This window comes from Gordonia polyisoprenivorans, from assembly GCF_017654315.1.
Classification (GTDB): domain Bacteria; phylum Actinomycetota; class Actinomycetes; order Mycobacteriales; family Mycobacteriaceae; genus Gordonia; species Gordonia polyisoprenivorans_A.
Genome location: NZ_CP072203.1, coordinates 4949225 through 5410597, shown reverse-complemented (window position 1 = coordinate 5410597; position 461373 = coordinate 4949225). Strand labels below are relative to the sequence as shown.

Below are 461373 nucleotides of genomic sequence, written 5' to 3'. Positions count from 1 at the left end.
GTTCCGTGCTGTCGCAGCATGTAGGCGACGATGAAGTGGGTGTTGATCACCCCGGACACACTCATCCAGCCGCGTGCGAGTTCCTCGACGCACAGCGCATAGGTCAGCAACGATTCGCCCAGCCCGCCGTACTCCTCCGGGATCATCAGCCCGAACAGTCCCATCTCCCGCATGCCGGCGACGATCTCCTCGGGGTAGGCGTCGGCATGCTCGAGTTCTTGCGCGTTGGGAATGATCTGGGTGTCGACGAAGCGCCGCACGTTGGCGACGATGTCGGTCTGGATGTCGGTGAGACCGAGGGTCTGGGCAAGGCGGGCCATGGTCTTCAGCATGCCCGTGACGGGCCCGCCCGGTAACGGGGTCTTCGGCTAAGGCTCCGATAGGAGGAGACAATGCCACGTCTGGAGGCCGTCGCTGTGGGCCGCTGACCAGCACGTATAGGCGACACCCTGGGCACTCATCGCAGAACCGGGCAGTGTCGGAGATTCCGGCAGAGGGGTCTGCTGGGCGCGATCCCGCCATCGAATCGTCGGTGACGCCCCCACCGCTTGCGGCGACGCCGTGTGCCGAGCGCGACATAGGTCGCGGCTATGACCCCATGAGCGTGAATCACCTTGTGATCGAGTGCCCGTCATGGTCGATTCGTTCATAGGGGTCGATTCGTAGGTAGGGGTCGATTCGTTGGTAGTGGTTTCGAGAAAGGAACTCTGATGAGCGATGCGGTGATCGTCGATGCGGTCCGTACTCCGATCGGACGCCGGGGCGGGGCGTTGTCGGGTATCCATCCGGCCGACTTGTCCGCCCACGTCCTCGAGGCACTCGTGGAGCGCACCGGTGTCGATCCCGCCGACGTTGACGACGTCATGTGGGGGTGCGTCAGTCAGCACGCCGAACAGGCGGGCAACATCGCGCGCACCGCGATCCTGGCCGCCGGCTGGCCGGAAAGCGTTCCGGGGACCACGATCACGCGGGCCTGCGGATCGAGTCAGCAGTCGCTGGCGATGGCCGCCGCCGCGGTCATCAGCGGTCAGCTCGACATCGTGGTCGCCGGTGGGGTCGAGTCGATGAGCCGCGTGCCGATGGGCAGCGCGGCCCCGAACGGTGAGCATCAGCCCTCGACCGTGCTCGATCGCTACGGCGTCGACCGGTTCAGTCAGGGCATCGGAGCCGAGATGGTGGCCCGGCGTTGGGATCTGAGTCGCACCCGACTCGACGAGTACTCGCTGCGATCCCACGAGCTCGCGGCGGCGGCCAGCGATGCCGGAGCGTTCGACGGTCAGCTCGCCCCGGTGCCCGGCGTCCTCGAGGGAGACGAGGGCATCCGGCGCGGCGGGTCGCTGGAGTCCCTGGCCAAGCTCACGACCGTGTTCGACGAGAACGGGGTCATCCACGCCGGCAACGCCTCTCAGATCTCCGACGGTGCGGGCGCGCTGCTGGTGTGCTCGTCGGAGACCGCCGCAGCACACGGCTGGACCCCGCTGGTCCGTATCCACACCACCGTGGTGGCCGGCGACGATCCCGTCGTGATGCTCACCGGACCCATCCCGGCCACCGCCAAAGCCCTTGCCCGGTCCGGGCTCTCGATCGACGAGATCGGGGCGTTCGAGGTGAACGAGGCGTTCGCGCCGGTACCGCTGGCGTGGCAGATCGAGACGGGTGCGGCGGAGAAGGCGCTCAATCCGCTCGGCGGCGCCATCGCGGTCGGGCACCCACTCGGCGGCTCCGGCGCCATCCTCGCCACCCGGCTGGCGCATCACATGCGCGACAACACCATCCGTTACGGACTACAGACGATGTGCGAGGCGGGTGGCATGGCCAACGCCACCATCTTCGAACTCATCGGCTGACCACCTCAGGAGCAGATGTATGGAACTCAAGGACCTCTCCACCGCCATCACCGGCGGAGCCTCCGGCCTCGGCCTGGCCACCGCCCGGCGCATCGTCGATGCCGGCGGGCAGGTGACCCTCATCGACCTGCCGACCTCCGACGGTGCCGAGGTGGCCGAACAGCTCGGTGCCGCAGCGCGATTCGCGCCCGCCGATATCACCGACCGGGAGCAGTTCGCCGCCGCGCTCGACGTGGCCGACGACCGCGACGGTCTGCGCGCACTCGTGCACTGCGCCGGTGCGGGGCGCCGGATGCGCATCCTCGACGCGCAGGGACGCGCCGGATCGGCCGACGACTTCGAATTCGTCATCCGGCTCAACCTCATCGGCTCCTTCCACGCCCTCTCGCTGGGGGCCGAGCGGATGGCCCGGCTGCCCGAGATCGACGGCGAGCGGGGCGTGATCGTGATGACCGCATCGGTCGCCGCGTTCGAGGGACAGATCGGCCAGATCAACTACAGCGCCTCCAAGGCAGGCATCGTCGGGATGACACTGGTGGCCGCACGAGATCTGGCGAGCAAGCACATCCGCGTCAACACCATCGCCCCCGGCACCATGGACACCCCGTTGCTGGCGCGGTTGCGTGATGATGTCCGCGAGTCACTGGCCGCGAGCATCCCGAACCCCTCGCGGCTCGGCAAGCCCGACGAATTCGGCCGGTTGGCCGTCTCGATCGTGGAGAATCCGTACCTCAACGGGGAGATCATCCGCCTCGACGGCGCGATCCGGATGGCCCCGCGATGACCGAATTGCACTATTCGGCAATTACTCTCGCTGCGTTGCCGGCCGGCATGGCCCGGCTGTATGCGAACCGCGCGGCCGTCATCGACGGCGAGCGGATGCTCACCTTCGACGATCTCGACGTGCGCACCGCCGCGGTGGCCGCCGGGCTCGCCGCGATCGGGGTGGTGCAGCGCGACGTGGTCGCGCTGCACCTGACCAACAGCGCCGACTTCGTGCTGGCCTACTACGGGGCGTTGCGCGCCGGCGCGACCGTGACATTGATCAACCCGGCGCAGCCGGTCGCCGGGCTGCGGGCCCAACTCGTCGAGACCGGCGCCGTCGCGGTCGTCACCGAGGAGCCGCAGGCGCAGACACTGGCGTCGGCGATCGAGGGACTCGATCTGCGGGCGGCGATCCTCGTCGGTGACGACACCGGGTCCGAGACCGCCATGGCCCCTGCGGGTCTGATCACCCTGGCCGAGCTGACCGCCGATGCCGGCCCCACACCACGGGTCGCGATCACCGGTGCCGATGTGGCCCACCTGGCCTTCACCGGTGGCACCACCGGTGTCTCCAAGGGCGTGCAGGTGTTGCACCGCAACGTCATCGCCAACGTCACCCAGATGATCGCCTGGCGCGCCGGACATGCGGTGACCGAGAACGACGACGGGTCGTTTCGCCTCACCCCGCGCGACGGCGCAGGACGCGGCGTCGTACCCGGGCAGGCCGCCACCATCGTGGTGTCCCCGCTCTATCACGCGCACGCCCTGATCAACATGTCCTTCCTGCTGATGTGCGGTGCCACCCACGTGCTGGCCGGCCGATTCGATCCGGCCCGGATGCTCGATCTCATCGAACGACACCGCGCCACCTACATCACGGGCAGTCCGACGATGTGGCATGCGCTGGCCGCACATCCCGATGTGGCCACACGCGATCTCTCCTCGGTGCGGGTGGTGTCGTCGGGGGCCGCACCGATCGATCACGTCACCCTCGAGCGGCTCGCCGCGGCCTTCCCGTCGGGTGCTGTCGTGGAGGGCTACGGGCTGACCGAGGCGACCTGCCTGGTCTCGTCGGCGCCGCTGGCCGCCACCGGCAATGGCACCGGTGAATACCGTTTCGGCAGTGTCGGATTGCCGACCTTCGACACCGAGGTGTCGATCCGTTCGCTCGACGATCGCACCACCGAACTCGCCGCGGGCGAACGCGGTGGGCTGTGGGTCCGCGGACCTCAGGTGACCGCCGGGTACCTGCACCACCCCGAGATCACCGCCGAACAGTACGTCGACGGATGGCTCGACACCGGCGACATCGCCTACGTCGACGACGACGGCTACCTCTACATCTGCGACCGTGCCAAGGACATGCTGATCTACAAGGGCTACAACGTGTATCCGCGCGAACTCGAGGAGATTCTGGTGACCCACCCCGACATCGCCGGTGCCGCGGTGGTGGCCCGGGAGGCCGGGCCGGTCGGGCAGGAGCCGGTGGCCTTCGTCGTCGCCCGGCCCGGGCACCGGGTCGACGCCGACGCGGTGCAGGGCTTCGTCGCCGAACAGGTGTTGCCCTACAAGAAGATCCGCGACGTGATCGTCGTCGACGAGTTGCCCACCTCCGCCGCGGGCAAGATCCAGAAAGTGGCGTTGCGAGCCCAACTCGCCGCCGAGCACACCGGAAAGGACCGACTCCATGCGTGATGTTGTCATCTGCGAGCCCGTGCGCACCCCGATCGGGCGCTACGGGGGCATGTTCCGATCGCTGACCGCCGTCGACCTCGGGGTGGCCGCCCTGCGCGGACTCCTCGAGCGGACCGGCATCCCCGACGACGCCGTCGACGACGTGATCCTCGGTCACTGCAACGGCAACAGTGAGGCACCGGCGATCGGCCGTGTCGTCGCACTCGACGCCGGACTACCGACCACGGTGCCCGGCATGCACGTCGACCGACGCTGCGGATCGGGGTTGCAGGCGGTCATCCAGGCCGCCTACCAGGTGGGGTGCGGCGACAACGATCTCGTCGTCGCGGGCGGCACGGAGTCGATGAGCAACGCGTCGTTCTATTCGGTGGACATGCGTTGGGGCGGTGCGCGCACCGGAATCGCCATGCACGACAGCCTGGTTCGGGCCCGCTCCACCGCCGGTGGCAAGAACTGGCCGGTACCCGGTGGCATGATCGAAACCGCCGAGAACCTCCGCAAGGAGTACGGGATCTCCCGCGAGGAGCAGGACGATCTCGCCGTCGAATCGCACATGCGCGCGGTTCGTGCACAGAAGGACGGCATCCTCGGTGAGGAGATCATCCCGGTCACCGTGCGAGATCGTAAGTCCGAGAAGCTGATCGATACCGACGAGCATCCACGTCCCGATATCTCGCGCGAATCGCTCGCCGGACTGCGGCCCATCATGGGTGCCACCGACCCCGACGCCACGGTGACCGCGGGCAACGCCAGCGGACAGAACGACGCGGCCTCGATGTGCCTGGTGACCACCGCCGAGGTCGCCGCACGGCACGGCCTGACGCCGCTGGTGCGCCTGGTGTCGTGGGGCCTGGCCGGCGTGCCACCGGCGACCATGGGCATCGGCCCGGTGCCGGCCACCGCCAAGGCGCTGGACAAGGCGGGATTGACGCTCGTCGACATCGACGTCATCGAACTCAACGAGGCCTTCGCCGCGCAGGCGCTTGCCGTCACCCGGGAGTGGGGATTCGGCCGATTCGCCACCGACAGTCCCGATTTCGCGCGCACGAATGTTCACGGATCGGGTATCTCGCTGGGACATCCGGTCGGCGCGACCGGCGGACGGATGCTGGCATCGCTGGCGCGGGAACTGCACCGGCGCGAGGCGCGCTACGGCCTGGAGACCATGTGCATCGGCGGCGGGCAGGGGTTGGCCGCAGTATTCGAACGGGTCAGCGGATAGCCGATCTTCGTGACAAGCCGCCTTGACATCGGATGTCAAGGCGGCTTTACTCTTGGCATGCCCGACCCAGACGTCCTATCGCCGATCCGGGCCGCGCGGACCCGAGCGGCCCTACGGCAGTCCGATCTGGCGAAGGCGGTCGGGGTGAGCAGGCAGACGATCGTGTCGCTCGAACGCGGCGACTACGCACCGTCGGTCTACCTGGCCATCCGGGTCGCGCGGGCGCTCGGCGCCGGCGTCGAAGAACTGTTCCCGTTGCCCGAGGAGACCCTAGGAGAGCTGAGATGAGTTCCGGACGAACCACATTCCCCGATCTGTTGCTCGGCCCCGACGATGCGTCGTGGGGCGATGAACGTGAGCGCGCGGTACTGCTGGAGGGCTACGCCTACATCTACACCCTCTCGACGCTGCTGCTGTGGGCGCTCGGCGCCGTCGCGGCGTGGTTCGTACCCGCCTGGGTGACCGTCCTGTGGTGGGTCGCGTTGATCGCGCCCGCGATGGAATGGCAACGATTCTGCAAGGCTCGCCGCGTGGATCCCCAGACGCTGGTCTACGCCCGCGGATCCCGCCGCCGCATCATCGTCACCAGCCTGTACACCGGTGCCTGCTCACTGTCGATGGCACTCGCGGTGATCCTCTGGCTCGGACCCGACGGTGAGGCCACGACGATCGTGGGGGCCGTCGTCGGCGGTATCGTCGGCGGCGCCGCGGCGTTCCTACTGGCCCGTCGACATGCGATCAAGTCCGAGAAAGAGCAAGCCGCAGGCGATCTCGACGACTGAGCAGTGCGCACCCCGCGCACCTCACTCCTCGACCGCTCGCTGCGCTGCCATCGACCGCGCGACGTCGGCGAAGGCCTGACCGGCGACCGAGAGGCCGCCCGGATCGAAGATCATCGCGAAAGTCCGTGCGAACCGCGGTGACACCGGCCGCACCACCGCGCGATCGGCCACCGATTCGGCGATGCGACGTTCGAGCAGGGTGGCCCCGATCCCGGCGAGCACCATGGGCAGTCGCTGCTCCCGATGGTCGGAGAGCACCGCGATCGGCAGTCGCACACCGGATTCGCGGATCGCGCTCTCGATCTCCTCGGCGACCGACCCGCCCCGCGGAACGAAGACCATGGGAATGCGGGGGAGATCGGCGATGGGGATCGGCCCGTCGGGAACCTCGGTCCCGGGTGGGCACACCAGCCAGAATTCCTGTTCACCGAGCACGATCATGTCGAGATCGTCACCGACCGTGGGCAAGTGGGTGATGACGAACTCGCAGCGCCCCTCCTCGATCATCGGCGACGCCTGTGTCTCGACCCGCAGGTCGCCGAGGCGCACGGTGACCCCCGGATGGCGGGCCCGGAAGCCGGCGACCAGGTCGATCACCGCGCCGCCGTCGATGAAGGGGGAGGCGAGCACGTCGACGCGGCCGGTCGGTTCGTCACCGGCCGCGGAGAGGGCGTCGTCGACGGCAGCCACATCACGCATGATCTGTCGGGTCGATCCGACGAGCGCTCGTCCCGCAGAACTCGGCACCATGCCGCGTCCGATCCGGTGGAACAACTGCACCCCGACTTCTCGTTCCAATGCCCGAAGTGCCTGGGACACAGTCGGTTGGGTGACGCCCAACGACGCCGAGGCTCCGCCGATCCCGCCGTGCTCGACGACGGCGAGGAAGTACTCGAGCTGGCGCAGTTCCATCGAACTCACCACGCTCCGTCGTGGGAAATGGTGGCCTCGTCGGGCACGAGGTCGGCCGGTGGCGCGGGTGTCCCGCTGATGCGGCGCGCCACCGCGACGAAGGCGATCGCCGCCGGCGAGGGTTGCCCCGACCGCATCACCAGTCCGTAGTCGCGCAGCAATGGGGGCGCCACGCCGAAGACCTCGGCGCCGCTGAACTGTTCGGCGGCGACCGGACGCGGGACCACCGTCCCGCCGACGCCGCGGTCGACGAGATCCCAGATGGCCGAGGAATGGGCGCAGTCGACCACCACGTTGCGGGCGTCGTCGGCGATGACGTCGGCGAGCAGTGCCGCGGTCGCCTGATCGGACAGGTTGACCAGCAGCGGCAGATCGCGCACGGCCGCGCGGGGCACCGTGCCCGACTCGGTGACCACATCGTCACCGACGAGTCCCGGTGGCGCGGCGAGGACGAGTTCCTGCGCGCCGAGCGGGATCGACACGAGCGAGGCGTGGTCGGCGTCGGAATCGATCACCCCGATCTCGGCGTCACCGCGCCGCAACGCGGCGAGTACCCCGGACGGGCCGTCGGCGGCGTGGACGCGGACGACCACGGCGTCGTGTCGCTCCCGGAAGGCCCGCACCATCGTGACCAGCGGGTCGATCGCGAAGGCGGCGTCGGTGACGATGTCGACGCGTCCGGAGCGCAGTTCACGGACGGCGGCCACCTTCAGTTTCGCGCGCTCGACGTCGGCGAGGATACGGCGCGCGGCGACCTCGACGCGCCGGCCTGCGTCGGTGAGTTCGAGTCGTCGACCACTGCGGTCGAACAGGGTGACACCGAGACGGCGTTCGAGCGTGCGGATGGCCTGGGAGAGTGAGGGCTGGGAGATGTAGAGGGCATGCGCCGCCTTGGTGATGCCGCCGTGGTCGATCACCGCGACGAAGTAGGTGGCGAGATGCAGGTCCACCGCCACAGCCTAGTCACCGCGCTCAGAGCTGTGCCCGCGGCCCGTCGACGCGGGAGGGCATGATCCACGATTGGGGGATGCGGGCGAAGGAGCCGACCGCCGGTGCCATCACCGGCCGGTAGTTCGCCGCCGGCCCCGCACCCGCCGTCAGCTCACGGTAGGCGTCCACCCCGCTCGTCGGATGACGCGTGAGGCCCGGATCGCGCAGCACGTCGACCCGGTACAGACCGAATCGTGGTGTGTAGCTGCCCCATTCGTAGTTGTCGGTGATCGACCAGTGGTTGTAGCCGACGATCGGTAGTCCGTCGCCGCGCGCACGTTGAAGCCAGAAGAGACTGTCGCGCAGGAAGTTCGCCCGGGTGTAGCCGTCGGCGCGGGGTGCTCCGTCGGACAGCGGCATGCCGTTCTCGACGATGTAGAGCGGTTTTCCGGGGAAGGCCTGTGCGTAGTGATGGCACGCCTGGTAGATGTCGTCGGGTTGCGGGCGGACCGCCGCGAAATCGCCGCCCGCCGCGGCGATCGTGGTGAGATTGTTCAGCGCCGCGCCATAGTAGTAATCGATGCCGATGAAGTCGAGGGTGTCGACGACCCGATTCATGAACAACGCATCGGTGACCGGGGTGACCGCGGGCAGGAAGGCCTCGTTGACCGCAACGCGCGCTTGCGGATTCGCGTCATGGGCGGCGGTGTGGGCGATCCGGTGGGCGTGTGCGATGCGGTCGAGGAACCGCGGCATGTCGGCGTCGGTGAGTGCGCCGATCTCCTTCTCGTGACCGTAGAAGACCAGGGGCTCGTTGATGCTGATCCACATCGAACACTGCTCGGCGTAGCGCGCGGTGATCATGCGCGCATACCGTTCGAAGTCGCCGAGTGTGCGGGCGCCGAGGAAGCCGCCCTGATCGGCCACCCACCCCGGATACACGTAATGCACCAGCGTGATCATCGGGCTCATGCCCAACGACCGGATGTCGGCGACGAGGTCGTCGTAGTAGGCCAACGCCGCCGCACTGAACCGGCCGCGCTGCGGCTCGACCCGCGCCCACTCGATACCGAAACGAAAGGTGTTGAGTCCCATGCCCGCGGCGAGGTGCAGATCGGACCGGTAGCGGTGCCGGAAGTCGACGGAGTTGCGTACCGGGTCGACCCGTCCGGTCCGCGCCGCACGGTCGGTGTAGCGCCGCCAGTTGGAGTCCGGGTTGAAGCCCTCGGCCTGGAAACCCGAGGTGGCCGCCCCGAAATGGAAGCCGTCGGTCCAGCCGGGCACGCGTGGGGCGTGCACGAAGGGTGCGGTGCCCGGCGCGGCGGAGGCCGGCGCAGCACGTGCCCCCGACGCGCCCAGCCCGACTCCCGCTGCGACCGCGGTGGTGGCGCCGAGCAGACCGCGCCGGGAGATCCCCGACGGCTGCGCGGCGTGGGCCCCGGAGCGGTGAGATCGGCTCATCCCGAGGGTCAGCGGCCGGTCCAGAGGGGCGCCCGCTTCTCGGCGAACGCGCGAGCACCTTCTTGGGCGTCGTCGGAGGCGAAGATCGGGTCGAGCACCTCGCGCTGGGCGGTGATGAGATCGGGGTCGGTGTAGCGGATCGCCATGCCCACAACCTGTTTGGTGGCACGGACCGCGAGCGGCCCGTTCGCGGCGATCCGGGCACCGAATTCGCGGGCGCCCTCGAGCGCGCCGCCGCTCGGGGTGAGGACGTTGACGAGACCGAACTCGTGGGCACGCTTCGCGGTGATGGGGTCGCCGGTCAGGGCGATCTCCATCGCGAGCTGATAAGGGAGGATCTTGGGCAGGCGCAGCAGACCGCCGGCTGCTGCGGCGAGACCCCGCTTCACCTCGGGCAGACCGAATTTCGCGTCCTCGGCGGCGACGATCAGATCTGCCGACAGGGCCAGTTCGCAGCCGCCGGCCAGCGCCCAGCCCTCGACCGCGGCGATCAACGGCTTGCTCGGCGGATTCTCGGTGATCCCGCCGAATCCGCGACCCGGCACACTCGGCACCTCGCCGCGGGTGAGCGCCTTGAGATCCATTCCCGCGCAAAATGTTCCGCCGGCACCGGTGAGGATTCCGACGGTGATGTCGTCACGGGCCTCGAACTCGTCGATCGCCGCGGCGATGAGGGTTGCGACCTGGGCGTTGACCGCGTTACGGGCCTCCGGGCGATCGATGGTGATGACGGCGACGCCGTCGGCGAATTCGGTGGTGACCGGGCTCATCGGCCGGTGTCCTCTCGATCGGTGGGGGTGGTGACATACCAGTGCACGGGTTCGGTGCCCGACCGGGCGATGATCGCGCGTTCTTCCAAAACCAGAAGGTGGGCGTTGGTCTCGCGCAGGGCCATTCGGCTCAGCGGCAGGGACAGCTGCTCGAACGGCCGGGACCAGGTGACCGATCGGGTGATCTCCCACGCGGTCGACCCGGGCACCTCGGCGATGGCCTCGGTGATCTCGGCGAGTCGTTCCTCGTGGTGGGAGAGCAGGTGGGTGACCCGGCCGGCCAGTCCGCGGAACCGGTACTCGTGCGACGGCAGCGCCTCGAGGTCGCCGAGGTGCTCGGTATTGGCAAGCGAGGTCAGGTAATCGGCGAGCGGGCTGGGGTTCTGGAACGAATTGGTGGACACGTTCGGGCTGATCCGGGGCAACAGGTGATCACCGGTGAAGATGATCCCGGCGTCGTCGTCGGCGAAGCACAGGTGCCCCGCCGTATGTCCCGGCGTCCAGATCGCGCGCAGATTCCATCCCGGGATGTCCAGGGGTGCGTCGCCGACGAGTTCGACATCCATCGTGCGGCCCCGGGGTAGCCGCACGATCTCACGGATTCCGGCGTCGATCACGTCGGTGGGGGCACCGAGTTCGCGCAGATCGAGCTGGGCGACGGCGAGTTCGCGGCCGAGCTGCGCCTCGTCGCGATGATGCAGGAACCGGGCGTCGTTGCGGTGCATGCCCAGTCGCGGGTCGGCGTGCTCGAGCAGCCGGGGGACGAGACCGAAATGGTCGGGGTGCAGGTGGGTGATGAACACGTCAGTGATGTCGGACAGGTCATGACCGGTGGCATGAATGCCCGCGACCAGCGTGTCCCACGATTCGTCGGTGTTCCAGCCGGTGTCGATCAGGGCGAGACCACCGGCCGAGGTGACCAGCGCGTACGCCAGGATGTAGCGCAACGGATTGTCGGGCATCGGTACCGGGATCGAGAACACGCCGGGCCGCACCTCTTCGACCGGCGGCAACACCTTCTCGGCCCACGCCTGCCGTTGCCGGTGTCCGGTGACCACCACCCCGGTGCTCGTGACGACTTCGTCGGTGCTCGTGACGACTTCGTCGGTGGTGCTCGCACCCGGGGCGGCCGCATCCGTGGTCGGTGGGCCCGCCGATCGAGTGCTCATCAGTCCATACGATCACGCGGGACACGGCCGGGCAAACACCTCTGGGCTCACGCATCGTGAGGTAAACCCTATGTGTCCCAGATTCGCTCGCGGCATTGACACGGTGACCACGTCGGGCAAGGGTGGCCGACGTGGCCTTTGCGCAGACCCCCGACGACTCCGCCGACCCCGAGCCCGATACCCCGGACGACCCGCTTCCCCTGGCCGGTCTGACCGTGGTGGCGCTCGAGCAGGCCGTCGCCGCGCCGCTGGCCACGCGGCATCTCGCCGACCTCGGGGCACGGGTGATCAAGATCGAGCGGGTCGGCGAGGGCGACTTCGCCCGACACTACGACGCCGAGGTCGAGGGACTCGCCTCGCATTTCGTGTGGCTCAACCGGGGTAAGGAGTCCTTCGCGGTCGACCTCAAGCAGGAGCGGGGCGCAGCGCAGGTGCGCGCGCTCATCGACCGCGCCGATGTGTTCCTGCAGAACCTCGCCCCCGGTGCGGCCGCCCGGCTGGGATTCGAGGCGCAGCGCCTGCGTGCCGAGCACCGTGCACTGATCGTGGTGAACATGAGCGGGTACGGCACCGCCGGTCCGATGCGTGACCGCAAGGCCTACGACATGCTCGTGCAGGCCGAGGCCGGGCTGATCTCGGTCACCGGCACCGCCGAGCACCCCGCCAAGACCGGTGTCCCCACCTCCGACATCGCCGCGGGCATGTACGCACTCACCTCGATCCTGTCGGCGCTGGTGCGGCGCGGTATCAGCGGTGCCGGTGCCACGATCGAGGTGTCGATGTTCGACGCGACCGTCGAATGGATGGGCCATCCGATGTACATCGGGATGCACGCCGGGCGCCAGATCCCACGATGCGGCGTCGGGCACGCGGCCATCGTCCCCTACGACGCCTATCCGACGCGTGACGGCGAGATCCTCATCGGCGTCCAGAACGACCGCGGGTGGCGCGCACTCGCGCAGGTGCTCGGCCGACCGGAACTCGGCGACGACCCGCGCTACGCCACCAACATCGAAAGGGTCGCTCGCCGTGCCGAAGTCGACGACCTCGTCGCCGCGCGGACCGCGACGTTCGACACCGCAGAACTCGACGAACGTCTTGCGGCCGCCGGGATTCCGGCCGCGCAGATCCGCGACGTCGCGGGCCTGCTGGAGCATCCACAACTCTCGGCACGTGAGCGGTGGCGCATGGTCGACACCGAGATAGGCCCGATCCGGGCGCTGTTGCCGCCCTTCACCTTCGACGACGTCGAGATGCGGATGGGCCCGGTACCCGCGCTCGGCGAGCACACCGAGGCGATCCTCGCGGAGTTGGGCGAGTCGACCACCGGATGAGCCGGCGGATCAGGGTTCGATGAGTGGTCCGGCCGGCATCGTCGGGGTGCGTTCGGCGTCGTCCCACACCGAGAGCAACTCGGCGAGGATCTGCCTCGACATCCCCAGTGCGCTGAGGTGACTCTCGCCGGGCAGCTCGAAGAGCTTGGCGTCGGGAAGCAGCGAGACCATGTGTATGCCATGGGAATACGGGATGATGTGGTCGTGGTCGCCATGCCACCAGCGCACCGGCGTGGTCACGTCACCGACGCGGAATCCCCAATCCTGGGCGAAGGCCACGACGTCGGTGAACGGCGCTTCCATGCGGCGGCTGCCGCCGTGCAGCAGGTCGTCGAGGAACATCGCCCGGAATTCGGGGCGCGCGAGCAACTCTCGGTCGGCACGCGGCGAGAACCGGCCGTAGAGGCGGATCGCCGGATTCGCGATGGGCGCGGCCACCCCGAGCACCGAACTGAGGACCTTGCCCAGGGGTGCACCGGCGACCCGGACGGCCGGGGCCAGCAGCGAACCGAGGGCCATCGCCCCGCCGCCGATGGCGTCGGGGCCCACGGTGGGCGCGACTCCGCCGACGATCCCGGCGACCATGACGCGCTCCGGTAGCGCGTGTGCGGTCGCCAATGCGTACGGTCCGCCGCCGGACATGCCGATCACCGCGAACCGGTCGATGCCGAGAGCCTCCAGAACCGGCTCGAGATCGCCGGGGAACTCCGCCACACACCGGTACCGATGGGCGGTGGAACTGCCGACGCCGGGTCGATCGAGCCCGATGAGCCGGATGTCGTGCTCGGCGGCGTAGGCGCGGGCCTCGGTCGGGATCTGGCGGCGTGCGCCGGGCGTGCCGTGCAACCAGATGACGGCGCGGCCGTTCGCCGACCCGAACTCGGCGAACCCGATCCGGCGTCGTCCCCCCTCCACCGCCACCGAGCCCTCGATCTTCGGTCGGTCGATCCCCATCATGTGACCAGGATCGCACTTGCGCATAGGCGCGGCGGGCGCCGGGTCGGGGTTGGCCGGGCAGGGATCGGCGAGCCACCGCGCCGGTGTGCTCGCGTGCGGCATTGTGGACTCATCGGCGGTGCACAACGCCGTGTTCAGGGAGTGGAGGTACACGATGGCCTCAGGAATGGCGCCGTTGCGGAATCGGGTGTTCCGCAACCTGTTCATCGCCCAGATGGTGTCCAACATCGGCCTGTGGATGCAGACCGTCGGCGCCCAGTGGTTCCTCGTCGACCAGCACGCGGGGCCGACGGTGATCTCCCTCGTCCAGACCGCGAGCCTCCTGCCGACACTGCTGTTGTCACTGCTCGCCGGGGTGCTCGCCGACATGCTGAACCGCAAGTGGCTGCTGGTGGTGATGAGTGCGTACGCGACCGTCGTCGCCGGGGTCATGGCCGTCCTGGCGGTATTCGACCTCCTCGACCCGGGCATGCTGCTGGTCCTGACGTTCTTGCTGGGTGCGGGTTCGGCGTTGTCGGCGCCGGCGTTCCAGGCGGTCAATCCGGAGATCGTGCCGCGTGAGCAGATCGCCGACGCCGCGTCCCTGGGCAGCATGTCGATCAATGTCGCGCGGGCAGTCGGACCGGCTCTGGCCGGTGTGCTGTTCACCGTCGGCGGCGCCGGCGTGGTCTTCGCGATCAACGCGGTCTCCTACCTGGCCGTCGTCGTCGCGCTGCTGAGATGGCGGCGGCCGGCCGATACCTCGACCATGGAGCCCGAGCATCTCGGTACGTCGATGGCCGTCGGGCTGCGTTACGTCGCCGCGGCACCCATCGTTCGCCGGATCCTGGTGCGCTCGGCGTTGTTCGCGTTGCCCGCCTCGGCGCTGTGGGCATTGCTCCCGCTGGTCGTCAGCGACTCCTTCCATCTCGGCTCCACCGGCTACGGTGTGGTCCTCGGTGTCCTCGGCTGTGGTGCGATCCTCGGCGTCCTGGGACTGCCCTGGATGCGTGATCACCTGTCGCCCAACGTGATCCTTGCTTCGTCGGCAGTCGTCTTCGCGGCCGGTACCGCTGCGGCCGCGCTCGGGTCCACGGTGGTGGCGTTGATCGTGTTCGTCCCGACCGGGGTTGCGTGGATCGCCACGCTGTCGACGCTGAACGCCGAGATCCAGTTGACCCTGCCCGCGTGGGTGCGTGCCCGGGGGATGGCCGCCTATCTCCTGGTGTTCATGGGGTCGCAGGGAGTCGGATCGCTGCTGTGGGGTGCGTTGGGTGGACTGCTGACGGTGCGGTGGGCGCTGCTCATCGCAGCGATCGCGCTGATCCTGGCGGCGCTGGCCGTGGCGGTGCTGCCGATTCACGCCGAGACGGGCACCCTCGATCGGACCTTGTCGACCGCCTGGCCGGAGCCCATGCTGGTTTTCGAGCCGGCCCCCGACGACGGCCCGGTGCGGGTGGTCGCCACCTACCGGGTCGACGCCGAGCACCACGACGAGTTCGTCGACGCGAGGGCGGGTGTGGCGCTGTCGCGGCGCCGCACGGGTGCACGGAACTGGCATCTGTATCGCAACGGCGAGGACTCCGACGACTACGTCGAGCAGTTCGTCGTCGGCTCGTGGTCGGAGTATCAGCGCCAGCGCACCGAGCGCTGGACCGAATACGACCACCAGCGGGTGTCCGACGCGCTGGCGTTGACCGTCGACGGACGTTCGCACCAGGAGCACCTGTTCGCCCTGCGGTGAGCGTGCGGTGAGTGCGCCCGCGCAGCCGCCGACGCACAGCCGAATCGGAGGAATCTCGCGTAACGTCGTACCGGTGAGTGCTGCAGTTCTGGATCGGATCTCCCGAGGTCTGTCGCTGCCCGGCCCGTCGTATCTGCCGGTGCGTGACCTGCCGAGCGGAACCATGGTGGAATTGCCCGGGCGCGGTAGCACTTTCGTCACCGACTCCGGCCCGGCCGACGCGCCGGCGATCATCCTGCAGCATTCGGTGATGACCACCGGACTGCTGTGCTGGTATCCCGTGATCCCCGAACTCAATCAGCGCTACCGGGTGATCACCCTCGATCACCGCTGGCACGGCCGCGGCATACGCTCGGGCACCTTCGACCTGCTCGACTGCGCCGACGACGTCGCAGCGCTCGCCGACGTTCTCGGGATCGGTCGGTTCGTGGCCGCGGGCTTCTCGATGGGCGGTGGCATCTCGCAACTCGTGTGGCGTCGCCATCACGACCGGGTCGCGGGGTTGGTCCTGTGCTCGACCGGGCCGTACTTCAGCACCCGAGATCCGCACCTGCGGGAGCAGGCCAACAAGACCGGCCGACTACTCAAACCCGTCTATCGCATCATCCCCCGACCGTCGGATGCGACGTTGGACAAACCCACCTCGCACACCGCCCTATGGGGTATGCGCCAGTTCCTCTCGACGCCGTTGTCGCACACCGGTGACTTCGGGGAAGGGCTGGGGCGCTTCGACTCTCGTGAGTGGCTCGCCGAAATCGACACGCCGACGTCGGTGGTGGTCTCGGTCCGTGACAAGGTCGTCGAACCCGAACGTCAGCAGTTGCTCGTCGACGGTATCCCCGGCGCCCGACGCTTCGACGTCGACGGCGGCCACGCGTGTTGTGTGCTCGGGGCGGACAAGTTCGTGCCGGTGTTCCTCGACGCCGTCGATGCGGTGGTTCGTGCGGCGGACCCGGACTCCCCGCGCATCGTCGCACCCTGACCCCGCGCCTTCGCGCACGCAGAGGTCCGTCGTTTACGGCCCGTCGTTGCACAGTTGTGCCCGGTGGTTCGCCTGGGTAGTGGTGTGAACTGTCGCACGCCTCAATCGGATACGTGATCTCGACGTCGTCGGTCTTCCGTTCTTCCACGATTTGAGAGAACATGTGTACACCGAAAGCCGTCGAGCTATGCAGACGGTCCGTCACGAACTCCTGTGGAGGCCGATCATGATCGCACTTGTCGTCGTCCTGCTCGCGCTGGTTGCCCTCGGCATGCTGTGCAACCGGCCCGGCCTGAATTTTTATGCCCGAGAACTGGGTTCGTCGGGGCGCTACCGCGAGCGCTGACACTCGTCGCGCGCGCGTGGCGAGACCACGCGGCCCCGCACATACGTATCCGCCAGTACGACAACGGGACCGATACCGCACACGGGGTTTGCGGTATCGGTCCCGGTCTGCGCTGACCCGTCGATCGATCGGGTCAGCGCGGTCCCTGTGAGAAGGGGGTTCAGGCGCCCTGGCCGGCCTCGATCTCCAGGGTGATGGTGACCTTGTCGCCGATGACGACTCCGCCGCCCTCGAGCGGCATCTCGAGGTCGATGCCGAAGTCCTTGCGGTTCAACACGGTGGTGGCCTCGAAACCGGCGACCGGGCCGTGGCCCATACCCGGGTTGACGCCGTTGAACTCGAGCTTGAGATCGACCGACTTGGTCACGCCGTGCAGGGTGAAGTCGCCGGTGAGTACGTAGTCGTCACCGTCGGGGCGCACCGCGGTCGAGGTGAAGGTGGCCTTCGGGTAGGTCTCGGCGTCGAAGAAGTCGGCCGACTTGATGTGGCCGTCACGCTGCTCGTTGCCGGTGGTGATCGAGGTGACGTCGATCTCGGCCTGCACCGACGGCGTTCCGTCCTCGGCGACGGTGATGGTGCCGCTGAAGGTGTCGAACTTGCCGCGGACCTTGCTCACCATGAGGTGCTTGACGGAGAAACCGACGGTCGAGTGGACGGGATCGATGGTCCAGGTGCCTGCGGCGATCGGCGCGGTGACGGTGGGGGTGCTCATGGGATGCTCCTAGTTCCGGTGGTGTCCGGGGGGTCGATGACTGTCGTATCGATGACCGGTGAGGTCGCTGGGTCGTTCCGGCCCATCACCGAGCATAACCGGACCGCGGTCCGATTTCATTCCCTATCGTCGAATTTTTTTCGCGGGCCTATGACCAGGCGAAAACCGGCTGCTCGTACTCGTCGACGCGGGTGTCGCGGCCACGCAACGCAACCTCGGCGAACTGATGGAGTACGGCGGCGGTCGGTGCATGCACGAGCGCGGTCTGTCCGCTGGGTGAGTGGTCGTCGGGATCGCGACGCAGCCCCGGGATCGGCATCTGGATCACCGGTCGCGTCGACTCCGGGATGGTGATGAACCGAGGTGTGACGAGGAGGTCGTCGAGCGGGATGAAGAACCAGACCGAGACCTCGTCGGGGTTGGGTGACGGTTTGGGGGCGTGCGGCGCCCAGCACACGACGGGTGTGATCACGTACCCGGATCTGGTCGGATAGTCGTCGAGCATGCCGATGACGTCGTCGGGGGACAGGGCCACGCCCATCTCCTCGTGCAACTCACGTAGCGCCGCGGTGGTCTGATCCTCGCCGGGATCGAGCCGTCCGCCGGGCAGTGCGAACTGGGCGGCGTGGCGTCGCATACTCATCGGCCGGCGCAGGAGCCAGATGCCCTGCTCGCGCTCGTTGGTGTCGGCGTCGTCGGTGTTGCTGCCGTCGCGGTCGACGACGACGATCGCCACGGCTGCGGCTTTGCCCGGCGTGGTGGCGGCTCGCCGGTCGAAGGCCGACAGCCGATTACTCAGGACCTCGCGCTCGACCCACGTCATCCTCCCAGTTGACCACGCGTGGGGGTCGGTGACGACCAGCGGCGTCGTGACGAGAGGTCAATACAGCGTGGGGATGCGCCGAAGCGGCAGGTCGGGTCCCTCGTAACCGGTCGCCTTCCGCTTGGGCAGTTCCACGTCGGGGCGGTCGAGCGGGGTGTAGGGAACCTGGTCGAGGATGTGGCGGATGACGTTGAGACGACCGCGTTTCTTGTCGTCGGTGTTCGCGACGTACCACGGCGCCCAGCCGGTGTCGGTGAAGCGGAACATGTCGTCGCGCGCACGGGTGTAGTCGTCCCAGCGCGTGTACGACTTGAGGTCCATCGGCGACAGCTTCCAGTACTTGCGTGGATCGTCGATGCGGCTCTGGAGTCGCATGGTCTGCTGGTCCTCGCTGACCTCGAGCCAATACTTGAGCAGGATGACCCCGGAGGCGACGATCGACCGCTCGTACTCGGGCGCCTCGGTGAGGAACTGCTTGGTCTGCTCTTCGGTGCAGAAACCCATGACCCGCTCGACGCCGGCGCGGTTGTACCAGCTGCGATCGAAGATGACGACCTCGCCCGCGGCAGGTAGATGCGGCACGTAGCGCTGGATGTACATCTGCGATTTCTCGCGTTCGGTGGGTGCGGGCAGTGCGACGACCCGGAAGACCCGGGGGCTGACCCGCTCGGTGATCGACTTGATCACGCCGCCCTTGCCTGCGGTGTCGCGGCCCTCGAAGACGATGCACACCTTGGCCCCGGTGGTGCGCACCCATTCCTGCATGGCCACGAGTTCGGCGTGCAGGGGTTTGACGAGCTTGCGGAATTCCTTGTTCTTCATGAGCTCGGTCTTCATGGGCTCGGTCGTCATGAGCCCGGTCTTCACGGGCTCGTCGTGACCGTCGTGGTTCGAGGAGTGCTTCTTCTTGCCCACGCTCGGCCTCCTCGACGGTGCTCGCCCGGAGGGCACTGATCTGCCCAGACTAGGTGACTGCGGTGTCCGTTTGGCCTTTACGAGTCGATTAACGATTCGTCGCGGGTGCATACTCGCGGGTTGTGGCCGATACCCTCGCTCCCTTGACGCTGCACACGGTGGTGTCGTCGTGGCGAGTCGATGTGCCCACATCTGTTGTGGTGGTGTTGATCGCGGTGGCCTATGTGGTGGCCGTGCGCAGGTCGACGGTGCCGTGGAGCCGGGCGGTTCCGTTTCTTCTCGGCGTGGCTGTGTGGCTGATCAGCGCGTGCGGGTTTGTCGGCGTGTACTCCGACACCCTGTTCTGGGTGCGAGCGCTGCAGATTGTGCTGGTGCTGATGGTGGTGCCGTTCTGTCTTGCGCTCGGGATGCCGGTGACGGTTGTGCGCGAGGCGTGGCCGGCAGCGCGCCGGGTGATCGATCGTTGCCTCCGAACGCGGGCGGCGCGGGTGATCGCGTCTCCGGCGGTGACCTCGGCCGGCGTCATCGTGACGCCGTGGCTGATCTATCTCACCGGCTGGTATCCGGCGCTGCTGCGATCCGATGCCGTCGACACCGTGACCCGACTGTTGCTCGTGCTCTGCGGCTTCGGGTACTTCTACGCGCGGCTGCAGATCGACCCGGTGCCACGGCGCTATCCGCAATCCCTGTCGTTGCTCGTCACCCTGGGCGAGACACTCGGCGACGGCATCCTGGGCGTCGTGATGTGGCAGGGCGGACTCCTCGCCGCCTCGTATTACGAAGCGCTGCACCGCACGTGGGGGCCGTCGCTGCGGACCGATCAAACCATCGGCGCCGGTGTGTTCTGGGTGCTCGGCGACGTCATCGGTCTGCCGTTCCTCCTCGTGCTGTTCGACCGATTCCGTACCGACGAGGGTCGGCGCGCAGAGATCGCCGACGCCGAACTCGATGCGGCCGAACGCGACTCGACCCGATCGACGGCAGCGGAAACCGAGTCCGAACAGCCGGCGGGGTTGTGGTGGGAGAACAACCCGGAGTTACGCGAGCGCTTCCGCTGAGCCGGTGGGCGCCAATTTCCGGTGGTCGAGCAGACCGGCGGATCTTTCGTCCCGGTGGTCGAGGTGTCGAGGAGCGCCAGCGACAAGCCGTTCTCTCGGTGGTCGAGGTGCCGAGGAGCGTTAGCGACGAGCCTCGAGACCTGTTGCACCGCTGCTGGTTTCCGACCACGGACCGAGCACGTGACGGTCTAGAACCCGCAGTCGCCGAGGAGTTGGGCGAGTCGAGTTTCGACCGGCGAGTCTGACGTGGGGTCAGGGTGGAGGATTTCGACGAGGTCGTAATATCCGTGTCCGATCGGGACCTGGCTGCGCCGGATTCGGTTGGTGGGCAGCATCGAGTCCCGGTCGTCGCTTGCGGCGAGATCGGTATCGGCACCACTTGGTGGTGGGTCGGGTGGGTGCAACTCCGCCCGGACGCGAACCAACGCCGCGGCGTAGGTGGCCCCGACATCGGGTAGCGCGGTGGTGCGTTTCGGGTTCGGTTCGGCTGCGCCGATGGGGGTGTTTGTGCGCCACCAGCATCGTCCGGCCCACGGCCCGGCGCGATAGATGCCGGTCGTGAATTGTCCGGGTTTGTCGCCGACCATCCGGTTGTGTTTGCCGCAGGCGGGGGCGAGGTCACCGATGTTGGTGAGTCCGCCTTTCGCATGGTCTTTGGTGGCGTGATGAATTTCGACGTGCGCGGCGGGTTGGGTACATCCGGGGAACGAGCAGTACTCACCGCCGTCTTTGGCGAACAGGGCGATCCGCTGCCCCTGGCTCGCTAACCTCGCCCGACCCAAATACAGCGGCAGACTGGTGTGGTCGTCGAACACCGCCAACCACGGCTGACTGTGGGCAGCCAAAGCGATGACATCCCGGATTGGGAGGAGGGTGCCGGTCGCCGTGACGCCCATCCCGGTTTGCGCAATCAAGTCAGCCAGAGACGTTTTGATGATCAGATGCGGTGGTAGGCCGCGATGCGATTGCGGGCCGAGTCCGACATCGAGTCCGGCGCGTAGGACTGCTTCCAACGCATCATGGTTGCGTTGGACCTGATCCCGGTGATCGCGGGCTGCGGCAGCCGCCACCTGGTCGGGGTCGGCGTCTTCGCGACTGCCGGTCGGGGACTCCGGGTCGGCGGGGTTGTTCATTCCGGGCGCCGCCCACGCGGCGAGTACTGCTTCGAGGTGTGCGGTCAGAGTGGGGGTCATTTGTCCCGATAGCCCACTCATTTTTTGGGCGTTCTGCCGGCCGATGCGGATCTGGCGGTGGCGTTGCCGATCGGTGTCGTCGGTCAGTTGGCCGTCGGGGTCGAGGTGCGCCAACACCCGTGCCCCCAGGATCCGCAGATCAGACGGGGTGTGGGTGCGGGCGAACCCGGCCATCGTGGCGTCGGCCGACATTTTTTCGTCGAACGGGACTGTCGTAGGTATGCGGTCCAACACGTCGATGACGACTGCGGCGTGGGAGGGGCCGGCCGCCCCGGAGGCCATCGCTTCGGCCAGCGCCGGATATTTCGGCGCAGCAACCTCGCCGGTGACGGTGTGGAAGGTGGCGGTCGCTTTGAGTTGTTTCCACCGCCGCCACGGTTCCGACACACGCAACAAGCCGATCATGGCGTCGGTGGTCGACCCGTATCCGTATTCGCGGGCGAGATGGCGGTCGGAGAATTCGACGATCTGCCGATCGCCTTGGACGGTGACGCGGGTGATCAACTGTTCGGTGGATTGAGCGACCGCGACCAGGTCATCGTTGGACAGGCCGGTCAGATCATCGGTGGCCAGCGCATCGACCAAGCGGTGGGCGAGGGCGAGTTTCTGGGTGGTCGACAACCCAGAAACGTCGGGCAGTGCGGTGTCGACCATCATTTCTCACCCCCCGGCGATAAGCGCACATGTGTTTGTGTGCTGTTGTGTTCGAGTGTATGCCGGGTTTGTCGGGTTGGCAAGGGGTTGTCGAAAGTTTTTTCGGACTGTTTTCAGCACGGCGCGGATCGGTGTGGCGCGGTCACCGGAATCGTCAGATTCCATTTCTGGAGTGCGGGCTCGACGTAGGCGATCGTGTTGTCGCGGTCAGCGGGGCCGTCGTGCAGGATGCCCACCGCGCACACGCTCTGGTCGGGGTTCACGACGAACACCGCTGATCCCGAGTCGCCGACGACGGCATATCCACCCCAGTGGAGGCTGCGCGTGTTGGCGTCGAGGAGCGGACCGCACGTCAGGCCCGCGCGACCGCCAGCCATGCAGATTGGTGTTCCCCGAGGCAGTGTGGCCGCTTCCCGGGGTGTCATGACACCGGCGATCGGGTGACCGTCGATGGTGGTGACCCATTGTGCTGCAGTCGCAGTCGGCGGTAGGAATGCGGCCGCGGCGTCGAGCATGGTGCCGTCGGCCAGGGTGTCGTCCTCGTGTAGTTCGTAGGGGCTGAGGGGCAGGCGGCCCGTTTCGGACGAATCGGTGTACAGCCACGTGGGTTGACCCAGGCCGCTTACGCAGTGCCCGGCCGTCAGGTCGCCGCGGCTGCCCGTCGACGAGGTGACCGGCCAGCCGAGTGTGCATTGTGACGCCGGACCGGATGCCGTCGCGTCGACGATCGTGACGCCCGGCCGATACGTGTGGTCGGTCGTCGGGGTGAAGGGGACGGGATGTCCGCCTCCGCTGTCGGGCAACGTGACGAATCGGGTGGTGACCGGCGGGGGGTCGGATGTGGGTGCCGCCCCACCGCATGCGGCGACGAACAAGAACGGCAGCAGCGCCGCCGGAATAGCCCACCGCAGCCGGGTCACACGCGGCAGAGTAGTGATCCTGCCTGTGGGTTTCCTGCCGACCAAGGTCTGGTTTCACCGGCAGTCACGACGAAATTGATTGTCGGCAAGTCCTCAGCGCGAGGGTTCTGCTTACGGAATTCATGAGTCATCGGTCGGTCTGCCCGACGGGATCAGCGAGACGTTCGGGCGTCAGGCCCGTCTCTGATTCACAGGTTTCCGTACTGCCGCTCGACAGTGAATCGGAAGAGTACGGCCTCCTCGGCAGCGAGTACTTCCTCGAGCTCGCTGCCGCTCAGTCCGAGGTGGTGGCTGCGGTCGCTGTGGTAGTCGAGTGGGCCGGTCGGTCGCTCATCGCGAACGCGGAAAAAGCGCACGAGCGCGCGAGCCGCCGCCTCACCGTCGATGATCGTGACGCCGACGTCGAGCGAGAGCCAAGCGTGCTGCTCGTCGGCGAAGTACAGACTGCAACGGGGGTCACGCCGGAGTCGTCGGGTGCGCAGTTTGTCGGCATGACTCGCGCTCTCCAGCACGCCGTCGACCATCGCTGCCTCGATCTTCACCGCTCGTGGTCGCCCATCACCGCCGACGGTGATCATCGCGGCGTGCGGGTGGGCGGCGATGAAGGAAATAGCCGCGTCGTTGGGTTGCGTCGTCATGGCTACCAGACTTGCGGTTGAAGCCGACTTGAATGCAAGTCCGGGTGGCGCCAGCATGAGACCGTGACCTCCACGCGCAATGACCTGGTCCCGATCGACGTCGTCGCCCGGCGGCTGAAGATCAATGCTTCCGCAATTCGGTATTACGAGGTGCGCGGACTTGTCGCTCCGACGACCCGACGCGGCGGACGCCGCTGGTATGACTCTGCTGCGGTGCGCCGCATCGCGATCATTCGGTTCTGGCAAGTCAATGGACTGATGAGCCTCGACGAGATCGGACGACTACTTGACCGTTCGGCATCATCAAGCGGCTGGCCGCAACTCCTTGCCTGTCACTCGGACAGGATCAGCGCTCAGATTGCCCGACTCGCCGAGGCCAAAGAGTTCCTGGACCACATCGCCACCCACCATCCCGACGCACCGCCGGATGGCTGTGCGCACTACGAGAGTCTGCTCGAATCGAGTGATGCCTGTCCGCGACCTGCGGATCCTCACGGGGAGGTTACACGTGACAGCCGGTGACTTTACTTGCAGCAGCACTGCGGCATTCGCTCGTGCCGGACGACCGCGGATGAGTTGTTGCCCGGATCGCATGAGGGCTGGAGAAGGTAGGTGGGGTATTGGGGGCGACCCCATATGCATCCCAAAACAAGAAAACCACCTTGGAAAAGCTGGCTTCTTCGTGGCCAGGGCCGGGATCGAACCGGCGACCTTCCGCTTTTCAGGCGGACGCTCGTACCAACTGAGCTACCTGGCCGGAAGGTTCGGTACGAACACCGAGACCTTTGGCGACCCTGACGGGACTCGAACCCGCGACCTCCGCCGTGACAGGGCGGCGCGCTAACCAACTGCGCCACAGGGCCTTGTTCAGTTATCTGTTCACCGAGGCGAACAGCGTACCCCCTACGGGATTCGAACCCGCGCTACCGCCTTGAAAGGGCGGCGTCCTAGGCCGCTAGACGAAGGGGGCCGGTTTCCGTTCGGGAGGGCTCCGTTGGGAGCCGACTCAGATTAGGACACCGCGCGCGGAAAACACAAATCGCCACGTCAGGGGCATTTTCTGGACGTCGACACGCGAAGCGGACACCAGCTGTCCGCGACCCGTTCGGCGCGAGGTAAACTCGCTTCCGCCCTCGGCGCCGAGGGTAACGCCCCTATAGCTCAGTTGGTAGAGCTACGGACTTTTAATCCGCAGGTCGTAGGTTCGAGCCCTACTGGGGGCACCGCAAACCGCCTGGTCACGGGCGGTTTTGTTGTTTGTGGGTGGCTCCGGGGTAGCTCCGGTCAACGTCGTTCACTTCGCCATCGACATTGCGAATGTCGTGGTCGACGGAAACACCAAGGTCACCGCATGACTTGCGCTTGAAGTCAATCGGACGTCGCATCGGCGACCCTCGGGTGGGAAGGGTGCGCACTTCCCCTGATGCGGTCGTATGCGCGCGCTATCGTCGTCTACGATCATCGGTTCACCACGGCAGTCGGCGAGAGGAGCTATGTGCGATGACACTTGCCAACGACGAGCGATTCACTGCAGGCATCCTCACGATGGCCGATTCGGCACGCTACCTGGGTCTGAGCGGGCAGACATTTCACCGGTGGGCAAAGGGGTATGAGCGAGGGGAGCCGCTGCTCCACGTGGTGGATGCGCCAAAGCGGAAAGCCAACGTCACCTTCATTGCTCTTACGGAGGCATACGTTCTCGACGCGCTTCGCCAAGCCGGTGTTCATGTCCGGAAGATCCGCCCGGCACTGGAGCAGCTACAACGCGACTTTGGTCGTGAATATGTGCTTACGGCGCCGAATCTGGCGACAGACGGTATCGACGTCCTGTGGAATTTCGCGAAATCGGCTGCGGGAGCGGGCCTCATCGAGGCTCGATCGGGGCAGAACGTGATTCGCGAAATCGTCTCGGACTACCTGACTTATGTCGCATGGGAGGGGGAACACCCGACGAAGCTTCGACTTCGAGCGTGTGAGCCCGAGAAGGTGTTCGTCGACCCATACGTTGCATTCGGTCAGCCTCGATTCGGAGAAGGCGGACCACGCCTCGCCGACATCGCGGCGATGCTGAAAGCCGGCGAGGACGGGGAGGCCGTTGCCGAAGAGTTCGATGTCTCGCGAGCCCAAGTGGCAACCGCCGCACGCGTCCTCCTGGGCCGCGCCTCCTGAGTTCTACCTGGACGAAAATCTCGCTGGCCGTGCGCTTCGTCGGCGGATCGAGGGTTACGGCTACGTGGTTCACACGCCTCCGAGCCTTTACGGCGAACGAAAGGCCGCCGAAGGTACGCCCGATGAAGTGTGGTTACGGGACGTCGGTCGTCGAGGGTGGGCGGCAATCGGAAGAGACACGACGATACTCGTCACTCCGTCGGAGCTTGCTGCTTACCGTCGGGCGAAAATTCATCTGTTTCTGTTCCATGGCGAAGCAACGCGAGCACAGCTACTCGAGGCGCTGGATGCCAATCTCCGAGAGATGTGCACTCACTGCATGAGCGGAACGCCGACGGTGTGGCGTGTGCACGGACCTCCGCGGCCCCGACTCGAGGCGCTCTAGCTGTTCGTGGCAATCAATCGCAGACCGCGGCGTGACGAACTCAGGTGGGAGCTCGCTGAGGACCGAAATCCGTCCGTTGAGACGAATGTGAATGTGCGTCTCATCACGTTCCGCACTTGCGAGCATGGGCAAAGCCGACAACAAATCGCCCTGAACTGGCTATTTGCTGCGAATTGACAAGCCGGCGCGGATTGCGCCTCAGATTACTCTCAGGTAAGTTCGCGCCACCGCTTTGGCGGCGGGTCACACCCGCGGCGATGCGGGGGATTCGGTGAGCGAGAAGGGGTGGGCCCGCATGCGGTCACGTGCCGGGGTGTCGAGAAGTGCCAGTAGGGCAAGAGCAGGCGGAATCGTCGGTCTCGTGGTCCTCGTGCTCGTGGTGTGGTTCCAGATCCCGGGTGTTGCCGCGGCCGACGAGCCGCCGACCTACTCGGGTGCGGTGCCGCTGACCCCGCCGGGACTCGGGACGATCTTCGGCGGCTATGTGCTCGGCACCTTCCGCGACGGACGCCTCGCGACCGGGCAAGAAGACTTCGAAGGTCTGGCCGCCGACGATCCCTTCTATGTCGAGCCGTCGATCTCGCAGGACGTCAAGCCCGGAACCCTGTTGAAGGCCAAGCGTTTCGACGTGTTGTTCGCCGGGGTCAAGCCTGCGCACGTGGCCGCCTACAAGATCATGTATGTCACCGAGAACGTTCGGGGACGCAAGGTGATCTCGACCGGCGTCGTCATGATCCCCGAGGACGGCAAGCCCAACGGTTCGCGTTCGGTGGTCGCCTACCAGGAGGCCAACGATTCGGTCGGTGCGAAATGCCATCCGTCGACCCAGTGGAGCGGTGGCGCGCTCGGCGAAGCGTCGGCGTGGTCGGCGCTCGGGCCGCTGGCACTGATGTTTCAGCGCGGACTCGCCGTAGTGATCTCCGACATCGGCAACGACGCCGATCCGTCACCGCACGGCGTCTTCGCCGGAAAGTTCGCAGGCCACGCGCTGCTCGACGGTGTCCGTGCGGCGTACCGGGTCGGTCCCGCCGCGCTGAATCCGCACAATCCGGTGGGGATCTTCGGCGTCGCCGGGGGCGGGGTCGGCGCCGGATTCGCCGCCGAGAACGTCGCCCGCTACGCACCCGAGATCAACCTCAAGGCAACGATGCTCGAAGGTATGGCGGTCGACCAGAAGAACTTCATCAGATTCGCCGACGGTCGGCTCGGCACCGGATTCGTCTTCGCCACGCTGCTCGGACTGGAGGCGCAGTACCCCGAGATGGCGTTGGACGCAAAACTGAACCCGGCCGGCCGCGGACTCGCCGATGTCTACCGGAAGTCTTGTCAGATGGCATATTTCGGTATGCCGCCGCTGGTTCCGCTGAAGACCCTGTTCACCAGCGGACAAGCTCCCGCCGACATCCCCGAGTTCGCGCATGTCTACCGCGACAACACCCTCGGCCACGGGGATCGCCCGCGCGGCAAGGTGCTGGTCTCGGCCTGCAACGCCGACAACTCATTCATGTCCCTGATCCCCGCCGCCGACTCCAAGAACCTGGTGACCCGCTACGTGCGGCAGGGCGCCGACGCCCAGTACTACGGAATGAACTGCGGCATGGACATTCTCGTCGCCAACATCTACAAGTGGGGTACCGAGTTGTTCGGCATGCACACCGTCGACTGGCTGGCCACGGAATTGAACTCATGAACGCCGAACCCACGAACGCTGAGCCCACGGAGATCGACTGCATGCAAAGGGTCGAGCACCCGAAGAGGGCGGGATTCCCGTTGCGCCGACTGATCCTGCTCCTCGTGCTGGCCTGCACAGTGGTCGGGTCCGCGGTGGTGGCCGGACCTGCCCGCACCGCTGTCCTCGACCCGTATCTCGATCTGCCACTGACCAATCGGTACGCCGACCACTACGGCGGAGGCGTCAACCGCGCGCTGCCCACCGATCTCGGCAGGCTCTCCGGACTGGTCACCGAGGCCCGTGCCTCCGGTCTCGATCCCCACCGCTATGCGGCACTGCTGTTCCAGTATCGCTTGGTGCAGGCGACCACCGATGCCGGAATCGATTTGGCCGGATGGGATCCCGCCAAGGGATTCGCGACCACCCGCGCCGACATGATCAAGTCCTATCGCTACTACGAGAACTTCCAGATCGCCCACCGAAACCTGCAATGGGCCGGCATGGCCGGACTGGTCGGTGCCGACTTCGGCGGCGGTATCGCCGATGTCGTGCTCGCCGGCGACATCTACTCGATCCGCGGACTGCAACCGCTCGCCGCGCGGATCATCGAGGCGGCGACCTCGGTCGCCGGCCCGGGGCTGATCGGTGTGTTCCCCAAAGGGTTACAGACCTTGGCCTATCACGCCGACAAGATCACCCCGGCCGACCTGACCTGGTTCGCCGAGCGGGTGCTGGTGATGCAGAAGGCCATCTTCACCGACCTCATGCCCCAGCACGTCGCGTTCGTCCGCGACGGACTGCGTGGCATCGACGAGTTCCGCCGAGCCGGGATCATCGACGACGCCGTCGCCACCGCGTGGCAGGGCATCGCCTCCGGGAATCCCGACCGGGTGGCCGCTGGCAATGCGACCCTGCTGCATCGTGAGCAGTTCGACGTCGTCGGTTGGCAATTCGACGACGTACGCAACTACCGCAAGGCCGACGGGGTCGGCGCAACACTGACCTACGCGATGACCCTGGTCGGGTCTCCGTCGGTGGCCGGCGTGCCCGCGCTGCGCGACTTCATTCCGTTCGTCCACACCACCCGCCTCGCCAACGGGACGACGCTGACCATCACGACACCGATCGCGAACTGGGACTGGTCGGTTTTCGATCAGCGCTGGCGCTACGTGACCTCCGAACTGCTGCCGCGCTATCGCGACCTGGTGGACCACCGTTTCGCCGACCTCGTCGCGATGATGCGTGTTCCGTACGACACCCAATTTGAAAGTCACCGGCCCATCTTCAACATCCACAAGATACTTTCCGATGCGGCGGCGCACACAGTGGTGACCGTTCGCTGAGACGCGCGCAAGCCCGGCCGATGACGCCGACCACGCGGATGTGATCCACGCCATTGGGTAATCTCTGAGGTGACATCAACTGCAGGGAAGGCCCATGACCTCATCACCGAGTTCCGGGGTGGGAGCGTCATCGGCGCACGGCCGGCACCCACGCCGAAGCACCGCGACCCGATGGAGCCGGGCGCGGCGGCGTTACGCCCTCCTCGTGTGGGGCGCGGTCGGTGAGCCGGGGGCGACCGAATGGGCACAACTCGGTACCGCCGGGCGTCGCCGGTTGGCGACACGCGCCCTCGCCATTTCCTCGACCGCCATCGTCGGCAGCAACGCGCTCATCGGTTTCGAGACCTTCCTCCTGGTGCAACTGTCGTACAACGGGGGACTGCTGACGGTCGACGAGACCCTGCGCGCGCCCAACTTTCCCGGCATCGTCACCGCCATCGTGGTGTGCATCGTCGTCAATCTGGTCCTCGGGGTTCTCACGCTGCGCCCGCAATTCCGCTGGTTCATCTCCGGCGACCCCGCTGATCACGCGCGTCGTGTTGCGGTGCAACGAATTCCGGCATTCCAGGTGCTCAGCACGTCGATCGCGTGGGCGGCGTCGGTGCTCAGCTACATCGCCATGTCCGCCGAAACCCTCACCGTCGAAACGGTGTTCGGCGTGGCGGTGGCGTTCGCGCTGGCCGGCATGTCGAGCGCGTGTCTGACGTATCTGTTCGCCGAACGCGCCTCGCGGCCACTGATGATGGTGGCGCTCGCCTCCGACCCGACCTCGCGCGTCGTGCACGGAGTGCGGGGCCGGATGTTCGCGGTGTGGGCGGTCAGTTCGGCTGTGCCGATGGTCGGTCTGATCATCCTCAACGTCGGGCGCAGACTGCACATGCTTCCGCCGGTGGCCGCCGACATCGACTGGGCGAGTGTGGTTCTCGCGCTCGTCGGACTCGCTGCCGGTGCCCGTATCATCGTCCTCGTCGGCCAGTCCCTGATCGATCCGCTCACCGAACTGCGCGACGCGGTGGAGAAGGTGCATGCCGGCGACCTCGACGCCCACGTCGACGTGTACGACTCCTCCGAACTCGGGGTGCTGCAGCAGGGATTCAACGAGATGGTCACCGGCCTCGACGAGCGCGAACGCATGCGGGAGCTGTTCGCCCGCCACGTCGGTGACACCGTCGCCGAACTCGCAATCGAGCGGGGGATGGGTCTGCACGGCACCAATGCCGAGGTCGGGGTGCTGCTCGTCGACATCGTCGGCTCCACCACCATCGCGCAGGAACGCCGCCCGCAGGACACCGCGGCGCTGCTCAACGAATTCTTCGAGATCGTGGCGCAGGTCGTCGACGACCACCGGGGATTCGTGAACAAATTCGAGGGCGATGCCGCGCTCGCGGTGTTCGGGGCGCCGGTGGCGATCGACGATCCCGCCGGTGCGGCCTTGGCCGCGGCCCGGGACCTCGCGCGCGGCCTGAGCGAGGCTCTCGACGTCCACTGGGGGATCGGGGTCTCGTTCGGCACCGCCTTCGCCGGGAACATCGGCGCCGAACGACGATACGAATACACGGTGATCGGCGACCCGGTCAACGAATGTGCACGCCTGTCGGAGATGGCCAAGACCGCTCGGGTGCCGGTGCTCGGGAGCGGGGCGGCCATCGCCGGCGCCGCCGACGACGAGTCGGAGCACTGGACGATGCTGGGCAAGCGGGTCGTGCGCGGTCGCACCGAGGCCACCGAGATCTACGGCCCGACCGATCTCGTTCCCGACAGCACCCCCACGGTGGGTGACGTGATCTCCGGACTGCTGCGCCCGGTGAAATGGCTGGGGTCGGCCGGACTGATGCGCCTGCGGTAGCGGCAAACGCGCGCGGTGACACACCGCTCGTCTCCGCCTCTCGGTCCGCTCGTCTCCGCCTCGGGGCGATGTCGTGGCAGGGTGAGAGGGAGCACACCGCAGCGACAAAGGGGCATTCCATGAGTGGTTGGTCGACGCACGACATCCCGGATCAAACGGGCCGGACCTTCATCGTGACCGGGGCCAACTCCGGACTCGGTGCCGAGACCACCGAGGCGCTGGTCGGTGCCGGCGCGGAGGTCATCATGGCCTGCCGCAACACCGCCAAGGCCGACGACGTAGCCCGAGGCCTCGGCGACCGGGCGCGGGTGGCCGCACTCGACCTCGCCGACCTCGCATCGGTCCGGGCGTTCGCCAACGGGATCACCAGCGTCGACGTCCTCATCAACAACGCCGGCGTGATGGCGCTGCCGCTGCGGCGCACCGCCGACGGCTTCGAGATGCAGATGGGCACCAACCATTTGGGCCACTTCGCACTCACCGGACTGCTGCTGCCCAAGATCGGTGACCGCGTGGTGACGTTGTCGTCGGGGTTGCACCAACTCGGCCGTATCGATCTCGCCGACCTCGGGTGGCACAACCGCCGCTACCGCCGGTGGCGGGCCTACGGCGACTCCAAGATGGCCAACCTGATGTTCGGGATGGATCTCGCCGACCGTTTCGACGCCGCGGACGGCGACGGCCGGCTCTCGCTGATCGCCCACCCCGGCTACGCGGCCACCGAACTGCAGGGCCACACCGAGTCGCTCATGGACACGGCGATGAAGATCGGCAACCTGTTCGCGCAGTCGGCCGCCGTCGGCGCGCTGCCCACGCTGTACGCCGCGACCGCGTCGGACGTCGTCAACGGCACGTTCTACGGGCCGAGCCACTTCTTCGGCATGCGTGGGGCGCCCGGGGTGTCGGCCTTCAGTGGCCGCGCCAACGACCGAGCGATCCGTGACGGACTGTGGGCGGAGTCGGAGAAGCTCACCGGCGTCGCCTACCCGATCTAGGGCCGGCGAGCCTCACCACACGCCCGGCGGACGGAATTGCACGCTGATGCGGGCGCCGACGCCGGGACATTTCGGCACGGCGTGCTCCCAGGTGCGCTGACAACTGCCACCCATCACGAGCAGATCGCCCGAGCCCAGGACGAATCGCAGCGACGGTCCACCACCCCTGGGGCGCAACGCCAGTGGCCGCGGCGCCCCGAGTGACAGGATCGCCACCATGGTGTCGTGGGTGGCGCCGCGACCGAACCGGTCGCCGTGCCAGGCCACGGAATCGGAACCGTCGCGATACAGGCACAGGCCCGCCGTCGCGAAACCCTCGGGCAATTCCTCGCGATAGTGCGCGCTCAACTCCGAACGTGCCTGCGCCAGAAGGGGATCGGGCAGGCGATGACGTGCCTGGTAGGTGGCGACCAGGCGCGGGACGTCGACGACGCGGTCATACATGCGCCGTCGTTCGGCGCGCCAGGCCGCGCCATCGTGCAGGGCGTCGAAGAGGGTGGGGGAATCGGTGATCCAACCCGGACGCAGGTCGACCCAGGCGCCGTCGGACAGTTCGCGGCGGGTCACCGAGGTTCCCAGCGCGCCGAGGCTCGGCGCGGTTCCGGCGGTCCCCGTGAGGTCGAAGAGCGAACCCTGCATGCCGACGTTCATGAGCCCACCCTAGCGCGTATCGAACGCATGTTCTGGTGTCCTGGAACACGCCATAAGCTGGTGGCGCGTCGCGAAAAAGCGGAGTACACAGTATCAAGTGTTAGTCACTCACACTTTTGGGTGACGCGCCGCTGTATCGACGACCCGTCCGCATCGACGTCCAGGGGATTGCCATGGCCTCACTGCTCTTCCGGCTCGGCCGGTTCTCGTTCCGGCACAAATGGTGGGTGATCGCGACCTGGCTGCTCGCCCTCGTCGTCGTGGCCGGCCTGGTCGGCGCGCTCAAACCCAAGTTCGCGCAGGATTTCGATCTGCCCGGCACCGACTCGGGTACCGCGACCAGCCAGTTGCAGCAGTACTTCCCGAAGGTCATGGAGCAGCAGTCCCGGGGTTCGGCGACGGTGGTGGTGTACGCCGACAACGGACTCGAGGCGCACGCCGACCAGCTCAACGCGCTGGCCGCCGACCTGCAGAAGCTGCCCGACGTCGCCGACGCCAAGACCGTCGTCAGCCCGCTCGTCGCCGCCAAGGCGCAACCGGCGGTGGCCGCGAAGGTCCTCGGCGACAACGGCCACGTCGGTCTGATCAGCGTCGGGGTCACCACGAACGTCCAGGACCTGTCCGTCGATCAGAAACAGCAACTCCTCGACGTTCTCGCCAAACATCGCGGCGACGGACTGCAGGTCGAGGCCACGGGGTCGCTCGTCCAGGTCATGGAACAGGGCGGCAAGGCCGAGTTGATCGGTTTCGCAGTGGCGTTCGTGGTGATGATCGTCGCGTTCGGTGCGTTGATCGCGGCCTTCATCCCGCTGGTCACCGGCATCGTCGGCGTCGCGCTGACGATGATGCTGGTGACGCTGAGCGCCAAGTTCATGACGGTGAACCAGACCGCGACGGGCATCGTCACGATGCTCGGTATCGCGGTGTCGATCGACTACGCACTGTTCATCGTGTCGCGCTATCGCAGCGAGGTGAAACGCGGCGGTAGTCGCGCCGACGCCGCCGGTCGCGCGGTCGGCACCGCCGGAACCGCGGTGGTCTTCGCGGGCCTGACGGTGGTCATCGCGGTGGTGGCGCTGACCGTCGTGGGCATCCCGCTCATCACCCAGATGGGCGCGGGCGCAGCAGTGGCCGTGGTCATCGCGGTGATCGCGGCGCTCACCCTGATCCCGGCATTGCTCGGGGCGGTCGGCCGGTTCGTCTTCACCCCGCGTATCCCCGGCATCCGCCACGCCGAGGAGTCCGAGACCGCCGACTCCAACGGCGTTCGCTTCGGTCGGACGGTGGTCAAACGGCCGCTGCCGTTCATCATCGTCGGCCTGGCGATCCTCGTCCTGGCCGCGATCCCGGTCGGCAAGTTGCAACTCGGCATGGACCTGTCGAACTCCGACGAGGCACGCGCATCGGCGTTGCTGCAGAAGGGATTCGGCGAGGGCGTCAACGGCCAGTTGTTGGTGATCGTGCACGACGCCGACGGCAACGTCGCACCGGCCGCCGAGCAGGCCGTCGCACACATCAAGACCTTGTCCGACGTCGCCAACCCGGCGACGCTGATCTGGACCGGCAACGGCACCGGAGCGAACCCGAATGCCGGCGCCTCGACCGCACTGATCATGGTGACCCCGGAGAGCGCGCCGTCGGCACAGGCCACCCACGACCTGATGGAGAAGATCCGCGACTGGGGTCCGACCATCACCAAGGGCGGCGTCGAGATGCACGTCGGCGGTCAGACTGCGATCATGTCGGACCTGTCGGCGAAGCTCGACAAGGCACTCATCCCGTATCTGGTGGTCGTGGTCGGACTCGCCTTCCTCATCATGATCGGCGTCTTCCGTTCCATCTGGGTGCCGCTGGTCGGGACGATCGGCTTCATCTTCTCGGTGCTCGCGACCTTCGGTGTGACCGTGGCGATCTTCCAGGAGGGCTACCTCGGCATCATCACCGACACCCGGCCCACCCTGTCGTTCCTGCCGATCTTCCTGATCGGCGTGGTCTTCGGCCTCGCGATGGATTATCAAGTGTTCCTGGTGACCCGAATGCGCGAGGAATACATCCACGGCATGAATGCCAAGGACGCCATCATCGCCGGCTACCGGCACGGAGCGCGTGTGGTGAGTTCGGCCGCGGTCATCATGATCAGCGTCTTCGCCTCGTTCATGCTCGCGCCCGACACCACGTCCAAGATGCTCGGATTCGCCCTGGCCATCGCGGTCTTCTTCGACGCCTTCATCATTCGCATGACGGTGGTGCCCGCGGTGATCGCGATGCTGGGTGATCGGGCGTGGGGGCTGCCGCGCTGGCTCGACAAGCTCGTCTTCGATTTCGACATCGAGGGCGGCGCGGTCCGCGACCGCGGACTGTCGGGCGAGAAGGAAGCCGTCGTCGCGTCGGCGCCGAGCTGACGGTGCATCCGACAATGAAGAAAGCTCGATGACGGGTGTGTCGCATCGTCCGGCCGGGCTGCGCGAACAGAACAAGGTGCGCACCCGGTCGGCCATCCGGGAGGCCGCGATGCGGCGCTTCGCCCGACATGGCTACGCGCAGACCACCGTCGAGCAGATCGCACGCGAGGCGGAGGTCTCCCACACCACCTTCTTCCGGTACTTCGCGTCCAAGGAGCAGGTGGTCATCGGCGACGATCTCGAGGATGCGCGTGCCGCGGCGATGAACGAGATCCCACCCGGTCTCGGGCATTTCGATCTGTTGCGCACGATGGTCCGCGCGCAGTACCGCATCGCGACCGCCGATCCGTGGGCCTCGAGTGTGGAGCGGATGCGCCTGATCCAGTCCGAGCCGGCCCTGCGGATGGCCTATCAGATCGAGTCCGACGCCGCGATCATCCGTGCCCGCGAGTACTTCGCCGACTATCTCGGTGTGCCGCAGGACGACACGCATCTGCACGTCTTCATCGCGGCGACCGCCGGGGTGATGTTCCACATCGCCGAGCAGGTCGACGATCCGCGCGACGATCGCGTGCTCGCCTCACTACTCGAGGCCATCGATCTGATGGAGCAAGGGCTGCCGATGTGACGGCCCGGGAGAAGGAGAGAACGAGATGACACGACTCGAGGGCAAGGTCGCCTTCATCACCGGTGTGGCGCGTGGACAGGGCCGCGCCCATGCCGTGCGCTTGGCACGTGAGGGCGCCCAGATCATCGGCGTGGACCTCGCGGGACCGCTGCCCGGCGTGCCCTACGATTGCGCAACCCCGACGACCTCGCCGAGACCGCGCGGCTCGTCGGGGAACAGGGCGGCACAGCCGTTCTCACCCAATGCGATGTGCGTGACGCCGACGGGCTGACCGCGGCGGTCGCGGCCGGCGTCGAGAGGTTCGGCGGCCTCGACATCGTGGTGCCAATGCCGGGATCTGTATACCCCAGACCTACGACGAGATCACCGCCGAGAGCTTCCGCGACACCATCGACATCAACGTGATCGGGGTCTGGAACACGGTCCGGGCCACCGCGGATGCGCTGACGCGCGTGGCGGTGAATCGGTGATCATCACCAGCCCGTAAGCGGAGAAGAAGGTGCAGCCCTTCATGATCCACTACACCACCAGCAAGCATGCCCTGGTCGGGATGACCCGTGGTCTCGCCGCCGAGCTCGGCGCCCACAACATCCGCGTGAACTCCGTGCACCCCGGTGCGGTGAACACCCCGATGGGGTCGGGCAGCATGCGCGAACGCATCGAACAGGCCAACGAGGCCAACCCACGGCTCGCCGGGATGGGCATGGTGTTTCTCAACCAGTATGTTGCCGAGGCCGACGAGATCGCCAACGTGGTCGCCTTCCTCGCCTCCGACGAGTCGGCGTTCATCACCGCCGAGCACATCTCGATCGACGGTGGTGCGCAGCACTACTGAGCTGTGCGCTCGCTGCGTGCCTGCGCTCGCAGGGCCTCGGCGGCGGCGTCGAGGGTCGCCCGCGCGGCGTCGGGGTCGATCCGGCTCAACGACAATGCGGCGATGTCGGCGGCGACGGTGAGCCGGGTCAGCCGCCGGCGCGCCCTCGCGTCGGCCCGGGGGAGCAGGGCGTCGACCCCGTGGCCGATCGCGTCGGTGAGCTCGCGGTGATAACCGGCGATCACCTCGTGCACCGCGGTATCCGAGCCGATCGGAGCCGCGGCGCTGACCAGCAGTAGACAGCCTTGCGGTGCATCGGGATTCGACGCCAGTGTGCCGATCGCGGCGCTCAGTCCGGTGAGGAAGTCCAGGATCGCCTCGGGTGCCACCGGGTCGGTGGTGAGCGGCCGCAGGCGCGGACGGACCACGGTGTCGAGGTAGTCCTCGACGGCGGCATCGAAGAGGCCCCGCATGTTGCCGTGGGCGTGGTAGATGCTCGATCGGCCCACACCGGTGGCCTGCTCGACATCGGCGACCGAGACGGCGTCGAAGCCACGCTGCCAGAACAGATCGCGTGCCTGGCTGATCAGGTGCTGGGGGTCGTATCCGGCGGCGCGTCCCATGTGAACTCCGGGGTCGAGGGTTGACAAATTGTGCAACGATCATTCTAGTATAGTTTTGGAACGAGCAGTGCACAATTCTGGAGGAGTATCCGATGGCCGTCGCCATGATCGTCGTCGCAGCCCTGGCGGCGGCGTTGCACGTCTACATCTTCGTGCTCGAATCCCTTCTCTGGACCCGCCCGCGCACCCGCGCGACTTTCGGCACCAGCGAGCAGGAGGCGCAGGCCACCCGCGAGATGGCGTTCAACCAGGGGTTCTACAACCTCTTCCTGGCGATCATCGTCGTCATCGGCGTGGCCTGCTGGTTCGCCGACCATGCTGTCGGCGCTGCACTGATCGGCGCCGGTGCCGGCTCGATGCTGGCCGCGGGACTGGTGCTGCTCGTCTCCTCGCCCGACAAGGCCCGCGCCGCCCTCACCCAGCTCGCGTTTCCCCTGATCGCCCTCGTGCTGCTCGGCGTGACACTCGCGCTGTGAGCCTCGTTCGGACTCCACGCCCCCCAACATCCACACCCCGACATCCACACCCTCAAGGAGATTCGATGACCACCTCGACCAGCACCCAGATCCAACTCGTGAACCGGCCGGTGGGCTGGCCCACCCCCGAAGACTTCCGCACGGTCGCCGTGGACCTTGCCGACCTTGCTCCGGGGGAGGTCCGCGTCGCCAACGAGTTCGTCTCCGTCGACCCGTACATGCGCGGGCGGATGATCGACACCCGCAGCTACGTCCCGCCATTCGCCCTGGGGGAGACCATGACCGGCGGAGCGGTCGGCAGGGTCGTCGCATCGGCATCCGACGATCTCCCCGTCGGCACCCTCGTGCTGCATCAACTCGGCTGGCGTGACGTCGCCCAGGCGTCGGCCGCCGAGTTCACCGCGGTGCCCGAACCGCCCGCCGGCACAGCGACATCGGTGTACCTCGGCGTTCTCGGCCTCACCGGGATGACAGCCTATGTGGGACTCACCGCGGTCGCGGGGCTGAAAGACGGTGACATCGTCTTCATCTCGGGAGCCGCCGGCGCGGTCGGCAGTGTGGCCGGACAGATCGCACATCTACTCGGTGCCGCCTCGGTCATCGGCTCGGCGGGCGGGCCGGCCAAGGTGGACCTGCTCACCTCCCGCTACGGCTTCGATGCCGCCCTCGACTACAAGGCGGCACCGGTGCGAAAGCAGTTGCGGGAGCTGGCATCAGACGGGATCGACGTGTACTTCGACAACGTCGGCGGCGATCATCTCGAGGCCGCACTCGATGTCTTCAACAACGGTGGACGCGCAGCTTTGTGCGGTGCCATCTCCTCCTACAACGAGACGCAGGCGCAGCCCGGACCGCGCAACATGAGCAACATCATCACCCGGGGACTGACCCTGCGCGGCTTCACTCTGCCCTCCTACATGGGCCTCGCACGCGAGTTCAACGAGAAGATGGCGGCGTGGCTGGCCGACGGGAAGATCGTCCATGACGAGACCGTCGTGGACGGCATCGACCACGCGGTGGATGCCTTCCTCGGCATGATGCGCGGGGAGAACGTCGGAAAGATGTTGGTGCGTATCTGATCACAGCCGCCGGAGACGCTGCGCCGCCTCGGCGATCACCTCATCGCGCTTGGAGAAGGCGAAGCGCACCATGTGTCGCCACGGGTCCTTGTCGTCGGCGAAGACGCTGACCGGTACCGCCGCCACCCCGATCCGCTCCGGCAGGGTCCGGCAGAACGCCTCGCCGTCGGCGACCCCGAGCGGGCGCGGGTCGGCGCACACGAAATAGGTTGCCTCGCTGCGGTGCACCCCGAAGCCGGCGTCGGACAGCGCCGCCGACAACAGGTCTCGCTTGGCCTGCAGGGACTGCGCGCTGCCGGCCACCCAGTCCATCTCCGATTCCAGCGCGTGGGCGACGGCGGGCTGGAACGGGCCCGACCCGACGTAGGTCATGAACTGTTTGGCCGCGCGGGCCGCGGCGACGAGTTCGGCCGGACCGGACAGCCACCCGACCTTCCATCCGGTGCAGTTGAATGTCTTGGCGGCACTGGAGATCCGCAGGGTCCGCTCGCGCATGCCGGGCAACGTCGCCAGCGGGGTGTGCGTGCGGCCGTCGAACACCAGATGCTCGTACACCTCGTCGGTGACCGCGACGACGTCGTGCTCGAGACACAGCCGCGCGATCTCGGCGAGGTCGTCGTCGTGCAGGACGGTGCCGGTCGGATTGTGCGGGGAGTTGACCAGGACCAGCGCGGTGCGCGGGGTGAACGCCGCGGCGAGCGCATCGCGATCGAGGCGAAAACCGTCGCCGTCGGGCCGCAACGGCACGGTCCGCCGTACCCCGCCGGCCATCGCGACGGTCGCGGCGTAGGAGTCGTAGTAGGGCTCCACCATGATGGCCTCGGCACCCGGCTCGGTGAGCCCGACGATCGCCCCAGCGATCGCCTCCGTCGCACCGACGGTGATCAGCACCTCCGTGTCGGGGTCGTAGTCGAGACCGTAGTGGGCCCGCTGGTGTTCGGCGACGGCACGGCGCAGCCGCGGTATGCCGATCCCCGGCGGGTACTGATTGTCACCGCCGTTGATCGCCGCACAGGCGGCAGCCAGCATCGAGGCCGGACCGTCGGTGTCGGGGAAACCCTGCCCGAGATTCACCGCGTCGTGGGTGACGGCCAGAGCCGACATCTCGGCGAAGATCGTGGCGGTGAACGGGCGCAGACGGGTGACGGTGGGCATGGTCTCAGGCTGTCACATCGGCTCGGGTGACCGCTCCGGACCGACTTGTTCGGTGATCGTCGCGTTCCATGCCGACGCCAAGGAGGGTGCAAGCGGGTCGGTCGATGCTTGCGGCACCAACAGCCGACCTCCGAGAGGACATCCCCCATGAACACCGCATCCGATCACCAACCGGTCATCGAACCGCTCGCCCGGCCCGGCCGGCGTCTGGCCTGGCGTGCCGCCGTCGTCGCCGGCTGTCTCGGCTTCGCGCTGGTCGCCGCGTGCGACGTCAGCCTCGGCTCCGACGCGATCGACGATCCCGACGACGTCGGCGTCGGCGAATGTCTGGCGCTCGGCCCCGACGACGATCCCGGCAAGGTCGCCGCGTCGGCGGCATCATGTGAGGACTCCGACGGTCTCACCTTCTACGTGGCCCGTCAGGTCGTGGCCGGCGCCGAGTGCGACGCCGCCAACACCTCGACCCTGACCTTCGGTGCCGACCGCGAGAGTCTCTGCCTGACACCGAACTTTGCCACCGGCAAGTGCTACCGGATCCCGATCGGCGGTGACCTCGCCGACTACCGCGAGGTCGACTGCGGTGAACCGGCGCAGGACCGGACCGTCGTCGCGCGGGCCGTGCAGCGCGGGGACGAGACGATCACCTGCGCCGACGAGGACACGACCTGGTCGTTCAGCGCTCCGAAGTCCATCGGGTACTGCCTGCGCGAGGTGTGAGTCCGCGGTGGATCCGGCATCGATCGGACGACCACCGAACACCCGACACGGACGTCGTCGGCGTGCCGCAACCGGTAAGGTGACCAGGGCTGACCGCCCGGCGTGAACCGCGTGGAGGGCGCGTATCCGCTTCCGTCGTGCCGAGGAGGGCTGTCGAGGGTGGTCTACCAACCGGGTGACTCGTTCGCCGGCTACACGATCACGAGACTGATCGGTCGTGGCGGGATGGGCGAGGTCTACCTGGCCCGGCACCCCAGCCTGCCGCGCAACGAGGCGGTCAAGATCCTGCCGTCCGATCTCAGCCGTGACCCGATGTTCCGGCAGCGATTCATGCGCGAGGCCGAACTCGCGTCGAGCATCGTGCATCCGAACATCGTGACCATCTACAACTCCGGCGAGTACGAGGGGCATCTGTGGCTCGCCATGGAGTACATCGACGGCGTCGACGGCGGGGAGTTGTTGCGGCGCAGCCCCCGCGGGCTCAACCCGATGCTCGTGTCGGCGATCGCCACCGCCGTGGCGGCCGCTCTCGACGCCGCACATGCGCGCGGGCTGCTGCACCGGGACGTCAAACCCGCCAACATCCTCATTGCCGAGAACGATTCCGCCGGTGCCGGTGACACCGCCACGACACCGCCGCGTGTGCTGCTCGCCGATTTCGGGATCGCCAAGTCGACCGGCGACGTCAGCAACCTGACCTCGGCCAACATGTTCCTCGGCACGGTGGCCTATGTGGCACCCGAACAGTTGCTGGGTGCCGAGGTCGACGGACAGGCCGATCAGTATTCGCTGGCGGCCACCCTGTTCCAATTCCTGTGCGGCAGGCCGCCGTTCGAGGGAACGAGTCAGGCCAACGTGATCGCCGCGCACCTGAGCAGCGCCCCACCCGCGGTGTCGTCGTTACGACCGGGCACCTCCGCGGCACTCGACGAGGTCATGCACCGAGCGCTGGCCAAGACGCCGGGGGATCGGTTCGGCTCGTGCGGTGAACTCGCCGAACAACTCGGTCGTGCGTTGCGTGCCTCGCCCACCCGGGTCGGGACCCCGGTACCCGGGCCGACGGAGGTCATCCGGACCGCCCGTCCGACGGTGTCGACACCACCTGTGGCACCGTCGACACCACCGGTCTACCCGCCGCCGGTGCCCCAACCGCCGGTGTCCCAACAGCCGGTGTCCCAACAGCCGGTGTCCCCGTATGTGCCGCCGCCGCAGTACTTTCCGCAGTCCGCACCCTCGGGTGCATTCCCGGGCCAGCCGAGTCAGCCCGGCCAGCCGAGTCACCCGGGTTTCACCGGTGGCTATCCGATGCCGCCCGCGCGACGTTCGCGCGGAACGGTGACGATCGTCCTGGTCTCGCTCGTGGCCCTGGTGGCGGTGGTCATCGCCGGGGTGGTGGTGGCCAACCTGATCTCCGGTTCGTCCTCCGACACGACTGCGAGATCGTCGGGCAGCGCGTCGACGACCGGTGCCGCGCCCGGGGCGACGACGCCCTACACCCGGCCGCCGGTGACCGAGGCGCCCACCACGGTCACCAGCGCGAGTCAGATCACCGTGGGCAACTGCGTGCAGATCGGCCGGGATCGTGACGCACAGGGCAATGTGGCGACGTCGAAGGTCGACTGCGCCACTCCGGCGATGACGTTCTACGCGGCCGGTTTCATCGCCGATTCCGCCGACTGTCCCAACGACCACAACGCCAGTCTGACCTTCGGCGATTCCGGCGACAAGCTCTGTCTCACACCGAATTTCGTGCCGCAGGAGTGCTATCAGATCCCGAGTTCGGGCGGCTCGCTGTCGGACTATCACGAGCTGGCGTGCGGGTCGGCCGCCGCCGCGGGCACCGTCGCCTTCCGCGTCACCAACCGCGCCACGAGCGCGCTGACCTGCGCGAGCGGCGAGGTGCGGTGGACCTTCGAGCAACCCCAGTCGCTGGGCTACTGCCTGGCGCAGGTGTAGCGGCGTCAGCCCGCAGATTCCTCACCGATGGTGGGGCCGAGGAGGTCGTCGGCGTCGGTGATCCGGTAGGCGTAGCCCTGTTCGGCGAGGAAGCGCTGGCGGTGGGCGGCGTAGTCGGCGTCGAGGGTGTCGCGGGAGACCACCGAATAGAAATGTGCTTGTCCACCACCGGATTTCGGTCGCAATAGGCGCCCGAGGCGCTGCGCCTCTTCCTGCCGGGAACCGAAGGTGCCCGACACCTGCACGGCCACCGACGCCTCGGGTAGATCGATCGAGAAGTTGGCGACCTTGGACACCACGAGGGTCTGCAATTCGCCGGACCGGAAGCGGTCGAACAGGGACTCGCGCTCCTTGTTCTTGGTCGACCCCTGGATCACCGGGGCATCGAGTTCGCGGCCGAGCTCCTCGAGTTGGTCGATGTAGGCGCCGATGACCAGCGTCTGAGAGTCGCTGTGGCGCGCCAGGATCGACCGCACGACGTTGACCTTGGTGTGCGCGGTCGAGCAGAGCTTGTACTTCGCCTCGTTCTCGGCGACGGCGTACTGCAGTCGCTCCTCGTCGGTGAGGGTCACCCGCACCTCGATGCACTCGGCGGGCGCGATCCAGCCCTGGGCCTCGATGTCCTTCCACGGCGCGTCGTAGCGCTTGGGGCCGATGAGGGAGAACACGTCGCCCTCGCGGCCGTCCTCGCGGACCAGGGTGGCGGTGAGGCCGAGTCGTCGGCGGGACTGCAGGTCGGCGGTCATCCGGAAGACCGGCGCCGGGAGCAGATGCACCTCGTCGTAGATGATCAGACCCCAGTCGCGGGAGTCGAAGAGATCGAGATTCTTGTACTCGCCCTTGGACTTTCGCGTCATGACCTGATAGGTGGCGATGGTCACCGGGCGGATCTCCTTGCGCTCACCCGAATACTCGCCGATCTCGTCCTCGGTCAGGGTGGTGCGGGCGACCAGCTCCCGCTTCCACTGACGTCCCGCGACGGTGTTGGTGACCAGGATGAGGGTGGTGGCACCGGCCTTGGCCATCGCGGCCGCGCCGACCATCGTCTTGCCCGCACCGCACGGCAGCACCACGACGCCCGAGCCGCCCGCCCAGAACGAGTCGGCGGCCATCTCCTGGTAGTCGCGCAGATGCCAGTCGCCCTGGTCGAGGCCGATCGGATGTGCCTCCCCGTCGACGTAACCCGCGAGGTCCTCGGCCGGCCAGCCGACCTTGAGCAGGATCTGCTTGAGTCGTCCGCGCTCGGACGGGTGCACGACGACGGTGTCGTCGTCGAGGCGGGCGCCGAGCATCGGGGCGACCTTCTTGTTGCGCAGGATCTCCTCGAGCACCGCACGATCGAGGCTCACCAGCGTCAGTCCGTGGACGGGACTCTTGACCAGCTGCAGGCGGCCGAAGCGGCCCATGGTGTCGACGATGTCCATCAGCAGCGGTTGTGGCACCGCGTAGCGCGAGTAGGTGACCAGCGCGTCGACCACCTGCTCGGCGTCGTGGCCGGCCGCGCGCGCGTTCCACAGAGCCAGCGGCGTCACCCGGTAGGTGTGCACGTGTTCGGGTGCGCGCTCGAGCTCGGCAAACGGGGCGATCGCTGCGCGGGCGGACGCCGAGTCGGGGTGATCTACCTCGAGCAGCAGCGTCTTGTCGGATTGCACGATCAGGGGTCCATCGGTCACCCGATCCATTGTCCAGGTGACTGCACGTCGCGTCGAATCCCGACAGCGCTCTCCAGCACGCCGACGGCGCCCTGCACCACGCCGACGGCGCCTCGTCGAGCGCTGTCGGGACTGAGTGGAGCGCTGTGGGCGCTGTGACGAGCGCTGTCGGGACTGAGTCGAGCGCTGTGGGCGAAATAGTGGGCGCTGTGGGCGCTGTGGCGAGCGCTGTCGGCGTGCACCGAGAGGTCCGGACGCGGCGTTTGTGTGGATGCGGCCGTGGAGACATGGCCGATATGACCGAATCGGACGAGCCTCGAAACATCCCGAGGCAAAGGGAGTTTCGCTGTCGTGCCGGACGGCGTACGCTATCCGGAGTACGGTCCTCCGGATATTGGTCCGTGGATCACCACACCAGGTCGGTGCATCGCACCGACGCGTCCACCGCACGTCGACAAGAGCGAGTCCCTCGAATGTCCTCACCTGTCTCCCCTTCCACCGAACTCGATCCCCGGCGGTGGAAGGCCCTCGTCTTCATCTGTCTGGCCCAGCTGATGGTGGTCCTCGACGGCACCGTCGTCCAGATCGCCCTACCCGACGCCAAGGTCGACCTCGGTATCAGCGACGCCAACCAGCAGTGGGTCATCACCGCCTACGCGCTGGCCTTCGGTGGTCTGCTCCTGTTCGGCGGACGCATCGCCGACCTATGGGGTCGTCGACGTGCGCTGATGGTCGGTCTCGTCGGTTTCGCCTTCGCCTCCGCATTGGGCGGGGCGGCGGTCAACCAGGGGATGCTGTTCGGCGCGCGGGCGCTGCAGGGTGCGTTCGGCGCGCTTCTCGCCCCGGCCGCATTGTCGCTGCTGACCGTGATGTTCACCGCGCCCAGGGAACGCGCCCGCGCCTTCGGTGTCTTCGGTGCGATCGCCGGTGGCGGCGCCGCGGTCGGCCTGCTGCTCGGTGGTCTGCTCACCCAGACCCTCGACTGGCGCTGGACGATGTACATCAACGTGGTCTTCGCCGCCGTCGCCCTGTTCGGTGCGATCGTCGAGATCAAGGAGCCGCCCCGGGCCCACGACAACGCCACCCACCTCGACGTCCTCGGCGTCGTCCTGGGCGGCGGGGGACTGGCCCTGGTGGTCTACGGTTTCAGTCGCGCGGCCGAGGAAGGCTGGAGTGACACCGGAACCGTCATCTGCCTGATCGCCGCGGTGGTACTGCTCGCCGCATTCGTCGGATGGCAGGCGCGCTACCGACATCCGTTGCTGCCCTTGCGGGTTGTCGCCGACCGCGCCCGCGGCGGAGCGTATCTGAGTGTCGCCATGTCGGTGATCGCGATGTTCGGCTCCTTCCTGTTCCTTACGCTCTACATGCAAGTGGTGCACCACTATTCGCCGCTGAGCGCCGGAGTTGCCTTCTTGCCCATGGTCGGTGGCATGCTGATCGGCTCCACCCAGATCGCGGCGCGCCTCATCACCCGGGTGCCGCCACGGTTCCTGCTGGTGCCGGGTGCGCTCATCGCGGCCTGCGGAATGCTTCTGCTGAGCCAGATCTCGGCCGACTCCACCCGATATTGGAGCGTGATCTTCCCGGCTCTGTTCCTGCTCGGCTGCGGGATGGGCACGGTGTTCATGACCTCGATGAATCTCGCCACCTACGGCGTCGAGCCACGCGATGCCGGTGTGGCGTCTGCGATGGTCAACACCTCACAGCAGGTCGGCGGAGCCATCGGTACGGCCCTGCTGAACACGATCGCCGCCACCGCGACGGCCTCGTACATCACCGGCCACATGGCCTCGGTGCACGGACCGGCCGACGCGAAGGTGTTGCAGGCGCAGGCCATGGTCCACGGTCAGAGCATCGGATTCTATGTTGCCGCAGCCATTCTCGCGGGCGTGGCGCTGGTGGCCGGGGTCCTGATCAACGTCCGGCGGCCGATCGGCGACGCACATGAGGCCGAGCCGGTCGCGGTGGCCGCGGGCTGACCCGGGCGCTGATCGTTCGGCGCAGGTCAGCCGTCGAGCAGCTCGACGCTGGTGATGCGATGCAGCGAGAACCGCTGCTCGTCGTCGGTGCCGTCCTCGATCCCGATGAGCTGACCGGCGCCGAGGGTCTGCGGGGACACCACATGCCTCGACGCGCTGCCATGGGCGTCGACGTAGCCGACGCGTAGTTTCCGGTTGGCGCGCAACGCCAATTGGATCAGCGCGGTCGTCGGCTCGCCACCCCCGGTGGCCCGCACCGACGCCGAGGCAGGCCCGGCTGCGGGGGTGGCGACCGCGGCACGATCACCCGAGCGCACCCGGCCGACGACGGCGGCGATCTGATCGGGGCCGAGCGCCGCGCGACGTGGTGCCGCGGCCGGATGCCGCCGTGCGCGATTGGTGGCGACCCGGCTTCCACGGTCACGCATGTCGACGAGCTCACCCGCCGAATCCTCACCGGCCGGGGCGAATCCGGCGGCGCGCAGAACGTCGAGCACATCACGGATCTCGCTGGGCGACACTGCGACCGTGGGTGCCAGCGCCCGGAGTGCCAGACGTTCGGTGGCATCACTGCGCAACACCGCCGCGAGGGTCGCCGCGTCCTCGCACCGGATGAACGACGAGGCGATCCCGACCCGGAGCGCCCCGTGCCGGCGCGCCACGTCCTCGATCAGATAGGTCAGCGACTGCGGCACCGGAGTGCGTGAATGCGTCGTGAACATGGTGATCAGTTCGATGCTGGATCGGCCGGCATCGAGCGCGCGGCGCACACTGTCCTCGCTGATCCTGTACACCGATGCGGCGCCGCCGGATTCGAGGTCGGCAACCATCTCCACCTGTTCGGCGAGTTCGGCGGTCATCGGTCCGGGCACGGTGATCGTCAGATCGGCCTGGGTGAGGAAGTGATCGACCGGGGCCGGCAAGGCCTTGCGCATGGCGGCGAGTACCGCCGAATCGTCGTCGGCGGGATCGGCGTCGAGTACCGCCCGCCCGACCGTGGTCAACGCGTGATGCCCGACGACGCCGACCGCGCGCGCCTCGTCGAGCGTCGCGCCGACCACCCGCGAGGTGAGACGACGCATCTGGTGCGGGTGATCCCAGCCGAGGGTGGCCACGAGCCCGGCGACCGACACCGGTGTCGCCGGCGCCGTCTGCCGCAGCGCGGTGAGGACGGTGCGACGCACGGTGGGTGCGTGGGAGTCGTAGATCTCGGCCGACAGCGCGGGGATCGTGGTGCCGTCGCGGTCCGGCTCGCCGACCTGCCAGGCGTTGCGCGGCATCGTCAGCCAGGCCTCGAGAAGGGTGTGCCACTGGCGTTCCGGCGGCTGGTGCAGCCAGGTGTCCGACGTCGTGGTCGGGGCGAAGGCGTGTTCGCCGGTGTCGCCGGCCGGTGGCGGGTCGGGAAAACCGGAGTCGATCAATCGTGCGTGACCGAGGAGCTCGACGATCAGTGCGAGCCGGGGCTGATCGAGACCGGTGGTCTTGCTCAGACGGCGCAACTCGCGCACGCCGAGGGCCCCCGACCGCAGGATGGCCGCCGGTGCCGACCCCAGCGCGCGGAGCACCGTGGTGGCGTGCCGGATCAGTTCCAGCGCCTCGCCACCACCTGCGGCGTCGATGTCGCGGGCCGAGAACCGGCGCGGCGCCGACGAATCGTCGGGTAGCGGTCGCGCGAGGGTGTCGGTGCGCAGGGCCGGTTCACTCCGCAGCAACTGCCCGGATTGTGCGGGGAGCTCGACGGTCTGGTGATCGATCCGCGCGAGCAGACCGTCGGCGATCAGGCGTGCGACCGGCGACTGCGGGTCAGCGTCGGGTGCGGCATCGCGACTGCGGCCCAGCGCCGGCCCCCGGGAGAGCGCCGCCAGCAATTCGCGTTGCCGCTCGTCGAGGGTGTCGAGACGCGACCGCAGGTCCTCGGGTGTCATGTGTGCGAGGGGGCCTGTCAGGTGCAGCCCGCGCCACGGCAGCGCCGAGGTGGCATTGGCGGCGACGTGCAGGGCGTCGTCGGGGCCCCAGATCAGGGCCAGTCGTCGCAGGTGGTCGATGCGCTCGAGGATGTCGTCGTGCTCGGCGCGATCGGACAGCGCGTCGAGCACCGACGCCGCCGACACCGTTGCCGAATCCGGTGGGCCCGAGGAGATGATCACCTCGAGCACGGCGACGTCGAGCAGGTCGAGGCGCTCGCCCGCGAGTGCGACCGACGCCGCGGAGAGCGCGCGTTGCGCGAGGACCCGGCTGCCCTGCGGGGGCGGCGAGGCGAGATCGGGACGCAGCGTGAACAGATCCGCCAATTGATCGTCGGTGCGCGAGATCAGGTCGCCGGCAAGCCCGTCGGCCCGATCATCGGAACTCATTCGGCCGATTCTACCGAGCGCGCCGGGCGACCCCTTGTCACGCGGGCAGGTTCAGCAGTGCCGGGGTCGACACTTCCTTGTCGTCGCCGCTGTCGCCGTTGCCGACCTGGCCCGCGGAGTTGCGGCCCCAGCAGTAGATCGAGGTCTCGTTGACGACCGCGCAGGTCGTGCCCAGCACGGTCTCGACGGCGGAGACGGTTCCCGACAGGGCGGTGATCTGGGTCGGCGAGGTGGTCGCCGATCCGGAGCCGATGCCGAGTTGCTGTCCCTCGTTGTCTCCCCAGCAGAACAACTTGCCCTGCGACACCGCGCAGGTCGAACCCCAACCGGTGTTGATCTGGGTGACCCCGGTCAGTCCGACGACCGGCGTCGGGGTGTGCTGGGCGTTCTTGGTGCCGTCGCCGATCTGGCCGTACCGGTTGTCGCCCCAGCAGTAGGCCTTGCCCGACGCCGACGCGCACACGGTGATGTATTGGTTCGGGTCATCGGTCACGCCGTAGGTGCCGACCGAGATGGAGTCGGCGCCGGTGACGGCGACCTTCTGCGGGGTGTTGGCCCGCGTGGTGGCCCCGGTGCCGAGCTGGCCGCTGTCGTTGTTGCCCCAGCAGTAGACCGCATCGGCGGTGGCGCAGGTGGTGCCCTGCGCGGTCGCGACGCCGGTGACGGTGCCGTTCAGCCCGGTCACCTCGGTGGGGGTGGAGGTCTTGTCGGTGACCGATTCCACGCCGACCTGGCCGTCGTCGTTGTCGCCCCAGCAGTACAACTTGCCCCCGGCGACCGCGCAGGTGCTGCCGTAACCGGTGGCGATCGCCGTCACCGTGCCGGACAGTCCGGTCACCGGCGTCGGGGTCTGGGCGTCGGAGGTGGTGCCGGTGCCGAGCTGGCCGAAGTTGTTGTCGCCCCAGCAGAAGGCCTGGCCGCCCGAGATCGCGCAGGCGGAGGTCTTGAAATCCTTGTCGGTGTCGGTGTAGCCGCCCAACGAGACCGCGGTCACGTCGGGGAGATTGATCTTGACCGGGGTGGGTGACGCGGTGGTACCGCCGTTGGCGAGCTGATTGTCGTAATTGGCTCCCCAGCAATACAACTGCTTGGCCGAGATGCCGCAGCTGGAGTTGCCGAAGACGGCGAGCACCGTGGGATGTCCACCGGCCGTTGGTTGATCATCGTCGCCGCGGAAAGCGCCTGCGGCGAAGGCGATGCCGAGTCCGACGACGAGCAGCACCACGACGGCGGCCGCCGCCAGTGAGACGATCAGGCCGGTGCGCTTCTTCTTGGGGGCCGGTGGTCCGGAGAGCGGATAGCCGGCGCCGATGAGATGCGGTGGCGTTCCCGGCGGGAACGTCGGGGGCATGCCGCCGGTCGGTGCGGGCGCGCCGAACGGTGCCGATTGATACGGCGAATTCGGTTGCGACGGTGGATTGTTGGCGACAGTCGGACCGCCCGGCGCGTAGCCGCCGGGCATCGGGGACGGAGTCTGGCCGGGGTAGGACGGGTTCTGATTTGCCGCCGGGTTCGGATGCGAGGGGCTCGGATGCGACGGCGGCGGTGTCGAATAGGACGGCGGCGGTGTCGGCTGCGACGGTGGCACGGTGGGCTGGGAGTACGGCCGGTTTGCCCCGACGAAAGGTCCTGCCGCCGGGTTCGACTGGTGCGGTGCCGGTGTGGGGTTACCCCGACCCTCGAATGCTTGACCCCGCCCGTCGAATGCTTGACGCAGCGCAGTCGAGAACGACCGGCAGTCGGGGTAGCGCTCGGCGGGATTCTTCGACAATGCCTTCGCGATCACCGGATCGAGGGCGCCGAGGTCGGGGCGTAGCGAGCTGATCGGCGGGATCTGTTTGGTCAGATGCGCCATGACCAGCGCCGAGGGCGTGGTGGTGGTGAACGGGGCCTGCCCGGTCAGGAGCTGGAAGACGGTGCACGCCAACGAATACTGGTCGGAGGAGGCCGATGCGTCGTGGCCTTCGATCACCTCGGGCGCACAGTAGGCCAGCGTGCCGATGAAGGCGCTCGTCGCGGTCAGCGACGTCGAGTTGACGAGTTTGGCGATGCCGAAGTCCAGGACGGTGACCCGGGCGATCTGACCGTGTTCGTCGCGGCTGACGAAGATGTTGGCCGGTTTGACGTCGCGGTGGATGATGTTGCGCCGGTGGGCGTAATCGAGGGCGTCGGCGACACGGGTGGTCACCTCGATCACGTCCGACGGGGAGATCGCACCATGGGTGAGGTCGGCGCCCTCGAGGTAGTTCATGGTGAACCACGGGGTGCCGTCGGTGTTGATGCCGTACTGGTGGATCGAGATGATGCTGGGGTGATCGAGCGCCGCGGTGGTGCGCGCCTCGTTGGTGAAGCGCCGCTGGAAGTCGGGGTCGTGCGCACCGGCCAGCGAGATGACCTTCAGGGCTTCCCGTCGCAGCAACTGCGGGTTCTCGACGAGGTACACCTCACCCATCCCGCCCGAACCCAGCAGGGACACCACCTTGTATCCGGCGACCTGCGAACCTGGACTCAGAGGCACGATTCTTCCTTTGATCGGGGGTGGACCGCTGGCCTGTGACCTTACCCAACGTGCTCTGAGATCGGCCTTCTTATCATTCGAACGATGGGCCCACGACGTGGCGTCGGGGCTGATGACGACGCGGGTGTCGGGGGTGATGACGTGGACGTCGGTGACCAAACGGTGAGCGTGCCGCGTGCCGCGGAGGTCGCCGTGGCACAATATGCGCGTGGCTGAGAGCAATTCGAAGAAGCACTACGTGGACAACGGCTGGCCGAAGGCCTCCGACGGCGACGGTCCCGAGCACGCGGTCTCGGAGTTCGCGGCCGCTCTGCCCGGCGCGTTGTCCCCGTTCGGCGAGGTGGAGTTCCCACTTCCGGCCGACGAGGTCAACTACATCAACCCCAAGACGGTCATCAACCGCTGAGCGCGGTGACCGAGTGCTTGCGGTGACCGATCCGCAGTCCGCTGCCCGGTTGTCCCACGTCGACGACTCGGGTACGGCCCGCATGGTCGATGTGGGGGACAAGTCGGTCACCCACCGCCGCGCCGTTGCCGGCGGCACCTTTCGTACCAGCACCACCGTCATCGACCTGCTGACCTCGTCGTCGCTGCCGAAGGGTGACGTTCTCGCCACCGCGCGGATCGCCGGGATCATGGCGGCCAAACGCACCGATTCACTCATCCCGCTCTGTCATCAGCTGGCGCTGTCGTCGGTCGACGTCGACTTCACGATCGGCGCCGACCACATCGACGTGACGGCCTCGGTCACCACCGCGGGCCGGACCGGCGTGGAGATGGAGGCGCTGACCGCGGTGGCGGTGGCCGGACTCACGCTGCACGACATGGTCAAGGCCGTCGACCGCCACGCCCGCATGGACGGAATCCGGCTGCTCGAGAAGTCCGGCGGACGGTCCGGGGACTGGCACCGAGAAGACGACGGCGGGACTCACACCGACCCCGGGACGCAACCATGAGCACGCAGCGCGTCGCGCGGATCGTCGTCGCCTCCACCCGGGCCTCCCGTGGTGCCTATCCCGATCGCACGGGCCCGATCATCGCCGAGTGGCTCGCCGACCACGGGTTTTCTGTCGACGAGCTCGACGTCGTCGCCGACGGCCCGCCGGTGGGTGACGCGATCCGGGCCGCGATCTACGCCGACGTCGACCTCGTCCTCACCACCGGTGGAACCGGGCTCGCCCCGACCGACCGGACTCCCGAACAAACCCGGCCGCTGCTCGACATCGAGATCCCCGGTCTCGCCGACGCCATCCGCACCGCCGGGCTGCCGCAGGTACCGACCGCGGTGCTCTCCCGCGGCACCGCCGGGGTCGCCGGCACCACGCTGGTGGTCAATCTGCCCGGCTCGACCGGCGGTGTGCGCGACGGCCTTTCGGTCCTCGCCACCGTCGTCGACCACGCTCTCGACCAGATTCGCGGCGGCGACCACTGATGCTGGGCTGTCGCTGATGCCGGGCTGTCGCGGATGAGCGCTGCCACTCCGGTGGAGGTGTACACGACGGTGAGCGTCGATCCGATCGCACTCGCCGACCACGAGGCCCGCGTCGTCGTGGCTGCCGACGGACACGCCGGCGCGGTCGTGGGGTTCGTCGGCGCGGTCCGCGACCACGACGGCGGCCGCACGGTGACGAGCCTGTCGTATTCGGCGCATCCGGACGCCCCGCGCGTGCTCACCGAGGTCGTTTCCGAGATCTGTGCGGCCACCGACGGCGTCCGGGCGGTCGCGGTCTCCCATCGGGTGGGTGATCTGTCGGTCGGCGACGTCGCCTTCGTCGTCGCCGTGGCCGCCGATCACCGCGCCGAGGCGTTCGCGTTGTGCGCGCGACTCGTCGATGAGGTCAAGGCGCGCATACCGGTGTGGAAACACCAGTTCTTCGGCGACGGAACCGACGAGTGGGTCGGGTCGGCCTGATCACGGTCACCATCTGATACCGGCCACCACCGACACAGCCCCCGACAATTGGAAAAGGGCCCCGCACGGCGTCGAGCAACGTGCGGGGCCCTTCGTCAGGGCTGAACCGATCGGGTTCAGGGGAGCGGGACGAGTCCCTTGTTCTCGTTGAACAGGCGCAGCTGATCCGGGGTGAGCTGGTAGCCGCTGTCCTTGGCGGCCTTGAGCAGGTTCTGCACCTCCGGGCTGACGCCGGCCTGGCTGACCTGATCGATCGCCTGGTCGGTGCTGGTGGCGTTCGGGGTGTTCGCGAGACCCTTGGCGGGCGCCTGGGGCGCATCCAGACGCGGGGTGTCGGCGGGGGCGGTGCGCGGGGTGGCGCCCGACAACCCGGTGCCGCAGACCGGCCATGCGCCCTTGCCCTGGGTGGCCAGGACTCGCTCGGCGACGGTGATCTGCTGCTCCTTGGAGGCCTGGTCGGCGCTCGGTGCGAACTGGGTGCCACCGTTGGCCGCCCACGTGCTCGGGCTGAACTGGAGTCCACCCTGGTAGCCGTTGCCGGTGTTGATGGCCCAGTTGCCACCGGACTCGCACTGGGCGACCTGATCCCACTCGGAATCGGAGGCGGCATGTGCCGAGCCGGTGCCCAGCAGGGCCGCGCCGCCGCCGAGAACGGCTCCGGTCAGCGCGATCTTCGCGAAGGTCTTGGTTGCGGTGGTGGTCGACGGCTTGCGGTGACGTCCGGACATAAGTCGAATTACCTCTCTCCACGCGCCTGCGAGGTCAGCTGTCGGGTTCGAGCGAGAGGTGCTCGGTCACGATCGCCGTGCGGCGACCGGACTTAACCCCAAGGGCGTCTGTCGACGTCCGTTCTTCCTTGCGGAAGAGGGTGGGTCCCCCGTCCTCGTTCCAAGATGTGTGCTCGTCATTCCACCGGAGGAACGAGGCTCGGCGCGACCGGTGGAAATCTTGGTGTGTTGTTTGCTGTGCTGTGACCTTCTGTGAAGGACGCTTCGTACAGTACGACGTCTGAGAGCGGGAATCACCCCGTCCTGACAACCCATTTTCCGCGTGCCGGTGGGCCTTTGGGCCCTGTTTCGGTGTCCGTGCAGTTCACGGGCATGACGCCCGGTTTGTGTCCATCTCGTTATTGACTCGTTATGTGATCAACGTCACAAGCGAGCCGGGTGTGTCAACCCCCGGCAAACGGGGGGAGAACGTCGATCGTGTGCGTCGGACCGAGGCGACGCGTGCGGTCGCACAGCGCGATCTCGTCGCGCAGATACGAGCACCGCTCCAACACCCGCGCCAACTCCGGATTGTCGGCTGCCAGAATGTGTTCGAGCTCACCGAGGGTGATGTTCTCTGCAATGTCCAGCACGTCGGATTCGGTCTTCGCGGCGGCGGACGCGGCAGCGAAATAACGGACCGTCACACGCATCCGCTCAGCCCCCGATCGCCGACATCGGACGGTCCGGCTGGCGGAATCCGGCGGTGTTGACCGCGTGCCCGGCCCGTTTGGCCCAGGCGTTCTCCCGCCACATTTGCGCGATCCGGCGATCGACGTCGAGCTCGTCGTCACCACCGCCCCGCAGCACGGGCATCAGCGAGGTCTCGGTATCGGCGAACAAGCAGTTGCGCAGCGCCCCGTCCGCGGTCAGCCGGGTCCGGTCGCAGTCACCGCAGAACGGACGCGTCACCGACGCGATGACGCCGATGCGCGCAGGTGCTCCGCGGGCGTCGGTGTGGCCATCGACGAGGAAGGTCTCCGCAGGCGCACCGCCACGCGGCACGATGTCGGGGCGCAATCGGAGATGGGCCGACATCACGTCGAGGATCTCCGTCGCGGTGACCATCCGCGACCGATCCCACCGATGTCCGGCATCGAGCGGCATCTGCTCGATGATCCGCAGCTGATATCCGGCGTCGAGGCAGAACCGGGCGAGGTCGACCAGTCCGGCCAGGTCCCGACGATCCGGGACGACCGCGTTGACCTTGATCGGATACAACCCCGCGCGACGGGCGGCGTCGAGGCCGGCGAGGACGTCGGGCAGCCGGTTACGTCGGGTGATCTCGGCGAACCGGGCGGGATCGACGGTGTCCAGCGAGACATTGATGCGCGTCAACCCGGCCTCGACGAGACCGGCGGCACGGCGCGTCAACCCGAGGCCGTTGGTCGTCATCGCGATCTCCGGGCGCTGCGGCAGCGAGGTGACGGCAGCGATGATGTCCTCGAGATCACGGCGCAGCAGCGGCTCGCCGCCGGTGAACCGGACGGTGCGGATGCCGAGGTCGGCCACCGCGATCCGCAGCACCCGGATGAACTCGGCGGTGGTCATCACCGACTCGGTCGGCAACCAGTCGAGGCCCTCGGCGGGCATGCAGTAGTCGCAGCGCAGATTGCAGCGGTCGGTCACCGACACCCGCAGGTCGGTGGCCACCCGTCCGAACGTGTCACGCAGCGGCCCGGACGTGGGTGCGGTCGACGCCCCGGACCGCGACTCGTCGGCGGAGCGTGTCAGCACCGACGGGAGCGGCAGGCCCAGGTCGACGACGGTCATCGCCGCGTGGGGTCGTCGTCGGGTATCCGTGCCTGCAGAGCACGAAAAGTGCTGGCGTGGAACACGAGTGGCTCGACCTCCGGGTCGGCGTCGAGGCGCCGGATGCGCAGCAGCACCAGCAGGTGATCGCCGGCGGGGATCTCACTTTCGATCGTGCACGACAGGTGAGCGGCCGCGCCCGGGATGAACAGGGCTCCGTCGTCGGAGCCGAGCGGCTCGATACCGTCGAACCGTCGCGGTGCCGGACCGGCGAGCTGGCGGCACAACTGCGCCTGGTCGTGGGCGAACACGCTGACACCGACGGTCCCGGCATCACGCAGCCGCGGCCACGTCGTCGAGGTGTTCTGCACGCACACGCTCACCAGCGGCGGATCCAGCGACACCGACGTGAACGCGCTCGCGGCCATCCCGACCAGTTCCGGGCCGGCCGAGTCCGTGGGCTCGGAGGACTCGTGGGACTCCGAGGACTCGGGCGCGCCACGATGGCAGCAGACCGCGACCACCCCGGACGGAAAACAGCTGTACGCCCGTTTCAGCGCACCCTCGTCCGATGCCGGCGCGAGAGCGGCGTGGGTGGCGATCACCGAGGGTCGATCGACGGAAGCCGACACACGATCACCGGGCCCCGCGGCCCGACCGCAACGCGTAGACCACGCCCAGCAAGAAACCCAGCGGGGCGCACATCGTCAACAGATACACCGCGGTCGGGGCGGTCTCGCCGTGATCGGCCACCGGGGTGACGAACAGCGCGATGATCGCGAGCACCCCGATCACAAAGACCACACCCGCCACCTGCAGTAGCCGCGAAGGCGACGACCCGCCTACTCCCGGCGTCAGCGAGCGACGGGCACCGTGTGTACCCGGCCCGCGCGCTTCGCTCCCGGCGCCACGAATACCCGGCACGCTCGCTTCGCTCCCGGCGCCAGCGCCGTGCTTCCTCTCCATGGTTTCCACGGTAGTGCACCCCGGGCGACCTCGACGGTGTCGTGCCCGGTCAGCGCGGCCGTCGCGCTGCCTCGAGAAACCGTTTTGCCCATTGGTTAGACTGGCATCACCAGGCGCCTTGCTCATTGTCGTGGGTCAGGGCGCCCTTTCATGTGGTGGATCGACCACATGCAACAACGACGTTCGAGTGAAGGTGAGCACAGTGCCGAGCGGCAAGGTGAAGTGGTACGACGCCGAGAAGGGCTTCGGTTTTCTCGCACAAGAGGGCGGCGAGGACGTGTACGTGCGTTCGTCGGCGCTGCCCGACGGCGTCGAGGCGCTCAAGCCCGGCCAGCGGGTGGAATTCGGCATGGCCGCCGGCCGTCGGGGCCCGCAGGCGTTGACTGTCACCGTGCTCGAACCCGCGCCCAGCGTCACCAAGAACACCCGCGAAGCCGCGCGCAAAGAGGTCAAGCGGCACAGCCCCGACGAACTGCACGGTATGGTCGCCGACCTCATCACCCTTCTCGAGGGCAAGGTGCAGCCGGATCTGCGCAAGGGCCGCTACCCGGATCGCAAGACCGCACAACGCATTTCCGAGGTCGTGCGCGCCGTCGCCCGCGAGCTCGACAGCTAGGGCATGTCTCCCCGGCTCACCCTCACCTGGGCGGAGCCGTGTCGGCGGCGATGATCCCGCGCGCGATGTCGGTCGACCCGTCCGGGTTGGTCGCCACCGCCGATGCCGCGGTGATCGTCACGCCGAGCAGCACCCGGTCCGGGCGCGACCGCAGGGCAACCGTGTAGGTGGTGTTCGACGCCTGCGGTGATTCCTCCTCCACCAGGCCCTGCGGGGTCCAGTAGAGGGTCGTGAGATTCCACGGCGCCTTGGCGACCGTCTCCGACACCGACAGCAGCGCCGTCGAGTTCAGGGGGATCGGTACCCGCGGGGTCGTGCGTTGCTGCTGATCCCGCGGCGGGGTGCACTCGCGCACGAACACATCACACCAACGGGCCGGTTGCACCGTGTGGAGGTCGCCGCCGACGGCGAGCTGGATGTATGCGTCGTCCTTGTCCTCGCCGGTGTTGCCGGCCACCAGGATGCCGACACCTGCCGCGACGACGACCACGAACGCGACGGCCACTGTGACGATGATCGCGATCGCCTTCTTCTCACCGGGGTTGACCACGCTCTAGTGATATCCCATCCGCTTGGTGGGCTGAGCACCCGGTCCGGAAGCGTCGCGGGACGACGGACCCCGCGCCGGGCCCGCCGGCCGGTGCGGGCGGGCCGGCGCCGACCCCGGATCGGCCGGTCGGCCTCCCGGATGACCGTCCGGGCGATCCGGACGGACCGCCGCATGTCGCTGCGTCGGATGGCTGTAGGCCGGTGTACCGAGATCGGCGAACGACATGGTCGGCTCGGCATGCTCGGGACGCTCACCGCCGAGGCCGGGGACCAGGGAGCGCCCGCGGTCGGTCATCACCGTCTGCGCGAGTCCCAGCCCGAGGAGCACCGAGACGACGGTGAACCCCACCCACAGCGTCGTCGGCAACAGCACACCCAGAGCGGCGCCGAGGACCCAGCACAGCTGCAGCACCGTCTCCGACCGGCCGAACGCCGACGCCCGCGACTGCTCGGGCAGATCGTCCTGGATCGACGAATCGAGGCACACCTTGCCGATCGCGCTGGTGCCGGAGGCGACCAGCGCGGTCGCCGTCGCCAGCACGATGTTGCCGAACACCGCCGCGAGTACGGCCATCACAAAGCATGCGGCCGTCGAATACAGCACGATCTTCGACGGGTCGCGCAACTGCAGACGCGTGCCGACCCCGTTGCCGATGGCGTTGCCCACCCCCGCCGCCGCACCGACCGCGCCGATCGTCGCGAGCTGTTTCCAATCGGAGTGCACGCCCTGCTGGGACTTGGCGTAGAAGGCGATGTAGAGCGTCAGGAAGCCGGTGAGGATGCGGATGGTGCCGTTACCCCACAGCGCGGCAACCACCTTGCGTCCGAGGGGCTGGCGCATCTTCGCGGCCAACGCCTTGGCCCCGCCGCGCACGCCCGCCCGTCCCGGCGCCGCGGTTGCGTCGTGCGGGGCGTGATAGGTCAACGTCGCCGGGATCTCACCCTCGGTGACCTCGACCCACGACGGGATACGCATGCACAGGTACGCGCCGAATGCGGCGATGACCGCCAGCCAGAGCATGGCGCCGGGCAGGTGCCACGGCAGCGCCTTGGCCAACAACACCTCGAACAGTGCGGCCACCGCGCCGCCGACGATGGTGCCGCCGACCAGCCCGAACATCGTCAGCCGGGAGTTCACCCGTGGCAGGTCGATCGTCGGGGGCACCACCCGTGGGGTGACCGCCGACTTGAGCACCCCGAACGATTTGGACAGCACGAGCAGACCCAGCGCGCAGGGATAGAGGACCCACGGGTCGTAATTGAGCTGATCGGCAACCGGGTCCCAGCTGACATTGGTCATGATCAGCAGGGCCAGCACCACCCGGGCACCGAAGGTGGTGGCCATCGCGATCCGACGCCCCTGCTGCAGTCGGTCGAGCAACGGCCCGATCAACGGCGCGATCAGCGCGAACGGTGCGATGGTGAGCGCCAGATACAGCGCCACCGACACCTTGGACTGTCCGGTGGCCGCCGAGAAGAACAGGGTGTTGGCCAACGCGACCGCCATCGCCGCGTCGACGGCGAAGTTCACGATCACCGGCAGGGTCAGCGCGGTCAGCCCGGACTGATCGGCGCCGTCGGCGGTGGCCGCCTGATGGATCTTGCCGAGCCCCTTCGCGGTCAGCTGCCTGCTGCGCATCGCGGCCACCCGCGCGACCGTGATCTTCTTCGGGGTCTCCGGCGTCGGATCGGTCGGCAGGGCCTGCGTCCGATGACCGCCCGCACCCGACGCGTGGTGGGGATCGGTCGGCGCGTCGTCGAGGGGCGGCAGGTGCGGATTATGGGTCCGCGGCGGCAGATACGCCTCGCCGCGATTGCCGCCCGGCGGATTGCCGTGCGACGGGATTCGCGTCGGGGTGGCTCGGCGGCGGGCGCCGTCGGCCGGATAATTCGCGGCCCCGGGGTGGTCGACAGGGTCGCGTCGGGTACGCGCGGCGGCCGCAGGGCCCGTGGTGCCCTCGGGCGCTGCGGCGCTGTCCTTCGACTTCCGTCCGATCACGTGTCAATTGTTCCTCATCGGCGGACCGGCCCGCCGTATGTGTCGTTCGGAAGTGTCGCGCGCAGCCGCTGTGACCCGCGGTCCCCGGGTGAGGCACACTGGAGGGCGTGACTGGAGTAATGGACGGCCCGCGGTTGCTCGACGCCGTCGAGGTCGCCCGTGCCGCGCTCGTCGAGGACGGGCATGAGCCGGGTGCCCACCGTCAGGCGATCGCCGAAGGTGAGTGGGCTGCAGCGCACTACTTCGACGCCGATCTCACCGGATATCGCGGCTGGCAGTGGTGCGTGGTGGTTGCCGGGGCGCCCGGAACCGACGCGGTCACCGTCAGCGAGGTGGTCCTCCTGCCGGGCGAAGGTGCGCTGCTCGCGCCCGAATGGGTGCCGTGGAGCGAACGCGTCGCGCCCGGCGATCTGACGGCAGGCGACATGTTCGCCGCCGACGCCGACGATCCGCGGCTCGTGCCCAACCATGTCGACACCACGAGTGCCCTGCTCTCCGCGACCGCTGTGCCGGAGGTGGCCGACGACTATCCGGCCGACGACGTCGAGGCATCGGCCCCGGACCCCGAGGACCTGGCCGAGGTGGCCGGCGTACTCGGACTCGGACGTAAGCGGCTGCTCAGCCGGGAGGGCCGCGACGTGGCCGCCCAGCGCTGGTACGACGGCGAGCACGGCCCCGGCGCAGAGATGGCGGTGGCGTCCCCTTTTCCGTGTTGCACCTGCGGTTTCTACATCCCGCTGTCGGGTGCGTTGCGGGTGGCTTTCGGCGCGTGCGCCAACGAGTATTCCGCCGACGGCCAGGTGGTCTCGGCCGAATACGGATGCGGGGCGCACTCCGACGTCGTCGCCCCGAGCGGTGAGGGATCACCGGCGTACGACGCCTTCGATGACGGCGTGCTCGAGATCGTTGCGGTCGGCGCCGGTACTGCCGGTGCCGACGGTGAGCCGGACGCGCGGGCCTGACGCCGGAGTTGCCAGGCCCCGACCCGTTGAACACCGATACCTTCGGTACCGCTGACCTCGCTGCGGCGACGCTGTCGGCGTGGCGGGACTCACCGACCCGTCTGGCCGAAGATGTTGCCGCCGAAGATGATCTGGCCAGTGTCGGTTACCGCGACCGCCTGTTCGTTGAACTCGTCACCAACGCTGCCGATGCGGCCCGGCTCGGAGGAGTGGACGGCGAGGTCGCGATCTGGTCGGATGCCGACGGTTTGCACGTTGCCAATACCGGTGCGCCGCTGACCGAAGCGGGGGTGCGGTCGCTGCTGGCGCTACGTGTCTCGGCCAAACGGCCCGACGACACCGGAGGCGTCATCGGCCGGTTCGGGGTGGGATTCAGCGCCACCGCCGCCGTCGCGCACACCGTCGAGATCCGCTCGACGAGCGGGACGATCCGCTTCGATCGGGCACGCACCGCTGTGGCAGTTGCGGACGCGGGAATCGTTGACGCACAGCGGGTTCCGCTCCTGCGGCTGGCTTGGCCGGACGAAGGCGTGCCCCGTGCCGGATTCACGACCGAGATCGTACTCGGCCTGGTCGAGGGACTCGACCCGCAAGCGATCCTCGACGCAGCCGCCGCGCAGGCCCCCGATCTGCTTCTGGCGCTGACCGCGCTGCGGTTGATCACCGTGGAGGACAACGCTTTCGAGATCGGCCGGACCGAACTCGCCGACGACGAACTGTCCTCCGGTTCCCGAGTTCGTCGGCTCACGGTGACCGTGACGGGCCGGGACGATCGGCGGAGTCGGGACTTCGCCGAGATCGAGCACGGGCCGTCACGATGGTTGCGCGCCGACGATGGTCGGCCGGTCAGTGCCGGGGCGGACGCGTCGGCGGCCGATGTGCTCTGGGCGCCGACACCGACGGACATCGAACTGTCGTTGCCGTGTCGGCTCATCGCCCGTCTCCCGCTCACCCAGGATCGTCGCCACGTGCACCCCGATGCCGACATCGCCGCGGCCGCAGCGGGTTACGTGGATATGCTGCGTCTTGCCGAGCCCGGCGACGGTGTGGCACTCGTTCCCCGCGCGCATCGCGCGCGTAACGGTGACGATGCCCGGTTGATCGACGCGGTGCTCGACGAACTGCGCCGTACTGCATGGCTTCCCGGTATCGCGGGGACGCCGCTGGTGCCGGATCGCGCGGCGGTGCTGATCGGGGTCGGTCCCGATCTCGCGGAGGTTCTCGGTGAGTTGCTCGCCGATCTCGTCCATCCGGATCTGTCTCTCGCACATCAACTGCCGGTGCTCGAATCGCTCGGGGTCACCCGGATCGGGTTGGCGTCGTTGGCGGAGCGGCTGACCGGTGTGGAACGTGACGCGGCGTGGTGGGGGCGGTTGTACGCGGCGCTCGCACCGCTGGTGTCGACGGCCCTCGATGCCGAAGAACTTGCCGCGCTGCCCATCCCGCGTTCGGATGGTCGGATGAACATCGGTGCGCGCGGATTGTTCACCGCGCACGCCGTGCAGACGCCCCTGCGCTGGATTCGTACCGTCGCGGCCGAAGCCGACCATCCACTCCTGGAACGACTCGGTGTGCACCGGCTTTCGATCACCGATGCGCTCGCCGATCCGGCGCTACGCATGCTCGTCGAGGAGGCTGCCGACCTCGTCGAGGACGGTGCGGGTGAGGAGGTCGACGCCACCGGTTTGGCCGAGGAGGTGCTCGCGCTGCTCGGCGCAGACACGGAAGCCGATGTGCCCGAATGGCTGTCGCGGCTTCCGCTACTCGCCGACGATGGTGAGTTACGCAGTGCCGACGAGTTGCTGCTCGCCGATTCGCCGTTGGCCGCGGTGCTCGTCGAGGACCATCCCTTCGGTCTGCTCGACGGCGCCGTCGCCGAGCGACACGGGGTCGCGGCGCTTCGCCGGCTCGGGGTGGGATGGTCGTTCGCAGTGATCGGCGACGACCTGCCGACGGGGCCCGATCATGATCTCCCCGACGAGGAGCAGTGGTGGGAGACCTTGCCGGATGCCCCGGAACGTCTGTGCGCCATCCGCGATCTCGACCTCGTCGATCCCGACCGGTGGGCGCAGGCCCTGACGTTGATCGTCGAGGACGAGCAGACGGCACGAGCGCTCGACGATCGCGAGGGGTACACCGCCTGGTGGTTGCGCCACTTCGCCGAGGTCGACGGTTTACTGGTCGGCGAATACCGCGCGCCGTCGGATCACTCACTCGTCGGTGTGCTCGATCCGTTGGTGCATCCGTACGCGGACGAACTGGCTCCTGCGCTCGCAGCGCTACCGCCCGAATCCGCCACGGAGGCATCGTTGTTGCTGGCCAGACTGGGCGATCGGGTGAGAACGATCTCGCCCGGTGTCGCTCGCGGGATCTACTCCTCGGTGGTCGAGGTCTGCCGGTCGGGGAGGCTTGTCTGGTCGGAGATCGATGCACCCGACGCCGTGCGGGTCGCCTCGGGTGCCGCGGTATCCACCGATGAGGAGCGCGGGCCCGTCGTCCTCGACGACCCGTGGTGGGCGCAGGCCGTCGATCCCGGATTACTCGTGATCGGTCCCGGCAGTCCCGAGGGCGCAACGCTTCTGGCCGACATCCTGGATCTCCCGCAGGTCTCGGAGGAGTTCACCGCCGCACCGATCGGTGCGGGGGAGTACACGACGGCCGACGCCACCGCCGCGGTGTTGTTCACTTCCGAGACCGGCCGGCCGGTACCCGGCGAGGTGCGTGTGCATGACAACCTGCGGATGGTGTTGTCGCGCAAGGGTGGTGGCGCTGCGAGCGAGGTTCGGGTGCGGTGGTGGGTCGACGATCGGGGCGTCACGCATCTGTCCCGCCGGCGTTGATGGCCGCCTCGACGCCGACCGTCAGCGTCGTTGGGCGTCGATGCCGGTGGTGAGGATCGCGGCGAGCTGTCGATAGGCGGCGGCGTCGTCGAGGCCCGTGGTCGCCGAGACCTCCCGTCGCTGGATGCGGCTCATCATCGTCGCGGCGACGTCGGCGGCGAACGCGGCGTTGACATCTCGGAACTCGCCGTCGCGAACTCCGGCGTCGATCAGCTCCCGCACCCGGCGTGCGGCTGCGGCAGTGTTCTGTTCGTAGAGGTCGCGGGTCGGGCCGAACGCATGGAGGTCGGTCATGAACACCTCGGAGGCCGGGGAGAGTTCCTCGCCGACGGCGATGAGGTAATCGATGACCGCCTCGCGTGCCGACGTCGCCGCCGCGACCCGCGCCTCGACGTGCTCGGTGGCGACCCGGAAGAAATGCGTCACGGTCTTGGTGACCAGTTGCTCCTTGCTGTCGGCGAGGGTGTAGATCGTCGTTTTGGAGCAGCGCAATCTGCCTGCGAGGTCGGCGACTGAAAGATGTGCGAAACCTTCGTCGAGGAGCAGAGCAAGGAGGTCGTCGAACAGCGCTGCGCGCCTCCGGGTGCCGAAGTCGGAGACGCCCGCACTCGCATTCACCCCGCGGGTCATGATCGCTCCTCACTGCTGGGCTGCCGGACCGCTATGGCCTTCCGACGTCGAGAATAGTACTGTGAAGCGTACCTGAGTACTGTCTCTAGCCCGGAAAGGCTCGCCACATGGCTGTTGATCGTCTGCTCCCCAATGATGAGGCGCGCGACCTGATCGCCCTGACCCGCGATATCGCCGACAAGCGTCTGGCGCCGATCGCCGACGCGCACGAGAAGGCCGAGACGTATCCCGACGGGCTCTTCGCCGAGCTCGGTGAGGCGGGACTCCTCGGGCTGCCGTATCCGGTGGAGTGGGACGGCGGAGGCCAACCGTACGAGGTGTACCTCCAGGTTCTCGAGGAACTCGCGGCACGGTGGGCGGCAGTCGCCGTGGCGACCAGCGTGCACGGGCTGGCGTGTCACCCGCTCTTCAATTTCGGCACCGAAGAGCAGAAGCAGCGTTGGCTCCCGGATTTGTTGAACGGCAAACTCATCGGCGCCTACAGTTTGTCCGAGCCGCAGGCCGGCTCGGATGCGGCGGCGCTGAACTGCCGCGCCAAGGCCGACGACGACGGCTTTCACGTGACCGGTACGAAAGCATGGATCACTCACGGCGGCATTGCCGACGTCTACAACCTGTTCGCCCGCACCGGTGAGGGGTCGAAGGGGATTTCCTGCTTCCTGGTTGCGCGCGACACCGACGGCCTCACCTTCGGTAAGCCCGAGGAGAAGATGGGGCTGCACGCCGTCCCGACCACTGCCGCCACCTATGACGACGCTGTCGTCGACGCGGACCGGCTGATCGGCGCCGAGGGCCAGGGACTGCCGATTGCCTTCTCCGCGCTGGATTCCGGACGATTGGGAATCGCCGCCTGTGCCACCGGATTGGCGCAGTCGGCGCTCGACGCTGCGGTCGAGTACGCACAGGAGCGAACCACCTTCGGCCGCAAGATCATCGACCACCAGGGCTTGGGTTTCTTCCTCGCCGACATGGCCGCCGCCGTCGACTCGGCACGCGCAACTTACCTCGACGCCGCTCGCCGACGGGACGCCGGACAGCCCTATTCACGTGCGGCCGCCACGGCCAAGCTCATCGCGACCGACGCCGCGATGAAGGTCACCACGGACGCGGTACAGGTCCTCGGCGGCAACGGTTACACCCGTGACTTCCGGGTGGAGCGCTACATGCGCGAAGCCAAGATCACCCAGATCTTCGAGGGCACCAACCAGATTCAGCGGCTCGTGATCAGCCGCGCACTCGCTGCAGGCTGACACCCCGTTCCTTCTCGGAGAGGTTTTCCGGGCCGCGGTGATTCGAATCCAGCTCTGGTGCAGGTGGTCTCGAGGCTCGCCGCACGCGGCTCGCACCTCGACCATCGGGGGAGGACGATGCTCTCGAAGGATGCTCCGCCCTTCCCACCCGGCGACCCTTCCCACCCGGCGACCCTTCCCACCCGATGGCCGTCCCATCCGACGGTCCATCCCATCCCGGTGGTCGAGGTGCCGAGGAGCGTTAGCGACGAGCCTCGAGACCCCTTGTGCCGAAGGGGTTTCCCGGCCACGGCAGCTCTAACGCCTCGACCATCGGGAGGGGTTTTCTCTATGGAGTTCTCAAAGATCAGATGCGGTCCCGGCTAGGCCGGGTGCGGGGATTCAGGTAGTGGGGCAGGGTAGGTCAGGCTGCGGCGTCGTCGAGTCGCATGGTGCGCCGGTGATACGACGGCACTGGTTGTCGTTTCGGGTCGATGCTGGCGGGTGGGATCAGCCAGGGGTGTCGGTCGAATCTGATGATGATGTCCCAGCCGTGGTGGTGGACGTCGTCGTGGCAGCTGGTGCACAGTAGGCAGCCGTTGTCGAGGTCGGTGGGCCCGTCATCGGCCCAGTGGTGCACGTGGTGTGCTTGGCAGCGGCCGGCGTGGGCGCCGCATTTGATGCATCCACGATCACGCACGAGTAAGGCTTTCCGTTGTCCGGGGGTGAACAACCGTTCTTTGAGTCCGACGTCGAGGGGTACGCCGTCGGTGTTGAGGATGATTTTGGTGATCGTGGTGTCACACGACAGCATTCGGGCGGTGGCTTCGGTGATCGGACCCATGTTCTGCAAGTCCCCGCCGAGTGCCGGGTTGTCGGCTGACCAGGTCCACAACAGGCCGTTGGTGGGTGTGGCCGAGAAGGTGGTGTCGGCCAATCCTTGTGCCGCGAGTTCGACGATCGTTTCGAACGCGGCGGCACAGATCTGCTCGAGCGTCCGCGGATCGGGTGACCCATCGGGCTGCGGTTTCGGTGCAGACAAGGTTTCCATCAGGGTGCGGGTTTTCTCCCCGGCCACGATGTCGAGGTTCGCCGTGATTTCCAGCCGGCCGTCGTCGGTGATGCGGTCGGTGTAGGAGTTGATTTTCTTGTCCTCCGCAGCAGGCAACCCACCAGGCGTCTCCGCGGCGAGTTCGTTACCCAACTGCCGAGCGTAGAGGTTGATCTCGGCGGGGGTGAAGCCGGCGAAGTAGTGCGACAGCAGTTTCCGGAGGTATTCGCAGCGTTGGACGGTGTCCATAGGTTCGGGGGACCGGGTGTCGATGTGCGCCAACCCGCGCGCGATGGCGTCGGCGTGTTCGGACGAGATGGACCCGTCGGCAGCATGCGCCAACAACAGGTCGATGTCGATGGTGGCCGAGATGCGCACGTACCGACCTGCGACCGAGGGCGCGAAGCCCATGCTGATCAACAGTTCTCGGAGTCGGGTGGTTTTGTGGTCGGCGACCCCGAGTCGGTCCAGTTCGCCGGTGAGGGTGGTGGCGTGGTGATCGACCAGATTGCGAAGCAGTAGGACTTGTTTCATCGCGCCGAAGGCTTGGGGTCCGGTCATCTCCGGGTTCCATTGCAGGTCGCTGAGTTGGGTGACGATGGTGGCGAAGACTGTTTCGGCATCAACATCTTTGACGTCAAGAATTGTGGGGGTGTCGATCATGGGCCCCTCCCCGGTGGCTGATCGGTGTGATGGGTCCAGTGTACATCGCCAGGGTGTTCGATGCAAGGGGTGCTTTGATGAATTCTGCTTGTGGACAACGTGTTTCGGCGCTGATTTTCTGTCGGTGGGGTGTGGTAGGGGAGTGTGGGTTTCGTTTGTCTTGCTTTCGATGTGGTTGGGAGGCTTGTTGTCTCGCCGGGTCTCGAGGCTCGCCGCACGCGGCTCGCACCTCGACCATCGAGGGGGAACAGTTCTCGACCATCCAGGGACTGGCGCTCGACCATCGAGGGAGGGCGCCTGGACTGTCAGGCGTGGTGAGTTCGCGGCTCCACTGTGCGGGCGCGGCTGGTGCAGCGGGGGCGTCTACAAGTTCGGCTCGCGTTGGGTCATGTGACGGTGGATGTGGTTGGGAGTCTTGTTGTCTCGCCAGGTCTCGAGGCCCGGCGCACGCGGCTCGCACCTCGACCATCGAGGGGAGGGTTCGCGATCATCCGGAGGAACCGTGACAGCCGATCAGTAAGGTGGCGTCATGACGGCCACGCTTGCCTTCGAACGGCTTCGGATCGACGACGATGTCACCAACTGGATGGTCGAGGGCAGGTCGCAGCCGTGGATCGGGGTGGCGCATGTCGTCACCTTCTTCGGAAACTCGCTGACGATGACGGTCATCTGCACGGTGGTGGTCGTCTGGCTGATGATTCGGCGCCACGTGGACGAGGCGGTGCTGCTGACCGTCGGGTCATTGGTCGGCGCGGCGGTGATGGTGACGTTCAAACACGTTGTCGCGCGGAGTCGTCCGCCGATCACCGACCGGCTGTTGCACATCGAGAGTTACTCGTTTCCGAGTGGGCACGCGATGATGTCGATGGTCGTCTACTGTCTGCTCGCCGTCGTCGCCTACCGCCTCAGTCCGTGGGTCCGGCGCCACCGGTGGGTGTTGCTCGCCGCGCCCGCGTTGTCGTTCGCGATCGGCGTGACCCGGGTGTACCTCGGCGTGCACTGGACCACCGATGTGCTCGCCGGCTGGGCGTGCGGCGCCTTGTGGGTACTGCTGTGCGTATGGGCCTCGACACGGGTCACGGTGCGCAGAAATGGTCCGATCGGATGACAGTCGACGCTGCAACGTCGAGGTCCAACTCGGCTTAACTGAAACGATGTCCGACTCGGATGAACTCGCCGGCGACAACGCCTCGGACGCGACGGAGTTCATCGCGCGTCCCGCGCCGCCCACGACGCTGGGCCCTCAGTCTCCGGTACCGCCACCGCCTCCACCGGTCACCGGGCCGCAGGCGGCGTATCAGCCGACCATGGCGCGACCGATGCCGCCGGCGGGCGCCGGATATTTCGGCCCGCCGTCGGGCCCGTATTCCGGACCACCTCCCGGGATGCCATCGGGGATGCCGCCCGGATATCCGAGCGGCGGATTCCCGGCCCGGCCTCCCGGCATGACGCCACCCCGTCGGCGCCGTGCGCTGCCGTGGATTCTGACCGCTGTCGCCCTCGTCTGCGTCGCCGGATTGGTTGCCGGTGGACTCGTCTGGTGGACCAGCCGCCACGACGACTCGAGCCACGCCGCCCCCCTCGACGGGCAACTCACCGGCACGTTCCCGACCGCGCCGACGGCGAAGTGGCAGGTCGGCGCCTCGCAACTGGGTGGCGAGCAGTTCGTCTCGCCCGACCCGAGCAGGGCCCAGTACCTTTCGCTCGGTGCGGTCCACGACGAGCACACGCTGGTGACCTTCGTCAGCGGCCCGTCCTCGTCGGGCCGCACGCTGGCCGGCGTCGACACCGAGACCGGCAAGCACTGGACATCGTCGCGAACCGTGCAGGGCTGCTCGGACACGATCGTCAACGGCCGGATCGCTTGCTATGACCAGTCGACCATCACCTTCTTCGACACCTCGACCGGCTCCGTCGTTGCCACCGCCGACAACCCGTCGCCCGGGGCCTACGAGATCGCACTCAACACCGACGGCGCCTACCTGCGATCGTTCACCGATGGTGGGTTGTCCATCATGAAGGTGGACAACAGCGCGCACGCGGTGTGGACCAAGTCCTACCCGCTCGGCGACAGCACCCCCGGCGGGGATGCGTCCAGCTTCACTGCCACGTCGTCGCTGGTGGCCAGCGGTCAGACCTCGGTGCTCGTCGTGTCGGCCGCCGACGGCCGAGAACTTCTCAACCGTGCCGGATACGCCGTCACCGAGCCGTTGGCCGATGGTTCCATCGCGGTCATCTCGGCCTCGGGTTCGGGAGAGCTGGCCACCAACGCGGGCCCCGTGGTCGTCGTACGACCCGACGGCACCACCGTCGAGATCCCCGGCTCGTCGGTGTCGGTGCCCACGGTGGCCTCGCCGAATCAGCGAGGCCACCTTCTCGTCGACGGTAAGTGGACCTCGGTGGCCGACAAGTCCAGTACCTGGACGACCGCGGTCGGCGGACCCGACTCGCCTTACGGCGCCACCACCGCTGTCCTCGCCGACGATCGCGAGGTGGTCATCGCGCAAGGTGAGAACCTGACCGTGGCCGATACCGCGACGGGGCAGACCCGCTGGACACAGAAGGTAGCCAGTTCTTACACAACGGGTTTCCCGGTCACCGACGGACAGCGGTTGATCGCTGCCGACCCCACGGGTGGGATCACGGCGCTGTCATTGGCCGACGGCAGCAACGCCTGGTCGCTGCCCGTGTCCACCGTGGGCGGCGCCTCATCGGACTCGTCGCCGGCCGCGCAGACCTTCGCCGTCGGATCGACTCTGGTGACCTTGACGGGCACGACGATCACCGGCTTCGCACCCACCGGCGGCCCGGCGGGCCCGCCGGGCATCGCGCCGGCCCAGACGCGGACAGCCGCGGAGGGCACGGTCACCCACTGTGCGACCGCACCGACGTTCACGCCGCAGCAGTTCCGCACGACCCCGGCCGTCCTGGTCGCGACGATGAAGGTCGTCGCCACATGTGCCGACGGAGATGTCATGTCGGGCACCGGAACCCGCATCTCGATCGCGGATTCGGGATCGCTCGTCGCCTCCGGGCGATTCGACTTCTCCCGGGCGCCGGCCGCCATCCCGCCGAGCGACGTCGGCGAGGGCATCACCATGGAATTGACCTACCCGCCCGGCTCCTTCTATCGGACGCCCGACACCCTCGGGCAGGCCAACGGCACGGCCGCGGGAACGTTCACCGTGGACTGCGACCCCGGGCCCCAAACCACGACATCGCTACCGAAGCCGGAAGGCGGTTCGGCCGCGCCACCCCAGGTCTCCACGGGTCCGGAGCTGCCGCCGGGCGTCGACCTCGGTTCGACCACCGGTGATGCGCTTCGTAGACAGGCGAATTCGGATCGTACCTTCATCCTCTCCACTCTCAACAACCGGTGGGTGGCGCAACTGAGCTCCAAACGGCCCGGCCTGTTCGCCGACGGCAAGACCTGGGACAACCAGGCCATCCTCGACGAATTCCTGGCACTGAGATTGCGGTTCAACGATGTTCGGCTGCTGTACTCCGACGAATGGAGCGTCTTCAGTCAGTCCGGCTGGTGGGTGACGGTGGCCGCGGCGACCTTCCCCGGGCCGGACCAGGCCAACGCATGGTGTGCGGCACAGGGATTCGACGGTGAACACTGCTTCGCCAAGCTCGTGTCGACCACGGCGCCGCCGGACGGGTCCACGCGCTACCGTTGAGCGATGCGGGTCATCGTGGTGGGTGCGGGCATCGGCGGTCTCGCGATCGCGGTGGGACTCCGGCAGGCCGGCGTCGACGTTCAACTCCTGGAGCGTGCCGACCGAGTGCGTGCGCACGGTTCCGGATTGTCGTTGTTCGGCAACGGGTTCCGTGCGCTCGACGCGATCGGGATCGGAGACCAGGTGCGCGCTGCCGCCGGTCCGGCGGGTGTGGTCGATCGATCCGGAACACGCAGGCCTGACGGCTCCTGGTTGACGCGGATGGCGTCGACCCATGATGTGCGGGTGATCGACCGCGCCGACCTGTATCGCATTCTGCTGGCCGCGGTCCCGGCCGGATCGATACGCGCGGGCGCGCGGGTCGTCGAGGTCGGCGACACCTCCGTGGTCCTCGACACCGGCGAGCGCCGCAGTGCCGATGTGATCGTCGGCGCCGATGGCCTGCGGAGCGCGGTGCGCTCCAGTGCTTTCGACGACCCTGGAGTACGCGACAGCGGATACGGTGCGTGGCGCGCGATCACCACCCGACCGGTGGCGACCGACGCCGCGGGTGAATCCGTCGGCAGAGGTGAGCGGTTCGGGATCGCCCCGCTGGCCGACGGCCGGATCTACTGGTTCGCCTGTGTATCCGCATCGCTCGGCCGATGTGCGGGCGGACTCGATGAGGTCGCCCGCCGCTTCGGTCACTGGCACCCGCCGATCGAGGAGATCCTCGACGCCACCGACCCGGCATCGGTCTCCTCGCTGCCGATCGAGGAGTTGGCCGCGCCCCTGGCCTCGTTCGTGTCGGGCCGGCGGGTGTTGATCGGGGATGCCGCGCACGCGATGACCCCCAACCTGGGCCAGGGCGCGAACCTGGCGATAGAGGACGCGGCCACTCTCGCCACCCTGCTCGTCGCCGCGAAGCACGGCGACGAGGTACCGGCCGTCCTCGCCCGCTATGACACCCTGCGCCGAGGACGCACACAACGCATCGCGCGCCAGGCCCGGGCGCTCGGGGCGGTGATGCAGGCGAGCCATCCGGTCACCTCGACACTGCGCGACCTGGCCATGCGGTCGGTTCCGGCCCGCGTGGTGGACTCCCGGGTCCGCGCGGTCACGCGCTGGTCCCCGCCGACACCGTGACGCTCTTGACGTAACGCACGTCACTTGTCTAGATTCATATTTCATATTTGATGTTGCGTGCGAGCCGTTCGGGGGGGCGGTGTGAGTGGTCTCGTGGTGGCGGGAATCGCGGTCGGGGCGGTTCTCGCCATCACTCTTCTCGGTGTGATCGCGCTCGTCATCGCCTACGGCCTCGCCACCCGACCCGATCGCTTCGCGGTGCGAGAGGTGGCGCTTGGCGACGTCGATCGCTACATCACGAAGCGGGCGGCCTTCGCCATCAGCCTCGAATACACGACGCCGCTGTCGCGGCGTGAGGTGTGGGAGCGGCTCGCCCAGGCCCACTATCTGAGCTCGCTCCCGTTTCTGCGGGGGCCGATCTGGACCCACGCCGGTGCGTCGGAGGGGAACGCACCGGCGGGTCCGGTGGTCGGCGATGGGCGGACGATGTCGGGAACCTTCCTCTCCGTGGCCCAACGCGCCACGGAGGTGATCGACGGCGAGCGGATCACCCTGACCGGCACGGGCGTCTCGGTTCCGTTGGCCATCAAGGACTTCGCGGAGCGGTTCACCATCTCCGACGGCCCACGACCGCGCACGCTGACGGTGCGTTGGGAGATCGCCGGATCGCCGCGATGGGTGGCCTTCTTGCCGTGGCGGTGGGGCGTTCCGCTGGTGAGGCCGGTTCTTGCATTCGTGCTGCGGCACATACTGCGGCTCAAGCCGTTTCGGCGTCCGCGCGACACGGGGGACCCCGACGAGCGCCACACCAACGGCGCCTCGGTCCCGAGCTGATCGAACCGCCCCATCCGAGGGGGTGTGATGGTTACCCTCGACCGAGACGGGAACGACGAGGAGGCCGGACAAGTGGGACTGCAGGTGGCGGGTGCGCGTGAGGTGCGTGCCGAGGACAGCTTCGATGTCGGCAAGGTCGCCGAATGGCTGCGGGAGCACGCGCAGGACACGACCGGGCTCGACGCCGAGCCGCAGGTCCGTCAGTTCTCCGGCGGTGCCAGCAATCTCACCTACCTGCTGTCGTATCCGGGCCGGGACCTCATCCTGCGTCGCGCGCCGTCGGGCACCAAGGCCAAGGGTGCCCACGACATGGGCCGCGAGTACCGCATCCAGTCGCGGCTCGCGCCGGTCTTGCCCTATATCGCCCCGATGGTGGCCCACTGCGACGACGCCGACCTGATCGGCGCCGAGTTTTATGTGATGGGTCGCCTGGAGGGGATCATCGCCGGCCGGGACTGGCCGTCGGACGTGCCGTTGTCGCCGGAGTCGGCACGACGGTTGTGTCACAACTTCATCGACGTGCTGGCCGAGCTGCATTCGGTCGATCCGGGCGCCGCCGGACTCACCGATCTCGGCAAGGGATTCGGGTATGTGCAGCGTCAGGTCGACGGGTGGTCGGCACGATTCCGCAACGCCCGCACGCCCGACGTTCCCGACTACGAGTCGACGATGGCATGGCTCGCGGAGAATCAGCCCGACGACGTCGCGAACTGCGTGATCCACAACGACTTCAAACTCGACAACGTCGTGCTGTCGGCCGACGACCCGACCCGGGTGATCGGCATCCTGGACTGGGAGATGGCCACCCTGGGGGACCCGCTGATGGATGTCGCGGGGTCGATGGCCTACTGGGTGCAGGCCGACGACGACGAGCAGGTCAAGGCGATGCGTCGGGTGCCGACGACGATGCCGGGAATGATCACACGCGCCGAGTTCGTCGAACGCTACTGCGCGGCAATGGGGTTCGATATGTCGCCGGAACGCTGGCGGTGGTATGAGGTGTTCGGGTTGTTCCGGTTCGCGGCGATCGCCCAGCAGATCTACTACCGCTACTACCACGGCCAGACCACCAACGAGGTGTTCGCCCTGATCGGCCAGTCCGTGGGAATGGTCGAGAAACGACTCGATGCCCTGATCGGCGGCTGACGCCCGAGATCGCAGGCCGCCGAGCTCACAGTGCGGACAGGTACCGCTCGAGTCGGTCGTGGGTCACCAACGCACGCAACGTGATCCGCAACTGGGTGGTGACGTATCCGTCGAGGTCGAAGGCGGGCGCGAAATGCCAGTGTTTGAGCGCCCACCCGTGCGCGAGCATCATCAGGTCGAACACCGCCAGATCGGCGTCGACGTCGTCATGCACCAACCCGGCGGCGATCGCGGCGGTGATGGCCTCGCGCATCGGTGCGGAGGTCTGCACCTCGAGCTGTTTGATCCGCTCGCGTCCGTCGGCGTCGAGGGTGCGGCTCTCGCGGTAGGTCAGGACCACCGCGTCACGGTTGGCGTCGACGATCGCGACGTACTCCCGGAACCCGGCCATCAGCTGCTCGACCGGGTCGTCACCGGCGAGTTCCATTGCGGGGGCGAGCTGATCGCGGAACTTCTCGAGGATGTCGACGATGGCCGCAAGGAGGATCTCCTCCTTGCCGCCGAAATACTTGTAGAACAGGCCGACGCTGACACCGGCCTCCTCGGCGAGCGCCTGCATCGACATCTGGTGGAATCCGGTGCGCTCCATCACCGCCACCGCGGCATCGAGCAGCTGCCGGCGACGCGAGGACACCCGCACAGCGCGGACCGCCTCCTCCACCGCGGTGTCGGTCGCCGACCGTGCCGCCGCTGTCTTGGCCACCGCAACCCTCCTCGTTCACAGGTGGTGAACTGGAGTTCACCACCACGCCGTCACCGTAGGGTAGTCGATCAGATGCCGAGGTCCTTGGCGATGATCGTCTTCATGATCTCGGTGGTGCCGCCGTAGATCGACTGGATGCGCGCGTCGAGGAAGGCCTGCGAGACCGAGTATTCGCGCATGTAGCCGTACCCGCCGTGCAGTTGCAGGCACCGGTTGGCCGTGCGGAACTGCAACTCGGTGGCCCACCACTTGAGCTTGGCGGCGCGGGCCGCCGTCAGCTCACCGGCGACGTGTTCGGCAAGGCAGTCGTCGAGATAGGTGCGTGCGATGTCGAGTTCCGTGGCGATCTCGGCGAGCACGAATTGCGTGTTCTGGAAGGAGCTGATCGGCGAGCCGAACGCGGTGCGGTCGGTGACGTAGTCCATCGTCCGCGCGAAGGTTCCCTCCGCTGCGGCGACTGCGCCGATGGCGAGCGAGAGCCGCTCCTGCGGCAGGTTGTGCACCAGCTGGTAGAAGCCTGCGCCGTCGGCACCCAGGCGGTTACGCACCGGAACCCGCATGTCGACGAACGAGAGTTCGCTGGTGTCCTGCGCATGCAGGCCGATCTTGTCGAGCTTGCGGCCCCGCTGGAAACCTTCGGTGTCGGCCTCGACAACCAGTAGGGTGAGTCCCTTGTGCTTCTCGGGCCCGGTGCGCACCGCGACGACGAACAGATCACCGTTGCGCCCGTTGGAGATGAAGGTCTTGGACCCGTTGACGACGTAGTGGTCGCCGTCGCGAACCGCGGTGGTGCGGATGCCGGTGAGATCGCTGCCCGCACCGGGTTCGGTCATCGCGATGCCCAGCACGGTCTCCCCGGAGACGACGCCGGGCAACCAGCGCGCCTTCTGCTCGTCGTCGGCCATCTCGGTCAGATACGGCAGCACGACGTCGTTCTGCAGGGAGAAGGCGATGGCCTCGGCCGCCGCGCCGGTCCGGGCGGTCTCCTCGATGACGATGGCGTGATACCGGAAGTCGTCGACGCCGGGCCCGCCGAAGTCGTCGGGCACGCTGAAGCCGAGTAGTCCGTTCTTGCCCGCCTCGGTGAACAGGCTGCGATCCCAGAGCCCCGCGCGCTCCCAGTCGTCGTGGTGTGGCGTGATCTGTTCGGCGACGAACTTGGTGACGGTCTCGCGGAATTGCCGGTGTTCGAGGTCGTGGGTCAGTGCGCTCATGTCGATTCCTCTCAGCGGAAGGCGTTTTGGCCAGTGAAGGCCTGACCGAGGACCAGCTGATGCATCTCGGGGGTGCCCTCGTAGGTCAGCACCGACTCCAGGTTCACCATGTGTCGGATGATCGGGTACTCCAGCGAGATCCCGTTGCCGCCCAAGATGGTTCGCGCGGTGCGACAGATCGCGATGGCCTCGCGGGTGTTGTTGAGCTTGCCGAAGCTGACCTGGTCGGGACGCAGGCCCACCGAGTCCTTCAGCCGGCCCAGGTGCTGGGCGAGCAGCTGGCCCTTCTGCAGTTCCAGTGCCATGTCGGCGATCTTGGCCTGCGTCAGTTGGAAACCGGCGATGGGTTTGCCGAATTGCGTTCGTTGCGTGGCATAGTCGACGGCCGTCTGCCATGCGGTCCGGGCCGCGCCGATCGAACCCCAGATGATGCCGTACCGCGCTTCGGTGAGGCTCGACAACGGGGCCTTGATGCCCTGGCCCTTGTGCAGATCGTCGTTGCCGGGCATCAACGCGTCGGCGGGCAGGCGCACGTTGTCCAGGACGATCTCGCCGGTCGTCGACGCCCGCAGTGACAGTTTGTGTTTGATCTCCGGGGTGGACACCCCGGGGGTGTCGGTGGGCACGATGAAGCCGCGAACGCACGGCCAGTTCGTCGTCGGAGTAACCGAGGTCGAGATTCAGCGGGTCGATCGCGGAGAACTTCGGGGTGGAGGTGGTGGCGCTCACGGAGTCGCTCCTTGTTCTTGAGCCTGGGGTTCTTGGATGTGGGGTGTGGGTTCGGGGGTGGCGAATTCTCCTGCGGCCATCTCCGATGCCGCCGACGTGGTGGCCTTGTAGTGCAACTTCTTCCCGGTCGCCGAGACCGGGAGTGCGTCGATGATCCGGTAGGCGCGGGGCCGTTTGAACTGCGAGAGCATCGGGTGGGTACGGCAGTAGGCGTCGAGTTCGTCGGCGGTCGGGTGGGCGCCCTCGGCGGGCACGACGTAGGCGACGACGAGTTGGCCCCAACGATCGTCGGGGACTCCGACGACGAGCGAATCGGCAACGGCCGGATGCCCGTTGAGCGCCTCCTCGACCTGCACCGGGTGCACGTTCTCGCCGCCGGAGATCAGCATGTCGTCCTTACGGCCGACGATCGTGACGAACTCGTCGGCATCCCAGGTCGCCAGATCGCCGATGTGTAGCCAGCTGCCGTTGTACTTGGCCTGCTCCTGCTGTGGGGAATCGAAGTAGGCGGCAGCGCATTTGGGCGAGCGGATGATCACCTCACCGACCTCGGCGCCGTCGCGGGCGACCACCTCGTCGGGGCTCGCGAGCCGGCCGTGGTCGTGGACCCGGACCACGCGCACGTCGTCGTCGATGCAGGCGCGCCCGGCCGTACCGGCGTGGGCGGGTAGATCGGTGGGACGCAGGAAGGTGTTCCAGAATCCCTCGGTGCTGCCGTATCCGTTGAACACGCGAGGCGTCAGGATCTCCTGATACCGCAGGGCTGCTTCGCGTTCCAGCGGTGCTCCCATGGTGACGATGCCGCGCAGGCTCGACAGGTCACGCGGGCGGGCGTGCTGCGCGGTGGCCAGCATCGCGAGGTTCGTCGGTGCGCCGATCAGGAAGGTCAGGCGGTACCGTTCCACCCAGTCCAGGGTCGTCTCGGCATCGAAGGCGCGCATCGGGACCAGCGACGATCCCAGATAGAACGTCGGATTGGGGCCCGCGCAATAGAGTCCGCCGCGGTGGAACCACGGTGACATGTTGAGCGTGCGGTCCTCCGGCGTCAGCGGGAAGTGCATGATCACGTCGTGAGCGGAGAAGATCTCGATCGCGCTGTTCATCGGCACCGCCTTGGGCATGCCGGTGGTTCCCGAGGTGTAGAGGCGGGTGGTCTCGTCGAAGACGGTGCGAGTGACCCGTGGTGGCGCCGACTCGCTCGGGAGGTCGTCGAAGCGCAACGACGTCGGGCCGTCGACGAGTGCGCCGGTACCCACGCCGATCAGGATTTCCGGCGTGTGGTCTGCCAGGGCGATCGCCTCGGTGACCACCGGCGTCAGGTCGGTGTCGTAGACATACACCTTCGGGGTGCTGACGTCGAGGATGACCGCGGTCTCGCCGGCGGCGAGCCGGAAGTTGACCGGCGAACCGACGGCGCCCGCGGCTTGAGTGGCGAGGTAGAGCTGGGTGAACTCGGGGCCGTTGAACAGTTGGTAGGCAACCACGTCCCCGTCGGCGACGCCGCGGTGGGCCAGTCCGGCGGCCAGTGCGTCGACGGCCGCCCCGAGTTGTGCGTAGGTCCACTGTGTGTCGGTGACGGGGTCGATCATCGCGACCGCGCCGGCATATCGGGAGACGTTGCGGCGGAAGCCGTTCAGATAGGTGAATTCGTTCTCGAAGAACGAACGGTACTGATGTGCGTCGTAGACGCGGGGCGGGGTGCTGGTGCTCATGTCAGATCTTTCGGTGCTCGGTGAATTCCTCAGCCGGCCATGGTCAATCCGCCGCTGACGCTGATCACCTGGCCGGTGATGAACGACGCTGCGGGGGAGGCGAAGAACAGCACGGGTGCGGCGACCTCTTCGGGGCGCGCGAGCCGGCGGAACGGAATCGCCTTGATCAGTGCGGCTTTGAGTTTCTCGTCCTGTGCCTGGAACAGTGGGGTGTCGGTGGGTCCGGGGCAGACCGCGTTGACGGTGATCCGATGTCGGGCCATCTCGCGGGCCAGTGACTTGCTGAGCGCGATGACCCCACCCTTGGCGCCGGCGTAGATGGATTCTCCGGAACTGCCGACTCGCCCGGCGTCGGACGCCAGGTTGATCACACGCCCGCCGGCCCAGTCGTCCGACGCCGACGCCTCGACCATGCCGGGCAGGAAGGCGCTGGCCATGTGCACCGGTCCGAGATAGTTGATGGCCACCACCTTCTCGGCGAATTCCGGTGTGGCATTGAGGAATTGATCGGTGCGGTCCCAGCCCGCGGCATTGACGAGGATGTCCGGGACGCCGACCTCGGCGTTGACCGCCTCGCGGAGTGCGTCGACCTGCGCGCGATCGGAGACGTCGACGCTCATCGGCACGATGGCGGGGTTCTGCGCGGCCGTCTGCTTGGCGGCGTCGAGATTGAGGTCGGCGGCGATGACGGTCGTGCCCTGTTCGGCAAAGGCCAGGGCGATGGCCTTGCCGATACCCGAGGCGGCGCCGGTGACGACCGCGATGTTGGTGCTGCTCATGAGGTGTGCGTCCTTCGTGGGGAGTCGAGTGCGGGGAGTCGAGGCGGAGTCGGCTGCGGGCTCAGATGGCGGCGAATTTGTTGAATTCGGGCATGCGCTTCTCGGCGAAAGCCGCGGCGCCCTCGGCACCTTCCTCGGTGTGGTGGGTGAACAGATCGAGAGCGCTCATCGCCATGTTCGACAGTCCCGCCTGGTGATCGGTGTCGGCGTTGAAGCTCTGCTTGAGGACCCGGATCGCGGTGGGTGACTTCTCGGCGATCTCGCCGGCGATCTTCTTGGCCTCGTCGAGGAGGTCGGCAGCCGGGACGACCCAGTTGACCAGTCCCCAGCGCTCGGCGGTCTGTGCGTCGTACTGGCGGCACAGGTACCAGATCTCGCGGGCCCGCTTCTCCCCGACGACGCGGGCGAGGAAGGCCGATCCGAAGCCGGCGTCGAAGGACCCGACCTTGGGGCCGGACTGGCCGAAGCGCGCGGTGTCGGCGGCGATGGTGAGGTCGCACAGGACGTGCAGCACGTGGCCGCCGCCGATGGCGAGGCCGTTGACGGCGGCGATGACCGGCTTGGGGATGTCACGAATCGTCTTGTGCAGGTTGCCGATCTCGAACATCCCGCTCTCCGACGGGCCGTAGTCGCCGGTCTCGGCGCGCTGCTTGACGTCGCCGCCGGTGCAGAACGCCTTGTCGCCGGCACCGGTGAGGATGACGGCCTGCACGGAGGAATCCGCCCAGGCGCGGCGGAAGGCGTTGATCATCTCTTCCACGGTCTTGGCGCGAAAGGCGTTGTAGCGCTTGGGTCGGTTCATCGTGATGATCGCGGCCGGCCCCTCGACGGTGTACTCGATGTCCTCGTAGCTCATGGCGGATGCTCCTCGTCGAATCGTCGGTTGTGATCGGGTGATCAACTCTTCATGATGAATGAACGTACATTCATTAATCGGAGCGTGTCAAGGGTCACATCGACAAGAGGTCGGTCACGGGGAATCGATCACGCTGAATCAATCACGGGATGACGGTCAATTCCCGGTGAGGAAGGCGCTGATCTCGTGACCCACGACGACCGGGGCGTCGAGGGTCAGCAGGACCGCGGCATCGGCGATCTCGGCGTAGCGCGCACCGGGAATCAGTTCGGCGAGGCGGCGCCCGTGTGCCGGCGGCATGACGCGGTTGTCGGGGGACCAGAGCACCAGTGCGTGGCCGGTGAATCGCGCGAGCGCCTCGGTGTCGGCGATGAGTTCTCGCCGGTCGAAATGTGTTGCGGCATAAGAAGCCAGGTCGGCTGCGATGCCGGGGGTCGTGAGCACCGGCTCGGTCCAACGCCGCGCCAGCTCGTCGGCGATCGGCCGGTGCGTCATCTGGCCGAACACCATCGGGAGCCTGCGCAGGCGGCTGTTGCGCAGCTGGCGGGCGGCGAGGGTGAGGCCGCCGGGGAGTCGGGCCGCGATCGTCGCCATCTTGCCGGGCAGTCCCGGTGGGAAGTTCTCGAACGCCTCGCAGGGAAGGATGACCATCGCGCCGACGCGCTCGTCGCGCCCGGCGGCGGTGAGGAACAGTCCTCCGCCCCAGTCGGTGTGGACGAGGGTGACCTCGCGCAGGTCGAGGGCGTCGAGGAAGTCGGCGAGCAGGGCGACCATGCCCGGCATCGTCAGGTCGGCGTCGCGGTTCATCGCGACGCGGTGGGCGCCGAGCGGCAAGCCGGCCGGATATAGCGAAAGCCGTTGGGCAGGTGTGCCATCACCGGGTCCCACAGTGCCTCATCCATGAACAGTCCGTGCAGCAGGACGACGGGTGCACCCGCTCCTTCGTCGAGGTATTCGATGGTTCCGGCGGGGATCTCCACCCGACGCACGGACGGGGCGGTGGTGTTCACGGCATCTCCTCGACGATCGGGGTTGGAGCGAGTGCTCCAGAGCATTTACTCTAGAGCAATTGTTCTACGATGTGAAGATGCGAAATGACGAGCGGATCACCGTGGCGATGGGGGAGTCGCTTCGGCGCAACGGCTACGCGGGTTCGGCGATCAAGAAGGTCCTCGAATCGTCGGGAGCCCCGAACGGCTCGCTTTATCATCACTTTCCCGGCGGCAAACGTGAGGTCGCGGCGTCGGCGCTGCGCCAGATGGGTGCTGCCTGCCTGCAATTGGTCGGCGGATTGCTGGCGGTCGAGGGCGCTCTGCCCGACGTCATCACGTCCGCCTTCGACGAGGCCGCCGACGATATCGAGCGGTCCGGGTGGATCAACATGTGCCCGGTCGGCACCGTGGCCGGTGAGGTCGCCGACGCCGAGCCGGCCCTCCGCGAGGTCGCGGCCGAGGTGTTCACATCGTGGATTGAGGCCGGCACCGCGCTGTTCGCGACCCGCGGAATGTCCGACGCCGATGCCCGCACCTTGGCGTTGGCGGTCATCGGCGCGCTGGAAGGTGCCTTTGTTCTCGCCCGGACGTTGCGATCGGGGGACCCGATTCGCGCGGCGGGACGATCGGTGGCAGCGTTGGCCTCGGGGTTGATCCGGGTGCCCGACTGACCGAGTTCGCGAGTCCGTCGAGCCGGCCGGTCAGTCGAGTCCCCGCTGCGCGGTCTTCTCGCCGCGTCGCGATGCCCTGCGCTGGATCAGGAAGACCAGCGTCCCCAGCACCCCCACGCCGAGGCCGGTGAGGCAGACCGCGAGCGTTCGCCCCCCACCCCATCCGGACACGCCGACGACGATCGTGGCGATCAGCCACGCCAGCATCCCGACGATGATCACCGGCTCGGGCGCGCGCAGGGCACGGGGCAGTTCGGGCACGGTTGCTGCGTCGGACATGGGCTTCAGGGTAGCTTTCCGGTGTGTCCACCGATTCCTCGAGTCAGCCCCCGAAACCGACTCCCGCCCAGTCGACGGAATCCAGCGCCCGGTCGACGCAGAAGAGCGCCCGGTCGACGGGCGCGCTCGACCGTTTCTTCAAGATCTCCGAGCGCGGGTCGACGTTGGGTCGGGAGTTCCGCGGCGGCCTGGTCACCTTCTTCACGATGGCCTACATCGTGGTGCTCAACCCGATTATCATCGGCGGCATCCCCGGCGAGCCGCACAACGCCGACGCGCTCGGGCACGTGTTGCCGATCGCCCAGGTCGCCGCCGTGACCGCGCTCGTCGCCGGCGTCATGTCGATCATCTTCGGTCTCGTCGCCAACTATCCGTTCGCGATCGCCACCGGCCTCGGGATCAACAGCCTGCTCGCGGTGACCATCGCGCCGCAGATGACGTGGCCCGAGGCGATGGGTCTGGTCGTGATCGACGGCATCATCATCGTGTTGCTCGCGGTCACCGGGTTCCGTACCGCGGTGTTCAATGCCGTTCCGGCCGAACTGAAAGCGGCCATCGCCGCGGGTATCGGCGCCTTCATCGCGTTCGTCGGATTCGTCGACGCCGGCTTCGTCCGGCGCATCCCCGACGCCGCCGGGACGACGGTGCCGGTGCAACTGGGCAGTGGCAACTCGATCACCACCATCCCCACGCTGGTGTTCGTGCTCGGCGTGCTGCTGATGGGCGTGCTGGTGGTCCGACGGGTCCCCGGCGGACTGCTCATCGGTATCGCGGTGACCGCGGTCGCCTCGCTCATCCTGGAGTCGGTCCTGCACCTCGGATCGGGTGCCACCAAGCCCGGCGGCTGGGGATTGTCGGTGCCCGAGATCCCGCACTCACTCGGTGGACTACCGAATCTGAGCCTCGTCGGTGACGTCGACCTGTTCGGCGCCTTCACCCGCGTCGGTGTGCTCGCCGCTTGCGTGCTCGTGTTCGCGCTGGTGCTGTCGAACTTCTTCGACGCGATGGGCACGATGACCGGCCTCGGCAAGGAGGCCGGGCTGGCCGACGCCAAGGGCAATCTGCCCGGCATCGGACGGGCACTGGTGGTGGAGGGCACCGGTGCGATTGCCGGTGGTGTCGCGTCGTCGTCGTCGAACACCGTCTTCGTCGAATCGGCGTCGGGTATCGCCGAGGGCGCGCGGACCGGTCTGGCCAACATCGTCACCGGCGTGCTGTTCCTCGCGGCGATGTTCTTCACCCCGGTCTACGAGGTCATCCCGAGTGAGGCCGTCGCGCCGGCACTGGTGATCGTCGGCGGACTGATGATCGCGCAGGTGCGCAGCATCGACTTCACGAACTTCGCGATCGCGCTGCCGACCTTCCTGACGATCGTCACCATGCCGTTCACCTACTCGATCGCCAACGGCATCGGCGTCGGCTTCATCAGCTGGGTGGTGATGGCGACCGCGGCGGGCAAGGCGCGCACCGTGCATCCGCTGATGTGGCTGGTGGCCATCGTCTTCGTCGCCTACTTCGCGCGGCAGCCGATCTCCGATCTCCTCGGCTGAGGACCGCACTCATGCGCGCACTGCCTCGTCTCCGATCGGCTCGTACGACCCACGAAGAGTAGGGGAAGAGTGTTCTTCCCCTACTCTTTCGTTCTTCCCCGCGAAATTTCTTGCGGAGGAAGGGATTGCTTGGGGAAGAATCGCGGGAGCGCCACGTGGCCTTCGCGACGGGACTCGCGCACATGTGAGGACCTCTGTGGTCCATAGGAGCGACATTCTCGCCACGGTGCTGCGGAATTCCTGAGAAGAACATAATATTTGCGTCGTGGAGCTTGTTGTTGAGGGTGACGAACGGCTGGCCGGGTCGCTGTCGCTCGCGATCGTACGTATGGCCCGGCGGCTGCGACTGCGTCGCGACAACGAACTCGTGTCGTTGACGCAGCTCTCGGCGCTGAACACCCTCTATCACGAGGGGTCGATGTCGCCGGGTGCGCTCGCCGCGGCCGAACGCGTCAAACCGCCGTCGATGACGCGGGTCATCGCCTCCCTCGCCGATTTGGGCATGATCAAGCGTGAGGCGCACCCCACCGACGGTCGGCAGGCCATTGTCACCTTGGCCCCGGCGGGGGAGCGGGTCATCGCCAACGAGGTGGCCGCCCGCAAGGCCTGGCTCAACGATCGGCTCGCCGAGCTCTCCGACGAGGAACGTGCGACATTGGGCGCCGCCGTGCCGATCCTCGAACGGATCATCTCCGGCGACAGCTGATCCCGCTCGGTCGCGGGTCTGGGGCCGGGGTCAGAAGAAGGTGCCGGCGAATGGTGCTCGGGTCGTCGCGAACGCCCGGTCCAGTGCGTCGAGCGTGGCCGGCGAATCGGTCCACAGGCGGCCCGCCGCGGCGAACTCGTGCGCGGAGATCCCGCCGAGGTAGAGGCTGGAGAGCACCGAGGTGTCCAGTCGCACAGTCGGTTGCGCCTCGGTGCGCACCACGACCGCGGCACCGCCACGCACGGTGAGGGCAAAGGTTCCGCCGCGCCCGGCGAAGCGATCGGCCACCTCGAGCACCACGTCGAGATCGGCGCCGAATCTGCGTGCGCCGAGCGCTGCGGGCACGTCGAGGATGCGCAACCACATCTTGTCGACGAGACCGGTCACCTCGACCGAACGCAGGTTCAGTAGCTTGCGCGGAAGGGGATCGTCGACGGGGATGGACGCGTGCAGGGTCGGTATGAGGTCGAGGGAGATCAACACCCGCCACAGATCGGTGTGGGCGTCTTCAGTGACCGCCACGACCTCCTCGACCTCGGCGTGCACCTCGCCGTCGGCGACGCCCTTGAACACCCGGTAGCTCGCGTACCCGTCGTCGTGCAGCAGGTAGTGCAACCCGCTCGCGGCCGGCGGGCGTTCGGAGTCGCGGTCGGCCAGGATCGGCGCCCACCACTGCTCGGTGCGTGCGAGGGCGCCCGGTCGGGTCGCGGTCCACCGGTGATGGATGTCGGCGACGGCGGCCGCCACCTCGTCGGGGTCGGCGAAGCGCACCGTGGCGTGGGCCGGCTGCTCGGCCCGCATCCGCGCCGATGACCCGATGCGGATCGAGTGCGCGAAGCACGCAGGCCCGAAGCCGAAGCGCTCGTAGATGGTGCCCTCCGATGCGGTGAGGATGGCGAAGGTCTGGCCTTCGTCGATCCACTGGCCGGTCAAGTCGGTGAGCATCCGCCGCAAAATGCCGCGACGACGATGGGTCGCGGCCACCGACACCCACGACAGTCCGGCCGCATCGGCGACGGTCCCGCCGGGCAGCGTCATCGACATCCGGTAGAACATCGACACCCCGACCAACGGCACCGACGGCACCTCGGTATCCCGGACGACGATGACGTCGGAATCGGAGACCTTGGCGCGCAGGTCATTTCGCTCGTCGTCGGGAATGGGGTTGCGCATCGCGAACGCCCGGGCGTCGGCGGCGATGATGTCGTCCCAGTCGTCGTCGGTGGCGCGGTTCAGGCTCAGATGGTCGATCGTGGCATCGGCACTGTTCACGACTCCACGTTGTCATACCGGACTCGTCACCGGGCCCGTCGGGTTCGAATCGGCGAGTGCCCCCGGCTGCGGCTTTGGCAGACTGACTGGTTGTGTCCGACGCGCCTTCCCCTTCCGTGCCCCCCAACCCTGTCCCCTCGAGCCCCGCGCCGACCGACCGCCTGCCGGTGCGGGTGATCGACATCGACGATCCCGCCGACGAGCGGGTCGACGACTTCCGCGACCTCAACTCGGTCGACCGGCGCCCGGATCTGCCCGCTCTGCCCGGCGGCCGGCGAGGCCGGGGTCTGGTCATCGCCGAGGGCGTCCTCGTTGCCCAACGGATGATCGCCTCCCGCTTCACCCCGCACGCCTTCCTCGGGGTTTCGCGGCGACTCGACGAACTCGCCGACGATGTGCGGGTGGTCGGGCCGGATGACACTGGGGCAGGGAACACCGACCCCGCCGTCCCGTTCTACCGGGCGACTGCCGAGGTGATGGCCGAGGTCGTCGGTTTCCACCTCAATCGCGGTGTCCTGAGTGTGGCCCGACGGCCGCCGGTGCTGCAGGTCGATGAGGTGCTCGCCGGCGCGCGGACAGTGGCGATCCTCGAAGGCGTCAACGACCACGAGAACATCGGGTCGATCTTCCGCAATGCCGCGGGGCTCGGTGTCGATGCCGTCCTGTTCGGGTCGGGTTGTGCCGATCCGCTCTATCGGCGCAGCGTGCGGGTGTCGATGGGGCACGCCCTGCTGGTGCCGTCCGCGCAGTTCGACCAGTGGCCCGCGGGGCTCGACGACGTGCACCGGCACGGTTTCACCACGGTGTCGCTGACCCCGGACCCGCAGGCCGCGGTGCTGGCCGAGGTGGTGGACGCCGAGCGCGTCGCGTTCCTCGTCGGCGCCGAGGGCCCGGGACTGGCCAGGGCCACCATGCGCGCCACCCATGTGCAGGCCCGGATCCCGATGAGTCGGGGCACCGACTCACTCAATGTCGCCACCGCGGCGGCGATTGCCTTCTACGAGCGCGTCCGGTCGGGCACGATGGGGCAATGAGCGATTCGGGTGAGCGCACCACCGACCGCACCCCCGCGTGGACGATGTACATCCCGGAGGCGCAGCGGGTGATCGCTGGGTCGGCCGACGGCGCCGACCTCGAGCCGTGGCGCCGCCACGAGCCGACGCCGTGGACACTCGGGCTGCTCGTCAGCGCGGTGGCCGTGGCCTTCTGCTCCCTGGTGACCGTCGGGGTCTACAGTCTGGCCGAGTCGCTCGCGCACGGCGTCGGTCTCGTCGCCATCTTCGTACTGGCGCCGGCGAGTGCGTGGACGTTGTGGGACTTCAGGTTTCGCCCGGTGTGGCGGTGGATCGTGTGGGGTGCGCTCACCGGGCTGCTCGCCGGGGTCGGTTCGGGAATCGCCCTGTTCGCCATGTCGTAGCGACTCGCCATGTCGTGGCGACAGCGAAAGCCGTTGCGGTGACCGAGGTGTCAGGATCCGCCGAAACCGAAGTATCGAGCCAGACGGCCACGGCCGCGCTTCGGTTCATCAGCGGCCTGCTCGTCGGGCGTCGGGGATGGTGTCACCCGCGCACGTGACGCGGCGTGGTAGCGCTCGATGTCCTCGCTCGTCGGTTGGTAGTCCGCCGGATGAATGGCGAACGCGGTCACCGGGATTCGGGCCGGATCGGAGTCGGTCGGCGCGAGGGGATGGGTGAAGCGGAAGCCGAGCCAGGCCCGGTTGGATTCCTCGGCGAGTTGCTGCGGGTGAAACGGCAGGGCCAGCGGATCGGGGGCCACCCCGTCGGCGTAGCGCAGCGGATGTTCGCCGCCCCAGAACGGTCCCTCGAATCCGAAGGGGACGCCCTCGTCCTCGAAGTAGTCCACCGGGGTCGCCGAGAACGAGCGGCGCAGTTCGCCGTTCTCCCATCGGGCGAAGGCGCCGGTTCCGGTGGCCGGATCGGTGTAGAGCACCGTGGCCGCGGCACTGCGCTGGATCGACGCAATCGTCCGCGTGAGTGTGCTGGGCCGCTCGGTGGCGAACAACGAGCACGACAACACGGTCAGCGGTCCGTAATAACCGGCGTAGACGTGCGAGTCCGTCGCACCCACCGCCGACGCCAGGTCGGTGTCGACCATCGGCAGCAGGACGCTGTCGCCGTAGATCGCCGACGCCAGGCGTCCGGCAGCGGTCACGTCGTTGGTGACTCCGTCACGAATCACTCGCGCAGGATCATCGGTATCGATGAACCAGAGTGTGACTGCGCGCGCCGACATCGTCCCCCTCAGCTGTTCGGATTGCTACGGACACCCAGCAGGACGTCCTCCCAGGCAGGTACCGGTGGTTTGCGTGACTTGCGCCGACGCTGCGCATTGACCGGGGTCGGTGCGGGCGGTGCGTCCTCGGTGTCGTGCGCCGAGTCGTCGGTGCTGTCGGCGTCGTCGGCGTGGCTGTCGGCGTCCTCGGCCGCCGCGACGTCGCCGGGGGTCGCCGAGGGTTCGGTGAGGTCGTCGACGTCGTCGCGGTGACGCCCGTGCTGGTCTGTGCCGTTCGGGTCTGCGGAGTCGAAGTCCAGTGCGTAGGTGCCGTGCTCGTCGAAGGGGGCATGCGCGGGATCGTGGCGGCTGCGCTGGGCGCCGATGATCGAGTCGGCGTCGAGGGTGACCTGCTCGCGGCCCGCATCGTCGACGTCGACGACGGGCGCGGGAACCGGCGTGATGACCGGGGTCGCCACGGGTGTCAGGCGCCGGCGCGGCTCGATCAGTTCCGGGTGGGTCAGTTCCTCGGCGAGGTCGTCGAGCGGGTCGGCGGTTCCGCCGTGCGCACCGGGGTGATACCGCCAGTGCGCACGATGCTCGGTGTGGCCGACCTGCCAGGCGATCTGCACCGCCCAATAGCCGTCCTCGCCCTTCCAGGCGTCCCACGTCGCCTCCGACGGATTCTGTCCGAATGCGACGAGCCCCTCGGTGGTGACGTCGCCGAGGGTGAGTTCCGAGGGTCCGTCGTGACGCAGGGGATGTGCCAGCGCGGCGAGTTCGGCGGCCCGGCTGCGTTCGAGCAGTACCGGGTGGGCGAATCGTTCGATCTTGTCGGTGCTGACCCCGGCGATGGCGGCGACCTCGGCGACGGTGGCGCCGGCCCGGATGCGGGACTGGATCTCGCGTGGCCGCAGCGAGCTGGTCATCTCGATCTCGATCTGTCCGAGGCGGGACAGGTCGCCGCGGGCGGCGGCGCGGAGGCGTTCATCGGCGGCGATGGAGAACTTCTCACCCGACTCGACGTCTTGGCAGATGACTCGGGAGCCGCCGGCGTCCACACCGACCACTCGAAGTTCACGCATCTGCTCCTCCTCCGGTTGACCACGAGTGCGGGCATTGTGGCCAGGTTAGACCACCGAACGTCGCGGATCGGGCCGGACACGCGGGCCGGAGTCGCTCGGCGGTACGGCGGAAACGCGCAGTTCAGCCCGACAGTGGCGGACGTGACCCATGCGTCGGATGGGACGTATGTGCTCCAGCGTAGCGTGTGGGCCCGCTCGGTCAGGCTGCCGCGGGCACTCGGCACACGAGCGCCACGGTGCTGTTGCGCACGCGTACCCCGTCGGGACCGAGGAACTCGGTGAGGCGGGAACGCAACCGCGCCGCGGTGTCCGCATCGAGGGTGAGCTGGCGCGAATAGGTGAACGCCAGGTTCACGTAATCCTCGGTGCTCACGTGGGTCTCCACGGCGAATCGATCGATCGTCGGCGTGAGTCCGGCGCTCGTCAGCAACTCGTGCGCGCGGTCCTCGGCGCGCGATGCCTCCCGGGTGGTCGGCACCGCGTCCGCGCCGCACACCTCCCGGTAGATCTCGCGGATCCGTGCCTCCGAGGGCTCGACGGCCGCCGCGCGGTTCCACAGCAGGGCCAGGCGGCCGTCGGGGTTGAGCAGCGAGGGGATGCGGGCGAGTGCGACCTGCGGATCGACCCAGTGGAACGAGCGGGCGAAGACCACGAGATCGAAGGTGCGTCCGCGCGCGTCCCATTCCTCGAAGGTTGCCTCTTCGACGACGATGCCCTTCGCGCGGGCCTTCTCGGCCATCAGTGGGTCGGGTTCGACGGCGAGCACGTTCGCGCCGGCCGCGGCCATCGGCGCCGAGACCATGCCGGTGCCCGCGCCGACGTCGAGCACCGTCATGCCCGGGACGGGCAGGAGTCGCTCGATGACCTCAGGCGGGAACGGCGGCCGGTAGCGGTCGTAGGCGTCGGCGACCGGACCGAAGGATTCGGCTCGCCGGCGATCGAGATGACTGGGCTGGCTGGTGGTCACCTCATCGAGTATGCGCTTGTCGGTTACAGGCGCTCGACGATGTAGTCGATGCTCGCGGTGAGCTTGCTGACGTCGTCGGGGTCGATTGCCGGAAACATCCCGATTCGCAACTGGTTTCGGCCCAACTTGCGGTACGGCTCGGTGTCGACGACGCCGTTGGCGCGCAGGGTCTTGGCGACGGCGGCCGCATCGATCTCGTCGTCGAAGTCGATGGTGCCGACGACCTGGCTGCGCAGGGTCGGGTCGGTGACGAACGGCGTTGCGAATTCCGACTTCTCGGCCCAGGAGTACAGGCGCGAACTCGAATCGGCGGTGCGCGAGACGCACCAGTCCAAGCCGCCGTTGCCGAGCATCCACTGGATCTGGTTGTCCAGCAACAGCAATGTCGACAGCGCCGGGGTGTTGTAGGTCTGGTTCTTGCGACTGTTGTCGACCGCGGTCGGCAGCGACAGGAATTCCGGGCACCAGCGGTCGGTGCCGGCGATCTGCTCAATGCGCGAGAGGGCTGCCGGGCTCATCGCCGCGAGCCAGATGCCGCCGTCGGCGGCGAAGCACTTCTGCGGGGCGAAGTAGTAGATATCGGTTGCGGCGATGTCGACGGGCAGTCCGCCGGCGCCGGAGGTCGCGTCGATGGCGATCAGCGCGTCGTCGGCGCCGTCGGGGCGGGTGACCGGCACCGCGACACCCGTCGAGGTCTCGTTGTGGGCCCAGCCGATCAGGTCGACGCCACCGAAGTCGTCGGCGGTCAGCGCGGCCGGGTCGGGTGCGGTACCGGGATCGGTCGAGATCACCGCGGGGGAATCGAGGAACGGTGCCTTCTTGGCGACGGTGGCGAACTTCGACGAGAACTCACCGTAGGTCAGGTGCAGGGAGCGGCGCTTGATCAGGCCGAACGACGCGGCATCCCAGAAGGCGGTGGTGCCGCCGTTGGACAGCACGATCTCGTAGCCGTCGGGGAGGGCGAACAGCTGCGACAGTCCTTCGCGCACCGAGCCCACCACGTTCTTCACCGGGGCCTGACGGTGGCTGGTGCCGATCACCGAGGCGCCGATGTCGACGAGGGACTGCAACTGCTCCGGTCGCACCTTGGACGGTCCACAACCGAAACGTCCGTCGGCGGGCAGCAGGTCGGCGGGAAGGGTGATCGGGGTGGCGGCGTCGCTCATGGGCGCAATTCTAGGGCTGTGGCCCTCGCCACTACGGTCTGCCCCGTCCGTGACTCCTCATCGAAGACGCCCTGTGGTTCGCACTCGCGTCATCGGCGTGCGACGTCCAGGCCCGAACCCCAGCCCGGTGCGCGGCAATGTGCGGGGAGGCCGGGGACGTCGGTGTCGTCGGCCGCAAGGATGCCTGCCGTGACCAACAGCCAGGCCGCAACCGAGTTGGAATTCCACATCTCGGCAGTCCCCGGAGGCCGTCGCCCCCACGTGAGTGCCGGCACGTCGGCTACTGCCGCCACGATGAGCGCCGCGACGTCGTCGGCCACGGCGACAACATGGTCGGCGAGTGCAGAACCGAGATCGTCGATGACCCCGGAGCGCCAACACCGCACCTCGTAACGGAAGAGCGCCGAGCGCCCGAGTGATCGGAGTCCCACGGGACCGTTCACGACCACTCCGCGGTCCCCCGGGCCGTTGCCCCAGGCAGGTGCCTGTTCGACCACCCACCGCTCACCGTCATGATCGACGGTGAGCGCCGCGTGAACGAGTTGTCGGCGTGGACACCGATGCCGACGCGCGTACAGGAGCTCATAGAGCCTGCCAGACCGGGCGACGACCCGCCCGCCTGCACCCAGCGGGATCCAATGCACGGTGACGGCCACGGAGTCAGTGAACCGCATCTCGGCGGTGATCGCCCCGGTCCCCTGAGTCCTTGACGCGGTGCTGAACGCACGTTTAGTGTGCTGAACAAGCGTTTAGCGCCGGGTGGTGTTGACGGGGATGTGGACGATCGCACCACCCGCGCCCGTCTACGCGACACCGCGATCGAGGTATTCGCGCGGTCCGGCTTCGGGGCCCCGGTGCGTGCGATCGCCGAGGCCGCGGGAGTCAGTCCGGGTCTGGTGATCCACCATTTCGGGAGCAAGGACGCGTTGCGTCGCGAATGTGACGCCCACGTGCTGCGCCAGACCCGTGAGGCGAATCGGGAGAGCCTCGAGAGATCGCCGGGTGCACCGGCTTTCGCGTCGATCCTGGCCCAGATGGACACGCTCGAGGAGCAGGGGCCGCGCATGGTCTACCTCATCCGGAGCCTGCAGGCCGGGGGAGGGATGGCGCGCGAGCTGCTCGAACAGCTCGCCGCCGATGCCGAGGTCACCCTTCGGGCCGGCGTCGCCGATGGGACGATCAGACCCTCCCGCGACGAGGCGGCCCGAGCACGCTATCTCCTCGCCCAGTCCCTCGGCGCGCTGCTGGTCGACCTCGTGATGAATCCGCCGGAGGACTGGTCGGATGCCGGGGCGATCCTGCGTTCGCACACCGACCGGGTGGTGATCCCGGCGACCGAACTCGCGGTCCACGGTGTCATGGCCGACGACTCACTACTCGACGTCGTGCTGCGTCATCAGGACGACAAACCAGGAGGACGACGATGACCGATGCACCTGAGGGCCGAGTCGGCTCGCCCGACCCGGTGATCGATGTTGCCGGGCTGACAAAGCATTTCGGCTCCTTCCGGGTTCTCGACGGACTGGACCTGACGGTGCGCCCCGGTGAGGTTGCGGGTTTCCTCGGACCCAACGGCGCCGGGAAGTCGACAACCATCCGGGTGCTGCTCGGGCTTTACCGATACGAGGGCGGCACGGTGCGCGTCTTCGGCGCCGACCCGCACGCCGACGCCGTCGCGATCCATTCGCGTCTGGCCTACGTACCCGGGGATGTTAACCTCTGGCCGCAGCTGACCGGCGGCCAATGTATCGATCTGCTGTTGTCGCTGCGGGGTATCCGAGCCGAATCGGCATCTCGCCGAGCCGAACTCATCGATCGCTTCGACCTCGATCCGACGAAGAAGGCGTCCACCTACTCCAAGGGCAATCGACAGAAGGTGGCCCTGATCGCCGCGCTGGCCGCCGACACGGAGTTGCTCATCCTCGACGAGCCCACGTCGGGACTCGATCCGCTGATGACCCATCAGTTCACCGAATGCGTACGGGATTGTGCTGCACAGGGATCGGCGGTGCTGATGTCGAGTCACATTCTCGCCGAGGTCGAACAGCTCTGCGACACAGTGACGATCATCCGGGATGGCCGCACTGTCCAGTCCGGGGCGCTGCGCGAGTTGCGGCACCTGCGGCGCTCCCGGGTGACCGCGACCGTCGCCGGCGACTCCGCCGACCTGGCCGCGGTGGCCGGTGTCCACGACTTCGAGCAGCGCGCCGACGGCGAGGTCACCTTCACCGTCGATGACACCGGATTGGTGGCGGTGACAAGGGAACTGGCCGATCGTGACGTGCGTACGCTGGCGGTGACCCCGCCGAGCCTGGAGGAATTGTTCCTGCATGCCTACGGTGAACGTCTGGAAGCCCGGTGATCACCGGCTACCGGCTGCTGTTCGGGCTGGCGCTGCGGCGCGAATGGATACTGGCGCCGGTCACGGTGGTCATCTTCGTGTTGGTCAACCTGGCGACGGCGGCCTCGATCGCCTCGGCCTACGGAACGCCGGAGAAACGACGCATGCTGGCGGCCGGTCCGGGGGCCAACGCCGCCTTCCGTTTGCTGCTCGGCGACACCGTGCATATCCAGTCCGTCGCCTCGGCAACCGTCTGGCGCGCAGGACTTTTCATGATCGCCGCGCTCGGCGTGTGCACGGTGTTGATGGTGGTGCGCCAGACCCGCCGGGAGGAAGAGCTCGGTCGTGCCGAACTGATCCGGTCCGGGGTGGTCGGGCCGCTCGCGCCGACCGCGGCGGCGGCCAGTGTGGCGTCGCTGTTCGGGATCGTGGTGGCGGCGCCGATGTCGTTGATGCTCTTCGGTTTCGGCGCGGACGCCGCGTCGGTCGGCATCGTCTTCGCCCAGTACGCCGGCACCGCGCTCGCCGCGGTCGGCGTGGGACTGCTGACCGCGCAGGTGGCCGCGACCGGGCACATCGGCAATCTCGTCGGCGCCTCGGTCGTCCTCATCGGCTATCTGCTGCGCGGAATCCCGGACGCCACCGGCGACCTGCGGTGGCTGCGCTGGATCAGCCCGGTCGGCTGGGCGCAGGTGATGGACCCGTTCGGCGCCAACAATGTGTGGCCGCTGCTGGCGGACCTCGCGGTGCTGGCCTGCTGTGGTGCCGCTGCGGGCTGGGTGGCCGGCCATCGCGATTTCGGCGGCGGCCTCATCGCCCCGCGACCCGGCCCCGCGGGCACCGACCGGCTGCTGAACGTGGAGGCAATGGTCGCGCAGACCTCGACGCCGCTGCTTCGGTCATGGCTCGGTGGACTCGGTGTGTACGCGCTCGTCGTCGGTTTCTTGGGACCGTCGGTCAATCAACTGGCACAAGGGAATCAACTGGTCACCGACGTACTGTCGGCACGTCTGGGCGGCATCGCTCTGAGCACCGTGTTCGCGGTGACGATGACCTCGATCCTCGCCGTCGCGGCCGGCGCGTGGGCGGTCACCCTCGCCGAACGGATGCGCACCGAGGAGGCCTCGGGCCGCGCCGAAGCCGTGCTCGCGACCCCGACGGCGCGTGGTCGGTACTTCGTGGCCTACGCGCTCGTCGCCGGTGGCGGGCTGGTGGCGGCGATGGTCGTCACCGCGGTGTGCATCGTCGTCGGCAACGGCATCGCCGGCGGTGGTTGGGCCACGCCCGCCGCGCAGCAGGCGCAGATCGCCGCGGTCCAGCTTCCGGCGATGTTCGTCATCGGCGCACTGGTGGTGGCGCTCTATGCGGTGGCGCCCGTGCTGGTGCACCTGGGGTGGCCGGTGGTGGTCGTCGCCCTGCTCCTCGGTCCGCTGTCGGGGATGTTCAACCTGCCGCAGTGGGTCGACGACCTCTCGCCGTTCACCCACGTCCCGCTGGTTCCGGTGGAGCCGATGCGATGGCTGCCGGTGGTGGTGATGCTGTGCGTCGCCGGTGTGCTCGTGCTGGTCGGATGGTTCTCGTTCCGGCGTCGCGACATCGGCTGAGCAGCGTCAGCTTGGCGAAGTCAGCCCGCGAGGCCCTTGGCGGTGCCGACGGCGATGTCCTTGGCCTCGATCGCCTTGTCCTTGACCTCGATGCCCAGGCGCGCCACGACGGCGGCCTTGGCCGCGGGATCGAGCTCGTCGATCGTCTCCTCGATCTTCGCGGTGGCCGCGTCCACGAGGGTTTTCTCCCGCCTCAGGAACACCAGTAGCGCCACGATCAGCCCGAGGCCGACGATGATGAGAGCGATCTTCGCGTTCTTCGACATGTCGATGGGTCCTTTCCGTTCGAGTGGTCACGACGATCGCGGCCACGCGACCCAGTCTGCCCGTCAGAGGCCGGGTTTGACCACGTCACCCCAGCCTTCGACGTCCTCGGGCCGCCGCGGTGCGGCGCCGGTGTAGAGCGCGGCCGGGCGGACGAGTTTGCCGAGCTGCTTCTGCTCGAGGATGTGTGCGCACCAGCCCGCGGTCCGGCCGCAGGTGAACATGGCGGGCATCATGTGCGTGGGTACCTCGGCGTAGTCGAGGATGACCGCCGCCCAGAACTCGACGTTGGTCTCGATCGCGCGGTCCGGGCGGCGTTCGCGCAGTTCGGTGAGTGCGGCCTGCTCCAGTGCCGCGGCCACCTCGTAGCGGGGCACCCCGAGTTGTTGGGCGGTGCGGCGCAGGACGCGGGCTCGCGGGTCCTCGGCGCGATAGACCCGGTGACCGAACCCCATCAGCTTCTCCTTGCGGTCGAGGATGCCCTTGACCAGCGCCCGTGCGTCGCCGGTGCGCTCGACCTCCTCGATCATCGGCAGCACCCGTGCCGGTGCGCCACCGTGCAGCGGTCCCGACATCGCGCCGATCGCCCCGGACAGCGCCGCTGCCACATCGGCTCCGGTACTGGCGATCACCCGGGCGGTGAACGTCGATGCGTTGAGTCCGTGTTCGGCCGCTCCGACCCAGTAGGCGTCGATCGCGGCGATGTGCTTCGGGTCCGGATCACCCTTCCACCGGGTCATGAATCGTGCTGTGACGGTGTCACATTCGTCGATGATGCGCTGGGGCACGGCCGGTTGGTGAATGCCGCGCGCCGACTGCGCGACGTAGGACAGCGCCATCACCGACGCGCGCGCCAGGTTCGCGCGGGCGGTGGCGTCGTCGATGTCGAGCAGCGGCCGGTAGCCCCAGATCGGGGCGAGCATCGCCAGCGCCGCCTGCACGTCGACGCGGACGTCACCGGTGTGGATGGGCAGCGGGAAGGGTTCCGCGGGTGGCAGACCGTCGCCGAACCGACCGTCGACGAGCAGCGCCCACACGTCGGCGAAGGTGACCTTGTTCTCGACGAGATCCTCGATGTCGACTCCGCGGTAGCGCAGGTTGCCGCCGTTCTTGTCCGGCTCGGCGATCTCGGTGGTGAAGGCGACGACGCCCTCGAGGCCGGGGACGAAGTCGTCGGGGATCTTGTTCGTCATGTCTGCGACCACCTTCTGTTCCGCACGGCGCTGTGCCAGGGATGCCGGGCTGGGGCATCCTCTGTGTGCACTGTAGGACAGACCGCAGGCGCCGTCATACCGGGGAGTAACCGGCCCGCCACGCTGGTCACGGTGCCCGCCCGGAGTAGCGTCAGGACGGTGAGCGAATCCATCGACGGTGCGCCCCGGCGACCCGGAATCGACCTGCCCAACATGCGTGTCGGGTACGGCGGCGGCATCCCGCCCAACGTCGGCGACGGAGATCGCGCGGCCGGGGCCGACGGGGTGCGCGACAACCTCGATCCGAGCTGGCTGCGCGAAGATCCGCCGTGGCTCGACCTGTTCGAGGTGTGGTTGCACGAGGCCCTCGACGCGCGGATACCCGAGCCGAATGCGATGGTCCTCGGCACCGTCGACGCCCATGGGTTGCCGGCCACGCGGACCGTGCTGTGCAAGGGCGCCGACGCCGCGGGAATCGTGTTCTTCACCGGCTACGATTCCGACAAGGGCCGTGACCTGGCCGCCAATCCCGTTGCGTCGGTGACCTTCCCGTGGATCGCACTGGAGCGCCAGGTGCACTTCCGGGGCGCGGTGGTCCGAGTGAGTCCCGAAGAGACGCAAGACTATTGGTCCAAGCGGCCGCGGGGTTCGCAGCTCTCCGCGCTCGCCTCCGAGCAGTCCCGTCCCATCGGCAGCCGGGCCGAGCTGGAGGCGAAGGCGGCCGACGTCGCGGCGCGATGTGGCGGCGTCGATGGCGACACCCCGGTCCCGGTGCCCCCGCAGTGGGGCGGCTATCGCCTGGAGCCCGCGTGCGTCGAATTCTGGCAGGGCCGCGCGAACCGGCTGCACAACCGGATACGTCTGACGATGGCCGACGGGGTCTGGGAAGTCTTGCGGCTGCAGCCGTGAGCCTGCGACACGCACTGCTGGCCCTGCTCAGCGCCGGGCCCGCGACCGGATATGACGCCGCGAAGCGGTTCAGCGGTTCGGTCGGCCACGTGTGGTCGGCGCCGGACTCGCAGATCTATCCCGAACTCAAGCGGATGCAAGGTGACGGACTCGTGGAGAGCAGCGCCGTCCGCTGGGGTCCGCGCAGTACCAAGACTCAATACACGATCACCGAAGTCGGACTCGAGGAGTTGATCGACTGGGCCGGCAGGGCGCTGCCGTACACGCCGCCGCGCGACACCCATCACCTGCAGGCCGCCTACCTCGAATGGACCGATACCGCTGGCGCGCGGCGATTCTTCGAGGACCACATCGACCATCACGCCGAGCAGCGGCAACTGCTGCTCGCGGTCCACGCGGGAATCGTCGCGCGCACCGATCCGATGATCATGCGCAGGCTCTCGCGATTTCCCGACTCCGACCATGAGCGGATCGTGGCCTTCAAGGCGCATACCTATGCCGGGATGGTCGCCCGGAGCGAGGCGGAGATCGCCTGGGCACGCGAGGGTCTGGCGATGCTCGACACCCTGGCCGCCGAGGGCGGAGTCGTCGGGGGAGCGGCCGGGGGACATTCTTCTATCCCCTAAGCTGTTTCGGTGCGTCGTCTCCTGGCCGACACCCGGCCGCTGTCCAATCGCTACTTCCGGAGACTGTGGTGGGCCAACATCGTCACGGTCATCGGCGCGCAGCTCACCGTGGTGGCGGTGCCTGCGCAGATCTACGAGATCACCGGCAGCTCAGCCTATGTCGGACTCACCGGAGTTTTCGGTTTGGTTCCTTTGGTCGTATTCGGCCTCTGGGGCGGGGCGCTTGCCGACGTCATGGATCGCCGGCTCATCCTGGTTGTCACCACTGTCGGACTCATCGGCACCAGTGCGCTGTTCTGGGTGCAGTCGGCGATGGGCTGGAACAACGTCTGGATCATCCTGTCGCTCTTCACCGTTCAGCAGGCCTTTTTTGCGGTCAACCAGCCGACGCGAACCGCGGTGCTTCCGCGGCTGTTGCCCGCGTCCGAACTGCCGGCGGCGTTGTCGCTGAACATGACGGTGATGCAGGCGGGCGCGATCGCCGGGCCGCTCGTCGGTGGCGCGTTGATCCCGGTGCTGGGGTATTCGGTGCTGTACCTGATCGACACGATCTTCCTGTTCGCCACACTGTGGGCGGTGATCCTGCTGCCTGCGCTGCGTCCGGAGAGCGAGCATGCGCCGAAGGTCGCGGGATTGCGGTCGGTGATCGACGGGTTGACCTACCTCGCCCGCCACAAGGTGCTGATGGCATCCTTCCTCGTCGATCTGATCGCGATGATCTTCGGTATGCCGCGGGCGCTGTTCCCGCAGATGGCGCACGAGAATTTCGGTGGGCCGTCCGGCGGTGGCCTCGCCTTTGCGCTGTTGTTCGTCGCGATCTCGGCGGGCGCCGTCGTCGGCGGGGTGTTCTCCGGGTGGGTCAGTCGTGTTCAGCGTCAAGGACTCGCGGTGATCATGTGCATCCTCATCTGGGGTGTGGCGATCGCGCTGTCGGGTGTGGCGGTGGGGTTCGCCGGCGGGTCGGCGCTGCCGTGGCTGCCGGTCGTCCTGGTGCTGTTGATGATCGGTGGCGCCGCAGACATGGCGTCGGCGGCCTTCCGCCAGTCGATCCTGCTGGCCGCGGCCAACGACGAGGTGCGTGGGCGACTGCAGGGGGTGTTCATCGTGGTGGTTGCCGGTGGTCCGCGTATCGCCGACGTTGCGCACGGTTCGGCGGCTGCGGTCGTCGGCGTCGCGGCGACCACGGCGTTCGGCGGAGCGGCCGTGGTGGTGCTGACCATCGTTGCCGCACTGTTCATTCCGGCTTTCGTCCGCTACCGCGTCGGGCAACACGCCTGACCGCGGCCCTCGCGCTGATCAGCGGATCTTCTCGATCGGTGTCACCATGGTGGCCATGACTGCGACCGTCGACGAGTCAGTGGACTCCTTCCGCGTTCCGATCATCGACATCTCTGCCTACGTCGACGGAGGTAGCGCCGCCGACCGCGCGGTGGTCGCGGCACAGATCGACGACGCGGCGAGTTCGGTCGGATTCATGCAAATCGTCGGCCACCAGATCCCGTCCGCGGTGATCGAGGAGTTCACCGCCGTCATGGACGATTTCTTCGCGTTGCCGCTCGACGAGAAGAAGGCCTACCGGACGCCGCCGGAGATCAACCGTGGATATGCGCCTCCGAAATCCGAGTCGCTCTCGCTGAGTCTCGGCGTGGAGTCGGCGGGGCGGATGAATGATTTCTTCGAGGCATTCAACGTGGGCGTCGAGGCGAAGCAGTATCCCGGACTCGAGCTGCCCGCTGATCACTACGCCGACAACACCTGGCCCGCGGTCAGTCATTTCCAGGCTGCGGTGTCGACCTATTTCGTCGAGGCGCGCCGCGTCGCACACGTGCTGACGCGCATCTTCGCCGATGCCCTCGACCTCCCGCCGGACTTCTTCGACGGCTACACCGACCATTCCCTCGACGTGCTGCGGATGAACAACTATGCGCTGCCGCCCGGCGAGATCGAACTCGACGGTGAATTGACCGGCATGGGCGAGCACACCGACTACGGCATCGTGACCGTGCTTTGGGCAGATCAGGTGCGCGGGTTACAGGTGCTCGACCACCATGGGGTGTGGCACGACGTCGCCCCGACCGACGGTGCGCTCCTCATCAACCTCGGTGACCTGATGGCGCGCTGGACCAACGAACGCTGGATGTCGACACTGCATCGCGTCAAGCCGCCCATCGTCGACGGCACCATCGAGCGCCGCAGATCTGCCGCCTATTTCCACGACGGCAACATCGACGCCACCATCTCCACACTGCCCTCCTGCGTGGGTGCCGGCAGCCGCTACTCGCCGATCACCGTCGGCGAGCACATCGGTGCCAAACTCGCGGGTTCGCGTGCCGGACAAGCCAATCCGTACGCAAAGCGTGAGGCCGCCCGCGTCCAGCGCGCAATGCAGCGAGGCCTCGGCCAGCAGTAGCGTCCCGGGTAGACTCCTCTGCTCGATGGCCGTAGGCTTCCTTCCCTCCGCTGGTCCCCGCCCGGTGGTCGAGGTGCGAGCCGCGTGCGGCGAGCCTCGAGACTGCTTGTGCCGGTGCTGTTTCCGGCTTGGCGGGTGGTGCGGATACCTGTCGGTGGGCGTGGTCTCGAGGCCTCGTCCACCGGATGGAAACGTACGGAGTAGAACGACGGCGCATTCCCTGACCGACGGTCGACCCTTCCCCCGGTGGTCGAGCGCTTCCACCTTCCGACGCTCGTTCTGTCCCCCCGATGGTCGAGGTGCGAGCCGCGTGCGGCGAGCCTCGAGACCGCTTGCGCCGGTGCTGGTTCGGTTCGGCGGGTGGTGCGGATACTGATCGGCGGAAGGGGTCTCGAGGCCTCGTCGCTGGCGCTCCTCGGCACCTCGACCATCGGAACGGATCTCCCGATGCTCGACCGTTCCTTCCCCCGGTGGTCGAGGTGCGAGCCGCGTGCGGCGAGCCTCGAGACCCTGGTGAGATGACAAGTATCGCAACCACATCGGCGCCCACTCGACGAGTGGAAAGATGGTTGTCCACAGATTTCCCCGGTCTAGTGGCGCGAGTTTGAAGTTGTTGGACGGTTGGCTTTTTCCAGGATCTGTTCGGCAGTTTTGGTCCAGACGAATGGGTGAGCTCTGGGGTTCCACCCGTCGATGAACGCGCGGATTTTGGTGTTGAGGTCTTTGACGGAGGTGAACACTCCACGGCGAATCGCTTGGCGTTCAATGATGCCGAACCAGACCTCGACGAGGTTCATCCAGGAGGCGTGTGTTGGGGTGAAATGCACGATGACCCGAGGATGTTCGGCAAGCCATTTCTTCACGTTGGCATGTTTGTGAGCTGCATAGTTGTCCATCACCAGGTGTAAGTCGACCGGAGTACCGGTGTCATCGACGGTGTCGCGGTAGGCCCGTTCGACCTGCTTGAGGAAAGCCAGGAACTCTTGGTGGCGATGCTTGGGCTTGAGTGCGGCGGTGACTTTCCCGGTCGCGATATCCAGGGCGGCGAACAAGGTGGTGGTGCCGTGCCGGTAGTAGTCATAGGAGCGGCGTTCGACCTTGCCCGGTTGCATCGGCAGGACCGGCACCGTCCGATCCAACGCTTGAATCTGGGACTTCTCGTCAACGCAGAGCACGATCGCGTTCTCCGGCGGATTCAAGTACAAGCCGCAAATGTCGGTGACCTTGCCCACCAACTCCGGGTCGGTGGAGAACCGAAACGACTCGGCCTTGAACGGTTTGATCCCATACGCTCGCCACGCTCGGGCGACCGAGGCGTCGGAGATTTTCAGCTTCTTCGCCAGCAGCCGAGTCGACCAGTGCGTCACCCCAAGGCTTTTCGGCGGTGGCGTGAGCGTGGCGACGATGATCGCATCCCTATCGAGCCGCCGCGGCCGCCCAGAGCGAGCACGATCAGTCAGACCGGCCAGACCGCGCTCAAGGTAGCGTTCGCGCCACGCAATCACCGTCGTCGGCGACGCGTCTACCAACTCCGCGATCCGCCGATTCGCCACACCATCAGCAGCAAGCAGCATCATCCGCGCCCGCTTCGCCGCCGACGCCTGCACCGAGCCCGACCGAGTCCACGACTCCAGCACCTCACGATCACCATCACCCAACATCAACGCCGCAGCCGGACGATTCGCCATACCCCATTATCGCAGCAAACCAACCGTTCAAGCAGTTACGACGCGCGACACTAGCAATGTCGGGCCGGTTTTGTCGGTACCCCTTCGTACACTTGTGCCCATAGGTTGGATCACCGATCGCGGGAGGGGAGGTTTCGGGTGTCGACGACGTTGACGTTCACCGATCCGGATGCCGATGCTGCCGCGATCACAGCCATGCCGCGGGATGAGCTCACCGAGACCGGCCCTGACCTGCTCCGCCAGTCCCGCAAGTACGAGGCCCGGACGGTGCTGGCTGCTGCCGCGTTGGCGGAGCGGGTGTTTCGTGAGCATCTCGCCGGTCGACCCGAGACCGGTGTGTGGGGTTCGGTGGTCGAGCACGCCGAGAGACTCGGCCGGGCTGAGGTGTCGCTGCAATTCAAGGTCTCCCGTAGCAAAGCCGGGAGCTGGATAGCGTTGGCGGATCTGTTGGACAAGTTCCCCCTGATCCGTGCCGCCTACCTGAACGGGGAACTGTCCACGAATCGGGCTTCGATCATGGCGCGCGCCGCCCAACGCGGCGGAGACATCGACACCGACACCGACAGCGACAGCGACAGCACCGACGGTGACGAGTCCGGTGACAACGAGGAGATGACGTTCGAGGAGATCGTCCTGGACTTCGGGTCTCGGGCGACGACCGATCCGGTGCTGTCGCAACAACTCGACGCTGCGTTGATTTCGATGAACCCCGACAGTGTCATCGAGGACCGCGACACCCTCACCGACCTGGTCGGCAACGTCACCATCACCCCCGATGTCGCGGGACACTCCGCCCTCGACGCGGTCGTCCCTGCCCATTACGGGGTGTTCCTCACCACCCAGATCAACGCCCTCCTCGATGAACGCACCTGCCGCAAAGACCCGCGTCGCGTGGGGTCGCTGCGGGTGATCGCCCTCGGGGAGATCACCGGCGTGCCCGGCGCCCGGCTCGACTGCGAATGTGGACAAGATGATTGCCCGAAACGAGGTGGCGGCACCGACAGCAACGGGTCGGCGGAGACACCCGCTGACGCCGACGACGCGGCAGCGTGGGACGACCTGCTACCCGAACCTGCCGACGCGGACGCTCCCGAAGTCGAGTTGGTGGAGCCGGTCGCCGAACCCGACGTCCCCGACCCGATGAACCCACCGACGCCGGATGAGGTTCCGGTGGCGTTCGGACGTGCCCTGGTCGCACCTGTGTTGACGGTGTTGACGGTGGTCACTGACCCCGACGGTGTGCTGGTGCCCCGGTTGCAGGGTTACGGGCCCATCGACCCCGACTACGCCACCACCCTCGCCGACGTAGCGAAAACCATCCACTACCCCGAATCCGTGCGTACTGCTGGGCCGTTGATCCCGCAGATCGCCGACCGCGCACAGGCCCCACCGGCGGATCCGACCGGGCACGGTGGTCACACCGTGCCACCCCCTGGGGCATTGACGTATGCACCCAGCGCAAAGTTGCGTTCTGAGGTGTTGGCGAACGATGTGTGGTGCCGGTTTCCGTTCTGCGGGATGCCGTCACACCTGTGCGACCTCGACCACTGGCAACCCTTCAACCACACCGACCCCGAGGCCGGAGGCTGGACGGTGCTCGGTGACCTCATCCCGCTGTGCCGGGCCGATCACCAACGCAAGCATCTCGCCGAGTGGGTGCCGACGCTCTTTCTGGATCGGCGGGTGCAGTGGCGGAGCCGACGGACGGGGCAGGTGATTGTTACCTATCCGCGGTGACGGGGTTTTGCTGTGGGGTGGAACCAGCTGTGGTGCAAGAGGTCTCGAGGCTCGGCGCACGCGCCTCGCACCTCGACCATCGGGGGGAAAGTCCTCGACCATCGGGGGGGTGAACCTCGACCATCGGGAGAAGGGCGTCGGTCAGAGTGATGCGTGGACGTGCGTTGGATAGTCGGCGGTGCGGGCGGCATGCACGGGGCAGTAGTGGATCGGGTTGTCGCGCTCGGCTTCTGGCGGCAGGTTGCGGGCGGGCGTCTCCACCAGGGGTGCGGAGTGCGGTACGCGTCCGCGGACGCGGTCCCATGCGTCACGCGGGCGGGGATGCCGGAGATAGCGTTTCGGCGTGATCCGGTGCATGACGAGGTTGATCACCTTGCCCAGCAACCGGAATCGGCGTTCGTCGGTCTCGCTCCACGGCAGATTCATCATCTCTCGGATGGGCTCGTCGTAGAAGCCGGTGGTCAGCCACACGAAGAAGCGCGCGTTCCGCGGTGCGATGTGACGACGCCACAAGCCCTCCGGGATGAACGACAGAATCGGCGGGGGTGGCAGCGAGCCGATGTCGAGGACGGTGCGTACCGACTCGTGATCGCGGAGTACATTGCGGCACATGTGGTCCCAGTACTCGAGGAAGTCCTCGTAGGTCTCGGGAACCGGTCGCATCGACACGCCGTACTGCGCGTACCAGACCTTGGACTCCTCGAACAACTGGCGTTTCTGGGCTTCGGTGAGCCAGGGTCCGAGTCGCTCGCAGAGCCGAACGTTGCCGTACCAGAAGGTGGCGTGCGCCCAGTAGAAAACGTCGGGATCGAGTGCGTGATAACGCGATCCGTCCGGCATCGTGCCCTTGATGGTGCGGTGATAGTCGCGCACCTCATGGCCGGTCGCCGCCGCACCATCGGTGGCCACCGGATCGAAGACGACGCCGCTGATCGGATACAACGACCGCAGCAGACGCTGCCATCGCTCTCCGAAGAAGTCCGAGTGATCCCAGACGGCCTGCCCCAACTTGGGATGCATGTTCTGCATCGATCCCGCCCACAGGCCCTGGAACATGCCGGTCCACGTCCCCCAGATCTGCCAGGTCAACGAGTCCGGGCCAAGCACTGCGGTGTCGGGTGGGGACGCAACCTGGGTCATGAGACGAAAGACTAGAAGCGTCTCACGCCGGAGTCAAGGCTCCCCCGATCGGGGGAGGCATGGTTCCTCCGGTGAATCCGCTGGTCAGGTGAAGAGGCGAACCGCTCGTCGACGGCAGAGTCATGGGTGTCAGAAACACCACGGACCGCCGGCCACACACCCGGCGGGCCACGGACGCAAGGGAGACCCCCATGAACACGATCACCACAGCCCGCCGCTTCCGTAACCGCGCACTCATCGGCCTCGCCGGCCTCGGGGTCGGCACCGGACTGGTGCTCGGCGGAGCGGGTCTGGCCACCGCCGGCACCGTGCCGATCACCCATCCCGGTGAGCCGACCGTGGCCATGACGATCACCAACCACACCAACCGCACCGAGTTCCTGCAGGGTGCCACTCCCGGAGCGGGGCAGTGGGTGCAGTCCCCGCGGGCGCAGCAGGCTCCCGCCGCCACCGAGATCATCGTCTCCAACGCACCGCACAGCTCATCGGAGAACGTCATGGTCGCCTACCGGATCGGCGCATTCGGCCCCAAGGCGGTCTACAGCATCGAGAACGCCAGGGGTGCAGTCAATCTGAATGCCACCGGAACCACCAGCGGCAACTACTGGATCAACGCACACATCGACACCGGCTACCCGACCGTCAACGTCGGCTACGACCTGTGGTGACCGATGCGGGCTGGTCGCCGGCAGCTCACCGAGAGCGGAAACGCACCCGGTTGCCGGCGACCAGCTGAGCCGCTCGCGCGAGCGCCCCAGCGGTGAGTACCGCCACCACCGGATAGCCGCCGGTCACCGGATGATCGGCGAGAAACAGCACCGGCTGCCCATTGGGTGGGACCTGAACCGCCCCGTGGGCAACGCCTTCCGACGCGAGTTCGCCGACATCGGCACGATGGTGCAACAACGGATGATCCGACCCGTCAGGCCGTCCCAACCGCACCCCGACCCGGTCGGCGTCGGCGCTCACCACCCACTCGCCGACCATCAGATCCCCGACCCGGTGCAGGTGCCCGGAACGCGGACCTGCGCTCACATCGAGTTCGGCGACCGGCGGTGGTGTTGCCTCGACCGGCGCATGCGTCACCGCAGGCCATGGCCCGCTCTCGACGCCGACCTCGAGTAGATCACCTGCCGACAACGGCGGCGGCCCAAGCCCCGACAACGTGTCGGTGGATCGCGAACCGAGGACCGCGCCGACGTCGATTCCACCCCGCACCGCAACGTAGTTGCGACAACCCGATGTTGGCGCCGACACGGCCAGTTCCGAGCCCGCGGTCACGGTGGCGGTCACACCGAGGCCGACCGGCACATCGTCGACGAGTACCTGCGCACCCGCCCCGGTCACCGCGATCAGCAGCCCGCGCAGCGCCCGAATCCGTATCCCGCCCAACGTCGCTTCGATGACGGCCGCTGATTCCCGGTTTCCGACAAGACGATTGGCGAGTGTCATCGACACCAGGTCGGCGGCACCCGACCGAGGCACACCGAGATGGGCCAGCCCGGGCCGACCCAGATCCTGGATCGTCGCAAACGGGCCGGGGTGGATCACCTCGATCGCGCTCACCGTGACTCTCCGGCGTCACTGCGGGCGGCGTCGACGAATCGCACCAGCGTGCCCGGAGCCAGCAACGACGGCGGATTCGCTGTTTCGTCCCACAGCTGGATACCGGTGCGGCCCAAGAGATGCCATCCACCGGGGCTCGTCCGCGGATAGATCGCACTGTATCCGGCAGCGACGGCCACCGCGCCGGCGGGCACCCGGGTGCGCGGCTGCGCGCGCCGGCCGATCCGGAGAAGCGGGTTGTCGGCATCCTCGGGGACGAGGTAGCCGAATCCCGGTGCGAAACCCATGAACTGGACGCGCCACCTCGTCGCGGTGTGCGCGGCGACCACATCGCCAACCCCGCACCCCAGGGTGGTGGCGACCGCGTCGAGATCGGCGCCGTCGTAATGCACTTCGATCGTCACCTCGTCGTCGGTGTCCGGCGTCGTGTCGTCGTCGGTGACCGCACCGCGCAACACCCGGTGGATGCCCAAGGAGTCCGCGCCGACGCCGAGCTCGAACTGGACGAGGACAGTCGATGCGCTGGGCACGATCTCGGTGACGCCGAGCAGGTCGCCCGCCTCGCTCGCCGCGCGCAGTGCCCGCTGCGCCCGGCGCACCGCGACCGGGTCGTCACCGAAGTCGAGGAGCACCGCATCGCGTCCCGCGGGCAACTCGTTCATATCCGTCGAATCTACCCGCCCACTGATGTTTTGGTCTCGTCGTCGTTTCGCCCATAGCCGACATCGACGCCACCGGCGATGGCAGACTGATGCCGTGAAGACGGGATGGACGTGCACAGTCGTCGGGATCGGTCGATGAGGGAGATCGTCGTGTGCGGCGAGGCGCTGGTGGACGTGGTGGCCACAGCTCCACCAACTGTCGGTGGAGGGCAACTGCCGCCGCTGCAGCCGGCCCTGGGCGGGGGACCGTTCAACGTCGCGATCACCTTGGGGCGGCTGGGAAGTGCGGTCTCGTTCTGTTCGGCGGTGTCGACCGACGACTACGGCGAGGCCATCATGTCGGCGTTGCGGCACAGCGGCGTCGGCACCACCCTGGTCCAACGACGTTCCGAGCCCACCTCGCTGGCACTGGCGACCATCGGCGCCGACGGCGCCGCCCACTACTCGTTCTACGTCGAGGGCACCGCCGACCGCCTCGTCACCGACCCCGGGCCGTTCGCGCCGACCGTCGCGGCGGTTGGCTTCGGCACGCTGTCACTGGTTCTCGAGCCCGGTGCGAGCGTGTACGAATCGACGATGCGTCGCTGCCACGAGGAGGGGCGGCTCGTGGTCTGCGACCCCAACATCCGTGCGGCCGTCATCGCCGACGCCGACGCCTACCGCGCCCGGTTCGCGTCGTGGATGAACGCCGTCGACGTGGTCAAGCTCTCCGACGAGGACGCCGAGTGGCTGGGGCGCGGACCGAACGGTTCGCGCCCCGCCGACTGGCTCGAGGCCGGGGTCTGCGCGGTGCTGGTGACCGCGGGCGCCGACGGTATCGACGTCGTCACCGCGTCGAACACGAGCCGTATCCCGGCGCCGCGGGTGGCCGTTGCCGACACCATCGGCGCTGGTGACAGCATCATGGGCGCGATCCTCCATCAACTCGACCGCGCCGGTGCATTGTCGTCGGCCGCGGTGCGTGACCTCGACGACGAGCAGTGGCGCGAGGTGGCACGGTTCGCCGTGAAGGTGGCCGGGATCACCGTCTCGCGTCCGGGGGCGGACCCTCCGTGGGCGAGCGAGCTCGGGGGAGACTAGGTTAGGTTCTCAAGAGCCCGTAATGGGCGAAGAGGAAAATCTCGCACCTGAGTAAAGGGGTCCACGAGTGTCCGCTGAAACAGTCCCGGCCGACGGCACAACCGATGCGGCTTCGGCAACATTCACTTATCCCGGTGGGCAACTCGAGCTCCCGATCCTGAAGGCCACCGAGGGCAGCGATTCGGTCGAACTGGGCAAGTTCCTGTCCGAGACCGGATTGACCACGTTCGATGGTGGATTCGTCAACACCGCATCCACCAAGTCGTCGATCACCTACATCGACGGCGACGCGGGCATCCTGCGCTACCGCGGTATCCCGATCGACCAGCTGGCCGAGAAGTCGACCTTCATCGAGGTCAGCTACCTGCTGATCTACGGCGAACTGCCGACCCCGACCGAGCTCGAGGAGTTCACCAACAAGATCCAGCGGCACACCCTGCTGCACGAGGATCTCAAGCGGTTCTTCGACGGATTCCCGCGCAACGCCCACCCGATGCCGGTGCTCTCCAGCGCCGTCAACGCGTTGTCGGCGTACTACCAGGATTCGTTGGACCCCAAGGATCCCGAGCAGGTCGAGCTGTCGACGATCCGGTTGCTGGCCAAGCTGCCGACGATCGCGGCCTACGCCTACAAGAAGTCGGCGGGTCAGCCGTTCCTCTACCCGGACAACTCGCTGAGTCTGGTGGAGAACTTCCTGCGGATGACCTTTGGCTTCCCGGCCGAGCCCTACGAGGTCGATCCCGAGGTCGCCAAGGCCCTCGACATGCTGTTCATCCTGCACGCCGACCACGAGCAGAACTGCTCGACGTCGACGGTCCGGCTGGTCGGCTCCTCGCAGGCCAACCTGTTCACCTCGATCTCCGGCGGCATCAACGCCCTGTGGGGCCCGCTGCACGGTGGCGCCAACCAGGCCGTGCTCGAGATGCTCGAGGACATCAAGAACTCCGGCGGCGACACCCAGGCGTTCATGACCAAGGTCAAGAACAAGGAAGCCGGCGTGAAGCTGATGGGCTTCGGACACCGCGTGTACAAGAACTACGACCCGCGCGCGGCGATCGTGAAGAAGACCGCCGATCAGATCCTCACCTCCCTCGGCGTGCAGGACGACCTGCTCGACATCGCCAAGGGCCTCGAAGAGGTCGCCCTCAACGACGACTACTTCATCGAGCGCAAGCTCTACCCGAACGTCGACTTCTACACCGGCGTCATCTACCGTGCCATGGGCTTCCCGACCCGGATGTTCACCGTGCTGTTCGCACTCGGCCGGCTGCCCGGCTGGATCGCACACTGGCGGGAGATGAACACCGATCCGACCGGCAAGATCGGGCGCCCGCGCCAGCTCTACACCGGTTACACCGAGCGCGACTACATCGCACGCGGGGATCGCTGAGGCGCTCGCCCACCCGACGGGCCCTCTCGTCCACGAGGGACCCGAGCCACCAGAGAACCGACGACTCAAAGGAGAGTCCCGATGACCAGTGCCGAAAAGCCAGAAGTCGAATTCCCGGAGGGCCCGGCCCCCGCCGAACTCGAGGTCGTCGATCTCGTCGAGGGTGACGGAGCGCAGGCCCAGCGCGGTGACGTCGTCGATGTCCACTACGTGGGAGTCGATTTCGAGTCGGGCGAGGAGTTCGACTCGTCGTGGGATCGCGGTCAGTCCGCGCACTTCCCGCTCGAGCGGCTGATCCCGGGCTGGCAAGAGGGAATCCCGGGAATGAAGGTCGGCGGACGCCGGCGTCTGACCGTGCCGCCGAACCTGGCCTACGGTCCGCCCGGTGCAGGACACCGACTTTCGGGCCGCACCCTGGTGTTTGTCATCGATCTGCTGGGCGTGGGATAGATCTCCGCCGCCAAGCGCACCCGAGGCGGGTCGGCCGCGTCGACGTCGGAGACGCCGACCGGTACGGCTCTGCTGTGGTTGCGCCGTGATCTGCGTCTGGGTGATCTGCCGGCGCTCGCCGACGCGCTCGACGCCGCCGATCGCGTCCTGATCTGCTTCGTCCTCGACCCCCGGCTCGAGAAGTCCGCCGGCGACCGGCGTCTGGCGTTCCTCTTCGATTCGCTCCGCGAGCTCGATGGGCGCCTCGACGGTCGACTCCTTGTCGTGCGGGGTCGTCCCGACGAGGAGATCCCCCGGCTGGTCGAGGCCGTCGGCGCGTCGTCGGTGCATGTCTCCGAGGACTTCTCGCCGTTCGGGCGTCGTCGCGACGAGGCCGTGATCGCGGCGCTCGACGATGCCGGTGACGTGTCGTGGGAGCCGGTCGGATCGCCGTACCTGGTGTCGCCCGGTCGCGTCACCAAGGCCGACGGCAGCCCCTACAAGGTCTTCACGCCGTTCCACCGGCAGTGGCGTGATCACGGGTGGCGCAAGCCCGCGTCGACGTCGGTGTCCGCGGGTGATCTCCTCGACCCGTCCGATCTCACCCGATCCGGTCGCATCCGAATTCCCAAGGCGCCCACGACGACCGACATTCCCGCTGGGGAGAACGCCGCCCTGGCACGGTGGGGCGACTTCGTCGCGGAGGATCTCGCCGGTTACGACGACGACCGCAACCGGCCCGATCTCGATGTGACGAGCCGGATGTCGGCGTACCTGAAGTTCGGCAACATCCACCCGCGCACCTTGGCCGCGGACCTGACCGGCACCGGCAAGGGCGCGCAGGCGTACCTGCGCGAGTTGGCATTTCGCGACTTCTACGCCGACGTCCTCCATCACTGGCCGGAGTCGGCGTGGCACAACTGGAATCGCCAGTTCGACGGCATCGACCTCGACACCGACGCCGCCGCCGACCGGCGATTCAACGCGTGGAAGCAGGGGCGTACCGGTTTTCCGCTGGTTGATGCCGGCATGCGCCAGCTCGCACAGACCGGATTCATGCACAACCGGGTGCGGATGGTCACCGCGTCCTTCCTCGTCAAGGATCTGCACCTGCCGTGGTGGTGGGGTGCGCGGTGGTTCCTCGATCAGCTCCTCGACGGCGACATGGCGTCCAACCAGCACGGCTGGCAGTGGGCGGCCGGCACGGGAACCGATGCGGCGCCGTACTTTCGGGTGTTCAACCCGGAGGCGCAGGCCAAGAAGTTCGACCCCGACGGCGCCTACGTCGCTCAGTGGGTGCCCGAGTACGGTACCGACGACTATCCGGAGCCGATCGTCGATCACAAGGCCGAACGGGAAGAGGCCCTGCGCCGGTTCGGCGAGATCTGAGGCGGCGCGAGTTTGTCGCCGTGCACGAGCGCGCCCGCATGTTTGACCCGGCGCAGCAGCGGGACGAGTTCGTAACCGGTAATCCCGTCCAGCCGTGCAAGGTCTTCGGTGACAAAGGAATAGAGGTCGTCGCGGCCTGCGCCGATCACATTCGCGGTCAGATTGGCCCGGCCGGTGACCGCGGCGGCGAACGGGATACGGGTATCGGTACCCAACGCCTGCCCCACCGAGGCCAGCGATCGGGGCGTAACCGTGAGCCATAACGCGGTGCTGCGCAACCCGATTGCCGCGGTGGCCAGATCCACATGGAAGTAGGCCAGCCCGGAACCGATGAGACGCTCCACACGACGCGTCACCTTTCCGGGCGTACTGCCCGCAGTGCGCGCCAGCGTCGAATACGAGACCCGCCCGTCCCGGCCGAGTTCGTCGATCAGGAGACGATCGGTGTCGTCGAGTTCCGCCCGAACACCTTTCGACGACACCACCGGTGGCGTAGTCGCCCGCAACGCCGCGGTCTGCGCGGACGTGAGCACATCGCTCCACGTGTCCTGATGCTCGCCCGCCCCGCCGATGTAGGTGTGCAGGATCTCTGCGGGTGCGACGTCGAGCACCGGCGCGGACCTCGGCAACATCTCGTGCAGCAACTCGTGCGTCTCGACGTCGGCGGGCGCTCGGAGATTGAAATCGACCTCCCAGCCGGCCCCGTAGATCGACACCCATGACACGTCGTCGCGTGCCGCGATCGCCCGGGCGATCGCGTCGGCGCCCTCCGGTCGGCACCGCACGCGCACGAGCCAGTTGGCGCCGCCGGTGCCGTGCAGATCGGCGGTCATCGTGACCCGCAGGTATCCGTCGCGGCGCATCCGCCGGTAGCGTCGGGCCACCGTCTGCTCGGCCACATCGAGGATCTCGGCGAGTTCGGCGAAGGCCACCCGCGGCGAGATCTGTAGCGCCCGGGTGATCTGCGCATCCAAGGTGTCGAGGGTGGAGGATTCCAACGCTATCCGAGCACTCATGGGTGGAATCCTACGTCTGCTCGGACCGAGGGCGACGATCGTCGTTCGGGTCGCCAGACTTGGATCATGGCAAAGAAATGGTGGACGCTGGTCGTCGTCTGCGCGGCGACATTCATGTTGTTGCTCGACGTCACGATCGTCGTCGTCGCGCTCCCCGACATCGAACGCGCGCTCGGCGCGAGTTTCTCCCAGCTCCAATGGGTGACCGACGCCTACGCGCTGGCGCTGGCCTCGTTGCTGCTGACCTCCGGATCGATCTCCGACAAATTCGGCCGGCGCCGCATCTTCTCGATCGGCCTGGTCATCTTCACCCTCGGTTCGCTGTTGTGCGGGGTGGCGCAGGACCCGACGATGCTCATCGTGTCCCGGGCACTGCAGGGCATCGGCGGGGCAATGCTCTTCGCGACGTCGCTGGCGTTGCTGGCCGCGACCTTCCACGGCCGCGAACGTGGAGTGGCCTTCGGCGCATGGGGTGCGGTCACCGGTATCGCGACGGCTCTCGGACCGATCCTCGGTGGTGTCCTGACCACCGGGATCACCTGGCGGGCGATCTTCCTGGTGAACCTGCCCATCGGCATCGTCGCCCTGTACCTGACGCTGCGGATGGTCGACGAGTCGCGCTCGCCGCACGCGCGTCGCATCGACTGGCCGGGAGTGCTCACCTTCACCGCGGGGCTGCTCGTCGGCGTCTACGGCCTCACCGAGGCGGGGCAGCGGTCGTGGACCGACGGCCTGGTGCTGGGGTGTTTCGCGGCGGCCGCGGTGCTCCTGGTGGCCTTCGTGATCGTCGAACTGCGCGTCGCCCAGCCGATGTTCGATCTGGGGTTGCTGCGCATCCCGACCTTCGGTGGTGGTCTGATCGCGGCCTTCGCCATGAACGGATCGCTGTTCGCGATGCTGCTCTATCTTGTTCTCTACCTGCAGAATTCGCTGGGATTCTCGGCCCTACAGACCGGTCTGCGGCTGCTGGTGATGTCGGGTTGCACGATGATCTTCGCGACGATCGCCGGCCGTCTGTCCGAGCACATGCCGGTGCGATGGCTGATCGGCCCCGGGCTGGTGCTGGTGGGTGGCGGCCTGTTTGCGATGGCCGGTCTCGATGCCGGCTCGTCGTGGACCCATCTGATCCCCGGGCTCGTGGTCGCCGGCATCGGCAGCGGCCTGGTCAATCCGCCGCTGGCCGCCACCGCGGTCGGTGTGGTGCCGGTGCACCGGTCCGGGATGGCCTCGGGCATCAACACCACCTTCCGTCAGATCGGCATCGCGGTGGGCATCGCCGTGTACGGATCGCTGTTCAGCTCGCGGATGACCAGTTCGATGCACGACCACCCGGCCGGTGGCGTCCACGCCGCCTACGCCGACGGGCTGAACCTGCTGTTCTGGGTCAGCGGTGTGGTTGCCGTGCTCGGTGGGGTGTGCGCACTGGTGATGATCCGGTCCAAGGACTTCGTGCCGCACGGACCCGCGCCGGTCGCCGGCGACGAACCGGAGCAGGTCCCCGCGAGGTGAGTCACCGGGTCGTGGGGTGTCACCGGGTCATCGACAGCGCCTCGGACCACTTCACCCGGCTGCCGGTCCGCAGGATCGACCGCTGGTAGATCCGCGCCGCGATCCAGGTGGCCACCGCGCAGGCCGCGATCATCAGGACCAGGGTGATGACGATCTGCATGGGATCGGTGTCACCGGTCGCGATCCGGATGGGCACCAGCACCGCGGAGAACGGCGGAATCCAGGTCAGCACTTGGATGAAGGTGGAGTCGAGGGCCTGGATTCCGAAGATCCCCGCGTACATCACCGCCATCGACAGCACGGTCAGCGGCATGATGGTCGACCCGAGTTCCTCCTGACGGGACACCAGCGCACCGGCGGCGGCGTAGAGCGTCGCGAAGAAGACGAATCCGAGGAGAAACCAGATGAGGGTGGCCGCGAACATCCCCACCGCGGTACCGGCGATGGTGAGCATTCCGGTTGCCGCCCCGGCGATCAGGGCTGTCGCGCCGAGCACCACCACCTGACCGAGCGCGACGACGCCGATGCCGAGGATCTTGCCCCACATCAGGTGCAGCGGTTTCACGGTGGCCAGCAGCAACTCGACGATGCGTGAGGTCTTCTCCTCGACGACGCCGACGGCGATCATGTTGCCGCCGAGCATGATTGCCATGATCAGCAGCATCGCCCCGACGATGGCGATGATGATCCGCTGGCCGTTGTCGGGCTTGGCCGGCTGGGTCTGATCCTCGGCGATCGTGGCGCGCGGTAGGTCGGCCGCGTCGACACCGCGTTCGGCGAGTCCGGTGGCGAGGGTGGTCTGGGAGATCGATGTACGCAGCACGCCCGAGAGCGTGTCGGAGAGTCCGTCCTTGCTGATCAACGTGAACGAGCCGGACGGTCCGACGACGATGGCGCCGTCGAGATCACCGCTGTCGACCTGGGAACGGGCCTGGGCCGCGGAGTCGACGGTCCGCACGGAGACGGGGGTGCCGGCGGCCTTGCCGACCTCGGTGACCGTCGTCGAGAGCGACGTGTCGGCGCCGACGATGCCGACCTTGTCGGTGTCGGTGCCACCGCCGCTGAACGCCTTCCAGACGATCAGCCCGATCACGATGACGAGCATCAGCGCGATCGTGCTCCACAGGAACGACTTGGTGCGGGCGCGGGTGGAGATCTCGCGCTCGGCGATGAGCCACACCGACGTCATCGCGCCGGCACCGCCATCGGGTGCGGGGGTCGGGGGCAGGGTCTGGGTCGGGGTGCTCATGCCGATACCACCTCTCGGAACATGTCGGTCAAGGACGGTGTGGATCTGGTGAAGCGGTGTACCGGCCCGGTGTGCAGGGCCGCAGCGAGCACCTGCTGGTCATCGACGGAGTCGGGGTCGATGCGCAGCAGCGTGGTCGGTCCGTAGTCGGCGTCGAGAACCCCGGGAATGCCGTCGGCCCAAGCGGTTCCGATGCCGGGGCCCTCGACCTCGAGGGTTACCCCACCGCGGGCGCGCAGGCTCTCGACGCTGCCCAGCGCACGCATCTGTCCCTTGACGACGATGCCCACCCGGTCGCACAGGCGCTGCACGAGGTCGAGTTGGTGTGAGGAGAAGATCACCGGGATACCCTCGGCCGCTTTCTCTTTGAGGACATCGCTCATGACGTCGACGGCGACCGGGTCGAGGCCGGAGAACGGCTCGTCGAGAACCAGGACCGCGGGGTCGGCGATGAGCGCGGCCGCCAGCTGGACGCGCTGCTGGTTGCCCAACGACAGATCGGCCACGTTGTCGCCGAAACGTGTCGCCACGCCCAGGCGTTCGGTCCAGCGGTGCGCCGACTCGTCGGCCTGGGCCGCCGACATCCCGTGCAGCCGGGCGAGGAAGCGCAACTGATCGCCGACCTTCATCTTGGGATAGAGCCCGCGCTCCTCGGGCATGTAGCCGATACGGCGACGGGTGGGCAGGTCGATCGGGCGGTCGCCGAGTGCCACGGTGCCCGAGTCGGCGGCCAGCACGCCCAGGATGATCCGCATGGTCGTGGACTTGCCGGCGCCGTTGCTGCCGACGAAGCCGAAGATCTCCCCGGGTTGGACGGTGAAGGTCATGTCGTGCAGGGCGACGACGTTACCGTATTTCTTGTGCAGGCCGTCGATGATCAACGGGTCGCTCATCGGAGTTCTCCCTTCCAGGTGGACGATTCGGGTTCGGCATAGTCTTCGGGGTCGGAGTCGGCCATCCACCACGCGGTGAGCATCGACGGCAGCACTCCGGCGGCGAGCACCAGCGAGATCAGCAGAATGGCCACGCCGTAGATCGCCTGACGGTCGATGTGGTCGGGGATCGACATCGCGATCAGGATGAAGTACGGGATGAACATCAGCGAGAAGAGCACGATGAAAGCGATCGAGCGCGCCGAATTACGTTGGGCGAGCTGGATTTCGTCGAGGGCGCTGACCGGTGCGTCGCCGACCGAGCCGGTGATGATGCGCAGGAGTCGCTGAGCGGTGATCGTGACGACCGCGCCGAGTATCCACGGCGGGAGAAACCAGACGTCGGAGAAGAACCCGATGACGGCACCCACGATCATCAGGACGATGGCGAGCGCCTGGGCGACGACCACGCGCCGGTAGGCGCGGCGGTTGCGCCAGCGGGGCAGTCGATGCGCGTGGCGCGCGGTGAAGCGGCGGTGTCGCTCACCGCGCCACTCGTCATAGCGCCGCCACAGTTCTGGCTGTGCGTCTTCGGGGATGGCGGAATTCTGGTCGTACATCAGGCACCTGTCCCTTCGTTGGATCGGCGGGAGTACAGCTCGGCCGACATCGCGCCGAATTCGGTGCGACTGAACACCGCTTCGACGGGGAGCTCGAACACATCGCAGATACGGAAGGCGAGGTCGAGGCTCGGATAGTGATCACCGCGTTCGAGAGCGCCGACGGTCTGCACGTTGATCCCGACGAGCGCCGCCAGCGCGGCCCGAGACATCCGACGCTCGGCGCGTAGGACGCCGATGCGGTTGAAGATCGGGAGCTTTTCTCCCCGTCTGACCGGACTCATAGAACCAAGTGTTGGGAAAACCCAACAATCTGTCAAGTCTGTATGTGGAACTGTCGTCCGTTCGTGTGCTCTTCGGGCGAAGGGCCGCGGGTTCGGTCGGGCCCGTGACACGGTGAGGACGGTCGTGTCCCGAGGGGTGGGTGGTAACGAGTTCGGGGGAGAACAGAAGGTCTCCGATGGCCCGATCGATACCCGGTGCCGCCCGGGTGAGCGCCCCAGTCCTGGTCACCGCCGCCGTGGTGGTCGCGTCGTCCACGCTGGGCGTCGCACCGGCGCAGGCCGCGCCGGCCACGCGACTCTGCGCGATGTCCTATATGAACCCGAATCTCGCCGATCTGGGAGTACTGAGATCGACGAGCTCGGTGACGGTGGCCTCGGCGGGCTCGGGCATCGTGTCACTGACGGTGACGACGCCGCCACCGCTGCTCGGATTCGATCAGCGCGTACGCGTGTCGTGGACGAACACCGCCCCGGGTGGTGGTTCCGGCGCCGACCATGGCACCGCCGCGTCCGGGTGGACCCGCATCGGCGCCTTCGGCGGATCGAACACCGTGGCGCGCATCGAGACGGGTTCGGGCCGAGTGGCTTTCGACGTCACCGTCGACACCCTCGGTGCCCTCGTGCGCTACACCAGCTCCGGTGCGTGCCGTGGTGAGCTGTCGGTGACCGGCTGAGCAAGGCTGATCAGGCGGCGTCGAGCAGGTCGGCGATCACGCGTGCGGCCTCCCGGCCGGCCCGATTCGCCCCGATCGTCGACGCCGACGGTCCGTACCCGAGTAACTGGACGCGGGGATCGGCGGCCACCGTCGTGGCGAGTCGGCCGGTCATGGTGATCCCGCCACCCGGCGCGCGCAGGTGCAGGGGCGCGAGATGGTCCAGCGCACTGCGGAATCCGGTGTTCCAGAACAGCACGTCGACGTCGAGTTCGGTGCCGCCCCCGAGATCGCCGCCACCGCAATCCCAGCACACCCCGGTCTCGGTGATCCGGGTGAACATCGGTCGCCACTGCAGAATCCCGTCGCGTCGGGCCGCGGCGATGGCCGGCGTCAGTGACAGGCCCGTCACCGACACCACCGAGGTCGGCGGCAGGCCGGCACGCACCCGCTCCTCGACACGGGCGACCGCCGCCCGGCCCTCCTCGGGGGTGAAGGGTCCGTCGCGGAAGTGTGGCTCGGTACGCGAACACCAGAACGTGGTGACCTCGGGGGCGTTGCGGGCGATCTCGATCAGGAGTTGGATCGCGGAGATCCCGGCGCCGACCACCAGGACGCGTTGTCCGGCGAATTCCTCGGGGCCGGTGTAGTCGTGGGTGTGCAGTTGCCGTCCCCGGAAGTCGCCGATACCCGGGATGTGCGGGATGAACGGCCGATCCCAGGTGCCGGTCGCGTTGATCAGCGTCCGCGTCGTCACCTCGGATTCCCGGTGTTCGCCGGACTCGTCGGGCGCCACGATCGACGCCCGGAAGGCGTCGCCGTCGCGATGGACCGCCCGCACGTGGACCGGTCGGGTCACCGTCAGCCCGAACTTCTCCTCGTACCGACCGAAATAGTCGGGGACCGCCGTGGCCGCCGGGAACTGATCACACTCGACGCCGAGTGCCTCGACGAGACCGTATCCGGGCAGGTCGTGGACATGATTGGCGCCGGCGAGGGTTAGCGTCGGCCATCGATACTGCCAGGCGCCCCCGGGATGGGGTGAATGGTCGAGGAGCCGATACCGTCCGTGCAGCCCGAAGCGTTCCAAGAAGTAGGCTGCCGACAATCCCGCCTGACCCCCGCCGATGACGAGGACGTCGGTGTCGGTGTGCACGATGTCAGCCTGTCATGTCCATGTGAGCGGCATGTACCGGCCTCCGGTGGGCCGTCGGCTGGGTAGGCTCTGCGTTCATGATTGCAACGAGTGCAGATGGTGCGGTGACGACAATCGAACTCGACCGCCCCGATAAGCGCAATGCTCTCAACGGAGAGGTGATCGAGGCTCTCGGCGCGGCCTTCACCGCCGCGGTCGATGCGGGTGCCCGGGCGATCGTGCTGACCGGGCGTGGCAGTGCGTTCTCCGCCGGCGCCGACCTCTCCGGTCCGGTGTATGACCCCGGCTTCCTCGACCACCTCGTCGCCACCTTGCAGCAGATCGAGTCGACCCCGGTCCCGGTGATCGCCGCGGTCAACGGTGCGGCGCTCGGCGCCGGACTCCAGCTGACCATGGCCGCCGACCTGCGAGTCATGGCGCCCGATGCGATCGCCGGTATCCCGGCCGCCAGAATCGGTGTCGCTGTGGACGAGTGGACCATCCGCCGTCTGGTCTCGCTCGTCGGCGCCGGACAGGCCGCCGGGATGCTGATCGGTTGCGATCCACTCTCGGCCGATCGGGCCCACGACCTCGGATTCGCCAATCGCATCGGTGATCTGGCCGACGCCCAGCATTGGGCGGCGACCATCGCCGACCTCGCGCCGCTGACCCTGCAGCACTACAAACTCGTCCTCAACGGCGACGGCGCCCGGGACGTGGCACCGGAGGAACGTCATGCGGCGATGATGCGCGCCTGGCACAGCGACGATCTCGCCGAGGGCCGCGCTGCGCGCGCCGAGCGACGCGCCCCGCGCTTTTCCGGAAAGTAGTTCCGGGACATCGGGTTCGCGCCGCGAATGGGCATATTGACCGTTTTGCCGAGCGTGTAACGTTCTCGAAACATGTAGGGGCCCCTCTCAGAAACGCATCAGCCCTAGCGTGATCGCAGTTCATTCCTGGAAGGGGACTGCGTGTCCAAGAAACATCACGGAGCTGACGATCTCTCCGCAGGGGTCGGCGAGATCGAGAATGCCGAACACAGCATCATCGCCACCGGTGCGCAGGCAGCCGCCGCGCGTGAGTCCTTGGAGGACTACACACTTCGGTTCGCGCCGCGCAGCTATCGCAAGTGGGGCCCCGGGGTCGTCGCGATCTCGGCGCTCGGCGGTATCGCCTACCTGGCCGACTTCGCGATCGGCGCCAACATCGGCATCGCCAACGGCACGGGAAATGCCTTGTGGGGCATCCTGTTCTTCGCCGTGGTGATCGTGCTGACCGGGTATCCACTGGCCTACTACGCCGCGCGATACAACATCGACCTCGACCTCATCACCCGCGGAAGCGGATTCGGGTACTACGGCTCGGTGCTGACCAACGTCATCTTCGCGTCGTTCACCTTCATCTTCTTCGCACTCGAGGGCTCGATCATGGCGCAGGGTCTGCAGCTGGGCCTGCACATCCCGCTGTGGATCGGCTATCTGCTGTCCTCGGTGCTGATCATCCCACTGGTCATCTACGGCATGAACACCCTGGCCAAACTGCAGGTGTGGACCACCCCGTTGTGGCTGGTCATGATGGTGCTCCCGTTCCTGTACCTGGTGATCAAGCATCCGTCGGCGATCGGTGACTTCTTCGCGTTCAGCGGTGTCGACTCGGCGGGTAATCCGCTGGGCAAGGGCGTCAGCTTCGCCGGCACCATGCTGGCCGCAGGTGTGTGTCTGTCGCTGATCGCGCAGATCGCCGAGCAGATCGACTACCTGCGTTTCATGCCGCCGCGCACCCCGGAGAACAAGCGCAAGTGGTGGATCGCGACCCTCACCGCAGGCCCGGGCTGGGTGTTCTTCGGTGCCATCAAGCAGGTCGTCGGCCTGTTCCTGGCCGTGTACCTCATCGGTATCAGCATCGACAACGCCGGAATCGCCAATCAGCCGGTGCACCAGTTCGTCGAGATCTATCAGGACTTCCTGCCGCACTGGCTCGCACTGACCCTCGCGGTGATCCTGGTGGTCATCAGCCAGGTGAAGATCAACGTCACCAATGCGTACTCGGGATCGCTGGCCTGGACCAACGCCTTCACCCGCGTCACCAAGACCTACCCGGGTCGACTGGTGTTCCTGTTCTTCAACGTCTTCATCGCCATCGTGTTGATGGAAGCGGATATGTTCAGCTTCCTGAACAACCTGCTCAACTTCTACGCCAACTGTGGTATCGCCTGGATCGCCGTCGTGGCCTCCGACATCGCGATCAACAAGTACCTGCTCGGCATCTCGCCCAAGCAGCCCGAGTTCCGGCGCGGCATGATCCACAACGTGAACCCCGTCGGGTTCGGATCGCTGATCGTGTCGGCGGGAGCCTCGATCCTGGTGTACTTCCACGTCTTCGGTGATGCGATCCAGCCGTACTCGCCGCTGGTCGCGCTGGTCCTCGCCGTCGTGCTGCCGCCGATCCTGGCGCTGGCCACCAAGGGCAAGTACTACCTGCGTCGTCACGACGACGGCATCGACATCCCGATGTACGACGAGCACGGCAACCCGACCGATGCGCGCCTGCTGTGCTGTGTCACCGGCATCGAGTTCGAACGCCCGGACATGATCGCCTCGGCGGTCCCCGGCCCGAACGGTGAGAAGCAGTACATCAGCTCGCTGGCGCTGTCCTGCGACCGCACCGGTGAGCATGTGCTTCCGGCACAGGACATGTCGGCCGCGCCGACGTCGTCGGTCACCTCCGACATCGCCGTCGATTCCACCACCGGCGAACCGGCGGCGGAGTCGCCGGCCTCGGGGTCACCGGTGGATGGGTCCACTCCGTAGCGTCAACGACATCCCCGAGGCGTCGTGCCGGTCGGCGATCAGTTGAGCGGCGATCGACACGGCGACCTCGGCCGGGGTGTGTGCCCCGAGATCCAAACCCAGCGGAGAACGTAACCGCGCCAACCGATCTGCCGTGACGCCCGCCTCGACGAGGCGGGCGTTTCGGTCGGCGACGGTCCGTCGGGAACCGAGCGCGCCGATGAATCCCACCCGGTCGCAACCCAACGCCGTGCGCAGCACCGGCACGTCGAACTTGGCGTCGTGGGTCATCACGCACACGCAGGTCGACCTGTCGGTGCGGTGCTCGGCGATCTCGCGGGCGAGATAGCGATGAGGCCAGTCGACGATCACCTCGTCGGCGTCGGGGAACCGCGCGCGGGTTGCGAACACTGCACGGGCATCGACGACGGTCACGTGATAGCCGAGCGTCGACCCCAGCGTGGCGAGCGCGCGGACGAAATCGTTGGCGCCCACCAGGATCAGCCGTGAGCGCGGGGCGAAGGTCTGCACGAACGTGCGGGGCCGGTCACCCTGCGGGCCGGTCTCACAGTCATCGACGCCGATGATGCCGCTGCGTCCGGTGGCGAGCAGGTCGGCGATGTCGGCGTCGAGGTGGCGCCACGGTCGCTGGTCCTCGGGAGTGACCACGTGCCACGTCGGGCTTGCGCCCAGGGTGGCGGCCACCGCGATCGGTGTACCCGCGGCCACCGCCGCGGCGAGCCGTCGCACCGCGCCCAGGTGCCCGGCGCCAAGCCGCTCAACGAGCACTTCCATCTCTCCACCGCAGGTCAAACCGATCGCGATGCCGTCGGGGTCGGCGAGCCCGAAGTGCTCGATGGTCGCGGTCTCGTCGCTCAACGCCTGTGCCGCACTGTCGATGATCGCCGACTCCACGCACCCGCCCGACAACGATCCGATGATCTCCCCGTCATCGGTGATCAGCATGGCCGACCCGACATCGCGCGGCGATGCGCCGGTCGTCGAGATCACCCGGGCCAGGGCGACCGGACCGCGTTCCAGGTGCCGTACCAGGGCGGGGAGAACATCACGCATACTCTCCAGTGTCGGCGCCCTGGCCCGCGCGCGCCACTCGGCTGCGGCCGGTCTCGAGGCCTCCTCGCTGCGCTCGTCGGCACCTCGACCATCGGAAAGGGGAGGCCGTCTTCACCTCGACCATCGGAAGGGGGGCGTCTTCACCTCGACCATCGGAAAGGGAGGCCGTCCTCACCTCGACCATCGGAAAGGGAGGAGCGTCCTTGTTCCGGTGGTCGAGGTGTGAGGAGCGATAGCGACGAGCCTCGAGACCGCTTGTGCCGGTGCTGGTTCGGCAACCAAGATGAGCGGAACAGTCAGGAACCGAGCACCTGGTGCAGGTAGGGGTTGGTGAACACCCGATTCGGGTCGAACCGGTCTCGGACGGCGAGGAATTCGTCGAAGCGCGGGTAGACCGACCGGAGATACCCGGCGTCGCGTGTGTGCATCTTGCCCCAATGCGGGCGACCGCCGTGATCGGTCATGATTGCCTCGGCATCGGCAAAATATGCGGCGGAGTCGGTGGGATCGTCATGGTGGTATCGATGCACGGCGATGTACCCCCGGGGTCCACCGGATGCGGTAGAGAGCAGCAGATCGTCGCCTGCGGCGGCGCGGACCTCGACGGGGAAGCTCACCCGATAGCGTTTGCGGTCGATCATCTTTCGCAGCTCGTGCAGTGCCGACGGCGTCGCCTCCAGCGGTACCGCGTACTCCATCTCCCGGAAGCGGACCGTGCGGGAGGAGATGAACACCTTGTCCGATCGGTCGGTGAACGTCCGGGCCGACAGCACCCGCCCCGACAGCTGACTCATCGCGGGAACCACCGCGGGTAGGCGGGAGCCGAGGGCGCACACGGCTCCGTACACGCGGTTGGAGAGGATCTCGTCATCGATGTAGCGGCGTACCGCGCCGGTCCCCGACGGCTCGACCAGGCCGCCGAGTCGGGTGTTGGTCTTCGCCAGTGCGCAGTTGGTGTGCGGGAACCAGTAGAACTCGTGATGATCCTGTGTCGCAACGCGTTCGAGGAAGCCGTCGATGGCATCGTCGGCGTCGAGCGGGTACTCCTCGGCCCGGATGGAGAACGCGGGGACGCACTGGATGGTCAGGTCGACGAGGATGCCGAGCGCGCCGAGGCCCAACGCGACGGCGGCGAGGTCGGGATCGTCCTCGGACACGGTGACGACCTCACCGGTCCCCGACACCAGGGTCGCACCGACGATCTGGGTGCTGATGCCGCCGAAAGCGATTCCGGTGCCGTGGGTTCCGGTGGAGGTGGCCCCGGAGATGGTCTGCCGGTCCACGTCGCCGAGGTTGGTCATGGCCAGGCCGTGCTCACCGAGCAGGGCAGGCAGCTCGTGCAGATGGGTGCCCGCACGCAGCGTGACGCGCCCGGCGGCGGCGTCGACGTCGACGAGTCCCCGCAATGCGGACATGTCCAGCTGATGCTGCGGCGCCACGGCAATGGGGGAGAAGCTGTGGCCCGCCCCGACGGCCTTGACCGTCGAATGTGTTTGCGCCGCACGCTCGACCACCGCGACGACCTCGTCGATCCGGCCGGGGGAGTGCACGGCGTCCGGTGTGCACTGCGCCGTCCCGCCCCAGTTGCGCCAACTCGCGACGGTCACAGGAAACACTTCCCTTCTCCACGGTAGGTGGGCAGCAGCTCGTCGACCCGGGCCGTCCCGTCGGCGGTCCGCGCGATCCGCGCGACTCGTGACGACCGTTCGCACACCTCGCCGGACTTGGTGTGGCGGAACCAGACCCGATCCCCGATCCGCAGGCCCTCGGTTCCCGATCCGTGCAGCGGCGTCTGCACCTCGCCGGCCGCTTCGGTCGCCACATAGTGGAGATCGCGGGGCCATACCGGGCGGGGCAGGCGATCGGGTGCCGGTGGTCCCGAGGCGATCCATCCGCCACCGGCGCAGGTGACGAAGCCCGGAGCGGGGATGCGCACCACGTCGAGCCCGAACGCGAGCGCCGGTGCGGGCCGGAAGCGGTGATAGGTGTCGAACAGGTGGCCGCCGAAAAACCCGCTGCCGGCCGCGATGTCGGTCACGGAGGTGTCCCGCGAGGTGGCCTCCAGGGAGCCGGTTCCGCCGGCGTTGACGATCTCCAGCGGTGCGATGTCGCGCAGGGCTGCGACGACTCGTCCACGGCGACGGCGGATCTCGGCCATGGAGGCGCGCTGCATCAGTCGCACGGCCCCGTTCTTCGCGCGCTTGCCGGGCACGTCGTCACCGACCCCGGCGACCTGTGCCTCATACGACATCACGCCGACCAGGTCGAAGCCGGGACGCTCGACGATCGAGCGACCGAGGGCCAGTGCGGCGTCGAGATCGTGGATGGGTGAGCGCCGCACGCCGAGATGCACTCGTCCGCCGAGCAGGCGCAGCGACGCGTCGAGGTCGATGGCGACACGGACGGCCGGACGGGAGTTGGGGGCCGCGATCGCGTCGATCGCGTCGAGATGCGCCGCGGAATCGACGAGCAACGTCACCCGCGTGGTGGCGATGTCGTCGGCGAGGAATTCGCCGATGGCGCTCGCGCGTACCGTCGGGTATCCCATCAACACGTCGGTGATACCGGATTCGGTTGCCAGCCAGCGTGCTTCGTCGAGGTCGTACGCCAGTACCCCGGCGAATCCCGGCCGGGCGACGAGGTCGGCGATGACCGAGCGGACCCGCAACGACTTGCTGGCCAACCGGATGGGTACGCCGCCGGCGCGGCGCAGCAGGTCGGCCACATTGTGTTCGAGCGCGGAGGTGTCGAGGACGAGGGCGGGACTGTCGACCCCGGCCGTGGTGAGTGCCTCGGTGAAGCCCGCCCAGTACCGGCGCGGGTCGCGCTCCCAGAGTCCCATGGGGGTGGCCGACGGCGTCATGAAGTCTCGTCATCCGCGACGACCGCCGACATCGTCTGTCGGACAAGCGATTCCATGAGGGTATTGACCACGGCGTCGTCGGCGGTGCTCAGATAGATCAAGGTGATCGAGATCAACGCGCCGATCATCGCGGGCGCGATCTCGGTGGACGGGGCGACGAATCGAACACCGCAGCGCGTGGCCCCGGCATCGAGGCCCGCGGCGGCGACGCCGTAGAGATCCTCGTACATCTTCTTGCCGTGCCGCTGCAGTTCGGGATGGTTGTGCGCGTAGATGCCGAGCGAGATCGTGGCCTGTAGCCGACCCGGATCGGCCTTGAGCATGGCGTAGAACGCATCGAGCTGGCGACGCATGTTCTTTTCCATCGCCTCCACCGCCGACCCGGCGACGAGGTCGTCCTCGGCCTGGATCGTCTGCAACATCTGATTGATGTCGGTGGGAACGGCCGTCTCCATCACCGCGCACAGCAGGGCGGTCCGGGATTCGAAGGCGTAGTGGAAGCTCGCGAGTGGCATGTCGGCGTGCGCGCAGATCCGGCGGGTCGTCGCGCCCTCGACGCCGTGGTCGGCGATGACCCGATATGCGGCCTCGACCAGCGCTGCGCGCCGATCCGTGACGGACATCCGTGCCAACGAAATTTCACTTCCCGACCAGCATGTGAACTCCGCACACGCGTGAACTTGGTTGCAGGCGAGAATGCTACCAAGCCGTGTCCCCCTTTTCCGGTACCACGACTTTCCGGCGGGCACGGTTACGCTGAGAATCGTGACGACGCCCATCGAAAGGACGCCCACCGACGTGTTGGGGCGGGTGAAGAGTTCGGTCAGCACGCTCGGCGTGCGTGCGGCAGGCGCGGCCGTCGACTCCTTGGCCTCGGCGGGACTGCCCGCGGCACGGGCGATCGGCGCCGACCCGGAATCGATCTGGCGGCATGTCGCGGGTTCTCCGAACCTGGTGGGCCGGACCTTCACCAACCCCGAACCGCCGTCGGCCGGGGCGGCGCCCGACCTGCGCGTCGCGCTCGACATGGCCCGTCGACCCGGGCGCCCGTCGACTCCCATCCGGGTCGAGCGCCCGACGTTTCCCGACGAGGCACGGGCACTGGCGGTCACCTGGCTCGGGCATGCCTCGGCCCTCGTGGAGATCGACGGGGTACGGGTGCTCACCGACCCGGTGTTCTCCCAGCGGTGTTCGCCGTCGCAGGTCATCGGGCCCGCCCGGATGCACCGCGCCCCGCTGCCGGCCGCCGACCTCCCGCCCCTCGACGTGGTGTTGATCAGCCACGACCACTACGACCATCTGGACATGGCGACCGTGCGCACGATCGCCGACACCCAGCCCGAGGTCACCTTCGTGACCCCGCTCGGGGTCGCCGCACACCTGCTGTCGTGGGGCGTTCCGGCCGAACGCATCCGGCAGGCCGATCTCTGGGAGACCGTGGAGGTCACGGGTCGGACCGGTCACCTGAGCTTCACGTGCGGGCCGGCCCGGCATTTCTCGGGCCGCATGTTCGATCGCGACCTCACCCAGTGGGCGAGCTGGGCGATCGTGGGACCGACACATCGTGCGTTCTTCTCCGGCGACACCGGCTACTCCGAACGCTTCGACGACCTCGGCGCACGACTCGGTCCGTTCGATCTCACGCTCATCGCGGTCGGCGCCTACGACACCTTGTGGCCCGACGTCCACGTCGACCCTGAGGAGGCCGTCGCGATCCACCGGATGGTCTCCGGGTCGGCGGGCACCGACGCCGTCCTCGTCCCCATCCACTGGGGCACGTTCTCCCTCGCCCGCCACCCGTGGGCCGAGCCGATCGCGCGCCTGCTGCCCAGCGCCGGCCGCAACGCGACCACGGTGATGGTCCCGCAGCCCGGCGGCACCATCGACCTCACCCGTCGGGCGGGGACCGGACTCACCGATCCGCAGTGGTGGGAAGCCTCGGCGTGAGCGGACTGATCGACACCGGAGCCACCAATCCCGGACTGACCGCCGACGAGGTGGCCGAACGGGTCGCCGCCGGGCAGGTCAACTCGATGCCCGACCGGTCCGGGCGAACCGTCGCCGACATCATCCGCGCCAACGTGTTCACCCGGATCAACGCGATCCTCGGTGTGCTGTTCGCGATCGTCGCGTTCACCGGCTCGTTCATCAACGGCCTCTTCGGTCTGCTCATCGTGGCCAACAGCGGCATCGGCATCATCCAGGAGGTCCGCGCCAAACGCACCCTCGACCGGCTGGCCATCGTCGGCCAGACCCGGCCCCGGGTACGCCGCGACGGGCAGGTGCACGAGCTGCCGCCCGCCGAGGTCGTCATCGACGACATCATCGAGGTCGGCGCGGGCGATCAGATCGTCGTCGACGGTGAGGTCGTCGAATCACTGGTCCTCGACGTCGACGAATCGCTGCTCACCGGTGAGGCCGACGCCGTCGACAAGGCCGCGGGCGACAAGATCCTCTCCGGCAGCTTCGTGGTGTCGGGGTCCGGCGCGTACCGGGCGACAAAGGTGGGCGCCGACGCCTACGCCTCGCAGCTGGCCGCCGAGGCGTCGAAGTTCACGCTGGTGTCCTCGGAGCTGATGTCCGGGATCAACGAGATCCTCAAGGTCATCACGTGGCTGCTCATCCCGGCCGGCATCCTGACGATCGTCAACCAGTTGTTCATCAGCGGAAACGGCCTGCGTGCGTCACTGTTGGGCATGGTCGCCGCGCTCGTGCCGATGGTGCCCGAGGGACTGGTCCTGATGACGTCGATCGCGTTCGCCGTCGGCGTGGTCCGGCTCGGGCGCCGCCAATGTCTGGTCAACGAACTGCCCGCGATCGAGGGCCTCGCCCGCGTCAACGTCGTCTGCGCCGACAAGACCGGCACGCTCACCGAGAACGGCATGCGCCTGTCGGAGGTGCGTGGAGTCGGCGACGCCGCCGACACCATCTCGGTCGACGACGTCCTCGCCGGGCTCGCCGCCAACGACCGCAGCCCCAACGCGAGCGTGCTCGCGCTGGCCGAGGCCTACCCGCAGGCCCCGGATTGGCACCTCACCGCCATCGAGCCGTTCACCTCCGCCAAGAAGTGGAGTGGCATGTCGTTCGCCGACACCTCCGGTGCCGATCGCGGCAACTGGGTTCTCGGTGCCCCCGACGTGCTCCTCGACCCCGACTCCGAGCCCGCCACGCTGGCCTCCGACATCGGCGCCAACGGGCTGCGGGTGTTGTTGCTCGGGCACACCGACGTCCCGGTCGACACCGTCCCCGATGCCGCGCCCACCGAGAGCCGTTCGGCGACAACCGTTCCCGGGACGCTGACGCCGGTCGCGCTCGTCGTCCTCGAACAGCGGGTGCGTGACGACGCCCGCGACACCCTCGACTATTTCGCCTCCCAGAACGTCGAGGTGAAGGTGATCTCCGGCGACAACGCACGCTCGGTGGGCGCGGTGGCCCAGTCGTTGGGCCTCGGTTCGCCCGAGTCGGCCGTCGATGCGCGCACCCTGCCCGACGATCCCGCCGAACTTGCCGACGTCGTCTCCGACGGCGTCATCTTCGGCCGGGTGCGTCCCGACCAGAAGCGTGCGATGGTCGCGGCGCTGCAGTCGCGCGCGGACACCGTGGCGATGACCGGTGACGGCGTCAACGACGTCCTGGCCCTCAAGGACGCCGACATCGGCGTGGCCATGGGGTCGGGCAGTTCGGCGGCCCGTGCGGTCGCGCAGATCGTGTTGTTGGACAACAAATTCGCGACGTTGCCGTATGTGGTCGGCGAAGGCCGGCGGGTGATCGGCAACATCGAGCGCGTATCGAACCTGTTTCTCACCAAAACCGTGTACGCGGTGCTGCTCGCGCTGTTCGTCGGCGTCGCCGGGGTGGCCGGCAAGATCTTCGGATTCGCCTCGCTCAGTTACCCTTTCCAGCCCATCCACGTCACCATCTCGGCATGGTTCACCATCGGTGTGCCGGCGTTCATCCTCTCCCTCGCCCCGAACAACGAGCGTGCCCGCACCGGCTTCGTCCGTCGGGTGCTGACCCAGGCGGTACCCAACGGCATCATCGTCGGGCTCGCCGCGTTCATCACCTACGTCATCGTCAATCCCGGCGGGACCGGGGTGGCGTTGGGTGGTGACAGCGTCGATCTCCCGCCCGCACAGACCCAGGCGGCCACGGCCACCCTGATCTGCCTGATCGCCGTGGCCCTGTACGTCCTGGCCGTCGTCGCGCGGCCGTACACGTGGTGGAAGATCGTGCTGCTGGTCGCTTCCGTCGGCGCCTACGTGATCATCTTCGCCTGGCCGTGGACGCAGCACATGTTCAAACTGGATTCGTCGAACTGGGACATGAATGCTGTCGCGTTCATCGCCGCGGCCTGCGGCATCGTGGGTGTCGAGATCGTGTCGCGGCTGTTGCCGCGTCTGGTCGGGGACCGCGACTCGGAGCACATCGACGGCTCGGGGCACATCGACGGCGTCGAGCGAGAATCGCTGGCATGAGCTCGATGCGGCACCTACACTCGGGGACCGCTTCGCCCGATCTGTACACCGTGACAGACGGTCATCACCCCACCACGAGGAGCTGGTCATGGATCTCAAGGGATTGGTCGACAAGGCCAAGGCCGCACTGCAGAAGAACCCGAGTCTGATCGACAAGGGCGGCGACGCCATCGACAAGGCGACCGGCGGCAAATACGCCTCGCAGGTCGACAAGGCGCAGGACGCGGCCCGCAAGGCCGTCGGAGCCCAAAACCCGGAAACACAGAACCCGGATACACCCAACCAGCCGCCGCAGAATCCCGCTTAATTTCCCACTGCGGCCCGCGGGTGTCGGCGATATGCCGACACCGTCGGGTCGTTGGTGAGCCAGAACCGCCACGCGAGGTCGGCGTTGCGCCGGACACCCACCCGTGGGCCGGCGCTGATCGCCTCGGGGTCGACCCGATAGTCGGCGGGTAGGAGCGTGACGGGCGTGCCGTCGGCGAGGTCGGTACCCAGGTCGTCCATCGTGATCCCCACTGCGCGGGTCAGGTTGCCCGGACCACGCGCCAGCGCCGACACGGCGACCGGTGCCGCCCGACCGGCCGCTCGTCGACGATGTGCGCGTGCCGATCCGTCGAGAACCTCACCGGCGCGCAGCAGCACCGCCGAGGCCAACCCGTCGGGCCCGGTCACCACATTCGCGCAGAAATGGCCGTGGATGCGGTACACGTAGAGCCGGTCGGGTGGGCCGTACATGATCTCCGAACGCGCAGTGCGCACGAAGGCGTGCGAGGCGGGATCGCGCGGTCCCGCATAGGCCTCGACCTCGGTGATCCGCAGGGTCACGTCATGCCCGACGAGGACCGCACCGAGCAGGGCTCGGGCCCCGACGGTGGTATCGGGATCGGCGATCGCCGCGGTCAGCCGGTCGCGCCCGGTCGGGCAAGGCTCGGGTCGTCGTCTGTGCACCTGCATCACCGGTTAGGCTTCCACACCATGGCGAAGACGAGCGACTCCATCGACCTCGAGCTGTCACCTGCAGACACCTGGACCGCGGCGTCGGATCTGTCGCGTTTCGACGAGTGGTTGGTGCTCCACGGTGGATGGCGCAGTCCGGTGCCGCAGCCGCACGAATTGCGCAAGGGACTCAAGGTGACCTCGATCGTCAAGGTCAAGGGCAATCCCGTGCGCATCGACTGGGTCGTCGACAAGTACGTCGAGGGCAGCGAGGTGCGGCTGAAGGGTTCGGGCAAGGGCGGGATCAAGGTCAAGCTCGATCTGTCGGTGGAGCCCAGGTCCTCGGGATCGACGATCACATTCCTCGTCGACCTCGGTGGTCTGCCGTTGATGGGGCCGATCGGGATGGCGACGGCCAAGGTGATCCACGGTGACCTGCACACATCGCTGACGACTTTCCAGCAGAAGTTCGGCTGAGTTCGACACCACCGGATTCGACACCACCGGATTCAACAACACAGGGGGAGTGCGCACATGGGGCGGCACAGCAACGAGCCCGCGGACTCCGGGCGCACGCCCGGCCGACCGGGTGACGGTCAATCCGGCGCTGCCACCGACGACTTCGGTTTCGAGCACCGCAAGGTGCGGTCGTCGCGCCGCGGCGCGCTGCTGTGGGGACTCGGCGCCCTGGTGGTCGTCGCCGCCCTCGTCACGGGATTCGTGGTGTGGCGGACCGTCGATTCGGGGGCCTGTCACGGCGACCGGACGAGCGTGACCGTCGCCGCCGACCCGACGATCGCCTCGGCATTGCGGGATTCCGCGGCCACGGTCTCGGCCAACAGTTGTTACGACTACTCGGTCGACTCGGTGGCCGGCTCTGCCGCCCCGGGTCTGTTGACCAGTGGTGATCAGCGCCCCGATCTGTGGGTGCCGGATTCGCAATTGCAGGCTCGCCGCGTCATCACCCAGGTCCGTCAGGAACTCGATCTCACCTCACCGTCGTTGGTGTCCACGCCCACCGTCGTCGTCGGCAAGAACGTGCCGCAGCTGGCCAGTTGGGAGCAGGTCATGAAGCTGCCCGATCTGCGCGCGGGCAGCCCGGTGGACACCAGCAGCGGCGACGCACCGATCGTCGGCGCGCTCGCCGAGGTCAATGCCAACAAGCTCACCGAGGATCAACTGCTCGAGGGCATGACGGTACTTGCGGTGCAGCAGAACAACGTTCGTCTGACCAACGACAGCGAGGGCACGCGCCTCAATCTGGCGAACGCCTCCGAGGTGCCGGCGGTGACGACCGAACAGCAGTATGTGTTGTTCATGCGCACCCATCCGGGTTCGCAGCTGAAGTTCGCGATCCCCGCCGACGGCACGGTGTTGCTGGACTATCCGTTGGTGAACACCGCGGGTTCGTCGCGCAAGGGTGACGCCGACGACGCGGGCAAGGCGCTGGCTGCCGGTATCGCCGGCAACGCCGCACAACCGTTGGCCGATGCGGCATTTCGCAAACCCAATGGTGTGCCCGTCGGTGGCGATCACCCGTACGGCACTGGTCAGCCGGTGCAGGTGCTCACGCTGCGCGATCCCGCCGAGGTCGACAAGGCACTGCGGCAGTGGCAGGTGCTCGGCGTGCCGATCCGCACGCTCGTCGTCGAGGACACCTCCGGATCGATGCAGCAGCGCGTCGGTTCCGAGACCCGGGCGCAGTTGTTGATCGACGCGTCGTTGCAGGGACTGAAGCTCTTCCCGAACAACGCCGAGATCGGCGGTTGGGCGTTCAGCCAGAACCGCGGGCCGGGCGGCCAGGACTGGGTGTCGCTGTCCGACATCCGTCGGCTCGACGCGCCCGCGGCCAACGGAAAGACCCACCGTGACGAACTCGCCGCCGCGGTGACGCAGGGGCTGGCGCCGCAGAACCTCGGCGGGGCGACGGGTCTCTACGACACCACCCTCGCCGCGTTCAAGCAGGTCCAGAGCACCTACGATCCGACCTACTCCAACAGCGTCATCATCATGACCGACGGCGAGAACGAGGATCCCGGCAGCATCAGCCTCGACGAGCTGATCACCGAGCTCAAGAAGCTCGAGGATCCGGCGCGTCCGGTACTCGTGCTCACCATCGGCATCTCCTCCGACGCCGACACCGACGCGTTGAAGCAGATCGCCGACGCGACCGGCGGGACCTCGTATGTCGCCAAGACCGCCGACGACATCTCGTCGGTGTTCGTCAACGCCATCCAGGCTCGCGTGGCGGCCGCCGGCCGCTGATCCATCCGATGCGCGAAACCGGCAGGTCCCTGCGAGGTTTCTTGGGATACCCTAAGACATCGGCCTCAGGGGAGGCGCCGGACGGTGATCGTGCCCCAGAATGGGGAACCATGACCCGATCAATCCGGACCATGGTCCGCAAAGATGAGTTCGTGACCGTGACCCGCGCGACCGGGGTGGTTGCCGCCGTAGCCGCGCTCGGCCTGGCGACCGCCGCATGCGGTTCCGACGACGCGACCGCCTCCGACACCACCCAGAGCACCGGTGCGGCGGCCTCGGGCACCTCGGCGACCAGTGCCGCCGGCGGCTCCGGCGAGTACAAGAACGGAACCTTCAGCGCCACCGGTCACTACGTCTCCCCGGGCGGCCCGCAGCAGATCGGTGTGACCGTCACGCTCGATGATTCGACGATCACCAAGGTCGATCTGGATCGCAGCCAGACCCGCGGAACGTCGGCCGAGTTCCAGGCGAAGTTCGCCAGCGGGATCAACTCCGAGGTGGTCGGCAAGAACATCGACGATCTCGACGTGCACAAGGTGTCCGGATCGTCACTGACCTCCGGTGGCTTCAATGACGCCATCGCCCAGATCAAGTCGCAGGCGCGCGCCTGATCCGGTGCGTACCGACCCGGTGAGTAGCGACTGGACGTTCGAGGCGCTCGGCACGGTCTGGGCGATCACCACCGACCGGCCGCTCTCGGATCGTGTGCGGGCGGCGGTGGGTGCCGAACTCGATCGCATCGACCGGTTCTGGTCACGCTTCCGGCCGGACTCGACGGTCGCCGAGATGTCCCGCAGGGCCGGCCGGTACCGCCTCGCCCGCGAGGATCGGTGTCTGCTGGAGTGGTATCGCGAGCTCTACGACGCCACCGGTGGTGCCCTCACCCCGCTGGTCGGGCAGATCCTCGACGACGCCGGATACGACGCCGACTACTCGTTGACGCCCGATCGCGCCGTGCCCGCGCCCGCGTGGGATGACGTCATCGACTGGGACGGTACCGAATTGGTGGTCCACACCCCTGTCCTGCTCGACGTCGGGGCAGCCGGCAAGGGCTTCGCGGTCGACCGGGTGGCGTCGATCGTCGCCGACCACACCGAGCGCTACCTCGTCGACGCCGGCGGGGACATGGTGATCTCGCCGCGCGACGAACCGGTACGGATCGCCCTCGAACACCCCCTCGACCCGACCAAGGCGATCGGACTCGTCGAATTGACCGGGGGTGCGCTGTGCGCGTCTGCGGCCAACCGTCGCATGTGGGGCGACTGGCACCACATCGTCGACCCGACGACGGCCGCCCCCACCCGTGAGGTCATGGCCACCTGGGTGTACGCGGCCGACGCGATGACCGCGGACGGCCTCGCGACCGCGCTGTTCTTCACGGCGGCAACGGAATTGATCGGCCTCGGTGCGCGTCACGGGCGGACGTCGGCACTGTCGGTCGGCTCCGACATCGCCGGGTTCCGGTTCGCCGGCACCGACCTACCCGACCATGTGACGATTCGCGGCAACGGAGTCGTCGAGCACACCTCGATCCCCGGATTGGAGCTGTTCGTATGACGAGTCCGTCACTGCGCAGCAGTCTGTCACCGCGATGGCTGACCATGCATCGCGCGGTGCTGCTCGCGCTGCTCGCACTGGCCGTCGTGTCGTTCATCGTCGCCGCCGTCGACAACGATTTCGCCTACACCCCAGAACAATTGCTGGTGTCTCTGGTGATCGCACTGGCCGTCACGGGCGCCGGAACCTACCTGTGTGCGGCGCTGGTGCGGGTACCGCCGGGTGCGGATTCGTGGGCGATCACGGCGTTGATCCTGTTCTTCCTCATGCCAGGTGTCTCGGATGCGGCCTCGGCGGTGTCGATGGTGATCGCCGCGGGCGCCGCGGCGATCAGCAAATACGTGGTGGTGTGGCGTCGCCGGTTGATCCTCAACCCGGCCGTCGTCGGGGCGATCGCCGCGTACGCGGTCGCCTATGCCGGGGTGAGTATCGGTGGGGTGCCGCTGAGTTCGCCGTTCTGGTGGGTGGCCGCGGAGCCGCTGTTCTATCCGATGCTCATCATCGGCGTCCTGCTGGTGACCGCGTTGCGCGAATGGTGGCTCGTCACGGTCTTCGTGCTGGCGACGCTGGCCACCGTCGGTGTGTTGCAGGTGACGCAGGGCGGTCAGGATCTGCAGTTCGTGTTCGTCTCGTCGCCCACACTGTTCCTCGCGGCCGTCATGCTGCCCGAGCCGTTGACCTCGCCGACCACGCGTATCCACCGGGCGGTGTACGCGATCATCGTTGCGGTGCTGATGAATTGGCAGCAGACCTTCGAGATCACCGACACCTATTCGCTGGAGTTCGTGCCGCAGATCGCGCTCGGCGTCGGATGTGTCTACGCCTTCGCGGTCCGGTTGGTCGCCCAGCGCGGAGCGGGGCGGGTGGTGCTCGACACCCGTGTCGACCGCATCGCCGAGAACACCTATCGAGTTCGCGCGCACACGACCTCGCCGTTGCGGTTCGCGCCCGGCCAGTGGGCGATGGTGTCGGCGCCGCGGTGGTCGGCGCCGCTGTGGCAGCGCACCCGTCGCGTGTTCTCCTACGCCGAGGCGCCGGGGGAGAACCCGGTCGAGTTCGCATTCACCGTGCCATCGGCGCAGGTGTCCGCCTTCAAGTCCGATCTCGTCGAATCCCGGCGGAGCAGGCTGTATCTCGACGCGACCGGCGGCGATTTCACCCTCGAGCGCCGGGTCGGCCGGCACCCACTGGTGTTACTGGCCGCGGGGATCGGTATCACCCCGTACCGATCGATGCTGCGCACACTGACGCTCGGTGACGGCCGCCCCGACCTGTCGTGGCTGACGGTCGTCCACGTCGTCGGTGCCGCCGAGCGGACGGTGTACGACGACGATTTCGACATCCTGCGGGCCGCCGGCGCGCGGGTCGAGATCATCGCCGACGCAGGGCTGGCCGCGGGTATCGCCGAACCCGCGGCGCTGGTCGACCTCGTCGGGCGTGCGGTGCACTCCGGTGAGGCGCACTATCTCGTGTCGGGCAATCCCGCGTTCGTGCGCACCACCGCCGCCACCATTCGCCGCACCGACACCACAACCCGCTGGGCGTTCTGGCGGATTCGCACCGACGCATTCCTGGGTTATTGAGTCTCTGGGTTATTGAGTTTCCAGGCTATTGACGGGCCCGGGTAGCGCTCATCCCGGCGCCTGCGCCAGGCGATGCAGCACCGTCACCACCTGGTCGACCACCGGTGAGTGCACCAGAGCGGGTCGTGCGGCGACGAGTTCGACGCTGGTGTGCGGGATGAGGTCGGCGTAGCGCACGCCGGCGATGTCGAGGGCGGCGGTGGGTGCGGGCACGATCGCCACCCCCAGCCCGGCGGCCACGAGCGTGACCAGCGTCGAGGTCTCGGCGACCTCGTGGCGGATACGTGGCACGAACCCCGCGTCGGCCCACAGACCCGAGATCACCGAGTTCATCACCGAGCGGCCGTGTCCGGCGTGGGCGATCAGATCGTCGGTCGCCAGGTCGGCGACGGACAGCTCTGCGCGGTTGGCGAGTCGGTGGCTGTCGGGGAGTGCGACGATCAGCCGGTCGGAACGGATCGGTTCGATCACCGCGTCGGTCCCGGTGACCGGCGGTCGTAGCAGTGCGAGGTCGATCCGTCTCTCTTCGAGTGCGGAGAGCAGTTCGGGCGCCAGCATCTCGCCGCGGACCGCGACCTCCACCCCGGGGAGTTCGTCGCGCAGTGTGCGGACGAGTTGCGGGAGCAGCGAGTAGGTGGCCGAGCCGACACACCCGATCGTCAGGTGTCCTTCCTGGCCTTCGGCGATGCGTCGCGCTTGCGAGCCGGCGGATTCGACGGCGTCGAGGATGGCGACGACCTGCGCGAGATAGGCGGTCCCGGCGGGGGTCAGTTCGACGCGGCGGGTCGAGCGGGTCAGCAACTCGACGCCGAGTTCGGCCTCGAGCTGCCGGATCTGTGCCGACAGCGGTGGCTGGGCGATGTGGAGTCGTTGCGCGGCCCGGCCGAAATGCAATTCCTCGGCGACCGCGCGGAAGTACCGCAGGTGGCGCAGTTCCATGGGCGCTAGTCTATGACCGTTGATACTTTGCAGCTCTCAATAGCGGCGATTTTGGTACTTCAGAATATGAGCGGGGCGGCCTAGCCTCGGAGTATGAGTTCTGGCACCTCACGCACTTCCGCCACCGATGTGGTCATCTGCTCCCCGCTGCGCACCCCGGTGGGCCGGATGGGTGGCGCGCTGGCGCCGCTGACCGTCACCGACCTGGCGACGACACTGCTACGCGAACTCGCCACGCGGACCGGCCTCGGCGAGGGCGATGTCGACGACGTCATCCTCGGACAGGGCTATGCCAACGGTGAGTCGCCCGCCATCGGACGCATGGCCGCCCTCGACGCCGGTCTCGGCATCGGCGTGCCCGGCATGCAGGTGGACCGCCGATGTGGCTCGGGACTGCAGGCCATCCTCAATGGTGCCGCCCAGATCGCCTCCGGGGGAGCCGAATTGGTCGTCGCCGGCGGTGCAGAATCGATGTCGAACGTCGAGCACTATGCGCTCGGTCTGCGGACCGGGGTGCGTCAGGGCGGCGTCGAGCTGATGGACCGCCTCGATCGGGGTCGCCTCACCGCGGGCGGACAATCGCACCCCGTGCCCGGTGGGATGATCGAGACCGCCGAGAACCTGCGCAAGAAATACTCGCTGAGCCGCACCGAGCAGGACGAACTCGCGGTGCGCTCCCACGAAAGAGCCATCGCCGCACACGACGCCGGGCGCTTCGCCGACGAACTCGTGCCCGTCGCCATCCCGGGGCGCCGCGGGAAACCCGATACCGTCGTCGACCGCGACGAGCACCCGCGTGCCGACGCCGACCTCGCGAGCCTGTCGAAGCTGCGCGCCATCCGCTCCCGCATCGACCCCGAGTCGACGGTCACCGCCGGTAATGCGTCCGGCCAGAACGACGGCGCGGCCATGTGCGTCGTCACCACCCGCGCCGGTGCCGAAAAGTGCGGTCTCGCACCGCTTCTGGCACTGCGTTCCTGGGCCGTCACCGGATGCGCCCCCGAGGAGATGGGGATCGGACCGGTCGGCGCCACCGCGGCGGCATTGGGCCGCGCCGACCTGACCCTCGCCGACATGGATCTGATCGAGCTCAACGAGGCCTTCGCCGCACAGGTGCTCGCCGTCCTCGCCGAATGGGAGATCGACCCGACCGACGAACGCCTGAACCCCAACGGTTCCGGGATCTCGCTGGGGCATCCGATCGGCGCGACCGGCGCCCGCATCCTGGCGACCGCGGCGTATGAGGCACGACGTCGAGACGCCCGCCACGTCCTGGAAACCATGTGCATCGGCGGCGGTCAGGGACTGGCCGCGGTGTTCGAGGTGATCCGATGAGCGCGGTCGAGGTCGCATCGTATGTGAGCGGACCCGCCGACGCGCCGGTCGTCGTGTTGTCGAACTCGCTGGGCTCCGACCACCGCATGTGGGACGCTCAGGTCCCCGAACTCGAGAAGACCTTCCGGGTGGTGCGCTATGACACCCGGGGACACGGGGCGTCGCCGGTTCCGCAGGGGCCGTACGGGATCGACGACCTCGCCGACGATCTCATCGCCCTACTCGACCGCCTGGGCGTCGAGCAGGCCGCCATCGTGGGGCTCTCCCTCGGCGGGATGACCGCGATGCGGGTCGCCGCGCGCAACCCGGACCGTGTGCGCAGCCTCGGATTGCTTTGTACCTCAACGTATCTGGGGCCGGCGGCCGGGTGGACCGACCGCGCCGCGGTGGTACGCGACGGTGGATCGGTCGCCGTCGCCGACGGCGTACTCAGCCGCTGGTTCAGCCCGGGATTCCTTGCCGACAAGTCGAATTCGGACCGATTGGCCTACTACCGGGACATGATCGCCGCCACCCCGGCCGAAGGGTACGCGGGCTGCTGCGAGGCCATCGCCGCGATGGATCAACGCGACGAGATCTCCGCGATCACCGCGCCGACCCTCGCGATCGCCGGCGCCGACGACCCGGCCACCCCGCCGCAGATGCTCGCCGACATCGTCGACGCCGTTGCCGACGGCACGCTGCTCGTCGTCGACGACGCGGCACACCTGGCCAACGTCGAACAGCCCGCCACCATCACTGCCGCCCTCATCGAACATCTGGAGAAGTCATGAGCATCAACAAGGTTGCCGCGTCCGCGGCCGAGGCCGTCGCCGACATTCCCGACGGCGCGAGTCTCGCGGTCGGCGGATTCGGGCTCTCCGGAATCCCCAGGTTCCTCATCGACGCGCTACTCGCCCAGGGTGCCGGGAACCTGACCATCGTCAGCAACAACTGTGGCGTCGACGGCGCGGGTCTCGGACTCCTGTTGGAGGCCAGGCGAATCGACAAGGTGATCGCCTCCTACATCGGCGAGAACAAGGAGTTCGGCCGCCAGTTCCTCGCCGGTGAGGTCACCGTCGAGCTCACCCCACAGGGAACGCTGGCCGAACGGATGCGGGCCGGCGGCAGCGGGATCGGCGCGTTCTTCACCCCGACCGGCGTCGGTACCCTCGTCGCCGACGGTGGTCTGCCGTGGCGATACAACTCCGACGGTTCGGTCGCGCTGGCGTCACCGGCCAAGGAGGTCCGCACCTTCAACGGTCAGGAGATGGTGCTCGAGGAGTCCATCGTCACCGACTACGCCCTGGTGCGTGCCGCCGTCGTCGACACGGCGGGCAACTGCTGCTTCCACGCCGCCGCCCGCAACTTCAATCCGCCCGCCGCGATGTCGGGGCGGATCACCATCGTCGAAGCCGAGAAGGTGGTGCAGGTCGGTGAACTCGGCCCCGATCAGATCCACCTGCCGGGGATCTTCGTCAAGCGGATCGTCGAGCTCACCCCGGAACAGGCCGCCGACAAGGGAATCGAGCACCGCACCATCCGGGAGCGGCCGGCGGCCGTCTCGGCGTGATCTCCCGACCCGCCCGATCGACTGCCACCCTTCACTTTCCGAGGAGAACATCATGACCTGGACCCGCACCGAGATGGCCGCCCGCGCGGCACGCGAGTTGCGTCCCGGCGACTACGTCAATCTGGGGATCGGGCTGCCGACGCTCATCCCCGATCACATGCCCGCCGATTCCGACATCGTGCTGCACGCCGAGAACGGCATCCTCGGGGTGGGGCCGTTCCCGTACGACGACGAGGTCGACCCCGATCTGATCAACGCGGGCAAGCAAACCGTGTCGGTGCTGCCCGGTGCGTCGTATTTCGATTCCGCCACCAGCTTCTCGATGATCCGCGGCGGTCACGTCGACGTCGCGGTCCTCGGTGGCATGCAGGTGTCGGCGAACGGTGATCTGGCCAACTGGATGGTGCCCGGCGCGATGGTCAAGGGCATCGGCGGTGCCATGGATCTTGTCAACGGCGCCGGACAGGTCATCGTGCTGATGGAGCACGTCAGCAAGAAGGGCGACCCGAAGCTCGTCGCGGAGTGCTCGTTGCCGCTGACCGGTAAGGCGGTGGTGAGTAGGGTGATCACCGATCTCGGTGTCTTCGACGTCACCGGAACGGGATTCGACGTCGTCGAATTGGCTCCGGGAGTGGAGTTCTCCGATGTGGAGGCCAAGACCGGTGCGCCCGTCGTCGACAACACCGACACCAACGGTCAGGATCGCGACGCCGCCAACTCCGACCTCGACCGCAGTCCGAGCTTGGCGTAGATGCGGGTGAGGTGGTACTGCACGGTCTTGGGCGAGATGTACAGTTCGGCAGCCACTTCCCGATTCGACAGCCCGCGGGCGACGAGCGTCGCGACGGCCTCTTCCTGAGGGGTCAGGTCGGTGACGTCGCGATCAGCACGAGTGGAGGCGCCGGCGTGCCCGGTGTGTACCCCGCCCGCCTTCAGCTCCCGATCGCACCTCTCGACATACGTTGTCGCACCGAGGGAATGATAGATCTCGCGTGCAGTGGCCATGACGGTGTCGGCGGCTCGGCGTTTGCCTGCCCGTCGCAGCGTCTGGCCGTAGGCGAAGTTCACGCGCGCGAGGTCGTAGCGCAGCGGCAGGCCGTCCAACAGCTGCAGTGACCGCTCGAAAGTTCTTCGTGCGCCGTGGATGTCACCGGTGGAACCGAGTAGACGGGCACGCGCATAGCCGAGTCGTGCTGCCGCCGAACGGTGTCCGCGCACCGCGGTACGTTCCTCGAACGGTGTGAGCAGGGCGTCGGCCTCGTCGAGTTGGCCGTCGACGACCAGTGCGTTGGCGAGGACGTCGACCCACGGCCACCATCCGGGCTCGACGAGAGCGGGGGTGTCTTTGGCCATCTGCCGCAGAGGTTCGAGGGTGCGGATCACCTTGCCGTAATCGGCGGCGGCCTCGGCGAGTTGTGCTCGCGCGAGCAGCGTCGGTATCCGCATGATCTCGTAGTCGCCGGCGGGCGCCGCCGCCCGGTCGGCTGCATCGTGTGCGGATGCCCAGTCTCCGCGGAGCGAATGGATTTGCGCCGCAGTCCAGTTCAGCAAGGGTGTGACCAGCTCGATGCCACCCCGGTGGGCGAGATCGCGTCCTCGCTCCACGGTGACGAGCGCGGTATCCCAGTCGCCGGTGAGGAATTCGACGCGGGCGAGCCACGCCAGCGACCAGAGAGAGATCCGGTTGGAGCCGCCGAGAGCGGCCATGGAGACGGCGGTCTCCAGATGGCTTCGGGCGCTGCCGATATCGTCGATGCCGAGTTCGAGCCAGCCGCGCCCCATGGAGACGCGCTGCGCCTGAGGTCCGAAGCGTACGCGTTCGGCGAGGTCGGTGTACGAGGCGACGGCGCCGGTCGAATCTCCCGACCACGCCTGTCCGAGACCGCGGATGACTGCGGCCTCGATTCCGGCGGGCGAGTTGTCGCCGGCCATCTCGATGGCCCGATCGGCCCAGTCGACGAGTTCGTCCCCGCGGCAGCGGACGAGATGGTGCAGGACGAAGCGCTGCGCTATCAGTGCGGCGACATCGGGTTCGCGCTCGAAACTGACTATTCCCCAAGCGCGTTCGAGCCGAAGGTGGGCGTCGGCGGACCGGCCGCGCAGGATGGCGAGATATGCCAGGGTGGCGTTGCGCAGCGCGGTCTCACGCAGGCTCTCCACGATCGGCACGTACGACGCCGCGCTCACACAGTCGCCTGCGGCGAGCAATGCATCGACCGACAGGGTGGTGCGTTGGTCACTGCGAAGCCGATCCGAGGTCAGACGACCGGCTTGTCGGTAGAGTTCGGCGGCCGCAGCCCACTCGCCGTCGGTGGCGCGGGCCTGGGCGAGCGCGTCGAGTTCGTCGGCGAGCGCGGCGTCGGGGACCGGGGTCGCGGCGACACGGTGATTGAGCCGGTGCACCGGATCGGTCACCAGATCGGCAGCGCGGCGATGCATTTCGCCGACGCGACGGATTCCCATCACCTCGAGCACCGCGGCCTGTATCAGCGGTCCGGCGATCCGGGGATGCGCATCGGCCGGTACCAGAGCGGCCGGAGCCTGGACGAGCCCGGTGCGCAGAGCGTCGTCGAGGGCGTCGAGCGGGTCGGTGATGCCTGCCAATTCGATTGCCACACCCAGTGACTCGTTGTCGTGGAGTATGCAGAGTGCTTCGATGAGTCGGCGGGCGGGTGTGGGGCACGCGCCGAGTTCTTCGCGGACCGAGCTGACGACGTAGCCGGGCGCGGGTAGCGCGATGCCCGCCTGCGACCAGGCTCGTCCCGGTAGCTCGTCCAGCAGGCTCAGTATGTCGCGCGGATTGCCCGCGGTGTGGTGGGTGAGCCTGTCGACAACCGTCGGATGAACCGCTCGTGCGCGGGCCGTGGCCAGTGCGGCCACGGCGTCGCGGTCCAGCCCGGCGAGTGGCATCACATCGGGTAGGAGAGACATCAGTGCCGACGATTCGTGTGTGGCAGCGAGGAGAACGAGGTGCGTCTCGTGCTCTTCGCCGATGACCTCGGTGAGTTCCGCCGTGTCGAGGGCGTCGGCGTCGTCGATGGTGCGAATCGACAGGTCCTGCTGCGCAGCGAGTTGCGCGACGCGACGCAGCAGCGTGCTCTTGCCGATGCCGGAGGCGCCGGTGACCAGGAGGTAGGACGTCTGCGTCAGCTGAGCCGCGCGTTCGAGGATCTCGCCGACCTCGCGATCACGACCGATACAACCGGCCTCGATGATCATCCCCACATCCTAGTTGCGTCCCCTCGGGGGGAACGGATGTTTCACCCAAGGGCCTTGGCACCCTTTCCCCGACGACCGGGCCGCCCTTCCCCCGGTGGTCGAGGCTTTACCCCCGATGGTCGAGGACCTTCCCCCGGCGGTCGAGGACCTCCCCCTGGGTGCTCGAGAGCCCTTCCCCCCGATGGTCGAGGTGCGAGGCGCGTGCGCCGAGCCTCGAGACCCGGTGAGCCACAGCTGGTTCCACCCCACAGCGAACCGGTCACCGCGGATAGGTGACAATCACCTGCCCCGTCCGCCGGCTCCGCCACTCCACCCTCCGATCCAGAAAGAGCGTCGGCACCCACTCCGCAAGATGCTTGCGCTGGTGATCGGCCCGACACAGCGGGATCAGATCGCCGAGCACCGTCCATCCTCCGGCCTCGGGGTCGGCATGGTTGAAGGGTCGCCAATGATCAAGGTCGCACAGGTGTGACGGCATCCCACAGAACGGAAACCGGCACCACGCATCGTTGGCCAGCACCTCAGCACGCAACGCAGCGCTGGGTGCATAGGTCAATGCCCCAGGAGGTGGCACAGTGTGACCACCGTGCCCGGTCGGATCCGCCGGCGGCGCTTGCGGCCGGTCGGAGATCTGCGGGATCAACGGACCAGCAGCACGCACGGATTCGGGGTAATGGATCGTCTTCGCCACGTCGGCGAGGGTGGTGGCGTAGTCGGGGTCGATCGGCCCGTACCCCTGCAACCGGGGCACCAGCACACCGTCAGGGTCCTTCAACACCGTCAGGACGGGTGCGCCGGGTACGACCAGGGCACGTCCGAACGCCACGGGCACCTCATCCGGGGTGGGTGAATTAATGGGGTCGGGGATTTCGGGTTCGGCGACCGGCTCGACCAACTCCACCAACTCGACGTCGGGAGCGTCGGCGGGTCCGGGTAGCCGGTCGTCCCACGCATCCGCAGCGTCAGCGGGGGTTTCCGCCGAGTCCCTGTTGACGGCACCGCTGCCTTTCGTGCACGTGGCCAGACCGCATTCACAGTCGAGGTGCGCCCCCGGCACGCCGGTGATCTCCCCAAGGGCGATCACCCGCAGCGATCCCACTCGACGCGGGTCCTTGCGGCAGGTCCGTTCTCCGATCAAGGCGTTGATCTGGGTGGTGAGGAACACCCCGTAATGCGCGGGAACAACCGCATCGAGGTTGGAGTGTCCAGCGACATCCGGGGTGATGGTCACGTTTCCCACCAGATCGGTGATGGTGTCGCGGTCCTCGATCACACTGTCGGGGTTCATCGAAATCAGCGCAGCGTCGAGTTGTTGGGACAGCACCGGATCGGTGGTGGCCCGGGACCCGTAGTCCAGGACGATCTCCTCGAACGACATCTCCTCGTTGTCACCGGACTCGTCACCGCCGCTACTGTCGGTGTCGGTGTCGGTGTCGGTGTCGGTGTCGGTGTCGATGTCTCCGCCGCGTTGGGCGGCGCGCGCCATGATCGAAGCCCGATTCGTCGACAGTTCCCCATTCAAGTAGGCGGCACGGATCAGGGGGAACTTGTCCAACAGATCCGCCAACGCTATCCAGCTCCCGGCCTTGCTACGGGAAACCTTGAACTGCAACGACACCTCAGCGCGGCCGAGTCTCTCGGCGTGCTCGACCACCGAACCCCACACACCGGTCTCGGGTCGACCGGCCAGATGCTCACGAAACACCCGCTCCGCCAGAGCGGCAGCGGCCAGGACTGTTCGGGCTTTGTATTTGCGGGACTGGCGGAGCAGGTCCGGGCCGGTTTCGGTGAGCTCATCGCGCGACATGGCTGTGATCGCGGCAGCGTCGGCATCCGGGTCGGTGAACGTCAACGTCGTCGACACCCGAAACCTCCCCTCCCGCGATCGGTGATCCAACCTATGGGCACAAGTGTACGAAGGGGTACCGACAAAACCGGTCCGGCGATCGCCACACCGGAGAAATCTGTGGACAACTTTATTCGCGCGTCGATTGGGAGCCGATGTGGTTGCGATGCTTGTCATCTCGCCAGGGTCTCGAGGCTCGCCGCACGCGGCTCGCACCTCGACCACCGGGGGGAAGCGTTCGAATGACGCTCCGGGCCTTCCATCCGATGGTCGAGGTGCCGAGGAGCGATAGCGACGAGGCCTCGAGACCCCTCTCGCCGACAGGTATCCGCACCACCCGCCGAGCCGAACCAGCATCGGCACAAGCGGTCTCGAGGCTCGCCGCACGCGGCTCGCACCTCGACCACCGGGGGGACAGAACGAGCGTCGGAAGGTGGAAGCGCTCGACCACCGGGGGAAGGGTCGACCATCGGCCAGGAAACGCTCCGTCGTTCTACTCCGATGGTCGAGGTGCCGAGGAGCGCCAGCGACGAGCCTCGAGACCCCGCTCGCCGACAGGTATCCGCACCACCCGTCGAGCCGAACCAGCTCCGGCGCAAGCGGTCTCGAGGCTCGACGCACGCGGCTCGCACCTCGACCACCGGGGCAAAGGATAAACGCCGGACCGTGGAAGGGCTCGATGACCCGGGGGAGGTCTCGACCCGGCGGGGCTACCCCTGATCGCCGCCGGCGACCGGCAGGACCGATCCGGTGATGTAGGAGGCTTCGTCGGAGGCGAGGAAGCAGATGGCGGCGGCCTGCTCGTCGAGGGTGCCGTACCGTTTCAGCAGCGACGAGGAGATTGTCTGCTCGATGTGCGCGTCGAACCACTGTTGCTGTGTCTCGCTCTGCGGGGTGGGCGTGCCACGGGAGATCCGCCGCGGCGGGGCCTCGGTGCCGCCAGGAGCGGTGGCCACCACACGAATGCCGTTGTCGGCGTACTCCATTGCCAGCGATGCGGTGATCGCGTTGACGCCGCCTTTGGCTGCCGAGTAGGGGATGCGATGGATGCCGCGGGTCGCCGCCGACGACACGTTGACGATCACACCCGATCCGTGGGCCACCATCGAAGGCAGAGCTGCTCGGCACGCGTAGAGCGTTGTCATCAGGGACCGATCGATCTCGGCGCGGATCTGTTCGTCGGTGAACTCGACGAACGGTTTGAAGTTGATCGCGCCGCCCACGTTGTTGATCAACACATCGACCCGGCCGTATGTCTCGATCGCGGTGGCGACGACAGATGCTGCGCCGTCGTAGGTTTCGAGATCAGCAATACTTCCGACTGCCTGGCCGCCGAGATCGGTGACGTCGGAGACGAGTTCGTCCACGAGTTCCGATCGGTCGGCACAGACGACGCGACCGCCCTCGGCGCCGATGCGCCGTGCGGTGTGTGCGCCGATACCCTGCGCGGCTCCGGTCACGATCACCACCTTGCCGGCAAAACGACCCGGGGTGATGAAACGTGGCCGCCGCGAGGCCATCTCATCGGCCATGGCGCGCCGCATCGTCTGCTTGGACCGCTCGGCATGTGCGGAGATCAATCCGCGGGCCCGGTCGCGGTTGCCCGACGCGAACGCCTCGACGATGTCGATGTGGTCCTGCGCGCACAACGGATGACACCACGTCGCATTGCGCAGCACCTCGCCCATCCGGCCCTTGACGCCGAGCGCCTGGTAGGCGGCGAGCAGATGATCGTTGCCGGTGAGTCCGAACAGGTAATCGTGGAACGCGGCGTTGGTCTCGGTGTATTCTGCGGCGTCGACGAACGAATCCCCCTTGACGTAGGGCAATGTCGCCTCGGCGAGCAGCCGGTAGCCGGCCAGCTGGCGACTGGTCATCCTGCCGAGAGTCAGCTCCAGCGCACCGAGTTCGAGCGCCGCGCGCGCCTCGAACAGCGCATCGGATTCGTGGATACCCGGGTGTTCCTCGCCGATTTCGTAGCCCTGCTCGGTGACGGTGGGCACGGTCTCGACGACGGGTTCCGTCTCGGCCACCGTTTCCGTCTTGTCAACCGGCACAGCCTCGGTCAGCGGCGCGGTCTCGGCCTCCGCGAAGACCGTCTGTCCGGCGATGCCCCGAGCCTCGCTCGCGGCGAGCAGGTCACCGCCGTCCGGGTCGAGATCGTCGCCGGCGCCGTGCGCAGTCCACACCTGCTGACCGGCGATACGTGCGATGGCGCCGTCGTCGACGAGCGGGGCGGCATGTTGTTCGTGAGGGCCGATGTCGCGCGGTGCGAGCACCTGCTGCCCGGCGATGCCACGGGCGTCACGGGCGGGGATCACCGGGTCCTCGTCGACAACCACAGCGGTCGACGGGAAGTCCTGCACTGCAGAGTTGCCGCCGCCATCGATGGAGATGCTCTCCTTCGCGGCTGCGGGTACCGCAAGCGCGAACTTCTCGTAGTAGAAGCCGACCGGCTCGATACCCGCGTCGGCCACATGGGCGCGGACGGACTCGACCATCGGGGGCGGTCCGCACAGGTAGATCGCGACATCCCCGTCGTAGAGATGCTCGGGTCGGATCAGGGTCATCACATAGCCCTTGTTCACCGCCGAGCTGTTCGGGTCGGAAACACAATGGTCCCAGGTGAATCCCGACAGTTCTCGCGAGAAGTACTCGATCTCGTCGAGCGCGACCAGGTCGGTGTCGGTGGAGACGCCGTAGATGAGATGCACCTTGCGGGCGCTGTTGTCGTCGTGCATCTTTCGCAGCATCGACAGGATCGGCGCGAGACCGGTGCCGCCGGCGAGCAGAAGTACCGGCCGGGTGGCCTCACGCAGGAAGAACGAGCCGTGTGGGCCGGTGAAGCTGATCTCGTCGCCACGCTGCGCCCGGTCGGTCAGATAGTCCGACATCGCGCCGCCGGGCGTGAGCTTCACCATGAAAATCAGCCGTTCCTCGTGCGGCCCGTTGGCAAACGAGTAGGACCTCCGCAGTGGCTGACCGGTCCCGTTGCCGTCGGCGTCGAGTGCCTCGGTGCCCGGTACGGCAATGTTGACGTACTGTCCCGGCAGGAATGCGAGGTCGCCGCGGTTGCCGATCTCGATGCCCACGCGCATTGTCGATTCCGAGAGCCGTTCGGGGCTGACGATGGTGCCGGTGAAGTCGCCCGCGGCCGTCTTCGCGATGTCGGAGGTCGCGGCGATCCGCAGGACGAGATCGGACTGTGGCTTCATGCAGCACGGCAGCGCATAGCCGTCCGCGCTCTCGGCCGCCGACAGCGCGTCGTCGATGTAGGTGCCGCCGTCGTACTCGCCGGATTCGCAGAATGCCTTGCAGGTTCCGCATGCCCCGTCGCGGCAGTCGAGTGGGATGTTGATCCGTTGACGGTAGGAGGCGTCGGCGACGGTCTGATCCTCGCGGCAGGTGACGAACCGGGTGACCCCGTCCTCGAAGGTCAGGGCCACCTGGTGGGTGGGAGCCTGGGCGCCGGTCGGAGGACTCGCCGACGTCGGCTGGTCAGTGGTGAGAGTCATTCTGGCACCCGCCTTCTCAGAAGTGGTAGACGTCCACCACGTGGTGGATGTAATCGTTCTTGAGTACGACGGTCTTCCGACGGATCAGCGGTGACTCCCCGGAGAAGTCGATGGTGTAGAACGAGGTGCCGTAATACGGGTCGACCGTGTGATACCGGAAATACATCGTGTGCCAATTGAATCGGACGTCGACGAGATCGCCGCGCCGCTCGATGACCTCGACGTTGCTGATGTTGTGACTGGTGCGCGGCTCGGGAAGTGAAGTCGCCGAGGAGCGTTCGGTGCGAATCCGGAACACCCGGTCCTCGAGGCCACCCTTGTTGGCGTAGTAGATGAGTGAGATCTCGCGCTGCGGGTTCTCGACCAGACGGTCATCGTCGTCCCACGCCGGCATCCAGTAGACGACGTCGTCGGCGTAACACTCGAGCCACTTCTCGAACTCGCGGTCGTCGAGGTAGCGGGCCTCGCGGTAGAGGAACTGCTCGATCATGTTCTGGGTGATCAGCGTGGTGCCGGCCTTGTTGGATGGCGAGGGGGTGGATGGAGACGGGGTGGACAGGGATTCGGTGGTCATTGGGATCTGCCTTCTGCGAACGAAAGTGGGCTGGGAGGTCGGCTCGTCGCTCACGCCTGACGCGTGGCGGCCTCTTCTTCGGCGACGGCGGCTCGCATGGTCTCCAGCCAGTAGCCGTGCTGGACGGGATAGAGCCCCTCGTCCTCGTTCTTCTTTCCCGCCGAGACGATCTCGGTCATGCCCAGGCTCTGCGCCACCGGGTCGGGGCCCGAGAGCCAGTGTTGCGCACCGCGGCTCATGTCGTTCCACGGTGCGGCAGTGGCGTGGAAGGTCAACTGGCAGGAGCGGAACTCCTCGAGGTCGTCCGGGGTCGCCATGCCGGAGGCGTTGAAGAAGTCCTCGTACTGGCGGATGCGGTGTGCGCGGGCGGTGTCGCTCTCACCCTTGGGTGCGATGCAGTAGATCGTCACCTCGGTCTTGTCCGGCGCGATCGGCCGGAAGTGGCGGATCTGCGTCGAGAACTGGTCCATCAGATACACATTCGGGTACAGGCACAGATTGCGTGACCCCTTCACCATGAATTCGCCCTTGGCGTCGCCGAACTTCGCCTTGAGCTCGTCCATCTTGTCCCACAGCGGACGGTCCTGCGGGTTGGCCGCCCACGTCCACAGGCACAGGTGTCCGTGCGGGAACGACCAGTACCCGCCGCCGGACTTGCCCCACCCGCCGGCGTTGAGGGCCTTGGTGTCGTTCTTGGATTCGCCGGTGTTGCGCCGTGAGGTCGTCGCCGCGTAGTTCCAGTGGGTCGCCGTCACGTGATAGCCGTCGGCGCCGTTCTCCGCCTGCACCTTCCAGTTGCCGTCGTAGGTGTAGGTCGACGAGCCGCGCAGCACCTCGAGGCCCTCGGGTGACTGGTCGACCAGCATGTCGATGACGGTGCGGGTGTCGCCGAGATGCTCCTCGAGTGGCAGCACGTCGGGATTGAGGCTACCGAACAGGAATCCGCGATAGTTGCCGAACTTCGCCACCGTGGTCAGATTGTGAGAACCGTTGACGTTGAACGTGTCCGGGTAGCCGGCGCCGTCGGGATCCTTCACCTTCAGCAGGGTGCCGTCGTTGCGGAAGGTCCACCCGTGGAACGGGCAGGTCAGCGTCATCCGATTGTCGGTCTTGCGGCGGCAGATCATCGCCCCGCGGTGTGCGCACGCGTTGATCAGGCAGTGCAGCTCGCCGTCCTTGCCGCGGGTGATCATCACCGGTTGGCGACCGATGTAGGTGGTGAAGTAGTCGCCGGGGTTGGCGACCTGGCTCTCGTGGGCCAGATAGATCCAGTTGCCCTCGAAGATGTGGCGCATCTCGAGCTCGAAGATCTCCTCGTCGGTGAAGATGCGTCGGTTCGCCCGGTAGATGCCGGCGTCGCGATCGTCGATGACGGCCTCGGACAGTACCGAGCGGACGTGCTCCGACGGTGCCGCGGGAACGACGGTCGAGAACGCCTCGGGAGTCGAGTGGTCGGGCCGATCGGTGACGGTCATGGCTACCTCCTGGGTGTGGGCTGTGTTTCGACTCTCGCAGCACGTGTCACCCATCACACCGGCATTAACCCCAGTCCTGACCCGGCATCTGATTGATAAAGAGAGCAGCTCAATCGACGGAATACGTGTCCTTGTCTCGTATGGATCGCGGATCTACCGTGATTGATACGTGGTGTCGATCACATGCGCCCGATTGATCAGGTTCGTTCACTCGAGACAGGGAAGGAGGACGACATGGAGCTCCGTCACCTCAGGTATTTCGCCGCTGTCGCCGAGACCTGCCACTTCGGTCAGGCAGCCGCGATGCTGCACGTCGCACAGCCGGCGCTGTCGTATGCGATCCGCCAGCTCGAATCCGAGCTCGATGTCACCCTGTTCGCCCGCACCACACGCCAGGTCGCGCTGACCCCGGCAGGGGAGTACCTGCAGGGCGAGGCCGCACGCATCCTCGACGACGTCGATGCGGCCATGGAAGGCGTACGGCGGATCGCAGCCGGGCGCAGCGGGCTGGTGCGTCTGGGACTCACCGGCATCGCCGCCTTCTCACACCTGCCGCGGATCGCGCGCGCGGTCAAACAGGCCCTGCCGGATGTGGAGCTGCAGATCTCCTCCGACATGCTCACCCCGATGCAATGCGCGGCGCTGCAGTCGGGCGAGATCGACCTCGGTGTGTTGCGCCCACCGGTGGTCGGTGACGGCATCGAACTGCGCACCATCGACGTCGAGTCGGTGGTCCTGGTGGTCTCCGCCGATCACCGCCTCGCCGTCGAACCCGTCATCGCCACCACCGATCTGCGCAACGAGCCGTTCGTGATGTACGACAGCCGTGATTCCGCGGTCAACGACGCGACGCTGCGCGCTTGCCGCCGAGCCGGTTTCGTGCCGCAACGTGCGCATGAGGCGTCGGGCACCCCGGTCCTGCTCGCGCTGGTCGCGGCGGGTCTCGGAGTCGCCGTGCTGCCGGCCTCGGTCCGCGCACTTCCCATGGAGGGCTTGGTGATTCGCGACCTCGCCGACGCCGGCAGCACCGAGGTCGCCCTGGCCTGGAACGCCGGAGAGACCAACCCCGTCGTCGAATCGGTGGCACGGGTCATCAGCAACGCCTTCGACCTGTCCGCCGTGCTTCCCTCGTCCGCCCCGCTGGGAGAACAACTGTGAAAATCATCGAGATCGAGGCGATTCCGTTCGCCATTCCCTACCGCAAACCCTTGCGGTTCGCCTCCGGCGAGGTGTCGGTCGCCGAGCACGTCCTGGTTCGCGTCCACACCGACGACGGGATCGTCGGTGTCGCCGAGGCACCCCCGCGTCCGTTCACCTACGGCGAGACCCAGTGCGGGATCGTCGCCGTCATCGAGACCGTGTTCGCCCCGCAATTGGCCGGGCTCACGCTGCTCGACCGCGAGATGATGGTCGCCCGTATCAACCGGACCATCGGCAATCCCACCGCGAAAGCCGCTGTGGACATGGCGATCTGGGACGCCCTGGGCAAGACCCTGCAGATGCCGGTGACCGACCTGCTCGGCCGCTACACCGATCGCCTGCGGGTCAGTCACATGCTCGGCTTCGACGAGCCGGCCACCATGGTCGCCGAGGCGGAGAAGATGCGCGAGAACTACGGGATCGCGACCTTCAAGGTCAAGGTCGGGCGCCGACCGATCGGCCTCGACACCGCCGTGGTGCGCGCATTGCGTGAGCGATTCGGCGACGAGATCGAACTCTACGTCGACGGCAACCGCGGCTGGTCGTCGTCGGAGTCGTTGCGCGCCATGAAGGACATGGCCGACCTCGATCTGCTCTTCGCCGAGGAACTGTGCCCCGCCGACGACGTCGTCGGCCGGCGTTGGCTCGTCGAGCACCTCGACGTGCCGTTCATCGCCGACGAGTCGGTGCCCACCGCCGCCGACGTCACCCGCGAGATCCTCGGCGGCTCGGCCACCGCGATCAGCATCAAGACCGCCCGCACCGGCTTCACGTGGTCACGGCGGGTACATCACCTCGCCGAGGGACTCGGCATCGACGTGGTGATGGGCAATCAGATCGACGGTCAGGTCGGCACCGCTTGCACCCTGGCGTTCGGCGCGGCCCACGAACTGACCTCCCGCTACGCCGGCGAACTGTCGAATTTCCTCGACATGAGCGACGACCTGCTCGCCGAACCCCTACAGATCCGGGACGGTTACCTGCACACCAGCCCGAACGCCGGCATCGGCATCGAGATCGACCCCGACAAACTCGCCCGCTACCGAGTCGACCGATAGGAGACGCGCATGATCTATCACGTCCGGATGGACGTCAACATCCCCCACGATCTCGACCCCGAGGTGCGGGCCGACACCGTGGCGCGTGAAAAGGCGTATTCACAAGAGCTGCAACGGTCGGGCAAGTGGCCGCACATCTGGCGGATCGTCGGCGAGTACTCCAACTACTCGATCTTCGACGTGGCCGACCACGACGAGTTGCACACGATCTTGTCCGGACTCCCGCTCTTCGCCTACATGGACATCTCGGTGACCCCGCTGGCCACCCACCCTTCCGACATCAACGCGGGTTGATCCCGTAAACCCAACAATCGCAACACCATCGAGCCCCATCAACCCAGCCCGTCAACAAGGAGTACCCATCATGACCGACACCAGCTTCGATACCGAGGTCAACGCCAAGGCCGCCGAATCCGGCGCGAACGCGTCGGCGCGTTTCGCCGAGCGTATGGCCACCGCGGGCGGCCGCGCCGGCGTCATCGACACCGCACGCGTGAATTACCTTGCCAGCAAGGTGATCAAGGGAATCAACGACATCGTCCTCGAGGACAAGGTGTCCTACGAGGAGTACAACGCGCTCAAGGCGTGGCTGATCAAGGTCGGCGCCGACGGCGAGTGGCCGCTGTTCCTCGATGTGTGGCTCGAGCACTCGGTGGAAGAGGTCGCCAACGAGCACCGCGAGGGCAGCAAGGGCACCATCGAGGGCCCCTACTACATCGAGGGATCACCCGAGTTGCCGTGGAACGGAACCATTCCCATGCGCGACGACGAGCCCGGTGATCCGCTGGTGTTCGCCGGGCAGGTGCGCGCCGTCGACGGCGCCCCGCTCGCCGGTGCGCGCCTGGAGCTGTGGCACGCCGATGATCTCGGTTTCTACTCGCAGTTCGCCCCGGGCCTGCCCGAGTGGAACCTGCGTGGCACCTGGATCGCCAACGAGGACGGGCGTTTCGAGATCCACACGCTGCGTCCGGCGCCGTACATGATCCCCACCGACGGTGCATGCGGCCAGCTCATCGCCGCCGCCGGCTGGCACGCCTGGCGTCCGGCTCACCTGCACTTCAAGGTCAGCGCGCCCGGCCATCAGCTGATCACCTCGCAGCTGTACTTCCCCGGCGACCCGCACAACGGAGACGACATCGCCTCGGCGGTCAAGCCCGAGCTGATGCTCGACGTCAAGGACAACCCGAACGGCGAGGGCTACGTCACCGAATACGATTTCGTCCTCGATCCCGAGGCCTGATCGCAGGCAATAAGACCGACCTCACCAGAAGCGAAGGAGTCCACCGTGCTCGTCGCACCCACCGCCGTTGTCGCGGCCACCTCGTCACCGGACCTCACAGCGGTACGCGCACAAGCGGGTTCGTGGCGTTCGGCCGAGATCGGGATCACCGACCGCGATCTCACCGACGCGGCGCTCGCCGATCTCGTCGACACCGCCGGTGGTGCGGGCGAGGACTCCTTCGCCAGGGCGGTCACCGCGATCATCTCGGCCCGCGCCGGTAGCTTCCCGCGCATCCCGCACATCGACGCGGCGACCGAGATCTTCCGAACCTTCCTGCGCCACGATCTCATCGACGGCTGGCTCTACGTCCGTGAATCCGACGGCTATCTGCATCCCTATCTCGTCATGGACCTGACGCTCGAACACGCCGACCGCACCCACGGTCCGCGGATCAAGTTCACCATGGAGGCCGACAACGCCACGGTGAAGCGTCCGTCGTGCAAACCCAAGGTGCTCTACTTCGAGGAGACCGAGGTGGTCGGCAAGACCCCCGGTGACGTCCTGGCGGCCGGCGGCGCCTACAAGGAAACCCCGGAACTCAAGGCGGAGTACCGGACTCGTCGTGAGCAGTATCAGCGGATCATCGACGACGGGTTCGGTAAGCAGTACCGCTACACCGGCCGGGTGATCCGCACCGACGACTACCGCGCGCCCAACAAGCGGGAGAACCGCAAGGTGGTCCACGACGTCGCACCGAGCGAGATCGCGGCGCTGCGCATGGTGGCGCCGTCGATCCTGTTCGGTTCCGACGACTACGGGCCGGTCCCGGTGATCACCGCGGTCCGCGTGTTCGATTTGGGCGCACAGGATTTCCTCGACGTCAACACCGGCGACCTCGTCGACTACGCCTACGATGCGCATCTGCAGGACAAGCTGGTGCTGCCTGACGATCAGCGAGAACTCCTCAACATCCTCACCACCGACATCTCGGTGTTCACCGGCGACATCATCGACGGGAAATCGGCGGGCAACGTGATCCTGGCCAAGGGGCGCCCCGGCGTCGGCAAGACACTGACCGCCGAGGTGTACGCCGAGGTCACCGCACGTCCGCTGTACTCGATCCACTCCGGATCACTGGGTGTGACACCGGAATTGGTGCGCAAGAATCTCGAGGTGATCTTCGACCGCGCCAAGCGGTGGGATGCGGTGTTGCTGCTCGACGAGGCCGACGTCTTCGTCATGGAACGCGGAATGGACCTGTCGCAGAACGCGATCGTCGCCGAGTTCCTGCGCACCCTCGAGTACTTCGACGGACTGCTGTTCCTCACCACCAACCGGATCGACGGCGTCGACGAGGCGATCCTCGCCCGGTGTGCCGCGGTCATCGAATACCAGCCACCCGGACCCAAGGACGCCCGCCAGGTGTGGCAGATCCTCGCCGCGGGCAACGACGTCATCCTCGGAGAGGAACTACTCGACGACCTCGTCGGCGGCTTCCCCGACATCACCCCGCGCGACATCAAGATGCTGTTGCGACTCGCGTTGCGGATGGCCAGACATCGCGGGGTCGATCTCGATGCCTCGGTGTTCGCCGGCAGCGCGGTGTTCCGCGGGTTGCACTACATTCCGCCGGAGGATCGGCGGTAGCGCACACCTCGGTGCGCCTACGCTGGGTGAGGTGCGGTATGACGTCGAGATCGAGTCGCTGGTCGTGTCACCCCGACACGCCTACTTCGGCCGGTCCAAGGACGGCCCCGCCGACGACGTGGCGACCCACACCCCCGATCACGTCGATGTGGTCGCCGACAAAGGCATTCGTGGCGACCGGTTCTTCGGCGTGCGCGCCCACACCGAGGCCGCGGTGACGTTCCTCGCGATCGAGGCGTGGCAGGCCGCGGCCGGTGACGCCGACCCGGTGCTGGCCCGGCGCAACATCGTCGTGCGCGGTCTCGAACTCGACCCGCTACGCGGCGTCGAATTCGAGGTCGACACCGGCGACGGCCCCATCCGGTTCCGCGGTGGCCGGCCGGCACATCCGTGTTCCTGGATGGACACCATGGCCGGCGACGGCGTGCGCAAGGCACTCATCGGGCGCGGCGGACTGCGCGCCCAGCCGCTGACCTCGGGGGTCCTGCGGGTTGGACCGGCGGTGATCACCGCCGACGTCGACCTCGACGCGGCCCGCGCCGCCGATCAGGTCCGGCGCGCGCAGCCGCTCTGAGCTGCCGCCCCGAGTCCTACTCCGCGAGCGCCCGCAGGAAGAACCCGAGGTTGGCAGGCTTCTCAGCGAGACGCCGGACGAAGTAGCCGTACCATTCCTGGCCGTAGGGGATGTAGACACGCACCCGCGCGCCCTGGGCGGCGAGACGATGCTGCTCATCGGCGCGAATCCCATAGAGCATCTGGTGTTCCCAGCTGTCGGGGGCGCGGCCGACCTCGACGGCAAGGTGGCGGGCCGCTGCGATCATCGTCGGATCGTGGCTGGCGACCATCGGATACCCGTTGCCCTTCATCAGGATTCGCAGACACCGCAGATAGGCCTCATCGATCTGGGAGCGGTCGGGATAGGCGAGAGCCGCCGGCTCGGCGTAGGCGCCCTTGCACAACCGGATTCGCGCGCCGGAGGCCGCGAACTCGGTGCAGTCGTCCTCGGTGCGACGCAGATATGCCTGCAGGACGGTGCCGAGTTCGGGGAATTCACCGCGCAACGAGCGGACGATCTGCAACCGTTCGTCGACGGTGGCGTGGTCCTCGGCGTCGACGGTGACCAGCACCCCGGCCCGCCGCGCCGCGGCACAGATCGTGTGCGCATTCTCCTCGGCGATCTTGCGGCCATGTCGGGGCAGTGATTGGCCGAGCGCAGTGAGCTTGAGCGACACCTCGAGCCTGCCGGGACCGACGTCGAGCGGCGACATTTCTTGCGTCGACATTGCCTGGAGGAGTGCGAGATAGGCGTCGACGGTGGCGCTCGCCTGGCTCTCGTCGGTGGTGTCCTCACCGAGGTGATCGATGGTGACCGAGAGCCCCTCGTCGAGGCATCCGCGGATCGCGGCGAGTACGTCGTCGAGGGTCTCGCCCGGCACGAACCGGTTCACCACGCGTTCGGTGATCGGCAGCCGCACCGATGCTTCTTTGATCCGTTCGCTGGCAGCGGCTTTCATGATCACCGGCCGCAGAACCGCGTCGAAGACCGTACTCATCACTGCTCCATGTGGGGGTAGGCGGAGGAGGTGGACGGCACGAAGGTCTCCTTGATGGTGCGGGTGGAACTCCAGCGCATCAGATTGGCCTTCGACCCGGCCTTGTCGTTGGTGCCCGAGGCCCGTCCGCCACCGAAGGGTTGCTGGCCGACGACGGCACCGGTGGGCTTGTCGTTGATGTAGAAGTTGCCTGCGGCGTTGCGCAGAACATCCGATGCGGTGGCGACCGCGGCGACGTCGGTGGCGATGATCGATCCGGTCAGCGCGAACTTTGCGCTCGAATCGACCATCCGCAGGATGTTCGGATAGTCGGCGTCGGGGTAGACGTGCACGGCGAGGATGGGGCCGAAGTACTCGGTCGCGAACGCCTCGTCGGTCGGGTCGTCGCCGAGAAGGACGGTCGGGCGGACGAAGTAGCCTTCCGAGTCGTCGCAGTGTCCACCGGCGGCCACCGTCATCGTGGGCACGGTCTTCGCGCGATCGATGGCCGCGACGTGCTTGTCGAAGGCGCGCCTATCGATGACGGCACCTCCGAAGTTGCCGAGGTCGCGGACGTCTCCGTAGGTCAATTCGTTGGCCTCGGTGAGGAAGTCGTCGCCCATCCGATCCCACACCGAGCGCGGGATGTAGGCGCGGGAGGCGGCCGAGCACTTCTGCCCCTGGTACTCGAAGGCGCCGCGGATCAGGGCTGTGCGCAACACATCCGGGTCGGCCGAACGGTGGGCGACGATGAAGTCCTTGCCGCCGGTCTCACCGACGAGACGTGGATAGCTGTGGTAGCGGTCGATATTCGCCCCGACCTCGCGCCACAGATGCTGGAAGGTCGCCGTCGACCCGGTGAAATGGATGCCCGCGAGATGCGGATCGGCAAGGGCGACATCGGAGACCGCGATACCGTCGCCGTGGACGAGGTTGATGACCCCGTCGGGCATTCCCGCGGCGCGCAGCAGTTCCATGGTCAGGTGCGCGGCGTACGCCTGTGTCGGTGACGGCTTCCACACCACCGTGTTGCCCATCAACATCGGCGCGGTGGGCAGGTTGCCGGCGATGGCGGTGAAGTTGAACGGTGTGATGGCGTAGACGAATCCGTCGAGCGGGCGATGGTCGAGGCGATTCCAGACGCCCGGCGAGGAGATCGGTTGTTCGGCGAGGATCTCGCGGGCGAAGGCCACGTTGAAGCGCCAGAAGTCGATGAGCTCGCAGGGTGCGTCGATCTCGGCCTGCTGCACGGTCTTCGACTGTCCGAGCATGGTGGCCGCGGCGATCCGTTCGCGCCACGGCCCGGAGAGCAGGTCGGCGGCGCGCAACAACACCGCGGCACGATCGTCGAAGCTGGTGTGTGCCCAGGCGTCGGCGGCCTCGAGAGCGGCATCGACGGCCGCCCGTGCCTCGTCGTGGCCGGCATTGGTGAAGGTGCCGAGCACCTCGGCGTGGGCGTGCGGTTGCACGACGTCGATGCGGTCGCCGTCGCCCATCCGGGCGCGGCCGCCGATGACGTGGGGGAGGTCGATGGGGTCGGCCTGTGACTGTGCGCGCAGTTCCGCGACGATGCGGGCACGTTCGGGCGTGTCCGGTGCATAGGTGTGAACCGGCTCGTTCGCCGGGCGTGGGGGAAGGGTGATCGCGTCCATACCCGTCAGTCCACCAAGACGGCGACACCTGCGATATGTTCGATCAGCCAATCATCGAGGTTGATGCTTGGCTGATCGGACAAGCAGGTCAGCGGACGACGGCGCGTGACCGGATACGTCCGAGGATGACCAACGCGAGCATCGTGGTGACGAGCAGGATGGTCGTGCAGGCGGCGGCGGAGAAGACGTCGCCGCGGTCGGAGAGCCCGAAGATGGTGACCGGCAGGGTTTTCCACGTCGCCGGATAGACCATCACCGTGGCGCCGAGTTCACCCATGGACAGGGCCACCGAGAGTCCTGCGGCGGCGCCGAGCGCGGGGAGGAGCAGCGGCAGGGTGACGCGGGTCAGCACCCGCAGCGGTGACGCGCCGAGCGATTCGGCGGCCTGCCGATATGCCGGGTCGAGCCGATCCAGGGCGGCCGAGACCGCACTGAACGCGAAGGCCAGCACCAGCACGGTGTGGGCGACGACGACGATCCACTTGGTGCCGCCGAGCAGCAACGGTCGCGAGTTGAAACTGATCAACAGGCCCAGGCCGATTGCCACCGACGGCACCGCGATCGGCAGATGGAAGACGGCGTCAGTGATCCGGCGCAGCGGTCCCGTGGAATCCCGGATCGCCAGCGCCGCCCAGGTGCCGAGTATCAGGGCGAGGGCGCCGGCGATGATCGCGGTCTGCAGGCTCACCGACAACGAGGCGACGTTCTCGCCCGAGAGTGCGTCCCCCATGTGTGTCAGACCCAGATGTGACGGCAGCGGACCGGTCCAGGACCCGGCGAATCCGGCGAGAACGACGGTGGCGATGGGGGCGACGAACACCACCAGCACCACGACGGCGAAGATGGTCCACACGGCAGTGCGGCCGCCACGGCTCCAGAACAGCATGTCTCACAGTCCTTTCCGCTTGCCCGATATCCTGGCGAAGATGAGGCGGTAGATGCCGTAGAGGGCCAATGACAGGGCCACCTGGACGGTGGCGATCACCGCGGCGCCGGCGAGATCGAACGTGACGATGCCACGGGTGTAGATCAGTACCGGCAGCGTGATCACGTCCTTGGCGCCGGTGAACAACACAATGCCGAACTCGTTGAGAGTCAACAGGAGTACCAGGCTGCCGCCGGCCATCAACGCCGGCCACGCCTCGGGCATGATGACCGAGCGCAACACCCGCCACGGGGATGCGCCGAGACTCGCGGCGACATCGAGTTGATCGGTCGACAGCGTCGCGAACGACGCGAGGAGCGGCCGGACGACGAACGGGGTGAAAAAGGTGATCTCCGCTGCGATCACGCCCCACGGCGTGGCGAGGAAATTCAGGGGACGGCTGCCGGTGACGTCGGCGATGAGCGCATTCACCGCACCCGCCGTGCCGTAGAGAAAGGTGAACGCCAGCGTGATCAGAAACGACGGCAAGGCGAGCACGGTGTCGATGAGTCGCGCCACGATCGTGGAGCCGGGGAACGGCACGAAGGCCAGGACGATCGCCAGGAAGGTACCGAGGATCAGCGCGCCGAGTGTCGAGGCGACGGCGACCTGAGCGGTCCGCAGGAGCGCGGTCCGGAAGATCTCGCTGGACAGTACTGCACCCCAGGTGCTTTCACCGGTGCCGCCCGCGGATTCGGTCAGTACCCGCACGAGTGGGTAGACCGCGATGATCAGCACGATCACGAGCGGTGGCCACACCCACAGCGTGCTGCGCGAGCGCAGGGGGCGGTTCGGTTGCGGTGGTGGGGTGGACGTGGCGTCGTCGGTGAGCAGTGCGCCGGTGCTCATCGCGGGGTGCCCTCGGAGGCGACGAGGACGCCGATGGGGTCCGGGAAGCGCACGCCGACAACCGAACCCGGTGCGTAGTCGACGTGACCGACGACGTCGGCGTCGATGAGCTGATCGGGCAGTCCTTCGACGGCCAGGCTGACGCGCGTCGTCGAGCCCCGCCACACCGACCCGTCCACCCGCGCCCACATCGACCCGTGTGCGCCGGCCGGCGCCACCTCGACGTCGTGCGGCCGCACGCAGATCAGCGCCGGGGACCCCGGTGCCCACCGCTGGATGGGTTCGGGGGCGTTGGTGGAGAACATCTTTCCGCCGGCCTCCACCAGCGCGGTGGAGCCGGAGACCCGCCCCACGGTGCACGGGATGAGGTTGGCGCCGCCGAGGAATCCGGCAGTGAAATCGGTCGGTGGCCGCGACCACAACTCGTCGGCGGTGCCCAGATCCACCAGGCTCGCGTCCCGCATGACGCCGATTCGATCGGCCAGGGCGAGCGCCTCGGTCTGATCATGGGTGACGTAGAGCATCGTGGTGTCGGGCAAGCCATCCCGAAGTCGCTGCAACTCGACGACCATCGACGACCGCAATGCGGCGTCGAGGGCGGCGAGCGGCTCGTCGAGCAGCAGGACCTCGGGCCGGATGGCCAGGGCACGGGCGATCGCGACGCGCTGCTGCTGGCCACCGGACAACTCGCGGGGCAGCCGTGGGGCGTACTCGCCCATCGCGACCATCGACAACGACTCCTCGACACGTTCGGCAATGACCTTGCGCGGCAGGCGTCGTGCCTTCAGCCCGAAGGCGACGTTGTCGGCGACCCGCATGTGCGGGAACAGGGCGTAGGACTGCACGACCACGCCGATGCCGCGTTTTGCGGGCGGCAGATCGGTGATGTCGTCGCCGTTGAGGAAAACCTGACCCGCGCTCGGCCGGACGAAGCCCGCCAGCGCCTTGAGTGCCGTGGACTTGCCGGAACCGCTCGGACCGAGGAGCGCTATGGTCTCGCCACGCCGGGCCCGAAGGGTGAAATCGCGGAGTGCATCGGTCGACTTCTTGCCGCGGCCATAGGTGACCGACACACGATTGAACACGATGCGCTCAGGTGCCTTGACGGCCGTCGTGGTGTCGGTCTCGGTGGCGCGGCCGGCAAGTGCTGAGCGGCGGATCGGGTTGTCGCTCATGTCAGTTCCCGGTGGCCTTCTGGTACGCGGCAACGTCGGCGTCGAGTGTGCTGAGCACCGCATTCCAATCGGGTCGCCACACGGTGACCCCCTTGATGGCGGCGACGGGGCTGTCGGGGCCGCTCGGCGCGGTCACGTCGGTGCGGACCGGGATACCCAGGGCGTCGGTGGCGACGGTGTTCTGGACGTCCTTGCTGACCAGGTAGGCGAGTAGCTTCTTGGCCTCTTCGGCGTGCGGTGCGCCTTTGGTGACGCCGGCGAAGTAGGGGAGCGAGACGGTGGTGCGGGTCCCGTCGGGCATGGCCGGGAAGAACAGGGAGAACTTCGAGCCGTCGTCGCGGATGGAGGCGAGATTCATCTGCACATCGCCGTTGGCCACCAACAGTTCTCCGTTGCTGACCTTGGGCTGCAGCTTGCCGGTCGAGCTGGACGGGCCGACATTGTTGGTCTGGAGTTTGGCGAGGTAGTCGAGGGCCTGTTGGTTGCCCATCAGGTGCTGCAACAGCAGGAGTACCGCGGTTCCGTCGCCGGCCTGTCCTGGTGTGGAGTACTGGATTTTGCCCTTGTACTGCGATGTGAGCAGGTCGTCCCACGTGCGCGGTGCGGGCTGGGCGGAGGGGTTGGCGATGAAGCTCAGCGTGTTGTCGACGATGGCGACGTAGTTGCCGTCGGCGGCATTGTTGCCCTGGGCGATCGCGGCGTCCTGCACGCCGGAAGATTGCAGGAGTTTGTCGGCGTCGGCGCGCTGGATGAATGGCGGCAGCGTGACCAGCAGATCCGCCTGTGGGTTGGACTGTTCCTTCTGGACGCGCGAAACCACCTCGCCGGAACCGGCTTCCACGACATTGACGGCGACGCCGGTCTGCTTCTGATACGCCGCGAACTGGGACTTGTACCAGCTGCCGAGGCCGTCGGCGCTGTACACGGTGAGCGTCGTGGCGCCCGACGACGACTGGGTGCCGGTGCCGCCGCACGCGGCGGTGAGAGTGAGGGCGGCCGCTGCGGTGGCGACCGCAACGGCGCGGGTGAGGTGTCGGACTCGCATGGGTGCTCCTGGTCTGGACAGTTGCGATCGGGGCGTGTGCTCCACCATCTTCACCGTTTGGTCTAGACCAAAGAAGGTCTGCGAGGAAAACGTTCGGTTAACTTTTGGTCTAGACCGAACCCGGTATGCTTGCGGCCATGACTTCACCAGCAGTGATCGTCGCCGAGGTGACCGCTCTGCTCGACTCTCTCCACGGTGTCTACGACGAGCTTGCCGTCGACGAGTTCGAGCACGCGACGCAAGCAGCGTGGCTGGCGCGGGTGAACGGCGCCGACGACGAGCTCGTGCTCGCCGCTGCGCTCCACGACATCGGACACAGTCCGCTGATCGACGACGATGCTCATCACAATCGCGCCGCTTGTGCTTGGCTGGCACCACGATTCGGCGATCGGGTGGCGTGGCTGGCCGGCGCGCATGTGGCGGCCAAGCGGCATCTCGCCGCGACCGAACCGGGATATGCGGAGTCGCTCAGTGATATCTCGGTCGAGTCCCTGGAGCACCAGGGCGGCGCAGACGACGTCGGCATCGAGTGGACGGGCCACCGCTGGTGGTCGGATGCGCTGCGGCTCCGCCGATTCGACGACGCGGCAAAAGTTCCTGGAGCGCAGGCGATCAGCGTCGACGAATTGTGTCGTATCGCCGGATCGGTCGCCGAACGAACAGTGGCGACGCAGGAGGCGCTCGGTGCGCGAAACTCCTAAGTACTACCAAGTGCGCACCGGCCTGGAGGAGAAGCTCGCTGGGCTCGAAGAGGGTGACCCGGTGCCGGCCGAGCGCGCGCTCGCCGAGGAGTTCGCCGTTGCCCGCGAGACCGTTCGGCAAGCCGTGCACGATCTGCTCGTCGAGGGACGGATCGCGCGGCGCGGCCGTGGCACCGTCGTATCGGCGCCGAAGTTGGTGCAGCCGTTGTCATTGCAGTCCTACACCGAGGGCGCGAAGAAGCACGGCCGGACACCGAGTCGTGAACTCGTGCAGTTCATCGAGGTCGATGCCGACGACGCCCTGTGCGACGACCTCGAGTTGGCACACGGCTCGCGTGTGCTGCACCTCGAACGTGTATTGCTCGCGGACGGAGCGAAACTCGGCCTCGAGATCACCTATCTGCCCGTCGATCGCTTCAGCGACTTCTTGACCACCTTCGACCCCGCCACCTCTCTCTATGCGGCAGTCCGTGCGACCGGGGTCGAGTTCGCATCCGCCCACGAGCGGATCGAGACGGCGCTCGCCTCTCCGCGCGAGGCGGCGCTCCTCGAAACGACGACATCCATGCCGATGATCCTGTTGCACAGACGATCTCTCGACCCCGACGGCCGCCCGATCGAAAAGGTCCGTTCCCTCTACCGCGGCGACCGCATCGCCTTCGAAGCCGTCCTACGGGAGTAGCACGCCGCGCTTTCCTCCGGTGGCGCGGAAACCTGATCAGCGAGAGGGGTCTCGAGGCTCGTCGCTGGCGCTCCTCGGCACCTCGACCATCGGATGGAAAGGGCCCGGGGTAGAACGACGGCGCATTTCCTGACCGACGCTTGCCCCTTCCCCCGTTCGTCCAGCGCTTCTATCACCCGACGCTCGCCCCTCCCCTCGATGGTCGAGGTGCGAGCCGCGTGCGGCGAGCCTCGAGACCGCTTGTGCCGGTGCTGGTTCGGTTCGGCGGGTGGTGCGGACCTGTCGGCGAGCGGGGTCTCGAGGCCTCGTCCATCGGATGGAAGAGTCCGGAGTAGAACGACGGCGCGTTTTCTGACCGATTGTCGCCCTCCCCCCCCCCGATGGTCGAGGTGCGAGCCGCGTGCGGCGAGCCTCGAGACCGCTTGCAGCGACGCTGGTTCCAGCTCGGCGGTTGGTGCGGACGCCTGTCGGCGAGCGGGGGCTCGAGGCTCGTCGCTATCGCTCCTCGGCACCTCGACCATCGGATGGAAAGCCCCGGAGTAGAACGACGGAGCGTTTCCTGACCGATGCTTGCCGCTTCCCCCGGTGGTCGAGGTGTGAGCCGCGTGCGGCGAGCCTCGAGACCCGGTGAGATGACAAGTATCGCAACCACATCGACGCCCACTCGACGAGTGGAAAGATAGTTGTCCACAGATTTCTGGAGCCGCGCGTTCGTCGGGCCGGTTTTGTCGGTACCCCTTCGTACGCTTGTTCTCATCAAGTCCGATCGCGGGAGGGAGGTTTCTGGTGTCGACGACGTTGACGTTCACCGATCCGGATGCCGATGCTTCCGCGATCGCATCGATGTCGCGGGATGAGCTCACCGAGACCGGCCCTGAGTTGTTGCGTCAATCGCGTAAGTACGAGGCCCGGACGGTGCTGGCTGCTGCCGCGTTGGCGGAGAGGGTGTTTCGTGAGCATCTGGCCGGTCGGCCTGAGGCCGGTGTGTGGGGTTCGGTGGTCGAGCATGCCGAGAGACTCGGCCGGGCCGAGGTGTCGTTGCAGTTCAAGGTCTCCCGTAGCAAGGCCGGGAGTTGGGTGGCGTTGGCGGATCTGTTGGAGAAGTTCCCGCTGATCCGTGCCGCCTATTTGAATGGGGAACTGTCGACGAATCGGGTGTCGATCATGGCGCGCGCCGCGCAGCGTGGCGGGGATATCGACACCACCGACAGCGACACCGACACCGACGATGACGAGTCCGGGATGTCGTTCGAGGAGATCGTCTTGGACTACGGGTCCCGGGCAACGACCGACCCGGTGCTGTCCCAGCAACTCGATGCCGCGTTGATTTCGATGAACCCCGACAGTGTGATCGAGGACCGCGACACCATCACCGATCTGGTGGGAAACGTCACCATCACCCCCGATGTCGCGGGGCACTCCACCTTGGATGCGGTTGTGCCCGCCCATTACGGGGTGTTCCTCACCACCCAGATCAACGCGCTGGTCGATGAACGGACCTGCCGCAAGGACCCGCGTCGCGTGGGGTCGCTGCGGGTGATCGCCCTCGGTGAGATCACCGGCGTGCCCGGAGCGCACCTCGACTGCGCATGCGGCTTGGAGACCTGCGCGAAAGGCGGTGCTGCCCGCGACGAGTCGGCGGAAACACCCGCCGACGCTGCGGACGCGGCAGCGTGGGACGACTTGCTACCGGAACCTATCGATGCCGATGCGCCCGACGTCGAGTCGGTGGAGCCGGTCGTCGAACCCCAGATCCCCGACCCCATGGATGAGCCCACCCCGGATGAGGTGCCGGTGGCGTTCGGGCGGGCCCTGGTCGTACCCGGGGCACCCGTGTTGACGGTGGTCACTGACCCCGACGGTGTACTGGTGCCCCGGTTGCAGGGATACGGACCCATCGACCCCGACTACGCCATCACCCTCGCCGAGATAGCGAAGACCATCCACTACCCCGAATCCGTACGTGCGGCTGGACCATTGATCCCGCAGATCTCCGACCGACCCCAAGCCCCACCGGCGGATCCGACCGGACACGGCGGTCACACCGTGCCACCACCTGGGGCATTGACCTATGCACCCAGCGCGAAGTTGCGCGCTGAGGTGTTGGCGAACGATGCGTGGTGCCGATACCCGTACTGCGGGATGCCGTCGCACCTGTGCGACCTCGACCATTGGCGACCGTTCAACCATGCCGACCCCGAGGCCGGTGGCTGGACGGTGCTCGGTGATCTGATCCCGCTGTGTCGGGCTGATCACCAACGCAAGCATCTTGCCGAGTGGGTGCCGACGCTCCTTCTGGATCGGAGGGTGGAGTGGCGGAGTCGGCGGACGGGGCAGGTGATTGTTACTTTCCCGCGGTGACGGGGTTTTGCTGTGGGGTGGAACCAGCTGTGGCTCACCGGATCTCGAGGCTCCTCGCTAGCGCTCGTCGCACCTCGACCACCATGAAAAGGCACCTCGACCATCGGGGGAAAGTCCTCGACCAGCGCGGGTGAGCGCCTGGACCATCGGAGGCAGGCGTCCGACGTCTACCGGGCGCGAAGTGACAGCGCCACCACCAGTCGGGTGGCGGGGTCGTCGAGGTCCATGTCGGTGAGGTCTCGAATGCGACGGATGCGGTAGCGCAACGTATTCGGGTGGATGTGGAGTGCTTCGGATGCGGCGCGGACGTCGCCGAAATGATCGAGATAGGCGCGCAGTGACGCGGTGAGATCGCCGCCGGAATCGGTGTCGCGGTCGGCGAGTTCGACGACGCGTCTGTCGATCAGGTCGGGGTTGGCCGAGAGCAGCGCGACGATCTCGCCGAGCAGCACCCCGGTCTGGGATGCCGACACCGTCGTCACCGGGTCGATGAGGTCGGACTCCCGTTGTGCCGCATCGAGAACCCGATCGGCAAGTCGGCGTAGCTCGGGGACTTCGGACAGTCCTGCTGCCGGTCCGGCGACGACGGCGCGTACCGATGTCTGAAATTGCCGGTCGGCGGCCTCGACCGCCGAATGGGCCCACGCCAGTACCGACTCGACCCCGGGGCCGTTCGCCTCCGGCCCGTCGCCCGGCAGCACCACGTAGGCACGTGCCCCGAGCGTGGTGGTCACCGACAGCGGCCGCAAAGCGCTGGCGTGCAATGTCAATGCCGACACGACACCCGCCGGGATGCCCGAACCCGCCATCTCACCGTCGGTCGGCTCGCGGCCGGCGAAGCCGACGACGATCACCGACGCGTCGGACGCGATGCCGAGTTGTGCCCCCAGATATCCCGCATCGATACTCTCACCGTGTGCGCCGAGGAGCCGCCGAACGATCTCGTCGTGACCGGTCCCCGCCGCCCGACGTCGTGAGATGACCCGTGCCGCAACGGCAGCCGCCCCACGAAGGATGGTCTCGGCGTCCGTGGCGAACTCCGAGTCACCCTGCTGCAGCCAGACGACTCCCAGGAAGTCCGGACCGGATCGGATGGGCGCAGCCATCCGCGGCCGTAGACCCAGGTCGGTGCGCGCGGCCACCCGCACGACGCCGTGCGAGGTGCGCAGGGCGTCCATCACACCCCACTGACGCAGCCACGCCAACATCTCCGGCGGCCCCTCGCGGCCGAGAATCGACAATCGCCGCAGCTCGTCGGCCTCGTCACCGGCGCGACTGTAGGCCAACACATGTGAACGTTGATCCTCGATGCTAACCAGGCCGTGAGTACGTCGGGCCACCTCGGCGGCGAGTTCGAACAGGTCGCCGCTGGTCCCCGACGCCCACGCCCCGGACGCCAATGCATCAGGGTCCCCGACACCTGCCGCGGTGTCGAGGACGCGAATCAACAACTGGTAGATCCGCTCCCACCGGGCGTGCGGGTCGACGTCGATGACGGCTATCCCCGCTGCGGCGAGCGTCGCGGTCACCCCCGAGCCGGGCGATTTGAGCATCACCGCAGTCGGTGGTGCGGCGGCGATCGTCGGAAGCCACTGCACCACATCGGCTTCGGATGCGCCGACCATCAGGAACACGTCGGCGCCGCGCGCGGCCGCACCCAACGGCAGACGTAGATCGTCGGGATCGAGCAACGCCACCGATCCGACGGTCACGTCGAGACCCCGCGGTGCCTCCGCCAGCGTCACGAGCGTCGCGTCGAGGGCGAGCACCAGCCGCCCCAGCCCGATCCGCGCCTCGTCCATACCTCGAATCTACGGCCCCGACCGGTGAATACACACGTGCCCGCCGAGAACGAATCCCGGCGGGCACGTGAGGGCTGCAGAGTGGATCGATACGAGGTGGCTCAGTACGAGCCGATCACAGGATCGTGAGCATCTCGTTGTAGGTGGGCAGCGGCCACAGATCGTCGGCGACGATGGTCTCGAGCTTGTCCGACGCGATCCGGACCTCGGCCATCGGCGGGATCAGCGAGGTGAGCGCGTATTCCGATTCCGCTTCGACGGTGTCGCCGTGGAATCCGGCGATGGCCTCCTCGAGGGCGTCCATCTTCTTGTTGAGCGCCTTGACCGAGGTGGTCATCGTCAACAACGCTGGGGTTTCCATGTCGATGCCCGCGGCCTTCAGGCTCGCCGCGGTGGACGCCAACTCGCCCATGTAGCGGGTCGCGGCCGGCAGGATCATCGTCTTGGCGATCTCCAGTGTTTCCTTGGCCTCGACCAGCAGCGCAAGCGCGTACTGCTCGAGCACGACCTCCTTGCGGGCCTTGAGTTCCCGCTCGGACAGGATGCCGTACTTGGACATCAACTCCTTGATCTCCGGCTCGTCGAGCTGGGCCATCGCGTCGACGGTGGTCCGCAGGTTCAGCAGTCCGCGAGCGGCCGCCTCCTCCTGCCAGGCATCGGAGTAACCGTCACCGTTGAACACGACCTTGCCGTGATCGGTGACGATCGCCTCGAGCAACTTCTGCACTGCCGCATCGAACTTCGTACCCGCTGCGGTCTCTGTCTCCAGGAAGGTGCACACGTAGTCCAGTGAGTCGGCGAGCATCGCGTTGATGGCGACCATCGGGTCGGCGATCGACTGGTTGGAGCCGGGCGCACGGAACTCGAAACGGTTGCCGGTGAAGGCGAACGGGCTGGTGCGGTTGCGATCGCCCGCGTCCGCCTTGAGCGGGGGCAGGGTGTCGACGCCGAGTTCGAGGACGCCGGTCTGCTTGCTCTCCTTGGCGCCGCCCTTGGCGATCTGGTCGAAGACGTCGGCGAGCTGCTCGCCGAGGAAGATCGAGATGATCGCGGGCGGTGCCTCGTTGGCGCCGAGCCGGTGGTCGTTGGACGCCGAGGCGACCGACGAACGCAGCAGGCCGCCGTACTTGTGCACACCGCGGATGATGGCCGCGCAGAACACCAGGAACTGCTCGTTCTCATGCGGGGTGTCACCCGGATTGAGCAGGTTGCCCTGATTGTTGTTGCCCAGCGAGAAGTTGACGTGCTTGCCCGAGCCGTTGACGCCGGCGAAGGGCTTTTCGTGGATCAGGCACACCATGCCGTAGCGTTCGGCGACCTTCTTCATCGTGGTCATCATCAGTTGCTGGTGGTCATGGGCGAGGTTGGACTTCTCGAACACCGGCGCCAGCTCGAACTGGCCGGGCGCAACCTCGTTGTGCCGCGTCTTGGCCGGGATGCCCTGCTTGAACAACTCGCGGTCGAGCTCGATCATGAACGCCAGCACCCGATCCGGGATGGATCCGAAGTAGTGGTCGTCGAACTCCTGGCCCTTGGACGGCTTGGCGCCGAACAGGGTGCGGTTGGCGGTCATCAGATCGGGGCGGGCGAAGTAGAAGTGACGGTCGATCAGGAAGTACTCCTGCTCGGCTCCGGCATACGAGACGACGGTGTCGACGTCCTTGTGGCCGAACAACTTCAGCAGTCGCATGGCCTGCTTGCTCATGGCCTGCTGGCTGCGCAGGAGCGGGGTCTTCTTGTCGAGGGCCTCACCGGTCCACGAGATGAAGATCGTGGGAATGCACAGCGTGTTGCCGTTGGGGTTCTCGAGAATGTAGGCGGGGCTGGTGACATCCCACCCGGTGTAGCCGCGGGCCTCGAAGGTGCCGCGCAGACCGCCATTGGGGAACGACGACGCATCCGGCTCGCCCTGCAGCAGCGTCTTGCCCTGGAATTCGGCGAGCGAACCGTCGGAACCGTCGGGCTCGAGGAACGAGTCGTGCTTCTCGGCGGTGAACCCGGTGAGCGGGTAGAAGACGTGGGCGTAGTGCGAGGCGCCCTTCTCGATCGCCCAGTCCTTCATCGCCGAGGCGACGTAGTCGGCGAGAGTTGGGTCCAGCGGCGCGCCCTTGTCGATGGTGGCCGAGACGGCCTTGAACACGTGCTTGGGGAGACGCGATTTCATCACCGACAGGGTGAAGACGTTGCGGCCGAAGGTGTCGGCCAACGGCTCGGGGAAGCCATCGGTCTCCATCTCGTAGGTGGTCACGGCCTCGATGGCCTGACGGCGCGACATGCTGCCACTCATGGGGTACTCCTGGGTTCGTGCCCCGGATCGTCGACTGGGTGTCGTGGTCGGGCCGGGGCGTTGTACGAGCGATACGAAGCTATGAGTGACAGGTACCCGCATCGTTGCGCCAATGTGACGTACGTGAAAACTCGGTTCAGTTTCCTGTTGTGTGCAGGTCACGCGAGGTGATGGCGAGCGCGGCGACCACGATTCCCACGACGATGCCGATGCCGGTGTCGAGTACTCGATCCACCGCCATCTCCGGTGACAGGCCTGCGCCGAGGCCGGTGAGCAGCAATGCCATCGGCGTCACCGCCAGTGAACAGATCGCATAGTTGACGGTGGAGAAGACCTCCGCGCAGGTCTGCAGGACCACGATCGCCGCCACCGCGCCCCAATAGCCGAGGGGCAGCGCGAGCAACACCGCGGCGATCGCCGCGCCGCCGATGTTGCCGAGTAGCCGGGCCACCCCGCGACTGACCGTGTGGTGATAGCTCACGCCCTGCATGGCGGCCATTGCGCCCATCGCGGCCCACATCGGGTGCGCGAGCCCGGCTGCCGCGGCGACGCCCGCTGCCGCCGCGGCGGCCACCGTGATGCGTGCTGCCGAGATCAGCAGATGGCGTCGGGTGTGCGAGGAGTGACCTCCGCACAGCTGCGTCCACAGCGATTCCCGTGTGGCCGATTCGGTGATCCCGGCGCGGCCCCGACGAGTCGACATCGCGATCAGCCAGGGTGCCGACGCGGCGAACATGCCGATCACCGAGCCCAGGGCGGTGGCCGCGACAGCCCGGCCGACATCGGTGAGGTCGCCCGCGAAGCCGGCCGCGCCGGTCGCCGCGAAGACGAAGATGATGCCTCCCGGGCCGACGATGTGCAGTGCCGACACCAGATAGGCGGCGGCTCCGGCGAGGGCCGAGATGACGCCGATCTCGACCACCAACGGCGCGGAGAATGCGCCGAGCGCGGCGCCGATGCCGACGGCCGTGGTGATCGCAACGGCAAGCACGCCCAGCCGGCCGGCGCGCACCGGATAGGGATCGGGCCGGCAGAACGCTGAGATCAAGGTGCCGAGGGCGGCGAGGCCGGCGATGTCCCGATGGCCGGTCAGTCCGCCGATCACCAGGACCACTCCGACGGCCATGCCCACCCGTAGTGGAGCGGCGTAGCCGATCCGGCTGGTGTCCACCGACAACGCGTCCCGCCACGCCCGAACGCTGACCGCATGGCGCAGTGCGGCCCGGCGAGAGGGACGAGCGGGCAGGTCGAGGTAGGGGGAAGCCGTGGACATGGAACTACTTTATCACTATTTTACTAGTGAAATATGTGGGCGGGGCTACGATGAGCCGCGTGACCGATGCCGCAGACGCCGCCCGGGATGCGGGTCCGCGCGACCTGGTCGACCGGATCATCGACGAGTGGGCACAGGCCTTTCCCGACGTCGACGTCGCGCCCATCGGCGTACTCGGTCGGGTTCAGCGCATCGCCGCGATCTCCAACGCCCAACTCGACCGCAATCTCGAGGAGCACGGGATCGGTCGATCGGAGTTCGACGTCCTCGGTGCGCTGGTGCGCGCCCGGCGGCCGCTGCGTGCCAGCGAGGTCGTCTCGACGACGACACTCAGCGGCGCGTCGATCACCAAGATCAGCGAAAGTCTTTCTCGGCGTGGACTCTTGGAGCGCAGGAAGTCCGAGCGGGACGGTCGGGTGGTGCTGCTGTGCCCCACCGACGCCGGCCGCAGGCTCGTCGACGCCGAGTTGCCACGCCGGCTGCGTGACGACGAGGACGCACTGGCGGCATTGACCGAGCGGGAACGGGCGACGCTCGCGGCGTTGCTGCGCAAGATCTCGCTCGTCGTCGGCGGCTGACCACCGCTTACACACAAGTTCTTGACACAATCTGGAATTACTGTCTAGTTTTCTCGCAACACTCGACGTTGTTGTCCGACAGGGGTTTCATGCGCACATTCTCTCGCCGTCAGGTGCTCACCGGTGCCGTCGGTGCCGGGGTCACCGGGGTGATCGCCTCCACCGCAGGGGTCGGCCGCGGCTTCGCGACGCCGGCCCGAGGCGTCCCGACCACTCGCGAGGAACACCGCGTCGTGGTGATCGGCTCCGGATTCGGTGGGGGAGTCACGGCCTTACGGCTGACCCGCGCCGGGGTGCCGGTGGTCGTCCTCGAACGCGGACGACGCTGGCCGACCGGACCGAACTCGACGACGTTCCCGAGCGCGACCCATCCCGACAAGCGCATCCTCTGGCACCAGTCGACACCACAGGTCTTCGGCCGTCCGCTGTCGGTGGAACCCTATGTGGGACTGTTCGAATCGATTGCCGGACAGAACATGACACCCATGGTCGCCGCCGGCTGGGGCGGGGGCTCACTGGTCTATCAGGGTATGACCCTGCAACCGTCGGAAGAGGTGTTCAGCGCACACTTCCCCGCTGGCCTCGACTGGCCGTCGATGAACGGCACCTACTACCCGCGGGTCGCACGCATGCTCGGTGCGCAGGTGGCCCCCGACGCGCTGATACGCACCCCCAATTACCGTGTCGTCCGCGAGTTCGCCGCCCATGTGCGGCGCGCCGGACTGCCGCTGCAGAAGATCCCGATGCCGATCGACTGGAACTATGCATTGGCCGAGGTCGCCGGGAAGATGCGCCCCTCCTACACCAACGGCGACGGTGCGATCGGCGTCAACAACGGCGGCAAACACAGCGTCGACGTCACCTACCTGGCGCAGGCGGAACAAACCGGACTCCTCGACGCCCGAATCCTGCACGACGTCACCGAGATTCACCGCGAACCGACCGGCCGCTGGCGCGTGACGGCGAACCGGACCGATGAGACCGGCCGGGTTCTCGAGACCGTGATCATGTCCACCCCGGCGTTGTTCCTCGCCGCCGGCTCGATGAACACCACCCGAATGCTGGTGCGCGCCCAGGCGATCGGGGCGATCACCGACCTCCCCGACGCGCTCGGCACCGGCTGGGGTACCAACGCCGACCGGATCTACATATGGAACGCCCCGACCGCCGATTTCGGTGCGGCACAAGGAGGCCCGGTCGTCTACGGCAGCCTCAACTGGTCCGACCCGCAGCACGCGTTCACCGTGATCCAGGCGTCCATCCCGCCGATCCCGGTCGACGCCCACTCCACGATGATGGTCGCCTACGGCGTCAGCGCCGGGCGCGGGCACTTCACCTATGACGGCGCCACCGACCAAGCGGTCCTGCAGTGGCCGCACGAAGGGGACTCGGTGCTCCAAACCCGCCACATCACCCCGGCGGTGAACCGCATCGCCGGGCCGGACTCCACCCTGATCGACACCACCGCGGTGTTCCCGTCGACCTGGCATCCCCTCGGCGGCGCATCCATGGGCACCGTATGCGACCTGGAAGGTCGGGTACACGGCCAGCGCGGGCTCTACGTCGTCGACGGTGCGCTGATGCCCGGCACGTGCGCCGCGTGCAACCCGTCGATGACCATCGCCGCAGTCGCCGAACGCGCACTGGACCGCATCGTCGCCGCCGACGTCGGCTCACTCATCTGAGGGCGCCGACGCCGCCGCGGCGGGCATGGCCTCGAGGGCGGGCCGCAGCCAGCGGTCGAGGAACGTGCGCAATTCGGCATCGGTGCGGTCGGCGTCGTCGACGACGACCAGCGACAGACTCAGCAGGGCCGTCATGTCGACGATGTCATCGACATGCGGTGCGTACTGCGGGGCCGCGACGATGATCGGCTGCAGGATCTGCGCGGCGACCTCGCGGGTCCTCGACATCGCGCCGGAGTCGAAGAACGGATGGCTTTCCTGCGAGGTCATGAGCATCGACAGAGCCGGATCGGCCGCGGCCATCGAACGGCCCGCGACGATGAATTCGACGAGATAGTCGGTCAGATCGGTGATGCCCTCGAGCCGCGCGTGAATGGCACCCATCGCGGTGATCGCGAGTTCACTGAGCGCCTGGGAGACGAGATCCTCCCGGGAACCGAAGATCGAGTACACCGTCTGCCTCGACACGCCCGCCGACGCGGCGACGGCCGCGATACTGGCCCCGGCAAAACCTTCTGCGGCGATCAGGCCGAGCGTCGCGTCGATGATCTTCCCTCTCGAACGCATGCCCTCGATTATGACGTCGCGTCCACACCCGTCTGCCGCGCCACGCTGGGCCGGTGGGCTGTGTGCCGGGCCTGCGCGCCGACCGCCTACTGTGGGCTGCACGACCTGCCGCCGTCGGCGGGTCGCGGCTCACGTCGACAGGGGAGGTTCAACAACGATGAGTGTGGTGCGTCATTCGTCCACGATCGAGGTGGCACGCGATCGCGTGTTCGCCTACATCAACGACTACGAGAACGTTCCCGAGTACATGTTCGGGATTCACAAGTTCACCCCCCGGACAGATCAGACCAGCGGTAAGGGATCGGTCTTCGACGTCGCGATCAAAGCGGGCCCGAAGACCCTGAAGTCCACCATCGAGACCATCGAGTGGGTCGAGAACGAACTCATCGTGCTCAAGGCCATCGAGGGCTTCCAGGCCAACACCACCTGGCGCTTCGCCGACCTCGCGGACGGCGGCACCACGGTCGACGCCGAATTCGAGTACATCCTGCCCGGCGGCCTGGCCGGAAAGGCGCTGGGCGCGATCATGGATCCGTTCGCGGCCCAGGCGATCAAGCACACCGACGCCAAGCTGCGCTCGGCGCTCGCGGGGTAGGCGCGCGTGGTGGATGTCGCCGCGGCGCTGTTCGACCTGGCGCAGCGGCGGTCGCTGCTGCCGGGTGCGGTGGAGAACGTGGTGTCCGGACCCGGTCGCGACGTCTCCGGCCTGACCGTGCTGGTGACCGGCGCCTCGGCGGGGATCGGGCGGGAGGCGGTCCGTGCGCTCACCGCGCGCGGCGCCCATCTCGTCGCCGTCGCCCGACGCTCCGACGAACTGCGGTTGCTGGCGTCGGAGACCGGGTGCGACCACATCGTCGCCGACCTGTCCGACGAGGCCGGCGTGGCGGCGCTTCTCGACGAACTCGGTGATGCGCGGATCGACGTCCTGGTGAACAACGCGGGCCGCTCGATCCGGCGGTCGATCCTCGACTCCACCGAGCGGCTGCACGACTATCAGCGCACGATGTCACTGAACTACTTTGCCGCCGTCCAACTCTCGCTGGGCCTGCTGCCCGGCATGGTCGAACGCGGATCCGGTCAGATCGTGAACATCTGCACCTGGGGCCTGATGGCGGGGACGTTCCCACGCTTTTCCGCCTACGCCGCGTCCAAGAACGCCCTCGGGATCTTCGGACGCAGCCTCAACGCCGAACGCCCCCACCCGGGCGTCTGCGCCACCAACGTCTACTACCCCCTGGTGCGGACCGAGATGATCGCTCCCACAGCGGAATACGACGACCTCCATGCGCTGGATGTGACCGAGGCGGCGAACTGGATCGTCCGCGCGATCACCCACCAGCCCGAGGAGGTCGCGCCCGCGGCCCTGCGAGCGGTGCTGCCCGTCCTCGACTACCTCTCACCGGCGGTCGCCGACCGCGCCATGCGCGCCCTCACCTGAGCCCGAGTTCGACAAAGTCCTCGCGCCGGGCGTCGCCGTGCGCTAACCTCGGCAGTGCGACTGGCGCAGCCGGAATCGACCGGCAAGGAGCACGTTCGGAGACATCGTCCGCCTGGGTGTCGATCCCCGACAAAGGAACGTGCCATGGCCCACTCACAACCCACCGATGCCGCCCACTCCACCGCTGCCGCATCCTCCGCGGAGACCGGCCGCCACCGCGTGGTGATCATCGGCTCGGGCTTCGGCGGGCTCGCCGCGGCCCGGCGACTCGCCCACGCCGATGTCGACGTCACCGTCATCGCCCGCACCACCCACCACCTGTTCCAGCCGCTGCTGTACCAGGTGGCCACCGGCCTCATCTCGCAGGGCCAGATCGCCCCGCCGATCCGGGTCATCCTGCGCAATCAGCGCAACGCGCGGGTCGTCCTCGGCGACGTGGAGAGCATCGACCTCCAGCAGCGCAGGGTCACCTCACGCCTCCTCGACCGCGAACTCATCACCGGTTACGACAGTCTGATCGTCGCCGCGGGTGCCGGCCAATCCTATTTCGGCAACGACCATTTCGCGGAATTCGCGCCCGGTCTCAAAACCATCGACGACGCCCTCGAACTCCGCGGACGTATCCTCGGCGCCTTCGAACAGGCCGAGTTGTCCACCGATCCCGACGAGCGCGCCCGCCTGCTGACCTTCGTGGTGGTCGGCGCCGGTGCCACCGGGGTGGAGATGGCCGGGCAGATCGCGGAGATGGCGGCCAAGACGCTACGCGGCGCGTTCGACTCCATCGATCCGACGCAGGCGCGGGTCATCCTGCTCGACGCCGCGCCGTCGGTGCTTCCGCCGTTCGGGCGCAAGCTCGGGGGGCGGGCCGAAAAGCGTTTGCGCTCACTGGGAGTCGACGTCCAACTGGGATCGATGGTGGTCGACATGGACTACGATGGGCTGGTGGTCAAAGACCCCGACGGCACCACCCGACGCATCGAGAGCCAGTGCAAGGTGTGGTCGGCGGGTGTCGCGGCCAGCCCACTGGGCCGCCATCTCGCCGAGCGGAGCGGAGCCGAGACCGACCGCGCCGGCCGGGTCCGGGTGCAGCCCGATCTCAGTCTGCCCGGCCACGCCGAGGTGTTCATCGTCGGCGACATGATGGCACTCGACGGGGTGCCGGGCCAGGCTCCGGCGGCCAATCAGTCCGCGCGGTACGCCGCCGACACCATCACCGCTCGGCTCAACGGCAGCCTGCGCGCCCGAAAGCCGTTCTCCTACTGGGACAAGGGATCGATGGCGACGGTCTCGCGGTACTCGGCCGTCGCCAGCGTGCCGATCCCCGGCACGTCACGGCACATCGAGTTCTCCGGTTACCTCGCCTGGCTCGGATGGCTGTTCCTGCACCTGATCTACCTCGTCGGATTCCGCAACCGCTTCACCACGCTGATCGATTGGCTCTTCGCGTTCACCTCGCGCAGCCGCAACCAGCTCGCGGTCACCGAACAGCAGGTGTTCGCGCGCACCGTGATCGACCGGCTCGAGGAGATCGAGGAACGCGGCGCCGCCTGAGGCGGCGCGTCTACAGTTTCGCCAACGCCGGCGTCAGCTTGTCGACCGCCCACGGCACCGAGTAGATCGTGGGCGCGCTGAACGCCGCCGCGGTGTCGTTGGTGAGGAACACCGTCGTGCCGCGGCGCACCGCGGGCAGCGAATCCCAGCCGGGTATCGCATCGAAGGCCTCGGGCCCGCCGACCAGCGGCCAGAAGATCAGCAGGTCCGAAGCGAAGATGTCGATACGTTCGGCAGACACGACCGTGCGTGCGCCGCCGGGCGCGAGCCCCTTGACCGCCGGGTCGAGAACCAGGCCGAGTTCGGCGAGCAGTTTCGCGGAGGGGTCGGTGTCGCTGGTCACCACACCGAACTGATTCTGCGGGGTCAACTGTCCGAAGGTGAACGTCTTGCCCTGGCTCGCCGGGTATTTCGCCTTGGTGGTCGCGATCTGCTGCTCGACCTCGGCGACGGCCTCATCGGCCTGCTGCTGCTTGCCGAAGATCCGGCCGGCCGTCGTCATCACGTCCTGCCAACTGTCGGTGACGGTGTTCTTGGCCATCACCGGAATCGTGGGGGCGATCTGCGTCAGGCGGTCGTAGGCCGCACGGTCGGGCAGGTATCCGGCGAGGATGACCTGCGGGGCGAACCGAGCGATCGCGGCGACGTCAGGGGGACCGGCCTCCACGTCGTAGGTGACGATCGTCGACGAGTGCTCCGGCGTCCAGGCGAAGCGATTGTTCGGGCCCGAATACCCCTGCGCGAGGAACTCCGCCGTGATCGGGACCCCGAGGCGGATCAGCGAATCCGACCACGCGCCGCCGAATGTCACGACCTTGGTCGGATCGCTCGGAATCGTCGTCGATCCGTACTGGTGCTCAACGGTCACGGTCCCACCCGTGGATCCGGCCGGATCGTCGGGGGACGAACATCCGACAAGGGCGACGAACATCAGGGTCAACAGGCCGGCGAGGACTCCACGAACACGCATCTCGTTAGGTTAGGCTAAATCGCCGGTATCGGACAAGACCGACATGGGCGTTCCGACGACGCGGCTCGTCCTCGACGCCGTGCGGGCGTCCGGGTTAATCCCATGGTGACCGAAAGTATGTGCCGCATACACGCCCGAACGCCGTCGACGCACCCGGGTGACTCCTGACTTTCTTGCCGTGCGCCGCGCCGCCGACCTACCGTGAATCGACCATCTGGAGCGACCGAGAGACCCGGCTCGTCGACGTCGCAGCAACCCCCCAGAGGAGGGTGCTAACGCCGGGATCGATGGGAGTCGGCTCGTGCCATTTCATGACCATGCCCCGTTGTCGGTGCTCGACCTCGCACCGATCAGTGAGGGCTCCAATCCTGCTGCCGCACTGGCAAATACAATCGATCTCGCGCAGCACGCCGAGCAGTGGGGCTATCGCCGCTACTGGGTCGCCGAACATCACTTCGTCGCGGTGGCCGGCTCCAACCCGGCCGTCCTGATCGGTCACATCGCCGGTGCCACCACCACCATCCGGGTCGGGTCGGCGGCGGTGCAGGTCGGCCAGACGACCGCGGTCTCGGTCGTCGAGTCCTTCGGACTGCTCGACGCCTTCCACCCCGGCCGCATCGACCTGGGTCTCGGACGCTCCGGTCAACGGCGCGCGGAAGCGGTCACGGCGACACCGAAGGCTTCGACACCTGCGCCGCCCCTGCCGAGCATTCCCGGCCCGAGTCGCGTCGTCGACGGTGTGGTGCTCCCCGAACCATTCGATGTGTCGGCGCTGCTGGCGAATTCGCGCCTGGCACGCAGCTTCGAGGTACTCACCCAACCCGGTGCGCAGACCCCGGACTTCGCCGAGCAGGTCGCCGACATCGCCGCACTGCTCGAGGGCACCTATCGCAGCCCGTCCGGTTTCGAACTGCATGCGGTGCCCGGTGAGGGCGCCGACGTCGAGCTCTGGATCTTCGGCAGCAGCAAGGGCCAGAGCGCCCAGGTGGCCGGCGCGCGCGGACTTCCGTTCGTCGCCAACTACCACGTGAGCCCCGGGACCACGCTCGAAGCGGTGCAGGCCTACCGCGCCGCCTTCCGGCCGTCGGCGGTGCTCGCCGAACCGTACGTGGTGGTCTCGGCCGACGTGGTGGTCGCCGACGACGACGACACCGCACGCCATCTCGCCTCCACTTACGGGCACTGGGTGTACAGCATCCGCAGCGGCCACGGCGCCGTCGAGTATCCGGATCCGGCCACCGCGCCACCACTGGCCGACGAGCAGCGCGCACTGGTCGCCGACCGCCTCGAGACCCAGTTCGTGGGCAGCCCCGACACGGTCGTCGAGCGTCTCGCCGCACTCGGAAAACTCACCGACGCAGACGAACTCGTCATCACCTCGGTCACCCACGATCACGGTGACCGGCTGCGCTCGCACGAACTCCTCGCCAAGAAATGGGGCCTCATCTGATGCGTGGCATCACCACCACCGTCGCCCGTACCGCGACGGCAACCGTTGCCGCGCTGGCTGTCTTCGGTCTCGCCGCATGCGGCGGGGGCTCCTCGCAGTCCGAGGACGCCGGCCCGCCGGTCTCCGGCGGCACGCTGCGCTACGGCCTCTCCGACGCGCCCACCTGCTCCGACCCCGCCCAGAGCGCCACCAACCAGACGATCTACGTGACCCGTCAGATCGTCGACTCACTGACCGACCAGGTACCCGGGAGCGGCGACCTGAAACCGTGGCTGGCGCAGAGCTGGGAGGTCAGCCCCGACGCCAAGACCTTCACCTTCCATCTCAAGCCCGACGTCACCTTCAGCAACGGCACCCCGCTGACCGCCGACTCGGTCAAGAAGAACTTCGACGCCATCGTCACCACCCTCGGCGGCGCCAAGGCGCCCTTGGCCGCAACCTATCTCAGCGGCTACACCGGCACCACCGTCGTCGACCCGTTGACCGCACGGGTCGAGTTCTCCGCGCCGAACGCACAGTTCCTGCAGGCGACCTCGACCCCGCAGCTCGGCATCCAGGCCGACGCGACCGTCGCCGCCACACCCGAACAGCGGTGCCAGGGCACCAACATCGGCTCCGGGCCGTTCGTCTATTCCGCATGGCAACAAGGCCGTTCGGCCGCCCTGCGCAAACGCACGGGATATCAGTGGGGCTCGGCGGTGTTCACCCACACCGGCGATGCCTACCTCGACGGGATCGACTTCACCGTCGTCCCCGAATCGGGTGTGCGCACCGGGTCGCTGGGCTCCGGTCAGCTCGACGTCATCAGCGATGCCCTCCCCAACGACAAGGCACAGATCTCCTCGGCCGGTGGCAAGGTACTCACCGCGGTGAACCCCGGTGTGCCGTTCGGCCTGCAGCCCAACGTCTCCCGTGGAGTGCTCGCCGATGAACAGGTGCGCACCGCGCTGCTCCCGGCGATCAACCGCACCGAACTCGTCGACACCGTGCTCGACAAGGACTTCCACCCGGCGACCGGGGTGCTGGCCGCCAACACCCCGGGGTTCCATGCCGAGACCGCGGCGCTGACCTTCGACGCCGCCAAGTCCAGGCAGCTGCTCGACGCCGCCGGCTGGCGGCCCGGCCCGGACGGCATTCGCGTCAAAGACGGCCGGCGCCTGGCGTTCTCGATGCTCTACAGTCCGGTGTTCGCCGGCAACCAGGCGATCCTCGAACTCGTCCAGCAGCAGCTGAAGAACGTCGGCGTCGACATGGCGCTCGACGTCGTGCCCGCGGCCGAGGCCACCGTCCGACAGAACGCCGGTGACTACGACGCGATCTACTACAACGTGACCCGTGCCGACGGGGATATCCTGCGCACCCAGTTCGGGTTGACCACCCGAAACCTGAACCGGCGCGGTCCGATTCCCGCGCTGGATACGGCACTGGCGCAGCAGCAGAGCACCACCGACACCGCCGCTCGCAACGCGGATCTGGCCACCGCCCAGACCCAGATCATCGAGCACGGACTGTTCCTGCCGACCATCGAACTCTCGCAGGCCATCGGTACCGCGAGCACCGCACACCAGGTGTCCTTCGACGCCTCGGCGCGCCTGCAATTCCACGACACCTGGCTCTCGGGTCGGTGACCGGCGATGATCCGCTATCTCGCGATCAGAATCGCCTCGGCCATCGGGGTGCTGTGGGCGGCATTCACCGTCGCCTTCGTCATCCTGATCCTGCTGCCCTCGGATCCGGTGTCGATCGCGACCTCGGATGCCTCGATTCCCGCCGACCCGGCGGCCGTCGCCGCCCTCAAAGCCCGCTATGGCCTGGATCGTTCGGTGTGGCAACAGTATTGGTCGGCGTTGACCGGCGCGCTGCACGGTGATTTCGGTCTGTCGATCTCCCAGGGTCGCCCGGTCACCGACGTGATCGCCGACGCCCTGCCCGGCACCGTGGCGCTCACACTCACCGCGGTGGCGCTCGCCGTCATCGGTGGGGTCGGACTCGCGGTGCTCGCGACCTGGACCCGCTCGACACTGCTGCGTCGGGTGCTGCTCTCCATTCCCCCGCTGGTGGTGGCGCTGCCCACGTTCTGGGTGGGACTGGTCCTGTTGCAGGTCTTCGCCTTTCGCCTGCCGTGGTTCCCGGCATTCGGGGACACCCGGCCCGGGTCGATCGTGCTGCCGGCGGTGACGTTGGCCATCCCGTACGCCGGGGTACTCGGACAGGTCCTCATGACCAGCATGACCGCCACCGATGCGGCGCCGTTCGTGCAGACGGCCACCGCGAAGGGTGCGAGCCGCGGGCGCGTCATCACCCGACACATCCTGCGGGTCTCGTCGCTGCCGGCGCTGACGGTGGCCGGCGTAGTCGTCGGCAACCTCCTCGGCGGGGCGGTCGTGGTCGAGACGGTGTTCTCCCGGCCGGGTGTGGGCAAGCTCGCCCAATCCGCCGTCCTCGCACAGGACATCCCGGTCGTGTTGACGCTGGTGACCCTCTCGGCGCTGGTCTTCGTCACCATCAACCTGCTCGTCGACGTCGTCTACCCGTTCCTCGACCCCCGCATCCTCAGCGGTGCACGCCGACGGAAGCCGACGGTGCGCGACAACGACTCCCGGACGGAGCTGATCAATGTCTGACTCATCCGACACCAGTGTGTCGGTGCCGTCCTGGTCGTGGAGTCCGACGGCGGTGCGGCCCGCGGCGGTGTGGGCGTGGCTGCGGTCCAATGCGGCGGTGACCGTCGCGGTGATCGTCCTGGCGCTCGCCGTCGGATTCGCCGTGGCCCCGGGCTTGTTCACCGGGCGAGACCCGCTGCTGGCCGTGCCCTCGGAGAAACTCTCACCACCGAGCGCGTCGCACTGGTTCGGCACCGACAACCTCGGCCGCGACGTCTACGCGCGATTTGTCCACGGGGCGGGTCTGTCGCTGACGGCGACCATCGGTGCCGTCGGGGTAGCGCTGCTCATCGGGGCGATCCTCGGGTTGGTCGCGGGTACCGCAGGGGCCATCGCCGACGGGGTGATCATGAGGGCCATCGACGTGATGCTCGCGGTCCCCCAACTGTTGCTGGCCCTGGCCATCGTCGCGGCCCTGGGGTTCGGCACCACCAAGGTCGCGATCGCGGTGGCGGTGGTGCTCATCGCGAGCTTCGCGCGGGTCATGCGGGCCGAGGTGCTGCGGGTCCGTCACGCCCCGTTCGTCGAGGCGTCGCGCGCCTTCGGGGTCCCGGCCCCGGTCGTGCTCGTGCGGCACGTGTTGCGCAACTCCTACGCCCCGGTGCTCGCGCTGGCCGCCGCCGAATTCGGGATGGCGATCCTGCTCATCTCGTCGCTGTCGTTCCTCGGCTTCGGCGCGACCCCGCCGACCCCCGAATGGGGATCCCTGATCTCCGACGGCCGTGACTATCTGGCCACGGCCTGGTGGATGACCACGCTGCCGGGACTGGCGATCGTGGCCGTCGTTCTCTCGGCACACACCGTCGGACACCGTATCTCGGCGGGAGATCACCGATGAGCCCCGTGTCCGCCATCCCTGTCCTCGACGTGACCGATCTGCATGTGGCATACCGGATCAACGGCGCCGAGACCGAGGCGGTCCGCGGTGTCGATCTCACGGTGGCGCGAGGCGAGACCGTCGCCGTGGTCGGGGAGTCCGGCTCCGGGAAATCATCGGTGGCGCACGCGATCATCGGACTCCTGCCGCGCACGGCGCACTCCACGGGCCGCGTACACCTCGGAGATCTGCGGATCGATGAGCTCGGCTCCCGCGCCATGAACCGGATTCGGGGCGCACGGATCGGCCTGGTCCCGCAGGACCCGGGCACTGCGCTCAATCCCGTGCAACGCGTGGGCGATCAGGTCGCCGAAGTGCTGCGAATCCACGGTCGCGCCGCCCGCAAGACGGCGCGTATCCACGCGCTCGAGCACCTCGCCGACGCCGGCATCGACGATCCGCAGGTGCGCTACCACCAACTACCGCACCAACTCTCGGGCGGACAGCGGCAACGTGTGCTGATCGCGATGGCGATGGCGTGCGAACCCGAGCTGATCATCGCCGACGAACCCACGAGCGCTCTCGACGTCACCGTTCAGCGCCGCATCCTCGATCATCTCGCCGCCCGCGCCGCCGATACCGGCACCTCGATCCTGTTGATCACCCATGACATCGGGGTGGCCGCCGACCGTGCCGATCGGCTCGTCGTCATGTCCGGCGGGCAGATCGTCGAAAGCGGCTCGACAGCACAGGTTCTCACCGAGCCTCGCCATGCCTACACCCGGCGACTGATCGCCGACGCACCGGCACTCACCTCGGGCACCCTGGCCGCACCCCGCGACGACGGGGCGCCGATCATCGCACGCGCCGACCACATCTCGCGGTCGTTCCGGGTCGGCCGCGGCAACGGGTTGACCGCCGTCGACGACGTCTCGTTGGCGGTGCGCGCCGGGCAAACCCTGGCGGTGGTGGGGGAGAGCGGGTCGGGCAAGACGACCACCGCCCGCATCCTGGCCGGGCTGGAGACCCACGATTCCGGCGTCGTCGAGGCCGGTGACCGTCGCGGCGATGTCGGCTTCGTCTATCAGAACCCCTTCTCGTCGATGAACCCGAAACTGACTGTCGAACAGATCATCTCCGAACCGCTGCGCGGGGTCCCCCGAGCACAGCGCCGGCGTCGCGTCGACGAGCTCCTCGCGGCGGTCGCGCTCGAACCGGGTTATGCGCGCCGGCCGCCCACCGCGCTGTCGGGTGGTCAGCGGCAGCGGGTGGCGATCGCGCGTGCCCTGGCCACCACCCCGAAGCTGCTCATCCTGGACGAGCCGGTCTCAGCGCTCGACGTCACCATCCAAGCGCAGGTCCTGCGGCTGCTCGCCGATCTCCAACGCCGCCACGGCATCGCCTACCTGTTCATCTCGCATGACCTGGCCGTCGTCCGGCAGGTCAGTCACCGGGTGGCGGTCATGCGTGCCGGCCGGATCGTCGAGGAGGGGACGGTCGAGGACGTCTTCGACAATCCGCGCCACGACTACACCCGTGCGCTCCTCGCCGCCATTCCCGGACGGGGCCGTACCGCCGGTTCCGCCACCAACCTCCCCAAGGAGTCCGCTCATGCCTGATCAGATCCACCTGGCCGTCGCGTTGTCCGATGCGGGCTGGCACCCCGGCGCCTGGCGTGAACCCGGTGCGCGTCCCACCGAACTGCTCACCGGTCGCTACTGGGCAGATCTGGTGCGCGAGGCCGAATCCGGTGCCCTCGACCTCGTCACCATCGACGACGGACTCGGATTGCAACGCGACGACCATCTACGCCCCGACGACCGGACCGATCGGGTCCGTGGCCGGGTGGACGCGGTACTCGTCGCCAACCGGGTGGCGCCCACCACCCGTGCGATCGGCGTGATCCCGACGGCGATCACGACCCATACCGAACCGTTCCACACCGCCAAGGCGATCGCCACCCTCGACTACGTCGCGCACGGGCGCGCGGGAGTGCAACTGCGGGTCGACGGTTCGGCTGCCGATGCGCGGCTGTTCGGCCGTCGTACGCTGCCCGACCTGGTGCCCGGAGATCCCGACCCGGTGATCATCGAGGCCCTGTTCACCGAGGCCGCCGACTACGCCGAAGTACTGCGCCGACTGTGGGATTCGTGGGAGGACGACGCCGAGATCCGCGACGCCGCCACCGGTCGCTTCATCGATCGCGACAAACTGCACTACATCGACTTCGAGGGCGAGTACTTCAGTGTGCGGGGACCGTCGATCACCCCGCGCCCGCCGCAGGGGCAACCGCCCATCGCCGCACTCGGACACAACAGTTCGGCCTACGACCTGATCGGCCGGGTCGCCGACCTCGGATTCGTCACCGCCTCCGACGCGACCGCAGCGGCTGCGACCGTCGCCGAGATCGACGCCGTCCGGGTGTCGGCGGGGCGCGCCGATCCGGTGCGGGTGTTCGACGATCTACTCGTCATCCTCGGCGACACCGACGCCGAGGCTGCCGCCCGCGCTCGGCGACTCGACGAACTCGCCGGAACCGAATTACGCAGTGATGCACCGATCTTCGTCGGCACCGCCACCGGGCTCGCCGACCTCATCGAGGAGCTTGTGCCCACCGACGCCGACCCCGGACGAGCGCTCGCCGGGGTGCGGCTGCGCCCAGCCGTGCTGCCCGACGACCTGCTCGCGATCACCGGCCACCTGGTCCCGGAGTTGCGTCGCCGCGGGCGTTTCCGCACCGAGTACACCGCAACCACCCTCCGCGGACATCTCGGACTCACCCGCCCCGCCAACCGCTACGCAGCCTGATCGGAGAACGCCATGACCGCACCCCGCAAGGAAATCCATCTCGCCGCGCACTTTCCCGGCGTCAACAACACTACGGTGTGGAGCGATCCCGCCTCCGGCAGTCACATCGAGTTCGAGTCGTTCGAGCATTTCGCCCGGACCGCCGAACGCGGCAAATTCGACTTCCTATTCCTCGCCGAGGGGTTGCGGCTACGGGAGCAGAACGGTCTCATCTACGACCTCGACGTCGTCGGGCGGCCGGACACGTTCTCGATTCTCGCCGCACTCGGTGCCGTCACCGAGCGGCTCGGTCTGACCGGCACCATCAACTCCACCTTCAACGAACCCTACGAGGTGGCACGGCAATTCGCGAGCCTCGATCACCTCACCGACGGGCGTGCGGCCTGGAACGTGGTGACCTCGTGGGACGAATTCACCGGGGAGAATTTCCGCCGTGGCGGATATCTGGCGAGCTCCCAACGCTATTCGCGTGCCAAGGAGTTCCTCGACACCGCGATCGAGCTGTGGGAGTCCTGGCGTGGCGACGAGATCGTCGCAGACAAGGCATCCGGCCGGTTCCTGCGGGACGGTGCGGTCGGCGAATTCGAGCACCGCGGTGAGCAATTCGACATCGAGGGACGATTCTCGGTGCCGCGCAGCCCACAGGGTCGGCCGGTGATCTTCCAGGCCGGTGACTCCGAAGACGGCCGTGAGTTCGCCGCGGCGAAGGCGGATGCCATCTTCTCCCGGCACAGCGCCTACGACGAGGGGCGGGAGTTCTACCGTGACGTCAAGTCCCGGCTGGCCAGGTACGGGCGCCGACGTGAGCAGCTGCTGATCCTGCCGGCAGCGTCATTCGTGTTGGGCGACACCGACTCCGAGGCGGCCGACCTCGCTCACGAGGTGCGTCTCGCGCAGGTCAGCGGTGCCACCGCACTGCGTTTCCTGGAGCAGGTGTGGAACCGGGATCTCTCCGACGTCGACCCCGACGGTCCACTGCCGCAGTTCGATCCGGTCGTCGGCGAGCACACCATCGCCCGCGGACGGGCCAGCGTGCGCTCCTACCGTGATCCGCTGCAGACCGCCCGCGAATGGCGCGAGCGTGCCGAGGCCAACAACTGGTCGATCCGCGAACTCATCATCGAGGTGACCGGCCGGCAGGCCTTCGTCGGTAGCGCGCAGACCATCGCCGAGCGCCTCGACGATTCCGTGCAGAACGATGTCAGCGACGGTTTTATCCTGGTCCCGCACATCACGCCCGGCGGGCTCGACCGCTTCGTCGACGAAGTGGTGCCGATCCTGCAGGAGCGCGGAAGTTTCCGCGCCGACTACACCGGTACGACGCTGCGCGACCATCTCGGGATCGACCGCGCCGCGCGGGGGTCGGGGCGCGCCGCGTCCTGAAGGAACTCAGGGGAGGTCGAGCAATTCCTCGCAGAAGCCGCCGAACCGGCGGTCCGGGGTCACGAGGTGCACCTCGAGAATCCAGTGGCATTGCCGGCCTGCGCGGTCGGTGCGACGCATCGGCCCGTCGGAACCGGGGGCGATGTAGCTCTCGATCTCGGCGGCGTCGATGCTCTCGTGCGGGAACTCGCCGACGAGATGCCCGGCGATGTCGCCGCCGAACTCCCAGCCCGCCTCGCGGGACAGTTCGACCACGCGGTCGTAAAGCTGCGCTCCGGTGATGTAGGGGTGGGTGCGGAAGTGCTCGCGGCCGGCCTCCCACACCTGGCTCAGCGATGCACGCAACGCATGTTTGGTCGGATCGTCGCCGAGGACGAACGTACGGCCGAAGTCGGCCTCCCACTCCTCGAAGATCGGACCGAAGTCCAGGAAGAGGATTTCGTCGTCGGTGAGGATGTGGTCCGGCGGATTGGCGCGGTAGGTCTGCAAGGTGTTTTCGCCGGCGCGCACGATCCGTTTGTGCCAGTGCCGGGTCACGCCGAACATGTCGGCGGCGAGGTCGCGGATCTCGTTGGACAGTTCCCGTTCGCCCACACCCGGTCGGATCATCCCACGCTCGGTGATCTCGGCGAAGAGTTGCTCAGCCTTGGCCTGGGCGTCCAGAAGCCGACGAACCCTGGCGTCCTCATCTGGGGAGTCGCCGAGTTCGGCGGAGGCGTCGACTGTCGTCACCTGTCCATGCTTGCACACCGAAGCGCTTCATGGTCGTGTGCTACTCATTCTGGGTCCGCTGCTCATTGTCCCGATGGTCTCGACTCTCGCCGCACGCGGCTCGGACCTCGACCAGCGGGGAGGACCGGTCTCTCCCGGATTGCCGTTCCACCCCGCGCGGAAATGCTCCAGCCCTTCCCGCCCGGTGGTCGAGGTGCCGAGGAGCGCTAGCGACGAGCCTCGAGACCTGTTGCGCCGATGGGTATCCGGTCTGCCGTAGATCGAATCCAGGACCAGCGCAGGTGGTCTCGAGGCTCGCCGCACGCGGCTCACACCTCGACCATCGGGGGAAGACGACACGCCGTCGAGGGACACTGATGCCCTTCCCGTCCCATGGTGTCCCACCCTGGTGGTCGAGGTGCCGAGGAGCGCTAGCGACGAGCCTCGAGACCCCCTGTGCCGACAGGCTTCCGGGCCACCGTTACCCTAATCCAGCGACCGCTCAGGTGGTCTCGAGGTTCGCCGCACGCGGCTCGCACCTCGACCATCGGGGAGACCGTTCCCATCCCGGTGGTCGAGGTGCCGAGGAGCGCCAGCGACGATCCTCGAGACCCCTTGTGCCGAAGGGCTTCCAGGGCCACCGACGCTCGAACACCTCGACCATCGGGTGGGGATTTCACTATGGAATTCTCAAACAACAGATGCGGTCCCGGCCAGGCCGGGTGCGGGAATCAGGCTGCTACGTCGTCGAGTCGCATGGTCCGTCGGTGATACGACGGCACAGGTCGGCGTTTCGGGTCGATGCTGGCGGGTGGGATGAGCCAGGGGTGTCGGTCGAATCCCATGATGATGTCCCAGCCGTGGTGGTGCACGTCGTCGTGGCAGCTGGTGCAGAGGAGGCCGCCGTTGTCGAGGTCGGTGGGACCACCCTTGCTCCAGTGGTGCACGTGGTGTCCTTGGCAGCGTCCGGCGTGGGCGCCGCATTTGATGCACCCGCGGTCACGCACGAGCGGGGCTTTGCGTTGGCCGGGGGTGAAGAAGCGTTTCTCTTCACCAACACTGAGCGGTACACCGTTGGGGTCGAGCACGATTTTGGTGATGGTGGTGTCACACGACAGCATACGGGCGGTGGCTTCGGTGATGGCACCCATATTCTGCAACTCGCCGCCGAGTACCGGGTTGTCCGCCGACCAGGTCCACAACAGTCCGTTGGTCGGTTTCGCGGAGAAGGTGGTGTCCGCCAAACCTTGTGCCGCCAACTCCACGATCGTTTCGAACGCGGCGGCACAGATTTGCTCGGGCGTGCGGGGGTCGGGGGAGCCGTCGGGCTGAGGTTTCGGTGTCGACAAGGTTTCCATCAAAGTGCGGGTCTTTTCGCCGGCGATGATGTCGAGGTTCGCCGAGATTTCCAGCCGGCCGTCGTCGGTGATGCGGTCGGTGTAGCTGTTGATGTTCTTGTCTTCGGCGGCTGGTAACCCGCCGGGTGTCTCTGCGGCGAGTTCGTTCCCGAGTTGCCGGGCGTAGAGGTTGATCTCGGCGGGGGTGAAGCCGGCGAAGTAGTGCGACAGCAGTTTCCGCAGAAACTCACACCGTTGGACGGTGTCGAGGGGTTCGGGGCATCGGGTGTCGATGTGGCTCAGTCCGCGCACGATAGCGTCGACGTGTTCGGAGGAGATGGACCCGTCCGCGGCATGCGCCAACAACAAATCCACATCGGTGGTGGCCGAGATCCGCACGTACCGACCTGCGACCGCGGGTGCGAAACCCATGCTGATCAACAATTCTCGAAGTCGGGCGGTTTTGTGATCGTCCACGCCCAGGCGGTCCAGTTCGCCGGTGAGCGACGTGGCGTGGTGATCAACCAGGTTCCGCAACAACAGGACCTGCTTCATCGCACCGAAAGCCTGAGGGCCGGTCATTTCCGGATCCCATTGCAGGTCGCTGAGTTGGGAGATGATGGCGGCGAAGACTGCCTCGGCGTCAACGTCTTTGGCGTCAAGAATGGCAGTGGGTTCGATCATGGGCCCCTCCCCAGTGGCTGACCGGTGCGATGCCTTCATAGTACTCGAACATATGAATTACGGAAAGGGTGTTCGACAACTTTAGCGCGGGGAAAGATGCTTGTGGACAACGGGTTTCGGTGGTGCACTGGCGGCGGTTTTCTGTCGGTGGGGTGTGGTAGAGGTGTGGCTTCCGTGACCGAGTTGCCGATATGGTTGGGACGCTTGTTGCCACTCGCTACGCGTACAGCCGAAGCGCGCCGGGCGCGTGGTCGGGAACAGTGGGATGCTGCGGTGCCACCGCGGTGATCCGGCGATACGGTGCGCCGAGTGGCGGTCGTGGGTCGGCCTCTCCGGCATTGGGCCAGAACGCCATGGCGCGTTCGGCCTGGGCGGTGACGGTGAGCGACGGGTTCACGCCGAGGTTCGCCGAGACCGTCGACCCGTCCACGATGTGCAGACCCAGATGACCGAACGCGCGGTGATAGGCGTCGACGACGCCGTCGTCGGGATCGTCCCCGATGGCGCAGCCGCCGAGGAAGTGGGCGGTCATCGGGATGTCGACGAGGTCGAGGATCGACCCACCCGGATCGCCGTCGATGCGGCGCGCCGCGGCCCGGACGGCCTTGTGTGCCTCGGGAATCCATCGTGGTGGCGGATCGCCGCCGCCCGGTCGGCTCCGTAGGATCGGGCCGAATCGTCCTCTCCGCGCGTGTAATTCGATCGAGTTGTCGACGGTCTGCATCGCCAGGGCGATGATGGTCCGCTCAGACCAGCGGTGCACCGATAGCGAGCGGGCGGCGGTGATCGGGTGCGCGAGCATGGTCAGTACCGCGCGCAGCAGCCGTGGCATGCGTCCGCCGCCATCGACGAGAACGGCCTGCAGGAGCCCGATCAGGTTGCTGTCCTTGCCGTATCGGACCGGCTCGATGTGGGTGTGATCGTTGGGATGAAACGACGACGTGATGGCGACACCCTCGGTGTAGTCGACGTCGGTGGTGTGGGCCGTCGCGGCGAGGACGGCCTCGGAGTTGGTGCGCACCACCGTCCCGAGTCGGGGCGACAGGTTCGGCAGTCGGCGTGAGCGTGCCATCTCGAGCAGCAGCTTGTTGGTGCCGTAGGTACCGGCGGCCATCACGACCTGGTCGGCATACAGCGTCCGGCGTCCTCTCCACGGAGCGCCGGTGCGGTGGGTGCTGACCTCATAGCCGCCGCCGCGCTGGTGGAGGCCATCGACCATCGTGATCGGGATGATCTGCGCGCCGGCCTGTTCGGCGAGGTGCAGGTAGTTCTTGACCAGGGTGTTCTTCGCGCCGACACGACATCCGGTCATACACGCGCCGCACTGTGTGCATCCGGTGCGTTGTGGCCCGGCTCCGCCGAAGTACGGGTCGGCGACCGTGACGCCGGGCGTCCCGAAGAACACCCCCACCGGGGCTGCGACGACGGTGTCGGCGACTCCCATCTCTTGGGCGACCGACCGCATCGCGCGGTCGGCGGGGGTGACACCCGGGAAGCTCGTCACGCCGAGCATGCGGGAGGCCTGGCCGTAGAAGGGGTCGAGTTCGGCGGCCCAGTCGGTGATCGCGTTCCAGTGCGGATCGTCGAAGAAGGCCGCGGGCGGACGGTACAGCGTGTTCGCGTAGTTGAGCGATCCGCCGCCGACACCTGCGCCGGCCATGACCAGCACGTCGCGGAGCGGATGCATGCGCTGCACGCCGAAAAGGCCGAGTGCCGGCGCCCAGACGTAGTCCCGGAGTCGCCAACTGGTCGTGGGCAACTCGTGGTCGGCGAATCGGCGTCCGGCTTCGAGGACGCCGACGCGATAGCCCTTCTCGGTGAGTCGGAGTGCGGCGACCGAGCCGCCGAAACCCGAGCCGACGACGAGGACGTCGAAACGATCGGGGTCGTGCGCGGGTGCGTCGGAAGGCGTCATGGGATGTGATGCTAACGACAATCATAGAAACAGTCCAGACTGCTTGTAAGGCGGATCCGACGCGGACAAGTGCGACATCGAGGCTGTCCGGTCGGGTAGGTCGCGGCCTGGTGTGGTGGCCCTACTGTGTCCGAAGTGCACGATTCGCTCTTGCGGCGCAGGGGATCTGTGGAGAACAGTCGGATCTCGCTCGCCCGAAACGCTCACGTCCGGGCAATTCATCTGTTGAGATGAACAGATCATCTGATGAGGAGTTCGGCTGCATGGCAACGCAATTCGCTCAACAAGGACAAAACGGACGTCCGTCGTTCGGTGATCGGCTCGCTCAGCTCCGCCGGTCGCTGACCCCGGCCGAATGGGCCAGTATCGGCGGCATGGTCGCCGTCGTGGCAGCCCTGCACATCATCGGATGGGTGACCCTGGTCGTCTTCGTGGCACCGCACGACTTCAGCGTCGGGCAGAAGACCCTGGGCCTCGGCGTCGGGCTGACCGCCTACACCCTGGGTATGCGTCACGCCTTCGACGCCGACCACATCTCGGCGATCGACAACACCACCCGCAAACTGCTCGGCGACGGACAGCGGCCGATGACCGTCGGATTCTGGTTCTCGTTGGGGCACTCCACAATCGTCTTCGGGCTGGCGTTGTTGCTGTCCTTCGGCGTGCGGGCACTCGCGGGGCCGGTCGAGGACGACTCGTCGGCGCTGCACCACTACACGGGTCTCATCGGCACCACGGTCTCCGGCGGCTTCCTCTACCTCATCGCCGCGATCAACATCGTGATCCTGTTCGGGATCGTCAAGGTCTTCCGCGCGATGCGCCAGGGCGACTACTCCGAGGACGAACTCGAAAAGCACTTGAACAACCGGGGTTTCATGAACCGCATCCTCGGTCGCTTCATGAAGTCGGTGACCAAGCCGTGGCAGATGTACCCCATCGGGGTCCTGTTCGGGCTGGGCTTCGACACCGCGACCGAGGTTGCCCTGCTCGTCCTCGCCGGCAGTAGCGCCGCCGCCGGACTGCCCTGGTACGCGATCCTGTGCCTGCCGGTCCTGTTCGCCGCGGGTATGAGCCTGTTCGACAGCATCGACGGCACGTTCATGAACTTCGCCTACGGTTGGGCCTTCGCCAACCCCGTACGCAAGGTCTACTACAACCTCACCATCACCGGACTGTCGGTCGTGGTCGCCTTCGTCATCGGCACCATCGAGATCCTCGGACTGCTGGCCGACGAGTTCGGCTGGAGCGGCCCGTTCTGGGACGACGTCTCCGGGATCGACCTGAACATCGTCGGCTACGCCATCGTCGGTCTGTTCATCGTCACCTGGCTCGTCGCCGTGGTCGTCTGGCGCGTCGGGCGAATCGAGCAGCGGTGGGCGCTGGCGCCCGCGACCGTGGCTGAGCGCGTCGAGTAGTCGCGGTGCAGCGGGTCCGGTGAGGTTCGGTGCGTCGCCCCACGAGCGCTGACGTAGACTGCCGATGGCGTCGACCCGCTGCGTCTGGGTGCCGCCGCCCGCCTCAGTAGCTCAGGGGATAGAGCATTCCTCTCCTAAAGGAAGGGTCGCAGGTTCGAATCCTGCCTGGGGCACTGTGACATCCCTTCCGGCCTCCGGCCGGTGTGCGCCTGCTGTGTTTGAAAGAGATCCACGGAGGCGCGCCCAAGATCGAACGCCGTCCGAGTATGCCAACGCCCGCGGTACACCGACCGCGTCGGCACATTCGCCCGGCGTTTGCGCCGCGTCGACGGGTGACCTGCTCATCGAGGCGCTGCGCTACGGTGAGCATCGTGGACTCGCGGAAACCTCAGACAGTTCTCGTCACCGGCGCGACCAGCGGAATCGGCGCCGAGGTGGCACGGCAGATGGCGGCGCTCGGGCACCGCGTCTACGGCACCAGCCGTCATCCCGACAAGGTTTCCGACCCGATTCCCGGTGTCACCTACGTGCGCCTCGACAACGCCGATTACGCCTCGGCGGATGCCTGCGCCGCAGAGGTCGGTGACGTCGACATCCTCGTCAACAACGCCGGTGAGTCGCAGGCCGGTGCGCTCGAGGACACCCCGATGAGTGCCATCGAGGATCTGTTCCGCGTCAACGTGTTCGGGCCCGTCGCCCTGACCAAGGCGGTCCTGCCGGGTATGCGGCAACGGCGCCACGGCACGGTCATCATGGTCGGGTCGATGCTGTCGAGCTTCCCCGTCGCATTCCGCTCCAACTATGCGGCCACCAAGTCGGCGCTCAAGGCCTTCGCGCTCGCGACCCGACGAGAGGTGGCGCCCTACGGAATCCGGATGATCAGCGTCGAGCCGGGGACCATCGCCACCGGTATCGGAGGCCGGCGCAGCATCCACATCGATGACGGATCGCCGTATGCGGCCGAGTACGAGACCCTCGCCGCCGCCACCCGACGCAACGAGGACGCAGGGATCGACGCGTCGACGATGGCCCGGGTCATCGTCGAGGCCGCGCTCGCCGAGCATCCGAAACCGTTCTACGCCAAGGGAAACAACGCGGCCATCGTCTTCGCTCTGCGACGGCTGGTGCCGCGTCAGATCATCCTCGATGTCACCGCGCGCAAACACGGGCTGCCGCGGGTCAAGAGTTGAGCGCCGTGCAGGTCACCATCCGCGTCATCGGCATCGGACCGGGAGATCCGCGACAGATCACGCTGCAGGCCATCGACGCCATGGCCGGCGTCGACGTCTTCCTCGCGCTCGAGAAGGGCGACGCCAAGGACGGCCTGCTGCAGGCTCGCCGCGACATCCTCGAACACCATGCACCGCAGGGTTACTCGCTCGTCGAGATTCCCGATCCGCCCCGCGACAGACGTCCCGCCGACTACGACGCCGAGGTCCGCCGCTGGCACGCCGCCCGTGCCGAACTCCTCGCCCGGGCGATCCTCGCCCACGTCCCCGACGACGGGGTGGCGGCATTCCTCGTCTGGGGCGACCCCGCACTCTACGACTCCACCCTGCGCATCGTCGACGACCTCGCCGCGCGCGACGACCTACAGGTGTCTGTGGAGGTGATCCCGGGCGTCACCAGCGCGTCGGCGCTCACCGCCGCACACGGGATCGTCGCCAACCGGGTGGGCGAACCCATCCACATCACCACCGGGCGTCGCCTCGCCGACACCCCTCCGGGTGCCGACGCCAACCAGATCGTCATGCTCGACGCCGATCTCGGTTTCCGCCACACCGCGGCCGCCGACGACGAGATCTGGTGGGGCGCCTACCTCGGGACGCCCGACGAGATCCTGATCAGCGGCCGAGTCGGCGACGTCACCGACGAGATCGTCGAGGCGCGTGCGGCCGCCCGCGCCCGAATCGGCTGGATCATGGACATCTACCTGCTCCGCACGGCGCGATAGGCGCCGGGGGACTGCGCCGGACAGGTCACCACCACACCTCGCCCACCACGTCGAGGATGTCCTCGGCGAGTTCGGGCCGGCAGATCACGAAGTCGGGCATGTACGGCTGCGGCTGGTTGTACACGATCGGCGTGCCGTCGAGCCGGCTGCAGTGCAGCCCCGCGGCGAGCGCCACACCGACCGGTGCCGCGTTGTCCCACTCGTACTGCCCTCCGGAATGGACGTAGGCGTCGGCGTCACCGCGCACCACCGCCATCGCCTTGGCACCCGCCGAACCGATCGGCACCGGGCGTAGCCCGAGCCGCCGCGCCACCGCGGCCACCTCGTAACTCGTGCCCCATCGTGAGGTAGCGATGCGGCCCGACGCGTCTGCGGGCACGGCGTCGACGGTGTCGGTGCGAAAGACCTCACCCATCGCCGGCAAGGCGACGGCGGCGTCGGTGACCGCACCGTTCTCGGTGAGTGCGACGTGCACCGCCCACTGATCGCTGCCCGCGGCGAACTCGCTGGTGCCGTCGAGCGGATCGATGATCCAGACCCGCTGTGCCACAGCGCGGTCGCCGACGTCGGTGGCCTCCTCGCTCAACACCGCGTCCCGCGGCCGGTGCCTGCGCAGGACGGTGCCGATCCACGCCTGGGCGAGCGCGTCACCAGCATCGCCGAGCAACCGCCCACCCAACAGGTCGCCGGAGCGCACCCCGAGCAGGATCTCCCCGGCCCCGACCGCGATGCGTGTGGCCAGCTCGGCGTCGGAAAGACCGGAACTCATCTGTTCACTAGAGCACACTGGTGTCATGCCCGAACTGCCCGAGGTTGCCGCGATCGCCGATTTCGTGGACGGACGTACCGCCGGACTCCCGATCCGGCGGGTGGACATCGCATCGTTGTCGGTGCTCAAAACCGCCGACCCCCCGTACACGGCCCTGACCGGGCGGATCGTGGATTCCGTCGGCAGAGTCGGCAAATACCTGATCATCCGCACCATCCCCGGTTCCGAGACCGATCCCGAACCCGTCATCAACCTGGTCATCCACCTGTCCCGGGCGGGCTGGCTGCGATGGAGCGAGGACCTCTCACCCAAACCCCTTCGACCCGGCGGCAAGAGCCCGATCGCGCTGCGGGTGCACTGCGGGATTCCCAGCGCCACCGGCGGCGAGGGTTTCGACGTGACGGAGGCCGGAACGCAGAAGCGGTTGGCGGTGTGGATCGTCCGCGACATCACCGAGGTCGAGCGCATCGCGACATTGGGGCCCGACGTCCTCGCGCTCGATCGCGACGAGTTCGCCGACATCCTCGCCGGCACCGGCGCGCGCATCAAGAACGTGCTCACCGATCAGCGGGTGCTCGCCGGGATCGGCAACGCCTACTCCGACGAGATCCTGCACACCGCGAAGCTCTCGCCGTTCGCCACCGCGAAAACCCTGACCGGCGAACAGATCGACACCCTCTACGAGGCGATGCGCGACGTGCTGACCGACGCGATCGGGCGTCTCGAGGGCCAGGGCGTGGCAAAGCTGAAGTCGGAGAAGCGGACCGGACTCAAGGTGCACGCCCGTACCGGTCTGCCGTGCCCGGTGTGCGGGGACACGATCCGCGAGGTCGCCTTCAGCGACCGATCCTTCCAGTACTGCCCGACCTGCCAGACGGGTGGCAAGGTCCTCGCCGACCGCCGGATGTCGCGACTCCTCAAGTGAGGCAAGAACTGTCCGAAGACGGTGTGGTCGCGCAACTGCGGGCGGCCGGGTGCGTGTTCGCCGAGGAGGAGGCGACGATCCTGCGCGAGGCCGCCGCCGATGACGCGGATCTGGGCCGGCTCGTGGCGCGTCGGGTGGCCGGTGAACCGATCGAGCACCTCGTCGGCTGGGTGGAGTTCGCGGGCCGGCGCCTGGCGGTCGGGCCCGGGGTCTTCGTGCCGCGCCGACGCTCGGAACTGCTCGCCGCGGTCGCCGTCGGTGCCGCCGCGTCCCGGAAGTGCCCGGTGATGGTCGAACCCTATTGCGGCGCAGCACCACTGGCGGCCACCGTGGGCGCCTGGGTGCCGACGACCCGGCTGTACGCCACCGATATCGACGACGTCGCACTGCGATGCGCGCGGCGTAACCTCGGAGCCGACGCGGGGGTGCTGCGCGGCTCGGGTCTGGCCGGGCTGCCCGCAGCGCTGCGCGGACAGGTGGACGTGATCGCGGCCGTTCCGCCGTACGTACCCGACGGGGCGCTGGCACTGTTGCCGCACGAGGCCGCTGACCACGAACCCCGCCGGGCACTGCTGGCCGGCGTCGACGGACTCGACCACATCCGCACCCTCATCGCGCAGGCACCTGGATGGCTGGCCGCCGACGGCGTGCTGGCGATCGAGATGAACGAGGAGCAGGCGCGCCTGGTCACCGACCCCGCCGAACGGTGTCGAACGGCGGTTTTCGCCCGCCCGGCGCTCTTTGCCACCGACGACTCCCGCACCGTGGTGCTGGCGCTGACGATGCCCAGTTGATCTGACCCTCGGGTAAGTTGGCGGACGTGACGCACCGCGACAAGATCCTGATCACCGGCGCGAGCTCGGGACTCGGCGAGGGCATGGCCCGCGAGTTCGCCGGCATGGGCCGCTCGCTGGCACTGGCCGCACGACGCCTCGACCGCCTCGATACCCTCGCCGCCGAACTGCGGCCCCACGCAGGCACGGTCGCGACCGCGGCCCTCGACGTCACCGACGTCGACACCGTTCCCGTCGTGTTCGGGGCTCTGCGCGACGAGCTCGGCGGTCTCGATCGCGTCATCGTCAACGCCGGGCTCGGTAAGGGTGCACCGTTGGGCACCGGCAAGATGCACGCCAACATCGAGACCGTGCAGACCAATCTGATCGGGGCGCTCGCCCAGATCGAGGCGGCACTGGAGATCTTCCGCGCCCAGGATCACGGCCATCTCGTGCTGATCAGCTCGATGAGCGCCGTCCGCGGGCTACCCAAGGCGCAGACCGCGTACTCGGCGTCCAAAGCCGGGCTGACCGCGATCGGACAGGGGTTGCAGGCCGAGTTCGCGCACTCGCCGATCACGGTGTCGATCGTGCTGCCCGGCTACATCGAGACCGACATCAACCGCGGCCTCAAGACCGCACTCATGACCGACACCGACACCGGTGTGTGTGCCATGGTGGCGGCCATCGAGGCCGAGAAGGCCTCGGCGCCGGTGCCCGCGTGGCCGTGGGTGCCGATCGCCGCGGCCCTGCGACTACTGCCGGCGTCGATCACGCGTCGACTGATCTGATCCGGTCTCAGCCCGCTGCGGTGGTCGAGGCCGGGGCGGTCGACGAGGCCGGGGTCGGGGTGCCCCACACGACCGGCGAGGTCTTGAAGTCGAAACCGTCGGCCGTGGTGGTCTCGGCCCAATAGATGACGCTGGTGAGTTTCTGCCCGGCGTCGGCGTAGGCCACCAGACAGGTGGCGTAGGAGTCGCCGCGCTTCATCTGCTCCGGCGGCGACGGATTGCCGCACGCCTTGAGGGCCACCGGCGGCGGCAGCGTCAGAGCCGGAGTCCGGCCGTCCACGCTGCCCGCCAGCCCCACGACCGTCGGTGCGGCAGACGAGTGCGCGGCCAGCGACGTCACCGTCACATAGACGAAGAATGCCGTACCGCCCTGCGTCGCCGAATCGGGAACTCCCTCACCGGGTGTGATGCCGGTGACCGTGTACATCGCGGTCGGGCCGGACGGGCGGAACGCATCGGCGGGCAGCACCGCCGAATCGCCGAAGCGCAGCGCGGTGCCCGGCGCCGTCCGCGCCGGGGCGCCGGGCGGGACCGACACCACGACCGAGGTCGGGAACGACGAGGTGCCGGGCGCCGACGACGGCGTCGACGACGAACAGGCGGTGAGTGCCGAGCCGACCGCGGCAGCCGCGAGGAGCGCACCGGATACGCGCATGGTCATCGAACCGCGGGCTCGTCGGGGCCGGATCAGGGCTCGTGGCAGGCGCTTGGCGGATCGCGGCGCGCGCGACGACGGTGACGTACTCACCTGCGTAAGGTAACCGATGTGTCGATTCACCACAGTCAAGCGGTCGCCCATGGTGCCTTCCAGGTCCTCGGAACCGGGGACGCCGAACCCGTCGACGAACTGCTCCGCGATGTGTTCGGGCGGAACGACATCGCGACGATCGGCGCCGATTGGCGCGGCATCGTGTACTTCACCCTGGCCGACGACGACGAGATCGACGCCTCGACCGTCATGGGCTTCGACGCGTCCAGCGGCAGCTCCGGGCCACTGGCCACCCTCGACGAGGTCATGGCCGCCGTCGCCGACGGTGACATCGCCGAGGCGGTCGACGCCGAGAGCTTCGACGCATGGCGCGCGGCGACCGGGGTCGACGGCATCGCCGTCGGCGACTGCGTGCCGCCGTCGCTGCCGGAGTTCATCGGTGGTGACCCCGCCGAACGCGCCGTCGAACCGCTGTCGCTGGTCTCCCACATCGCCAGCTGCGCAGCGTTGATGGGCCGCATCGAGCAACTCGGTCTGGCACCCGGCGACGACATCCCGGACGAGGTGTTCGACGCCACCCGGTGGGAGTGAGCGCGCGCCATCCGGGGACGCTCAGGCCTGCCGGCCGCGCCGCGACCGATACCACCGCACCAACTCGTCGGTCGACGAATCGCCCAGTGCCGCAGGCGGTTGCGAGTCGGTGATCGATCCCAGCAACTCCATCGCCTGGGTTTTGCCGAGTTCGACGCCCCACTGGTCGAAGGGATTGATACCCCAGATGGTGCCCTCGACGAAGACCTGGTGTTCGTAGAGCGCGATCAGCTGGCCGATGACCGACGGGGTGAGTTCGGGCGCGAGGATCGACGTCGACGGCCGGTTGCCGGGCATCACCTTGTGCGGCACCACATGTGGGTCCACGCCCTCGTCGGCGATCTCGTCGGCGGTCTTGCCGAATGCCAGCACCTTGGTCTGCGCGAAGTAGTTGCTCATCAGCAGGTCGTGCATCGACCCGGTGCCGTCGGCGGTGGTGAGATCGTCTGTGGGCTCGGCGAATCCGATGAAGTCGGCCGGGATCATCCGCGTGCCCTGATGCAGCAGTTGATAGAACGCGTGCTGTCCGTTGGTGCCGGGCTCCCCCCAGAAGACCTCGCCGGTGTCGGTGGTGACGTGATGGCCGTGCGCGGTGACCGACTTGCCGTTGGACTCCATGGTCAACTGCTGCAGATAGGCCGCGAACCGCGCCATGTCGTTGGAATAGGGGAGTACCACCCGTGATTGGGCATCCCAGAAGTTGGAGTACCACAGCCCGATCAAGCCCAGGATGACCGGCGCGTTGCGCTCGAGCGGCGCGGTGCGGAAGTGTTCGTCGACGAGGTGGAAGCCGTGCAGGAACTCGCCGAAACGGTCCTTGCCGATGGCCGCCATCACCGACACGCCGATCGCCGAATCCACCGAATACCGGCCGCCGACCCAGTCCCAGAAGCCGAACATGTTGACCGTGTCGATGCCGAACGCCGAGACCTTGTCGGCGTTGGTGCTCACGGCCACAAAGTGTTTCGCGACGGCGTCGTCGGCAGCACCGAGGCCGGCGAGCAGCCACCGCTTGGCGGCGGCGGCGTTGGTGAGCGTCTCCAGCGTGCCGAAGGTCTTGGACGCCACGATGAACAGCGTGGTCTCGGCGTCGAGGTCGGCAAGCGTGGCCACCAGGTCGGCGGGATCGACATTGGAGACGAAATGACAGCGAATGGGCGAATCGACGTAGTGGCGCAACGCCTGATAGACCATCACCGGTCCCAGATCGGAGCCGCCGATGCCGATGTTGACGACGTCGGTGATCGCTTTGCCGGTGTGCCCCTTCCACTCTCCGCTGCGGAGCTTGTCGGTGAAGGCGCCCATCGCGTCGAGCACCTCGTGGACGTCGGCCACCACGTCCTGGCCGTCGACGACCAGCTCGGCGTCGGCAGGCAGGCGCAGTGCCGTGTGTAGGACGGCGCGATCCTCGGAGGTGTTGATGTGGACACCGGCGAACATCGCGTCGCGCTTGTCCTCGAGACCGGCCTCCCGGGCCAGGCTGAACAGCAACTCCAACGTCTCGCGCAGGACGCGATGCTTGGAGTAATCGATGTGCAGATCACCGACGTCGACGGTCAGTTCGCGGCCCCGATCGGGGTCGGCCGCGAAGACCTCCCGCAGGTGCATCGAATGAACATGATCCTGATGCGCCGAGAGCGCCTGCCACGATTGCGTGCCGGTGATGTCGTGCTCGTTGTCATCGAGGTCACTCATACGACCACCCTATGTGGTGGGCGGCCCGTACGCACCGGCGCAATCGGCACCGGCGCACACCGTCAGCGGCCGAGCGGGCCCCGACCCAGACGCAGCAACAGCATCGCGAGCGTATGACCCTCCTGACCGAGTTCGGCGAACCGGTCGAGCACCTTGACCTCGCGGCTGTGCACCAGGCGCGGTCCGCCCGAGGCCATGCGGGCGGCTCCGACTTTCTTCGACACCGCCGACCGGCGCTTCACCGCGGCGAGGATGATCGCGTCGAGGCGGTCGATCTCGTGTCGCAACACCTCGATGTCGTCGGGCAGGCCCGACACATCGTGTTCCAGTTCGTAGGAGGAGAGATCGATCGAATCGGCGAAGGACGCGCCGCCCGTGCGTGCGGGTGCGGTGTTGTCCGGGCTGGTCGACGAGTCGCTGGGGTCGGTCACCGTGTCGATTTTGCCACGCAGATACCGTGCCGTGGACACTGGTGGCCATGCCGAGACCCCGGGCAAGCATCGACCCCTCCCGAGATCCCGAAGACACCGGTCCGACCCGGTCCGCCGGATCTGTGAGCGCCACGGCGAGCCGGGTGGCGCAGATGGTGGTAGCGGCCGTGATCACCCTGATCGTCGCGCAACTGATCGTCCGCGGCTGGCTGGTGGCCACCGGCAACTTCTACTGGGACGACCTCATCCTCGTCGGCCGGGCCTCGACCATGTCGATCTGGTCGTGGGACTACCTCGGCCACAGCCACGACGGTCATTTCATGCCCGCGGCGTTCCTCGTCGCGGGGATCTCGACGGTGCTCGCGCCGCTGAACTGGGTGGCGCCGGCGATCACGCTCGTGGTGCTGCAGGGACTCGCGTCGATGTGCGTGTGGCGGATGATACGGGTCCTGACCGACCCCGGGGAGGGGCGGTCACGCAGCGCTGCCGTCGAGATCGCCTCGGTCGGCGCGTTGGCCTTCTACCTCTTCACCCCGCTGACGGTGTCGTCCTTCGTGTGGTGGGCCGCCGGCCTCAACACGTTGCCGATGCAGGCGGCGATGGCCTGGATCGTCGCCGACGCGGTGCTGCTCGCCCGCGGGGGCGCCGACCGCCGGCGAACGCGGCTGATCGTCCTGCGCTCATCGGTGATCTTCGTGCTCTCCCTCGCCTTCTTCGAGAAGTCGCTGTTCATCCTGCCGGTGGCATTCGTCGCCGCGGTTCTGGTGAACCGCACAGGGTCCCGGTCGGCGGACGTTGCCGATGCCAACGCTGATGCCGATGAATCTGCCGCGGCTGACACCGCCGCCGTCCAGATGGGTCCGCTGGGAACGGCATTCGTCCACGCCCGCCGGCTGTGGGCACCTCTGTCGGTGATCTTCGTGGCGTGGGCGCTGCTGTTCTTCTCGGTGTCGGACGCCACCGCCGGGCAGCATTCGGTGTCGCAGACCGCGCAACTCGTGTGGCGGTCGATCAACCGTGGTGTCATACCGTCCCTCGTCGGCGGTCCGTGGGACTGGGAACGATGGGTGCCGAGCCCGCCGATGGGGTTCTCCGCGGTGTGGATGATCGTGTTGGGGTGGCTGGTGGTGGCCGCCGTGGTGATCTGGGCCGTACGTACCCGGATCGGTGCGGTGGCGGTCCTCGTGTGCGCCGCGCTGTACGTCGTCGTGGCGCAGATCCCGGTGATGTGGAATCGCTCATCGGCAAACACCGCACTCGAACTCGCCCAGACCTTGCGGTATCTGCCCGATTCGGCGGTCGTGATCACCGCCGCGCTCGCCCTGCTCGTCGCCGCGCCCCGGCGTTCGGCGGACCCGGTCGGACCGTCGGGTGGGCGCCATGCCGCTCCCGAGACCGACGAGGAGACGGCGGGCCGCGGTCGGACAGTGGGTACGGCGGTCGGCGTCCTCGCCGCAGTGACCGCGGTGTTGGCGTTCGCGTCGTCGTTGATCTCGACCGCGTCGTACCAGTCCTCCTGGACCGACGACCCGACCGGCGCCTATCTGGCCAACGCCAAGCGTGCGCTCGCCGACAATCGGGACAACACGATGTTCGATCAGGCGCTGCCGCTCGAGGTCCTGCTACCGGTGGCCTACCCGTACAACCAGATCAGTGCGACCTTCGGCCGCGTCACCGATCGTTCGCCGTTCGGTGACACCACCGACCGGCTCTTCGTCCTCGACAATGCGGGCAACCTCACGCCCGGTGCGGTGACCCCGAGACGAACCATCGAGGCCGGCCGCGGAACATGTGCGCGGCCGGAACTCACCGGCCCGACGTCACTGCGGCTCGACGGCCCGCTGATCAACTGGCGGTGGACCGTCGCGCTCGGCTACTGCGCCAACACCGCGGGCGATGTGGAGATGTCCCTCGACGGCGGACCAGCCGTTCGCGTTGCGCTGCAGGCCGGACTGCATGTGGTCTACGTGCAACTCGACGGTCACGGCACCGAGCTCCGAATCCGCCCGCTCACCCGGGGTCTGGCGCTGCACACCGGTGACGGACGGGTCGGTGAGGTGGTCGACGCCCGGCTGCTGGGCCAGTGAGCGTCGCCGCGCCGGTGACGTCTCAGCCGCTCGTGTCGGACGACTCCGGCGCGTCGTAGTACACCGAGATCTTGCTCGAGTATCCGGCCTGGGCCACCAGCGCGGTGAGCGCGTCACTGGTCGACTGCTCGGCCACGTAGTACGCGATGCGGCCGTCGTCGCCGATGGCCTGCACCTGCTTGCTCATCTGATCGCGCAGGGTGGCCGTGCCCGCCCAACTGGGATCGAAGGCGCCATTGGTGACATGCGCGGCGTAACCGGGTGCGAAGGTCACCAGGTAGGCACCGGCCGGGCCGTAGCCGTCGAACAGATAGTCGCCGCGCTTGACGGCATAACTGCTCGGCAGGCCGGTGTGTTCGGAGGCGTAGGTGGCTGCTGCGGGCTGCTTGGTCCCGGTGCGCACCATGGTGAACTGACGCTGCGTGGCCTGTGTGTTGTCGTCGAGGTAGTCGCTGAGGGTATCGGCGCCGTAGTCGATGAACGGGAGGTAGGAGAAGGTCACGTTGGGTCGGATCGAACCGCCTCCGGAACCGAGATTGGTTGCGGTGCAACGAGTGGTGGCGGTCTTGTCGAAGTCGACCCGGATCACCGGGGTGCAGGTGCCGCCGACGGCCCCGGCCGGCTGGCCGTTGACGATGAAGTTGACCGTCAGGCCATAGTTCACGTGTCCGGGCTTGTTGTCGGAACCGCGCCGCGGCGTGCCGTTGACGGTGAGGTCATAGCCGCACGCCACATTCGAGCAGCCGCCGGTCTGCTTCCAGCCGACCTGGTCGAGCTGCCCGCCCGGAAGGTCGTCGATCGTCATGCCGGGAACCGGCACCGACCCGAGATCGCTGGTGAGACCCTTCTGCTGGGCGAAGATCGGTGAGACCTGATCGAAGGACAGCGGGGTGACGTCGGTGTCGATGGTGGTGGTGACGTCACCATCCTTGTACTGGCCCTTGAGATGACTGATCGCCTTGGTGTCGGTGGCGAAGGTGATCTCCCAGTCACCGGCCTTGACCTTGTTGTCGGCCAGCGAGGTGATCGCCGGATCCGAGGTCGGCCAGTAGCGGGCGTCGGGGGTGTCCTTGTTGGGTGAGGGCAGTTGGGCGCCCAGCGTCGGCGGATTGACGAGGTCGTTGTTGCCCAGCCGTCCGGCCAGCACGATCGGCGACAACGCATACCCGAGGTTCGGCAGGCTCCACTCCGCGCTGGCCCACTTGTTGTCGACCGGCGACATGTCGACGTTGTCCGGGGCGGTGCCGCCCAGGACCGCCTTCCAGAAGGAGGCGGGGGCCTTGGTGAAGTAATAGTTGCCGATCTGGCTGTAGTCGCCCTGCTGACCGTCGACGGTGATCGAACCACTGACGTTGCCCGACAGCGCCACCTGCAGGTCGGAGAACTCGACGGTGAGGGAGACGCCGTCGCTGTACTTGCGCGTCAACGTCCCCTTGTATTTGGCGCCCGGACTGCTGCCGTACTGAAAAGCGGTCTGGTCCAGGTTGTTCTGTGCCCGGAACGCGGCGGTCGGCTCGGCCGATCCGGAGTTGCTCCACGGGATGAACGACAGGATCAGCGCGATGATCACCGCCACCGCCCCGACACTGGTCAGTACCAGCGCAATGACCTTCGAGGTGTTCTTCATCGCTCGCTTCCCGGGGCAAGGGGCATCGGGCGTGAGATCACGGCGATGTCCGTTTTCGGCCGAATGATGTCAACACTAGACAGCACCGGGCCGGCTTCGGGAGACCGCATGGGACGAATGAATGACACATCGCTGAGCACCGGTCGCACCACGTCTCCCCTGACCACATGGGGGCGGTCCCACACCATCTCGCACCGCGCGGCCCCCCGGATTCGGTGCGAGGTCATCGTAACCGGTGGAGGTGACCCACCGAAGGTCTCTCGGCAGCCTTCGCCCTCACGAATCCTGTCGGTGGGCCGGAGTAACCTGAGATACCGATGACCACCAGCTCTGCACCCAGTTCCGCACCCGCCACCGCGTCCGCAGCCACCGAGTCCGCAGCCACCACGCCGCCCGCCGCCGATGAGCGCATCGAACGGCTCCTCGACGGGCTGAATCCCCAGCAGCGCGCGGCGGTGGTGCACAGCGGTCCGCCGCTGCTGATCGTCGCCGGTGCCGGCTCGGGCAAGACCGCGGTACTCACCCGCCGCATCGCCTATCTGCTCGCCGCACGCGATGTCACCCCCGGCCAGATCCTGGCGATCACCTTCACCAACAAGGCGGCCGCGGAGATGCGCGAGCGCGTCATCGGACTCGTCGGCCCCCGCGCGGCCTACATGTGGGTCTCCACCTTTCACTCGACGTGTGTGCGCATCCTGCGCGCCCAGTCGGCGCTGCTGGGCAATCGCAACTCCAACTTCTCGATCTACGACTCCGACGATTCGAAACGCCTGCTGGGCATGATCATTCGCGATCTCGACATCGACCCGAAGAAGTTCAGCCCGCGTGGCGTCGCGGTGAGCATCTCGAATCTCAAGAACGAACTGTCCGACCCCGACGATGCGCACGCCGCCGCCGGCGAGGAACCGACCGCGCGCACCATCGCCGAGATCTACGCGGAGTATCAGCGTCGGCTCTCCGCGGCCAACGCCTTCGACTTCGACGACCTGATCGGTGAGACCGTCGCCCTGCTGCAGAGTCACCCCGACGTCGCCGAGTACTACCGTCGTCGATTCCGCCACGTCATGGTCGACGAGTACCAGGACACCAACCACGCGCAGTACGTGCTCGTGCGCGAACTCGTCGGCCGCGAGACCACGTCATCGGGGCTGGCGCCGTCGGAACTGTGCGTGGTCGGTGACGCCGACCAGTCGATCTACGCCTTCCGTGGGGCGACGATCCGCAACATCGAGGAGTTCGAGCGCGACTTCCCGAACGCCGAAACCATTCTGCTGGAACAGAATTACCGCTCGACGCAGACCATCCTCTCGGCCGCCAACGCGGTCATCGCCCGCAATCCGAATCGGCGGGACAAGCGGTTGTGGACCGACTCCGGCGACGGTGAGCTCATCGTCGGATACGTCGCCGACTCCGATCGGGAGGAGGCGACGTTCATCGCCACCGAGATCGAGCGGCTCACCGACCACACCATCGGCGGTGCTCAGTCCAACAGTTATTCCGACATCGCCGTGTTCTACCGGACCAACACCGGATCGCGCGCGCTGGAAGAAGTGTTCGTCCGTCACGGCATCCCGTACAAGGTGGTCGGCGGCACCCGATTCTACGAGCGCAAAGAGGTGCGCGACGTCGTCGCGTATCTGCGGGTGGTCGCCAACCCCGAGGATTCGGTCAGCCTGCGGCGCATCCTGAACACGCCGCGTCGGGGCATCGGGGACCGTGCCGAGGCGTGCGTCGCCGTGCACTCGGAGAACCGCGGGATCTCGTTCTACCAGGCGCTGATCGAGGGGGCGCAGGGTCAGGTCGGGCTGTTGAACACCCGCGCGGTCAAGCAGATCGGCGGCTTCGTCGACCTGATCGAGGGTTTGCGCAACGACTTCCTGACCACCTTCGGTGAAGGCGGCACGGAGGGCTCCGACGTCGCCGTCGCCGATGCCACCGAAGAGGGCGCCGACATCGGTGAGCTCGTCGACGCCATCGTCGATCGCAGCGGGTACCGCGCCGAGCTCGAGGGTTCCCACGATCCGCAGGACGGCGCCCGGCTGGACAACCTCAACGAATTGATCTCGGTGGCAAAGGAATTCAGCCGCGATGCGGCCGAAGCCGCGCAAGCCGAGGTGGACAACGGTACCGACGCGGAAGCGGCGCAACTGCGCGAGGGCGAGCCCGAACCCGGTTCGCTGGCCGCCTTCCTGGAACGGGTGTCGTTGGTTGCCGACGCCGATCAGCTCCCCGACGACGGCGAGGGGGTGGTCACGCTCATGACCCTGCACACCGCGAAGGGACTCGAGTTCCCGGTGGTCTTCGTGACCGGTTGGGAGGACGGGCATTTCCCGCATCTGCGGGCTCTCGGAGATCCGGCGGAGCTCAGCGAGGAACGACGCCTCGCCTACGTCGGCATCACCCGGGCCAAGCAGCGGCTGTATCTGACCCGCGCGGTCACCCGTGCATCCTGGGGTCAGCCGGTGTCGAACCCCGAATCGCGCTTCCTGCAAGAGATTCCGCAGCATCTGCTCGACTGGCGGCAAACCGAACGGCGGCGTCCCGGACGCGGCCTCGGATCCTCGGGTGGGGTGTTCGGCCGTGGCGACGATCGTGGTTCCAGTGGTGCGCTGGGGCGTTCGTCGTTCTCCGCGGACCCGAATCGAGGGCGTAACAAGCAGATTCAGCTCGACGTCGGTGATCGGCACAATCATCCCAAGTACGGGATGGGCAAGGTCGTCGGCAAGGAGGGCAGCGGGGCGACCGAGCGGGTGGTCATCGATTACGGCGGCAACACCGGCCGCATCACGCTGCTGACGATCGGCGGAATCCCCGGCGAGAAGCTCTGAGGGACGCCGAGGGGTGCGGGCGGGTCAGCCGACGTAGTTCGACAGCCGCACACCGTGCTCGGCGAGCCACGGTGCCGGGTCGATCTTCGTCTTGCCGTTCAGCCACACCTCGAAATGGCAGTGCGGGCCCGTGGATTGGCCGTCGCTGCCCACCAGGCCGATGACCTGTCCGGCCTTGACGGTCTGGCCCTTCTGTACGAGCACGCCGTTGGAATACATGTGGCCGTACACGGTGACGGTGCCGTCGGGGGCCTTGACCTGAATCCAGTTCCCGAAGCCCGACGCCGGACCGGCCTCGAGGACCACTCCATCGGTGGCGGCGTGGATCGGGGTGCCCAGCGGCGCCGCGAAATCCAGACCGGCGTGCATGACGCCCCAGCGCATCGCATACAGCGAGGTGAGCTGATACTGGCCCAGCGGCACGGGTGAGACGAACTCCGGCGGCAGCGAGGCGTTGATTCGTGCGGCCTCGGCGTCGGCGAGTTGCTTGCCGACCTGCAGCTGCTGGCCGTACATGCTCGTGTCGGGGGTGTTCGCCGACGCGGGTGCGATCCCGGGTCCGGTGTCGGCGGCTGCGGCGCCCCCGACATCGGCGGTGGGTACCGGCGCGGCTGATCCGGCGTCGTCGTCGGAGTTGACCTGCACCGCGGCGGCGGCCAGCGCGGCGCCGGCGGCGACAGCCACCAGGGCGACGCGTCCGCTGCGCAGCGCGGTCGGCGGAGCGGCGATGCGGTGCTTGCCGCGCGAACGCCGCGTCGCACCCGCCGGCACGCGACGGAACGTCGGCTCCGCGGTGACCGTCCCTACCCGCTCGTCGGTCTCGTGCTCATCGACTGCGTATTCGTCGACTTGGGCGCCGAGAACGTCGAAGGGCTCGTCGTGGCGGTACTCGTCGAACTCACCCTCGGGGATGAGGATGTCCTGCGTGATCTCCGAGGTGGTGGTGCGGCGCGTGGAGCGTCGGCGACCGACCGAGGTCGAGCCGTCTTCGATGGGAGCCCAGTCATCGACGTCCCACTCGAAGTCGGCGGTGTCGCCGTACGCGGTCTCGTCGCTGTAGTAGATGTCGCTGCGGTCGACGGGGATGATCGTGGTCATCTCCTCGGCGGTGAGATCGTCGATCCGCTCGTCGCGGCGTCGACGTCCGCCGACGACCGCGGTGCCGGATATCGACCCGCCTGGAAAACCACGTTCCGCCAAGTCGTCCACCTCACCTCATGGTTGCGATACACCCAGGTGCCCGCGTTCTTTCGGCGTTACGGATGTGGCGCAATGGACCACTACGACCTGAGACTGCCTGCCGACGGTAACGAAATGATTGCGGCAAGTCCAACCCTGGGGAGTGAAAACCCGGGATAAAGTGAGCTGGGTCACAGGCTGGTGACATCATTCGCATTGTGCTGAATTCTCTGTGGTGGCTGGCGGATTTGCCGCAACACGCTCTCTTCGCCGGGCCGATGGTGCCCGGTCGGCGTCCGCCCGTTCACCGACCGAGCGAGTGATCTGTCGCACAAGGTGAGGAGGTGTACTCAAACCGGATATGCGGCAGGTTTAAAGTCCCGTATGGCCCGCGTTACACCCAGACGAGCGGGCAAATCTACGAAATGGTGAGCTGAATGGATCTCTTCGAATACCAGGCGAAGGAACTGTTCGCCAAGCACGGAGTTCCGACCACACCCGGTCGTGTAACCGACTCTGCCGCCGACGCGCGCACGATTGCCGAGGAAATCGGCAAGCCCGTCATGATCAAGGCGCAGGTCAAGGTCGGTGGACGTGGCAAGGCCGGCGGCGTGAAGTACTCCAAGGACGCCGACGAGGCGCAGGCGAACGCCGAGAACATCCTCGGTCTCGACATCAAGGGCCATGTCGTCAAGAAACTCCTCGTCGCCGAGGCCAGCGACATCGCCGAGGAGTACTACATCTCCTTCCTTCTCGATCGCGCCAACCGCACCTACCTGGCCATGTGCTCGGTCGAGGGCGGCGTGGAGATCGAGGTGACCGCCGAGCAGAACCCCGACGCGCTCGCCCGCGTCCCGGTCGACGCCGTCAAGGGCGTCGATCTCGCATTCGCCCGCGAGATCGCCGAGAAGGGCAAGCTGCCCGCCGAGGTGCTCGACGCCGCCGCCAACACCATCCAGAAGCTCTGGGAGGTGTTCATCGCCGAAGACGCCACCCTCGTTGAGGTCAACCCGCTGGTCCGTACCCCCGACGACCAGATCCTGGCTCTCGACGGCAAGGTCACCCTCGACGAGAACGCCGACTTCCGGCATCCCGATCACGAGGCATTCCAGGACCGTGACGCCACCGATCCGCTGGAGCTCAAGGCCAAGGAGAACGACCTCAACTACGTCAAGCTCGACGGACAGGTCGGCATCATCGGCAACGGCGCCGGATTGGTCATGAGCACCCTCGACGTGGTCGCCTACGCCGGTGAGAAGCACAAGGGTGTCAAGCCCGCGAACTTCCTCGACATCGGTGGCGGCGCCTCGGCCGAGGTGATGGCCGCCGGTCTCGACGTGATCCTCGGCGACGAGCAGGTCAAGAGTGTCTTCGTCAACGTCTTCGGCGGCATCACCGCTTGCGACGCTGTCGCCAACGGCATCGTCGGCGCGCTGAACAAGCTCGGCGACGAGGCCAACAAGCCGCTCGTCGTCCGCCTCGACGGCAACAAGGTCGACGAAGGCCGCAAGATCCTGGCCGATGCGAATCACCCCCTGGTGACGCTCGCCGAAACGATGGACTCCGGCGCCGACAAGGCCGCCGAACTGGCGAGCAAGTGAGGGGCTAGAGAACATGTCGATTTTCCTGAACAAAGACAACAAGATCATCGTCCAGGGCATCACCGGCGGTGAGGGCACCAAGCACACCGCACTGATGCTCAAGGCCGGTTCGAACATCGTCGGCGGTGTCAACGCCCGCAAGGCCGGCACCACCGTCGCCCACACCGCCAAGGACGGCTCCGACGTCGAGCTGCCCGTCTTCGGCAGTGTCGCCGAGGCGATCAAGGAGACCGGGGCCGACACCTCGATCGCCTTCGTCCCGCCGAAGTTCGCCAAGGACGCCATCATCGAGGCGATCGACGCCGAGATCCCGCTGCTGGTCGTCATCACCGAGGGAATCCCGGTGCAGGACAGCGCTTATGCGTGGGCCTACAACGTCGACAAGGGGAACAAGACCCGCATCATCGGGCCGAACTGCCCCGGCATCATCACCCCGGGCGAATCGCTGGTGGGCATCACCCCGGCCAACATCACCGGCAAGGGTCCGATCGGCCTGGTCTCCAAGTCCGGCACCCTGACCTACCAGATGATGTACGAGCTGCGCGATCTCGGCTTCTCCACCGCCATCGGCATCGGCGGTGACCCGGTCATCGGGACCACCCACATCGACGCCATCGAGGCGTTCGAGAAGGATCCCGAGACCAAGGTCATCGTGATGATCGGTGAGATCGGCGGCGACGCCGAGGAGCGTGCGGCCGACTACATCAAGGCCAACGTCTCCAAGCCGGTCGTCGGCTACGTCGCGGGATTCACTGCGCCCGAGGGCAAGACGATGGGCCACGCCGGCGCGATCGTGTCCGGCAGCGCAGGCACCGCGCAGGCCAAGAAGGAAGCCCTCGAGGCTGCGGGCGTCAAGGTCGGCAAGACGCCGACCGAGACCGCCACGCTGGCCCGGGAGCTCTACGAGGCTCTCTGACCCACGGTCGGAGATCATTTCCGAAACCCGCCTGCACGCGAGAGAGAACTTGTGTGCAGGCGGGTTCTTCGTTTGTGCTAGATCGGTGAGTGGTGGCCGGTGGCGGTCATTCGTGCGCTCCGGAGGCGGGCGTCTGTCGGTAGAGGCCCTCGACGTCGTGCCGGCGGCAGGGTTCGGTTCCCGGGGGAGTGTCGCCGCGGCGCCGGCAGCGGCACCGTATCGGACGGCGTCGGGCAGCGGCCATCGGTGGGCCAGGGCGACGGTGATCCCGGCGACCATGTTGTCGCCCGCCCCGACACCGCTGCCGAACTCGGATGCCACCGGGACGCCGGCGACGTCGGTCACCTGATCGGCGGTCACCACCAGCGCGCCCGCCGCCCCACGCGACACGACGACGGCGTCGGTGATGCCCCGGGCGATCAGGGTACGGGCCGCGTCGATCTGTGAATCGGTGTCCGGCAGCGGCAGATCCAGTGCTTCACGGAGTTCACGAAGGCTCGGTTTGATCACTGCGGCGCCGCGCACGCGCAGCAGTGCCGGGCCGTGGGTGTCGACGATCGGTGTGCACCCGTGCCGCTCGGCGATGGCCGACACCGCCGGGAAGAAGCTGTCCGAGCATCCCGGTGGGAGGCTGCCACTCACCACGAGATGTGTTGCAGTGTGGGCGTACTCGTCCAGGGCGGTGAGGCACTGCTGCTCCTCGGTGGCGGTGAGGTCGGGGCCGGGCAACACGAAGCGGTACTCCTGGCCGGTCCGGTCCTCGCGGACGGTCAACGATTCCCGGCTTCCTCCGGTGATGTCGAGGGGCCCGGTCGCGATGCCCTCGGCGGTGAGCAGTGCCTCGATGTGCGCTCCGGTGGGGCCACCTCGGGTGAAGACCGCGGTGGCCGGCACGCCGAGCCGAACCGCCGCTCGTGCCACGTTGATCCCGCCGCCACCGGGATCGTATCGGGGGCTGGTGCATCGCATCTTCTCCGTCGCCTGCAGGATCGGCACCGAGCTATGGATGTCGAGCGCAGGATTCATCGTGACGGTCACGATGTGTGGTGCGGCTGGTGAATTCATCTCCTCTCCATGGTGCCCCGCGAATGCCTCGGACGGCAGATGCTTTTGGCCCTTACGTCACCACCGAGCGGTGGTGTCCAATGGAAGTGACGAACTCGGGTGGCGAGTTGGTCGACGAGAAGATCGGCAAGGAGCGGGTCATGGCAGTAAATGCCCCGATCGTGGTGGCGGTCGACGGGTCGGACACGGCGCTCGAGGCGCTTCGGTGGAGCGCGCTGGCCGCGGTTCGTGAGAACAGGTCCCTGCGCGTGATCGGCATCGTCGAGACCGTTGCAGCGGGATATGCGCCGGGTGTGTTGATGACCCCGGCGGTGGCTGAGGCACTGCACGCCGATGCCCGCCGAGCGGTGGACGAGGCGATCGCCGTGGCCACCAAGATATCGGCGGACGTCGACGCCGAGGGCGAGGTCCGTGAGGGCAGACCGGCCCTCGTCCTGCGTGAGATATCCAGTGGTGCAAACCTTCTCGTCATCGGTCGTCGTGGTCGTGGGGGAGTGGCCGGGTTGTTGCTCGGTTCGGTCAGCTCCGACGTTGCCGCACACGCCGACTGTCCGGTGGTGGTGGTCTCGGGTCCCGGACCCGAGACCGGGCCGGTGGTGGTCGGCGTCGACGGATCGGCGATCTCGCAGGCAGCCCTGGGGGCCGCCATCACCCAGGCCACCGAACTCGAGACGACGTTGGTGGTCGTCAGCACCTATCCGGGATTCTCCGGTGAAGGGTTCTACGACCAGGACGAGGTGATGGCCCAATTCCGGGACGAGGCCACCGCATCCGTCGGACGTCAGCTCGCCGACCACCGTCGCGACCATCCCGCCGACACCGTGTCCGTCGAGACCGTGGTCGTCGCGGGCGACCCGGCGCCGCGCATCATCGAGGCCGCCGGGGATGCCCGGCTGATCGTGCTCGGGAGCAGGGGGCGTGGTGGCTTCCGGGGGCTACTCCTCGGATCGACCAGCCAAGCCGTCCTGCACACCGCGCCGTGCCCGGTGATGATCGTGCACTCCGAGGTCAGCCGCTGAAAGGCGTTGTGACCGTGGGGTGATGCGACAACCCGGGGCGGAGCTCACGATTCGCTGACGGCCTTGAGCTGCGCAAGTCCTTTCTCGAAGTCCTTGCCGAGCAGTTTGTCGAAGAAGCCCAGCGGAGCGGCCACCCGGCTGAAGAGCGAATGCTTGCCGGTCATCGTCCACGTGACCTCGCTGACGCCGGCGTTCTCGGTGATGTCGAAGGCGCTGAGGCTCGTGGATTTCATGGGTTTCTCGAACTCGACCCGGATCGCCACGTGCGTGGGCGCGAAGTCCTCGAGGATCTCCATGGTGCCCCTGCCCGCCTTCCGATTTCCCGACCACGCGTAGCGAGCACCCACGCCGAGCTCGGCTCCGGAATAGGTTCGCGACATATCGGGGTCGAGGCCCTCCCACGGCGACCAATCGACCCAACGATGCAGATCATGAATGTGAGCGTGGATCTCGGCGGCGGGCGCGGCGATCGAGGTGCGTCGCACCACGGTGTAGTTCTCGGCCATCGGGCTTCCTTTTCTGTGGATCGGACTGAGAGTATGACCCCCGATCACCATGAAAGTCATCGCGGCAATCCCCTGGGTGCGGTCGCGGTGCGTGCGATAATCCGGCGGTGAGCGACACGGGATCCCGGCCGGGCGGGTTGGCGGCGATGCTGCAGATGCCCTGGCACGTGGCGTCCGCCGCGGCCGACGCCGCCGAGCGAGTACCGGTCGCCGGCGACGTCGTGCGCGTCGCACGGCGCACCACACACGAGGTCCTCGACGGCGTCGGTACCCTCGCCACGGCGGCGGCGGGCACCTCGATCGGGGCGGTGATCCACGCCGTGGTCGACGAGCTGAGTTCGATGGACCTCACGCCGCTCGTCGGTGCCATCGATCTGAATCGGGTCGTCGACGCGGTGGATCTCGACGCGGTGCTCCGCAACATCGACATCAACGCCCTGATCGCGAGTCTCGACCTCGACGCGGTGATCGGTCGCGTGGACATCGCGGCGTTGCTCGACGGCCTCGACCTACCCAGGATCGTGGGGGGACTCGACCTTCCCGCGGTCATCGCGGCGGTTGACCTCGCAGCGGTGATCGACGCGGTCGACGTCGCGGCGATCGTCGACCACCTCGACATCGACGCCATCCTGGACAAGATCGACATCGATGCCATCGTCACGCGCGTCGACCTCGATGGCGCCGTGGAGCGGGTCGACATCGACGCCATCATCTCCCGCATCGATCTGATCGGTCTCGCCGACGAGATCATCGACGGTGTCGACCTGCCCGACATCATCCGCGAGGCGAGTACGTCGGTGACGACCGAGGTGATGACCGACGTGCGCAGCAGCAGCGAACGCGCCGACGACGCGGTGGCCGACCTGGTGAACCGATTGCTGCGACGCAAGGTGGCCGCCCGGGTCGCCGACGCCGCGCTTGCCGGTGAGTCCCAGAACGGTGGGGCCCAGAACGGTGGGGAACGAAACGGTACGCCGCGATGACATCGCAGTCGGAGAATGATTCGGCGTCGCACCACGATTCGGCCGGGAATCCGATCGTGCGTCCGCACATCGTCCTCGACACCGATCGTTCGGCCGGGATCGTCAGCCGAGCGATCGCGGCCGTCCTCGACCTGCTGTTGGTGCTCGCGGTGATGGGCGGACTGTATGTCGGCTGGCTGATGGCCCGTCTGATCTACGACGTGCACCAGTTCTCGTTGCCGGCCGCGAACCCGTTCTTCACCGCGACGACCTTCGTCGCGGTGTCGGTGATCTACCTGACCGGTTGCTGGTGCGTCTCCGGCCGTACCCTGGGGTCGGTGGTGATGGGTTTGCGTCTGGTCAGCAGGAAAGGCAAACCGCGCGTTCGGCTTCCGGTGGCGCTGATCCGCGCCTTGATCTGTGTGTTCTTCTCGGTCGGGTTGCTGTGGGTCATCGTCGATCCACGTCGTCGCTCGGTCGCCGATCTGGTGGTGCGCACGCGCGTGGTGTATTCGCGGTGAGCGGGCGTGCAGAACATCCGTCGGCAGCGCAACTGATCGACATGCTCGCCGACCCGAATTCCTGGGAGCCGTGGGACGATTCACCGCCGCCCACCGTCGTCACCGACACCTACCAGGATCAATTGCGCCGCGCCGCCGAGAAATCCGGGGTCGACGAGTCGGTGCGGACCGGGCTCATCCGGATCGGCGGGACACCGGTGGTGGTGATCGTCAACGAGTTCGGCTTCCTCGGCGGTTCGATCGGACACGTTGCCGGCCATCGCATCACCACGGCGATCCGACGCGCCACCGAGCACGGATTCGCCGTGGTGGGCCTGCCGTGCTCCGGCGGCACCCGCATGCAGGAGGGCACCCCGGCCTTCCTGCAGATGGCGGCGATCAGCGGGGCGGTGACCCGGCATCGAGCGGCCGGTCTGGCCTACCTCATCTACCTGCGTCATCCCACCACCGGTGGGGTGTTCGCGTCGTGGGGTTCGCTCGGCGCGATTACCTGGGCCGAGCCCGGCGCGCTCGTCGGCTTCCTGGGGCCGCGGGTCGTTGCCGGACTCGTCGGCACGCCGATCCCCGACGACGTTCAACGCGCCGAGAATCTCGTCCGGCGTGGCATCGTCGACGACGTCGTCGCACCGGAAGACCTCCGCGACCGGCTGCGCGGCGTCCTCGACGCGCTCGGTATCGAGCACGCGACCGATGGTGCTGTCGAGTCGCGATCCGTTGTTTCACAGCATGATCCGGTGAGCCCCGCGGTGCGAGATGCCGCATCGGTGTGGTCGGCGGTGACCGCGACCCGGCGTCCCGGACGCGTCGGGGTCCGCGATCTGATCGCGGTGCCGGGGTCTGCTCTGGTGGGAGCAGGCGGGCCGATCGTGGTGGCGTTGAGCCGATTCGGTGGCCGACCCGCACTGGTGATCGGACACGACGCCGATCGGCAGCGTGCCGGCGAGCTGATCGGACCGCACCACCTGCGTATGGTGCGCCGCGCATTGACCTTCGCCTCCGAACTCGGGCTCCCGGTGGTGACGGTCATCGACACCCCTGGCGCCGAGTTGTCGGTCGCCGCCGAGGAAGACGGACTCGCCGGTGAGATCGCCCGGTGCACAGCCGAACTCATCGGCTTGCCGTCGGTGACCGTCTCGGTGTCGCTCGGACAGGGTTCAGGTGGGGCGGCGCTCGCGCTGTTCCCGACCGATCGACGGGTCGCGGTGTCGGATGCGTGGCTGTCGCCACTGCCACCCGAGGGGGCCAGTCTGATCGTCCATCGCGACATCGGTCACGCCGCCGATATCGCTGCGGGACAGCAGATCCTGGCGGTCGAGCTGGCCCGGGTCGGGGTGTTCGACCGCATCGTTGCGGTGGACGAGGTGGGAGACGGGGACGCAGGGGACGTCTTGGCCGCAGCGGCGACGCGGATACGCGAGGTGATCGCCGACGAACTGCACGCGCTGTCCGTGCCGGACCCTGCTGCCCGAACCCGTGTCCCCGCCGCCCCGTCGTCACCCGAGTCGGCGACACGCATCCCGGCGGTCGGCGCCGTCGTGCGGGATGCGGCCGGACGATTTCTGTTGGTCAAGCGCGGACATGAGCCGCAGGCCGGTATGTGGACGGTGCCGGGCGGCAAGGTCGAGCCCGGTGAGACGTTGGAGCAGGCCGTGATCCGGGAGATCGCCGAGGAGACAGGCGTTGCCATCGAGGTCATCCGCGAGGCCTGGGTCGTCGACATCCCCGATCGGCGTGCCGGCGTGGTCTACGAGGTCCACGACTTCGTGGCCACCCCGCTGACCACCGACGTCGTCGCCGCTGACGATGCCGACGACGCGGGGTGGTTCGACCACCAACAGATGCGCGCGCTGCCACTGACACCAGGGCTGCTCGACCATCTCGACCGGCACGGGATGCTGTGACGCCGGTGATGGATGGACCTCGTGTATTGGTAAGCTGCGGTGCGCTATTGGACAGAGCGGCCCGTACTCGTGGCCGGGGGTCAACCGGGGAGGGAACCATGTCGGTGAGCCGACGCATCATGGCACCGCTGATCGCGGTGGTGGCGTTGTCGATGGGGCTGAGTGCCTGCGGCGACGATTCGACGAGCACCACGGTAACCGCTCCGACCTCCAGTGCCGGCGCGATCGATACGCCGACGTCGAGCGCGCTGTCGGGCGCGTGGACGGGGACGTGGACGTCGGTGGGTGAGACCAAGAGCGCACAGCTCGGCGTGGTCACCGACAAGCCGTTCCTCGCGACCATCGACATCCCCGGCCGTTGTGGCGCCACGTGGAAGGAGACCTCGCGCGACGCCACCCACGTCGTGGTCACGGCGACCGTCACCTATGGCCAGTGCTCGGACAACGAGTGGCAGCTCACCGTTTCCGACCAGTCGATCTCCGCGGTCGACACCAGCGATCCGGAGACCCGGGCTCAATTCCGACGGAGCTGACCGCACGCATCACCGGCGCCTGGCAGACATTCCGTCCGGTGCCCATCGCATTTGACCCACACTGAACGCAATCGCGTGCACGGCCATCGTCCCAGGTGGGTTCGGCGACATCGGGTCGCGCCCGATCTCGACGTCATCAATCACGCGAATCGGACGCTAGCGTTCCTGAGGTTGTCTCTCGAACCAGTCCAGTGGAGGTACTGCCGTGCGATCGCGGATTCTCGTCCTGTTGCTCTCGTTCATCGCCGCCGCGAGCGTGATCACCGCGTGCGGCGGGGACGATTCGCAGGCTGTGAAGATCGGGGTCGCCGACGCGTCCGAAAGCTACTGGAATGTGTTCAAGCAGAAGGCCTCCGCTGCGGGCATCGACGTCGAGCTGGTGAATTTCACCGACTACAATCAGCCCAATCCCGCACTCGCCGAGGGGGAGTTGGACCTCAACGAGTTCCAGCACCTGCTCTACCTGGCGACTTACAATGCCAAGAACAACAAGGATCTGGTGCCGATCGGCGCGACCGCGGTCTACCCGCTACCGCTGTACTCCACTCAGTACAAGTCCGTCGGTGAGATCCCGCAGGGGGCGCAGGTCGCAATCCCCAATGACCCCACCAATCAGGCACGCGGACTGCTGGTGCTCGCGCAGGCCGGACTCATCACGCTGACCAAGCCGGGCAACGCTTTCTCCACGCCCGCCGACATCGATCAGGCGCGATCCAAGGTGAAGGTCATCGCCGTCGACGCCGGCCAGACCGCCGCGAATCTCGATTCGGTGGCCGCGGCGATCGTCAACAACAACTACGCGACCTCGGCCAAACTGACCGCAGATCAGATCATCGCCTCCGACGATCCGAATGCTGAGGCCTCCAAGCCCTACATCAATGCGTTCGTCGCCCGCGCCGCAGACAAGGACAACGCCACCTACGCCAAGCTGGTGCAGATCTACCACGATCCCCAGGTGATCGCGGCGGTGAAGAAGTCCCTGGGCGAGTCCGGGGTCATCAAGACGAACTCGCCTGCCGATCTGCAGGCGACCGTGAAGGGATTGGAAGCCGACGTGCGGGCCAATGGCTCCTGAGCCCGTCCCCGCCGGGGAGGCCCGGCGCCCCGCCGCCATCGAGTTCGTCGACGTCGCAAAGCGTTTCGGCAAGGATGCACCTGCGGTGCTCGACGGCATCAGTCTGCGCATCGATGCCGGCGAGATCGTCGGGATCATCGGGCCGTCAGGCGCGGGGAAGTCGACGCTTGCGCGTCTGATCAACGGACTCGAACGGCCCACCGGTGGTCATGTCCTGGTCGACGGACGGGACCACGGTGGGGCGCGCGAGCGCGAACTCAACGCCTTCCGAACCCAGATCGGCATGATCTTCCAGCAGTTCAATCTGTTCAACTCGCGCACCGTCGCCGGCAATGTCGGATTTGCGCTGCAGGCGGCGGGCGTGCCGAAATCCGCTCGACAACAACGCATCACCGAGCTCCTCGAGTTCGTCGGAATCGCCGACAAGGCGAAGGCGTGGCCATCGGCGTTGTCCGGCGGGCAGAAGCAGCGGGTGGGCATCGCGCGGGCGCTCGCCTCCTCGCCGTCGATCCTCATCGCCGACGAGGCCACCAGCGCCTTGGACCCCCAGACCACCGACGACACGCTCACACTGTTGCGTCGCATCAACTCCGATCTGGGTACCACCATCGTGGTGATCACCCACGAGATGGATGTGGTCCGCGAGGTGTGCGGCAAGGTCGCCGTTCTCGCCGACGGGCGACTCGTCGATCACGGCGACCTCTATGAGGTGTTCGCCCACCCGCGATCGGAGGTCACCCGCAGCCTGCTGCGGCATGCCGTCTCCGGCGTTCCCGACACGGACACGTTGGCCGCGTTGCGATCTCGGCACTCGGGCCGGCTCGTCACCGTCGAGGTCCGCGACGATGTCGCCCGCGTCGATCTCACCGGTGCGGTGGCCCGGGCCGGCGGGACCGCGTCGGTGATCCACGGTGGAATCGCCGATCTCGGCGGCCACCCGTTTGGGGCATTGACCTATGAGGTCCACGCCCCTGATTCGGCGCTCGAGGAAGTCATCGGCGAAAGTCATACCGCCACCGGCATTGTCGTACACGAGGAGGTGAACCGATGAGCCACAGCGCACTGGCCGCCGACGGCTTCACCCGGGTGTTCGGTGACGAACTGCGCCCGTTGCTCTTCCAGGCGATCGGGGAGACTTTCCAGCTCGTCGGCTTCACGCTGCTGATCGGTGGCGCGCTGGGATTGCTGATCGGTGTGGTGCTGTATGCAACCAGTCCCGGGAACCTGTGGTCGAACGTGTGGATCTTCAACGGACTCAACGTGATCGTCAACATCGTCCGACCGATACCGTTCATCATCTTCATCACCGCCATCGCGCCGTTGACCAAGACGGTGATGGGAACCCGAATCGGTACCGAGGCGGCGATCTTCCCGATGACACTGATGGCGATGGTGGTGATCGCCCGAGTGGTCGAGCAGAGTCTCGTCTCCGTGGACCCGGGAGTGGTGGAAGCCGCCCGCGCGTGCGGCGCCGGTCGCGTGCGCACCCTGCTGACGGTGGTGGTGCCCGAGGGATTCGCGCCACTGGTACTGGGCTACACCTTCATCTTCGTCGCGATCGTGGACATGTCGGCGATGGCCGGCTATGTCGGTGGAGGGGGACTCGGAGATTTCGCCTTCCAATACGGCTACCAGCAGTTCGACTGGAAACTGACCGTTGTCGTCATCGCGTTGCTGGTGATTCTGGTACAGGTGGGACAGTACTTCGGCAACTGGCTGGCCCGCCGCGCACGACATCGCTGAGCCCGTCGCCACGCAGCTCCACACGCACGCAACCCAGACGCGAACAACGAGGTGACCGATGACAGAGCTACTCCCGCTTGGCCCCGACCAATTGCTGACCACCACCCGCTCGGTGCGCAAACGGCTCGATCTGGATCGGCCCGTTCCGCTCGAGGTGATCACCGAGGCCCTGGAGGTCGCGCTGCAGGCGCCCACCGGATCCAACAGCCAGACCTGGCACTGGATCGTGCTGACCGATCCCGAGATCAAGGAGAAGGTCGGTGCCTACTACGCGCGTTCGTTCGCGGCGTACTCCGCCGAGCGCACACTCGCCGACGACACCGCCCGTCGGGTCGCGTCGAGCGCGCAGTATCTCGCCGACATCATGGGCAAGGTGCCCGCCCTGGTGATCGGGGCCATCTATACCGGCGGCGATCTGCCGGCCGGAAATCAAGCCGGCGTCTGGGGCTCGTTGCTGCCCGGCGCCTGGAGTCTCAGTCTGGCTTTGCGTGCCCGTGGTCTGGGGTCGGCGTGGACGACGCTGCACCTGACCTACGAGAAGGAGGTCGCGGAGCTGCTGGGTATCCCGCCCACCGTCCACCAGGGCGTTCTGCTGCCTGTTGCCTACACGAAGGGCACCGACTTCAAGCCTGCCGGGCGCAAACCCCTCGACGAAGTGCTGCACGTCAACAAGTGGTGAGACGCGGTGCCCGGGGCGGTGGAGTGCCGCCGCCGCCGAGGTGAGCCGGTAGAGTTCAGAATCACCATGTCGTCCGCCGAGTCTGCCCACACCACCCCGGATTCGGGTTCCGGGGTGGCCTCGGGTGGTCCGCGTCCGTCGAATCGTCGTAGTGCTGCCAAGGCGGCTCGCCGTGCTGAGCTGCTCACGGCCGCAGCCAGTCAAATGGCCGACCGCGGATTCGCCGGGGTGCGACTCGAGGACATCGGGGGAGCGGTCGGCGTGAGTGGGCCGGCGATGTATCGACACTTCTCGTCGAAAACCGAACTGCTCGACGAGATGTTGCTCGACATCAGTCGTCGTCTCTACACCGGCGGGCGAGAGGTCGTGCAGCGCGGCGGCTCGCCGGCCGAGACCCTCGATGCGCTGATCGCCTTCCACATCGACGTCCTGGTCACCAAGCCGGATCTGATCGCGGTCCAGGATCGTGACCTGTCCTCATTGACACCGGAGGCCAATCACGAGGTACGGCGGTTGCAGCGACGCTACGTCGAAGACTGGGTCGACGTCCTGATGTCGGATGACGAGGGCCGCGAACTCGAACGCCAGGAGGCTCGCGTTCGCGTGCACGCCATGTTCGGGTTGCTCAACTCCTCGCCACGTCTCCCGGATTTTGATCCCGACAGGTTGCGGTCGCTGCTGCGCGCCATGGCGCTCGCGGCGCTACGGGTGCCCGTCACGCCCTGATGGCACGTGACGGTCCAACGTGTGACGGGTTCTGGGGTGTGACGGTTCTGGGGTGTGACGGTCCGACGAATGAATCTGCGCTGCTGTGGGTACCGATGTCCAGGTCTGGCTCTACGCTGACACGCACATGATGTCGCGAATGAGAGTTTCGCCGACCGAAAGGGACGAGCAGTGAATCCTGGTGACCCGAACAATCCCCAGCAGAATTGGGCGGCCGGGTATCCCGCCCAGCCCACCGCCCCGCAGGGCCAGCACGGCGGCCCGGCACCCACGCAGGGGTTCGGGCAGCCGGGAACGCCATCGGGGCAGTGGTCGACGTCGGGGCAACAATGGGGTTCCCCGCCCGCCGCACCTCGACGGCAGTTCGACGCCCGCGCTCAACTTCCCTCGATCCTGCTGGTGGCCGCCGCGGTCACCGGGCTGATCACCTACTTCATGGGTTTCGTCAGCTGGGTTGTGGTCGACAACAACGTCAGCGAAAGTCAACTCGACAATTGGAGTCAGAACTTCGAGAACGGAAACTCCGGGGTACCAGGCTTCGCCTCGTACGAGATCGTGCTCAACCCCGGCAAATTCCTGATCATCCTGGGTGCGATCGGTGTCGCTGCTGCGGTGGTATTGGTGCCGCGATTCCGTAAAGCCGTGCCCTTTCTCGCCGTGATCGCCGCGGGCGCATGGCTCGCCTTGTTTGCCGCCGCCGTGACCACCACGTCGGTGCCCGTCATCGGAGTCGGGACCGGCGCCATTGTCGCGTTGATATTCGGGTTCCTTCAGGTTGCATTCCTTTTGGCTGCTGCGGTACTCGGTGGTGTGAACAGAAGCTGAGCTTCTGAGCCGCGGTGGTCCGGTTCCAGCTCTGCCGCAGGCGGTCTCGAGGCTCGCCGCACGCGGCTCGCACCTCGACCAGCGGGGGTCCGTCCCGCCCGGTGGTTAGCGATGATCCTCGAGACCCCTTGTGTCGAAGAGCTTCCGGGCTACCGTGGAACGAATCCAGCACCGGCGCTGGTGGTCTCGAGGCTCGCCGCACGCGGCTCGCACCTCGACCAGCGGGGAAGGCGACTCGCCGTCGAGGGACGCTGAAGCCCTTCCCGTCCGATGGTGTCCCACCCCGGTGGTCGAGGTGCCGAGGAGCGCTAGCGACGAGCCTCGAGACCCCTTGTGCCGAAAGGATTCCGGGCCACGGACGCTCGAACACCTCGACCACCGGGTGGGGTTTGTCTCTATGGAGTTTTCAAAGATCGGATGCGGTCCCGGCTAGGCCGGGTGCGGGAATCAGGCTGCTGCGTCGTCGAGTCGCATGGTTCTGCGGTGGTAGGACGGCACGGGTCGGCGTTTCGGGTCGATGCTGGCGGGTGGGATCAGCCAGGGGTGTCGGTCGAATCCCATGATGATGTCCCATCCGTGGTGGTGGACGTCGTCGTGGCAGCTGGTGCAGAGCAGACAGCCGTTGTCGAGGTCGGTGGGGCCACCTTTGCTCCAGTGAACGAGGTGGTGTCCTTGGCAGCGTCCGGCGTGCGCACCGCATTTGATGCACCCGCGGTCACGCACGAGTAGGGCCTTGCGCTGTCCGGGGGTGAAGAAGCGTTCCTGGCGTCCGACGTCGAGGGGTACACCGTCGGTGTTGAGGATGATCTTGGTGATCGTCGTGTCACACGACAACAACTTGGCGGTCGCTTCGGTGATCGCGCCCAAATTCTGCAAATCCCCGCCGAGTGCCGGGTTGTCGGCTGACCACGTCCACAACAACCCGTTGGTCGGTTTGGCGGAGAAGGTGGTGTCCGCTAGTCCTTGTGCCGCCAACTCCACGATGGTTTCGAACGCGGCGGCGCAGATCTGCTCAGGCGTCCGCGGATCGGGTGACCCGTCGGGCTGCGGCTTGGGCGACGACAGCGTTTCCATCAAAGTCCGTGTCTTTTCACCGGCCACGATGTCGAGGTTCGCCGAGATCGCCAGCCGTCCGTCGTCGGTGATGCGGTCGGTGTAGGAGTTGATTCTCTTGTCCTCTGAGGCCGGTAACCCGCCAGGTATCTCCGCAGCGAGCTCGTTACCCAGCTGCCGTGCGTAGAGGTTGATCTCGGCGGGGGTGAAGCCGGCGAAGTAGTGCGACAGCAGTTTCCGTAAGAACTCACACCGTTGGACGGTGTCGAGTGGTTCGGGGGAGCGGGCGTCGATGTGCGCCAGTCCGCGGACGATGGCGTCGGTGTGTTCCGACGAGATGGACCCGTCCGCAGCGTGCCCCAACAACAGATCGATATCGGTGGTGGCAGCGAGCCGCACGTACCGACCTGCGACCGAGGGCGCGAAGCCCATGCTGATCAACAGTTCTCGTAGCCGGGTGGTTTTGTGGTCGGCCACGCCCAGTCGGTCCAGTTCGCCGGCGAGGGTGGTGGCGTGGTGATCAACCAGATTGCGAAGCAGCAGGACTTGTTTCATCGCGCCGAAAGCCTGGGGTCCGGTCATGTCCGGGTTCCATTGCAGGTCGCCGAGTCGGCTGACGATGTCGGCGAAGATCGCTTCGGCGTCAACGGTTTCCGCGTCAAGAATGGTAGTGGATTCGATCATGGGCCCCTCCCCGGTGGCTGATCGGTGTGATGACTCCAGTGTACCTCGCCAGGGTGTTCGATGCAAGGGGCAACTTGATGAATTCTGCTTTTGGACAACGTGTTTCGGCCTAGAAATTCTGTCGGTGGGGTGTGGTAGGGGAGTGTGGGTTTCGTTGGCCTTGCTTTCGATGTGGTTGGGGGGCTTGTTGTCTCGCCGGGTCTCGAGGCCCGGCGCTTGGCGCGCCGTGCACCTCGACCATCGGGGGAAGGGCACTCGGTCATCGGGGAAGGCGCCTTGACCGTCGGGGGAGGGGGTTGACTGTCGGGAGTGATGAGTTCGCGGCCCCACCTTGCGGACGCGGCTGGTGCAGCGGGGGCGTCTGCAGAATCGGCTCGGGTTCGGCTCTCGGGTGGTAAATGTGGTTGGGAGGCTGGTTATCTCGCCGGGTCTCGAGGCTCGCCGCACGCGGCTCGCACCTCGACCATCGGGGGGAAAGTTCTCGACGATCGAGGGAAAAGTTCTCGACAACGGGAGAAGCTCTCCGCCATCGGGGGGAATAGTTCTCGACCGTCGGGGGAGAATTCTCGACTGTCGGGAAGTTGTCGACAGAGGGGGAAAGGTCTCGACCGGCGGGGAAGAGCATGAACGATCGGGGTCATCGATGGGGTGTCCCGGGTGGAAAGGGGCGGAGGGGAGTCAGCGAAGGGCGGCGGCGAGTTCGTCGACATGGTCGACGAGTTCGGCGCCGTCGCGTGCGCTGATGAAGGCATCGCAGTACTCGATGTAATCAGTCAGCGCGCAACCGGTTTGATTCCAGTAGCGGCGCGGTTCGGGGGTGATCCAGGCGAGCCGGTGCGCGCGGCGACTCAGCTCGGCGAGGAGGTCGACGCGGGGGTCGAAGCCGTTGCTACGAGCGTCGCCGGCGACGATCACCGACGTGCGGGGGCCGAGGAGGTCGCCGTGACGGCCGATCAGTTCGGTCAGCATCGAACCGTAGTCGCTGGTGGCCGCGAGGTCGAGATCGTCGTCGGCGAGTACCGCCGCCAGTGCGGAATCGTCGTTGCCGAGGCGCAGGACGTCGGTGACCCGCACTGGTCTGTCGACGAAAGCGACGACCTCGCAGCGCTCGCCGTGACGATGAAGGGTCTGGGCGAGCCGCAACAGAAACCCCGCCACCGGTCGCACCGACAACGACACGTCCACCAGCAAGAGCAGGCGGACGGGTCCGGCGTGGGTCGTGCGCCGCCAGAGTTGCACCGGCACACCATCGGTGGCCACAGCCGCACGCATGGTGCGGCGCATGTCGAGGCCGCCGTGATCGGTGCGTCGAACAACCTTCCGGGGAGCACCGCGCATACGTTGGACGAGTCGATGACAGGCGCGATCGATGTCGGCTTGATCCGACCACAGGGGACCAGTGGACGAATCGGCGGAATCGACACCGACATCCGATTGCGCCGCCAGATCCAGTCGCGCCGCCAGGGCGTCGACGAACGCCTCCAGTGCCCGTTCCAACTCGGCGCGCGCAGCCGCGTCGAGGTCATCTGTGCCGTCGGTGCCATAGGCGCGTCGAGCGTCGAAATCGGCGAGGGCGTGGAGGATCGCCTGTGCGCCGGCGACTCCCAGCGGGCTGCCGTGTACCCGTGCGGCACTTCCGACGAGTTCGCCGACGCTCGACGAATCGGCCTCATCCACCTCGATGGTGTAGGTGACTCCACCCGACACGGACGCGGAATCCTGGTCGACGCCCAGTGATTCGGTACCCGCCGACACGGTGAAGTCGTTCTCCTCCCGGTGTGCGCTCTCACCGTTGCGTTGTCGGGCGTCGGGGTCGTCGACGAGGAGGCCGCCGATGTCGTCGGTGTGCTCGTCCGCCCCGATCCGGCGGCCGGCGCCGGCGAAGTCCTCATCCCACTCGACGTCGTCGGGCAGGTCGGCGGCGGCGCCACGCGGTCGGGGGAGCGCCTCGTCTGCGCCGTCGATCCGTCCTTCGCCGAAGAAGGCGTCGAAGGCACGATCGAATCCTGTTGATTCGTAACCGTATTTGACGCTGACCGACTGCAGTGCCGCGCGGAGGCGATCGGTGTCACCGCCGACGATGTCGAGTACCCGACGGATCTCGATCACCTCGGCCGGTGACACGGCGACGCCCGATCCGCGCAGGACCCGGCCGAACAGCACCGCCAGCCTATCCAGTGTATCGTCGCGTGGACCAGTCGACACTCGCGAATGCCGTTGCGGGGAAACCATTGTCGTCGGCCGGTCAGGGATGCTGAGAAGACTGGCGCGGCGAAGACCGGCGCGAGGACGCCTGGTGCGTGGAACTGCGGGCACGCCCGGCGCCGAACGCGGTGGCCGTGACCGAGCCTGATGCCGTGGTTCCGTCGGTACCCACCTCTGCGGAATCGGAGTTCTCACCCGACGGGGAATCGAGTTCTCGTCGGGCGAGTTCGAGGTCGCTGCCGAATTTGACCAGTAACGACAGGAGTGTGCGATCGGCGACAGCCCGGTTGTCGTCACCGGTGCTGCCGAGCAGCGAAGCGGCCCGCGCGGCGTCGATGACCTCGGCGATGGACGGGCTCTTGCGCAGGGGTAGGTCACGCAGGCGGCGCGCGAGATCGACGACCTCGGCGATCACCGACTCCTCGACGTCGGGTGCGCGCACACCGACGATGCGGCATTCGCGGGCCGCGTCGGGATAACCGACCTGAAAGTGCAGGCATCGGCGTTTGAGAGCGGGCGAGAGTTCGCGAGTGTCGTTGGAGGTCAAGATCACCCATGGCGCCGAACGTGCGGTGAAGGTACCGAGCTCGGGTACCGTCACCTGTCGTTCGGCGAGCACCTCGAGCATGACCGCCTCCATCGCCTCGTCGGTGCGGTCGACCTCGTCGACGAGTAGCACCGTCGGTGTTGCCGACAGGATCGCGGCGAGCAGCGGGCGGGCGACGAGAAAGTCCTCGGTGTACACGCCGATGTCGTTGCGGGCCAACGCCGCCGAGGCGGCCGACAGATCGGGTTCGGCGGCCAGGTCGGCGCTGATGCGATCGCGCAGCATCTGCACATGCAACAGCTGCCGGGCATAGTCCCACTCGTAGAGTGCCCGTGCCTCATCGAGTCCCTCATAGCACTGCAATCGGATCAGATCCCGACCAGATGCTGCGGCAAGGGCTTTCGCGAGTTCGGTCTTGCCGACGCCGGCGGGCCCCTCGAGAAGCAGTGGCCGGTCCAGCAGCGTCGCGAGATGGACCACCACTGCGAGATCGGAATCGATGACGTAGCCCTGCTCGTCGAGTCCACGGATGAGATCATCGACGGTGTCGAAGGCGAGATCCTCGACGGAGTCGACCGCGAGGTTCTCGACGGAGTCGAGGGATACCGGTGTGGTGGGCAGGGTCGAGGGTTCGGACATGACTCCTCTTCGTGGGTCAGCTCAGCAGCTCATGCGGGCAAGGTGCGGGTCGGTCCGGGCGAAGGGACAGGTCTCGTCCTCGCCCGGACCGACCCACGGTGCGGGAGTTGCTCAGGCTCCCGGTCTGTGTGGCCGGTGACCGATGGTCAGTAGCTTCCGGTCATGGCGTGGGTGACCATCGGGATCAGCGACTCGACGGTGCACTCGCGCGGATTGCCGGGCGTGCACCAGTCGTCCATCATGTGCTCGGCGATCGCCCGGATCTGCTTGTCGGAGGTGTCCATCGTATCGCCGCGGCCCTCGTACTTGCCGGTGTTCATCCGGTTCTTCTCGTAGCTGCCGACGCTGAGTTGGCCGAAATTGTCCGGAATGCCAAGGTCTTTGGAGAGCCGGATGGCCTCTTCGACGGCGGCGTCGGCGGCCTGCACCGTGGTCATGTTCGTGGTGTCGACGCCGAGCAGCGCGGCGATGTCGGCGTAGCGCTCGTAGCGGCTCGGCAGGTTGTACTCCCAGACGCGCGGCAGTGCGATCGCGTTGTTGAGTCCGTGGTGGCTGTCGTAGAACGCCGAAACGGCATGCGAGAGTGAGTGGATCAGTCCGAGGCCGCCCGAGTTGAACGCCTGGGCCGCTATGTATTGCGCGTGCATCATGCCGGTCCGCGCTTCGAGATTGCGGGGCTCGTAGACGGCGGTGCGCAGGTGATCGCGGATGAGCTCGATGGAGTACTTGGCGTTGCCCAGCGACGGCGCGAAGTCCAGCCGCGAGACGTACGGTTCGGAGGCGTGCGCCAACACGTCGAAACCGCAGAACGCGGTGAAGTGCTCGGGGCAGCTGTAGTAGAGCAGCGGGTCGTCCATGGCCAGATCGACCAGGCAGGTGTCGTCGAAGGCCACCCATTTGTGCGGCTTGTTCATGTCGGAGGTGTCGGTGATGACATAGGCCCACGAGGTTTCCGAGCCGGTGCCCGCGGTGGTGGAAACCGCGATGTGCTTGGGATTCTCCTTGTTGGTGGCCTTCGAGAATCCCTCGAACTCGTTGATGTTGCGGCCGTCGTGCGCGATGACCATCCGGGCGCCCTTGGCGGCATCGTGACTCGAGCCGCCGCCGACGGAGATGATGCCGTCGCACTTCTCGCTCTGATAGAGCGCCGCGGCGTCCATGCAGTTGTAGTCCTTGGGGTTGGACTCGACCTTGTCGTAGAGAACGACGTCGACACCTTGGTATTCGATTTTGCCGACGAGTTCTTCGATGATTCCCGATCCGCGCAGACCGGTGGTCATCAGCAGGACACGGGTCATGCCGAGGTTCTTGGCCTCGACCCCGAGCATGTCGTGGGCGCCGACACCGAGTTTCGCGTTGGGGAAGGGGTGGAAATCCTTGATCGGGAAGTCCCAGATCTGGTTCAGCTCGATGGCCATGACGGTCGATCTCCTTGCGTCGCTGTGGGGTGACACTTCGAGGATGTCGTCGGCATCACACTTCACACAAGAACACCTGAACACATAATCAGATGTTCAGTCCAGCAGGTGAGTGAGGAACTGTCCGGTCGGACAGGGCGAGCCCGTCGCGGGTGTGACCGTCGTGTGCGTGCGACTGCCGACGAGGTGAAGACCCGATGACGGGTGTGGGCGTTACACGGCAGCGTCGGGGTCGATGGGATAGGACTGGACACGTACGTTGCCGGGACCGATCGACGCGGAGGTAGTGATGAAAACTCGGGGTACCAAGCTGGCGGTCATCGGGGCCGGTGCGGTGGGTACGGCGGTCGCCTACGCGTCGTTGATCCGCGGCGTGGCACGCACCATCGCGTTGATGGACATCAACACGGCCAAGGTCGAGGCCGAGGTTCTCGACATGTCGCACGGACTCGAATTCGTGCCGCGCACCGACATCATCGGCGGCGACACCATGGACGTCGTCGCCGACTCCGACGTCGTGGTGTTCACCGCGGGCGCGAAGCAGAAGCCCGGGCAGTCGCGGCTCGAACTCGCCGAGGCGACCATCGGTCTGACGCGGGCGATCCTGCCCAAGGCCGTGGAGGCCGCGCCGAACGCGGTGTTCATCATGGTGACCAATCCGGTCGACATCGTCACCAATGCGGCGCTGAAGATCAGTGGGCTGCCCAACAATCAGCTGTTCGGGTCGGGCACGGTGCTCGACTCGTCGCGCCTGCGGTTCCTCATCGCCCAGCACGCCGGGGTGGCCGTGCAGAACGTGCACGCCTATATCGCCGGCGAGCACGGCGATTCGGAGATTCCCCTGTGGAGCTCGGCGGCCATCGGTGGCGTCCCGCTTCGAGACTGGAAGCCGCTACCGGGCTACGAGCCGATCGATGAGGAGGTGCGTCGGCGCATCGCGCACGAGGTGGTGCACGCCGCGTACAAGATCATCGATGGCAAGGGCGCCACCAACTACGCGATCGGCCTGGCCACTACCCGCATCGTGGAGGCGGTGCTCAACAACGAACACCGGGTGCTGCCGGTCTCGACGCTGGCGACCGGGTTCGAGGGCCTCGACGACGTGTGCCTGTCGCTGCCGTCGCTGGTGGATCGCACCGGATGTGCCCAACGCCTCGACGTCAGCGTCGACGACACCGAACGTGCGGGCCTGATGGCCTCGGCGGACACCCTGCGGAACATGCAGAAACAGTTCGGTTTGTGACGGTTGCCGATCGGCACCGGATCTGCCGCGCTCAGGCGAGCGCGGTCTGGATGGCGTTCTGGTAGCGCTTCTGCTGGTCGGCGGAGGTGCCGGCCGGGAAGTCGACGACGACGTTGAGGACCTGGAACGACTGCAGGTGGGCGCCGAGATAGATCTCGGCGCGCCCGGTCGTCTGGAACTGCATCAGGGTGAACTGATCGGTGGCCAGGGCCGAGGTACACCCCGCGCTCGGGCAGACCTGTGCGGTCACATTGTGCTGATTGGTGACGGGCAATCCCTGCCGTGCCACCTCGTCGGCGGTGTTGGTGAGCGTGCGTGGATTGACGTTGTTGTCGACGCTGCGCGAGGCGGTGTCGGCGCCCGTCGGGTCGTCGGGGCGCGCGCATGCCGCGGGTAGCAGGGCGCCGCAGCAGATCGCCAGCACGGCCACCGCACGCCGTATCGTCATCGACCCCATGTCGTGCTCCCGTCGTCACATGCCTGTCTCGGCCACGACGTTACTGGTGCGGCGACGATGGACGGTCGGCGCCCGGGCCGGGCGTCCGGATTGTCGGGGGCGGGTGGCCCGGTCAGGTTTCCTGCAGGAGGGCCGGATCGGCGGTGACCTGTGTCACCGGGCCGGTGAACCATTTCTTGACCGACAGGTGCCAGTACACGTACAGCGCGACGAGGGCGCCGCCGACCAGCAGCGGCGTGTAGTTGACGTACTTCCATGCGAATCCCGGGTCCCACGGCATGCCGCCCAACGACGTCGGGAACATGGCGATGATCGAGGTCAACGCGATCTCGGCGAGTGCCAGCGGGGCGATCCACTTGTACTTCGAACCCAGTGTCCACGACCCGGATTCGAAGGAATCGCCTGCGCGCCACCGGAAGTAGATGGGCACCGCGAAACACAGATACAGCCCGACGACGCCGATCGAGACCACCGCGAAGAACGCGACCGGGACCGGTGCGCCGTTGATGTCGACGGCGACGAGGGCCGGAAGTGTGATGATCGCGGCCACCGCGGCCGTGACGATGACGGCGTAGGCGGGAATCCCCTTGGTGTTCACCTGCTTCCAGATCTGGTGGCCGGGAACGGCGCCGTCGCGGCTGAAGGCGAACATCATCCGCGACGCACTCGTCTGGCAGGCGGCCGTACAGAACAACTGGCCTGCGGTGGAGATCAGCAACACCACACCCGCCCACCGGGAGGTGAGTGCCTGGGTGAAGATCGTCGCCACCGCGCCGCCGCTCTTGGACACCCCATCGGCGTCCTGCACCGCGAAGAGGAAGCTGAGCAACAGAATCCAGCCGCCGATCGCCGAATAGGCGATCGAGCGCCAGATGCCCTTGGCCGCGGCGCCGGCGGCTCCCTTGGTCTCCTCGGAGATGTGGGCCGACGCGTCGTAGCCAGTGATCGTGTACTGCGTCAGGATCGCCGAGATCGGTAGGACGTACAGGATGAATCCGGCGTGTGACGTGGCACCGCCGAAGATCCCGGAATTGTTGACCGTACGGGCGAACACGTCGGAGAACGAGGCGTGCTGATCCGGCACCAGAAAGAGGATGAGAATGACTGCCGCGGCTCCGAAGACGTGCCACCACACCGACACGTTGTTGATCATCGACAGCAGATGTCCGGAGAAGATGTTGATCAGTGCCGCGGCGATGAGAATGATGACGAAGATGATGAACACCCGGGTGAGACTGTAACCGCCCAACCATGATTCGCTGAACGTGCCGATGGTGAGGTCGACGAAGGTGGCCGCGCCGTAGGCCACCGAGGCGAGGATGGCGACCAGGCCGATCAGGTTGAGCCAGCCGGTGTAGAAGCCGGCCTTGGCGCCCCCGAGTTTGGATGCCCACCAGTAGATTCCGCCGGACGTCGGATACGCCGAGACGAGTTCGGCCATACAGAAGCCGATGAGCAGGATGAACACCGACACGATGGGCCAGCCCCACGCGATCGCCGCGGGGCCACCGTTGTTCCAGCCCAACCCGAACGAGGTGAAACATCCGGACAGGATCGAGATGATGGAGAACGAGATCGCGAAATTGGAGAAGCCCGACCACGAACGGTGCAGTTCCTGGGTGTAGCCGAGCCGGGCGAGGTGGGCCTCGTCCTCGTTGAGAATTTCGTGCCCTTCGGGCATGGCGCGCCTCCATCGTCTCGACCGAGAGGTGTAGCGCCGTTGCTGCACTGGTGATCAGTGCAGACGATAAGCCCGGGAGTCCGGCGCCGCTGCCCGATTTCCGATAGATCCCCTTTGCCGTTTACGGGAGGTCTCGTTCAGGGGAGGGACTCACCACTCGGGTTCGTCGAGATCGGCGATTCGGCAGCGGGCAGGTCCGGCACGACCGTCACGATCACCTCGCCGGACACGACGCGCGTGGTCAGGCGCAGTGCCTGCGTCTCCGGATAGGTGACGACGGCCCGCGCCACCGGTGCGTGCAGAAGCACCCGGACGGTGCGTTTGAGGTGGCGCGCACCGTAGGTCGGATCGAATCCGCGCTCGACGAGCAGTGCGTGGACGTCGTGGCCGGGTTCCCAGGCGATGCCGCGCGCGGCCAACCGCGTCTGAAGGCGCGCGATCTCCAGGGCGGCAATGGCGCCGGCGTCGGTCCGACTCAGCGCTCCGAATACGACGACCTCGTCGAAGCGGTTATAGAGTTCGGGATCGAAGAACGACTCGACGGCCTCGGCGATGGTCTGTCCGTCGTCGGCCTCGCGCCGCCACGGCTGCAGAAGTCTTGTGATGCTGCGTTGTTCGCGCCGCCGGGCGGCCACCTGCGCCGACCCGAGGTTCGAGGTGAGCAGCACCACGGCGTTGCGGAAGTCGATCACGTCGGTGCCTGCGGTCAGCCGGAGGAGGCCGGAGTCGAGGATCTGGAGCAACGAGCGCAGCACCGTCGTGTGGGCCTTCTCGATCTCGTCGAACAGGACGATGCCGGGTCGAGAATGGTTGCCGCGAATCAGATCCGGATCGAATAATGTCAGCCCTTCTTTGGAGCCGGAATACCCCGGGGGTGCGCCGGACAGGGATGCGGCGTAGTGCTCCTGGGCCAGGGAGTTCATGTCGATCCGACACAGTTTGTCGGCGCTACCGGCGACCTCGTCGGCAAGTCGGCGGGCGAGTTCGGTCTTGCCGACGCCGGTCGGCCCGACCAGGAGCAGCGACGCGATCGGTCGATGCGGATCGCGGATTCCCGCTGCCGAGATGGTCAGGGCACGCACCACCGCATCGACGGCGTCGTCCTGCCCGATGATCGCCGACTTCAGGGCGGCGGACAAATGGTCGGGGGACTGTGCCAATCCCATGCGAAACCTCGCGACCGAGGTCGTCGGGGTGCGTTCGCTCACCGTTCTCTCCGTTCTCTCCGTGGTGGGCCCGTCGTCGAGAGGGGCCCTGGGCGATACGCGTCGTCGAACGCCGGCCACAATAAACACTCTTCACATCGGGCTGAAACGTCGATGCAACGCGACCGCGGTCTCCTGGTCGTGCAACATACTTCGAGTTGACAGTAAATCCCGGACGCCGGGCTGTCATCTCGGAGACGCTCATCGAACCGAAAGCTGGAGGCGTTTCATGCGACATGGCGATATCTCATCGAGTCCGGACACCGTGGGGGTGGCGGTGGTGAATTACAAGATGCCCAGGCTGCACTCGAGGGCTGAGGTGTTGGACAACGCCCGTCGGATCGCCGAGATGGTGGTGGGGATGAAGGCGGGTTTGCCGGGGATGGATCTGGTTGTGTTCCCGGAGTATTCGACGATGGGCATCATGTATGACAACGCGGAGATGTTCGACACGGCGGCGGTGATTCCCGGGGAGGAGACCGACATCTTTGCCGCGGCGTGTCGTCAGGCCCGGACGTGGGGGGTGTTCTCGTTGACCGGGGAGCGGCATGAGGATCATCCGAACAAGCCGCCGTACAACACGCTGGTGTTGATCAATGATGCGGGGGAGATCGTGCAGAAGTATCGCAAGATCTTGCCCTGGACTCCGATCGAGGGCTGGTATCCGGGGGAGCAGACGTATGTGACCGACGGGCCGAAGGGTCTCAAGGTGTCGTTGATCATCTGCGATGACGGTAATTATCCGGAGATCTGGCGTGATTGCGCGATGAAGGGGGCCGAGTTGATCGTGCGGCCGCAGGGCTACATGTATCCGGCCAAGGATCAGCAGGTGTTGATGGCCAAGGCGATGGCGTGGGCGAACAATTGTTATGTGGCGGTGGCGAATGCGACCGGATTCGATGGTGTGTACTCGTATTTCGGGCACAGCGCGATCATCGGTTTCGATGGGCGCACCCTGGGTGAGTGTGGTGAGGAGGATTACGGGGTGCAGTACGCGCAGTTGTCGTTGTCGACGATTCGGGATGCGCGGGCCAATGATCAGTCGCAGAATCATTTGTTCAAGCTGCTGCACAGGGGTTATACCGGGGTGTATGCCGGTGGGGATGGTGACAAGGGAATCGCGGAGTGCCCGTTCGATTTCTATCGCAATTGGGTCACCGACGCCGAGGCCACCCAGAAGGCGGTCGAGGCGATCACCCGGGAGACGATCGGTGTGGCCGATTGTCCGGTCTACGACCTGCCGACCGAGAAGACCATGGACGCCTGAGGGCGCTGGGGATCGAATTGATCCTTCCGTTACGAAGGATTAACACTCCAATTGCTTCACAACGGAAGTAATTGCTCTACCGTGGACTTGTCCACGCACCGCAACTCTGCGGCCGCCGGCCGCATCTCCGCGAAGGGAACCTCACCGCGATGTCCACCGACCACGATCACGATCACGACCACTCGCATGACTCGGGCGCACTAGGCCGCGTCGAGGCACTGCTGAACGAACGGGTGCATGCCGCAGGCGACCACGAGGGCCCGTTCTCCCTGCACATCCTGGGGCTCGGCGCGACCGGTGCCGCGGTCATCAAAGCGGCTGCCGCGTCCGCCCCGGAAGGGTTCACCGCGCTTGCGGTGGACATCGCCTCGCAATCGTTCGACGGTCTCGCCGACCTGCCCGGCGTCTCGGCGGTGGACATGGCGATTCCGTCCAAGGACGCCTTGTCGACCGCGCTCAATCGATACCGCGAGTTCCTGAAGATGGAGTACCCGCGGTACTACTGGAATCCGAACTACGAGCCCTGGCTGCCCGGCGACATCGAGATGCCGGAACCCGGCGGATTCATCCCTCGCGCGGTGGCCAAGGCGATCTACGGGTCGGAGTACTACCAGGATGGTGAGATCACCTCGGCGCTGGAGGAATTCGCCGCAGGCATTCTCGCCAGTGACAAGACACCGCTGGTGGTCGTCGCCTTTTCGATGGCCGAGACCGTCGGCTCGGGCATCGTGGTGGAGATCGCCCGCCACCTGTCGTCGATCAAGCTCGGGCGGCGACCGTGGGTGATCGGGCTCGGGGTACTGCCGGTCGAGCCGAGCGCCCAGTTCTTCCCGGTCATCAACGAACTCGACTGCATGATCGACACCGAGAAGAACAACGGTGTGATGGCAGTGTGGGGCGATCTGTACAAGAACCCCTTCACCGGCGGGTTCTTCGCGGTACCCGACAGCGGCACCGAGGACCCGGTACCCGGCGCGACGGCGTTTCTCACCGCTGACGGTTGTGTGCCGCTGTACGAGACGATGAAGGGCCTCAACTGGCTTGCCGTACCCGGCGATCAGTGGCATCCGGCGATCCGCGGCCAGCAGAGCGAGACGTGGATCAACATCCTCTCGACGGTTCCCGCCGGTGCGCAGTCGGGCCCGGAACTGGGTCTGGTCGACACGGCCGTCGCTCCCTGGGCGGAGATTCGTGCGCTCGGCGGGTCCCAGGACGCAGCCGAGTCGGTCGCTCGCACGGTGTCGGCGGCCGTCGACCTGTCCGCGGGTGCCTCAGTGGTCGCCGATGCGGACTCGACGGCAGGCATCGTCAGCGTGGTGGTGGCCGCGCAGTCGAAGCTGGCACTGAGCCTGTTCGTTCCGTCCCGCGAGATCTACGACGGCGTCGAGGATTGGGACGACAAGCTGATGATGCACTCGTGGCTGCTCGACCTCGGCGTCATGTTGTGTGAGCCCAGTATTCGTTTCGACGGTATGGGCGGCGAGTGCATCTGGGGATGTGCGTGCTGGGTGGTGGTGCCGCACAAGGCGATCCGCGGTGAGTTGATCGATTCGACGATCACAGTGACCGCCGATGCCTGACGCGCCGCAACCCGTGCCGTGGGCCGAGATCGTCACCCGCTATCGCGACGGCGCGAATCTGCCGTCGATGCCGGGCGCGCGCACACTGCAGGTGACCGGCGCCGATGACGAGTACATCTATGTCACGCATCGACTGTGGAGTGACAAGCTCACCCGGGCGAACATCGAGAAGGCGATGGATCTGATCGCCGAAGGCAAGATCACGCGCGTCTACGCCGACGTCGTGGACTACTACCGCACCTACATCGCCGACGAACGGCCGACCACCGCGGCGACCGTACTCAAGGATCTCGGCTTCGTCGAATGACCCACGTCAGCCGAGCGACCCCACAACCCGTGTTATCCCAAGGAGACAACTCATGACCATGTCGCTGTATCACAGTGCAACGGGCACACAGGCGCCACATTGCATCCACGCCATCGGGATCGGCCGGACCGGTGCCTACATGGTGGAAGCGCTGCTGCGCACCGGTGAGATCGAAGACCTGATGGCCGATCCCCGAGCTCGGTTCACCGGACTGTCCATCGACATCGGTGAGCAGGATCAGTGGGAACTCAAAGAATACGCCGCAGGCCTCGAACAGCGCATGAGCGCCCGTGACATCCCGTTCGACCGCGTGCAGATGCGGACCGTCTCGCTCGAGGTGCCGTCCAAGGACGAACTGATGGCGACGGTCGCCGAGTGGCCGCACCATCTTGCCGCCGAGTATCCGCGGTTCAGCCCGTTGACGCAGGATGAGCCGTGGTTGCCCGATGTCGAGTTGCCGGCGGCGGGCGAATCGATTCCGCGAGCCATCGCCAAGGCGATCTACGGTCACAATTACTATGCGGGAGAGAAGATCCTGGCCAAGGAGCTCGACGACTTCGTGGCGTCGGTCAACTCGACCAAACTGCCATCGATCGTGCTCATCTTCTTCTCGATGGCTGGTGGCACGGGGTCGGGCATGGTCGTCGACCTCGCGCGGCACCTGTCGACCGAGCGGCTCGGACGCCGGTTGCCGGTGGTCGGTATCGCCAGCATGCCGTTCTCGGGCGACGAGCCGCACGCCGGTGGTCCGGCCGAGCTGTATCCGGTGCTCAACGAAATCGACTGCATGCTCGATGACACCAAGAACCAGGCGATCGCCGGTGTGTGGGGTGACCTCTACCGCAATCCCTTCACCGGCGGCTTTCTCGCACTGCCGCAGGAACATTCGTGGAAGCGGCTCGGGTCCTACACCAAGACTGGTACCCCGGCGATCCGTGACGCCCTCCGTAAAGGGGTGACCCGCAAGTTCATCAACGACTCGTTCTGCCGCTTCGTCGTCCAGCAACAGGGCCGCCTGCTGTTCAAGATGCTGCGGCCGGCCGGTTTCACCGGGGCGCCACACGAGCGCAACATCTCCGGCGACCGCACGTTCACCGTGTTCGACGTGGCCAAGCTGACCCACCCCGGTGTCGAGGTGCTCCCCGGCGAGCCGCGCAGCAAATGGCGTGCGGTGGTGAGCAAGTGGATCGACTACATCCCGACGTTCTCCGGGCTCGCGGACGGGTTTGTCACCGACTACGTCGAGGCGCACACCGTCGCACCTCGGGAACTGTGGAATCCGACCTTGCAGGCGCGGTTGGAATCGGTGCTCGGCAAGTATGTGCTCCCCGGGGAGGACGGAACCCTCAACACCTCGGTGGGCGAGTTCTTCGATGAGTTGACCGCCTACACCAACATCATCATCCCGGGAGTTGCCAAGACCGACTTCACCGCATTCTACGAGGCCCGAACCGCCTACGACGCAGTCGATGATGCGACCGAGCGCGCGCTCATGCATTCCTGGCTGCTCGACCTGGGCACCCTGTTGTCCGAACAGCCCAGCGGTGACAACGTCGAACTCGTCGCGTTCGACGCGATCCGCGGTGAGGCCCCGGTCTCGCCCGACATCACCTCCGTGCAGGCCGAACACATCGGACCGCTCGCGGCCACCGTGGTGCCGACCCCCTGACTCCGACATCCGCGGTGCGGCGCTGCACATCGGTGGTGCCGCACCGCGGATTCGGTGACGGCGGTGGTGATGAACGAGGTGATCGGACGTGCGTGACGAGGTCGCGTTGGCGGCGGAATTCGAGAGCTGGGTGACGCGCCTGGAGATGACGTATCGGGCGGTGCGCTACACCTGCGGGCATCGTCTGGGCGACCTCGACGCCGGCGGCCGGATCGCAGCCCAGGTGGTGGCGTCGATGTTGGCCAGGCCCAAAGTCTTTCGGTACTCGGGCCTACCGTTCTCCGGGCGGATCGCGCGCGTTGCCGAGCCGCTGCTGGTGGCGGCGGCCACTGATCCGGCTCGCTTCGATCCGGGTTCGCCGAGTACATGGGCACAAATCGAGGACGGCGTGCGCGCCATGCCGCAGGCGGCCCGGCACGCCTTTATCGGGCTGATCGTGCTCGACTCCGGCGAAGAGGATCTGGCGGCGAGTCTGGGCACGACGGTGACCAGCCTACGGTCCGATCATGCTGCGGCGCTGGAACATCTACGAACCCTGACCGGCGACGTCGGTCCCGGTGAGCACGTGAAAGGAGTATGAGGATGGCACTGGACTGGGATGTGGTGGTCGGCCGTTACGGTGCGGGAAAGCGGATACCGACGGTCGCGGGCGGCAAGTACTTCGAGATCACCGGCGCCGACGAGCGTGGTGTGCACATCAAGAATGCCCTGTGGCGTGACACTCTCGCACGCGAACACCTCGAGAAGGCGGTCGACCTCGTCGAGTCCCATCGGCTCAGCGATGACGCCGGCCGCTTCGTGGAGCAGTACCGGGCATTGGTCGCCGATGTCCGGGTGACCTCGGCGGCGCACGTACTCAAGGACCTGGGGTATCTTCATTGACCGGCGTGCCCGAAGACGGCGGGACCGCTTGCCCCACAACGGCCAAGGCGCTGCCGAGCTGGCCGCAGCTGGTGGCGCACTATCGTGCCGGAGACCGGGTGTCCCCACTCGTCGGTTCCTCGGTGTTGACCGTCGAATCCTCGGATGACGACGGCATTCTCATCACCCAGCGACTCTGGCGCACGGTGCTGCGCCCCGAACACTGGGAGGTTGCGTGCGCGGTATACGCCCACAACGCTCCCGTGCGCGCTCTCGATCTCGCCGAGGCACTGCGCACCCACTATCAGTCCGGTCCCGACGTGGTCACCGAATGCTCCCGCACCCCGAACATCGCGGCGGTGCTGATGCGTGATCTCGGTTTCACCGCCGATGCCACCGGCCCGCGCCGATGACGACCTCCTCGATGGAGTCGCGGACGACAGCGCGATTCGACGCTGACCTGTCGGGGGCGGCGCCGGTACAAGCCACCGAAGAAGACGTGCGGACGCCACTCCCGGACCTCCCTGCTGCCGACGCGGGGTCTCGCTCCTGGCGTCGCACCGCGACGCTGGCGGTGGCCGGTCTGTGCATGCTTCTTGTCGTCTCCGTCCTCGGATTGATCTTCGGCACAGCGCATATCCCGTGGCGCGACGCATTGGGCTACGTGTGGGCGGCGATGACGCACGGACGCATCGGCGCCGACGATCTACCCGCGTACCGGATCATCGTCGAATCGCGGTTGCCACGCGTGCTCACCGCGGCGCTCGTGGGCGCCGGGCTCAGCGTGGTCGGGGTCGTCGTGCAGGCCATGGTGCGGAATTCGCTCGCCGATCCCTACGTCCTGGGCATCTCCTCGGGCGCCTCTGTCGGCGCGACCGCGGTGGTGCTCTTCGGGGCGTTCGCCGGACTGGGCCTCTACGCCATGCCGGTGGCAGCTTTCGTGGGAGCGCTGATCGCAGCGGTGACGGTGTTCGTGGTCGCGGCCACTCCGGCGGGTTTGTCCCCGCTTCGATTGGTGTTGACCGGAACCGCACTGGCATATGGATTCTCGGCTCTGACCACCGTGTTGGTCTTCCTCGCCCCGCAGGGTGATGCCGCGCGCAGTGTCATGTTCTGGCTTCTCGGAAGCCTCGCCGCGGTGACCTGGAACTCGGTTCTCGTGGTGGCGCCGGCGGTGCTCGTCGGTGGGGGACTGATGATCCTGGCGGCCGGGCATCTCAATGCGCTGTCGATGGGTGACGAGGTGGCCGCGTCCCTTGGCCTGCGCGCCGCGAGAGTGCGGCTGGTTCTCTTCGTCGTTTCGGCCCTGCTGACCGGGGTGATGGTGTCGGTCTGCGGCGCAGTCGGATTCGTCGGACTCATCGTGCCGCATGTGACACGTTTGATGATCGGCGCCGACCACCGTCGGGTGCTCGTCCTGGCACCGGTGATCGGCTCGGTGTTCCTCGTCGTGGCCGACCTCTGCGCTCGGGTGGCCGTGCCGCCCCAGGAGTTACCACTGAGCGCGGTCACCGCGGCAGTCGGCGTACCGGTGTTCCTCGGACTGATGAGGCGCCGACGGGGAGCGGGGGACCAACTGTGACACAACGCATGAGGACCACTGCGACGACTCCGCTCGGTGTCGAGTTCACCGAGGTGAGTGCGTCGGTCAACCACACGCGGGTACTCTTCGACATCACCGTCAGCGTGGCGCCGGGCAGCGTTGTCGGGGTGCTCGGCCCCAACGGCAGTGGCAAGTCGACCCTGTTGAGATGTCTGTATCGGTCGCTGACGCCGGACGCGGGATCGATCAACGTCGGGGGACGTGACGTGACGGCGGTCAGCATGCGAGACAACGCGCGACAGGTCGCGGTACTCACGCAGCATGCGCACATGGACTTCGAGTTCTCTGCCGCGGAGATCGTTGCCGCGGGCCGTTTCCCACACCGCCGCGCGACCGCATTGGCGTCGGTGGCTGATCCGGAGATCTGTTGCGATGCAATGCGCGACGCCGGCGTGTTCCATCTGAGACATCGTGGTTTCGGGTCGTTGTCGGGTGGCGAGGCGCAACGGGTGCTGATCGCACGCGCCTTCGCCCAGCAACCACGGGTCCTTGTCCTCGATGAGCCGACCAATCATCTCGACGTACGTCATCAGGTCGGTGTGCTCGCCGCGGCCCGGCGGCGGCAGGTGACCATCGTGGCGGCGTTGCACGACCTCAACATCGCCGCCCAGTTCTGCGACCGCCTCGTGGTGCTGAGCCATGGGCGGGTGGTCGGTGGTGGCTCGCCTGCGGAAGTCCTCACCGGCGAAGCGGTGCAGGTCTGGTTCGGCGTGGCCTGCCACATCGTTGCACATCCGACTCTCGGCGTGCCGCAGGTGATCTTCGACGGAATCGCCGGTTCGCCGGCCGGAAAGGTGTACTAGTGAAACGTCTTGTGCTGCCGATGTGCGTGCTGCTGGCCGCGGTGCTGACGGCATGCGGTGCCGATGTCGACGAAGCCGCATCCTCGAGCACCATGCCGTCGGTGAGCGTCACGAACTGCAACGCACCACTCACCGTTCACGGAATCCCGAGCCGGGTGCTGTCCAACGACACCGGGATCACCGAGATGCTCTTCGCGCTCGGCCTGCAGAACCGGATGGTCGGCTACACCACCTACGCCGGTAAGGAACGCGACATCGATTCCTCGCCGTGGCGTGCGGATTTCGCGAGTGTCCACGATCTGGGCGACGCGTTCACCCGAGAGGTGATCACCTCAGCCGACCCGGACTTCGTCTTCGCCGGATGGAACTACGGATTCAAGGAATCCACCGGAGTGACGCCGGGTTGGGTGCGCTCGATCGGGGCGACGCCGTATCAACTGACCGAGGCGTGCCGGCAGCCGGGCACGACCCACCGAGGCATCATGCGTCCCTTCGACGCGCTCTACGCCGACCTGGACAACCTCGGGGCGATCTTCGGGGTGCAGAGCCGCGCGACAGCGCTGATCAACGGGTATCGCGGACAGGTCGCCTCGGCAGCGGCCGGGGCACCGCCGGCCGGACGTCGTGCGCGGGTGTTCCTGTTCGACAGCGCCGATCCTGCACCGTTCACCGCCGGACACAATGCCGCGCCGGATCAGATCATCGCCGATGCCGGCGGCGACAACATCTTCGACGATCTCGACGACTCATGGACCACGACGTCCTGGGAGGCTGCGGCACAACGAGATCCGCAGGTCATCATCATCGTCGACTACGGGACCGGACCGCAGAACACCGTCGCGGCGAAGATCGCCCAACTCCGCAGCAATCCGCTGATGGCGCAGACCACGGCCGTGCGCGAGAACAACATCATGTCGTTGCCCTACGCCGCGCTCGTGGAGAGTCCACGAAATCCCGCGTCGACGGTCACGGTGGCGAGGTATCTGCGCAGCAAAGGCTACTGACCCGGGTATCGACAGTGAAGACTCTCAGCTGATCGCAGCAACTTCGCACATGTCCGAAATGCAGCTACCGATGTCCGCGGAACCCGAAACTACTCGGGTTCCGCAAGCTCATGACCGGCGGTCGGCGGCCGCTGGCCACGAGGGCATCGTCGAGGTGGTTTCCGCGACGTGCTTCGCGTTGCGGTATGTCGACGAGGCCGAGATCGGGCAGACACTGCAGTCGCGCGGCCTGACGTACCGGTTCTTCGTGCGTTGGATGCGGTCGATCACCAAGACCTGGCACATGTTCTCCGGCGGCATGACGTTGTTCGACGCCATTGATGGGGCGTTCATGAACGTCGCCCACGGATGTGGGTTCGCGCAGCCGGTGCGCAGGGTGCGCCACAACCTCGTGGTCACCGGGTTGTCGAAAAGAACTCCTCCTGCATGGGAACGAATCGGGCGCGGAAATAGTCTGATCTACATGCGCGACGACAAGCTGCTCTCCAAGATCGCCGGCCTGCTGCGGCAGGCCGAGGGTACCGACAACCCGCACGAGGCCGAGGCCTTCATGGATGCGGCGCAACGCCTCGCCACGGCCTCGGCGATCGACCTGGCGCTCGCCCGGGCCCACGACCCGGCCGAGCGGCGTCGGACCACCCCGATCTCCCGACAGATCGCCGTCGGTGAGGCAGGGAAACGCGGACTGAAGACCTATGTGCAACTGTTCGTCGCCATCGCCCGGGCCAACGACGTCACCGTCGACGTTGCGGGGAACTCGACGTTCGTGCTGGCCTACGGATACGCCTCCGACATCGACACCTGCGAGGCCCTTTACACCTCGCTGGTGGTGCAGATGGTCTCCGCCAGTGACGCCTATCTGCGGTCGGGTGCCTACAAGGATGAGATGTCGGCACGAGTGGTGCGCCGCGGCTCGGGATGGAGCTCTCGTCGAGTCGTGGAGCGTAAACAGTTGGCGCCCATCACTGCCCGCCTCAATTTCCAGTCGGCCTTCGCTGAGCGCATCGGACAACGCCTCGCCGAGGCGCGCGACGCGCAACGAGCCGAGGCGGTCGCTGAAGAAACCGACGACACCCAATCGCAGGGGCTGTCGTCGACTGCGGTCGTGCTGCGTGACAAGGAGATCGAGGTTCGTGATTTCTATCGGTCGGAATCCAGCGCACGTGGAACGTGGCGGCCGACGAGTGCCTCAGCGGGCTACTCGGAGGGTGCGCGACGCGCCGGGGACCGCGCCGGGCGGCGAGCCAAACTCGGCCCGGACCGGGAGTTCGGCGCGCCGCGCGGCGCGATCGAGGGGTGAGGCGGAGAGGCCGATGTGGATGGGTAGGAGAACGGAATGCTTTCAATAGAAACCTCTTCGTAACGACGGGGTGTCATGCTTGTCCGTATCGCAGGGAGCCCGAGGAGTGGGAGATCCATGGAGATCGAGCGATACCTCAATCTGGGACTGGTGATTCCCGAGAGCGGACCATCTGGCATCTTCGGTCCATCGTGTGCGACGAGTGCGCAACTCGCGGTCGAGGAGCTCAACGGTGCAGGTGGGATACTGGGACGTGAGCTGCGTGTGACCACGATCGACGGCGGTCTGGCCCCCGCTCTCGTCGGGGCTCGCGTGCGCCGGGCGGTCGATGACGGTGAGGTCGACCTGCTTGTCGGATGGCATACCTCGGCAGTTCGCCGCGCGCTCGTGCGCGAGGTCGCTGGTCGAGTTCCGTACTTCTACACCGCGGTGTACGAGGGTGGTGAGACTGCCCCAGGTGTGTACCTGACGGGCGAGACCCCGCAAGGTCAGCTCATCCCGGCCGTGGAATGGATGGCCGTACAAGAAGGAGTTCGGTCGTGGATGGTCATCGGCAGTGACTACGTCTGGCCACGGCGGACCGCGCAGGCCGTCGGTCTGAGGTTCGCTCGCGCCGGCGATCCCCGGTTGCCGGTGTCCATTGATACCGCGCATTTCCTCCCGCTGGGCACAGAGGAGTTCGGCGGTGTACTCGATGAAGTCGAACGGTCGGGTGTCGACGGTGTGCTTCTGATGTTGCTGGGCAATGATGCGGTGGAGTTCAACCGACAGTTCGCGGCCCGGAGACTGCACGATCGGTGCGTCCGACTCAGTCCCCTGATGGACGAGAACATGCTGCTTGCCTCAGGTGACGAGGCGACGCAACGGATCTACTCCGTGTCGGGATTCTTCGAGTCGATGGGAACCGCGCACAGCCTCGACTTCGAGTCGCGGTATCTGCGCCGTTTCGGACGGAACTCACCACCACTGGCTTCTCCCGGCGAATCCTGTTATGAGGGAGTGGGATTGATGTCTCAACTGGTCCGTCATGCCAGTTCGATCGAGGTCGGTGACATCAACGATCGCATTCACACGCCGCTTCGCTACGACAGCCCTCGCGGCGAGGTGGTGTTCGACGGTAGGCATTTGGGACAGGACGTCTACTTGGCGCGAGCCGACGGGCTTGAGTTCGATGTACTCGCACAGGTGGCGTCTGCCTGAGAACCGACGTGATCGGTAAGAGTAATGCGTGATCTTGGCCGTTCGCTGGTGCTGCGTTGCCGGGCGACCGGCACTCAGACCGTGTCGCGTTCGAGGATGCGGCGTAGGTTCAGCTGTTCGCGACTGCTGAAGCCGGCGAGGAAACCGTTCTCGACCTCGGTGATCTGAGCGGAGAGCCGGCGGTGGACTGCCTGGCCGCGGGCCGAACCATGGACAAGTACTCGCCTCCGGTCGGCGTCGTCGACGAGACGGAAAGCCAGCGCACCGGCCACGAGCCGATCGATGAATTTGGTGAGAGTGGGCGCGGGAACGGCGAGGATGGTGGCAAGATCGTTCATCGCGATACCGTCGTGTTGAACGATGACGTCGAGCGCGTACCACTGGTCAACTGAGATCCCCTCGGGAGTGGTGACCTGATCGATGCTGCGGGAGAGCGTGCGCGCCAACGCATTCAGTGCCGCACCGATATGGGTTGCACCGTAGTTGTCGGAAGCCTTGGTGGCGGCGTCAGCGGCGGTCTTGGTCACGTGGGCTCCTCGGATGGGCCGGGTGGTACGAACCGGGTGTCGCGACGCATTCCGCTCGTCCGACGAAGTCCGAAGCGACACAGACGAGTCTAGACGGCAGGCGCTCCGCGGTGCCAGCGGCATCACGGTCAATCCATCGAGGTTACTAATAATTTACATTGAGGTAGTTTCTGTCGACAGTAATTAGGCTACTCTTCTTTTCGAAGGCTATTTCCGCATAACGGATACGAGACTTCGCCGCCCGCTCCACGTGACGATCACGTGAGTCAGAAACAGAAGTTGTGTCGACCGGACCGAAAGAGGATCCATGATGAACGTCAGCAGCTACACCACCTCGCACGAATCGGTGGGAGAGAACGCCCTCAAGATCGTCGGGTCATCCACGATGACCGCGGTACTGGTCTTGACCCTCACCTTCATGGTGTCGGCGATCGCTTACTACTTCGTCGGCTTCGACCAGGGTGCGGTGTCGGTGTTCGGCAGCGACACTCACGTGCACGAGTTCGTGCACGACGCACGGCACTTCCTCGGCTTCCCCTGCCACTGATCGCCACATCAGAGATGAGGATGCCGATATGAAGACCACGTACGTAGGGCCGGGCTTGATCGGCGGGCTTGTCGCCGGCCTGGCAGCTTTCGCGTATGCCAGAGTGTTCACCGAACCGCTCGTCGCACAAGCGATCGACTTCGAGAGTGATCGCAGCGAGGTACAGGCGCACATGACCGGAGGTCATGATCACGAACACGAGGTGTTCACCCGCACGATTCAGGAGAATGTCGGCGCGGGTGTGGGAACGGTGGTCTTCGCGATCGCCATGGGTGGATTCTTCGTGGTCGCGTTCACCCTTTTGCGGACCGCACTGGCCCGGCAGAACAGGGCAGGCGATCCGCGCGTCCTCGGCGGCGTCCTGGCCCTTGTCATGTTCGTCGCAATCTACCTCGGACCCGCGCTGATCTATCCGCCCAATCCGCCGTCGGTGGGCGACCCTGACACGATCGGGGAGCGCAGCGGCGCCTATCTGACAGTGGTTCTCGTCTCCGTGATGGTCGCCGGCCTCGGTCTCGCCACGTACCTGTTGGTCGCCGAGCGCATCGGCGGTTTGTACGCGGGCATCGTCGCGTGCGTGGGTTACGTTGCGGTACTTGGGGTCACGGCAGTAATGATGCCCCATTTCGACGAGGTGCCGACTCCACTGGAGCATGACGGACACATGGTCGCGGCGGGGTTCCCGGCGTCGGTGCTGGCCGAGTTCCGGATAGCCTCCGTTGGCGGCCAACTCGTGTTGTGGACGGTGTTGGCGGTCGTGTTCGCCGTAGTCGTTGACCGAATGATGCGACGAGAGGCGGCGCCTGCGGCGCTTCCGGCCGAGATGTCGATGAGCTGACCGACCGCAGCTCCCGTGGTGAGGTGGGTGTCGTCGATGTGGTCACGGATGTCGATCGTCGGCCGCCACCGGCTGGTCGGGCAGGGCGAAGGGGCTCGGTGGCACGGGCGCGGGGACGGGGACCCCGGTGAACGCTCCGACGCGTCTGCCCCACTCGCCGTCGTCGGTGGCGACGGCATGCACGACGGTGGCGCTCACGACGAGAATCGCGGCGTAGAAGTACAACCAACTGATCGCGAGGAACACCATGCCCAGGGTGCCGAAACGATTGAGTGTCGCAGGGACGGTCTCGGGCAACACGATTCGGCTGCCGACGAGGTACACCGTGATCAGCGCGCCGGTGAGGGCGCCGTTGACCGCGAGCAGACGCATCGGCACCTGATGCGACACCATCAGTCGCGGCACCACTGTCCACAGCGCCCACCACGTCACGAAGGAGGCGAGGACCACGATCGTCAGACCGAGCGGCCCGACACCGTGGTAGTGGATTCCGAAGATGCTGATGTCGCCGAGCGGGGTGATCAGACCCTGCACCATCACCGCGACCGGAATGAGGAAGATCACCGCGACCCACCGCCACCAGCCGCGCCACGAGAGTTTGTTCACCCGGAACGTCTGCATGTACATGCGCCCCAGAGCTCGGGCCAGCGACGTCGCACCGGCGATCGTCATCAGCGCACCGATGACACCGAATGCTGTGGTCGTCGAGGTCGACAGAGAAGCATCGAGGCGAGTGGGGTTGACGCCCAGGTTGTTCAGGGCTTCGTCGAGATAGGTGCGCCCGACCGGCAGGGTGGTCAGCAGGATGACGATCGGCAGCACCGACGTGAACGCCTGCGCCGACAGCGTCATCGACCGATCCGACAGGCTTGCCGTCGCCAGCTCGCGCACGATCCGCCCGATCACCGACGCGCCGGGCAGTGTGAGGGCCCGATCGGTGAGGTCGCGGGCACGCCCACGCCATCGCTCGACGCGGCCGGACACCCCTGGCTTCATCGGCGGTCTCCCTCATGTCGTGGCTGTGGAGATCGTAACCGTCGGCGTGCGGGGGTCCGGTTAGCATCGAGTGCGATGACTGCGCGTGATTCGGGTCGGTCCCGACTGTATGAGGCCGAGCGGCTGGTGCACCGGATGTTCGATCGGGTGGGCTCGGCTCGAACGGTGCAGATCGCCGGCACCGAGCTGACGTTGCCCATCGAGGCGCTGTTCTCCTCGGTGGAGTCGGTGCGCTCCTACGTCGAGCGGGTATTGGCGATGGGTTCGGTGCGACAACGCTTTCCGCGCGCATCGGAGCCGGTGACGGTCCGGGCCAGGGGAGGATATCGTGCGGCGGAATACCGGCGCGACATCGGTGAGATCGCCATCCCGGACTCCCGGGAAGGGCGCTGGGCGCTCCGGGAATTGGTCATCCTGCACGAGGTGGCACATCACCTCGACGACGGGACCGGACCGGCGCACGGCCGGGGTTTCGTGGTCACCCTCACCGACCTCGTCGGTGCCGTCCTCGGTCCGGAGGCGGCCTTCGTCTATCGCGTGCTGCTGACCGACTCGGGTGTCGGCGCCGGACGCCGGAACGACAGCTCGCGGCGCATGCCTTAGCGTGAGTTCATGACGGTTTCTTCTCCCGGTCGGATCGAGCTGCCCGGTTCCTTCAACGTGCGCGACGTCGGGGGCCTGCCCACCGCCGACGGCCGCACGGTCAATGGCGGCCTGTTGTTCCGCTCGGCGCATCTCGGCCGGCTCGACGACGCCGGCCGGGCAGCGCTGGACAGTCTCGGCGTCGACACGGTCATCGACCTGCGATCGGCCCGAGAGTGTGAGGCAGAGGGCGCCGACGCGCTGCCCGATCACATCGAGGGGCTGGTTCTGCCGTTCCATCAGAATCCGGTCATCCCGACGTCGTCGCGAACCTTCTCGGCCGATGCTGCGCGCGAGCACCTCATCGCGGTCTACGGCACGTACCCGGCGCTCGAGGGGGCCGGGCGGGCGATCCGAACGATCATCGAATCGGTCGCGCTCGGACGAACTGTCCTGGTGCACTGTTCGGCGGGCAAGGACCGCACCGGGTGGGCGGTGGCTGCCGCATTGCGTGCAGCGGGTGTCGTCGAGGACGCCATCGAATCCGACTACCTGCGCAGCAATGACGCGGTCGAGGATCTGCGGGCGATGCTCGCGCGCCGGTATCCCGACGCGGACATCCCCGCCGACTATCTGGGCGTGCACACCGACTATCTGCGTGCGGCCGACGAGGCGATGATCGCCGCACATGGTGATCCGGCTGGCTACCTGGCTGCCTGTGGCGTCGACGCGGACACGCTCGGGCGGTATCGGGAGCGCGTGGTCGGGTAGCCGGCGACGTCACCAAGCACGCTCAAAGTTGGTCATTGGCAACAGGCTTCGCCCCCGGCCACTTCGGAGGCGCTAGGGTGGGGTGTGGATTTCACCGCCGACGTCGCACCCGATCTCCGGACAGATCTGATCGCGGCACTGGAGGCGGCGGTCACCCCCGGTGCGGTGGTGCGCGATCCGGATGTGATGGCCGGATACGCCCACGACGACGCGGAGTGGGCGCCGCACCAGATGCCGATCGCCGTGGTGCGGGCGCGCACGCCCGAGGATGTGGTGGCGGTGGTGCGCGCGTGCCGCGTCCGCCAGGTCGCGGTGATCCCCCGCGGGGCCGGGACCGGTCTGTCCGGCGGTGCCAACGCATGGGCCCGCAGCGTCGTCCTCTCCTGTGCGGCGATGACCGAGATCATCTCGATCGATCCGCTCGAACGCATCGCGGTCGTGGCGCCGGGAGTCGTCAACGACCATCTGCGGGCAGCCTGCGCGGAGGTGGGTATGTGGTATCCGCCCGACCCGGCGAGTTCACCGTGGTCGACGATCGGCGGCAACGTGGCGACCAACGCCGGCGGGGTGTGTTGTGTGAAGTACGGCGTGACACGCGATTACGTGCTCGCGGTCCAGGTCGTCACCGGTACCGGCGAACTGGTGCGACTCGGGCACCCGACCGCCAAGGGGGTTGTCGGGTACGACCTGGCAGGACTGATGGTCGGCTCGGAGGGAACGTTGGGGATCGTCACCGAGATCACGGTGAAACTGCGCCCCCTGCAACCACCGTCGCGGACCATCGCGGGCTACTTCGACTCGTTGATCGACGCCGGACGGGCGGTGTCTTCGGTCGGTGCGAGTGGATTGACTCCCGCTGCACTGGAACTCGTCGATCGGCAGTGTCTGCTCGCGGTGGATGCGTGGAAGAACATGGGGCTCGCGGTCGACGCGAACGTCGTTCTGCTCGGCCGGATCGACACGCCCGGAATCGAGGGTGAGCGTGAATCCGAGCGCTTGCGTGAGTGTTTCGATGCCGCAGGCGCCACGTGGTCGGCGGTGTCCGCCGACGAGCAGGAGGCGCAGGCGCTGTTCGCGGCGCGGCGCCTGGCGTATCCGGCGCTGGAGCGACTCGGTCCGGTACTCACCGAGGACGTCTGTGTCCCCAAGAAGCATGTGCCGGCGATGCTGGCGCGCATCGAGGAGATCGGCATCCGCCACGACATCGTCATCGCCAACATCGCCCACGCCGGTGACGGCAACCTGCATCCACTGTTGATCGCCGACGAGGGAGACGCCGCCGCGCGCGGCCGGGCGCAACTCGCCTTCGGTGAGATCATCGATGCCGCACTCGAACTCGGGGGCACGGTCACCGGTGAGCACGGCGTCGGATTGCTCAAGCTCGACGGCGCGCGCAAGGAACTGTCACCCGCCGTGCTCGACATGCACCGTGCGGTCAAGCACGGTCTCGACCCCGACGGAATCCTCAATCCCGGCAAGGCATTCTGAGCACGATCGATGGATTCGAGCGCCCGGTCGATGAGATTCGACGCCCGGTCGATGGGCTGAGCGGGCTCAGTCGAGCCCGTCGCCGGCCAGGAACGTCAGGTAGCTCGGGTGCTCGGGGTCGAGAACGAGGCGTTGCTTGCGCCCGCGGGCCTTGATCAGGTCGGGGACCACCGTGAGGTAGCGGGGGAAGCTCGCGGCGTAGACGTCCACTCGCAAGCGGTGACCGGGTTCGAGCACCGCGTCGGTGGGCACGAGATCGACGTCGATGCGGACCGGCTCGTCGGCGGGTACCGGCAACTTGCGCTTGCGGGAGAGGTAATGATGGGCACCGAGGAGATGTCCCTCCTCGGTGAACGTCGACATCGACCGGTCGAGGGCGCGATTGGTCGCCGAGAGCGCGCCGTTGGTGAGAACGGTCGAGGTGCCATCGGGCGCAACATCATTGACGGTCACCGCCCAGATGCCCTCGTGCGCGGTGGTCGCCACGTTGAGGCGAAGGTTCATCGCGCCGCTGAGGTGGGTCGCCTCGGTGACCGGGGCGCTGGTGAACGACAACCCACCGCGCTCCTGAAAACGTGCGTCGGTCGTGAATCGATTGCCGAGTACCATCGACGCACCCGCGGTCACCTGCGTCATGTCCCGGGACACCATGCCGCGCAGGTCCGGCCGGATGTGCAGAGACGAAACACCTTGTGCCGGAGTAGTGCTCAGCGATCCGTCGTGCACCGCGTGATCCGCGGTCGTCGACGGCTCCTCGGTGAGGTAGAGCCGCCGGGGACGCACGCCCGGTCGCGGGAACGCCGCGCCGGACGTCCACGAGCCGCCCTGCTGCATCATCGTGACCGGTCCGTAGTGGTCGATGCCGTTGCGGTGGCCCTTGAGCCAGCGATCGAACCAGGCGCGCTCGAGGACGTCGAGACGTGGAGGGGCGGAGCTGGATCCATGGCCGGTGCCCACGTCGAAGTGATACCCGTCGCCGACGAGCATCTGCTTGCGGCCGGGCTCGAGACGGAGCCGCTCGTAGATGCCGGTGGCGCTACGCCCGAAGAGATCGTGCCACCCGCCGACGGTGAAGGTGGGTGCGGTGATCCGGTCGATCTGCGGATCGCGTTCGTCGAAATAGGGGTCGTCGAAGATCCGGTCGTCGCGGGCAGTGAGGAAACCCCACAGCAACGACGGGATCTCGGTCGCCGGGGAGGCCACGCGATCCCGCAGCCAGCGCAGCGTGTCGCCGCGCACCACATCGCGCAGGTACGTCGACGGGTTGGGGACCCACTTGAGCACGTTGACCACCGACAGCCACATCGGGATGAATGCCGACGGCATACCGCCGGTGATGTAGACGTCGCGAACGATGTCGTCGCATCCCTCGACCGCGAAGACCGCACCGAGTTCGGCCGGGCGTTTGTCGGCGGCCTGCAGCGAGTTGATCGCCGAGTACGACCAGCCGGCGAGTCCGACCTTGCCGTCACACCATTCTTGTTCGGCGGCCCATGAGATGACCTCCACCGAGTCCTGCTGTTCGCGCGCGCCGAGGATCTGCCATTTGCCGCCGCTGGCCCCGGTACCCCGGACGTCGACGATGACCTGGACGTAACCGCTGCGGACCAGGGTGCGGTTGATGCCGAAGACGTCGAGAATTCCGCCGGACAGCGTGCCGGTCAGGCGGGTGAGCCCGCCGAGTGCGGTGCCCGTCGCATCGATCGACGACGACGCGACCCGCAACGCCCGCCCGAGGACCGGTGCGTGGGTGGTGGTGTCGATGAAGTCGACGGCCGCCCGGTTGTAGGGGTTGATGTTGACGATCGCGGGATATGGGGTGAGCACGGTCTGGCCGAAGCGGTTGGCGGGGCGGACCACCGTGGCGCGCAAGGTGACACCGTCGCTCATGGTGATCTTGACGTGCCGATCGACGACCACGCGGGGATAGAGCTGGGCGCCGTCGACTGCTTCGCGCCACCGGATGCCGTCGGCGCCGCCGGTCGGATCACCGAGGGGGAGGGTGCCGAAGTGGGGAATGGCGCGTCCGCCGTCGGGCCGCGTCGGGGCCACCTGGGGTCGTGACATCCCGGGAGTGCCCGGGTCCAACTGGTACGTCATGGTGCCTCACCCTGCCTGGGGTGTGACCGGACGCCGGACCCACCGGCGTCACCCACACCCCGTCGTGTGCTCGGGCCGTGAGTGAAACCCCGCTTATACTTTGTGGGCCACATCACTCCCGATCGCCGACTGTAGTGCATCGCCGATCTCGGAATCGCATCGAGGGGGGGTCCATTTGGGTCACGACAGTGAATTGGCAGTTCAAAGCCGTGTGTGAGCTGGAAAACCCTCCGTTCGGTCAGGTAGCCGGGCGGCGCCGGGACGGATTTGGCCGACAACACCCGGCTCGGGTAATCTCGTTCCCGGTGTGACGCGCGTTGACGCGTCGTATCGGTTCAACCAGAGACCGTTGGTCATCGGGAGCGATCCCGATCGAAGGACGACAGCAATGTCGGCGGCCCACGCAGGGAGAACGAGGAAGAAGCTCGATCATGCCCTGACCGGTGTGTTCGCCAGTGTGACGCCCCGTGCCTCTGTGTGCCGGGGCGTTTCGTCGTTTCGAGGGCTATGTGCCCTCCGCGACGCCGCGTCTTTCCGAACGCCCCTGCGTTGAACTCTGACCAACTCAACTCGAGTGATGAGGAAGGAGGCGAAGTATGGCCAAGTCCGACAAGGTTGCCGCAGTCGCGGAGATCGCAGAGCAGTTCGAGGGCGCTACGGCGACGGTCGTCACGGAGTACCGTGGCCTGTCCGTCAGTCAGATCACCGATCTGCGTCGTTCCCTCGGTGAGGGCGCAACCTACTCCGTCGCCAAGAACACCCTGGTGAAGCGTGCCGCCGAGAAGGCGGGCGTGGAAGGGCTCGACGAGCTGTTCAGCGGTCCGACCGCGATTGCCTTCATCGAAGGTGAACCGGTTGTGGCCGCCAAGGCGATCAAGAACTTCGCCAAGGACAACAAGGCTCTCGTCATCAAGGGCGGATACATGGACGGCCGTGCGCTGTCCGTGGCCGAGATCGAACAGATCGCCGACCTTGAGACCCGCGAGGTCCTGTTGGCCAAGCTCGCCGGTGCCATGAAGGGCAACTTGGCAAAGGCTGCCGGCCTGTTCAACCAGCCGGCATCGCAGGTGGCGCGTCTCGCCGCGGCCCTGCAGGAGAAGAAGAACGAAGCCGGCGAATAACTCGCCGCACCACAAACATCCCCACGGGGATCACCACGACCCCGTGTGGGGCTTGAATAGGAAGGACGCCAACCATGGCGAAGCTCACCGCTGACGAGCTCATCGATCAGTTCAAGGAACTGACCCTGCTGGAGCTCAGCGATTTCGTGAAGAAGTTCGAAGAGGTCTTCGAGGTCACCGCGGCCGCTCCGGTCGCCGTCGCCGCTGCCGGTGCCCCGGCCGCTGCCGCCGAGGCCGCTGCCGAGCAGGACGAGTTCGACGTCGTGCTCGAGGCTGCCGGCGACAAGAAGATCCAGGTCATCAAGGTCGTCCGTGAGGTCGTCTCGGGCCTGGGCCTCAAGGAGGCCAAGGATCTCGTCGAGGGCGCTCCCAAGCCGATCCTGGAGAAGGTCGACAAGGATGCCGCCGAGGCTGCCAAGGCCAAGCTCGAAGAGGCCGGCGCCAAGGTGTCCGTCAAGTAAGCTTGCTTACTTGCGCAGTGTGACCGTCAAGTGAGCTTGCGTGCTTACTTGCGCGGTGTGACCGTCGACTGACGGTGCATGTCCCGAACCCGGGACGGAGAAATCCGTCCCGGGTTCGTTGCTGTCACGGGCAGTTGCTGCGGCGGGAGGCTTGCGGGTGGTGGGAGCGGGACGGACTAGTATCACCCCGCGTGACTGCTCCTGTGTCCCGTCGTGCGTTCACGACGATCAACGTCGTCGGGGCCGTGGTGCTCGTCCTGGGGGTGTGCCGCGTCTTCGGCCAGCCGTGGCTGGTGCACCTCGGGCCCACCAAGTACTGGGGTCCGCCGGTGGATCTGCAGATCTACCGCTATGGCGGCCAGTTCCTGTTCCACGGGCAGCACCTCTACGACGGTCCGATGCCGCAGGCGAACGACAGCATTCTGCCGTTCACCTACCCGCCGTTCGCGGCGGTGTCCTTCGTGCCGATGAGCTGGATGCCGGTGCGCTTGCTCTCGGTCATCTTCCTGATCCTCGGATGTCTGCTGACGTGGTGGCTGATTCGAATCCTGCTGCGTCGCGTCGGATGTGGTGACCTGCCGATCGGCTGGTCGATGATCCTGACCGGTGTGGCCTTCGAACTCGAACCCATCCGCATCACCCTCGACCTCGGTCAGATCAATCTGATCCTCGCCGGCCTGGTCATCGCCGACACCCTGTGGGACCGGCGCCCCGCGTGGGCCGAACCGTATCGGGGACTGCTGGTCGGTATCGCCGCGGCGATCAAGATGACCCCGGCCGTCGTCGTCATCTATTTCATCGCGCGCCGGCAGTGGCGGGCGGCGATCAACGTCGTCGTCGGCTTCCTGGTGGCGACCGGTATCGCGTGGGCGATCACGCCGTCGGACACGTGGAAGTACTGGACGTCGACGGTCTTCGATCCCGAGCGCATCGGTGGACTGGCCTTCGTCTACAACCAGGGCATCGCCGGGGTGCTGGCGCGCACCGGGATGAGCGACAGCGATCGGTCGCACTGGTGGTTGCCGTTGTGCGCGATCGCAGGGCTCTATTGTCTGGCTCTCGCGTGGTATCTGGCCAAACGTCGCGAATACGAGCTGTGCTTCCTGGCGGCGTGGGCGGTGGCCCTGCTGGCCACCCCGGCCGCCTGGATTCACCACTGGGTGCTCACCTCGGTGTTCATCCTGGTGTTCGTCACCATCGGTGTCCGGGCGTTGCGGGCCAGACGCGGCGACCGGCGTGGTGCGGTCTTCCTCGGACTGGGCATCCTCGGCCTGATCGCGCAGCTCCCCGGACCGTCGCTGTCACTGCCGAGCGCGCAGCTCAACGAACTCCGTTGGGGCTGGTGGGAGATCATCTACGGCAACTCGTCGCTGATCTGGCTCGTGCTGATCCTGCTCATCTCCTGGTGGTTACCGCTCACGCGGGTGCGCGAGGCATGGGAGCCCGGGTCAGGCGGGCCGGAGGCAATCGAATCCGGCCACCCCGAGGACGCATCCGGCCACCCCGACAGCGTCGTCGGGGGCGCCGACACGGGGGCCTTCGACGACCGCGAAGAGGGCCTCGCGCGGTCCTGAACCGGTGGGCTGCGCCACCGCGGCGACGGTAGGGAGCGCCATCGCACTCCGACGGCGACGATGGAACCGGGCCCACTTTCCATCGGACCGTTTCATCGGCTAGTGTCATCGCCCGAGGGTAAGTTACCGGTTGGTAGATTTCTTTCGCGTCCACGCTGTGGGTCTTCGGTCCACGTGTGTGGGGGGTGCTGTTGCTGTGGTCGGATACAGTGACCCCAACCACACATGTCACCGAGGGGTGGACTCTCGCACCCGCGGGAGCTCATTGGGGGCAGCGAACTTCTGGAGGAAACCGTGGGTGTTGAGGTCAGCGTTGAGGGGCTCACCAAGTCGTTCGGCTCGCAGAACATCTGGCGTGATGTGACCCTGACCTTGCCGGAGGGCGAGGTATCGGCACTGCTGGGTCCGTCGGGTACCGGTAAGTCGGTGTTCTTGAAGACGTTGATCGGCTTGCTGCATCCCGAGCAGGGGTCGGTGATCATCGATGGCACCGACATCACCCAGTGTTCGGCCAAGGAACTCTATGAGATCCGCAAGCTGTTCGGTGTGCTGTTCCAGGACGGCGCACTATTCGGGTCGATGAGTTTGTATGACAACATCGCGTTCCCGCTTCGTGAGCACACGAAGAAGAAGGAGAACGAGGTCCGCGACATCGTGATGGAGAAGATCGACCTGGTCGGTCTGGCCGGTGCCGAGGACAAACTGCCGGGTGAGATCTCCGGTGGTATGCGCAAGCGCGCCGGGTTGGCGCGGGCGCTGGTGTTGGATCCGCAGATCATCTTGTGCGACGAGCCGGACTCGGGTCTGGATCCGGTGCGTACCGCCTACATTTCGCAGTTGCTGATCGATATCAATGCGCAGATCGATGCGACGATCCTGATCGTGACGCACAACATCAACATCGCTCGGACGATCCCGGACAACATCGGGATGTTGTTCCGCAAGGAGCTGGTGATGTTCGGTCCGCGTGAGCAGTTGCTGACTTCGGAGCAGCCGGTGGTCAAGCAGTTCTTGTCCGGTGATCGGTTCGGTCCGATCGGTATGTCGGAGGAGAAGGACGAGGCGGTCCAGAAGCAGGAAGAAGCGATGCAGGCCGCGGGTATCGGCGGCGGCGGTACCAAGGACGACTTCTCCGAGATCATCCCGCAGGTGCAGCCCAATCCCGGTATGCCCGAACGCAAGGCGGTTGCCCGTCACCGCGAACGCGTCCTCGAACTGCTGCCGTCGCTGCCGGAAAACGCCCAGCGCGCGATCCGTGAATCGATGGCGCAGGAGGACGAGATCCGCGCCCAGGCGCAGGCCCACGGCGCCGACATGGCCGACAACGGTGCAGGCGGCGGCGCCGCCGCACACGCCGGCGGATCCGGTCAGGGGGAGTGGAGCTCGGCCGGTGGCGTCGTCACCGCAGAAGCCCCCACCGAGGTCTACGAGTTCGCCGGCAACGACGCACCCACCCAACAGTGGGACGTGCCGCCGGCCGCCCAGACCGACCAGCCCACCGAGCAGATCGACACCACCAAGAAACCCCGACACGGCGACGGGCGGAGCTAACCGAGAATGGCCAATGCCACCACGCGTGGCGCCGACAAGATCGCGCAAGCCGGAACGAGTGCACTTGCCCAGGCGGGCAACATCGTCCAGCTGTTCGTCGACGTCGCGCGTCAGACCTTCGTACGGCCCTTCCAGTGGCGCGAGTTCATCCAGCAGGCATGGTTCATCGCCAGCGTCACGATCCTGCCGACCGCGCTCATCGCGATCCCGTTCGGCGCGATCGTCTCGCTGCAGACCGGTTCGCTGATCAAGCAGCTCGGTGCCGAGTCGTACACGGGTGCCGCGAGTGTGCTGGTGGTGATCCAACAGGGATCGCCACTGGTGACCTCGCTGCTGGTGGCGGGCGCCGCCGGGTCGGCGGTCGCCGCCGACCTCGGTTCGCGCACCATCCGCGAGGAGATCGACGCGATGGAGGTGCTGGGCATCAACCCCGTCCAGCGCCTGGTGGTCCCGCGTGTGCTGGCGATGATCCTGGTCGCCGTGCTGCTCAACGGCCTCGTCGCGGTCGTCGGTATCGGCGGCGGCTACTTCTTCAACGTCATCGTCCAGGACGGCACCCCGGGCGCCTATCTGGCGTCGTTCGGTGCCCTCGCACAGCTCCCCGACCTGTGGATCTCGACGATCAAGGCCGCGATCTTCGGTGTGCTCGCCGGGGTCATCGCCGCCTACAAGGGGCTCAATCCCAAGGGCGGCCCCAAGGGCGTCGGTGATGCGGTCAACCAGAGCGTGGTCATCACCTTCCTGCTGCTGTTCCTTGCCAATCTGATCATCACGGCGGTCTACCTTCAGATCGTCCCGCCGAAGGGAAGTTAGGCGTGTCCGGTGGTGGTGGAGTGACGATCGCCAAGAGTCGTCCGGAGTATTACCTCTACGAAGCACGCAAGCTAGCAGGCAAGCCGTTGAAAGTGCTCGACGGGGCGGGCGAACAGATGTCCTTCTACGGACGGACGTTGGCGTGGATCCCGAAGACACTCGTGCACTACACGCGCGAGGTGCTGCGTCTGCTGGCCGAGGTGGCCTTCGGTACCGGCGGCCTGGCCGTCGTGGCGGGGACCGTCGGTGTGATGGTGCTGATGTCGGGCTTCACCGGCGTCGTCGTCGGTCTGCAGGGATATTCGGCGCTCGACCAGATCGGTTCGCAGGCGCTGACCGGCTTTTTGTCGGCCTACGTCAACACCCGTGAGGTGGCACCCCTGGTCGCGGGGCTGGCGTTGTCGGCAACGGTCGGGTGCGGTTTCACCGCACAGCTCGGTGCCATGCGCATCTCCGAGGAGATCGACGCCCTGGAATCGATGGCGGTGCCGTCGATCCCGTTCCTGGTGTCCACACGCGTGATCGCCGGTTTCATCGCGGTCATCCCGCTCTACGTGCTCGGTCTGCTCGCGTCGTATCTGGCCTCCCGGGAGATCACGGTCATCTTCAACGGCCAGTCCGCGGGCAACTACGACCACTACTTCAACTTGTTCCTTCCACCGGCGGACGTGCTGTGGTCCTTCGGCAAGGTGCTGATCTTCGCGTTCGTCATCATCCTGGTGCACTGCTATTACGGCTACTACGCCAGCGGGGGTCCCGCGGGCGTCGGCGTGGCGGTGGGGCACGCCGTTCGTGCCGCGTTGGTGCTGATCGCGGTACTCGACTTCTTCCTCGGATTGGCGATCTGGGGCACCACCACGACCGTCAGAGTGGGAGGCTGATCGATGGGGACCGTGCGCCGCAGACTCCTCGGCGTCGCCTTCCTGGTCGTCGTCGCGTTGTTCTTCGCGGTGACGATCATGAAGTTCAACAAGACGTTCACCGACTTCACGACCGTCACGCTCACCACCGACGCCGTCGGCAATGCGCTGCCCGCGAATGCCGACGTGAAGGCCCGCGGGGTCGTCGTCGGCGAGGTCCGCAGTATCTCGCCGGCGCCGAACGGTTCGGTCGACGTCGAATTGGGGCTCAACCCCGACATGGCCAAGCAGATCCCGCAGGCGACCACCGCGCGAATCCTGCCCAAGACGCTGTTCGGCGAGCGGTACGTCGATCTGCAGCTACCCGCCTCCGGTGGACCGGGGCTGCGCAACGGTGACGTCATCGCGACCGACAAGAGCGGTAACGCGCAGGAGCTGCAGCAACTGTTCGACAAGCTGCTCCCGGTCCTGCAGGCCATCCCGCCGCAGGATCTCAACGTGACCCTGACGTCGCTGTCGCAGGCGTTGCAGGGCCGCGGCGAGGAGCTCGGCACCACCATCGACAACCTCAACAAGGTGTTCGTCGGCATCAACGGGGTGCTGCCCGACCTACAGGGCACACTGCGGGGTTTGGCGAGTTTCTCGCAGACCTACTCCCAGGCGCTGCCCGACGTCATCGACGCCCTCGACAACTTCCGCACCACGTCGAACACCATCGTGGAGCGGCAAGGTGACCTGCGGACGTTGATCGCCACCCTCGGGGTCGCGGCCACCGACACCACCGGTTGGTTGCAGCAGAATGGCAACAACCTCGTCGACCTGTTCGTCGACTCTGAGCAGTTGCTCACCGGACTGGCCAAGCAGTCGCCGACCTTCCAGTGCACCTTCCACAACTTCGCGACCCTGATCCCGGAGTCGCAGAAGATCGTCGGTGCCGGCACCGCCAATCCCGGTGTGCGCGTGAACCTGCAGTTCGTGAACCCCCGCGGACGCTATCTCCCGAACCAGGACGAGCCGCGGTTCTTCGATACCGATCCGCCCGCGGTCTGCTACGAGCCGCCGACCAACGGCCGCCCGTTCCCGCAGTACCCCGGCGGTGGACTGGCCGACGGCTCCTACCAGCCGCCGTCGCGTAACCCCGGCCCGCGGACGATGCCGAGCCTGCCGCAGCCGCAGTTCACCACCACCCCGGTCGGACTGATCAAGCCCTCGCCGTTCGACGACCCGTCATTCCGGACCCAGCTGAAGCTGATCTACGGCTCGGCCAGCGGTACCCGCCCGGACGACGTCCCGACCTGGATCACCATGATCGGTGGTCCGGCGCTGGCCGGCGCGGAGGTGCACATCCAGTGAAATCCGTTGTGGGACCGCTGATCAAACTGATCACGTTCGCCGTGATCACCGTGATCGCGACCAGTCTGCTCGCCCTGACGATCGCCAATGCCGGCGGCGACGGCGACAGCAAGTACAGCGCCGTGTTCGACGACGCCGCCCTGCTCAACAAGGGCGACGACGTGCGTATCGCCGGTGTGCGCGTCGGTCAGGTCACCGACGTCGCGGTGTACGACCAGAACAAGGCGATGGTGAAGTTCAACATCAACCGGTCGTCGCTGCCGCAGGGTGCGCAGCTCTACATCCGCTACCGCAACCTCACCGGCCTGCGCTACCTGGCCGTCGAGCGGGGTGCGGGTACCTCCGATGCGACCGTGGCGCCGGGCTTCACCTTCGGTACCGACCCGAACGTGCGCGACACGCATCCCGCGGTGAACCTCACCGAGTTGTTCAACGGGTTCAAACCGCTGTTCCGTCAGCTCTCGGCCGCCGACGTCAACAACCTCGCCGACCAGATCATCAAGATCTTCCAGGGCGAGGAGGGCAACATCTCCACGTTGATCTCGAGCACCTCGTCGCTGACGAACTCGCTGGCCGACCGCGACAAGGTGATCGGTGAGCTCATCACCAACCTGACATCGGTGCTCAACACCGTCAATCGCAACGACGCGAACTTCAAGTCGCTCCTGGACAACACCGAGCAACTCGTGACCGGCCTTGCGGCGCAACGCGGTTCGGTCGGATCGGCGATCGCCTCGGTATCGAACCTGACGACGGTGACCGCGTCGATCCTGTCGCAGACCAGGCCGTCGATCCAAGGCGACATCGCAGGTCTGAAGTCGCTGGCCGACCAGATCAACGCGCGCAACAAGGACGTGAACCAGATCCTGAACAATCTTCCGGTCAAGCTCCAGAAGATCGGCCGCGCGGCGACCTTCGGGTCGTGGTTCCAGTTCTATCTGTGCGGCATCGACGTCGTGGCGGGCAACGGCAAGTCGACCCTGCTGACCCAGCCGGCGGTGCCGCTGCCCGACATCAATCATGTGCTCTACACCAGCGCGGCGACCCGCTGCTGGAAAGACAACAGGCCAGGGGGGTGAGAGACGAGATGACGGATAACAGCGACCTCGGCAACGCCGCGGGCGATACCGGCGCGCAGGCACCGAAGAAGTCCCATCCGCATCGCCGCTTCGGCGGTCGGCGCAGTCCGGTCTCCATCGGCGGGATCGGCATCCTGATCCTGCTGATGGCCGCGGTCTCCGCGTTCTATCTGACCTCTCTCCCGCTGGTCGGGCAGGCCGCCACCTACACCGCGAAGTTCACCGAGGCCGCAGGCCTCAAGGCAGGCAACGAGGTCCGCGTCGCCGGCGTCAAGGTCGGCGAGGTCAAGGACGTGACCCTCGACGGCGACCGGGTCGACGTCAGGTTCCGGGTGTCCAACACCTGGATCGGTAACCAGACGCAGGCGTCCATCCAGATCAAGACGGTGCTGGGACAGAAGTACCTGAGCCTCAATCCGCGCGGCAGCAAGCAGGCCGATCCCGATGTGCCGCTGACCGATACGGTCTCGCCGTACGACGTCATCGAGGCGTTCTCCGACGCGACGACCCAGATCGAGGACCTCGACACCAACCAGTTGGCGCAGTCGATGCGCTCGCTCTCGGATGCCTTCTCCGGTACCGCGGGCGACATGGGGCCCGCGCTCGATGGCATCGCGCGGTTGTCGAACACCATCGCCAGCCGCGACCAAGAGGTGCAGAAGCTGTTGCAGGCGACCAAGGACACCTCCAAGATCCTCGCCGACCGCAACCAGACCTTCGTGCGGCTGATCGCCGGTGCCGGGCAGCTGCTCGACGAACTCAACAACCGGCAGAAGAACATCTCGGCGCTGCTGGCCACGACGACGACGCTGTCGACGGCGTTGACCGGCATCGTGCGCGACAACGAGGCGCAGATCGGGCCCGCTCTGGACTCGCTCAAGGGCGTCAACGAACTGCTCACCAAGCAGAACGCCAATCTGCGCGCGACGATCACGAACATGGCGCCGTTCTATCGGCTCTACGCCAACGTGCTCGGTAACGGTCGGTGGTTCGAGTCGGTGGTGACCAACCTGCTGCCCCCGGCGCTGCCGCAGCAGAACACCACCCGACTGCCCAACAAGCAGGCCAATCAGAACAACGGCGGAACGGGGGCCACCGGATGACCACCGCACCGGATCTGACGAACACCTCCGGCCCCGGCCGGTGGTTCACCCCGCGCCACATCGTCTACATCGTGTTCGGCGCGATCATCGCGCTGATTGTCGCGGGGGTGTTGTGGTGGGCATTCTCGCTGATCGGCACCACCAAGGTGACCGCCACCTTCCACCGCTCCGTCGGCATCTACGAGGGCACCGACGTGCGCGTGCTCGGGGTGTCGGTGGGCAAGGTGGATTCCGTTGAACCCGACGGTGATTCGGTCAAGGTGACGATGACGGTGGACCGTGGTGTGGATCTGCCCGCCGACGTCAAGGCCGTTCAGATCATCCCGTCGGTGGTCGCCGACCGCTTCGTCCAGCTGACGCCCGCCTACTCCGGCGGGCCGAAGGCCGGCAAGGATGTCACCCTCGGACTCGACAGGACGATGGTCCCCGTCGAGATCGACCAGGTCTATTCGAGCGTGCAGAAACTGTCCGAGGCGCTTGGTCCCGACGGCGCCAACAGCAAGGGCGCGGTGAGTCAGCTCATCACCACCGGTGCCGACAACCTGCAGGGCAACGGTGAGAAGCTTGGCGCCGCGATCGAGAATCTCTCGAAGGCCAGCACCACCCTGTCGGACTCGCACGGCGACCTGTTCGACACCGTCAAGAACCTCAACACCTTCGTCGGCGCACTACGCGAGAACGACACCCAGGTGCGCCAGTTCAACACGCAGATGGCCGATTTCAACAGCTTCCTCGCCGGTGAGCGCCAGCAGCTCGCGACCGCGTTGAACAAATTGTCGATCGCTCTCGGCGACGTCGCCGGGTTCATCCAGGACAACCGCGAACAGATCGGCCAGACGCTCAAGGATCTGCAGCCGACGACGCAGGCGCTACTCGACACCAAGACGTCGCTCAAGGAGATCCTGACGGTGCTCCCGCTGACGCTGAGCAACCTGATCAACGCCTACGACGCCGAGTCCGGCACGCTCGCGATGCGACTGACGATCCCCGATCTGCAGAATCTGCTTGCGGCGCAGTGCAAGTTCCTCGATCTCGGTCAGCTGCTGCCGGGCAACCCGGCCGCCACCCAGTTCAGCGACACCCTCGCGCCGCTGATCAATCAGTGCACCAACATCGCCAATCAGGTCAACGACAAGGTCCTCACGCCGATCCTGCCCATCCTGCCGTTCGGCATCATGAGCAACGGCAAGCTGCAGCAGTATCCGGTCCCGGGCACCGTGCCCGGCACCCCGGACACGAGTCTGAACCCGGGGCCGAGCACGGGCCGCACGCCGGCCTCGACCACCGCACGGCCATCGACGAGCCGCCCGGCGTCGACGACGGCCCGACCGGGAACGGGGGGCAACTGACATGGGGCATGAGGCGAAGCGCTCGCGCCGTTCGCTGCGCACTCGATTGACCGGAACACTGCTGAGCCTGGCCACCGTGGTGCTGGTGGCCGGCTGCGGCAGCAACGGCATCCAGTCGATCCCGCTGCCCGGCGGCGTCGACGTCGGCGACAACCCGCGGACCTACACCATCCAGTTCAGCGACATCCTGGATCTGGTCCCGCAGTCGATGGTGAAGCAGAACGGCGTCGCCGTGGGCCGCGTCACCAAGGTCGAGGTCCCCGACAACGAGTGGTATGCGCTGGTCACCATCAAGGTGAAGCACGAGATCGACCTGTCCGACCAGGCACAGGCCGCGGTGCAGCAGACCAGCCTGCTCGGCGAGAAGTTCGTCGCCCTCGACGACCCGGCCGAGGTCGGCAACGCGCCGCGCCAGCCCGACGGCCAGCCGATCCCGCTGGCCCGGACCCGCACCGCCACCGACATCGAGCAGGTGCTCGGCGCGTTGTCGATGTTGCTCAACGGTGGTGGCATCAACCAGCTGGAGCCCATCGTCTCCGAGCTCAACAAGGCCTTCGACGGCCGCGCGAACAACGTCAAGAGCCTGCTGAACAACGCCTCGGAACTCATCTCGGGTCTCAACAAGCAGCGCGACGACATCATCAGCGCGATCGACGGGCTCAACACGCTCTCGGCACGGGCCAATGCGCAGACCGATCAGATCAACCGCATCCTGCAGCAGCTGCCCGCCGGTATCGCCGTCCTCGAGCAGCAGCGTCCACAGTTCGTCGACCTGTTGACCAAGCTCGACAAACTCGGGCAGGTGGGCACCGATGTCCTCGGCCGCGCCCGCGAGTCGATGATCACCGATCTCAAGGCGCTGCGACCGGTGTTGACCGAATTGTCCAAGGCGGCACCGGATCTCATCACCGCCGCGCCGCTGATGCTGACCCACCCGTTCCCCGACTCGTTGCTGCCCGCGGTGCAGGGTGACTCGACCAACCTGTTCATGACGTTGGATCTGCGCACGCTGAACCAGCTCGAGGCTCTCGGTGTGGGCCAGGGCAACCCGGTCTATTCGCCGCCGGAGCGGCACTATGTGCCGGTCAACCCGTCGAACCCCTATTACAAGGGCAACGGGCCGCGCTACGGCTGGCCGACGATAACCCTGCTGCCGCCGGCCGCGAACTCGCGTCCGGGCCCCAACACGCCACCGTCGGGCGGCACGTACCCGGCCAACCCGGCGTCGTTCGCCCCGGTCCCCGCCCAGGGGCAGGGACTGCTGGACAAGACGCTCGCACAGATGGGGGTGGGCGCATGATCGGCAAGCTCGCCAAGATCCAGCTGCTGGTGTTCGCCGTCGTGGGCATCGTCGCGATCGTCTACGTCGGCGCGAAATACGCGCGGCTCGACAAGCTCGCCGGCATCGGCAACTACACGGTGACCGCGGAGATGAAGCAGTCCGGCGGTATCTTCACCAACGCCGAGGTCACCTACATGGGCATCCCCGTCGGCCGGGTGGGCGCGATGACGCTGACCGCCGACGGCGTCGACGTGAAACTCGACCTCAACTCCGGTGGTCCCAAGATCCCGGCGTCGTCGAAGGCCGTCGTCGCCGAGCGGTCGGCGATCGGTGAGCAGTTCATCGACCTCCAGCCGTCGGGGTCGACGTCCGGGCCGTACCTGGGCAACGGGTCGACGATCTCACCCGACAACGTCTCCATCCCGGCGCCGCTCGAGGACGTCGTCGCCTCAGCCATCAACTTCACCAACTCGATCCCGATCGACGATCTGCACACGGTGATCACCGAGCTCGGCAAGGCCTTCAACGGGCAGGGCGACAACCTCTCTCGCCTCGTCGACTCGCTGAACACGCTCGCCAAGGCGGGCGCGGACAACCTGCCCCAGACGATCTCGCTGATCCAGAACTCCGATGTGGTGCTCTCCACCCAGGCCGACCAGTCCGATGCAATCCTGACGTGGTCGCGCAACCTGAACCTGATCACCGCCACGCTGGCGTCGTCGGACCCCGATCTGCGGCGTCTGCTCACCACGGGCACGGCGTCGGCGACCCAGATCTCGGCGCTGATCCAGAAGAACGGCGGCGATCTGGGCAAGGTGGTCGGCGACCTGTCCGAGGTGTCGCGCACGATCCAACCCGCGACGTACATGACGTCGGGAACGTTCGCGATGCTCTCGGCGCTCTCGGCGGGCAGCCACAGCCCGGCACCCGGCGACGGGCAGATCCACTTCGGCATCGTGCTCGAGACCAACAACCCCCCGGCCTGTACCAAGGGGTACGAGAGCACCTACAAGATGATCGATGAGATCAAGAAGAAGGACCCGACCTTCGACATCCGATACGACGATTTCCCGTTCAACACGAACGCGTCGTGTGATGTGCCGTTCGGCAATCCGACGGGTGTGCGCAGCGCCAACCGCGCGCAGTACGCCAACCCCGACACCCCGCAGCCGTGGGACAACACGCCCAAGAAGGACCCCGACAAACTGAACCTCAATCCGCTGGCCACCCAGCTCGCCTACCTGTTGGGTGTGCGACCGGTGAACCCCGGCGGATTCGGGTACGGCGTCGGCCAGTGACGAAACACGCTGGATGACGGGCTGTTCGCGGCCCGCCGATGACGCCTGTTCGATGATGAAGGAGCGATTGGCAACCTCTCAGGTCCGATCGTTACAGTGACGCGCGATGACGACGAAGAGTGACCCGAAGCGGTCCCGTACGCCCCGAAAGGGGACCGACGAACCCGGTGCGGCGGGCGGACGAAGCTCCGCTGCCGCTGCCGCGGCAGGCAAGGACGTTCCAACGCCGCGCAATGCGGCGATGCTGCACAACATCCTGGGCGTCGCGGTGATCGTCGTGCTGGTCGCCGCGATCGCGTGCGCCGGCTGGTTCGGGTACCGGGCCTATGAGGCCTACGCGGTGGCGGCGCCGACCCAGCAGGCACGCGACGACGCGACGGGCGCCGCCGAGCAGGCGATGCTCAACGTCACCACGATCGATCCCAAGAACATGAACACCTTCAGCCAGCGACTGCAGAGCAGTTTCGCCGGTGACGCCCTCGATCAGGTCCGCCAGCAGGTGGCCGGCACGCTCGACCCGCAGCTCCAGCAGGCCGGCAGCCAGGTGGGGTCGACGACGTCGCGGGTGGTGCGGTCGGCGCCGACGCAGGTGAACGCCGACGAGGGCACCGCCCAGGTCCTGGTGTACGTCGCGGTGACCGGCAAGATGCCGGGCCAGGCGTCGGAGACCCCGAACACCATGGGGTTCCTGGTCGGCATGCAGAAATTCGGTGACACGTGGAAGGCGGTGAAGGTGAGCCCGCTCGATGGGATCTCCTACGCCGACGACGGATCGTCGGGTACCGGAACCGACAGCAGTGGCGGCACACCCGCCCCGACGGATGCACCGGCAGGGGGTAACTGATGGCGCGCACACCAGGGCAGCGCAAGCCCGGATACCGCCCGAAGGTCGCCGGGTCGCGACGCCCGGCCGATCAGGTCACAGACGGGACGGTGACGGATCAGGTCACGGACGCGGCGGCCATCGATCAGGTCACTGACGCGACGGCGACCGACGCGACGGCGACCTCCGCACAAGAGAAGGCCGCCGAGAAGCCGGTTGCAGCGGAGACGATCGCAGCGAAGCCGGTCGTCGATGAGCCCGAGGATGTCGGTGAGCCCGAGGGTGCAGAGTCCGAGATGGTAGAGCCCGAGACGGCATCGATCTCGCTGACCAAGAAGGACTCCGACGCCGAGCCCACCGACTCTGAGGCCACCGACGCCGAGGCCACCGACCCAGCGGCCACCGACTCCGACGTCGACGCTGCCACCGAACCCGAACGTCCGACCGGCAAGACGCGACCGGTGTCGCGGGTGTCGACCATCAAACCGCAGCCCGACGCGGCGCGGAGCGCACAAGGAAACACGCAGCGCGGCAACGGGATCGGTCGACGCGGGCCGGGTCGTGACAGGTCGGCCGACAAGGAACGGGCCGCTGCGCGTCGCGCCGAGCGGGGATGGTTCTCCGGTCGCGCGATCGCGATCATCGCAGGCGTGGCCGCCCTGTTCGCGATCGCCGCCGTCGTCCTCGCACTGCATCCGGGCGCGAACGTCGGCGACAACAAGGCCTTCATCGATCAGGCCGCGACCACCGACCTCACCTCGCAGGCACAGTCGAAGTTCTGTCAGGTCCAGGGCGCACGCAGCAAGGACTTCGACAACTGGGCGGCGTCGGCTCGCTCCGCGCTCACCGGCGACGCGCTCAAACAGTTCAATCAGGGGCTCCCGACGATCAAGGAGCAGTTCGGGCAGCAGGACGTCACCAACGACTGCAAGGTCGACGCCGTCGGCGTCACGAGGCTGTCCGGCGACTCCGACGGCTCGACCGCGGATGTGATCCTGAACTTCGTCGCCTCGGGTACCGCCAACGGCGCCCCGACGCAGAGCGTCATCGGCCGCTACCAGCTCGGTCTGGTCAAGCACGGCGATCAGTGGCTCATCCAGAGCTACACCGACATCTGAGGCCTCGCGAATCCGTGTCGACTTCGGGTTTGTGTGCCCTGCAGGACACACAAACCCGAAGTCGGCACGTTTCGGGCGGCGCGGACGGCGTGCGGCGCGCCCGGATCCGCTCCCCAGCAGGTTCAACACACGATTTCTTCCACAAATCTGCGCGTAGCGCTTGACGTGACGGCGTCGGCGGGCCAATCTGTCACCAGCGAAGATCGCGGGTGGCAGCCACACTGCGCGGATTCGGTTCACGGCGTCGCTGCCTGCAGTGTGATCACTGCTTGACACGATGCCCTCTTTTCCTGCTATAGTTGGACGTTGCGCTGGCTGCCTCCTGTCCATCTATCGATCCTCCTTCCGGCCACCTTGTGTGAGCTGCGGTGATCGCCGATCCAGGTTTGTCACCAGCGAACGGCCCATCAGCCACGCCACACAACGCACGGCAGTGAACACATCGTGTTGGAAGGACGCACCTTGGCAGTCGACCGCCAGTCCACCTCAACCACCATCCCTGGCGCACCACACCGCGCCTCGTTCGCAAAGATCAGCGAACCCTTGGAGGTACCGGGCCTCCTCGACCTCCAACTCGACTCCTTCGAATGGCTCGTCGGTTCTCCCGAATGGCGCGCGAAAGCGATCTCGCGCGGCGACGAGAGCCCGACCGGAGGCCTCGAGGACATCTTGCACGAGCTCTCGCCCATCGAGGACTTCTCGGGTTCGATGTCGCTGTCCTTCTCCGACCCGCACTTCGACGAGGTCAAGGCCTCCGTCGAGGAGTGCAAGGACAAGGACATGACGTACGCGGCTCCGCTGTTCGTCACCGCGGAGTTCATCAACAACAACACCGGTGAGATCAAGTCGCAGACCGTGTTCATGGGCGATTTCCCGATCATGACCGACAAGGGCAGCTTCATCATCAACGGCACCGAGCGTGTCGTGGTGAGCCAGCTCGTGCGCAGCCCCGGTGTCTATTTCGACGCCACCATCGACAAGACCACCGAGAAGACCCTGCACACGGTCAAGGTCATCCCGAGTCGTGGCGCATGGCTCGAGTTCGACGTCGACAAGCGTGACACCGTCGGTGTGCGTATCGACCGCAAGCGCCGCCAGCCGGTCACCGTGCTGCTCAAGGCGCTCGGTTGGACCACCGAGGAGATCAGCGAGCGTTTCGGGTTCTCCGAGATCATGATGTCCACCCTGGAGAAGGACAACGCCGCCAACCAGGACGAGGCACTGCTCGAGGTCTACCGCAAGCTGCGTCCGGGCGAGCCGCCGACCAAGGAGTCCGCGGAGAACCTCCTGGAGAACCTGTTCTTCAAGGAGAAGCGCTACGACCTCGCGCGCGTCGGCCGGTACAAGGTCAACAAGAAGCTCGGTCTCACCGACAACCCGATGACCGGCGAGGCGGTGCTGACCCGCGAGGACATCGCCGCGACCGTCGAGTACCTGGTGCGTCTGCACGACGCCGACCCGCACACCGTGTCGTTCGCGAAGGTCGCCGGCCCCGAGGGGCTCGACGTGCCGATCGAGGTCGACGACATCGACCACTTCGGCAACCGTCGTCTGCGTACCGTGGGCGAGCTGATCCAGAACCAGATCCGCGTGGGTCTCTCGCGTATGGAGCGTGTCGTGCGTGAGCGCATGACCACCCAGGACGTCGAGGCGATCACCCCGCAGACCTTGATCAACATCCGTCCCGTCGTGGCGGCGATCAAGGAGTTCTTCGGCACCAGCCAGCTCTCGCAGTTCATGGACCAGAACAACCCGCTGTCGGGTCTGACCCACAAGCGTCGTCTGTCGGCGTTGGGCCCGGGCGGTCTGAGCCGTGAGCGTGCCGGCCTCGAGGTGCGCGACGTGCACCCGAGCCACTACGGCCGCATGTGCCCGATCGAGACCCCGGAAGGCCCGAACATCGGGCTGATCGGCTCGCTGTCGGTGTATGCGCGGGTCAACCCGTTCGGCTTCATCGAGACCCCGTACCGCAAGGTCGTCGACGGTGTCGTCTCCGACACCATCGAGTACATGACCGCCGACGAGGAGGATCGATACCTCATCGGTCAGGCGAATACCGCCTACGACCTCAACGGCAACATCACCGACGAGCGCGTCCTGGTCCGCAAGAAGGGCTCCGAGGTGGAGTTCGTCGACGCGGCACAGGTCGAGTACCTCGACGTCTCGCCGCGCCAGATGGTCTCGGTCGCGACCGCGATGATCCCGTTCCTCGAGCACGACGACGCCAACCGCGCCCTGATGGGTGCGAACATGCAGCGTCAGGCCGTGCCGCTGGTGCGCAACGAGTCGCCGCTGGTCGGTACCGGCATGGAGTTGCGTGCCGCCGTCGACGCCGGCGACGTCATCGTCTCGTCCAAGACCGGTGTGATCGAGGAGGTCTCGGCCGACTACATCACCGTGATGGCCGACGACGGCACCCGCGACACCTACCGGATGCGCAAGTTCGCGCGCTCCAATCACGGCACCTGCGCCAACCAGCGTCCGATCGTGGACGAGGGCCAGCGCGTGGAGGCCGGTCAGGTCCTCGCCGACGGGCCCTGCACCGAGAACGGTGAGATGGCCCTGGGTAAGAACCTGCTCGTGGCGATCATGCCGTGGGAGGGCCACAACTACGAGGACGCGATCATCCTGAGCCAGCGGCTCGTGGAGGAGGACGTGCTCACCTCGATCCACATCGAGGAGCACGAGATCGATGCCCGCGACACCAAGCTCGGTGCCGAGGAGATCACCCGCGACATCCCGAACGTCTCCGACGAGGTGCTCGCCGATCTTGACGAGCGCGGCATCGTGCGCATCGGTGCGGAGGTTCGCGACGGCGACATCCTGGTCGGCAAGGTCACCCCGAAGGGTGAGACCGAGCTGACCCCGGAAGAGCGTCTGCTGCGTGCCATCTTCGGTGAGAAGGCCCGCGAGGTGCGCGACACCTCGCTCAAGGTCCCGCACGGTGAGACCGGCAAGGTCATCGGTGTGCGCGTGTTCAGCCGTGACGACGACGACGATCTGCCGCCCGGCGTCAACGAGCTGGTCCGCGTGTACGTGGCTCAGAAGCGCAAGATCCAGGACGGCGACAAGCTCGCCGGCCGCCACGGCAACAAGGGTGTCATCGGCAAGATCCTGCCCGCCGAGGACATGCCGTTCCTGCCGGACGGCACCCCGGTCGACATCATCCTCAACACCCACGGTGTGCCGCGTCGTATGAACATCGGCCAGATCCTGGAGACCCACCTCGGGTGGATCGCCAAGGCCGGCTGGAACGTCGACGTCGCGAGCGGGGTCCCGGAGTGGGCGTCGAAGCTGCCCGAGGACATGTACTCGGCGGCCCCCGACACCAACACCGCCACCCCGGTGTTCGACGGTGCCCGCGAGGAGGAGCTGACCGGACTGCTGTCCTCGACGCTGCCCAACCGCGACGGTGAGGTCATGGTCAACGGCGACGGCAAGGCCATGCTGTTCGACGGCCGCTCCGGCGAGCCGTTCCCGTACCCGGTGTCGGTCGGCTACATGTACATCATCAAGCTGCACCACCTCGTCGACGACAAGATCCACGCACGCTCGACCGGTCCGTACTCGATGATCACCCAGCAGCCGCTCGGCGGTAAAGCCCAGTTCGGTGGCCAGCGCTTCGGTGAGATGGAGTGCTGGGCGATGCAGGCCTACGGCGCCGCCTACACCCTGCAGGAGCTGCTGACGATCAAGTCCGACGACGTGGTCGGCCGCGTGAAGGTGTACGAGGCGATCGTCAAGGGCGAGAACATCCCCGAGCCCGGTATCCCCGAGTCGTTCAAGGTGCTCCTCAAGGAGCTCCAGTCGTTGTGCCTCAACGTCGAGGTGCTCTCGAGTGACGGTGCCGCGATCGAGATGGCCGACTCCGACGACGAGGATCTCGAACGCGCCGCCGCCAACCTGGGAATCAACCTGTCGCGCAATGAGTCCGCGACGGTCGACGACCTGGCGAACTGATCAACGCCCGCCGGGGCCACGGCCCCGGCGGGTACCCCCATTAGTCGAATCAAAGAGCTTGCTCAGGGAAGGCATAGAGTGCTCGACGTCAACTACTTCGACGAACTGAAGATCGGTCTCGCCACGGCCGATGACATCCACAACTGGTCCTACGGCGAGGTCAAGAAGCCCGAGACCATCAATTACCGCACGCTCAAGCCCGAGAAGGACGGCCTGTTCTGCGAGAAGATCTTCGGACCGACTCGCGACTGGGAGTGCTACTGCGGCAAGTACAAGCGTGTGCGCTTCAAGGGCATCATCTGCGAGCGCTGCGGGGTCGAGGTCACCAAGGCCAAGGTCCGCCGCGAGCGCATGGGCCACATCGAGCTGGCCGCACCGGTCACCCACATCTGGTACTTCAAGGGTGTGCCGAGCCGGTTGGGGTACCTGCTCGACCTGGCGCCGAAGGATCTCGAGAAGATCATCTACTTCGCCGCCTACGTGATCACCTCCGTCGACGACGAACTGCGCCACAACGAGCTCTCCACGCTCGAGGCGGAGATCGAGGTCGAGAAGAAGGCCGTCGCCGACCAGCGTGACGTCGACCTCAACGAGCGTCAGCAGAAGCTCGAGGCCGATCTCGCCGAGCTCGAGGCCGAGGGCGCCAAGGCCGACGTCCGCCGCAAGGTCAAGGACGGGGCCGAGCGCGAGATGCGTCGCATGCGTGACGCCGCGCAGCGTGAGCTCGACGGTCTGGTGGAGCTGTGGGACAAGTTCGTCAAGCTCGCTCCCGGCGATCTGATCATCGACGAGAAGCTCTACCACCAGCTGCAGGACCGCTACGGCGAGTACTTCGCCGGGTCGATGGGCGCCGAGGCGATCAAGAAGCTCCTCGAGACCTTCGACATCGACGCCGAGGCCGAGTCGCTGCGCGAGACGATCCGCAGCGGCAAGGGCCAGAAGAAGCTGCGTGCGCTCAAGCGACTCAAGGTCGTTGCGGCGTTCCAGCAGTCGGGCAACTCGCCGCTGGGCATGGTGCTCGACGCCGTTCCGGTGATCCCGCCGGAGCTGCGTCCGATGGTGCAGCTCGACGGTGGCCGCTTCGCGACCTCCGACCTCAACGATCTGTACCGCCGCGTCATCAACCGCAACAACCGCCTCAAGCGACTGATCGACCTCGGTGCTCCCGAGATCATCGTCAACAACGAGAAGCGGATGCTGCAGGAGTCGGTGGACGCCCTGTTCGACAACGGCCGTCGCGGACGTCCGGTCACCGGTCCGGGTAACCGCCCGCTGAAGTCGCTCTCGGATCTGCTCAAGGGCAAGCAGGGCCGGTTCCGTCAGAACCTGCTCGGCAAGCGCGTCGACTACTCCGGCCGTTCGGTCATCGTTGTCGGCCCGCAGCTCAAGCTGCACCAGTGCGGTCTGCCCAAGCTGATGGCGCTCGAGCTGTTCAAGCCGTTCGTGATGAAGCGTCTGGTCGACCTGAACCAGGCCCAGAACATCAAGAGCGCCAAGCGCATGGTCGAGCGTCAGCGTCCGGCCGTGTGGGACGTCCTCGAAGAGGTCATCGCCGAGCATCCGGTGCTGCTGAACCGTGCGCCGACGCTGCACCGCCTCGGCATCCAGGCCTTCGAGCCACAGCTGGTGGAGGGCAAGGCCATTCAGCTGCACCCGCTGGTGTGTGAGGCCTTCAACGCCGACTTCGACGGCGACCAGATGGCCGTGCACCTGCCGCTGAGCGCGGAGGCGCAGGCCGAGGCCCGCATCCTGATGCTCTCGAGTAACAACATCCTGTCGCCGGCCTCGGGTCGTCCGTTGGCCATGCCGCGTCTGGACATGGTGACCGGCCTGTTCTACCTGACCACCCTCAAGGAGGGTGCGGCAGGCGAGTACCAGCCCGCCACCGCCGAGCATCCCGAGGAGGGCGTGTACTCCAGCCCGGCCGAGGCCATCATGGCCGTCGACCGTGGGGTGCTGACCGTGCAGTCGCGCATCAAGGTTCGATTGACCGATCAGCGTCCGCCGCTGGAGATCGAGGCACAGGAGTTCGCCGACGGCTGGCGGTTCGGGCAGCCGTGGACCATCACGACCACGCTGGGTCGGGTGCTGTTCAACGAGCTGCTGCCGATCGAGTACCCGTTCGTCGACGAGCAGATGCCGAAGAAGCGTCAGGCCGCGATCATCAACGATCTCGCCGAGCGCTACCCGATGATCGTCGTCGCGCAGACCGTCGACAAGCTCAAGGACGTCGGCTTCTACTGGGCGACCCGTTCGGGTGTGACCGTGTCGATGGCCGACGTGCTCGTGCCGCCGCAGAAGGCCGAGATCCTCGAGCGTTACGAGGAGCGTGCCGATGGCCTGGAGCGCAAGTTCCAGCGCGGTGCCCTGACCCCGGACGAGCGGCGCGATGCGCTGGTCGAGATCTGGAAGCAGGCCACCGAAGAGGTCGGTAAGGCAATGGAGGACTACTACCCCGAAGACAACCCGATCACGATGATCCCGAAGTCGGGTGCGACCGGAAACATGACCCAGGTCCGCAACCTGTCGGGCATGAAGGGTCTGGTGACCAACCCGAAGGGTGAGTTCATCCCGCGTCCGATCAAGTCCTCCTTCCGTGAGGGCCTGACCGTGGCGGAGTACTTCATCAACACCCACGGTGCCCGAAAGGGTCTGGCCGACACCGCACTTCGTACCGCCGACTCGGGTTACCTGACCCGTCGTCTGGTCGACGTCAGCCAGGATGTCATCGTCCGCGAGACCGACTGTGCCACCGAGCGCGGCATCGTCGTCCCGCTGGGCGAGAAGCAGCCCGATGGTTCGATCATCCGTGACGCGCACGTCGAGACCAGTGCGTACGCACGCACGTTGGCCGCCGACGCCCTCGATGCCGACGGCAACGTCGTCGTCGAGCGTGGTCACGATCTCGGTGACCCGGCGATCGAGGCCCTGCTGGCCGCGGGTATCACGCAGGTCAAGGTCCGTTCGGTGTTGACCTGCGCGACCGGCACCGGCGTGTGCGCCATGTGCTACGGACGGTCGATGGCCACCGGCAAGCTCGTCGACATCGGCGAGGCCGTCGGCATCATCGCCGCCCAGTCGATCGGTGAGCCCGGTACCCAGCTGACCATGCGTACCTTCCACCAGGGTGGCGTCGGTGACGACATCACCGGTGGTCTGCCGCGTGTGCAGGAGCTCTTCGAGGCGCGCGTGCCCAAGGGTGTCGCGCCGATCGCGGAGGTCTCCGGCCGGGTGCGTCTCGAGGACGACGACCGCTTCTACAAGATCACGATCGTCCCCGACGACGGATCGGAAGAGGTTGTCTACGACAAGATCTCGAAGCGTCAGCGTTTGCGTGTGTTCAAGCACGACGACGGCTCCGAGCGTCTGCTCGCCGACGGCGACCACGTCGAGGTCGGCCAGCAGCTCATGGAGGGTTCGGCGAACCCGCACGAGGTGCTGCGCGTGATGGGGCCCCGTCAGGTGCAGGTGCACCTGGTCAACGAGGTCCAGGAGGTCTACCGCAGCCAGGGTGTGTCGATCCACGACAAGCACATCGAGACCATCGTGCGTCAGATGCTGCGTCGCGTGACGATCATCGACTCGGGGTCGACGGAGTTCCTGCCCGGTTCGCTCACCGAGCGTGCCGAGTTCGAGGCCGCCAACCGTCGCGTCGTGTCCGAGGGTGGCGAGCCCGCGGCCGGTCGTCCGGTGCTGATGGGTATCACCAAGGCATCGCTGGCCACCGACTCGTGGCTGAGTGCGGCGTCGTTCCAGGAGACCACCCGTGTGCTCACCGATGCGGCCATCAACAGCCGCAGCGACAAGCTCATCGGTCTCAAGGAGAACGTGATCATCGGTAAGCTGATCCCGGCCGGTACCGGCATCAACCGGTACCGCAACATCCAGGTGCAGCCGACCGAGGAGGCGCGCGCCGCGGCGTACGCGATGCCCGCCTACGATGACACCTACTACAGCCCGGACGGCACCTTCGGTGCTCCGGCCGGCGCTGCGGTGCCGCTCGACGACTACGGCTTCTCCAGCGGCGACTACCGCTAGTCACCGTCGAAAGCTCAGGCGACCCCCGCACCGGAAGGTGCGGGGGTCTCTGTCTTATGGGATTTGTCTTGTGTGGGCCCACGGGTGGGGTCATCTGGACGAACCGGATCTCGTGGTTTCTGTGAATTGCGCCCCAAACCAAAGCCGGTGATGGGTTCGCCGCCCCACCGGTCTTCGTGACAGCGCACAATGTTCACGTGGATCGCCGGGCGTCGATGAGTTTCGCATCGCTTTTCGCGATGATGAGCGTGGCGCAGCAACTCGGTGAGGGCGCCGATCTCGACGACGTGCTGCAGGTCATCGCCCGGGGGATCATCGAGGTGATCGGGTTCGACGCCGTCGCGGTCAACGTGCGGCGCGACGACGGCGACTTCGAGGTCCGTGCCGTGGTCGGTCCGCCCGAACTCGAGAACCTCCGTGGCGAGCGGATGACCGAGACCGTCTGGCTGGAGTTGCTCGACTCCGCCGAACGCTGGGGCGGGGTGTACCTGACGCGAGAAGCGGAGATGGCCGACGGCGTCGCGTCGATCGATCCGTGGCGGGAGCGGTTCTCGTCGGGTGCGGAGCCGGTCGACACCGCGGACACCGCGCCCGGCTTCCTGCCGCCCGCGGTGTGGGAGCCGGAGTTCGCCCTTCTGGTGCCCGTCTACGCCGACGAGCAGCTGCAGGCGGTCATCAGCGTCGACCTGCCGCGCAGCGGGATGACCCCCGCCCCGGAGCAACAGGCACTGCTCGAACTGTTCGGCGTCCGGGTGGGGATAGCACTGACCCGCGTCATCGAGGCCGGCCGGGCGACCGACCGGGTGCGGCTCTATCGGGCGTCGTTCGCCGAATCGCCCTTGGCGACGGCGCTTCTCGACTCGCGGCTGCGGCTGATCGACGTCAACGACGCCTTCCTACAGCTGACCGACGCGGTACCCGGTGAGTGGGACGGCCGGGTGCTCGCCGACGTCGTCGCTGTCGACGCCGACGAGTTGGCGCGGCGGTTCGAGGGTTTGGAGCCGGGCGAAGGGGCGAGCGTCGCCGAGTACTGCGGTCTGCGCCACCCACGCGGACTGCCCTGGGACCGGTGGGTCGACGTGACCGCCCGCCGCGTCGAATCCATCACCGACGCGGCGCTGTTCGTGTGCACGATCGCCGATCGGACGCAGGCTCGCGCCGAGCTGAACGCCATCCGCTACCGCGCCGACCACGACGGTCTGACCGGGCTCACCGTGCGTGAGGTGTGGCTCGGCGAGCTGAACGACCGGCTGCATAGCCAGCGGACCGGGGTGCTCGGCGTGCTGATCTGCGATCTCGACGGTTTCAAGGAGGTCAACGACACCTCCGGACACGTCGCCGGTGACGCGGTGCTGAGGTCGGTCGCCGAGGCGATGCGTTCGGCGGCCCACGCTCGAGACGTCGTATGCCGTTGGGGTGGTGATGAATTCGCGGTGGTCTGTACCCGCAAGTCCCTCACCGAGGTCAATGATCTCGCCGCGGCGATCGCCGCCGGTGTCCGCCGGATCTCGACCTCGGCGTCCGTCTCGGATCCGGTGTCGGGCGTGGGGATCTCCATCGGCATCGCGGCATTGGAGAATCCGGAACCGACGGTCTCGAGCACCACCCTCGTCGATGTTGCCGACGGCGCGCTCTACCGAGCGAAGGCACATCCCACACAGCGGTGGCAGGCGACGGTGATCTGATGGATCGCCCTCAGGCCGGCGGCACTCGCGAGGCCGCTTGCCCGCCCGGCTCAGCCGACCATGACCCCGAACATGATGGCCATGCCGACTGCCATGAACACCTGGCACAGGTCCCCGGCGAAGGTCATCAGATCGGTCGAGGCCCCCGGGGCCCGACGGCGAGCGAAGTACAGGTACAACCAGGCCGCCGCGGCGAGGGCGAAACCGATGGTGAGAATCCAGTTCACCGGAGTCACGTAACCGGGTTGCGCGGCGTGGTGGCCCATGTCCATCCCGGGCATGTCACCCATGTCGTCGTGATTGTGTGCGAGGACGGTCACCGGTGAGCCCGACCCCATGGCCATCGCCTGCGCCGGAGCTGCGCCGGGCAGAACGCTGCCGTTCATCACCGCGTACATCCAGGCCATCGCGCCCATCATCGCGGCGTGATACACCGCGGCCAGCCGCCCGAACGGGGTGGTTGTCGGTGGGACACAACCACAGTCGTCGGTGGGCCGCAGCCTCGGGTGCAGCGCCAGGCTCACCAGGAACCATGCTGCCGCGACGACGAAGAACCACATGGGGCCCGCGGTCGGCCAGTCCGCCGAGAACGGCCACGCCATCACCAGCATGGCCACCGACATGACGAGGTGCAGCACGTGCCCGACGTAGGCCTCCCACGGCATCCGACGGGTGAGCATCAGGTATGCGCACTGCGCCGCGGCCAGCCCGAACAGTACGGTGACCACCCACCGCAGGACGATGTCGTCGATCATCGGGCTGCCCCGACCGCTGCGTCGGCATCACGGCGGGTGGTGATGACACCCCGTAGGGCGTCGGCGATCACGAACAGTGCCAACGGGATTCCGAACCACGGCATGAACCAGCCGAGTCCGGCGGCGACTGCGACCACGGCGAGCGCCTCCAGCGGACGCAGCCCGCTCAGCGCGCCACGGCGCGGTGCCTGGGGGAGGTGTCGATCGCCCCTGGTGGGTCGCCGCCGCCACCACATGAGGTAGCCGCGCACGATGACGCTGAGGAGTCCGATTCCCAACGCCACCAACGCGATCTGGTTGATGACGCCGAACAGACCCATGTGTGCGCTGATTGCCCACGTGGTCATCTTCGCCATGAACGGCCACTGCGCGAAGTCGACGCGGTCGGTGACGGTGAAGGTGTGCGGGTCGACGGCGATCGCGTCGAAGTGGCTCGGGAAGCCCCGGGCGTTCTCCTTCACCGACCATGCGGCCCCCGGCTCCGCGGGTACCGAGATGTTCATGGGACCGACCAGCCCGGCGTCGCGGGCGGCGTCATAGACCTGGGTGAAGTCGGTGGCGCCGATCGGTGCCACACCGGTCTCGGCGGGCGTGGAGCCGTGGTGTGCGGCCGCATCACCGGCGGCGGCACCGGCGATCGTCGTCGACACCGCAGGCGTCGTCCACGACAGTTCGCTGCGCAGGTCACTGATGTTCTCGCCGGCAAACCGCGACCAGCTCAGCCCCGACGCCGACAGCCCGATCAGGCCGATGATGATCCAGACCCCCACTGCTCCATGCCAACTCAGGGTGCGTGTGCGGCGGGGTGCGTTGCGGTCGGGGACGGCGAGCCGGGCGAGTTTGCGGGTGCGCCGACGATGACCGATCCACAGGATCAGCCCACCGAGGGACACCAGCCACAACCAGCTCGCCGCGATCTCGCTGTAGTTGCGGCCGAAGTCATCGAGATGCAGATTGCGGTGTAGATCGTCGAACCACGTCCGGACCGGCAGCCACGCACCGTAGGTGAGCAGCGCGCCGCGAACCTCCCCGGTGTAGGGGTCGACGAACACGGTGCGGGTGCGGTCGGCGGGCAGGTCGTCGGCGGCGAGCACCACGCGCGTGGTGTCCCCGGCACGCGGGGCGGGTGTGACCGAGACGATCGCGCCCTCCGGATGCGCGCGTCGGGCGGCGTCGACCTGCGCCGACAGCGGTAGCTCTGCGTTGCCGATGCGGTCGACGGTCAGCTCGTGGGCGTAGACGGCGCGATCGATCTGCGGGATCAACGCGTAGAGGGTGCCGGTGACGGTGGCGACGATCAGGAACGGGCCGATCAGGATGCCGGCGTAGAAGTGCCAGCGCAGCAGTAGCGGACGCCACCGGTCGGCGGCAGATCGAAGGGTGTTGTCGCGCTCGGGCCGGTTCGGGGTCGACGGGCCCCGGGGTTCAAGGGGATCGGAGACATCGGTGGTCTGGGTCGTCACCACGTGTGCGTCCTGCTTTCGGGCTGGGCGGGTGGACTGAAGGGGAGCCCGGCGCTCGCCGGGTCATCGCAGAAGAGGTCGGGGCGTCGGAGACGTTGGTTCCCGACGTGCGGTGTGTCGTGGGTCACCCGAGGACGAATCGCGGCCGACCGCATAACCTCTACAGGCGTGGGCACCCCCGATACACCGATGTCCGGAGCCGGCGATCCTGCCGCTTCCCCGATTGCCGATGCTCCCGCGATCGGCGCTGACCCGATCACCATCTTCGGCCCCGACTTCCCCTTCGCCTACGACGACTGGATCGCCCATCCCACCGGGTTGGGCGAGGTGCCGCCCGACGCACTCGGTGCCGAGGTCGCCGTCATCGGTGCCGGTATGGCCGGCATGGTCGCGGCCTATGAGCTGATGCGGATGGGATTACGGCCGGTGGTCTACGAACCCGATCGCATCGGGGGGCGGTTGCGGTCGGAGCCGTTCGTGCCCGGTGAACCCGAGGTCGCCGAGCTCGGCGGCATGCGCTTTCCGATCTCGTCGAGCGCCTTCTTCGGCTATGTGAACCGGTTCGGTATGCGGTCGGCGCCGTTCCCGAATCCACTCACAGAGGCCGCCGGGAGCACGGTGATCGACATCGGCGGCGAGACGTTCTACGCCCGCACCCTCGACGATCTGCCGCCGGTCTATCGCGATATCTCCGACGCGTGGGACGCGGCGCTCGAACGCATCGCCGGTTACACCGCTCTGCAGCAGGCCATTCGTGAGCGTGACACCGTCGAGCTCAAGCGCCGATGGAATGCGCTCGTCGCCGACTGGGACGACCGCAGCTTCTACGACTTCCTGGCGACGTCCACCGAGTTCGGCTCGCTGTCGTTCCGTCACCGGGAGTTGTTCGGTCAGGTCGGATTCGGTACCGGCGGTTGGGATTCGGACTTCGCCAACTCGATGCTGGAGATCCTGCGGGTGGTGCTGACCAACTGTGACTCCGATCAGCACCTGATCGTCGGCGGTGCCGAGCAGGTGCCGCGGGCGTTGTGGGCCGATGCGCCGCAACAGATCACGCACTGGCCGGTGGGGACGAGCCTGTCGTCGCTGCATCACGGTGCCCCACGGGCCGGGGTGCGCTCACTGCGTCGGCTCGGACCCAACCGCATCGAGGTCACCGACCGGTGGGGTGACTCACGGGTGTTCGGCGCGGTCATCGCGACCTGTCAGGCCTGGTTGCTCTCCACCGAGATCGAGTGTGACGAGGCGTTGTTCAGCCAGGACCTGTGGATGGCCCTCGACCGCACCCGGTACATGCAGTCGTCGAAGACCTTCGTGATGGTCGACCGGCCGTTCTGGACCGACCGGGACCCGCGCACGGGACGTGACGTGCTCAGCATGACGCTGACCGACCGGTTGACCCGCGGCACCTATCTGTTCGACAACGGCCCCGACCGTCCCGGGGTGATCTGCCTGTCCTACTCGTGGATGAGCGACGCGCTGAAGATGTTGCCGCATCCCGTGGAACGTCGTGTGTCGCTGGCACTGTCGGCGTTGCGCAAGATCTACCCGGATCTCGACATCGCCGAACACATCGTGGGCCGTCCGATCACCGTCTCCTGGGAGGACGACCCGAATTTCCTCGGTGCGTTCAAGGGTGCGTTGCCCGGTCACTACCGGTACAACACCCGTATGTACGGCCACTTCCACGATCAGCACCTCCTTCCCGAATCCGAGCGGGGGATCTTCATCGCCGGCGACGACGTGTCGTTCACCCCGGCGTGGGTGGAGGGTGCTGTGCAGACCGGACTCAACGCGGTCTGGGGTGTGATGAACCACTTCGGCGGGCGGTGCCACCCCGACAACCCGGGGCCGGGCGACCGCTACGCCGAACTCGGACCGATCGACATCGGGGGTTGAGCATGGCCGACCGATCACCGGACGCCGAGTCGCCGGATGCGCTGCGACTCGCGCTCTGGCAGTGCGCACCGACCGCCGATTCCGACCGTGATGATCACGCGGGCGTCGTCGCGGGCAACCTCGAGCGGCTCGAGCGCGTCATGGCCGAGGTGGCCGGGCGGGCCGATCTGCTGATCACCCCCGAGATGTTCCTGTGCGGCTACAACATCGGCGCCGCGGCCGCGCGCGCACGAGCCGACGAGGCCGACGGCCCGATCGCGGCATCGGTGGCGCAACTGTGTTCGCGATACGGTCTCGCGGTGCTCTACGGGTGTGCCGAGCGCGTAACCGACGCTCATGAGACGGGCGCCGGTGTGAAAGAGGCTGTGTACAACACCATTCGGCTCGTCGACGCCGACGGCGTGACGATCGCGACCCATCACAAGACGCACCTGTTCGGCGACCTCGACGTCGCGATGGTGACCGCCGGCACGACGCGTGCGCCGGTGGTCGACTTCCGGTCTTGGCGGTTGGGCATGCTCATCTGTTACGAGGTCGAGTTCCCGGAGATGGTGCGCGACTTGGCGATTCGCGGAACCGACGTGGTGTGCGTGCCGACGGCGAACATGCCCGACTACGACAAGGTGCAGCAGATCCTCCTGCCGGCGCGGGCGTTGGAGAACCAGGTGTATCTGGCCTACGCGAATTATGTTGGTAGCGAACGAGATCTGTCGTTCGGCGGTCTCAGCGAGATGGTCGGTCCCGGCGGCATCATCGATGTCTCGGCGGGGCGCGACGAGCAGGTCGTCATCGCCACCGCCGACCGTGACACTCTTCGATGGTCACGTGAGACCTGGCGATACATCGCCGATCGACGTCCGGAGTTGTATTGACACCGCGAGTCCGCTGATGCATCGCGGGGAGTGAAGCGCCCCTCGTCAATGCTGCGCACACTTCGCCTGTTGATAACGGATGTTCACTGGTCTGTATTGCGTTCGGCCCGTGCGCAATTCATATACACGCGTTACCACAAGAGATTGTGGGCCAGATATGGACACAGCACTAAATGTGGTCTAACTTACTCCTCAGTACGAGACCTACTCGTGAGTAACTGACGCTCGGGGACGTCGGCGGACCATCGATTCAACGTGGGGGCTGCATCTTGTTCGACTTCATGGAGTGCGAAACACGGACTCGCCGAGCGTTTCTCGGCGGCAACGCGATCCTCGAGGCCTACGACGTCGAAGAGGTGATCGTGCTACCCGCATTGCGGATGCTGTTGTGCGACAACGGGACCGACGCGTCATCGACGACGCCGTGGGAGCTCGACGAGTCGGCGCGAACCCAGGTGCGCGCCTCGATCGCAAGGCATCTGCGAACCAGTGACGTCCTGGCGGGCATGCTGCGCGACGCCCTCGGAAACCGTCACCTCGACGGCCGGGGCACTGATGGTCGGGGCACTGATGGTCGGGGCGTCGGTCACCCCTTGCGTGGGGTCGCCGGTGCGCTCCCGGTGCGTGCCCAGGGCTTCTTGCTGTCCGATGCTGCCAAGGGCGACGACGCCGCCCGGTCGGATCTGGTGCGCCTGGCCTTTCTGCTGGTCGCCGCCCATGCGTTGAGTGATCCCACCGACGTGGCGACGGCCTCGCGGTCGCTCAATCTCGTTCCGCCGCCGCTGCATCGCGATCGCACGATGATGAATACGGTTCTTGCGCAAGTGGTGCCGGCGCTGACGAGCCCACGCCGGGCGTGGTTCGAGATCACCGTCAGCAAGGCGGCATCGTTCTTCTCGGTGCCCGACGAGAAACGGTTGCCGGCCGTCGGCGACCGGTTGGCCCCGGGCACGTCGGATCTGACGTTGTTGCGTTACAACCGGCACTCGTTGGCGCTGGCATGCGAACAGGTTGGGCTCAGGTTGCTCGGCTCGGTCTGATCTCGCCCACCCCCGATCACGCTCGGGCGCCGCGGCGTCGGCGGTATCGTGGCGAAGGTGAGTGAGTCGACCCACCGATCGCCGACTCCCGTGCGCCACCGGTGGCTCCTGCACATCGACCTCGACCAATTCCAGGTCGCGGTGGAACGGTTGCGCAGCCCCGAGTTGACCGGGGTGCCGGTGATCGTCGGTGGCAACGGGGATCCGACCGAGGCGCGCAAGGTCGTGACCTGCGCGTCGTACGAGGCGCGTGCCGTCGGTGTGCGAGCGGGGATGCCACTGCGGGCCGCCTACCGCAAGATGCCCGACGCGGTGTATCTGCCCCTCGACATGGCGGCCTACGATGCGGCGTCGGCCCAGGTCATGAACATCCTGCGGGAGTCGGGCCACCCCATCGAGGTCTGGGGATGGGACGAGGCCTACGCCGGGGTCGACGACGGGACCGACGCCGAGATCCGCGACCTCGCCGCCGGACTGCGCGAAGAAGTCGCGCACCGCAGCGGGCTGTCCTGTCGTATCGGTATCAGCGACAACAAACAACGCGCCAAGATGGCCACCGGATTCGCCAAGCGTGACGAGTCGGCCGGCGGCGTGTTCCTGCTCGACAACCGGAACTGGCTGCCGCTCATGGGTTCTGCTCCTAGCCGTGACCTGTGGAGTGTCGGTCCGCGCACCGCGGACAAGCTGACCGAGATGGGGGTGCACACGGTCGACGAGCTCATCGCCACCTCCCGCGAGGACCTCATCGCGAGATTCGGCCCGCACCAGGGCAACTGGTTGTATGTACTCTGCCGTGGCGGCGGCGACTCGACCATCACCGTCGAACCGTTCGTCGCGAAATCCCACTCCAAATCCCGGACCTTCGCCACCGATCTCACCGAGCCCGACGAGATCGCCGCGGCAGCAACCGAACTCACGAGGGAATTACTGACCCAGGTCGTCGCGGAGGGGCGGGTGGCCTTTCGGGTGGCCGTCACCGTACGCACCTCCACCTTCTACACCCGGACCAAGTCGCGAAAGTTGTCCGCCCCCGGCACCGATGCGGCGGTGATCGCCCCGGTCGTCGTGGAGTTGTTGGGCAAGTTCGAACAGGGACGGCCGATCCGACTGCTGGGGGTGCGCCTCGACCTCCTCGAGGACTCGGACGGCGCTGTGCGAGACGGGGACGAGCCGGACTGAGCGGACGGCTTTGGGGTCGGAGCGTCGGGTCCTCGCGATTGCGTCCAAACGGACGACACCGACGAACGGGTCGTCGTTGATACCGTTGAGCGCTCGCCACGTCCTTGTCCTCGCAGGAGCTTCCCGATGACCGCACCCCCGACACCGCCTCGCCGGCCCACACCGGCAGCCGAGGTGGCCGGCCGCATCCCACTGCTGCCGGCGATCGCGGGAGCACTGGTGCTCGTCGGCCTGATCGGAGCGCTCGCCGGAGGCTGCGGCGGTGGACTGTCGGCGGTCGGCGGATACTCGACGAGCCGCTCGGAACTCTGCTCGGCGTATCGGACCGCGCTCAACGCCTTCGACGACGATTCCGAATTCGACGTGACCGATGAGCTCAACGCGCTCGCCGACGCGGCGAAGGACTACGACGACTCCGGCGTCCGCTCCGACGGGGAGGACGTGGACTCCTCCTCGGGGCTGATCAGCGAGTCGGGCTTCCGGAGCGACACCCGCAACATCGCGGCGGAATGTGGGTGACGACATGACGATGCCTCCCGGTCCAGGCGACCACCCCGGTTTCCCGAATCCCGGTTTCCCGAATCACGGCGCCCCGAATCCCGGTTTCGGTGGTCGGCCGTTCGGTTCACCTGCGCGCCCGCCCGCCCCCACCGGACCCAATCCGCAGGGCGCGGGGATGCGCGCGCTGATCGGTGGCGGCGCGATCGGCCTCGTCGCACTGGTCTTCGTCTTCCTGTTCTGGCCGGTCGCGATCCTCCTCTTTGCCGTCGCCGCCCTGTACACGGTGCTCCTCGGCACCGGGATGGATCCGTTCGCCGGGACGTCGACGACGATCGCCCACGTCGGATACCTCTGGCGCACCCGCGTCGCGACCGCCGGGGCGTCACCCCCCGCGCAGCGGTTCCCGAATCCGCCGACCGGGCAGCAGTTCCCGAATCCGCCGACCGGGCAGCAGTTCCCGAGCCCGCCGACCGGGCAGCAGTTCCCGAGCCCGCCGACGGGACCACGCGGGGTGGACATCCCACCACCGGTCGATCCGCCGACCGAGATCGTGGCGCGACCGACGACACCCGGGCACGGATTCACGGCCGCACAGGCCGCCGATCCCGCCACCGACCCGGCCGTTCTCGCGCAGATCGCCGCAACAGCGAGCGATCTACACATTTATCTCGCCGCCAATCCCGCGACGTATCCGGATCTGCTCGACTGGCTCGCCGCGCACGGCGCACCCGAGGCCCGGGACGCGGTGGCCCGCCGCCGTCACGGCTGACGGCATCAGCCGCGGCTCATCTACGGGGGAGCAAGGTCTTCTCGACCTTCGCCGCCCGGGGTTACCGTAAGGTGTGTCGTTTCTTCTCGATCACCGGGTGCGCCGCTCCGGGTACTGCCGTTCGCCAGGGAGTCGGGGCCGACGACGTCGCGTCACGTCCGTCGCCGTTGCGGCGATGGTCATGGCCTCCGTGTTCGGGATCGGGGCTCTCGGGATCGGGACGGCCCAGGCCCGGCCGCACACCCCGTTACCCGTGACCTACGACTTCCTGGCCGGTATCTCCGCCGAACTCGCCCATCCTGGCGGGTCGCTGCCCGGCACCAACGACTACTCGTGTCGCCCGTCGGCGGCCCACCCGCGGCCGGTGATCCTGGTTCACGGCAGTGGCGGTGGGCGGCAGACGAATTGGGCCACGCTGGCACCGGTGTTGGTCAACGCCGGCTACTGCGTATTCGCACCCACCTACGGTGCCCTCGGCACGGTGTGGCCGGTCTCGGCACTCGGCGGGCTCGGCCCCAAACCCGACAGTGCCTGGCAGATCAAGGAATTCATCGACCACGTGCGCGCCGCGACCGGCAGTGATCAGGTCGACATCGTCGGACACTCGTTGGGCACCGAGATCCCCACCTACTGGCTGAAATACCTTGGTGGGCGCGGCCATGTGGCCCACTACGTGTCGCTCGCGCCGTACTGGCGGCAGGGCCCCGATGACGATGACGTCCGCGGCGAGACGATCGCCGAATTCCGTGCGCGCCTGGGAATTGCGCCGCCAGCTCATCCGGCGTGTCCCGAATGCACACCCGCGCCGGCGGATCTGAACTTCAATCAGGCGGTCCGCCTGCCCACGCCCTACCTTCCGGGGGTGCGGTACACCAACATCGTGACCCGCGACGACGAGATCGTCACCCCATACTCGGCGGGCATCCTTCCGGGGCCGCCCGGCACCGACGTCACCAATATCGTTGTGCAGGAAGGCTGTCCGATCGATCACGCCGACCACCTGTCCATCGTGGCGAACCGGCGATCTGCTGCGCTGGTGCTCAACGCCCTCGACCCGGCTCATCCGCGCCCGGTGCCGTGCGTACTGGTGTCGCCGGTCACCGGTGGCTGATCAGACGGTGACGTACGTGCCGAGCATCCGGACGAAGGCATCGGTGGTGTGCTCGAGCGATACCTGATCACCGGTCATCACAAAGCCGAGGGTGAGCCCGTCGGCGGCCGCCACCACCGCGGGGGCGATCTGCTCTTCGGGTACCGCCCAACGGAATCCGCCGAGCCGCGCGCCCTCGCGCAGCATCCGGATGACCAACTCGGTGTAGCGCGCGTACAGATACTCGGCCAGCGGTTCCAAGCCGGTCGTGCGGCGTGCGAACAGTCCGAGCGAGATCAGCGCATGCTCGCGGGTGGCGTTGCCGGCGACGTCTCCGGCGAAGCTCTCGAATCCGGCGCGGATCACCTCGCGCGGATGTAGTGGTGCGTCACTCGAGCGTTCCTCGAGCGCGCGGATCCGCTCGTTGAGCGCATCCAATTCCTCGTTGATGCCATGCTCGGCCACCGCCGCGAGCAACTCGTCGCGACTGTCGAAAGCGTAGAACAGCCCCGACTGCGGAACGCCCGCCTCCAGGGCGATCCGTCGTGTGGTGGCGCTCTCGACACCTTCGGTCGCGATGACCCGCAAGGTGGCCTCGATGGCGAGTCGGCGTCGCTCGGCGACACTCAACCGCATCGGGTTCTCCTCTGTGTGGTCCGGCCGACGACACGTCGGCCGAGACATTTGTTCTGCTGTGGACGTGAGTTGGTGCACAACTCGATGGACATATCTCTGTGGACAATGCTCAGTGGACGAACAGTGAACATCACGGATGGTACTCACATCGACGCCCGCCGTCCGCGACCTGCTGCGCCCGTCCGCCTGCACGGAGCGGCGGCGTATGCACCGTGGTGGCCAAATCTGTTCGGCCGCAATGGCTTACTCGGCGACGGTGGGCCCAGCCGGGTGAGTTCACCACGGTCGCCGGGAACGTCGGGGGATTGGTCGACGTGCGCCGCGTGCGGTCAGGCCCGGACGACTGGCGGTAACGCGGAGATCGCGTCGTACTGCTCGCGCTGCTCGTCGAGCGTGTCGGCCAGGAAGGTCCGGGCGATGAGCAGCAACTCCGACACCTTCGGATGGGCGAGCGTGTAGAACACGGCGTTGCCGGTGCGCGTCGAGCGGACGACGTGATGCCGTTTGAGCACTGCGAGATGTTGCGACATGGTGGTCGGGCCGATGTCGATGATGGTGAGGAGTTCGCTCACCGGGGTCGGCGAGTCGTTGGCCGAGAGGACCTCGAGGACCCGGATACGCGCCGGATGGGCGAGCGCCTTGAACAGGTTGGCCTTGATCTCATACAGCGGCTGATCGGTGTCGGAGAATCCGTTGGTCGACACGGGGGCTCCTCGGTCATTCATCACTTGGCGTCAACGATGAATTGATGGATTACGTGATTTCTTAATCGCGATAGTACGGCGCAGAAGCCCGCCGGACAAGTCGGAGATCGCAGACCACGAAAGTGGTCGACAGGTGCGGTCGGTGCGAGATCAGTCGCGCGGAACGCGCACGCCGAGAAGGTGGGCATCGGGATCGTGGTCGACGCCGATCGTCTCCCAGGGCACCCCGATGCGCATGACCGCGTAGGCGGAGGTGGGGAAGCGGGCGATGGTGCCCTCGGGGTCGAGGGTGAGCGCGGTGGTCGGCATACCCGGGTCGTGGCCGACGACGAGCACGGTCGTGGCGTCGGCGGGCGCATGGATACGCAGCGCCTCGAGCACGTCGAACGGGCTGCCGCCGTAGAGGTCGTCGAGGTAGACGGTCGGGGCGCTTATCCCGGTTCGGTCGAGGGTCTGCCGGGTGCGGGTGGCCGTCGAGCACAGCACGGCGTCGACCGCCAGTCCCTCCTCGGTCATCCATCGACCGGCCAGGGCTGCCTCGCGCCGACCGCGATCGGCGAGCGGGCGCTCGTGGTCGCCGACGCCTGGCGGGTAACCGGATTTGCCGTGGCGCAGGAGGACCAGCGTCCGCCCCGGCCCGGCGACCTCGCTCACGCCACGCCCCGGCCGTTGCGGATCGTCGCCGGGCGCGACGACGGCGTGTCGCGGGAGCGCTGTGAGCGTGCCAACACCCGGGCGGTGGCCCGCCACGCCGCGGCCTCCTGCCGATGGAAGCAGGCCACTTCGGCGGCGTGGTCCCACTCGCCGCGATCACGGACGGTGATGTCGTCGTCGGTGTCGTCGTCATCGATGCCGGTCTCGGCGCAGGTCTCGGCCAGTTCGGCGGCGGTGTCGGAGTCGGCGGCCTCGTCCAGACACGCCACGATCAGGCGGTCGACGAGCGAGGGGTCGGTGCACACGGCCTCGATCGTGGTGGCATCGAGGGTCGCGAGGATCTCCAGTTCTGATCGCAACCGCATGCATCCAACCTACGACGTGCAAACCTCGCCTCGCGGGTAGGCACACCGTTAGCCTTGTGGACGTGCATTCCTGGGTTCCGGCGATACTCGCGGTTCTCGCGGCACTGTTGATCGCCGCCGGAACCGTGCTGCGTCAGCGTGCGTCCCGGGCGTCGGGTGCGATCACCCGCGGATGGTGGGCGGGGGCGTCCATCGCGATCGCCGGGTTCGCGCTCCAGGCGGCTGCGCTCGGTCTCGGATCGATCCTGCTGGTGCAACCACTCGTCGTGCTCGCGGTGTTGTTCGCCCTGCCGCTCGAGGCGTGGGCCGATCGGCGCCATCCCGCCAAGCGCGAGTGGGCGTGGGGCGCGGTGCTGGTCATCTGCGTGGCGACGTTCCTGCTCATCTCGCGCCCCGAGCCGTCGATGCGCCGACCGCACGACCTGGTCGCGTGGGCGACGGTCGCCGCGGTCGCCGCGGTGATCGTGCTGTGCGTGGCGTGCGCCGAGCGTTCGACCCCGCACTATCGGGCACTGTTCTACGGGCTGGCCGCGGGCACCCTGTTCGGGGTGTCGGCTCTGCTGATCAAGACCATCGTCTACCAGCTGCTGCATCATCCGATGCACTTGTTCCTGCACCCCGAGCTGTACCTGTTCGTCGTGGTCGCGACCGGGGCGATCATCGCCCAGCAGAAGGGCTTCGGTGCCGGCGACCTGCAGACGTCGTTCCCGGCGATGAACGTGATGGAACCCGCGGTCGCGATGGCGCTCGGCGTCGTGCTGCTCGGCGAGAACCTCAAGGTGTCGACGACGACGGCCTTGTTCCTCGGGGTGGTGCTGGCGGTGATGATCCGGTCGGTCGTCGAGCTGGCCAAGGAATCGGCGGTCCGGTGCGGCACCCTGCCCGGCCAACCGGCGCCCGCGGTATCCGGGGACACTGCCGCCGAGGACGCGCGGGTCGAACCGACCGGGGATGCGCCGACGCCCCGGGCCCAGCCCGAGCCCGGAGCGTCGACTGGCGGTGATCAGATCAGGCGGTTACCGGATCGATCACAGGGATCAGGTTCTGCGCCCACGTCGCGGCCATCACGCTCGGCTTGACCGCCGAGGAGTTGTCGTGGCGGGCGTGCTCGCCGACCTGCGTAGCGCCCCGCGCGGTGAGCTTCTCGGCCATCAGTTCGCCGCCGCGGTTGAAGGTCTCGCCGTAGACCGTGTCGCCGAGTCCGAACACCGCGAACCGCAGACCGGTCAGGTCGGGGGTCAGGGCATCGAGTTCGTCGGCGAACGGCTCGGCACCGGTCGGCAATTCGCCTTCGCCGTACGTGGAGCAGATCACCACGAGGAAGTCCCCGGCGTCGAGATCCTCCACCGCGAACTCGCTCATGTCGTAGATCGACGGGTCGTGACCGACGCTCAGGGCGTCGGCAATGGCGTCGGCGACCAGCTCACTGTTGCCGGTCTCGGTGCCGTAGAGGATGACAACGGACATGGGACTCCCTTCGGAAAACATGGCAAGGCTACCCTAATTCACGAGTGCTCCACCATCCGGTCCGCTTGGTGCCGCTCACCACAGTCGCCGCCGCTTCGTGACGGGGGGCCCTTGCGCAATTACTTGGATGTCCTAGTATTGGGGCTGTCCCCAGAATCCCCGAGCAGAAGTCCAGGTGATCTCGCGGTGAGTACAACCACCACCTCCATCCCGCACTACCTCAACGGCACCAAGGTGCCCGCCGACGGCGGTCGCTTCGCCGACGTCTTCAATCCGAGCACCGGCGCCATCGCCGCACAGGTCCCGCTCGCCAGCACCGACGACGTGGCCAAGGCGGTCGACACGGCCAAGAAGGCCCAGCTGGAGTGGGCGGCGTGGAATCCGCAGCGGCGCGCCCGGGTGCTGATGCGTTTCGTCGATCTCGTGAACAAGAACGCCGACGAGATCGCCACCACGCTCTCGCTCGAGCACGGCAAGACCCACGCCGATGCCCTCGGCGACATCCAGCGCGGCATCGAGGTCATCGAATTCGCGATCGGCATCCCGCATCTGATCAAGGGTGAGTTCACCGAGGGCGCCGGGTCGGGCATCGACGTGCACTCGATTCGTCAGCCCCTCGGTGTGGTCGCCGGCATCACCCCGTTCAACTTCCCGGCGATGATCCCGCTGTGGAAGGCCGGCCCGGCGCTCGCCTGCGGTAACGCCTTCATCCTCAAGCCCAGTGAGCGGGACCCGTCGGTTCCGGTCCGCCTCGCCGAATTGTTCACCGAGGCAGGACTTCCCGACGGTGTGTTCCAGGTCGTCCATGGCGACAAGGAGGCCGTCGACGCGCTGCTCGATCACCCCGACGTCAAGGCACTCGGCTTCGTCGGCAGCTCCGACATCGCGCAGTACATCTACTCCACCGCCGCGGCGAACGGTAAGCGTTCGCAGTGCTTCGGTGGCGCCAAGAACCACATGATCATCATGCCCGACGCCAACCTCGATCAGGTCGTCGATGCATTGATCGGCGCCGGCTACGGCAGCGCCGGGGAGCGGTGCATGGCGATCAGCGTGGCCGTGCCGGTCGGGGAACAGACCGCAGAACGGTTGCGCGCCAAGCTCGTCGACAAGGTCAACGCGTTGCGCGTCGGACACTCACTCGACCCGAAGGCAGACTACGGGCCGCTGGTGACCGCAGCCGCACTCGAGCGGGTGCGCACCTACATCGGCAAGGGTGTCGAGGAGGGTGCCGACCTGGTGATCGACGGTCGGGAGCGGGGCAGCAACGAGCAGACCTTCGGTGACGAGGACCTGTCCAACGGCTTCTTCATCGGCCCGACGCTGTTCGATCATGTCACCAAGGACATGTCGATCTACACCGACGAGATCTTCGGGCCGGTGCTGGCCATCGTGCGCGCCGCCGACTACGACGAGGCGCTCGCCCTAGCCTCGGATCACCAGTACGGCAACGGTGTCGCGATCTTCACCCAGGACGGTGACGCCGCCCGCGACTTCACCGCCCGCGTCGAGGTGGGCATGGTCGGGGTGAACGTTCCCATCCCGGTTCCGGTGGCCTACTACACCTTCGGCGGCTGGAAGCGGTCGGGCTTCGGCGACCTCAACCAGCACGGTCCCGCGTCGATCCAGTTCTACACCAAGACCAAGACCGTCACCTCACGCTGGCCGTCGGGCATCAAGGACGGCGCGGAGTTCGTCATCCCGACGATGGACTGATCGGCGATGACGACCTTCGTGGACTCCGGTCTCGACACCGACGAGCGTGTCATCGTCGAGACCGCGGCCGACTTCGCCGCGAAACGCATTGCCCCCCATGCCCTGAGGTGGGACGCCGACAACCACTTCCCGGTCGCCGAGCTGCGCGAGGCCGCGCAGCTCGGCATGGGTGCGATCTACTGTGCCGAGGATGCCGGTGGTAGTGGGCTCCGCCGACTGGACGGCGTCCGGATCTTCGAACAACTCGCCTACGCCGATCCGGCGGTCGCCGCCTTCCTGTCCATCCACAACATGTGTACGTGGATGGTCGACGAGTACGGCACCGATGAACAACGCGCACAGTGGGTTCCGCGGCTGGCGAACATGGACACCGTCGCCAGTTACTGCCTCACCGAGCCGGGTGCCGGTTCGGACGCGGCAGCGTTGTCGACCCGTGCCGAGCGGGTCGGGGACGAGTACGTTCTCACCGGCGTCAAACAGTTCATCTCCGGTGCGGGTTCGTCGGATCTCTACGTCGTGATGGCGCGGACCGGGGATGCCGGGCCCAAGGGCATCTCCACCTTCCTCGTCGAGAAGGACATGCCGGGGCTGAGTTTCGGTGCCCAGGAACACAAGATGGGGTGGCACGCCCAACCCACCGCGCAAGTGATCCTCGACGAGGTGCGGGTTCCGGCGACCAGCCTCCTCGGTAACACCGAGGGCATCGGATTCGGTATCGCGATGAACGGCCTCAACGGCGGCCGGCTCAACATCGCGGCGTCGTCGTTGGGTGGTGCGCAGGCGGCCTTCGACAAGGCGGCCGCCTACGTCGCCTCCCGAAAAGCCTTCGGGGCGGCGCTGATCGACGAGTCGACTATCCGGTTCACGCTGGCCGACATGGCGACCTCACTGCAAACCGCGCGCCTGATGCTGTGGCACGCGGCGAGCGCACTCGACGCCGGCGCCCCGGACAAGGTCGAACAGTGTGCGATGGCCAAGCGCTACGTCACCGACTCGTGCTACACCGTCGCCGACCAGGCGCTGCAGTTGCACGGCGGCTACGGCTACCTGGCCGAGTACGGAATCGAGAAAATCGTCCGGGATCTGCGCGTGCACCGCATCCTGGAGGGGACCAACGAGATCATGCGAGTCGTGGTGGGTCGGTCCATCGCGTCGCGCTTCTCGAACTGACATCACCGAGAGATTCGATATGGAGATTCGACAATGACGACGATCGCCTTTCTGGGACTGGGCAACATGGGTGGGCCGATGGCGGCGAACCTGGTCAAGGCCGGGCACACGGTGCACGGCTTCGATCCGGTGCCCGAGGCGGTGAAAGCGGCGCAGGAGAGCGGCGTCGAGACCTTCCCGACCGCGGTGGAAGCCGTCGCGGTGGCGCAGGTCGTGATCACGATGCTGCCCAGCGGCGCAATCGTCAAGCAACTCTACGACGAGGTCCTCCCGGCGAGTGCCACCGGAACGCTGTTCATCGACAGCTCGACGATCTCGGTCGCCGATGCCCGTGAGATCAATTCACGCGCAGGGGATCTCGGCTTCGCGCAGGTCGACGCCCCGGTGTCGGGAGGTGTAAAGGGCGCGACCGCGGGCACCCTGGCGTTCATGGTCGGCGGCAGCGAGGAGGCCTTCGCCGCGGCGCGCACCACCCTGGATCCCATGGCGGGCAAGATCATCCACTGCGGTGACACCGGTGCCGGACAGGCCGCGAAGGTCTGCAACAACATGCTGTTGGCCGTGCAGCAGATCGCGGTCGGCGAGGCCTTCGTCCTCGCCGAGAAACTCGGCCTCTCCGATCAGGCGCTCTACGACGTCGTCACCGGAGCGACCGGCAATTGCTGGGCCATCGAGACCAACTGTCCGGTGCCCGGCCCGCAGCCGGCGTCGCCGGCCAACAACGAGTTCAAGCCCGGCTTCGCCACCGCGTTGATGAACAAGGACCTCGGCCTGGCCATGGACGCCATCGCCGACACCGGTTCCCGCGCACCGCTGGGAACCCATGCGGCACAACTGTATCGGGCCTTCGCCGAGCAGAACGCGGGACTGGACTTCTCGGCGATCATCGAGACCTTGCGTTGAGTTGACCCGTTGATCAGTATGACGTTTCCTCCGGAATCCGGGCGAAACGTCATACTGATCAACGACGACGTCGCCGATGGAACCGGATGCGGTCCGCTCGCGTCCAATCCCCATGGACATTCACGAGTTGTCGGTCCGTCGCGACGGCGTGTTCACCACAAGAGAAGCGCTGGACTGCGGTGTGAGCGAGTCGGCCATCGCGCGGCGCGTGGCGTCCGGCGCGTGGAAAGAAGTGGCGCACGGCGTTCACCTTGTCGCCGGACACGCCCGGGGTCCTCGGGCGCAAGCGCGGATCGCGGTGCTCTCGGTGCACAGGAATGCCGTTCTGGGTGGCGCGGCGGCAGCGTGGTGGCTCGGCTTGTGCTCCGAGGAACCGCGAAAACACCTGGTCTTCACTCAGACCCGAGGCCGCGCTCGCCGATCATCGGCGACGGCGGTGACCCGTTATCGCGAACTCCATGACGACGACATCGTCGTGCACGACGGCCTTCGGACGACGGCGGCAGACCTCACGGTGCTCGAAGCGTCAGTTGCCCTGGGACTGTCGTTCATGGACTCGGCATTGCTGTCCGGGCGGGTGACCCCTGAGTCCCTCGCCGACGTTCATGCCCGTTACCCGAAGCGGCATGGCGCGGCCAAGACGTCGGCCTACTTGAGGCTCATCGGCGACGGCGCGCGGTCGCAAGCGGAGCGGCTCACCGTGAAGATCTTTCGTGCGGCCGGTGTTTCCGGCTGGGTGGCGAACCTGCCGGCGTGCGGGTACGTGATCGACTTCGCGTTTCCCGACCAGAAGGTCGCGGTGGAAATCGATGGTTTCGCCTACCACCGTGACGCGGTCGCCTTTCAGCGTGATCGCACCAAACGCAATGCCCTGATTCGGTCCGGCTGGCAGGTACTCAACTACACGTGGGCCGACCTCATCGATCGCCCCGACCAGGTTGCCGCGGAGGTCGCGGCTGCCCTGCGCTCGTCGGCGGCGTGATCAGTATGACGTTTCGCCCGGAATTCGGCGGAATTGTCATACTGATCGGCCGGCGCGACGACCACCGTCAGAAATCCCCCGCGTGATGACGCAGCGAGTGGATGGCACCGACCAAGCCGCGGATCTCGTCGCGGTCCATGCCGACGTCGGCGAACACCTCGCGATTGAGTGTCGTCGTGGCGTCTTCGACGGTGGAGCGCCCCAGGTCGGTGATCTCCACCAGTGTGGTGCGTCCGTCGGTGGGATGGGGCAGGCGCCGGACCAGCTTCGCCTCCTCGAGTCGACGGATCGCGTGGGTGACGCTGGTGACGTGGACCTGGAGTCGGTCGCTGGCCTTGGTGATCGGCAGGGCGCCGTGCCGCGAGAACGCGAGCAGACGGAGCAACTCGAAGCGAGAGAACGTCAAATCGTAAGGGCGCAAGGCTGTCTCGACGCGCGCCAAGAGAATCTGGTGGGCGCGCATCACCGAGGTGACCGCGACCATTCCGTCGGCGACGTCACCCCATCCGGCCGAGGCCCAGTTGTCCTTCGCCTCGGCGATGGGATCGAAACGCATGCTCCGGCCTGCCATGCGTCATACCCTATCCCGGCACCCGGTGTGCCGTGGCGACTGATCGCCCTGGTCGCCACGCACGGGAGGGCCCGAGATCGGTCGGCACAGGTGGGTCGACGGCGCCCGGCCCCGGCGTCACGGCGCAGCGAGCAGCACGCGGATCGCACCGACGATGGTGTCGATGAGCGCGGCGACGGTGTGATCACCGAGTTCGCCGCGTTGCTCGTCGGAACGCAGCATGATGACCGATTCGACGAGGCGGAAGGGAAGTAGTCGGCGCATGTCGGTGGGGTCGTCGAGCGCCTCGGCGGCCAGCGACTCGTACGCTCCGGCCAATTCCTGTCGGGCGGAACGGAAGTGGGCGTATCGATCGTCGGCAACCTCGGGTAGCAGGTAGAGCGAGCCGAGATTCCAGCGTGCGTCGACCAGTTGCTGGGCGTCGATGCGTGCCAGTTCCAGGAGCCGGTCGAGGGCGGGTGCGTCGGAATCGAGTAGCTCGCGTGCGGTCTCGAGCGATCCGACGACGGTTGTGTCCAGCAACGCGGCGAGGATGTCGTCCTTGTTCTTGAAGTAGTGGTAGAGCGAGGCCTGCCGAATCCCGACCGCGTCGGCGATCATCCGCGTCGAGGTACCGCTGTAGCCGTGTCGGACGAACAACTCGCCGGCGGCGTCGAGGATCTCCTCGCGTGCGGTGGCTCCGCGCCGCTTGGGCTCGGTCAGGCGGGGCCGCCCGGGGCCGGTGCCGCGGGGTGGCGCGGTACGGGACATGGCGGCTGGCTCCTCGCGGTCGGCTCCTCGTAAAGCTGCATGCTGGTCGGTTTCGCGACAGAATCAGCCTAACGCAACGGTGCGTAACACGGCTGTCACAGGGGTTTCCCCGCCCGCAACATATCTATCATTCGACAGAAATAGACGGGCAGTTATCTATCGACTGACAGATACAGCGCTCGACGGGGAGCCCTACGAAGGACATCGCCATGACCATGACCGCTCACTCATCCCCGGAGCCCACCCCGACTCCCGCCTCACCGTCGTCGGGCGCAGGTGACTCCGACGACCTCCTCGAGCTCGGCTACGACCAGCAGCTGCACCGCTCGCTGGGTAAGTTCGCCTCGTTCGCGGCCGGCTTCTCATTCGTCTCGATCCTCACGACCATCTTCCAATTGTTCGGTCTCGGTTTCGGATTCGGCGGGCCCGCCTTCTTCTGGACCTGGCCCATCGTCTACGGCGGCCAGTTCCTGGTGGCGTTGTGCTTCGCCGAGATCGCCGCCCGCTACCCGATCTCGGGTGCGATCTACCAGTGGTCGCGCCGAATGGGTGGAGAAGTCGTCGGCTGGTTCGGCGGGTGGTTCATGATGATCGCGCAGATCGTCACCGCCGCCGCGGCCGCGATCGCCCTGCAGGTCGTCCTGCCCGCCGTGTGGACCGGTTTCCAGATCATCGGCGACGACCCCACGCTCACCAGCACCTCCGGTGCGGCGAATGCCGTCCTGCTCGGTTCGGTGCTGCTGGTGGCCGTCACCGCGATCAACTGCGTCGGGGTGCGGTGGATGAGCCGCGTCAACAACATCGGCGTGACCTGTGAGCTCGTCGGCGTCACCGCCGTGGTGCTGGCCCTGTTCACCCACGCCAAGCGCGGCCCCGACGTCGTCTTCGACACCGGGCTGCCCGGACAGCAACCCGGCTACATCTGGGCGTTCATCGTCTCGGGTCTGATGGCCGCATATGTGATGGTCGGCTTCGGGTCGGCAGGCGAGCTCGCCGAGGAGACCCGCAACCCCCGACGGGTCGCACCGCGCACCATCCGGATGGCGCTGACCGTCTCGGCGATCGGTGGTGGCCTGATGCTTCTGGGCGCGCTGATGGCTGCTCCGACACTCGGTGACGAACTCGCGACCGGCGGCCTGCCCTACGTGCTGGATTCGGTGCTCGGCGGTTTCTGGGGCAAGGTCCTGCTGTGCGACGTCGCGGTGGCGATCTTCATCTGCACCCTGGCCATCCAGACCGCGTGTTCGCGGTTGATGTTCTCGATGGCCCGCGACGGCCGGTTGCCCTTCTCCTCGCGACTGGCACATGTCAACTCCCGCACCGGAACCCCCATCGCGCCGTCCATCCTGATCGGGCTGCTCTGCGTCGCGACCCTGTTGGTCAACGTCGGCAACCCGGCGATCTTCGCGACCCTCGCGAGTGTCTGCATCATCCTGATCTACCTGGCCTACCTCGCGGTCACCGGACCGATGCTGTATCGACGCCTACAGGGCTGGCCGAAGGGGACCGTCGAGGTCGACGCCGAGGGCAAGAAGCTGTTCGGGCTCGGGCGATTCGGCATCGTCGTGAATCTCGGAGCGGTGATCTACGGGGCACTGATGGTCGTGAACCTCGCCTGGCCGCGCACCGAGATCTTCGACCCCGCAGGTGACATGCCGATCCTGCGGTGGGCCGGCCCGATCTCGATCGCCATCACGGTCCTCGTCGGAATCGCCTGCTACCCCAGGGGAAAAGAGCATCCCAAGCCGGTCACACCCATCGGCCGAGCCGCAACCAGCCGCCAGACCAGCGACATCGCCACCGTCGACTGACCTCGCGCCGGCGACACCCAACCACCACACCTGTTCGATCCCAAGGACTCTCACCATGAATGCCACCGCAACCACCGCCGGCGCCCGCGCGCACGCCCGGGCCCAGGCCACCACCCTGACCGACTCGATGCCGGTGGTGCCCGCCACCGGATGGCCGCACCCGCCCGCCGCCGTCGACGCCGCCGACCTCACCTGGGCCGAGACCGTCCCGGGCGGTCGCTACACCACCAAGGTGCTCTCCCGAGGAAGCCGACTTCGCCTGCGCGACATCACCGGAACCGCCTGCGCGCATCTGCTGGCGTGGCGCGCCGACGCCCCGCATGAACGCCTGAACGTCGCCGACACCGTCAAGGTGCCGTGGCAGGCCTACCTCACCACCGGGCACCCGCTGCTCAGTGACCAGGGTCGGGTGCTGGCCACCGTCGTCGCCGACGACAGCCGTCATCACGACGCGCTCTGCGGCACCTCGACGCTCGCCGGAAACATCGCCAAATATGGTGCCGGGAGCCCGCATTCGGGCAGCCCGGCGGGACGCGAGATGCTTGTGCTGGCCGCCGCCAAGAACGGGTTGACACCCACCGACGTGGCACCGTCGTTGTCGTTCTTCCACGGCGTCACCGTCGACGCCGACGGCTCGTTGCGATCCACCGGGTCGGCGGGCGCGGATACGTCGGTGGAGCTGATCTTTCATCTCCCGTGCATCGTCGCCCTCGCCAACACCGCCCACCCCCTCGACCCCGCGACGGATTTCGAGGCCGGCCCGCTCGAGGTGCTCGCCTGGCGCGCGACCGCCGACCTCGAGGTACTCATCGCCGACGCCGAGCGCCGCGACCCCGAGTATCAACGGGCCGTCGCCAACAGCGAAGACGCCCACCGCGCCACCCATTTCTGACCTCGACACCCACCCGCGACCACACCCACCCCGATCACACCCACAGGGACAACCATGACCACCACACTCGATCCGACCCTCGACCCGACGACGGCACCGGCCGCCGAGATCGCACTCGTTCCCGGCGAGGTGATCCTCGACGAGATCGTCGGCGAACGCGGCCCCTGGTCGGGAATCGTCACCGCCGGTGACGTTCTCACCATCGTCGATCTGCACGGCAACCAGGCCGTCGACACCCTCTTCTACGGCGCCCACGATCACACGATCCGCTACAGCGCACAGGCCACGATCGCCGCGCAGGGCAACATCTTCCTGACCACCGGAACGGTGATAAGGGACCAGGAATCGGCACCGATGATGACCATCGTCGCCGACGAGGTCGGCAATCACGACACCCTCGGCGGCGCCTGCTCGCAGGAATCGAACACGCTGCGTTACGGACACCACACCAAACACCAGCACGCGTGCGTGGAGAACTTCCTGATCGGCGGCGCACGGCACGGGCTGGGCAAACGCGACCTCGTCGGCAACATCAACTTCTTCATGAACGTGCCCGTCGACCCCGACGGCTCGCTCGGCATCGTCGACGGCCTGTCGGCACCGGGCCGCCGGTTGGCGTTGCGGGCGGAGGCCGACACCCTCGTGCTGGTCAGCAACTGCCCACAGATCAACAACCCGTGCAACGGTTTCGACCCGACCGCGGTGCGTGTGGTGGTGACCCGATGACCGCGTGCGAGATCCTGCGTGCCGGACCGTTCACCACGGTCCAGGACTGGCCCGGCCGCACCGGCTACTGGAAGGTCGGGGTGCCGCCGTCGGGGCCAATGGACGATCTGTCGTTCCGGCTTGCCAATCAAGCGGTCGGCAATCCCGACTCGGCCGCAGGCCTCGAGGCCACGATGGCCGGCCCCCGACTGCGCTTCGACGAACCCACCGTCGTCGCCGTCACCGGTGCACCGGCGTTCATCACCGTCGACGGAACACCTGCTGCACAATGGGTTCCGCTGCACCTGGAGGCCGGGCAGGTCCTCGACATCGGAACCGTGGGGACCGTTGGTCTGCGCGTGTACGTCGCAGTCGCCGGCGGCATCGACGTCGAGGAGTACCTCGGCAGCCGGTCCACCTTCACGATGGGCCGATTCGGCGGCAAGGACGGACGGACCCTCGCCGATGGCGACTCACTGACGATCGGGCCCGCCGGATCGGGGCCGATCACCCGGATTCTCACCGACGAGATCCCCGCGCTGACCAATTCGTGGGAACTCGCGGTGACCGTCGGCCCGCACTCCGCGCCGGAGTTCTTCACCGCCGCCGATATCGACGACCTGATGTCGACCGGCTACGAGGTGCATTTCAATTCCGACCGCACCGGCATCCGTCTGATCGGTCCCCAACCGCGGTGGGCGCGCAGTGACGGCGGCGAAGCCGGCCTGCACCCGTCCAACATCCACGACAACGCGTATTCGGTGGGCGCACTGGACTTCACGGGGGACACCCCGATCCTGCTCGGGCCCGACGGCCCGTCTCTGGGCGGGTTCGTCTGCCCGGTCACCGTTGTCGCTGCCGAACGATGGAAGCTCGGGCAGCTCAAGCCCGGCGACACGGTGCGCTTCGTCGCGGTGCGCTCGAGGGCCGCGGCGTCTCCGTCGTCGCTCGGCCGCGACCGTCGCGCGAGTTTCCCGCATGTCCTTTCCACCGGCGGCGACGCCGACCACGGCATCCTCGGGCGCACGACGACCGCCGACGGCACCACCGAGGTGACCTATCGGCGCAGCGGCGACGACAACATCCTCGTCGAATACGGCGACATGCGACTGGATCTGGAGCTGCGGGCCCGCGTGCATGCGCTCAGTGAACGCATCGCCGCCGAACGGCCGAGGGGGCTCATCGACCTCACCCCGGGTATTCGTTCATTGCAGGTCAAGGCCGACCCGGACGTGTGGTCGCAGACCTCGATGCTGCAGTGGCTCAGCGAATGCGAGGCACAACTCCCGTCCGCCGACGACCTGGTGGTTCCGAGCCGGGTGGTGGATCTGCCGCTGTCGTGGGACGATCCGGCGACGCGTGAGGCCATCGAGCGGTACATGCTCGGCGTGCGCTCCGATGCGCCGTGGTGCCCGTGGAACATCGAGTTCATCCGACGGATGAACGGGCTCGACTCGGTCGACGACGTCCACCGCATCGTCTTCGACGCCGAGTACCTCGTACTCGGCCTGGGCGACGTGTATCTCGGTGCACCCGTGGCGGTTCCGCTGGATCCCCGTCACCGGTTGGTGACCACCAAATACAATCCGGCGCGTACCTGGACCCCGGAGAACGCCGTCGGCATCGGTGGCGCCTACCTGTGCATCTACGGGATGGAGGGCCCCGGCGGCTACCAGTTCGTCGGCCGCACCACCCAGGTGTGGAACCACCGCCACCCGCAGACCGCACCCGGCTTCGACCCGGAGCACCCGTGGCTGCTGCGCTTCTTCGACCGCATCCGCTGGTATCCGGTGAGCGCCGAGGAACTCCTCGACATGCGCGCCGACGTCGCCGCGGGCCGCGGCGACTCCGTCCGCATCACCGACGGTATGTTCTCGTTGTCGGCACACCAACAGTTCCTCGACGCGCACGCCGACGAGATCGACGCCACCCGCGGGGCGATGGAGAGTGCGCGCGCCGAGGAACGCGAACGCTGGTCGCAGAGAGGGGAATTCGCCGCATGACACGCATCGACGATCTCTACGCACGTATTGCCGAGGCCGACCGGCCGGAGGTCTTCATCACGCTGCGACCGCACACGCAGGTCGCCGCCGAGTACGCCGAGTCGCTCGCCGCGGGCGGGCCGCTGGCCGGAATCGTGCTGGCGGTCAAGGACAACGTCGACGTCGCCGGTGTGCCGACGACCGCGGCGTGTCCCGGTTACGCCTACACCCCCGACACCGATGCCCCGGCGGTCGCCGCGTTGCGCGCGGCGGGTGCCGTGGTGATCGGCAAGACCAACCTGGACCAGTTCGCGACCGGGCTGGTCGGTACGCGCAGTCCCCATGGTGCGGTGCGGGATTCGCGTCGTCCCGACCGCATCTCCGGTGGATCGAGTTCCGGGTCGGCGGTCGCGGTGGCGTTGGGTTTCGCCGACATCGCCATCGGTACCGACACCGCCGGGTCGGGCCGAGTCCCCGCGGCGCTCCAGGGCATCGTCGGGGTCAAGCCGACCCTCGGGGTGGTGTCCACGACGGGCGTGGTGCCGGCCTGCGCCGATCATGACGTCGTCACGATCTTTGCCGCCGACCTCGACACCGCCGACCGTGCGATGGCGGCCATGGCCGACGCGTGCGGCCCCCGGCCGTTCGGCGGGCACGTTGCTTTCGCCGCGCCCGAGACGCCGGTACTCGCCGTCCCGGAACAACTTCCCGAACTCGACGCCGCGTGGCGGGCTGCGTTCGGCGAAGCGGTCGCACGTGCCGAGGACGCCGGTTTCCGGGTGAAGACCATCGATGTGTCGGCCTTCCTCGCCGCCGCCACACTGCTCTACGACGACGCACTCGTCGCCCAGCGCTACGACGCGGTGGGTGAATTCCTCTCCGGGCTCGCCGATCCGGTGGCCGCGGGCGTCGATCCGACGGTCGCGGCGATCATCACCGGTGCCGATCGGTTCAGCGCCGTCGACCTGCTGCGGGCACGCCGCCGACTGGCCGACCTGCGCGAGCGCGCGATGCGCGAGTGGGGTGACGCCGACGCGCTGATGGTGCCGACGGCGCCGCGCCACCCCCAGATCGACGAGGTGACCGCCGATCCGATCGGCGTCAACTCGGCGATGGGTACCTACACCAATTTCTGTAACCTCCTCGATCTGTGCGCGGTCGCCGTGCCGGCCGGTACTCTCGACAAACCAGACTGCAGTACAGCGCAATTCGGGATCACGCTGTTGGGCAAGGCGCATCACGATGCGGCGATCATGGATCTCGCCCGTCGGTTCCGCGGTGATCGCCTGCCGCGTGCGGCGTGGCCGGAATCGCACGCCGGAGGCGTGGAATTGGCGGTCTTCGGTGCGCACATGCGGGGAGGTCCGCTCACCCACGAGCTGTCCGGGCGTGGTGCCCGGTGGGCCGGAGAGGTGCTCACCGCACCGAACTATCGTCTGGTGAAGCTCGACACCGTACCGCCCAAGCCGGGGCTCATCCGAGATCCGGAGTGCGGTGCGCCGATTCACGGAGAGCGGTGGATACTCTCCGCCTCGGCCCTGGGCGAGTTCCTCGCCGCCCTGCCCGAACCGATGATGCTGGGTCGGGTCGAGCTGTCCGACGGTCGATGGGTCGTCGGATTCGGCTGCGCGGCCGACGCAGGCGCGGAAGGGGAGAGGCTCGATCGCGATCGGTGGTGACGTTCCCAACGATGTTCGGGGTGTTGTTCTTCCGATGGTGACTTCTCCCGATGGACGAGGTGGTTCTTCTTCCGATGGTCGAGGTGCTGAGGAGCGCTAGCGACGAGGCCTCGAGACCTCTTGTGCCGATGGGCATCTGCACCACGATGGCACCGGATCAGCGCCGTAGCAAGCGGTCTCGAGGCTCGGCGCGCGCGCCTCGCACCTCGACCATCGATGGGAAACGACCCGTCATTGCGGGTGGCGGCGGCTTTCTTCCGATGGTCGAGGTGCTGAGGAGCGCTAGCGACGAGGCCTCGAGACCTCTTGTGCCGATGGGCATCTGCACCACGATGGCACCGGATCAGCGCCGTAGCAAGCGGTCTCGAGTCTCGGCGCACGCGCCTCGCACCTCGACCATCGATGGGAAACGACCCGTCATTGCGGGTGGCGGCGGCTTTCTCCCGATGGTCGAGGTGCTGAGGAGCGCTAGCGACGAGGCCTCGAGACCCCTTGTGCCGACGGGTATCCGCTGCCCGGCGCCGGTCAATCGTCACCCATCGCGCTCGCTCGCCACCCGTCGACGATGGCCGAGATGGCGAGGACGGGGTCGGCGCCGTCGGGGAACAAGCCCGCGAGAAGGAGTAGTGACGCGCCGTGTACCTGCGCCCACAACGACGCGGTGACCGTCGTCGGGTCGGCCGGCCGGAACATGCCCGAGGCGATGGCCATCGTCACCGCCTCGTGCAGCGGGGCGAAGGCCTCGGCGCCGGCCGTGATGGTCTCCTCGGTCGCCTCGATACCGAGTGCGCTCAGGCCGAACATCAGCTCGTAAAGTCGAGGGTTGTCCAAAGCCCAACCGACGTAAGCGGTTCCGAGCGCGGTGACGTGGCCGATCGGCTCCTCGGTTCGCGCGTCGCGTTGCGCCGCTGCGAAGTCACGCAGAGCGCGCACCAACACCGCTCGGGTGAGGTCGTCCTTGCTGCCGAACAGTGAGTACACCGCGGTGGTCGACGTCGACGCCGCGCGCGCCACCGATCGCACCGAGAGCGTCCCGAGCCCGTCCGTCTCGACGATCGCGGTGGCCTCGTCGACAAGGCGCTTGCGGAGGTCATCGTCGTGGATCTTGGGTCTTGCCATATCCGCCATCGTTCCATAACATCGTTTCGTAACAATGTTACAAAACGAGGAGTCGTCATGACCGCACGCGAGGCTCGACGCATGACCAACAAGACCCCGCCCGAGGGCACGACGCTGTTCCTCATCGGCATGAGCATGCCGCGGCTCCGGCATGCCGGGGCGTGGCTTGCCGTCTTCCTCGCCATGCCACGAATGTTGGTGTATCTCAAGCGAAACCCCGAGGCGGGACTGCTGTCGGGCAGGCTGTACGTCGGGGCGTCGATCATGGTCGTGTCGTACTGGCGAAGTGCCGAAGACATCCGCCGGTTCGCCGCCGACGCCCGGGCGCCACATCTGCTGGCATGGCGATGGTTCAACAAGCGCTTCGCCGACCGCAATGCCGTCGGCATCTGGCACGAGACCTACGTGATCGGTGAACACGAGACGATCACCAGTGGCATGCCGCCGTGGGGTCTGGCCGAAGCGGTGGGTGCTGTGCCGGTGGGACTGGGAACCAAGACCGCCGCGCAGCGCAGCAGACACAACGTGGCCGAGATGTCGCACTCGGTCTGACCCCTCCGGACGCGCTGGCCGTGTTGTCGAAACTGCACGTTATGGCCTGATGATGAATTGGATGCGCAGCTCGGGTTAGCCGTGGTTTACTGTCTCAGCTTCTCTTCAGGAACCAGGAGTTGGACACCATGGCCGATGTGCTGACCCGCCGCGAAACCGCGCGCCCAGAACGTATTTCCCCGCCGAGTTCGCGGCCACCGCGGCACCGGCGCTTCGGGATCGCGGTGGTCGCGCTGCTCTCGGTGCTGGCCATCGGACTCGGTGTGAGCATGGGGGAGGGGCAGGCACGGGCGGCCAGCACCCAGGACATCATCAATGGATTGAATGCGATGAAGTCCCTCAATCCGGCGACGGGTATCGGGAACGTCGTCGCAGTGCTGATCAACAACAAGGGATCGCAGGCGGCGCTCGAGCAGTGGCGCATTCAAGCCTGTGGGTCCGGTGCATCGAGTGGCGGCGCCGATTGTTCGAGATCAACGGGCACGGGCATCGCCATCGTGATGCCGGGTCAGCTCGAGCTCACACCGGATGTCATCTACAAGGGTGCTCAATCGATCGCCAACAAGGAGGCCATCAAGACGATCCTTGGCTGGTTCGGTATCGACAGCTCCCTCCCCAGCGCCGCCACCCCGCTCGGAAATGCCACCGTGATCGGCGACGGTTTCCAGTTCGCGATGGCCTCCACCGGCGGTAAGGCGACGGCGATCTCGTATCTCCCGGTGAGTCTTGCGACCGCCGGCGCTAGTGGCGGGCGAACCGCTTACGCGTTCGCGCTCGTCGGTATCGCCAACGCGTGGACCACCGACGACATCCCGATCGTGGTCCTCTCGAAGCCGACCGGGTTGAAGATCCCCGGCATCAAGACCGTCGGCTGCTACGGCGGCCTCACCGCTGCGTATGCCGAGGGTGTCGGTGCATGCGCAAATGTGCTGGGTACCTTTGACTTCCGGTTCAATCAGTTGGACGCAGCCGGCAAGTCGCTGTCGATCCCGCAGGTGCAGTTCGCGCTGACCGACCCGTCGGCGGTGCTGACCGACCCCTCTGGTGTCTTCAACAAGGTGATCACCGACATCTTCGCCGGCAAGACACCGACCCTCAGCAAGGACTTCACCCGCCTGTCCCTCGGCGGCGATTCGCTGCTGGCGCTGACGAGTGACTACGGGCTGTCGGCGCCGATCACCGTGAACTGGTTGGGGTCGACGATCACGATCTACCCGACCGCGACCGTCAACGGCGCAACCCGCCCGAACATGCTTGCGTTGCCGCAGATCGTGGCCGGTGACCTCGACGCCTCCCAGATTATCCCGATCATCACGATCCCGCAGATCACCTTCCCGTTCGGGCTGGCACCGCTCGGGCCGTATGTGAGCAGCACGCCTGCGCTGACGACGACGTCGGCCCGGACGTTGGCCGCGACGAAGACCACCACCTCACGGGTCGCGCGGAGAGCCGCCGCCGACGACGAGACCGGCACCACCTCCTCGAGCTCGAGGACCACGACGTCGAGCACCACACCGAGCACGACGACGTCGAGCACCACAACCACTGCGAGCTCGTCGTCGAGCACCAGCCGGTCGTCACAGTCGAGCAGTTCGTCGGGGACGCGAACCAGCGCGCCGTCGGCGGCCCCGACCTCGTCGGCGGGCTCGGACACCGGCGCCGACTCCGGCGGCACCCAGAGCTCCGGTGGCGTCCCGGCGGTCAGCCCGGCCAACTGAGGTCCCACTGAGGGTTCTCCACGTCGGCGGGACCACCGCTGCGCACTTCGCCGATGCACCACGCCCGGTTCGTTACAGTGGATGGCAACTCGCCGACAAGGAGACCCCGACGTGATGGCCATCGATCCGAACAAGAGCAAAGCCGTCGGTCAGGTGGTGCGGCAGCACCCGGTGATGAGCCTGGTCGCCGTGTCTCCGGCCATCGCGATCTTCGTGCTGCTCTGGGTGTTTGGCATCGAATGGCTGGCCATCGTGTTCGCGGTCGCGGCGATCGGTGGTGGCTACTACCTGCTGACCCGGCAGAAGTAGGCCAGGTCGATGTCACCGGGGGAGATCGTGCGCCGTCCCCGACGGGAGCGCTGACCGTGGCGTCCACCCGCGTCGACAGCTGGATCTGGGCAGTGCGTCTCACCAAGACGCGATCGGCGGCAGGTGCCGCCTGCCGCGGCGGTCATGTGCGGGTCAACGACGTCACGGCCAAACCCGCCCAGCAGGTCACCGTCGGCGACCGCGTGCAGGTGCGACTGGCCGGGCGCGAACGCATCGTCGAGGTCACCAAGCTGATCAGCAAACGGGTATCGGCGCCGGCGGCGGCCGAGTGCTACATCGACCACAGCCCGCCACCGCCGCCGCGCGAGATCCTGGCCAGCCAGCCGCGCCGCGATCGCGGCGCGGGTCGCCCCACCAAGCGAGAGCGGCGCGACCTCGACAAATTCCGCGGTGGCGCAGGCTTTCTCGGGCTGACCGCGGCACTCGCGGTGCTCCTGGTCCTCCTGGGTGCGTGCTCGTCGGATTCCGACGACTCGTCTGCGCCGACCCGCAACACCCCGCAGGCCCCGGGGCCGGCCGGTGGTGGGCCGTACTTCGGCGAGTGCGGGGGCGTCACCACCGACGAGGTCGGCAAGATCACCAACTTCGGCGGCCTGTCCCTCGTCGTCGACAATCCGTCTGTGTGCGAATGGAGTTCGGGTCCCAGTCGCACCGGCGCGGTGGCGTCGTTCAACTGGTACCGGGGCTCGCCGATCGGTCGTGAACGGGCCACCGAACAACTGTCCCGGGAATCGACCAAGGACATCGACATCAACGGGCACAAGGGTTTCATCGCCTCCGACCCGGGCATCTGCGAGATCGGTATCCAGTTCGGCGCCGACTTCTTCGAATGGTCGGTCAGCTCCGGGACCGGCGTCGCGGGCACCACGCCGACCGACCCCGACGCAATCTGCGCCGCCGCGCGTCAGCTGTCGACGATGTCGATCGAGCGTGCGAAATGAAGCGCCGCAACCGACTTCGCGCCGTGCTGGTCCTGCTGATCGTGACAGTGGTGGCCGTCGTCGCCGCCGGATGCTCACGATCAGTGGACGGAACGCCGTTGTCGGTGCAGCAGGCCAACTCCCAGGGCGGAGACCAGTCCGGCAACGTCGACACCGATCAATACGATCAGCTCACCCTCGAGTGCCAGATCCTGCGCACCGACCAGATCGCCAAGGCGGTCGGCGGTACGGGCGCCGATGCCATCTTCTTCGGGGCGAACTGCCGGTGGTACGTCGACGGCCCGGTGGCGGCGTACGTGACCTTCAACTGGTTCGAGTGGGGCACCGTCAACGTCGAGAAGGACACCGCGAAGAAGCTCGGGTACACCACCGACAACGTCAAGGTCGCCAGCCAGGCCGCCTTCACCTCGACCGACCCGCGCCGGCCCGCGGTCTGCGGGGTGACCACCCGGGCGCCGAGTCGCGGCGTCTACTCGTTCTGGGTCGAGCCGGTGGGCGGCGCGGCCGCTGCGGACCCGTGTGCCGCGCCGACGAAACTGATGGAATTGGTACTCGGCGGCGGCCAGTAAGCCGCTCGAGGGTCGCTGAAGGAGCACCACATGCGTGTGATGAGTCGGGCAATGATCGCACTCGGAGCCGCGCTTGTCGCGGTCACGGCGGGATGGGTGGCGCCCGCGCGCGCGCCGTCGCCGCGTCCTGTCCGGTCTACTCGGCGCAGACGTGGCTTCCGAGTCCCGGGCTCGACGGATGGGCGGAAAACCTGCTTGTCGCCGACGGATCGGTCTGGATATCCCGGACGCTGCGCAACGTCATCGAGCGGTACGACGACTCAGGACGGCTCCGCGCCTCGACCGTAGTGAATGCGCCCGGTTCGATCCGGCAGGGGCCCGACGGGATGGTGTACGTCGCGTCCGGCGATTCCACGGTCAACATGATCCCCGGCGCGCCGCGTACCGGAGCAGTGGTGCGCCTCGATCCGCATGCGGCACAACCGATCGCGCAAGTCTTCGCACCGGGGCTTGGTATGCCCAACGGACTTGTCGTCGAGCCCGACGGGACCGTGTTCGTCGCCGACGGCGTGCTCGGACTGCTTCGCTTGCGGGCGGACGGTTCGATCGACACACAATGGTCCGCGCGAGCCCCGCAGAATCTTGCACCGACACCGGTGATCGACGGTACCGGGATGAACGGGCTCGTCGCCGTCGGCGACGACCTGTTCCTGACGATGACGATGAGCAGCACCGGCCGGGTGTTACAGGTTCCGATCGACAATCCGGCGGCTACAGGTTCGGCCGCTGATCTGACGGCTCCTGTGCCCGCGATTCTCGACGACCTCGCCGCCGTCGATTCGACCACGCTGGCAGTCGCGTCCGCGGCCGGCCAGGTGCACTTCGTCGATCTTCGTGGCCATCGTGTCTGTTCTTCGAGCGTCGGCTACCCCCTGACCGCGCTCGCGATCGTGCGCGACCGGCCGGGGGAACTACTGGCGACCTCTGAGACCGGTCAGGTCATCACACTGCGTCGTCGGTGAATGCCGCGCGCGTCACCGACACCGTTGCTGCGACCCGCAATTCGTCCGGGCTGTCTTCGTCTGCGGGCATCATCATCCACACCAGTAACCGGTTGGGTTCGCGTACGCGGCGCAGCGTGATCGGCGTGCCCGGCACGATCGGTCGTAGATATTCGATGACCACCCGGTGCGGACCGTCGACGAGATCGGGGTGCTCGCCGAGCTCGTCCTCGATCGCCTCGAGGTAGGCGGCGTTGTTGAGATGTTTGAACGGGTCGAAATCGGTGCTGCGCAACACATGTGGGCGGTCGGGCACATCGAGCATCTCCGTGGCCGGCGCGGTCTCGGGATTCATCGACTTCCACCGCAGGCGGTGTTCGTCGGTCATCGACGAGAGCATCTCGAAGGCATTGTCCGACAGCCGTGACGGCATCCCGAGGTCGTTGACGTTGATCCAGAACGCCTCGGTCTCGATGAGACCGGCCTGGCGGGGATCGGGGTTGAAGCGGTTGGTCTCGTGGTCGGCGGTCAGACGCACCCGCATGTTGGTCCACCGGGTGGACAGGGCACCGCACCAGCGCTGCGCGGTGACCGACGCCGGCCAGGAGAACGGGACGATGACATCGATGATGGTGCGACGCACGATCCAGAACGGATCGGTGTCGCCGAAGTCGGTGGCCTCGATATTGTCGTTGGCGACGTCCTGCAGGTACCGCGCGACGGCGTCGAGCCGTACCCGCATCTGTTGGTCGACGTCGCCGGTGCGGACCCGATACCCGGCCTCGAAGTACCGCGCTCCGGTCTTACGATCGGGGAGTGGGGTCGTCGTGGCGGGATCGCCTGGGACCTGTCCGGATGCGTCGGGCCGGGCGGCTGTGCTCACTCGAAGTCCTCGTGTCTCGTCCGCTGTGTCAGAGTTAAGATACAGTGAACCGCTAAACTAGAACACGTTCTAGATGGAGAGAAGCAGGGAAACCCCAGATGGCGCATGTGATCACTCGACCGTGTTGCAACGACGCTTCGTGCGTGGCCGTGTGTCCGGTGAACTGCATCCACCCGACGCCGGACGAGCCCGAGTTCTTCACCGCCGAGATGCTGTTCATCGATCCGGAGACCTGCATCGACTGCGGTGCCTGCATCGACGAATGCCCCGTCGAGGCGATCGTCCCCGACGATCAGCTCGAGGACAAGGACGAGCCCTACCTGCAGATCAACGCCGACTACTACAATGACCACGACGTCGAGGGCGGCCTCGTGCCGCCGAAGAAGGCACCGCAACTCCCGGACGGGCCGCTGCACGTCGCGATCGTCGGCGCCGGACCGGCCGCCTTCTACGCCGCCGAGGACCTCGTCCGCCGACCGCAGATCGCGGTCGACATGTTCGACCGGCTGCCCACGCCGTACGGCCTGGTGCGCGCCGGGGTGGCCCCCGACCACGCCGCCACCAAGGGCGTCGAATCGGGCTTCGCCTCGACCGCGGCCAAGAAGAACTTCACCTATCACCTCGGCGTCGAGGTCGGCAAACACATCGGCCACGACGAACTCGTCCAGCGCTATCACGCGGTCATCTACGCCGTCGGCGCGCCGACCGATCGGCGTCTGGGCATCGATGGCGAGGACCTGCCGAACTCGTTGCCCGCCACCGAGTTCGTGGCCTGGTACAACGGCCACCCCGACTATGCGGATCTCGCCGTCGACCTGTCGGCGCAGCGCGCGGTGGTCGTCGGCAACGGCAACGTCGCACTCGACGTCGCGCGCATCCTCGTCACCGATCCCGACGAGCTGGCCCGCACCGACATCGCCGACCACGCGCTCGCCGCCCTGCGGGACTCGCAGGTCACCGAGGTGGTGTTGCTCGGTCGACGTGGCGTCGCCCAGGCGGCCTACACCAACAGCGAATTCCTCGCGCTCGGTGACGTCGACGGGGTCGACGTCATCGTCGATCCCGACGAGCTGGTCCTCGACTCGGCCACGCAGGAGGCGCTCGACGACGGAACCCTCGACTCGACGATCGCCACCAAGATCCGACTGGCCCGCGAGTTCTCCGATCGTCCGACCACCCCGGGCAACCGTCGCATCGTCTTCCGGTTCATGGCGTCCCCGCTGTCGATCCAGGGCTCCGATGACGAGGCGACCGGCGGTGTGCAGACGCTGACCTGCGTGCGCAACGTGTACGCCGAGGCCACCGGTGCCAGCGTGGCCATCACCCCCACCGAGGAACGCTTCGACATCGAGGCCGGACTGGTGCTGCGGGCGATCGGATACCGCGGCGTACCGATCACCGACCTGCCCTTCGACGAGGGGCACGGCGTCGTTCCCAACACCGCGGGCCGGGTGACCGCCGGCGCCGACGGCGAGGTCATCCCCGGCCTGTACGTCGCCGGATGGATCAAGCGCGGGGCCACCGGAGGGATCGGCAGGAACCGTATATGTGGTCAGGAGACGGCCGAGTCGGTGATCGCCGACTTCGTTGCCGGCAGCCTGCCCGAGCCGGCGGCATCGCGGGACGACGTCGCCGACCTGGTCGTCGACCGCGGCGCGCGCCGCATCGACCTGGCCGGATGGAAGCGCATCGACCTGGCCGAACGCGGCGCCGGCAAGACCGCGGGCCGGCGACGTGTGAAGCTTGTCGACATCCGTGAATTGGAAAAAGCCGCCGAGGCCGAATCTGCCTGAGGTCTTGGCGCCCGCCGACCGGTGGGCGCCTCGCCGGCGATCGGGTCACACGAGAAGAACGGGGTACACGACGTGCGCGTCGCACTGCTCTCCTACCGGAGCAAACCGCATTGCGGGGGACAAGGGGTTTACGTCCGGCATCTGAGCCGCGAACTCGCGTTACTCGGGCACGAGGTCGAGATCTTCTCCGGCCAGCCGTATCCGGACCTCGACCAGGCCGCCCTCGACGCCGGTGTGCGTCTGACCAAGGTGCCCAGCCTCGGCCTGTACGACGAGCCCGACCCGTTCCGCACGCCGCGTCCGGGCGAGTACCGGGACTGGATCGACGCGCTCGAGGTGGGGTCGATGTGGACGGCCAGCTTCGGTGAACCACTGACCTTCAGCCTGCGGGTGGCCCGGTTGCTCGCCGATCGCCGCGACGACTTCGACATCGTGCACGACAACCAGTGCCTCGGCTACGGCCTGCTGCAGATCCAGAAGGCCGGATTCCCGCTGATCGCCACCATCCATCACCCCATCACCCGCGACCGCACGCTCGCGGTCAAGGCTGCCAAAGGGTGGCGCAAGATCACCGCGTGGCGCTGGCATTCGTTCCTGCGCATGCAGGGGCGGGTATCGCGGCGCATTCCCGAGCTGTTGACCGTCTCGCGCAGCAGCGAGGTCGACATCCGCAAGGCCTTCGACATCCCGTCGGGTCGCATCACCACCATTCCGCTCGGCGTCGACACCGAGGTCTTCCGACCGGCCGACCAGCGGGTTGCGGGTCGGGTGGTGTCCATCGCGAGCGCCGACGCCCCGCTCAAGGGTGTGTCGTATCTACTCGAGGCCATCGCCAAACTCGCCTCCGAACGTGACGTCACGCTGACCCTGGTGTCGAAACTCGACCCCGAGGGGCCCTCGGCCAAGCTCATCGAGGAACTCGCGATCGGCGACCGGGTCGAGGTCGTCTCCGGGCTCACCGACGAGGAGGTGGCGCACCTGCTCGCCTCCGCCGAAGTGGCATGTGTGCCCTCGCTCTACGAAGGATTCTCACTGCCCGCGGTCGAGGCGATGAGCTGCGGCACCCCACTGGTCGCCACCCGCGCCGGCGCCATCCCGGAGGTCGTCGGCACCGACGGCAGCGCCGCCCGCCTGGTACCGCCCCGGGATTCGGGCAAGCTCGCCCAGGAGATCGGGCGGTTGCTCGACGACGCCGACCTGCGCGCCGCGATGGGCGCCGCGGGGCGCGCCCGCGTCGAGGAACGCTACAGCTGGGCGGCCGTGGCCGCGAAGACCGCCGAGCACTATCAGACGGTATTGGACAGGACGGGGCTTGAGTCAACAGGGCTCGATCGGATGACCACGAAGGAGACGAGTGCGTGCTGACAGTTGATTTCGACCTGCTGGGCGTGGGGCCGCAGACCAAGGCGATCGACATCGGGGCGGGGCAGGGCAGGCATTCGTTCGAGATGTTCCGGCGTGGCGCCGACGTGATCGCCTTCGATCAGTCCGAGTCCGACATGGCCGATGTGGCCGAGATGTTCGACGCAATGATGGCCGAGGGGCACGTGCCCGCCGAGGCCAAGGCGCGCGCCGAGGTCGGTGACGCGCTTCGACTCCCGTACGCCGACAACACCTTCGACGTCGTGCTGATGTCGGAGATCCTCGAGCACATCCCGACCGACGAAGGCGCCATCGCCGAGATGGTGCGGGTGCTGCGTCCCGGCGGTGTCGCCGCGGTGACCGTGCCGCGGTATTGGCCGGAGAAGGTGTGCTGGGCGCTCTCGGATGCCTACCACGAGGTCGAGGGCGGCCACGTGCGCATCTACAAGGCCTCCGAGCTGGCCGGCAAACTCGAGGCCGCGGGCCTCGAGGTCACCGGCACCGACCACGCCCACGCACTGCACGCGCCGTACTGGTGGCTCAAGTGTGCTGTCGGCATCGAGAACAACGACAACGTGCTGGTCAAGGGCTATCACCAACTGTTGGTGTGGGACATGATGAGCAAGCCGTGGTTGACGCGGGTCGGCGAGCAGGTGTTGAACCCGGTCATCGGCAAGTCGGTCGCCCTGTATCTACGCAAGCCAGAATGAGTCGGGTCACACCGGCGATCGCCGGTGTGCTGACGGCCGAGCAGGTCACCGCGACCGGGGCGGCCATCGTCGGCATGCAGGAGGACTCCGGTGCTCTGCCGTGGTTCCCCGGCGGACAAACCGACCCCTGGGATCACATCGAGTCGGCGATGGCGCTGAGCGTCACAGGCTTCCTCGCCGAGGCCGAGGCCGCCTACGACTGGTCGCGGCGTCACCAACGGCCCGACGGCTCGTGGCCGATCCGCACGGTGTGCGGGACGGTCGCCGATCACGGCATCGACTCCAACTTCTGCGCCTACATCTCGGTCGGCGTCTGGCATCACTACATGATCACCGGCGACACCGCGTTCCTCGAGCGGATGTGGCCGACGGTGTGGTCGGCGATCGACCTCATCTGTCGCTTCCAGCGGCCCGACGGCGCCTTCCGGTGGGGCGGTGACCACCGCACGCACACGATGTTCGACGAAGCCCTCCTCACCGGCAACGCGAGCATCCACCACGCCCTCGACTGCGCGATCCGCATCGCCGCGGAGGTCGACCAGCCCGACGACGAGTGGGTGCGTGCGCTCGCGGCACTCGGGGAGGCCTTCCGCGAACGGATCGAGGTCTTCGAGGACCCGTCGGAGCATTCGATGGACTGGTACTACCCGGTGCTCGGCGGCGCGCTGCGCGGTCGCGCCGGCCAGGAGCTCATCGCGCGGCGCTGGGACGAATTCGTGGTGCCCGGCAAGGGCGTGCGCTGCGTCGACCACCGCCCGTGGGTGACCGGGGCCGAGACCTCGGAGCTGGCACTGGCCCTCGACGCTCTCGGCGACACCGCCGACGCCGTCGAACTGATCGCCTCGATCCAGCACCTGCGCGATCCCGACGGCTCGTACTGGACCGGCCTGGTCTTCGCCGACGGCAAACGCTGGCCGGTCGAGAAGAGCTGCTGGACCTCCGCGGCGGTCGTGCTCGCTGCCGACGCGGTCAGCCGGGCGTCGGCGGCCAACGGGATCTTCCGCGACGTCGGCAGTTGGATGGCTGCTCGGCGCTGAGGCGGTGCGCCCCGAGGGGGTCGCCCTGAGCGGACTGCCGCCTTCTCTCGAATGCGCTCTCGCCGCCGCCCCACGTCGGCGACGAGAGCGCATCCCCCGACACTCGACCCGGTGGTCGCGACACCGACCGGGGAGTGACCTCAGTCAAATCGACCGTGCTGGGTCCATGCCACCGGTGGACCGGACTTCCGCCGAAAACCGCTGGTAAGGTCATTGCACGAGTTTTCCGGACCGGAAAACCGGAACCGGATGGGCGGATGTGACCAAACTCTGATTTGTCGTCGGGCTGCCTGGTTCGTAGATTCGCAGGGAACCCGAGACCCGGGGGAGGGGGAGTACCAGTGACGACGCGTCTGTCGGACGCGTCCGCGGTCGACGGCCCCGGACGCTTCGGTTCCCAGCTGCTCGCGTTGTTCACCGCGGCCGGATCGCCGACGCTCGCCGCCACCATCGCGGGCGCCGCCCGCATCGCCCCCGGGCGTGGCGAGGTGTCGGTGCAACGCCTCTCCGACTGGCGTCGAGGACGTCACCTCCCAGCCCGGTTCGAGACACTCGAACCCGTACTCGCGTGGCTCATCCTCCAAGCCCAGTCGCGCGGAGCCGATACGCCGTCGTTGAGTGACTGGCGACGCTGGTGGTCGGCGGCCAGTGGCACCCGCACCCGCGACGCGGGTACGTCGAAGGGTCGCGCGGCCGAGCCGATCCCGACGCTCGCCAGTCCGTATCCGGGACTCGGGGTGATGACCGCCGACGACCGCGACGTCTTCTTCGGCCGCGACCGCGTCCTCGACGAACTCGCGGCCCTCATCGGAGCCGCCGACCGCGACCGCGAGTTCTCGCCGGCGATCGTGCTCGTCACCGGCGTCTCGGGGGCGGGAAAATCGTCATTGTTGCGCGCGGGACTCGCCCGGCTCGCCGAACGTCCCGAGAACGGCTGGGAAGTGCGTGCGCGACCGGCCGTCGCGCTGCTCGACGACGCCGACGGAGAGGGTGCCGAGGGCGCGGGAGGCGACGAGCCCGCCGAACAACCCAACGTCGAACAACCCGACGCCAACCCCGACACCGGACTCGAGGACCAGGCCGCCCCGGCCACGCCGACGCTGACCGTGCAGGTGGTGGATCAGCTCGAGCAGGTGCTGGTCGGGCAGTCACGTCACGCGCCGCGCGTGCAGCAGCTGATGGAGGCGTTGACCGGGCTCGCATCGGAGCCGGGAACCGTGGTCGTGGTCGGGGCCCGCGCCGACATGTACGAGATGGCCTCCACGCTCGAGCCGGTCGCCTCGGCGTGGCAACACCGGTCCATCGTGGTGCCGCCGATGACCGACACCGAACTCGAAGAGGTCATCGCCGCGCCCGCACGGGTGTCGGGAATCCGCGTCGACAAGGGCCTCGCCCCGACCATCCTGTCCGATCTGCGCGGCCTGACCGGGCGGCGCGGCCCGGTCGAGGACCGCGCCGGGCAGCTCCCGCTGGTGGCCCACGTGCTGTCGGTGATGTGGGCAACCCGTGCGGGCGCCACGCTCACGGTCAGCGGCTATCACGCGGCGGGTGGGGTCTCCTCGGCCATCGCCGAATCCGCAGAGGCCATGTGGCAGGCCCTGACACCGGCCCACCGAGTCACCGCGCAGCGGGTGTTGCTCTCGCTGATCCACATCTCCGACGGGGTGACCGCTCGTCGGCCGCGCCCACTCGCCGACCTCGTCGCCCTCGGTGACGATCGCGCCGGCACGGTCGCGGTGATCGAGGCGCTATCGGAGTCACGCCTCGTCACCGTCTCCGACCAGCAGGTCCAGATCATCCACGACGTCGTGCTCAGTGCCTGGCCGCGCCTGAGCGAACTGATCGAACGCACCCGTGACAGCGCTCCGGTTCTCGAGCGCGTCACCTCCGATGCCACTGAGTGGGACCGTCAGGGCCGCGACACGTCGTTGCTCTACAACTCGACGCGCTACGAGTGGGCCGCGCAGGTGGCCGACGACCCGGTGCTCGGCTCGGTGGCTCGCGACTTCCTCGACACCGGCCGCCACCACATCGACACCCAACGCCGCCGCCGGCGATGGGCGATCGCTTCGGTCTCGCTGCTCGCGGTGATCTCGGTGGTCGCCGCGGGGGTGGCCATCTTCTCCAACGTCGCGCTGGCCCGCGAGAGCGACAATGCGCGGTTCTCGGCGCTGCTGTCCTCGGCGGGGCGGCTGGCCCAGACCGATCCCGGCCTCGCCGCCCAACTCGCGGTGGGGGCGTGGCGCATCCACCCCGACAACCCGCTGGCGCGGATGCGGGTGCTTCAGACACAACAGCTTCCGTTGCCGATCTCGGCACGACAGGGCCACCAGGGGTCGGTGTACGACCTGGGCCTGACCTCCGGCGGGTCGGGAGGCAGATTGCTGGCGACGGCCAGTTACGACCGCTCGGTGCGCCTGTGGCGCGCCGACAACCCGCGCGACATCGTGGCGGCGGGCCCGGCGCTGCGCGGTTACGGCTCCTTTGTCACCTCGGTCGATTTCCGGCCCGGCTCGCCGACCCTGGCCTCGGCCGACGGCGAGGGCAAGATCGCGGTGTGGGACATCGCCGACGTCACCCATCCGGTGCGGACCCAGACGTTGCAGTCGCCGTACGGCACCGGGACGTCCTACATCCTGCGGTACGACCACACCGGCCGGGTGCTCGCGACCACCCACGACAACGGGGTCGTCACCTTGTGGGACACCACCGCGCCCGGCGGGTACCGCGCGGTGTCGGCGATCCGCGATCACACCGGTCCGGTCCGGACGGTCGCGCTGTCGCCGACCCGACCGGTGCTCGTCGCCGGTTCCGACGACGGCACCATCAGCCTCTCCGACATCGCCGATCCGGCTGCGCCGGTCCATCTCTCGGACCTGCGCGACGGTATCGACAGCGGGTGGCATTCGGTGGCGATCTCACCCGACGGCACGCTGCTTGCGGCCGGCCGGGACGACGGGACGGTCGCGGTGTGGAACATCGCCGATCCGCGCTCGCCGATCGCGTTGGGCCGCGTCCGGGCGCACGGCGCGGCGATCTGGTCGGTCGGATTCTCCGCCGATGGCCGGTCGTTGATCTCGTCCGGTCTCGACGGATTCGCGCGTCGCTGGGACGTCGGCACCGCTGGGACATCGGCATCGGCCGATCTGCTCACCGAACTCGGTGTGCCGATGCGAACCTCCGGCGGTGCGTTCTTCACCGCCCGTGAGATCGCCCCACAGGTGATCCTGACCGCCGGTGGCGCCGGGACGATCCAGGCCTGGGATATCCCGGCGTCACCTCAGCCCGCGCATTCGCTGCCCATCACCCAGACCTCGGTCAGCCCGGATGGCACGACCTTGGCCACCAGCGCCGCCGACCAGACGATCGCGCTGTGGAATCTGCCGCGTGGCCGGGCGCCGACCGAACTGTCGCGGATCTCCTCGCAACCGCGGCCCAGTGGTGGGTATGTGACCGCGTTCAACCGGACGGGCACCATTCTCGCGAGCGCGTTCACCGGTGGCGGCGAGGTCGATCTCTACGACATCTCCGATCGCCGGGCGCCGCGCCGTCTGGTGACGCTTCCGGTACAGACCCGCCACACCTTCCCGCTGGCCTTTGACCCGACGAGGGATCTGCTGGTCACCGGCAGCAACGACAACTCGATCCAGTTGTGGGACGTCGCCGACCCGCATGCGCCACGGATGCTCGGACAGCCGTTCGCCACCGCGGACGGCTTCATCGAGGACGTCCAATTCAACCCCGACGGTGGTGATCTCGTCGTCGCCGACGCCGCACATCGCATCACACGGTGGGATATCGACGACCCCCAGAATCCCCACCTGGCACAACAGATGGCCTCGCACACCAGTGCGGTCAATGCGGCCGTGTTCAGCCCCGACGGACGTTACATCTACGGTGGCGCCGACGACCAGACCATCTCGGTGACCGCGGTCGGTTCCGAATCGACTGCGCGCGTGCGCGTTCCGGCCGGCGTCCGGGTGACGTCGTTGTCGGTGTCGGCCGACGGCGCGACCCTGGTGGTGGGCGCCGACCTGAGCGTGCAGCTGTGGGACATCTCGACGCCCGATGCGCCGAAGCCGATTGCGCGCGACGAGTCGATCACCGCCGAATCGGCGTACGTCCGCGAGCCGATGATCGCGCCCAACGACGTCATCTATGCGGGCGGCCGATCCGATCTGCAGTGGTGGACGATCGACGCCGGAGCCGTCGCGAGCCGCGTCTGCGCGGCCGACAATCACATCGATCGCGGCACGTGGGACGAATTCGCCGAGGGCGTCGCGTACCCCGACGTCTGCCCCGGCTGAAGTAAAACGAGAACTTGTTCTAGACAGGTGTCCAGGCCTGTGTCTAAGGTGAGGGCATGGATTTCGGGATCGTGCAGTTCACCAGCGACCGCGGCCTGACGCCGCAGGTCCTGGCCCCGCTCATCGAAGAGGCCGGGTTCGCGTCGTATTTTGTGCCCGAGCACGGGCACATCCCGACCCGCCGCGATGCGGCGCATCCGCGAACCGGTGATTCCTCGTTGCCCGACGATCGCTACATGCGTACCCTCGACCCCTGGACCACGCTGGCCGCGGCCGCTGCGGTCACCGAGCGGATCAGGCTCGCCACGGCGGTCGCGCTACCGGTGCAGTCCGATCCGATCACCCTCGCCAAGACCCTCGCCACCCTCGATCACCTGTCCGGCGGACGGCTGACGCTCGGTGTCGGATTCGGTTGGAACCTCGACGAATTGGCCGATCACAAGGTGCCGCCGAAGCTGCGGCGGACGATGTTGCGTGAATACCTCGAGGCCATGCGCGCGCTCTGGACCGACGAGGAGGCCGAATACCACGGTGACTTCGTCGATTTCGGGCCCAGCTGGGCATGGCCCAAGCCACAGGCGCACATCCCCACGCTCGTCGGCGCCGCAGGCAACGAGAAGAACTTCCGATGGATCGCCCGCAGCGCCGACGGCTGGATCACCACGCCGGGTGAAGAGGACATCGAGGGCTCGGTGGGCCTGCTGCACCGGATCTGGTCCGACGCCGGCCGTGACGGCGCGCCGGAGGTCGTCGTCCTCGACTTCAAGCCGGTCGCCGAGAAGCTGGAGAAGTGGCGCGAGATCGGGGTCACGCAGGTCCTGTACGGCCTCCCCGACGACTCGGTGGAACGCGCCCGCGGCTACCTCGCCAAACTCGCCGGCAAGCTCGGTCTCGCCCCTGCCGTCGTGTAGCCCTTTCCCGCCGACAGCGCCCTCCCCATCGCCGACGGCGCTCTCCACCTCGCCGACCGCGCTCTCCACCTCGTCGACCGCGCTCTCCTCCCCGCCGACAGCGCCCCTCTCCCCGTCGACAGCGCTCCTTTACGGCGCGGCCGCGAGCCCCGGGATGACGAAGCGCTCGACCTGTCGTCGCACCGACGCCGGGTCGTCGGCGTCGACGGTGGTGCCGGGAACGGTGCCGAGGCTGATGAGAATGCGGGCCACCCACTCCGATACCTCGACGGCGTCGTGATCGGGGTGTACCTGTCCGGTCTCGATCGCCGCGTCGACGAATGGTCTCCAGAACAGTGCGAGGTCGGGGACGAGGGCGCTGACGCCCACGCCCGCGCACGCGGCGAATTCCTCCGGCTCCTCCGTGCGCAGCCGCAGCAGCAGTGTTCCGGGGTCGTCGTAGGCGCCGCGGCCGATTCGGACGCCTGCCACGAGTTGCGCGGTGAAGTCGCCCAGTGTTTCGAGTTCGACGCGCGCGTCGCTCCAGAACGAATCGGTGAGCCGCACGATCGTCGCCCCGACCATCGACTGCTTGTCGGGGAAGTGTCGGTAGAGCCACGCCCGCGACACCCCGGCGACGTCGGCGACCTGCTGCATCGTCGTGGCCCGAATGCCCTTGTCGGCGAGCAACTTCTCGGCCGCGTCGAGCAGGCGGTCGGCGACGCTGGTGGCCGGGGCGGGTGTCATGGTCACCAACTCTAACAACCGGAGTGGACAGTTTCGCCAAAGTGTTCACTGTGAGGCCTTGCGTGCGGTAGACAGATTCAGAGATCTGTCAACTATCCAAAAGGGGCTCCCATGCGCGATCTCCCGCGTACCGCCATCATCGGCGCCGGAATCAGCGGTCTGACATCGGGAAAGATGCTTACCGACTACGGCGTTCCGTATACCTGCTTCGAGAGTTCCGATCGGGTCGGCGGCAACTGGGCGTTCGGTAATCCCAACGGGCACTCCAGCGCTTACCGCTCGCTGCACATCGACACGTCCAAGCATCAGCTGTCGTTCCGCGATTTCCCCATGCCGTCGGAATACCCGGACTTCCCGCACCACACCCAGATCAAGCAGTACCTCGACGACTACACCGACGCCTTCGGTCTGCGCGAGAACATCGAGTTCGGAAATGGTGTCACCCACGCCCGTCGACTCGACGGCGGCGGGTGGGAGTTGTCGACCCAGCGCGGCGAGACGCGTCGCGTCGACCTGCTGGTCGTGGCCAACGGGCATCACTGGGATCCGCGGTGGCCGGACTTCCCGGGCGAATTCGCCGGTGACGAGATCCACTCCCATTCCTATATCGACCCGCGTACGCCGCTGGACTTCGCCGGTAAACGAATCCTGGTGGTGGGCTTGGGCAACAGTGCCGCCGACATCGCCGTCGAGCTGTCGTCCAAGGCGCTCGACACCACGGTCACCATCTCGACCCGGTCGAGCGCCTGGATCGTCCCCAAGTACTTCGCGGGCAAACCGGCCGACAAGTACTACCACACCTCGCCCTACATTCCGTTCTCGTGGCAGCGCAAGTTCACCCAGATCATGCAGCCGATGACCGCCGGGCGCCCCGAGGATTACGGACTGCCGACCCCGAATCACAAGTTCTTCGAAGCACATCCGACGCAGTCGGTCGAGCTGCCGCTGCGGCTCGGCTCCGGTGACGTCACCGCCAAGGGCAACATCGAGCGACTCGACGGCCACACCGTGCACTTCGCCGACGGTACGAGTGCCGACTTCGACGTGATCATCTACGCCACCGGATACAACATCACCTTCCCGTTCTTCGACCCCGACGTGATCAGCGCCCCCGACAACCACATCGACCTGTACAAGCGCATCTTCCATCCGGGCATCGACGACGTCGTGTTCGCCGGGTTCGCCCAGTCCACGCCGACGCTGTTTCCGTTCGTGGAATGCCAGGCCAGGGTCATCGGTGCCTATGCAGTCGGACAGTACCGACCGCCGTCGGTGCCGCAGATGCGCGAGACCATTGCGTCCGACCAGCAGTACTTCACCGGGCACATGCTGCACACGGCAAGGCACACACAGCAACTCGACCACTATCTCTACGAACACAACATCCGTACCAAAGAACTGCCCGCCGGGCGTGCGCGTGCCGCGGAGCAGGGGCCCGTCCGCTGGGCGGGCGTCGACGCCGCGCCGCTGCAGGAGGCACGATGACCACCGCCGACACCGACCGTCGCACCGCGCGTTTCGAGTCCGTACGATTCGATTCTGACGGAACCGGTTGCGACGCCTGGTTCTTCGCACCCACCGGCACCGCATTCGCCACCGACGCAGGAGTGCCGGTGGTGGTGATGGCCCACGGCTTCTGTGGTACCAAGGATTCCGGGCTCGAGCCGTTCGCGCGACGCCTGGCCGACGCCGGTCTGGCGGTGTTCGCGTTCGACTACCGGAACTTCGGACTCTCCGATGGTGAACCGCGCCAACGGGTCTCGATGTCCGGTCAGGCCGCCGACTACCATGCCGCCATCGACGCCGCCGGCCGTCAGCCCGGTGTGGACGCCTCCCGGATCGTCCTGTGGGGGCTGTCGCAATCCGGCGGGCACGTGTTGATCGTGGCAGCCGAACGTGCGCGGACGGGACGCGACGACGTGGCCGCCGTCATCTCGGCGGTGCCGATGGTCAGCGGGCTTGCGGCCGGTGTTCACCATTACCCGCAGGTGGGTGCGGTCTCGATGTTGCGATCCACGGCCGTCGGCATCGGCAGTGCGTTGGGCGCCAGACTTGGGCGCGACCCGGTGATGATGCCGGTCGTCGGCAAGCCCGGTGACAAGGCCGCGCTGACCAGTGACGGTTACCTGGAGAGTTACCTCGCGATCGCCGGCCCCAGCTGGCGCAACGAGGTCGACGCGTCGATCGGCTTGGAGCTCAGCTCATTTCGCGCCGACAAGGCCGCGCCCGATGTGGCCGCGCCGGTCCTCATGCAGATCGCCGACCTCGATCGGGGAGCGCCGCCCCACGCGGCGGCCAAGGCCGGGTTCGCCGCGCGCGCCGAGATTCGGCACTACCCGTGTGACCACTTCGGGATCTTCGCCGAGGTTCAGGATTCGTGGTTCGATCCGGTCGTGTCCCACCAGATCCTGTTCCTGACACGCCATCTCGCCACCTCGGCGGTGACCGCGTGAGTACGGCGCTGGTGATCGGCGGCGCGTCGGGCATCGGAAAGGCCACCGCGCGAAGGCTGCACGAGGACGGCCATCGCGTCGTCGTCGCCGACGTCAATGCCGATGCCGCGTCGGCAACTGCCGCCGAACTGGGAGGAACCGCGACCGCGGTGCACCTCGATGTCACCGACGAGGCCTCTGTCGCTGCAGGTTTCGACGGTCTGGACGACCTCACGACCGTCGTCAACTGCGCAGGGCTGTCGATGCCGGGAGCGCTCACCGACCTGGAGTTGACGGCGTGGCAGACGACCGTCGACGTCTGTCTGACCGGAACGTTCCTTGTGCTCAAGTATGCGGGACGCCATGTCGCCCAGGGTGGTTCGATCGTCTGCGTGGCCTCGCTCAACGGCCGCCAGCCCGGTGCCGGGATGGGGTCGTACTGTGCAGCGAAGGCCGGGGTGCTGATGCTCGTCGAGGTGGCCGCCCTCGAACTCGCCGAGCGTGGGATTCGCGTCAATGCCGTCTCGCCCGGACTCGTCGACACACCGCTGACCGCCGGCATCGCCTTCGTCCCCGGGCTGACCGAGGAGTACATCGAGAACACGCCGTTGGGTCGGGCGGGTACTCCCGAGGACATCGCCGCGACGATCGCGTTCCTCACCTCCCCGGCGTCGGGGTGGATGACCGGTGCCGCAATCGATCTCAACGGCGGCGCGCACCTGCAGCGCTATCCGGACGTGTTGGGTAAGGTGCGGGCACTCGCAGGCGGGTGATCCGGGTGTTCGGCGGCGGTCAGCCCCGCGGCAACGGGGCCCCGACCTCGCCGGAGTCGCGTCGCAGGACGCGCAACGAACCCTCCGCGCGGACCTCGGTGAACTGTCCGGTCTCCAAGGCCTGGCAATAGATCTCGTAGGGGGGCCGCCCGCCGTCGGCAGGGTCGGGGAACACGTCGTGGATCAGCAGCGCGCCACCGATGCGCACCCACGGTGCCCACCCGTCGAGGTCGTTCTGCGCGGCCTCCATCGAATGGCCGCCGTCGATGAACACGAAGTCGGCGGGCTTGCCCCAGGCCCGGGCCGCCACCGTCGACGGCGCGAGCATCCCGATCACGGTCTGCTCGAGGCCGGCGTCGAACATCGTGCGCCGAAAGCGGGCCGAGGTGTCCAGCGTGCCCGAATGCGGATCGACCAGGGACTCGTCGTGATACTCCCAGCCGGGCTGATGCTCCTCGGAGCCACGGTGGTGGTCGACCGTGACGATCACCGCCCCTGCCGCCTCGGCCGCCGAGCCCAGGAACACCGTCGACTTGCCGCAATAGGTGCCGATCTCCACGCCGACCTTCGTCGAATCCGGTTGTGTCAGATACTCGCCGGCGATCTCGAACAGCGTCTGCGCCTCGTCGAGCGGCATGAAACCCGGCGCGTCGTCGGCGACCTGACGACGTTCGGGTGAAGGAGCGGAGAGCGGCTGCGATGCCGGCGAGGCGGTCATGAAAACCGATCCTAGGGCATCTCTGCGGTTACCGACCGAGCGATTGTTCTCCCCGGCGTAGGGTGGACAACCATGAAAGCTCAGGTGCTCACCGAAGAGTCCGGACCGTCCGCCCTCGAACTGACCGACGTCCCCGATCCAACGCCCGCCGAGGGCCAGGTCCTCGTCGACATCAAGTCGTGCGGGATCTGCTTCCCCGACCTGCTGATGAGTCAGGGGAAGTACCAGCTCCGCATGCCGACGCCGTTCACGCCCGGCACCGAGGTCGCCGGCGTGGTGCGCCAGGCGCCCGAGGGTGCCTCGGTGAAGGAGGGCGACAAGGTTCTCGTCGCGTCCATCGTCGGCGGCTTCGCCGAACAGTTGGCCGCCTCGCCCGAGCAGCTGCTGCCCCTGCCCGAGGGACTGACGTTCGATCAGGGCGCCGCTCTGGGCATCAACTATCAGACCGCGCTGTTCGCGCTGAAGTTGCGCGCACAGACCGCGCCCGGTGAGGTCGTCGGGGTACTCGGTGCCGCGGGTGGCGTCGGGACCGCGTCGATGATGGTGGCCAAGGCGATGGGCGCCAAGGTCATCGCGATCGTGCACCGCAAGGGTGCCGAGGAACTGCTGCGCAGCGCGGGCGCCGACGAGGTCATCCAGCTCGAAGAGGGCTGGGGAGCCGAACTGAAGAAGATCGCGCCCGAGGGCGTCGACGTGATGATCGACCCGTCCGGCGGCGGGGTGTTCGACGAGGCGCTGCGCCAGGTCGCCCCCGACGGTCGGTACGTGGTCATCGGATTCGCGGCCGGCGGTATCCCGACCGTCAAGCTGAACCGCGTGCTGTTCCGCAACATCGCCGTTGTCGGCGCCGCCTGGGGTGAGTACGTGCGCACGCACCCGGGCGTGCCGGAACTGCTGCACGACGAGCTGACCGAGATGATCGCGGCGGGGCTGAGCCCGCAGGTCAACACCACCTACACCCTTGATCAGCTACCGACCGCATTGACCGATCTCGCCGAGGGGCGGATCCTGGGGAAAGCTGTCGTCCACATCGCCGATTGAGAGGTCACCTCATGTGCCGCAACATCACCGAATTGCGCGGACTCGAACCCGCGGCGACCGAGGAAGAGATCGAGGCAGCCGCGCGCCAGTACGTTCGCAAGGTGAGCGGCATACGTCATCCGTCGGCAGCCAACGCCGAGGTGTTCGAGGCGGCGGTCATCGCGGTGACCGCCGCCACGCGAACCCTGCTCGGTGAGCTCCCGGAGCGTCGCCAGCCGCCGAAAACCGTACCGCCGCTGCGGCGTCCGGAGGTCCGGGCGCGGATCGCGGCGCGGGGGTAGGGCTGCGGCGCAGTGATCGGAGACGGCGCGAGGTGATGATCAGGTGGACGCCCCCACTCAACGAGGTAGGGGTCCGGGCGCCGCTCGACGGCGTGATCAATCGCTGTGCTGACGTGGTGGTCTGGATTACGCAGACAGTGGTGTACACCACCGGGGTCGAGATGACCGTCGAGGTCCGAATCCGCAAGGACGCGATGACTTTTGACGGCGGGCTGTGGCTCGGGCGCGATGGTCGCCGCAGCTCCGTGGTTCCGTTGCTCGTCGGGTTCGAGTGGGCCGACGGAACGACCTCGTCCAATCTGCCGTCGCCGGAGTTGAACGCGGGTGGACTCGGGCGGTTCCGCGGCACAGCCGGCGCCCACGACGCCTCCTTCGCCTTCGGCCTCGACCACCTGCCGCCTCGCGGCGAGTCTGTACTCGTCACTGCGGCACCTTTCCTCGGACTTTCGGAACGAAAGATCACGTTCGACGCGGGAATCATCCTCGACGCCGCATCCCGTGTGGAGGTGCTCTGGCCCGATGATGGCCGCCCGATCCCGCGTGAGCGCGGTGACCGCGACGCGGTGCCGCGAATCCCGTCGACCGGGTGGTTCGCTGATCACTACGTGCAGGCGCCACCGAGGCCGGCGAGTGGGTATGCCGCCGTCGTCACGCTGGCAGACGGTGCGCCGAGGTATCCGGACGACTGGGTCGACGGCGCGCCGACCAACAGCACCGACCAGTCATGTGCAATCTGCGGAAGCGTCAATGTCGTCTGGGTACATCCACTCGACATCGACAGGACCAGGTATCGCGTTTATGGCAAAGGGCATTCGCTCCCCTCGTATTGGGCACTGTGCGAGGACTGCGAACAGATGTACCGCGCGGGCAATGACGACGCCGTGGTCGCAGTCATGGAGAAGTACTGGATATTCCAAGACACCGACGAACAGCTTCGTCAGGCGCTGTCCGTGTTTCGCAGGGCAGACAAAGGGGCTCGTCGTTTCTTGAGTTGAGTCTTCCGAGAGGGGCTCAGTTCACGCCGAACAACTCCGCCGCATTGCGATAGAGGACCCCGCGTACCCAGTCGTCGCCCAGATCCAGCCGCATGATCGCGTCGAGGGCGTGGGTGTAGGTGTAAGGGATGTTCGGGAAGTCGCTGCCGAACAAGATCTTTGGTCCCAGGTCGGCCAGCCGGGGTCGTAGCTCGGGTGGGTACGGCGCGTCGGCCTCGGAGAAGTCGGTGAACGACATCGTGGTGTCGAGTCGCACATTCTCGAATCGTTCGGCGAGACCGAGGAATTCCTCGTATTCCGGTGTGCCCATGTGCGCGATGATGAGCGGCAACGACGGGAATCGCTTGAGCAGCCGGGCGATGGGCTCGGGCCCGGTGTGGGTGCCCGGCGCCGGCCCGGAGCCGCAGTGGATGATCACCGGGACCTGCGCGTCGGCGATCTGCGACCACACCCCGTCGAGCAGTGGATCGAGTGGTGAAAAGGCGCCGACCTGGATGTGGCACTTGAAGACCCGGGTGCCCGCGACGATGGCCTTCGAGACGTAGGCGGTCGCCGGCTCCTCGGGGTAGAAGGTCGCGGTGTGCAGACAATCGGGGTGGTGGGCGGCGAAGTCGGCGGCCCATCCGTTGAGCCACTCGGCCATGTTCGGCTTGTGCGGATACACGAGTGACGAATACGCGCGAATGCCGAACGCCTGCAACGCAGCCACCCGGACGTCCTCGTCCGCTCGGTAGGTGATCGGCCATTCGCGTCCGACGAGCGGGCCTGCCGAGTCGAAGTACGCCCACACCTTGTCCATGACCGACCGCGGCATGAAGTGGGTGTGGACGTCGATCAGACCCGGCAGTCCCAACGTGCCCCAGATCGAGCGGACCCGTTGTGCCTCAGCCTCGCTGAACGGTGTCGGCGCGGAGGGATCTTGCTCGGGAACGACGCTGTTCATGCGTCGACGGTACCGCGCGCGACGCCACGGGTCACGGAGAGCCGATCACCGTGCGTTCCCATCGAGGTGACCGCGGTGCGCAATGTCAGTCCTGCGTGTGAGCGGAGGAGTGGTCCTTGGACGCGCGCGGCATGCGCCCGGTCCAGTCGCGGGGAACGATGAACACGCCCTCGGCCTCGACGGTGACCCCCTCGGCGTCGGCGAGAGTGCCCCGGACGGTCTTCTTACGGCCGTCGCGGCCGACGATCGACGCGCGTGCGGTCAGCGGTCCCAGTGGAGTCGGGCGCACGTAGCGCAGCGAGATCGTCCCGGTGTAGCACGGCACGTTGTCGACGCTGGCGGCCTCGCCGAGGACCTGATCGAGGATCATCGCGGCCACTCCGCCGTGCACATGGTCACCGGGACCCTCATAGGCGGCACCGAGGGTGAACTCGGCAGACACCTCGTGCCCGTCGTGGTGGGTCCGCAGTGGTGGGGCGATGGCGTTACGAACGCCGACAACCGAATTGCCCCAAGGCATTCCGACAAAGTCTGGCGTGTAGCGCACGCCGTACGGGCCGTCGATCTGTTCGGCGCGCAGGGTGTCAACGATGGCGTCGATCCGCTCGCGCGCCGCGGCCACCACATCGTCGGGGACCTCGGTGCGAATCACCGCATCGATGAGCTGGCGCACGGACTCGGTCAGCGGTTCGTAGACCGCACGGCGTCGGGCGATCTCGTCGTCGGAGATGTCCTCGAGGGTGAACTGCATGCGGCGACTCCCGGGTCGTGCCGGCCGTGGCGAACCGCGGACCGAAACCAGACTAGAACGTGTTCTAATCTAGCGGAAGGCGTCGGCGTCGGCCACCAGATCGGCGCGGGCATCGGCCAGCACCTCGGCGCGGTCATCCGGGCGGACGAAGCCCGCCTCGATCGCCGTGTCGGCCGCCTCGGCGTAACGCTTGAGGTAGGTGTCCTGGTCCGGGTAGAGATCGGCGATGACCGTCGGCGGCAGGGGTGTCGTCACACCGAACAGGACGCAGATCCGGGGTACGTCGTCCTCGACCACGCCGCTGAGGATCTGGGTCGGTACGTCCACGCACGGAGTGCGCACGCCGTCGCGCGCATTGCCGACCTGGTCGAGTTCGAAGCGGTGGCCGTCGCCGGCGTCGACCACCAGGAGCGGGTCCGCGACCGGGGGCTCCGACTCCTCGTCGACCCACGACCGCAGATAGTGCAACGCCGAGCGCAGCACGAAGCGCTGCTGTCCGCGATTCACCGGCGCCGGACAACCGAGCATCGACTCGTACTCGCCGATCTGGGCGAGATCGGCATGTGACGTCCCGGCCATCTCCCATACGCGTAACAGTGACGAATCAGTTTGTCGGGCTTGCACATACTGAAAGTTGGTGAGAACGTCGGTCTCGGTCTGCACGACGAAGACCGGAACGGTCAGATCGGTGGATATTCGCACGGGCAACCCGCGATAGGCCTCGGTGATGTCGGCGGGGCCACCGGCCTCGCCGAGCGGTAGTGCTCCGAGTGATCGGCTGTGAATCAGAATCCCGTGAAAGACGTTGTGCAGGTTGGTGAAATGATTCGCGTAGGTTGTCAGTGCCATCGCCGATTGGGATTCGCCCGCGGCCAGCAGTCGGCGCACCGTGAGCCCCGCCAGCGGATGGCCTTCGGTATGGTTCGCGGTGAGTGCGCCACCGATGGCGCCGTAGATGTCGTAGCTGTAGCCGTCACCCGGGTGGTGCAGTGACCCGTATCGATCGGTGTCCTTGTCGGCGAGACGCGTGGGCGTGTCACCGCCGTCCATTCCGACAGATCCGGCACCGCCTTCGATGCCGGTGTACTGCGCCGACACCCCCACCCACGCATATCCCGATCGGACGATCTCCGGCGCGAGGTAGGTGTACTCGGGTGCGGCGTCGGTGCCGCTGGACACGTTGAACCACTCGACGACGACGTGTCCGTTGAAATCGGAGTCATTCTCGGGTCGCCGCACCAGGATTCGAGTGGTGAACTCCGCGGAGTCGGCTTCGGCGACGGCGCCCGACGAGGTGCTCTCGAATCGGCGGGCACGTCCTACGGCAGCATATTCGCGCTCCTCGTACCGGTGGGCAGCCAGGTCCGGACCGGGACTGGCGCTGAGGATGTTGTGACCATTCCCGCCGGTCAGTTCGATGAAGGTCACTTGCGACGACATCTTTCGACCATAGCCCTCGTTCACGGTTCGACGAGGCCTTCCTGATGTTTGACGTCGACGTCCTCGAGACGCCTTCCCCTCGATGGTCGAGGTGCCCGTCTTGCCCAATGGCCGGAACCCTTCCCCCGACGCCCCATGCGCCGGGCCTTCCCCCTGATGCCCCAGGCACTGGGCCTTCCCCCCGGATGGTCGAGGTGCGCGGTGCCCCCATGCGCCGGGTCTTCCCTCCGATGGTCGAGGTGCGCGGTGCCCCATGCGCCGGGTCTTCCCTCCGATGGTCGAGGTGCGAGCCGCGTGCGGCGAGCCTCGAGGCCCGGCGAGACAACAAGCCCCCCAACCACATCGACATCAAGACAAACGAAAACCGCACCCCTACCACACCCCACCGACAGAAGATCAGCGCCGAAACACGTTGTCCACAAGCAGAATTGATCAAACTTCCCCTTGCGTCGAACACCCTGGCGAGGTACACTGGAGCCATCACACCGATCAGCCACCGGGGAGGGGCCGATGATCGACACCACCACAACTCTTGACGTCAAAGATGTTGATGCCGAAGCAGTCTTCGCTGTGATCGTCACCCAACTCGGCGACCTGCAATGGAATCCGGAGATGACCGGACCCCAGGCCTTCGGTGCAATGAAACAAGTCCTGCTGTTGCGGAACCTGGTTGATCACCACGCCACCACCCTCACCGGCGAAATGGACCGGTTAGGGGTGGCCGACCACAAAACCACCCGACTGCGAGAACTGTTGATCAGCATGGGTTTCGCGCCCGCGGTCGCGGGTCGGTATGTGCGGATCTCGGCCACCAGCGACATTGATCTGTTGTTGGCGCATGCCGCGGACGGGTCCATCTCGTCCGAACACGCCGATGCCATCGTCCGCGGGCTGGCGCACATCGACACCCGATCTCCCGAACCTTTGGACACCGTTCAACGGTGCGAGTTTCTGCGGAAACTCTTGTCGCACTACTTCGCCGGATTCACCCCCGCCGAGATCAACACCTACGCGCGGCAGTTGGGGAACGAGTTGGCTGCCGAAACACCGGGTGGGTTACCGGCCGCCGAGGACAAGCGAATCAACTCCTACACCGACCGCATCACCGACGACGGACGGTTGGAGATCTCGGCGAACCTCGACATCATCGCCGGGGAGAAGACCCGGACTCTGATGGAAACCTTGTCGGCGCCCAGGCCGCAACCCGATGGGTCACCGGATCCCCGTACACCCGAGCAGATCTGTGCTGCCGCATTCGAAACGATCGTCGAACTCGCGGCACAAGGATTGGCCGACACCACCTTCTCGGCCAAACCCACCAACGGCCTGTTGTGGACCTGGTCGGCGGACAACCCGGCGCTCGGCGGGGATTTGCAGAACATGGGCGCGATCACCGAAGCGACCGCGAAAATGTTGTCATGTGACACGACGATCACCAAGATCATCCTCAATTCCGACGGTGTACCCCTCGACGTCGGACGCCAGGAACGCTTCTTCACCCCCGGACAGCGCAAGGCTCTACTCGTGCGTGACCGCGGGTGCATCAAATGCGGAGCACACGCCGGACGCTGCCAAGGACACCACCTCGTTCATTGGAGCAAAGGTGGCCCCACCGACCTCGACAACGGCTGTCTGCTCTGCAACAGCTGCCACGACGACGTCCACCACCACGGATGGGACATCGTCATGGGATTCGACCGCCACCCCTGGCTGATCCCACCCGCAAGCGTGGATCCGAAACGACGACCAGTGCCGTCCTATCACCGACGCACTATGCGACTCGACGACGTGGCAGCCTGACCTACGCTGCCCCACTACCTGATTCCCCGCACCCGGCATCGCCGGGACCGCATCTGTTGTTTGAGAACTCCATAGTGAAATCCATCCAATGGTCGAGGTGTTCGAGCGTCCGCGGACCGGAAGCCTTTCGGCACAGGGGGTCTCGAGGCTCGTCGTTGGCGCTCCTCGGCACCTCGACCATCGGGGTGAGAAGGGCATCGGGGTGAGAAGACACGGGATGGGAAGGCGTCAGCATCCTTCCGTGGCGAGTCGTCATCCCCCGATGGTCGAGGTGTGAGCCGCGTGCGGCGAGCCTCGAGACCGCCTGCAGTAGCGCTGGAACCGAACCACCGTGGACCGGAAAGCGTTCGGCACAGGGGGTCTCGAGGCTCGTCGCTGGCGCTCCTCGGCACCTCGACCATCGGGATGGGACGGCCATCGGGCGGGAGGGGCTGGAGCATTCCCGCGCGGGCGGCCTCGTCCATCGGGATGGGAACACCGTCGGGCGGGAGGGCGTCAGCGCCCTTCGACGGTCGGCTATTCCTTCTGGGACTTGCGATGGTTGTCGATTACCTTGCCGAACATGAAGTGCATCTTGGTGCCCAGGGGCCAGCCGACGTAGTAGCAGAGGAACAGGGAGATCTCCTCCAGCTGTTCCGGTGTCAGTTCGCCATTGGCCAGCGCCGAGGACGCCTGGATCTCGGCGACGTCGATCTGGCCGGACTGCGCAAGGGCACCGAGGAGTAGGAGTCGGCGATCGCGGATGGAAAGCCCTTCGCGGGACCAGACTTCGCCGAACACCTGATCGGCGGTATGGGCGAAGTAGTCGCCGGGTCCGTCGGACATTTCCCAGCCGTAGACCTTCGACATCATGTCGAGCGACTTCTGGCGCTGCTCGGATGTCATGAGAGTTCTCCTTCGTGGTGGGGGACGCCGAGTGCCTCGGCAAGGTCGCGGCGTGCCAACCGGCCGAGGGGAAGGTCGACACCCAAATGATCGGCAAGGGCCAACGCCAACGAGAGATCCTTCTCGCCCAGGGTTCGAACCGAAGTGAAGATGCCGTACCAGAAATCATCCGGTGCGATCTCGGCGGTGGTGCCGCGCAGCATGATGGCGCCGGCACCACCGGTGATGGCGTCGGTGTGGCGCACCACTGTTCCCAGTTTCACCAGGTCGATACCGGCTGCCTCGGCAAGGCGGGCGGCCTCGGTGGTGGCGGTGAACGAGATGAAGTGGAGCAGGTTTCGCGCCAGCTTCATCTTCGTGCCCGCACCGACGTCCGGGCCGGCGTGGACCAGCATGTCGGAGGTGAGTGCGAACGGTTCCTTGATACTCTCGTAGGCGTCGCGCGGGCCGCCGACCATGATCGCCAAACGGCCTTCGGCGGCACCGGCCGCGCCGCCGGAGATCGGGGCGTCGAGCACTGTCACGCCGCGCTCGGCGGCCGCGGCAGCGAGCTCGACTGCCGTCTCCGGAGCGATTGTCGAGTGCACGGTGATGATCGTTCCCGGAGCCGCGGCGCTCAACAACCCGCCGTCACCGCTGACGACTGTGCGGACCTGCTCGTCGTCGAGCACGCAGACCCCGATGATATCGGTGCGAGAAGCCAGATCCGCAAGTGACTTTGCGCGATCGGCTCCCTGGTCGACGAGCTTGGCGACGGCGTCCTCGGACAGGTCGAACACCGTCATCCCGCCGTCCCACTTGGCGAGGCTGCCGGCCATCGGGCCACCGATGTTTCCCAGCCCGACATACCCGAGCCGCAGAGAGCCGGCAGGGTCGGCGCTCACGACCGGATCACCTGCCCGCCGTCGACATTGAAGATTTGGCCGGTGATCCAGCCGGCCTCGTCGGACAACAGGAACAGGCACATGCCCACCAGATCCTCGGGCGTGCCGAAGCGTTTGAGTGGTAAGCGGTTCACGATGTCGTCGACCATCTCCTTCGGTGTGGTGGTGCGCGTTGCCTCGGTGTCGATGGGTCCGGGGGCAATCGCGTTGATCCGGATGTTCTGACCGCCGAGCTCGGTGGCCAACTGTTGGGTGAGGCCGTTGACGCCCACCTTCGCGAGACCGTAGAAGCCGCTGTACAACCATGCCGCGGTGGAGGATTGATTGACGATCGCGCCCCCGTCGGTCATGTGCGAATACACCGCACGGGTGACGTTGAGCGCGCCGTCGAGGTTCACGCTCATGAACTTCTTGTAGTAGTCCCACGGGACGGTGATCAAGAAGTCCAGTTTCATCCCGCCGTAGATCGCCGCGTTGTTGACCAGACCGTCGATCCGGCCGTACGCGTCGACGGTGGCCTGCGCGAGTGCCGCGGCCGAGTCGGGATCGGAGACGTCGGTGTGGACGTAGCGTCCGCCGATGTCGGCGGCGACCTTCTCGCCGGCCTCGTCGTTGAGATCGGCGACGACCACATTGGCGCCCTCGCCGGCCAGTGCTCGTGCGTAGGCCTCGCCGATGCCGCCGGCGGCGCCGGTGACGATGACGGTTTTGTCGGTGAATCGTGAAGACGTCATGTGCTGCTGCTCTTTTCGTTGGGTGATGGATCAGGCGGGTCGGGCGACGGCCTTGGTCTGCAGGTATTCCTCGAAGCCGGCGACGCCCATCTCGCGGCCGATACCCGATGCCTTGTAGCCGCCGAAGGGCACATCGGCGGAGTACCAGATGCCGCCGTTGACGGACATGGTTCCGGTGCGAATTCCGTTGACGACCTTGTTGATCCGATCTTCATCGGTACCCCATACCGCTCCGGAGAGGCCGTAGGGAGAGTCGTTGGCGATGCGGATGGCGTCGTCGTCACCATCGTGGGGGAGGACCACCAGCACCGGCCCGAAGATCTCTTCCTGGGCGACCCGGGACGAGTTGTCGACCCCGGAGATCAACGTGGGTTCGACGAAGAATCCGGTCGGCTTGTCGGTGGGTCGTCCGCCGCCGATCTCGATGGTGCCACCCTCCGCGCGTGCGAGTGCGATGTAGGACTCCACACGCTGACGTTGGCGAGCAGAGATCAAGGGCCCGCAGATGGTTCCGGGGTCGGTCGGGTCGCCCGCGGCGAGCCCGGCGAGGCTGTCGCGGGTGGCGGAGATCGCCTCGTCGAGTCGCTCGCGCGGGACGAGCAGTCGGGTGGTGATGGCGCATCCCTGCCCGGCGTGGGTGACCACGGCGAACGCGGCCATCGAACACGCGGCCGCGAGATCGGCGTCGTCGAGGACGATGAACGCCGACTTCCCGCCGAGTTCGAGGAAGACCTTGGTGAGCGATTCCGCGGCAGCGGCCATCACCTTCTTGCCGGTGGCGGTGGACCCGGTGAAGGACACGACGTCCACGCGCGGGTCGCTGCCGAGTTGGGCGCCCACTGCGTGATCGCTGGAGGTGACGATGTTGACGACGCCGGGCGGGAAGTCGGTTTCCTCGGCGATCACCTTGCCGACCAGTGCCGCACACCATGGGGTGTCGGGGGCGGGCTTGAGGACGACCGTGCATCCGGCGGCAAGTGCCGGCCCGATCTTGGCGAAGTTGATTTGGTGCGGAAAGTTCCACGGCGTGATCGCGCCGACGACGCCGGCCGCCTCGCTGCGCACCTCGCGATGGTTCTTCAGACCCATCGGCTTGGCCTCGCCGAGATCGGTTGTCCACGAATAATTCTCGGCGAGGTCTGCGAAGTAGCCGAGGTCGTTGATGGGTCCCTCCAGCTGCGGCCCGTGCGTCAGGAACACCGGGCAACCAACTTCGGCGACGGTGATCTCACGGAGTTCGTCGACGTGCGCGAGCAGGGCGTCGCGCAGCTGCCGGAGGCAACGCGCACGGAATGCGTGGTCGCGCGACCACGATGTCTCGTCGAAGGCGCGTCGGGCGGCGGCGATCGCGGCATCCATGTCGGCGGTGTCGGCGTCGGCCGCCTTGCCGATCACGGCCTCGGTGGCGGGGTTGATGACATCGAAAGTGCAACCCCCGCCGGGGATCAGCTTGCCGTCGATGAGTAGATCCGAGGCGGATACGGGTCTGAGTGACATGAACTGGAACTCCATCTGGACAGGTGTCTGGACTCGAGTTCAAAGCTAGTGTAGCGTCGGTCACATGTCCAGTCCCGTATCTCAGGAATCGACCCGACGGCGACTCTCCGCCCAGCAGGCCGAAACCGTTGCCCGGCTGACCGACGCGGCGGTCGACGTGCTCAACGACGAGGGCTTCGACGGGTTGACGGTTCGGGTGGTCGCCAAGCGGGCCGGTGTTGCGCCAGCCACCGCCTACACCTACTTCTCGTCGAAGAGTCACCTTGTGGCCGAGGTGTTCTGGCGTCGTCTGGCCGACGGCGTACCCGCCCCCGACCCGACTCTCGAACCGGCCGACCGGGTGGCCGCGGTGCTGCGCGACGTCTCCCTCGTGGTCGCAGGTGAAGGGCAACTCGGCGGCGCGGTTACCGTCGCACTGTTGGGCACCGACCCCGACGTCGAACACCTGCGCCTGCGCATCGGCGGATTCATCCGCCAACGCCTCGCCCAGGCGCTCGAGGTGGACCCGGAGAACCCGGGGCCGGTCGTCGACGCGCTGGAGATGTTGTACGCCGGCGGGCTCGTGCACGCCGGGATGGGCCACCTCAGCTACGAGCAGACCTCCGAACGTCTGGTCGCCGCCGCCCACCTGCTGATGGAGAAGCAATCGTGATGATGGAGCACACCCGATGACCGACACCGTTGCCGTGGCCGGGATGCAGGAGCATATTCCGTTCGATCCGTATGCCTATGGCTTTCATGAGGATCCGTATCCCACCTATGCACGCCTGCGCCGTGAGGCGCCGGTGTATTACAACTCCGAGTTGGATTTCTGGGCGCTGGCCCGGCATGCCGACGTGCGCAGCGCATTTCGTGACTCGGTGAACCTGTCCAACGCCTGGGGCGTATCGATGGACCCGGCGTCGTACGGTCCGGACGCACACAAGTCGATGTCGTTTCTGGCACTCGACGACCCGAAACACATGCGCATCCGCAAACTGGTGAGCAAGGGCTTCACCCCGCGCCGCGTCAACGACCTCTCCGGCCGGATCACCGCCCTGACCCACGAACACTGGAGCCGGTGCCTCGATAAGGGCGAGTTCGACTACATCGCCGACTTCGCCGGATTGCTCCCGATGGACGTGGTGTCGGAGTTGCTCGGCGTCCCCGAGAGTGACCGGGCGTTCCTGCGCAAGCAGTCGGATCTGCTGCTGCATCGCGAGGAGGGGGTGCTCGACGTCCCCGAGGCGGCCGTGTACGCGTATATCGAACTGCACAAATACTATTCGGCGTTGATCGCCGAACGTCGCACCAGCCTCGGCGAGGACCTCGTCTCGGCACTGCTCACCGCCGAGATCGACGATGAGTCGGGGGCCAAGACGGCGCTGTCCGACGACGAGATTGTCGGATTCATGGTGCTGATGGTGGTGGCCGGCAACGAGACGACCACCAAACTCCTTGCCAATGCTCTGTATTGGGCTTGGCGCAATCCCGACGAGATGGCGCGCGTCGTCGCCGACCCCGACCTGGTACCCGACTGGACCGAGGAGACTTTGCGCTACGACAACTCGACGCAGATGGTGTTGCGCCGGGTCGCCGCCGACGTCGACTACGGCGAACACACCATCGCCGCCGGCCAACGGGTGTTGCTGCTGGTCGGCTCGGCCAACCGCGACGAGGACGTCTTCGACGATCCCGACCGCTACCGCATCGGCCGGGACTGCGGTCAGGCGCTGATGAGCTTCGGCATGGGCACCCATTTCTGCCTCGGCGCCCACCTGGCGAGGTTGGAGGCCAACATCGGGCTGACCGAGGTGGCCCGGTCGATCCGGTCGGTCGACATCGACATGGAGAACGCGGTGCGTGTGCACTCGGTGAACGTCCGCGGCTTCGCCGAACTCCCGGTACGAGTGACGGTGCGCTGATGGCCTTCCTCCCGCATCCCGCACGACGCCCGGTCCTGGTCGCGGGCGCATCCTCCGGCATCGGCGCGGCCACCGCCGAATGGCTGGCAGCGCAAGGGCATCCGGTGGCCCTGGCCGCGCGCCGAGTCGACCGACTCCAAGAGCTCGCCGACAAGATCATCACCGCGGGCGGGGAAGCCGTCGCGGTGCCCCTCGACGTCACCGACGAGGCGTCGGTCCTCGAGTGCGTCGCCAAGTCGCAGGCCGCGATCGGTGATCTCGAAATCGTCGTCGCCGGTGCCGGTGACCTCGCCGTCGGACTGTCGTACGAGACCTCGCCCGCCGAGTTCGCCGATCAGATCAACATCCACCTCACCGGCGCCTACCGCCTCTACCGTGCGGTCATCGGCGGCATGATCGAGCGGACGCGCGGGGACGTCGTGTTCATCGGATCCGATGTGGCACTGCACCCCCGGCCGTGGTCGTCGGCGTATGTGGCCGCCAAGTCCGGCATCGACGGTCTCGTCGCGACCATCCAACTCGAACTCGAGGGCACCGGCGTGCGCGCCGGGGTGGTGCGCCCGGGCCAGACCCTCACCGGCATGGGCATGAATCTCGACCAGAAGACCACCGAGAACATGCTCAACGACTGGATCACGCACGGACTGGCGCGCCACGGCAATTTCCTTGCCCCGGAACACATTGCGCAGGCGGTCGCGGCCATGATCACGATGCCGCGCGGCGCGCACATGCGTGCGGTCGAGGTGGAGGCCGAAGGCGCCATCCCCAAGAGCAAACTCCCCCCGAAAGGATCCGAGCAATGACCACCCTCACGACCCCGAAACGCGTGTCCGGCGGCGACGGTGAACACGGTCATCTCGACGAGCTCGCCACCGACCCGATCGGCCTGTTCTGGCGGGTTCGGGCGGAGTGCGGTGACGTCGGGCAGTTCCAGCTCGCCGACCGTGAGGTGGTGCTCGTCTCCGGCGCCGCGGCCAACGAAGAGTTCTTCCGCGCGCCCGAGGAGGATCTCGACCAGGCCGCCGCATACCCGTTCATGACACCGGTTTTCGGTGAGGGCGTGGTCTTCGACGCGAGCCCCGAGGAGCGCTCCAAGGCGATTCACAACTCGGCGCTCAAGGGCGCACACATGAAGCAACATGCGGTGACGATTCCCAACGAGGCCGAGCGCATCATCGCCGGATGGGGCGATGAGGGTGAGATCGATCTGCTCGAGTTCTTCGGCGAGCTGACCCTCTACACCTCCTCGGCGTGCCTGATCGGCCGCAAGTTCCGCGAGCAACTCGACAAGCACGTCTCCGAACTGTTCCACGACCTGGAGAAGGGCACCGACCCCATCGCCTACGTCGATGCCCACGCCGACATCGAGAGCTTCCGACGCCGCGACGCCGCACGCGCCGAACTCGTCGAGTACATCCAGGGCGTGATGGAAGAACGCGTCACGAACCCGGTGGCGGACAAAGAAGATCGGGACCTGATGGACGTCCTGATCCAGGTCGGATTCGATGCCGACACCATCACCGGCATGTTCATCTCGATGATGTTCGCCGGCCATCACACCACCCAGGGCACGGCCGCGTGGACCCTGATCGAGTTGCTGCGCAATCCTGAGTACCTGCGGCGCGTCTACGACGAGCTCGACGAGATCTACGGCGGCACACCGCCCGGCGAGCGCCCGGAGTACACCTTCGCCCACACCCGGCAGATGCCGTTGCTGGAGAACGCGCTGAAGGAGGCGCTGCGTCTGCATCCGCCGCTGATCATCCTGATGCGATTGGTGCAGAACGATTTCCACATCGAGGAGTTCGAGGTGAAAGCCGGTCAGACGATCGCGGTCTCGCCTGCGGTGTCCAATCGGCTGGCCGACGACTTTCCCGATCCCGACACCTTCGACCCGGATCGCTACCTCAAGCCACGCCAGGAGGACCTGGTCAACCGCTGGACCTGGATTCCCTTCGGTGCCGGCCGACACCGTTGTGTGGGAGCACAATTCGCGATCATGCAACTCAAGGCGATCTTCTCGGTGCTGTTCCAGAACTACGAGTTCGAGATGGCCCAGCCCGCCGACAGCTATCACAACGACCACTCGAAGATGGTGGTGCAGCTCGCGCAACCGTGCCGGGTGCGCTACCGCAAACGGGTCCGGGACACGGAGTCGTGATGCGCATCGAGATCGATCTCGACCTGTGCCAGGGCCACGGGATGTGCGAGATGGAGGCCCCGGAGGTCTTCGTCGCGCACCGCGATCACGCCGAGATCCTCGACAAGGAGCCCGACGAGAGCCTGCGCGAGCAAGTTCTCGCCGCCGTGCAGTACTGCCCGACCCAAGCTTTGAGAATCATCGACGACGACAACGAATGACGAGGACCTTTCATGCCTTTCGATCGTGCCGAACTGGACGAGATGAAGCAGCGCTGGCTGCAGGCCAACATCGACGCCGAGGCAGCCGGCGACTGGAAACCGTTGGCGGATTTCTACACCGAGGACGCCACCTACGGCTGGAACTACGGCCCCGACAAGGATTTCATGGCGGTCGGACGCGACGAGATCCGTGAGATCGCGCTCGGGCAGGAGATGGAAGGCCTCGAGGGCTGGACCTACCCGTATCAGGAATGGGTGATCGACGATCAGACCGGCTCGATGATCGGACTGTGGAAGCAGATCTATTCCGGCACCCGCGACGACGGCACCCACTATGCGCTCGAAGGCATCCAGGGGAGCTGGTTCAAATATGCCGGGAACTTCCAGTTCTCCTGGCAGCGTGACTTCTTCGACTACGGCAACGTCTCCGCCCTGTTCATCGAGATGCTGAAGAACAATGCGATGAGCGACGGCATGCTCAAACGGATCGAGAAGGCCACCGGCGATCAGCCTGGCTGGTATCCGTTCGGCAAGGCGCCGGTGCCCTTCTGGTGACCTGAGCCCATGACCGATACAGCCCACGAGATTCCAGCCCGCACCTACTCCGATCTGACCGGCGACCAGCTCGCCGACCTCATTCCGGAGCTGCTGTTGTCGGGGCAACTCATCGATCGCAGCGGTATGGCGCACCTCATCAGCGCCTTCGGCCGGGACACGATGGCGCAGGTGGCCATCGAGGAGTGGATGGCCGCGAGCCCCGTCTACACCCATCGGATGCGGACCGCGCTGGGTGTCGACGGTGACGGTGTCGAGGACATGTTCAAGTGTCTGCAGCTCGACATCGGGGCGCCCCCGCAGTTCATGGATTTCCGGTATGAGATCACCGACCACCACCACGGCGCGTTCGTGCTGAATTACTGTGGCGCGCTGATGGATGTCGAGCCGCTCGGCGACGAGTACGTCACCGCGATGTGCCACGACATCGAGGACCCCACGTTCGACGCGACCGCGATCGCCACCAATCGGCGGGCCCGTATCCGGCCGATCCACCGGCCGCCGCGGCGTCCGGCCGACCGGCATCCACACTGCGCGTGGACGGTGACGATCGAACCCGACCGCGACGAACTCCCGTTGCCGGCCGACGCCGAGACGATGTTCACCACACGTGCCGCGCAGATCGAGCTGGTGGCGATCGATCCGGACGCCGACGACGGGCTCGTCGACTATCGCGGACCGCTCGTCGCGGACCTGCAGTTCCGGGAGTGGTCGCACTCGGCGCTGGCGCGGATCGCCGAAGAGGTTGCCCTGCAACACCAATTGCTCGCGCTCGGCTTCTGGACGAGTGTGCGTCGCCACGCCGACTCCGACGAGCAGGCGCGTGAGATCTTCGGCAAACAGTTCACCGGCATCGCGGGATTGTCCGCGGATCGGCTACGGCGGGTGCTGCGCCTGGGAACCGACGCTGCTGCGCTGGCGCAGGTCATCGCGTTGGTGCCGGTGCTCGGTCCCCGCAGCTACAGCGGGATCGAGGTCGATGTCGAGGGAGATGAGGTCGTGGTGACGATCCCCGGCGAGTCGGACGCACGGACCGACGGCGGATGGATCACCTTGCTGACCCACGACCACATCGAGCCGCTGCGCGCGATCGGGGTGGCCGTCGACCCGAGGTGGGTGATCACCGAGAGCACGTCCACTGACGGCACGTCTACCGGCAGCGGGCTCAGTGTGCGGTTCGCGCTCGGCGACGTCGAACAGGCCGAGAGCGGCGAGGTGGCGATCACCCGCTTCAGTTCCGGTGCCGACTTCAGCTTCACCGACCGTGGCCGCTCGGTCCCGGTCACGGCGCTGCCGATCACTCCGATCACCAGCGGGGTGTGATGGTCGAGCTCGATCTGGCCGGCCGGGTCGCGATGCTCGCCGGCGCCACCCGGGGCATCGGACTCTCGGTGGCATACGCGCTCGCCGGGCGTGGGGTCTCGCTGGTGATCAACGGTCGCGACGACGAGGCCGTTGCCGCGACCGTGGACGAGATCATCGGCGGTGGTGGGCAGGCGGTGGGGGTGTGCGGGCCGGCCGGGCAGGCGGGCGTCGTGGAGAAGATGGCCGACGCCGCGCTGTCCGGGTTCGGTGCGCTCGACATCGCGATCAACTGTGCCGGGATCGCCGAGCCACCGGGCTCGACGGTCCTGACGATCACCGAGGACCAGTTCCGCCAGCAGATCGACGCACACCTGATGAGTGCGTTTCACCTCACCTCGATCGCCGGGCGGGTGTTCGCCGAGCAGCAGTCGGGGTCGATCGTGTTGACCGGCTCGGCCGCCTCGCTCGGAACCTTCGGTGGCAGTGGATATCCCGCTGCCAAAGGAGGAGTGAACGCTTTGGCGCTCGCCGCGGCCGGTGATCTGCGTGAGCTCGGTGTGCGCGTCAACGTCGTGATGCCGGGGGCCAAGTCACGGTTGTCGTCGGGACCGGAGTACGTGCGGCACATCGAAAGCCTGCATGAGCGGGGCATTCTCGACGAGTTCACCCGCGATGCCGCTCTCGATCCGGCTCCGCCGGAGTATGTCGCACCGCTCTACACCTTTCTCGCCAGTGCGGCGGCATCGGAGATCACCGGTCAGATATTCAGCGCCGCAGGTGGTTTCATCGGACGCTATGATCCGCAGCAACCCACCTTCGTCGCATATCGGGACCACGGCGCCACCGCACCCTATGACATGAGTGAGCTTGCCGATCTGCTGACCTGACCGGGCGTGGTTGCCCCCGATGAGACCAATTGCTAGTTTCGTCTCATGACCGTTGTGGCGCCGCAGGAACTCGAACCACCCCGCCGATTCCGGGCGTCACCCGACCGTGGCCGGCGGATCGGTCGACCGCTGCGTGCGTACTGGCGTCTGCGTGAGCCGACGGCCGAGGAGATGTCGCTGCTCGGCCGGCGGCTGATGATGCGCGACGAACCGGCGGCAGCGCTGGTCGCGGCGATGCGCCTACCTCGGGAGCATCCCGACCGTGTCTCGATGCGCGCGGTCCACCGAGCCCTGCAGGACGGTGTCCCCGACGACGCGCCCACCGCGTTGCGCGAGTTCTTCACCCGCGCCGAGGCCACGCCGTCGTGGGTCGATCCGGAACTCGTCGAGTATGGCGCGCAGGTCTTCCGGCGGTTCGGACGCAACGCCAACGACGTCCTGCTCGCCCTGTCCCTGATCGGCGGCTATCGGTTCGGCGGGCCGGTCGACCTGCTCGCCGAGACCGGCGGACTGTCCCGCAGTACCGCGACACGTCGACTCGGGGAGACCCAGACGTGGGCGATCGCGGTGGGCGCACCCGGCGGCATGGCCCGCGACGGCGACGGCTGGAAGCTCACCGTGCACGTGCGGCTGATGCATGCGCTGGTCAACGACGCCTTCGAGAAGAACGGCCGCTGGGATGCCACGCAGTGGGGGCTGCCGATCAATCAGACCGATCTCGCCTCCACACTCAACCTGTTCAGTGGTGCGCTCATGATGGGCGTGCGATCCCTCGGCGTGCCCGTCGACGCCGAGCAGTCACGCGCGATCATGCACCTGTGGAAGTACGTGGGCTGGCTCGTCGGCGTCGACGAGGACTGGCTGTTCGACCACGAACGCGATCAGCATCAGCTCAGTTACGCGATCCTGTTGTGCCAGACCGGGGTCACCGAAGCGGGAGGTGAGCTGTCCCGGGCATTGGTCGACGCTCAGTCCGAGCTGCATTACCGCCACGCACCCGACCTCGCCGCGCGCTACACGCGGGAACGGTTGCTGAGCATGCTCGAAGGATTCCTCGGACCCCGCGGTATGCGGGATCTCGGCCTGCCGCAACGCCTTCCGTGGGCATTCGGCGCGGCATGGGTGCGCAACACGGTCGGCTATCGGGTGCTCGGCAGGACCCCGGTGGCCGACAGTTACCTCGAATGGCGCGGACGCCGGGCCCATGAACTCGCGACCTACCGGCACTTCGGCTCCGACGACGCCGACATCGGTGCACTGCCCGTGTGAGGTGGTTCCGACGGATCAGCGTGTGACCGCGCCTCGAGCGGCTCGACGCCGTACCCAATAGCGGGCCGCGGCCCGCACGGAGTCCTCGACATCGGTGGGGTGCCAATCGAATTCGTCGCTCGCCCGCCGGTGATCCATGGGCGACATGCAGTGCATCAATCGCACCGTGTCCACCGACAACCGTTGCGGGGTCCCGGTGATCCGCGATCGGAGATCGCCGCCGGCGCCGAGCGCGTACATCGCCGGGCGGGGCAACGTCGGTCGCGGGGGCGCGACGCCCGCCTCGTCGGCGGCGATTCGGACGATCTCCCCGAGGTCGAGGTAGTCGGCGCTGACGATGTAGCGTTCGCCGATCCGGCCGCCGCGGGAGGCCCGGATCAGTGCCTCGGCGGCGTCGTCGACGCCGACCGTTTCCGCGCACATCCCGCGCAGCCCGAACGGCAGCTTGCCCAGTGCGGCACCGGCCACGAAGGCGCCGTGCGGGGTGGGCTTGACGTCGCCGGGGCCGTAGGTGTTGGAGACACACATCGCGACCACCGGCACGCCACGTCCGGCGGCGTCAAGCGCCGTACGCTCGCCCGCAACCCGCGACAGCACATAGGCATTCGCGGTCGAGGCCCAGTTGAACGCATCGCGCTCCGACGCCGGCCGGCCCCGTACCCGACCGATGGTGCACATACTCGAGGTGTAGACGAACCGCTCCAGGTCGTGGCGGGCCGCGACGTCGAGAACACCGCGCAGGGTCTCGACGTTGGTGCGCCACAGTGGTTCCCGACCACGAATCCACGCACGGGTGTCGACGACGGAGTAGATCACTCGAGCGGCACCCGACATCGCTCGCGACACCGCGTCGGCGTCGTCGAGTTCGCCGACGACGGTCTCGACGTCGAGGCCGTCGAGCATCGAGGTGTCGGAGCCCGGTCGCACCATCACACGCACCGCCGCGTTGTGCACGGTACCCGTCTGATCGCTGTTCGCCTGGTCCAGGAGGCGACGGACCACCCGCGACCCGAGGAAGCCGGTGGCGCCGAACACCGTAGTGACGGGCCGGCTCACCGGGGCATCTCCGGGGCGAGGTCGGCGAGTGCGACGGCGGCGCGATGCGCCATGGCGGCGAACATGGCGTCGCCGCGGGCGGTCGGGCGGGCGGCACCGGCTCCGAACACCACGATCAGCGGTGCCTGGATGAGATTGCCGAGATAGTCCGCCCAGCACGCCTCGGCGGTGTAGTCGCGCACCCCGAGTGCGACGAGACGCCGATGGTAGGCGGCGACGATGTCACGTTCGTGTGCGCGCCGGTCCTCAACGTCGAGGCTCGTGACGAGCAGAAAGGCGATGTCACGCAACGCCGATCCCGTGGTGATGGTTTGCCAGTCGACGACGGTGACCGCGCCGTGCGCCCCGAACAGCACGTTGTCGATCCGCATGTCACCGTGGATGAGCGCGGTGTGCGAGGTCGGTGCGACCAGCCAGGCGCCGGCATGCTCGACCAGCCAGTCCAGCAATTCGTTCTCCGCCGCACCCGGGCGGAACCGGTCGCGGTACTGGGCGGTCATCGGTGCGAGGACAGAATCCATCAGCTCACGGTCGTCGGAGGTGGGCAGAGGAAAGCGTTGCAGCAGAGCGGGATCGTTCCATCGGGGAGCGTGCAGCCCGGCGGCCGCGACGGCCACCGCCCGGGCCTGCCCGGCGGTGCAGCCGGCGATCTGATCGCCCTGTCGTGCCGCACCCATGTCCTCGAGCAGCACCACGAACTCGCTGCAACTCACCGAGAGTGCCGAGGCGTAGCAGGCGGGGACGGGGACGGTGACACCTGCGGCCAGTTCGCGATAGAACGTGACCTCGTTGCGGAACGCACCCGAGGCGAATTCGCGTTGACCGGGATCCCCGGTCGCCAGTTTGGCGATCATGGTCGACGGCAGGTCTGTCGGCCCGTCGAACGTCATTCGGAGGCGCAAGGATTCGGCCATCTGCCCGGTGCCGACCGGTGTGGCCTCGACGGTACGGACCGCGGTGTGGTGACCGGAGTCGGCCAACAAATCGGTGAGCAGCGCCGGCGTGAGGTGCTCGACGGCGGTGGGGATGTCGGTGAACGTCATGAATGGTGTCCTCGGCCGGGATTGGCGGGCAGCGGGCGTCGTGGACGGCGTCCCAGCGTGCGATACGCGCCGACGATGTCGTCGATCTCGGTGGGCGCCGCGCCGTGCAGGATCACCGAGTCGACGCCGAGATCGAACTGGTCGGCGACCGCGACCGCACAGGCCCGTGGCGATCCGACCGCACAGTCGGCCACCCACGAGTCCGGGATGGCGCCGGCTAATTCATCGAGTTGCGCCGCGGTGGCGCTTGCGTCGATCGGTCCACGGGCGTCGGTGAATGCGGTGGTGGACCGGATGCGATCCAGATCGGTGGTGTCCCAACCGTTCGCGCCGACGAGCACCTCCGGGTAGCCCTGGAGATAGGTGGCGAGACGCCCGTACAAGCGGCGTGATCGGTCGTCGGCGTCGAGGTCGTCGGGGACGGTGGCCAGCACCGACCAGATGCGTACCGACGCCGGGTCACGGCCGGCCGCCTCGGCCGCGGTGCGCACACGGATGACCGCGGCACGGGTGGCGTCGGCGGTGAGAAAGGTGTGCAGGACAACGCCGTCGGCGATGCGCCCGGCGAGGTCGAGCGTCCTCGGCGACATGGTCACCAGCAGCACCGGCGGTGGCGGATCGAGTGTGATGCCCAGGGACAACAGGGGATACGAGCCGGACGGTCCGTCGTGGCCGACGATCATCTCACCCGACCACAGCCGGCGCAGGACGCCGACCGCGTCCTCGATGCCTGCGCCGGTGATCGTCGGCAGGCCAAGAATCTGCCACTGCGGCGTGATCCCGCGCCCGAGCCCCAGCGCGAACCGCCCCGACGACACCTCGTCGAGCGTGGCGGCCATGGTCGCGGTGACGACCGGATGGCGGGTGGTGTGATTGGTCGCCGCGGTGGCCAGACCCAGGCGGGTGGTCGCCGCCGCGAGCGCACCGCACAACACCGCGGCGTCCTTGACGTTGAAGCGCTCGGAGACGAATGCCGTTCCCAGGCCCAGACGTTCGGCATGCGCCGCCTCGTCGACGAGTTCGGCCGGACGCACCGGATGCCGGGACAGCGCATAGTAGCCGAGCTCGGTCAGCTGCGGACGGTCGGTGTCGGGGTCCGGGGTGGCAGGGTCTGGGATGGCAGGGTCCGGGGTGTCTGGAACCGCACCGGTCATGCCGGTGTCGGGGTCGCGGTCGATACGTGGTAGCTGTGCGCGCGGGCCGGGCGCACCCAGAGCGTTCCGTCGCCGGGGACCGCACCCTCGGACTTCAGTTGCCGTTTGACGATCTTGTTGGTGGCCGTCGTCGGGAGCGTCGCGGCGATTCGCACATATCGAGGCCAGGCCTTGGGGGAGAGATCGGGTTGCGCGGCGAGCGCGGTGGCGAACTCGTCGGGATCGATGGTCGCGTCGTCGTCGAGCACGATCGCCGCCATCACCGCGTCGCCGACCCGGTCGTCGGGGACCCCGTACACGGCGACCTGACTGATCCCCGGGATACGTTGCAGGACACGCTCGATGGGGCCGGCTGTCATGTTCTCGCCGTCGACGCGCATCCAGTCGCCGGTGCGGCCGGCCAGATAGATCCAGTCGTTGTCGTCCTTGTAGGCGAGGTCACCCGACCAGTACATGCCGTCGCGGAGCCGTTCGCCGGTGGTGGCCTCGTCGTTGTAGTACCCGGTGAACATGCCTGCGCCCGAGGTGTTCACGAGTTCACCGATGGCCTCGTCGGCGTTGATGAGGGCGCCGCCCGCGTCGAAGCGTGCGCGTGCGCATTCGGTGGTGGTGGCCGGATCGTACACGGCCACACCGGGAAAGCCCTTGCCGATGGAGCCGGTCGGGGTGCCGGGTTCACGGGTGACGATGATGGCGAGCTCGCTCGACCCGTAACCGTCCCAGACGCTGCAATCGAAACGCCGGGCGAAGTCGGCGATGTCCTGATCGGTGGCCTCGTTGCCGAAGGCGGCGCGCAGCGGATTGTCGGCGTCGTCGGGGCGTTCGGGGGTGGCGAGGATGTATGCGAGCGGTTTGCCGACGTAATTCATGAACGTCACGCCGTGGCGGCGGACGTCGTCGAGAAAGGTCGACGCGGAGAAGCGGGCCGGGACGATCGCCGCGCCCGCCGAGGCGGCGACGCTGTATCCGCCGAGCAGTGCGGCGGAGTGGAACAACGGCATCGACAGATAGCAGATGTCGTCGGAGGTGATGCCGAATTTGTCCACCAGTGGCGGGCCGGCGAAGGGAATCAGCATGTGCGCCAGCCGAACCGGCTTGGGATTACCGCTCGTTCCGGAGGTGAAGATGAGCATGAACGGGTCCATCGCGCCCGGCGTCGAGTACGGAACCAACTCGCCGGCCGCGTCGGCGCGACGCGTCCATTCCTCGCCGGAGGTGTCGAGGACGGTGACCCCGGGCAGCTCGAGTCCGGTGAGGAGATCGCGGTGTTCGGCGTCGGTCAGCAGGATCTGGCAGTCGGCGCGGACGATGTCGCCGGCAAGCGCCTCGCCGCGGCGCGTGTTGTTGATGCCGGCGGTGACGTAGCCGCCGAGGGCCCCGGCGGCCAGCGCGGTCAACATGGTCGGGGTGTTCCCGAGCAGGGTGCCGACGTGCATCGGCCGCTGCGGGTCGGCGAGGGAGAGCACCGCCGAGGCCATTCGGCGGGCGTCGGCGATGTGATCGCGCCACGTCCGGCGAATGTGGTCGTCGATGATGGCGACATTGTCGTCGTCGGCGCGTTCGAGGAGGAGCTGGGTCACGGTCTCGGCCATGCCCCAAATCTAGAACGTGTTCCACCGCGGTGTTTACAGATTTCCAGAATTGTCTACTGGATCGTGGTGCGGTTCCGCCGCAACCCGCCGACGGCGCCCTCTCCGACGCCGACGGCGCCCTCGGACGTGCCGACAGCGCCCTTGCTGACGCCGACGGCGCCCTCGGACGTGCCGAGAGCGCCGTCGGGTGAGGTATCAGCGCTGGATCGTCGCGGTTCCGGGGGAGAGGGTGAAGGTGTCGCCGCCCTTGCCGAGCACGGTCACCGTGAATTCCAGGGTGCCCGGGCCGGTCTTCAGCTCCGGGCTGAGTGCGGGTTTGCCCGCCGAGCATGCCGGGAAGGTGGCATCGTCGCTGGTGCGAGCCGAGGTGTTCTTCCAGCTCACAGCCACTTTCGCGTCGCTGAGCGAGGTTGCGCAGGCGTCCTTGGGCATGGGTTCGAGCCAGACGACGGTTGAGTCCGTGCCGGTTGCCGCTGCCGCGAGCGGAGCGACGAACGCGCCGGTTGGCATCGCGCCCGTGCGGCTGACTCCGATGGTCGGTGTCTGCTGCGACGCGTCGAGGGTGCGGACGTCCTGTGGGGTGGTCTGTGGGGCCGCGGCAGCGGTGCCCGCAGCCAGTGGAGCGATCGCGCATGCTCCGAGGGTCAGACATGCGCCGATGGCGGCGCGTCGGTGAGTGAATTTCATCTGCAACATTGGTAACATCAGCCCCTTTCGTACCAAACGATAGCAGTGCGACCATACGCCGACAACGGCGCGAAGGTCCCGTCGTGTGCGTTGAGGTCAGCGGAAGTGGACGTCGGCGACGCCCTCGCAAAGCAACAATCCGTCGTGTGCGGTCATGCGTGCGGCGAAGGCTGCGACGCGACGCCCCGTCTTGACCGGGGTCACCTCGACGATGACGTCCCCGCCGTGCACCGCGGGTGACCGGAAGAACCCGACCGACATGTCGGCGACGCGATACTCGCCGCCGGCCGGGGTCAGCGCCTGTCCGGCGAACGAGAAGGCCTGTCCGACGATGGTGGCGATGACGCCGCCGTGCATCGTGCCGAAGAGATTGCCCATCCATGGCTCGGTGGTCGCCGTGAACCGAACGGCGCCGTCGTCGCCGACGAGATCGACGCCACCGTTGAGCAGGGTGGTCAGCGGGCCGGCGTCGCGCACCCGGGCAGAGATCTGGGCAACCACGTCGCGCCCGTCGAGTGTGGGTGGTATTGCCTCCGGAAGTCGAACGCCGTGGGCGTCAGCGCAATTAGGGACGTCGTGCAGCGGGGTTTCGGTCGTGCCGTCGGTGGACGCCCGCCCGACGCGCATGTTCCGTGCCGTCCCGATACAGCACAGCCGGCCGGACTCGGTCCGGATCTGCACCGGGGTCACGCCGGTGTGATCGTCGTGCATCGCGGTCTCCGCGTCGCAGGTGAGTCGGTCGTCGACGTCGACGTGGCCGAGTGTCGACATGGTCAGCCGCGCCTGCATGCTCAGCGCGCCGGACCGCGCGCCCGCGAGGTGGAAGGGGATTCCGCCGATGTGGTCGAACAGGACCCCGAACGCCGGGAGGTCGATCCGGCCCCGGTGGTCGGCGAACCGTGCGCACAGTTGTTGTTGCGCGCTCACCTGGGTTCCGGACACCGTCAGGTTGCCGACATGAAACACCGACAGCGGGTCGTGAACCGTCGTGGAGCTGGGTGACAGATCGGTCATCGCTCAGTCCTATCACCCGATCTCGGCGACGTCCGTGTGGCATTCGCCCGTTGTGACGCAGGTCGCGAAGGGGTGGCGAATCGGCGAGGAAGGCGCCGTCGCGGATCTGGCGGGCGCCGTCGGCGAGGAGGAAGGCGCTGTCGCGGATCTGGCGGGCGCTGTCGCGGATCTGGCGGGCGCTGTCGGCGAGGGGAAGAGCGCTGTCGGCGAGGGGAAGAGCGCTGTCGGCGAGGGGAAGAGCGCTGTCGCAGGAAAACAATCATGCGTGCTTGATTTTTTGGCGCCGACGTGTGACGCTGGTCGCATGTCGCTCGTGCAAGAGGTCGTCGCCGACCTCGCCGCCGCCTCTGCCGAACTCGATGACCTGGTCGCCGACCTCGATGGCCAGGCCTTCTCGACCCCCACACCCGCGCCCGGGTGGACCATCGCCCACCAGATCGCGCATCTGGGGTGGACCGATGAGGTGGCCGCGGTCGCCGCCACCGATCCGGCGGCGTTCGCCGAGATCGCCCGCGAGGCGATGAAGGATCCAGCCGGCTTCGTCGACGCGGCCGCGGAGCAGGGGGCGCAGATGTCTCCCGCCGACCTCCTCGCGCACTGGCGGACGGCACGTGAGTCGCTGGAGCGCGCGCTGCTCGCGGTGCCCGAGGGGACGAAGATCCCGTGGTTCGGCCCGCCCATGTCGGCGACCTCGATGGCCACCGCTCGGCTGATGGAGACGTGGGCGCACGGCCTCGACGTCGCCGATGCGCTCGGCGTGCGCCTTGCGCCCACCGACCGCATCAAGGCGGTCGTGCACATCGGGGTACGCACTCGCGATTTCGCCTATGTCGTCAACGGGAGAACGCCTCCGGCCACACCGTTCCGCTTCGAGATCACCGCTCCGTCGGGGGCGCTGTGGACATGGGGGCCCGCCGACGCCACCGATGTGGTGCGCGGCCCGGCCGTCGACTTCTGTGAACTGGTCACCCAGCGTCGTGCCCCGGCCGACCTCGACCTCGAGATCGTCGGTGACAACGCCCGTGAATGGTCCACGATCGCACAATGTTTCGCCGGGCCGCCCGGCGCCGGGCGGGAGCCCTCGGTGCCCCCGCTCCCTCGACGGAAGGTCGATAGATGACTCCCAATCCAGTCCGTATCGGTAATGCGTCGGGTTTCTACGGCGATCGCTTCTCGGCGATGCGGGAGATGCTCGAGGGCGGTGAACTCGACTACCTCACCGGCGATTACCTCGCCGAGCTCACCATGCTCATCCTCGGCCGCGATCGTCTCAAAGACCCGAACACCGGCTACGCCAAGACATTTCTGCGTCAGATGGAGCAGTGTCTCGGCCTCGCCGTCGACAAGGGCGTGCGCATCGTGTCCAACGCGGGTGGTCTCAATCCGCACGGACTCGCCGTCGCCCTGCGGGAACTCGCCGAGAAGGTGGGCGTGAACGTCGGCGTGGCCTTCGTCGACGGCGACGACCTGGTCGACCGCGCCGCCGAGCTGAACTTGGGAACACCGTTGACCGCCAACGCCTATCTCGGCGCCTTCGGCATCAAGACCGCACTCGACGCCGGCGCCGACATCGTCGTGACCGGCCGGGTCACCGACGCCTCGCTCACCGTCGGCCCGGCCGCGAGCGCCTTCGACTGGGGATACGACGACCTCGACGCACTCGCCGGCGCGGTCGTGGCCGGACATGTCATCGAATGCGGCGCCCAGGCCACCGGCGGCAACTACGCGTTCTTCACCGAACTCGGCCTCGCCGACTCGCCGCGTGCCGGGCATCTGGGCTTCCCGATCGCCGAGATCGCCGCCGACGGTTCCTCGGTCATCACCAAACATGCCGGGACCGGAGGTGCGGTGACCGTGGGAACGGTGACCGCGCAACTGCTGTACGAGGTCGGCGGACCGCGCTACCTCGGCCCGGACGTCACCACCCGGCTCGACACCATCACCCTCGCCCAGCAAGGCCAGGACCGCGTGGCGATCACCGGGGTCCGTGGTGAGGCGCCACCGACGACCACCAAGGTCTCGCTCAATCATCTTGCGGGCGTGCGCAACGAGATCACCATGATCCTCACCGGCCTCGACATCGAGGCCAAGGCGGAGCTGTTCAAAAGTCAATTCCTCGCGGCGCTGCCCACCGAGCCCGAACAGATCACCTGGGAGCTCTCGCGACTCGACCGCGACGATGCCACCACCGAGGAGCAGGCCTCGGCACTGCTGCGCTGTGTCGCCCGCGACCCCGACGCTGCCACGGTGGGCCGGGGATTCTCCTCGGGTGCTGTCGAACTGGCGTTGGCCAGCTACCCCGGATTCAGCATGACCGCACCGCCCGGGCACGGTTCTCCGTACGGGGTGTTCGAACCCGGTTATGTCGACGCTGCGGTCATCGAGCATCGGGTTGCGTTGCCCGACGGCGTGGTCGAGCGCATCGAACCCAGCCCGCTGCGCACGGCTGTCGAGGGCGACGAGCCGGTCAACCGCGCGCCCGGCGGCGCCGCAGCCGATCCCGAGCCCACCGGGATGATGCCGCTGGGTACCCTGGCCGGAGCGCGCAGCGGCGACAAGGGCGGCAGCGCGAACATCGGTGTGTGGGTGCGTGATCCGGACCATTTCGAGTGGCTTGACGCCACACTCGACACCGACCTGCTGACCACACTGCTGCCCGAGGTTGCCGGCCTCACGGTGCGCCGTTATCGGCTACCCAACCTACTCGCGGTCAACTTCGTCATCGAGGGAGTGCTCGGACGTGGGGTCGCCGACAACGTGCGCTTTGATCCGCAGGCCAAGGGGATGGGTGAGTGGCTGCGCTCGCGGCCGGTGCCGATTCCGTTGAGGTTCCTCGAGAATTCCACCAGCCCGACAACAACCGCTCAGGACTGAACACATGCCGATCACCAGTGACCTCTGGGACAGCGATGAACGACGCGCGTTACGGGAGACCGTGCGTGGCTTCGTGGACCGTCATGTCCTTCCCGCCCAGGACGAGTGGGAGAAGACGGGCGAGATCCCGCGCGAGATCCACCGGGAGGCGGCCAAACTCGGCCTGTTCGGGCTGGGCATACCCGAGGAGGTCGGTGGCAGTGGCGGCGATCTCGTCGACGCCTCGATCCTCGGCGAGGAACTGCATTACGCGGGTGCCGCAGGTGGTGTGTTCGCGTCGCTGTTCACCCACGGCATCGCCCTGCCGCACCTGATCGCGGCCGGAGACCCCGCCCAAATCGACCGATGGGTTCGCCCCACCCTGGCCGGTGAGATGATCGGCAGTCTCGCGATCACCGAACCCGGCGGCGGCAGCGACGTCGGGCACTTGACCACCCGCGCCGAGCGCGACGGTGATCACTATGTGGTCAACGGCGCCAAGACCTACATCACCTCCGCGGTGCGCGCCGACTTCGTGGTCACCGCCGTCCGTACCGGCGGCCCCGGCGCCTCCGGCGTGTCGCTGCTGGTGATCGACAAGGGCACACCGGGATTCACCGTCACCCGCAAACTCGACAAGATGGGCTGGCGCTGCTCGGACACCGCCGAACTGTCCTTCGTCGACGTACGGGTGCCGGTGGAGAACCTGGTCGGACCCGAGAACTCGGGATTCGCCCAGATCGCCGCGGCCTTCGTCACCGAACGGTCGTCGCTGGCGGTCCAGGCCTACGCCAGTGCGCAACGCTGCCTGGATCTCACCCTGGACTGGGCGCGGCAGCGCGAGACCTTCGGCAAACCGATCATCGCGCGACAGTCGGTGCAGGACACGCTGACCGAGATGGCCCGGCGGATCGACGTGGCCCGCACCTACACCCGGGCCGTCGTCGAACGCAAGATCGCCTCCGGCGACGACCTCATCGCCGAGGTGTGCTTCGCCAAGAACACCGCCGTGGAGACCGGACAGTGGGTGGCCGACAAGGCGGTTCAGCTCTTCGGTGGGCTCGGTTACATGACCGGCACCGAGGTGGAGCGGCAGTATCGCGACATGCGAATCATCGGGATCGGCGGTGGCACCACCGAGATCCTGACCGGCCTGGCGGCCAAACGACTGGGTTACCAGCAGTGAGGGGAAGCATCCGATGACGGCGATCCGTTCCACGCTCGACACGGCGAGCGAGGCATATCAGACCAACCGGGAGGGCCTGCTCGGCAAGCTCGACGACCTGCAGGCCGAGCTCGACAAGGCGCTCGCCGGCGGCGGTGAGAAGAACATCGCACGACACCGCAAGCGCGGCAAGATGATCCCTCGGGAACGTATCGAGATGCTCATCGACGAGGATTCGGCGTTCCTCGAACTGTGTCCGCTCGCGGCGTACGGCTCGGACTTCACCGTCGGCGCCTCGGTGGTGACCGGCATCGGGGTCGTCGAGGGTGTCGAATGCGTGATCGTGGCCAACGACCCGACCGTCAAGGGCGGCACGTCCAACCCGTGGACGCTGCGTAAGATCCTGCGCACCAACGACATCGCCCTGGCCAACCGGTTGCCGGTGATCTCGCTGGTGGAGTCCGGCGGTGCGGATCTGCCGACCCAGAAAGAGGTCTTCGTCCCGGGCGGGCGGATGTTCCGCGACCTGACCAGGCTCTCGGCGGCCGGAATCCCCACGGTGGCCATCGTCTTCGGCAACTCCACGGCCGGTGGAGCCTACGTGCCGGGGATGAGTGACCACGTCGTGATGATCGAGAACGCGTCGAAGGTGTTCCTCGGCGGGCCGCCGCTGGTGAAGATGGCCACCGGTGAGGACAGTGACGACGAGTCCCTCGGCGGCGCACAGTTGCACGCACGGCAGTCGGGGCTGGCCGACTACTATGCCGCCGACGAGCAGGACGCGCTGCGGATCGGACGACGCATCGTCGCCCGCCTGAACTGGCGCAAATCCGGTCCGCGGCCAGTCGCCGAGGTCAGCGAACCACGGTATGACGCCGACGAATTGCTCGGCATCGTGCCGGGCGACCTGAAGATCCCGTTCGACCCGCGCGAGGTGATCGCGCGCATTGTCGACGACAGCGACTTCGACGAGTTCAAACCCGAATACGGCAACTCGCTGTGCACCGGGTGGGCGCGCATCCATGGCTATCCGGTCGGCATCCTGGCCAACGCGCAGGGAGTGCTGTTCAGCCAGGAATCACAGAAGGCGGCCCAGTTCATCCAGCTCGCCAACCGCTCGGACACACCACTTCTGTTCCTGCACAACACCACCGGCTACATGGTCGGCAAGGAGTACGAACGTGGCGGCATCATCAAGCACGGGTCGATGATGATCAACGCGGTCTCGAACTCCACGGTGCCGCACCTGTCGGTGCTGATGGGCGCCAGTTATGGTGCCGGGCACTACGGTATGTGCGGGCGCGCCTTCGATCCCCGTTTCCTGTTCGCCTGGCCCAGTGCGAAATCCGCGGTCATGGGCGCCGCGCAACTGGCCGGTGTCATCTCCATCGTGTCCCGCGCGGCGACCGAGGCGCGCGGCGGTGTGGTCGACGAGGCCGCCGATGCGGCGATGCGGCAGATGATCGAGGCGCAGATCGAGACGGAGTCGGTGCCGGCGTTCCTGTCCGGAATGCTCTACGACGACGGGGTGATCGACCCGCGTGACACCCGTACGATTCTCGGGCTGAGCCTCTCGGCGATCCACAGTGCACCCGTCGAGGGGACGTCGAACTTCGGCGTCTTCCGGATGTGAGGACTTTCATGACCGCAAAACAGGACACCGCAGAACAGAACAGGACCGTGGAGCCCGCCATGACCGGCACCATCTCGCGCGTACTTGTCGCCAACCGCGGCGAGATCGCCTGCCGCGTGTTCACCACCTGCCGGGCGATGGGCATCGGCACCGTCGCGGTGTACTCCGACCCCGACGCCGGCTCACCGCATGTCCGCGCCGCCGACGTGGCGGTCCGGTTGCCCGGATCGACCTCGGCCCAGACGTATCTGCAGGGCGAGAAGATCATCGCCGCCGCCCGCGCCGCGGGCGCCGACGCTGTTCATCCGGGTTACGGATTCCTTTCGGAGAACGCCGACTTCGCCCAAGCGGTGCTCGACGCGGGCCTGATCTGGATCGGACCGCCGCCCGCGGCGATCTCGGCGATGGGCTCCAAGGTCAACGCCAAGAAACTGATGGCCGATGCCGGTGTGCCGGTCCTCGGGGACATCGATCCGGCCGCGGTCGCCGACTCCGACCTGCCGCTGCTGATCAAGGCGTCCGCCGGTGGCGGTGGCCGCGGCATGCGAATCGTCCGCGATCTCGCCGACCTCACCGAGCAGGTCGACGGGGCCCGGCGCGAAGCGCAGTCGGCGTTCGGCGATCCGACGGTGTTCTGCGAACCGTATGTCGAACGCGGACACCACATCGAGGTGCAGGTGCTCGCCGATTCCCATGGTGCGGTGTGGGCGGTCGGGGAGCGGGAGTGCTCGATCCAGCGCCGCCATCAGAAGGTGGTGGAGGAGGCACCGGCGCCGCTCGTCGAGCGGGTGGGCGAGGCGATGCGTGAGAAGCTCTACGCCGCAGCACGAACCGCGGTCGAGGCGATCGGCTACACCGGCGCCGGAACCGTCGAGTTCCTCGCCGACGAGTCCGGCCGTTTCTACTTCCTGGAGACCAACACCCGCCTGCAGGTGGAGCATCCGGTGACCGAACTGACCACGGGCACCGATCTCGTCGAGTGGCAGTTGCGGATCGCGATGGGCGACCACCTCGACGTCGAGGCGCCACGCGCTCGCGGCGCGGCGATCGAGGTGCGTCTCTACGCCGAGGACCCTGCGGCCGGATGGCAGCCCCAGTCGGGGCGGGTGCACGCGTTCGGTATCGACGCCGCAACGACTTTCGGTCCGCTGTCGCGACCGGGGGTGCGGGTGGACTCGTCGATTGCCGGCGGCTCGGAGATCTCCACCTTCTACGACCCGATGCTGGCGAAGGTCATCGCGTGGGCGCCCAACCGGGGGCGGGCGGCGGCGATGCTGGCCGGTGCACTGGCCGACGCCACGATCCACGGTCCGATCACCAACCGCGATCTGCTGGTGAACATCCTGCGCGATGCCACCTTCCTGTCCGGACTCACCGACACCGGCTATCTGGACACCGTCGGACTCGACGCACTGGCGGCGTCGTCGGCCGGCGACGACGAGGTGGCCATGGCCGGCATCGCGGCCGCACTGGCCGATGCCGCGGCCAACCGCGCTGCCGCCCGGGTGCAGGCGAGCCTGCCCTCAGGGTGGCGCAACATGGCCTCGGGGTATCAGACCAAGACCTATCTGCGCGCCGACGACACCGAGGTCCGGGTCCGGTACCGCAACGGTCGCAACGGTATCGAGCTGCCGGATGCGCCGGAGTTCTCGGTGCTCGCGGCCACGCCCGAGGCCGTCGTGCTCACCGACCGCACCGGCCTGCGGCGTGAACTGCGCGTGTCCCGGTACCGCGGCGGGACCGATCGGACCGGAGCAGATTCCGACGAGGTCTTCGTCGACGGCCCCGGGTGGTCGGTGCATCTGCGCCGTGCGCCACGATTCATCGATCCCACCGCCGTGCAACGCCCGGGATCGCTGCTGGCGCCGATGCCGGGTGCGGTGATCAGAGTGGCTGTCGCCGAGGGTGATCGGGTGACCGCCGGACAGCCGTTGATCTGGCTGGAGGCGATGAAGATGGAACACACCATCTCCGCGCCCGCCGACGGCGTCGTCACCACGCTGGCCGTCGAACCCGGCCGTCAGCTCGCGGTCGGCGACGTGCTCGCCGTCATCGGCGAGGAGACGGGCCCAGAAAACACCGGCCCAGAGAACACCAGTACCGACAACACCATCACACCGATCGAATCCACCGAGGGGAACACGCCATGAGTTTCATCGAAAGCCCCGAGCGGGCCGAACTGCGCGCAGCGGTCGCCGGTCTGGCCGGCAAGTACGGCCAGGAGTACTTCCGGGAGTGCGCTCGCGAGGGACGCAAGACCGACGAGTTGTGGCGTGAGGCAGGCAAACTCGGTTTCATCGGGGTCAACCTGCCCGAGGAGTACGGCGGCGGCGGTGCCGGCATGTACGAGCTGTCGATCGTGATGGAGGAGATCGCCGCCGCGGGCACCGGTCTGCTGATGCTCGTCGTGTCACCGGCCATCTGCGGCAACGTCATCGCCCGCTTCGGCACCGACGAACAGAAGCAGCGGTGGCTGCCGGGCCTGGCGGACGGCTCGATCACGATGGCATTCGGTATCACCGAACCCGACGCCGGATCCAACTCGCACCACATCACCACCACCGCACGCCGTGACGGCTCCGACTGGATCCTCAACGGTCGCAAGATCTACATCTCCGGGGTCGACCAGGCACAGGCGGTCCTCATCGTCGGACGCACCACCGACGCCAAGACCGGCAACCTCAAGCCGTCGCTGTTCATCGTGCCGACCGACACACCCAACTTCGAGTACAAGCAGATCGACATGGAACTGCAGAACCCGGAGAAGCAGTTCCTGCTCTACCTCGACGACGTCCGGCTGCCCTCGGATGCACTCGTCGGCTCCGAGGACGCCGCCCTGAGTCAGTTGTTCGCCGGGCTGAACCCGGAGCGGATCATGGGTGCGGCGTCGGCGATCGGGATGGGACGTTTCGCGCTGGGCAAGGCGGTCGAGTACGTCACCGATCGCACCGTGTGGAAAACCCCCATCGGCGCGCACCAGGCGATCGCACATCCGTTGGCGCAGGGCAAGATCGAGCTGGAGATGGCCAAACTGATGATGCAGAAGGCCGCCACGCTCTACGACTCGGGGGATGACTGGGGTGCGGCCGAACCGGCGAATATGGCGAAGTACGCAGCGGCGGAGGCGTGTGTGAAGATCGTCGATCACGCGGTGCACTCGCTCGGCGGGAACGGGTTGACCACCGAATACGGTCTCGCGCCGATGCTGTCGCTGGCCCGGATCGCCCGGATCGCCCCTGTCAGTCGTGAGATGATCCTCAATTTCGTGTCCCAGACCAGCCTGGGTCTGCCCAAGTCGTACTGACCCGGACACGCCCCGAACGAGACACCGAACCCCGACCGACACCGCCGACGAAGGACCCGACGTGACCGAGCAGCAGACCGAAGTCGTCCACCGCGTGATCGAGGACGGCATCGCCACCCTCACCCTGGACTCGCCGGCGAACCGTAACGCCCTGGGCACCGCCCTCGTCGCCCAGCTCCTCGACGGGCTCGTCCACGCCGGGGGCGACCCCGGCGTACGCGCGGTGGTGCTCACCCACACCGGCAACACGTTCTGTGCCGGAGCCGATCTCGGCGAGGCGCTGGCTCGCGGTACGAGTGTGGAAGAGGCGTCGGCGGCCGGGACCGAGGCGATGCTCGGGGTACTCCGGACGATCCTGGAACTGCGTAAACCGGTCATCGCCCGCATCGACGGGCACGTGCGGGCCGGCGGGCTCGGGCTGATCGGCGCCTGTGACATGGTGTTCGCCGGTCCCGCATGCAGTTTCGCGCTCACCGAAGCGCGGCTGGGTTTGGCGCCGTCGGTGATCTCGGTGGTGCTGCTGCCGAAGATGACCGCACGGTCCTCGGGCCGCTACTACCTCACCGGTGAGACGTTCGACGCCGCCGTCGCCGAACGCATCGGACTGATCACGCAGGCGCACAACGGTGTCGACGACCTCGACGCCACGCTCGGCGCCGTGCTGAGAGGTATCGGCAAGGCCTCGCCGCAAGGACTGGCCGCGTCGAAGGAACTCACCACGGCGCCGATACTGGCGGCCTTCGATCGCGACGCACAGCGACGGGCGGCCGAATCGGCGGCGTTGTTCGGCAGTGACGAGGCGCGCGAGGGAATGACGGCGTTCCTGTCGAAACGGCGTCCCGCATGGGATCTCACCGCGGGCCTGGCACCGTGACCTCGGGGGCACGTGCGGCCGGTCCGCGCGAACCGCAACAGGAGCGCTCGAGGCTGACCCGGGAACGGCTCCTCGACGCGACCATCGACGCGCTGGCACGCGACGGGTGGTCGGCGGCAACGGTGGCAGCGGTGGCCGAGCGCGCCGGGGTGTCCCGGGGCGCGGCGCAACACCACTTCCCGACGCGGGAGGCATTGATCACCGCCGCGCTCGAGGAGATCTTCGAGGACATGACCGAATCGGCGTCGGCGGCCAAAGCCGAACTGCCGGAGGGAGACGCGCGGGTGGCCGCCGCGATCGACCGTGCCGTCGAACTGTATACCGGCACGGTGTTCAAGGCGGCCCTGCAGGTGTGGGCCGCTGCCGCGTCCGACCCGGCACTGCGTCGACTGATCCTGCCGATGGAGGACAAGTTCGCCCACGCGGCGCACCGCATGACCACCTCGATGCTCGATCCCACCGGCACCGATCCGCGGGTGCACCGGATCGCGCAGGTCACCCTCGACCTCGCCCGCGGTCTCGGTCTGGCCGACACCCTCTCCGACGACTCCGCACGACGCGCGCAGGTCGTGGCCGCATGGACCGAGATGGTGTCGGCGACCCTGCGAACCCCCGCCTGAATCCGCCAACCGGGCGCTCAAAACCGCCGACCGGGCGCTCAAAACCGTCGACCGGGCTCAGCCCCGCTCGACGTCGAGCAGGTACTCGCGCACCCGCTCGCGGTGGCGGCGAACCCAGCTCACCGCGAAGCGATGCGCCAGAGTCCACCTCAGCGCGGTGATGATCACGGCCATCGCTACGCAGACGAGGAAATCGACGGTGGACAGATCGCGGTCCCATCCGAGACGTCGGGACAGACGCCAGATCGTCACCGGCAGTGCAACGATCAATCCGAAGGCCACCGGATACAGTGTGTAGGGCAGGACCAGCAGGACGAGCCACCGCAGGATGACCTGTTTGAATTGCCTGCGGTGTTCCCATCGCCAGCGCAGCGACCGCAGATGGTAGGGGAACATGATTCCCACCAGGCTCGTCATGGCCAACGCTCCGAGGGGAACGACGGCGACGGCGAGGACCACCTCGGTGGTGAACACCCAACTGCGGTTACCCACCAGCGAGATGATGATCGCGAGCGTCGCGCACGCCGGTCCGACCAGAAGCCACAACCCGAGGGCCTTGGAGCGCAACAGTTCGGCGAAGGCACGCGGGTCGTCGAGGCTCGACAACACCCGCTCGCGGTCGGGAGCGAGCACGTTGGTGGCGCACACGTCGGCGTACATCCAGCCGGCGAGTGCGTACGGAAGGCCCTCGGGGCCGGTGAAGGTGAAGAACCAGGTTCGCGGGAGCGCGAACCACAGGACGAACACCATCGCCGAGTTGAAGGCGAGCATCAGCAAGGTGTCGGTCGGATTGGTCCGGATTCTCCCGAGCTCGGCGCGCACCGCGGCGAGTGTTCCCGGACTGATCACGCGATCAGCGTACCCACGTCTCGGCGATCACCGACATGGAACGACCCGGACGCACCAGCGGGGGCGTGGTGCGTCCGGGTCGGGTCGATGGACGTCGAATTGCTCAGCTGTCGTGGATGATCACTCCGCGAATGTTCTTGCCGTCGCGAAGATCCTGGTAGCCCTCGTTGACCTGATCAAGCGTGTAGGTGGTGGTGATCAGTTCGTCGAGTTTGAGCTGACCGGCGTCGTAGAGGCGCAGCAGTTTGACGATGTCGTACTGCGGGTTGGCCGAGCCGAACAGAGTTCCCTTGATGGTCTTCTGATTCAGCGTCAGGTCGGTGCCGGAGACGTGCACGGTCAGCTTGGTGGGGTCGGCCAGTCCGGTGATGACCACCGTGCCGCCCTTGCCGATGACCGCGGTCGCACTCGAGACGACCTGTTCGTCGACGGTGCCGACGAGGATCAGAGCCTGATCGGCGCCCTGGCCCCAGGTCAGCTCATTGACCTTGGCCGCGGCCTCCTCGGCGTCGGCGAAGGCATGCGTCGCCCCGAACTTGATGGCCGTATCCCGCTTCAGCGCAACCGGATCGACGACGACGACATACTTGGCGCCGGCCGAGACCGCACCCTGCACGGCGTTGATGCCCAGGCCGCCGATGCCGTAGATGACGACGGTGTCGCCGGCGCGTACCCCGCCCGCGTAGACCGAGGTGCCCCAGCCCGACGGGACGCCGCAGCCGACGAGGACCGCCTTCTCCAACGGCAGCCAGTCGTCGACCTTGACCACCGAGTGCTGGCTGATGGTGGCCCGCTCGGAGAAGGTGCCGAGCATGCACATCGCACCGAAATCATCCTTGCCGGAATGGAATCGGAACGATCCGTCGGGCATGGAGCCCTCCAGGATGGTGGCGCCCATGTCGCAGAGGTTCTGCCGGCCGGTCGAACAGTAGCGGCAGGTGCCGCAGTTCGGGATGAAGCTGCAGACCACGTGGTCGCCGACCTTGACCTTGGTGACACCGGGGCCGACCGCCTCGATGATGCCCGAACCCTCGTGACCGCCCACGATCGGATAGCGCGGCGGTAGGTCGCCATCGGTCAGGTGCAGGTCGGAATGGCACAGTCCCGCGGCGGTGTACTTGATGAGTACCTCACCCTCGCGGGGCTCATCGAGGTCGAGTTCGACGAGTTCGAAGGGCTTGCCCGGGCCGGTGAGGACGGCGGCCTTGGTGGTGATGGTCATCGACTACTCCTATGTGAGTGATGAAATTGATGGGGAGGGAAAGCTGTTGTCAGAGAGCGACGTTGACGGCCTTGGTCTGCGTGTACAGATCGATCGCCGAGCCGCCGAGCTCGCGGCCCCACCCGGACTGCTTGTAGCCGCCGAACGGCATCGCGGTGTCGAAGCCGTTGTACTGGTTCACCCACACCGAGCCGGCTTTGATCGCCCGGGCGGTCTTGTGGGCCTTGGACAGGTCCTGGGTCCAGATCCCGGCGGCCAGACCGTAGATGGAATCGTTGGCCGCCGCGGCAACGCCGGTGTCGGCGTCGAAGGGCAGGGCGGCGACGACGGGGCCGAAGATCTCCTCGCGCACGATCGAGAAGTCCGGTTCGACGTCGACGAAGACGGTCGGCTCGATGAAGAAACCCTCATTGCCCCAACGCTTTCCGCCGGTCAGGGCGCGAGCTCCGTCGGCGAGACCGGCCGCGAGATATCCGGAGACGCGATCGAACTGCTCCTGGCTGACCAGCGGTCCGAGCTCGGTGGTGGGGTCCAGACCCGGTCCGATCTTGGCCTGCGAGGCGGCCTCGGCAACGGCGGCGGTGAAGTCGTCGAAGATGGGGCGCTCGACGAACAGGCGGGTACCGGCGACGCAGCATTGGCCGTGATTGAACATCCACGCGGCCACCGACCCGGCGACGGCCTTCTCGAAGTCGGCGTCGGCGAACACGATGTTGGGGCTCTTGCCGCCGAGTTCCAACGATACCTTCTTCAGGTTGCCCTTGGCGGCGTCGACGATCTTCTTGCCGACCTCGGTCGAACCGGTGAAGGCGATCTTGTCGACGTCGTCGTGCGCCGAGAGTGCCGCGCCCGCATCGCCGAAGCCGGTGACGATGTTGACCACGCCGGGCGGGAAGCCCGCCTCCTGGAAGACCTCACCGAGCAGCAGGGCGGTGAGCGGGGTCTGCTCGGCCGGCTTGAGGATCACGGTGTTACCGGCGGCGAGTGCGGGTGCCAGCTTGAACGCCGCCATGAGCAGCGGGAAGTTCCACGGCACGATGAGTCCGCAGACCCCGACCGGCTCGCGCAGCGTGTACGCGTGGAACTCGCCGCCCGGGACGAACGGCATCGACACGTTCACGGTCGAGCCGGTGATCTTGGTGGCCAGACCCGCGTTGTAGCGGAAGATGTCGGCCGACCAGTTGGTGTCGACGGCGGTCGCGATGGTCGCGGCCTTGCCGTTGTCGAGTGCCTCGAGCTGGCCGAATTCCTCGGCGCGTTCGGTGAGGATGTCACCCACCCGCCACAGCAGACGTTCCCGCTCGTTGGGCTTCATCCGGACCCACGCGCCCTCGTCGAACGCGGCACGGGCCGCGCGCACCGCACGGTCGATGTCGGCGGCACCGCCGTGGGCGACGCTGGTGATGGGGCGGGCGGTGGCGGGATCGATGGTCTCGAACGTTTGCCCGGACTCCGCCGACACCCAGTCACCCCCGATCAGCATCTTCTTCTCCGACGAGATGAAATCCCGTATCCGGGGGAGGAGGTCGGTTGCGACGGCGGTCATGAGGTCTCCTGCTCGACTCAGTGGTGAGGAAGGGGCGAACATGGCGGTGTCATCAATGACGATCATTTGTGACGGGGGTCATATTCGGTCCTGCTTCTATTTCTGCCACCGCATGGGTCGAGCGAGATGTACAGAAACTGAACACCGTGCTGTACAGGTGCCGACCTCGGCGCCGGAGAGCCGTTGACCTAGCGTGATGAGGTCACATTCACCTCATCCGGCGGAGGTCGACGATGCTGTCGAGGATCACCGGTGCCCTCGGGCGAGCTGCGCACGGGCTCGGGCCGCCGACCGGCGCGGGTTCGCCGCGTGAGGCGCTGCGCGCAGGGCTCGGATCGTGTCTCGGTCTCGGCGTGCTCGGCGTCGTGATGCTGTCCTCCGGGGTGGATCTGCACCTCGGGATGTATCTCATCGCGCCGTTCGGTGCGACGACGGTGCTCGTGTTCGCCGCGCCCAACAGCCCACTTGCCCAGCCGTGGGCAGTCGTCGTCGGCAGCGTCGTCTCGGCGGTGGTCGGCGTCGGGATCACGCTCGTCGTCGACGAGCCCACGGTACGGGTGGCGTTGGCGGTCGGGGCGGCCGTCGCGGCGATGATCCTGTGTCGGGCAGTGCATCCGCCTGCGGGTGCGGTGGCGATGAGTGCGGCTCTGGCGCCCGACACCGTGCGTGAGCTCGGATTCCGTTTCGCCCTGGCACCGGTCGCCGTCGGCGCCGTGCTGCTGGTGGTGACCGCCGTGGCATTCGGTCGGCTCACCGGGCGTCGCTACCCGTTCCGGCAGTTCGATCCGGTTGCCGACCCCGCCGAACGGGTGGGACTCCGTGAGGACGAACTCGCCGACATCCTGGCGCGCTATCAGCAGTCACTGAACCTCGGGGTCGCCGACCTCGCGCGACTGGTCGGAGCCGCCGAACTGCAGGCGGCCGGGCACGTCACCGGCCCGGTGGAGGTGGCGTCGGTGATGTCCCGGGACCTCGTGACGGTCGCTCCCCGGACCGGGCGCGCGGAACTCGCGCACCTCTTCGGTGAGCACGGATTCACCTCGCTACCGGTCGTCGGCGCCGACGGCGCGTACGAGGGAGTGGTGTTCCAGATCGATCTCATCGAGTCCGGACTCACGCCGACCGCTTCGGTTATGCGCGGCACCCCGGAGGTATTCGCCGCTCAGGAGGTGTGTGCCATCGACATCATGACCACGGATCTGCCGGTGGCACATCGGGATACGCCGATCGCCGCGTTGCTACCCCAGCTCGCCGAACGTGGCTTTGACGCGGTGCCGGTGCTCGACGGGCCGGCCATCGTCGGCATCGTGACCCAGACCGATCTCATCACAGTCCTCGCTCGTCACGCTCTGCACAACGGCGGGAGCGAGATCACCGGGTAGGCCGACGTTCCCGGGAATATGTGGTGTTCTGGCTCAGATCCCGAGCGCCCGCATCCGCGCGTACAGCGTGGTCCGGGAGATCCCGAGTTCCCGGGCGGCCTGAACCTTGTTGTGCGAGCAGCGTTCCAACGCGTCGATGATCGCCTGACGCTCGGCCTGTTCGCGACCGGCGAGATGCGCGGCGCGGCTCGTGGTGCGGTACCGCTCGGGGAGGTCGGCGACCTCGATCGTGCGCGCCGAGCGGGATCGGCAGGTGGCCACCGCCTCGTCGAGCACCGACACCAACTCGGTGAGGTTGCCCAGCCACTCCTGACTGAGCAGGCAGTCGGTGGCCCCGCTCGACAGGGCGGTGTCCGGTGCGAGGTCGGCGACGATGCCACTGGCGATCGCGGCGAGCTCGGTGCTGCGCTGGCGCAGCGGCGGCAGGTCCACCCGACGCGGGCAGTGCCCGATGAGAGCCGCGGCCCCGGCGCCGAGTTGCGCCGGCGGACCGGTCACCACGATCACCGGCGCGGCCGGTGTCGCCCGGCCCGCGGCATGGCGCAGCAGGGTCAGCGACCGGTCGTCGAGGAGTTCGGCGCCGTCGACGACCAGCGCCACCGACTCCGCGCGGCACCGGGCGAGCACCGCTGCGATGTCCGGCGCGGTGCCGTCGATGAGGGCGTCGGCGATGTCGACGACGATCGGTGGTCGGTGACCGCCGCCGAGGTCGGCGGCCAGCGCCCGGGCCGTCGTGCTGCGTCCGGTACCCGGCTCACCGGTGATCGCGATGCCCGCGGCCACCGAGGCCGGGCGGGTGGGGGTGGGGGTCGAGGTGGCTCCGACGGTCAGCGGCCGCAGGTGGAACAGTGCCGCTCCGTGGGTTCCCGCCACCGGTTCGACGAGGATCTCCACGCCGGTCCCGCCGGTCAGGGTCAGCGACAGCGTGGTCGGGTGCAGTGCCGGGTCGGCCACCACGGCCCGCAGCGCGCCGAAGTCGGACGCGCAGAGTAGTTCGGCGGCAAGGGTATTGGTGAGCTGGATGTCGTCACCGATGGCGGCGACGGCGACATCGCGTCGCGGGGCGGCGCGCTGGAATGCGTCGAGCACCCGTCGTTGATGTGAACGGGAGCGATCGAGGAGCCGATCGGCGATGTCGGCGACGATGCCGTTGACGAACGGCACCGCCAACGGGTTGGTGTTGTCGGCGACCTCGGTCATGCACAGACTGCCCACGAGGCGTCGGGTGGCCGGATGGATGATCGGCTGACCGAAGCAGCTGAGTCGCTTGAACTTCTCGAGGTAGTGCTCGGAGCTGTTGACCATCACGCCGCGACGGATCTCGGCGGGCGTGCCGAGCGCGGTGGTGCCGACCGCGGCTTCGCCGAAGGGCACCCCGCTGGCCGCGCCTGCGCCGTCGAGAGCGCGCTCGATGGTGGTGCCGCCGGTGACGCGGGAGACCATGCGGCATTCGTGGTCGACGAGCAGTAGCGACATCTCGCTGCCGACGATCCGCGAGGCGGCGTCGTCGAGGACGGGCCGGGCGGCGTCGAGGAGCGGGTCGGCCGACGAGATGTCGACCGGCGCGGGCAGTACATCTCGGTCGGGGCGGATTCCGGACAACGCCGATCGCCGCCAGGACGCTGCGATGACCTGTCGGCCGGGAGTCCGGTGGCGAGGATCCGGGTGCGCTGCCGATGTTGTGTCGATGGTCACAACGATGGCACATGTCGGGGTGCGCGCGAAAGGCGCCGGTCCGCGCTCGGGAGGTCCGGTGCGGGTGGGGTGTCCGTCACCCGGTGGATTCGGCCGTTCGCCACGGCAGCCGCGTCCCGAGCCAGGACACGGCGAACGCGAGCCCGGCCATCCCGATGACGATGACGATCATCGACATCGTCATGGACAGGTACCCCTGTGTGCGCGGGTCGATGAACGGATACGGATACCAGTCGACGACGGTTCCCCTCGTGAGTGTGTACACGCCGTAGACCAAGGGGATGGCCAGCCAACTCCACCAACTCCACGCGGGTAGGCGGCGCGGTCGCACCATGATCCAGTCGACGAGCAGGACCACCGGCAGCACACGGTGTAGCACCGAGTTGATCCACTCGATGTTCAGGTTCACGTCGATGCCCGAGAGCAGCAGGGCGTAGACGATCCCGGTGATCGCCATGCATGTGGTGGCTGCACCCCTGATCCATTGCCACACAACGGATTCCGGTGCGAATGCGGCACCGATCGTCAACACGCAGACGGCGGCGATGTTCGACAGCACTGTGAAGTAGCTCAGGTAGTTACCAAGGGTGAAACCGTCGACGTCGGCCTGCCGGATGGGCAACAGGATCAACGCCGCCGCACCCAGGGCCGCAAAGCCCAACCGCAGGAGTCGAATCCACCACTGCCGTTCGTCGATCCCGGACGGGACGGAGATTTCCGACATGACGCAATCCTGTCATGCTCCTCGTCCTGTCATGCCCCTCGACGCGAGGTGGTCGGCGAGCCGACGATCGCGGCCACGATCGACACGACGACGCCGACCGCGGCGCTCGCGGCCACCATCCACAGGCCGGGACCGACGGTGGCCGCGTCGAGCCACTGCTGAAACGGCGTCAGCGAGGGATCGGTCGAGGCGACCGCGCGCCACGGGTCGCGGATCGCGCGTGCGGCGAAGAATGCACCGGCCCCGCCTGCGACGACACCGACCAGCGCCGGGAGCGAAGCGGGCGGGCTGAATCGGTGCAGCGCTGGGAGTGAAGCGAGCGGGCTGGGTCGATGCCGTGCGCCGACGATCACCAGTCGGCGTATGCAGAGCGCACCCGCGGCGAGTACGAGTAGCGCCCCGCAGATGACCGTCGGCATGCCCGCTGCGGTGTAGTGCGCGACGGAGAGCGGATCGAAGTCCCCCGCGGCACCACCGTGGTCGACGGTGCCGAGTCCACTGATGGTGTAACTCCGTTGCCGGCCGGTGGTGTCGGTGAACGAGATCGTCGCCCAGCCGAGCAGACTTCCGGCGACCATCGCGACGCCGGCAAGGGCGAGGATCGCGGCGCAGAGCCTGGCGGTGGTTCCGCCGGTGCGTCGTGCGGGAGCCGGCGGCGGGATCGGAGTGGGCGGGGTTGGCGCCTGTGGGATCGGAGTGGGCGGTCGGGGCCGGGCGTCGGTGGCGGGCCGAGTGCGCTGTGGTGGGGTCCCGGGTGGCGGGGTTCGCTGTGGTGGGGTCCCAGGCGGTGGGGTCCGCGGGGGCGGGATTCGCGGTGGTCGAGTGCGCCACTGGGTGTGGGGCACTCGGGGCAGCGTCGTCGTCGTTGGGTCCGGAGACGCGATGGTGTTCGTTGCGGTGCTCGTCGCGGCGAGCGCGGCGGCGAACGATCGGCAGTCGCGGTGGCGGTTCTCGGGGTGTTTGGCCAGTGCGGTGGCGAAGGCCGCGTCGAGCCCGGCGAGGTCGGGATGGGCGAGGCCGAGTGCGGGGGCGGGCCGGGCCAGATGGTCGCGGATCAGGGCGGCGGGCTCGGCCGCGTGGAACGGTGTGGTGCCGGTGAGGAGCTGATAGGCCGTGCACGCCAGGGAGTATTGATCCGAGCGTGCGGTCGCGGCGCCGCCCTCGATGATCTCGGGCGCGCAGTAGGCCAGGGTGCCGATGATGGCGTTGGTCGCGGTCAGTGGTGTGGCATTGCCGTCGGCGAGCTTGGCGATCCCGAAGTCCAGGACGATGACCCGGTCGATCTCCTGTGTTGACGCCGCACGGGTCACGACGATGTTCGCGGGCTTGATGTCGCGGTGCACCACTCCTTGGTTGTGGGCGTGGTCGAGGGCGTCGGCGACGCGGCTCACGATGTGCACGACCTCGTCGGGGGTGAGGTCCGCGGCGCTCAGGTCGGCACCATCGATGTAACTCATCGTGAACCACGGTGTCTCGTCGACGATCCCGAAGTCGTGCACCGTGATGATGCCCGGATGATCCAGGGCGGCGGCGGTGCGGGCCTCGTGGAGGAAGCGTCGAGCGAACTCGTCGTTACCCGCCCCGAGACGCGAGATGACCTTCAGCGCCTGGCGCCGCAACAGGTGTGGATGCTCCACCAGGTAGACCTCGCCCATACCGCCGGCGCCGAGTGGGGCGAGCACGGTGTATCCGGCGAAGGTCGAGCCGACTCGTAATGTCATGGTCTCGCGCCCTTGCTCGGCTGGCGGGTCTGTGATCGACAGGGTCTGTGATCGACGATGACACACCCGACCCTTGGTGGTCACGTCCTCGGTCCTCTGTTCGGCGGATCGGATCTGCGGGGTGGGATGTCGCGAGCGCTCTGTCGGGCGGCGATACCGTGGTCGCATGCGTGTGGCGACCTGGAACGTGAACTCGGTGAAACAGCGGATTCCACGGCTGTTGCCCTGGCTGGATGAGCGGCGTCCCGATGTGGTGTGTCTGCAGGAGACCAAACTCTCCGACGACGTCTTCGACACCGTGCTCGGGCCCGAATTCACCGATCGCGGTTACGAGTTCGCCCACGTCGGGCAGGGGCAGTGGAACGGGGTCGCGATCCTGTCCCGGGTCGGCCTGTCCGAGGCGCGCCGCGGATTCGACGGTGCGCCAGGCTATCCCGACCCCGAGTCGCCGCCCGAGGCGCGTGCGGTGTCGGCGATCTGCGGGGGAGTGCGCGTGTACTCCCTCTATGTGCCCAACGGCCGCGAGCCCGATTCCGATCACTACCGCTACAAGCTCGCGTGGCTCGACCGGCTCCGGGAGGTGGTCGAGCCCGAGGCGGCCGCGACGATGCTGTGCGGCGACATCAACATCGCGCCCGCCGACGCCGATGTGTTCGACCCCAAGGCCTACGAGGGTCACACCCACGTCACCGAACCCGAGCGCGCGGCGCTCGCCGGTCTGGAGGATCTCGGCCTGACCGACGTGGTGCGGACACGGTGGCCGTCCCAACGTGTCTTCAGTTACTGGGACTACCGTGCCGGAATGTTCCACAAGGACCTCGGCATGCGGATCGATCTGATCCTCGCCGGCGCCGACACCGCACCCCGGGTGGCCGCGGCGTGGGTGGACCGCGCCGCGCGCAAGGGATCCAAGCCCAGCGATCACGCACCGGTCATCGTCGACCTCGACGACGCCCCCGACGGCGACATCGGGCCGATGGTTCCGCCGCCGTCCAACCCGGCGCGCCGCGGATCATCGAAGGTGTCGTTGCCCCAGGCCAAGGACGTCGGCCCGGGCCGGGCGTCCTCGTGAGCGACGCCGCGCCCGGTGCCGGTGTGAACGATTCCGGACCCAGTGATACCGGGAACCGTGCGCACGCACAGTGGTACGGCGTCCTCACCGCGCGCCGCGGCGGACCGCTGCCGCCTGCTCGGGCGGCCTCGCGGCTCTCGGCATACGTCTACGGCAACCTCTTGGTGTTGGCGGCGATCGTCCTCGCCTCGGCCGGCGACATCTACGAGGGACATGCTGTGCTGATCGTGCTCGGCACCGGGCTGACCACCTACATCGCGCACGTCTTCGCGGACCTGCTCGCGTGGGCCAACATCCCGGAGGCGCACGAGAGCACGAGCGGCAATCGCGCCGCCGACGGGGTGGATGAGGGCGCCGAGGTGAACGACGGCGCAGCCCAACGCCCCGACCTGCGTCGCGAAATCCTCGACGAGCTGCGCGACGCGGTGCCCATCATGTCGTCGGCGATCTGGCCCGCCATCATCCTGGCCCTCGGATATCACGACCTCATTCCGACGCAGGTCGCCCAGCTGGTGTCCGGCTGCGTCATCGTGATCCGGATCGCCTCGGTCCCGATCGTCACCGAGCGCGTCCGCGGCAATCGACTCGACATGCGCATGCTGATCGCCGGGCTGATCGCCGCCGGGCTCGCCGCGGTCATCGTGATGCTCAAAACCTTTCTCGGCCACTGAGCACCTCCGGTACGCGTCCCGGCGCCGCATGTGTCCGATTTTCTCGCGCGGGAATGTTCGGGCAGGTCAGGCGGTTGACCAACCACGTCCGGTCATCTGCCGATCACTCCGGGTTGCGGTCGTGTTGGCCGTCTGGATCCGATTTTTGACCTGTGTGAACCCCATCGGTAGAGTGGACCGTCGGTGCCTGGCAACAGCCGGGCCAGTCCGCGTGCCCTGCCCACGCCGCCCGAGGTTTACGCCCACGGCGACGAAGGTAGACAGCTCGCATGGGAACTCCCGCCCGTGCGAGGGGTGGCCGGACTGACAAGCGATTCCGCTGTCGGGTGTTTGACACGCCCGACCTCGGGGTAGCAATAACTGTACTGACCAGGGCTTACATCCTGGTGGGGCGAGTTGTGGAGGTCGCCGGAAGTCCGGTCTCGACCGTTTCCGACGACCTGCCCGGAGCACAAACCACGACGACAACACCATCGAGCGCTCCACCTCGTGTGCGGGCGAACGTGCCGACAAAGGAAGAAATACTCAGTGCCAACGATCAATCAGCTGGTCCGCAAGGGCCGTCATGACAAGGCTGCGAAGAAGAAGACCGCAGCGCTCAAGGGAAGCCCGCAGCGTCGCGGCGTGTGCACCCGCGTCTACACCACCACCCCCAAGAAGCCGAACTCCGCGCTGCGCAAGGTTGCCCGTGTGCGCCTGACCAGTGCCGTCGAGGTCACCGCTTACATCCCGGGTGAGGGCCACAACCTGCAGGAGCACTCGATGGTGCTCGTGCGCGGTGGTCGTGTGAAGGACCTCCCCGGTGTGCGTTACCGGATCATCCGCGGCTCGCTCGACACCCAGGGTGTCAAGGACCGCAAGCAGGCCCGCAGCCGTTACGGCGCGAAGAAGGGGAGCTGATAAGCGATGCCACGTAAAGGACCCGCACCCAAGCGCCCGCTGATCAACGATCCCGTCTACGGTTCGCCGCTGGTCACCCAGCTGGTCAACAAGATCCTGCTGGACGGCAAGAAGTCGACCGCCGAGCGCATCGTCTACGGCGCACTCGAGCAAGCCCGCGAGAAGACCGGCACCGACCCGGTGGTCACCCTCAAGCGCGCCCTCGACAACGTCAAGCCGACCCTCGAGGTCAAGAGCCGCCGCGTCGGCGGTGCCACCTACCAGGTGCCGATCGAGGTCAAGCCGAACCGTGCCAACACCCTCGCCCTGCGCTGGCTGGTGACCTTCAGTCGGCAGCGTCGCGAGAAGACCATGGTCGAGCGCCTGGCCAACGAGCTGCTCGACGCCTCCAACGGTCTGGGCGCCTCGGTGAAGCGTCGCGAGGACACCCACAAGATGGCCGAGGCCAACCGGGCGTTCGCGCACTACCGCTGGTAGAAGAACTCAACACCGGGCACTGGCCGCTCGGAGCGCAGCGACGACCGGCCAGTCCACCCGAGCCCGCGAGGGTGGGGGCGAGCGCAGCGAGCCCGGGCTGACAAATGAAGACAGCCTTTAGTCCGAAATCTTTCCCGAAGGGAACTTGATGGCACAGGAAGTGCTCAGCGACCTCAACAAGGTTCGCAACATCGGCATCATGGCCCACATCGATGCCGGCAAGACCACCGCGACCGAGCGAATCCTCTTCTACACCGGTGTGAACTACAAGATCGGTGAGACCCACGACGGCGCCTCGACGACCGACTGGATGGAGCAGGAGAAGGAGCGGGGGATCACCATCACCTCCGCTGCGGTGACCTGTTTCTGGAACAAGAACCAGATCAACATCATCGACACCCCGGGCCACGTCGACTTCACCGTCGAGGTGGAGCGCAGCCTGCGCGTGCTCGACGGTGCGGTCGCCGTGTTCGACGGCAAGGAAGGCGTCGAGCCGCAGTCCGAGCAGGTCTGGCGACAGGCCGAGAAGTACGACGTGCCGCGTATCTGCTTCGTCAACAAGATGGACAAGCTCGGTGCGGACTTCTTCTTCACCGTGCGCACCATCGAGGAGCGCCTCGGTGCCAAGCCGCTCGTCCTGCAGCTGCCGATCGGTGCCGAGGACAACTTCGACGGCGTCGTCGACCTGATCACCCAGAAGGCGATCACCTGGCGCGGCACCGTCGAGATCGGTGCGGAGCCGACCTTCGAGGAGATCCCCGCCGATCTCGTCGATCAGGCCGCCGAGTACCGCGAGAAGCTGCTCGAGACCGTCGCCGAGAGCGACGAGGCGTTGCTGGAGAAGTACTTCGGTGGCGAGGAGCTCTCCGAGGACGAGATCAAGGGCGCGATCCGCAAGCTCACGATCGCCCGCGAGTTCTACCCGGTGATCTGTGGCTCGGCGTTCAAGAACAAGGGCATCCAGCCGATGCTCGACGCCGTCATCGCGTATCTGCCGTCCCCGCTGGACGTGCCGAGCGTCGAGGGCCACGCGGTGGGCAACGAGGAGGAGATCCTCTCTCGCAAGCCCAGCGCCGACGAGCCGTTCTCGGCTCTGGCGTTCAAGATCGCTGCGCACCCGTTCTTCGGCAAGCTGACCTTCGTGCGGGTGTACTCCGGTCACATCAGCGCCGGTACCCAGGTGCTCAATGCCACCAAGGGCAAGAAAGAGCGCATCGGCAAGCTCTTCCAGATGCACGCCAACAAGGAGAACCCGGTCGACGAGGCCTGGGCCGGACACATCTACGCGATGATCGGGCTCAAGGACACCACCACCGGTGACACCCTGTGCGACCCGAACGCACCCATCGTGCTCGAGTCGATGAGCTTCCCGGACCCGGTCATCAACGTCTCCATCGAGCCGAAGACCAAGTCCGACCAGGAGAAGCTCGGCACCGCGATCCAGAAGCTCGCCGAAGAGGACCCGACGTTCTCGGTCCACCTCGACGAGGAGACCGGTCAGACCGTCATCGGCGGTATGGGCGAGCTCCACCTCGACATCCTCGTCGACCGCATGCGTCGTGAGTTCAAGGTCGAGGCAAACGTCGGTAAGCCGCAGGTGGCCTACCGCGAGACGATCCGCAAGACCGTCGAGAAGCACGAGTACACGCACAAGAAGCAGACCGGTGGTTCCGGCCAGTTCGCGAAGGTCATCATCAAGCTCGAGCCCCTCGTGGACGCCGAGGATGGTGCGACCTACGAATTCGAGAACGCCGTGACCGGTGGTCGTGTGCCGCGCGAGTACATCCCTTCGGTGGATGCCGGTGCGCAGGACGCGATGCAGTACGGCGTGCTCGCCGGTTATCCGTTGGTCAACTTGAAGGTCACCCTGCTCGACGGTCAGTACCACGACGTCGACTCCTCGGAAATGGCCTTCAAGATCGCCGGCGCACAGGCTCTCAAGGAGTCTGCGCGGATGGCGAGCCCGGTCATCCTGGAGCCGATCATGGCCGTCGAGGTCACGACTCCGGAGGATTACATGGGTGACGTGATCGGCGACCTGAACTCCCGCCGTGGCCAGATCCAGGCCATGGAGGAGCGCAGCGGTGCCCGTGTCGTCAAGGCGCAGGTTCCGCTGTCGGAGATGTTCGGCTACATCGGCGACCTGCGGTCGCGGACCCAGGGCCGGGCTAACTACTCCATGGTGTTCGACTCGTACGCCGAGGTTCCGGCGAACGTGTCGAAGGAAATCATCGCGAAGGCCACCGGCGAGTAATTCACTCGCTGCGCGGTCTGTCGCGAAGCGCTCACGGCGACCGACGTCGTGGTGACACGGCGCGAACAACGTAAGAGAAAACCCCTGCTGGGATCCGCCCAGTAGAGCAACAAGTCCAGGAGGACAATCAAGTGGCGAAGGCGAAGTTCGAGCGGACCAAGCCGCACGTGAACATCGGCACCATCGGTCACGTCGACCACGGCAAGACCACCCTGACCGCGGCCATCACCAAGGTCCTGCACGACAAGTACCCGACCCTCAACAAGAGCTTCGCGTTCGATCAGATCGACAAGGCTCCTGAAGAGAAGGCTCGTGGTATCACGATCAACATCTCGCATGTCGAGTACGAGACCGAGAAGCGTCACTACGCGCACGTCGATGCCCCGGGTCACGCCGACTACATCAAGAACATGATCACCGGTGCTGCCCAGATGGACGGCGCGATCCTCGTGGTTGCCGCCACCGACGGTCCGATGCCGCAGACCCGTGAGCACGTGCTGCTGGCCCGCCAGGTCGGTGTGCCCTACATCCTGGTCGCCCTGAACAAGGCCGACATGGTCGACGACGAAGAGATCATCGAGCTCGTCGAGATGGAGGTCCGCGAACTGCTGGCCGCCCAGGAATTCGACGAGGAAGCCCCCGTCGTCAAGGTGTCGGCGCTCAAGGCCCTCGAGGGTGACCCGGAGTGGGTCAAGTCCGTCGAGGAGCTCATGGACGCGGTCGACGAGTCGATCCCGGATCCGGTTCGCGAGACCGACAAGCCGTTCCTGATGCCCGTCGAGGACGTCTTCACCATCACCGGCCGCGGCACCGTGGTCACCGGTCGTGTGGAGCGCGGCGAGGTCAACGTGAACGAGGAAGTCGAGATCGTCGGCATCCGCGAGAAGTCCACCAAGACCACCGTCACCGGTATCGAGATGTTCCACAAGCTCCTCGATTCGGCGCAGGCGGGCGACAACGCCGGTCTGCTGCTCCGCGGCCTCAAGCGTGAGGACGTCGAGCGTGGCCAGGTCATCGTGAAGCCGGGCACCACGACCCCGCACACCGAGTTCGAGGGCCAGGCCTACATCCTGTCCAAGGACGAGGGCGGCCGTCACACCCCGTTCTTCAACAACTACCGTCCGCAGTTCTACTTCCGTACCACCGACGTGACCGGCGTCGTGACCCTCCCAGAGGGCACTGAAATGGTCATGCCGGGCGACAACACCGAGATGAGCGTCAAGCTCATCCAGCCGGTCGCCATGGACGAGGGCCTGCGCTTCGCCATCCGCGAGGGTGGCCGCACCGTTGGTGCGGGTCGAGTCACGAAGATCGTCAAGTGACGATTTCCCGTGCCCTCTGTGGTGGCGTGAGAGCGTTGTCATGTGGGCACGGGCCTGCGTCACGGATCGTCAAGTGACACCCTGACTCACTGAGTCATCAAGGCGCCCCAACTGCTTTCGCGGTTGGGGCGCCTTTCTCGTTGCGTCAGGCGATGCTGCCGCAGATGTAGCAGAAGGTTCGCCCTACGCGTGACCTTCTGCTACGTCTGCGGGCAGCTGCGCGGCGAACGCCGCGGCATCGGCACACGATCCGCCCCGCTCCCGCCGGCGCGCCCACGCGCAGAACAACTCGGTGAACCTGCGCTCCCCGAGTTCTGCGCACAGCAGCGGTAGATGTCGGGCCGCCTCACCGGACCGTTTGCGCAACAGGGCGTCCTCGACGGCGCGCAGCCGCGTCGGATCGAAGCCCGCAGGCGGCGGCGCACCGGTGACGAGCGCGCGCACGAGCGCTTCCTGCCGCCGGGCGAGGCCGGTCACGACGCCGCCCACCAGCGGCTGCCGACGGTGATCCGGTCCATCCGTGCGGCGTCGGCGATCGCGTCGAGTTCACCGAGGAGTTCGGTCACCGGCGGATACCGGCCGTCGCGCTCGAGCATGAACGCCGGTGCGCGCCCGGTGGCGGCGAGCCGGGTGACGAGGTCGAGCACCGCGTCGGGAACGGGTGCGGTGTGGGTGTCGTGATAGAGCACCCCGTCGGATTCGCCGCCGGCCACGTGACAGTAGGCGATCGCCTCGAGCGGCATCCGGGAGAGTTCGACGGCCGGGTTGGCACCCGAGTTGCGGGCGCACGCATACACATTCGCGACGTCCAGCAGCAGTCGGACCCCGGTGCGCTCGACGATCTCGGTGAGGAACTCACCCTCGGTGTATTCGTCGTCGGGCCAGGAGAACAGTGCTGCGATGTTCTCCACCGCCAGCGGCACCGACAACCGGTCCTGGGTGCGAGTGATGTTGTCGCACAACACTGCCAGCGCTTCGCGCGTCCGGGGGACGGGCAGCAGGTGCCCGGCCTCGACGCCGCCCGCTCGGACGAACGCGATGTGCTCACTGACCAGCGGTGAGCGCAGGCGGCGAGCCGCACGGGCCAGGATGTCGATCCGGTCGTCGGTCACCGGCTCGGCACCGCCCAACGACAGGCCGACGCCGTGCGGGATCACCGGCACCCCCAGCGCCGTAAGCGGTTCGACGTCGATGTACGGCACCGATTCGGCGATGACCTCACAGAATCCGAGGCCGGGGAGGCCGTCGACGACGGCCGCGATCTCCGGGCGCCAGCCGATCCCGATACCGGCGACCTGCGACGCACTACGTGATCTGTTCATGCGGAGCCCTTTCTCTGATGTGCCCGTCTCGTGGTGATCACCCGCCGCAGCCGCCGCCACCGCCCCCACAGCTGGATCCGCCACTGCTGCAGCCACTCCAGCCTCCGCCGCAACTGTGTGATGAAGCCCCGTGATGCGAGCCGCCGTCGCTGCCATCGTAGAAGGTGGACCCGAACCACGATGTCCCGCTGCTGCTCGTGGCACGTCGCGAGCGGGCCTTCTGCTTGACAGGTGTTGTGGGCGTGGCGATCACCGGATCGGGGGCCGTCGTCGGCGGCCGGAGCGACGGGTCGGCGGCCAGGCGCGGATCGAGCAGTGTAAGGGCCTCGATGCCGTACAGGGCTGCGGCCACCGCGGCGTGGTGTGCGCCGAGAGTGGCGAGCGCAGGCCGGTACTGCGGCGCGAGCAGCCGGTGGCGCCGCCGCAGTTCGGTGAGCACCGAATCGCCGCGCCCGGTTCGCTCACAAGGGTGGACGGCACACCAGATGCACACCGCAGCAAGGCATATCACGATGACGACGAGATAGCCGACCGGCTTGCGATGGGAGAGCCCGGCCACGATCCGCGCCAGCCCGAGGACGAGTACCGGAATCAGGACGGCCACCCCGACCGCGCGTCGGCGTGCGTGGCGCAGGCCCGCTTCGGTGAGTTCCGAGTGCACCTGCCGCAACGGCGCCGACACGTCACGCAGGGCACCCGTGCCGCGTCGCGCATAACGGTCACCGACCGCCCGCACAAACCGATCATTCTGTGCGGGTGCAGCTTTCAGTCGATTGGTCACGCGTCCATTCGAGGTGATGTAGCCGGCTGCCCGGAGCTGGGCGACCGCGGCGAGGACCGCATTCTCCTCGGAGGCCAATGCTCCGATCTGTGCGGGAGTGAGGTCGGGGAGATCGTCGACCCGCTGGTGGGCGGGACGTCGCCGCACGATGACGACGGCGAGGGCCGCCACCGAGATGACGGCGTAGAGGGCGAGGAAGGTCGTGCTGGGGATACCCCAGGTGTCGGGACCGTTCATGGTGTCACCGGCTTTCTCCCGGTGCGCGGCCTCGTCACGAGGCATGCGCGGAGGTGAACCCGCCCGATTGCACGAGGCGGGGAAAGGCATCGTCGGCCGGCGCGACGTTGCGCAGGCCCGACACTCGTTGCGGCGGCGGCCGTTCGGTTACTGCTTCTCGGCCCGAGAGTCACTGCGTGTCAGGTGATCTCAGTATCTACGCGGCGTGCGAATGCGCCAGTGGTGAAGGCCTGCCGTGGCCGATTCGTGACCGATTCCATCGGATGCTCACAGATATCGATCCGGTGAGCTGGGGCGATGTGTCAGGGTTTGTTGGCCGGCCAGTTGTAGATGTAGTCCAGCAGGCCCGTCCCCGGTCCCTTGGGTGTCTTCAGTGCCGTGCTGTTGATCAGGTAGTAGGTGCTCCCGATGCCGGTCCAGACTGCCCCGACGACCTGGTGTTCCATGCTCTCGGTCGCCGGGAGGACCTTCGCGAGTTCGGCGAACAGATTCGGCAACGCCCCGGTGTACTTGACCACCCGGAACCAGGCGGTCTTGCGCAGCGGGGTCTTGTGGCGATCGTTGATGCGTAGCTCGACGTTGGCCTGCGGCGTCATCCAGTCGCTGATCTTGGTCACCGGTTGGATCTGCCGGAGATCACTGAACGTCGGATAGAAGACCTGGGACAGGTGGATGTGGAGTTGGTCCTGGCCTCGTCGGTCCTTGGAGTTGACGCCGAGTGCGAGCGGGGAGGACGGCTTGGCCGGGATGTTCGCGACGGCCTCGCGCCACGCACCGGACCACCAGTTGGGCGGATCGTGGCGCAGGTAGCTGCATTCGATACCCGAGATGCGATTGGTCGGCATGAGCAGCATGTCGTTGTTGCCGTGCGGGTTGTCGCCGCCTCGACGGATCGCGTAGAAGCGGTTGGGACTCGCCGAGATCTGCTTGACGTAGAGGTTGGACCCGGGCTGGGCGGGCGTGCACCCCTTGACCTGATCCCACAGCCAGAAACGGCCGTTCGTCTTGCTCGAATCCGACGGACTGCCGCAGTCCGGTGGGGGAGCACCCCATGCGATGCCGGCGACGCCCGTTCCGGCGACCGCGCCGATGCCGAGGGCGGCCGTCGTGGTGAGGAAGGTGCGCCGGCTCACTCCGCGGCCCGGAATGGATGCGCCTGGCAATGGGGCGGATGCGTCCGGGAACGGGGTGGAGTCGCTGTCCATGGCCGGCCCTCTCGCCGATGAGCCCGGCTGATCGGCCGGATGCTCCGTCTGAGTCCTGAGTGTGCCACCCGGCGGTAGCCTCGGTTGCCCGAACATCGAAATCGATTCAGGTTCTCCACATGTTTCGCTCAGCGAATTCAGAGCAACCTAGACCTTATGAGTCACACTAGTAACATCCAGTCACAATTGCCACTTGGGTAACTGGCTGGTCTCAATGTCGGTGCCCTGTGGTCACGAGGCTGGTGAGAGCGGTCCGCACCGCCCTAATGTCCTCGGCGTGCGTTCAAGTCTGAGACGGTCGGTCCACAAGCGCCTGGGCCGGCGAATCGTCGCCGCGACCATCGTGGCGTCGGCGTTGGTGATCTCCCTGTCCAGTGGTGTCGGTGACGCAGATGCCGCATCGCTGAACCGGATCTCGGTCGGCGGGTGCGGGATGCCCGCGAGCCCGGTCGACATCTGGGCCCGGCCGGGCAACTACAAGACGGTGATCGCCCTCGACGGACTGCGCGCCACCAGCGACATGAGCGGCTGGCGTCACGAGACCAACATCGCCCGTCTGGCCGACTCGGGCGTCAACGTCGTCGAACCCGTCGGTGGACTCGCGAGCTTCTACACCAACTGGGACACCACCAGCCCCGGCAACAAGATCAAGTACCGCTACATGTGGACGTGCCGGTTGGACCGCATCGTCGCCGCACTGGATGCGCGCGGACTCGCCGTCGGACCGTGGGGCAAATACGCCATCATGGGCATCTCGATGGGTGGCGGATCGGCGATGATCTACGGCGCGTATCACCGCAACCGGATCTCGCATGTGTTCTCGATGTCGGGCTATGTGAACCTGTCGGCGCCGACGATGCGCGAGGCCGTGCGCCTGGCGCTGATCGACGCGGGCGTCGAAGCCGGGGTGGGTCCGTTCAGCGCGGATGCGATGTGGGGGCCGCCGTGGAGCGACCGCTGGCAGCGCAACGACGCGCTCGTCCAGCTGCCACGGATGCGCGGCATGAAGATCCGGGTGGCCGCGGGATCGGCCGCCTGGGGCCGATACAACACCGATGCCGTCAACTCCGTGAAGGGCACTCCGCTCGAGGCGGTGGCACTCGCGCAGACCCGGTCGTTCGAGGTGGCCGCCGCATTACAGGGCATCCGGATCACCTCCGACTTCCCGAACGTGGGCACTCACACGTGGGGTTATTGGCAGGACATGGTCTGGCGCGCCAAGAACTCCGGCTGGTTCCGGGACCGCTGATCACCGGACAGGCGCCGACAGGGGATGCGGCGCCTTGCCTGGGGTGATCTGCGGGTGCGTGGCGGAACCGTCGACGACGTGGCATCGGACCCCCTTCCGGGTCGGGTACCGCGTCGTCGACGGTGCCGTCAGACGAGGGCCCGTCAGACGAGGGCCCGTCAGACGAGGTGCCGTCAGACGAGCGGGCCCGTAACCGAACTCACCACTCGTCGAGCGAGACGTAACCGTCCTGGATCGCGCGGGCGAACAACGCCGACTTGGTGTTCGCCGCCCGGCCCGCCGACTCGTACTTCGCCCGGATACGGGCAACGTGGGTGCTCACCGTCGACACACTGATGAACAGTGATTTGGCGGCCTCTTGTTTGGACTCGGCGTGCAGCCAGGCGACGAGCACCTCGATCTCACGGCGCGACAGCTCGGGACGTCGGCTCGCCGGACGGTTCACCGCGTACAGGTGGCGATGGCGGGGATCGAGGTGGGGTCGCGAATCGTGCTGGGGTCGCCGATGCAACGGTGGCTCCTCGGTACCGGGGATGATGATGACCTCCTGATTGATTCGCGCCGCAGCCCTACTCGCCGGCGCGCAGATGACGTCGCGGTGTAGTCCGCGCGGACCAATCTTGGTGCGGAGGGGATGACGAAGCGCGCCGCGGTGGCTGAGAATCGGAAGTCGATACATTTCTCGATACGCTGACCAGCGCGAATCTGGTCCGACGACAAGGACTCTTCTCGCCATGGGACCCGATGCTGTGCACACCCGCGACGAGCTCGGCCGCGCCCTCACCGGGCTCCGCGAACGGTCCGGGATGAGTGTGCGCGAGGTCGCGTCCGACGCCGGCGCGCTGCTGGGCACGGTCGCCGGGTGGTTCGCCGGACAGCACGCCCCGACGCGGGCGAGCCGGGAGATGTTCGAGCGTGTCCTGGCCACGTGCGGCGTCGTCGAGGAGGCCGACGTCCAGCGGTGGTGGGCCGCGGCCGAACGGTCGTCGCGGCGCGCCCGCAGGTCGGCGTCGGCGGTGTCGCCGTACCGGGGCTTCGCGCCGTTCTCGGCCGACGACGGGGCCTGGTTCTTCGGTCGCGACGAGCTGATCGACCGGCTCGCCGACATGGTGCGCTCCCGGCTTCCCGAGACTGTGCCCGGTCCCGGCCCGGAGCCGGACCAGTCGGTCGGAGACGGTGGGCCCGGCTGGCTGCACGCCGTCGCGGTGGTCGGGGCATCCGGGGTGGGCAAGTCATCGCTCGTTCGGGCGGGCCTGCTACCGCGCATCGGCACGCAGGAGCCGTTCATCGACTGGCGCGCGGCAGTCATGGAGCCCGGCGACGATCCGGCCGCCGCACTCGAGCAGGCCGTCGCAACACTCGATGAGACGCCCGGCGACGGTCCGGCGCTGCTTGTGATCGATCAGCTCGAGGAGCTGTGGACCCAGGGTGATTCCGCCGGGCGGGCACGGCTGACCACCCGGCTGGCCGAGTACACCGGGCGCCGGCGCACCGTGGTGATTGGGGTGTTGCGCGCCGACTTCTACGAGCGTGCCGCCGCCGGGCCGATCATCGCGTCGGTGCTGGCCGACTCGCAGCTGCTCGTCACGCCGATGCTGCCCGCACAGCTGCGGGAGGTGATCGTGCGACCCGCCGAGGTCGCCGGGCTCACCGTCGACGACGATCTGGTGACCATGTTGCTCGACGACGTGGCGCCGTCGACGAGCGTGCGGCCGGTCGGCGCGGGCGTACTGCCACTGCTGTCCCATGCCCTGCGTGCAACCTGGGAGAAGTCCGATCGCCGACGACTCACCGTGCGCGACTATGTGTCGACCGGGCGTATCTCGGGGGCCGTCGAACAGACCGCGGAGTCGGTGTATGACTCACTCGACGACGCGCAGCGGGACGTGGCGCGCCGAATCCTGTTGGAAATGGTCAACGTCGACGAGGAGACCGTCACCCGGCGCACCGTCCGTCTCGCCGATCTCGACGCCGACGACCCGGCCGGGGACAACCGTCATGTGCTCGAGACGTTCGCCGCGGCACGTCTGGTCACGGTGACGACCTCGCACGCCCAGGTCGCACACGAGGCGCTGCTGACGGCCTGGCCGCGGCTGGGCGAGTGGATTGACGCCGACCGGGAACGGCTGTTGCTGCGGCGCCGACTACAAACCCTGCGGGACACGTGGGAGGCCAACGGACGGCCCGACGACCTGCTGCCGCTGCGGGCCCGGCTGGAGATGTTCCGGCCGCTCGCCGACGACGGCTCCTCGCTGGATCAGGCCAGCCGTGGCTTCCTGGAGGCCGGTGAGGCGCGGGTACGCGCCCAGGACGCCCAGGAGCGCCGCCGCAGTCGTCAGCTGCGCCGAATCGCGCTGACCGCCGGGGTCTTCGGCATCGTCGCAGTCACCGCAGCGGTCATCGCGGTGATCACCGGCGTACATGCGGTCGGTCAGCGCGAGCAGGCCGAGGCCGCCCGGAATCAGGCGCTGAGCCGACAGTTGGCCATCCAGTCGAGTGAGTTGGAGGATCGCGACCCGTTTCTCGCCGCGCAGTTGGCCATGGTCGCCTATCAGACCTCGCCGACCCTCGAGGCGCGGTCGCGGTTGATCGACGCGACCGGTCACGGTGTCCCGAACCGCTTTGTCGGTGAGGGCGGGTCGGTGTTGCTGGCCCGCTCGGTGTCACTGCTCGTCGCCGCCGGAGGTGGTGGGCAGGTGCGCGTGTTCGACGTGTCCGACCGCGGGATCGACCGACAGGTCACCACCTTCCGCGCCCCGGGTGGCGGAGGCCGATTGGGTGGGGTGGCGATCCTGCCGGGGACCTCAACGGTTCTTCTGGGCGGTCGCGGCACCCTCACCGCGTGGAATGTCGCCGACCCCGCACACCCGGTGCGCGCCTTCGACTTTCCGGACGTCGGCGGCGACGTCAACGCGATCACGGTGAGTCCGGACGGTCGGTTCGTCGTCGCCGCCGTACCCGAGGTCGGGGTGCAGGCATGGGTGAACTCGGCCGGGGCGTGGCGTCCGGTGCCGTTGCCGGGCAAGGTCGCCGGAGTCGCCGGCGCGGCCGCGTTCAGCCCGGACAGCCGCTCGCTGGCCACGAGCAGCGCCAACCGTCGCATCGATCTGTGGCGCATCGACGGCGACGCCATCGTCGCGACGGGGGAGATCCCACTCGATGCGTGGCGCGACAACGAACTCGCGCAGGGCCTGACCTACACGCCGGACGGTACGCGGCTGGCGGCGGCACTGCGCAGCCGCGTCATCGACGTCGTCGACGTCACCGATCCGGCGGCTCCGCGCAAGGTTGCGGGATTCGGCGGATTCGACAGTTACGTCACGGCGGTGGCCGTCAACGCCGCCGGTACCGAGATCGCGGGCGCGGGCGCCGACAACACGCTGCGGATCTTCGACCTGGCCAACCCGTCGGCCGCCCCGCGGATCCTGACGGCCGCGTCGAACGCGGTGTCGGTGGTGTTCGCCGGCGACCATGTGATCGCATCCAGTGATGATGGGCGGGTGCAGGATTGGCCGCCGACGTCGAATCGGACGGTGGTCGGGACCAACAGCGTCTACCAGATCCCGGCGAACGGCTCGACGACCCGGCTGCTCGCCGCCGACAGCGGCACCGATGGGCGGATCACCCAGTGGGACATCGAGTCCGGGGGACTGCGCCGCGCGGGACCGGATCTGGTTCCGCCGCCGGGCATCGTGTACTCGGGGGCGGTGACGATGTCGCCGTCGGGCCGGATCGCGACCATGGGGACGGTCACCGGCGCGGTACAGTTCGCGGACATGTCGAATCCCGCCGACCCGCATCTGGTGGGTACGGTCGACGCGCAGCACACCCTCAACGAGACGGTGGACTACAGCGAACGGTCGCATCTGGCCGTGACCGGGGCCACCGACAGCAACATCGTCACCGTCATCGATGCCTCGGATCTCGCTGCGCCCAAGGTGGTCTCGACCTTCGACGCCGGCGGTGGTGTGTGGTGGACGACGCTGAGTCCCGACGGTCGCAGGCTCGCGGTGGCGACCTCCACCGGCGTCGTGCAACTACTGGATCTCACCGATCCGGCTGCGCCGCGAGCCTATCCGCATCCGATCGACTTCGAGGGCGCAGCGCTCGCGGTGCGCTTCTCGGCCCCCCGCGGCGACCGGATCGTGGCGACCTCGGAGGAACGTGCGGTCGTCGTCGCCGATGTCTCGAATCCGCAAGCGCCGCATACCGTCGCGACGTTGACCGGTCCGGCGGGCCAGCTCTACAGCGCCGGTTTCTCCGCCGACGGTTCCCACGTGATCGCCGGTGGTGGGAATTCGGAGGTGTGGGTGTGGAATCTCGCCGACGGTGGGTCGGCGGAGGTCGTGATGCGCTCGTTCCCCGGACGGGTCTACGACGTGCGATTCGCGCCCGACGATCGGATCCTCGCCGCCGGTGAGGGAGGGGTGATCGAGTCGTGGGAGCTCGACACCGCTGCGATCATCGACGCGCAGTGCGCGCAGGTCGGTGATCAGATCACCGAGGAGGAGTGGGACACCTATGTGCGCGGCATGGGCTACCAACCTCCGTGCGGTCGGTGATCGCGGCCGCGGGGGCCGGTCCGGGTAGGTATCGACGCTGGTAACTTGGGCCCAATGCGGTTGTTGCAGCGCCCCATCGAGCACGGCGAGCTCACCCTCGCGGTTGCCGTCGACGGCGATCTCGCCGACGGCCGGACACCGCCGGTCCTGCTGGTCCACGGGATGGGCAGCGACCACGGCACCTGGCGGCCCTTCGCGTCGGTCCTGCGCCGCGCAGGCCGTGCGGTCATCGCGGTCGACCTGCGTGGACACGGCCGTAGTGGCCGTGCCGTCGAGTACACGCTGGAGGCCTTCGCCGCCGACCTGCGGTTCGTGCTCGACGAGTTCGACGTGGCGAGGGCTGATGTGGTTGGTCACTCGCTCGGTGCGCATGCGGCACTGCGTGCGGCGATGACCGATCCCGGCCGGGTCCGGTCGCTGGTGCTCGAGGAGGTACCGCCGATGCCACGCGACCAGGACGACCTCGACGAGGAGATCGTCATGTCGTCGGGATTCGGTGAACGCGTGCGCGGTATCGGCGCCCTGATGCGCAACCCGATGCCGGTCGTCCGATTCGATCGTGCCGTGGCAACGCAGGTCGGCACCGAGTTCGAGCGAGCCGAACCGCAGTGGTGGGACCGTCTGGCCGCGGTGTCCGCCCGGACCCTCGTCATCTCCGGTGGTCCGCGCAGCTTCCTTCCGCCGCAGCATCTGCAGTCCCTGGCGCAGGCCCTACCCGACGGCCGCTTCGACATCATCGACGCGGGCCACTCGGTCCATCGGGACCGTCGTCGCGAATTCGCCGCGAAGGCAGGCGCTTTCCTCGCGCGGTGACGCCGGTGCCGGCCCCTACGCGGCCGGCTTGTTGTGCAGCGGCCGCGGGTCGACGCCGACCTTCTCCCATGCCTCGGCGGCCCACGGCACATACAGCCACTGCACCGGCAGCCGGTTGAACACCGGGTTGAGCGCCCGCATGAATGCGGCAAACCTCTGGGAGTTCTTTTCGCGCTTGGCATCCCATTCCAGGTCGCAGACATCTCGCATCTGCTGCGGAAGGGTGCCGACCACCACGGTGCGGATGAACGCGTTGAGTGGGGCGGAGACGACGCGCCACACCGGCGCCGGGATGCGGCGGGGCCGCGGCAGACCCTTGCGGATGTATCCGGTGGCGTACACGACGGTCTTGTGCGGCACGAAACGCTCGAGCATGGAGTCCCAGTACTCGCGGAACTCGGTGTAGGTCTGCGGCTGACTGCGCGCGCTCACGCCGTAGAGCTCGTACCAGATCTTGCTCTCGGCGAAGATCTGTTCCTTCTCCGCCTCGGACAACCTGCGGATGAAGGTGTCGGTGATGTAGAGCACCTGATCGACGAAAGTGGCATGCGCCCAATAGAACAGCTCGGGATTGAGCGCGTGGTAACGCGAACCGTCGCTGATCGTGCCCTTGATATCGCGATGGAAATCGCGCACGGTTCGCCCCCACTTGGCGGGTTCGGCGCTGTAGACGGTGCGCATGACGGGCGGGCCGGTGCGGCGGGCGCGGCCGAGGAAGTCGTCGAAGATCACCGAGTGATCGAGCACGCCCTGTCCGAGTTGTTCGATGCAGTTCTCGGTGCCGGCGAGGCGCTGGAATCCGAGGATTCCGCGGACGTCGCCGTAGAACTTCCAGATCAGCGAGTCCGCGCCGAGCCGCGGAGTCGGCAGCGCGTCGTTCTCCGGAGCGGGGTGTTCGGGGCCGGCCTCGACCAGGACAGGCTGCGCCTCACGGATCGCCGAGTCGAAATCCTGATTCACTGTCATGGCGAGACCTTATCGCACGAAGGAACGGGTTTCCAGATTTGTTTCAACAGTCTGGACAGTGAGGAGGATCGTGACCGGTCAGAGGTTGCCGACGCCGGAGGAACTGCTCGAGCACGCGGTGGTGCTCAGCCTGCCGATGCGCACCCGATTCCGGGGCATCACCACGCGCGAGGTGATGATCGTCGAGGGGCCGGCGGGATGGGGCGAATTCGGGCCCTTCGTCGAGTACGACGACGAGGAGTCCGCGGCGTGGCTCGCGGCGGGAATCGAGGCGGCCTATCTCGGACCACCCCCCGCACGTCGCGATCGGGTCCCGGTCAACGCCACCGTCCCCGCGGTACCCGCGTCGGAGGTCGCGGGCATTCTCGCCCGTTTTCCCGGGGCGCGAACGGCCAAGGTGAAGGTCGCCGAACCGGGACAGACCCTCGACGACGACGTCGCGCGCGTTGCCGCCACACGCGAGCTCATCGGCCGCGTCCGCGTCGATGCGAACGGGAAGTGGACTGTGGCACAGGCGGTCACGGCGCTGCGGGCGATCGGCGACCTCGAGTATGCCGAGCAGCCGTGTGCCACCGTCGAGGAGTTGGCTGCGGTGCGTCGGGCGGTCGATGTGCCGATCGCCGCCGACGAGTCGATCCGCAAGGCCGCCGACCCGATGCGGGTGGTCGCCGCCGAAGCCGCCGACATCGCGGTGCTCAAGGTCGCACCGCTGGGCGGCATGCGGGCCGTGCTCACCCTGGCCGAGGAGATCGGTCTGCCCGTGGTGATCTCGAGTGCGCTGGACTCCGCGGTCGGCATCGCCGCCGGCGTCGCGGCCGCCGCGGCGCTGCCCGAGCTACCGTTCGCCTGCGGTCTCGGCACCGGCTCGTTGTTCACCGGAGACGTCGCCGACGGTGGCACCCCGGACGGTGGCACCCCGGACGGTGGCACCCCGGACGGCGGCACCCCGGACGACGGTCATCTGCGGCCACGGTGGTTCGGGCCCGGTGACCTCGACGTTCCGTCGACGCTGCGCGCCGCCGACGACCGCCGGCAGTGGTGGCACGAGCGATTGCGGCGCGCTCACGCGGTGCTGACCGCGCGGGGTCATCGGCTCGGCTGAGGAGGGTTCGGTTCCGGGCTCGTGGGGTGACAGTTGATAGAGACATATCGTAGAGTTTGTTCCATGGTGTTGTGTGGCTCACAGGCGCGGACGGATTCGCGCATGTGCAGGGTGCTGTCATGACCGCCCCCTCGTCGGTGTCTCGGGGCCCGGCCGGGAAGTCGCCGATCTTCGCCGCGCCGCCGCCCGGCAGCGATCTGCGGGCGATTCCGTGCGCGCACCGCAACGGAATCCTCGAGATCATGTCGATGCGCCGCGACCCCTTCGCCTTCGCCGAACGCCGTCGCGCCGAGCTGGGCGTCATCTCCGGCATGAGCGCGCTGGGAATTCGAATCGTCACCGCCGCAGGCCCCGACGCGGCCGCGGAGATCCTGATGAACTCCGACCGGGCCTTCGCCAACGGCCCGGCCTGGAGTTATTTCATCGGCCCCTTCTTCAACCGCGGGGTGATGTTCCTCGACTTCGAGGAACACCGCCACCACCGGCGCATCATGCAGCAGGCCTTCGCGCCGGCGATGCTCAAGGGCTACCTGCAGGAGATGTCGCCGATGATCGCCGAGGCGATGACCCGCTTCCCGACGGGGCGCGTGCACCTGTTCGATCGGTTCAAGTCGTTGACCCTCGACGTCGCGCTCGAGGTCTTCCTCGGCGTCGACCTGTCCGCCGACGAGTCCGCCACGCTGAACAAGGCCTTCGTGGAGACCGTTCGCGCCGGAGTCGCCTACGTGCGCAAGCCGATTCCCGGCGGTCGGTGGTGGAAGGGCCTGCGCAGCCGCAAGGTGCTCGAGGAGTTCTTCTACGCCACCCTGCCCGCCAAGCGGGCGCGTGAGACCCCCGATCTGTTCTCGGTGCTCTGTCATGCGCGCAGCGACGAGGGGCACCGATTCACCGACGAGGACGTCGTGAATCACATGATCTTCGTCCTGATGGCCGCGCACGACACCTCGACGATCACGATGACCCAGATGGCCTACCGGATGGCCGCCGACCCACACTGGCAGGAGCGGGCGCGCGCCGAGTCCGACGCACTCGGCCCCGAGGTGGGCTATGACGATCTCGGCCGTCTCGACGTGCTCGACCGGGTGATGAAGGAGTCGTTGCGGATGTGCCCGCCGGTACCCGCCCAGCCGCGAATCGCGGTCAAGGACACCTCGATTCAGGGGTTCTTCGTACCAGAGGGGACGTTGGTCAGTGTTCCGCAGCTGGCCAATCATCGGGACCCCGAGTTCTACACCGACCCCGGGGTCTTCGACCCCGATCGTTTCGGCCCCGAACGCGCCGAGGACAAGTCGCATCGGATGGCCTGGATTCCGTTCGGTGCGGGCGTCCACAAATGCATCGGTCTGTATTTTGGACAAATGGAAATCAAGACGATCATGCATCACCTGCTGCGCGGGTACGAGTGGTCGGTCCCCGCGGGGTACACGCTTCCGATGGACTACAGCGCACTGCCGGTTCCCAAGGACCGCCTACCGGTCACCGTCCGGGGTTTGCGATGACCCCGGGTGCGGCGGGCACCCACGCCGAGCAGGGCCGTCGGCGCAAGGTCCGCAACACCGACAGTCCCGCCGATCAGAACAGCGCGATCATCGCAGCCGCCGAGGCGGAGTTCACCGAGGTCGGGGTGCGCCGCGCGAACGTCGACGAGGTCGCCAAGCGCGCCGGGGTCTCCCGGTCCACGCTGTATCGCCGGTTCCCCAACAAGGAGGCGCTGCTGCTCGGCGTCGCCGAGGAGCTCTACGAACGCGGCATGGCCCGGCTGGTCGACGCGGTCCGCGGTCTCGGGCCCCGCGAGGCGGTGATCGAGGCTTTTGCCGCGGGCGCGGCGATGATCTCCGACGAACCGCTGATGCGCCGACTCGTCCTGACCGACCACGACATGGCGCCGATCACCGCTTCGGTGACCGCCCTGTTCATCGACGTCGCGACCGGCCGCGTCGCCGCGACTCTGCGGACCGCCGGTGCGCAGATGCCCGACGACGATCTGCTCGAGGCCATCGAAATTCATGTGCGCCTGGTCATCTCGTTCCTGGAGACACCGGCCTCCGACGAGGCACGGCGGGAGCCGGACCGGGTGCGGGCATTCGCGGAGAAGTTCCTCGCGCCGATGATCTGGTGACCGCCCCGGGCGGCCACCGTCGAAGTCAGTACGTGATCTCACCAAGGGGGAGTAGTCGATGAGTATGCGCAGCAACCGATTCGGTCGTATCGGGCATGACGAGGTGCGGGCCCGGCTGGCCGACAAGGTCGTGGTGATCACCGGCGGCGCACGAGGTATCGGCTTTCAGACCGCCGGTCAACTCCTCGACGCCGGGGCGCGGGTGGCGATCGGCGACGTCGACGGTGAGGTCCTGGCCAAGGCGGCCGCCGATCTCGGGGTGGAGGGGGTCGAGGTCGACGTCACCGACCGGGCGAGTTTCGCCGCCTTCCTCGACGAGGTCGAACGGCGTCTGGGTCCGGTGGACGTGCTGATCAACAACGCCGGGATCATGCCCGTCGGGTCCTTCCTCGAGTTCGACGACGCGTTGATCCGCCGGACCTTCGACATCGACCTGATCGGCGTCATCACCGGCAGTCAGCTTGCCGCGCAACGAATGACGGTCCGAGAGTCCGGGCAGATCGTCAACATCGCCTCGGTCGCGGGCCGGCTGCCGATGCCCGGCCTGGCCGTCTACAACGCCGCGAAATCGGGGGTCATCGAGTTCTCCGAGGCCCTCGACGCCGAACTGTCCGGCCACGGCGTACGGGTGAGCACCGTGATGCCGACCTTCACCCGCACCGGCCTGATCTCGGGCCTGGCGACCAATCGCTACATCCAGACCGTCGAACCCGAGGTCGTGGCCGCCGCCGTCGTCGGGGTCATCGCCGAGCCGCGCACCCGGGTGGCCGCGCCGCGGGCGATGCGGTGGGTGGACGCCAATCCGGTCTTCCCGCAGGCACTCAAACGTCTGACGCGCCGACGCACCGGACTCGACCGGATCTTCCTCGACTACGACCCGGCCGGCCGCGCCGACTACGACGCCCGGATGCGGGGGCGCGCGACATCCTGAGCGTCACGGCCCGGCGTTATGATCGTGCGGTGCTGGCAAGGAGGCGTTGACGATGCCGTGGCCGACATCGGGATCCGCGTCGATCCGGGAGGAGCGGGTGGCCCGCCGCGAGTTGCGGCGCGCGGTTCGCGATCTCGACGAGGTGCGCCGGGCGAATGGTCGGATCGCCGCGCTGTCGCGGTGGTGGTGGTCGGCCGCCGCGCTGATCCTGGCCGCTGCGCTGCTGGTCGCGGGATTCGGTGTGGCGGCGTGGTTGCGCGCCGCGAATTCCTGGACCGACGCCGATTTCACCGACGTCGCCACCGGCGTCGTCGCGGAGTTGTTGAGCCCTGATCTGACTGCGCCGCAACGGGTTCGGTCGGTACTCGACGATGCGACCGGAGCCTTCTACGACGAATTCGCGCAATCGGCCGACGCCTACACCGCGTTCGTCCGGCGCAGCGGAACCGCGGCGAGTGCCACCATCGACGGCGCCGGAATCGTCACGCGCACCCCCGATTCCGCGGTGGTGCTCGTTGCGGCGACCGTGGGTTACCAGCAGGCCGGGCGGGCCGTGGGTGACCGCGCGTTCCGGTTGCGTCTGGCCGTCACCGACGATTCGGGACGGCTCAAGGTCGCGGCGGTGCAATACCTTCCATGAGAATCTCGCTGCGCACCACCTCCGGCCGTGACCGCATCGTCGCGCCCGGCGCTGCGCTGGTCGCCGCGGTGGTTGTGGTCGTGGTGATCGCCGCACTGGTGACCGCGGTGATCACCACCGCGACGTCGTTGTCCGATCAGCGACGGACCGCGGACAATCGCGACTCGCTGCGTGCTCATGCCGGTGCGATCGTCGCGCAGGTGTTCTCCGTCGACAACGCGACCTGGCAGGCCGATCGGGCGCGGGCCCGCACCCTGGTGGCCGGGGACTTCGCCGGATCGTTCGCCACGCAACTGCATCGCGCCCCGCCCGCGGGTACGGCGTCGGTCCGGTGGCATCCCGACTCGGTCGCGATCATCGACACCGGTCGCGAGGGCGGTGACGCCCTGATCCGCGCGACCGTGCTGACCCGCAGCGGAACGGGACAGCAGAGTACCGAAAAGCTCACGCTCCGCACGGGGTTCGTGCTCCGCGACGGACGATGGTTGTTACGTGATGCGGAGGTGGTGTCATGACCCCGCCGACCGACGCCACCGCGCGGGAACGGCTCGCGCAGGAGCGGGTGACGCACGCCCTGCGCGCCGCTCGCCTCGCCCGGATCGCCGCCGCCGACGATCTGCGGGCCCGCGCGGTGGCACGCTCGCGATGGGTGCGTCGCGGGCTCGCGGTGGCCGCGCTCGTGGCGGTGGTGCTGATCATCGTGGCGAGCACGCTCGCGGTTCTCGATCACCGGGCGACCGGCCGCGCCGACCTCGACGACGAGGTCCTCGGGGCGGCCCGATCGGCCACCACGAGCATGCTGACGTCGGACCCGGCGCACGCCGAGGCCTACGTCGAGCGGGTCCTCGCCCTGAGTACCGGGACACTGAAGAAACGTCTTGAGCAGGCCGGCGCGGCCCTGTCGGCCGCCGTCGCCGCCCAGACCGCACCCAGTGCCGGACGGGTGCTCTCGGCCGGGCTCGTCACCGATCCCGGGTCCGACGACCCGGGTTCCCGCGCCCAGGTACTGGTGGTCGTGCAGGCATCCAATCCCGTTCTGCTCGGCGGGGATCCGCAGGCCGACCGCCTCACCCTCACCGTCGGGATGACCCGCACCGACGCCGGCTGGCTCGTCGACTCGGCGGTACCCGCATGATCGCGCCGCGTTTCACCCCGAGCCGCTGGCTCACCTGGAACCAGCGCCACCGGGTCCGGCCGCTCGCCGCGCCGCCGCAGATGTCGCGGCGCGCACGCCGGCTGCTGATGGCGATCGCGGCGCTGACCCTGACCGCGCTGGTGGTCGCCGCCCTCGCCTGGACCCAGGCGTATCGGCAGACCCCCCGTCCCACCGACGCCGACCGTGCAGACCTCGAACGGGCCGCGACGAGTGCGGTCACCGCGCTGATGACCTTCGGCGGGCCGCACCCCCCGGCCCCCGATGCGGTACGCGCCCATCTGAGCGACCCGCTGCTCACGCGATACGACGCCGAGCGTGCCGACGTCGTCCTGCCGGATGCGGTTGCCGCGTCGGCGCAGATGACGGTGAATGTGGTCGGCATGGCGGTCGGGGAATCCCACGCCGACGACGCACGTCTGCTCGCTTTTCTCGACCAGACGGTGACGGTGCCCGACGCGGGTGCGCCGGGGGCCGGCACACCAGGAGCCGGGTCGGGCGCGGAGAACGGACATACATCTACCGAAATGTGGTTGGTCATGCGTAAGGTGAACCAAACCTGGCTGCTCGCCGACGTCCGACCGGTGGGAGACGTCACCCGCTGATGCGGGCAGCGACATTCGAACCGCTGATGCGGGCAGCACCGTCAACGAGAGGGCGAGAACCGAGGATGAGTGCAGCAGGTGTCGTGGTGGTCGGTGCGGGACTCGGGGCCATCCGCCTCGCAGAGAACCTGCGTACCAACGGATACGAGGGCCCGATCACACTGATCGGTGCCGAGCCCTACGCACCCTACGATCGGCCACCGCTGTCGAAGACCGTGCTACTCGGCAAGGACGACCGCGTCGAGCTCAAACCGGCCGAGTTCTACACCGAGTCGTCGATCACCCTGCGACTGGGCCAACGGGTCACCGCCGTCGACCCGCAGGCCAAAACCGTCACCGTGCGCGCAGACGACACCGATGGGCCCGATACCGACGCCACCCAGAGCGTCCCCTACGACGTCCTGGTGCTCGCCACCGGACTCGCCCCGCGGGCCTTCCCCGGCGCCGAACACCTTGCGGGCGTGCACACCCTGCGCACCTTCGACGACGCGGTCGCCCTGCGCTCGGAGATCGACGGTGCGCAGACCGCGGTGGTCATCGGTGCCGGCTTCATCGGCTGCGAGGTCGCGGCGAGCCTGACCGAGCGCGGTGTGCGGGTCTCGCTCGTCGAGCCGGCACCGACCCCGCTGGCCCAGGCGCTCGGCGAACCGATCGGAACCCTGGTGGCCCGGCTGCACACCGCCAAGGGAGTCGATGTCCGTGCGGGCGTCGGGGTTTCGGAGATCGTCGGCGGCGACTCGGGCGCGGTGCGGGCGGTGCGTCTGGCCGACGGGACCGAATTGCCCGCCGACATCGTCGTCGTCGGCATCGGCTCGATTCCCGTCACCGACTACCTCGAGGGCTCGGGTATCGGGTTCGTGCCGCGTGAGACCGGTGGTGGGATCGCCTGCGATGGCGGCGGAAAGACCAGCGCCCCAGATGTGTTCGCGATCGGCGACGTCGCCAACTGGGCCGACGGTTCGCCCGCCGCGCGGCGCGTCGAGCACTGGAATCACACCGTCGAACAGGCCGCGGTCGTCGCCCATCAGATCGCCGGCAGTGAGGGCGCGCCGATCACCGCGGCGGTGCCCTACTTCTGGAGCGACCAGTTCGCGGTGAAGATCCAGGCGCTCGGGCATCCGCGCGCCGACGACGAGGTGCACATCGTCAGCGACGACGGCACGAAATTCCTGGCCTACTACAGCCGCGACGGAATCCTCACCGGTGTGGTCGGCGCGGGCAAGGCGGGCCCGGTGATGAAGACCCGGCCCAAGCTGCAGACCCCGACACCGGTCGCCGACCTTCTCTGACCGCGGGGTCGCCGTGGATTCCGTTGCCGCGCAGGTGATCGCCGAGGTCGGCGAACTCGGTGACGCCGAGCGGGCCGCGGGTATCGCACGCTATTTGCAGGCCCGGCCCGGTGGTTACGGTGAGGGCGACGAGTTCGTCGGGGTCGCGGTGCCGCAACTGCGTGTGTTGGCCCGCCGGTGGCGTGGCATCGACCGCAGTGCCGTCGGCGAGCTGCTGAGTTCGCCGATCCACGAGATCCGGTTTCTCGCACTACTTCTTATGGCGCAGGAGTCCGCGCGCGCCGACGACGCCGACGCTCGCGCGTGGGTCGCCGACTATCGCCGGGCCGTCGACGACGGGTATGTGAACAACTGGGATCTCGTCGACACCTCGGCCGCACCGGTTCTCGGACACTGGTGTGTACGGATCGGTGACCACACCGCGCTCGTCGACCTCGCCGCCGACGAGCGGCTCTGGCACCGGCGGGTCGGTATCGTCGGCACCCACGCCCACCTGCGTGAGGGTGACGCCGGCCCCACGCTGGCGGTGGCGCCGCTCGTCATCGACGACCGGCGCGACCTCATCCAGAAGGCGCTGGGCTGGATGCTGCGCGAGATGGGCAAGCGCGTCGAGAGATCAACGCTCACCGATTATCTCGACGCCCATGCGGCGTCGATGGGACGCACCGCGCTGCGGTATGCGATCGAGCATCTCGATCCCGCGATGCGCGCCGGCTATCGCGCGATGCGATGAGTCTCGCGGGCCGTCCGGCACCGATCGCTCAGACGCCCTCGGCCTCGTGGCCCTTCCACTGCCGCAACATGCGTTCGCGCAGATCGTCGTAGATCGGCGGCGAACGCAGCAGTTCGGCGACGATCATCGTCGCGGCCCCCGCGGCGAGCACCGACACCGCAACCGAGGTCGTCGAGGTCATCTCCATCACCAGCACCGCGCCGGTGAACGGGGCACGGACCACGGCGGTGAAGAACGACGACATGCCCACGATCATCAGTGGCAACAACAGCTCGTGCCCGTAGCCCGGCGACACCAGATCGATCAGCCGCGAGGCGACGAGACCGGTCATGGCGCCGAGCGCCAGCATAGGGGCGAAGATGCCGCCGGGCGTGCCCGCCGAATACGACACCGGGCCGGCGACGAAGCGGATCGCCAGCAGCATCACGATCGCCCAGAAGGCCAGATGCTGACCGGACAGGATGTTCTGCGTCAGGTCGTCACCGCCGCCGCCGAGGTCGGGGTCGATGGTCAGCACCGCCCCGATGACCGCTCCGATGATCGCGGCCTTCACCGGGCCGGGCACCCGGGGGATGGCCGCGAAGCCGCTCAGACAGGCACGGATCAGCCAGTTGTAGACGACGCCGAGCAGCCCGACCACGACGCCGAAGACGACGAACACCGGAAGTGAGGACAACGCAACGGAATTGATCTGCGGGACGACGAAGTCGGGATGGTTGCCGACGATCAGTCGGCTGCACACGGTGCCTGCGGCGACCGCGGCCATCGTCCAGAGGACGTAGCGCACCTTGACGGTCTTGGCGATCTCCTCGATGCAGAACAGGGTGCCGCTGATCGGTGCGTTGAATGCGACGGCGAGACCGGCACCGGACAAGGTGGTCTGCAGTACCCGGATCTCGCGCATGGTGGCGCGGCACACGCGGCCGGTGAGCGCGCCGATCGCGGCGCCCATGTGCACCGTCGGACCCTCTCGGCCGAGGACCATCCCGCCGACGCCGATGGCCAGCAGGCCGCCGACGAAGCGGGCCGGGATGACCGCGGGTGGCGGTGGTGCGGCCTCGCCGCGTTCGACGGCCTCCACATGCTGGATGCCGCTGCCGGCCGCGCGCGGTTCCCATCGGGTGATCAGTGCCGCGATGAGCGCCGCGGTCGCCGAGATCACCACGGGTATCAGCCAGGCGGCGGGGCCGTGGTGGTGGGTCCAGTCGATCAGATCGGCGCGCAGGTGATCGGCGCGGATCAGCAGCCACCGGAATGCCCCGCCGACCAGACCGGTGATCGCACCGGCGATCGTGGCGACGATGGTCAGCCAGACGAGAACCCGTGCACCGGTGTCCTCTTCGGGCGCTTCTGGTGTGAGATCAGGGGAGTCCGGCGCCGTCACGCGTCGTCACCGGGCCGTTGGTGATCACCGGGCTGGGGATTTCGGGTCGCGGACACCAATCCACGGTAGAACCCCGACGGGCCCTCGGTGACGGCCAGGGTTGCCCGACGGCGTTCTCGATCGTCAGGACGCCCGGAACACCTTGATCGCCGCGGCGATCATCGGGAACTGCAGCGGCAGCCGTCCGACGGCGATCGCCTTGTAGATCGCCGGCTTGTGCCACCACAGCCGGACCATGTTGATGTTGGCCGGGTACACCGCGACGAACAGGGCCGCGGCTGCGGCGGCGGACGGCTTGCGGGTGGCCGGGACGAGAAGTCCCACGCCGAGCGCGACCTCGGCGACACCGGAGGCATAGGTCAGCATGCGCGGGTCGGCGGGGATCTCCTCCGGGATGATCTCGTCGAACGGCTTCGGCGCCACGAAGTGCAGGGTGCCGATGGTCAGCAGCATTCCCGCCAGGGCGCGGGCGAGCTGGATGGGGGACAGGCGTGAGAGCACGTCAGAACTCGATTCGCAGTCGGTCGGAAGTCGGATGGGCCTGACACCCGAGGATATAGCCGTCGGCGATGTCCTCGGGATCGAGCGCACCCGCGTTGTCCATCTCGACGGTTCCGTCGGTGAGAGTGCATGCGCACGAACCGCATTCACCCTCCTGGCACGAGTACGGCGCATCGAGTCCGGCCTCGAGCATGATGTCGATCAGGGTGCGTTTGCGGGGCCAGGTCAGCTCGTGGGTCTCGCCGTCGAGTTCGACCTCCACCGTGGCGGCGTCGGCCTGCTCCTCGGCGCTCACCTCGTCGAGGACCACGTCGGCGAAGGGATCACCCGAGAGCGAGTTGTAGACCTCGGCGTGCACGTCGTGATGGGCGAAGCCCGCGGTGTGCAGCGCCTGGTGCACGGCGTCCATGAAGGGGCCGGGGCCGCACATGTAGGCGGCGTGGCCGCGGAAGGCACCGAAGATCGTCGCCAGGGACTGCGCACGGGGCAGGCCTTGCAGCGTCTCGAGCCAGTGGATGAGGACCAGCCGGTCGGCGTGCGCGGTCTGTAGCTCGCGCAGTTCGTCGGCGAAGATGACGTCGTCGGCGCTGCGGTTGGCGTAGAAGAACACGATGGTGCCGCTCCCGGAGGCCAGGGCGGTCTTGAGGATCGACATCACCGGGGTCACCCCGCTGCCCGCAGCGATCAACAGGAGCGGTTCGTCGACCGACCGCGGGGTGAACACCCCCGACGGTGGCAGTACCTCGATCTGTGAGCCCGCGGAGAGGTTGTCGCACACCCAGTTCGACCCGTAGCCGTCGACGGTGCGCTTGACCGTCACCTTGGGCAGTTCGTCTCGGGCGGGGGAGGAGGCCAGTGAGTAGCAGCGGGCCACCGACCCGGTCTGCTCACTCGGGATGCGCAGGGTGAGGAACTGGCCCGACTTGTACTGGGTGAACGCGTCTTTGGCCGTATCGGGGAGTTCGAAGACGATCGACCGTGCATCGTGGGTCTCGTCGATGACCTCGGCCACGGTGAGGATCACGCTGCGCGAGCCGTGCGGCGTCAGTTCGGTCGTGTCCGATCCGGTCATGGCTCAGGTCTCCTGGCGTCGTCGAAGGTGCAAGTCGAAGGTGCGAAAACTAGAACACGTTCTACTTTGAGCCTAGCCTAGATGTCGGGCTGTCGACACCGGCAAGGCGATCGGTTCCAGGGTAGAGGGCGGTCCGTGGCGGCGGTGTCGCCGGTATTTCCTCGACAGCGCCCCGTCTCTCGCCGACAGCGCTCAGGACTTCGTCGACGGCGCCCTTGATTACGTCGATGGCGCTCTCGGTCACGTCGACAGTGCCCCGTCTCTCGCCGACAGCGCTCAGGACTTCGTCGACGGCGCTCTATTTCTCCCCGACAGCGCTCTCGGTCACGTCGACAGCGCCCGGTATCTCGTCGACAGCGCTCGGTATCTCATCGACAACGATCGAGTCGCGGGGCTGGCTCGGCGAACCCGTCGATCGCGAGCCTCGGCATCGAGGACCACACGTGTGCCGCCGAGTCGGTGACGGGGTCTACCGCGTGCGATGAGCACTTACAACCCCTCCAGCCCCGCGGCCAGCGTTGCGCACCCCGCTCGGATGAGTGCGTCGAGATCGGCGTCGGGATGGGCGAGCCATTGTTCGTAGGCGGCCAGGGCGGTGCCCAGGCACAGCCAGCCGATCGTCTGCGGGAGGTGATCGCCTTCGTCCAGGCCGAGCCGGTGGGCGCAGAACTCGGCGATGACGTGGCGCCAGTCGGCGTACATCAACATCGAATGTGCTTGCAGGCTCGGCACTCCCAGGAGTAGCTGCATGCGCCGGCGGTGGCCGTCGAGGAATTCTGCGGGCACCTCGTTGAAGGCGATCAGAGCCCGGGTGACGGCCTCGGCGATGGGGAGGTCGTCGGGGATCTCGGCGAGCAGCGCACGCAGGTCGTCGAGGTGGGCGTCGAACTCGCCCCACGGGATCGCGTTCTTCGACGGGAAGTACCGGAACAGCGTGCGACGCGCGATGCCGACGGCCTCGGCGATGTCGTCGACGCTGGTTTCCTCGAAGCCGACGGTGGTGAACAGGTCGATGGCGGTCGCGCTGATCTGCGCGCGGCTGGTGCGCGGACGCCGGCCCGGCGCCGTCGCGTTCTCGGTCGTCATCAGACCTCTCTCACCAGGTCGGGACCTGTCCGTTTGGTCAATTTTCGGCTAGGGGGTGCAATTCTGCACCCGGTGCCATTATAGTGGTCGGTGATCCACATCACTACCCGAATATTAGGAGGTTTGGATCATGGCCGATCACACAGCCAAGGCAACTCAGGACGTGGCGGTTCCCGCCGACGTCGAGACCGAGCTCGTGGGTGAGTCCCTCGTCGAAGAGGTCTCGATCGACGGGATGTGCGGGGTTTACTGATGTCCACCCCGACATCTGCTCCGGTTGCCGGCGACCGCGACTCCGCGGTCGCCGGTGACCGGCGCGACGCCCCCGCCACCCTGTCCACCTTCGATCTCGACGCCGCCTGGGAGCTCAACCCCAAGGTCGCACTACGCCCGGAACCCTTCGGGGCGTTGCTGTATCACTTCGGTACCCGCAAACTCTCATTCCTCAAGAACCTGACCGTCGTCGGGATCGTGCGCTCCCTCGCCGAGCATGACGACGCCGAGTCCGCCCTGGCTGCCGCCGGGATCGGAGCCGCCGAGCGCGCGCTGTACCTGCAGGCGCTGACCGCCCTGGCCGACTCCGGGATGATCGTCCGCCGCTGACCGGCGTTCTCGTCCACCGTCCACCACCGCTCCTCGAGCCCAAGGAGACCCGAAGATGACCACACTCGAGTTGCCGCCCACCGCAACCGAACTCGCCGCCATGCCGACGCTGCAGCCCAGCGCGCCCCCCAAGGTCGGGCGTCTGGTCGATCAGTTCGAGAAAGGGCTCGACGCCCCGATCTGCCTGACGTGGGAGCTGACCTACGCCTGCAACCTGGCATGTGTGCACTGCCTGTCGTCCTCGGGTAAGCGCGACCCGCGTGAGCTGTCGACCGAACAGTGCAAGGCGATCATCGACGAACTGCAGCGCATGCAGGTCTTCTACGTCAACATCGGTGGCGGGGAGCCGACGGTGCGCCCGGACTTCTGGGAACTCGTCGACTACGCCACCAGCCATCAGGTGGGAGTCAAGTTCTCCACCAACGGTTTACGGATCGACAAGAAGGTCGCTGCGCGGCTGGCCGCGTCGGACTACGTCGACGTGCAGATCTCGCTGGACGGTGCGACCGCGGAGGTCAACGACGCCGTGCGCGGCCCCGGCTCGTTCGACATGGCCGTGCGCGCGCTGGAAAACCTCCACGAGGCGGGATTCGCCGACGCGAAGATCTCGGTGGTGATGACACGGCAGAACGTCGCGCAGCTCGACGAGTTCAAGGCTCTCGCCGACCGCTACAACGCCACTCTGCGCATCACCCGGCTGCGCCCGTCGGGCCGCGGCGCCGACGTCTGGGACGACCTGCACCCGCTGCCCGAACAGCAGCGCGAACTCTACGACTGGCTCGTCGCCCACGGCGAGAACGTCCTCACCGGCGACTCGTTCTTCCACCTGTCGGCATTCGGCGGGACCGGCGGGTCTGGCCTGCCCGGGCTGAATCTGTGCGGCGCGGGTCGCGTGGTGTGCCTCATCGATCCGGTCGGCGACGTCTATGCCTGCCCGTTCGCGATCCACGAGAACTTCCTCGCCGGCAACATCACCACCGACGGTGGCTTCCAACAGATCTGGCAGAAATCGGACCTCTTCACCGAGCTTCGTGAGCCGCAGAACGCCGGAGCCTGCACGCGCTGTGCCCATTTCGACGCCTGCCGCGGCGGCTGCATGGCGGCCAAGTTCTTCACCGGACTGCCGCTGGCCGGACCCGACCCGGAGTGCGTGCAGGGATACGGCGAGGAGCTGCTGGCCGGTGAGCGCGCCAAACCGACTGCGAACAAAGATCATTCCCGCGGTACCCCGTTGACACTGATGACCCGGCAACCCGACGGGGAGATCACCCCGATCGGTGGGCCGCCGTCGAAGAACTGCGATGAGAACCCGTTGGCGGGATTCGCCCTGTAGTACCCCCGCGTGGCGGATCGTCGAGCACTCGGGCCGGCCGCCCGGGTGGTTCGATGCTGCGACGAACAAGTAAAGAAAATAGGTAGGAACACACAATGGTCACCAATCCCTGGGCCCGCAATCCCTGGTTCGAAACCGTTCACGAAGCGCAGCGTCGCGCCAAGAAGCGACTGCCGAAATCGGTGTACTCCTCGCTGATCGCCGGCACCCAGGCCGGCGTGACGGTGCGCGACAACGTCGACGCGTACTCCGAGATCGGGTTTGCCCCGCATGTGATCGGCGCGCAGCCCGATCGTGAACTCTCCACCACCGTGATGGGCCAGGACCTGTCGTTCCCGGTGATGATCAGCCCCACCGGCGTACAGGCCGTCGACCCCGACGGCGAGGTCGCGGTGGCGCGCGCCGCGGCAGCGCGCGGCACCGCAATGGGCTTGTCCAGCTTCGCTTCTCATCCGGTCGAAGAGGTCACCGCGGTCAACGACAAGATCTTCTTCCAGATCTACTGGCTCGGCAGTCGCGACGAAATCCTGGCGCGTGCCATGCGCGCCAAGGAAGCCGGCGCGAAAGGTCTGATCGTCACGACCGACTGGGTGTTCAACATCGGTCGCGACTGGGGAAGCCCGGAGATCCCGGAGAAGGTAGACTTCAAGGCTCTGCTGCGTCTGGCGCCGGAGATCGCGGTCAAGCCGCGCTATGCGATGGACTGGATTCACGACGGCAAGATCATCATTCCCGACCTGACCGCGCCCAACGTCTCCAAGGGTAAGGGGCAGCCCGGCCCGACATTCTTCGGTGCCTACGGCGAGTGGATGAGCACGGCTCCGCCCACCTGGGACGACCTTCAATGGCTGCGCGAGCAGTGGGGCGGACCGTTCATGGTCAAAGGCGTCACCCGTCTCGACGACGCCAAGCGGGCCGTCGACATCGGGGCGACCGCGCTGTCGGTGTCCAACCACGGTGGCAACAACCTCGACGGCACCCCCGCCACCATCCGCCTGCTGCCGGGCATCGCCGAGGCGGTCGGCGACCAGATCGAGGTCCTGCTCGACGGCGGCATCCGCCGCGGCAGCGACGTCGCCAAGGCACTCGCGCTCGGGGCGCGCGCGGTCATGATCGGTCGCGCCTACCTGTGGGGTCTGGCGGCCAACGGTCAGGCGGGCGTCGAGAACGTCCTCGACCTGCTCCGCATGGGCCTCGACGGCGTGGTGATGGGACTGGGCCACAAGAGTATTCACGAACTCTCGCGCGATGACCTGATCATCCCCGAGGACTTCGATCGGTCCTTCGGCAGCATCTGAGCGAATCCGCGCCGGAAGAACGCCGCAGAAACAGGCTACGAAAGACAGAGCGCCGTCGGTTCCCGCCGACGGCGCTCTGTTTTTCGCCGACAGCGCCCGGTATCTCGCCGACGGAGCTCTCGATTCCGTCGACAGCGCTCTGTTTTTCGCCGACGGCGCCCTCGGTTTCGCCGACGGCGCTCAGACCTTGGAGTTTCCCATGTCGATCTGGAATTGCGAGCCGGTGACCGCGCGCGCTTGCGGTGAGGTGAGGTAGAGCACGGCGTCGGAGATGTCGTCGAGCGAGGCAACCGGGAAGTGATCCATCATCGAGATGAAATACCTTGTGTACTCGCCCATCTCGAAGATCTTCATGGCTGAGGTGTCGGCGATGCCCATCGGCGTGTTGACGGCGTAGGGGTGGATCGAGTTGACGCGGATGCGGCGCGGGGCGAGTTCTTTGGCGGTTGTCTGTGCCAGTCCGGTGAGCGCGTATTTCGACGCCGAGTAGGCCGCCTGGACGGGCATCGCCTTGAGCCCGGCGACCGACGAGATGACGACGATCGAGCGGTTCTCGGCGTCGGTCTCCAGGAGCGTGGGAATGGTGGCGCGCAACGTCTTCCAGGTGCCCACCACATTGACGTCCATGACGTCGGTGAATTCGTGTTCGGAGAGCTCCCAGGTGAGCCCCCACGAGAGGATGCCGGCGTTGGCGATCACATGATCGAGGCGGCCGAATTGCCGCACGCCGTCGGCGACGAGCTCCTCCTGGAACGCCAGATCTCGCGTATCCCCCTGACGTGCAAGGATTTTGCCGCCGGCTTCCTCGACGAGGCGAATCGTCTCGGCAAGATCGTCCGGAGTCGACGCCGGGTAGGTGATGTGGTCGGCGACCTCGCCGGCGATGTCGAGTCCGATGATCGACGCACCCTCACGGGCGAAGCGGAGCGCGTGATTACGTCCCTGGCCACGGGCGATGCCGGTGATGTAGACGACCTTGCCGTCGAACTGTCCCATGAGGAAAAACTGTAACACGTTCTATTTCGGTGGGGTGGGCTACCGAGGGAAAGCGCTGTCGGCGCTGAGACGGGCGCCGTCGGCGAGTTGGAGAGCGCTGTCGGCGTTGGCACGAGCGCTGTCGGCACAACAGAAGGCGCTGTCGGCGAGGTGGAGGGCGCTGTCGCGACAAGACGGGGCGCCGACGACATCGTCGGCGCCCCGCGTCGGACGGAGGAGGTGCGATCCGGTCAGTCGGTCCAGATGGTCGACGGATCGGTGGCCTGGCGGGCCGGTCCGCTCGGCGTCTCCGGCGAGGTGCGCGAGAACCGCGGTGCCACTTGTGCCTGCATGACGCCGTCGATCTCGAGGAGGTTGGCGCGGGCCGACATGTGCGGGTCGGTGGGGGCCTCGGCGAAGGTCAGCACCGGTGAGGTGCAGGCGTCGGTGCCGTCGAAGACCTTGGCCCACTCGTCGCGGGTGCGCGAGGCGAAGGTCTCGGTGAAGACCTTCTTGAGCTCCGGCCATTTCGCGATGTCGTTCTGGTCCGGCAGATCGGCGTCGGCGAGTCCGAGGCCCTCGAGGAGTGCGGCGTAGAACTGCGGCTCGATCGCGCCGACGGCCATGTACTTGCCGTCGGAGGTCTCGTACACCTCGTAGTACGGGGCGCCGGTGTCGAGCATGTTCACCCCGCGCTCGTCCGACCACAGCCCGGTGCCGCGGAAGGCCCACATCATCTGTCCCAGAACGGAAGCGCCGTCGACCATCGCTGCGTCGATCACCTGGCCGCGACCGGAGAACTGTCGCTCGAAGAGTGCCGAGAGCACGCCCATGACGAGGAACATCGAGCCGCCGCCGAAGTCGCCGGCGAGGTTGAGCGGGGGCACCGGACGCTCACCGTGACGGCCGATCGCGTGCAGCAGGCCGGTCAGCGAGATGTAGTTGATGTCGTGGCCGGCGAGCTCGGCGCGCGGCCCTTCCTGGCCCCAGCCGGTCATTCGGCCGTAGACCAGGCCGGGGTTGACCTCGGCGAGATCATCGGGCCCGAAGCCGAGTCGTTCCATCACGCCGGGCCGGAATCCCTCGAGAATCACGTCGGCCTTGGCGACCAACCCGAGGATGGTGTCGCGGTCGGCCGGGTCCTTGAGGTTGGCCTCGACGACGCGACGCCCGCGCAGCAGCGCGTCGGCATTGCGGCCCTCGGCCGGCAGTGTGCCGGGACGCTGCACCCGGATGACGTCGGCGCCGAGGTCGGCGAGCATCATCGCTGCGTGTGGTCCCGGACCGATGCCCGCGAACTCGATCACGCGCAATCGATTCAGCGGTCCGCTCTTACCGCTGGTGGGTGTCGAATCTGCTGTCATGGATGTCCTCCCTCGAATGTTGTCGGCATTGTTGTGCCGACTGGTGCCGACCGTGTTCTGCGACACATACTGCGATCCAGGATTCCACAACCGATCGAGCGCTCGTCCAAGCGGGTCCGAACAGGGGATCTTGGTCGTGTAATTGGTGACGACCGGTTACCCCGAGGCGCCGCGCACATTAGACTTGGCCGAATGGTGCGAACGGCGAGGCTGGGGCAATACGCATGGCCGCAGGTGACGCCCGCCGAACTGACGCTTCTCGTTCCGATCGGTTCCGTCGAACAGCACGGGCCGCATCTCCCGCTCGACACCGACACCCGCATCGCCGTCGCGGTGGCCACCGCCGCCCGTTCGGAATTGCCCGCCGACGCCCCGGTCGCGGTCGCACCGGAGATCGCCTACGGAGCCAGCGGTGAGCACGAGGGTTTCGCCGGGACGATCTCGCTGGGACAGCAGGCGCTGACCGACCTCCTCGTCGAATTCGGTCGCAGCGCGTGTCGCTGGGCGCGGCGGATCGTCTTCGTCAACGGTCACGGTGGCAACGTGCCCACGCTGGCCGCTGCGGTCACCAGATTGCGCTATGAGGCGCGCGAGGTGGCCTGGTATCCGTGCATGTTCGCCAACGCCGACGCTCACGCCGGTCATACCGAAACCTCGGTGCTGCTTCATCTTTCGCCAGAGTTGGTGCTGACCGACCGGATCGAGGCGGGTAACCGTGAGCCGATCGGCGCGCTGATGGCACCGATGCGTGCCGGCGGTGTCGCCGCGGTCAGCGAGAACGGGGTACTGGGCGACCCGCGAACGGCGACCGCCGAGCACGGTGCGCAACTCCTCTCGTGTGTCGTCGACGACCTGACGCGGGCGCTCGGCGAGTGGACCGTCGACGACGGGGGGAGACTGCGGTGACGACGACCGAATGGGTCGCGCAGAAGACGCCCGCCCCGAGTGACTCCGGATTGCCGGACGGTTTCCAGATCCAGATCGATCTGCGGTGCGCACGTCGCGGCGACCTGCGCTATCTCGTCGGTGGGTCGCCGACGCGCATGCTCCGGCTCAGCGACACCGCGCTCGGTCTCACCTCCGCAGACGGCCGCATCGAGGTGTGCAACACCGCCACGCGCACGCTCTCGCGGACGCTGCTCGAGACGGGCATCGCTCATCCGCGGCCCATGTCGGGGCCCAAGCCCGACGACGTCACCGTGGTGATCCCGGTGCGCGACAACCAATCCGGCGTCGACCGGCTCCTCGACGCGGTGGCCGGTACCCGGGTCATCGTGGTCGATGACGGCTCGGCGGTGCCCCTCGTCGCGCAGGGGCCGCTGGTGCAGGTCATCCGATTCGAGTCCAATCGCGGCCCGGCCGCAGCCCGCAACGCCGGGGCTGCGGCTGCGACAACCGACTTCGTGGCCTTCCTCGACTCCGACGTCGTTCCCGAGCCGGACTGGCTGGTGATGCTGCTGGCGCACTTCTCCGATCCGCTGGTTGCGCTGGCCGCTCCCCGGATCGTCGGCTTGTCGGCCCGACGCGGTGAACGCCAGTCGATGGCCGAGCGCTACGAGAACGGTCACTCCTCACTCGACATGGGGCCCACCGAGGCTGCCGTGGTTCCCGGTACGCCCGTACCATATGTGCCCAGTGCGGCAATGATCGTGCGGCGCAGTGCTTTTTGCGGATTCGACGAGAATCTCCGGGTGGCCGAGGACGTCGACCTGTGCTGGCGACTGCACGAGGCGGGCTGGCGGATGCGCTACGACCCGGTGGCCCGGGTGGCCCACGACCACCGCACCAATCTCCGGCAGGTGTTGTCCCGTCGCCGGTACTACGGCACCGGGGCGGCGTTCCTGGCTCAGCGGCACGGCACGCTCGCCGCACCGATGGTGATGACGGCGTCGATGGCGCTGGCGGTCGCGGCGCTGTTGTCGCGGACGAAGTTCGGACTCGTTCTCGCTTTTCTCGTGCTGGCCCGCGTGGCCCATCGATTGCGGACGCGACTCGGTGACCTGCCGGACGCGCCGGTGGCCGCCGCGCAGATGACTGGCCGCGCGGCCGGATACGGACTACTGCAGGCGGCCGGTGCGATCTGTCGACATTATTGGCCGGTTGCAGTCCTGTTGGCGTTGATCTCCAAGCGATTTCGGATACTCGTCATCGAGGTCGCCATCGCCGAGGGTCTCATCGAATGGGTGCGCGCTGTCCTCGCCGACACCACGCAAGGGCCCGCGATCGGCCCCGTCGCCTATCTGATCTGTCGCCGTCTCGACGATCTCGCCTACGGTGTGGGGCTGTGGGAAGGCGTTGTGCGTCAACGTGATCTCGGCGCGCTTCGACCTGTCGTCACGCGCTGACCGCCGAACCAAGGTGATAGAGACGCCGGTGGACGAGACGTCGGTGGCGGGTGAGCTTCCCCGACGCGCAGACGTCGTCATCGTCGGCGCCGGCAGCGCCGGGTCGGTACTGGCCGACACATTGAGCCGCGACGGCACCCGATCGGTACTCCTGCTCGAGCAGGGGAGCGGCTGGCCCGATGCCACGGTTCGCGATCTCCGGACACTGCCGATCAGCGCGTCGTCGGGCTTCGTGACCGTCCACGACGCGCCGCCCGGCCAGACCGTGGTCCGCGGGCGCGGGCTGGGCGGGTCCTCGGCGATCAACGGTGGATATTTCTTGCGCTGGCATCGCGATGATTTCGCGGGGTGGCCCACCGGCTGGGGCGTCGACGACGTCGAAAGGGCCTACCGCGAACTCGACGAGACCGACGGCCCGATGTCGGTGCATCCGTTCGGCGAGGACGATCTTGGGCCGGCCGCCCGCGCCTTCGAGCGATTCTGGTCGACGCGGGTACCGGTCCGCGATGTCACCGACCGGTGGCCGATCATCGGTCTCAACCGAGTGCTGGGCAACAACGAACTGCAGGGCGACAACGCAGTGCTGGGCAACAATGCAGTGCTGGGCACCAACGCCCACCGACTGCGCACGACCTCCGCGGAGGCATTTCTCCGCCCGGCTCTCGCACGTCCGAATCTCGTTGTGAGAACCGGTATTCGGGTACAGGAGATCCTGATGGCGGGACGCCGGGCGACGGGCCTGCGGGTCACGGGGTCGGGGGGCACGGGGTCGGGGGGCACCGACGCCGACATCGCCTGCGCCGAGGTGATCCTGTGCGCCGGAACGCTCGGTACCGCAGGCATCCTGCTGCGCTCGATCCCGGAAGTGATCGGGCCCTCCGGCGTACTCGTCGCCGGCGAACACCGTGAGGTGCTCGTCGGATACCGCAGGCGTTCGCCCGACGATCTGCGGCCACTCCTGCCGACCGTGGTGCACACCGGCGACGGTATCGAGATCCGCTGCTACTCCGACAATTTCGAGCGGTATGTGACCGGATCGGCCGGCGGCTCGCAGGCCATGGGGGTCTGCGGGATGCTCCAGGCGGGCCCCGCGCGGCTCACGTCGGCGTCGGAAGGTTCAGTACGCATACGGTTCGACGACCTCGACGAGTCGGCGACCGCCCCGTTGTGGGCCACGGCGTCGGACGTGGTGGACATGTTGGCGTCCGCCGAGTTCGACGACGTGGTGGAGCCCGATTCGATCTCGGTCGATCCGGTGATCCGCAGTTCGCAGCACGCCTTCGGCAGCCTGCCAATGGGCGTCCGCACCGACTGGCTGGGCGGGGTGGTCGGCGTGCGGGGACTACGGGTGGTGGACGGCTCGATCCTGCCGAGCCCGGGCCGCAGCGGACCGCACGCCACGATCATGATGATGGCGCGGCGGATCGGTGCGGCGCTCGCGGCGGAGCACTGACCGCACCGACCACGCCCTGCGCACCCGAACACATTTCGGGAAAGAAGTTCATCGATCCCGGGAACCTTTGTGCACCGGCATCCGACCACTCTTGCGGCTCGACTACATCTGACTGACGAGAGGCGGGTGGCGAACTGGCCGCAACCGTGGCGATCACCGGCGTGTTCACGCTGTGCGCGGTGATCTACCTCATGCGTGCCTGGCACTCGCCGACCCCACTGACCCGATTTGCCGGAATTCTGCACGTCCTGATGGCCGTCGCGATGATCGCCATGGTCTGGCCGTGGGGCGCGCAGGTGGCACCGATCGTGTCGGTTCTCGTGTTCAGCGGTGGCGCCCTGTTCTTTGCTCATCGCGTGGTCGTCGACGCCGATGCGACGCGGCGTCACCTGCTGGTGGGGTCCTACGACGCGGCCATGATGGCGTCGATGGTGGTGATGTCGGTGCTGATGTCGGTGCCGGCGACGGTGAATTCCGCTTCGGCGGAGGCGAACTCGGCCCAGGGTTCGATGCCTGGCATGGGTTCGATGCCCGGTATGGGCTCGATGAGCGCTATGGGCGTGCCGGGTACCGCGGGCTGGGCGCAGCCGACCGGCGTCGCGGTGCTCGCCGCGCTTTGTGCGGCAGCCTATTTCGCCGCCGCACTGTGGTGGTTCTACGCGCTGATCCGTGGACCCGCGCGCCCGTGGGGTGAGGTGCTGATGGCAACCGGGATGGGCGTGGCATTCGCCGTCCTGAGGTGAGACCCCGGTGCAATCGCCACCGGAATAGTGAAACTACGAGAGAACGAGGATATCGATGGTGAGAAGACGAGCGGCGTTGGTGCTCGCCGTGGCGGGAACTGTGGTGGCGCTGATGATCGGCCTCTCCGGGACGGCGTCGGCGCACGTGAAGGTGTCGGGAATCGACGCCACCGAGGGCGGATACGGCGTGTTGACCTTCCGGGTGCCCACCGAATCCGACACCGCGTCGACCACGGAACTGGCGGTGACCTTCCCGGACGACACCCCGATCATCTCGGTGTCGACGCAACCCAAGCCGGGATGGACGGTGCAGGTGGTCAAGAAGAGCCTGCCCACGCCGCAGAAGGACGACGACGGCAACGAGATCACCCAGTATGTCTCCCAGGTAATCTGGAAGGCGCAGACCCCGCAGGCAGCCATCGCGCCCGGGAGCTTCGACACGTTCAGCGTGTCGGCGGGACCGCTACCCGACAAGGCGACGCTCTCGTTGCCCGCCCAGCAGACCTACAGTGACGGCACCGTCGTGAACTGGAACGAGAAAGCGGTCTCCGGTCACGCCGAGCCCGAGCATCCGGCGCCCGTGCTCTCCCTCGCCGCCGCATCCGGTGGACACACGACCGATCAGTCGATGTCGAATGACTCGACTTCGTCACCGTCATGGCCGGGTATCGCCGGATTGGTCATCGCGATCATCGCCCTGCTGGTCGGGGTAGCCAACCTCGCGCTGATTCGCAAGGGGCGTTCATCGAATTGAGTTGGCGCAGAGCGCTCCTGGTGTTCACCGGGGTGGTATGTGCGTTGGTGATGGCCACTCCCGGCCTGGCCGGCGCACATGCCACCCTGGTCTCCAGCGTGCCCGCCGGCGACTCGCGAGTCGCCATCTCGCCGTCACAGGTGGTGTTGACCTTCGACGAGAACATCAGTGTGGGAGCCGATCCCGCGCGTGTCATCTCGGCACAGGGCGATCGCGTCGACACCGGCTCACCACATCTGATCTCGGCCGGCAACGCCCTGGTCATCCCGGTGCGCCCCGATCTGCCTGCCGGAAGTTATTCGGCCACCTGGCGAGTCATCTCCGCCGACACCCACGTGGTCACCGGGTCCATCGTGTTCGGCGTGCGGGCCGACCCCGGAGCGCCCGCCCCGGTGGCACCGCCGGTCGCCGCCTCGGTCGCCGCACTCGATCGCGCATCGCAGGTGCTGCTCTACGCGGGCCTGGTGGGCGCTGTGGGTCTCGCGGTGGTGTCGCTGATGCTGTATCCGAGAACGTTGGCGCTCAAACGATTCCGACGGGCGGTGGCGTCGAGTTGGGTTCTGGCGGTGCTGGCCTGTGCGGGGACGGTTCTCGTCCGGGCCGCCGAAAAGGCAGATGTCGTTGTGAGCCAGGCTTTCTCGGGCTCGGCCCTCTCCTCCGGCCTCGACGGTGGCGATACGAGGGTGGTGCTCATCAGAGCGGCCCTGGTCGTGGTGCTCGGGCCGGTGCTGTTCGCGGCCGCGCGCCGGCGAGTTCCACATGCGTGGGGTGCAGCGCTGATCGGGGCCTGCGGGCTGGGTGTCGCCGTCACCATCGCCGCCGACGGCCATGCGTCGGTGGGGGATCTGGCATGGCTGGCCGTGCCGGTCACCACCCTGCACGTGGTGGCAATGATGCTGTGGCTCGGCGGGCTGCTCTCGATGGTGCTGATCATATTGTCTTACAAGCACTCCCGGAACCCAGCCGCGGTGGCGTCCAAATCGGCGACACCTGAATCCCCGGAATCCGAACCGCCGACGCCTGAGCTGCTGACACCTGCCGTGTTGCACCGGTGGTCGAGGTGGGCGTTCGCCATGGTGGTCGTCCTGGTGCTCTCCGGGGAATTCCAGGCGTGGCGGCAGATCTGGCCGGTGCAAGCGCTGTGGGACACCACCTACGGTGTCGTGCTACTCGTCAAATCGGCTCTCGTACTGTCGATGCTCGGCCTGGCGGCATACGCGCGTCGTCGCCTCGGCCTCAGCCGTCTTCGGCGTTCGGTGCCGCTCGAGATGGCATGCGGCATCGCTGTCCTCGTCGTCACCTCCGTCTTGGTCACCGAACCGCCCGCGCGCACCACATACGGTCCGCCGGTGCAGGTGGTGGCCCCTCTCGACGACGGCTCGGCACAGGTGTCGGTATCGACAACGCGCCGCGGCGCCACCGTGGTGGACGTGACCCTCGATGACGGTCACGGGACGCCGATCCGGGCCCGGTCGCTGCGCGCCACATTGTCCTCGGAGTCGGCGGGGATTCCGTCGTTGGCGCTGAGATTCGTTCCGGCCCAATCGGACACAACGGACACGGGCTCGCCCGGGTCGGCCCGCTGGCACAGCGTTGCGGCGTCGGTTCCCGTCGCCGGTGCGTGGACACTGACGCTGACCGTGCAGTTCAGCGATTCCGACGCGCAGGTCACCACCGTCGGATTTGTCGTGTGGTGATGCCCCCGGGGTCGTGAGTTCCCGTCGGGAATTCCCCGGTCTGCGAGACGCCTCGTCGATTGATTTCACCGCCGAGGGAGTAGCGTCCTTCGTCAGCGCGTGGGAATCCAGGAAACCGGTGGAAATCCGGTGCGGTCGCGCCACTGTCATCCGTGCCGAACGGGCACGGTCAGCCAGACCCTGGCCCACGTCACCTTGTCCGGACGCGTAATCCAAAGGCTCTCACGTGAATTCTGCATCCTCGGCCGCCGGCCAGATCGGCTCGGCCGGTAGCACCAGATGGACCCGGACCGACTGGGTCCACGCCGCAGTACAACTCGGCGTCATCGCGGCGATGCACGCCGTGGCTTTCGGTGTGCTGTTCATGGTCATCGTGCCGCACCACTACAGCCTTGGTAAGCAGGTCTTCAGTGTGGGTCTCGCCGTCACGGCCTACACCTTCGGTCTGCGGCACGCATTCGACGCCGATCACATCGCCGCGATCGACAACACCACCCGCAAACTGATGAATGACGGCAAACGCCCGAAATCGGTCGGATTCTGGTTCGCCATGGGGCATTCCACGATCGTCTTCGTGATGGCGATACTCGTGGTCGCCGGCGCCCACGCGGTCTCGGCGCTCGCCGACGACGATTCGCCCGCCCGGCATGCGCTGGGCACCATCAGCACGATCGCGTCCGGCTCGTTCCTGTATCTGATCGCGCTGATCAACATCGTTGCGCTCATCGGTATCTGGCGGGTGTTCCGCTCACTGCGCCGCGGTAGTTTCGACGAGGAGCAACTCGACGAGGCACTCGACGGCCGGGGCTTTCTCGCACGACTCCTCGGGCCGGTGATGCGCCGCATCCGGCATCCATTCCAGATGTATCCCGTGGGTGTGTTGTTCGGACTCGGCTTCGATACCGCGACGGAGGTGGCTCTGCTCGCACTCGCCGGTACCGGCGCTGTCGCGGGATTGCCCTGGTATGCGATTCTCGTTCTGCCCCTGCTGTTCGCGAGCGGGATGAGTCTGATGGACACCCTCGACGGCATGTTCATGACCGTGGCCTACGACTGGGCGTTCGCCCATCCCGCACGCAAGATCTACTACAACCTGACCATCACCGGCCTGTCGATCGCGGTGGCGTTGCTCATCGGGACCATCGAACTGGTCAGCGTGCTGCACGACGATCTCGGCTGGGATGACCCGATCACCAACTGGATCAGTGGTTTCGATCTGAACACCGCGGGCATCGCGATCGTGATCATGTTCATCGTCGCGTGGGGTATCGCCATCGCCTATTGGAAACTGGCGCGGCTGGAGCACCGGCTGGTCCGGACCCCTCCGAACCTCGGTGACCATCCACCTCGGAGGAGACAGAACGTCTCAGATCAGCGTCGACCAGTAATCCCAGAAGTGCACACCGATCGCGACGATGATGATCGCGTACCACAGCGGCAACAGCACCCACAGCCAGCCGCGAAGGTCGTGGGCTCGTGGCGAGTCACCGAAAAGCCTTCCGGCGCTGAGGATCAACAGAATCGGCGTCAGCGTCCACACCACCATGCAGTAAGGGCACAGCGCGTTGATCCGGTAGATGCTCTGGAAGGCGAGCCAGTTGACGAAGACGAAACCCAGGGCGAGCCCGAGTGTTTGACCCGCCCAATACCACCGCGGCAGCCAGACGCGGGCGATGGTGAGCACGCCGGTCACGATGATCACCGAGAAGGCGGCGATACCGATCAGCGGATTGGGGAACCCGAAGACACGAGCCTGCTCGGTCACCATCACCGAGCCACAGGACAGCACCGGATTGATGCTGCAACTCGGCACGTACTCCGGGTTGATGAGCAGTTCGATGCGCTCGATCGTCAGCGTCGCCGCCGAGATGAACCCGAGGACACCGAGAATCAGGGTCACGATGCCGGTCGCGGTGGACACGTCGGGGCGCTGAAGCCACCACGGCCGGTCATCGGTGATCACGTCCGCGGCGATCAGCTCGTCGTCGGGCGGTTCGACCGCCGGTGCCTCAGGGTCCGGGGTGGTGCCGGAAGGAGAGGTGGTGCTGCTCATTGCTGGTCGCTTCGTCTCGGGGTGGATTACTGTGCGGTGCCGGCGGCCTGATTGATCTGGGCGAGGAAGGCATCGGGCCCCAGCTGGATGTTGAAATCCTGACCGTTGATCTTCACCGTCGGTGTTCCTTGGACCTGGGAGGCCGTGGTCTCCTGACCGACCCAGTTCTTGAACTGGCCGTCGGAGATGCACTCCTTGACGTTGGGTGCGCCCGCTTGGTTGGCGAAATCAGCGAGCTGATCGTCGGTCAGACCGGATCCGTTCTCCTCGGGCTGATTCGCGTACAGGATGGTGTGGAACTTGAGCCAGATGGCGAAGTTGTCGGCGCCCTTGGTCGCCTCGGCCACACACGCCGATGCATTGGCTGCGCGGGTGGAGTAATTGGTGCTCGACATCCGGTCGAGGATGGCCACCGGCTGATAATCGGTGGCGACCTTGGGATTGCTGCGCACCTGCGTCAGCGCGTCTCTGTAGACCTGCTCGAACTGCTTGCAGACCGGGCACTGGAAGTCCTCGTAGATCTGCACGGTCACCGGCGGGGTGGTGCCCTTGGGTGCGGTGGTGACGCGGAACGAGCTGTTGGTCGCGACCGACGGCGCGGTCGCGTCACCTGTGGAGGACTTGTTGGTGAGGATCACCGCGACGGCGACGATGACGGCGATGACGACGATCGCAACACCCGCCCCGATCTTCATGAAGAGCGAACGGCGCCGTTCGGCGGCTCGCGGATCGACGATCGGCTTCCGGCGTTTGTCTGCCACTTTTTGTCTCCCTGGTCCACGGGTTCTCCGGCATCGGTGTCGGGCTCCGGTCGGTCTGCGCAGGACCGGAGGACCGCCATGCCGGTGTTCAGGGTACTGGCAGGAATCTGAGGAGCATCTGAGCGGTAGGGGCCGGTGGGACGTTGGTCCCGGGTGGTTCTCGTCACGTGACGCCGATGCGGGCCTCGGCAGCGTGGTCGGTTCGCCTACGCCGCGTCGTAGACTGACGACGATGCCGTCTCGCAGCGGCGTTGCTAGGAGACATTGTTGTGACCGCCCCTGACGATGCCCACGCCGATCCCGGCGTGCCGCCAACCTCGACCGACGTTGCCGCGACCGTCGACACGGCGCCTGCCGGAACCTCGCCCGCCGGGACCGCTGTTTCCACCGACAATCCGGTGGCCGCCGGCGCTGCGTCTGTGGGGACGGCACGACGATCGAACGTCGCCGCGGTGCGCTGGGTGGGCGCGGTACTTGCCGCCGGATTGCTGGTCGTGGTCCTCTACGCGCTGGTGTCGGGTCCGACCCGCCACATCGAGCGCGGCGATCCGTACCCGGGTCTGACCACCGCGGTACTCGATGTGGCCGGATACTTCGTCGGCGCCACCCTTGCCGCGCTGTGTTTGGGAGCATTGGCGTTCGTGGTCGCCGGGTCGCGACCGGATTCCGACGGCATCATCGACGCCACCGTCTATCGCGCGCACCTCTTCGTCTCGCGCGCGACGCCGGTGTGGGCGGTGGTGGCCTGGCTGATGGTCGGCGTCGCCGCATCCGACGGGTACGGTCTCCCGCTCGGCAAGCTCGTGTCGTCGGGAACCCTGTTCGAGGCGATCGGCATCAGCGAGGAGGCGGTGGCCTGGCTGGTGGTCGCGATCTTCGCCACCGTCGTTGCGATCGCCGTCCGATTCTTTTTGTCCTGGATTGCGCACGCGGTTCTGCTGATCCCCACCGGAATCGCCGTCGCCGCGTTGCCGATGGCCGGCAACGGTGCTCAGGGACCCAACCACGATTACGGCACCAGCCTGGTGATCGTCCTGGTGCTGGCCATGGCCGTCTCCATCGGATACCGCGTCGCGTACGTGGCCGCCCCGACCGTGACGCCCGAGGCCGACCGCGTGATCCTCGAACGCCGGCACACCTCGATCGTCGGCGTCGCCGATGTGCTGGCGCTGATCTCCGGGGTGATCCTGATCGCGTTCCTGGTGCCGGTGCGCTATCTGTTCACCACGACCTTCGGGGTGACCTCGGTGGTGATGGTGGTGGGGTTGATCGCGGCCACCGCCTCGAGCGTCGTCGCGCTGCGGTCGGCGTCGGGCGCGACACGGCTGCGGCGGATCGAGATGGCGGCCGTCGCGGTGATGGCGGCGGTGTACGTGTGCTGGGCGATCATGGACACCCGGGTGGCGCCCGGCCTGCTCGCGCACCCGTTCACCGCGTGGGACGTGTTCCTCGGCTACGAGTTGCCGGGACCGCCGACCGCGTGGCGGCTGGCCACCTTCTGGCGATTCGACTTCCTCGTCGGCACCGCGGCCATTGCCGCGGCCGTGCTGTACGGGATCGGGGTGTTGCGGCTGCGTCGCCGGGGTGACGAGTGGCCGTGGGGTCGCACCCTCTCGTGGATGCTGGGCTGTCTGGTCCTCGTCGTCGTGACCGGGTCGGGGGTGCGCGCCTACGGTTCGGCGATGTTCAGTGTGCACATGGCAGAACACATGGCGCTCAACATGTTCGCGCCGGTGCTGCTGGTGCTGGGTGCGCCGGCGACCCTGGCCCTGCGCGCTCTGCCGACGGCCGGTTCGCGCCCACCCGGGCCGCGCGAATGGCTGCTCTGGGTGCTGCACTCCAAGGTGACCAGGGTGCTGTCGAATCCGGCGGTCGCGTTGCTGTTGTTCGTGTTGTCGCTCTACGTGGTGTACTTCACCGCCATCTTCGGCACGTTTGTCCGCTATCACTGGGGTCACGTGCTGCTGACGATCCACTTCATCATCGTCGGCTACCTCTTCTATTGGGTGATCATCGGTATCGACCCCGGACCCCGGCGCATCCCGTACCTGGCGCGCATCGGATTGCTGTTCGCGGTCATGCCTTTTCACGCGTTCTTCGGTATCGCGCTGATGACGATGTCGTCGGTGACCGGTGGCGAGTTCTACAGCCAGCTCGGTCTGCCCTGGGTCACCGATCTGCTGCACGACCAGTGGCTCGGCGGGGCGATCGCGTGGGGCGCCAGCGAGGTCCCGGTGGTGCTCGTCGTCATCGCGATCGTGACGCAGTGGGCCAAGTCGGATCGACGGGAAGCACGCCGGGCCGATCGGCATGCCGAAACCTACGAGGACTCCGAGCTCGACGATTACAACAAGATGCTCGAGGAGCTGGCCCGGACACGTCGCTGAGGCGGAGCCGGTGATGTGGCTGAGGCGGAGCCGGTGATGTGGCTGAGGCGGAGCCGGTGATGTGGCTGAGGCGGAGCCGGTGAGTGTCACTGAGGCGGAGCCGGTGAATGTGCCGGGCCGGAGCCTGACTTGACCGTGACGGGACAATGGATTCATGCGGTGCGAGGTCGCGCGGGAGGCGCTGTCGGCGCGTGTGGACGGAGAACGGGAGACCGTTCCGTCGGCGCGTGTGGACGAACACGTGGCCGGATGCGCCGACTGCGCGCAGTGGTATCAGGCGTTGCAGCGTTTCACGATTCCGGAGATCGGTGAGCCGCTGCGGGTGGTGCGTGGTAACGAGGGCCCCGATCTCGTCGAGATGATGATCGCGGCGCGCGCAGACACCGCTGCGCCGCCGGCGCGGGGGAGCGAGAGTTCTTCGCGCACATGGTGGTTGATGGCCGGTGGTGCAGCCTTCGCGTCCGGTGCGCTGGCCGTGTCGATGGTCGTGACCCATGGGTCGGTGGTGACGATCTGCTTGTTTGTCGCCGCGATGCTGGTGACCGTCGGGTTGACGGTGCGCGCCCGGCGGTGACGTGGGCTGGTCCCCACCGGCGCGCCGTGTTCTTCCCGAAGAAATCCGTTCGTCCGCGGGAAATTTCCCGGGGAAGAACGAAACGCTGACGGAAGAACAGCGGGTGCCGCCCGTCAGCGTCCGTGGGAGCTGAAGCCGCTCAGCGTCGGGATTCGCCGAAGTGTTGCAGCCGCAGGCTGTTGGTGACGACGAACAGCGACGACAGCGCCATCGCGGCACCGGCGATCAGCGGGTTGAGGACGCCGAGCGCCGCGATCGGGATCGCGGCGACGTTGTAGCCGAACGCCCACACCAGGTTGGTGCGGATGGTGCGTTGGGTGGCCCCGGCGAGGCTGAGGGCGGCCGGTACGGCCCGGAGGTCGTCACGGACCAGGATGACGTCGGCGGCGCCGATGGCGACGTCGGTGCCGCGGCCGATCGCGAGCCCGAGGTCGGCGGTCGCGAGTGCCGGGCCGTCGTTGATGCCGTCGCCGACCATCGCGACCGAATGCCCCTCGTCCTGCAGGGCGCGCAGGGTCTCGACCTTCTCATCGGGCAGTACCTCGGCGATGACGTCGTCGACGCCCACCGCCTCGGCGACCGCACGGGCGGCGCCCTCGTTGTCTCCGGTCAGCAGGATCGTGCGCAGGCCGGCGGCCTTGAGCGCGGCGATCGCCGTGGCCGCAGACGTCTTGATGGTGTCGCCGACAGCGATGGCCGCGGCGGGCACATCGTCGACGACGACGTAGACCACGGTCTTGCCCTGTGCTTCGGCGTCGCGTCGGGCGCGGGCCAGCTCGGCGGGCACCACCAGCGCATGCGAGGCCCATCGGGGCGAGCCGACGCGGACCCGGTGGCCGTCGACGATGCCGCTGACGCCACGTCCGGGTTCGGTGGTGAAGTCGGTGACCTCGGCGCGGTGTTCTTCGGTCACCGCGGCGGCGATTGCGGCGCCGACGGCGTGTTCGGAGGCCGCCTCGACCGCCGCGGCTCGTGCGAGGACCTCGTCGGCGTCGAATCCCGGCGCAGGATGGATCGATTCGACCGACAGTGTGCCCTCGGTGACGGTGCCGGTCTTGTCGAAGACGACGGTGTCGATCAGACGAGAGGTGTCGAGGGTCTGGTGGCCCTTGAGGAAGATGCCGAGCTGCGCACCGCGTCCGGTGGCCACCATCACCGCGATCGGGGTGGCCAATCCCAGCGCGCACGGGCAGGCGATGATCAGCACGGCCAGGGCCGCCGACACCGCGCGGTCGGCGGGCTGACCGAGACCGAGCCAGACGGCCAGGGTCACCAGGGACAGGGCCACGACGATCGGGACGAACACCCCGGCGATCCGGTCGGCGAGGCGTTGGGCCCGGGCCTTGCCGGACTGGGCCTCCTCGACCAGCCGCATCATCCCGGCGAAGGCGGTGTCGGCGCCCACCGCGGCGGCCTCGACGATGAGCCGACCGTTGAGGACGGTGGTGCCGCCGATGACGGCCTCGCCGGGGGTGACCTCGACCGGCCGGGATTCACCGGTCATCGCACTCATGTCGATGGCCGCGCTGCCCTCGATCACCAGGCCGTCGGTGCCGACGGTCTCGCCGGGCCGCACGACGAAGCGTTGCTCTTCGGAGAGTTCTTCGGCGGGGATGCGCATCTCGCGGCCGTCGGACAGGAGTACCGCGACGTCCTTCGCACCGATCGCCGCGAGCGCCCGCAGTGCGCCACCGGCTCGTGAGCGGGCGCGCGCCTCGAAGTACCGGCCGGCCAGGACGAGGACGGTCACACCGGTGGCGACCTCGAGGTAGATCGAGTCGCTGCTCCAGATGGCATCCCACACGCCGTGGGTGGTGGCGTTGGGGTCGGTGGTGAACATGGAGTACAACGACCAGCCGGTCGCGGCCAGCACGCCGAGGGTGACCAGCGTTTCCATGGTCGCCGCCCCGGTGCGCAGATTCTTCGCCGCGATCCGGTAGAAGGGCCAGGCACACCAGGTGACGATGGGTGCGGCCATCGCGATGAGAAGCCACTGCCAGCCGGTGAACCGCGTCGAGGGCACAACCGCGAACACGATGGACAGGTCGGCGAGCGGCACGAACAGCACCACCGCGACGGCCAGTCGCCGGAACAGGCGCTTCGCGTCGGCGGCGTCGGTGTCGGGAATCCTGGTGGGCACCTGCGGGCGGGGCGTCGCACCGTAGCCGGCCTTGTCGACGACGGCGCAGAGGTCCTCGGTGCTCACCTGTGCCGGCGCCTCGATGGTCGCCACCCGTGTCGCATAGTTGACCGACGCCTTCACGCCGTCGACCTTGTTCAGTTTGCGTTCCACGCGAGCCGCGCATGCCCCGCAGGTCATGCCGGTGACGTCGAGCTGACGCCGCTGGTCGATCGCCGGGTCGTCGGCCCCAGAGCTCGCGGTTGCCCCGGGGTTCGCAGCGGCACCGGAGTTCGCATCGTGGTGGGGATTCACGTCGTGCAGGGTGGTCACATCATCCTCGATCTCTGGCCTCCGGCGTCCCGGATCACCTCGCCTCTCGGGAACGTCGGAGCCTCACGCACACTCGTCCTCAGGATAGGTCGGTGACGTACACCGTCTGGTTCCCGACGAGTCGAGTGGTCTACGTCACAGTGCGAGACGGAGGCGCGACGTCAGGCCTCAGACCGATCGACGTTGCGGAGCCGACGCGGCGATCAGGTACTCGCGAGCCCGGGCGACGCGGGAGCGGATGGTGCCGATCGGGGTGCCGGTGACCTCGGCGGCTTCTTGATAGGACAGGCCGAGGATCTGGGTGAGGACGAGCGCTTCACGACGTTCGGCGGGCAGATCCTCGAGGAGGAGGTTCACCTCCACCATGTCCTCCCAGCGGGGACGGGAGCTGCGGGCCTCAGCGGCCGAGACCCAGTCGACGCCGGGGCTGACACGCGGGCGGGACCGGTCGTGCCGGACCTCGTCGGCGCAGACCCGTCGCGCGATCGACAACAGCCACGTCTTGGCGCTGGCCTCGGCCCGGAAGCGGGAGATGCTCTTCATCGCCCGCAGGTAGGTCTCCTGGGTGAGATCGTCGGCGGTGTTCGCGTGCCCGAGGTGCGCGATGAACCGCCAGACGTCCTTCTGCGTGGCGCGGATGAACGCCGTCAGTGCCGCCCGGTCGCCGATTGCCGCGCGCAACGCGGCACGCGTCAACTCGTCGTCGGGGCAGACATCCATGGCGCACACCCTATCGGGTCGGAGAACCGCGTCCGGCGTCCCACCCGTGCACCGGTCATTGGTGCGCCGCCCACCGGTGGCCGCCGCCCGGCATGCCCGCTACGGGATGTCTCACCCCGGAGAACCCCAGTGGTGCAGCACCCCGGTGTAGCGCTTGGGTGGTGGCGAGGCGAATTCTCCGGACGCGGTACCGGTCCGCAGCCCCATCGCCGCCATCGCCGAGAGCATGCCGACCCCCGCGGCGACCCCGTCGACGACGGGCGCACCGATCTGCGAGGACATCCGCGCAGCCAGATCGGCCATGCCGGCACAGCCCAGGACGACGGCGTCGGAGCCGTCGTCGGCGAGTGCCTGCGCGCAGGCCTTGGCAAGGATGGCCTCGGTGTCGGGGTTGGATTCGAGGTCGAGCACCGGGATCTCGCACGCGTGGATACCGAGACAGCGATCGCTGAAACCGTAGTGCGAGACCAGATCTCGTGCCCTGCCGATGGTGCGCGACAAGGTGGTGACGATGGAGAACCCGCGGCCGAGGGGGGCCGCGAGATGCACTGCGGCCTCGGCGATTCCGAGTACCGGTGCGACGGCGACCTCGCGGGCCGCATCGAGTCCCGGGTCGCCGAAGCAGGCCAGCAGGTAACCGTCGGCGTCGGGGTGGGCGGCGATCGCATCGAGGACGCCGGGCACCGCGAGCGCCTCGTCGTAATGACTTTCGATGGATTCGGGGCCGGTTGCGGAGGTGACCGCGACGATCTCGGCGTCGGCCCGCGCGACGGAGCGGGCGGCGGCCGAGATCACCGCGGTCATCTCTGCGGTGGTGTTGGGATTGATGACAACGAGCCTCATGGCAGCGAGTTCACCATGTCGATCGGTCCCGCTGCCACCGGCGGGGCGTCATGCTTTCGTCAGGGACGCGGTGCCCCCGTCGTCCTCGCCGTCGCCGACCGAGACGGTGGTCGGCTGGTCGTCGAGACTCATCGAGCCGTCGGCCGCCACCGAGATGTCACTGGTCGAATGCGCGGTGACGCCGCCCGGAGCCGCCGCGCGCCCGTACACGAATTCGTTGGGCGCCAACCGCATTCCGAGGTAGTAGATGACCAGACCTGCGCCCGCGCCCATGAACCAGGTGAAGCTGGCCTCGTAGGCGGTGCCCCAGATGACGAAGGATATCGGCAGGATCGAGGCGAGGATCACCGAGATCACCGCGACCGGATTCCAGCCGTTGCGGTAGAAGTAGGCGCCTTCGGGCTTGCGGGTGAACAGGTCGTCGACCACGATCTGTTGCTTCCTGACGAGATAGAAGTCGGCGATCAGGATTCCGAACAGCGGTCCGATCACCGCGCCGAGCGTGTCCATCGTGTAGTGGATCGCGCTGGCATTGTTGAACAGATTCCACGGGGTGATGAGCACCGAACCGACCGCGGCGATCATTCCGCCCATCCGCCAGGTGATCTTGGTCGGTGCGACGTTGGAGAAGTCGAAGGCGGGGGAGACGAAGTTCGCGACGATATTGATGCCGATGGTGGCGATGGCGAAGGTCAGCACGCCCAATACGGCGGCGGTGGTGTTGTCGATCTGGTCGACGATGTGGACCGGGTCGGTGACGATCTTGCCGTCGCTGTCCCGGCCGATCACGGTGGCGCCGGCCGAAACCGTGCAGACCACGAGGAGGGAGAAGAACAAGAAGTTGACCGGCAGACCCCAGAAGTTGCCCTTCTTGACCTCACCGAAGGTCTTGCCGTAGCGGGAGAAATCGCCGAAGTTGAGCATCGGGCCCGAGAAGTACGACACCACAAGGGCGAACGCACTGATCATCGCCGTCACCGACGCCCAGCCGGTGGTTCCCGACCCTTCCGACAGATCGAAGTGGACATTGCTCCATCCGGCCTTGACGATGAGGTACGCCGCCAGCGCGATCATGACGACGTACACTGCGGGACCACAGAAGTCGATGAACTTGCGGATGGTGTCCATGCCGTTCCAGAAGACGATCGCCTGCAGCACCCACATCAGGACGAAGCCGGCCCAGCCCAACGGCGACAGACCCAGGAACGAGTGTGTTCCGGTGTCGCCGTACTGCTCCAGGGACGGCCAGAACTTCAACGCCAGCAGGCCGAAGGCGACCGAGGCGAGATAGGTCTGGATGCCGTACCAGACCACCGCGATGACACCACGGATGATCGCCGGGATGTTGGCGCCCTTGACGCCGAAGCAGATGCGCGTCGTCACCGGATAGGGCACGCCTGCTTTCTGCGAGGGCTTGGCGACGAGATTGCACAGGAGGTTGACCGCCACGATGCCGACGAGCAGTGCCACGAGGACCTGCCAGGCGGCGATGCCGAGCGCGAAGAGGCTACCCGCGAACACGTATCCGCCGACGCTGTGCACATCGGACATCCAGAACGCAAAGATGTTGTACCAGGTCCACTTCTGCTCTTTGAGCGGAGCGAGGTCCTCGTTGGTCAGAGATGGGTCATAGCCGGGCTTGATGACACTGTCGCCCGCGGCGCTGTGATGCGTCTGCGCCGCAGCGGAGTCGGTGGTTGCGGACATGGGATCGGCTCCTCACACGAATGGTTGAGGAACAACCTACGAACGCATTGTTACCCGACGATTACTCGACGGATATATTCTCCCCGGCCGTCACTGCGGTGGAAGGCCGAGACGGCCCGCGGTCTCCAGGATCGCGGTCTCCAGGCGAGCGTGGTGAGTATTCGCCACGTCGAGTACGGCGCTGACGTCGCGAGCGGTGAATCCGTCCAGCAGAGCCGCATGGTCGGCGTTCAGGAGCTCCTGGGTGGCCGAGCTCACGCTGCGCATGATCTGGAACGGCTCGGTCAGATTCCACGTCGACTCGAACATCGACAACAAACGTGGCATCGCGCACGGCGCGGTCAGGCACATGTGGAACTGTCTCGACACGTCGTGAAATGACTTGCCGTCGCCCCACTTGGTGGCGGTCACCAGTTGCTCGTGGCAGTCACGTGCAGCTGCGATGTCGGCGTCGGAGACACGGTCGACGGACTGGGCGAGCGCAGCCTGCTCCAAGACGCCGCGAACGAAGTAGATCTCCTTGAGTTCGTCGGTCGACAACGAACTCACCCGATACCCGGAATTACGCTGGTGGACAACCAGTCCCTCTCCGACGAGGGTCTTGAGTGCCTCCCGCACCGGGATCGGACTCACACGAAAGGCGTTGGCGACCTCACCCGGGGGAATGACGGTGCCCGGCGGTGCGCCACCGGAGAGGATCAGTCGGCGCAACTCCTCCTCGATGTTCGCGTGCTCGTGATGTGATCGGACCTCGACGAGTTTCGCAACCAGGAGATTGGGCCGACGGCGGTTCACGACAGCCGGGCCTGATCCGACACCGAATCCGCGGCATCCCAGCCGAATTCGGCGGCGCGGGCCAGCCGGTGCGATTCGGCGTGGGCGGCCGCGGCCGAGGGATGACGCAGCACCCAATCGGCAACCGCGTTGGTCAGTCGCTGCTGATTGTCGCGCTTGACGATCTCGTGGCCCTCGTCACCGAACATCAGCAACTCGGCCACCCGACCACGAGACCGCAATTCGTGCACGATCTGCTGCGATTCACTGACCGGAACGTTGGTGTCGTGGGCGCCGTGGATCACCAGCAACGGAGCGCACACCTCGTCGATCCGGTGGATCGGGGACAGGTCACGCAGCAGTTCGCGATCCGACTCCGGATGACCGTACTTGGTGTAGGCGGCCACCGCGATCCACGGCTCGGTGTTGCGGAAGAACGACTCGAGATCGCTCATACCGCAGATTGCGATGCCGGCCGCGAAGAGCTGGGGGTGGAAAGTCAAGCACGCCAATGTCAGATAGCCACCATAGGACCGTCCCGACACGTAGAGCGCGTCGGGATCGGCGATACCGGCATCGACGAGATACTCGGCACAATCGGCCGCGTCGTCGATCCCTGCGTACCGGCCGTAGCGGTCGTCGGCGTGTGAGAACAGACGCCCGTACCCCGAGGACCCACGCACGTTGGGAGCGAACACCCCGATGCCGGCGTCGACGAGCGGACCGAACAGGAAGTGATAGTCGGGCCGGGTCTGTGCCTCGGGACCACCGTGAAAATACAACAGGTACGGGGTCGGACCGTCGTCGGCGTCGGATGAGCGCTGTGCTGGCCGAAACAGCCAGCCCGACAACGGCATCCCATCGCGCGCGGAGAAATCGTGCAACTCGGGCCGCAGGGTGTGCGACGGGCCGGTGCCGGTCACCATGTCGTCGCGGACCGGGGTGACCTCCCGGCTCGCGGTGTTGATCAGATGCACCAGCGGCGAGCGCTGCGGACTCGACACCGTCACCGCGATGAGAGTGCCCGCCGCGCTGATCGACAACTCCGATGCCACGTCACCCGGCAGTGGAATCGGATCGTGCAGTGTCTGATCGGGAAGCGTCATGATCTGTAACTCGCTGTGCCCGTCGGTGTTCCACAACATCGCGACCGTTGATTGGTCGTGGGAGACCGCGAAGGCGTCGAGGCCGCAGCCCGCGCGCTGTGCCAGCACCCGGAAGCGGGTTCCGGTGCGGGCCACCTCCACCCCGAGTAGGCGCGGATACTTGGCGTCGAAGTCACTGCGCACCACGGCTTGTACCGAGTCGAGATCACGCTCGGCGTCACCGGGCGGCCCGACGAACACCAGCGACGGGTGGTCGAAGCCCTGGTCGAGAATGTACCCGTCGTCGGTCACCGAACCCGGATCGTTGGGCAACAGTGTGCTCATCTCGACCTCCGGCTCGTCCTCACGGGCCTCGACCGCGAGCGCCGGTCGCAGTGGACGCGCCGAACGTCGGACGTGACCACCGAGCGGACCGGCCGATCCCTTGCCGTCCTGGCGATCCCGGCGTCGCAGCAGCAGCATGTCGTGGTAACCGCGTGGGCCGACACGTAGCAGCGTGGCGCCCTTCCACGAGTCGATCAGTGCGCCACCGACACGCACGTCGAGGGTTTGGGTGGTGCCCGTGCTCGGATGAATCCGCAGCGAGTGCGCGGTGCCGTCGGTCGCCGTGGCGGTGATCAGGACCCAGTCGGTGTCCCAACCGACGAGGGTCACCGTACCGAAAGACCGCCCGGCGCCCGCGGTGTAGGGATTACCGTCGGGACGGATGGCGGCGACGCGATGTGCGGTGTCGTCGTCGGGATCGGTCGTCACGACCCACACCTGGTGGTGCTCACCGCCGCCGGGCGCCAGCTCCACCGCGAGCCACTGGCCGTCGCTGGAATGCACGAGCTTGCGCACCGGTCCGGTCGCCGGCACCCGCACCCACCGCAGTTCGCCGACCCCGTCGGGAGTCAGAACCCGCTGTGCCGCACGCGGATAACCTGTCCCGTCGTCGACGATGTAGGCGAATGCCGACCCGTCCGGCGAGACCGACGGACCGTACGTGTGCCACCCGTTCTCGTCGAAGCGCACCGAGAACGCGGGGTCGGGGACGCCGGCGGCGATGGAATCGGGTGTCGACGCCTGCGCGCCGGGTGGAACGGACGGCGTCACGGTGCGGTGATACCTTCCATGGTCTGCAACCACATCTCGAGCATCGCGACCTGCCACAGCTCGTTGCCGTCGAGGCGAGTGCGAATCCCGTTGGGATCTGTGAACAGTCGGTCAAGCGCGGCCGGCCGGTACAGCCCGCGGTCGGTTGCTGAGCGCGTCTTGAGTACATCGGCGACGAGATCGAAGACCTCACCCTCGAGATGCCGGATACCCGGCACCGGGAAGTACCCCTTGGTGCGGTCGATGACGGCCGAGGGCAGCAACGCGCGACTGGCCTCCTTCAGAACGCCCTTACCGCCATGTGCCAGTTTGAGATCCGGCGGGCAGGTGGCGGCGAGCTCGACGAACTCGTGGTCGAGAAAGGGCACGCGTGCTTCGAGTCCCCAGGCCATGGTCATCGTGTCGACCCGCTTGACCGGGTCGTCGACCAGCATGACCGTGGTATCGAGTCGTAGCGCTGCGTCGACCGAGGTGTCCGCACCCGGCGCCGACTGATGGGCCAGTGCGAACTCCCAACTCGGGTCGAAATCGCGCTCCTCCAACAGATAATCGTCGGCGAGGATCGCGGCGATCTCCTCGTGTGACCGATCGAAGAAAACCTCACGGTAGGCCTTCGTCGTCTCCGGGCGCGCGATACCGGCCAGCGGCGGATACCAGGAGTAGCCGCCGAGGATCTCGTCGGCACCCTGCCCGGACTGCACCACCTTGATGGACTTGCTCACCTCCTCGGAGAGCAGATAGAACGCGACGCAATCGTGGCTGACCATCGGCTCACTCATTGCGGCGATCGTGTCGCCGACGGCGGGCAGCAGCCGGTCGGTGCCGATGTGGATCTTGTGATGATCGGTGCCGAAGGTATCGGCGATGAGGTCGGAGTAGGCGTACTCATCGCCCGATTCGCCTGCTGCGGAATCGAATCCGATGCTGAATGTGGCGAGGTCGGTCTGGCCCTGCTCGGCCAGCAGCGCCACCACCAGAGACGAGTCGATGCCCCCGGACAGCAACACCCCGACCGGGACGTCGGCGACCATCCGACGCCGCACCGAGGTGCGCAGGGAATTTATCAACTCGTACTGCCAGCGCTTCTCGTCCCAGTCGGCCCGATCGGCATGTGGGGCGAACACCGGCTCCCAGTACCGGCGCTCGGTGCTGCGGCCATCGCGGGTGATGGTTCGGACGGTGGCCGGAGGCAGTTTGCGGATGCCGTTGTACATGGTGTGCGGCGCCGGAACCACCGCGTGAAAGCTGAAGTAGTGGTGCAGCGCGACCCGGTCGATGGAGGTGTCGACGTCCCCGGCCCGCAGCAGCGCCTGCAACGACGACGCGAACCGCAACCGCCCGGGGGTTTCCGCCAGATACAACGGCTTGATGCCCAGACGATCGCGAGCCAGGGTCACCGTGCCCGAATCGGTGTCGACGACGGCGAACGCGAACATCCCGATCAGGCGCTCGACGCAGTCGGCGCCCCACGCGTGAAAGGCCTTGAGGATGACCTCGGAATCGGCGTGGGAGAAGAATCGGTAGCCCTTGCCCTCGAGTTCGTGGCGCAACTCCTGATAGTTGTAGATGCAGCCGTTGAACACCAACGCCAGCCCCAACTCGGGATCGACCATCGGCTGACCGCCCCGCTCGGACAGGTCGATGATCTTCAGACGCCGATGCCCCAGCGCCACATTGCCTTTCATGTAGATTCCGGAGGCGTCCGGTCCCCGTCGCGCCATCGCGGCAGTCATCGCGTCGACGGAAGAGACGTCGGGCGCGGACCCGTTGAAGCGGATCTCGCCGCAGACTCCACACATGAAATAGCAACCTTTCGTCTCCATGTCGCGGCAGACGCGACGTCATCGTCCCAGCCTAGGAGTTTTGTCCCGGTGCGTCAGCGTGAGTCGTCGCCCGCGCGTGGCGTCACCCAGGTGGTGATGTCGGCGTGGACCACCTCGGTGCCGTGCGTGTCGAGGATGCGGACGGAGACGACGACGTCGGTTCCGGCACTGATCGCCTCGACGTCGATCGGTTCGGTCAGGGTCGCCTCCGCCGTCAGTCGTGTGGTGGCCTTGGCCAGGTATTGCGTCGACATGGCCTTGGGCAGCCAGCGATGCGACGGCGGCAGGCTGGCCTCCATCAGCATGCCCATCGCGGCCTCGGCGAGGTTGCAGGCCGCGATCGCGTGGAAGGTGCCGATGTGGTTGTACACACCGAACCACTTGGGCGCGCTCACCTTGCAGTACCCGGGGCGCATCTCCTCGACGATGGGCAGCACGGTGCCGAAGTAGGGAACGCGCGCGACCATTCCGAGAGAGAACAGGGCGTGGCCGAGAACGTTGTCGGGTAGGCGCCGGCGCAGGGCATAGGTCGCGGTCATCGCCGATGGTCGAACATCGTCGGTGTGCGAGGGCTTGGTCGTCATGGAACCGACCCTAACCGCCCACCCGTGCGGGGCGAGCGGCCGTGCTCGGCCGAGATCGCTGGCGATCGGCTGTGAGCACTGCGGCCTTGTCTGTGGCGGTCCTGACAGGACGCTTCGGGTGTACCGGGTGAAACGGTCAAACCGGCATGAACCGCACAGAGACCTCGCAGTGTGCGCGACGATTTCGGCCCGAAAACGGTTGTAGCGTAATGGCTTAGACACGAAGCGAACGGTGCGCCGGGGAGTGGATCGGATCTGCTGATCACACCGATGGCGACGTCGCCGTGGCTGTGGACGGCGGTCTTTCGACCTCGTCGTCCGTCCGTAGATCCCAGAAAGGGAAACCCACATGACAACAGCGACCGCCAAGCGTTCGGGCATCACCGTCAAGCGCACCGTGGCCGGTGTCGTAGCCGCCGGCGCCATCATCACCGGCGTCGGAGCAGGGGCGGGTCTCGCCTCGGCGGCGCCGACGGCCCCCGCCCACCAGCAGACCCAGCAGCAACCGCAGCGCCAGCAGCAGCCCCAGTCCCAGCGTCAGCAGCAACCGCAGCCCCAGCGCCAGCGGCAGCCCCAGCGTCAGCAGTGGGCGCCGCGTCAGACCAGCCCGCGCGGGTTCTGGTTCTTCGGGTTCTGGATTCCGCTGCCCTGACCGACCGCAGGGGCGCTGTGGGGTTGCTGGGAGCAAAACGAACATTGATGTGATTCGGCTGGCAATCAGCTCTTCGCGTTCGGATCAAAGCACCTAAAGGGCTCAGCCTCCCACAGCGAATCTGCAGGTCAGGTCCGATTTTCTGTCCCTGGGACGGCGTAGCGTCAGCACTGGCCGACGACGCCGTCGACTCCCGACCGACACGGTCGGGAGTTGTTGTTCGTCGCGGCTGTCGAGCCGACGCCGTCCGACGCCGTCGACGATCATTGTCGTTCGAAGGGACATCTCATGAACACCGTCAGCAGTTCGGGGACCGAGGCGCGGTCGGTGAAGTCGCGCTCAGTGCCCGCAAAGCGGATCGTGGCGGGCGTCATCGCCGCCGGGGCCATCGTCACCGGCATCGGCGCCGGCATCGCGTCGGCCGCCCCGCCGCCGCAGGGAAACCACTACCAGCAGCCCAACCGGTGGCAGCCGCAACCACGGCCGAACCGGTGGCAGCCACAGCCCCAGCAGTGGCATCCCCGGCCCCAGTGGCATCCGCAGCCGCGCTGGCAGCCGGGTCAGTACACCCCGAACGGGTTCTGGCTGTTCGGGTTCTGGATTCCCCTGCCCTGATACCACATTCATCCGACCGCCGGGTCGGCTCGTCGACGACGTCGGAGACCTCCATGGTCCCGGCGTCGTCGACGTCTTGCACATGACGCCGTCCGCACCTGGTCGGATCGGTTGCCTCGTGCGCTCGTCAAACCGGTTCGGGGACAGACTGATTCATGCCGGCCGAGCCTGGCTGTATCCGCGGTGCGCGGCGTCCGCCGACAAGTCTGGGTGGCCACGCGGCTTCCTGATCCGAATGATCGAATGATCGACATGCGCGGTGAATGTCCGTTCCGGGGGATACAGTTCGATGCGTCCGAACCTCGGCAGAGGTGTGCGAACGGCTGCGGGAGGCTGACCAATGACATTCGGCGACCACGGGAATCTCGGCGGTCAGGGGCAGCCGGGGTCCTCGAATCCCGGTCACGGCGGATTCGGCCAGGCGGGCTACGGCGCGCCCGGCGGGCAGGGCCAGCCGCAATACGGTCAGCCCCAATACGGTCAGCCCCAGTACGGGCAGCCGAATCACGGGCACCAGCAACCGAACGCCGGGCAGCAGCCGTACGGGCAACCCGGTCCGTTCGGATCGCCCGCGGCGCCTGCGCCGGCATCCGGGTCCGGATCGGTGGCGTCGCGACTCACCGCGACGCGCTCCGGGCGACCCACGCCCACCCTGATCATCGGCGCGGGTTTGGCAGTGCTCGGCCTGGTGATGGTCGCCTTCAGCTTCCTGACGTGGGCCACCGCCGAACTCCAACTCAATCAGTCGATTCCGGGTGCCGGGGCGATCACGGGATCGGTGTCGTCGTCGGTGACCGGTCTCGGGTCGGTGTCGACGAGCAATGACATCGACGTCTCGTCGTTGCCGTCACAATTCCAGGAACAGTTCAAACAGGAGCTCGAGCGCGAACAGAGCTCCGGCGACTCGTCCGACGACAACACGGCGGCACCGGGTGTGTGGACGATCGTCTTCGGTGTGCTCCTCGTCATCGCGTCGGTACCGCTGATCCTGCGGAGATTTCCCGCGATCGCGTCGATCGTCGGCACCGTCATCGGCCTCGCCGCGTTGATCGCTGCGGCGATCTTTCTCTCCGACCCCGGTGCGGCGGTCTCTGCCGACGGCAAGAGTCCTGCCGACGACAACTCGCTCGGGGGCCCGGCTCCCGACGTGCACGCGGGCTACGGACTGTGGATCGTGTTCGTCGCGGCGCTGGTCGCACTGATCGTCGCCGTCGGCGGGCTCGTGCTGTCGCTGATGCGGCCCGCGACGCCGGCGGGTCCGGCGCCGACCGCCTTCGGGAACGGATTCCCGGGCGCGCCGCAGCCGGGTTTCGGGTCGGCACCGGGACAACAGGGACTCGGGCAACCGGGGTTCGGACAACAGGGTTTCGGGCAGCAGCAGTATCCGGGGCAATCGGGGTTCAGGTCGGCGCCCGGCCGACAGGAGCCGGGTCAGCAGGGTTTCGGGGGCCCACCCCGCTCCGGCTGGTAGCAGCTGACTGCGCGGTCGTTGCAGGTCGGGTGGGATCAGGGGCCGATTTGAATCCACCCCCCGCCCTGGTGCATACTTGTCGGGTTGCCTGGACGGCAGGTTGCGGGATTTTCCGCGGCTTCGCTCAGGTGAATGACTCCCAGGCCCGGAAATCGGGGACTGGGCGTGTAACGCGTGCGCCGGTCTCGGTTCACGGACTCGACACGCCCGACCGCGGGTGCCGGAGCAAATCGGTTCGTCTGATGGGCGAGCCAACGTACAACGACAGATGAACAGCGTCGATCCCGACTCTCACGCGGTGATCTATGTGCCCGCCGGCGGCTAGTGCCGGTCCAGGTGCGCGGTGTTCGTCTGTCGAGAACAACTGACGGAAGAGGACACAGCGTGGCGGGACAGAAGATCCGCATCAGGCTCAAGGCCTATGACCACGAGGCGATCGACGCTTCGGCGCGCAAGATCGTGGAAACCGTGACCCGTACCGGGGCACGCGTGGTCGGCCCGGTGCCGTTGCCCACCGAGAAGAACGTGTACTGCGTCATCCGTTCGCCGCATAAGTACAAGGACAGCCGCGAACACTTCGAGATGCGTACCCACAAGCGACTCATCGACATCCTCGACCCGACGCCGAAGACGGTCGACGCGCTCATGCGCATCGACCTGCCGGCCAGCGTCGACGTCAACATCCAGTAGGGCGGGGGCGAAGAATCATGAGCAACCAGAGTTCAACCAAGGGCATCCTGGGCACCAAGCTCGGCATGACCCAGGTATTCGACGAGAACAACCGCGTCGTCCCGGTCACCGTCATCGCGGCGGGCCCGAACGTCGTGACCCAGCTGCGCACCGCGGAGCGTGACGGCTACACCGCCGTGCAGGTCGCCTACGGCGCCATCGATCCGCGCAAGGTCACCAAGCCGGTCGCCGGTCAGTTCAGCAAGGCCGGGGTCACCCCGCGCCGGCACCTGGCCGAGATCCGCGTGGCCGATGTCAGCGAGCTCGAGGTCGGTCAGGAATTGACCGCCGAGATCTTCGCCGACGGTGCGCTGGTGGACGTCACCGGCACCTCCAAGGGCAAGGGCTTCGCCGGTCCGATGAAGCGTCACGGCTTCTCCGGTCTGGGCGCCAGCCACGGTGCACACCGCGTGCACCGCGCGCCGGGTTCCATCGGTGGCTGTGCCACCCCGGGCCGCGTGTTCAAGGGCATGCGGATGGCCGGACGTATGGGTAACGACAAGGTGACCACGCAGAACCTCACCGTCCACAAGGTGGACGCCGAGGCCGGCCTGCTGCTGATCAAGGGAGCGATCCCGGGTCGTCGGGGCGGCATCGTGGTGGTTCGCGACGCAGTGAAGGGTGGTGCTGACAAGTGAGCGCCGAAACCACAGTCAAATTGACGCTGGACGTCCGCAACGCCGACGGCACGACCAACGGCACCGTTGATCTGCCCGCCGAACTGTTCGACGCGCCGGCCAACATCGCGCTGATGCACCAGGTCGTGGTGGCCCAGCAGGCCGCCGCGCGCCAGGGCACGCACGCCACCAAGACCCGCGGCGAGGTTCGCGGCGGTGGCGCCAAGCCGTACCGGCAGAAGGGCACCGGTCGCGCCCGTCAGGGTTCGACCCGCGCACCGCAGTTCGCCGGTGGTGGCACCGTGCACGGTCCGCAGCCGCGTGACTACAGCCAGCGCACCCCGAAGAAGATGAAGGCGGCCGCCCTGCGCGGCGCGCTGAGCGATCGGGCTCGCAACGAGCGCATCCATGTGATCACCGAGCTGGTTCCCGGTCAGGTCCCCTCGACCAAGACCGCGCGTCAGTTCCTCGAGAGCCTGAGCGATCGTCGCAAGTTCCTGGTGGTGCTGGGCCGTGAGGACCTCACCGCATGGAAGAGCGTCGCGAACCTGCAGAACGTGCTGCCGATCTCGGCCGATCAGCTCAACACCTACGACGTCCTCGACGCCGATGAGGTGGTGTTCAGCGTGGAGACGCTCAACGCGTACATCGCTGCCAACGGATCCAAGACCGACCAGAAGGAGGCGTGAGCATGGCTATCCAGGCCAACCCGCGCGACATCATCCTGGCGCCGGTGATCTCGGAGAAGTCCTACGGGCTCATGGAGGAGAACGTGTACACCTTCCTGGTGCACCCGGACTCCAACAAGACGCAGATCAAGATCGCCGTCGAGCAGATCTTCGACGTGACCGTCGACAGCGTCAACACCGCGAACCGGCAGGGCAAGCGCAAGCGGACCCGCTTCGGCTACGGCCAGCGCCGCTCCACCAAGCGCGCGTTCGTGACGCTGACCGCCGACAGCAAGCCCATCGAGATCTTCGGAGGCTCGGTCAGCTGACCGGGACTCTTGGAATAGAGGGACTTTCACATGGCTATTCGTAAATACAAGCCGACGACACCCGGTCGTCGCGGGTCGTCCGGCTCGGATTTCGCCGAGATCACCCGTGACCATCCGGAGAAGTCGTTGGTCCGCCCGCTCCACGGACGCGGCGGTCGTAACGCGCACGGTCGCATCACCACTCGTCACAAGGGTGGCGGTCACAAGCGTGCCTACCGTCTGATCGACTTCCGTCGTAACGACAAGGACGGCGTCAACGCCAAGGTCGCACATATCGAGTACGACCCGAACCGCACCGCGCGGATTGCGTTGCTGCACTACGTCGACGGCGAGAAGCGCTACATCATCGCGCCTAAGAACCTCAAGCAGGGCGACGTGGTGGAAAGCGGTCCGACCGCCGACATCAAGCCCGGCAACAACCTGCCGCTGCGCAACATCCCGACCGGTACCCAGGTGCACGCCGTCGAGCTGCGCCCGGGCGGCGGCGCGAAGATGGCCCGCTCGGCCGGTGCGTCGATTCAGCTGCTCGGCAAGGAGGGCGCGTACGCGACCCTGCGTATGCCGTCCGGTGAGATCCGTCGCGTCGACGTGCGCTGCCGCGCCACCGTCGGCGAGGTCGGCAACGCCGAGCAGAGCAACATCAACTGGGGCAAGGCCGGCCGCATGCGGTGGAAGGGCAAGCGCCCGACCGTCCGTGGTGTGGTCATGAACCCGGTCGACCACCCGCACGGTGGTGGCGAGGGCAAGACCTCGGGTGGTCGTCACCCGGTCAGCCCGTGGGGTCAGCCGGAAGGCCGCACCCGCAAGAACAAGGCGAGCGACAAGCTGATCGTCCGTCGCCGTCGTACCGGCAAGAACAAGCGATAAGCACAGGAGGGAGTTAGAGAATGCCACGCAGCCTCAAGAAGGGCCCGTTCGTCGACGACCACCTGCTTGCCAAGGTCGACGCACAGAACGAGAAGGGCACCAAGCAGGTCATCAAGACCTGGTCGCGCCGTTCGACCATCATCCCCGACTTCATCGGACACACCTTCGCCGTCCACGACGGGCGCAAGCATGTCCCGGTGTTCGTCTCGGACAACATGGTCGGGCACAAGTTGGGCGAGTTCGCCCCCACCCGTACCTTCAAGGGTCACATCAAGGATGACCGGAAAGCGAAGCGCCGGTAATGACTACGCAGACCGATAATCCCACCGCGAAGGCCACGGCCAAGTTCGTGCGCGTGACGCCGATGAAGGCACGTCGCGTGCTCGACCTGATCCGCGGCAAGAACGTCGACGAGGCCCTCGACATCCTGCGGTTCGCCCCGCAGTCGGCGTCGGAGCCCGTGTACAAGGTGCTCGCCAGTGCGGTCGCCAACGCCGAGAACAACCAGGACCTCGATCGCCGGAGCCTGGTCGTCGCCACGGCTTACGCCGACGAGGGCCCGACCATGAAGCGGTTCCAGCCGCGTGCGCAGGGTCGCGCGTTCCGTATCCGCAAGCGCACCAGCCACATCACCGTGGTCGTGGAGAGCCTGCCGGAGAAGGCCGCCGCCGGCGGTCGCGGTCGTTCGCGTCAGCCGAAGAAGAAGGGAGCCTAGTAGTGGGCCAGAAAATCAACCCGCACGGCTTCCGTCTGGGCATCACCACCGACTGGAACAGCCGGTGGTACGCCGACAAGCAGTACGCGGAGTACGTGAAAGAGGATGTCGCCATCCGCAAGCTCCTCTCGCAGGGGCTCGAGCGCGCCGGCATCGCCAAGGTGGAGATCGAGCGCACCCGTGACCGGGTTCGCGTCGACATCCACACCGCCCGCCCGGGCATCGTCATCGGCCGCCGCGGCGCCGAGGCCGATCGCATCCGCGGCGAGCTGGAGAAGCTGACCGGCAAGCAGGTCCAGCTGAACATCCTCGAGGTCAAGAACCCTGAGTCCGAGGCCCAGCTGGTGGCCCAGGGTGTCGCCGAGCAGCTGAGCAACCGTGTGGCGTTCCGTCGCGCGATGCGCAAGGCCATCCAGTCGGCGATGCGTCAGCCCAACGTCAAGGGCATCCGGGTGCAGTGCTCGGGTCGCCTGGGCGGCGCGGAGATGAGCCGCAGCGAGTTCTACCGCGAAGGCCGTGTGCCCCTGCACACCCTGCGCGCCGACATCGACTACGGCTTGCATGAGGCCAAGACCACCTTCGGCCGGATCGGCGTGAAGGTGTGGATCTACAAGGGCGACATCGTCGGTGGCAAGCGTGAGCTGTCCGCAGCCGCGCCGGCTGCCGAGGACCGTCGTCCGCGTCGGCCGAGCCGTCCCCGCCGCAGCGGTGCCTCGGGCACCACGGCCACGAGCACCGACGCCGGTCGCGCTGCCGAGGCTCCCGCTGAGGCGACGGCAGCAGCCGGTGCAGAGAAGCAGGAGGGCTAGGCAATGTTGATCCCACGGCGGGTCAAGCACCGCAAGCAGCATCACCCGAGCCTGAAGGGTCAGGCGTCGGGCGGTACCAAGGTGACGTTCGGTGATTTCGGCATCCAGGCTCTGGAAGGCGCCTACATCACCAACCGTCAGATCGAGTCCGCTCGTATCGCCATCAACCGGCACATCAAGCGTGGCGGCAAGGTCTGGATCAACATCTTCCCGGACCGTCCGCTCACCAAGAAGCCGGCCGAAACCCGCATGGGTTCGGGTAAGGGTTCTCCCGAGTGGTGGGTCGCCCCGGTCAAGCCGGGTCGCGTGCTGTTCGAGATGACCTACCCGAACGAGGAGATCGCTCGCGAGGCCCTGCGCCGCGCGCAGCACAAGCTCCCGATCAAGACCCGAATCGTGACCAGAGAGGAGCAGTTCTGATGGGACTCGGAGTTGCCGCAGCCGAGCTGCGTGACCTCAGTGACACCGATCTGGTCGACCGCTTGAAAGAGTCGAAGGAAGAGCTCTTCAACCTTCGGTTCCAGATGGCCACCGGTCAGCTCGACAACAACCGGCGTCTGCGGACGGTGCGTCGCGAGATCGCGCGCATCTACACCGTGATGCGGGAGCGCGAGCTCGGTCTGGCGTCGGGACCGGATGGTGATGACGCATGAGTGAGGACCAGAAGGTGACCGAAACCCAAGAAGCATCGGCGACCGCCGAGCGTAACCGCCGCAAGGAGCGGATCGGTTACGTCGTCAGCGACAAGATGCAGAAGACCATCGTGGTCGAGCTGGAAGACCGTAAGCGTCACGCGCTGTACGGCAAGATCATCCGGACCACGAGCAAGGTCAAGGCCCACGACGAGAACGGCGATGCCGGCGTCGGCGACCGTGTGCGGATCATGGAGACCCGCCCGCTGTCGGCGACCAAGCATTGGCGACTCGTCGAGGTGCTGGAGAAGGCCAAGTAAGGCGTTCTCGCAACAGGATTCACGCGAAGCGGCCCGTTCCCTCAGGGGAGCGGGCCGTTCGTGCATCAGCGCTCGGGAACGAATTGCAGGATGGGGCCCCATCTGATCGCATACCTGATGGCCCGTTCGAGTTCGGGGTCGTCGATGTTCCCACTGTGTAGCTCGTCGAGAACCTGTTGGAGGAAGAACCGCTCGCCCGAATCGGTGCGCATACGACGTACCTGCTCGGCGCGAGGGCGTTGGGACAATGTCGCGCAATCTGCCTCCGCCACCAGCAACTCCAGCTTGGTGCGCAGGCATTTCGAACAGCGACCACAGTTGAAACGGCCGTCGCGGTTCTCCCAGCACACGCGGAGATTCTTCATGGCGGTGGCCGATCGGCTGATCGCGCGGACCTTCTCGAACCTGGTCACGTCAGTGGCGTCGTGTTCCAGTGTCACCGCAGAGGTCGACCACAGCGAGTCGAGCTCTGGGTGAGAACCCCATCGGTGCATGTTGCCCGTCGAGTACGACGACGGGACGATGACCGTACCGAGCACTGGCGAGAGCGCGGTGGCCACGTGCGCCAAGGCGGGGCCGTGGAAGATCCATCCCCATGGCACGCGAGCGACGTCACCGAACGCGCTCCGTAGGGTGGTGCGCACCTCTATGAGAGGTTTGCCGAGTTCGGCTGCTGCTGATCGCGCCGAATCCAACGCCTGAGTCGCCAGTGCTTCGTCATTCATGATGTCGAAGCCCAGGACGAAGACGAGGTGAGTGAGTCGGTCCAGGTGGGTGAGGGCGGAATAGAAGCTGTCCACACCTCCGCTGAAAAAGCACCCGACGCCATCCGCGCGGGGCGCGGTCGGCCCCTGGCCGGCGTGAATGTCGGCGGGTGCGAGGTGCCGTGGATACCACTCGGCGAGCACTCGCTGGGCTTTGCCCGCGTTCTCAAGGGCTACAGGATCGACCGCGCCCTCGATGGTGAGATCGGCGGACAGCCACATCGCCGTCGGGACCGCGGGCGCCAGCCACGGCGTCGCCGAGCTGTCCAACGGGTGCGACGACTCGGTGGCGACAATCATCGTCGTGCCATCGGGAGCCTGGATTGTTGCGGAGATGCGCGTGGTGGCCGGGGAGTCGGGACGGACCTCGAGTCGGGGTTTGGCGCCGGCACGCCTACTACGTCGCGCGACCCGAGTCACAACGCGGAAACCATCGATTTGGCGACGTCATAGCCTTCGTGGAAGTCGCGGGCAAGGGCAACGTGACCGAAGGTGGCCAGGTAATCGCGGAACGCCGCGGACAACTTGCTGTTGGCGTTGTCGACCATGACCACCGGCTTCTCGAGCAGAACACCGAGGACTGCGCCGTGGAGTCGGTCGGTGAGGACGACACGACCGCGTGAGAGGGCATCGACTGCCGAGCGCACGATCAGTTCGGACTGGCGGTCGAAGGCTCGCTTCGCCCACCGGTGAATCCGACGCCGGAACACCGGGACCGTACTCAGAGTCACTATCGCGAGCGACTGCGGCCACCATCTGAGGTCGTATCCGAACCACTCCATGCGCCAGTCATGGGTGAACGCCTCATCGATCAAGCCCTGCGGGATGTCATCGACGGAGTACGCCGACTCGCCGTCGGTCCGTTTGAGGAAGACAACGTCGTGGTCGGGATCGCGGGCGGGGTCGATGCGCCCGGTTCCGAGGGCGGTGTCCGGGCAATAGCGGACCTGGTTCGCGGGAAAAAGTTCGGTGAGTCGCTGTAGAGCGCTGCGATCGCGAATCAGCAAGGTCAGGTCGGGATGTTCGCCGTACACCTGCTGGGTGTGGGTCAGAGCATTGCGATCGCTGTATTCGAATGTCTGCGGTAGACCGATGATCGGCCGGTCGCGATTCTCGCCGATCACGCGTTCCCGAAATGGCTGGTAAATCGGGTACCTGTCACCGAAGTTGCCTCCACCATGAAGGAGGATCGGCCCCGTGGAGACGGCGGAAGCCAGTGCGCCTTTGTCATAGGTGTTGAAGGTTGCCGTGTAGGCGATCTCGCACCCCAGCAGCTCGAGATAGGCGAGTTCACCTCGATAGATGAGGACGTCTCCGGCGTTGGCGTGGTTGGGGAAATCGAGGAGGGCGACCGTGCTGCCAGCGGGAATCACCGTCCGGAGGATGTCGAGAGTTTCGGTCTGGATCGCAGAGATCGCGGACATGCGGGAAATCATAGCCGGAAGAGCGACGGGTGATTTGCGAAGCCGTGAAAGCAGGATTTCGGCGCAGACGTTTCCAAGAAACCCCGAAATCCCACCGGATCACAGATTGCTGGGTGCGAGGGCCGCGATGAGGACGGCGATATTCCACACGAGGCCGAGACCGGCCACGACGAGTCCGGCGATGGCCAGGCCGCGATTGTGCTGTGCAGGCGGCACGTCGGCGCGCGCCTTGGCGATCTTGAGGCTGGAGAGTCCGAAAAACACCGCCAGAGCAGCCGCGGCGAATCCGACGACGACCAAGCAGACGCCGGGGAACGACAGCACCGCACAGATCATCGACCACAGGGCGTAACTCTTGGCTTTGGGGTCAGGTGGCGACGGGTATCCCGATGGTTGCCGATGTTGGTTCTGTGGACCGCCGTGTGCCTGATATGACACGACCGGATTCGACCGTTGCGCAGTTCCGTGCGTCGTGTGCGGCGGCGGTGTCACGCCTGGCGAGATCGGGGGAAGTGAGGTCTGACCGGGTTGGGGCGCACCACCTGGGGACGGACCGGGCTTCCTCAGTTCGACGGCAGGTTGTGGATACGAGGCCGGAGCACTTTGCGTGCGCTGATGGCCGACGGTGGAGGGATCGGGTGGAGGTGCGACGGTGGGTGCGGCCGGATGTGCTGCGAGTGCTGCGGTGAGTTCGGTCGCGAATTCCGTGCAGGTCCGATACCGGTGATTCGGATCCTTCTCGAGCGCACGGTGAAGGACCTGGTCGACGCGCGGAGACAGATCGCGTCGGCGGGTGGTGATCGCCGGTGGGGTCTCGGTCAAGTGCTGACGGATCAGTGCCGCCGCATTCGTGTTCGCGAAAGGTGTTGAGCCGCTGAGTAGCTGGTAAGCGGTGCAGGCGAGTGAGTACTGGTCGGCGCGACCGTCGAGCTTCTCGGCGGCAAGCTGCTCGGGTGAGGAGTAGGCGAACGACCCGACGGTGAGGTTCGTGGCGGTCAGGCGGGTGTCGTCGAGGATGGGGCGCGCGATGCCGAAGTCGGCGAGCAGGACGCGGCGATTCCCGGACGGTCCGGTGGTCTCGGTGAGCAGGATGTTGGCGGGTTTGACGTCGCGATGTAGCAGGTTCTGGGAGTGCGCGTGGTCGAGTGCGTCGGCCACCGCGGACACAATGTGCACGACCTCATCGGTAGGCAGACCGCCCGGATGTGCCGACAACAGCGCGGCGGCGTCGAGGCCTTCGACATATCGCATGGTGATCCAGAGCTGGCCGTCGTTCTCTCCGCGGTCGTAGACGTTGACGACGTTCGGATGGTCGAGCCGCACGGCGAGATCGGCTTCTCGGGTGAACCGACGGCGGAAGGCCTCGTCCGACGAAAGATTCGCCGGCAACACCTTGAGGGCGTCGAGACGGGGTAGTCGTGGGTGTTGGGCCAGGTAGACCTCGCCCATACCGCCGGCGCCCAGTACCCGGACGATCCGATATCCCGCGAATTCTTGCCCAACCATCAACGCCACGTCGTCAGTCTAGGGGGCGAGTCCGACATGTCCGGTGGTCGCCGGCACGGGTCCCGACGCGACTCGGCCCGTCCGACGCAAGCGTCGGACGGGCCGGTGATCGGTTGCGGTGCCACGCCCGGAGAGGTGGCCGGCGGGTCTTCCCAACCGTCGCGGTGAGCGGTCGTCCACCCCCGCTCACAGGACCAACTCTAGGGGAGAGTCGCGGGGACCGACAGGGACTTAGGGCCCCAGATCCGCGAAAAGTTGATCAATTGATCTGTCCTTGGAGCCAGTTGATCGTTTCCTCGCGCACCGGGCGGGTGTCCGCGTCGAACTCGTGGTGCTTCTTGAGGAACGCCGCGACCATCGGGCAGACGCCCACGATGATCTTGCCCTGCGCCCGTGTGTCGGTGAGAGCCTGCTCGATGAGGATGGTGGCCAGGCCGCGTCCGCCGAACCTCTCGTCCACCTCGGTGTGGAAGAAGATGCGTTCGGTCGCACCGTCGTGCTCGCGTTCGCGATAGGCGGTGAAACCGGCGATCTGTTCGTCGACGCTGATCTGGTAGCGCTGCGTGTCGGCAACCTGGGAGACGTCTGCTTCTGCACCGGTCTTGTCGAGGGTCATGGGATCGAGGGTAGCGATGGGCTGGGTGTGTCGAGCCGAGGAGCAGGCGGTCGTGACCGGCGGTCGTCGCGGGGAGCACGATGCGGGTTCGATATCTCAGGCCGGGAGCGGCGTGAGATATCGATGTGGCCGCCACGTGCGGGTGGTCGGGTCCCAAGGGCGGAGGACCAGCCAGAAGTAGGTGAACATCGCGAACTTGACGACGGCATCGAGCGTCATCATCACGGTGAGCCGGGTGTGCCCGTGCGCGCGCGCCGTCCGCCGACCGCCGAGAATGTAGTGGCGGTTGCGCCATGGCGACGTTCGCAGGCGCCGGCAGGATGTTTCGGCCAGAAGTCGTGGATCGAATGCCACCCGCATTCCGCAGGCGGCCATGGACAAACCGACGTCGAGGTCCTCCCACACGTGTTTGTCGGTGTGTAAGCGGTGGCGGATCTGTTGCCAGGCATCGCGTCGAAGAATGTAGGCGGGCCCGTGAACCGATCCGATCGATCCGCCCTCGGCGAGCTTGCCGTAGCTGCGTGCGGCCATCCGCCGCTGAAACTCCTCGAAGGGGGCATCCGTCATGAGAAGGGGCCCGGTGAGCGCGGAGAACCCGCGACCCCGGGGGCCCGCGAGGAACTCCACTCCCCGTGCGGCCCAGTCAGGTCCGACGCGTGTGTCAGCATCGACCTTGGCTATCAGTTCTGATGTCGCCGAGTCGAGGCCGCGACTTCGGGCCGCGTGAACACCCTGGACCGGCTCGAATTCGCGACGGACCGCGGCGTGGCGCGCTGCGTAGTCCGCGACCACCGAAGATGTCCGGTCGGTCGAGTTGTTGTCGACCACGATGATCTCGTCGATCGCTCTGGTCTGGGCGAGCAGGCTGTCGAGGCAGCCCGGCAACTGAGATTCCTCGTTGAATGCAGGAATAACGACGGAAAGCTTCACCGGTGATCTCCCGAAAATCGATTGGTTTGGGCGTCGCGTCGTTAGCCAAGGTACACGTTTCTTGGGATTGCCTTGAATTCAACTGTGGGATTTGGTTGGGCACCGAACGGTTGCCGATGCTCGACGTTGACAGGCCCTTTGATCCGTCCGCATTTGATCGAACGATCAAAACGTGGACCTTCTGAACCACGCCGTCGTGAATGACGGCAACCGCCGACAGGAGGAGGGGTAACTCTCGTCGATCGTTCGACGATAGGTTAGGGCGAGGATGAGCGTGTTGAAGCGGATCTGTGCGTAAGTTTGAATCGTGGACCCGCTGCCATCCGAGGGCGTCGGATCTCGCGGAACCGACCCCGGCGGAATCCCTCAGTCTGTTGTGCCGAAAGCGTCACCGAACGTAGAGGAAAGCAATGCCCGAAGCCCAGGAGTCTGTCTCGGCACGTGAGCCGAGGCATCGTAGGCATGCGAGCGTGAAGCCTGCCGACGAGGTCGATCCCTTCGACGAGCCGGACCCTGTCGAGCAGCAGCTTCGCCGCTGGCGTGCCGAGCGCGCGGCCGGTGTGGTGGCATCGGAGCAAGGGCATGGCGGCTCGAACGGAACGACGTCGGCGAACGGTAACTCACCCACTCGGCAGGGTGGTGCACCGGCCCGTCGCCAGGTCAACGGTTCGTCTGCACCTCGCCCGGAATCTCGCCCGGACCTGGCGCAGAGTGCCGCGCAGAACTCGCAGCTGCACCTGACCGATCCTCATGTTCGATCGCCGACCGCGCCGCAGGGGAGCTCGCCGACCGCACGACCACTCAACGGATACGGCCCCCCGCGAGGCGATCGAGTACCTCAGGGGCGACTGGCGGAGCCCACGCATCACGAGATTCCGGCTGGGACGTTCGGGGGAGGGCCTTTCGTACCGCCGGTGCGCGATCCCGACGGTCGGGGGATCCCTTCGCCTCGGTCATCGACGCCCCACCCACCTGGGACGATCACTGCCGATCGGGGTGATGGCAGGGCGGCGGTCGGTGGCAAGGCAGCCGATGGGATCTCGCGGGCGGACGAAACGTCCTATGCGATCGTGGCGTCCGGGCTGCACAAACGATTCAAGGACACGATTGCTGTCGAGGATGTGAGTTTCTCGGTGCCGCAGGGTCAGATCGTCGCGATTCTCGGACCCAACGGGGCGGGCAAGACCACGACGGTCAACATGCTCTGTACTCTTCTGACCCCCGACAAGGGCACGGCGACCGTGTACGGACACGATGTGGTCAATCAAGCCTCAGCCGTTCGCCGATCGATCATGTTGACGGGACAGTTCGCCGCGCTGGATGAGGCGTTGACCGGCCGCGAGAATCTGGTTCTGTTCGGGCGACTGTTGGGCCTGTCGAAGTCGGTCGCGCGGGCACGCGCCGACGAACTGCTGGACATGTTCTCGTTGACCGACGCCGGCGCAAAACGGGTGGGCCAGTACTCCGGCGGTATGCGTCGGCGGATCGATATCGCGTGTGGCCTGGTGACGCAACCCAAGGTGGTGTTCCTCGATGAGCCGACGACAGGGCTGGACCCTCGCAGCAGACAAGAGGTGTGGACCCTCGTCGAGCGACTTCGGGATTCGGGTGTGACGATTCTGCTCACCACGCAGTACCTCGAAGAAGCCGACGTCCTGTCCGACAACATCGTGGTGATCGACAAGGGGCGGGTGATCGCAGAGGGCACATCGGACGAGCTCAAACTGTCGATCGGCGCCGCCTACTGCGAGGTGACCCCGGCCCACGCACGGGATCTCGACAGGTTGCGAAGGCTCTTCGCCGATCTGATCCCCGAAGGTGGCGGTGGCGGCGACGACCACGTGGTTGCGGTTCCCGCGCCACGCGGTCCCGAAACTCTCGTCGAGGTGATCCGCAGAACCACCGAGGCCGGCATCGAGCTCACCGATGTGGCAATGCGGCGACCGTCGTTGGACGAGGTCTTCCTTGCGCTGACCGATCCGCGTCGTGACCGACCGGGAACGGCATCGTGAGCCGGGTAGGAACTGCGCAATGAGTACAGGTTCCGAGGTGCCGGTCCTGGTCTCAGGGGGCATTTCAGCGTCGCCGGAGGTGACCCCGCCGGGCGGTGCCGGTGTGAGGCTCGACCCTCACCCACGGTCGCTGCAGCAGTGGTGGGCACTGACCTGCCGGGGCACCTCGAAGGTCTTCCGCAACGGTGAGCTGATCTTTGCCTTCATCTCGCCGGCGTTCCTGGCGGTCTGCTTTTATCTGCCTCTTCGCAGCATCATGAACGAGGCGCCCGGAATGAATTACGGCCAGTTCCTCATGCCGATCATCGTTCTGCAGTCGGTGGGCTTCGCCGCGTCGTCCGCGGCCATGCGGGCCGCCAATGACGGCGCCGAGGGTATCAACACCCGGTTCCGGGTTCTGCCCATGTCGGCCGCGATACCCATGCTTGCGCGGACCGCCACGAACCTCGTTCTGCTGGCGGTGTCCCTGCTGTGTGCGGCTGTCGCGTGCCTGATCATCGGGTGGAGAGCGGACGGGGGCGTAGTGGGCACCGTTGGGCTCTTCGCCTTGGCAGCGACCATCGGTGTTCTGTTTTCCCTGCTGGCCGATGGAATCGGCCTCTTGGCGGGCACGCCGGAGGCGACCAGTCAGGCGATGACGCTGCCCACCCTCATCCTGGGAATGCTGTCGACCGGATTTGTGCCCTTGACCCAGTTCCCCGAGTGGATCCAGCCGTTCGTGCGCAACCAGCCGATCTCGCAGTTCGCCGACTCGATGCGCGGCCTCGACGCGGGAACCGCGACGTGGGAGCTCGTGCGGCCCTCGCTGGGGTGGTGTGTCGGCCTGCTCATCGCAGCCGTGGTGTTGTTGTACCTCGGTGCCCGAAAGTCCCGCGGATGAGCGCCGAAGCGTCGCGGCGTCTCGACGATCTCGCCCCTCCTGCTCTCCACGTCCCCGAGGAGAGGTCGATTCGCGCGTGGTGGTCGCAAAGTGTGCCGCTCACCGGGCGGCAGGTCGTCGTCTTCGTGCGGGACTTTCCGACTCTGCTGCAATCGCTGATCTTCCCGGCCCTGAGCATGTTGATGTTCAAGGTCGTCCTCGGCGATGCGATCGGGTCGGCCACCGGCCAGAACAGCGCGTACGGCACCGTGCCGCTGGTGATTCTGGTCGGCGCCATGTTCGGTTCGATCGCGTCGGCAACCAGGCTCAACCATGAACGTGCCACGGGCTTGCTCGCTCGTCTCTACGTGCTCCCGATCAACCGGGCGGCCGACTTGACCTCACGCGTCGGCGCCGAGCTGATCCGCATCCTGATCACGACCGTGATCCTGCTCGGAGCCGGCTTTCTCATCGGCTTCCGCTTCACGCAAGGTGTCGGCCCGGCGATCGGGCTGGTCGTGGTCGCGCTGGCCTATGGCGCCGCGTTCTCGATGATGACGCTGGCGTTGGCGGTCAATGCTCGACCAGGCGCCCCGATCGTGCCGTACCTGGGACTGGCGTCGAGCATGCTGATGTTCTTCAATTCAGGCTTCTCCCCGGTCAGCGCCTACCCGTCGTGGTTACAGCCGGTGGTCGCCAATCAGCCCATGACCCCCGCCATCGAGGCGATGCGTGCACTCGCTGTGGGCGGCGCGCTCACCGAGAATCTCGTCAAGGTGGCTGTGTGGGTCGTCGTGATCATCGGTTTGTCGCTTGTTCCCGCTTTGCGGGGATATCGGCGGGCGGCGCGAGACCGATGACAGGAAAACCACAGTTCGCCGGTGAAGTGAACAGCAATGTCACAGGAGACATGTCAAATTCGAGGTTGCGAATGTACCACGACATGCCGGGTACGACTCGACATGTCCGATTCCGTTCGGTGTACACCGACCAGCGCAATTTATCGCGTAACGTCGTGCCTAATTGCCAGCGATTGAAAGAATGGACTGCGTCCACGGTTCACTCTTCCGCGCGACGCAGGAATGGCCCTCAAGTGCTGGTTTTGAGGTTCAGTCCGTGTCGTGGAAATGTGAATCGTCGGTGCAATTCAGGTCGGGACTCACGGCCCGATGGATGACGGTCGGAAACGAGAGGTGTCGGTACAGGTGGCGATCGCCGAGCATCACGCGAAAGCGCAGGTCGCAGCGGAGACCCCGCTGCAGTACCTGCCGCTCACCGCGGCTCAGCGAGGCATGTGGTTCGCCGAGTCGCTGGCATCGGACTATTCGGTCAACATCGCCCAGTACCTTGACATCCGTCATCCTCCGGGCGGTCTCGACATCGAGTTGCTCGCCGAGTGCTCCATCCACGTCGGCAAGCACCTGGAGTCGCCCTACACCCGCCTCGCCGAGGTCGACGGCGTGCCGATGCAGTTCGTCGACCTCGATTTCGATCAGCAGGTCGACATCCTCGACTTCCGTGCCGAACCGGACCCGGCGGGTGCGGCCCTGGCGTGGATGCGCGCGGAGTACCAGCGACCCGTCGACCTGCTCAACGACCAATTCGTCATTGCCGCAATTCTGCAGGTCGGTGACGAACGAACGTTCTTCTACAACCGCGCCCACCACATCGTTCTGGACGGTTACGCCGCACTCACCGGGGTACGACGGACCATCGATCGGTACAACGCGATCCGGCGCGGTCGGGTTCCCGACGACAAGCAGCTCGCCACGATGGCCGAGATCGTCGAGTACGAGCAGAGCTACCAGAGCAGTAGTCGGCGCGAGACCGATCGTGCGCACTGGCTCGAGCGGGTCGTCGACCTCCCCGAGCGGGTCACGCTCTCGACGCGGTCGGCGGCGGTGGCGCCTCTCTCGTTCGCCAATGTCGTATCGAGCCAAGAGCTCGAGCCCGCGTCGCAACGCCGCCTGGAAGCCCTGGCCACGGAGCTGAACAGCTCGATTGCCGTGCTGCTCACCGCCGCGTTCGGCGCCTACCTGTCGCGGGTGACGGCCAACGACGACATCGTGATGAGCCTGCCGATCACCGGGCGCACCAACGTGAAGATCAAGCGGTCGGGCGGCATGGTGTCCAACATCGTGCCCATCCGGCTGCGCGATCCGCAGGGCAAGTCCGTCCGCGATCTCATCGCCACCGCGCAGCTCGAGCTGACCGGAGCACTACGCCACCAGCGATACCGGTCCGACGACATCCGGCGCGACGCCGGACTCGACGCCGGTTCGACCTCCTTCGGCCCGGCGATCAACATGGTCTTCTTCGACGAGCCGGTCGCCATCGACGGCACCGAGTCCGACTATCGGATCCTGACGTCGGGAATTCTCGAGGATCTGCTGATCAACATGTATCAGTCGGGGCCCTCAGCGCCGCTGGTCGTCGATCTCCACGGCAATCCGGGCCTGTACACCCAGGCCGAACTCGACGCCCACCACGCTCGCTTCCTGCACTTCCTCGAGAACTGCCTGTCTCCGGAGTCGCTCGATCGGCCGGTCGGCGCCATCGAGATGCTGACGCCCACCGATCGGGCGATGCTGGCTGCCCTTCCCGAACCCACAGCCCACGTAGCCGCTGGGCCGGCGACGATCGTCTCCCGATTCGACGAGGTGGCGCAACGCCATCCGGATCGACCTGCACTCACCGACGCGCGCGGCGTCACCGTCACCTATCGCGAACTCGGGGCGCAAGCGGCCGCGGTGGCTGCAGCCCTGCGAGCCCGCGGCGTCGGGCCCGGCGACCTGGTGGGCGTGGCCACGGCACGCCACACGACGCTGGTCGCGGCCATCATGGGTGTGCTCACCGGTGGCGCGGCATACCTCCCGCTGGACACCGGCAACCCCGTCGATCGCCTCTCGTTCATCGTCGGTGACGCGGCTCCGTGCGTCATCGTCGACGACGAAACCTCACGACCGGACTGGAGCGGAACGTTCCCGGTGGTCTCGGTCGAGCAGTTGATCTCCGAGGGTAACGCCGCACCGCCACCGCCTGTGGTGCCCGACGACACCCTCGCCTACGTCATCTACACCTCGGGGTCGACCGGTCGGCCCAAAGGTGTCGAGATCACCCACCGCAACGTGATTCGACTGTTCGACGCGGCGCTGGAGCAGTTCGAGTTCGGTGCCGACGATGTGTGGTCGGTGTTCCACTCCTATGCGTTCGACTTCTCGGTCTGGGAGATCTTCGGTCCGCTCCTCACCGGGGGGCGTGCGGTGATCGTGGATCGCCAGGTCGCGCGTGCGCCTGCGGAGTTCCTCGAGGTGCTCGCGCGCGAGAACGTCACGGTTGCCTCGCTGACGCCGTCGGCTTTCGGTGTCCTGGCCGAGGCGCGTCGACGCACACCGACCCCGTTGTCGTTGCGGTACATGGTGTTCGGCGGCGAGGAGCTCCGGTTCGACGAGGTCGAGCGCTGGTATGACGCCTTCGGTGACGACGTCGCTCTGGTCAACATGTACGGGATCACCGAGACCACGGTGCACGTGACCTACCGTCCGCTCGATCCCGAGTTGGTGCGGGGCGAGAGCAGCAGCTTCATCGGACAACCGTTGTCCACGTTGGGTGTGCGCATCCTCGACAACCGTCTCCAACCGACTCCCGAGGGCGCGATCGGTGAAATCTACGTGGTCGGTGAGCAATTGGCCCTGGGATACCGCAATCGCGCGGCGCTCACCGCAAGCCGATTCGTCGCCGACCCCGACGGCAGTGGCCGTCGGATGTACCGGTCGGGCGATCTCGGCCGCCGCGTCGGTGACGACGTCCAGTATCTGGGCCGGGCCGACACACAGGTGCAATTGCGTGGGTTCCGTGTGGAACTCGGCGAGGTCGAGACCGCTCTGCGCTCTGTCGGCGGCGTCACCGCTGCGGCCGCCGTGGTCCTCGACGCGCGAAATGCCGGTGGCGCCAAACTGATCGGGTACGCGGTTGTCGATCCCGCTGCGGGCCTCGACGAGTCCTCGATCCGCGATGCGGTACGGGCGGCAGTGCCCACCTACATGGTCCCCGACCTCGTGATGCTGATCGACGAGCTACCGATGACCGCCAACGGAAAGCTCGATCGCCGCGCCCTGCCGACGCCGCGCTTCGCCCGGGATGAGCGAGTCGCCTTCATCGCACCGTCCACCGCGCGGGAGATCGCCGTCGCCTCGGTGATCGGTGACGTCCTGGACGTGACGCCCATCGGCATGCACGACAACATCTTTGCGCTCGGCGCCGATTCGCTGACCGCCGCCCGCATCGTCTCTCGGTTGCGGAGCGTGGCGCGGCTGTCGGTGTCGTTGTCGGACGTGTTCGAAGCGGCCACGCTCGCCGAGATCGTCGCCGCAGCGGTGCCGACGCAGGACGCCGCTGCCCTCCCGCTCCCCGGGCAGGTCGAGCGGCCGGTGCGCATCCCGTTGTCGCTGAGCCAGCAACGTCTCTGGTTCATCAATCGGCTCGATCCGGCTTCGGGGGCCTACAACATCCCGGGTGCGGTTCGGCTCGGCAGCAACGTCGACGCGGACGCCCTCGCCGCCGCCGTCGGTGACCTCGTGTCCCGCCACGAGCCGCTGCGGACCACGTTCCCCGATGACGACGGCGAGACCTTCCAGTCCATCGGCGAGATCGACGACGTCACCGCTGCAGGTGTTTTCGGTGTGGAGGCGGTCGACGCTTCAGCAGTCGACGCCCGGATCGCAGACCTGTCGGTGACCGGTTTCGACGTCACCAAGGACTGGCCGCTGCGAATTCGGTTGCTCGCGGTGTCCGACTCTGCGGACAGTGCCGCTGGAGAGACGGCCGGCGGCATCGTCGAGCACGTGCTGGTCGTCGTCGTACACCACATCGCGGCCGACGGTGCCTCCCTCGGGCCCTTGATCACCGACCTGTTGACCGCGTACGCCGCCCGCGCCCAGGGGCAGGCCCCCGAGTGGACGTCGTTGCCGGTGCAGTTCGCCGACTTCGCCGTGTGGCAGCGTTCGGTGCTGGGGGAGGAGGCTGACGCCGACTCGGTGATGGGTCGTCAAATCGCCTTCTGGCGCAAGGAACTCCAGGGCATGCCGGAACTCATCGGGCTGCCGACCGACCGCCAGCGGCCCACGCGTCCCACGGGCGCCGGCGGCTACGTCGACACGATGCTCGACGCACAAACCGTCGAGCGACTGCATGCCCTCGCCGCGCATCACGGCGTCACCTTGTTCGCGGTCTTCCACTCGGCGCTCGCGGTGCTGCTGTCGCGGCTCAGCGGTGGCGAGGACATCGCCATCGGCACCGCCATCGCCGGTCGTGACGAACCCGAATTGGCCGATCTCGTCGGGATGTTCGTCAACACCGTGGTGCTGCGCACCCGGGTGCAGCCCGCCAACGGTCTCACCGACCTCCTCGCCTCGGCTCATCACACTCGCGCACAGGCGCTCGGTCACGGCGACGTGCCCTTCGAACAGGTGGTGAATGCGGTGGGGGCCCGGCGATCCCGGTCGCACTCGCCGCTGTTCCAGGTGGAGCTGGTCATGCAGCACGATCAGGTGGTGGGCCGGCTTGATACGGAGTCGGGACTGGGGTTGATCGACGCCCGCCCGCCGTTCGCCAAGTACGACCTCTCGCTGAACGTGATCGAGTTCGGTCCGGTTGCCGACCACTCCGAGCAGATCTCGTTGTCGTTCTCCTACTCGCGAGAGCTCTTCGATCACAGCACGATCGAGCGCTTCAGCCACTACCTGCACGACATCCTGGACCGCATGGCGGCGACCCTCGATGAGGAGCAGGACCGGCCGCTCGACGACTTGTTCTGGTTCCCGGATTCGGAATTGGACGTCGTCGCGGGCTGGTCGAGGGGATACTCCGAGGAGATCACCCGGCCCCTGCTGCTGGCGGCCTCGGCGTCCGAGCGGCGCGCCACGGCGCTCGTCCACGACGGCCGGCGGGTGTCGTACCGCGAATTCGCCGACCGCGTCAACAGCCTGGCCAGGGAGCTGATCGGTGTCGGAGTCGGCCCCGACGTGGCTGTGGCCGTGTGCATCCCGAGGTCGGTCGAGCTGTTGGTCGCGCTACACGCGGTGATCACGGCCGGTGGACAGTACGTCCCGATCGATCCCGACGCCCCGCTCGACCGCGGCGAGTACATGGTCGAGATGGCCGGCGTCGGCTCAGTGCTCGTCGGTCCCGGTGCGCTCCCGCCCGTCGTGTCCGGCCTCGCCGACCGCGTCTGGGTGCACAGGGTGGATGCTTCCGCGCCGATCGAACACGCCGTCGCCCCGGTGACGACCGACGAGCTGATCGCGCCGCTATTGCCCGATCATGCCGCCTACACCATCTTCACTTCCGGATCGACCGGAAAACCCAAGGGCGTCACCGTCTCCCATCGAGCGATCGTCAATCGGCTCGAATGGATGCAACGGCATTACCCGCTGAGCACGTCCGATGTGGTGTTGCAGAAGACGCCCATCACCTTCGACGTGTCGGTGTGGGAGCTGTTCTGGCCGTTCATGGTCGGTGCCAGTCTGGTCATCGCCGAACCCGGACGTCATGGCGACCCGGAGTATCTGGCGTCGCTGATCGAATCCGAGGGCGTCACCACGGTGCACTTCGTGCCGTCGATGATGTCGACGTTCGCCGACGTGACCGGGCCGACCCGGATGGCCGAATTGAGTTCGCTGCGACTGATGTTTACCTCGGGGGAGGCCCTTGCGGCGCCGACTGCGCGGTCGGTGCTGTCCGCGCTGCCCGGCCTGGCATTGCACAACCTGTACGGTCCCACCGAGGCCGCGGTCGACGTCACCGAGTATCACGTCGGCGCCACCGATACTGCGATCCCGATCGGGCGACCCGTCGCCAACACCACCACGTTCATCCTCGATCGCCGGCTGCGGCCGCTCCCGGTGGGTATCCCCGGCGAGTTGTACCTTGGTGGCGTCCAGCTCGCCCGTGGATACGCCGCACAGGGCAGGCTCACGGCGGAACGGTTCGTGGCGGATCCGTTCGGACCTCCGGGATCGCGTCTTTACCGCACCGGTGACCTGGCGCGGTGGAACACCTCGGGCGACATCGACTACCTGGGGCGCAACGACTTCCAGGTGAAGCTTCGCGGACAGCGCCTCGAACTCGGCGAAATCGAGGCCTCGCTGGTCAACGTCCCGGGTGTCGTGCACGCTGCGGCAACGGTGATCGAGTTGGCCGCCGGTCAGAACCTGGTCGCCTACTATTCGCCCGACACCGTGGCACCCGATACGGCCGCGGCCCACCTCGCCGAGCACCTGCCGGAATTCATGGTGCCGACGATCTGGATGCCGATAGAGCAGATGCCGCTCAACTCGGCGGGCAAGGTCGACCGTCGTGCACTGCCCGAACCGGTGCTGGCCACCGCCCCGTTCGTCGGCCCGAGCACCGAAACCGAACGGATCATCGGATCGGTCTTCGCCGAGGTCCTCGGTGTCGAGAAGGTCAGCGTCACCGAGTCGTTTTTCGATCTCGGCGGAAACTCGCTGAGCGCCACCAAGGTTGCCGCGCGATTGTCCGCCGATCTCGGAATCAAGGTCCCGCTGGCGGCGGTGTTCGACGCGCCGTCGGTTCGCGAGGCCGCACAGCACGTACGCGGAATGGACACCCCACACCACCGGCCGGTGCTGGCCGCAGCCGAGCGTGGCGCGAGTGCGCCATTGTCGGCCGTCCAGCGCGGCATGTGGCTGGTCAATCGCGCCGATCCCGCATCGCCGGTTTACAACGTGGCGATCGCGCTCCGATTGTCCGGAGCACTCGACCGGGCGAGCGTCGATGACGCCTTCGCGGACCTGGTGAGCCGGCACGAGTCGTTGCGGACGATGTATCCGATGCTCGACGGTGAGCCGGTACAACTCGTCCTCGACCCCGAGGACGCACTGACGCGCATCGAACGCTCGGTGCGCGACGTCCGCGATGATGTCGATGCCGAGATCGCGACGGTCACCGGTCGGGGGTTCGACGTCACGGCCGGGCCGCCACTGCGACTGGCGCTGCTGGCGGTCGCCCCCGACGACCACATCCTGGTCTTCGTGGTGCACCACATCGCCGCCGACGGCGCGTCGATGATGCCACTGGCCACCGATTTCATGGCCGCGTACACCGCGCGGGTGAGCGGTGTCGCACCGGCGTGGGAACCGCTCGCCGTGCAGTACGCCGATTATGCTGTGTGGCACCATGATTGGCTTGACACACAGGGTCCCGACGGCCGGACCGAGGCGGCGCGCCAGCTGGACTACTGGGCCGGACGGTTGGCCTGTGCGCCGGCGAGGCTCGAGTTGCCGACCGACCGGGTGCGGCCGCGTGTACCGACGTTCGCCGGTGACGAGATCGTCTTCGAGGTTCCCGCTGAACTCGTCGGCAGGCTCGACGCCGTTGCCCGCCAGAACAATGCCACCCTGTTCATGGTCATGCATGCGGCGTTCGCGGTGCTGCTCAGCCGCCTCACGGCGCAACGCGACATCGTCATCGGCACGCCCTTCGCAGGTCGCGAGCAGGCCGAGCTGGACGGCGTGATCGGGATGTTCGTCAACACCTTGGCCCTGCGTACCCAGATCCGTGAGGAGGAGAAGTTCGCCGAGCTACTCCAGCGGGTTCGGCACGACGACCTGTCGGACATGGCCAACGCCGACGTCCCCTTCGACTCCATCGTGTCGTCGGTTGCGGCGGCGCCGGCGACCAGCCATCACCCGATCTATCAGGTGATGTTCGCCTATCAGAACTTCGCTTTCCCGACAGTGGATTTGGCCGATCTGACCATCACCCCGGTGTCCGAACAACTGGTGCCGGCCAAGGTCGATCTGCAATTGACACTGTTCCCCGACGATCCCCACGCAACACCTGGCACGAAGGACTCCGATGCAATGAAGGGTCAGCTGATCTACGCCAAGGATCTCTACAACCGGAGTTCGGTTGAGCTGCATGCGCAACGGTATCTGCGGGTGCTCGAGGAGGTCGCCGAGAACCCGCAGGTCCTCGTCGACGACATCTCCATCGCCACCGACACCGAGGCGCGGGCCGCACTCGACGAGGCGGGCCACGGATATCATTCGCTGTCGATCCCCGAACTCGTCGCGGCGGCCGCGAACGCCGCTCCGGATGCGGTGGCGGCCAGTCACAACGGCACCGAGGTGACCTTCGCGGTGCTGTCGGCGATCACCGATACCATGGCGAGCGCGCTACCGGACGCCGACTCGGCGCTGACGACCGCGCTCATGAGCCTGATCCCCGACGTCGCAGTCTCCGGACCGCAGGCGCTCGGGAACGTCCTCGGCGAGCTGCGCTCGAATTCGCTGGTAGCCGTGGGTGATTCGGCAGGTGCCGGCAGGAGTGCGACCAACGGCACTGCGACCAACGGCACGGCGATCAACGGGACCTCGAGCAACGGGGTGGCGAACATGGCGAACAAGGGAATGACTCCAACGTGACAGAAGTCGATTCAAGGGCCTCAGCGATCGCCAAGACCTGGGGCCCGCGCCCGTCGACTCTCCATCTGATCGCCTTCGCAGCCGGATCCGTACCGAATTCGATTGCGATCGATGCGCCCGCCGGCCCGGTGACCTTCGCCGACCTGCACGCGCAGGTCGCGGCGACGGCGCAGGTGTTCGCCACCCAGGGACTCGACACCGAGGCAGCGGTGGGTGCGGGCGTGACGCGTGCGCTCATGTCGCCCGGGCACAGCCCGCAGGATCTCGCCGAGGCCACACGACGCGCCATCGAGCAGGTGCGCATCCGCGCGCTCGATGCTGTCGGCAGCCACGATCTGGGATCGCTTGTCGGACTGTTCGGATCGGCGGTGGCACGCTTCGGCGGCCGGACCGCGGTCAGCGACACCCATCGCCACCTGACCTACCGTGAACTCGACGAGCGGTCGGCGCACCTCGCCGACGCACTGCGGCATGCCGGCGCCGGCCCGGGCCGACTGATCGGCGTCGCGCTGCCCCGCGACGTCGACCTGATCGTTGCCCTCGTCGCGATCTTGCGCTCCGGTGCCGCGTACCTGCCGCTCGACCGCGGCCAGCCGCCCGCGCGTGCACTGTCCATCATCGGCGACGCCGAACCCCTCATGGTCCTGGTCGATGACGAGCTTGCCGCGCAGTGGGCGGAGGCCGCGGCGCCACTGGTCTCCCCGGCGGACATCGAGCGTCGGTTCGCCGACGGGACAGCCGAGCCTGCCGGATCGCCGGACGCCGCAGCGGCAATCGACGACCGCCTGCCCGCATATCTGATCTACACCTCCGGGTCGACCGGAAAACCCAAGGGCGTGGTGGTGTCGCACCGTCAGGTGGTGGCACTGCTCGCGGCGGCCGCGGACGACTTCTCCTTCGACCACAACGACGCGTGGACGCTGTTCCACTCGTACGCGTTCGATTTCTCGGTGTGGGAGATCTGGGGGCCCTTGACCACCGGTGCGCGGCTGGTGATCGTCGACCGCGACGTCTCCCGCGACCCCGGTGCGTTC

The 461373-nt window shown here is 67.2% G+C and carries 406 protein-coding genes, 5 tRNA genes, 6 pseudogenes and 4 riboswitches (2 of these 421 only partly in view); of the genes and pseudogenes, 258 read left to right on the top strand and 159 right to left on the bottom strand.

Annotation, left to right across the window (positions count from 1 at the left end):
• Positions 1 to 320 carry the beginning of an acyl-CoA dehydrogenase family protein gene (locus J6U32_RS24255; RefSeq protein WP_208796312.1) on the bottom strand. Its footprint begins 877 nt before the window's first position, so the window shows 320 of its 1197 coding nt (coding positions 1–320); it begins with the start codon at positions 318 to 320; its stop codon lies beyond the left edge, outside the window.
• Between the two features lie 390 nt (positions 321 to 710).
• Between J6U32_RS24255 and J6U32_RS24250 the strand changes: the two genes are divergently transcribed.
• Genes J6U32_RS24250 through J6U32_RS24225 form a run of 6 tightly spaced genes read left to right on the top strand, consistent with a single transcriptional unit; the run spans position 711 to position 6311 of the window.
• Positions 711 to 1847 (top strand): thiolase family protein, encoded by a 1137-nt coding sequence (locus J6U32_RS24250; protein ID WP_208792500.1) that lies wholly within the window; start codon positions 711 to 713, stop codon positions 1845 to 1847.
• A 19-nt stretch (positions 1848 to 1866) separates the two neighbouring features.
• Positions 1867 to 2631, top strand: a complete 765-nt coding sequence (locus J6U32_RS24245; RefSeq protein ID WP_208792499.1) for an SDR family NAD(P)-dependent oxidoreductase — start codon at positions 1867 to 1869, stop codon at positions 2629 to 2631.
• Positions 2628 to 4307 (top strand): class I adenylate-forming enzyme family protein, encoded by a 1680-nt coding sequence (locus J6U32_RS24240; protein ID WP_208792498.1) that lies wholly within the window; start codon positions 2628 to 2630, stop codon positions 4305 to 4307. The genes J6U32_RS24245 and J6U32_RS24240 overlap by 4 nt, the downstream gene beginning before the upstream one ends.
• A complete protein-coding gene (locus J6U32_RS24235; protein WP_208792497.1) occupies positions 4300 to 5529 on the top strand; it encodes an acetyl-CoA C-acetyltransferase in 1230 nt (409 codons plus the stop codon). The genes J6U32_RS24240 and J6U32_RS24235 overlap by 8 nt, the downstream gene beginning before the upstream one ends.
• Before the next feature lie 57 nt (positions 5530 to 5586).
• A complete protein-coding gene (locus J6U32_RS24230) occupies positions 5587 to 5817 on the top strand; it encodes a helix-turn-helix transcriptional regulator (RefSeq protein ID WP_208792496.1) in 231 nt (76 codons plus the stop codon).
• Positions 5814 to 6311: a hypothetical protein gene (locus J6U32_RS24225; RefSeq protein WP_208792495.1), complete on the top strand. Its 498-nt coding sequence runs from the start codon at positions 5814 to 5816 to the stop codon at positions 6309 to 6311. The genes J6U32_RS24230 and J6U32_RS24225 overlap by 4 nt, the downstream gene beginning before the upstream one ends.
• Before the next feature lie 21 nt (positions 6312 to 6332).
• On the opposite strand, the gene J6U32_RS24220 is transcribed toward J6U32_RS24225, so the two are convergent.
• The 5 genes from J6U32_RS24220 to J6U32_RS24200 are packed head-to-tail and all read right to left on the bottom strand — an operon-like array spanning position 6333 to position 11553.
• Positions 6333 to 7223 carry a LysR family transcriptional regulator gene (locus J6U32_RS24220; RefSeq protein ID WP_208792494.1) on the bottom strand — a complete coding sequence of 297 codons (891 nt, stop codon included), beginning with the start codon at positions 7221 to 7223 and terminating at the stop codon, positions 6333 to 6335.
• A gap of 5 nt (positions 7224 to 7228) precedes the next feature.
• The gene (locus J6U32_RS24215; RefSeq protein ID WP_208792493.1) at positions 7229 to 8173 is read right to left on the bottom strand and encodes a LysR family transcriptional regulator; all 945 of its coding nucleotides are present in this window, start codon (positions 8171 to 8173) and stop codon (positions 7229 to 7231) included.
• A 22-nt stretch (positions 8174 to 8195) separates the two neighbouring features.
• The gene (locus J6U32_RS24210; protein ID WP_208792492.1) at positions 8196 to 9614 is read right to left on the bottom strand and encodes a family 1 glycosylhydrolase; all 1419 of its coding nucleotides are present in this window, start codon (positions 9612 to 9614) and stop codon (positions 8196 to 8198) included.
• Between the two features lie 8 nt (positions 9615 to 9622).
• Positions 9623 to 10384, bottom strand: coding sequence for a crotonase/enoyl-CoA hydratase family protein (locus tag J6U32_RS24205; protein ID WP_208792491.1), 762 nt, complete (start codon positions 10382 to 10384; stop codon positions 9623 to 9625).
• Positions 10381 to 11553: an MBL fold metallo-hydrolase gene (locus J6U32_RS24200; RefSeq protein WP_244332328.1), complete on the bottom strand. Its 1173-nt coding sequence runs from the start codon at positions 11551 to 11553 to the stop codon at positions 10381 to 10383. Before J6U32_RS24200 ends, J6U32_RS24205 begins: the two co-directional genes overlap by 4 nt.
• 122 nt (positions 11554 to 11675) lie before the next feature.
• Here J6U32_RS24200 and J6U32_RS24195 point away from each other — a divergent pair, with 122 nt between their 5' ends.
• On the top strand, positions 11676 to 12887 hold the full coding sequence (locus J6U32_RS24195) for a CaiB/BaiF CoA transferase family protein (protein WP_208792490.1): 1212 nt from the start codon (positions 11676 to 11678) through the stop codon (positions 12885 to 12887).
• A 9-nt stretch (positions 12888 to 12896) separates the two neighbouring features.
• Here the strand turns inward: J6U32_RS24195 and J6U32_RS24190 are convergent, their stop codons facing one another.
• A complete protein-coding gene (locus tag J6U32_RS24190; protein WP_208796310.1) occupies positions 12897 to 13844 on the bottom strand; it encodes an alpha/beta fold hydrolase in 948 nt (315 codons plus the stop codon).
• Between the two features lie 154 nt (positions 13845 to 13998).
• Between J6U32_RS24190 and J6U32_RS24185 the strand changes: the two genes are divergently transcribed.
• On the top strand, positions 13999 to 15567 hold the full coding sequence (locus J6U32_RS24185; RefSeq protein WP_208792489.1) for an MFS transporter: 1569 nt from the start codon (positions 13999 to 14001) through the stop codon (positions 15565 to 15567).
• A gap of 73 nt (positions 15568 to 15640) precedes the next feature.
• On the top strand, positions 15641 to 16549 hold the full coding sequence (locus J6U32_RS24180; RefSeq protein ID WP_208792488.1) for an alpha/beta fold hydrolase: 909 nt from the start codon (positions 15641 to 15643) through the stop codon (positions 16547 to 16549).
• Between the two features lie 506 nt (positions 16550 to 17055).
• Here J6U32_RS24180 and J6U32_RS24175 read toward each other — a convergent pair.
• The 3 genes from J6U32_RS24175 to ppk2 all read right to left on the bottom strand — a co-directional run bounded on the left by J6U32_RS24175 (position 17056) and on the right by ppk2 (position 19345).
• Positions 17056 to 17607: a YceI family protein gene (locus tag J6U32_RS24175; protein ID WP_208792487.1), complete on the bottom strand. Its 552-nt coding sequence runs from the start codon at positions 17605 to 17607 to the stop codon at positions 17056 to 17058.
• A gap of 148 nt (positions 17608 to 17755) precedes the next feature.
• On the bottom strand, positions 17756 to 18430 hold the full coding sequence (locus J6U32_RS24170; protein WP_208792486.1) for an NUDIX hydrolase: 675 nt from the start codon (positions 18428 to 18430) through the stop codon (positions 17756 to 17758).
• Between the two features lie 57 nt (positions 18431 to 18487).
• Positions 18488 to 19345 carry a polyphosphate kinase 2 gene (ppk2, locus tag J6U32_RS24165; protein ID WP_208792485.1) on the bottom strand — a complete coding sequence of 286 codons (858 nt, stop codon included), beginning with the start codon at positions 19343 to 19345 and terminating at the stop codon, positions 18488 to 18490.
• Between the two features lie 122 nt (positions 19346 to 19467).
• On the opposite strand from ppk2, the gene J6U32_RS24160 reads away from it, so the two are divergent.
• Positions 19468 to 20403, top strand: coding sequence for a cytochrome c oxidase assembly protein (locus tag J6U32_RS24160; protein ID WP_208792484.1), 936 nt, complete (start codon positions 19468 to 19470; stop codon positions 20401 to 20403).
• Positions 20404 to 20591: 188 nt separating this feature from the next.
• Here J6U32_RS24160 and J6U32_RS24155 read toward each other — a convergent pair whose 3' ends face one another.
• The 3 genes from J6U32_RS24155 to J6U32_RS24145 all read right to left on the bottom strand — a co-directional run bounded on the left by J6U32_RS24155 (position 20592) and on the right by J6U32_RS24145 (position 23808).
• A complete protein-coding gene (locus J6U32_RS24155) occupies positions 20592 to 22250 on the bottom strand; it encodes an HNH endonuclease signature motif containing protein (protein WP_208796309.1) in 1659 nt (552 codons plus the stop codon).
• A gap of 113 nt (positions 22251 to 22363) precedes the next feature.
• Positions 22364 to 23170, bottom strand: a complete 807-nt coding sequence (locus J6U32_RS24150; protein WP_208792483.1) for a hypothetical protein — start codon at positions 23168 to 23170, stop codon at positions 22364 to 22366.
• A gap of 188 nt (positions 23171 to 23358) precedes the next feature.
• A complete protein-coding gene (locus J6U32_RS24145) occupies positions 23359 to 23808 on the bottom strand; it encodes a pyridoxamine 5'-phosphate oxidase family protein (protein WP_208792482.1) in 450 nt (149 codons plus the stop codon).
• Between the two features lie 63 nt (positions 23809 to 23871).
• On the opposite strand from J6U32_RS24145, the gene J6U32_RS24140 reads away from it, so the two are divergent.
• Positions 23872 to 24330: a MerR family transcriptional regulator gene (locus J6U32_RS24140; RefSeq protein WP_208792481.1), complete on the top strand. Its 459-nt coding sequence runs from the start codon at positions 23872 to 23874 to the stop codon at positions 24328 to 24330.
• 161 nt (positions 24331 to 24491) lie between these two features.
• Here the strand turns inward: J6U32_RS24140 and J6U32_RS24135 are convergent.
• The 3 genes from J6U32_RS24135 to J6U32_RS24125 form a co-directional block, all read right to left on the bottom strand.
• Positions 24492 to 24565 (bottom strand) — tRNA-Phe (locus J6U32_RS24135).
• Between the two features lie 29 nt (positions 24566 to 24594).
• Positions 24595 to 24671, bottom strand: a tRNA-Asp gene (locus J6U32_RS24130).
• 34 nt (positions 24672 to 24705) lie between these two features.
• Positions 24706 to 24778, bottom strand: a tRNA-Glu gene (locus tag J6U32_RS24125).
• A 180-nt stretch (positions 24779 to 24958) separates the two neighbouring features.
• Between J6U32_RS24125 and J6U32_RS24120 the strand changes: the two genes are divergently transcribed.
• The 7 genes from J6U32_RS24120 (at position 24959) to J6U32_RS24090 (ending at position 32218) form a co-directional block, all read left to right on the top strand.
• Positions 24959 to 25031: transfer RNA gene (locus J6U32_RS24120), tRNA-Lys, on the top strand.
• Positions 25032 to 25308: 277 nt separating this feature from the next.
• Positions 25309 to 25977: a DUF433 domain-containing protein gene (locus tag J6U32_RS24115; RefSeq protein WP_208792480.1), complete on the top strand. Its 669-nt coding sequence runs from the start codon at positions 25309 to 25311 to the stop codon at positions 25975 to 25977.
• On the top strand, positions 25919 to 26362 hold the full coding sequence (locus tag J6U32_RS27910; protein ID WP_208792479.1) for a hypothetical protein: 444 nt from the start codon (positions 25919 to 25921) through the stop codon (positions 26360 to 26362). The genes J6U32_RS24115 and J6U32_RS27910 overlap by 59 nt, the downstream gene beginning before the upstream one ends.
• A 295-nt stretch (positions 26363 to 26657) precedes the next feature.
• A complete protein-coding gene (locus tag J6U32_RS24105) occupies positions 26658 to 28052 on the top strand; it encodes a lipase family protein (RefSeq protein WP_208792478.1) in 1395 nt (464 codons plus the stop codon).
• A gap of 41 nt (positions 28053 to 28093) precedes the next feature.
• Positions 28094 to 29377 carry a hypothetical protein gene (locus J6U32_RS24100; protein ID WP_244332327.1) on the top strand — a complete coding sequence of 428 codons (1284 nt, stop codon included), beginning with the start codon at positions 28094 to 28096 and terminating at the stop codon, positions 29375 to 29377.
• A 205-nt stretch (positions 29378 to 29582) separates the two neighbouring features.
• Positions 29583 to 31223 (top strand): adenylate/guanylate cyclase domain-containing protein, encoded by a 1641-nt coding sequence (locus J6U32_RS24095; RefSeq protein ID WP_208796308.1) that lies wholly within the window; start codon positions 29583 to 29585, stop codon positions 31221 to 31223.
• A gap of 119 nt (positions 31224 to 31342) precedes the next feature.
• On the top strand, positions 31343 to 32218 hold the full coding sequence (locus J6U32_RS24090; RefSeq protein ID WP_208792476.1) for an oxidoreductase: 876 nt from the start codon (positions 31343 to 31345) through the stop codon (positions 32216 to 32218).
• Positions 32219 to 32230: 12 nt separating this feature from the next.
• On the opposite strand, the gene J6U32_RS24085 is transcribed toward J6U32_RS24090, so the two are convergent.
• Entirely contained in the window at positions 32231 to 32869 is a 639-nt protein-coding gene (locus J6U32_RS24085; RefSeq protein WP_208792475.1) for an alpha-ketoglutarate-dependent dioxygenase AlkB, read from the bottom strand.
• Between the two features lie 173 nt (positions 32870 to 33042).
• On the opposite strand from J6U32_RS24085, the gene J6U32_RS24080 reads away from it, so the two are divergent.
• The 3 genes and pseudogenes from J6U32_RS24080 to J6U32_RS24070 all read left to right on the top strand — a co-directional run bounded on the left by J6U32_RS24080 (position 33043) and on the right by J6U32_RS24070 (position 36734).
• Positions 33043 to 35271 (top strand): MMPL family transporter, encoded by a 2229-nt coding sequence (locus tag J6U32_RS24080; RefSeq protein ID WP_208792474.1) that lies wholly within the window; start codon positions 33043 to 33045, stop codon positions 35269 to 35271.
• A gap of 28 nt (positions 35272 to 35299) precedes the next feature.
• Positions 35300 to 35899 carry a TetR family transcriptional regulator gene (locus J6U32_RS24075; protein WP_208792473.1) on the top strand — a complete coding sequence of 200 codons (600 nt, stop codon included), beginning with the start codon at positions 35300 to 35302 and terminating at the stop codon, positions 35897 to 35899.
• A 25-nt stretch (positions 35900 to 35924) separates the two neighbouring features.
• A pseudogene (locus tag J6U32_RS24070) lies at positions 35925 to 36734 on the top strand (mycofactocin-coupled SDR family oxidoreductase).
• Here the strand turns inward: J6U32_RS24070 and J6U32_RS24065 are convergent.
• The gene (locus J6U32_RS24065) at positions 36728 to 37336 is read right to left on the bottom strand and encodes a TetR/AcrR family transcriptional regulator (protein ID WP_208792472.1); all 609 of its coding nucleotides are present in this window, start codon (positions 37334 to 37336) and stop codon (positions 36728 to 36730) included. The pseudogene J6U32_RS24070 and the gene J6U32_RS24065 sit on opposite strands and share 7 nt — an antisense overlap.
• Before the next feature lie 92 nt (positions 37337 to 37428).
• On the opposite strand from J6U32_RS24065, the gene J6U32_RS24060 reads away from it, so the two are divergent.
• Together J6U32_RS24060 and J6U32_RS24055 are read left to right on the top strand one after the other, a co-directional pair.
• On the top strand, positions 37429 to 37812 hold the full coding sequence (locus J6U32_RS24060; protein WP_208792471.1) for a DUF1304 domain-containing protein: 384 nt from the start codon (positions 37429 to 37431) through the stop codon (positions 37810 to 37812).
• Between the two features lie 65 nt (positions 37813 to 37877).
• Positions 37878 to 38891 (top strand): NADP-dependent oxidoreductase, encoded by a 1014-nt coding sequence (locus tag J6U32_RS24055; protein ID WP_208792470.1) that lies wholly within the window; start codon positions 37878 to 37880, stop codon positions 38889 to 38891.
• Here the strand turns inward: J6U32_RS24055 and J6U32_RS24050 are convergent, their stop codons facing one another.
• The gene (locus J6U32_RS24050) at positions 38892 to 40046 is read right to left on the bottom strand and encodes a pyridoxal phosphate-dependent aminotransferase (RefSeq protein WP_208792469.1); all 1155 of its coding nucleotides are present in this window, start codon (positions 40044 to 40046) and stop codon (positions 38892 to 38894) included.
• A gap of 147 nt (positions 40047 to 40193) precedes the next feature.
• On the opposite strand from J6U32_RS24050, the gene J6U32_RS24045 reads away from it, so the two are divergent.
• A complete protein-coding gene (locus J6U32_RS24045; protein WP_208792468.1) occupies positions 40194 to 40763 on the top strand; it encodes a pyridine nucleotide-disulfide oxidoreductase in 570 nt (189 codons plus the stop codon).
• Between the two features lie 159 nt (positions 40764 to 40922).
• Positions 40923 to 42719 carry a serine/threonine-protein kinase gene (locus tag J6U32_RS24040; protein ID WP_208792467.1) on the top strand — a complete coding sequence of 599 codons (1797 nt, stop codon included), beginning with the start codon at positions 40923 to 40925 and terminating at the stop codon, positions 42717 to 42719.
• A gap of 5 nt (positions 42720 to 42724) precedes the next feature.
• Here J6U32_RS24040 and J6U32_RS24035 read toward each other — a convergent pair whose 3' ends face one another.
• Positions 42725 to 44392: a DNA repair helicase XPB gene (locus J6U32_RS24035; RefSeq protein ID WP_338836525.1), complete on the bottom strand. Its 1668-nt coding sequence runs from the start codon at positions 44390 to 44392 to the stop codon at positions 42725 to 42727.
• A 452-nt stretch (positions 44393 to 44844) separates the two neighbouring features.
• Between J6U32_RS24035 and J6U32_RS24030 the strand changes: the two genes are divergently transcribed.
• A complete protein-coding gene (locus tag J6U32_RS24030) occupies positions 44845 to 46353 on the top strand; it encodes an MFS transporter (protein ID WP_208792465.1) in 1509 nt (502 codons plus the stop codon).
• 26 nt (positions 46354 to 46379) lie between these two features.
• Here J6U32_RS24030 and J6U32_RS24025 read toward each other — a convergent pair whose 3' ends face one another.
• Positions 46380 to 48707 (bottom strand): helicase-associated domain-containing protein, encoded by a 2328-nt coding sequence (locus tag J6U32_RS24025; protein WP_208792464.1) that lies wholly within the window; start codon positions 48705 to 48707, stop codon positions 46380 to 46382.
• 37 nt (positions 48708 to 48744) lie between these two features.
• Positions 48745 to 51225, bottom strand: a complete 2481-nt coding sequence (locus J6U32_RS24020; RefSeq protein ID WP_208792463.1) for a protein kinase domain-containing protein — start codon at positions 51223 to 51225, stop codon at positions 48745 to 48747.
• Positions 51226 to 51427: 202 nt separating this feature from the next.
• Between J6U32_RS24020 and J6U32_RS24015 the strand changes: the two genes are divergently transcribed.
• Genes J6U32_RS24015 through J6U32_RS24000 form a run of 4 tightly spaced genes read left to right on the top strand, consistent with a single transcriptional unit; the run spans position 51428 to position 53137 of the window.
• The gene (locus J6U32_RS24015) at positions 51428 to 51631 is read left to right on the top strand and encodes a hypothetical protein (protein WP_014361282.1); all 204 of its coding nucleotides are present in this window, start codon (positions 51428 to 51430) and stop codon (positions 51629 to 51631) included.
• Between the two features lie 13 nt (positions 51632 to 51644).
• Positions 51645 to 52181 carry a cyclic pyranopterin monophosphate synthase MoaC gene (moaC, locus tag J6U32_RS24010; protein WP_208792462.1) on the top strand — a complete coding sequence of 179 codons (537 nt, stop codon included), beginning with the start codon at positions 51645 to 51647 and terminating at the stop codon, positions 52179 to 52181.
• Positions 52178 to 52657: a MogA/MoaB family molybdenum cofactor biosynthesis protein gene (locus J6U32_RS24005; protein ID WP_208792461.1), complete on the top strand. Its 480-nt coding sequence runs from the start codon at positions 52178 to 52180 to the stop codon at positions 52655 to 52657. The genes moaC and J6U32_RS24005 overlap by 4 nt, the downstream gene beginning before the upstream one ends.
• Before the next feature lie 33 nt (positions 52658 to 52690).
• The gene (locus tag J6U32_RS24000) at positions 52691 to 53137 is read left to right on the top strand and encodes a molybdenum cofactor biosynthesis protein MoaE (protein ID WP_208792460.1); all 447 of its coding nucleotides are present in this window, start codon (positions 52691 to 52693) and stop codon (positions 53135 to 53137) included.
• A 116-nt stretch (positions 53138 to 53253) separates the two neighbouring features.
• Here the strand turns inward: J6U32_RS24000 and J6U32_RS23995 are convergent, their stop codons facing one another.
• From J6U32_RS23995 to J6U32_RS23975, 5 genes are all read right to left on the bottom strand, one after another.
• Positions 53254 to 53865 (bottom strand): transglycosylase family protein, encoded by a 612-nt coding sequence (locus tag J6U32_RS23995; RefSeq protein ID WP_006367763.1) that lies wholly within the window; start codon positions 53863 to 53865, stop codon positions 53254 to 53256.
• Positions 53866 to 53872: 7 nt separating this feature from the next.
• A riboswitch (cyclic di-AMP (ydaO/yuaA leader) is annotated at positions 53873 to 54047 on the bottom strand.
• Positions 54048 to 54308: 261 nt separating this feature from the next.
• The gene (locus tag J6U32_RS23990) at positions 54309 to 54557 is read right to left on the bottom strand and encodes a MoaD/ThiS family protein (protein WP_208792459.1); all 249 of its coding nucleotides are present in this window, start codon (positions 54555 to 54557) and stop codon (positions 54309 to 54311) included.
• 4 nt (positions 54558 to 54561) lie between these two features.
• A complete protein-coding gene (gene moaA / locus J6U32_RS23985) occupies positions 54562 to 55677 on the bottom strand; it encodes a GTP 3',8-cyclase MoaA (protein WP_208792458.1) in 1116 nt (371 codons plus the stop codon).
• Complete coding sequence (locus tag J6U32_RS23980) at positions 55674 to 56261, bottom strand: flavin reductase family protein (protein ID WP_208796307.1); 588 nt, start codon at positions 56259 to 56261, stop codon at positions 55674 to 55676. Before J6U32_RS23980 ends, moaA begins: the two co-directional genes overlap by 4 nt.
• 31 nt (positions 56262 to 56292) lie before the next feature.
• Complete coding sequence (locus tag J6U32_RS23975) at positions 56293 to 56514, bottom strand: hypothetical protein (protein ID WP_208796306.1); 222 nt, start codon at positions 56512 to 56514, stop codon at positions 56293 to 56295.
• Between the two features lie 310 nt (positions 56515 to 56824).
• Between J6U32_RS23975 and J6U32_RS27685 the strand changes: the two genes are divergently transcribed.
• Positions 56825 to 57238, top strand: a complete 414-nt coding sequence (locus J6U32_RS27685; protein ID WP_006367768.1) for a cold-shock protein — start codon at positions 56825 to 56827, stop codon at positions 57236 to 57238.
• A 22-nt stretch (positions 57239 to 57260) separates the two neighbouring features.
• On the opposite strand, the gene J6U32_RS23965 is transcribed toward J6U32_RS27685, so the two are convergent.
• A complete protein-coding gene (locus J6U32_RS23965; RefSeq protein WP_208792457.1) occupies positions 57261 to 57788 on the bottom strand; it encodes a DUF2771 family protein in 528 nt (175 codons plus the stop codon).
• 3 nt (positions 57789 to 57791) lie between these two features.
• Positions 57792 to 59786, bottom strand: a complete 1995-nt coding sequence (locus J6U32_RS23960) for an MFS transporter (RefSeq protein WP_208792456.1) — start codon at positions 59784 to 59786, stop codon at positions 57792 to 57794.
• Positions 59787 to 59905: 119 nt separating this feature from the next.
• On the opposite strand from J6U32_RS23960, the gene J6U32_RS23955 reads away from it, so the two are divergent.
• Positions 59906 to 60748 (top strand): DUF3027 domain-containing protein, encoded by an 843-nt coding sequence (locus J6U32_RS23955; RefSeq protein ID WP_208796305.1) that lies wholly within the window; start codon positions 59906 to 59908, stop codon positions 60746 to 60748.
• 26 nt (positions 60749 to 60774) lie between these two features.
• A complete protein-coding gene (locus J6U32_RS23950; RefSeq protein WP_208792455.1) occupies positions 60775 to 63588 on the top strand; it encodes a sacsin N-terminal ATP-binding-like domain-containing protein in 2814 nt (937 codons plus the stop codon).
• A gap of 21 nt (positions 63589 to 63609) precedes the next feature.
• Here the strand turns inward: J6U32_RS23950 and J6U32_RS23945 are convergent, their stop codons facing one another.
• Positions 63610 to 64218 carry a TetR/AcrR family transcriptional regulator gene (locus tag J6U32_RS23945; protein ID WP_208792454.1) on the bottom strand — a complete coding sequence of 203 codons (609 nt, stop codon included), beginning with the start codon at positions 64216 to 64218 and terminating at the stop codon, positions 63610 to 63612.
• A 107-nt stretch (positions 64219 to 64325) separates the two neighbouring features.
• Between J6U32_RS23945 and J6U32_RS23940 the strand changes: the two genes are divergently transcribed.
• On the top strand, positions 64326 to 65468 hold the full coding sequence (locus J6U32_RS23940; protein WP_208792453.1) for an acyl-CoA dehydrogenase family protein: 1143 nt from the start codon (positions 64326 to 64328) through the stop codon (positions 65466 to 65468).
• 403 nt (positions 65469 to 65871) lie between these two features.
• Here the strand turns inward: J6U32_RS23940 and J6U32_RS23935 are convergent, their stop codons facing one another.
• Positions 65872 to 67161 carry an HNH endonuclease gene (locus J6U32_RS23935; RefSeq protein ID WP_208792452.1) on the bottom strand — a complete coding sequence of 430 codons (1290 nt, stop codon included), beginning with the start codon at positions 67159 to 67161 and terminating at the stop codon, positions 65872 to 65874.
• A gap of 529 nt (positions 67162 to 67690) precedes the next feature.
• On the opposite strand from J6U32_RS23935, the gene J6U32_RS23930 reads away from it, so the two are divergent.
• From J6U32_RS23930 to J6U32_RS23910, 5 genes are all read left to right on the top strand, one after another.
• A complete protein-coding gene (locus J6U32_RS23930) occupies positions 67691 to 68269 on the top strand; it encodes a phosphatase PAP2 family protein (protein WP_208792451.1) in 579 nt (192 codons plus the stop codon).
• Between the two features lie 46 nt (positions 68270 to 68315).
• Positions 68316 to 70844, top strand: a complete 2529-nt coding sequence (locus J6U32_RS23925; protein ID WP_208792450.1) for a PQQ-binding-like beta-propeller repeat protein — start codon at positions 68316 to 68318, stop codon at positions 70842 to 70844.
• A gap of 3 nt (positions 70845 to 70847) precedes the next feature.
• Positions 70848 to 71969 (top strand): FAD-dependent monooxygenase, encoded by a 1122-nt coding sequence (locus J6U32_RS23920; RefSeq protein ID WP_208792449.1) that lies wholly within the window; start codon positions 70848 to 70850, stop codon positions 71967 to 71969.
• A gap of 81 nt (positions 71970 to 72050) precedes the next feature.
• Positions 72051 to 72743: a hypothetical protein gene (locus J6U32_RS23915; protein ID WP_208792448.1), complete on the top strand. Its 693-nt coding sequence runs from the start codon at positions 72051 to 72053 to the stop codon at positions 72741 to 72743.
• 72 nt (positions 72744 to 72815) lie between these two features.
• Complete coding sequence (locus tag J6U32_RS23910) at positions 72816 to 73889, top strand: phosphotransferase family protein (RefSeq protein ID WP_208796304.1); 1074 nt, start codon at positions 72816 to 72818, stop codon at positions 73887 to 73889.
• 25 nt (positions 73890 to 73914) lie between these two features.
• Here J6U32_RS23910 and J6U32_RS23905 read toward each other — a convergent pair whose 3' ends face one another.
• The 7 genes and pseudogenes from J6U32_RS23905 to J6U32_RS23875 all read right to left on the bottom strand — a co-directional run bounded on the left by J6U32_RS23905 (position 73915) and on the right by J6U32_RS23875 (position 80937).
• A complete protein-coding gene (locus J6U32_RS23905) occupies positions 73915 to 74592 on the bottom strand; it encodes a TetR/AcrR family transcriptional regulator (protein ID WP_208792447.1) in 678 nt (225 codons plus the stop codon).
• A gap of 68 nt (positions 74593 to 74660) precedes the next feature.
• Complete coding sequence (locus J6U32_RS23900) at positions 74661 to 75806, bottom strand: acyl-CoA dehydrogenase family protein (RefSeq protein WP_208792446.1); 1146 nt, start codon at positions 75804 to 75806, stop codon at positions 74661 to 74663.
• An 11-nt stretch (positions 75807 to 75817) separates the two neighbouring features.
• Positions 75818 to 76447: pseudogene (locus tag J6U32_RS23895) on the bottom strand (acyl-CoA dehydrogenase family protein); the annotation flags it as partial.
• An 84-nt stretch (positions 76448 to 76531) separates the two neighbouring features.
• Positions 76532 to 78247, bottom strand: coding sequence for a class I adenylate-forming enzyme family protein (locus tag J6U32_RS23890; protein WP_208792445.1), 1716 nt, complete (start codon positions 78245 to 78247; stop codon positions 76532 to 76534).
• Positions 78248 to 78276: 29 nt separating this feature from the next.
• Positions 78277 to 79026 carry an SDR family NAD(P)-dependent oxidoreductase gene (locus tag J6U32_RS23885; RefSeq protein WP_208792444.1) on the bottom strand — a complete coding sequence of 250 codons (750 nt, stop codon included), beginning with the start codon at positions 79024 to 79026 and terminating at the stop codon, positions 78277 to 78279.
• Positions 79027 to 79087: 61 nt separating this feature from the next.
• Entirely contained in the window at positions 79088 to 79882 is a 795-nt protein-coding gene (locus J6U32_RS23880; RefSeq protein WP_208792443.1) for an enoyl-CoA hydratase-related protein, read from the bottom strand.
• Positions 79883 to 80038: 156 nt separating this feature from the next.
• Positions 80039 to 80937, bottom strand: a pseudogene (locus J6U32_RS23875) (alpha/beta fold hydrolase).
• Between the two features lie 32 nt (positions 80938 to 80969).
• On the opposite strand from J6U32_RS23875, the gene J6U32_RS23870 reads away from it, so the two are divergent.
• Positions 80970 to 81545, top strand: coding sequence for a TetR/AcrR family transcriptional regulator (locus J6U32_RS23870; RefSeq protein WP_244332325.1), 576 nt, complete (start codon positions 80970 to 80972; stop codon positions 81543 to 81545).
• Between the two features lie 30 nt (positions 81546 to 81575).
• Here the strand turns inward: J6U32_RS23870 and J6U32_RS23865 are convergent, their stop codons facing one another.
• Positions 81576 to 81824 (bottom strand): DUF2530 domain-containing protein, encoded by a 249-nt coding sequence (locus J6U32_RS23865; protein ID WP_006368207.1) that lies wholly within the window; start codon positions 81822 to 81824, stop codon positions 81576 to 81578.
• Positions 81825 to 81847: 23 nt separating this feature from the next.
• Here J6U32_RS23865 and J6U32_RS23860 point away from each other — a divergent pair, with 23 nt between their 5' ends.
• Together J6U32_RS23860 and J6U32_RS23855 are read left to right on the top strand one after the other, a co-directional pair.
• The gene (locus tag J6U32_RS23860) at positions 81848 to 83374 is read left to right on the top strand and encodes an NCS2 family permease (RefSeq protein WP_208792442.1); all 1527 of its coding nucleotides are present in this window, start codon (positions 81848 to 81850) and stop codon (positions 83372 to 83374) included.
• Positions 83375 to 83639: 265 nt separating this feature from the next.
• Positions 83640 to 84080, top strand: a complete 441-nt coding sequence (locus J6U32_RS23855; protein ID WP_208792441.1) for a MarR family winged helix-turn-helix transcriptional regulator — start codon at positions 83640 to 83642, stop codon at positions 84078 to 84080.
• A gap of 30 nt (positions 84081 to 84110) precedes the next feature.
• Here the strand turns inward: J6U32_RS23855 and J6U32_RS23850 are convergent, their stop codons facing one another.
• Positions 84111 to 85352: a GNAT family N-acetyltransferase gene (locus J6U32_RS23850; protein WP_208792440.1), complete on the bottom strand. Its 1242-nt coding sequence runs from the start codon at positions 85350 to 85352 to the stop codon at positions 84111 to 84113.
• A gap of 167 nt (positions 85353 to 85519) precedes the next feature.
• Here J6U32_RS23850 and J6U32_RS23845 point away from each other — a divergent pair, with 167 nt between their 5' ends.
• Both J6U32_RS23845 and J6U32_RS23840 read left to right on the top strand, forming a co-directional pair.
• The gene (locus J6U32_RS23845; protein ID WP_208796302.1) at positions 85520 to 86386 is read left to right on the top strand and encodes a TrmH family RNA methyltransferase; all 867 of its coding nucleotides are present in this window, start codon (positions 85520 to 85522) and stop codon (positions 86384 to 86386) included.
• A complete protein-coding gene (locus tag J6U32_RS23840) occupies positions 86383 to 86769 on the top strand; it encodes a DUF2537 domain-containing protein (RefSeq protein WP_208792439.1) in 387 nt (128 codons plus the stop codon). Before J6U32_RS23845 ends, J6U32_RS23840 begins: the two co-directional genes overlap by 4 nt.
• Before the next feature lie 50 nt (positions 86770 to 86819).
• Here J6U32_RS23840 and J6U32_RS23835 read toward each other — a convergent pair whose 3' ends face one another.
• From J6U32_RS23835 to J6U32_RS23815, 5 genes are all read right to left on the bottom strand, one after another.
• Positions 86820 to 87605, bottom strand: coding sequence for a DUF6928 family protein (locus tag J6U32_RS23835; protein WP_208792438.1), 786 nt, complete (start codon positions 87603 to 87605; stop codon positions 86820 to 86822).
• An 8-nt stretch (positions 87606 to 87613) separates the two neighbouring features.
• Complete coding sequence (gene sepH / locus J6U32_RS23830) at positions 87614 to 88669, bottom strand: septation protein SepH (RefSeq protein ID WP_208792437.1); 1056 nt, start codon at positions 88667 to 88669, stop codon at positions 87614 to 87616.
• A gap of 199 nt (positions 88670 to 88868) precedes the next feature.
• Positions 88869 to 89636 carry a class I SAM-dependent methyltransferase gene (locus J6U32_RS23825; RefSeq protein WP_208792436.1) on the bottom strand — a complete coding sequence of 256 codons (768 nt, stop codon included), beginning with the start codon at positions 89634 to 89636 and terminating at the stop codon, positions 88869 to 88871.
• Positions 89637 to 89659: 23 nt separating this feature from the next.
• Entirely contained in the window at positions 89660 to 90802 is a 1143-nt protein-coding gene (gene serC / locus J6U32_RS23820; protein ID WP_208792435.1) for a phosphoserine transaminase, read from the bottom strand.
• Between the two features lie 89 nt (positions 90803 to 90891).
• Positions 90892 to 91476, bottom strand: coding sequence for a hypothetical protein (locus J6U32_RS23815; RefSeq protein ID WP_208792434.1), 585 nt, complete (start codon positions 91474 to 91476; stop codon positions 90892 to 90894).
• Between the two features lie 102 nt (positions 91477 to 91578).
• On the opposite strand from J6U32_RS23815, the gene J6U32_RS23810 reads away from it, so the two are divergent.
• Genes J6U32_RS23810 through J6U32_RS23800 form a run of 3 tightly spaced genes read left to right on the top strand, consistent with a single transcriptional unit; the run spans position 91579 to position 94747 of the window.
• Entirely contained in the window at positions 91579 to 92229 is a 651-nt protein-coding gene (locus J6U32_RS23810) for a TetR/AcrR family transcriptional regulator (protein ID WP_208792433.1), read from the top strand.
• The gene (locus tag J6U32_RS23805; protein ID WP_208792432.1) at positions 92226 to 93164 is read left to right on the top strand and encodes an ABC transporter ATP-binding protein; all 939 of its coding nucleotides are present in this window, start codon (positions 92226 to 92228) and stop codon (positions 93162 to 93164) included. Before J6U32_RS23810 ends, J6U32_RS23805 begins: the two co-directional genes overlap by 4 nt.
• Positions 93161 to 94747 carry an ABC transporter permease gene (locus J6U32_RS23800; protein ID WP_208792431.1) on the top strand — a complete coding sequence of 529 codons (1587 nt, stop codon included), beginning with the start codon at positions 93161 to 93163 and terminating at the stop codon, positions 94745 to 94747. The genes J6U32_RS23805 and J6U32_RS23800 overlap by 4 nt, the downstream gene beginning before the upstream one ends.
• Positions 94748 to 94767: 20 nt before the next feature.
• Here the strand turns inward: J6U32_RS23800 and J6U32_RS23795 are convergent, their stop codons facing one another.
• Both J6U32_RS23795 and J6U32_RS23790 read right to left on the bottom strand, forming a co-directional pair.
• The gene (locus tag J6U32_RS23795; protein ID WP_006368223.1) at positions 94768 to 95013 is read right to left on the bottom strand and encodes a hypothetical protein; all 246 of its coding nucleotides are present in this window, start codon (positions 95011 to 95013) and stop codon (positions 94768 to 94770) included.
• Positions 95014 to 95076: 63 nt separating this feature from the next.
• Positions 95077 to 96204 carry a citrate synthase 2 gene (locus J6U32_RS23790; RefSeq protein ID WP_006368225.1) on the bottom strand — a complete coding sequence of 376 codons (1128 nt, stop codon included), beginning with the start codon at positions 96202 to 96204 and terminating at the stop codon, positions 95077 to 95079.
• A 213-nt stretch (positions 96205 to 96417) separates the two neighbouring features.
• On the opposite strand from J6U32_RS23790, the gene pdxH reads away from it, so the two are divergent.
• The 4 genes from pdxH to J6U32_RS23770 are packed head-to-tail and all read left to right on the top strand — an operon-like array spanning position 96418 to position 100149.
• Positions 96418 to 97113: a pyridoxamine 5'-phosphate oxidase gene (gene pdxH, locus J6U32_RS23785; RefSeq protein ID WP_208796301.1), complete on the top strand. Its 696-nt coding sequence runs from the start codon at positions 96418 to 96420 to the stop codon at positions 97111 to 97113.
• Positions 97110 to 97739 (top strand): PadR family transcriptional regulator, encoded by a 630-nt coding sequence (locus tag J6U32_RS23780; RefSeq protein ID WP_208792430.1) that lies wholly within the window; start codon positions 97110 to 97112, stop codon positions 97737 to 97739. Before pdxH ends, J6U32_RS23780 begins: the two co-directional genes overlap by 4 nt.
• Before the next feature lie 9 nt (positions 97740 to 97748).
• On the top strand, positions 97749 to 99017 hold the full coding sequence (locus J6U32_RS23775; protein ID WP_208792429.1) for an MFS transporter: 1269 nt from the start codon (positions 97749 to 97751) through the stop codon (positions 99015 to 99017).
• A 46-nt stretch (positions 99018 to 99063) separates the two neighbouring features.
• On the top strand, positions 99064 to 100149 hold the full coding sequence (locus J6U32_RS23770) for an isopenicillin N synthase family dioxygenase (protein ID WP_208792428.1): 1086 nt from the start codon (positions 99064 to 99066) through the stop codon (positions 100147 to 100149).
• A gap of 590 nt (positions 100150 to 100739) precedes the next feature.
• Here the strand turns inward: J6U32_RS23770 and J6U32_RS23765 are convergent.
• On the bottom strand, positions 100740 to 101837 hold the full coding sequence (locus J6U32_RS23765) for an IS630 family transposase (protein ID WP_208792427.1): 1098 nt from the start codon (positions 101835 to 101837) through the stop codon (positions 100740 to 100742).
• Positions 101838 to 101975: 138 nt separating this feature from the next.
• Between J6U32_RS23765 and J6U32_RS23760 the strand changes: the two genes are divergently transcribed.
• Positions 101976 to 103574, top strand: coding sequence for an HNH endonuclease signature motif containing protein (locus J6U32_RS23760; protein WP_208792426.1), 1599 nt, complete (start codon positions 101976 to 101978; stop codon positions 103572 to 103574).
• 141 nt (positions 103575 to 103715) lie between these two features.
• On the opposite strand, the gene J6U32_RS23755 is transcribed toward J6U32_RS23760, so the two are convergent.
• Entirely contained in the window at positions 103716 to 104714 is a 999-nt protein-coding gene (locus tag J6U32_RS23755; RefSeq protein ID WP_208792425.1) for an oxygenase MpaB family protein, read from the bottom strand.
• Positions 104715 to 104905: 191 nt separating this feature from the next.
• Here J6U32_RS23755 and J6U32_RS23750 point away from each other — a divergent pair, with 191 nt between their 5' ends.
• Positions 104906 to 105382: a hypothetical protein gene (locus J6U32_RS23750; RefSeq protein WP_208792424.1), complete on the top strand. Its 477-nt coding sequence runs from the start codon at positions 104906 to 104908 to the stop codon at positions 105380 to 105382.
• Between the two features lie 25 nt (positions 105383 to 105407).
• Here the strand turns inward: J6U32_RS23750 and J6U32_RS23745 are convergent, their stop codons facing one another.
• Both J6U32_RS23745 and J6U32_RS23740 read right to left on the bottom strand, forming a co-directional pair.
• Positions 105408 to 106280: a biotin-dependent carboxyltransferase family protein gene (locus J6U32_RS23745; RefSeq protein ID WP_208792423.1), complete on the bottom strand. Its 873-nt coding sequence runs from the start codon at positions 106278 to 106280 to the stop codon at positions 105408 to 105410.
• Entirely contained in the window at positions 106277 to 106942 is a 666-nt protein-coding gene (locus tag J6U32_RS23740) for a 5-oxoprolinase subunit B family protein (RefSeq protein ID WP_208792422.1), read from the bottom strand. Before J6U32_RS23740 ends, J6U32_RS23745 begins: the two co-directional genes overlap by 4 nt.
• A gap of 135 nt (positions 106943 to 107077) precedes the next feature.
• Here J6U32_RS23740 and J6U32_RS23735 point away from each other — a divergent pair, with 135 nt between their 5' ends.
• The 4 genes from J6U32_RS23735 to J6U32_RS23720 all read left to right on the top strand — a co-directional run bounded on the left by J6U32_RS23735 (position 107078) and on the right by J6U32_RS23720 (position 111230).
• Entirely contained in the window at positions 107078 to 108022 is a 945-nt protein-coding gene (locus J6U32_RS23735; protein WP_208792421.1) for a carbohydrate kinase family protein, read from the top strand.
• A gap of 67 nt (positions 108023 to 108089) precedes the next feature.
• Entirely contained in the window at positions 108090 to 109412 is a 1323-nt protein-coding gene (locus J6U32_RS23730; protein ID WP_079929088.1) for a citrate synthase, read from the top strand.
• Between the two features lie 81 nt (positions 109413 to 109493).
• On the top strand, positions 109494 to 109862 hold the full coding sequence (locus J6U32_RS23725; RefSeq protein WP_006368237.1) for an FKBP-type peptidyl-prolyl cis-trans isomerase: 369 nt from the start codon (positions 109494 to 109496) through the stop codon (positions 109860 to 109862).
• A gap of 78 nt (positions 109863 to 109940) precedes the next feature.
• Entirely contained in the window at positions 109941 to 111230 is a 1290-nt protein-coding gene (locus tag J6U32_RS23720) for a cryptochrome/photolyase family protein (RefSeq protein ID WP_208792420.1), read from the top strand.
• On the opposite strand, the gene J6U32_RS23715 is transcribed toward J6U32_RS23720, so the two are convergent.
• Positions 111182 to 112246, bottom strand: coding sequence for an AsnC family transcriptional regulator (locus tag J6U32_RS23715; protein WP_208792419.1), 1065 nt, complete (start codon positions 112244 to 112246; stop codon positions 111182 to 111184). The two genes, J6U32_RS23720 and J6U32_RS23715, sit on opposite strands and share 49 nt — an antisense overlap.
• 66 nt (positions 112247 to 112312) lie before the next feature.
• On the opposite strand from J6U32_RS23715, the gene J6U32_RS23710 reads away from it, so the two are divergent.
• Positions 112313 to 113755: an MFS transporter gene (locus tag J6U32_RS23710; RefSeq protein WP_208792418.1), complete on the top strand. Its 1443-nt coding sequence runs from the start codon at positions 112313 to 112315 to the stop codon at positions 113753 to 113755.
• 19 nt (positions 113756 to 113774) lie between these two features.
• Here J6U32_RS23710 and J6U32_RS23705 read toward each other — a convergent pair whose 3' ends face one another.
• Genes J6U32_RS23705 through J6U32_RS23690 form a run of 4 tightly spaced genes read right to left on the bottom strand, consistent with a single transcriptional unit; the run spans position 113775 to position 116780 of the window.
• On the bottom strand, positions 113775 to 115004 hold the full coding sequence (locus J6U32_RS23705; RefSeq protein ID WP_208792417.1) for an ABC transporter permease: 1230 nt from the start codon (positions 115002 to 115004) through the stop codon (positions 113775 to 113777).
• On the bottom strand, positions 115001 to 115897 hold the full coding sequence (locus J6U32_RS23700) for an ABC transporter ATP-binding protein (RefSeq protein ID WP_208792416.1): 897 nt from the start codon (positions 115895 to 115897) through the stop codon (positions 115001 to 115003). The genes J6U32_RS23705 and J6U32_RS23700 overlap by 4 nt, the downstream gene beginning before the upstream one ends.
• Positions 115894 to 116496 (bottom strand): hypothetical protein, encoded by a 603-nt coding sequence (locus J6U32_RS23695; RefSeq protein ID WP_208792415.1) that lies wholly within the window; start codon positions 116494 to 116496, stop codon positions 115894 to 115896. The genes J6U32_RS23700 and J6U32_RS23695 overlap by 4 nt, the downstream gene beginning before the upstream one ends.
• The gene (locus J6U32_RS23690) at positions 116496 to 116780 is read right to left on the bottom strand and encodes a helix-turn-helix transcriptional regulator (protein ID WP_006368244.1); all 285 of its coding nucleotides are present in this window, start codon (positions 116778 to 116780) and stop codon (positions 116496 to 116498) included. The genes J6U32_RS23695 and J6U32_RS23690 overlap by 1 nt, the downstream gene beginning before the upstream one ends.
• A 206-nt stretch (positions 116781 to 116986) precedes the next feature.
• On the opposite strand from J6U32_RS23690, the gene J6U32_RS23685 reads away from it, so the two are divergent.
• Positions 116987 to 117454: a hypothetical protein gene (locus J6U32_RS23685; protein ID WP_244332323.1), complete on the top strand. Its 468-nt coding sequence runs from the start codon at positions 116987 to 116989 to the stop codon at positions 117452 to 117454.
• A 10-nt stretch (positions 117455 to 117464) separates the two neighbouring features.
• Here J6U32_RS23685 and J6U32_RS23680 read toward each other — a convergent pair whose 3' ends face one another.
• Entirely contained in the window at positions 117465 to 118589 is a 1125-nt protein-coding gene (locus J6U32_RS23680) for an NAD(P)-binding domain-containing protein (RefSeq protein ID WP_208792413.1), read from the bottom strand.
• Between the two features lie 77 nt (positions 118590 to 118666).
• Between J6U32_RS23680 and J6U32_RS23675 the strand changes: the two genes are divergently transcribed.
• A complete protein-coding gene (locus tag J6U32_RS23675) occupies positions 118667 to 119398 on the top strand; it encodes an enoyl-CoA hydratase (protein ID WP_208792412.1) in 732 nt (243 codons plus the stop codon).
• Positions 119399 to 119539: 141 nt separating this feature from the next.
• Positions 119540 to 121378 carry a purine-cytosine permease family protein gene (locus J6U32_RS23670; RefSeq protein ID WP_208792411.1) on the top strand — a complete coding sequence of 613 codons (1839 nt, stop codon included), beginning with the start codon at positions 119540 to 119542 and terminating at the stop codon, positions 121376 to 121378.
• On the opposite strand, the gene J6U32_RS23665 is transcribed toward J6U32_RS23670, so the two are convergent.
• From J6U32_RS23665 to J6U32_RS23650, 4 genes are all read right to left on the bottom strand, one after another.
• Positions 121352 to 122431 (bottom strand): XdhC family protein, encoded by a 1080-nt coding sequence (locus tag J6U32_RS23665; RefSeq protein WP_208792410.1) that lies wholly within the window; start codon positions 122429 to 122431, stop codon positions 121352 to 121354. The two genes, J6U32_RS23670 and J6U32_RS23665, sit on opposite strands and share 27 nt — an antisense overlap.
• A 296-nt stretch (positions 122432 to 122727) precedes the next feature.
• Positions 122728 to 124047 carry a D-arabinono-1,4-lactone oxidase gene (locus J6U32_RS23660; RefSeq protein WP_425324091.1) on the bottom strand — a complete coding sequence of 440 codons (1320 nt, stop codon included), beginning with the start codon at positions 124045 to 124047 and terminating at the stop codon, positions 122728 to 122730.
• A complete protein-coding gene (locus tag J6U32_RS23655) occupies positions 124035 to 125294 on the bottom strand; it encodes an alanine racemase (RefSeq protein WP_208792409.1) in 1260 nt (419 codons plus the stop codon). The genes J6U32_RS23660 and J6U32_RS23655 overlap by 13 nt, the downstream gene beginning before the upstream one ends.
• On the bottom strand, positions 125291 to 125917 hold the full coding sequence (locus J6U32_RS23650; RefSeq protein WP_208792408.1) for a TetR/AcrR family transcriptional regulator: 627 nt from the start codon (positions 125915 to 125917) through the stop codon (positions 125291 to 125293). The genes J6U32_RS23655 and J6U32_RS23650 overlap by 4 nt, the downstream gene beginning before the upstream one ends.
• Positions 125918 to 126059: 142 nt before the next feature.
• On the opposite strand from J6U32_RS23650, the gene J6U32_RS23645 reads away from it, so the two are divergent.
• From J6U32_RS23645 to J6U32_RS23635, 3 genes are all read left to right on the top strand, one after another.
• Positions 126060 to 127241 carry an MBL fold metallo-hydrolase gene (locus tag J6U32_RS23645; protein WP_208792407.1) on the top strand — a complete coding sequence of 394 codons (1182 nt, stop codon included), beginning with the start codon at positions 126060 to 126062 and terminating at the stop codon, positions 127239 to 127241.
• Complete coding sequence (locus J6U32_RS23640) at positions 127238 to 129769, top strand: HAD-IC family P-type ATPase (protein ID WP_208792406.1); 2532 nt, start codon at positions 127238 to 127240, stop codon at positions 129767 to 129769. The genes J6U32_RS23645 and J6U32_RS23640 overlap by 4 nt, the downstream gene beginning before the upstream one ends.
• 88 nt (positions 129770 to 129857) lie before the next feature.
• Entirely contained in the window at positions 129858 to 130076 is a 219-nt protein-coding gene (locus J6U32_RS23635; RefSeq protein WP_208792405.1) for an antitoxin, read from the top strand.
• On the opposite strand, the gene J6U32_RS23630 is transcribed toward J6U32_RS23635, so the two are convergent.
• A complete protein-coding gene (locus J6U32_RS23630; protein ID WP_425324090.1) occupies positions 130073 to 130726 on the bottom strand; it encodes a DNA-3-methyladenine glycosylase in 654 nt (217 codons plus the stop codon). The genes J6U32_RS23635 and J6U32_RS23630 overlap by 4 nt on opposite strands.
• A gap of 21 nt (positions 130727 to 130747) precedes the next feature.
• Between J6U32_RS23630 and J6U32_RS23625 the strand changes: the two genes are divergently transcribed.
• The 5 genes from J6U32_RS23625 to J6U32_RS23605 all read left to right on the top strand — a co-directional run bounded on the left by J6U32_RS23625 (position 130748) and on the right by J6U32_RS23605 (position 136113).
• Complete coding sequence (locus tag J6U32_RS23625) at positions 130748 to 131185, top strand: type II toxin-antitoxin system Rv0910 family toxin (RefSeq protein ID WP_208792403.1); 438 nt, start codon at positions 130748 to 130750, stop codon at positions 131183 to 131185.
• A gap of 57 nt (positions 131186 to 131242) precedes the next feature.
• A complete protein-coding gene (locus tag J6U32_RS23620; protein ID WP_208792402.1) occupies positions 131243 to 132973 on the top strand; it encodes a VWA domain-containing protein in 1731 nt (576 codons plus the stop codon).
• Positions 132974 to 133083: 110 nt separating this feature from the next.
• A complete protein-coding gene (locus tag J6U32_RS23615) occupies positions 133084 to 133584 on the top strand; it encodes an FMN-binding protein (protein ID WP_208792401.1) in 501 nt (166 codons plus the stop codon).
• 4 nt (positions 133585 to 133588) lie between these two features.
• Positions 133589 to 134530: an FAD:protein FMN transferase gene (locus J6U32_RS23610; protein ID WP_208792400.1), complete on the top strand. Its 942-nt coding sequence runs from the start codon at positions 133589 to 133591 to the stop codon at positions 134528 to 134530.
• Positions 134527 to 136113: a ferredoxin--NADP reductase gene (locus tag J6U32_RS23605; protein WP_208792399.1), complete on the top strand. Its 1587-nt coding sequence runs from the start codon at positions 134527 to 134529 to the stop codon at positions 136111 to 136113. Before J6U32_RS23610 ends, J6U32_RS23605 begins: the two co-directional genes overlap by 4 nt.
• 48 nt (positions 136114 to 136161) lie before the next feature.
• On the opposite strand, the gene J6U32_RS23600 is transcribed toward J6U32_RS23605, so the two are convergent.
• Positions 136162 to 137052 carry a LysR substrate-binding domain-containing protein gene (locus J6U32_RS23600; protein ID WP_208792398.1) on the bottom strand — a complete coding sequence of 297 codons (891 nt, stop codon included), beginning with the start codon at positions 137050 to 137052 and terminating at the stop codon, positions 136162 to 136164.
• 93 nt (positions 137053 to 137145) lie between these two features.
• Here J6U32_RS23600 and J6U32_RS23595 point away from each other — a divergent pair, with 93 nt between their 5' ends.
• The 4 genes from J6U32_RS23595 to J6U32_RS23580 are packed head-to-tail and all read left to right on the top strand — an operon-like array spanning position 137146 to position 140690.
• A complete protein-coding gene (locus J6U32_RS23595; RefSeq protein WP_208792397.1) occupies positions 137146 to 138387 on the top strand; it encodes an acetyl-CoA C-acetyltransferase in 1242 nt (413 codons plus the stop codon).
• A complete protein-coding gene (gene pcaD, locus J6U32_RS23590; protein ID WP_208792396.1) occupies positions 138384 to 139160 on the top strand; it encodes a 3-oxoadipate enol-lactonase in 777 nt (258 codons plus the stop codon). The genes J6U32_RS23595 and pcaD overlap by 4 nt, the downstream gene beginning before the upstream one ends.
• Positions 139157 to 139939 (top strand): CoA transferase subunit A, encoded by a 783-nt coding sequence (locus J6U32_RS23585; RefSeq protein ID WP_208792395.1) that lies wholly within the window; start codon positions 139157 to 139159, stop codon positions 139937 to 139939. The genes pcaD and J6U32_RS23585 overlap by 4 nt, the downstream gene beginning before the upstream one ends.
• Before the next feature lie 52 nt (positions 139940 to 139991).
• Entirely contained in the window at positions 139992 to 140690 is a 699-nt protein-coding gene (locus tag J6U32_RS23580) for a CoA transferase subunit B (protein ID WP_208792394.1), read from the top strand.
• Here J6U32_RS23580 and J6U32_RS23575 read toward each other — a convergent pair.
• From J6U32_RS23575 to benA, 5 genes are all read right to left on the bottom strand, one after another.
• The gene (locus J6U32_RS23575) at positions 140636 to 143158 is read right to left on the bottom strand and encodes a helix-turn-helix transcriptional regulator (RefSeq protein ID WP_208792393.1); all 2523 of its coding nucleotides are present in this window, start codon (positions 143156 to 143158) and stop codon (positions 140636 to 140638) included. The genes J6U32_RS23580 and J6U32_RS23575 overlap by 55 nt on opposite strands.
• Positions 143159 to 143417: 259 nt before the next feature.
• Positions 143418 to 145022, bottom strand: coding sequence for an HNH endonuclease signature motif containing protein (locus J6U32_RS23570; RefSeq protein ID WP_208792392.1), 1605 nt, complete (start codon positions 145020 to 145022; stop codon positions 143418 to 143420).
• Positions 145023 to 145714: 692 nt separating this feature from the next.
• On the bottom strand, positions 145715 to 148519 hold the full coding sequence (benC, locus tag J6U32_RS23565; protein WP_208792391.1) for a benzoate 1,2-dioxygenase electron transfer component BenC: 2805 nt from the start codon (positions 148517 to 148519) through the stop codon (positions 145715 to 145717).
• Positions 148520 to 148535: 16 nt separating this feature from the next.
• Entirely contained in the window at positions 148536 to 149093 is a 558-nt protein-coding gene (benB, locus tag J6U32_RS23560) for a benzoate 1,2-dioxygenase small subunit (protein ID WP_208792390.1), read from the bottom strand.
• Between the two features lie 50 nt (positions 149094 to 149143).
• The gene (gene benA / locus J6U32_RS23555; protein ID WP_208792389.1) at positions 149144 to 150568 is read right to left on the bottom strand and encodes a benzoate 1,2-dioxygenase large subunit; all 1425 of its coding nucleotides are present in this window, start codon (positions 150566 to 150568) and stop codon (positions 149144 to 149146) included.
• 234 nt (positions 150569 to 150802) lie between these two features.
• On the opposite strand from benA, the gene J6U32_RS23550 reads away from it, so the two are divergent.
• The 6 genes from J6U32_RS23550 to J6U32_RS23525 all read left to right on the top strand — a co-directional run bounded on the left by J6U32_RS23550 (position 150803) and on the right by J6U32_RS23525 (position 156269).
• Positions 150803 to 151726 carry a LysR substrate-binding domain-containing protein gene (locus tag J6U32_RS23550; RefSeq protein ID WP_208792388.1) on the top strand — a complete coding sequence of 308 codons (924 nt, stop codon included), beginning with the start codon at positions 150803 to 150805 and terminating at the stop codon, positions 151724 to 151726.
• The gene (locus J6U32_RS23545; protein WP_208792387.1) at positions 151723 to 152826 is read left to right on the top strand and encodes a mandelate racemase/muconate lactonizing enzyme family protein; all 1104 of its coding nucleotides are present in this window, start codon (positions 151723 to 151725) and stop codon (positions 152824 to 152826) included. The genes J6U32_RS23550 and J6U32_RS23545 overlap by 4 nt, the downstream gene beginning before the upstream one ends.
• 9 nt (positions 152827 to 152835) lie before the next feature.
• Positions 152836 to 153120, top strand: coding sequence for a muconolactone Delta-isomerase (catC, locus tag J6U32_RS23540; RefSeq protein ID WP_208792386.1), 285 nt, complete (start codon positions 152836 to 152838; stop codon positions 153118 to 153120).
• Positions 153121 to 153190: 70 nt separating this feature from the next.
• Positions 153191 to 154066, top strand: coding sequence for a catechol 1,2-dioxygenase (gene catA / locus J6U32_RS23535; RefSeq protein WP_208792385.1), 876 nt, complete (start codon positions 153191 to 153193; stop codon positions 154064 to 154066).
• Between the two features lie 45 nt (positions 154067 to 154111).
• Positions 154112 to 155695 carry an AAA family ATPase gene (locus J6U32_RS23530; RefSeq protein ID WP_208792384.1) on the top strand — a complete coding sequence of 528 codons (1584 nt, stop codon included), beginning with the start codon at positions 154112 to 154114 and terminating at the stop codon, positions 155693 to 155695.
• Between the two features lie 31 nt (positions 155696 to 155726).
• Positions 155727 to 156269 carry a molybdenum cofactor biosysynthesis protein gene (locus J6U32_RS23525; RefSeq protein WP_208792383.1) on the top strand — a complete coding sequence of 181 codons (543 nt, stop codon included), beginning with the start codon at positions 155727 to 155729 and terminating at the stop codon, positions 156267 to 156269.
• A gap of 16 nt (positions 156270 to 156285) precedes the next feature.
• Here J6U32_RS23525 and J6U32_RS23520 read toward each other — a convergent pair whose 3' ends face one another.
• The 6 genes from J6U32_RS23520 to J6U32_RS23495 form a co-directional block, all read right to left on the bottom strand.
• Positions 156286 to 157248 carry a proline dehydrogenase family protein gene (locus tag J6U32_RS23520; RefSeq protein ID WP_208792382.1) on the bottom strand — a complete coding sequence of 321 codons (963 nt, stop codon included), beginning with the start codon at positions 157246 to 157248 and terminating at the stop codon, positions 156286 to 156288.
• Positions 157248 to 158879 carry an L-glutamate gamma-semialdehyde dehydrogenase gene (pruA, locus tag J6U32_RS23515; protein WP_208792381.1) on the bottom strand — a complete coding sequence of 544 codons (1632 nt, stop codon included), beginning with the start codon at positions 158877 to 158879 and terminating at the stop codon, positions 157248 to 157250. Before pruA ends, J6U32_RS23520 begins: the two co-directional genes overlap by 1 nt.
• An 88-nt stretch (positions 158880 to 158967) precedes the next feature.
• The gene (locus J6U32_RS23510; RefSeq protein WP_208792380.1) at positions 158968 to 159765 is read right to left on the bottom strand and encodes an ABC transporter permease; all 798 of its coding nucleotides are present in this window, start codon (positions 159763 to 159765) and stop codon (positions 158968 to 158970) included.
• 3 nt (positions 159766 to 159768) lie between these two features.
• The gene (locus tag J6U32_RS23505; RefSeq protein ID WP_208792379.1) at positions 159769 to 160653 is read right to left on the bottom strand and encodes a 2-aminoethylphosphonate ABC transporter permease subunit; all 885 of its coding nucleotides are present in this window, start codon (positions 160651 to 160653) and stop codon (positions 159769 to 159771) included.
• The gene (locus tag J6U32_RS23500; RefSeq protein ID WP_208792378.1) at positions 160650 to 161828 is read right to left on the bottom strand and encodes an ABC transporter ATP-binding protein; all 1179 of its coding nucleotides are present in this window, start codon (positions 161826 to 161828) and stop codon (positions 160650 to 160652) included. The genes J6U32_RS23505 and J6U32_RS23500 overlap by 4 nt, the downstream gene beginning before the upstream one ends.
• Position 161829: 1 nt before the next feature.
• The gene (locus tag J6U32_RS23495) at positions 161830 to 162873 is read right to left on the bottom strand and encodes a 2-aminoethylphosphonate ABC transporter substrate-binding protein (protein ID WP_208792377.1); all 1044 of its coding nucleotides are present in this window, start codon (positions 162871 to 162873) and stop codon (positions 161830 to 161832) included.
• Positions 162874 to 162998: 125 nt separating this feature from the next.
• Here J6U32_RS23495 and J6U32_RS23490 point away from each other — a divergent pair, with 125 nt between their 5' ends.
• The 3 genes from J6U32_RS23490 (at position 162999) to J6U32_RS23480 (ending at position 166617) form a co-directional block, all read left to right on the top strand.
• A complete protein-coding gene (locus J6U32_RS23490; protein WP_208792376.1) occupies positions 162999 to 163574 on the top strand; it encodes an HD family phosphohydrolase in 576 nt (191 codons plus the stop codon).
• Positions 163558 to 164256: a GntR family transcriptional regulator gene (locus J6U32_RS23485; protein WP_208792375.1), complete on the top strand. Its 699-nt coding sequence runs from the start codon at positions 163558 to 163560 to the stop codon at positions 164254 to 164256. The genes J6U32_RS23490 and J6U32_RS23485 overlap by 17 nt, the downstream gene beginning before the upstream one ends.
• 786 nt (positions 164257 to 165042) lie before the next feature.
• Positions 165043 to 166617 carry an HNH endonuclease signature motif containing protein gene (locus tag J6U32_RS23480; RefSeq protein ID WP_208792374.1) on the top strand — a complete coding sequence of 525 codons (1575 nt, stop codon included), beginning with the start codon at positions 165043 to 165045 and terminating at the stop codon, positions 166615 to 166617.
• Between the two features lie 167 nt (positions 166618 to 166784).
• Here the strand turns inward: J6U32_RS23480 and J6U32_RS23475 are convergent, their stop codons facing one another.
• From J6U32_RS23475 to J6U32_RS23465, 3 genes are all read right to left on the bottom strand, one after another.
• Complete coding sequence (locus J6U32_RS23475) at positions 166785 to 168419, bottom strand: PucR family transcriptional regulator (RefSeq protein ID WP_208792373.1); 1635 nt, start codon at positions 168417 to 168419, stop codon at positions 166785 to 166787.
• A 115-nt stretch (positions 168420 to 168534) separates the two neighbouring features.
• The gene (locus tag J6U32_RS23470) at positions 168535 to 170706 is read right to left on the bottom strand and encodes a glutamine synthetase III (protein WP_208792372.1); all 2172 of its coding nucleotides are present in this window, start codon (positions 170704 to 170706) and stop codon (positions 168535 to 168537) included.
• Positions 170707 to 170842: 136 nt separating this feature from the next.
• Positions 170843 to 171979, bottom strand: coding sequence for an FUSC family protein (locus J6U32_RS23465; protein ID WP_208792371.1), 1137 nt, complete (start codon positions 171977 to 171979; stop codon positions 170843 to 170845).
• 50 nt (positions 171980 to 172029) lie between these two features.
• On the opposite strand from J6U32_RS23465, the gene J6U32_RS23460 reads away from it, so the two are divergent.
• A complete protein-coding gene (locus J6U32_RS23460) occupies positions 172030 to 172557 on the top strand; it encodes a MarR family winged helix-turn-helix transcriptional regulator (protein WP_208792370.1) in 528 nt (175 codons plus the stop codon).
• 89 nt (positions 172558 to 172646) lie between these two features.
• Positions 172647 to 174242: a GMC oxidoreductase gene (locus J6U32_RS23455; RefSeq protein WP_208792369.1), complete on the top strand. Its 1596-nt coding sequence runs from the start codon at positions 172647 to 172649 to the stop codon at positions 174240 to 174242.
• Here J6U32_RS23455 and J6U32_RS23450 read toward each other — a convergent pair.
• Entirely contained in the window at positions 174231 to 174809 is a 579-nt protein-coding gene (locus J6U32_RS23450) for a TetR family transcriptional regulator (RefSeq protein ID WP_208792368.1), read from the bottom strand. The two genes, J6U32_RS23455 and J6U32_RS23450, sit on opposite strands and share 12 nt — an antisense overlap.
• A 157-nt stretch (positions 174810 to 174966) precedes the next feature.
• On the opposite strand from J6U32_RS23450, the gene J6U32_RS23445 reads away from it, so the two are divergent.
• From J6U32_RS23445 to J6U32_RS23435, 3 genes are all read left to right on the top strand, one after another.
• Positions 174967 to 175404 carry an SRPBCC family protein gene (locus J6U32_RS23445; RefSeq protein WP_208792367.1) on the top strand — a complete coding sequence of 146 codons (438 nt, stop codon included), beginning with the start codon at positions 174967 to 174969 and terminating at the stop codon, positions 175402 to 175404.
• 6 nt (positions 175405 to 175410) lie between these two features.
• The gene (locus tag J6U32_RS23440; RefSeq protein WP_208792366.1) at positions 175411 to 176247 is read left to right on the top strand and encodes an SDR family NAD(P)-dependent oxidoreductase; all 837 of its coding nucleotides are present in this window, start codon (positions 175411 to 175413) and stop codon (positions 176245 to 176247) included.
• A gap of 46 nt (positions 176248 to 176293) precedes the next feature.
• A riboswitch (ZMP/ZTP riboswitch) is annotated at positions 176294 to 176372 on the top strand.
• Between the two features lie 19 nt (positions 176373 to 176391).
• Complete coding sequence (locus tag J6U32_RS23435) at positions 176392 to 177798, top strand: NAD(P)/FAD-dependent oxidoreductase (protein ID WP_208792365.1); 1407 nt, start codon at positions 176392 to 176394, stop codon at positions 177796 to 177798.
• A 10-nt stretch (positions 177799 to 177808) separates the two neighbouring features.
• Here J6U32_RS23435 and J6U32_RS23430 read toward each other — a convergent pair whose 3' ends face one another.
• On the bottom strand, positions 177809 to 178768 hold the full coding sequence (locus tag J6U32_RS23430) for an ABC transporter substrate-binding protein (RefSeq protein ID WP_208792364.1): 960 nt from the start codon (positions 178766 to 178768) through the stop codon (positions 177809 to 177811).
• A gap of 207 nt (positions 178769 to 178975) precedes the next feature.
• Positions 178976 to 179062: riboswitch (SAM riboswitch) on the top strand.
• A 7-nt stretch (positions 179063 to 179069) separates the two neighbouring features.
• Here J6U32_RS23430 and J6U32_RS23425 point away from each other — a divergent pair.
• Genes J6U32_RS23425 through J6U32_RS23395 form a run of 7 tightly spaced genes read left to right on the top strand, consistent with a single transcriptional unit; the run spans position 179070 to position 187889 of the window.
• Entirely contained in the window at positions 179070 to 180218 is a 1149-nt protein-coding gene (locus tag J6U32_RS23425; RefSeq protein ID WP_208792363.1) for an LLM class flavin-dependent oxidoreductase, read from the top strand.
• Positions 180218 to 181846 (top strand): ABC transporter substrate-binding protein, encoded by a 1629-nt coding sequence (locus J6U32_RS23420; RefSeq protein ID WP_208792362.1) that lies wholly within the window; start codon positions 180218 to 180220, stop codon positions 181844 to 181846. Before J6U32_RS23425 ends, J6U32_RS23420 begins: the two co-directional genes overlap by 1 nt.
• A 6-nt stretch (positions 181847 to 181852) precedes the next feature.
• Complete coding sequence (locus tag J6U32_RS23415) at positions 181853 to 182842, top strand: ABC transporter permease (RefSeq protein WP_208792361.1); 990 nt, start codon at positions 181853 to 181855, stop codon at positions 182840 to 182842.
• On the top strand, positions 182835 to 183719 hold the full coding sequence (locus J6U32_RS23410) for an ABC transporter permease (protein ID WP_208792360.1): 885 nt from the start codon (positions 182835 to 182837) through the stop codon (positions 183717 to 183719). Before J6U32_RS23415 ends, J6U32_RS23410 begins: the two co-directional genes overlap by 8 nt.
• Positions 183716 to 185317 (top strand): dipeptide ABC transporter ATP-binding protein, encoded by a 1602-nt coding sequence (locus tag J6U32_RS23405; RefSeq protein ID WP_208792359.1) that lies wholly within the window; start codon positions 183716 to 183718, stop codon positions 185315 to 185317. Before J6U32_RS23410 ends, J6U32_RS23405 begins: the two co-directional genes overlap by 4 nt.
• On the top strand, positions 185310 to 186506 hold the full coding sequence (locus tag J6U32_RS23400; RefSeq protein ID WP_208792358.1) for an LLM class flavin-dependent oxidoreductase: 1197 nt from the start codon (positions 185310 to 185312) through the stop codon (positions 186504 to 186506). Before J6U32_RS23405 ends, J6U32_RS23400 begins: the two co-directional genes overlap by 8 nt.
• Before the next feature lie 12 nt (positions 186507 to 186518).
• A complete protein-coding gene (locus J6U32_RS23395; protein WP_208792357.1) occupies positions 186519 to 187889 on the top strand; it encodes an NtaA/DmoA family FMN-dependent monooxygenase in 1371 nt (456 codons plus the stop codon).
• Positions 187890 to 187895: 6 nt separating this feature from the next.
• Here J6U32_RS23395 and J6U32_RS23390 read toward each other — a convergent pair whose 3' ends face one another.
• The 3 genes from J6U32_RS23390 to J6U32_RS23380 all read right to left on the bottom strand — a co-directional run bounded on the left by J6U32_RS23390 (position 187896) and on the right by J6U32_RS23380 (position 192536).
• On the bottom strand, positions 187896 to 188621 hold the full coding sequence (locus J6U32_RS23390; RefSeq protein ID WP_208792356.1) for a M24 family metallopeptidase: 726 nt from the start codon (positions 188619 to 188621) through the stop codon (positions 187896 to 187898).
• Between the two features lie 710 nt (positions 188622 to 189331).
• On the bottom strand, positions 189332 to 190621 hold the full coding sequence (locus J6U32_RS23385; protein WP_208792355.1) for an HNH endonuclease signature motif containing protein: 1290 nt from the start codon (positions 190619 to 190621) through the stop codon (positions 189332 to 189334).
• 217 nt (positions 190622 to 190838) lie between these two features.
• Entirely contained in the window at positions 190839 to 192536 is a 1698-nt protein-coding gene (locus J6U32_RS23380; protein ID WP_208792354.1) for a GMC family oxidoreductase, read from the bottom strand.
• 263 nt (positions 192537 to 192799) lie between these two features.
• Here J6U32_RS23380 and J6U32_RS23375 point away from each other — a divergent pair, with 263 nt between their 5' ends.
• From J6U32_RS23375 to cobF, 4 genes are all read left to right on the top strand, one after another.
• Complete coding sequence (locus tag J6U32_RS23375; RefSeq protein ID WP_208792353.1) at positions 192800 to 193951, top strand: HoxN/HupN/NixA family nickel/cobalt transporter; 1152 nt, start codon at positions 192800 to 192802, stop codon at positions 193949 to 193951.
• 100 nt (positions 193952 to 194051) lie between these two features.
• Positions 194052 to 194124: transfer RNA gene (locus tag J6U32_RS23370), tRNA-Arg, on the top strand.
• A gap of 273 nt (positions 194125 to 194397) precedes the next feature.
• Entirely contained in the window at positions 194398 to 195141 is a 744-nt protein-coding gene (locus J6U32_RS23365) for an SDR family NAD(P)-dependent oxidoreductase (RefSeq protein ID WP_244333029.1), read from the top strand.
• Between the two features lie 5 nt (positions 195142 to 195146).
• Positions 195147 to 195905, top strand: coding sequence for a precorrin-6A synthase (deacetylating) (gene cobF / locus J6U32_RS23360; protein ID WP_208796299.1), 759 nt, complete (start codon positions 195147 to 195149; stop codon positions 195903 to 195905).
• Between the two features lie 25 nt (positions 195906 to 195930).
• On the opposite strand, the gene J6U32_RS23355 is transcribed toward cobF, so the two are convergent.
• A complete protein-coding gene (locus J6U32_RS23355) occupies positions 195931 to 196674 on the bottom strand; it encodes a 3'(2'),5'-bisphosphate nucleotidase CysQ (protein WP_208792351.1) in 744 nt (247 codons plus the stop codon).
• A gap of 25 nt (positions 196675 to 196699) precedes the next feature.
• On the opposite strand from J6U32_RS23355, the gene J6U32_RS23350 reads away from it, so the two are divergent.
• From J6U32_RS23350 to J6U32_RS23340, 3 genes are read left to right on the top strand one after another with little or no spacing between them, the layout of a single operon-like run.
• The gene (locus tag J6U32_RS23350) at positions 196700 to 197599 is read left to right on the top strand and encodes an Fpg/Nei family DNA glycosylase (RefSeq protein ID WP_208792350.1); all 900 of its coding nucleotides are present in this window, start codon (positions 196700 to 196702) and stop codon (positions 197597 to 197599) included.
• Positions 197596 to 198393: an SAM-dependent methyltransferase gene (locus J6U32_RS23345; RefSeq protein ID WP_208792349.1), complete on the top strand. Its 798-nt coding sequence runs from the start codon at positions 197596 to 197598 to the stop codon at positions 198391 to 198393. The genes J6U32_RS23350 and J6U32_RS23345 overlap by 4 nt, the downstream gene beginning before the upstream one ends.
• Positions 198394 to 198419: 26 nt before the next feature.
• Complete coding sequence (locus tag J6U32_RS23340; RefSeq protein ID WP_208792348.1) at positions 198420 to 199163, top strand: SDR family oxidoreductase; 744 nt, start codon at positions 198420 to 198422, stop codon at positions 199161 to 199163.
• A 7-nt stretch (positions 199164 to 199170) separates the two neighbouring features.
• Here the strand turns inward: J6U32_RS23340 and J6U32_RS23335 are convergent, their stop codons facing one another.
• Positions 199171 to 199911, bottom strand: a complete 741-nt coding sequence (locus tag J6U32_RS23335; protein ID WP_244332321.1) for a hypothetical protein — start codon at positions 199909 to 199911, stop codon at positions 199171 to 199173.
• Between the two features lie 18 nt (positions 199912 to 199929).
• On the opposite strand from J6U32_RS23335, the gene J6U32_RS23330 reads away from it, so the two are divergent.
• Complete coding sequence (locus tag J6U32_RS23330) at positions 199930 to 200463, top strand: hypothetical protein (RefSeq protein WP_208792347.1); 534 nt, start codon at positions 199930 to 199932, stop codon at positions 200461 to 200463.
• Positions 200464 to 200484: 21 nt separating this feature from the next.
• Here J6U32_RS23330 and pgi read toward each other — a convergent pair whose 3' ends face one another.
• A complete protein-coding gene (gene pgi, locus J6U32_RS23325; protein ID WP_208792346.1) occupies positions 200485 to 202158 on the bottom strand; it encodes a glucose-6-phosphate isomerase in 1674 nt (557 codons plus the stop codon).
• A 62-nt stretch (positions 202159 to 202220) separates the two neighbouring features.
• Entirely contained in the window at positions 202221 to 202589 is a 369-nt protein-coding gene (locus J6U32_RS23320; protein ID WP_006368318.1) for a chorismate mutase, read from the bottom strand.
• 152 nt (positions 202590 to 202741) lie between these two features.
• Here J6U32_RS23320 and J6U32_RS23315 point away from each other — a divergent pair, with 152 nt between their 5' ends.
• Positions 202742 to 204676 (top strand): hypothetical protein, encoded by a 1935-nt coding sequence (locus J6U32_RS23315; protein ID WP_208792345.1) that lies wholly within the window; start codon positions 202742 to 202744, stop codon positions 204674 to 204676.
• Between the two features lie 22 nt (positions 204677 to 204698).
• Here J6U32_RS23315 and J6U32_RS23310 read toward each other — a convergent pair whose 3' ends face one another.
• Positions 204699 to 206303: a hypothetical protein gene (locus J6U32_RS23310; RefSeq protein WP_208792344.1), complete on the bottom strand. Its 1605-nt coding sequence runs from the start codon at positions 206301 to 206303 to the stop codon at positions 204699 to 204701.
• A 317-nt stretch (positions 206304 to 206620) separates the two neighbouring features.
• Here J6U32_RS23310 and J6U32_RS23305 point away from each other — a divergent pair, with 317 nt between their 5' ends.
• Positions 206621 to 209131, top strand: coding sequence for a UvrD-helicase domain-containing protein (locus J6U32_RS23305; protein WP_208792343.1), 2511 nt, complete (start codon positions 206621 to 206623; stop codon positions 209129 to 209131).
• A gap of 24 nt (positions 209132 to 209155) precedes the next feature.
• On the opposite strand, the gene J6U32_RS23300 is transcribed toward J6U32_RS23305, so the two are convergent.
• Positions 209156 to 210340 carry a M23 family metallopeptidase gene (locus J6U32_RS23300; protein WP_208792342.1) on the bottom strand — a complete coding sequence of 395 codons (1185 nt, stop codon included), beginning with the start codon at positions 210338 to 210340 and terminating at the stop codon, positions 209156 to 209158.
• A 407-nt stretch (positions 210341 to 210747) separates the two neighbouring features.
• On the opposite strand from J6U32_RS23300, the gene sucC reads away from it, so the two are divergent.
• Positions 210748 to 211911, top strand: coding sequence for an ADP-forming succinate--CoA ligase subunit beta (gene sucC / locus J6U32_RS23295; RefSeq protein ID WP_208792341.1), 1164 nt, complete (start codon positions 210748 to 210750; stop codon positions 211909 to 211911).
• 13 nt (positions 211912 to 211924) lie between these two features.
• The gene (gene sucD / locus J6U32_RS23290; RefSeq protein ID WP_208792340.1) at positions 211925 to 212827 is read left to right on the top strand and encodes a succinate--CoA ligase subunit alpha; all 903 of its coding nucleotides are present in this window, start codon (positions 211925 to 211927) and stop codon (positions 212825 to 212827) included.
• Positions 212828 to 212933: 106 nt separating this feature from the next.
• Here the strand turns inward: sucD and J6U32_RS23285 are convergent.
• Positions 212934 to 213892, bottom strand: a pseudogene (locus tag J6U32_RS23285) (1-phosphofructokinase family hexose kinase).
• 80 nt (positions 213893 to 213972) lie between these two features.
• Between J6U32_RS23285 and J6U32_RS23280 the strand changes: the two are divergent.
• On the top strand, positions 213973 to 214911 hold the full coding sequence (locus J6U32_RS23280; RefSeq protein WP_208792339.1) for a universal stress protein: 939 nt from the start codon (positions 213973 to 213975) through the stop codon (positions 214909 to 214911).
• 44 nt (positions 214912 to 214955) lie between these two features.
• Here J6U32_RS23280 and J6U32_RS23275 read toward each other — a convergent pair whose 3' ends face one another.
• Entirely contained in the window at positions 214956 to 215417 is a 462-nt protein-coding gene (locus J6U32_RS23275) for an SRPBCC family protein (protein WP_208792338.1), read from the bottom strand.
• Between the two features lie 107 nt (positions 215418 to 215524).
• Here J6U32_RS23275 and J6U32_RS23270 point away from each other — a divergent pair, with 107 nt between their 5' ends.
• The 10 genes from J6U32_RS23270 (at position 215525) to J6U32_RS23225 (ending at position 224382) form a co-directional block, all read left to right on the top strand.
• Positions 215525 to 216400: a hypothetical protein gene (locus J6U32_RS23270; RefSeq protein WP_208792337.1), complete on the top strand. Its 876-nt coding sequence runs from the start codon at positions 215525 to 215527 to the stop codon at positions 216398 to 216400.
• Positions 216397 to 216900 (top strand): RDD family protein, encoded by a 504-nt coding sequence (locus J6U32_RS23265; protein ID WP_208792336.1) that lies wholly within the window; start codon positions 216397 to 216399, stop codon positions 216898 to 216900. The genes J6U32_RS23270 and J6U32_RS23265 overlap by 4 nt, the downstream gene beginning before the upstream one ends.
• Positions 216897 to 218801 carry a carboxyl transferase domain-containing protein gene (locus J6U32_RS23260; protein WP_208792335.1) on the top strand — a complete coding sequence of 635 codons (1905 nt, stop codon included), beginning with the start codon at positions 216897 to 216899 and terminating at the stop codon, positions 218799 to 218801. Before J6U32_RS23265 ends, J6U32_RS23260 begins: the two co-directional genes overlap by 4 nt.
• A gap of 98 nt (positions 218802 to 218899) precedes the next feature.
• Positions 218900 to 219334, top strand: coding sequence for a hypothetical protein (locus tag J6U32_RS23255; RefSeq protein WP_208792334.1), 435 nt, complete (start codon positions 218900 to 218902; stop codon positions 219332 to 219334).
• 205 nt (positions 219335 to 219539) lie between these two features.
• Entirely contained in the window at positions 219540 to 220409 is an 870-nt protein-coding gene (locus tag J6U32_RS23250; protein WP_208792333.1) for a MetQ/NlpA family ABC transporter substrate-binding protein, read from the top strand.
• Entirely contained in the window at positions 220399 to 221460 is a 1062-nt protein-coding gene (locus tag J6U32_RS23245) for a methionine ABC transporter ATP-binding protein (protein WP_208792332.1), read from the top strand. The genes J6U32_RS23250 and J6U32_RS23245 overlap by 11 nt, the downstream gene beginning before the upstream one ends.
• A complete protein-coding gene (locus J6U32_RS23240; protein ID WP_208792331.1) occupies positions 221457 to 222152 on the top strand; it encodes a methionine ABC transporter permease in 696 nt (231 codons plus the stop codon). The genes J6U32_RS23245 and J6U32_RS23240 overlap by 4 nt, the downstream gene beginning before the upstream one ends.
• Positions 222153 to 222210: 58 nt before the next feature.
• Entirely contained in the window at positions 222211 to 222831 is a 621-nt protein-coding gene (locus J6U32_RS23235) for a nitroreductase family protein (RefSeq protein WP_208792330.1), read from the top strand.
• Between the two features lie 66 nt (positions 222832 to 222897).
• Positions 222898 to 223557 carry a TetR/AcrR family transcriptional regulator gene (locus tag J6U32_RS23230; protein ID WP_244332319.1) on the top strand — a complete coding sequence of 220 codons (660 nt, stop codon included), beginning with the start codon at positions 222898 to 222900 and terminating at the stop codon, positions 223555 to 223557.
• A 171-nt stretch (positions 223558 to 223728) separates the two neighbouring features.
• Positions 223729 to 224382, top strand: coding sequence for a DUF5336 domain-containing protein (locus J6U32_RS23225; protein WP_208792329.1), 654 nt, complete (start codon positions 223729 to 223731; stop codon positions 224380 to 224382).
• 447 nt (positions 224383 to 224829) lie between these two features.
• Here J6U32_RS23225 and J6U32_RS23220 read toward each other — a convergent pair whose 3' ends face one another.
• The 4 genes from J6U32_RS23220 to mdo form a co-directional block, all read right to left on the bottom strand.
• Positions 224830 to 226119 carry an HNH endonuclease gene (locus J6U32_RS23220; protein ID WP_208792328.1) on the bottom strand — a complete coding sequence of 430 codons (1290 nt, stop codon included), beginning with the start codon at positions 226117 to 226119 and terminating at the stop codon, positions 224830 to 224832.
• A gap of 678 nt (positions 226120 to 226797) precedes the next feature.
• Positions 226798 to 228351 carry a MadC family VWA domain-containing protein gene (madC, locus tag J6U32_RS23215; RefSeq protein ID WP_208792327.1) on the bottom strand — a complete coding sequence of 518 codons (1554 nt, stop codon included), beginning with the start codon at positions 228349 to 228351 and terminating at the stop codon, positions 226798 to 226800.
• Between the two features lie 13 nt (positions 228352 to 228364).
• Positions 228365 to 229510 (bottom strand): MadB family AAA-type ATPase, encoded by a 1146-nt coding sequence (locus J6U32_RS23210; protein WP_208792326.1) that lies wholly within the window; start codon positions 229508 to 229510, stop codon positions 228365 to 228367.
• 146 nt (positions 229511 to 229656) lie between these two features.
• Positions 229657 to 230928, bottom strand: a complete 1272-nt coding sequence (mdo, locus tag J6U32_RS23205) for an NDMA-dependent methanol dehydrogenase (protein ID WP_208792325.1) — start codon at positions 230926 to 230928, stop codon at positions 229657 to 229659.
• A 289-nt stretch (positions 230929 to 231217) separates the two neighbouring features.
• Between mdo and J6U32_RS23200 the strand changes: the two genes are divergently transcribed.
• Entirely contained in the window at positions 231218 to 232171 is a 954-nt protein-coding gene (locus J6U32_RS23200; protein WP_208792324.1) for an L-lactate dehydrogenase, read from the top strand.
• A gap of 31 nt (positions 232172 to 232202) precedes the next feature.
• On the opposite strand, the gene J6U32_RS23195 is transcribed toward J6U32_RS23200, so the two are convergent.
• The 3 genes from J6U32_RS23195 to J6U32_RS23185 form a co-directional block, all read right to left on the bottom strand.
• On the bottom strand, positions 232203 to 232619 hold the full coding sequence (locus tag J6U32_RS23195) for a hypothetical protein (protein ID WP_244332317.1): 417 nt from the start codon (positions 232617 to 232619) through the stop codon (positions 232203 to 232205).
• Positions 232620 to 232740: 121 nt separating this feature from the next.
• A complete protein-coding gene (locus tag J6U32_RS23190; protein ID WP_208792322.1) occupies positions 232741 to 234309 on the bottom strand; it encodes an amino acid permease in 1569 nt (522 codons plus the stop codon).
• 137 nt (positions 234310 to 234446) lie between these two features.
• Complete coding sequence (locus J6U32_RS23185) at positions 234447 to 235475, bottom strand: AAA family ATPase (RefSeq protein ID WP_208796296.1); 1029 nt, start codon at positions 235473 to 235475, stop codon at positions 234447 to 234449.
• 268 nt (positions 235476 to 235743) lie between these two features.
• Here J6U32_RS23185 and J6U32_RS23180 point away from each other — a divergent pair, with 268 nt between their 5' ends.
• From J6U32_RS23180 to J6U32_RS23125, 12 genes are all read left to right on the top strand, one after another.
• Positions 235744 to 236781: an aliphatic amidase gene (locus J6U32_RS23180; protein ID WP_208792321.1), complete on the top strand. Its 1038-nt coding sequence runs from the start codon at positions 235744 to 235746 to the stop codon at positions 236779 to 236781.
• Positions 236782 to 236930: 149 nt separating this feature from the next.
• Positions 236931 to 238361 carry a hypothetical protein gene (locus J6U32_RS23175; protein WP_208792320.1) on the top strand — a complete coding sequence of 477 codons (1431 nt, stop codon included), beginning with the start codon at positions 236931 to 236933 and terminating at the stop codon, positions 238359 to 238361.
• Entirely contained in the window at positions 238354 to 238668 is a 315-nt protein-coding gene (locus J6U32_RS23170) for a hypothetical protein (RefSeq protein WP_208792319.1), read from the top strand. Before J6U32_RS23175 ends, J6U32_RS23170 begins: the two co-directional genes overlap by 8 nt.
• A 52-nt stretch (positions 238669 to 238720) precedes the next feature.
• Entirely contained in the window at positions 238721 to 240337 is a 1617-nt protein-coding gene (locus J6U32_RS23165; protein WP_208792318.1) for a tubulin-like doman-containing protein, read from the top strand.
• An 88-nt stretch (positions 240338 to 240425) separates the two neighbouring features.
• Positions 240426 to 240917, top strand: a complete 492-nt coding sequence (locus tag J6U32_RS23160; protein WP_208792317.1) for a hypothetical protein — start codon at positions 240426 to 240428, stop codon at positions 240915 to 240917.
• Positions 240918 to 240919: 2 nt separating this feature from the next.
• Positions 240920 to 241219: a hypothetical protein gene (locus J6U32_RS23155; protein WP_208792316.1), complete on the top strand. Its 300-nt coding sequence runs from the start codon at positions 240920 to 240922 to the stop codon at positions 241217 to 241219.
• A complete protein-coding gene (locus tag J6U32_RS23150; protein WP_208792315.1) occupies positions 241216 to 241611 on the top strand; it encodes a hypothetical protein in 396 nt (131 codons plus the stop codon). Before J6U32_RS23155 ends, J6U32_RS23150 begins: the two co-directional genes overlap by 4 nt.
• Positions 241612 to 241787: 176 nt before the next feature.
• A complete protein-coding gene (locus J6U32_RS23145; RefSeq protein WP_244333027.1) occupies positions 241788 to 242780 on the top strand; it encodes a FecCD family ABC transporter permease in 993 nt (330 codons plus the stop codon).
• Between the two features lie 8 nt (positions 242781 to 242788).
• Positions 242789 to 243604 (top strand): ABC transporter ATP-binding protein, encoded by an 816-nt coding sequence (locus J6U32_RS23140; protein WP_208792314.1) that lies wholly within the window; start codon positions 242789 to 242791, stop codon positions 243602 to 243604.
• On the top strand, positions 243604 to 244608 hold the full coding sequence (locus tag J6U32_RS23135) for an ABC transporter substrate-binding protein (protein WP_432276975.1): 1005 nt from the start codon (positions 243604 to 243606) through the stop codon (positions 244606 to 244608). The genes J6U32_RS23140 and J6U32_RS23135 overlap by 1 nt, the downstream gene beginning before the upstream one ends.
• A gap of 463 nt (positions 244609 to 245071) precedes the next feature.
• Positions 245072 to 245908 (top strand): DUF2786 domain-containing protein, encoded by an 837-nt coding sequence (locus J6U32_RS23130; RefSeq protein WP_208796293.1) that lies wholly within the window; start codon positions 245072 to 245074, stop codon positions 245906 to 245908.
• 117 nt (positions 245909 to 246025) lie between these two features.
• Positions 246026 to 247108, top strand: a complete 1083-nt coding sequence (locus tag J6U32_RS23125) for a substrate-binding domain-containing protein (RefSeq protein ID WP_208792313.1) — start codon at positions 246026 to 246028, stop codon at positions 247106 to 247108.
• 74 nt (positions 247109 to 247182) lie between these two features.
• On the opposite strand, the gene J6U32_RS23120 is transcribed toward J6U32_RS23125, so the two are convergent.
• Complete coding sequence (locus tag J6U32_RS23120) at positions 247183 to 247635, bottom strand: MarR family winged helix-turn-helix transcriptional regulator (protein ID WP_244332314.1); 453 nt, start codon at positions 247633 to 247635, stop codon at positions 247183 to 247185.
• Between the two features lie 307 nt (positions 247636 to 247942).
• Between J6U32_RS23120 and J6U32_RS23115 the strand changes: the two genes are divergently transcribed.
• Both J6U32_RS23115 and J6U32_RS23110 read left to right on the top strand, forming a co-directional pair.
• Positions 247943 to 248182, top strand: a complete 240-nt coding sequence (locus tag J6U32_RS23115) for a CbtB domain-containing protein (RefSeq protein ID WP_425324088.1) — start codon at positions 247943 to 247945, stop codon at positions 248180 to 248182.
• Between the two features lie 28 nt (positions 248183 to 248210).
• Entirely contained in the window at positions 248211 to 249020 is an 810-nt protein-coding gene (locus tag J6U32_RS23110; RefSeq protein ID WP_208792312.1) for a CbtA family protein, read from the top strand.
• A 42-nt stretch (positions 249021 to 249062) separates the two neighbouring features.
• Here J6U32_RS23110 and J6U32_RS23105 read toward each other — a convergent pair whose 3' ends face one another.
• On the bottom strand, positions 249063 to 250016 hold the full coding sequence (locus tag J6U32_RS23105; protein WP_208792311.1) for a hypothetical protein: 954 nt from the start codon (positions 250014 to 250016) through the stop codon (positions 249063 to 249065).
• A 75-nt stretch (positions 250017 to 250091) separates the two neighbouring features.
• Here J6U32_RS23105 and J6U32_RS23100 point away from each other — a divergent pair, with 75 nt between their 5' ends.
• The 3 genes from J6U32_RS23100 (at position 250092) to J6U32_RS23090 (ending at position 252857) form a co-directional block, all read left to right on the top strand.
• Complete coding sequence (locus tag J6U32_RS23100) at positions 250092 to 250619, top strand: TIGR04338 family metallohydrolase (RefSeq protein ID WP_208792310.1); 528 nt, start codon at positions 250092 to 250094, stop codon at positions 250617 to 250619.
• Positions 250620 to 250628: 9 nt separating this feature from the next.
• The gene (locus tag J6U32_RS23095) at positions 250629 to 251369 is read left to right on the top strand and encodes a tyrosine-protein phosphatase (RefSeq protein WP_208792309.1); all 741 of its coding nucleotides are present in this window, start codon (positions 250629 to 250631) and stop codon (positions 251367 to 251369) included.
• An 84-nt stretch (positions 251370 to 251453) separates the two neighbouring features.
• Positions 251454 to 252857, top strand: a complete 1404-nt coding sequence (locus J6U32_RS23090; RefSeq protein ID WP_208792308.1) for an FAD-binding oxidoreductase — start codon at positions 251454 to 251456, stop codon at positions 252855 to 252857.
• A 66-nt stretch (positions 252858 to 252923) separates the two neighbouring features.
• On the opposite strand, the gene J6U32_RS23085 is transcribed toward J6U32_RS23090, so the two are convergent.
• Complete coding sequence (locus tag J6U32_RS23085) at positions 252924 to 254957, bottom strand: CocE/NonD family hydrolase (RefSeq protein ID WP_208792307.1); 2034 nt, start codon at positions 254955 to 254957, stop codon at positions 252924 to 252926.
• 596 nt (positions 254958 to 255553) lie between these two features.
• Between J6U32_RS23085 and rplJ the strand changes: the two genes are divergently transcribed.
• The 17 genes from rplJ to J6U32_RS23000 all read left to right on the top strand — a co-directional run bounded on the left by rplJ (position 255554) and on the right by J6U32_RS23000 (position 280425).
• Positions 255554 to 256078 carry a 50S ribosomal protein L10 gene (gene rplJ, locus J6U32_RS23080; protein WP_208792306.1) on the top strand — a complete coding sequence of 175 codons (525 nt, stop codon included), beginning with the start codon at positions 255554 to 255556 and terminating at the stop codon, positions 256076 to 256078.
• Positions 256079 to 256152: 74 nt separating this feature from the next.
• Positions 256153 to 256539, top strand: a complete 387-nt coding sequence (rplL, locus tag J6U32_RS23075; RefSeq protein WP_208792305.1) for a 50S ribosomal protein L7/L12 — start codon at positions 256153 to 256155, stop codon at positions 256537 to 256539.
• Between the two features lie 191 nt (positions 256540 to 256730).
• A complete protein-coding gene (locus J6U32_RS23070) occupies positions 256731 to 258113 on the top strand; it encodes a glycosyltransferase 87 family protein (protein ID WP_208792304.1) in 1383 nt (460 codons plus the stop codon).
• A 294-nt stretch (positions 258114 to 258407) separates the two neighbouring features.
• Positions 258408 to 259664 carry an ABC transporter ATP-binding protein gene (locus J6U32_RS23065; protein WP_208792303.1) on the top strand — a complete coding sequence of 419 codons (1257 nt, stop codon included), beginning with the start codon at positions 258408 to 258410 and terminating at the stop codon, positions 259662 to 259664.
• Between the two features lie 6 nt (positions 259665 to 259670).
• Complete coding sequence (locus J6U32_RS23060; RefSeq protein WP_006368382.1) at positions 259671 to 260477, top strand: MlaE family ABC transporter permease; 807 nt, start codon at positions 259671 to 259673, stop codon at positions 260475 to 260477.
• Between the two features lie 2 nt (positions 260478 to 260479).
• Positions 260480 to 261358 carry an MlaE family ABC transporter permease gene (locus tag J6U32_RS23055; RefSeq protein WP_208792302.1) on the top strand — a complete coding sequence of 293 codons (879 nt, stop codon included), beginning with the start codon at positions 260480 to 260482 and terminating at the stop codon, positions 261356 to 261358.
• A 3-nt stretch (positions 261359 to 261361) separates the two neighbouring features.
• Entirely contained in the window at positions 261362 to 262690 is a 1329-nt protein-coding gene (locus tag J6U32_RS23050; protein WP_208792301.1) for an MCE family protein, read from the top strand.
• Positions 262687 to 263769: an MCE family protein gene (locus tag J6U32_RS23045; protein WP_208792300.1), complete on the top strand. Its 1083-nt coding sequence runs from the start codon at positions 262687 to 262689 to the stop codon at positions 263767 to 263769. The genes J6U32_RS23050 and J6U32_RS23045 overlap by 4 nt, the downstream gene beginning before the upstream one ends.
• 8 nt (positions 263770 to 263777) lie before the next feature.
• On the top strand, positions 263778 to 264872 hold the full coding sequence (locus J6U32_RS23040; protein ID WP_208792299.1) for an MlaD family protein: 1095 nt from the start codon (positions 263778 to 263780) through the stop codon (positions 264870 to 264872).
• Positions 264869 to 266221 carry an MCE family protein gene (locus J6U32_RS23035; protein WP_208792298.1) on the top strand — a complete coding sequence of 451 codons (1353 nt, stop codon included), beginning with the start codon at positions 264869 to 264871 and terminating at the stop codon, positions 266219 to 266221. The genes J6U32_RS23040 and J6U32_RS23035 overlap by 4 nt, the downstream gene beginning before the upstream one ends.
• A 1-nt stretch (position 266222) precedes the next feature.
• The gene (locus tag J6U32_RS23030; RefSeq protein WP_208792297.1) at positions 266223 to 267521 is read left to right on the top strand and encodes an MCE family protein; all 1299 of its coding nucleotides are present in this window, start codon (positions 266223 to 266225) and stop codon (positions 267519 to 267521) included.
• Positions 267518 to 268801, top strand: coding sequence for an MCE family protein (locus tag J6U32_RS23025; protein ID WP_208792296.1), 1284 nt, complete (start codon positions 267518 to 267520; stop codon positions 268799 to 268801). Before J6U32_RS23030 ends, J6U32_RS23025 begins: the two co-directional genes overlap by 4 nt.
• Before the next feature lie 106 nt (positions 268802 to 268907).
• Positions 268908 to 269645, top strand: a complete 738-nt coding sequence (locus J6U32_RS23020) for a hypothetical protein (protein ID WP_208792295.1) — start codon at positions 268908 to 268910, stop codon at positions 269643 to 269645.
• Positions 269645 to 270742, top strand: a complete 1098-nt coding sequence (locus J6U32_RS23015) for a hypothetical protein (protein WP_208792294.1) — start codon at positions 269645 to 269647, stop codon at positions 270740 to 270742. The genes J6U32_RS23020 and J6U32_RS23015 overlap by 1 nt, the downstream gene beginning before the upstream one ends.
• 462 nt (positions 270743 to 271204) lie before the next feature.
• Complete coding sequence (locus J6U32_RS23010) at positions 271205 to 274702, top strand: DNA-directed RNA polymerase subunit beta (protein ID WP_208792293.1); 3498 nt, start codon at positions 271205 to 271207, stop codon at positions 274700 to 274702.
• Between the two features lie 78 nt (positions 274703 to 274780).
• Positions 274781 to 278740: a DNA-directed RNA polymerase subunit beta' gene (locus J6U32_RS23005; protein WP_208792292.1), complete on the top strand. Its 3960-nt coding sequence runs from the start codon at positions 274781 to 274783 to the stop codon at positions 278738 to 278740.
• Between the two features lie 215 nt (positions 278741 to 278955).
• Positions 278956 to 280425, top strand: a complete 1470-nt coding sequence (locus tag J6U32_RS23000) for a sensor domain-containing diguanylate cyclase (protein WP_244332312.1) — start codon at positions 278956 to 278958, stop codon at positions 280423 to 280425.
• Positions 280426 to 280475: 50 nt separating this feature from the next.
• Here the strand turns inward: J6U32_RS23000 and J6U32_RS22995 are convergent, their stop codons facing one another.
• Together J6U32_RS22995 and J6U32_RS22990 are read right to left on the bottom strand one after the other, a co-directional pair.
• Entirely contained in the window at positions 280476 to 281180 is a 705-nt protein-coding gene (locus J6U32_RS22995; RefSeq protein ID WP_208792291.1) for a DUF5134 domain-containing protein, read from the bottom strand.
• Positions 281177 to 282646, bottom strand: coding sequence for a PepSY-associated TM helix domain-containing protein (locus J6U32_RS22990; RefSeq protein WP_208792290.1), 1470 nt, complete (start codon positions 282644 to 282646; stop codon positions 281177 to 281179). Before J6U32_RS22990 ends, J6U32_RS22995 begins: the two co-directional genes overlap by 4 nt.
• Before the next feature lie 186 nt (positions 282647 to 282832).
• On the opposite strand from J6U32_RS22990, the gene J6U32_RS22985 reads away from it, so the two are divergent.
• The 7 genes from J6U32_RS22985 to J6U32_RS22955 all read left to right on the top strand — a co-directional run bounded on the left by J6U32_RS22985 (position 282833) and on the right by J6U32_RS22955 (position 290014).
• Complete coding sequence (locus J6U32_RS22985) at positions 282833 to 284542, top strand: flavin monoamine oxidase family protein (protein ID WP_244333024.1); 1710 nt, start codon at positions 282833 to 282835, stop codon at positions 284540 to 284542.
• A 2-nt stretch (positions 284543 to 284544) separates the two neighbouring features.
• Positions 284545 to 285414: a carbon-nitrogen hydrolase family protein gene (locus tag J6U32_RS22980; RefSeq protein WP_208792289.1), complete on the top strand. Its 870-nt coding sequence runs from the start codon at positions 284545 to 284547 to the stop codon at positions 285412 to 285414.
• 281 nt (positions 285415 to 285695) lie between these two features.
• Positions 285696 to 286454 (top strand): hypothetical protein, encoded by a 759-nt coding sequence (locus J6U32_RS22975; protein ID WP_244332308.1) that lies wholly within the window; start codon positions 285696 to 285698, stop codon positions 286452 to 286454.
• Positions 286455 to 286511: 57 nt separating this feature from the next.
• Positions 286512 to 287633 (top strand): DNA polymerase IV, encoded by a 1122-nt coding sequence (locus tag J6U32_RS22970; RefSeq protein WP_208792287.1) that lies wholly within the window; start codon positions 286512 to 286514, stop codon positions 287631 to 287633.
• A 126-nt stretch (positions 287634 to 287759) separates the two neighbouring features.
• Positions 287760 to 288152: a hypothetical protein gene (locus J6U32_RS22965; RefSeq protein ID WP_208792286.1), complete on the top strand. Its 393-nt coding sequence runs from the start codon at positions 287760 to 287762 to the stop codon at positions 288150 to 288152.
• 4 nt (positions 288153 to 288156) lie between these two features.
• Entirely contained in the window at positions 288157 to 288903 is a 747-nt protein-coding gene (locus J6U32_RS22960; RefSeq protein WP_208792285.1) for a hypothetical protein, read from the top strand.
• A 73-nt stretch (positions 288904 to 288976) separates the two neighbouring features.
• A complete protein-coding gene (locus J6U32_RS22955; protein ID WP_208792284.1) occupies positions 288977 to 290014 on the top strand; it encodes an esterase/lipase family protein in 1038 nt (345 codons plus the stop codon).
• On the opposite strand, the gene J6U32_RS22950 is transcribed toward J6U32_RS22955, so the two are convergent.
• The 4 genes from J6U32_RS22950 to J6U32_RS22935 form a co-directional block, all read right to left on the bottom strand.
• Positions 290015 to 290629 (bottom strand): TetR/AcrR family transcriptional regulator, encoded by a 615-nt coding sequence (locus J6U32_RS22950; RefSeq protein ID WP_208792283.1) that lies wholly within the window; start codon positions 290627 to 290629, stop codon positions 290015 to 290017.
• A gap of 329 nt (positions 290630 to 290958) precedes the next feature.
• Entirely contained in the window at positions 290959 to 291354 is a 396-nt protein-coding gene (locus J6U32_RS22945) for an ArsR/SmtB family transcription factor (protein WP_208792282.1), read from the bottom strand.
• Positions 291355 to 291483: 129 nt separating this feature from the next.
• Positions 291484 to 291987: a SixA phosphatase family protein gene (locus J6U32_RS22940; protein ID WP_208792281.1), complete on the bottom strand. Its 504-nt coding sequence runs from the start codon at positions 291985 to 291987 to the stop codon at positions 291484 to 291486.
• Positions 291984 to 292352, bottom strand: coding sequence for a hypothetical protein (locus tag J6U32_RS22935; RefSeq protein WP_208792280.1), 369 nt, complete (start codon positions 292350 to 292352; stop codon positions 291984 to 291986). The genes J6U32_RS22940 and J6U32_RS22935 overlap by 4 nt, the downstream gene beginning before the upstream one ends.
• A gap of 62 nt (positions 292353 to 292414) precedes the next feature.
• Here J6U32_RS22935 and J6U32_RS22930 point away from each other — a divergent pair, with 62 nt between their 5' ends.
• A complete protein-coding gene (locus tag J6U32_RS22930; RefSeq protein WP_244332306.1) occupies positions 292415 to 293431 on the top strand; it encodes a DMT family transporter in 1017 nt (338 codons plus the stop codon).
• Here J6U32_RS22930 and J6U32_RS22925 read toward each other — a convergent pair.
• Entirely contained in the window at positions 293361 to 293819 is a 459-nt protein-coding gene (locus J6U32_RS22925) for a flavodoxin domain-containing protein (protein ID WP_208792278.1), read from the bottom strand. The genes J6U32_RS22930 and J6U32_RS22925 overlap by 71 nt on opposite strands.
• A gap of 186 nt (positions 293820 to 294005) precedes the next feature.
• On the opposite strand from J6U32_RS22925, the gene J6U32_RS22920 reads away from it, so the two are divergent.
• The 4 genes from J6U32_RS22920 (at position 294006) to J6U32_RS22905 (ending at position 298590) form a co-directional block, all read left to right on the top strand.
• Positions 294006 to 295535, top strand: coding sequence for a CoA-acylating methylmalonate-semialdehyde dehydrogenase (locus J6U32_RS22920; RefSeq protein ID WP_208792277.1), 1530 nt, complete (start codon positions 294006 to 294008; stop codon positions 295533 to 295535).
• 6 nt (positions 295536 to 295541) lie between these two features.
• Positions 295542 to 296705: an acyl-CoA dehydrogenase family protein gene (locus tag J6U32_RS22915; protein ID WP_208792276.1), complete on the top strand. Its 1164-nt coding sequence runs from the start codon at positions 295542 to 295544 to the stop codon at positions 296703 to 296705.
• Positions 296706 to 296738: 33 nt separating this feature from the next.
• Positions 296739 to 297608, top strand: coding sequence for a 3-hydroxyisobutyrate dehydrogenase (mmsB, locus tag J6U32_RS22910; protein ID WP_208792275.1), 870 nt, complete (start codon positions 296739 to 296741; stop codon positions 297606 to 297608).
• A 112-nt stretch (positions 297609 to 297720) separates the two neighbouring features.
• Positions 297721 to 298590, top strand: coding sequence for a type IV toxin-antitoxin system AbiEi family antitoxin domain-containing protein (locus tag J6U32_RS22905; protein ID WP_208792274.1), 870 nt, complete (start codon positions 297721 to 297723; stop codon positions 298588 to 298590).
• A gap of 67 nt (positions 298591 to 298657) precedes the next feature.
• On the opposite strand, the gene J6U32_RS22900 is transcribed toward J6U32_RS22905, so the two are convergent.
• Positions 298658 to 299161, bottom strand: a complete 504-nt coding sequence (locus J6U32_RS22900; RefSeq protein ID WP_208792273.1) for a MarR family transcriptional regulator — start codon at positions 299159 to 299161, stop codon at positions 298658 to 298660.
• Between the two features lie 117 nt (positions 299162 to 299278).
• Positions 299279 to 299911 carry a TetR/AcrR family transcriptional regulator gene (locus J6U32_RS22895; protein WP_208792272.1) on the bottom strand — a complete coding sequence of 211 codons (633 nt, stop codon included), beginning with the start codon at positions 299909 to 299911 and terminating at the stop codon, positions 299279 to 299281.
• A gap of 209 nt (positions 299912 to 300120) precedes the next feature.
• Between J6U32_RS22895 and J6U32_RS22890 the strand changes: the two genes are divergently transcribed.
• From J6U32_RS22890 to atzF, 5 genes are read left to right on the top strand one after another with little or no spacing between them, the layout of a single operon-like run.
• On the top strand, positions 300121 to 301722 hold the full coding sequence (locus tag J6U32_RS22890; protein WP_208792271.1) for an amino acid permease: 1602 nt from the start codon (positions 300121 to 300123) through the stop codon (positions 301720 to 301722).
• A 55-nt stretch (positions 301723 to 301777) separates the two neighbouring features.
• A complete protein-coding gene (locus tag J6U32_RS22885; RefSeq protein ID WP_208792270.1) occupies positions 301778 to 302614 on the top strand; it encodes an urea amidolyase associated protein UAAP1 in 837 nt (278 codons plus the stop codon).
• 54 nt (positions 302615 to 302668) lie between these two features.
• Positions 302669 to 303340 (top strand): urea amidolyase associated protein UAAP2, encoded by a 672-nt coding sequence (locus J6U32_RS22880; RefSeq protein WP_208792269.1) that lies wholly within the window; start codon positions 302669 to 302671, stop codon positions 303338 to 303340.
• A complete protein-coding gene (locus tag J6U32_RS22875) occupies positions 303337 to 305322 on the top strand; it encodes a 5-oxoprolinase/urea amidolyase family protein (RefSeq protein ID WP_208792268.1) in 1986 nt (661 codons plus the stop codon). Before J6U32_RS22880 ends, J6U32_RS22875 begins: the two co-directional genes overlap by 4 nt.
• Positions 305319 to 306980 (top strand): allophanate hydrolase, encoded by a 1662-nt coding sequence (atzF, locus tag J6U32_RS22870; RefSeq protein WP_208792267.1) that lies wholly within the window; start codon positions 305319 to 305321, stop codon positions 306978 to 306980. The genes J6U32_RS22875 and atzF overlap by 4 nt, the downstream gene beginning before the upstream one ends.
• A gap of 525 nt (positions 306981 to 307505) precedes the next feature.
• Here the strand turns inward: atzF and J6U32_RS22865 are convergent.
• Positions 307506 to 308108, bottom strand: coding sequence for a TetR/AcrR family transcriptional regulator (locus tag J6U32_RS22865; RefSeq protein WP_208792266.1), 603 nt, complete (start codon positions 308106 to 308108; stop codon positions 307506 to 307508).
• Between the two features lie 48 nt (positions 308109 to 308156).
• Between J6U32_RS22865 and J6U32_RS22860 the strand changes: the two genes are divergently transcribed.
• The 6 genes from J6U32_RS22860 to J6U32_RS22835 all read left to right on the top strand — a co-directional run bounded on the left by J6U32_RS22860 (position 308157) and on the right by J6U32_RS22835 (position 313171).
• A complete protein-coding gene (locus J6U32_RS22860) occupies positions 308157 to 308651 on the top strand; it encodes a DUF4188 domain-containing protein (RefSeq protein WP_208792265.1) in 495 nt (164 codons plus the stop codon).
• Between the two features lie 128 nt (positions 308652 to 308779).
• Positions 308780 to 310369: a hypothetical protein gene (locus J6U32_RS22855; RefSeq protein WP_244332304.1), complete on the top strand. Its 1590-nt coding sequence runs from the start codon at positions 308780 to 308782 to the stop codon at positions 310367 to 310369.
• Between the two features lie 114 nt (positions 310370 to 310483).
• On the top strand, positions 310484 to 310678 hold the full coding sequence (locus J6U32_RS22850; protein ID WP_208792263.1) for a hypothetical protein: 195 nt from the start codon (positions 310484 to 310486) through the stop codon (positions 310676 to 310678).
• Between the two features lie 56 nt (positions 310679 to 310734).
• Entirely contained in the window at positions 310735 to 311640 is a 906-nt protein-coding gene (locus J6U32_RS22845) for a DUF3558 family protein (RefSeq protein WP_208792262.1), read from the top strand.
• Positions 311637 to 312209, top strand: a complete 573-nt coding sequence (locus tag J6U32_RS22840) for a DUF3558 domain-containing protein (protein ID WP_208792261.1) — start codon at positions 311637 to 311639, stop codon at positions 312207 to 312209. The genes J6U32_RS22845 and J6U32_RS22840 overlap by 4 nt, the downstream gene beginning before the upstream one ends.
• Positions 312210 to 312301: 92 nt before the next feature.
• Entirely contained in the window at positions 312302 to 313171 is an 870-nt protein-coding gene (locus J6U32_RS22835) for a hypothetical protein (RefSeq protein ID WP_244332302.1), read from the top strand.
• Here the strand turns inward: J6U32_RS22835 and J6U32_RS22830 are convergent.
• Positions 313152 to 314033 carry an acyl-[acyl-carrier-protein] thioesterase gene (locus J6U32_RS22830; RefSeq protein WP_208792260.1) on the bottom strand — a complete coding sequence of 294 codons (882 nt, stop codon included), beginning with the start codon at positions 314031 to 314033 and terminating at the stop codon, positions 313152 to 313154. The two genes, J6U32_RS22835 and J6U32_RS22830, sit on opposite strands and share 20 nt — an antisense overlap.
• A 98-nt stretch (positions 314034 to 314131) precedes the next feature.
• Between J6U32_RS22830 and J6U32_RS22825 the strand changes: the two genes are divergently transcribed.
• From J6U32_RS22825 to J6U32_RS22800, 6 genes are all read left to right on the top strand, one after another.
• Complete coding sequence (locus J6U32_RS22825) at positions 314132 to 315826, top strand: FAD-dependent oxidoreductase (RefSeq protein WP_208792259.1); 1695 nt, start codon at positions 314132 to 314134, stop codon at positions 315824 to 315826.
• A 72-nt stretch (positions 315827 to 315898) separates the two neighbouring features.
• Positions 315899 to 317191 (top strand): glycosyltransferase family 4 protein, encoded by a 1293-nt coding sequence (locus J6U32_RS22820; protein ID WP_208792258.1) that lies wholly within the window; start codon positions 315899 to 315901, stop codon positions 317189 to 317191.
• Complete coding sequence (locus J6U32_RS22815; RefSeq protein ID WP_208792257.1) at positions 317185 to 317898, top strand: class I SAM-dependent methyltransferase; 714 nt, start codon at positions 317185 to 317187, stop codon at positions 317896 to 317898. Before J6U32_RS22820 ends, J6U32_RS22815 begins: the two co-directional genes overlap by 7 nt.
• The gene (locus J6U32_RS22810; RefSeq protein ID WP_208792256.1) at positions 317895 to 318935 is read left to right on the top strand and encodes a prenyltransferase; all 1041 of its coding nucleotides are present in this window, start codon (positions 317895 to 317897) and stop codon (positions 318933 to 318935) included. The genes J6U32_RS22815 and J6U32_RS22810 overlap by 4 nt, the downstream gene beginning before the upstream one ends.
• A 341-nt stretch (positions 318936 to 319276) precedes the next feature.
• The gene (locus J6U32_RS22805) at positions 319277 to 323242 is read left to right on the top strand and encodes an AAA family ATPase (RefSeq protein WP_208792255.1); all 3966 of its coding nucleotides are present in this window, start codon (positions 319277 to 319279) and stop codon (positions 323240 to 323242) included.
• A 56-nt stretch (positions 323243 to 323298) separates the two neighbouring features.
• A complete protein-coding gene (locus J6U32_RS22800) occupies positions 323299 to 324153 on the top strand; it encodes an LLM class F420-dependent oxidoreductase (protein ID WP_208792254.1) in 855 nt (284 codons plus the stop codon).
• Between the two features lie 129 nt (positions 324154 to 324282).
• Here the strand turns inward: J6U32_RS22800 and J6U32_RS22795 are convergent, their stop codons facing one another.
• Positions 324283 to 324879 (bottom strand): TetR/AcrR family transcriptional regulator, encoded by a 597-nt coding sequence (locus J6U32_RS22795; protein ID WP_208792253.1) that lies wholly within the window; start codon positions 324877 to 324879, stop codon positions 324283 to 324285.
• Between the two features lie 111 nt (positions 324880 to 324990).
• On the opposite strand from J6U32_RS22795, the gene J6U32_RS22790 reads away from it, so the two are divergent.
• Genes J6U32_RS22790 through J6U32_RS22780 form a run of 3 tightly spaced genes read left to right on the top strand, consistent with a single transcriptional unit; the run spans position 324991 to position 328084 of the window.
• Complete coding sequence (locus tag J6U32_RS22790) at positions 324991 to 326364, top strand: flavin-containing monooxygenase (protein ID WP_208792252.1); 1374 nt, start codon at positions 324991 to 324993, stop codon at positions 326362 to 326364.
• Positions 326361 to 327332, top strand: a complete 972-nt coding sequence (locus J6U32_RS22785) for an alpha/beta hydrolase (RefSeq protein ID WP_208792251.1) — start codon at positions 326361 to 326363, stop codon at positions 327330 to 327332. The genes J6U32_RS22790 and J6U32_RS22785 overlap by 4 nt, the downstream gene beginning before the upstream one ends.
• Complete coding sequence (locus J6U32_RS22780; protein WP_208792250.1) at positions 327329 to 328084, top strand: SDR family NAD(P)-dependent oxidoreductase; 756 nt, start codon at positions 327329 to 327331, stop codon at positions 328082 to 328084. The genes J6U32_RS22785 and J6U32_RS22780 overlap by 4 nt, the downstream gene beginning before the upstream one ends.
• A gap of 19 nt (positions 328085 to 328103) precedes the next feature.
• Here the strand turns inward: J6U32_RS22780 and J6U32_RS22775 are convergent, their stop codons facing one another.
• Positions 328104 to 328802 carry a class I SAM-dependent methyltransferase gene (locus tag J6U32_RS22775; protein ID WP_006367791.1) on the bottom strand — a complete coding sequence of 233 codons (699 nt, stop codon included), beginning with the start codon at positions 328800 to 328802 and terminating at the stop codon, positions 328104 to 328106.
• A gap of 72 nt (positions 328803 to 328874) precedes the next feature.
• On the opposite strand from J6U32_RS22775, the gene J6U32_RS22770 reads away from it, so the two are divergent.
• The 3 genes from J6U32_RS22770 to J6U32_RS22760 are packed head-to-tail and all read left to right on the top strand — an operon-like array spanning position 328875 to position 331119.
• Complete coding sequence (locus J6U32_RS22770) at positions 328875 to 329843, top strand: NADPH:quinone oxidoreductase family protein (protein WP_208792249.1); 969 nt, start codon at positions 328875 to 328877, stop codon at positions 329841 to 329843.
• Between the two features lie 11 nt (positions 329844 to 329854).
• Positions 329855 to 330124, top strand: a complete 270-nt coding sequence (locus J6U32_RS22765; RefSeq protein WP_006367793.1) for a DUF2277 family protein — start codon at positions 329855 to 329857, stop codon at positions 330122 to 330124.
• 35 nt (positions 330125 to 330159) lie between these two features.
• Positions 330160 to 331119 (top strand): hypothetical protein, encoded by a 960-nt coding sequence (locus tag J6U32_RS22760; RefSeq protein ID WP_208792248.1) that lies wholly within the window; start codon positions 330160 to 330162, stop codon positions 331117 to 331119.
• Between the two features lie 16 nt (positions 331120 to 331135).
• Here J6U32_RS22760 and J6U32_RS22755 read toward each other — a convergent pair whose 3' ends face one another.
• From J6U32_RS22755 to J6U32_RS22745, 3 genes are all read right to left on the bottom strand, one after another.
• Positions 331136 to 332062 carry an amidohydrolase family protein gene (locus tag J6U32_RS22755; protein ID WP_208792247.1) on the bottom strand — a complete coding sequence of 309 codons (927 nt, stop codon included), beginning with the start codon at positions 332060 to 332062 and terminating at the stop codon, positions 331136 to 331138.
• 85 nt (positions 332063 to 332147) lie between these two features.
• On the bottom strand, positions 332148 to 332813 hold the full coding sequence (locus tag J6U32_RS22750) for a PaaI family thioesterase (RefSeq protein WP_208792246.1): 666 nt from the start codon (positions 332811 to 332813) through the stop codon (positions 332148 to 332150).
• A 69-nt stretch (positions 332814 to 332882) separates the two neighbouring features.
• Entirely contained in the window at positions 332883 to 334253 is a 1371-nt protein-coding gene (locus J6U32_RS22745) for an alpha/beta hydrolase domain-containing protein (RefSeq protein ID WP_208792245.1), read from the bottom strand.
• 510 nt (positions 334254 to 334763) lie between these two features.
• Here J6U32_RS22745 and J6U32_RS22740 point away from each other — a divergent pair.
• On the top strand, positions 334764 to 336053 hold the full coding sequence (locus tag J6U32_RS22740) for an HNH endonuclease (protein WP_208792244.1): 1290 nt from the start codon (positions 334764 to 334766) through the stop codon (positions 336051 to 336053).
• Between the two features lie 516 nt (positions 336054 to 336569).
• Here the strand turns inward: J6U32_RS22740 and J6U32_RS22735 are convergent.
• Genes J6U32_RS22735 through J6U32_RS22720 form a run of 4 tightly spaced genes read right to left on the bottom strand, consistent with a single transcriptional unit; the run spans position 336570 to position 340053 of the window.
• Positions 336570 to 336938: a carboxymuconolactone decarboxylase family protein gene (locus J6U32_RS22735; RefSeq protein WP_006367798.1), complete on the bottom strand. Its 369-nt coding sequence runs from the start codon at positions 336936 to 336938 to the stop codon at positions 336570 to 336572.
• Positions 336935 to 337822 carry an NAD(P)-dependent oxidoreductase gene (locus J6U32_RS22730; RefSeq protein WP_208792243.1) on the bottom strand — a complete coding sequence of 296 codons (888 nt, stop codon included), beginning with the start codon at positions 337820 to 337822 and terminating at the stop codon, positions 336935 to 336937. Before J6U32_RS22730 ends, J6U32_RS22735 begins: the two co-directional genes overlap by 4 nt.
• Positions 337819 to 338556: an SDR family oxidoreductase gene (locus J6U32_RS22725; protein WP_208792242.1), complete on the bottom strand. Its 738-nt coding sequence runs from the start codon at positions 338554 to 338556 to the stop codon at positions 337819 to 337821. The genes J6U32_RS22730 and J6U32_RS22725 overlap by 4 nt, the downstream gene beginning before the upstream one ends.
• Before the next feature lie 30 nt (positions 338557 to 338586).
• The gene (locus J6U32_RS22720; RefSeq protein WP_208792241.1) at positions 338587 to 340053 is read right to left on the bottom strand and encodes an aldehyde dehydrogenase; all 1467 of its coding nucleotides are present in this window, start codon (positions 340051 to 340053) and stop codon (positions 338587 to 338589) included.
• Between the two features lie 64 nt (positions 340054 to 340117).
• On the opposite strand from J6U32_RS22720, the gene J6U32_RS22715 reads away from it, so the two are divergent.
• From J6U32_RS22715 to J6U32_RS22675, 9 genes are read left to right on the top strand one after another with little or no spacing between them, the layout of a single operon-like run.
• Positions 340118 to 340705 carry a TetR/AcrR family transcriptional regulator gene (locus J6U32_RS22715; RefSeq protein ID WP_208792240.1) on the top strand — a complete coding sequence of 196 codons (588 nt, stop codon included), beginning with the start codon at positions 340118 to 340120 and terminating at the stop codon, positions 340703 to 340705.
• A 16-nt stretch (positions 340706 to 340721) separates the two neighbouring features.
• Positions 340722 to 341957 carry a cytochrome P450 gene (locus tag J6U32_RS22710; RefSeq protein ID WP_208792239.1) on the top strand — a complete coding sequence of 412 codons (1236 nt, stop codon included), beginning with the start codon at positions 340722 to 340724 and terminating at the stop codon, positions 341955 to 341957.
• Complete coding sequence (locus J6U32_RS22705; RefSeq protein ID WP_208792238.1) at positions 341957 to 342760, top strand: SDR family oxidoreductase; 804 nt, start codon at positions 341957 to 341959, stop codon at positions 342758 to 342760. Before J6U32_RS22710 ends, J6U32_RS22705 begins: the two co-directional genes overlap by 1 nt.
• A complete protein-coding gene (locus J6U32_RS22700) occupies positions 342757 to 344118 on the top strand; it encodes a cytochrome P450 (protein WP_208792237.1) in 1362 nt (453 codons plus the stop codon). Before J6U32_RS22705 ends, J6U32_RS22700 begins: the two co-directional genes overlap by 4 nt.
• Positions 344118 to 344318: a ferredoxin gene (locus J6U32_RS22695; protein ID WP_079930736.1), complete on the top strand. Its 201-nt coding sequence runs from the start codon at positions 344118 to 344120 to the stop codon at positions 344316 to 344318. The genes J6U32_RS22700 and J6U32_RS22695 overlap by 1 nt, the downstream gene beginning before the upstream one ends.
• 12 nt (positions 344319 to 344330) lie before the next feature.
• Positions 344331 to 344873 (top strand): nuclear transport factor 2 family protein, encoded by a 543-nt coding sequence (locus tag J6U32_RS22690; protein WP_208792236.1) that lies wholly within the window; start codon positions 344331 to 344333, stop codon positions 344871 to 344873.
• 9 nt (positions 344874 to 344882) lie between these two features.
• Positions 344883 to 346196, top strand: coding sequence for a hypothetical protein (locus J6U32_RS22685; protein ID WP_208792235.1), 1314 nt, complete (start codon positions 344883 to 344885; stop codon positions 346194 to 346196).
• Complete coding sequence (locus J6U32_RS22680; RefSeq protein ID WP_208792234.1) at positions 346196 to 347065, top strand: SDR family NAD(P)-dependent oxidoreductase; 870 nt, start codon at positions 346196 to 346198, stop codon at positions 347063 to 347065. Before J6U32_RS22685 ends, J6U32_RS22680 begins: the two co-directional genes overlap by 1 nt.
• Before the next feature lie 45 nt (positions 347066 to 347110).
• On the top strand, positions 347111 to 348334 hold the full coding sequence (locus J6U32_RS22675; protein WP_208792233.1) for an oxygenase MpaB family protein: 1224 nt from the start codon (positions 347111 to 347113) through the stop codon (positions 348332 to 348334).
• Positions 348335 to 348349: 15 nt separating this feature from the next.
• Here the strand turns inward: J6U32_RS22675 and J6U32_RS22670 are convergent, their stop codons facing one another.
• Genes J6U32_RS22670 through fadD1 form a run of 4 tightly spaced genes read right to left on the bottom strand, consistent with a single transcriptional unit; the run spans position 348350 to position 353179 of the window.
• Positions 348350 to 349390: an NAD-dependent epimerase/dehydratase family protein gene (locus J6U32_RS22670; protein WP_208792232.1), complete on the bottom strand. Its 1041-nt coding sequence runs from the start codon at positions 349388 to 349390 to the stop codon at positions 348350 to 348352.
• Positions 349387 to 350433: a phosphotransferase gene (locus J6U32_RS22665; RefSeq protein WP_208792231.1), complete on the bottom strand. Its 1047-nt coding sequence runs from the start codon at positions 350431 to 350433 to the stop codon at positions 349387 to 349389. The genes J6U32_RS22670 and J6U32_RS22665 overlap by 4 nt, the downstream gene beginning before the upstream one ends.
• Positions 350430 to 351587 (bottom strand): TIGR03857 family LLM class F420-dependent oxidoreductase, encoded by a 1158-nt coding sequence (locus J6U32_RS22660; RefSeq protein WP_244332300.1) that lies wholly within the window; start codon positions 351585 to 351587, stop codon positions 350430 to 350432. Before J6U32_RS22660 ends, J6U32_RS22665 begins: the two co-directional genes overlap by 4 nt.
• Positions 351584 to 353179: a fatty-acid--CoA ligase FadD1 gene (fadD1, locus tag J6U32_RS22655; RefSeq protein ID WP_208792230.1), complete on the bottom strand. Its 1596-nt coding sequence runs from the start codon at positions 353177 to 353179 to the stop codon at positions 351584 to 351586. The genes J6U32_RS22660 and fadD1 overlap by 4 nt, the downstream gene beginning before the upstream one ends.
• A 29-nt stretch (positions 353180 to 353208) precedes the next feature.
• On the opposite strand from fadD1, the gene J6U32_RS22650 reads away from it, so the two are divergent.
• Positions 353209 to 353370, top strand: coding sequence for a hypothetical protein (locus tag J6U32_RS22650; RefSeq protein ID WP_208792229.1), 162 nt, complete (start codon positions 353209 to 353211; stop codon positions 353368 to 353370).
• Positions 353371 to 353374: 4 nt separating this feature from the next.
• On the opposite strand, the gene J6U32_RS22645 is transcribed toward J6U32_RS22650, so the two are convergent.
• Both J6U32_RS22645 and J6U32_RS22640 read right to left on the bottom strand, forming a co-directional pair.
• The gene (locus tag J6U32_RS22645; protein ID WP_244332298.1) at positions 353375 to 353866 is read right to left on the bottom strand and encodes a hypothetical protein; all 492 of its coding nucleotides are present in this window, start codon (positions 353864 to 353866) and stop codon (positions 353375 to 353377) included.
• A 96-nt stretch (positions 353867 to 353962) separates the two neighbouring features.
• Positions 353963 to 354880 carry a PaaI family thioesterase gene (locus J6U32_RS22640; protein ID WP_208792227.1) on the bottom strand — a complete coding sequence of 306 codons (918 nt, stop codon included), beginning with the start codon at positions 354878 to 354880 and terminating at the stop codon, positions 353963 to 353965.
• 304 nt (positions 354881 to 355184) lie between these two features.
• Between J6U32_RS22640 and J6U32_RS22635 the strand changes: the two genes are divergently transcribed.
• The 8 genes from J6U32_RS22635 (at position 355185) to J6U32_RS22600 (ending at position 365329) form a co-directional block, all read left to right on the top strand.
• Positions 355185 to 356000 (top strand): TIGR03084 family metal-binding protein, encoded by an 816-nt coding sequence (locus tag J6U32_RS22635; protein ID WP_208792226.1) that lies wholly within the window; start codon positions 355185 to 355187, stop codon positions 355998 to 356000.
• Positions 355997 to 357754: an acyclic terpene utilization AtuA family protein gene (locus J6U32_RS22630; RefSeq protein ID WP_208792225.1), complete on the top strand. Its 1758-nt coding sequence runs from the start codon at positions 355997 to 355999 to the stop codon at positions 357752 to 357754. Before J6U32_RS22635 ends, J6U32_RS22630 begins: the two co-directional genes overlap by 4 nt.
• A 4-nt stretch (positions 357755 to 357758) precedes the next feature.
• Positions 357759 to 358919 carry an acyl-CoA dehydrogenase family protein gene (locus tag J6U32_RS22625; protein ID WP_208792224.1) on the top strand — a complete coding sequence of 387 codons (1161 nt, stop codon included), beginning with the start codon at positions 357759 to 357761 and terminating at the stop codon, positions 358917 to 358919.
• Between the two features lie 13 nt (positions 358920 to 358932).
• A complete protein-coding gene (locus J6U32_RS22620) occupies positions 358933 to 360531 on the top strand; it encodes an acyl-CoA carboxylase subunit beta (RefSeq protein ID WP_208792223.1) in 1599 nt (532 codons plus the stop codon).
• An 8-nt stretch (positions 360532 to 360539) separates the two neighbouring features.
• The gene (locus J6U32_RS22615; protein WP_425324086.1) at positions 360540 to 362681 is read left to right on the top strand and encodes an acetyl/propionyl/methylcrotonyl-CoA carboxylase subunit alpha; all 2142 of its coding nucleotides are present in this window, start codon (positions 360540 to 360542) and stop codon (positions 362679 to 362681) included.
• Positions 362678 to 363835 carry an acyl-CoA dehydrogenase family protein gene (locus J6U32_RS22610; RefSeq protein ID WP_208792222.1) on the top strand — a complete coding sequence of 386 codons (1158 nt, stop codon included), beginning with the start codon at positions 362678 to 362680 and terminating at the stop codon, positions 363833 to 363835. Before J6U32_RS22615 ends, J6U32_RS22610 begins: the two co-directional genes overlap by 4 nt.
• A gap of 61 nt (positions 363836 to 363896) precedes the next feature.
• Positions 363897 to 364709 carry an enoyl-CoA hydratase family protein gene (locus J6U32_RS22605; protein WP_208792221.1) on the top strand — a complete coding sequence of 271 codons (813 nt, stop codon included), beginning with the start codon at positions 363897 to 363899 and terminating at the stop codon, positions 364707 to 364709.
• Positions 364706 to 365329, top strand: a complete 624-nt coding sequence (locus J6U32_RS22600) for a TetR/AcrR family transcriptional regulator (protein ID WP_208792220.1) — start codon at positions 364706 to 364708, stop codon at positions 365327 to 365329. Before J6U32_RS22605 ends, J6U32_RS22600 begins: the two co-directional genes overlap by 4 nt.
• Positions 365330 to 365386: 57 nt before the next feature.
• On the opposite strand, the gene J6U32_RS22595 is transcribed toward J6U32_RS22600, so the two are convergent.
• The 3 genes from J6U32_RS22595 to J6U32_RS22585 form a co-directional block, all read right to left on the bottom strand.
• Complete coding sequence (locus tag J6U32_RS22595; RefSeq protein WP_208792219.1) at positions 365387 to 366178, bottom strand: hypothetical protein; 792 nt, start codon at positions 366176 to 366178, stop codon at positions 365387 to 365389.
• A gap of 103 nt (positions 366179 to 366281) precedes the next feature.
• Positions 366282 to 367400: an NDMA-dependent alcohol dehydrogenase gene (locus J6U32_RS22590; protein WP_208792218.1), complete on the bottom strand. Its 1119-nt coding sequence runs from the start codon at positions 367398 to 367400 to the stop codon at positions 366282 to 366284.
• 49 nt (positions 367401 to 367449) lie between these two features.
• Positions 367450 to 368946 carry an aldehyde dehydrogenase family protein gene (locus J6U32_RS22585; RefSeq protein WP_208792217.1) on the bottom strand — a complete coding sequence of 499 codons (1497 nt, stop codon included), beginning with the start codon at positions 368944 to 368946 and terminating at the stop codon, positions 367450 to 367452.
• 233 nt (positions 368947 to 369179) lie between these two features.
• Here J6U32_RS22585 and J6U32_RS22580 point away from each other — a divergent pair, with 233 nt between their 5' ends.
• Positions 369180 to 370328 carry an HPP family protein gene (locus tag J6U32_RS22580; RefSeq protein WP_208792216.1) on the top strand — a complete coding sequence of 383 codons (1149 nt, stop codon included), beginning with the start codon at positions 369180 to 369182 and terminating at the stop codon, positions 370326 to 370328.
• A gap of 33 nt (positions 370329 to 370361) precedes the next feature.
• Here the strand turns inward: J6U32_RS22580 and J6U32_RS22575 are convergent, their stop codons facing one another.
• The 3 genes from J6U32_RS22575 to J6U32_RS22565 all read right to left on the bottom strand — a co-directional run bounded on the left by J6U32_RS22575 (position 370362) and on the right by J6U32_RS22565 (position 374468).
• The gene (locus tag J6U32_RS22575; protein ID WP_208792215.1) at positions 370362 to 372023 is read right to left on the bottom strand and encodes a sigma-54-dependent Fis family transcriptional regulator; all 1662 of its coding nucleotides are present in this window, start codon (positions 372021 to 372023) and stop codon (positions 370362 to 370364) included.
• A 76-nt stretch (positions 372024 to 372099) separates the two neighbouring features.
• On the bottom strand, positions 372100 to 372747 hold the full coding sequence (locus J6U32_RS22570; RefSeq protein WP_208792214.1) for a Pr6Pr family membrane protein: 648 nt from the start codon (positions 372745 to 372747) through the stop codon (positions 372100 to 372102).
• A 29-nt stretch (positions 372748 to 372776) separates the two neighbouring features.
• Entirely contained in the window at positions 372777 to 374468 is a 1692-nt protein-coding gene (locus J6U32_RS22565) for a serine/threonine-protein kinase (RefSeq protein ID WP_208792213.1), read from the bottom strand.
• 166 nt (positions 374469 to 374634) lie between these two features.
• On the opposite strand from J6U32_RS22565, the gene J6U32_RS22560 reads away from it, so the two are divergent.
• The 6 genes from J6U32_RS22560 (at position 374635) to tuf (ending at position 381164) form a co-directional block, all read left to right on the top strand.
• On the top strand, positions 374635 to 375540 hold the full coding sequence (locus tag J6U32_RS22560) for an exodeoxyribonuclease III (protein WP_208792212.1): 906 nt from the start codon (positions 374635 to 374637) through the stop codon (positions 375538 to 375540).
• Positions 375537 to 376211 (top strand): hypothetical protein, encoded by a 675-nt coding sequence (locus J6U32_RS22555; protein WP_425324085.1) that lies wholly within the window; start codon positions 375537 to 375539, stop codon positions 376209 to 376211. Before J6U32_RS22560 ends, J6U32_RS22555 begins: the two co-directional genes overlap by 4 nt.
• A 528-nt stretch (positions 376212 to 376739) precedes the next feature.
• Positions 376740 to 377111 (top strand): 30S ribosomal protein S12, encoded by a 372-nt coding sequence (rpsL, locus tag J6U32_RS22550; protein WP_006367844.1) that lies wholly within the window; start codon positions 376740 to 376742, stop codon positions 377109 to 377111.
• Positions 377112 to 377117: 6 nt separating this feature from the next.
• Positions 377118 to 377588: a 30S ribosomal protein S7 gene (gene rpsG, locus J6U32_RS22545; RefSeq protein ID WP_005199940.1), complete on the top strand. Its 471-nt coding sequence runs from the start codon at positions 377118 to 377120 to the stop codon at positions 377586 to 377588.
• A gap of 148 nt (positions 377589 to 377736) precedes the next feature.
• A complete protein-coding gene (gene fusA / locus J6U32_RS22540; protein ID WP_208792211.1) occupies positions 377737 to 379842 on the top strand; it encodes an elongation factor G in 2106 nt (701 codons plus the stop codon).
• 131 nt (positions 379843 to 379973) lie between these two features.
• The gene (gene tuf, locus J6U32_RS22535; protein WP_006367846.1) at positions 379974 to 381164 is read left to right on the top strand and encodes an elongation factor Tu; all 1191 of its coding nucleotides are present in this window, start codon (positions 379974 to 379976) and stop codon (positions 381162 to 381164) included.
• Between the two features lie 183 nt (positions 381165 to 381347).
• On the opposite strand, the gene J6U32_RS22530 is transcribed toward tuf, so the two are convergent.
• The 4 genes from J6U32_RS22530 to J6U32_RS22515 all read right to left on the bottom strand — a co-directional run bounded on the left by J6U32_RS22530 (position 381348) and on the right by J6U32_RS22515 (position 384709).
• Positions 381348 to 381641, bottom strand: coding sequence for a hypothetical protein (locus tag J6U32_RS22530; protein WP_208792210.1), 294 nt, complete (start codon positions 381639 to 381641; stop codon positions 381348 to 381350).
• The gene (locus tag J6U32_RS22525) at positions 381638 to 382486 is read right to left on the bottom strand and encodes a DUF692 domain-containing protein (RefSeq protein WP_208792209.1); all 849 of its coding nucleotides are present in this window, start codon (positions 382484 to 382486) and stop codon (positions 381638 to 381640) included. Before J6U32_RS22525 ends, J6U32_RS22530 begins: the two co-directional genes overlap by 4 nt.
• A 37-nt stretch (positions 382487 to 382523) precedes the next feature.
• The gene (locus J6U32_RS22520) at positions 382524 to 383549 is read right to left on the bottom strand and encodes a TIGR04222 domain-containing membrane protein (RefSeq protein WP_244332296.1); all 1026 of its coding nucleotides are present in this window, start codon (positions 383547 to 383549) and stop codon (positions 382524 to 382526) included.
• Between the two features lie 257 nt (positions 383550 to 383806).
• Entirely contained in the window at positions 383807 to 384709 is a 903-nt protein-coding gene (locus J6U32_RS22515) for a CDP-diacylglycerol diphosphatase (protein ID WP_208792208.1), read from the bottom strand.
• A 277-nt stretch (positions 384710 to 384986) separates the two neighbouring features.
• Between J6U32_RS22515 and J6U32_RS22510 the strand changes: the two genes are divergently transcribed.
• Entirely contained in the window at positions 384987 to 385958 is a 972-nt protein-coding gene (locus tag J6U32_RS22510) for an alpha/beta hydrolase (RefSeq protein ID WP_208792207.1), read from the top strand.
• A gap of 199 nt (positions 385959 to 386157) precedes the next feature.
• On the opposite strand, the gene J6U32_RS22505 is transcribed toward J6U32_RS22510, so the two are convergent.
• Positions 386158 to 386637 carry a helix-turn-helix transcriptional regulator gene (locus tag J6U32_RS22505; RefSeq protein WP_348273368.1) on the bottom strand — a complete coding sequence of 160 codons (480 nt, stop codon included), beginning with the start codon at positions 386635 to 386637 and terminating at the stop codon, positions 386158 to 386160.
• A 55-nt stretch (positions 386638 to 386692) separates the two neighbouring features.
• Here J6U32_RS22505 and J6U32_RS22500 point away from each other — a divergent pair, with 55 nt between their 5' ends.
• Positions 386693 to 390520, top strand: a complete 3828-nt coding sequence (locus tag J6U32_RS22500; protein WP_208792206.1) for a hypothetical protein — start codon at positions 386693 to 386695, stop codon at positions 390518 to 390520.
• Positions 390521 to 390574: 54 nt separating this feature from the next.
• Positions 390575 to 391333 carry an alpha/beta fold hydrolase gene (locus J6U32_RS22495; RefSeq protein ID WP_208792205.1) on the top strand — a complete coding sequence of 253 codons (759 nt, stop codon included), beginning with the start codon at positions 390575 to 390577 and terminating at the stop codon, positions 391331 to 391333.
• Between the two features lie 15 nt (positions 391334 to 391348).
• On the opposite strand, the gene J6U32_RS22490 is transcribed toward J6U32_RS22495, so the two are convergent.
• Complete coding sequence (locus J6U32_RS22490) at positions 391349 to 392299, bottom strand: oxygenase MpaB family protein (RefSeq protein WP_208792204.1); 951 nt, start codon at positions 392297 to 392299, stop codon at positions 391349 to 391351.
• A gap of 70 nt (positions 392300 to 392369) precedes the next feature.
• Between J6U32_RS22490 and J6U32_RS22485 the strand changes: the two genes are divergently transcribed.
• The 10 genes from J6U32_RS22485 to J6U32_RS22440 all read left to right on the top strand — a co-directional run bounded on the left by J6U32_RS22485 (position 392370) and on the right by J6U32_RS22440 (position 400871).
• On the top strand, positions 392370 to 393401 hold the full coding sequence (locus J6U32_RS22485; protein ID WP_208792203.1) for an o-succinylbenzoate synthase: 1032 nt from the start codon (positions 392370 to 392372) through the stop codon (positions 393399 to 393401).
• Positions 393402 to 393520: 119 nt separating this feature from the next.
• Entirely contained in the window at positions 393521 to 394900 is a 1380-nt protein-coding gene (locus J6U32_RS22480; RefSeq protein ID WP_208792202.1) for a cytochrome P450, read from the top strand.
• The gene (locus J6U32_RS22475; protein ID WP_208792201.1) at positions 394897 to 395520 is read left to right on the top strand and encodes a TetR/AcrR family transcriptional regulator; all 624 of its coding nucleotides are present in this window, start codon (positions 394897 to 394899) and stop codon (positions 395518 to 395520) included. The genes J6U32_RS22480 and J6U32_RS22475 overlap by 4 nt, the downstream gene beginning before the upstream one ends.
• A gap of 58 nt (positions 395521 to 395578) precedes the next feature.
• Entirely contained in the window at positions 395579 to 396451 is an 873-nt protein-coding gene (locus J6U32_RS22470; protein ID WP_425324083.1) for an SDR family oxidoreductase, read from the top strand.
• A 52-nt stretch (positions 396452 to 396503) separates the two neighbouring features.
• Positions 396504 to 397091 carry a hypothetical protein gene (locus J6U32_RS22465; RefSeq protein ID WP_208792200.1) on the top strand — a complete coding sequence of 196 codons (588 nt, stop codon included), beginning with the start codon at positions 396504 to 396506 and terminating at the stop codon, positions 397089 to 397091.
• Complete coding sequence (locus tag J6U32_RS22460; RefSeq protein WP_208792199.1) at positions 397088 to 397606, top strand: hypothetical protein; 519 nt, start codon at positions 397088 to 397090, stop codon at positions 397604 to 397606. Before J6U32_RS22465 ends, J6U32_RS22460 begins: the two co-directional genes overlap by 4 nt.
• Complete coding sequence (locus J6U32_RS22455; RefSeq protein WP_208792198.1) at positions 397603 to 398226, top strand: hypothetical protein; 624 nt, start codon at positions 397603 to 397605, stop codon at positions 398224 to 398226. The genes J6U32_RS22460 and J6U32_RS22455 overlap by 4 nt, the downstream gene beginning before the upstream one ends.
• A complete protein-coding gene (locus J6U32_RS22450; RefSeq protein WP_244332291.1) occupies positions 398223 to 398849 on the top strand; it encodes a hypothetical protein in 627 nt (208 codons plus the stop codon). The genes J6U32_RS22455 and J6U32_RS22450 overlap by 4 nt, the downstream gene beginning before the upstream one ends.
• A 65-nt stretch (positions 398850 to 398914) precedes the next feature.
• Complete coding sequence (locus J6U32_RS22445; protein ID WP_208792197.1) at positions 398915 to 400138, top strand: NAD(P)/FAD-dependent oxidoreductase; 1224 nt, start codon at positions 398915 to 398917, stop codon at positions 400136 to 400138.
• A 13-nt stretch (positions 400139 to 400151) separates the two neighbouring features.
• Complete coding sequence (locus tag J6U32_RS22440) at positions 400152 to 400871, top strand: DNA alkylation repair protein (protein ID WP_208792196.1); 720 nt, start codon at positions 400152 to 400154, stop codon at positions 400869 to 400871.
• A 28-nt stretch (positions 400872 to 400899) separates the two neighbouring features.
• On the opposite strand, the gene J6U32_RS22435 is transcribed toward J6U32_RS22440, so the two are convergent.
• The 4 genes from J6U32_RS22435 to mftR form a co-directional block, all read right to left on the bottom strand.
• A complete protein-coding gene (locus J6U32_RS22435; protein WP_208792195.1) occupies positions 400900 to 402255 on the bottom strand; it encodes a ClC family H(+)/Cl(-) exchange transporter in 1356 nt (451 codons plus the stop codon).
• Between the two features lie 123 nt (positions 402256 to 402378).
• Complete coding sequence (locus tag J6U32_RS22430; RefSeq protein WP_208792194.1) at positions 402379 to 402756, bottom strand: DoxX family protein; 378 nt, start codon at positions 402754 to 402756, stop codon at positions 402379 to 402381.
• Position 402757: 1 nt separating this feature from the next.
• Entirely contained in the window at positions 402758 to 403828 is a 1071-nt protein-coding gene (locus tag J6U32_RS22425) for a ferredoxin--NADP reductase (protein WP_208792193.1), read from the bottom strand.
• Between the two features lie 489 nt (positions 403829 to 404317).
• A complete protein-coding gene (gene mftR / locus J6U32_RS22420) occupies positions 404318 to 404914 on the bottom strand; it encodes a mycofactocin system transcriptional regulator (RefSeq protein WP_208792192.1) in 597 nt (198 codons plus the stop codon).
• A gap of 130 nt (positions 404915 to 405044) precedes the next feature.
• Between mftR and mftA the strand changes: the two genes are divergently transcribed.
• From mftA to mftD, 4 genes are all read left to right on the top strand, one after another.
• Positions 405045 to 405167, top strand: a complete 123-nt coding sequence (gene mftA / locus J6U32_RS22415) for a mycofactocin precursor MftA (protein WP_208792191.1) — start codon at positions 405045 to 405047, stop codon at positions 405165 to 405167.
• Positions 405167 to 405517: a mycofactocin biosynthesis chaperone MftB gene (mftB, locus tag J6U32_RS22410; protein ID WP_208792190.1), complete on the top strand. Its 351-nt coding sequence runs from the start codon at positions 405167 to 405169 to the stop codon at positions 405515 to 405517. Before mftA ends, mftB begins: the two co-directional genes overlap by 1 nt.
• Positions 405518 to 405572: 55 nt before the next feature.
• Positions 405573 to 406850 (top strand): mycofactocin radical SAM maturase, encoded by a 1278-nt coding sequence (gene mftC / locus J6U32_RS22405; RefSeq protein WP_006367873.1) that lies wholly within the window; start codon positions 405573 to 405575, stop codon positions 406848 to 406850.
• 95 nt (positions 406851 to 406945) lie between these two features.
• Entirely contained in the window at positions 406946 to 408148 is a 1203-nt protein-coding gene (gene mftD / locus J6U32_RS22400) for a pre-mycofactocin synthase MftD (RefSeq protein WP_208792189.1), read from the top strand.
• Positions 408149 to 408328: 180 nt separating this feature from the next.
• Here mftD and J6U32_RS22395 read toward each other — a convergent pair whose 3' ends face one another.
• Both J6U32_RS22395 and J6U32_RS22390 read right to left on the bottom strand, forming a co-directional pair.
• A complete protein-coding gene (locus J6U32_RS22395; RefSeq protein WP_208792188.1) occupies positions 408329 to 409144 on the bottom strand; it encodes a mycofactocin-coupled SDR family oxidoreductase in 816 nt (271 codons plus the stop codon).
• Positions 409145 to 409374: 230 nt separating this feature from the next.
• The gene (locus J6U32_RS22390; RefSeq protein ID WP_208792187.1) at positions 409375 to 410487 is read right to left on the bottom strand and encodes a CaiB/BaiF CoA transferase family protein; all 1113 of its coding nucleotides are present in this window, start codon (positions 410485 to 410487) and stop codon (positions 409375 to 409377) included.
• Positions 410488 to 410679: 192 nt separating this feature from the next.
• On the opposite strand from J6U32_RS22390, the gene mftE reads away from it, so the two are divergent.
• The 7 genes and pseudogenes from mftE to J6U32_RS27565 form a co-directional block, all read left to right on the top strand.
• A complete protein-coding gene (mftE, locus tag J6U32_RS22385; RefSeq protein ID WP_208792186.1) occupies positions 410680 to 411393 on the top strand; it encodes a mycofactocin biosynthesis peptidyl-dipeptidase MftE in 714 nt (237 codons plus the stop codon).
• Entirely contained in the window at positions 411390 to 412832 is a 1443-nt protein-coding gene (gene mftF, locus J6U32_RS22380) for a mycofactocin biosynthesis glycosyltransferase MftF (protein ID WP_208792185.1), read from the top strand. The genes mftE and mftF overlap by 4 nt, the downstream gene beginning before the upstream one ends.
• Before the next feature lie 28 nt (positions 412833 to 412860).
• Positions 412861 to 414285 (top strand): mycofactocin system GMC family oxidoreductase MftG, encoded by a 1425-nt coding sequence (mftG, locus tag J6U32_RS22375; protein ID WP_244332289.1) that lies wholly within the window; start codon positions 412861 to 412863, stop codon positions 414283 to 414285.
• Positions 414286 to 414431: 146 nt separating this feature from the next.
• The gene (locus J6U32_RS22370) at positions 414432 to 415028 is read left to right on the top strand and encodes a DUF5134 domain-containing protein (protein ID WP_208792184.1); all 597 of its coding nucleotides are present in this window, start codon (positions 414432 to 414434) and stop codon (positions 415026 to 415028) included.
• A gap of 55 nt (positions 415029 to 415083) precedes the next feature.
• Positions 415084 to 415782, top strand: coding sequence for a YcnI family copper-binding membrane protein (locus tag J6U32_RS22365; protein ID WP_208792183.1), 699 nt, complete (start codon positions 415084 to 415086; stop codon positions 415780 to 415782).
• Complete coding sequence (locus J6U32_RS22360; protein WP_244332287.1) at positions 415779 to 417479, top strand: copper resistance CopC/CopD family protein; 1701 nt, start codon at positions 415779 to 415781, stop codon at positions 417477 to 417479. The genes J6U32_RS22365 and J6U32_RS22360 overlap by 4 nt, the downstream gene beginning before the upstream one ends.
• A gap of 64 nt (positions 417480 to 417543) precedes the next feature.
• Positions 417544 to 417682: riboswitch (cobalamin riboswitch) on the top strand.
• A gap of 131 nt (positions 417683 to 417813) precedes the next feature.
• Positions 417814 to 418695 (top strand): annotated as a pseudogene (locus J6U32_RS27565) (HoxN/HupN/NixA family nickel/cobalt transporter); the annotation flags it as partial.
• Positions 418696 to 418845: 150 nt separating this feature from the next.
• On the opposite strand, the gene J6U32_RS22355 reads toward J6U32_RS27565, so the two are convergent.
• On the bottom strand, positions 418846 to 419532 hold the full coding sequence (locus J6U32_RS22355; protein WP_208796278.1) for a vitamin K epoxide reductase family protein: 687 nt from the start codon (positions 419530 to 419532) through the stop codon (positions 418846 to 418848).
• A gap of 26 nt (positions 419533 to 419558) precedes the next feature.
• Positions 419559 to 420293, bottom strand: a complete 735-nt coding sequence (locus J6U32_RS22350) for a DsbA family protein (RefSeq protein ID WP_208792182.1) — start codon at positions 420291 to 420293, stop codon at positions 419559 to 419561.
• 269 nt (positions 420294 to 420562) lie between these two features.
• Here J6U32_RS22350 and J6U32_RS22345 point away from each other — a divergent pair, with 269 nt between their 5' ends.
• Both J6U32_RS22345 and J6U32_RS27740 read left to right on the top strand, forming a co-directional pair.
• Entirely contained in the window at positions 420563 to 422680 is a 2118-nt protein-coding gene (locus J6U32_RS22345) for a cytochrome c oxidase assembly protein (RefSeq protein WP_208792181.1), read from the top strand.
• Between the two features lie 154 nt (positions 422681 to 422834).
• Positions 422835 to 422954: pseudogene (locus J6U32_RS27740) on the top strand (zf-HC2 domain-containing protein); the annotation flags it as partial.
• A gap of 439 nt (positions 422955 to 423393) precedes the next feature.
• Here the strand turns inward: J6U32_RS27740 and J6U32_RS22335 are convergent.
• The 8 genes from J6U32_RS22335 to J6U32_RS22300 all read right to left on the bottom strand — a co-directional run bounded on the left by J6U32_RS22335 (position 423394) and on the right by J6U32_RS22300 (position 434358).
• Positions 423394 to 425706, bottom strand: a complete 2313-nt coding sequence (locus J6U32_RS22335; protein WP_208792179.1) for a heavy metal translocating P-type ATPase — start codon at positions 425704 to 425706, stop codon at positions 423394 to 423396.
• A gap of 168 nt (positions 425707 to 425874) precedes the next feature.
• Positions 425875 to 426426, bottom strand: coding sequence for a sigma-70 family RNA polymerase sigma factor (locus J6U32_RS22330; protein WP_208792178.1), 552 nt, complete (start codon positions 426424 to 426426; stop codon positions 425875 to 425877).
• A 111-nt stretch (positions 426427 to 426537) separates the two neighbouring features.
• Complete coding sequence (locus tag J6U32_RS22325) at positions 426538 to 427269, bottom strand: aspartate/glutamate racemase family protein (protein WP_208792177.1); 732 nt, start codon at positions 427267 to 427269, stop codon at positions 426538 to 426540.
• 48 nt (positions 427270 to 427317) lie between these two features.
• Complete coding sequence (locus tag J6U32_RS22320; RefSeq protein WP_208792176.1) at positions 427318 to 428976, bottom strand: NCS1 family nucleobase:cation symporter-1; 1659 nt, start codon at positions 428974 to 428976, stop codon at positions 427318 to 427320.
• 90 nt (positions 428977 to 429066) lie between these two features.
• A complete protein-coding gene (locus J6U32_RS22315) occupies positions 429067 to 429771 on the bottom strand; it encodes a GntR family transcriptional regulator (RefSeq protein ID WP_208792175.1) in 705 nt (234 codons plus the stop codon).
• Positions 429768 to 431951, bottom strand: a complete 2184-nt coding sequence (locus tag J6U32_RS22310) for a S9 family peptidase (RefSeq protein WP_208792174.1) — start codon at positions 431949 to 431951, stop codon at positions 429768 to 429770. The genes J6U32_RS22315 and J6U32_RS22310 overlap by 4 nt, the downstream gene beginning before the upstream one ends.
• Entirely contained in the window at positions 431948 to 433750 is a 1803-nt protein-coding gene (locus tag J6U32_RS22305) for an N-acetylglutaminylglutamine amidotransferase (RefSeq protein ID WP_208792173.1), read from the bottom strand. The genes J6U32_RS22310 and J6U32_RS22305 overlap by 4 nt, the downstream gene beginning before the upstream one ends.
• Before the next feature lie 77 nt (positions 433751 to 433827).
• Positions 433828 to 434358 (bottom strand): hotdog fold domain-containing protein, encoded by a 531-nt coding sequence (locus tag J6U32_RS22300; protein WP_208792172.1) that lies wholly within the window; start codon positions 434356 to 434358, stop codon positions 433828 to 433830.
• Between the two features lie 349 nt (positions 434359 to 434707).
• Here J6U32_RS22300 and J6U32_RS22295 point away from each other — a divergent pair, with 349 nt between their 5' ends.
• The 14 genes from J6U32_RS22295 (at position 434708) to rpsQ (ending at position 442782) form a co-directional block, all read left to right on the top strand.
• Positions 434708 to 435010, top strand: a complete 303-nt coding sequence (locus tag J6U32_RS22295) for a hypothetical protein (protein WP_208792171.1) — start codon at positions 434708 to 434710, stop codon at positions 435008 to 435010.
• A gap of 288 nt (positions 435011 to 435298) precedes the next feature.
• Positions 435299 to 435625 (top strand): hypothetical protein, encoded by a 327-nt coding sequence (locus J6U32_RS22290; protein ID WP_208792170.1) that lies wholly within the window; start codon positions 435299 to 435301, stop codon positions 435623 to 435625.
• 340 nt (positions 435626 to 435965) lie between these two features.
• Positions 435966 to 437096 carry a hypothetical protein gene (locus tag J6U32_RS27560; protein ID WP_244332285.1) on the top strand — a complete coding sequence of 377 codons (1131 nt, stop codon included), beginning with the start codon at positions 435966 to 435968 and terminating at the stop codon, positions 437094 to 437096.
• A gap of 384 nt (positions 437097 to 437480) precedes the next feature.
• Positions 437481 to 437786 carry a 30S ribosomal protein S10 gene (gene rpsJ / locus J6U32_RS22280; RefSeq protein WP_003938093.1) on the top strand — a complete coding sequence of 102 codons (306 nt, stop codon included), beginning with the start codon at positions 437481 to 437483 and terminating at the stop codon, positions 437784 to 437786.
• A gap of 17 nt (positions 437787 to 437803) precedes the next feature.
• Positions 437804 to 438463 carry a 50S ribosomal protein L3 gene (gene rplC, locus J6U32_RS22275; RefSeq protein WP_006367911.1) on the top strand — a complete coding sequence of 220 codons (660 nt, stop codon included), beginning with the start codon at positions 437804 to 437806 and terminating at the stop codon, positions 438461 to 438463.
• Complete coding sequence (rplD, locus tag J6U32_RS22270; RefSeq protein WP_006367912.1) at positions 438460 to 439131, top strand: 50S ribosomal protein L4; 672 nt, start codon at positions 438460 to 438462, stop codon at positions 439129 to 439131. The genes rplC and rplD overlap by 4 nt, the downstream gene beginning before the upstream one ends.
• A gap of 2 nt (positions 439132 to 439133) precedes the next feature.
• Positions 439134 to 439439 (top strand): 50S ribosomal protein L23, encoded by a 306-nt coding sequence (gene rplW, locus J6U32_RS22265; protein ID WP_006367913.1) that lies wholly within the window; start codon positions 439134 to 439136, stop codon positions 439437 to 439439.
• Positions 439440 to 439469: 30 nt separating this feature from the next.
• A complete protein-coding gene (gene rplB / locus J6U32_RS22260; protein WP_006367914.1) occupies positions 439470 to 440306 on the top strand; it encodes a 50S ribosomal protein L2 in 837 nt (278 codons plus the stop codon).
• Between the two features lie 20 nt (positions 440307 to 440326).
• Positions 440327 to 440608, top strand: a complete 282-nt coding sequence (gene rpsS / locus J6U32_RS22255; RefSeq protein WP_006367915.1) for a 30S ribosomal protein S19 — start codon at positions 440327 to 440329, stop codon at positions 440606 to 440608.
• Positions 440608 to 441021 (top strand): 50S ribosomal protein L22, encoded by a 414-nt coding sequence (gene rplV, locus J6U32_RS22250; protein WP_006367916.1) that lies wholly within the window; start codon positions 440608 to 440610, stop codon positions 441019 to 441021. The genes rpsS and rplV overlap by 1 nt, the downstream gene beginning before the upstream one ends.
• 2 nt (positions 441022 to 441023) lie before the next feature.
• Complete coding sequence (gene rpsC / locus J6U32_RS22245; protein WP_006367917.1) at positions 441024 to 441830, top strand: 30S ribosomal protein S3; 807 nt, start codon at positions 441024 to 441026, stop codon at positions 441828 to 441830.
• Between the two features lie 3 nt (positions 441831 to 441833).
• Positions 441834 to 442250: a 50S ribosomal protein L16 gene (rplP, locus tag J6U32_RS22240; RefSeq protein WP_006367918.1), complete on the top strand. Its 417-nt coding sequence runs from the start codon at positions 441834 to 441836 to the stop codon at positions 442248 to 442250.
• On the top strand, positions 442250 to 442483 hold the full coding sequence (gene rpmC / locus J6U32_RS22235; protein WP_006367919.1) for a 50S ribosomal protein L29: 234 nt from the start codon (positions 442250 to 442252) through the stop codon (positions 442481 to 442483). Before rplP ends, rpmC begins: the two co-directional genes overlap by 1 nt.
• On the top strand, positions 442480 to 442782 hold the full coding sequence (gene rpsQ / locus J6U32_RS22230; protein ID WP_006367920.1) for a 30S ribosomal protein S17: 303 nt from the start codon (positions 442480 to 442482) through the stop codon (positions 442780 to 442782). Before rpmC ends, rpsQ begins: the two co-directional genes overlap by 4 nt.
• 65 nt (positions 442783 to 442847) lie before the next feature.
• Here the strand turns inward: rpsQ and J6U32_RS22225 are convergent, their stop codons facing one another.
• The 5 genes from J6U32_RS22225 to J6U32_RS22205 form a co-directional block, all read right to left on the bottom strand.
• Positions 442848 to 443966: a hypothetical protein gene (locus J6U32_RS22225; protein ID WP_244332283.1), complete on the bottom strand. Its 1119-nt coding sequence runs from the start codon at positions 443964 to 443966 to the stop codon at positions 442848 to 442850.
• The gene (locus J6U32_RS22220) at positions 443963 to 444970 is read right to left on the bottom strand and encodes a polysaccharide pyruvyl transferase family protein (RefSeq protein ID WP_244332281.1); all 1008 of its coding nucleotides are present in this window, start codon (positions 444968 to 444970) and stop codon (positions 443963 to 443965) included. Before J6U32_RS22220 ends, J6U32_RS22225 begins: the two co-directional genes overlap by 4 nt.
• Before the next feature lie 99 nt (positions 444971 to 445069).
• The gene (locus J6U32_RS22215; RefSeq protein ID WP_208796276.1) at positions 445070 to 446476 is read right to left on the bottom strand and encodes a serine/threonine-protein kinase; all 1407 of its coding nucleotides are present in this window, start codon (positions 446474 to 446476) and stop codon (positions 445070 to 445072) included.
• A 259-nt stretch (positions 446477 to 446735) separates the two neighbouring features.
• Complete coding sequence (locus tag J6U32_RS22210; protein WP_208792168.1) at positions 446736 to 447092, bottom strand: GNAT family N-acetyltransferase; 357 nt, start codon at positions 447090 to 447092, stop codon at positions 446736 to 446738.
• Positions 447093 to 447188: 96 nt separating this feature from the next.
• Positions 447189 to 448022 carry a glycosyltransferase family 2 protein gene (locus J6U32_RS22205; RefSeq protein WP_208792167.1) on the bottom strand — a complete coding sequence of 278 codons (834 nt, stop codon included), beginning with the start codon at positions 448020 to 448022 and terminating at the stop codon, positions 447189 to 447191.
• A 410-nt stretch (positions 448023 to 448432) separates the two neighbouring features.
• On the opposite strand from J6U32_RS22205, the gene J6U32_RS27555 reads away from it, so the two are divergent.
• The 5 genes from J6U32_RS27555 to J6U32_RS22180 form a co-directional block, all read left to right on the top strand.
• Positions 448433 to 450034, top strand: coding sequence for an ATP-binding cassette domain-containing protein (locus J6U32_RS27555; RefSeq protein WP_244332279.1), 1602 nt, complete (start codon positions 448433 to 448435; stop codon positions 450032 to 450034).
• 19 nt (positions 450035 to 450053) lie between these two features.
• A complete protein-coding gene (locus tag J6U32_RS22195; RefSeq protein ID WP_208792165.1) occupies positions 450054 to 450914 on the top strand; it encodes an ABC transporter permease in 861 nt (286 codons plus the stop codon).
• Complete coding sequence (locus J6U32_RS22190; protein ID WP_208792164.1) at positions 450911 to 451753, top strand: ABC transporter permease; 843 nt, start codon at positions 450911 to 450913, stop codon at positions 451751 to 451753. The genes J6U32_RS22195 and J6U32_RS22190 overlap by 4 nt, the downstream gene beginning before the upstream one ends.
• 309 nt (positions 451754 to 452062) lie before the next feature.
• The gene (locus J6U32_RS22185; protein WP_244332277.1) at positions 452063 to 460339 is read left to right on the top strand and encodes an amino acid adenylation domain-containing protein; all 8277 of its coding nucleotides are present in this window, start codon (positions 452063 to 452065) and stop codon (positions 460337 to 460339) included.
• Positions 460336 to 461373: the 5' portion of a non-ribosomal peptide synthase/polyketide synthase gene (locus tag J6U32_RS22180; RefSeq protein ID WP_208792163.1), read on the top strand. Its footprint extends 39180 nt past the window's final position; 1038 of the gene's 40218 nt are visible here — the first part of the coding sequence; its start codon is at positions 460336 to 460338; the stop codon falls past the right edge of the window. The genes J6U32_RS22185 and J6U32_RS22180 overlap by 4 nt, the downstream gene beginning before the upstream one ends.

Bases quoted from the DNA above. Each gene is read 5' to 3' on its own strand.
- J6U32_RS23600 (WP_208792398.1), bottom strand. From the start codon at position 137,052: ATGGAACTGCGCCACCTGCGGTACTTCCGCGCGGTCGCCGAGGAATTG.
- J6U32_RS22330 (WP_208792178.1), bottom strand. From the start codon at position 426,426: ATGGATGTCTGCCCCGACGACGAGTTGACGCGTGCCGCGTTGCGCGCG.
- J6U32_RS24170 (WP_208792486.1), bottom strand. From the start codon at position 18,430: ATGACGTGGGTCGAGCGCGAGGTCCTGAGTAATCGGCTGTCGGCCTTC.
- rpsQ (WP_006367920.1), top strand. From the start codon at position 442,480: ATGAGTGAGGACCAGAAGGTGACCGAAACCCAAGAAGCATCGGCGACC.
- J6U32_RS22585 (WP_208792217.1), bottom strand. From the start codon at position 368,946: ATGACCGCCGTCGCAACCGACCTCCTCCCCCGGATACGGGATTTCATC.
- J6U32_RS22190 (WP_208792164.1), top strand. From the start codon at position 450,911: ATGAGCGCCGAAGCGTCGCGGCGTCTCGACGATCTCGCCCCTCCTGCT.
- rpsG (WP_005199940.1), top strand. From the start codon at position 377,118: ATGCCACGTAAAGGACCCGCACCCAAGCGCCCGCTGATCAACGATCCC.
- J6U32_RS23305 (WP_208792343.1), top strand. From the start codon at position 206,621: ATGACCACCAGCTCTGCACCCAGTTCCGCACCCGCCACCGCGTCCGCA.
- J6U32_RS22490 (WP_208792204.1), bottom strand. From the start codon at position 392,299: ATGACAGTGAATCAGGATTTCGACTCGGCGATCCGTGAGGCGCAGCCT.
- J6U32_RS22875 (WP_208792268.1), top strand. From the start codon at position 303,337: ATGACCGCGTGCGAGATCCTGCGTGCCGGACCGTTCACCACGGTCCAG.
- J6U32_RS23615 (WP_208792401.1), top strand. From the start codon at position 133,084: ATGACCCGATCAATCCGGACCATGGTCCGCAAAGATGAGTTCGTGACC.
- J6U32_RS23400 (WP_208792358.1), top strand. From the start codon at position 185,310: ATGCCTGATCAGATCCACCTGGCCGTCGCGTTGTCCGATGCGGGCTGG.
- J6U32_RS23395 (WP_208792357.1), top strand. From the start codon at position 186,519: ATGACCGCACCCCGCAAGGAAATCCATCTCGCCGCGCACTTTCCCGGC.
- J6U32_RS23770 (WP_208792428.1), top strand. From the start codon at position 99,064: ATGGTGGCCATGACTGCGACCGTCGACGAGTCAGTGGACTCCTTCCGC.
- J6U32_RS23550 (WP_208792388.1), top strand. From the start codon at position 150,803: ATGGAGCTCCGTCACCTCAGGTATTTCGCCGCTGTCGCCGAGACCTGC.
- atzF (WP_208792267.1), top strand. From the start codon at position 305,319: ATGACACGCATCGACGATCTCTACGCACGTATTGCCGAGGCCGACCGG.
- J6U32_RS27910 (WP_208792479.1), top strand. From the start codon at position 25,919: ATGTCTCGCGAGCCCAAGTGGCAACCGCCGCACGCGTCCTCCTGGGCC.
- J6U32_RS24205 (WP_208792491.1), bottom strand. From the start codon at position 10,384: ATGAGCCCGGTCACCACCGAATTCGCCGACGGCGTCGCCGTCATCACC.
- J6U32_RS22850 (WP_208792263.1), top strand. From the start codon at position 310,484: ATGGCCATCGATCCGAACAAGAGCAAAGCCGTCGGTCAGGTGGTGCGG.
- J6U32_RS23935 (WP_208792452.1), bottom strand. From the start codon at position 67,161: ATGATCGACACCCCCACAATTCTTGACGTCAAAGATGTTGATGCCGAA.
- J6U32_RS22460 (WP_208792199.1), top strand. From the start codon at position 397,088: ATGAGAATCTCGCTGCGCACCACCTCCGGCCGTGACCGCATCGTCGCG.
- J6U32_RS23085 (WP_208792307.1), bottom strand. From the start codon at position 254,957: ATGACGTACCAGTTGGACCCGGGCACTCCCGGGATGTCACGACCCCAG.
- J6U32_RS23675 (WP_208792412.1), top strand. From the start codon at position 118,667: ATGATTGCAACGAGTGCAGATGGTGCGGTGACGACAATCGAACTCGAC.
- J6U32_RS23060 (WP_006368382.1), top strand. From the start codon at position 259,671: ATGGCCAATGCCACCACGCGTGGCGCCGACAAGATCGCGCAAGCCGGA.
- rplJ (WP_208792306.1), top strand. From the start codon at position 255,554: ATGGCCAAGTCCGACAAGGTTGCCGCAGTCGCGGAGATCGCAGAGCAG.
- J6U32_RS24225 (WP_208792495.1), top strand. From the start codon at position 5,814: ATGAGTTCCGGACGAACCACATTCCCCGATCTGTTGCTCGGCCCCGAC.
- J6U32_RS23655 (WP_208792409.1), bottom strand. From the start codon at position 125,294: ATGACGCCGTCGGCCACCCCCATGGGACTCTGGGAGCGCGACCCGCGC.
- J6U32_RS23185 (WP_208796296.1), bottom strand. From the start codon at position 235,475: ATGGGATTGGCACAGTCCCCCGACCATTTGTCCGCCGCCCTGAAGTCG.
- J6U32_RS23230 (WP_244332319.1), top strand. From the start codon at position 222,898: ATGTCGTCCGCCGAGTCTGCCCACACCACCCCGGATTCGGGTTCCGGG.
- J6U32_RS24230 (WP_208792496.1), top strand. From the start codon at position 5,587: ATGCCCGACCCAGACGTCCTATCGCCGATCCGGGCCGCGCGGACCCGA.
- J6U32_RS24050 (WP_208792469.1), bottom strand. From the start codon at position 40,046: ATGCCCACCGTCACCCGTCTGCGCCCGTTCACCGCCACGATCTTCGCC.
- J6U32_RS22665 (WP_208792231.1), bottom strand. From the start codon at position 350,433: ATGACGTTCACCGACATCCCCACCGCCGTCGAGCACCTCACGCCGGCG.
- J6U32_RS22645 (WP_244332298.1), bottom strand. From the start codon at position 353,866: ATGAAATTCACTCACCGACGCGCCGCCATCGGCGCATGTCTGACCCTC.
- J6U32_RS22905 (WP_208792274.1), top strand. From the start codon at position 297,721: ATGGACATTCACGAGTTGTCGGTCCGTCGCGACGGCGTGTTCACCACA.
- J6U32_RS23410 (WP_208792360.1), top strand. From the start codon at position 182,835: ATGTCTGACTCATCCGACACCAGTGTGTCGGTGCCGTCCTGGTCGTGG.
- J6U32_RS23990 (WP_208792459.1), bottom strand. From the start codon at position 54,557: ATGCGTGTGACGGTCCGTTATTTCGCTGCCGCGTCCGCCGCCGCGAAG.
- J6U32_RS23925 (WP_208792450.1), top strand. From the start codon at position 68,316: ATGTCCGACTCGGATGAACTCGCCGGCGACAACGCCTCGGACGCGACG.
- J6U32_RS22580 (WP_208792216.1), top strand. From the start codon at position 369,180: ATGCTGTCGAGGATCACCGGTGCCCTCGGGCGAGCTGCGCACGGGCTC.
- J6U32_RS22710 (WP_208792239.1), top strand. From the start codon at position 340,722: ATGACCGACACCGTTGCCGTGGCCGGGATGCAGGAGCATATTCCGTTC.
- J6U32_RS22620 (WP_208792223.1), top strand. From the start codon at position 358,933: ATGACGGCGATCCGTTCCACGCTCGACACGGCGAGCGAGGCATATCAG.
- J6U32_RS22300 (WP_208792172.1), bottom strand. From the start codon at position 434,358: ATGACGACCAAGCCCTCGCACACCGACGATGTTCGACCATCGGCGATG.
- pcaD (WP_208792396.1), top strand. From the start codon at position 138,384: ATGAGCGCGGTCGAGGTCGCATCGTATGTGAGCGGACCCGCCGACGCG.
- J6U32_RS23035 (WP_208792298.1), top strand. From the start codon at position 264,869: ATGACCACCGCACCGGATCTGACGAACACCTCCGGCCCCGGCCGGTGG.
- J6U32_RS23880 (WP_208792443.1), bottom strand. From the start codon at position 79,882: ATGAGCTACGAGGACATCGAGTACACCGTCGAGGGGCCGGCCGCGATC.
- J6U32_RS24080 (WP_208792474.1), top strand. From the start codon at position 33,043: ATGGCCTCACTGCTCTTCCGGCTCGGCCGGTTCTCGTTCCGGCACAAA.
- benB (WP_208792390.1), bottom strand. From the start codon at position 149,093: ATGACCACCGAATCCCTGTCCACCCCGTCTCCATCCACCCCCTCGCCA.
- J6U32_RS24185 (WP_208792489.1), top strand. From the start codon at position 13,999: ATGGCCTCAGGAATGGCGCCGTTGCGGAATCGGGTGTTCCGCAACCTG.
- J6U32_RS23275 (WP_208792338.1), bottom strand. From the start codon at position 215,417: ATGGCCGAGAACTACACCGTGGTGCGACGCACCTCGATCGCCGCGCCC.
- J6U32_RS23900 (WP_208792446.1), bottom strand. From the start codon at position 75,806: ATGAGCGCACTGACCCACGACCTCGAACACCGGCAATTCCGCGAGACC.
- J6U32_RS22495 (WP_208792205.1), top strand. From the start codon at position 390,575: ATGCGGTTGTTGCAGCGCCCCATCGAGCACGGCGAGCTCACCCTCGCG.
- J6U32_RS23100 (WP_208792310.1), top strand. From the start codon at position 250,092: ATGACTGCGCGTGATTCGGGTCGGTCCCGACTGTATGAGGCCGAGCGG.
- mftD (WP_208792189.1), top strand. From the start codon at position 406,946: ATGGTCACCAATCCCTGGGCCCGCAATCCCTGGTTCGAAACCGTTCAC.
- J6U32_RS23210 (WP_208792326.1), bottom strand. From the start codon at position 229,510: ATGTCCGAACCCTCGACCCTGCCCACCACACCGGTATCCCTCGACTCC.
- J6U32_RS24155 (WP_208796309.1), bottom strand. From the start codon at position 22,250: ATGGTCGACACCGCACTGCCCGACGTTTCTGGGTTGTCGACCACCCAG.
- J6U32_RS22760 (WP_208792248.1), top strand. From the start codon at position 330,160: ATGATCAGGTGGACGCCCCCACTCAACGAGGTAGGGGTCCGGGCGCCG.
- J6U32_RS22825 (WP_208792259.1), top strand. From the start codon at position 314,132: ATGGCGCATGTGATCACTCGACCGTGTTGCAACGACGCTTCGTGCGTG.
- rplP (WP_006367918.1), top strand. From the start codon at position 441,834: ATGTTGATCCCACGGCGGGTCAAGCACCGCAAGCAGCATCACCCGAGC.
- J6U32_RS23190 (WP_208792322.1), bottom strand. From the start codon at position 234,309: ATGCCCGAAGGGCACGAAATTCTCAACGAGGACGAGGCCCACCTCGCC.
- J6U32_RS22895 (WP_208792272.1), bottom strand. From the start codon at position 299,911: ATGTCCCGTACCGCGCCACCCCGCGGCACCGGCCCCGGGCGGCCCCGC.
- J6U32_RS23350 (WP_208792350.1), top strand. From the start codon at position 196,700: ATGCCCGAACTGCCCGAGGTTGCCGCGATCGCCGATTTCGTGGACGGA.
- J6U32_RS24000 (WP_208792460.1), top strand. From the start codon at position 52,691: ATGAGCGCTGCCACTCCGGTGGAGGTGTACACGACGGTGAGCGTCGAT.
- J6U32_RS22925 (WP_208792278.1), bottom strand. From the start codon at position 293,819: ATGTCCGTTGTCATCCTCTACGGCACCGAGACCGGCAACAGTGAGCTG.
- J6U32_RS23465 (WP_208792371.1), bottom strand. From the start codon at position 171,979: ATGTCCACGGCTTCCCCCTACCTCGACCTGCCCGCTCGTCCCTCTCGC.
- J6U32_RS22515 (WP_208792208.1), bottom strand. From the start codon at position 384,709: ATGGACAGCGACTCCACCCCGTTCCCGGACGCATCCGCCCCATTGCCA.
- J6U32_RS22625 (WP_208792224.1), top strand. From the start codon at position 357,759: ATGCCGATCACCAGTGACCTCTGGGACAGCGATGAACGACGCGCGTTA.
- J6U32_RS22660 (WP_244332300.1), bottom strand. From the start codon at position 351,587: ATGACCGGTGCGGTTCCAGACACCCCGGACCCTGCCATCCCAGACCCT.
- J6U32_RS23200 (WP_208792324.1), top strand. From the start codon at position 231,218: ATGAAAACTCGGGGTACCAAGCTGGCGGTCATCGGGGCCGGTGCGGTG.
- mftA (WP_208792191.1), top strand. From the start codon at position 405,045: ATGGCCGATCACACAGCCAAGGCAACTCAGGACGTGGCGGTTCCCGCC.
- J6U32_RS22615 (WP_425324086.1), top strand. From the start codon at position 360,540: ATGACCGCAAAACAGGACACCGCAGAACAGAACAGGACCGTGGAGCCC.
- J6U32_RS23885 (WP_208792444.1), bottom strand. From the start codon at position 79,026: ATGAGCAGCACCAACATCGCGGTCGTCACCGGCGCCGCCTCGGGTATC.
- J6U32_RS23455 (WP_208792369.1), top strand. From the start codon at position 172,647: ATGCGCACATTCTCTCGCCGTCAGGTGCTCACCGGTGCCGTCGGTGCC.
- J6U32_RS23735 (WP_208792421.1), top strand. From the start codon at position 107,078: ATGAGGGAGATCGTCGTGTGCGGCGAGGCGCTGGTGGACGTGGTGGCC.
- J6U32_RS22565 (WP_208792213.1), bottom strand. From the start codon at position 374,468: ATGACATTACGAGTCGGCTCGACCTTCGCCGGATACACCGTGCTCGCC.
- J6U32_RS24030 (WP_208792465.1), top strand. From the start codon at position 44,845: ATGTCCTCACCTGTCTCCCCTTCCACCGAACTCGATCCCCGGCGGTGG.
- J6U32_RS23605 (WP_208792399.1), top strand. From the start codon at position 134,527: ATGACGAGTCCGTCACTGCGCAGCAGTCTGTCACCGCGATGGCTGACC.
- J6U32_RS23380 (WP_208792354.1), bottom strand. From the start codon at position 192,536: ATGACGCCTTCCGACGCACCCGCGCACGACCCCGATCGTTTCGACGTC.
- J6U32_RS23955 (WP_208796305.1), top strand. From the start codon at position 59,906: ATGGACGGCCCGCGGTTGCTCGACGCCGTCGAGGTCGCCCGTGCCGCG.
- J6U32_RS22475 (WP_208792201.1), top strand. From the start codon at position 394,897: ATGACCCCGGGTGCGGCGGGCACCCACGCCGAGCAGGGCCGTCGGCGC.
- pruA (WP_208792381.1), bottom strand. From the start codon at position 158,879: ATGGACGCGATCACCCTTCCCCCACGCCCGGCGAACGAGCCGGTTCAC.
- J6U32_RS22695 (WP_079930736.1), top strand. From the start codon at position 344,118: ATGCGCATCGAGATCGATCTCGACCTGTGCCAGGGCCACGGGATGTGC.
- pgi (WP_208792346.1), bottom strand. From the start codon at position 202,158: ATGAGTGACCTCGATGACAACGAGCACGACATCACCGGCACGCAATCG.
- sucC (WP_208792341.1), top strand. From the start codon at position 210,748: ATGGATCTCTTCGAATACCAGGCGAAGGAACTGTTCGCCAAGCACGGA.
- catA (WP_208792385.1), top strand. From the start codon at position 153,191: ATGACCGACACCAGCTTCGATACCGAGGTCAACGCCAAGGCCGCCGAA.
- J6U32_RS22735 (WP_006367798.1), bottom strand. From the start codon at position 336,938: ATGACATCCGAGCAGCGCCAGAAGTCGCTCGACATGATGTCGAAGGTC.
- J6U32_RS22890 (WP_208792271.1), top strand. From the start codon at position 300,121: ATGACCATGACCGCTCACTCATCCCCGGAGCCCACCCCGACTCCCGCC.
- J6U32_RS23725 (WP_006368237.1), top strand. From the start codon at position 109,494: ATGACCAGTGCCGAAAAGCCAGAAGTCGAATTCCCGGAGGGCCCGGCC.
- J6U32_RS23750 (WP_208792424.1), top strand. From the start codon at position 104,906: ATGAACACGATCACCACAGCCCGCCGCTTCCGTAACCGCGCACTCATC.
- J6U32_RS23125 (WP_208792313.1), top strand. From the start codon at position 246,026: ATGGAGATCGAGCGATACCTCAATCTGGGACTGGTGATTCCCGAGAGC.
- J6U32_RS22855 (WP_244332304.1), top strand. From the start codon at position 308,780: ATGGCCGATGTGCTGACCCGCCGCGAAACCGCGCGCCCAGAACGTATT.
- J6U32_RS22355 (WP_208796278.1), bottom strand. From the start codon at position 419,532: ATGAGCAGCACCACCTCTCCTTCCGGCACCACCCCGGACCCTGAGGCA.
- J6U32_RS22680 (WP_208792234.1), top strand. From the start codon at position 346,196: ATGGTCGAGCTCGATCTGGCCGGCCGGGTCGCGATGCTCGCCGGCGCC.
- J6U32_RS23930 (WP_208792451.1), top strand. From the start codon at position 67,691: ATGACGGCCACGCTTGCCTTCGAACGGCTTCGGATCGACGACGATGTC.
- J6U32_RS23500 (WP_208792378.1), bottom strand. From the start codon at position 161,828: ATGAGCGACAACCCGATCCGCCGCTCAGCACTTGCCGGCCGCGCCACC.
- J6U32_RS23635 (WP_208792405.1), top strand. From the start codon at position 129,858: ATGGATCTCAAGGGATTGGTCGACAAGGCCAAGGCCGCACTGCAGAAG.
- J6U32_RS22755 (WP_208792247.1), bottom strand. From the start codon at position 332,062: ATGAACAGCGTCGTTCCCGAGCAAGATCCCTCCGCGCCGACACCGTTC.
- J6U32_RS22525 (WP_208792209.1), bottom strand. From the start codon at position 382,486: ATGAACAGATCACGTAGTGCGTCGCAGGTCGCCGGTATCGGGATCGGC.
- fusA (WP_208792211.1), top strand. From the start codon at position 377,737: ATGGCACAGGAAGTGCTCAGCGACCTCAACAAGGTTCGCAACATCGGC.
- J6U32_RS27555 (WP_244332279.1), top strand. From the start codon at position 448,433: ATGCCCGAAGCCCAGGAGTCTGTCTCGGCACGTGAGCCGAGGCATCGT.
- J6U32_RS24240 (WP_208792498.1), top strand. From the start codon at position 2,628: ATGACCGAATTGCACTATTCGGCAATTACTCTCGCTGCGTTGCCGGCC.
- sepH (WP_208792437.1), bottom strand. From the start codon at position 88,669: ATGCGTGAACTTCGAGTGGTCGGTGTGGACGCCGGCGGCTCCCGAGTC.
- J6U32_RS22915 (WP_208792276.1), top strand. From the start codon at position 295,542: ATGACGACCTTCGTGGACTCCGGTCTCGACACCGACGAGCGTGTCATC.
- J6U32_RS22705 (WP_208792238.1), top strand. From the start codon at position 341,957: ATGGCCTTCCTCCCGCATCCCGCACGACGCCCGGTCCTGGTCGCGGGC.
- J6U32_RS23310 (WP_208792344.1), bottom strand. From the start codon at position 206,303: ATGAAGAACACCTCGAAGGTCATTGCGCTGGTACTGACCAGTGTCGGG.
- J6U32_RS23165 (WP_208792318.1), top strand. From the start codon at position 238,721: ATGACCATGTCGCTGTATCACAGTGCAACGGGCACACAGGCGCCACAT.
- J6U32_RS23945 (WP_208792454.1), bottom strand. From the start codon at position 64,218: ATGACCCGCGGGGTGAATGCGAGTGCGGGCGTCTCCGACTTCGGCACC.
- benA (WP_208792389.1), bottom strand. From the start codon at position 150,568: ATGACCGTCACCGATCGGCCCGACCACTCGACTCCCGAGGCGTTCTCG.
- J6U32_RS22950 (WP_208792283.1), bottom strand. From the start codon at position 290,629: ATGCGGTTGAGTGTCGCCGAGCGACGCCGACTCGCCATCGAGGCCACC.
- J6U32_RS22290 (WP_208792170.1), top strand. From the start codon at position 435,299: ATGAACACCGTCAGCAGTTCGGGGACCGAGGCGCGGTCGGTGAAGTCG.
- J6U32_RS23220 (WP_208792328.1), bottom strand. From the start codon at position 226,119: ATGATCGAATCCACTACCATTCTTGACGCGGAAACCGTTGACGCCGAA.
- J6U32_RS23030 (WP_208792297.1), top strand. From the start codon at position 266,223: ATGGGGCATGAGGCGAAGCGCTCGCGCCGTTCGCTGCGCACTCGATTG.
- J6U32_RS23000 (WP_244332312.1), top strand. From the start codon at position 278,956: ATGAGTTTCGCATCGCTTTTCGCGATGATGAGCGTGGCGCAGCAACTC.
- J6U32_RS22860 (WP_208792265.1), top strand. From the start codon at position 308,157: ATGACCGCACGCGAGGCTCGACGCATGACCAACAAGACCCCGCCCGAG.
- J6U32_RS22215 (WP_208796276.1), bottom strand. From the start codon at position 446,476: ATGGTTGGGCAAGAATTCGCGGGATATCGGATCGTCCGGGTACTGGGC.
- J6U32_RS24245 (WP_208792499.1), top strand. From the start codon at position 1,867: ATGGAACTCAAGGACCTCTCCACCGCCATCACCGGCGGAGCCTCCGGC.
- J6U32_RS22450 (WP_244332291.1), top strand. From the start codon at position 398,223: ATGATCGCGCCGCGTTTCACCCCGAGCCGCTGGCTCACCTGGAACCAG.
- J6U32_RS22835 (WP_244332302.1), top strand. From the start codon at position 312,302: ATGGGTGGCGCCCGCGCGCGCGCCGTCGCCGCGTCCTGTCCGGTCTAC.
- J6U32_RS22785 (WP_208792251.1), top strand. From the start codon at position 326,361: ATGACCACCGCCGACACCGACCGTCGCACCGCGCGTTTCGAGTCCGTA.
- J6U32_RS22220 (WP_244332281.1), bottom strand. From the start codon at position 444,970: ATGTCCGCGATCTCTGCGATCCAGACCGAAACTCTCGACATCCTCCGG.
- mftR (WP_208792192.1), bottom strand. From the start codon at position 404,914: ATGACGACCGAGAACGCGACGGCGCCGGGCCGGCGTCCGCGCACCAGC.
- J6U32_RS22985 (WP_244333024.1), top strand. From the start codon at position 282,833: ATGTCCGGAGCCGGCGATCCTGCCGCTTCCCCGATTGCCGATGCTCCC.
- J6U32_RS23095 (WP_208792309.1), top strand. From the start codon at position 250,629: ATGACGGTTTCTTCTCCCGGTCGGATCGAGCTGCCCGGTTCCTTCAAC.
- J6U32_RS24060 (WP_208792471.1), top strand. From the start codon at position 37,429: ATGGCCGTCGCCATGATCGTCGTCGCAGCCCTGGCGGCGGCGTTGCAC.
- J6U32_RS23195 (WP_244332317.1), bottom strand. From the start codon at position 232,619: ATGACGATACGGCGTGCGGTGGCCGTGCTGGCGATCTGCTGCGGCGCC.
- J6U32_RS22935 (WP_208792280.1), bottom strand. From the start codon at position 292,352: ATGCGGTTGCGATCAGAACTGGAGATCCTCGCGACCCTCGATGCCACC.
- J6U32_RS23170 (WP_208792319.1), top strand. From the start codon at position 238,354: ATGCCTGACGCGCCGCAACCCGTGCCGTGGGCCGAGATCGTCACCCGC.
- rplC (WP_006367911.1), top strand. From the start codon at position 437,804: ATGAGCAACCAGAGTTCAACCAAGGGCATCCTGGGCACCAAGCTCGGC.
- J6U32_RS24210 (WP_208792492.1), bottom strand. From the start codon at position 9,614: ATGAGCCGATCTCACCGCTCCGGGGCCCACGCCGCGCAGCCGTCGGGG.
- J6U32_RS22295 (WP_208792171.1), top strand. From the start codon at position 434,708: ATGACAACAGCGACCGCCAAGCGTTCGGGCATCACCGTCAAGCGCACC.
- J6U32_RS24115 (WP_208792480.1), top strand. From the start codon at position 25,309: ATGACACTTGCCAACGACGAGCGATTCACTGCAGGCATCCTCACGATG.
- J6U32_RS22995 (WP_208792291.1), bottom strand. From the start codon at position 281,180: ATGATCGACGACATCGTCCTGCGGTGGGTGGTCACCGTACTGTTCGGG.
- J6U32_RS23835 (WP_208792438.1), bottom strand. From the start codon at position 87,605: ATGTCGGCGCGCGCAGTCACACTCTGGTTCATCGATACCGATGATCCT.
- J6U32_RS23920 (WP_208792449.1), top strand. From the start codon at position 70,848: ATGCGGGTCATCGTGGTGGGTGCGGGCATCGGCGGTCTCGCGATCGCG.
- J6U32_RS22750 (WP_208792246.1), bottom strand. From the start codon at position 332,813: ATGCAGTTCACCCTCGAGGACATCTCCGACGACGAGATCGCCCGACGC.
- J6U32_RS23020 (WP_208792295.1), top strand. From the start codon at position 268,908: ATGACGACGAAGAGTGACCCGAAGCGGTCCCGTACGCCCCGAAAGGGG.
- J6U32_RS22455 (WP_208792198.1), top strand. From the start codon at position 397,603: ATGACCCCGCCGACCGACGCCACCGCGCGGGAACGGCTCGCGCAGGAG.
- J6U32_RS24055 (WP_208792470.1), top strand. From the start codon at position 37,878: ATGACCACCTCGACCAGCACCCAGATCCAACTCGTGAACCGGCCGGTG.
- J6U32_RS23265 (WP_208792336.1), top strand. From the start codon at position 216,397: ATGACATCGCAGTCGGAGAATGATTCGGCGTCGCACCACGATTCGGCC.
- J6U32_RS23140 (WP_208792314.1), top strand. From the start codon at position 242,789: ATGAGGACCACTGCGACGACTCCGCTCGGTGTCGAGTTCACCGAGGTG.
- J6U32_RS22640 (WP_208792227.1), bottom strand. From the start codon at position 354,880: ATGACCGATCTGTCACCCAGCTCCACGACGGTTCACGACCCGCTGTCG.
- mftC (WP_006367873.1), top strand. From the start codon at position 405,573: ATGACCACACTCGAGTTGCCGCCCACCGCAACCGAACTCGCCGCCATG.
- J6U32_RS22610 (WP_208792222.1), top strand. From the start codon at position 362,678: ATGAGTTTCATCGAAAGCCCCGAGCGGGCCGAACTGCGCGCAGCGGTC.
- pdxH (WP_208796301.1), top strand. From the start codon at position 96,418: ATGCGTGTCGGGTACGGCGGCGGCATCCCGCCCAACGTCGGCGACGGA.
- J6U32_RS22470 (WP_425324083.1), top strand. From the start codon at position 395,579: ATGAGTATGCGCAGCAACCGATTCGGTCGTATCGGGCATGACGAGGTG.
- J6U32_RS22635 (WP_208792226.1), top strand. From the start codon at position 355,185: ATGTCGCTCGTGCAAGAGGTCGTCGCCGACCTCGCCGCCGCCTCTGCC.
- J6U32_RS23765 (WP_208792427.1), bottom strand. From the start codon at position 101,837: ATGGCGAATCGTCCGGCTGCGGCGTTGATGTTGGGTGATGGTGATCGT.
- J6U32_RS23580 (WP_208792394.1), top strand. From the start codon at position 139,992: ATGACCTGGACCCGCACCGAGATGGCCGCCCGCGCGGCACGCGAGTTG.
- J6U32_RS22720 (WP_208792241.1), bottom strand. From the start codon at position 340,053: ATGTCACTCAGACCCGTATCCGCCTCGGATCTACTCATCGACGGCAAG.
- J6U32_RS23650 (WP_208792408.1), bottom strand. From the start codon at position 125,917: ATGTCCGTCACGGATCGGCGCGCAGCGCTGGTCGAGGCCGCATATCGG.
- J6U32_RS23490 (WP_208792376.1), top strand. From the start codon at position 162,999: ATGCTTGCGGCCATGACTTCACCAGCAGTGATCGTCGCCGAGGTGACC.
- J6U32_RS24090 (WP_208792476.1), top strand. From the start codon at position 31,343: ATGAGTGGTTGGTCGACGCACGACATCCCGGATCAAACGGGCCGGACC.
- J6U32_RS23385 (WP_208792355.1), bottom strand. From the start codon at position 190,621: ATGATCGAACCCACTGCCATTCTTGACGCCAAAGACGTTGACGCCGAG.
- J6U32_RS22390 (WP_208792187.1), bottom strand. From the start codon at position 410,487: ATGACAGCAGATTCGACACCCACCAGCGGTAAGAGCGGACCGCTGAAT.
- J6U32_RS22320 (WP_208792176.1), bottom strand. From the start codon at position 428,976: ATGTCCGCAACCACCGACTCCGCTGCGGCGCAGACGCATCACAGCGCC.
- J6U32_RS22715 (WP_208792240.1), top strand. From the start codon at position 340,118: ATGTCCAGTCCCGTATCTCAGGAATCGACCCGACGGCGACTCTCCGCC.
- J6U32_RS24105 (WP_208792478.1), top strand. From the start codon at position 26,658: ATGCGGTCACGTGCCGGGGTGTCGAGAAGTGCCAGTAGGGCAAGAGCA.
- fadD1 (WP_208792230.1), bottom strand. From the start codon at position 353,179: ATGGCCGAGACCGTGACCCAGCTCCTCCTCGAACGCGCCGACGACGAC.
- J6U32_RS23470 (WP_208792372.1), bottom strand. From the start codon at position 170,706: ATGAGTGGCAGCATGTCGCGCCGTCAGGCCATCGAGGCCGTGACCACC.
- J6U32_RS22560 (WP_208792212.1), top strand. From the start codon at position 374,635: ATGCGTGTGGCGACCTGGAACGTGAACTCGGTGAAACAGCGGATTCCA.
- J6U32_RS22445 (WP_208792197.1), top strand. From the start codon at position 398,915: ATGAGTGCAGCAGGTGTCGTGGTGGTCGGTGCGGGACTCGGGGCCATC.
- J6U32_RS24075 (WP_208792473.1), top strand. From the start codon at position 35,300: ATGACGGGTGTGTCGCATCGTCCGGCCGGGCTGCGCGAACAGAACAAG.
- J6U32_RS22740 (WP_208792244.1), top strand. From the start codon at position 334,764: ATGATCGACACCACCACAACTCTTGACGTCAAAGATGTTGATGCCGAA.
- J6U32_RS23690 (WP_006368244.1), bottom strand. From the start codon at position 116,780: ATGAGTCCGGTCAGACGGGGAGAAAAGCTCCCGATCTTCAACCGCATC.
- benC (WP_208792391.1), bottom strand. From the start codon at position 148,519: ATGACTCTCACCACTGACCAGCCGACGTCGGCGAGTCCTCCGACCGGC.
- J6U32_RS23050 (WP_208792301.1), top strand. From the start codon at position 261,362: ATGGGGACCGTGCGCCGCAGACTCCTCGGCGTCGCCTTCCTGGTCGTC.
- J6U32_RS23595 (WP_208792397.1), top strand. From the start codon at position 137,146: ATGAGTTCTGGCACCTCACGCACTTCCGCCACCGATGTGGTCATCTGC.
- J6U32_RS22465 (WP_208792200.1), top strand. From the start codon at position 396,504: ATGCCGTGGCCGACATCGGGATCCGCGTCGATCCGGGAGGAGCGGGTG.
- J6U32_RS23575 (WP_208792393.1), bottom strand. From the start codon at position 143,158: ATGATCATCGAGGCCGGTTGTATCGGTCGTGATCGCGAGGTCGGCGAG.
- J6U32_RS23460 (WP_208792370.1), top strand. From the start codon at position 172,030: ATGAGCCGCGTGACCGATGCCGCAGACGCCGCCCGGGATGCGGGTCCG.
- J6U32_RS24085 (WP_208792475.1), bottom strand. From the start codon at position 32,869: ATGAACGTCGGCATGCAGGGTTCGCTCTTCGACCTCACGGGGACCGCC.
- J6U32_RS22960 (WP_208792285.1), top strand. From the start codon at position 288,157: ATGACGATGCCTCCCGGTCCAGGCGACCACCCCGGTTTCCCGAATCCC.
- J6U32_RS22690 (WP_208792236.1), top strand. From the start codon at position 344,331: ATGCCTTTCGATCGTGCCGAACTGGACGAGATGAAGCAGCGCTGGCTG.
- J6U32_RS23375 (WP_208792353.1), top strand. From the start codon at position 192,800: ATGGCAACGCAATTCGCTCAACAAGGACAAAACGGACGTCCGTCGTTC.
- J6U32_RS23710 (WP_208792418.1), top strand. From the start codon at position 112,313: ATGGCAAAGAAATGGTGGACGCTGGTCGTCGTCTGCGCGGCGACATTC.
- sucD (WP_208792340.1), top strand. From the start codon at position 211,925: ATGTCGATTTTCCTGAACAAAGACAACAAGATCATCGTCCAGGGCATC.
- rplB (WP_006367914.1), top strand. From the start codon at position 439,470: ATGGCTATTCGTAAATACAAGCCGACGACACCCGGTCGTCGCGGGTCG.
- J6U32_RS22630 (WP_208792225.1), top strand. From the start codon at position 355,997: ATGACTCCCAATCCAGTCCGTATCGGTAATGCGTCGGGTTTCTACGGC.
- J6U32_RS23510 (WP_208792380.1), bottom strand. From the start codon at position 159,765: ATGCTGTTCTGGAGCCGTGGCGGCCGCACTGCCGTGTGGACCATCTTC.
- J6U32_RS23245 (WP_208792332.1), top strand. From the start codon at position 220,399: ATGGCTCCTGAGCCCGTCCCCGCCGGGGAGGCCCGGCGCCCCGCCGCC.
- J6U32_RS27560 (WP_244332285.1), top strand. From the start codon at position 435,966: ATGACATTCGGCGACCACGGGAATCTCGGCGGTCAGGGGCAGCCGGGG.
- rplW (WP_006367913.1), top strand. From the start codon at position 439,134: ATGGCTATCCAGGCCAACCCGCGCGACATCATCCTGGCGCCGGTGATC.
- J6U32_RS22570 (WP_208792214.1), bottom strand. From the start codon at position 372,747: ATGTCGGAAATCTCCGTCCCGTCCGGGATCGACGAACGGCAGTGGTGG.
- J6U32_RS23865 (WP_006368207.1), bottom strand. From the start codon at position 81,824: ATGTCCGACGCAGCAACCGTGCCCGAACTGCCCCGTGCCCTGCGCGCG.
- J6U32_RS23995 (WP_006367763.1), bottom strand. From the start codon at position 53,865: ATGTCCGGACGTCACCGCAAGCCGTCGACCACCACCGCAACCAAGACC.
- J6U32_RS22765 (WP_006367793.1), top strand. From the start codon at position 329,855: ATGTGCCGCAACATCACCGAATTGCGCGGACTCGAACCCGCGGCGACC.
- J6U32_RS24005 (WP_208792461.1), top strand. From the start codon at position 52,178: ATGAGCACGCAGCGCGTCGCGCGGATCGTCGTCGCCTCCACCCGGGCC.
- J6U32_RS23695 (WP_208792415.1), bottom strand. From the start codon at position 116,496: ATGTACGACCAGAATTCCGCCATCCCCGAAGACGCACAGCCAGAACTG.
- J6U32_RS24235 (WP_208792497.1), top strand. From the start codon at position 4,300: ATGCGTGATGTTGTCATCTGCGAGCCCGTGCGCACCCCGATCGGGCGC.
- J6U32_RS23890 (WP_208792445.1), bottom strand. From the start codon at position 78,247: ATGAGCACCAGCACCCCGCCCCGCGTCTACGACGCACATCAGTACCGT.
- J6U32_RS23415 (WP_208792361.1), top strand. From the start codon at position 181,853: ATGATCCGCTATCTCGCGATCAGAATCGCCTCGGCCATCGGGGTGCTG.
- J6U32_RS23520 (WP_208792382.1), bottom strand. From the start codon at position 157,248: ATGAGTACGGTCTTCGACGCGGTTCTGCGGCCGGTGATCATGAAAGCC.
- J6U32_RS22865 (WP_208792266.1), bottom strand. From the start codon at position 308,108: ATGGCGGATATGGCAAGACCCAAGATCCACGACGATGACCTCCGCAAG.
- J6U32_RS23240 (WP_208792331.1), top strand. From the start codon at position 221,457: ATGAGCCACAGCGCACTGGCCGCCGACGGCTTCACCCGGGTGTTCGGT.
- J6U32_RS22900 (WP_208792273.1), bottom strand. From the start codon at position 299,161: ATGGCAGGCCGGAGCATGCGTTTCGATCCCATCGCCGAGGCGAAGGAC.
- J6U32_RS22425 (WP_208792193.1), bottom strand. From the start codon at position 403,828: ATGACCGGATCGGACACGACCGAACTGACGCCGCACGGCTCGCGCAGC.
- catC (WP_208792386.1), top strand. From the start codon at position 152,836: ATGATCTATCACGTCCGGATGGACGTCAACATCCCCCACGATCTCGAC.
- J6U32_RS22505 (WP_348273368.1), bottom strand. From the start codon at position 386,637: ATGTATCGACTTCCGATTCTCAGCCACCGCGGCGCGCTTCGTCATCCC.
- J6U32_RS23175 (WP_208792320.1), top strand. From the start codon at position 236,931: ATGTCCACCGACCACGATCACGATCACGACCACTCGCATGACTCGGGC.
- J6U32_RS23420 (WP_208792362.1), top strand. From the start codon at position 180,218: ATGCGTGGCATCACCACCACCGTCGCCCGTACCGCGACGGCAACCGTT.
- J6U32_RS24190 (WP_208796310.1), bottom strand. From the start codon at position 13,844: ATGATGGGGATCGACCGACCGAAGATCGAGGGCTCGGTGGCGGTGGAG.
- J6U32_RS22210 (WP_208792168.1), bottom strand. From the start codon at position 447,092: ATGACCCTCGACAAGACCGGTGCAGAAGCAGACGTCTCCCAGGTTGCC.
- J6U32_RS22975 (WP_244332308.1), top strand. From the start codon at position 285,696: ATGGAGTGCGAAACACGGACTCGCCGAGCGTTTCTCGGCGGCAACGCG.
- J6U32_RS24045 (WP_208792468.1), top strand. From the start codon at position 40,194: ATGAACACCGCATCCGATCACCAACCGGTCATCGAACCGCTCGCCCGG.
- J6U32_RS23495 (WP_208792377.1), bottom strand. From the start codon at position 162,873: ATGCGAGTCCGACACCTCACCCGCGCCGTTGCGGTCGCCACCGCAGCG.
- J6U32_RS24250 (WP_208792500.1), top strand. From the start codon at position 711: ATGAGCGATGCGGTGATCGTCGATGCGGTCCGTACTCCGATCGGACGC.
- J6U32_RS23155 (WP_208792316.1), top strand. From the start codon at position 240,920: ATGGCACTGGACTGGGATGTGGTGGTCGGCCGTTACGGTGCGGGAAAG.
- J6U32_RS22945 (WP_208792282.1), bottom strand. From the start codon at position 291,354: ATGAATGACCGAGGAGCCCCCGTGTCGACCAACGGATTCTCCGACACC.
- J6U32_RS23740 (WP_208792422.1), bottom strand. From the start codon at position 106,942: ATGAACGAGTTGCCCGCGGGACGCGATGCGGTGCTCCTCGACTTCGGT.
- J6U32_RS24100 (WP_244332327.1), top strand. From the start codon at position 28,094: ATGCAAAGGGTCGAGCACCCGAAGAGGGCGGGATTCCCGTTGCGCCGA.
- J6U32_RS22590 (WP_208792218.1), bottom strand. From the start codon at position 367,400: ATGACCATCACCACCAAGGCCGCCGTCCTCACCGGCCCGGGCAAGCCC.
- J6U32_RS22980 (WP_208792289.1), top strand. From the start codon at position 284,545: ATGGCCGACCGATCACCGGACGCCGAGTCGCCGGATGCGCTGCGACTC.
- mftE (WP_208792186.1), top strand. From the start codon at position 410,680: ATGGTGCGAACGGCGAGGCTGGGGCAATACGCATGGCCGCAGGTGACG.
- J6U32_RS24220 (WP_208792494.1), bottom strand. From the start codon at position 7,223: ATGGAACTGCGCCAGCTCGAGTACTTCCTCGCCGTCGTCGAGCACGGC.
- J6U32_RS23870 (WP_244332325.1), top strand. From the start codon at position 80,970: ATGCGAAATGACGAGCGGATCACCGTGGCGATGGGGGAGTCGCTTCGG.
- J6U32_RS22520 (WP_244332296.1), bottom strand. From the start codon at position 383,549: ATGCCTCGTGACGAGGCCGCGCACCGGGAGAAAGCCGGTGACACCATG.
- J6U32_RS22810 (WP_208792256.1), top strand. From the start codon at position 317,895: ATGAGTCGGGTCACACCGGCGATCGCCGGTGTGCTGACGGCCGAGCAG.
- J6U32_RS22685 (WP_208792235.1), top strand. From the start codon at position 344,883: ATGACCGATACAGCCCACGAGATTCCAGCCCGCACCTACTCCGATCTG.
- mftB (WP_208792190.1), top strand. From the start codon at position 405,167: ATGTCCACCCCGACATCTGCTCCGGTTGCCGGCGACCGCGACTCCGCG.
- J6U32_RS22195 (WP_208792165.1), top strand. From the start codon at position 450,054: ATGAGTACAGGTTCCGAGGTGCCGGTCCTGGTCTCAGGGGGCATTTCA.
- J6U32_RS23280 (WP_208792339.1), top strand. From the start codon at position 213,973: ATGGAAGTGACGAACTCGGGTGGCGAGTTGGTCGACGAGAAGATCGGC.
- J6U32_RS24145 (WP_208792482.1), bottom strand. From the start codon at position 23,808: ATGACGACGCAACCCAACGACGCGGCTATTTCCTTCATCGCCGCCCAC.
- J6U32_RS24025 (WP_208792464.1), bottom strand. From the start codon at position 48,707: ATGAGTTCCGATGATCGGGCCGACGGGCTTGCCGGCGACCTGATCTCG.
- J6U32_RS23145 (WP_244333027.1), top strand. From the start codon at position 241,788: ATGCTTCTTGTCGTCTCCGTCCTCGGATTGATCTTCGGCACAGCGCAT.
- J6U32_RS24200 (WP_244332328.1), bottom strand. From the start codon at position 11,553: ATGAGCACTCGATCGGCGGGCCCACCGACCACGGATGCGGCCGCCCCG.
- mdo (WP_208792325.1), bottom strand. From the start codon at position 230,928: ATGGCCATCGAGCTGAACCAGATCTGGGACTTCCCGATCAAGGATTTC.
- J6U32_RS22965 (WP_208792286.1), top strand. From the start codon at position 287,760: ATGACCGCACCCCCGACACCGCCTCGCCGGCCCACACCGGCAGCCGAG.
- J6U32_RS23315 (WP_208792345.1), top strand. From the start codon at position 202,742: ATGGTGGTAGCGGCCGTGATCACCCTGATCGTCGCGCAACTGATCGTC.
- J6U32_RS22500 (WP_208792206.1), top strand. From the start codon at position 386,693: ATGGGACCCGATGCTGTGCACACCCGCGACGAGCTCGGCCGCGCCCTC.
- J6U32_RS23585 (WP_208792395.1), top strand. From the start codon at position 139,157: ATGAGCATCAACAAGGTTGCCGCGTCCGCGGCCGAGGCCGTCGCCGAC.
- J6U32_RS22770 (WP_208792249.1), top strand. From the start codon at position 328,875: ATGAAAGCTCAGGTGCTCACCGAAGAGTCCGGACCGTCCGCCCTCGAA.
- J6U32_RS22790 (WP_208792252.1), top strand. From the start codon at position 324,991: ATGCGCGATCTCCCGCGTACCGCCATCATCGGCGCCGGAATCAGCGGT.
- J6U32_RS23430 (WP_208792364.1), bottom strand. From the start codon at position 178,768: ATGCGTGTTCGTGGAGTCCTCGCCGGCCTGTTGACCCTGATGTTCGTC.
- J6U32_RS23790 (WP_006368225.1), bottom strand. From the start codon at position 96,204: ATGACGAACAAGATCCCCGACGACTTCGTCCCCGGCCTCGAGGGCGTC.
- J6U32_RS22700 (WP_208792237.1), top strand. From the start codon at position 342,757: ATGACCACCCTCACGACCCCGAAACGCGTGTCCGGCGGCGACGGTGAA.
- J6U32_RS23700 (WP_208792416.1), bottom strand. From the start codon at position 115,897: ATGAGCGACCCGTTGATCATCGACGGCCTGCACAAGAAATACGGTAAC.
- madC (WP_208792327.1), bottom strand. From the start codon at position 228,351: ATGGTTTCCCCGCAACGGCATTCGCGAGTGTCGACTGGTCCACGCGAC.
- rplL (WP_208792305.1), top strand. From the start codon at position 256,153: ATGGCGAAGCTCACCGCTGACGAGCTCATCGATCAGTTCAAGGAACTG.
- J6U32_RS22795 (WP_208792253.1), bottom strand. From the start codon at position 324,879: ATGACACCCGCCCCGGCCACCAGCGTCGCCGACCGCCTGCTCGACGCG.
- J6U32_RS23365 (WP_244333029.1), top strand. From the start codon at position 194,398: ATGGCGGCGCTCGGGCACCGCGTCTACGGCACCAGCCGTCATCCCGAC.
- J6U32_RS23795 (WP_006368223.1), bottom strand. From the start codon at position 95,013: ATGTCGAAGAACGCGAAGATCGCTCTCATCATCGTCGGCCTCGGGCTG.
- J6U32_RS23620 (WP_208792402.1), top strand. From the start codon at position 131,243: ATGGGGCGGCACAGCAACGAGCCCGCGGACTCCGGGCGCACGCCCGGC.
- J6U32_RS23625 (WP_208792403.1), top strand. From the start codon at position 130,748: ATGGCGAAGACGAGCGACTCCATCGACCTCGAGCTGTCACCTGCAGAC.
- J6U32_RS23705 (WP_208792417.1), bottom strand. From the start codon at position 115,004: ATGAGCACCCCGACCCAGACCCTGCCCCCGACCCCCGCACCCGATGGC.
- J6U32_RS23665 (WP_208792410.1), bottom strand. From the start codon at position 122,431: ATGCGTGATGTTCTCCCCGCCCTGGTACGGCACCTGGAACGCGGTCCG.
- J6U32_RS23110 (WP_208792312.1), top strand. From the start codon at position 248,211: ATGAAGACCACGTACGTAGGGCCGGGCTTGATCGGCGGGCTTGTCGCC.
- J6U32_RS23105 (WP_208792311.1), bottom strand. From the start codon at position 250,016: ATGAAGCCAGGGGTGTCCGGCCGCGTCGAGCGATGGCGTGGGCGTGCC.
- J6U32_RS23475 (WP_208792373.1), bottom strand. From the start codon at position 168,419: ATGGACGAGGCGCGGATCGGGCTGGGGCGGCTGGTGCTCGCCCTCGAC.
- J6U32_RS23255 (WP_208792334.1), top strand. From the start codon at position 218,900: ATGTCGGTGAGCCGACGCATCATGGCACCGCTGATCGCGGTGGTGGCG.
- J6U32_RS23130 (WP_208796293.1), top strand. From the start codon at position 245,072: ATGCGCGACGACAAGCTGCTCTCCAAGATCGCCGGCCTGCTGCGGCAG.
- mmsB (WP_208792275.1), top strand. From the start codon at position 296,739: ATGACGACGATCGCCTTTCTGGGACTGGGCAACATGGGTGGGCCGATG.
- J6U32_RS22480 (WP_208792202.1), top strand. From the start codon at position 393,521: ATGACCGCCCCCTCGTCGGTGTCTCGGGGCCCGGCCGGGAAGTCGCCG.
- J6U32_RS22880 (WP_208792269.1), top strand. From the start codon at position 302,669: ATGACCACCACACTCGATCCGACCCTCGACCCGACGACGGCACCGGCC.
- J6U32_RS23630 (WP_425324090.1), bottom strand. From the start codon at position 130,726: ATGCAGGTGCACAGACGACGACCCGAGCCTTGCCCGACCGGGCGCGAC.
- J6U32_RS23815 (WP_208792434.1), bottom strand. From the start codon at position 91,476: ATGCGGTTCACTGACTCCGTGGCCGTCACCGTGCATTGGATCCCGCTG.
- J6U32_RS23805 (WP_208792432.1), top strand. From the start codon at position 92,226: ATGACCGATGCACCTGAGGGCCGAGTCGGCTCGCCCGACCCGGTGATC.
- J6U32_RS23445 (WP_208792367.1), top strand. From the start codon at position 174,967: ATGAGTGTGGTGCGTCATTCGTCCACGATCGAGGTGGCACGCGATCGC.
- J6U32_RS22840 (WP_208792261.1), top strand. From the start codon at position 311,637: ATGAAGCGCCGCAACCGACTTCGCGCCGTGCTGGTCCTGCTGATCGTG.
- J6U32_RS23840 (WP_208792439.1), top strand. From the start codon at position 86,383: ATGAGCGATTCGGGTGAGCGCACCACCGACCGCACCCCCGCGTGGACG.
- J6U32_RS22185 (WP_244332277.1), top strand. From the start codon at position 452,063: ATGGATGACGGTCGGAAACGAGAGGTGTCGGTACAGGTGGCGATCGCC.
- J6U32_RS23180 (WP_208792321.1), top strand. From the start codon at position 235,744: ATGCGACATGGCGATATCTCATCGAGTCCGGACACCGTGGGGGTGGCG.
- J6U32_RS23115 (WP_425324088.1), top strand. From the start codon at position 247,943: ATGATGAACGTCAGCAGCTACACCACCTCGCACGAATCGGTGGGAGAG.
- J6U32_RS22725 (WP_208792242.1), bottom strand. From the start codon at position 338,556: ATGACGTCTTCACGATTCACCGACAAAACCGTCATCGTCACCGGCGCC.
- J6U32_RS23755 (WP_208792425.1), bottom strand. From the start codon at position 104,714: ATGACCCAGGTTGCGTCCCCACCCGACACCGCAGTGCTTGGCCCGGAC.
- J6U32_RS22885 (WP_208792270.1), top strand. From the start codon at position 301,778: ATGAATGCCACCGCAACCACCGCCGGCGCCCGCGCGCACGCCCGGGCC.
- J6U32_RS22745 (WP_208792245.1), bottom strand. From the start codon at position 334,253: ATGTCGTCGCAAGTGACCTTCATCGAACTGACCGGCGGGAATGGTCAC.
- rplV (WP_006367916.1), top strand. From the start codon at position 440,608: ATGACTACGCAGACCGATAATCCCACCGCGAAGGCCACGGCCAAGTTC.
- J6U32_RS23940 (WP_208792453.1), top strand. From the start codon at position 64,326: ATGGCTGTTGATCGTCTGCTCCCCAATGATGAGGCGCGCGACCTGATC.
- rpsS (WP_006367915.1), top strand. From the start codon at position 440,327: ATGCCACGCAGCCTCAAGAAGGGCCCGTTCGTCGACGACCACCTGCTT.
- J6U32_RS22305 (WP_208792173.1), bottom strand. From the start codon at position 433,750: ATGTGTGGAGTCTGCGGCGAGATCCGCTTCAACGGGTCCGCGCCCGAC.
- J6U32_RS22395 (WP_208792188.1), bottom strand. From the start codon at position 409,144: ATGGGACAGTTCGACGGCAAGGTCGTCTACATCACCGGCATCGCCCGT.
- J6U32_RS23025 (WP_208792296.1), top strand. From the start codon at position 267,518: ATGATCGGCAAGCTCGCCAAGATCCAGCTGCTGGTGTTCGCCGTCGTG.
- J6U32_RS24015 (WP_014361282.1), top strand. From the start codon at position 51,428: ATGCGCGTGGCTGAGAGCAATTCGAAGAAGCACTACGTGGACAACGGC.
- J6U32_RS22325 (WP_208792177.1), bottom strand. From the start codon at position 427,269: ATGAGGCTCGTTGTCATCAATCCCAACACCACCGCAGAGATGACCGCG.
- J6U32_RS22365 (WP_208792183.1), top strand. From the start codon at position 415,084: ATGGTGAGAAGACGAGCGGCGTTGGTGCTCGCCGTGGCGGGAACTGTG.
- J6U32_RS23435 (WP_208792365.1), top strand. From the start codon at position 176,392: ATGGCCCACTCACAACCCACCGATGCCGCCCACTCCACCGCTGCCGCA.
- J6U32_RS23505 (WP_208792379.1), bottom strand. From the start codon at position 160,653: ATGAGCACCGGCGCACTGCTCACCGACGACGCCACGTCCACCCCACCA.
- J6U32_RS24175 (WP_208792487.1), bottom strand. From the start codon at position 17,607: ATGAGCACCCCCACCGTCACCGCGCCGATCGCCGCAGGCACCTGGACC.
- J6U32_RS23715 (WP_208792419.1), bottom strand. From the start codon at position 112,246: ATGAGTGCTCGGATAGCGTTGGAATCCTCCACCCTCGACACCTTGGAT.
- J6U32_RS22800 (WP_208792254.1), top strand. From the start codon at position 323,299: ATGGATTTCGGGATCGTGCAGTTCACCAGCGACCGCGGCCTGACGCCG.
- J6U32_RS22775 (WP_006367791.1), bottom strand. From the start codon at position 328,802: ATGACCGCCTCGCCGGCATCGCAGCCGCTCTCCGCTCCTTCACCCGAA.
- J6U32_RS23450 (WP_208792368.1), bottom strand. From the start codon at position 174,809: ATGCGTTCGAGAGGGAAGATCATCGACGCGACGCTCGGCCTGATCGCC.
- J6U32_RS23405 (WP_208792359.1), top strand. From the start codon at position 183,716: ATGAGCCCCGTGTCCGCCATCCCTGTCCTCGACGTGACCGATCTGCAT.
- J6U32_RS22675 (WP_208792233.1), top strand. From the start codon at position 347,111: ATGACCGTTGTGGCGCCGCAGGAACTCGAACCACCCCGCCGATTCCGG.
- rpmC (WP_006367919.1), top strand. From the start codon at position 442,250: ATGGGACTCGGAGTTGCCGCAGCCGAGCTGCGTGACCTCAGTGACACC.
- serC (WP_208792435.1), bottom strand. From the start codon at position 90,802: ATGAGCGACGCCGCCACCCCGATCACCCTTCCCGCCGACCTGCTGCCC.
- J6U32_RS23235 (WP_208792330.1), top strand. From the start codon at position 222,211: ATGACAGAGCTACTCCCGCTTGGCCCCGACCAATTGCTGACCACCACC.
- J6U32_RS23040 (WP_208792299.1), top strand. From the start codon at position 263,778: ATGACGGATAACAGCGACCTCGGCAACGCCGCGGGCGATACCGGCGCG.
- moaA (WP_208792458.1), bottom strand. From the start codon at position 55,677: ATGACCGTCGTCGACCTGGGCCTGCCGCTCCCGTCGGTGCTGACACGC.
- J6U32_RS23355 (WP_208792351.1), bottom strand. From the start codon at position 196,674: ATGAGTTCCGGTCTTTCCGACGCCGAGCTGGCCACACGCATCGCGGTC.
- J6U32_RS23015 (WP_208792294.1), top strand. From the start codon at position 269,645: ATGGCGCGCACACCAGGGCAGCGCAAGCCCGGATACCGCCCGAAGGTC.
- J6U32_RS24065 (WP_208792472.1), bottom strand. From the start codon at position 37,336: ATGGGACGCGCCGCCGGATACGACCCCCAGCACCTGATCAGCCAGGCA.